The organism is Variovorax sp. V35 (genome assembly GCF_041154465.1).
GTDB classification, from domain to species: domain Bacteria; phylum Pseudomonadota; class Gammaproteobacteria; order Burkholderiales; family Burkholderiaceae_C; genus Variovorax; species Variovorax boronicumulans.
Map to the genome: position 1 here is coordinate 925,527 of NZ_AP028666.1, position 449,662 is coordinate 1,375,188.

At 67.2% G+C, this 449,662-nt stretch carries 405 protein-coding genes, 1 tRNA gene, 1 other RNA gene and 3 pseudogenes (2 of these 410 only partly in view); 271 read left to right on the forward strand and 139 right to left on the reverse strand.

The features are described from left to right. The 3 genes from ACAM42_RS04210 to htpX all read left to right on the forward strand — a co-directional run. Positions 1-307, forward strand: partial view of a DUF3025 domain-containing protein gene (locus ACAM42_RS04210; RefSeq protein ID WP_369631209.1) — the 3' portion only. 479 nt of this gene lie to the left of the window's left edge; only the last 307 of its 786 coding nucleotides appear in the window; its start codon lies beyond the left edge, outside the window; the stop codon is at positions 305-307. Between the two features lie 107 nt (positions 308-414). Further along, on the forward strand, positions 415-2,670 hold the full coding sequence (locus ACAM42_RS04215) for an IgaA/UmoB family intracellular growth attenuator (RefSeq protein ID WP_369631210.1): 2,256 nt from the start codon (positions 415-417) through the stop codon (positions 2,668-2,670). 159 nt (positions 2,671-2,829) lie between these two features. Beyond that, complete coding sequence (gene htpX / locus ACAM42_RS04220; protein WP_056575841.1) at positions 2,830-3,702, forward strand: protease HtpX; 873 nt, start codon at positions 2,830-2,832, stop codon at positions 3,700-3,702. 91 nt (positions 3,703-3,793) lie between these two features. On the opposite strand, the gene ACAM42_RS04225 is transcribed toward htpX, so the two are convergent. From ACAM42_RS04225 to hmpA, 7 genes are all read right to left on the reverse strand, one after another. After that, on the reverse strand, positions 3,794-4,339 hold the full coding sequence (locus ACAM42_RS04225; protein WP_070060168.1) for a hypothetical protein: 546 nt from the start codon (positions 4,337-4,339) through the stop codon (positions 3,794-3,796). Further along, positions 4,336-4,779: a hypothetical protein gene (locus ACAM42_RS04230; RefSeq protein WP_070060167.1), complete on the reverse strand. Its 444-nt coding sequence runs from the start codon at positions 4,777-4,779 to the stop codon at positions 4,336-4,338. The genes ACAM42_RS04225 and ACAM42_RS04230 overlap by 4 nt, the downstream gene beginning before the upstream one ends. A 145-nt stretch (positions 4,780-4,924) precedes the next feature. Further along, the gene (locus ACAM42_RS04235; RefSeq protein WP_369631211.1) at positions 4,925-5,935 is read right to left on the reverse strand and encodes a ProQ/FinO family protein; all 1,011 of its coding nucleotides are present in this window, start codon (positions 5,933-5,935) and stop codon (positions 4,925-4,927) included. Positions 5,936-6,045: 110 nt separating this feature from the next. After that, positions 6,046-6,603, reverse strand: a complete 558-nt coding sequence (locus ACAM42_RS04240) for a VUT family protein (protein ID WP_369631212.1) — start codon at positions 6,601-6,603, stop codon at positions 6,046-6,048. 2 nt (positions 6,604-6,605) lie between these two features. Then, a complete protein-coding gene (locus ACAM42_RS04245; RefSeq protein ID WP_369631213.1) occupies positions 6,606-8,231 on the reverse strand; it encodes an NAD(P)/FAD-dependent oxidoreductase in 1,626 nt (541 codons plus the stop codon). A 73-nt stretch (positions 8,232-8,304) separates the two neighbouring features. Then, positions 8,305-9,225 carry a cysteine synthase A gene (gene cysK / locus ACAM42_RS04250; RefSeq protein WP_062478599.1) on the reverse strand — a complete coding sequence of 307 codons (921 nt, stop codon included), beginning with the start codon at positions 9,223-9,225 and terminating at the stop codon, positions 8,305-8,307. Positions 9,226-9,340: 115 nt separating this feature from the next. Beyond that, the gene (gene hmpA / locus ACAM42_RS04255; RefSeq protein WP_369631214.1) at positions 9,341-10,525 is read right to left on the reverse strand and encodes an NO-inducible flavohemoprotein; all 1,185 of its coding nucleotides are present in this window, start codon (positions 10,523-10,525) and stop codon (positions 9,341-9,343) included. A gap of 135 nt (positions 10,526-10,660) precedes the next feature. Here hmpA and norR point away from each other — a divergent pair, with 135 nt between their 5' ends. The 7 genes from norR (at position 10,661) to ACAM42_RS04290 (ending at position 18,043) form a co-directional block, all read left to right on the forward strand. After that, positions 10,661-12,247, forward strand: coding sequence for a nitric oxide reductase transcriptional regulator NorR (gene norR / locus ACAM42_RS04260; protein WP_369631215.1), 1,587 nt, complete (start codon positions 10,661-10,663; stop codon positions 12,245-12,247). Positions 12,248-12,306: 59 nt separating this feature from the next. After that, positions 12,307-12,675, forward strand: an RNA gene (gene rnpB / locus ACAM42_RS04265) — RNase P RNA component class A. A 158-nt stretch (positions 12,676-12,833) separates the two neighbouring features. Continuing rightward, positions 12,834-13,292: a MarR family winged helix-turn-helix transcriptional regulator gene (locus tag ACAM42_RS04270; RefSeq protein WP_095948323.1), complete on the forward strand. Its 459-nt coding sequence runs from the start codon at positions 12,834-12,836 to the stop codon at positions 13,290-13,292. Next, entirely contained in the window at positions 13,293-15,404 is a 2,112-nt protein-coding gene (locus ACAM42_RS04275; RefSeq protein WP_369631216.1) for an FUSC family protein, read from the forward strand. Further along, a complete protein-coding gene (locus ACAM42_RS04280; protein WP_062483051.1) occupies positions 15,401-15,607 on the forward strand; it encodes a DUF1656 domain-containing protein in 207 nt (68 codons plus the stop codon). The genes ACAM42_RS04275 and ACAM42_RS04280 overlap by 4 nt, the downstream gene beginning before the upstream one ends. A gap of 25 nt (positions 15,608-15,632) precedes the next feature. Continuing rightward, entirely contained in the window at positions 15,633-16,565 is a 933-nt protein-coding gene (locus ACAM42_RS04285) for an efflux RND transporter periplasmic adaptor subunit (protein ID WP_369631217.1), read from the forward strand. Then, positions 16,562-18,043 (forward strand): efflux transporter outer membrane subunit, encoded by a 1,482-nt coding sequence (locus tag ACAM42_RS04290; protein WP_369631218.1) that lies wholly within the window; start codon positions 16,562-16,564, stop codon positions 18,041-18,043. Before ACAM42_RS04285 ends, ACAM42_RS04290 begins: the two co-directional genes overlap by 4 nt. 30 nt (positions 18,044-18,073) lie before the next feature. Here ACAM42_RS04290 and ACAM42_RS04295 read toward each other — a convergent pair whose 3' ends face one another. From ACAM42_RS04295 to ACAM42_RS04305, 3 genes are all read right to left on the reverse strand, one after another. After that, entirely contained in the window at positions 18,074-18,643 is a 570-nt protein-coding gene (locus tag ACAM42_RS04295) for a hypothetical protein (RefSeq protein ID WP_369631219.1), read from the reverse strand. A gap of 85 nt (positions 18,644-18,728) precedes the next feature. After that, a complete protein-coding gene (locus ACAM42_RS04300; RefSeq protein ID WP_369631220.1) occupies positions 18,729-19,457 on the reverse strand; it encodes an RNA pseudouridine synthase in 729 nt (242 codons plus the stop codon). Beyond that, the gene (locus ACAM42_RS04305; protein WP_369631221.1) at positions 19,454-21,136 is read right to left on the reverse strand and encodes an MBL fold metallo-hydrolase; all 1,683 of its coding nucleotides are present in this window, start codon (positions 21,134-21,136) and stop codon (positions 19,454-19,456) included. Before ACAM42_RS04305 ends, ACAM42_RS04300 begins: the two co-directional genes overlap by 4 nt. 110 nt (positions 21,137-21,246) lie before the next feature. Here ACAM42_RS04305 and ACAM42_RS04310 point away from each other — a divergent pair, with 110 nt between their 5' ends. After that, a complete protein-coding gene (locus ACAM42_RS04310) occupies positions 21,247-22,251 on the forward strand; it encodes a Bug family tripartite tricarboxylate transporter substrate binding protein (protein WP_369631222.1) in 1,005 nt (334 codons plus the stop codon). Here ACAM42_RS04310 and ACAM42_RS04315 read toward each other — a convergent pair whose 3' ends face one another. The 3 genes from ACAM42_RS04315 to ACAM42_RS04325 form a co-directional block, all read right to left on the reverse strand. Next, positions 22,252-23,082 carry a TorF family putative porin gene (locus ACAM42_RS04315; protein ID WP_369631223.1) on the reverse strand — a complete coding sequence of 277 codons (831 nt, stop codon included), beginning with the start codon at positions 23,080-23,082 and terminating at the stop codon, positions 22,252-22,254. It abuts the gene before it with no gap. A 50-nt stretch (positions 23,083-23,132) separates the two neighbouring features. Further along, entirely contained in the window at positions 23,133-24,080 is a 948-nt protein-coding gene (locus tag ACAM42_RS04320) for a DMT family transporter (protein WP_369631224.1), read from the reverse strand. Between the two features lie 69 nt (positions 24,081-24,149). Next, complete coding sequence (locus tag ACAM42_RS04325) at positions 24,150-24,917, reverse strand: GntR family transcriptional regulator (protein ID WP_369631225.1); 768 nt, start codon at positions 24,915-24,917, stop codon at positions 24,150-24,152. Positions 24,918-25,084: 167 nt separating this feature from the next. Here ACAM42_RS04325 and ACAM42_RS04330 point away from each other — a divergent pair, with 167 nt between their 5' ends. The 5 genes from ACAM42_RS04330 (at position 25,085) to ACAM42_RS04350 (ending at position 30,014) form a co-directional block, all read left to right on the forward strand. Further along, entirely contained in the window at positions 25,085-25,312 is a 228-nt protein-coding gene (locus tag ACAM42_RS04330; protein WP_369631226.1) for a DUF3311 domain-containing protein, read from the forward strand. Further along, positions 25,309-26,784: a sodium:solute symporter gene (locus ACAM42_RS04335; RefSeq protein WP_139701409.1), complete on the forward strand. Its 1,476-nt coding sequence runs from the start codon at positions 25,309-25,311 to the stop codon at positions 26,782-26,784. Before ACAM42_RS04330 ends, ACAM42_RS04335 begins: the two co-directional genes overlap by 4 nt. Before the next feature lie 38 nt (positions 26,785-26,822). Then, positions 26,823-28,025, forward strand: coding sequence for an amidohydrolase family protein (locus ACAM42_RS04340; protein ID WP_369631227.1), 1,203 nt, complete (start codon positions 26,823-26,825; stop codon positions 28,023-28,025). After that, positions 28,022-29,347, forward strand: coding sequence for a cyanate transporter (locus ACAM42_RS04345; protein WP_369631228.1), 1,326 nt, complete (start codon positions 28,022-28,024; stop codon positions 29,345-29,347). Before ACAM42_RS04340 ends, ACAM42_RS04345 begins: the two co-directional genes overlap by 4 nt. Before the next feature lie 172 nt (positions 29,348-29,519). Further along, positions 29,520-30,014 (forward strand): nucleoside deaminase, encoded by a 495-nt coding sequence (locus tag ACAM42_RS04350; protein ID WP_369631229.1) that lies wholly within the window; start codon positions 29,520-29,522, stop codon positions 30,012-30,014. 4 nt (positions 30,015-30,018) lie between these two features. Here the strand turns inward: ACAM42_RS04350 and ACAM42_RS04355 are convergent, their stop codons facing one another. Continuing rightward, positions 30,019-30,879 carry a hypothetical protein gene (locus ACAM42_RS04355; RefSeq protein ID WP_369631230.1) on the reverse strand — a complete coding sequence of 287 codons (861 nt, stop codon included), beginning with the start codon at positions 30,877-30,879 and terminating at the stop codon, positions 30,019-30,021. A gap of 141 nt (positions 30,880-31,020) precedes the next feature. On the opposite strand from ACAM42_RS04355, the gene ACAM42_RS04360 reads away from it, so the two are divergent. Then, positions 31,021-31,404 carry a hypothetical protein gene (locus ACAM42_RS04360; protein ID WP_369631231.1) on the forward strand — a complete coding sequence of 128 codons (384 nt, stop codon included), beginning with the start codon at positions 31,021-31,023 and terminating at the stop codon, positions 31,402-31,404. A 25-nt stretch (positions 31,405-31,429) separates the two neighbouring features. Here the strand turns inward: ACAM42_RS04360 and ACAM42_RS04365 are convergent, their stop codons facing one another. The 3 genes from ACAM42_RS04365 to ACAM42_RS04375 form a co-directional block, all read right to left on the reverse strand. Further along, entirely contained in the window at positions 31,430-31,855 is a 426-nt protein-coding gene (locus ACAM42_RS04365; RefSeq protein ID WP_070060148.1) for a PaaI family thioesterase, read from the reverse strand. Between the two features lie 101 nt (positions 31,856-31,956). After that, positions 31,957-32,778, reverse strand: coding sequence for a 2,5-didehydrogluconate reductase DkgB (gene dkgB / locus ACAM42_RS04370; RefSeq protein WP_369631232.1), 822 nt, complete (start codon positions 32,776-32,778; stop codon positions 31,957-31,959). Between the two features lie 52 nt (positions 32,779-32,830). After that, a complete protein-coding gene (locus tag ACAM42_RS04375) occupies positions 32,831-34,033 on the reverse strand; it encodes an MFS transporter (RefSeq protein ID WP_070060146.1) in 1,203 nt (400 codons plus the stop codon). A 258-nt stretch (positions 34,034-34,291) separates the two neighbouring features. On the opposite strand from ACAM42_RS04375, the gene ACAM42_RS04380 reads away from it, so the two are divergent. From ACAM42_RS04380 to ACAM42_RS04395, 4 genes are all read left to right on the forward strand, one after another. After that, positions 34,292-35,860 (forward strand): DGQHR domain-containing protein, encoded by a 1,569-nt coding sequence (locus ACAM42_RS04380; protein WP_369631233.1) that lies wholly within the window; start codon positions 34,292-34,294, stop codon positions 35,858-35,860. A gap of 2 nt (positions 35,861-35,862) precedes the next feature. Beyond that, a complete protein-coding gene (locus tag ACAM42_RS04385; RefSeq protein WP_369631234.1) occupies positions 35,863-37,200 on the forward strand; it encodes a hypothetical protein in 1,338 nt (445 codons plus the stop codon). A 5-nt stretch (positions 37,201-37,205) separates the two neighbouring features. Further along, positions 37,206-38,336 (forward strand): DNA adenine methylase, encoded by a 1,131-nt coding sequence (locus ACAM42_RS04390; RefSeq protein ID WP_369632717.1) that lies wholly within the window; start codon positions 37,206-37,208, stop codon positions 38,334-38,336. 450 nt (positions 38,337-38,786) lie between these two features. Beyond that, entirely contained in the window at positions 38,787-39,107 is a 321-nt protein-coding gene (locus tag ACAM42_RS04395; protein ID WP_369631235.1) for a hypothetical protein, read from the forward strand. A gap of 49 nt (positions 39,108-39,156) precedes the next feature. Here ACAM42_RS04395 and ACAM42_RS04400 read toward each other — a convergent pair whose 3' ends face one another. Beyond that, positions 39,157-40,002 (reverse strand): alpha/beta hydrolase, encoded by an 846-nt coding sequence (locus ACAM42_RS04400; protein WP_369631236.1) that lies wholly within the window; start codon positions 40,000-40,002, stop codon positions 39,157-39,159. Between the two features lie 175 nt (positions 40,003-40,177). Here ACAM42_RS04400 and ACAM42_RS04405 point away from each other — a divergent pair, with 175 nt between their 5' ends. Next, the gene (locus ACAM42_RS04405) at positions 40,178-40,807 is read left to right on the forward strand and encodes a 2-hydroxychromene-2-carboxylate isomerase (protein WP_070060143.1); all 630 of its coding nucleotides are present in this window, start codon (positions 40,178-40,180) and stop codon (positions 40,805-40,807) included. Between the two features lie 21 nt (positions 40,808-40,828). Here the strand turns inward: ACAM42_RS04405 and ACAM42_RS04410 are convergent, their stop codons facing one another. Beyond that, entirely contained in the window at positions 40,829-41,740 is a 912-nt protein-coding gene (locus ACAM42_RS04410) for a LysR family transcriptional regulator (protein ID WP_056575757.1), read from the reverse strand. 180 nt (positions 41,741-41,920) lie between these two features. On the opposite strand from ACAM42_RS04410, the gene ACAM42_RS04415 reads away from it, so the two are divergent. From ACAM42_RS04415 to ACAM42_RS04470, 12 genes are all read left to right on the forward strand, one after another. Further along, the gene (locus tag ACAM42_RS04415; protein WP_062474264.1) at positions 41,921-42,574 is read left to right on the forward strand and encodes a hydrolase; all 654 of its coding nucleotides are present in this window, start codon (positions 41,921-41,923) and stop codon (positions 42,572-42,574) included. A gap of 29 nt (positions 42,575-42,603) precedes the next feature. Then, positions 42,604-42,900, forward strand: coding sequence for a DUF1427 family protein (locus tag ACAM42_RS04420; RefSeq protein WP_159273859.1), 297 nt, complete (start codon positions 42,604-42,606; stop codon positions 42,898-42,900). A gap of 80 nt (positions 42,901-42,980) precedes the next feature. Continuing rightward, positions 42,981-44,873 (forward strand): amidohydrolase, encoded by a 1,893-nt coding sequence (locus ACAM42_RS04425; protein WP_369632718.1) that lies wholly within the window; start codon positions 42,981-42,983, stop codon positions 44,871-44,873. Between the two features lie 8 nt (positions 44,874-44,881). Beyond that, positions 44,882-45,280: a DoxX family protein gene (locus ACAM42_RS04430; RefSeq protein ID WP_369631237.1), complete on the forward strand. Its 399-nt coding sequence runs from the start codon at positions 44,882-44,884 to the stop codon at positions 45,278-45,280. Further along, entirely contained in the window at positions 45,273-46,856 is a 1,584-nt protein-coding gene (locus ACAM42_RS04435) for an MFS transporter (RefSeq protein WP_369631238.1), read from the forward strand. Before ACAM42_RS04430 ends, ACAM42_RS04435 begins: the two co-directional genes overlap by 8 nt. Before the next feature lie 57 nt (positions 46,857-46,913). Beyond that, entirely contained in the window at positions 46,914-47,735 is an 822-nt protein-coding gene (locus tag ACAM42_RS04440) for an alpha/beta fold hydrolase (protein ID WP_369631239.1), read from the forward strand. Positions 47,736-47,811: 76 nt separating this feature from the next. Next, positions 47,812-48,696: a diaminopimelate epimerase gene (dapF, locus tag ACAM42_RS04445; protein ID WP_369631240.1), complete on the forward strand. Its 885-nt coding sequence runs from the start codon at positions 47,812-47,814 to the stop codon at positions 48,694-48,696. Continuing rightward, on the forward strand, positions 48,693-49,388 hold the full coding sequence (locus ACAM42_RS04450; RefSeq protein WP_095948166.1) for a DUF484 family protein: 696 nt from the start codon (positions 48,693-48,695) through the stop codon (positions 49,386-49,388). The genes dapF and ACAM42_RS04450 overlap by 4 nt, the downstream gene beginning before the upstream one ends. Beyond that, positions 49,385-50,029 carry a YdcF family protein gene (locus ACAM42_RS04455; protein WP_369631241.1) on the forward strand — a complete coding sequence of 215 codons (645 nt, stop codon included), beginning with the start codon at positions 49,385-49,387 and terminating at the stop codon, positions 50,027-50,029. The genes ACAM42_RS04450 and ACAM42_RS04455 overlap by 4 nt, the downstream gene beginning before the upstream one ends. 40 nt (positions 50,030-50,069) lie before the next feature. Continuing rightward, entirely contained in the window at positions 50,070-50,990 is a 921-nt protein-coding gene (locus ACAM42_RS04460; protein ID WP_369631242.1) for a tyrosine recombinase XerC, read from the forward strand. 61 nt (positions 50,991-51,051) lie between these two features. Beyond that, complete coding sequence (locus tag ACAM42_RS04465; RefSeq protein WP_139702994.1) at positions 51,052-52,266, forward strand: class I SAM-dependent rRNA methyltransferase; 1,215 nt, start codon at positions 51,052-51,054, stop codon at positions 52,264-52,266. Between the two features lie 101 nt (positions 52,267-52,367). Continuing rightward, positions 52,368-53,420 carry a GTP-binding protein gene (locus ACAM42_RS04470; protein ID WP_062474247.1) on the forward strand — a complete coding sequence of 351 codons (1,053 nt, stop codon included), beginning with the start codon at positions 52,368-52,370 and terminating at the stop codon, positions 53,418-53,420. A gap of 82 nt (positions 53,421-53,502) precedes the next feature. On the opposite strand, the gene ACAM42_RS04475 is transcribed toward ACAM42_RS04470, so the two are convergent. After that, on the reverse strand, positions 53,503-55,041 hold the full coding sequence (locus ACAM42_RS04475; RefSeq protein ID WP_369631243.1) for a YdgA family protein: 1,539 nt from the start codon (positions 55,039-55,041) through the stop codon (positions 53,503-53,505). A 379-nt stretch (positions 55,042-55,420) separates the two neighbouring features. On the opposite strand from ACAM42_RS04475, the gene dksA reads away from it, so the two are divergent. The 21 genes from dksA (at position 55,421) to ACAM42_RS04580 (ending at position 79,837) form a co-directional block, all read left to right on the forward strand. Then, on the forward strand, positions 55,421-56,374 hold the full coding sequence (gene dksA / locus ACAM42_RS04480) for an RNA polymerase-binding protein DksA (protein ID WP_369632719.1): 954 nt from the start codon (positions 55,421-55,423) through the stop codon (positions 56,372-56,374). Positions 56,375-56,422: 48 nt separating this feature from the next. After that, complete coding sequence (locus ACAM42_RS04485) at positions 56,423-58,072, forward strand: STAS domain-containing protein (RefSeq protein ID WP_369631244.1); 1,650 nt, start codon at positions 56,423-56,425, stop codon at positions 58,070-58,072. 104 nt (positions 58,073-58,176) lie between these two features. Then, positions 58,177-58,722, forward strand: a complete 546-nt coding sequence (hslV, locus tag ACAM42_RS04490) for an ATP-dependent protease subunit HslV (RefSeq protein ID WP_042578379.1) — start codon at positions 58,177-58,179, stop codon at positions 58,720-58,722. Positions 58,723-58,724: 2 nt separating this feature from the next. After that, positions 58,725-60,053 (forward strand): ATP-dependent protease ATPase subunit HslU, encoded by a 1,329-nt coding sequence (gene hslU, locus ACAM42_RS04495; protein ID WP_139702997.1) that lies wholly within the window; start codon positions 58,725-58,727, stop codon positions 60,051-60,053. 273 nt (positions 60,054-60,326) lie between these two features. Beyond that, a complete protein-coding gene (mraZ, locus tag ACAM42_RS04500) occupies positions 60,327-60,755 on the forward strand; it encodes a division/cell wall cluster transcriptional repressor MraZ (protein ID WP_056576192.1) in 429 nt (142 codons plus the stop codon). A gap of 8 nt (positions 60,756-60,763) precedes the next feature. After that, positions 60,764-61,687 carry a 16S rRNA (cytosine(1402)-N(4))-methyltransferase RsmH gene (gene rsmH / locus ACAM42_RS04505; RefSeq protein ID WP_062474238.1) on the forward strand — a complete coding sequence of 308 codons (924 nt, stop codon included), beginning with the start codon at positions 60,764-60,766 and terminating at the stop codon, positions 61,685-61,687. Between the two features lie 2 nt (positions 61,688-61,689). Then, positions 61,690-62,031 (forward strand): cell division protein FtsL, encoded by a 342-nt coding sequence (gene ftsL, locus ACAM42_RS04510; protein WP_062474236.1) that lies wholly within the window; start codon positions 61,690-61,692, stop codon positions 62,029-62,031. Continuing rightward, a complete protein-coding gene (locus ACAM42_RS04515) occupies positions 62,028-63,782 on the forward strand; it encodes a penicillin-binding protein 2 (RefSeq protein ID WP_095743607.1) in 1,755 nt (584 codons plus the stop codon). The genes ftsL and ACAM42_RS04515 overlap by 4 nt, the downstream gene beginning before the upstream one ends. 1 nt (position 63,783) lies before the next feature. Then, a complete protein-coding gene (locus tag ACAM42_RS04520) occupies positions 63,784-65,340 on the forward strand; it encodes a UDP-N-acetylmuramoyl-L-alanyl-D-glutamate--2,6-diaminopimelate ligase (protein WP_369631245.1) in 1,557 nt (518 codons plus the stop codon). A 5-nt stretch (positions 65,341-65,345) separates the two neighbouring features. Then, positions 65,346-66,785 (forward strand): UDP-N-acetylmuramoyl-tripeptide--D-alanyl-D-alanine ligase, encoded by a 1,440-nt coding sequence (gene murF / locus ACAM42_RS04525; RefSeq protein ID WP_369632720.1) that lies wholly within the window; start codon positions 65,346-65,348, stop codon positions 66,783-66,785. Between the two features lie 15 nt (positions 66,786-66,800). Then, on the forward strand, positions 66,801-67,979 hold the full coding sequence (gene mraY, locus ACAM42_RS04530; protein ID WP_070060130.1) for a phospho-N-acetylmuramoyl-pentapeptide-transferase: 1,179 nt from the start codon (positions 66,801-66,803) through the stop codon (positions 67,977-67,979). A 10-nt stretch (positions 67,980-67,989) separates the two neighbouring features. Then, entirely contained in the window at positions 67,990-70,272 is a 2,283-nt protein-coding gene (gene murD / locus ACAM42_RS04535) for a UDP-N-acetylmuramoyl-L-alanine--D-glutamate ligase (protein WP_369631246.1), read from the forward strand. Then, on the forward strand, positions 70,269-71,570 hold the full coding sequence (gene ftsW, locus ACAM42_RS04540; RefSeq protein ID WP_369631247.1) for a putative lipid II flippase FtsW: 1,302 nt from the start codon (positions 70,269-70,271) through the stop codon (positions 71,568-71,570). The genes murD and ftsW overlap by 4 nt, the downstream gene beginning before the upstream one ends. Then, positions 71,567-72,631, forward strand: a complete 1,065-nt coding sequence (gene murG / locus ACAM42_RS04545) for an undecaprenyldiphospho-muramoylpentapeptide beta-N-acetylglucosaminyltransferase (protein WP_369631248.1) — start codon at positions 71,567-71,569, stop codon at positions 72,629-72,631. Before ftsW ends, murG begins: the two co-directional genes overlap by 4 nt. Further along, on the forward strand, positions 72,628-74,091 hold the full coding sequence (murC, locus tag ACAM42_RS04550) for a UDP-N-acetylmuramate--L-alanine ligase (RefSeq protein ID WP_369631249.1): 1,464 nt from the start codon (positions 72,628-72,630) through the stop codon (positions 74,089-74,091). Before murG ends, murC begins: the two co-directional genes overlap by 4 nt. Next, positions 74,088-75,059, forward strand: a complete 972-nt coding sequence (locus ACAM42_RS04555) for a D-alanine--D-alanine ligase (protein ID WP_062474222.1) — start codon at positions 74,088-74,090, stop codon at positions 75,057-75,059. Before murC ends, ACAM42_RS04555 begins: the two co-directional genes overlap by 4 nt. Before the next feature lie 3 nt (positions 75,060-75,062). Next, complete coding sequence (locus ACAM42_RS04560) at positions 75,063-75,851, forward strand: cell division protein FtsQ/DivIB (RefSeq protein ID WP_062474220.1); 789 nt, start codon at positions 75,063-75,065, stop codon at positions 75,849-75,851. A gap of 20 nt (positions 75,852-75,871) precedes the next feature. Continuing rightward, a complete protein-coding gene (gene ftsA, locus ACAM42_RS04565; RefSeq protein WP_056575685.1) occupies positions 75,872-77,101 on the forward strand; it encodes a cell division protein FtsA in 1,230 nt (409 codons plus the stop codon). Between the two features lie 170 nt (positions 77,102-77,271). After that, entirely contained in the window at positions 77,272-78,486 is a 1,215-nt protein-coding gene (gene ftsZ, locus ACAM42_RS04570) for a cell division protein FtsZ (RefSeq protein WP_062474218.1), read from the forward strand. Positions 78,487-78,711: 225 nt separating this feature from the next. Beyond that, positions 78,712-79,635, forward strand: a complete 924-nt coding sequence (lpxC, locus tag ACAM42_RS04575) for a UDP-3-O-acyl-N-acetylglucosamine deacetylase (RefSeq protein WP_369631250.1) — start codon at positions 78,712-78,714, stop codon at positions 79,633-79,635. A gap of 25 nt (positions 79,636-79,660) precedes the next feature. Further along, a complete protein-coding gene (locus tag ACAM42_RS04580) occupies positions 79,661-79,837 on the forward strand; it encodes a hypothetical protein (RefSeq protein WP_167394968.1) in 177 nt (58 codons plus the stop codon). A 10-nt stretch (positions 79,838-79,847) separates the two neighbouring features. On the opposite strand, the gene ACAM42_RS04585 is transcribed toward ACAM42_RS04580, so the two are convergent. After that, positions 79,848-80,795: a LysR family transcriptional regulator gene (locus ACAM42_RS04585; RefSeq protein ID WP_307635884.1), complete on the reverse strand. Its 948-nt coding sequence runs from the start codon at positions 80,793-80,795 to the stop codon at positions 79,848-79,850. A gap of 114 nt (positions 80,796-80,909) precedes the next feature. Here ACAM42_RS04585 and glyA point away from each other — a divergent pair, with 114 nt between their 5' ends. Beyond that, the gene (glyA, locus tag ACAM42_RS04590; protein WP_369631251.1) at positions 80,910-82,232 is read left to right on the forward strand and encodes a serine hydroxymethyltransferase; all 1,323 of its coding nucleotides are present in this window, start codon (positions 80,910-80,912) and stop codon (positions 82,230-82,232) included. Positions 82,233-82,236: 4 nt separating this feature from the next. Here the strand turns inward: glyA and ruvC are convergent, their stop codons facing one another. Then, positions 82,237-82,785: a crossover junction endodeoxyribonuclease RuvC gene (ruvC, locus tag ACAM42_RS04595; protein WP_369631252.1), complete on the reverse strand. Its 549-nt coding sequence runs from the start codon at positions 82,783-82,785 to the stop codon at positions 82,237-82,239. A gap of 208 nt (positions 82,786-82,993) precedes the next feature. Between ruvC and ACAM42_RS04600 the strand changes: the two genes are divergently transcribed. After that, positions 82,994-85,018: a hypothetical protein gene (locus ACAM42_RS04600; RefSeq protein ID WP_369631253.1), complete on the forward strand. Its 2,025-nt coding sequence runs from the start codon at positions 82,994-82,996 to the stop codon at positions 85,016-85,018. A 16-nt stretch (positions 85,019-85,034) separates the two neighbouring features. Here the strand turns inward: ACAM42_RS04600 and ACAM42_RS04605 are convergent, their stop codons facing one another. Continuing rightward, the gene (locus tag ACAM42_RS04605) at positions 85,035-86,024 is read right to left on the reverse strand and encodes a phosphatidate cytidylyltransferase (protein WP_369631254.1); all 990 of its coding nucleotides are present in this window, start codon (positions 86,022-86,024) and stop codon (positions 85,035-85,037) included. A gap of 4 nt (positions 86,025-86,028) precedes the next feature. Then, on the reverse strand, positions 86,029-86,898 hold the full coding sequence (locus ACAM42_RS04610; protein ID WP_369631255.1) for a lysophospholipid acyltransferase family protein: 870 nt from the start codon (positions 86,896-86,898) through the stop codon (positions 86,029-86,031). A 9-nt stretch (positions 86,899-86,907) separates the two neighbouring features. On the opposite strand from ACAM42_RS04610, the gene ACAM42_RS04615 reads away from it, so the two are divergent. Beyond that, positions 86,908-87,345, forward strand: coding sequence for a DUF2809 domain-containing protein (locus ACAM42_RS04615; protein WP_062474284.1), 438 nt, complete (start codon positions 86,908-86,910; stop codon positions 87,343-87,345). On the opposite strand, the gene mtgA is transcribed toward ACAM42_RS04615, so the two are convergent. Genes mtgA through ACAM42_RS04640 form a run of 5 tightly spaced genes read right to left on the reverse strand, consistent with a single transcriptional unit; the run spans position 87,290 to position 92,539 of the window. Further along, complete coding sequence (gene mtgA / locus ACAM42_RS04620) at positions 87,290-88,033, reverse strand: monofunctional biosynthetic peptidoglycan transglycosylase (protein ID WP_307583033.1); 744 nt, start codon at positions 88,031-88,033, stop codon at positions 87,290-87,292. The two genes, ACAM42_RS04615 and mtgA, sit on opposite strands and share 56 nt — an antisense overlap. Continuing rightward, positions 88,030-88,887 (reverse strand): shikimate dehydrogenase, encoded by an 858-nt coding sequence (aroE, locus tag ACAM42_RS04625; protein ID WP_369631256.1) that lies wholly within the window; start codon positions 88,885-88,887, stop codon positions 88,030-88,032. The genes mtgA and aroE overlap by 4 nt, the downstream gene beginning before the upstream one ends. A 35-nt stretch (positions 88,888-88,922) precedes the next feature. Then, complete coding sequence (locus ACAM42_RS04630; RefSeq protein WP_095948186.1) at positions 88,923-89,774, reverse strand: energy transducer TonB; 852 nt, start codon at positions 89,772-89,774, stop codon at positions 88,923-88,925. Positions 89,775-89,823: 49 nt separating this feature from the next. Further along, positions 89,824-91,893: a ribonuclease catalytic domain-containing protein gene (locus ACAM42_RS04635; RefSeq protein ID WP_369631257.1), complete on the reverse strand. Its 2,070-nt coding sequence runs from the start codon at positions 91,891-91,893 to the stop codon at positions 89,824-89,826. 52 nt (positions 91,894-91,945) lie between these two features. After that, positions 91,946-92,539: a YqiA/YcfP family alpha/beta fold hydrolase gene (locus ACAM42_RS04640; RefSeq protein ID WP_159273879.1), complete on the reverse strand. Its 594-nt coding sequence runs from the start codon at positions 92,537-92,539 to the stop codon at positions 91,946-91,948. 291 nt (positions 92,540-92,830) lie between these two features. Here ACAM42_RS04640 and ACAM42_RS04645 point away from each other — a divergent pair, with 291 nt between their 5' ends. The 6 genes from ACAM42_RS04645 (at position 92,831) to ACAM42_RS04670 (ending at position 100,090) form a co-directional block, all read left to right on the forward strand. Further along, complete coding sequence (locus ACAM42_RS04645) at positions 92,831-93,574, forward strand: response regulator transcription factor (protein WP_307635879.1); 744 nt, start codon at positions 92,831-92,833, stop codon at positions 93,572-93,574. 6 nt (positions 93,575-93,580) lie between these two features. Beyond that, entirely contained in the window at positions 93,581-95,416 is a 1,836-nt protein-coding gene (locus ACAM42_RS04650) for a sensor histidine kinase (RefSeq protein ID WP_369631258.1), read from the forward strand. A gap of 35 nt (positions 95,417-95,451) precedes the next feature. Next, positions 95,452-96,606 carry a rod shape-determining protein RodA gene (gene rodA, locus ACAM42_RS04655; RefSeq protein ID WP_062481224.1) on the forward strand — a complete coding sequence of 385 codons (1,155 nt, stop codon included), beginning with the start codon at positions 95,452-95,454 and terminating at the stop codon, positions 96,604-96,606. A 48-nt stretch (positions 96,607-96,654) separates the two neighbouring features. Continuing rightward, the gene (gene tldD / locus ACAM42_RS04660) at positions 96,655-98,115 is read left to right on the forward strand and encodes a metalloprotease TldD (protein WP_369631259.1); all 1,461 of its coding nucleotides are present in this window, start codon (positions 96,655-96,657) and stop codon (positions 98,113-98,115) included. 81 nt (positions 98,116-98,196) lie between these two features. Continuing rightward, positions 98,197-98,736: a hypothetical protein gene (locus ACAM42_RS04665; protein WP_062481228.1), complete on the forward strand. Its 540-nt coding sequence runs from the start codon at positions 98,197-98,199 to the stop codon at positions 98,734-98,736. A gap of 235 nt (positions 98,737-98,971) precedes the next feature. Continuing rightward, positions 98,972-100,090: a 3-deoxy-7-phosphoheptulonate synthase gene (locus tag ACAM42_RS04670; RefSeq protein ID WP_307635877.1), complete on the forward strand. Its 1,119-nt coding sequence runs from the start codon at positions 98,972-98,974 to the stop codon at positions 100,088-100,090. An 11-nt stretch (positions 100,091-100,101) separates the two neighbouring features. Here the strand turns inward: ACAM42_RS04670 and ACAM42_RS04675 are convergent, their stop codons facing one another. Next, a complete protein-coding gene (locus tag ACAM42_RS04675) occupies positions 100,102-100,611 on the reverse strand; it encodes a cupin domain-containing protein (protein WP_369631260.1) in 510 nt (169 codons plus the stop codon). Then, entirely contained in the window at positions 100,608-102,020 is a 1,413-nt protein-coding gene (gene mpl, locus ACAM42_RS04680) for a UDP-N-acetylmuramate:L-alanyl-gamma-D-glutamyl-meso-diaminopimelate ligase (RefSeq protein WP_369631261.1), read from the reverse strand. Before mpl ends, ACAM42_RS04675 begins: the two co-directional genes overlap by 4 nt. A gap of 101 nt (positions 102,021-102,121) precedes the next feature. Between mpl and ACAM42_RS04685 the strand changes: the two genes are divergently transcribed. The 7 genes from ACAM42_RS04685 (at position 102,122) to ACAM42_RS04715 (ending at position 108,521) form a co-directional block, all read left to right on the forward strand. After that, positions 102,122-102,718: a hypothetical protein gene (locus ACAM42_RS04685; RefSeq protein WP_062481235.1), complete on the forward strand. Its 597-nt coding sequence runs from the start codon at positions 102,122-102,124 to the stop codon at positions 102,716-102,718. Continuing rightward, positions 102,718-103,278 (forward strand): TlpA disulfide reductase family protein, encoded by a 561-nt coding sequence (locus ACAM42_RS04690; protein ID WP_062481237.1) that lies wholly within the window; start codon positions 102,718-102,720, stop codon positions 103,276-103,278. Before ACAM42_RS04685 ends, ACAM42_RS04690 begins: the two co-directional genes overlap by 1 nt. 101 nt (positions 103,279-103,379) lie before the next feature. Next, on the forward strand, positions 103,380-103,841 hold the full coding sequence (gene accB / locus ACAM42_RS04695; protein WP_070060113.1) for an acetyl-CoA carboxylase biotin carboxyl carrier protein: 462 nt from the start codon (positions 103,380-103,382) through the stop codon (positions 103,839-103,841). Positions 103,842-103,843: 2 nt separating this feature from the next. After that, the gene (gene accC, locus ACAM42_RS04700) at positions 103,844-105,193 is read left to right on the forward strand and encodes an acetyl-CoA carboxylase biotin carboxylase subunit (protein WP_062480332.1); all 1,350 of its coding nucleotides are present in this window, start codon (positions 103,844-103,846) and stop codon (positions 105,191-105,193) included. A 20-nt stretch (positions 105,194-105,213) separates the two neighbouring features. Further along, positions 105,214-106,104, forward strand: a complete 891-nt coding sequence (gene prmA / locus ACAM42_RS04705; RefSeq protein WP_070060112.1) for a 50S ribosomal protein L11 methyltransferase — start codon at positions 105,214-105,216, stop codon at positions 106,102-106,104. Between the two features lie 82 nt (positions 106,105-106,186). Continuing rightward, positions 106,187-107,560, forward strand: a complete 1,374-nt coding sequence (locus ACAM42_RS04710; protein WP_369631262.1) for a DUF3426 domain-containing protein — start codon at positions 106,187-106,189, stop codon at positions 107,558-107,560. Between the two features lie 58 nt (positions 107,561-107,618). Then, positions 107,619-108,521: a carbohydrate kinase family protein gene (locus tag ACAM42_RS04715; protein WP_070060110.1), complete on the forward strand. Its 903-nt coding sequence runs from the start codon at positions 107,619-107,621 to the stop codon at positions 108,519-108,521. Between the two features lie 106 nt (positions 108,522-108,627). Here the strand turns inward: ACAM42_RS04715 and ACAM42_RS04720 are convergent, their stop codons facing one another. From ACAM42_RS04720 to ACAM42_RS04755, 8 genes are all read right to left on the reverse strand, one after another. Further along, on the reverse strand, positions 108,628-109,173 hold the full coding sequence (locus ACAM42_RS04720; protein WP_369631263.1) for a histone H1-like DNA-binding protein: 546 nt from the start codon (positions 109,171-109,173) through the stop codon (positions 108,628-108,630). Between the two features lie 199 nt (positions 109,174-109,372). Further along, positions 109,373-110,563, reverse strand: a complete 1,191-nt coding sequence (locus ACAM42_RS04725) for a ribonucleotide-diphosphate reductase subunit beta (protein ID WP_062480340.1) — start codon at positions 110,561-110,563, stop codon at positions 109,373-109,375. A gap of 212 nt (positions 110,564-110,775) precedes the next feature. Beyond that, a complete protein-coding gene (locus ACAM42_RS04730) occupies positions 110,776-113,688 on the reverse strand; it encodes a ribonucleoside-diphosphate reductase subunit alpha (RefSeq protein WP_062480342.1) in 2,913 nt (970 codons plus the stop codon). 349 nt (positions 113,689-114,037) lie between these two features. Next, entirely contained in the window at positions 114,038-114,655 is a 618-nt protein-coding gene (gene ampD / locus ACAM42_RS04735) for a 1,6-anhydro-N-acetylmuramyl-L-alanine amidase AmpD (protein ID WP_139703024.1), read from the reverse strand. Further along, the gene (locus tag ACAM42_RS04740) at positions 114,642-116,192 is read right to left on the reverse strand and encodes a sigma-54-dependent transcriptional regulator (protein ID WP_369631264.1); all 1,551 of its coding nucleotides are present in this window, start codon (positions 116,190-116,192) and stop codon (positions 114,642-114,644) included. The genes ampD and ACAM42_RS04740 overlap by 14 nt, the downstream gene beginning before the upstream one ends. Before the next feature lie 5 nt (positions 116,193-116,197). Then, a complete protein-coding gene (locus tag ACAM42_RS04745; RefSeq protein ID WP_369631265.1) occupies positions 116,198-117,895 on the reverse strand; it encodes a nitrogen regulation protein NR(II) in 1,698 nt (565 codons plus the stop codon). Next, positions 117,892-118,149 carry a PP0621 family protein gene (locus tag ACAM42_RS04750; protein ID WP_062480350.1) on the reverse strand — a complete coding sequence of 86 codons (258 nt, stop codon included), beginning with the start codon at positions 118,147-118,149 and terminating at the stop codon, positions 117,892-117,894. Before ACAM42_RS04750 ends, ACAM42_RS04745 begins: the two co-directional genes overlap by 4 nt. Then, on the reverse strand, positions 118,146-118,958 hold the full coding sequence (locus ACAM42_RS04755) for an inner membrane protein YpjD (RefSeq protein ID WP_056575582.1): 813 nt from the start codon (positions 118,956-118,958) through the stop codon (positions 118,146-118,148). Before ACAM42_RS04755 ends, ACAM42_RS04750 begins: the two co-directional genes overlap by 4 nt. Before the next feature lie 161 nt (positions 118,959-119,119). On the opposite strand from ACAM42_RS04755, the gene ffh reads away from it, so the two are divergent. Further along, entirely contained in the window at positions 119,120-120,514 is a 1,395-nt protein-coding gene (ffh, locus tag ACAM42_RS04760) for a signal recognition particle protein (RefSeq protein WP_369631266.1), read from the forward strand. 53 nt (positions 120,515-120,567) lie between these two features. Further along, entirely contained in the window at positions 120,568-120,903 is a 336-nt protein-coding gene (locus tag ACAM42_RS04765; protein WP_369631267.1) for an ankyrin repeat domain-containing protein, read from the forward strand. A gap of 90 nt (positions 120,904-120,993) precedes the next feature. On the opposite strand, the gene mdoH is transcribed toward ACAM42_RS04765, so the two are convergent. The 7 genes from mdoH to ACAM42_RS04800 all read right to left on the reverse strand — a co-directional run bounded on the left by mdoH (position 120,994) and on the right by ACAM42_RS04800 (position 128,826). Then, a complete protein-coding gene (gene mdoH / locus ACAM42_RS04770; RefSeq protein WP_369631268.1) occupies positions 120,994-123,012 on the reverse strand; it encodes a glucans biosynthesis glucosyltransferase MdoH in 2,019 nt (672 codons plus the stop codon). An 8-nt stretch (positions 123,013-123,020) separates the two neighbouring features. Then, positions 123,021-123,221 carry a hypothetical protein gene (locus ACAM42_RS04775; RefSeq protein WP_082818265.1) on the reverse strand — a complete coding sequence of 67 codons (201 nt, stop codon included), beginning with the start codon at positions 123,219-123,221 and terminating at the stop codon, positions 123,021-123,023. Positions 123,222-123,414: 193 nt separating this feature from the next. Further along, complete coding sequence (locus tag ACAM42_RS04780) at positions 123,415-124,803, reverse strand: sigma 54-interacting transcriptional regulator (protein ID WP_070060101.1); 1,389 nt, start codon at positions 124,801-124,803, stop codon at positions 123,415-123,417. Beyond that, positions 124,800-125,408, reverse strand: a complete 609-nt coding sequence (locus ACAM42_RS04785) for a hypothetical protein (protein ID WP_240531305.1) — start codon at positions 125,406-125,408, stop codon at positions 124,800-124,802. Before ACAM42_RS04785 ends, ACAM42_RS04780 begins: the two co-directional genes overlap by 4 nt. Positions 125,409-125,492: 84 nt before the next feature. After that, complete coding sequence (locus ACAM42_RS04790) at positions 125,493-126,920, reverse strand: sensor histidine kinase KdpD (protein ID WP_062477875.1); 1,428 nt, start codon at positions 126,918-126,920, stop codon at positions 125,493-125,495. After that, complete coding sequence (miaB, locus tag ACAM42_RS04795; protein WP_369631269.1) at positions 126,920-128,278, reverse strand: tRNA (N6-isopentenyl adenosine(37)-C2)-methylthiotransferase MiaB; 1,359 nt, start codon at positions 128,276-128,278, stop codon at positions 126,920-126,922. Before miaB ends, ACAM42_RS04790 begins: the two co-directional genes overlap by 1 nt. A gap of 89 nt (positions 128,279-128,367) precedes the next feature. Continuing rightward, positions 128,368-128,826 (reverse strand): hypothetical protein, encoded by a 459-nt coding sequence (locus tag ACAM42_RS04800; protein ID WP_369631270.1) that lies wholly within the window; start codon positions 128,824-128,826, stop codon positions 128,368-128,370. A 253-nt stretch (positions 128,827-129,079) separates the two neighbouring features. Here ACAM42_RS04800 and ACAM42_RS04805 point away from each other — a divergent pair, with 253 nt between their 5' ends. Both ACAM42_RS04805 and ACAM42_RS04810 read left to right on the forward strand, forming a co-directional pair. After that, entirely contained in the window at positions 129,080-130,225 is a 1,146-nt protein-coding gene (locus tag ACAM42_RS04805; protein ID WP_369632721.1) for an efflux RND transporter periplasmic adaptor subunit, read from the forward strand. Next, positions 130,222-133,383, forward strand: a complete 3,162-nt coding sequence (locus tag ACAM42_RS04810) for an efflux RND transporter permease subunit (RefSeq protein WP_369631271.1) — start codon at positions 130,222-130,224, stop codon at positions 133,381-133,383. The genes ACAM42_RS04805 and ACAM42_RS04810 overlap by 4 nt, the downstream gene beginning before the upstream one ends. Before the next feature lie 264 nt (positions 133,384-133,647). On the opposite strand, the gene ACAM42_RS04815 is transcribed toward ACAM42_RS04810, so the two are convergent. From ACAM42_RS04815 to ACAM42_RS04840, 6 genes are all read right to left on the reverse strand, one after another. Beyond that, positions 133,648-134,340 (reverse strand): Crp/Fnr family transcriptional regulator, encoded by a 693-nt coding sequence (locus ACAM42_RS04815; RefSeq protein ID WP_159273897.1) that lies wholly within the window; start codon positions 134,338-134,340, stop codon positions 133,648-133,650. 45 nt (positions 134,341-134,385) lie between these two features. After that, entirely contained in the window at positions 134,386-135,036 is a 651-nt protein-coding gene (locus ACAM42_RS04820; protein ID WP_369631272.1) for a histidine phosphatase family protein, read from the reverse strand. Between the two features lie 22 nt (positions 135,037-135,058). Then, positions 135,059-135,655, reverse strand: coding sequence for a DUF4136 domain-containing protein (locus ACAM42_RS04825; RefSeq protein WP_369631273.1), 597 nt, complete (start codon positions 135,653-135,655; stop codon positions 135,059-135,061). Positions 135,656-135,728: 73 nt separating this feature from the next. Continuing rightward, positions 135,729-136,658, reverse strand: coding sequence for a tRNA 2-thiocytidine(32) synthetase TtcA (gene ttcA, locus ACAM42_RS04830; protein WP_062477895.1), 930 nt, complete (start codon positions 136,656-136,658; stop codon positions 135,729-135,731). 52 nt (positions 136,659-136,710) lie between these two features. Then, positions 136,711-137,088, reverse strand: a complete 378-nt coding sequence (locus tag ACAM42_RS04835) for a dihydroneopterin aldolase (protein ID WP_056576172.1) — start codon at positions 137,086-137,088, stop codon at positions 136,711-136,713. A gap of 14 nt (positions 137,089-137,102) precedes the next feature. Then, positions 137,103-137,888 carry an SDR family oxidoreductase gene (locus ACAM42_RS04840; protein ID WP_369631274.1) on the reverse strand — a complete coding sequence of 262 codons (786 nt, stop codon included), beginning with the start codon at positions 137,886-137,888 and terminating at the stop codon, positions 137,103-137,105. A 42-nt stretch (positions 137,889-137,930) separates the two neighbouring features. Between ACAM42_RS04840 and ACAM42_RS04845 the strand changes: the two genes are divergently transcribed. From ACAM42_RS04845 to ACAM42_RS04880, 8 genes are all read left to right on the forward strand, one after another. Next, on the forward strand, positions 137,931-139,043 hold the full coding sequence (locus tag ACAM42_RS04845; RefSeq protein ID WP_369631275.1) for a class I SAM-dependent methyltransferase: 1,113 nt from the start codon (positions 137,931-137,933) through the stop codon (positions 139,041-139,043). 411 nt (positions 139,044-139,454) lie between these two features. Next, a complete protein-coding gene (locus ACAM42_RS04850) occupies positions 139,455-140,354 on the forward strand; it encodes a TauD/TfdA dioxygenase family protein (RefSeq protein ID WP_369631276.1) in 900 nt (299 codons plus the stop codon). 30 nt (positions 140,355-140,384) lie between these two features. Then, entirely contained in the window at positions 140,385-141,395 is a 1,011-nt protein-coding gene (locus tag ACAM42_RS04855; protein ID WP_369631277.1) for an ABC transporter substrate-binding protein, read from the forward strand. A gap of 4 nt (positions 141,396-141,399) precedes the next feature. Next, positions 141,400-142,299, forward strand: coding sequence for an ABC transporter ATP-binding protein (locus ACAM42_RS04860; RefSeq protein ID WP_369631278.1), 900 nt, complete (start codon positions 141,400-141,402; stop codon positions 142,297-142,299). Beyond that, complete coding sequence (locus ACAM42_RS04865; protein WP_369631279.1) at positions 142,296-143,165, forward strand: ABC transporter permease; 870 nt, start codon at positions 142,296-142,298, stop codon at positions 143,163-143,165. The genes ACAM42_RS04860 and ACAM42_RS04865 overlap by 4 nt, the downstream gene beginning before the upstream one ends. A 99-nt stretch (positions 143,166-143,264) precedes the next feature. Continuing rightward, positions 143,265-144,041 (forward strand): histidinol-phosphatase, encoded by a 777-nt coding sequence (gene hisN / locus ACAM42_RS04870; protein WP_139705293.1) that lies wholly within the window; start codon positions 143,265-143,267, stop codon positions 144,039-144,041. 9 nt (positions 144,042-144,050) lie between these two features. Next, positions 144,051-144,245: a DUF2905 domain-containing protein gene (locus ACAM42_RS04875; RefSeq protein WP_056575522.1), complete on the forward strand. Its 195-nt coding sequence runs from the start codon at positions 144,051-144,053 to the stop codon at positions 144,243-144,245. Between the two features lie 40 nt (positions 144,246-144,285). After that, positions 144,286-145,212 carry an ROK family protein gene (locus ACAM42_RS04880; protein ID WP_307583105.1) on the forward strand — a complete coding sequence of 309 codons (927 nt, stop codon included), beginning with the start codon at positions 144,286-144,288 and terminating at the stop codon, positions 145,210-145,212. On the opposite strand, the gene ACAM42_RS04885 is transcribed toward ACAM42_RS04880, so the two are convergent. Continuing rightward, on the reverse strand, positions 145,185-146,699 hold the full coding sequence (locus tag ACAM42_RS04885; RefSeq protein ID WP_369631280.1) for a PLP-dependent aminotransferase family protein: 1,515 nt from the start codon (positions 146,697-146,699) through the stop codon (positions 145,185-145,187). The two genes, ACAM42_RS04880 and ACAM42_RS04885, sit on opposite strands and share 28 nt — an antisense overlap. Before the next feature lie 173 nt (positions 146,700-146,872). Here ACAM42_RS04885 and ACAM42_RS04890 point away from each other — a divergent pair, with 173 nt between their 5' ends. Next, positions 146,873-147,208 carry a hypothetical protein gene (locus tag ACAM42_RS04890; RefSeq protein ID WP_307695563.1) on the forward strand — a complete coding sequence of 112 codons (336 nt, stop codon included), beginning with the start codon at positions 146,873-146,875 and terminating at the stop codon, positions 147,206-147,208. Positions 147,209-147,254: 46 nt separating this feature from the next. Here ACAM42_RS04890 and glmU read toward each other — a convergent pair whose 3' ends face one another. Next, the gene (gene glmU, locus ACAM42_RS04895; RefSeq protein WP_369631281.1) at positions 147,255-148,685 is read right to left on the reverse strand and encodes a bifunctional UDP-N-acetylglucosamine diphosphorylase/glucosamine-1-phosphate N-acetyltransferase GlmU; all 1,431 of its coding nucleotides are present in this window, start codon (positions 148,683-148,685) and stop codon (positions 147,255-147,257) included. Here glmU and ACAM42_RS04900 point away from each other — a divergent pair. After that, on the forward strand, positions 148,684-149,583 hold the full coding sequence (locus ACAM42_RS04900; RefSeq protein WP_369631282.1) for a DUF6279 family lipoprotein: 900 nt from the start codon (positions 148,684-148,686) through the stop codon (positions 149,581-149,583). The two genes, glmU and ACAM42_RS04900, sit on opposite strands and share 2 nt — an antisense overlap. Before the next feature lie 14 nt (positions 149,584-149,597). Here ACAM42_RS04900 and ACAM42_RS04905 read toward each other — a convergent pair whose 3' ends face one another. Beyond that, a complete protein-coding gene (locus ACAM42_RS04905; RefSeq protein WP_369631283.1) occupies positions 149,598-150,368 on the reverse strand; it encodes a Crp/Fnr family transcriptional regulator in 771 nt (256 codons plus the stop codon). 93 nt (positions 150,369-150,461) lie between these two features. Here ACAM42_RS04905 and ACAM42_RS04910 point away from each other — a divergent pair, with 93 nt between their 5' ends. Further along, complete coding sequence (locus ACAM42_RS04910; RefSeq protein WP_369631284.1) at positions 150,462-150,878, forward strand: BLUF domain-containing protein; 417 nt, start codon at positions 150,462-150,464, stop codon at positions 150,876-150,878. Positions 150,879-150,976: 98 nt separating this feature from the next. Here the strand turns inward: ACAM42_RS04910 and ACAM42_RS04915 are convergent, their stop codons facing one another. Further along, positions 150,977-151,294, reverse strand: a complete 318-nt coding sequence (locus ACAM42_RS04915; RefSeq protein WP_062477930.1) for a DUF2917 domain-containing protein — start codon at positions 151,292-151,294, stop codon at positions 150,977-150,979. 175 nt (positions 151,295-151,469) lie between these two features. Between ACAM42_RS04915 and ACAM42_RS04920 the strand changes: the two genes are divergently transcribed. Beyond that, positions 151,470-152,453 (forward strand): LysR substrate-binding domain-containing protein, encoded by a 984-nt coding sequence (locus tag ACAM42_RS04920; RefSeq protein WP_062477933.1) that lies wholly within the window; start codon positions 151,470-151,472, stop codon positions 152,451-152,453. 6 nt (positions 152,454-152,459) lie between these two features. Here the strand turns inward: ACAM42_RS04920 and ACAM42_RS04925 are convergent, their stop codons facing one another. Further along, a complete protein-coding gene (locus ACAM42_RS04925) occupies positions 152,460-153,077 on the reverse strand; it encodes a 5-formyltetrahydrofolate cyclo-ligase (protein ID WP_095743648.1) in 618 nt (205 codons plus the stop codon). 9 nt (positions 153,078-153,086) lie between these two features. On the opposite strand from ACAM42_RS04925, the gene ACAM42_RS04930 reads away from it, so the two are divergent. From ACAM42_RS04930 to ACAM42_RS04940, 3 genes are all read left to right on the forward strand, one after another. After that, positions 153,087-155,117: a transglycosylase SLT domain-containing protein gene (locus tag ACAM42_RS04930; protein ID WP_354345635.1), complete on the forward strand. Its 2,031-nt coding sequence runs from the start codon at positions 153,087-153,089 to the stop codon at positions 155,115-155,117. A gap of 1 nt (position 155,118) precedes the next feature. Next, entirely contained in the window at positions 155,119-155,682 is a 564-nt protein-coding gene (locus ACAM42_RS04935) for an MgtC/SapB family protein (RefSeq protein ID WP_369631285.1), read from the forward strand. Positions 155,683-155,791: 109 nt separating this feature from the next. Beyond that, complete coding sequence (locus tag ACAM42_RS04940) at positions 155,792-156,478, forward strand: glutathione S-transferase family protein (RefSeq protein WP_369631286.1); 687 nt, start codon at positions 155,792-155,794, stop codon at positions 156,476-156,478. Between the two features lie 16 nt (positions 156,479-156,494). Here ACAM42_RS04940 and ACAM42_RS04945 read toward each other — a convergent pair whose 3' ends face one another. After that, a complete protein-coding gene (locus ACAM42_RS04945; protein ID WP_062477953.1) occupies positions 156,495-157,232 on the reverse strand; it encodes an OmpW family protein in 738 nt (245 codons plus the stop codon). 165 nt (positions 157,233-157,397) lie between these two features. On the opposite strand from ACAM42_RS04945, the gene ACAM42_RS04950 reads away from it, so the two are divergent. The 4 genes from ACAM42_RS04950 (at position 157,398) to otsA (ending at position 162,835) form a co-directional block, all read left to right on the forward strand. Next, a complete protein-coding gene (locus tag ACAM42_RS04950; protein WP_369631287.1) occupies positions 157,398-158,669 on the forward strand; it encodes a multifunctional CCA addition/repair protein in 1,272 nt (423 codons plus the stop codon). A gap of 73 nt (positions 158,670-158,742) precedes the next feature. Further along, the gene (gene otsB, locus ACAM42_RS04955; protein ID WP_139705317.1) at positions 158,743-159,534 is read left to right on the forward strand and encodes a trehalose-phosphatase; all 792 of its coding nucleotides are present in this window, start codon (positions 158,743-158,745) and stop codon (positions 159,532-159,534) included. Further along, positions 159,531-161,453 carry a glycoside hydrolase family 15 protein gene (locus tag ACAM42_RS04960; RefSeq protein WP_354345624.1) on the forward strand — a complete coding sequence of 641 codons (1,923 nt, stop codon included), beginning with the start codon at positions 159,531-159,533 and terminating at the stop codon, positions 161,451-161,453. The genes otsB and ACAM42_RS04960 overlap by 4 nt, the downstream gene beginning before the upstream one ends. Then, a complete protein-coding gene (gene otsA / locus ACAM42_RS04965) occupies positions 161,450-162,835 on the forward strand; it encodes an alpha,alpha-trehalose-phosphate synthase (UDP-forming) (protein WP_369631288.1) in 1,386 nt (461 codons plus the stop codon). Before ACAM42_RS04960 ends, otsA begins: the two co-directional genes overlap by 4 nt. An 18-nt stretch (positions 162,836-162,853) precedes the next feature. Here the strand turns inward: otsA and ACAM42_RS04970 are convergent, their stop codons facing one another. Continuing rightward, positions 162,854-163,336, reverse strand: coding sequence for an Lrp/AsnC family transcriptional regulator (locus ACAM42_RS04970; protein WP_139705322.1), 483 nt, complete (start codon positions 163,334-163,336; stop codon positions 162,854-162,856). A gap of 141 nt (positions 163,337-163,477) precedes the next feature. Here ACAM42_RS04970 and glmS point away from each other — a divergent pair, with 141 nt between their 5' ends. The 6 genes from glmS to ACAM42_RS05000 all read left to right on the forward strand — a co-directional run bounded on the left by glmS (position 163,478) and on the right by ACAM42_RS05000 (position 170,967). Next, on the forward strand, positions 163,478-165,358 hold the full coding sequence (glmS, locus tag ACAM42_RS04975; protein ID WP_062481190.1) for a glutamine--fructose-6-phosphate transaminase (isomerizing): 1,881 nt from the start codon (positions 163,478-163,480) through the stop codon (positions 165,356-165,358). 310 nt (positions 165,359-165,668) lie between these two features. Beyond that, entirely contained in the window at positions 165,669-166,505 is an 837-nt protein-coding gene (locus ACAM42_RS04980; RefSeq protein ID WP_070060064.1) for an alpha/beta fold hydrolase, read from the forward strand. Between the two features lie 230 nt (positions 166,506-166,735). Next, entirely contained in the window at positions 166,736-167,419 is a 684-nt protein-coding gene (locus tag ACAM42_RS04985; RefSeq protein ID WP_099797390.1) for a response regulator transcription factor, read from the forward strand. Next, the gene (locus ACAM42_RS04990; protein ID WP_369631289.1) at positions 167,416-168,795 is read left to right on the forward strand and encodes an ATP-binding protein; all 1,380 of its coding nucleotides are present in this window, start codon (positions 167,416-167,418) and stop codon (positions 168,793-168,795) included. Before ACAM42_RS04985 ends, ACAM42_RS04990 begins: the two co-directional genes overlap by 4 nt. Before the next feature lie 138 nt (positions 168,796-168,933). Continuing rightward, entirely contained in the window at positions 168,934-169,422 is a 489-nt protein-coding gene (locus ACAM42_RS04995) for a tripartite tricarboxylate transporter TctB family protein (RefSeq protein ID WP_139705330.1), read from the forward strand. A 33-nt stretch (positions 169,423-169,455) separates the two neighbouring features. Continuing rightward, entirely contained in the window at positions 169,456-170,967 is a 1,512-nt protein-coding gene (locus ACAM42_RS05000; protein WP_369631290.1) for a tripartite tricarboxylate transporter permease, read from the forward strand. 9 nt (positions 170,968-170,976) lie between these two features. Here ACAM42_RS05000 and ACAM42_RS05005 read toward each other — a convergent pair whose 3' ends face one another. After that, a complete protein-coding gene (locus ACAM42_RS05005) occupies positions 170,977-171,489 on the reverse strand; it encodes a bacteriohemerythrin (RefSeq protein ID WP_070060061.1) in 513 nt (170 codons plus the stop codon). Between the two features lie 199 nt (positions 171,490-171,688). On the opposite strand from ACAM42_RS05005, the gene ACAM42_RS05010 reads away from it, so the two are divergent. After that, a complete protein-coding gene (locus ACAM42_RS05010) occupies positions 171,689-172,039 on the forward strand; it encodes a YbaN family protein (protein WP_082818310.1) in 351 nt (116 codons plus the stop codon). Here ACAM42_RS05010 and ACAM42_RS05015 read toward each other — a convergent pair whose 3' ends face one another. Both ACAM42_RS05015 and ACAM42_RS05020 read right to left on the reverse strand, forming a co-directional pair. Beyond that, positions 172,040-172,447, reverse strand: coding sequence for an outer membrane protein assembly factor BamE (locus tag ACAM42_RS05015; protein ID WP_369631291.1), 408 nt, complete (start codon positions 172,445-172,447; stop codon positions 172,040-172,042). 53 nt (positions 172,448-172,500) lie between these two features. Beyond that, complete coding sequence (locus tag ACAM42_RS05020) at positions 172,501-173,970, reverse strand: YadA family autotransporter adhesin (RefSeq protein WP_369631292.1); 1,470 nt, start codon at positions 173,968-173,970, stop codon at positions 172,501-172,503. A gap of 166 nt (positions 173,971-174,136) precedes the next feature. Between ACAM42_RS05020 and ACAM42_RS05025 the strand changes: the two genes are divergently transcribed. Continuing rightward, complete coding sequence (locus tag ACAM42_RS05025; protein ID WP_062481171.1) at positions 174,137-174,529, forward strand: carboxymuconolactone decarboxylase family protein; 393 nt, start codon at positions 174,137-174,139, stop codon at positions 174,527-174,529. Positions 174,530-174,535: 6 nt separating this feature from the next. On the opposite strand, the gene putA is transcribed toward ACAM42_RS05025, so the two are convergent. Then, positions 174,536-178,276: a trifunctional transcriptional regulator/proline dehydrogenase/L-glutamate gamma-semialdehyde dehydrogenase gene (putA, locus tag ACAM42_RS05030; RefSeq protein WP_369631293.1), complete on the reverse strand. Its 3,741-nt coding sequence runs from the start codon at positions 178,274-178,276 to the stop codon at positions 174,536-174,538. Positions 178,277-178,435: 159 nt separating this feature from the next. Here putA and ACAM42_RS05035 point away from each other — a divergent pair, with 159 nt between their 5' ends. The 3 genes from ACAM42_RS05035 to ACAM42_RS05045 are packed head-to-tail and all read left to right on the forward strand — an operon-like array spanning position 178,436 to position 180,001. Beyond that, a complete protein-coding gene (locus ACAM42_RS05035; protein ID WP_369631294.1) occupies positions 178,436-179,038 on the forward strand; it encodes a helix-turn-helix domain-containing protein in 603 nt (200 codons plus the stop codon). Next, positions 179,035-179,571, forward strand: a complete 537-nt coding sequence (locus ACAM42_RS05040) for an N-acetyltransferase family protein (RefSeq protein ID WP_369631295.1) — start codon at positions 179,035-179,037, stop codon at positions 179,569-179,571. Before ACAM42_RS05035 ends, ACAM42_RS05040 begins: the two co-directional genes overlap by 4 nt. A gap of 46 nt (positions 179,572-179,617) precedes the next feature. Then, entirely contained in the window at positions 179,618-180,001 is a 384-nt protein-coding gene (locus tag ACAM42_RS05045; RefSeq protein WP_095743667.1) for a PaaI family thioesterase, read from the forward strand. A 7-nt stretch (positions 180,002-180,008) separates the two neighbouring features. On the opposite strand, the gene ACAM42_RS05050 is transcribed toward ACAM42_RS05045, so the two are convergent. Next, a complete protein-coding gene (locus ACAM42_RS05050) occupies positions 180,009-180,983 on the reverse strand; it encodes a DMT family transporter (protein WP_369631296.1) in 975 nt (324 codons plus the stop codon). A 142-nt stretch (positions 180,984-181,125) separates the two neighbouring features. Here ACAM42_RS05050 and ACAM42_RS05055 point away from each other — a divergent pair, with 142 nt between their 5' ends. The 4 genes from ACAM42_RS05055 (at position 181,126) to ACAM42_RS05070 (ending at position 188,871) form a co-directional block, all read left to right on the forward strand. After that, a complete protein-coding gene (locus tag ACAM42_RS05055; protein WP_369631297.1) occupies positions 181,126-182,004 on the forward strand; it encodes a LysR family transcriptional regulator in 879 nt (292 codons plus the stop codon). 116 nt (positions 182,005-182,120) lie between these two features. Further along, a complete protein-coding gene (locus ACAM42_RS05060; RefSeq protein ID WP_369631298.1) occupies positions 182,121-186,875 on the forward strand; it encodes a CapA family protein in 4,755 nt (1,584 codons plus the stop codon). After that, positions 186,872-187,822, forward strand: a complete 951-nt coding sequence (locus tag ACAM42_RS05065; RefSeq protein ID WP_369631299.1) for an alpha/beta hydrolase family protein — start codon at positions 186,872-186,874, stop codon at positions 187,820-187,822. The genes ACAM42_RS05060 and ACAM42_RS05065 overlap by 4 nt, the downstream gene beginning before the upstream one ends. Then, the gene (locus tag ACAM42_RS05070) at positions 187,819-188,871 is read left to right on the forward strand and encodes an aldose epimerase family protein (RefSeq protein WP_369631300.1); all 1,053 of its coding nucleotides are present in this window, start codon (positions 187,819-187,821) and stop codon (positions 188,869-188,871) included. The genes ACAM42_RS05065 and ACAM42_RS05070 overlap by 4 nt, the downstream gene beginning before the upstream one ends. A gap of 7 nt (positions 188,872-188,878) precedes the next feature. On the opposite strand, the gene ACAM42_RS05075 is transcribed toward ACAM42_RS05070, so the two are convergent. Further along, a complete protein-coding gene (locus tag ACAM42_RS05075) occupies positions 188,879-189,124 on the reverse strand; it encodes a DUF2798 domain-containing protein (RefSeq protein ID WP_070060049.1) in 246 nt (81 codons plus the stop codon). A 238-nt stretch (positions 189,125-189,362) separates the two neighbouring features. Between ACAM42_RS05075 and ACAM42_RS05080 the strand changes: the two genes are divergently transcribed. Continuing rightward, the gene (locus ACAM42_RS05080; protein ID WP_369631301.1) at positions 189,363-190,277 is read left to right on the forward strand and encodes a LysR family transcriptional regulator; all 915 of its coding nucleotides are present in this window, start codon (positions 189,363-189,365) and stop codon (positions 190,275-190,277) included. On the opposite strand, the gene ACAM42_RS05085 is transcribed toward ACAM42_RS05080, so the two are convergent. Beyond that, the gene (locus ACAM42_RS05085; RefSeq protein WP_369631302.1) at positions 190,274-191,218 is read right to left on the reverse strand and encodes an SMP-30/gluconolactonase/LRE family protein; all 945 of its coding nucleotides are present in this window, start codon (positions 191,216-191,218) and stop codon (positions 190,274-190,276) included. The two genes, ACAM42_RS05080 and ACAM42_RS05085, sit on opposite strands and share 4 nt — an antisense overlap. Positions 191,219-191,332: 114 nt before the next feature. Between ACAM42_RS05085 and ACAM42_RS05090 the strand changes: the two genes are divergently transcribed. Next, positions 191,333-192,127, forward strand: coding sequence for an SDR family NAD(P)-dependent oxidoreductase (locus ACAM42_RS05090; RefSeq protein WP_369631303.1), 795 nt, complete (start codon positions 191,333-191,335; stop codon positions 192,125-192,127). On the opposite strand, the gene ACAM42_RS05095 is transcribed toward ACAM42_RS05090, so the two are convergent. Next, entirely contained in the window at positions 192,128-193,087 is a 960-nt protein-coding gene (locus ACAM42_RS05095; protein WP_062480583.1) for a LysR family transcriptional regulator, read from the reverse strand. It lies immediately after the preceding gene. A 147-nt stretch (positions 193,088-193,234) separates the two neighbouring features. Here ACAM42_RS05095 and ACAM42_RS05100 point away from each other — a divergent pair, with 147 nt between their 5' ends. From ACAM42_RS05100 to ACAM42_RS05145, 10 genes are read left to right on the forward strand one after another with little or no spacing between them, the layout of a single operon-like run. Further along, positions 193,235-194,689 carry an aldehyde dehydrogenase family protein gene (locus ACAM42_RS05100; RefSeq protein WP_369631304.1) on the forward strand — a complete coding sequence of 485 codons (1,455 nt, stop codon included), beginning with the start codon at positions 193,235-193,237 and terminating at the stop codon, positions 194,687-194,689. Positions 194,690-194,726: 37 nt separating this feature from the next. Further along, on the forward strand, positions 194,727-195,692 hold the full coding sequence (locus tag ACAM42_RS05105; RefSeq protein ID WP_062480580.1) for an ABC transporter substrate-binding protein: 966 nt from the start codon (positions 194,727-194,729) through the stop codon (positions 195,690-195,692). A gap of 12 nt (positions 195,693-195,704) precedes the next feature. Beyond that, positions 195,705-196,775 carry a multiple monosaccharide ABC transporter substrate-binding protein gene (gene chvE / locus ACAM42_RS05110; protein WP_062480578.1) on the forward strand — a complete coding sequence of 357 codons (1,071 nt, stop codon included), beginning with the start codon at positions 195,705-195,707 and terminating at the stop codon, positions 196,773-196,775. A 32-nt stretch (positions 196,776-196,807) separates the two neighbouring features. Next, positions 196,808-198,334 (forward strand): multiple monosaccharide ABC transporter ATP-binding protein, encoded by a 1,527-nt coding sequence (mmsA, locus tag ACAM42_RS05115; protein WP_369632722.1) that lies wholly within the window; start codon positions 196,808-196,810, stop codon positions 198,332-198,334. Continuing rightward, complete coding sequence (gene mmsB, locus ACAM42_RS05120) at positions 198,321-199,529, forward strand: multiple monosaccharide ABC transporter permease (protein ID WP_307638418.1); 1,209 nt, start codon at positions 198,321-198,323, stop codon at positions 199,527-199,529. The genes mmsA and mmsB overlap by 14 nt, the downstream gene beginning before the upstream one ends. Before the next feature lie 4 nt (positions 199,530-199,533). Next, positions 199,534-201,054 (forward strand): sugar ABC transporter ATP-binding protein, encoded by a 1,521-nt coding sequence (locus ACAM42_RS05125; protein WP_369631305.1) that lies wholly within the window; start codon positions 199,534-199,536, stop codon positions 201,052-201,054. Next, on the forward strand, positions 201,051-202,085 hold the full coding sequence (locus ACAM42_RS05130) for an ABC transporter permease (protein ID WP_369631306.1): 1,035 nt from the start codon (positions 201,051-201,053) through the stop codon (positions 202,083-202,085). Before ACAM42_RS05125 ends, ACAM42_RS05130 begins: the two co-directional genes overlap by 4 nt. After that, positions 202,082-203,104, forward strand: coding sequence for a galactofuranose ABC transporter, permease protein YjfF (gene yjfF / locus ACAM42_RS05135; protein ID WP_369631307.1), 1,023 nt, complete (start codon positions 202,082-202,084; stop codon positions 203,102-203,104). Before ACAM42_RS05130 ends, yjfF begins: the two co-directional genes overlap by 4 nt. A 10-nt stretch (positions 203,105-203,114) precedes the next feature. Then, entirely contained in the window at positions 203,115-204,851 is a 1,737-nt protein-coding gene (locus tag ACAM42_RS05140) for an IlvD/Edd family dehydratase (protein WP_139700879.1), read from the forward strand. 9 nt (positions 204,852-204,860) lie between these two features. Next, the gene (locus tag ACAM42_RS05145) at positions 204,861-205,778 is read left to right on the forward strand and encodes a dihydrodipicolinate synthase family protein (RefSeq protein WP_369631308.1); all 918 of its coding nucleotides are present in this window, start codon (positions 204,861-204,863) and stop codon (positions 205,776-205,778) included. 48 nt (positions 205,779-205,826) lie between these two features. Here ACAM42_RS05145 and ACAM42_RS05150 read toward each other — a convergent pair whose 3' ends face one another. From ACAM42_RS05150 to cphA (ACAM42_RS05170), 5 genes are all read right to left on the reverse strand, one after another. Continuing rightward, complete coding sequence (locus tag ACAM42_RS05150) at positions 205,827-206,096, reverse strand: hypothetical protein (RefSeq protein ID WP_062480564.1); 270 nt, start codon at positions 206,094-206,096, stop codon at positions 205,827-205,829. 148 nt (positions 206,097-206,244) lie between these two features. Beyond that, positions 206,245-206,736 carry a hypothetical protein gene (locus ACAM42_RS05155; RefSeq protein ID WP_070060037.1) on the reverse strand — a complete coding sequence of 164 codons (492 nt, stop codon included), beginning with the start codon at positions 206,734-206,736 and terminating at the stop codon, positions 206,245-206,247. A gap of 48 nt (positions 206,737-206,784) precedes the next feature. Continuing rightward, positions 206,785-207,201, reverse strand: a complete 417-nt coding sequence (locus ACAM42_RS05160) for a hypothetical protein (RefSeq protein WP_095743684.1) — start codon at positions 207,199-207,201, stop codon at positions 206,785-206,787. Positions 207,202-207,408: 207 nt separating this feature from the next. Further along, positions 207,409-209,976, reverse strand: a complete 2,568-nt coding sequence (cphA, locus tag ACAM42_RS05165) for a cyanophycin synthetase (protein WP_369631309.1) — start codon at positions 209,974-209,976, stop codon at positions 207,409-207,411. Positions 209,977-210,095: 119 nt separating this feature from the next. After that, a complete protein-coding gene (gene cphA / locus ACAM42_RS05170; RefSeq protein WP_369631310.1) occupies positions 210,096-212,339 on the reverse strand; it encodes a cyanophycin synthetase in 2,244 nt (747 codons plus the stop codon). A 139-nt stretch (positions 212,340-212,478) separates the two neighbouring features. Here cphA (ACAM42_RS05170) and ACAM42_RS05175 point away from each other — a divergent pair, with 139 nt between their 5' ends. The 3 genes from ACAM42_RS05175 (at position 212,479) to queC (ending at position 216,040) form a co-directional block, all read left to right on the forward strand. Next, positions 212,479-214,767, forward strand: coding sequence for an ABC transporter ATP-binding protein (locus ACAM42_RS05175; protein WP_369631311.1), 2,289 nt, complete (start codon positions 212,479-212,481; stop codon positions 214,765-214,767). Next, complete coding sequence (locus ACAM42_RS05180) at positions 214,767-215,249, forward strand: DUF1854 domain-containing protein (protein ID WP_095743688.1); 483 nt, start codon at positions 214,767-214,769, stop codon at positions 215,247-215,249. Before ACAM42_RS05175 ends, ACAM42_RS05180 begins: the two co-directional genes overlap by 1 nt. 86 nt (positions 215,250-215,335) lie before the next feature. Then, complete coding sequence (gene queC, locus ACAM42_RS05185) at positions 215,336-216,040, forward strand: 7-cyano-7-deazaguanine synthase QueC (RefSeq protein ID WP_095743689.1); 705 nt, start codon at positions 215,336-215,338, stop codon at positions 216,038-216,040. Here queC and ACAM42_RS05190 read toward each other — a convergent pair. Further along, positions 216,022-217,833 carry an ABC transporter ATP-binding protein/permease gene (locus tag ACAM42_RS05190; protein ID WP_369631312.1) on the reverse strand — a complete coding sequence of 604 codons (1,812 nt, stop codon included), beginning with the start codon at positions 217,831-217,833 and terminating at the stop codon, positions 216,022-216,024. The two genes, queC and ACAM42_RS05190, sit on opposite strands and share 19 nt — an antisense overlap. Positions 217,834-217,938: 105 nt before the next feature. Further along, complete coding sequence (locus tag ACAM42_RS05195; RefSeq protein ID WP_369631313.1) at positions 217,939-218,499, reverse strand: phosphonate degradation HD-domain oxygenase; 561 nt, start codon at positions 218,497-218,499, stop codon at positions 217,939-217,941. A 225-nt stretch (positions 218,500-218,724) separates the two neighbouring features. Here ACAM42_RS05195 and ACAM42_RS05200 point away from each other — a divergent pair, with 225 nt between their 5' ends. The 6 genes from ACAM42_RS05200 (at position 218,725) to ACAM42_RS05225 (ending at position 225,106) form a co-directional block, all read left to right on the forward strand. After that, positions 218,725-219,741, forward strand: a complete 1,017-nt coding sequence (locus ACAM42_RS05200; RefSeq protein ID WP_369632723.1) for a putative 2-aminoethylphosphonate ABC transporter substrate-binding protein — start codon at positions 218,725-218,727, stop codon at positions 219,739-219,741. A 22-nt stretch (positions 219,742-219,763) separates the two neighbouring features. After that, positions 219,764-220,837 carry an ABC transporter ATP-binding protein gene (locus ACAM42_RS05205; RefSeq protein ID WP_070060031.1) on the forward strand — a complete coding sequence of 358 codons (1,074 nt, stop codon included), beginning with the start codon at positions 219,764-219,766 and terminating at the stop codon, positions 220,835-220,837. 327 nt (positions 220,838-221,164) lie between these two features. Beyond that, positions 221,165-222,874: a putative 2-aminoethylphosphonate ABC transporter permease subunit gene (locus ACAM42_RS05210; protein WP_369631314.1), complete on the forward strand. Its 1,710-nt coding sequence runs from the start codon at positions 221,165-221,167 to the stop codon at positions 222,872-222,874. Next, positions 222,874-224,007: a TIGR03364 family FAD-dependent oxidoreductase gene (locus tag ACAM42_RS05215; protein ID WP_369631315.1), complete on the forward strand. Its 1,134-nt coding sequence runs from the start codon at positions 222,874-222,876 to the stop codon at positions 224,005-224,007. The genes ACAM42_RS05210 and ACAM42_RS05215 overlap by 1 nt, the downstream gene beginning before the upstream one ends. Before the next feature lie 34 nt (positions 224,008-224,041). Next, positions 224,042-224,875, forward strand: a complete 834-nt coding sequence (gene phnX, locus ACAM42_RS05220; RefSeq protein WP_369631316.1) for a phosphonoacetaldehyde hydrolase — start codon at positions 224,042-224,044, stop codon at positions 224,873-224,875. A gap of 81 nt (positions 224,876-224,956) precedes the next feature. After that, positions 224,957-225,106 (forward strand): hypothetical protein, encoded by a 150-nt coding sequence (locus ACAM42_RS05225; protein ID WP_167394971.1) that lies wholly within the window; start codon positions 224,957-224,959, stop codon positions 225,104-225,106. A gap of 40 nt (positions 225,107-225,146) precedes the next feature. Here the strand turns inward: ACAM42_RS05225 and ACAM42_RS05230 are convergent, their stop codons facing one another. Continuing rightward, positions 225,147-225,599 (reverse strand): N-acetyltransferase family protein, encoded by a 453-nt coding sequence (locus ACAM42_RS05230; protein ID WP_369631317.1) that lies wholly within the window; start codon positions 225,597-225,599, stop codon positions 225,147-225,149. 98 nt (positions 225,600-225,697) lie between these two features. On the opposite strand from ACAM42_RS05230, the gene ACAM42_RS05235 reads away from it, so the two are divergent. Then, a complete protein-coding gene (locus ACAM42_RS05235) occupies positions 225,698-226,966 on the forward strand; it encodes an MFS transporter (protein ID WP_369631318.1) in 1,269 nt (422 codons plus the stop codon). Positions 226,967-226,987: 21 nt separating this feature from the next. On the opposite strand, the gene ACAM42_RS05240 is transcribed toward ACAM42_RS05235, so the two are convergent. Then, on the reverse strand, positions 226,988-227,371 hold the full coding sequence (locus tag ACAM42_RS05240; protein ID WP_369631319.1) for an Imm1 family immunity protein: 384 nt from the start codon (positions 227,369-227,371) through the stop codon (positions 226,988-226,990). A 28-nt stretch (positions 227,372-227,399) separates the two neighbouring features. Continuing rightward, positions 227,400-227,789 carry an energy transducer TonB gene (locus ACAM42_RS05245; RefSeq protein WP_062472587.1) on the reverse strand — a complete coding sequence of 130 codons (390 nt, stop codon included), beginning with the start codon at positions 227,787-227,789 and terminating at the stop codon, positions 227,400-227,402. A gap of 224 nt (positions 227,790-228,013) precedes the next feature. On the opposite strand from ACAM42_RS05245, the gene ACAM42_RS05250 reads away from it, so the two are divergent. Together ACAM42_RS05250 and ACAM42_RS05255 are read left to right on the forward strand one after the other, a co-directional pair. Continuing rightward, entirely contained in the window at positions 228,014-228,436 is a 423-nt protein-coding gene (locus ACAM42_RS05250; protein WP_369631320.1) for a tripartite tricarboxylate transporter TctB family protein, read from the forward strand. Between the two features lie 10 nt (positions 228,437-228,446). Beyond that, positions 228,447-229,970 carry a tripartite tricarboxylate transporter permease gene (locus ACAM42_RS05255; protein ID WP_369631321.1) on the forward strand — a complete coding sequence of 508 codons (1,524 nt, stop codon included), beginning with the start codon at positions 228,447-228,449 and terminating at the stop codon, positions 229,968-229,970. 47 nt (positions 229,971-230,017) lie between these two features. On the opposite strand, the gene ACAM42_RS05260 is transcribed toward ACAM42_RS05255, so the two are convergent. Next, positions 230,018-231,439: a PLP-dependent aminotransferase family protein gene (locus tag ACAM42_RS05260; protein WP_354345536.1), complete on the reverse strand. Its 1,422-nt coding sequence runs from the start codon at positions 231,437-231,439 to the stop codon at positions 230,018-230,020. Between the two features lie 99 nt (positions 231,440-231,538). Between ACAM42_RS05260 and ACAM42_RS05265 the strand changes: the two genes are divergently transcribed. The 3 genes from ACAM42_RS05265 to ACAM42_RS05275 are packed head-to-tail and all read left to right on the forward strand — an operon-like array spanning position 231,539 to position 233,758. Further along, a complete protein-coding gene (locus tag ACAM42_RS05265; RefSeq protein WP_056573062.1) occupies positions 231,539-231,727 on the forward strand; it encodes a DUF2970 domain-containing protein in 189 nt (62 codons plus the stop codon). After that, the gene (locus ACAM42_RS05270; protein WP_369631322.1) at positions 231,727-232,452 is read left to right on the forward strand and encodes a cytochrome c; all 726 of its coding nucleotides are present in this window, start codon (positions 231,727-231,729) and stop codon (positions 232,450-232,452) included. The genes ACAM42_RS05265 and ACAM42_RS05270 overlap by 1 nt, the downstream gene beginning before the upstream one ends. A gap of 7 nt (positions 232,453-232,459) precedes the next feature. Beyond that, positions 232,460-233,758, forward strand: coding sequence for a cytochrome c (locus ACAM42_RS05275; protein WP_369631323.1), 1,299 nt, complete (start codon positions 232,460-232,462; stop codon positions 233,756-233,758). A 21-nt stretch (positions 233,759-233,779) separates the two neighbouring features. On the opposite strand, the gene ACAM42_RS05280 is transcribed toward ACAM42_RS05275, so the two are convergent. The 17 genes from ACAM42_RS05280 to gspG form a co-directional block, all read right to left on the reverse strand. Beyond that, positions 233,780-235,216, reverse strand: a complete 1,437-nt coding sequence (locus ACAM42_RS05280; RefSeq protein ID WP_369631324.1) for an 8-oxoguanine deaminase — start codon at positions 235,214-235,216, stop codon at positions 233,780-233,782. Next, positions 235,213-236,628, reverse strand: coding sequence for a nucleobase:cation symporter-2 family protein (locus ACAM42_RS05285; RefSeq protein WP_369631325.1), 1,416 nt, complete (start codon positions 236,626-236,628; stop codon positions 235,213-235,215). The genes ACAM42_RS05280 and ACAM42_RS05285 overlap by 4 nt, the downstream gene beginning before the upstream one ends. A gap of 119 nt (positions 236,629-236,747) precedes the next feature. After that, positions 236,748-237,650, reverse strand: coding sequence for a LysR substrate-binding domain-containing protein (locus ACAM42_RS05290; RefSeq protein WP_095948271.1), 903 nt, complete (start codon positions 237,648-237,650; stop codon positions 236,748-236,750). A gap of 48 nt (positions 237,651-237,698) precedes the next feature. Beyond that, positions 237,699-239,930, reverse strand: a complete 2,232-nt coding sequence (locus tag ACAM42_RS05295; RefSeq protein WP_369631326.1) for a phosphocholine-specific phospholipase C — start codon at positions 239,928-239,930, stop codon at positions 237,699-237,701. Positions 239,931-239,962: 32 nt separating this feature from the next. Beyond that, positions 239,963-240,145: a hypothetical protein gene (locus ACAM42_RS05300; protein WP_070060018.1), complete on the reverse strand. Its 183-nt coding sequence runs from the start codon at positions 240,143-240,145 to the stop codon at positions 239,963-239,965. A gap of 457 nt (positions 240,146-240,602) precedes the next feature. Then, positions 240,603-241,502 carry a 5'-nucleotidase gene (locus ACAM42_RS05305; RefSeq protein ID WP_070060017.1) on the reverse strand — a complete coding sequence of 300 codons (900 nt, stop codon included), beginning with the start codon at positions 241,500-241,502 and terminating at the stop codon, positions 240,603-240,605. 22 nt (positions 241,503-241,524) lie between these two features. Continuing rightward, entirely contained in the window at positions 241,525-242,769 is a 1,245-nt protein-coding gene (gene gspF, locus ACAM42_RS05310; protein ID WP_369631327.1) for a type II secretion system inner membrane protein GspF, read from the reverse strand. Between the two features lie 9 nt (positions 242,770-242,778). Continuing rightward, positions 242,779-244,170 (reverse strand): GspE/PulE family protein, encoded by a 1,392-nt coding sequence (locus ACAM42_RS05315; protein WP_062472610.1) that lies wholly within the window; start codon positions 244,168-244,170, stop codon positions 242,779-242,781. A gap of 27 nt (positions 244,171-244,197) precedes the next feature. Then, positions 244,198-246,531, reverse strand: a complete 2,334-nt coding sequence (gene gspD, locus ACAM42_RS05320) for a type II secretion system secretin GspD (protein ID WP_369631328.1) — start codon at positions 246,529-246,531, stop codon at positions 244,198-244,200. A gap of 7 nt (positions 246,532-246,538) precedes the next feature. Continuing rightward, positions 246,539-247,342, reverse strand: coding sequence for a type II secretion system protein N (gene gspN / locus ACAM42_RS05325; RefSeq protein ID WP_369631329.1), 804 nt, complete (start codon positions 247,340-247,342; stop codon positions 246,539-246,541). A gap of 23 nt (positions 247,343-247,365) precedes the next feature. Beyond that, the gene (gene gspM / locus ACAM42_RS05330; protein WP_369631330.1) at positions 247,366-247,917 is read right to left on the reverse strand and encodes a type II secretion system protein GspM; all 552 of its coding nucleotides are present in this window, start codon (positions 247,915-247,917) and stop codon (positions 247,366-247,368) included. Next, complete coding sequence (gspL, locus tag ACAM42_RS05335; RefSeq protein WP_159278469.1) at positions 247,914-249,125, reverse strand: type II secretion system protein GspL; 1,212 nt, start codon at positions 249,123-249,125, stop codon at positions 247,914-247,916. The genes gspM and gspL overlap by 4 nt, the downstream gene beginning before the upstream one ends. Positions 249,126-249,256: 131 nt before the next feature. Continuing rightward, the gene (gene gspK, locus ACAM42_RS05340; protein ID WP_369631331.1) at positions 249,257-250,294 is read right to left on the reverse strand and encodes a type II secretion system minor pseudopilin GspK; all 1,038 of its coding nucleotides are present in this window, start codon (positions 250,292-250,294) and stop codon (positions 249,257-249,259) included. Further along, on the reverse strand, positions 250,291-250,971 hold the full coding sequence (locus ACAM42_RS05345) for a type II secretion system protein J (RefSeq protein WP_062472621.1): 681 nt from the start codon (positions 250,969-250,971) through the stop codon (positions 250,291-250,293). The genes gspK and ACAM42_RS05345 overlap by 4 nt, the downstream gene beginning before the upstream one ends. Beyond that, positions 250,971-251,351: a type II secretion system minor pseudopilin GspI gene (gspI, locus tag ACAM42_RS05350; protein ID WP_307638382.1), complete on the reverse strand. Its 381-nt coding sequence runs from the start codon at positions 251,349-251,351 to the stop codon at positions 250,971-250,973. Before gspI ends, ACAM42_RS05345 begins: the two co-directional genes overlap by 1 nt. Then, positions 251,348-251,854 (reverse strand): prepilin-type N-terminal cleavage/methylation domain-containing protein, encoded by a 507-nt coding sequence (locus tag ACAM42_RS05355; protein ID WP_070060010.1) that lies wholly within the window; start codon positions 251,852-251,854, stop codon positions 251,348-251,350. Before ACAM42_RS05355 ends, gspI begins: the two co-directional genes overlap by 4 nt. Beyond that, complete coding sequence (gene gspG / locus ACAM42_RS05360) at positions 251,829-252,269, reverse strand: type II secretion system major pseudopilin GspG (protein ID WP_369631332.1); 441 nt, start codon at positions 252,267-252,269, stop codon at positions 251,829-251,831. Before gspG ends, ACAM42_RS05355 begins: the two co-directional genes overlap by 26 nt. Before the next feature lie 50 nt (positions 252,270-252,319). Between gspG and ACAM42_RS05365 the strand changes: the two genes are divergently transcribed. Continuing rightward, positions 252,320-252,952, forward strand: coding sequence for a type II secretion system protein N (locus tag ACAM42_RS05365; RefSeq protein ID WP_159278465.1), 633 nt, complete (start codon positions 252,320-252,322; stop codon positions 252,950-252,952). 37 nt (positions 252,953-252,989) lie between these two features. Here the strand turns inward: ACAM42_RS05365 and ilvA are convergent, their stop codons facing one another. Further along, positions 252,990-254,567, reverse strand: a complete 1,578-nt coding sequence (gene ilvA, locus ACAM42_RS05370; RefSeq protein WP_095743712.1) for a threonine ammonia-lyase, biosynthetic — start codon at positions 254,565-254,567, stop codon at positions 252,990-252,992. A 61-nt stretch (positions 254,568-254,628) separates the two neighbouring features. On the opposite strand from ilvA, the gene ACAM42_RS05375 reads away from it, so the two are divergent. Next, positions 254,629-255,759 carry a hypothetical protein gene (locus tag ACAM42_RS05375; protein WP_369631333.1) on the forward strand — a complete coding sequence of 377 codons (1,131 nt, stop codon included), beginning with the start codon at positions 254,629-254,631 and terminating at the stop codon, positions 255,757-255,759. Positions 255,760-255,853: 94 nt separating this feature from the next. Here ACAM42_RS05375 and ACAM42_RS05380 read toward each other — a convergent pair whose 3' ends face one another. Next, entirely contained in the window at positions 255,854-257,134 is a 1,281-nt protein-coding gene (locus ACAM42_RS05380) for a porin (RefSeq protein ID WP_369632724.1), read from the reverse strand. 271 nt (positions 257,135-257,405) lie between these two features. Here ACAM42_RS05380 and ACAM42_RS05385 point away from each other — a divergent pair, with 271 nt between their 5' ends. After that, positions 257,406-257,855, forward strand: a complete 450-nt coding sequence (locus tag ACAM42_RS05385; RefSeq protein WP_369632725.1) for an OsmC family protein — start codon at positions 257,406-257,408, stop codon at positions 257,853-257,855. 28 nt (positions 257,856-257,883) lie between these two features. On the opposite strand, the gene coq7 is transcribed toward ACAM42_RS05385, so the two are convergent. Beyond that, on the reverse strand, positions 257,884-258,513 hold the full coding sequence (gene coq7 / locus ACAM42_RS05390) for a 2-polyprenyl-3-methyl-6-methoxy-1,4-benzoquinone monooxygenase (protein ID WP_369631334.1): 630 nt from the start codon (positions 258,511-258,513) through the stop codon (positions 257,884-257,886). 282 nt (positions 258,514-258,795) lie between these two features. Between coq7 and ACAM42_RS05395 the strand changes: the two genes are divergently transcribed. From ACAM42_RS05395 to ygiD, 9 genes are all read left to right on the forward strand, one after another. Next, a complete protein-coding gene (locus ACAM42_RS05395; RefSeq protein ID WP_070094987.1) occupies positions 258,796-260,019 on the forward strand; it encodes a porin in 1,224 nt (407 codons plus the stop codon). A 184-nt stretch (positions 260,020-260,203) separates the two neighbouring features. Next, positions 260,204-261,184, forward strand: a complete 981-nt coding sequence (locus ACAM42_RS05400; RefSeq protein ID WP_056573001.1) for an ABC transporter permease — start codon at positions 260,204-260,206, stop codon at positions 261,182-261,184. Position 261,185: 1 nt separating this feature from the next. Beyond that, on the forward strand, positions 261,186-262,460 hold the full coding sequence (locus tag ACAM42_RS05405) for a M20 aminoacylase family protein (protein WP_369631335.1): 1,275 nt from the start codon (positions 261,186-261,188) through the stop codon (positions 262,458-262,460). 31 nt (positions 262,461-262,491) lie between these two features. After that, entirely contained in the window at positions 262,492-264,072 is a 1,581-nt protein-coding gene (locus ACAM42_RS05410; protein WP_062472636.1) for an ABC transporter substrate-binding protein, read from the forward strand. Between the two features lie 104 nt (positions 264,073-264,176). Continuing rightward, a complete protein-coding gene (locus ACAM42_RS05415; protein ID WP_095948286.1) occupies positions 264,177-265,088 on the forward strand; it encodes an ABC transporter permease in 912 nt (303 codons plus the stop codon). 20 nt (positions 265,089-265,108) lie between these two features. Continuing rightward, entirely contained in the window at positions 265,109-266,179 is a 1,071-nt protein-coding gene (locus ACAM42_RS05420; RefSeq protein WP_062472640.1) for an ABC transporter ATP-binding protein, read from the forward strand. Beyond that, positions 266,176-267,216 carry an ABC transporter ATP-binding protein gene (locus tag ACAM42_RS05425; RefSeq protein WP_369631336.1) on the forward strand — a complete coding sequence of 347 codons (1,041 nt, stop codon included), beginning with the start codon at positions 266,176-266,178 and terminating at the stop codon, positions 267,214-267,216. Before ACAM42_RS05420 ends, ACAM42_RS05425 begins: the two co-directional genes overlap by 4 nt. Beyond that, a complete protein-coding gene (locus ACAM42_RS05430; RefSeq protein ID WP_369631337.1) occupies positions 267,213-269,177 on the forward strand; it encodes a glycosyltransferase family 2 protein in 1,965 nt (654 codons plus the stop codon). Before ACAM42_RS05425 ends, ACAM42_RS05430 begins: the two co-directional genes overlap by 4 nt. A 101-nt stretch (positions 269,178-269,278) precedes the next feature. Then, positions 269,279-270,184 (forward strand): 4,5-DOPA dioxygenase extradiol, encoded by a 906-nt coding sequence (gene ygiD, locus ACAM42_RS05435; protein ID WP_369631338.1) that lies wholly within the window; start codon positions 269,279-269,281, stop codon positions 270,182-270,184. Between the two features lie 22 nt (positions 270,185-270,206). On the opposite strand, the gene zwf is transcribed toward ygiD, so the two are convergent. After that, positions 270,207-271,679, reverse strand: a complete 1,473-nt coding sequence (zwf, locus tag ACAM42_RS05440) for a glucose-6-phosphate dehydrogenase (protein WP_062472648.1) — start codon at positions 271,677-271,679, stop codon at positions 270,207-270,209. 143 nt (positions 271,680-271,822) lie between these two features. Between zwf and ACAM42_RS05445 the strand changes: the two genes are divergently transcribed. The 4 genes from ACAM42_RS05445 to ACAM42_RS05460 are packed head-to-tail and all read left to right on the forward strand — an operon-like array spanning position 271,823 to position 276,819. Next, entirely contained in the window at positions 271,823-272,833 is a 1,011-nt protein-coding gene (locus ACAM42_RS05445; protein ID WP_062472650.1) for an ABC transporter substrate-binding protein, read from the forward strand. Continuing rightward, positions 272,834-275,107 (forward strand): ABC transporter permease, encoded by a 2,274-nt coding sequence (locus ACAM42_RS05450; protein WP_369631339.1) that lies wholly within the window; start codon positions 272,834-272,836, stop codon positions 275,105-275,107. After that, the gene (locus tag ACAM42_RS05455) at positions 275,104-276,144 is read left to right on the forward strand and encodes an ABC transporter ATP-binding protein (protein ID WP_369631340.1); all 1,041 of its coding nucleotides are present in this window, start codon (positions 275,104-275,106) and stop codon (positions 276,142-276,144) included. The genes ACAM42_RS05450 and ACAM42_RS05455 overlap by 4 nt, the downstream gene beginning before the upstream one ends. A gap of 12 nt (positions 276,145-276,156) precedes the next feature. Continuing rightward, positions 276,157-276,819, forward strand: coding sequence for an HAD family phosphatase (locus ACAM42_RS05460; protein WP_070059991.1), 663 nt, complete (start codon positions 276,157-276,159; stop codon positions 276,817-276,819). Here the strand turns inward: ACAM42_RS05460 and ACAM42_RS05465 are convergent. Beyond that, entirely contained in the window at positions 276,765-277,436 is a 672-nt protein-coding gene (locus tag ACAM42_RS05465) for a lipocalin family protein (RefSeq protein ID WP_354345490.1), read from the reverse strand. The two genes, ACAM42_RS05460 and ACAM42_RS05465, sit on opposite strands and share 55 nt — an antisense overlap. 242 nt (positions 277,437-277,678) lie before the next feature. Between ACAM42_RS05465 and tal the strand changes: the two genes are divergently transcribed. The 3 genes from tal (at position 277,679) to ACAM42_RS05480 (ending at position 280,697) form a co-directional block, all read left to right on the forward strand. Continuing rightward, positions 277,679-278,635 (forward strand): transaldolase, encoded by a 957-nt coding sequence (tal, locus tag ACAM42_RS05470; RefSeq protein WP_159273980.1) that lies wholly within the window; start codon positions 277,679-277,681, stop codon positions 278,633-278,635. Between the two features lie 2 nt (positions 278,636-278,637). Continuing rightward, a complete protein-coding gene (gene pgi, locus ACAM42_RS05475) occupies positions 278,638-280,191 on the forward strand; it encodes a glucose-6-phosphate isomerase (RefSeq protein ID WP_369631341.1) in 1,554 nt (517 codons plus the stop codon). Between the two features lie 173 nt (positions 280,192-280,364). Beyond that, positions 280,365-280,697, forward strand: coding sequence for a DUF805 domain-containing protein (locus ACAM42_RS05480; protein WP_369631342.1), 333 nt, complete (start codon positions 280,365-280,367; stop codon positions 280,695-280,697). A gap of 56 nt (positions 280,698-280,753) precedes the next feature. Here ACAM42_RS05480 and ACAM42_RS05485 read toward each other — a convergent pair whose 3' ends face one another. Together ACAM42_RS05485 and ACAM42_RS05490 are read right to left on the reverse strand one after the other, a co-directional pair. After that, complete coding sequence (locus ACAM42_RS05485) at positions 280,754-281,815, reverse strand: 4-hydroxythreonine-4-phosphate dehydrogenase PdxA (RefSeq protein WP_369631343.1); 1,062 nt, start codon at positions 281,813-281,815, stop codon at positions 280,754-280,756. Positions 281,816-281,855: 40 nt separating this feature from the next. Next, positions 281,856-282,836: a Bug family tripartite tricarboxylate transporter substrate binding protein gene (locus tag ACAM42_RS05490; protein WP_369631344.1), complete on the reverse strand. Its 981-nt coding sequence runs from the start codon at positions 282,834-282,836 to the stop codon at positions 281,856-281,858. 93 nt (positions 282,837-282,929) lie between these two features. Here ACAM42_RS05490 and ACAM42_RS05495 point away from each other — a divergent pair, with 93 nt between their 5' ends. The 11 genes from ACAM42_RS05495 (at position 282,930) to xylB (ending at position 294,589) form a co-directional block, all read left to right on the forward strand. After that, positions 282,930-283,865, forward strand: a complete 936-nt coding sequence (locus ACAM42_RS05495; protein ID WP_369631345.1) for a LysR family transcriptional regulator — start codon at positions 282,930-282,932, stop codon at positions 283,863-283,865. A 183-nt stretch (positions 283,866-284,048) separates the two neighbouring features. Beyond that, positions 284,049-285,359, forward strand: coding sequence for a sugar ABC transporter substrate-binding protein (locus ACAM42_RS05500; RefSeq protein WP_062472668.1), 1,311 nt, complete (start codon positions 284,049-284,051; stop codon positions 285,357-285,359). A 58-nt stretch (positions 285,360-285,417) separates the two neighbouring features. After that, positions 285,418-286,275 (forward strand): carbohydrate ABC transporter permease, encoded by an 858-nt coding sequence (locus ACAM42_RS05505; protein WP_070059984.1) that lies wholly within the window; start codon positions 285,418-285,420, stop codon positions 286,273-286,275. A gap of 13 nt (positions 286,276-286,288) precedes the next feature. Next, a complete protein-coding gene (locus ACAM42_RS05510) occupies positions 286,289-287,113 on the forward strand; it encodes a carbohydrate ABC transporter permease (protein WP_013539656.1) in 825 nt (274 codons plus the stop codon). A 17-nt stretch (positions 287,114-287,130) separates the two neighbouring features. After that, positions 287,131-288,168, forward strand: coding sequence for an ABC transporter ATP-binding protein (locus ACAM42_RS05515; RefSeq protein WP_070059983.1), 1,038 nt, complete (start codon positions 287,131-287,133; stop codon positions 288,166-288,168). A 90-nt stretch (positions 288,169-288,258) separates the two neighbouring features. Then, positions 288,259-289,638 (forward strand): D-arabinitol 4-dehydrogenase, encoded by a 1,380-nt coding sequence (gene dalD, locus ACAM42_RS05520; RefSeq protein ID WP_369632726.1) that lies wholly within the window; start codon positions 288,259-288,261, stop codon positions 289,636-289,638. Then, complete coding sequence (locus ACAM42_RS05525; RefSeq protein ID WP_095948299.1) at positions 289,635-290,423, forward strand: L-iditol 2-dehydrogenase; 789 nt, start codon at positions 289,635-289,637, stop codon at positions 290,421-290,423. The genes dalD and ACAM42_RS05525 overlap by 4 nt, the downstream gene beginning before the upstream one ends. 26 nt (positions 290,424-290,449) lie before the next feature. Then, positions 290,450-291,121 carry a transaldolase family protein gene (locus tag ACAM42_RS05530; RefSeq protein ID WP_369631346.1) on the forward strand — a complete coding sequence of 224 codons (672 nt, stop codon included), beginning with the start codon at positions 290,450-290,452 and terminating at the stop codon, positions 291,119-291,121. A 23-nt stretch (positions 291,122-291,144) separates the two neighbouring features. Further along, entirely contained in the window at positions 291,145-292,113 is a 969-nt protein-coding gene (locus ACAM42_RS05535; RefSeq protein ID WP_369631347.1) for a carbohydrate kinase, read from the forward strand. Between the two features lie 15 nt (positions 292,114-292,128). Next, positions 292,129-293,070 (forward strand): helix-turn-helix domain-containing protein, encoded by a 942-nt coding sequence (locus tag ACAM42_RS05540; protein WP_369631348.1) that lies wholly within the window; start codon positions 292,129-292,131, stop codon positions 293,068-293,070. Positions 293,071-293,122: 52 nt separating this feature from the next. After that, a complete protein-coding gene (gene xylB, locus ACAM42_RS05545) occupies positions 293,123-294,589 on the forward strand; it encodes a xylulokinase (protein ID WP_369631349.1) in 1,467 nt (488 codons plus the stop codon). 164 nt (positions 294,590-294,753) lie between these two features. On the opposite strand, the gene groL is transcribed toward xylB, so the two are convergent. Further along, on the reverse strand, positions 294,754-296,409 hold the full coding sequence (groL, locus tag ACAM42_RS05550) for a chaperonin GroEL (protein ID WP_042579049.1): 1,656 nt from the start codon (positions 296,407-296,409) through the stop codon (positions 294,754-294,756). Between the two features lie 55 nt (positions 296,410-296,464). Beyond that, positions 296,465-296,755: a co-chaperone GroES gene (locus ACAM42_RS05555; RefSeq protein ID WP_056572926.1), complete on the reverse strand. Its 291-nt coding sequence runs from the start codon at positions 296,753-296,755 to the stop codon at positions 296,465-296,467. A gap of 377 nt (positions 296,756-297,132) precedes the next feature. Between ACAM42_RS05555 and ACAM42_RS05560 the strand changes: the two genes are divergently transcribed. Both ACAM42_RS05560 and ACAM42_RS05565 read left to right on the forward strand, forming a co-directional pair. Next, on the forward strand, positions 297,133-297,624 hold the full coding sequence (locus ACAM42_RS05560) for a plastocyanin/azurin family copper-binding protein (RefSeq protein WP_095743735.1): 492 nt from the start codon (positions 297,133-297,135) through the stop codon (positions 297,622-297,624). A gap of 155 nt (positions 297,625-297,779) precedes the next feature. Further along, the gene (locus ACAM42_RS05565; protein ID WP_369631350.1) at positions 297,780-300,002 is read left to right on the forward strand and encodes a copper-translocating P-type ATPase; all 2,223 of its coding nucleotides are present in this window, start codon (positions 297,780-297,782) and stop codon (positions 300,000-300,002) included. On the opposite strand, the gene ACAM42_RS05570 is transcribed toward ACAM42_RS05565, so the two are convergent. Further along, the gene (locus ACAM42_RS05570) at positions 299,983-300,918 is read right to left on the reverse strand and encodes a LysR substrate-binding domain-containing protein (protein WP_369631351.1); all 936 of its coding nucleotides are present in this window, start codon (positions 300,916-300,918) and stop codon (positions 299,983-299,985) included. The genes ACAM42_RS05565 and ACAM42_RS05570 overlap by 20 nt on opposite strands. A gap of 97 nt (positions 300,919-301,015) precedes the next feature. On the opposite strand from ACAM42_RS05570, the gene ACAM42_RS05575 reads away from it, so the two are divergent. The 5 genes from ACAM42_RS05575 to ACAM42_RS05595 are packed head-to-tail and all read left to right on the forward strand — an operon-like array spanning position 301,016 to position 305,080. Continuing rightward, the gene (locus tag ACAM42_RS05575) at positions 301,016-301,468 is read left to right on the forward strand and encodes a hypothetical protein (RefSeq protein ID WP_369631352.1); all 453 of its coding nucleotides are present in this window, start codon (positions 301,016-301,018) and stop codon (positions 301,466-301,468) included. A gap of 8 nt (positions 301,469-301,476) precedes the next feature. Further along, positions 301,477-302,649, forward strand: coding sequence for a PLP-dependent aspartate aminotransferase family protein (locus tag ACAM42_RS05580; protein ID WP_369631353.1), 1,173 nt, complete (start codon positions 301,477-301,479; stop codon positions 302,647-302,649). 22 nt (positions 302,650-302,671) lie between these two features. Continuing rightward, positions 302,672-303,598: a transporter substrate-binding domain-containing protein gene (locus ACAM42_RS05585; RefSeq protein ID WP_369631354.1), complete on the forward strand. Its 927-nt coding sequence runs from the start codon at positions 302,672-302,674 to the stop codon at positions 303,596-303,598. Between the two features lie 55 nt (positions 303,599-303,653). Next, positions 303,654-304,391 carry an amino acid ABC transporter permease gene (locus tag ACAM42_RS05590; RefSeq protein ID WP_062471835.1) on the forward strand — a complete coding sequence of 246 codons (738 nt, stop codon included), beginning with the start codon at positions 303,654-303,656 and terminating at the stop codon, positions 304,389-304,391. Then, complete coding sequence (locus tag ACAM42_RS05595) at positions 304,391-305,080, forward strand: amino acid ABC transporter permease (RefSeq protein WP_159278447.1); 690 nt, start codon at positions 304,391-304,393, stop codon at positions 305,078-305,080. Before ACAM42_RS05590 ends, ACAM42_RS05595 begins: the two co-directional genes overlap by 1 nt. Positions 305,081-305,087: 7 nt before the next feature. Here ACAM42_RS05595 and ACAM42_RS05600 read toward each other — a convergent pair whose 3' ends face one another. Both ACAM42_RS05600 and ACAM42_RS05605 read right to left on the reverse strand, forming a co-directional pair. Next, positions 305,088-307,166 (reverse strand): TonB-dependent receptor, encoded by a 2,079-nt coding sequence (locus ACAM42_RS05600; protein WP_369632727.1) that lies wholly within the window; start codon positions 307,164-307,166, stop codon positions 305,088-305,090. Positions 307,167-307,539: 373 nt separating this feature from the next. Further along, complete coding sequence (locus ACAM42_RS05605) at positions 307,540-309,132, reverse strand: phospholipase D family protein (protein ID WP_369631355.1); 1,593 nt, start codon at positions 309,130-309,132, stop codon at positions 307,540-307,542. A gap of 174 nt (positions 309,133-309,306) precedes the next feature. On the opposite strand from ACAM42_RS05605, the gene ACAM42_RS05610 reads away from it, so the two are divergent. The 4 genes and pseudogenes from ACAM42_RS05610 to ACAM42_RS05625 all read left to right on the forward strand — a co-directional run. Further along, positions 309,307-311,403, forward strand: a complete 2,097-nt coding sequence (locus tag ACAM42_RS05610) for a TonB-dependent siderophore receptor (RefSeq protein ID WP_369631356.1) — start codon at positions 309,307-309,309, stop codon at positions 311,401-311,403. A 30-nt stretch (positions 311,404-311,433) separates the two neighbouring features. Further along, on the forward strand, positions 311,434-312,636 hold the full coding sequence (locus tag ACAM42_RS05615) for a PepSY-associated TM helix domain-containing protein (RefSeq protein ID WP_369631357.1): 1,203 nt from the start codon (positions 311,434-311,436) through the stop codon (positions 312,634-312,636). Continuing rightward, positions 312,633-312,845, forward strand: coding sequence for a hypothetical protein (locus ACAM42_RS05620; RefSeq protein WP_070059960.1), 213 nt, complete (start codon positions 312,633-312,635; stop codon positions 312,843-312,845). The genes ACAM42_RS05615 and ACAM42_RS05620 overlap by 4 nt, the downstream gene beginning before the upstream one ends. Before the next feature lie 130 nt (positions 312,846-312,975). Beyond that, positions 312,976-315,009, forward strand: a pseudogene (locus ACAM42_RS05625) (TonB-dependent receptor); the annotation flags it as partial. A 74-nt stretch (positions 315,010-315,083) separates the two neighbouring features. Here ACAM42_RS05625 and metK read toward each other — a convergent pair. Beyond that, positions 315,084-316,268: a methionine adenosyltransferase gene (metK, locus tag ACAM42_RS05630; protein WP_062471813.1), complete on the reverse strand. Its 1,185-nt coding sequence runs from the start codon at positions 316,266-316,268 to the stop codon at positions 315,084-315,086. Positions 316,269-316,500: 232 nt separating this feature from the next. Here metK and ACAM42_RS05635 point away from each other — a divergent pair, with 232 nt between their 5' ends. Then, the gene (locus ACAM42_RS05635) at positions 316,501-317,400 is read left to right on the forward strand and encodes a lysophospholipid acyltransferase family protein (protein WP_369631358.1); all 900 of its coding nucleotides are present in this window, start codon (positions 316,501-316,503) and stop codon (positions 317,398-317,400) included. Beyond that, entirely contained in the window at positions 317,397-318,281 is an 885-nt protein-coding gene (locus ACAM42_RS05640; RefSeq protein WP_369631359.1) for a lipid A biosynthesis acyltransferase, read from the forward strand. Before ACAM42_RS05635 ends, ACAM42_RS05640 begins: the two co-directional genes overlap by 4 nt. Here the strand turns inward: ACAM42_RS05640 and ACAM42_RS05645 are convergent. Together ACAM42_RS05645 and yihA are read right to left on the reverse strand one after the other, a co-directional pair. Then, positions 318,275-319,189 carry an alpha/beta fold hydrolase gene (locus tag ACAM42_RS05645; RefSeq protein ID WP_369631360.1) on the reverse strand — a complete coding sequence of 305 codons (915 nt, stop codon included), beginning with the start codon at positions 319,187-319,189 and terminating at the stop codon, positions 318,275-318,277. The two genes, ACAM42_RS05640 and ACAM42_RS05645, sit on opposite strands and share 7 nt — an antisense overlap. A 90-nt stretch (positions 319,190-319,279) precedes the next feature. Then, the gene (gene yihA / locus ACAM42_RS05650) at positions 319,280-320,017 is read right to left on the reverse strand and encodes a ribosome biogenesis GTP-binding protein YihA/YsxC (RefSeq protein ID WP_062471802.1); all 738 of its coding nucleotides are present in this window, start codon (positions 320,015-320,017) and stop codon (positions 319,280-319,282) included. Between the two features lie 71 nt (positions 320,018-320,088). On the opposite strand from yihA, the gene ACAM42_RS05655 reads away from it, so the two are divergent. From ACAM42_RS05655 to ACAM42_RS05675, 5 genes are all read left to right on the forward strand, one after another. Next, entirely contained in the window at positions 320,089-320,760 is a 672-nt protein-coding gene (locus ACAM42_RS05655; RefSeq protein ID WP_095743749.1) for a cytochrome c, read from the forward strand. Between the two features lie 121 nt (positions 320,761-320,881). Continuing rightward, positions 320,882-323,062, forward strand: a complete 2,181-nt coding sequence (locus ACAM42_RS05660; RefSeq protein WP_354347922.1) for a cytochrome c biogenesis protein ResB — start codon at positions 320,882-320,884, stop codon at positions 323,060-323,062. Beyond that, positions 323,059-324,378 carry a c-type cytochrome biogenesis protein CcsB gene (gene ccsB / locus ACAM42_RS05665; RefSeq protein WP_095743751.1) on the forward strand — a complete coding sequence of 440 codons (1,320 nt, stop codon included), beginning with the start codon at positions 323,059-323,061 and terminating at the stop codon, positions 324,376-324,378. Before ACAM42_RS05660 ends, ccsB begins: the two co-directional genes overlap by 4 nt. Before the next feature lie 116 nt (positions 324,379-324,494). Continuing rightward, positions 324,495-325,508, forward strand: a complete 1,014-nt coding sequence (gene msrP / locus ACAM42_RS05670; RefSeq protein WP_159274009.1) for a protein-methionine-sulfoxide reductase catalytic subunit MsrP — start codon at positions 324,495-324,497, stop codon at positions 325,506-325,508. Between the two features lie 31 nt (positions 325,509-325,539). Then, positions 325,540-326,193 (forward strand): protein-methionine-sulfoxide reductase heme-binding subunit MsrQ, encoded by a 654-nt coding sequence (locus tag ACAM42_RS05675; RefSeq protein ID WP_354347938.1) that lies wholly within the window; start codon positions 325,540-325,542, stop codon positions 326,191-326,193. Between the two features lie 7 nt (positions 326,194-326,200). Here the strand turns inward: ACAM42_RS05675 and lysA are convergent, their stop codons facing one another. Both lysA and ACAM42_RS05685 read right to left on the reverse strand, forming a co-directional pair. Next, on the reverse strand, positions 326,201-327,478 hold the full coding sequence (lysA, locus tag ACAM42_RS05680; RefSeq protein WP_369631361.1) for a diaminopimelate decarboxylase: 1,278 nt from the start codon (positions 327,476-327,478) through the stop codon (positions 326,201-326,203). Next, positions 327,475-327,726 (reverse strand): lipoprotein, encoded by a 252-nt coding sequence (locus ACAM42_RS05685; protein WP_062471782.1) that lies wholly within the window; start codon positions 327,724-327,726, stop codon positions 327,475-327,477. The genes lysA and ACAM42_RS05685 overlap by 4 nt, the downstream gene beginning before the upstream one ends. A gap of 12 nt (positions 327,727-327,738) precedes the next feature. On the opposite strand from ACAM42_RS05685, the gene cyaY reads away from it, so the two are divergent. Next, on the forward strand, positions 327,739-328,071 hold the full coding sequence (cyaY, locus tag ACAM42_RS05690) for an iron donor protein CyaY (protein WP_062471779.1): 333 nt from the start codon (positions 327,739-327,741) through the stop codon (positions 328,069-328,071). A 24-nt stretch (positions 328,072-328,095) separates the two neighbouring features. Here cyaY and ACAM42_RS05695 read toward each other — a convergent pair whose 3' ends face one another. Continuing rightward, the gene (locus tag ACAM42_RS05695) at positions 328,096-330,507 is read right to left on the reverse strand and encodes a penicillin-binding protein 1A (protein ID WP_354347920.1); all 2,412 of its coding nucleotides are present in this window, start codon (positions 330,505-330,507) and stop codon (positions 328,096-328,098) included. Between the two features lie 251 nt (positions 330,508-330,758). Here ACAM42_RS05695 and ACAM42_RS05700 point away from each other — a divergent pair, with 251 nt between their 5' ends. The 20 genes from ACAM42_RS05700 (at position 330,759) to ACAM42_RS05795 (ending at position 352,735) form a co-directional block, all read left to right on the forward strand. Beyond that, entirely contained in the window at positions 330,759-331,838 is a 1,080-nt protein-coding gene (locus tag ACAM42_RS05700; protein WP_062471776.1) for a pilus assembly protein PilM, read from the forward strand. Next, positions 331,835-332,455 carry a PilN domain-containing protein gene (locus tag ACAM42_RS05705; protein ID WP_070059948.1) on the forward strand — a complete coding sequence of 207 codons (621 nt, stop codon included), beginning with the start codon at positions 331,835-331,837 and terminating at the stop codon, positions 332,453-332,455. Before ACAM42_RS05700 ends, ACAM42_RS05705 begins: the two co-directional genes overlap by 4 nt. Positions 332,456-332,461: 6 nt before the next feature. Continuing rightward, positions 332,462-333,142 (forward strand): type 4a pilus biogenesis protein PilO, encoded by a 681-nt coding sequence (locus tag ACAM42_RS05710; RefSeq protein ID WP_070059947.1) that lies wholly within the window; start codon positions 332,462-332,464, stop codon positions 333,140-333,142. Next, the gene (locus tag ACAM42_RS05715; protein ID WP_070059946.1) at positions 333,139-333,681 is read left to right on the forward strand and encodes a pilus assembly protein PilP; all 543 of its coding nucleotides are present in this window, start codon (positions 333,139-333,141) and stop codon (positions 333,679-333,681) included. Before ACAM42_RS05710 ends, ACAM42_RS05715 begins: the two co-directional genes overlap by 4 nt. After that, positions 333,678-335,828, forward strand: a complete 2,151-nt coding sequence (gene pilQ / locus ACAM42_RS05720; RefSeq protein ID WP_354347919.1) for a type IV pilus secretin PilQ — start codon at positions 333,678-333,680, stop codon at positions 335,826-335,828. Before ACAM42_RS05715 ends, pilQ begins: the two co-directional genes overlap by 4 nt. Positions 335,829-335,851: 23 nt before the next feature. Continuing rightward, a complete protein-coding gene (locus ACAM42_RS05725) occupies positions 335,852-336,400 on the forward strand; it encodes a shikimate kinase (protein ID WP_354347918.1) in 549 nt (182 codons plus the stop codon). 33 nt (positions 336,401-336,433) lie between these two features. Continuing rightward, entirely contained in the window at positions 336,434-337,558 is a 1,125-nt protein-coding gene (gene aroB / locus ACAM42_RS05730; RefSeq protein ID WP_354347917.1) for a 3-dehydroquinate synthase, read from the forward strand. Positions 337,559-337,586: 28 nt separating this feature from the next. After that, on the forward strand, positions 337,587-338,723 hold the full coding sequence (locus ACAM42_RS05735; RefSeq protein WP_354347916.1) for a deoxyguanosinetriphosphate triphosphohydrolase: 1,137 nt from the start codon (positions 337,587-337,589) through the stop codon (positions 338,721-338,723). Continuing rightward, positions 338,720-340,000 (forward strand): CynX/NimT family MFS transporter, encoded by a 1,281-nt coding sequence (locus tag ACAM42_RS05740; protein ID WP_369631362.1) that lies wholly within the window; start codon positions 338,720-338,722, stop codon positions 339,998-340,000. The genes ACAM42_RS05735 and ACAM42_RS05740 overlap by 4 nt, the downstream gene beginning before the upstream one ends. Beyond that, positions 339,997-340,572 carry a DUF1415 domain-containing protein gene (locus ACAM42_RS05745; RefSeq protein WP_354347914.1) on the forward strand — a complete coding sequence of 192 codons (576 nt, stop codon included), beginning with the start codon at positions 339,997-339,999 and terminating at the stop codon, positions 340,570-340,572. The genes ACAM42_RS05740 and ACAM42_RS05745 overlap by 4 nt, the downstream gene beginning before the upstream one ends. Positions 340,573-340,586: 14 nt before the next feature. After that, positions 340,587-341,468, forward strand: coding sequence for an SAM-dependent methyltransferase (locus ACAM42_RS05750; RefSeq protein WP_159278667.1), 882 nt, complete (start codon positions 340,587-340,589; stop codon positions 341,466-341,468). A 29-nt stretch (positions 341,469-341,497) separates the two neighbouring features. Next, positions 341,498-342,199, forward strand: coding sequence for a transposase (locus ACAM42_RS05755; RefSeq protein WP_354347913.1), 702 nt, complete (start codon positions 341,498-341,500; stop codon positions 342,197-342,199). Positions 342,200-342,377: 178 nt separating this feature from the next. Further along, a complete protein-coding gene (locus ACAM42_RS05760; protein WP_307695401.1) occupies positions 342,378-347,123 on the forward strand; it encodes a glutamate synthase-related protein in 4,746 nt (1,581 codons plus the stop codon). Between the two features lie 35 nt (positions 347,124-347,158). After that, complete coding sequence (locus tag ACAM42_RS05765; protein WP_070059939.1) at positions 347,159-348,637, forward strand: glutamate synthase subunit beta; 1,479 nt, start codon at positions 347,159-347,161, stop codon at positions 348,635-348,637. A gap of 66 nt (positions 348,638-348,703) precedes the next feature. Then, a complete protein-coding gene (locus tag ACAM42_RS05770; RefSeq protein ID WP_354347912.1) occupies positions 348,704-349,567 on the forward strand; it encodes an ABC transporter ATP-binding protein in 864 nt (287 codons plus the stop codon). Beyond that, a complete protein-coding gene (mlaE, locus tag ACAM42_RS05775) occupies positions 349,564-350,346 on the forward strand; it encodes a lipid asymmetry maintenance ABC transporter permease subunit MlaE (protein ID WP_062471733.1) in 783 nt (260 codons plus the stop codon). Before ACAM42_RS05770 ends, mlaE begins: the two co-directional genes overlap by 4 nt. A gap of 37 nt (positions 350,347-350,383) precedes the next feature. After that, positions 350,384-350,872 carry an outer membrane lipid asymmetry maintenance protein MlaD gene (gene mlaD, locus ACAM42_RS05780; RefSeq protein ID WP_062471729.1) on the forward strand — a complete coding sequence of 163 codons (489 nt, stop codon included), beginning with the start codon at positions 350,384-350,386 and terminating at the stop codon, positions 350,870-350,872. Continuing rightward, positions 350,869-351,618, forward strand: coding sequence for a VacJ family lipoprotein (locus ACAM42_RS05785; protein ID WP_354347911.1), 750 nt, complete (start codon positions 350,869-350,871; stop codon positions 351,616-351,618). Before mlaD ends, ACAM42_RS05785 begins: the two co-directional genes overlap by 4 nt. A 166-nt stretch (positions 351,619-351,784) precedes the next feature. Then, the gene (locus tag ACAM42_RS05790; RefSeq protein ID WP_369631363.1) at positions 351,785-352,447 is read left to right on the forward strand and encodes a phospholipid-binding protein MlaC; all 663 of its coding nucleotides are present in this window, start codon (positions 351,785-351,787) and stop codon (positions 352,445-352,447) included. 12 nt (positions 352,448-352,459) lie between these two features. Further along, positions 352,460-352,735, forward strand: a complete 276-nt coding sequence (locus tag ACAM42_RS05795) for a lipid asymmetry maintenance protein MlaB (RefSeq protein WP_062471718.1) — start codon at positions 352,460-352,462, stop codon at positions 352,733-352,735. 4 nt (positions 352,736-352,739) lie between these two features. Here ACAM42_RS05795 and ACAM42_RS05800 read toward each other — a convergent pair whose 3' ends face one another. After that, positions 352,740-354,350 (reverse strand): serine hydrolase domain-containing protein, encoded by a 1,611-nt coding sequence (locus tag ACAM42_RS05800; protein WP_369631364.1) that lies wholly within the window; start codon positions 354,348-354,350, stop codon positions 352,740-352,742. 152 nt (positions 354,351-354,502) lie between these two features. Between ACAM42_RS05800 and ACAM42_RS05805 the strand changes: the two genes are divergently transcribed. The 13 genes from ACAM42_RS05805 to ACAM42_RS05865 all read left to right on the forward strand — a co-directional run bounded on the left by ACAM42_RS05805 (position 354,503) and on the right by ACAM42_RS05865 (position 365,428). Next, on the forward strand, positions 354,503-355,450 hold the full coding sequence (locus ACAM42_RS05805; protein ID WP_070059934.1) for an ABC transporter ATP-binding protein: 948 nt from the start codon (positions 354,503-354,505) through the stop codon (positions 355,448-355,450). A 5-nt stretch (positions 355,451-355,455) separates the two neighbouring features. Continuing rightward, positions 355,456-356,211: an ABC transporter permease gene (locus ACAM42_RS05810; RefSeq protein ID WP_354347937.1), complete on the forward strand. Its 756-nt coding sequence runs from the start codon at positions 355,456-355,458 to the stop codon at positions 356,209-356,211. 19 nt (positions 356,212-356,230) lie between these two features. Continuing rightward, positions 356,231-356,473, forward strand: a complete 243-nt coding sequence (locus ACAM42_RS05815; RefSeq protein ID WP_062471708.1) for a BolA family protein — start codon at positions 356,231-356,233, stop codon at positions 356,471-356,473. A 42-nt stretch (positions 356,474-356,515) separates the two neighbouring features. After that, entirely contained in the window at positions 356,516-357,805 is a 1,290-nt protein-coding gene (murA, locus tag ACAM42_RS05820) for a UDP-N-acetylglucosamine 1-carboxyvinyltransferase (RefSeq protein ID WP_369631365.1), read from the forward strand. Then, positions 357,802-358,443 (forward strand): ATP phosphoribosyltransferase, encoded by a 642-nt coding sequence (hisG, locus tag ACAM42_RS05825; protein ID WP_354347907.1) that lies wholly within the window; start codon positions 357,802-357,804, stop codon positions 358,441-358,443. Before murA ends, hisG begins: the two co-directional genes overlap by 4 nt. Before the next feature lie 11 nt (positions 358,444-358,454). Then, a complete protein-coding gene (hisD, locus tag ACAM42_RS05830; RefSeq protein WP_354347906.1) occupies positions 358,455-359,777 on the forward strand; it encodes a histidinol dehydrogenase in 1,323 nt (440 codons plus the stop codon). Between the two features lie 37 nt (positions 359,778-359,814). Next, complete coding sequence (locus tag ACAM42_RS05835; RefSeq protein ID WP_095949881.1) at positions 359,815-360,642, forward strand: hypothetical protein; 828 nt, start codon at positions 359,815-359,817, stop codon at positions 360,640-360,642. Positions 360,643-360,654: 12 nt separating this feature from the next. Further along, the gene (locus ACAM42_RS05840) at positions 360,655-361,035 is read left to right on the forward strand and encodes a hypothetical protein (protein ID WP_070059929.1); all 381 of its coding nucleotides are present in this window, start codon (positions 360,655-360,657) and stop codon (positions 361,033-361,035) included. After that, complete coding sequence (gene hisC, locus ACAM42_RS05845) at positions 361,032-362,135, forward strand: histidinol-phosphate transaminase (RefSeq protein WP_095743767.1); 1,104 nt, start codon at positions 361,032-361,034, stop codon at positions 362,133-362,135. Before ACAM42_RS05840 ends, hisC begins: the two co-directional genes overlap by 4 nt. Next, on the forward strand, positions 362,132-362,749 hold the full coding sequence (gene hisB, locus ACAM42_RS05850) for an imidazoleglycerol-phosphate dehydratase HisB (protein WP_354347905.1): 618 nt from the start codon (positions 362,132-362,134) through the stop codon (positions 362,747-362,749). The genes hisC and hisB overlap by 4 nt, the downstream gene beginning before the upstream one ends. A 19-nt stretch (positions 362,750-362,768) precedes the next feature. Next, the gene (gene hisH, locus ACAM42_RS05855; RefSeq protein ID WP_062471685.1) at positions 362,769-363,428 is read left to right on the forward strand and encodes an imidazole glycerol phosphate synthase subunit HisH; all 660 of its coding nucleotides are present in this window, start codon (positions 362,769-362,771) and stop codon (positions 363,426-363,428) included. A 63-nt stretch (positions 363,429-363,491) separates the two neighbouring features. Further along, the gene (gene hisA / locus ACAM42_RS05860; protein ID WP_062471681.1) at positions 363,492-364,235 is read left to right on the forward strand and encodes a 1-(5-phosphoribosyl)-5-[(5-phosphoribosylamino)methylideneamino]imidazole-4-carboxamide isomerase; all 744 of its coding nucleotides are present in this window, start codon (positions 363,492-363,494) and stop codon (positions 364,233-364,235) included. Positions 364,236-364,255: 20 nt separating this feature from the next. Next, positions 364,256-365,428: an AAA family ATPase gene (locus ACAM42_RS05865; RefSeq protein WP_354347904.1), complete on the forward strand. Its 1,173-nt coding sequence runs from the start codon at positions 364,256-364,258 to the stop codon at positions 365,426-365,428. A gap of 16 nt (positions 365,429-365,444) precedes the next feature. On the opposite strand, the gene ACAM42_RS05870 is transcribed toward ACAM42_RS05865, so the two are convergent. Together ACAM42_RS05870 and ACAM42_RS05875 are read right to left on the reverse strand one after the other, a co-directional pair. Then, on the reverse strand, positions 365,445-366,359 hold the full coding sequence (locus tag ACAM42_RS05870) for an amino acid ABC transporter substrate-binding protein (RefSeq protein WP_369631366.1): 915 nt from the start codon (positions 366,357-366,359) through the stop codon (positions 365,445-365,447). Positions 366,360-366,370: 11 nt separating this feature from the next. Beyond that, positions 366,371-367,678: a dicarboxylate/amino acid:cation symporter gene (locus ACAM42_RS05875; RefSeq protein ID WP_062471672.1), complete on the reverse strand. Its 1,308-nt coding sequence runs from the start codon at positions 367,676-367,678 to the stop codon at positions 366,371-366,373. Between the two features lie 132 nt (positions 367,679-367,810). On the opposite strand from ACAM42_RS05875, the gene ACAM42_RS05880 reads away from it, so the two are divergent. The 9 genes from ACAM42_RS05880 (at position 367,811) to tatC (ending at position 372,727) form a co-directional block, all read left to right on the forward strand. Then, a complete protein-coding gene (locus tag ACAM42_RS05880; RefSeq protein ID WP_369631367.1) occupies positions 367,811-368,653 on the forward strand; it encodes a D-hexose-6-phosphate mutarotase in 843 nt (280 codons plus the stop codon). Positions 368,654-368,675: 22 nt separating this feature from the next. Continuing rightward, entirely contained in the window at positions 368,676-369,461 is a 786-nt protein-coding gene (gene hisF / locus ACAM42_RS05885) for an imidazole glycerol phosphate synthase subunit HisF (RefSeq protein WP_095743770.1), read from the forward strand. A 42-nt stretch (positions 369,462-369,503) separates the two neighbouring features. Beyond that, on the forward strand, positions 369,504-369,893 hold the full coding sequence (hisI, locus tag ACAM42_RS05890; protein WP_095743771.1) for a phosphoribosyl-AMP cyclohydrolase: 390 nt from the start codon (positions 369,504-369,506) through the stop codon (positions 369,891-369,893). Further along, positions 369,890-370,279 carry a phosphoribosyl-ATP diphosphatase gene (locus tag ACAM42_RS05895; RefSeq protein WP_369631368.1) on the forward strand — a complete coding sequence of 130 codons (390 nt, stop codon included), beginning with the start codon at positions 369,890-369,892 and terminating at the stop codon, positions 370,277-370,279. Before hisI ends, ACAM42_RS05895 begins: the two co-directional genes overlap by 4 nt. A 25-nt stretch (positions 370,280-370,304) precedes the next feature. Continuing rightward, positions 370,305-370,694: a hypothetical protein gene (locus tag ACAM42_RS05900; protein ID WP_056572726.1), complete on the forward strand. Its 390-nt coding sequence runs from the start codon at positions 370,305-370,307 to the stop codon at positions 370,692-370,694. Next, positions 370,684-371,043, forward strand: coding sequence for a histidine triad nucleotide-binding protein (locus ACAM42_RS05905; RefSeq protein ID WP_062471658.1), 360 nt, complete (start codon positions 370,684-370,686; stop codon positions 371,041-371,043). Before ACAM42_RS05900 ends, ACAM42_RS05905 begins: the two co-directional genes overlap by 11 nt. Before the next feature lie 65 nt (positions 371,044-371,108). After that, on the forward strand, positions 371,109-371,357 hold the full coding sequence (gene tatA, locus ACAM42_RS05910; RefSeq protein ID WP_070059921.1) for a Sec-independent protein translocase subunit TatA: 249 nt from the start codon (positions 371,109-371,111) through the stop codon (positions 371,355-371,357). Between the two features lie 19 nt (positions 371,358-371,376). Further along, positions 371,377-371,838, forward strand: coding sequence for a Sec-independent protein translocase protein TatB (tatB, locus tag ACAM42_RS05915; RefSeq protein WP_062471652.1), 462 nt, complete (start codon positions 371,377-371,379; stop codon positions 371,836-371,838). A 73-nt stretch (positions 371,839-371,911) separates the two neighbouring features. Continuing rightward, a complete protein-coding gene (gene tatC / locus ACAM42_RS05920) occupies positions 371,912-372,727 on the forward strand; it encodes a twin-arginine translocase subunit TatC (protein ID WP_369631369.1) in 816 nt (271 codons plus the stop codon). Between the two features lie 102 nt (positions 372,728-372,829). On the opposite strand, the gene ACAM42_RS05925 is transcribed toward tatC, so the two are convergent. Next, positions 372,830-373,990, reverse strand: a complete 1,161-nt coding sequence (locus ACAM42_RS05925) for a S1C family serine protease (RefSeq protein ID WP_307584233.1) — start codon at positions 373,988-373,990, stop codon at positions 372,830-372,832. Positions 373,991-374,281: 291 nt separating this feature from the next. Between ACAM42_RS05925 and ACAM42_RS05930 the strand changes: the two genes are divergently transcribed. The 3 genes from ACAM42_RS05930 to pdxA are packed head-to-tail and all read left to right on the forward strand — an operon-like array spanning position 374,282 to position 377,441. Continuing rightward, the gene (locus tag ACAM42_RS05930; protein ID WP_062473643.1) at positions 374,282-375,634 is read left to right on the forward strand and encodes an MFS transporter; all 1,353 of its coding nucleotides are present in this window, start codon (positions 374,282-374,284) and stop codon (positions 375,632-375,634) included. Further along, complete coding sequence (locus ACAM42_RS05935; protein WP_070059915.1) at positions 375,631-376,404, forward strand: Nif3-like dinuclear metal center hexameric protein; 774 nt, start codon at positions 375,631-375,633, stop codon at positions 376,402-376,404. The genes ACAM42_RS05930 and ACAM42_RS05935 overlap by 4 nt, the downstream gene beginning before the upstream one ends. Next, positions 376,401-377,441, forward strand: a complete 1,041-nt coding sequence (gene pdxA / locus ACAM42_RS05940; RefSeq protein WP_369631370.1) for a 4-hydroxythreonine-4-phosphate dehydrogenase PdxA — start codon at positions 376,401-376,403, stop codon at positions 377,439-377,441. The genes ACAM42_RS05935 and pdxA overlap by 4 nt, the downstream gene beginning before the upstream one ends. Before the next feature lie 22 nt (positions 377,442-377,463). Here the strand turns inward: pdxA and mscL are convergent, their stop codons facing one another. Next, positions 377,464-377,895, reverse strand: a complete 432-nt coding sequence (mscL, locus tag ACAM42_RS05945; RefSeq protein WP_369631371.1) for a large conductance mechanosensitive channel protein MscL — start codon at positions 377,893-377,895, stop codon at positions 377,464-377,466. A 755-nt stretch (positions 377,896-378,650) separates the two neighbouring features. On the opposite strand from mscL, the gene ACAM42_RS05950 reads away from it, so the two are divergent. The 18 genes from ACAM42_RS05950 (at position 378,651) to ACAM42_RS06035 (ending at position 397,157) form a co-directional block, all read left to right on the forward strand. Continuing rightward, positions 378,651-379,724, forward strand: a complete 1,074-nt coding sequence (locus ACAM42_RS05950) for a polysaccharide biosynthesis/export family protein (RefSeq protein ID WP_082818073.1) — start codon at positions 378,651-378,653, stop codon at positions 379,722-379,724. Positions 379,725-379,864: 140 nt separating this feature from the next. Beyond that, positions 379,865-381,166 (forward strand): nucleotide sugar dehydrogenase, encoded by a 1,302-nt coding sequence (locus tag ACAM42_RS05955; protein ID WP_369631372.1) that lies wholly within the window; start codon positions 379,865-379,867, stop codon positions 381,164-381,166. A gap of 24 nt (positions 381,167-381,190) precedes the next feature. After that, positions 381,191-382,138, forward strand: coding sequence for a Gfo/Idh/MocA family protein (locus tag ACAM42_RS05960; protein ID WP_369631373.1), 948 nt, complete (start codon positions 381,191-381,193; stop codon positions 382,136-382,138). Between the two features lie 17 nt (positions 382,139-382,155). Beyond that, complete coding sequence (locus ACAM42_RS05965) at positions 382,156-382,746, forward strand: acyltransferase (protein WP_369631374.1); 591 nt, start codon at positions 382,156-382,158, stop codon at positions 382,744-382,746. Beyond that, on the forward strand, positions 382,743-383,837 hold the full coding sequence (locus ACAM42_RS05970) for a DegT/DnrJ/EryC1/StrS family aminotransferase (RefSeq protein ID WP_369631375.1): 1,095 nt from the start codon (positions 382,743-382,745) through the stop codon (positions 383,835-383,837). Before ACAM42_RS05965 ends, ACAM42_RS05970 begins: the two co-directional genes overlap by 4 nt. A gap of 15 nt (positions 383,838-383,852) precedes the next feature. Next, the gene (locus tag ACAM42_RS05975; protein ID WP_369631376.1) at positions 383,853-385,022 is read left to right on the forward strand and encodes a glycosyltransferase; all 1,170 of its coding nucleotides are present in this window, start codon (positions 383,853-383,855) and stop codon (positions 385,020-385,022) included. Between the two features lie 30 nt (positions 385,023-385,052). Then, complete coding sequence (locus tag ACAM42_RS05980; RefSeq protein WP_369631377.1) at positions 385,053-386,465, forward strand: lipopolysaccharide biosynthesis protein; 1,413 nt, start codon at positions 385,053-385,055, stop codon at positions 386,463-386,465. Between the two features lie 42 nt (positions 386,466-386,507). Next, positions 386,508-387,791 (forward strand): O-antigen ligase family protein, encoded by a 1,284-nt coding sequence (locus ACAM42_RS05985; protein ID WP_369631378.1) that lies wholly within the window; start codon positions 386,508-386,510, stop codon positions 387,789-387,791. Beyond that, complete coding sequence (locus ACAM42_RS05990; RefSeq protein WP_369631379.1) at positions 387,788-388,984, forward strand: glycosyltransferase family 4 protein; 1,197 nt, start codon at positions 387,788-387,790, stop codon at positions 388,982-388,984. Before ACAM42_RS05985 ends, ACAM42_RS05990 begins: the two co-directional genes overlap by 4 nt. After that, complete coding sequence (locus tag ACAM42_RS05995; protein ID WP_369631380.1) at positions 388,981-390,018, forward strand: polysaccharide biosynthesis protein; 1,038 nt, start codon at positions 388,981-388,983, stop codon at positions 390,016-390,018. The genes ACAM42_RS05990 and ACAM42_RS05995 overlap by 4 nt, the downstream gene beginning before the upstream one ends. Positions 390,019-390,022: 4 nt before the next feature. Beyond that, the gene (locus ACAM42_RS06000; RefSeq protein WP_369631381.1) at positions 390,023-391,150 is read left to right on the forward strand and encodes a capsular polysaccharide biosynthesis protein CapF; all 1,128 of its coding nucleotides are present in this window, start codon (positions 390,023-390,025) and stop codon (positions 391,148-391,150) included. A gap of 25 nt (positions 391,151-391,175) precedes the next feature. Next, positions 391,176-392,312, forward strand: coding sequence for a non-hydrolyzing UDP-N-acetylglucosamine 2-epimerase (wecB, locus tag ACAM42_RS06005; RefSeq protein WP_369631382.1), 1,137 nt, complete (start codon positions 391,176-391,178; stop codon positions 392,310-392,312). Between the two features lie 7 nt (positions 392,313-392,319). Continuing rightward, on the forward strand, positions 392,320-393,573 hold the full coding sequence (locus tag ACAM42_RS06010; RefSeq protein WP_369631383.1) for a glycosyltransferase family 4 protein: 1,254 nt from the start codon (positions 392,320-392,322) through the stop codon (positions 393,571-393,573). Next, positions 393,570-394,529 carry a UDP-glucose 4-epimerase family protein gene (locus ACAM42_RS06015; RefSeq protein WP_369631384.1) on the forward strand — a complete coding sequence of 320 codons (960 nt, stop codon included), beginning with the start codon at positions 393,570-393,572 and terminating at the stop codon, positions 394,527-394,529. Before ACAM42_RS06010 ends, ACAM42_RS06015 begins: the two co-directional genes overlap by 4 nt. Further along, on the forward strand, positions 394,513-395,073 hold the full coding sequence (locus ACAM42_RS06020; protein WP_369631385.1) for a sugar transferase: 561 nt from the start codon (positions 394,513-394,515) through the stop codon (positions 395,071-395,073). Before ACAM42_RS06015 ends, ACAM42_RS06020 begins: the two co-directional genes overlap by 17 nt. Next, positions 395,073-395,651: an acetyltransferase gene (locus ACAM42_RS06025; RefSeq protein ID WP_369631386.1), complete on the forward strand. Its 579-nt coding sequence runs from the start codon at positions 395,073-395,075 to the stop codon at positions 395,649-395,651. The genes ACAM42_RS06020 and ACAM42_RS06025 overlap by 1 nt, the downstream gene beginning before the upstream one ends. A 132-nt stretch (positions 395,652-395,783) precedes the next feature. After that, the gene (locus tag ACAM42_RS06030) at positions 395,784-396,056 is read left to right on the forward strand and encodes a VanZ family protein (RefSeq protein ID WP_369631387.1); all 273 of its coding nucleotides are present in this window, start codon (positions 395,784-395,786) and stop codon (positions 396,054-396,056) included. A 72-nt stretch (positions 396,057-396,128) separates the two neighbouring features. Next, complete coding sequence (locus tag ACAM42_RS06035) at positions 396,129-397,157, forward strand: acyltransferase family protein (RefSeq protein WP_369631388.1); 1,029 nt, start codon at positions 396,129-396,131, stop codon at positions 397,155-397,157. Here the strand turns inward: ACAM42_RS06035 and ACAM42_RS06040 are convergent. The 4 genes and pseudogenes from ACAM42_RS06040 to ACAM42_RS06055 form a co-directional block, all read right to left on the reverse strand. Beyond that, positions 397,154-398,004, reverse strand: a pseudogene (locus tag ACAM42_RS06040) (integrase core domain-containing protein). The gene ACAM42_RS06035 and the pseudogene ACAM42_RS06040 sit on opposite strands and share 4 nt — an antisense overlap. Before the next feature lie 125 nt (positions 398,005-398,129). Next, positions 398,130-399,980 carry a hypothetical protein gene (locus ACAM42_RS06045; protein ID WP_369631389.1) on the reverse strand — a complete coding sequence of 617 codons (1,851 nt, stop codon included), beginning with the start codon at positions 399,978-399,980 and terminating at the stop codon, positions 398,130-398,132. Between the two features lie 147 nt (positions 399,981-400,127). Continuing rightward, positions 400,128-402,389: a polysaccharide biosynthesis tyrosine autokinase gene (locus ACAM42_RS06050; protein ID WP_369631390.1), complete on the reverse strand. Its 2,262-nt coding sequence runs from the start codon at positions 402,387-402,389 to the stop codon at positions 400,128-400,130. Then, on the reverse strand, positions 402,386-402,820 hold the full coding sequence (locus ACAM42_RS06055) for a low molecular weight protein-tyrosine-phosphatase (protein ID WP_369631391.1): 435 nt from the start codon (positions 402,818-402,820) through the stop codon (positions 402,386-402,388). Before ACAM42_RS06055 ends, ACAM42_RS06050 begins: the two co-directional genes overlap by 4 nt. Positions 402,821-403,326: 506 nt before the next feature. Here ACAM42_RS06055 and ACAM42_RS06060 point away from each other — a divergent pair. Beyond that, a complete protein-coding gene (locus ACAM42_RS06060) occupies positions 403,327-405,285 on the forward strand; it encodes a polysaccharide biosynthesis protein (protein WP_369631392.1) in 1,959 nt (652 codons plus the stop codon). 98 nt (positions 405,286-405,383) lie between these two features. Here the strand turns inward: ACAM42_RS06060 and ACAM42_RS06065 are convergent, their stop codons facing one another. Both ACAM42_RS06065 and ACAM42_RS06070 read right to left on the reverse strand, forming a co-directional pair. After that, the gene (locus ACAM42_RS06065) at positions 405,384-408,434 is read right to left on the reverse strand and encodes a YjbH domain-containing protein (RefSeq protein ID WP_369631393.1); all 3,051 of its coding nucleotides are present in this window, start codon (positions 408,432-408,434) and stop codon (positions 405,384-405,386) included. Beyond that, positions 408,431-409,048: a YjbF family lipoprotein gene (locus ACAM42_RS06070; protein ID WP_369631394.1), complete on the reverse strand. Its 618-nt coding sequence runs from the start codon at positions 409,046-409,048 to the stop codon at positions 408,431-408,433. Before ACAM42_RS06070 ends, ACAM42_RS06065 begins: the two co-directional genes overlap by 4 nt. Before the next feature lie 924 nt (positions 409,049-409,972). Here ACAM42_RS06070 and ACAM42_RS06075 point away from each other — a divergent pair. The 9 genes from ACAM42_RS06075 (at position 409,973) to ACAM42_RS06115 (ending at position 418,827) form a co-directional block, all read left to right on the forward strand. Further along, complete coding sequence (locus ACAM42_RS06075; protein ID WP_369631395.1) at positions 409,973-410,734, forward strand: LuxR C-terminal-related transcriptional regulator; 762 nt, start codon at positions 409,973-409,975, stop codon at positions 410,732-410,734. 160 nt (positions 410,735-410,894) lie between these two features. Continuing rightward, positions 410,895-411,512 (forward strand): ubiquinol-cytochrome c reductase iron-sulfur subunit, encoded by a 618-nt coding sequence (gene petA / locus ACAM42_RS06080; RefSeq protein ID WP_139701087.1) that lies wholly within the window; start codon positions 410,895-410,897, stop codon positions 411,510-411,512. 14 nt (positions 411,513-411,526) lie between these two features. Further along, on the forward strand, positions 411,527-412,963 hold the full coding sequence (locus tag ACAM42_RS06085; RefSeq protein WP_369631396.1) for a cytochrome bc complex cytochrome b subunit: 1,437 nt from the start codon (positions 411,527-411,529) through the stop codon (positions 412,961-412,963). 37 nt (positions 412,964-413,000) lie between these two features. Further along, positions 413,001-413,777, forward strand: a complete 777-nt coding sequence (locus ACAM42_RS06090; RefSeq protein ID WP_369631397.1) for a cytochrome c1 — start codon at positions 413,001-413,003, stop codon at positions 413,775-413,777. A gap of 95 nt (positions 413,778-413,872) precedes the next feature. Beyond that, positions 413,873-414,484: a glutathione S-transferase N-terminal domain-containing protein gene (locus ACAM42_RS06095; protein ID WP_139701088.1), complete on the forward strand. Its 612-nt coding sequence runs from the start codon at positions 413,873-413,875 to the stop codon at positions 414,482-414,484. Between the two features lie 41 nt (positions 414,485-414,525). Then, entirely contained in the window at positions 414,526-415,104 is a 579-nt protein-coding gene (locus ACAM42_RS06100) for a ClpXP protease specificity-enhancing factor (protein WP_369631398.1), read from the forward strand. 59 nt (positions 415,105-415,163) lie between these two features. Continuing rightward, positions 415,164-415,239 (forward strand) — tRNA-Thr (locus tag ACAM42_RS06105). 174 nt (positions 415,240-415,413) lie between these two features. Next, on the forward strand, positions 415,414-416,682 hold the full coding sequence (locus ACAM42_RS06110; RefSeq protein WP_369631399.1) for a tyrosine-type recombinase/integrase: 1,269 nt from the start codon (positions 415,414-415,416) through the stop codon (positions 416,680-416,682). 414 nt (positions 416,683-417,096) lie between these two features. Beyond that, positions 417,097-418,827, forward strand: a complete 1,731-nt coding sequence (locus tag ACAM42_RS06115; RefSeq protein WP_369631400.1) for a peptidoglycan D,D-transpeptidase FtsI family protein — start codon at positions 417,097-417,099, stop codon at positions 418,825-418,827. Positions 418,828-418,833: 6 nt separating this feature from the next. Here ACAM42_RS06115 and ACAM42_RS06120 read toward each other — a convergent pair whose 3' ends face one another. The 5 genes from ACAM42_RS06120 to ACAM42_RS06140 form a co-directional block, all read right to left on the reverse strand. Next, a complete protein-coding gene (locus ACAM42_RS06120) occupies positions 418,834-419,985 on the reverse strand; it encodes an IS5 family transposase (RefSeq protein WP_369631401.1) in 1,152 nt (383 codons plus the stop codon). 98 nt (positions 419,986-420,083) lie between these two features. Beyond that, positions 420,084-420,845, reverse strand: a complete 762-nt coding sequence (locus tag ACAM42_RS06125; RefSeq protein ID WP_369631402.1) for an SGNH/GDSL hydrolase family protein — start codon at positions 420,843-420,845, stop codon at positions 420,084-420,086. Then, the gene (locus tag ACAM42_RS06130) at positions 420,842-422,515 is read right to left on the reverse strand and encodes an AMP-binding protein (protein ID WP_369631403.1); all 1,674 of its coding nucleotides are present in this window, start codon (positions 422,513-422,515) and stop codon (positions 420,842-420,844) included. The genes ACAM42_RS06125 and ACAM42_RS06130 overlap by 4 nt, the downstream gene beginning before the upstream one ends. Positions 422,516-422,551: 36 nt before the next feature. Then, positions 422,552-422,992 carry a nuclear transport factor 2 family protein gene (locus tag ACAM42_RS06135; RefSeq protein ID WP_369631404.1) on the reverse strand — a complete coding sequence of 147 codons (441 nt, stop codon included), beginning with the start codon at positions 422,990-422,992 and terminating at the stop codon, positions 422,552-422,554. 53 nt (positions 422,993-423,045) lie between these two features. Beyond that, on the reverse strand, positions 423,046-425,067 hold the full coding sequence (locus ACAM42_RS06140; RefSeq protein WP_369631405.1) for an FAD-dependent oxidoreductase: 2,022 nt from the start codon (positions 425,065-425,067) through the stop codon (positions 423,046-423,048). A 167-nt stretch (positions 425,068-425,234) separates the two neighbouring features. On the opposite strand from ACAM42_RS06140, the gene ACAM42_RS06145 reads away from it, so the two are divergent. After that, complete coding sequence (locus ACAM42_RS06145) at positions 425,235-425,777, forward strand: PadR family transcriptional regulator (RefSeq protein WP_369631406.1); 543 nt, start codon at positions 425,235-425,237, stop codon at positions 425,775-425,777. Between the two features lie 56 nt (positions 425,778-425,833). Here ACAM42_RS06145 and ACAM42_RS06150 read toward each other — a convergent pair whose 3' ends face one another. From ACAM42_RS06150 to ACAM42_RS06170, 5 genes are all read right to left on the reverse strand, one after another. Further along, entirely contained in the window at positions 425,834-426,298 is a 465-nt protein-coding gene (locus ACAM42_RS06150; RefSeq protein WP_369631407.1) for an ABC transporter substrate-binding protein, read from the reverse strand. Positions 426,299-426,348: 50 nt separating this feature from the next. Then, complete coding sequence (locus ACAM42_RS06155) at positions 426,349-427,500, reverse strand: IS5 family transposase (protein WP_369631401.1); 1,152 nt, start codon at positions 427,498-427,500, stop codon at positions 426,349-426,351. Between the two features lie 594 nt (positions 427,501-428,094). Continuing rightward, positions 428,095-428,595 (reverse strand): hypothetical protein, encoded by a 501-nt coding sequence (locus ACAM42_RS06160; protein WP_369631408.1) that lies wholly within the window; start codon positions 428,593-428,595, stop codon positions 428,095-428,097. Between the two features lie 315 nt (positions 428,596-428,910). After that, positions 428,911-430,053: a sigma-54 interaction domain-containing protein gene (locus ACAM42_RS06165; protein ID WP_369631409.1), complete on the reverse strand. Its 1,143-nt coding sequence runs from the start codon at positions 430,051-430,053 to the stop codon at positions 428,911-428,913. Then, the gene (locus ACAM42_RS06170) at positions 430,050-431,177 is read right to left on the reverse strand and encodes an acyl-CoA dehydrogenase family protein (RefSeq protein ID WP_369632728.1); all 1,128 of its coding nucleotides are present in this window, start codon (positions 431,175-431,177) and stop codon (positions 430,050-430,052) included. The genes ACAM42_RS06165 and ACAM42_RS06170 overlap by 4 nt, the downstream gene beginning before the upstream one ends. A gap of 308 nt (positions 431,178-431,485) precedes the next feature. On the opposite strand from ACAM42_RS06170, the gene ssuD reads away from it, so the two are divergent. From ssuD to ACAM42_RS06225, 11 genes are all read left to right on the forward strand, one after another. Then, positions 431,486-432,649: an FMNH2-dependent alkanesulfonate monooxygenase gene (ssuD, locus tag ACAM42_RS06175; protein WP_369631410.1), complete on the forward strand. Its 1,164-nt coding sequence runs from the start codon at positions 431,486-431,488 to the stop codon at positions 432,647-432,649. After that, positions 432,646-433,836 carry an acyl-CoA dehydrogenase family protein gene (locus tag ACAM42_RS06180; protein ID WP_369631411.1) on the forward strand — a complete coding sequence of 397 codons (1,191 nt, stop codon included), beginning with the start codon at positions 432,646-432,648 and terminating at the stop codon, positions 433,834-433,836. The genes ssuD and ACAM42_RS06180 overlap by 4 nt, the downstream gene beginning before the upstream one ends. A 339-nt stretch (positions 433,837-434,175) precedes the next feature. Further along, positions 434,176-434,769: an FMN reductase gene (gene msuE, locus ACAM42_RS06185; RefSeq protein WP_369631412.1), complete on the forward strand. Its 594-nt coding sequence runs from the start codon at positions 434,176-434,178 to the stop codon at positions 434,767-434,769. Positions 434,770-434,804: 35 nt separating this feature from the next. After that, positions 434,805-435,941, forward strand: a complete 1,137-nt coding sequence (gene sfnG / locus ACAM42_RS06190) for a dimethylsulfone monooxygenase SfnG (RefSeq protein ID WP_369631413.1) — start codon at positions 434,805-434,807, stop codon at positions 435,939-435,941. A gap of 8 nt (positions 435,942-435,949) precedes the next feature. Then, entirely contained in the window at positions 435,950-436,843 is an 894-nt protein-coding gene (locus tag ACAM42_RS06195; protein WP_369631414.1) for an ABC transporter ATP-binding protein, read from the forward strand. Continuing rightward, entirely contained in the window at positions 436,843-437,739 is an 897-nt protein-coding gene (locus ACAM42_RS06200) for a branched-chain amino acid ABC transporter permease (protein WP_369631415.1), read from the forward strand. The genes ACAM42_RS06195 and ACAM42_RS06200 overlap by 1 nt, the downstream gene beginning before the upstream one ends. A gap of 3 nt (positions 437,740-437,742) precedes the next feature. Then, the gene (locus ACAM42_RS06205; protein WP_369631416.1) at positions 437,743-438,747 is read left to right on the forward strand and encodes a branched-chain amino acid ABC transporter permease; all 1,005 of its coding nucleotides are present in this window, start codon (positions 437,743-437,745) and stop codon (positions 438,745-438,747) included. A gap of 60 nt (positions 438,748-438,807) precedes the next feature. Continuing rightward, the gene (locus ACAM42_RS06210) at positions 438,808-440,130 is read left to right on the forward strand and encodes an ABC transporter substrate-binding protein (RefSeq protein ID WP_369631417.1); all 1,323 of its coding nucleotides are present in this window, start codon (positions 438,808-438,810) and stop codon (positions 440,128-440,130) included. A 51-nt stretch (positions 440,131-440,181) separates the two neighbouring features. Beyond that, positions 440,182-441,441, forward strand: a complete 1,260-nt coding sequence (locus tag ACAM42_RS06215) for an SfnB family sulfur acquisition oxidoreductase (RefSeq protein WP_369631418.1) — start codon at positions 440,182-440,184, stop codon at positions 441,439-441,441. A 1-nt stretch (position 441,442) separates the two neighbouring features. Next, positions 441,443-442,219 (forward strand): ABC transporter ATP-binding protein, encoded by a 777-nt coding sequence (locus ACAM42_RS06220; RefSeq protein ID WP_369631419.1) that lies wholly within the window; start codon positions 441,443-441,445, stop codon positions 442,217-442,219. A 44-nt stretch (positions 442,220-442,263) separates the two neighbouring features. Then, the gene (locus ACAM42_RS06225; RefSeq protein WP_369631420.1) at positions 442,264-443,505 is read left to right on the forward strand and encodes an acyl-CoA dehydrogenase family protein; all 1,242 of its coding nucleotides are present in this window, start codon (positions 442,264-442,266) and stop codon (positions 443,503-443,505) included. A gap of 590 nt (positions 443,506-444,095) precedes the next feature. Here the strand turns inward: ACAM42_RS06225 and ACAM42_RS06230 are convergent. The 5 genes from ACAM42_RS06230 to ACAM42_RS06250 are packed head-to-tail and all read right to left on the reverse strand — an operon-like array spanning position 444,096 to position 449,337. After that, positions 444,096-445,163, reverse strand: coding sequence for an ABC transporter ATP-binding protein (locus ACAM42_RS06230; protein ID WP_369631421.1), 1,068 nt, complete (start codon positions 445,161-445,163; stop codon positions 444,096-444,098). A gap of 38 nt (positions 445,164-445,201) precedes the next feature. Beyond that, positions 445,202-446,101, reverse strand: coding sequence for a carbohydrate ABC transporter permease (locus ACAM42_RS06235; protein WP_369631422.1), 900 nt, complete (start codon positions 446,099-446,101; stop codon positions 445,202-445,204). Further along, entirely contained in the window at positions 446,088-446,996 is a 909-nt protein-coding gene (locus ACAM42_RS06240; RefSeq protein WP_369631423.1) for a carbohydrate ABC transporter permease, read from the reverse strand. Before ACAM42_RS06240 ends, ACAM42_RS06235 begins: the two co-directional genes overlap by 14 nt. An 11-nt stretch (positions 446,997-447,007) precedes the next feature. Then, positions 447,008-448,363 (reverse strand): ABC transporter substrate-binding protein, encoded by a 1,356-nt coding sequence (locus ACAM42_RS06245; RefSeq protein WP_369631424.1) that lies wholly within the window; start codon positions 448,361-448,363, stop codon positions 447,008-447,010. 14 nt (positions 448,364-448,377) lie between these two features. Beyond that, on the reverse strand, positions 448,378-449,337 hold the full coding sequence (locus ACAM42_RS06250; RefSeq protein ID WP_369631425.1) for a TauD/TfdA dioxygenase family protein: 960 nt from the start codon (positions 449,335-449,337) through the stop codon (positions 448,378-448,380). A gap of 193 nt (positions 449,338-449,530) precedes the next feature. Between ACAM42_RS06250 and ACAM42_RS06255 the strand changes: the two are divergent. Further along, positions 449,531-449,662 (forward strand): annotated as a pseudogene (locus tag ACAM42_RS06255) (IS5/IS1182 family transposase) (its annotated part continues 66 nt past the right edge of the window); the annotation flags it as partial.

Consider the following 449,662-nt stretch of genomic DNA (forward strand, 5'->3'; position numbering starts at 1 on the left):
CGTCACGCGGCGCAGCCTGTGGCATGAGGCGCGCCTGCTGCTCTTCGGTCATGCGCTGCTCGAAAAACTGGTGACGCCGCGCAAGCCGATCACCGCGCATGTGCTGCTGACGCACCGTGCGACCGGCCCTGCTGCCCTCGACGATGCGGCAATCGCCCGAAGCATCGGTGCGAAAAGGCTCGAAGCCAAGCCTTTCGTTCCCCTGCCGGTGCTCGGCGTGCCCGGTTGGTGCATCGAGAATGACGCGGCTTCGTTCTACGCCGACCCGCAGGTCTTTCGACCGTTGCCGGGCTCGTCGGCAGGCTGAAGCCACGCCAGCACGCACGGGTTCGGGAGGGCCCTCGGCTGGCGGTCGCATCGCGCGCAAGTGCGCGCGACGTACGTCAAGAAAAAATCAGGGAGGTTCAAAAAAAGATGGACACCGTCCTCATCGTTCTCAAGCTCGGGCTGGTTCTCTACGGGATCTACAGCTTCATCACCTACATGTCGCGGCGCTCCGAGAACCGGAATGCCTTGAAAGACTTTCGCAGCAGCTCGCCGGCGCTGCGCAGCATCACCGACGAAGAAAAATCGGCGCTGCAACCCTTTCTCATGGGGCAGGGCCTCGTGATCGGCGACAACGTGCACGAGCTCGACGGCGCGTTCGTGCGCCACGGCCTCCAAACGCAAGGCGCGACCACGCTGCACGACACCCTCGGCGACGTCGACGTGCTGCTGCCCTACGACGCCATCCATTACGTCGAGGCGTACAACGAGGCGCAGGTGGTGTTGTCCGGCAAGTGCGCGGTAGTGATCCGCCTGAACGCCTTCGACCTGCTCGAAGGCCGGCAGCGCGCGCAGCGCCAGCAGGTGCAGGACCGGCAATGGCAGCGCGGCGAACTCGGTGCGTTGCCGTCGCTCGATGAGACCGCGGCGGCCGAAGTGGCGGCTGGCGCGGTGGTGCCGGAAGCCGCGGTGGCATCGATCGCGACCGACCCGAACGCGCGCTACCAGCGCGGCGAGGTCGACATCCTGAGCCAGCGCACCGAAACGCCCGAGGAGGTCGAGAGCCGCATCGGGCGCGGCGGCTGGGCCTCGGCCTTCGCGTGGCTTCTGGCGTTCGTGCTGTTGTGGGTCGCCACCTGGGACGCCACGCGCGTGGCGCGCATCTACCTGCTGGGCGCAGGCCTGCTCGCGGGTTTGTGGGCCGTGTGGCTGTTCGTGCGCAAGCCGCCCGCCACGGCGCCGGAGCGGGAGCCGCAGCCGGTGAACCGCGTGCGCGGCATGCTCAACCAGATTTCGGTGACCAACGCCGGCAACACATCGGTCCAGAGCGTGGGCCTGTTCATCGGCGACAAGTTGAGCCTCGTGTTGCCCTCGCACTGGCGTAACGCGGCAGCGGTGGCGCACGGCGAGGTGATCGAAGCCGAGCTGCGCACCAGCGACTACAGCGCAGTGGGCTTCGGCCCCAAGTGGTCGGTGAGCGACGAGTGGCGGCGTTTCCAGCCCGTGTACTGGGGACGGCACCTGCTGCATCTGATCATCGGCCTGCTCGCCGCAGGTGCGGTCGCGCTGTCGGTGCCGAACCTGCGCAGCGAGGCCGCGTTGGCCGCGCAGTGGGTCATGAATGGCAACGACACCGCCGCTTATGCCGACGTCGGGCAGCTGGCCGACAATCCGCCGCCCTGGGGCAGCCGCGTGCGCATGGCAGGCGAAGGCCGGTGCGAGATCGACCTGAGCGGCCGTGCCGGCGTGCCCGCCATTGATTGCGCCCTGGTGCGCTGGGACGGCACCGCACCCGTCGTTCCCGCGTTGGACATTCCGCAGGCCGTGCTGGCGCTCGCCAGCCCCGACTTCATTCGTGTGTCCGAGGACTACACGATGTCCAGCCTGATCGAGGTGCAGCGGCTTCTGCAGGGCGGACGGGTGGACGACAGGCTCGCGGCCTACAGCGCGCGCGAGCGCACGCTGTGGATCGCGCGGGGTTTCGACCAGTCGGTGGCGGCAATCGAGGCCGCCTGCAAGGACGCCGATGGCCTGTCGCCCTCCGCCTGCGAGAGCTTGCAGCGCGACCTCGTGCGCACCATCGACGCCACCGTCAACAAGGGCGGCGTCGACATGCCCGTGATCACCTGGCAGGCGTTGGCCGCGAGCGTGGCGACGGGCCAGGAGAACGCATCCCTGAGGCTGTCGCAGCAACAGCTGGCGTCTGTCCGGCGTGCGTTGCAACAAGCCGTCGACAGTACGGTGGCTGCGAAGATCGAGACGGCGCGCACCGCCATCGTGCCCGCCAAGGGCGGCGTGCTGCTGGCGTCTGCCACGCGCATCGTGGACATGCCGGCGCAGCCCGGCAAGGTCGAAGATGGCGAGAGCACCCCGCTCGCCCGCTGGACCCGCCTGCAGCTCAACGCCACACCAGACAGCCTGAAACCCTTCACCCTCGAAGGCCTCGTGACCGCCAGCGGCAAGGACACCACCGGCACGCCGTGGGTGCGCGTCGACCCGAGCCTCGATGGCTCGCGCATGACCGCAGCGGGCGCGCACGCGCTGTGGTGGCTGTTCGCCGCGGGGCTGGTGCTGGTCAACGGCGTGCTGTTCGTGCTGCGCTGGACGCAGGACAGCCGCCGCCGCGACCGCCTCGAGGCCGACATCGCCACCCGCCCCGCGCCGGGCACCGGAGGCCTTTTCTGACAGGCCTTGACTCCTGCGGGGAATATCGGGGCGCCAGAACTTTTGCTCCTATCATGGCTCCACCGGAAGCAACACCGAGGGCCTCCCCGTCGCGCGCGGCTTGAAGAGGGCCCCGGGGCCCTTATCTAAGGGGGCAGATTTCCCCACGGAGAATTCAACTTGAAACGTATCCTTCTGTTTGTCCTGACCAACGTGATGGTCGTTGCGGTGCTCGGCGTGGTCGCCAGCCTGCTCGGCGTCAACCGCTTTCTCACGGCCAACGGGCTCAACCTGACGGCGCTGCTCGGCTTCGCGCTGGTGATGGGCTTCGGCGGCGCGATCATCTCGCTGCTCATCAGCAAGCCCATGGCCAAGTGGACGGCCGGCCTGCGCATGATCGACAACCCCCAGTCGCCCGACGAGGCCTGGATCGTCGGCACGGTGCGCAAGTTCGCCGACAAGGCCGGCATCGGCATGCCCGAGGTCGGCATCTTCGAAGGCGAGCCCAATGCCTTCGCCACCGGCGCGTTCAAGAACTCGTCGCTCGTGGCGGTGTCCACCGGCCTGCTGCAGGGCATGACGCGTGAAGAGGTCGAGGCCGTCATCGGCCACGAAGTCGCGCACATCGCCAACGGCGACATGGTCACGATGACGCTGATCCAGGGCGTGATGAACACCTTCGTCGTGTTCCTCTCGCGTGTGATCGGCTATGCGGTCGACAGCTTCCTGCGCCGCGGCGACGACCGCTCGTCGGGCCCCGGCATCGGCTACTACGTGAGCACCATCGTGCTGGACATCGTGCTCGGCTTCGCCGCCGCGATCGTGGTGGCCTGGTTCTCGCGCCAGCGCGAGTTCCGCGCCGACGCCGGCGCCGCCGCACTCATGGGCAACCGCCAGCCGATGATGAACGCACTCGCCCGCCTGGGCGGCCTGCCGGCCGGCGAACTGCCCAAGGCCGTGGAAGCCATGGGCATCACGGGCGCAATGGGCAAGCTGTTTGCCACGCACCCGCCGATCGAAGAGCGCATCGCGGCGCTGCAGAACGCGCGCTGAGCACAGACAGGCCGCGCAGCGGCACAAAGAAAAAGGGGCTGGTGATTCACCAGCCCCTTTTTCATTCACCGAAGAACGGTGTGTCGTTCGCTCAGAGGTTGAGCGCCGAGACGGCTTCCAGGCCCTGCTTGATGTTGTTGCGCGCGGCACCTTCCACCGACATGCGCAGGCGGGTCGTGCCGACGAGCGAGTCGAACGCGCCGCCCGTGTAGGTCGACTTGATGACCTGGCGCATCGCCACCGACTTGTCGGAGGTCTTGATGAGCGACCAGCCCGCTTCCATGTCGACCGTGAACGCGGCGCCGAACGTGGGCTTGGTCAGCTTGACGATCGAGACCGACAACTCGTAGTCGCCGCTCTTGCCTTTGACGACTTCCTTGAACAGGGCCGATTGCGTGACCGACTTCTCGATGGCGGCACCCAGGTCTTCGTTGGTGATGTCCGAGCTCCACAGCGGGTTCGTTTCATTGCCGCCGCCGGTCTTCACCGACACCGAGTAGGGCAGCTTCTTGCTCGAAGCGATGCTGGTGGGCGTCATGGCCTCGCGGTTGGCCGACGAGGCGCAGCCCGCGAGCACGACGACGACGGAGAGAACGGCCAGGGCGCCTGCGCGGCGAAGGGTGGTGGTGTTGATCATTTGGTTTTGTCCGATTCTTTGAAGATGTTGCCGACCACTTCGTCGACCATTTCGGGCGGCGAGAGGCGTGTGAGGGAGGTGTGGAGCGAATTGCCGGTGGCCAACGGGTAGTCGGACTTCGGTTCGCGGATCGTGACGGTGAGCTCGACGAGGTACATGGTGATGTCCCACATCCACTTGTCCACGTAGGTGACGACAGCGTCGACTGGCTCGGGGGGCTTGGCTTCTTCCGTGACCTCGAAACCGCGTTTGCGCAGATTGCCGGCAATCAGCTTCTGGAGCGTGCCATCTTCACCCTCGAGCTTCCTGACCTGCACCACGCGCAGCTTGTCGAGATTTGCCGAGGGATCGACGGTCGCTGTTGCGCGGTTGACCGCGCAGCCGCTCGCGAACACGGAAACAGCCACGGCCGCGAGAAGCAGCCTGATGACTCTTTTCAAATGAACTTCTCCTCCGCCCGGAATGGGCCGAAGGAATGTAGCTGGAAATGTGTAAAAACGTTTCCTGAGCGCCGATCCCTGGCGAAAAATTCGCCGCGCCGCAGTCAGACTGCACAGTTGCAGCCTTCTGGGCGCTTCAGGCCGTTCAATTGCCGGTGGCGGCAGGCTCGTCGGACGCGGGCGTGTCCGGTGCGGATTCGGCGGCTTGCGGCGCAGCTTCTGGTACTGTTTCCGGTGCCGCTGCGGTCGCAGCGGCGGCGGCCTCTGCCGCAGCCTCGGCCCGCTTCTTGTCGTCCCGCACGCGCTGCAGCGTGCGCGTCACGTCGCCGGGCTTCATGCCGTACATGTCGGCGAATTCCTGTTCGCTGCGACCGCTGGCTTCGAAGGCGCGCAGCAGGGCTTCGCGCTTGGCGGCCTGCTGGGCGAGTTCGGCCAGGGCTTCGTCGACGACGGCGTTGTTGTTGGCGTCGCGCGAGCGCACCAGCACGGCATACGCCTCGTGGTCGAGGCCCGAGGCTTCGATGGCCTTGGCGATGCGCGTCACCAGCTGCGGACGCAGGTCTTCGCCGGGGTTGCGGTGCGAGCGGCGGCGGTGCAGCTCGAGGATGGCGTGGTGCACGTGCTCGGGCGCGACCGGGTCGAGCGCGTTGCCGTCGAGGTCGTGGCGCGCATGGCCGGCGGCCACGCTCTCGAGGTAGCGCGTGGAGCGCGCATGCTGGCCCATCGCGATCTTCAGGTCTTCGGCCTTGAAGTCTTCGGGATGACGCGCGATCAGCTCTTCGTACACGCCGAGCTTCAGCGGCACGAAGCGCGCGCCGAAGAGCTGCGGGTACAGCTCGAACAGGCGCTCGAGCACGGGGTTGACCTTGCGCGGTGCGCGTTGGGCTTCGGGCTGTTGTTGCTGTTGCGGCTGCTGTCCGCGCGGCTTGCGCCCTTGCTGCGGCTGCTGCTGCCCGTGCGGGCGCTGCTGCTTCGCCCGCGGCGGGCGTTGTTGCTGCTGCTGTTGCGCGGGGGCGGGCTGCGCCGCCGACGCGTCAGCGCCTGCGTCGGTGCCCGCGCCGGCCTTCAGCTGCTGCAGCTGCTCGGCCATGTCCGGGCGCTGGCGCCGTGCGTTGCGCGAGTTCGTGTTCGGGGCGGCGGTGGATGCGTCGGTCATACGGAAGGCTCGGCGATGGGCGCGAGGGATGGAAAGAGAAGAAAAAGAACAACCGGTCCCGCGCGGTCAGCGCGGCCGGAACATCCTGCGGGTATTGTCAGGGCGGATGGTCATGCGCGTGCAGTGCCTCGGTCACCTCGGTCAGGGACCTGCCGCCCGATCAGCAGCCGGAACGGCAGCAGCATCAGCACGCCGACACCGAGCTTCACGCCCAGGTCGCCGAGCGCCCAGGTGAGCCAGGGGCCGTCGGTGCCCGCGAAGGCGATGCCCCAGAAGACGATGCTGTCGAGCACGGCCGCGATCACCGTGGCCACCAGCGGCGCGCGCCACCACAGGCCCCGGCGCAGGCGGTCGAACACGCGGATGTCCAGCAGCTGCGAGGCGATGAAGGCCAGGCCCGAAGCGGCGGCAATGCGCGCCGGCGCGAGCCGCAGCGACACCGCCACGGCCACCGCGAAGCCGACCCACGCCACGCGCCGCGCCATGCCGGGGCCGAAGCGCCGGTTGACGAGGTCGCTCACGAGGTAGGCCACCGGGTAGGTGAAGGCGCCCCAGGTGAGCCAGTCGTTGATGGCGAACTGCACCAGGAGGTTGGACGCGAGCACCACGGCGGCCATCGCCAGCGTGGCGACGGCCAGCTGGCCGGTGGTGGGACGGTGAAAGTGCATCGTCAAACGGCGCTGCCGAGCACGCTGCGCGCCACGGCCTCGGCCACCTTGATGCCGTCCACGCCGGCCGACAGGATGCCGCCCGCGTAGCTCGCGCCTTCGCCGGCCGGGTAGAGGCCGCGCACGTTGAGGCTCTGGAAGTCGTCGCCGCGCGTGATGCGGATGGGGGACGAGGTGCGCGTTTCCACGCCGGTGAGCACGGCGTCGTGCGTGTCGAAGCCCTTGATCTTGCGACCGAAGGCCGGGAAGGCCTCGCGCATCGCCTCGATGGCGTAGGCGGGCAGGGCCTGGTGCAGGTCGGTCGGCGTCACGCCGGGCTTGTACGACGGGATGATGCTGCCGAGCGCGGTCGAGGGCTTGCCGGCGATGAAGTCGCCCACCAGCTGGCCGGGCGCGTGGTAGTTGCTGCCGCCGAGCACGTAGGCGTTGCTTTCGAGCTGGCGCTGCAGCGCGATGCCTGCCAGCGCATCGCCGGGGAAGTCCTTCGGGTCGATGCCCACCACGATGCCCGCGTTGGCGTTGCGTTCGTTGCGCGAGTACTGGCTCATGCCGTTCGTGACCACGCGGCCCGGCTCGCTGGTGGCCGCGACCACGGTGCCGCCGGGGCACATGCAGAAGCTGTAGACCGAGCGGCCGTTGCTGGCGTGATGCACCAGCTTGTAGTCGGCCGCGCCCAGCAGCGGGTGGCCCGCGTGGCGGCCCCAGCGGGCGCGGTCGATCAGGCCCTGCGGGTGCTCGACACGGAAGCCGATGGAGAAGGGCTTGGCCTCGATGTGCACGCCGCGGGCGTGCAGCATCTCGAAGGTGTCGCGCGAGCTGTGGCCCAGCGCCATCACGACGTGGTCGGCGCGCAGCTCGCTGCTGGTGCCGGTGGTCTGGTCCAGCACCGTCAGGCCGCGCAGGTGACCGTCTTCGATGTGCACGTCGGTCACGCGCTGCTCGAAGCGGATCTCGCCGCCGAGCGCGACGATCTGCTCGCGGATGTTCTCCACCACCTTCACCAGCTTGAAGGTGCCGATGTGCGGATGCGCAACGTACAAAATTTCGGGCGGCGCGCCGGCCTTCACGAACTCTTCCATCACCTTGCGGCCGAGGAAGCGCGGGTCCTTGATCTGGCTGTAGAGCTTGCCGTCTGAAAAAGTACCGGCGCCGCCTTCGCCGAACTGCACGTTCGACTCGGGGTTCAGCACGCTCTTGCGCCACAGGCCCCAGGTGTCGCGGGTGCGCTGGCGCACGGTCTTGCCGCGCTCGAGCACGATGGGCCTGAAGCCCATCTTCGCGAGCATCAGCGCCGCGAAGATGCCGCAGGGGCCGAAGCCGATCACCACGGGGCGCGTGGCGTCCGCGGGCGCCTGGCCCGGCGGCGTGTAGCGCATGTCGGGCGCGGGCTGGATGTGCGGGTGGGCGGCGTGCTTGGCCAGCAGCGTGGCTTCGAGCGCGGCGTCGGCCAGCTGCACATCGCAGATGTAGACCGTGAGCAGGTCGACCTTGCGGGCGTCGAAGCTGCGCTTGTAGACGGTGTGGGAGGCGATCGCTTCGGTCGGAACGTCGAGCGTTCGGGCGATCAGGGTGGCCAGCGCCTCTGGGGCGTGGTCGAGCGGGAGTTTGAGTTCGGAGATTCGCAGCATGTCGTGGGGCTTGTGGTTATCAAGCAGACCGACGATTTTAAGCGCCCGAGGCGCTATGAAACTTGTAGCTGGATCAGGCGGGCAGGAAGCCCTCGACCGACAGGTAGCGCTCGCCCGTGTCGTAGTTGAAGCCCAGCACCACCGCATCGGGCGCCAGCGAGGGCAGCTTCTGCGCGATGGCCGCGAGCGTCGCGCCCGACGAGATGCCGACCAGGATGCCTTCCTCGACCGCGCAGCGGCGCGCCATTTCGCGCGCCGGCTCTGCGTCGACCTGCAGCACGCCGTCCAGCAGCGAGGTGTCCAGGTTCTTCGGGATGAAGCCCGCGCCGATGCCCTGGATGGGGTGGGGTGCCGGCGCGCCGCCCGAGATCACGGGCGAGGCCACCGGCTCCACCGCGAACACCTGCAGCTTGGGCCACTTCTTCTTCAGCACCTTCGCCACGCCGGTGATGTGGCCGCCCGTGCCCACGCCGGTGATGAGCACGTCGATGCCCTCGGGAAAGTCGGCCGCGATCTCTTCGGCCGTGGTGCGCACGTGCACGTCGACGTTGGCGGGGTTGTTGAACTGCTGCGGCATCCACGCGCCCGGCGTGCCGGCCACGATTTCCTCGGCGCGGGCGATCGAGCCCTTCATGCCGTTGGCGCGCGGCGTGAGGTCGAAGGTGGCGCCGTAGGCCAGCATGAGGCGGCGGCGCTCCACCGACATGCTGTCGGGCATCACCAGGATCAGCTTGTAGCCCTTGACGGCCGCGACCATCGCCAGGCCGATGCCGGTGTTGCCCGAGGTGGGCTCGACGATGGTGCCGCCGGGTTTCAGCGCGCCGCTCTTCTCGGCGTCTTCCACCATCGACAGCGCGATGCGGTCCTTGATCGAGCCGCCGGGGTTGGCGCGCTCCGACTTGATCCAGACCTGCTGCTTCGCATGGCCGAACAGGCGGTTGATGCGGATGTGCGGCGTGTTGCCGATGGTCTGGAGGATGTTCTGGGCCTTCATGGAATCTCCTTGGGTGCGAGGGTCGGATGGTCAGCGCGCATTGTGGCGCCCCCTGGGCCGGGTTGCACCCGGCCCGCGACCGTTTCCGCACGAGGGGATGGCGGGCCGTTGCGGTTCAGGCCTCCAGGGCTTCGAGCGGCCCGAAGAACTCGTAGCGAAGCTGCTGCTTCGGCACGCCGAGCGCCAGCCCGTTCGCATACACCGCCTGCATGAAGGGCTTCGGTCCGAGAAAGTACAGGTCGACGTCGCGGTCGGCCGGCAACAGCCCGGCCAGCAGCTCGCGGGTGACGAAGCCGGTCGCGTGCGGCGTGTCGCTCTCGCGCGGCGCGTCGTAGACATACAGCGGCTTCACGTTCGCATGCCGCTGCGCGAGTGCGTCGACGCGGGCGCGGAACGCATGCGCGCCGCCGTGCCGCGCCGCATGGACGAAGTGCACCGGCCGGCCCGTGTGCGCCACCGATTCGAGCATGCTCATCGCGGGCGTGATGCCCACGCCGCCCGTCACCAGCACGAGGGGACGCGCCTGCTCGCCCGCGGGCTGCAGCACGAAGTCGCCGCACGGCGCCTGCACCTGCAGCCGCGTGCCGACCGCGGCGGCCGCGTGCAGCCAGTTCGAGGCGCGGCCGCCTTCTTCCTTCTTCACGCTGATGCGGTACCACGGCTTGCCCGGTGCGTCGGACAGCGAGTAGTTGCGTCGCACCGGCTGGCCGTCGATCTCCAGCACCAGCGTGAGGTACTGCCCCGGCGAGAACGCCAGCAGCGCGCCGCCGTCCACGGGCTCCAGGTAGAACGAGGTGATGACCTCGCTTTCGTCTTCGCGCCGGGCCACGCGGAACTCGCGCGTGCCGCGCCATCCGCCGGGCTGCGCCGCGTTGGCGCTGTAGACGGCTTCTTCCGCGGCGATGAGCAGGCCCGCCAGCGATTCGTAGGCCTCGCCCCATGCGGCGATCACCTCGTCGGTCGCGGCATCGCCGAGCACCTCCTTCACGGCCCGCAGCAGGTAGTGGCCGACGATCGGGTAGTGCTCCGGCAGCACGCCCAGAGCCGCGTGCTTCTGGATGATGCGGGGCAGGGCGCCGGCGATTGCTTCGAGCCGGTCGATATGCGCGCCGTACGCGATGACCGCCCCCGCCAGCGCGCGCGCCTGCGTGCCGGCCGCCTGGTGCGCCTCGTTGAAGAAGGCCTTCACCTGCGGATGGCCCTCGAACATGATCTTGTAGAAGTGGCTGGTGATGGCCTCGCCGTGGGCCTGGAGTGCGGGCACGGTGGACTTGACGATGGCGATGGTTTGCGGGTGCATGGTCTGGCGCTTCCTCTGTTGAGATGCCTTTGTCTTTTCACGATCCGTGCCAGCCGGAAGACCTCTGCAAGTGCTTGATCCCATTGGGGATTTGTTGGGCGTGGTCAAATTCACAACAAATTCGAGGTTGTACTTATGACCACATTGCGTGTCGATTCGACCACCGAGGCCTCACCACCCGAGCCCGAAGCCGAGGCCGCCCGCTACCGATCGCTGCTCGCCGCCGCGCGCGGACTGGTCCGCTGCGATGCCGCCGCGCTGCTGCAACTCGACGTCGACGTGCTGAAGCCCGTCGCGGTCGACGGCCTGAGCGATGAAACCCTCGGGCGCCAGTTTCCCGTCGCCGCCCATCCGCGCTTCGCGCGCCTGCTCGACAGCGAACGCGGCCTGCGTTTCGCCCACGACAGCAACCTGCCCGACCCGTACGACGGCCTCGTCGCCGGCCAGCCGGGCATCCTGCCGGTGCACGACTGCATGGGCGCGCCGCTGCGCCTGCGCGGCGCCGTCTGGGGCCTGCTCACGCTGGACGCCCTGGAGCCGCACGCCTTCGATGCCGTGGGCCCGGCGCAGATGGAGGCATTGATCGCCCTCGTCGAAACCGGCATCGAGGCCGCCGACACGATCCGCGAGATGCAGGCGCGCGCGATGCGCGAGCAGGCCGTGGCGCAGGCGCTGCGCGCAGGCCGCGGCGCGCCCCGCGAGCTGCTGGGCAGCAGCCCGGCGATGAAGCAGCTGTGCCACGAGATCGACACCGTCGCCGTGTCCGACCTCACGGTGCTGCTGCTCGGCGAAACCGGCGTGGGCAAGGACCTGGTCGCGCAGCGCCTGCACGCGCGCTCGCGGCGCAGCGAGCAGCCGCTCGTGCAGGTCAACTGCGCGGCGCTGCCCGAGTCGCTGGCCGACAGCGAACTCTTCGGTCACAAGCGCGGCGCGTTCACCGGCGCCGTGCAGGACCGCGACGGCAAGTTCGAGATCGCCGATGGCGGCACGCTCTTTCTCGACGAGGTCGGCGAACTGCCGCTGAGCGTGCAGGCCAAGCTGCTGCGCGTGCTGCAAAGCGGCGAGGTGCAGCGCCCCGGCAGCGACCGCATGCGCAAGGTCGACGTGCGTGTGATCGCGGCCACCAACCGCGACCTGCCCGCGGCGATTGCGCAGGGGCGTTTTCGCGCCGACCTGTACCACCGGCTGTCGGTCTATCCGCTCGTGGTCGCGCCGCTGCGCGAGCGGGGGCGCGACGTGCTCGTGCTCGCCGGCAGCTTCCTCGAGGAGAACCAGCACCGGCTGGGCGCGCGCAACCTGCGGCTCTCGCCGGCGTCGAAGGCCGCCATGCTGGCGCACGGCTGGCCGGGCAATGTGCGCGAGCTCGAGCATGTGATCAGCCGCGCCTCGCTGCGGGCGTTCCGGGAGCAGCCGCGCGGCTCGCGCTGGACGGCCATCGAACCGCATCACCTGGCGCTGGACAGCGCCGCCGTCGTGGGAAGCGCCGTGGCAGTGCCCGTGCAGGCCCCGGCGAACGAACACGCGGGGCCTGCCATCGCGGGCGGCACGCTGCGCGACGCAACCGAGGCCTTCCAGCGGGCCTGGCTCTTGGAACTGCTCGCCCGCCACGGCGGCCGCGTGGCCAGCGCCGCGCGCGAGGCCGGCATCGACCGCAGCAACTTCCATCGGACGCTGCGCAAGCTGGGCCTGGTGCAGGCCGGTGACAGCGAAACGCCCGGCTGACGACCGGCGCGCGATACCGCTTGAAGGGTCATTGATGGGGCGGGCGATAATCGAGCGGTGAAGCACGCCAGACCGCCGCTGGTGCAAGCCCGAAAGGGACGATGCTCTGCCTTCGGGCAACAGCATCGGGTCGAAAGATCGCACTGGAGGAACGTCCGGACTGCACAGGACAGCGCAGGAGTTAACGACTCTCCACCGTGAGGTGAGGATCAGAGCAACAGAGACGAGCCGATTCAGTTCGGGTGAAACGGGCAATCTCTGCGCGCAGCAACACCAAGTAGGCCAGTATTGAGGTGGTTCCGCTGAGCTGGCGGGTAGGTGGCATCGAGCCGTTTGGCGACAAACGGCCCAGAGTAATGGCGGTCACGCCGGGGTCTTCGCAAGAGGGCCCCGGTGCACAGAATCCGGCTTATCGGCGAGCTTCACACTTTTCTTTCTCTCTCCCTTTTCCCTGGGCTGCGCGCTGACGTCGTGCGCGGTCGCGTGCAAGACTCGGTAGAAACCCGTACAATTGTTAGCAAGCTAACTAATTGATAACGCCGTGGCCGATACCGAACCCATCTCCCCGTTGCGCGAACACGCGCTGATGCGGCTCGGCACCTCGCTGTCGGTGCTCCAGCGCGGCTACCGCGCGGCGGCCGACAAGGCGGTGGCGCACGTGGGCCTGTCGCAGACGCTGGCCTGGCCGGTGGTGGTGCTCGGGCGCATGGAAGACGGCGTGCGTCAGGGCACGGTGGCCGAGGCGCTGGGCATCGAGGGGCCGTCGCTGGTGCGCTCGCTCGACCAGCTGGTCGAGGCCGGCTTCGTCGAGCGCCGCGAAGACCCGGCCGACCGCCGCGCCAAGACGCTGCACCTCACGCCCGCCGGCCGCGCCGTCTGCGAGCCCATCGAGGCGGCGCTGCGCCAGATGCGCGCCGCGCTGTTCGACGGCATTCCCGACGAGGACATCGCCGCCACCTTGCGCGTCTTCGGCGCGCTCGAGGCCAAGCTCGGCCGCAGTGCCGCCGGCATGCAGAGCCTGCAGCAGGAAGGGCGCGGCTCGTAAATGGCGATGTCGATGGCGCTGCCGCGCTTCACCCGCGCGGAAGTTCTCTTTTCCGTCAAGAGCTTCGCCGCCGCGATGCTGGCGATGTACCTGGCCAGCCGCGCCGGCCTGCCGCGCCCGTTCTGGGCGCTCATGACCACCTACGTCGTCGCCCACCCGCTGGCCGGCGCCGTGCGCTCCAAGGCGGTGTTCCGCTTCTGCGGCACGCTCATCGGCAGCGTCGCCACCGTGCTCATGGTGCCCGCGCTGTCCAACGCGCCCGAGCTGCTCACGCTGGTGCTCGCGCTGTGGGTGGGGCTGTGCCTGTATGTGTCGCTGCTCGACCGCACGCCGCGCTCGTACGTCTTCATGCTCGCGGGCTACACGGCGGCGCTGATCGGCTTTCCGTCGGTGCAGACGCCGCTCGTGCTGTTCGACACCGCCGTGGCGCGCGTGGAAGAGATCGGCCTGGGCATCTTCTGCGCCACGCTGGTCCACAGCCTCGTGCTGCCCGCGGGGCTCGCGCCCACCGTGCTGGGCCTGCTCGACCGCACGCTGAAAGACGCGCGCCAGTGGATCGGCGACCTGTTCCAGCCCGGCGACCGCAGCACCCCCAAGGACGCCGACCCCAAGCGCCTGGACGACGACCGCCGCCGCCTCGCCGGCGACATCACGCAACTGCGCCTGCTCTCGACCCACGTGCCCTTCGACACCACGCACCTGCGCTGGACCGCCGGCGCGATCCGCGCCATGCAGGACCGCGTGGCGGCGCTCACGCCCGCGCTGTCGGCCGTCGAAGACCGGCTGCAGGCGCTGGCGCAAGCCGAAGGCCGCCTCGCGCCCGACGTCACCGCCGTGCTCGCGCTGGCCGCGCAGTGGCTGCGCGACGAAAGCGACCCGGCCGCCGACGCGTCGGCCCGCCTGCAGGCGCTGCGCCAGGCGATCGGTGCGCTGGGCAGCGCGCAGGAGCCGGGCTTCACGCCCTGGGCCCGCGCCCTGCGCATCGGCCTCGCGGGCCGGCTCGAAGAACTGGTCGACGGCTGGACCGCCTGCGCCCGGCTGCGCCGCGACATCGACGAAGGCCTCAAGGGCGGCGCGCCGCTGCGCCGCACGGCCGCGCTGGGCCAGCGCGCGATGCACCGCGACCACGGCATGGCGCTGCTGTCGGCGCTGGCCGCCGTCATCGCCATCTGCGTGTGCGGCGCGTTCTGGATCCTCACCGGCTGGACCATGGGCTCGGCCGCCACCATGATGGCCGCCGTCTTCTGCTGCTTCTTCGCCACCATGGACGACCCCGTGCCCGCGATGCACGGCTTCCTGAAGTGGACGCTATGGTCCATTCCCATCTCGGCCGTCTACGTGCTCGTGCTCATGCCCACGGTGCAGGACTTCGGCATGCTCGCGCTGGTCTGCGCGCCGCTGTTCCTGGTGCTGGGCCTGTACCTGCCGCGCCCGACCCACTTCATGGCCGCGATGGCGCTGGTCTTCGGCGTGTCGGGCACGCTGGCGATGCACGACACCGCCAGCGCCGACCTCGTGAGCTTCATCAACAGCATGACCGGCCAGATCGTCGGCGTGGTGATGGCCGCGCGCGTCACGCGGCTGGTGCGCTCGGTGGGCGCCGACTGGAGCGCGCGCCGCATCCAGCGCGCCACCTGGCGCGAACTCGGCGACATGGCCGCCTCCACCCAGCCGCAGTACGCGCAGAGCGACGCCTACGCCGTGCGCATGCTCGACCGCATCGGCCTGCTGGCGCCGCGCATCGCGCAGGCCGGCGGCACCGTGGAAGGCCTGGCCGCCAACGACGCGCTGCGCGACCTGCGTATGGGCGCCGACATCGCCGTGCTGCAGCGCGTGCGCGCCCAGCTGCCGATGGCCACCTCGGCCGCGCTGCTCGGCGGCATCGCGCGCTTCTTCCGCCAGCGCGGTGAAGGCCGCATGGCGCCGCGCCCGGCGGCGCTGCTGCCGCAGATCGATGAAGCGCTAGCGTCGGTGCTCGCCGCACGCGACACCTCCACCGCGTCGCGCGCCGCCGTCACCGCGCTGGTCGGCCTGCGCCGCAACCTGTTCCCCGACGCACCGCCTTCGCTCGCGGCTGTGTCTTCCTCTTCACCGCAAGGAACTTCCGCATGATCGGCGAAGCCAGTTTCTACGGGCTCTACGTGCCCTGGCTCATGCTGCTGGCCGGCGCCGCGCTGCTCGCCCTGTGGGGCGTGCGCCGGTTGCTCGCCGCCACCGGGCTGTACCGCTGGGTGTGGCACCCGGCGCTGTTCGACATGGCGCTGTACCTGCTGCTGCTGTACGGCCTGAGCCGCCTCACGGCGCACCTGCAATGACAACGCAAACCACACAGAGATTCCCATGAAAGCCAACCCCTTCGCAGACAACCCCCGGGCCCAGAGCCTGCTGCGCGTTCTCCTCACCGTGGCCGTGGTGGCCGCCGCCGTCTGGGCGGGCTTTCGCCTGTGGGACCACTACGAGCTCGCGCCGTGGACCCGCGACGGCCGCGTGCGCGCCAACGTGGTCCAGATCGCGCCCGACGTCTCGGGCCTCGTCACCGCCGTGCCGATCCGCGACAACCAGCCGGTCGTCGCTGGCACGCTGCTGTTCGAGGTGGACCGCGCGCGCTACGACCTGGCCGTGCGCCAGGCGCAGGCCGCGCTCGCCGCACAGCGCGCCGTGAGCGCCCAGGCCCAGCGCGAGAACGCGCGCAACACGGGGCTCGACGAGCTGGTGTCGAAAGAGTCGCGCGAACAGACCCGCGCCCGCGTCGAGCAGGCCCAGGCCGCCGTCGCGCAGGCCGAGGTGGCGCTCGATTCGGCGCGCCTCAATCTGCAGCGCGCCGAAGTGCGCGCGCCGGCCGACGGCCTCGTCACCAACCTCGACCTGCGCCAGGGCAGCTACGCCGCCGCCGGCCGGCCGGTGCTCGCGCTGGTCGATGCGCAGTCGTTCTACGTCGAGGGCTACTTCGAAGAAACGAAACTGCCGCGCATCCACCTGGGCGACCGCGTGCGCGTGACGCCGATGGGCGGCGGCGCGGTGCTCGAAGGCGCGGTCGACAGCGTGGCCGCCGGCATCGCCGACCGCGACCGCTCCACCAGCGCCAACCTGCTGCCCAGCGTGAACCCGACCTTCAACTGGGTGCGGCTGGCGCAGCGCATCCCGGTGCGCGTGAAGCTCGATCCGCTGCCCGAAGGCGCGCGCCTCGTGGCCGGCCAGACCGTCACGGTGCAGGTCCTCGAACACGACGCGGCCCCCACAGCCCACGCTGCCGCCGAACCGAAGAAGGGATGACCGCCATGACCCGCTTCGCCTTTCGCATGGCTTCGCTCGCGGTCGCGGCCGGGCTCGCGGCCTGCGCGGCGGTCGGCCCCGACTACCGGCAACCGCCCGAGGCGCTGGCCAGCCAGCCCGCTGCCGGCAAGCCGTTCGCCGAAGCACCGGCGAATGCCGCGCCGCTGCCCGCGCACTGGTGGCGCCTGTACCACGACCCGCTGCTCGACCGCCTCGTCACCCAGGCCCTTGCGCACAACACCGACCTGCGCCAAGCCGTCGCCAACCTCGAGCGCGAACGCGCCATCGAAACCGAGGTGGCCGGCGCCAAGTACCCGACCATCGGCGTGAACGGCGGGCCGTCCTTCGGCCACGTCTCGGGCCTGTCGCTGCTGCAAAAGGGCTACGAGCCGCCGAACACCTTCAACTACAGCGCGGGCGCGTCGCTGTCGTACCAGGTCGACCTGTTCGGCCAGATCCGCCGCGCCATCGAGGCCTCGGCCGCCAGCAGCCAGGCTGCCGAAGCCGCGCTCGACCTCGTGCGCGTGAACGTCGCGGCCGGCACCGCGCGCGCCTACGCCGAAGCCTGCTCGACCGGCCTGCGGCTGCAGATCGCGCAGAAGTCGGTCGCGCTGCAACAAGACGCCGTGAACGTCACCGAGCGCCTGCAGCGCGCGGGCCGCGCCGGCGCCATCGACGCCGGGCGCGCGCGCGCCCAGCTCGCGCAGCTCGATGCCGCGCTGCCGCCGCTGAAGGCCCAGCGCCAGGGCGCGCTCTACCGCCTGGCCACGCTCACCGGCGCGCTGCCGCAAGACTTTCCGCGCGAGGTGGCCGACTGCACCACGCCGCCGCGCGTGGCCGGCGCGCTGCCGGTGGGCGACGGCGCCGCGCTGCTGCGCCGCCGGCCCGACATCCGCCAGGCCGAGCGCAGCCTCGCTGCCTCCACCGCGCGCATCGGCGTGGCCACGGCCGACCTTTATCCGAAGGTGACGCTGGGCCTGTCGGGCTCGTCGGCCGGCCATGCCACCGGCTTCGGCCGGCAGGACACGCTGGCCTGGAGCGTGGGCCCGCTGATCTCTTGGACCGTGCCCAACACCGGCGCCGCGCAGGCCCGCATCGCACAGGCCGAGGCCGGCACGCGCGCCGCGCTCGCCAAGTTCGATGGCACCGTGCTCACGGCGCTGCGCGAGACCGAGACCGCGCTCGGCACCTACGCCCGCGAGCTCGACCGCCGCGCCGCCCTGCAGGCCTCGCGCGACGAAAGCGCCAAGGTCGCCGCGCAGGCGCGCCAGCTGTACCGCAACGGCCGCACCGCCTACCTGGACGCGCTCGACGCCGAACGCGCATTGGCCGGCGCCGACGCCGCCTTGGCCGCCAGCGACGCGCAACTGGCCGACGACCAGGTCGTGCTGTTCATGGCGCTCGGCGGCGGCTGGGAGCCGGCCGATGACGCGCTCGCACAAAGCCAACAAGGCAAGCCCGCCACGACCGTCCGCTGAGCGGCACGTGCCGCTCGCCGGCCGCAACGCTCAGCGCGTGAACAGCCAGCCGCCCTTGGGCTGGCGCGTCAGCTCGTGGCGCTTGATGGCGCGCTCCTCGCCGTCGTCGCCCACGTAGACCACGTCGAAGCGCAGCAGCCGGGGCGACACCAGTTTCCAGTTCTGGATGCGCTGCACTGTCACGCAGGCGGTCTTGTCGTGGTACTGCATCTCGGCCATCGGCCCGCCCTGGAAGCCCGTGCCGTCGAACAGCCGGCCGGGCGCCGCGAAGGGGTTGAGCACCGCGCCGTTGCGCGCCGTGATGCAGCCTTCGGTACGCAGGAAGGATTCGATGGTCGGCGACGCGCTCCCCACCACCTTGCCCACCGCGGGGCTCGGTGGCTTGCCGCCGACGGCTTCGCGGATGCGTTCCACCTGCACCGCGGTGATCGGCGCGAGGCCGTCCTTGGAAACCACGGCGGGCGGGGCGGCTGTTGTCGCTTCGGTCGGCGAACCGACCGGCGCGTCCGGGAACAGCAAGGCCGTGAGGTAGCTGCAGCCCGCCAGCAGCGTCAGGGGCAGGGTGCAGGCCAGGGTGCGGATCGGTGTGCCGAACTTCATGGTGCTGGTATCTCCCGTGTGCGGCGCGGGGCCGCTGTCGTCAGGTGGCAGTTTGCGGTGCTGCCTCGTCGTCCTCAAGCCGCTTTCAAAAACGCTCGTGCGGTGCCAGGTAGCGCCACTGGCCCGGCTGCAGCCCGGCCAGCGAGACGCGGCCCACGCGCAGGCGCCGCATGGCGACGATGCGCAGGTTCACGCCGTCGCAGATGTGCGCGATCTGCCCGGGCCGCGCGCCCTTCAGCGCAAAGCGCAGGCCGGTCTGCTCGGGCGACTGCCGGCCGATGCTCACGCGCGCGGGCGAGCGCTCCAGCCGCGCCAGCACTTCGGGGCTCACCGGGCCGGCCACGTCGACCATCACTTCGTGTTCGAGGATGCCCGCGTCTTCCTGCAGTTTGCGCTCGATGCGCCATTCCTGCGTGTAGGCCACGAGGCCGCTGGCGCCGGTTTCGAGCGGCGTCATGCAGCGCTGGCCGCGCGCATGCGCCGGCAGGAAGCGCTGGCCCTCGCGCTCGGGCTCGTGGTGGTTGGCGGCCACCAGCAGCTGGTGGGCGTTGTCGGTCGGCATGCCGGCGGGCTTGTAGAGCACCATCGTCACCGGCACCACGGGCTCGGGCCGCGCACCGGCGGCAATCTCGACCTGCTGGTGCGCCTGCACGCGCGATTGCGGCAGCAGGGCGGGCACGCCGTCCACGCGCACCGCGCCGTTCTCGATGAGCAGCTCGGCCTCGCGGCGCGACACCTGGGCCAGCGCGGCCACGCGCTTGGCCAGGCGCACGCCTTCGTCGTCGGGCGCAGAGGGGCGGTTCGAGCGGTTCATCGCGCGTCGGCCAGTTGCCGGATGCGCGCCACGTGCGCCGCCAGCGAACGCGCTGCCACCGGCCACATGCGCTCGGGCACGTCGTCGTAGGCGAGCGGCAGCCACTGCTCGGGCGTGCCGTCGGGCAGCCGCTGCATCGCGGCGGCGATCTTGGCCTCGCGCTTGAGGCGGTGCGCCTTCAGGTGCGCGATGGCCGTGCGCGCAAAGCCGATCACGTAGCCGTGCGCCGGCAGGATGAAGTCGATGCCGCCGGCCGCGCAGGCCGCGTCGAGCTTGTCGAGCGAATCGAGGTAGGCGGTCATGTCGCCGTCCGGCGGATCGACCACCGTCGTGCTGCCATTGAGGATGTGGTCGCCCGAGAACAGCAGGCCGTCTTCCTCAAGCACCAGGCACAGGTGATTGGCCGCGTGGCCGGGCGTGTGGATGGCGCGCAGCGTGTGCACGAGCGGCGTGCCGTCGGGCGCGGTGCCCGAGAGCACCAGCCGTTCGCCGTCGGCCAGCTCGCGCTCGGCGCTGAAGCGTGCGGTGGAGCGCGCCGTGGGCGCGGACGACAGCCCGAGGATCGGCGGCTTGCGCTCGGCGGCGCACAGCGCCTGCAGCGGCGCAGCGCCCGGCGAGTGGTCGGCGTGCGAGTGCGTGCAGACGATCAGGCGGATGTCGCCTTGCGTGGCCTCCATCAGTCGCGCCAGGTGCGTGGCGTCGTTCGGGCCCGGGTCGATCACGAGGTAGCCGGTGGCCGCGTCGCCCACGAGGTAGGTGTTGGTGCCCGGGCCGGTCATGGCGCTGGGGTTCGGCGCGGTGAGGCGCTGCACGTTCTTCAGCAGCGCCACGGGCTGCGTGCTCTGCCAGTCGAGCGCGTGCGCGATCTGGCCGTCGGGGCACACCAGCGCGAGCTCGCCGAAGGGCGACTCGTGTTCCATGTAGCGCGCGTCCTCGCCCTTGAGCAGGCCGGCGCGCGGGCAGCTGGTCCACAGCGGCTTCTCCTGGCCGTCGGCGCCGGGCGCGCAGGCCGCGAGCACCGCATCGACCGTCGCGTAGGCCGCCATGCGCTGCAGCGTGCGGATGGTCGGGAAGATCATGAAGAAGCTGCCCGCCTCGTGGCGCGCCAGCGCGTCGGCCGGGCGCACCCAGCAGGGCTCGAACTGCTCGCTCTCGTCGGCCGTGGGCGTCTGGCCCTCGGGCATGCGCGCCACCAGGAAGGGCACGTCGAAGCGCTTGGGCAGGTCGCGGTCGGTGATCCAGTGCGCGAAGGTGAAGACCTCGTCGGCCGACAGCACCAGGCCGCGCGCGGCGCACTGGTCGGCGAAGGCCGTGCCGGCGGTGGCGTTGCGGTCCATCGCGGCGACCTCGCCGGCGCTCACCGCGCGACCGTCGGCGTGGCGGGCCAGCAGGATGCCCAGCTCTTCGAAGGCTTCGCGGATCGCGGCGATGGCCTGCGTGTGCTGCGTGTCGCTCTGCGTGGCGCGGCGTGCCGCGATGCGCGCGGCGGCGGCGTCGGCCGCATCGATGTGGCCCCCCGGAAAGACGTAGGCACCGGGTGCGAAGCTCGCGGTGGCCGAGCGGCGGGTCATCAGGACCTCCAGGCCGGCGTCGGTGTCGCGCAGCAGCAGGACGGTGGCGGCGGCGCGCACGGGCACCGGCTCGCGATGGATGTGGAGTTGTTGTGTGGGGCGGACCATGGAGCGATTATGGAGAGGCAAGGGGCGCGGTGCATAAGCACATGTGCAAACAGATATCAGCCGCGCGCCACAATCGGCGCCTGCACCGTCCGCCTCGAAGAAAGACCGACATGGCCCATTCTCCCTTCCCGCGTCGCGCCCTGCTGGCCGCTGGCGCCTTGCTCTGCACCGCTGCCGCATCGACCCTGGCGCTGGCCCAGCCCGACTGGCCGCAACAACCCGTCATACTGATCATGGGCTTCCCGGCCGGCTCGGGTGTCGACGTGGTCGCCCGCGCCATCCAGGAGCCGCTGTCGCGCCAGCTCGGCAAGCCCGTGATCATCGACTACAAGTCGGGCGCCGCCGGCAACATCGCCAGCGAGTACGTCGCCCATGCCAAGCCCGACGGCTACACGCTCTCGTTCGGCACCGCCGCCACGCACGGCAGCAATGCTGCGCTGTACAAGAAGCTGCCCTTCGACGTGGAGGCCGACTTCGTGCCCGTGGCGCCCGTGCTCGACGTGTCGAACGTGCTCACCATCAACCCCGACGTGATCAACGTGCGCACGCTCAAGGAGTTCGTCGAGCTGGTGAAGGCCAACCCCGGCAAGTACAACTACGCCTCCACCGGCAACGGCGCGGGCACGCACATGGCCTTCGCCGAGTTCAACTCGCGCCTGGGCCTGAACATGGTCCACGTGCCCTACAAGGGCGGCCCCGAGGCCATCACCTCGGTGGTGCGCGGCGAGACCTGCTGCATCATGAACCAGGTGCAGACCGTGCTGCCGCACTACAAGGCCGGCAAGGTGCGCCTGCTGGGCGTGACCACCGCCACGGCGGTGCCGGCCGTGAAGGAAGTGCCGACCATCGCCTCCAGCGGCCTGCCGGGCACCAAGGGCTTCGACAGCGCCATCTGGTTCGGCATCTTCGCGCCCAAGGGCACCGACGCGCACATCGTCGACAAGCTCAACGCCGCCGTGAAGACCGTGCTCGAGCAGCCCGAGATCCGCGAGCGCTTCGAGAGCCAGGGCAACACCGTGCGCATCGAGTCGCCCGCCCAGTTCAAGAAGACCGTGCACGCCAACCGCGTGAAGTGGGCCGAGGTCGCCAAGGCGGCGAACATCAGCATCGACTGATCACAGCGTCTTGGTCAGCGTGAGGATGAAGCGGGCCTTGTTCGGCGAGTAGGTCGTCTGGCCGATGGTGCCGAAACCGTAGTCGAAGCCCGGGTTGGCCACGGAAACGTACGAACTCTTCTTGTTCGCGCCCTGCACCGAGCCCGTGAGCGTGAGGCCGCTGCCGAAGTCGTAGGTCGCGCCGACGTTGTAGTCCACGTAGCTCCTATAGCCCAGGCTGCGGATGTCGCTCGACATGTTCGTGTAGCCCACGGCCGCCTTCAGCGTGACCTTGGGCACGATCTCCTTGCTATAGGCCAGGTTCAGGTAGCCGGTGTTGCGGCCCGTGCGGCCCGAGCCGGTCTTGGCGCCGGCGTAACCGAAGTAGTCCTTCGACACCGTGTGCGAGTACTTCAGCGTGAACGAACCGAGCGTGGCGTCGGTGTAGCCCGCGCTGGCGTACAGCTCCGTCGTGTTGCCCGTCGAATTGCCCGGGTACAGGTAGGTGAGGGCACCGACGTCCATGTCGACCGGGCCGGCCTTGAACTTGTAGCCGCCGTACAGGTCGCTCTCGATGCTGTTGCCCTTGAGCCAGTTGACGCTGGAGTTCCAGTTGCCGACGTAGAAGCCGCTGTCGCCGAAGGCGTAGTCGAAGCCGCCCTGAATGGCGGGCTTGAAGCCCTTGGTCTTGGCGTAGTCGTTCTTGCCGATCATGTCCTGGTCCTGGCCGCGGAACTTGTAGTTCGTGGTCAGCGCCACGTTGCCCGTGAGCTGCGCATTGGCGAGCATCGGCAGGGCGAACAGGGTGGGAAGAACGAGCACCGGCAAGGCGGTGCGAAGGAGGTGTTTCATCGAAAGAATTCGCTAACGGATGGAGGAGCCGGCAGCGTAGAAGCGCGGGTCTAAAAGCCGCGTAAAAAACGAAGGCCCCGGCGCAAAAGTTGTGTGTCGGGCACCGTCATCGCGACCACGCCCACCACCACGCAGGCCAGCCCGACCCACGCGGTGGGCGCCAGCGTCTCGCCCAGGCACACCACGCCGATCGTCACGCCGATGGGCACGCGCAGGTAGGCCTGCGCCGAGGTCGACATCGGCCCCAGCGTCTTGATGAGCCGGAAGTAGATCGTGAAGGCCAGCGCCGTGGACAGCACCGCCAGCGCCAGCACGGCGAGCATCGAGGCGGTGGAGGGGGCGAGCGTCCAGGGCCTGTCGATCGCCAGGCTCGCGGGCACGAGCAGGGCGGCGCCGCTCAGCAGCGAGCCGGCCGCGGGCACCATCGGGTCCAGGCCCTTGAACACGCGGCCGAACATCGCGGCGCAGCCGTAGCAGACAGCGGCCACCACCAGCGCCAGCTGTGCCAGCAGCGAATGCCCCAGCCCCTGCAGCGCCTCGAAGCCCACGATCAGGCAGATGCCCGCCAGCCCCGCTCCCACGCCGAAGAGGCGCTGCAGCGTGGGCTTGCCCGCGCCGCCCAGGCCCCACCCCAGCAGGAAGATGAAGATCGGCGAGGTCGAGTTGAGGATGGTCGCCAGCCCCGCATCCACGCTGCGTTCGGCCCACGCGATCAGCGTGAACGGTAGCACGCTGTTCAGGCCAGCCTGCAGCGCGAAGCGCCGCCACGTCGCGCCATCTTTGGGCAAGCGCACGCCGCGCACGCGCAGCACCGCGAGCAGCAGCAACCCGGCGATCAGGGTGCGTGCCGCGATCAGCGTGACCGGCGGGATCGTCGCCACGCCGATCTTGATGAAGGTGTACGAGGCGCCCCAGCAGGTCGCGAGCACCGCGAGCAGCGCCCATTCAAGGGCAGGGGTGTGGGGTTGGACTGAAGCGGCGAGCGGGGTCGTTGGCATGGTGCGCCGATCTTCGCGAGACCGGCCCCTCGACACTTCGCTCATGGGCGAAATGTGGGCGCGAAAGCCTCAGTGACCGTGCCCGTGGCTTCGCGCCGGCGCAGCGCCGTTCAGCAGCGCCGCCAGGTCCACTTCCTGCTCCGCCGCCGCGCCCGCGATCACGCGCTGCTCCAGCTCGTCCAGGTGCTCCAGCGCCACGGCCAGCGCGGCGTCGAGCGAGTCGCCCATGAGTGCTTCGATGATCTGTTCGTGCTCGCGCGGCGCGCAGCTCGCGGCTTCGGCCGAGTCGTACAGCGCCTTGTACAGCTCGGTGTTCGCGATCAGCCGCCGGATGTACGACAGCAGCTCGTCGCTGCCCGCCATTTGCGCGAGCAGCAGGTGGAAGTCGCCGGCCAGGCGGATCGCGTCCTCGCGCCGGCCTTCCTTGAACGCCTTCTGCTCCGCCTGCACGTGCTTGCGCAGCGCGGCCACCTGGTCGCGCGCCAGCCGGCCGAACAGCGTGGCGACCAGCCCGGCCTCCACGATGCGGCGCGCGCGGTAGATGCCGCGCATGTCGTCGATCGACGGGTTGGGCACGAAGGCGCCGCGGTTGTGCTCCAGCACCAGCCGCTTCTCGGAGCCCAGCCGCGCCAGCACCTTGCGCACCGCGCCGCGCGTGCAGCCCAGCGCCTCGGCCAGCGCGCGCTCGCGCAGCGGCGTGCCGGGGCGCAGCTTGCCGCTGAGCAGCGCCTTGGACACGGCGGCGTAGACGCGCTCGTCCACGTTCGCGTCGTCGGCGGACTCGATGGGTTCGGTCGAAGGGGCGGGCGCGGCGGATCGGCGGGTGGCGGCAGGCATGGGCCTGCGGATTATTGCCTGCACCCCGCCACCTCCGGGAAAGCCCCCGGATTGACGCGGCCCGCCTGGCTCCGTACCATTCGCGCCGTTTGGTTAACCAAAAAATATAAAATGGTTAACCAAAAGAAGATCGAATCTCCAACCACCCGAACACACAGAGACATCCCATGAAACTCGCCAAATGGCTGGCCCTGCTGCCGGTCGCCGCCTTCTTCAGCGGGGGATGGCTGTCGTCCGTCGCGCCCACCTTCGTGCTCGGCATGCCCTTCCTGATGGTCTGGAACGTGAGCTGGCTGGTGCTGACCTCGCTCATCATGGTGGTGATCGACCGCGCCGAAGGCGACCTCGACGCGCAGGATGCGCAGGCCGCCAAGGTCGCAGGAGACGCGCGATGAACGCCGCACTCGGCGTGATCGCGCTCTTCGTGGCCGGCGCCCTGGGCCTGGCCGTGCTCGCGCGGCGCGGGCGCACCATGAGCCTGGAGCAATGGGCACTGGGCGGGCGCGGGCTGGGCACGATCATGGTGTTCCTGCTCATGGCGGGCGAGTCGTTCTCGACCTTCACCTTCCTGGGCGCCAGTGGCTGGTCGTACAGCAAGGGCTCGCCGGCCTTCTACATCCTGGCCTACGGCGGCCTGGCCTACCTCATGGCCTTCTGGATGCTGCCGGCCATCTGGCGCTACGCCACCGCGCACAAGCTGGTGTCGTTCTCCGACTTCTTCGCCCACAAGTACGACAGCCGCCCGCTCGGCGTGCTGGTGTCGGTGGTCGCGCTCATGGGCATGGTGGCGCTGCTCACCATCCAGCTGCGCGGGCTGGGCATCATCGTGTCGGAGGCCTCGTACGGCTCCATCGCGCCGCAGGTGGCGATCTGGATCGGCACGCTCGTGATGGTCAGCTACATCCTGTTCTCGGGCATCCACGGCTCGGCCAGCATCGCCATCGTGAAGGACATCCTGATCCTCGTGCTCGCCGTGTTCCTGGGCGTGTACCTGCCCTGGCACTACTACGGCGGCGTCACGCCGATGTTCAGCGCCATCCACGCGGCCAACCCCAGCTTCTTCGAGTTTCCGAAAGAGGGCCTGAACCTCACCTGGTACAACTCGACCATCCTGCTCACGGCGCTGGGCTACTACCTGTACCCGTTCAACCTGACCTCGGTGTACGCCGCCCGCAGCGCGAGCGCGGTGCGCCGCAACACCATCCTGATGCCGCTGTACCAGGTGGTCATCGCCTTCCTGTTCCTGGTGGGCTTCGCGGCCATCCTGCAGGTGCCGGGGCTCAAGGGCTCCGAGGTCGACCTGGCCCTGTTCGGCCTCGTGAAGCACACCTTCGACCCGTGGTTCGTGGGCGTGATCGGCGGCACGGGCGTGCTCACCGCGCTGGTGCCGGGCTCGATGATCCTGCTCACCGCTTCCACGGTGATCGGCAAGAACGTCTACAAGGAAGGCTTCGCGCCCCACGCCACCGACAAGCAGGTCTCGCGCGTGGCGCGTGGCGTGCTGCCCGTGTTCGCGCTGGTGGCCGTGTACTTCGTGCTGCGCGGCGGCACCACCATCGTGGCCGTGGCCATCTTCGCGTCGAGCCTGCTCACGCAGCTGCTGCCCTCGCTGCTGTTCAGCCTGCTGAAGAAACCCTTCGGCAGCAAGCACGCCGCCTTTGCGGGCATCCTCGCGGGCGGTGCGGTGCTGGCCTTCACGATGACCACCGGCGCGAACCTGGGCACGCTGTTCCCGGCGGCGCCCGTGGTCTTCAAGTCGCTCAACACCGGGCTGGTGGCGCTGGCGGTCAACGCGCTGGTCTTCGTGGCGGTGGCGCTCGTCACGCCGCGCGTGCTGCCGCGCACCGTGGCGGCGCAACCCGCCTGACCGGTCTTCTCTTGCCCCTGACCCACGAACGAAACCGAATGACCCAGCTCCTGATCCGCAACGTGCGCCCCCTGGGTGCGTCTCCTGTCGACGTGCACGTGCACGACGGCCGCATTGCCGAGATCGGCGCGGCGCTGGCCGCACCGGCCGGCGCCACCGTCGAAGACGGCGAGGGCGCCTTGCTGCTGCCCGGCCTCGTCGAAGGCCACACCCACCTCGACAAGACCATGTGGGGCATGGACTGGTACCGCAACGAGGTCGGCACGAACCTCATCGACAAGATCGAGAACGAGCGCGCCTTCCGCCACGCCAGCGGGCACGACGCCGCCGCGCAGTCGCTGGTGCTGGCCAAGGCCTTTCTCGCGCTCGGCACCACGCGCCTGCGCACGCACGTCGACGTCGACACCCAGGCCGGCCTGCGCCACCTCGAAGGCACGCTGCGCACGCGCGAGACGCTGCGCGAGGTGCAGCAGATCCAGGTCGTCGCGTTTCCGCAGTCGGGCCTGCTCGGGCGCCCCGGCACGGCCGAGCTGCTCGACCAGTCGCTGGCGATGGGCGCCGACGTGCTCGGCGGCCTCGACCCCTGCGCCATCGACGGCGACCCCGTGAAGTCGCTCGACGTGCTCTTCGGCATTGCCCACAAGCACCAGCGCCCCGTCGACATCCACCTGCACGAGCCCGGCGCCATGGGCGCCTTCTCGCTCGAGCTGATCCTGCAGCGCACCGAGGCGCTCGGCATGCAGGGCCAGGTGGCGATCAGCCACGGCTTCTGCCTGGGCGACGTGAGCGAACGCGAGCGCGACGCGCTGCTCGCGCGCATGGCCAAGCTGGGCGTGGTGCTCATCACCAGCGCGCCGGCCTCGCGCAACGTGCCGCCGCTCATGGCGTGCCGCGCCGCCGGCGTCACCGTGCTGGGCGGCAACGACGGCATCCGCGACACCTGGTCGCCTTACGGCAACCCCGACATGCTCGAGCGCGCCATGCTCATCGGCCTGCGCTACAACCTGCGCCGCGACGACGAGCTCGAAGTGGCGCTCGACACCGTCACCCATTCCGGCGCGCGCGGCTGCGGCTTCGCGGCCTACGGACTCGACGTGGGCTGCCGCGCCGACCTCGTGCTGGTCGACGCGCAAACGCCCGCGCAGGCCGTGGTGAGCCGCCCCGTGCGCAAGCTCGTGGTGTCGGGCGGCCGCGTGGTCGCGCGCCACGGCACGCTCGTGCCCGGCGCCGTGCCCGCGTGAGCCGCGCCGCACGCCCTGCAGCCGACAACCCGCGCACCGGCGCGGGCCCGGTCTTCTTCGCCTGCGTGGTCGTGCTGGTGGCGCTCAACCTGCGCGCCTTTCTCACGTCGAGCAGCCCCTTGCTCGAACCGATCCGCGCCGCCACCGGCATCGGCTTTCACGCCGTCGCGTTGCTCACCGTGCTGCCGATGTTCGCGATGGGCGCGGTGTCGCTGTCGGGCGCGGCCGTGGGCCAGCGCCTGGGCGCGCGCGGCGGCATCGCGCTCGGGCTCGGTGCCATCGCGCTGGCCTGCGCCGGCCGCTACGTGGCGGGCGGCGCCGCGGCGCTGCTGTGGAGCGCCGCGCTCGCGGGCGCGGGCGTGGGGCTGGTGCAGGCGCTCATGCCCGGCGTGGTCAAGCAGGCCTACCCCGCGCGGCTGGGCCTCATGACCGGGCTCTACTCGGCCGCCATCATGGGCGGCGGCGGGCTCGGCGCCATGGCCAGCCCGTGGCTCGCGCGCGCCATGGGCGGCGATGCCCAACTCGACTGGCACGCCGGCCTCGCCATGTGGGCGGTGCTCGCGGTGGTGGCGCTGGCGGCCTGGCTGCGCAGTGCGCGGCGGCTGCCGTCCGCGTCGTCAACTGTGCGAGGCGCCGCCGACCCCTCGCTCGACCGTGCCTGGCTGCGCTGCTTCGGCCACCGCCGCGCGTGGTTGCTGGCCCTGTGCTTCGGCCTCATCAACGGCGGCTACACCAGCCTCGTCGCGTGGCTGCCGCATTACTTCCATGCCGAGCGCGGCTGGACGGCGCAGCAGGGCGGCGCCGTGCTCGCGCTCATGACGCTGGCGCAGGTCGTCGGCGCGCTCACGCTGCCGGCGCTCGCGCGGCGCGGCGGCCAGCGCGACCTGCGGCGCTGGCTGGTCGGTGCGCTGCTGGCGCAACTGGCGGGCTTTGCGGCGCTCGGGCTTGCGCTGCCCGTGCCGGCGGCCGTCATCGCCGTCGTGCTCGGTGCCGGTCTGGGCGGTGCGTTCTCGCTGTGCATGGTGCTCGCGCTCGACCACCGGTCCGACCCCGCGCAGGCCGGTGCACTTGCCGGCTTCATGCAGGGCGTGGGCTTCATGATCGCGGCGCTCGCGCCCTTCGTCACCGGCTGGGTGCGCGAGCAGACCGGCGGCTTCACCATGGCCTGGGCCTACCTGGCCGCCGTCACCGTGCTGCTGCTGCCCGCCGTGCTGCGCTTCGACCCGCGCCGCTACGCGAGTGCCACCGCCGGCCTCTTCGGTGCGCAGGCTGCGCCCGCGCCGTCCCCCATCGACCAGGCCCGCAAGGCTGAGAAGGTGTGAACGAACCCGCCATGTCCGCTCATCCCGCCCAGACGCGCCCCCTCGGCGTTGCAAATGCTCGCCATAGCCCGAGCTATGGCTGCGCTTTGCGCCTTGAGGGGACGCGCCTGGGCGGGCTGCTCGGCCACGCCGGATTCATTCACACCTTCTGAGCACCCAGGAGATCCGACCCATGTACAACGAACACTTCATGCAGCGCGCCCTGGCCCTTTCGGCCCGGGCGCTCCAGGAGCCCGGCACCGAGCCCTTCGGCGCGGTCGTCGTCAAGAACGGCGCGGTGGTGGGCGAGGGCTTCAATCACTCCGTCGCGCACCACGACCCCACCTCGCACGGCGAGGTCGAAGCCATTCGCGATGCCTGCCGCCGGCTGGGCACCGTCGACCTGTCGGGCTGCGAGCTCTACACCTCGTGCGAGCCCTGCGCCATGTGCGTGGCGGCCATGCACATCGCGGGCATCGGCCAGCTGTACTACGCGGCCACGCTCGCGCAGTCGGGTGAAGCCTTCCAAGGCGTGACCGTGGAAGCGCGCCATCCCATCGACGTCGACGTGCTGCGCACCGAAGCCGGTGCACCGCTGGCCGCGCGTGCGCAGCCGGCCGAACAGAAGATGGACGCCGAAGCCGTGCGCATCCTCTCGGCGTGGGCCGAGCCGCGACGCGGCAACTGACACGCTACGCGGCCGCAGCATCGCCGCGCGTTGCGGCTTCGAACTCGGCGCGGTTGAGCAGGCCGAAGTACAGCACGTCGTACCACTGCAGCCCCAGCGGATATTCCGTGGCGCGGCTGCGCGTGCTGTCGCAGTCGTCGTCGAAGCGCAGCCCGAAGAACGCATCGAGCGGGGCCGCCTGTTTTTTCGCACCGGCTTCGCGCAGCAACTGCGCCGCCGCCGCGATGTCTTGGGGCAGCGCATCGAGCGCGGCGCCGGCCTGCTGGCAGCGCGCGAGCTCCTTCTCGACGCAGGCCCGCAGCGGAGCCTCTTCCGATTCGGTCATGGTGTCGAGCTCGACCGTCTCCAGCAGCAGGTGCTCGTTGCGGTGGGCTTCGAGAAAAGCCAGGGTCTCGTCCAGCCAACCCGGCAGCTGCGTCGAGCCCGTCGCGGGTGTGGCCGCTGCGCGCGCGGCAGTCGCAGGCGGTGCCTTCGGTGTGGCGGACGGCGAGAACCAGCCCTTGAGCCGGTCGACGAACGACGTGGCCTTCGGCGCGGCCACGACGGGCGCTGCTACGGGCGCGGGCGCAGGCACCGGCGCCTGCGCCGCCAGGTACCGCATGATGTCGATGAGCCGCTTCACCCGCGCAAAGCCCGGCTCGAAGCGGCCACTGATCGCGTACAGCCGGACCTTCTCATCCCCTTCGTCGCTGTCGAGGCCGTCGGAGATCAGCGACGCGCACAACTGCGGATCGCCCGACATCAGCAGCCGGTACATGAACGGAATGTCGTAGTTCCATTCGGAGATGCCCGAGATGGTTTCGGGCCGGTCCGTGTACGCCGTGGGCCGGTTGGTGAGGCTGTAGAGGTAGGAGCGATTGGCCATTGGATTGATGAAGTGTGAACGGCGGCTGCACTCTGAACGCGCCGCGGTGAACCAACAAAAAATGAAGAAGAGCCACCCCTCGCGAAGCGGCCTTCGGCCTGGTCGGCAGATTCTGCCTTCGCCAGATTTACACTCCGCCCCATGCAAGGAAAGCAAGGCAACGGCGACGTTCAGCGCGGTCTGCAGCCCGTGGTGGAGCTGCGGTCTGAAGGCGCGTCGTACCTGTATTCCGTGCGCGCGCCGCGCTCCAAGGGCGTGATCCCGCCCAGCTCGTACAGCCACACCGGCTTTGCCAGCGTCGCCGATTGCCTGCGCGACATTGCGCGCGCGCTCGGCGGCAACTTCAGTCGCATCTACGTGCGCCTCGAAGGCCACTGCGTCGGCGAGCGCGACATTGCCGAGCTGCGCAAGGCGCCCGACATCGTCGCGGCCGAACTGCAGGCCCTGTGCCGCGCGGTGATCGCCGAGCAGCAGAAGCAGCAGCAACAACAAGAACAGAGCGAAGCCACCACGCCGCGCTGCTAGCCGCGCGAGGCGGGGTGCCGTTCGCTCACTGCGGCACGTTCACGATGGTCGCCTGCATCATCGCCACCACCTTGTAATCGGTGTCGCCCGCCTTCGCGAAGGCACGCACTTCGCCCGTGCACACCGCGAGCAGCTTGCCCGAACTCTGCACGCGGCCCACCGCCAGGAAGCGCTCGCCCAGCGCGGGCCGCATGAAGTTGATCTTGAACTCCGCCGTCACCACGTCGCAGCCCTGCGGCGCCTTCGTGAGCCCCGCGTAGCCGCAGGCGCTGTCGACGATGCTCGTCACCGCGCCCGCATGCACATAGCCGCGCTGCTGCGACAGCGCTTTTGAAAACGGCATCTCGATGTGCACCTCGCCATCGCCCACATGCACCAGCCGCGCGCCGAGCGTGGCCATCAGGCCCTGTGCGTTGAAGCTGTCGGAGATGCGGGTGTGGAGGTCGGTCATGGCTGGCAAGCGAAAAGAAGCAGAAGAAAAAGGGCGCCCATGAGGGCGCCCCGAGGGGTCACTGCATTCTGCCGCGCGGCGCTACGCCCCGCGCCAGCGCCTCAGTCCCACGCCGGCGACAGCCCTTGCGGATCGGTCAGCCGCTCGCCCCGCTCGAGCGCGGCGATCTGCGCCATCTCGGCCTCGGTCAGCGTCAGTTGCTGCGCCTTCAGGTTGCTTTCGAGGTTCGCGCGCTTCGTCGACGACGGAATCACCGCATAGCCCAGCTGCATCGCCCAGGCCAGCACCACCTGCGCGGGCGTGGCGCCGTGCGCCGTGGCAATGGCGCCGATCACCGGGTCGTTCAGCACCTTGCCGTAGGCCAGCGTCATGTACGAGGTGATGCGGATGCCCTGGCTCTGCGCGAAGGCCGCCACCTTGCGGTTCTGCAGGTAGGGGTGCAGCTCGATCTGGTTCGTGGCAATGGCCGACGCGCCCACGGCGGCAATGGCCTCCTGCATCAGCGCGATGTTGAAGTTCGACACGCCGATCTGCTTCGTGAGCCCCAGCGCCTTGGCCTCGGCCAGCGCGCCCATGAACTCCGCCACTGGCACCGCGTTGCCGGGCGAGGGCCAGTGGATCAGCGTCAGGTCCACATGGTCTGTGCGCAGCTTGGCCAGGCTGTCTTTCAGGCTGGGCACCAGCTTGCTCTTCGCGTAGTGGTCGGTCCAGATCTTGGTGGTGATGAACAGGTCGCTGCGGGCCACGCCGCTTTCGGCAATGGCCTGGCCCACTTCGGCTTCGTTGCCGTAGATCTGTGCCGTGTCGATCGTGCGGTAGCCCAGGTCGAGGCCGTTCTTCACCGAGTCGATCACCACCTGGCCCTGCAGGCGGAAGGTGCCGAGGCCGAAGGCGGGAATGGGGGTGTTGTTGTTCGTGGTCATGGCGTGTGTGTTCCTTGTGTTCAAAGAAAGAAAAAGAAGAGAAGAGAAAAGCTCAGTGCCCGACCGGCACCGGCCCCGAGGCGCGCACCGGAATGCCGGCGCGGCGGTCGAGCGAGCCGCTCCATTGCGTGAGGGCCAGAGAGACCAGCACGACGAGTGCGCCGATCCAGGGCGTGTGCATCAGCCCGAGGTGCGTCACGATCAGGCCGCCGGCCCAGGCCGCGCCCGCAATGCCCAGGTTGAAGGCCGCGATGTTCAGGCCCGAGGCCACGTCCACCGCCTGCGGCGTGAAGCGTTCGGCCTGCTTCACCACGTACACCTGCAGCCCCGGCACGTTGCCGAACGCCACCGCGCCCCACATCAGCACCGCCACCAGCGCCAGCCACTTGTGCGGCGCCGCGAAGTTGAAGACCAGCAGCACCGCCGCCAGCAGCGCAAAGATGATCTTCAGCGCCGGAATCGGGCCCATGCGGTCGGCCAGCTTGCCGCCCCAGATGTTGCCCACCGCCACCGAGATGCCGTACACCAGCATCACCCAGCCCACCGCGCCGGCGCTGAAGCCCGACACGTCGGTGAGGATCGGCGCCAGGAACGTGAACGGAATGAACGAGCCGCCGTAGCCGATGGCCGTCTTGGCATACACCAGCAGCAGGCGCGGCTCGGCCAGCACCTTGGCTTGTTGCGCCAGCGAGGCCGGCGGCGTGTGGCGGATGTTGCCCGGCACGAAGATCCAGCTGCCGATGAAGGCGACAACGCCCAGCGCCGACACCGCCAGGAAAGTCTCGCGCCAGCCGAAGTGCTGCCCGATGAACGTGCCCAGCGGCACGCCCGTGACCAGCGCCACCGTGAGGCCCGTGAACATGATCGCGATGGCGCTCGCCGCCTTTTCCTTCGGCACCAGGCCGGTGGCAATCGTCGAGCCGATCGAGAAGAACACCCCGTGCGCCAGCCCCGTGAGCACGCGGGCGGCAATCAGCGATTCATAGCTGGGCGCCTGCCACGCCAGCAGGTTGCCGACCGTGAACAGCGCCATCAGCCCGAGCAACAGCGCCTTGCGCGGCAGCTTGCCCGTGAGGGCCGTGAGCACCGGCGCGCCAATGGCAACGCCCAGCGCATAGAGGCTGACCAGCAGGCCCGCCGAGGGAAGGCCGATGCCGAGGTCGGCCGCGACGGTGGGAATGAGGCCAACGATGACGAACTCGGTCGTTCCGATGGCGAAGGCGCTGAGGGTCAGCGCGAGTAAGGCGATTGGCATGAGAGCACTCCTTGGGGATGGGAGGAGTGTCTTGCGGTTTTTCTTGCAGAAAAACAGGGTTTCGTGAAGAAAACTTTTGACTTGAAGTCAAGAGTTATTGCGAAAAAACACCCGATTGCGCCAGTGGATTCGTGGAAGGGTGTCGCTTGTCGCCGCCACTTCGTTCACTTACCTATGGCTTGATGGGAGGCGGAGGCCAATGCATTTGGGTGGCCTTATTATTCGGCCACAGAAAAATCGATCTGCGCGCTCCTCGGAATGGCTGCCGCTTTTTTCGGCCAGATGCCGACTCTTACAGAAATGAGGGATCCTTTGACCAAGAACCAGCAACGCATCGCCGCTATCCAGTGCAAGCAGTGGCTTGCTGAGTGGGATGCATACCCGTTCCCCGAGGAAAACGAGCGCAAGAGGCCGCCAGAGCAACTACTGGTCTTCTCGATGTCTGCCAAGCAACTGCGCAAGCTATCTGGTGTGTATGTTCGGAGGCGCGAAGGTTCTGATGCAACAGGCATACAGCGATTGCACGAAAAAGATCGATCGCAAAAAATTGGGGAATATGTCCGTGCTGGATATCCCTTTGGTGACCTATCTGGCAAGCAAAAAGCTGATGAGGCAAATGACTCTTTGAAGAAGCCAGGTTGGCTTCCAACGGCAATTGTTGTCAATTTTCTCAAGCCGGGAGATCAGCGTCGAGGCAAGACAGTAGATGCGGCAGATGCGCTCGAAGTGGAGGCTGCGAATGGTGCGGTACAGATCGTTCTGCCGAGTGGGGTGACCGAGAGCGCTTGGGAGCCAAAGGGCTTAGCTCCGATTGAGGTTATCGATGGGCAACACCGTCTTTTTGCGTTTGATGAGGCGTCGGGGCTACCGGATGACTTTGAGCTTCCGGTGGTGGCTTTTCACGGTTTGGATATGGGATGGCAGGCCTACCTTTTTTGGTCCATCAATGTCTCGCCAAAGAAGATAAATCCAAGTCACGCTTATGACCTCTTCCCATTGCTTCGAACACAGGATTGGTTGGAAAGCGTCTCGGCCGTGCACGTATACCGTGAAGCGCGAGCGCAAGAACTTACGGATCTGCTTTTTCGTCACAGTGAAAGTCCCTGGAAGGGACGGATCAACATGCTGGGTGAGCGAAAGTCCGGTTGGGTTTCCCAGGCCGGATGGGTGCAGGCAATCTACAACTCATTTCTAAGCCCTGGACTGGTGGGAAGAAGTCGAAAGGGGCTCTTCGCGGCGAATTTGTCATCGACAACGGGACCGCTTGACTGGAGCCGTCCACAACAGGCCGCATTTCTCATCTTTCTTTGGCAAAAATTGCGAGACGCCGTTGCTAGCAAAGTAGAAGGGTGGCCAGCTTCGTTGCGTGAGCAAACAACACCACAGATTGATTTACAGGATGGGTTTGATCTCGCGTTTCTTGGGCCAAAAACTCTCCTCAATCAAGAGCAAGGGGTTCGAGGATTCTGCATCGCGCTCAATGACGTCTTGTATCGATCTGCGAGTAGGCTACAGCTAGATCAGTGGCGCATGGATGACATTGATGCAGGTGAAACTCGAAGCGAGGATATCGACCGAAGCCTGAAAGAGATGGAGGGACAACCATTTCGCGACGAAATCACTCAGGCCATTGCGACGTTGGCGGAGTTTGATTGGCGTTCAAGCGATGCTCCAGATCTGACGCCTGAAGAGGAGTTGACCAAAGTGGGGTTTCGAGGGACGGGCGGATATGGTCGGGTACGCCAAGAGCTTCTCGGATTACTCGCTAAAGAGAGCACAGAGCTAGGCAAGATAGCGGCACAGATTCTGGCCAGTGAGAAAAGCTAAGGATGGCTGCCTCACCCTTTAACCAAGCCGACGAGACAGCGCTCCTGCTTGCAGACCGCTCATCGATCGTCCAAGCGATGACCACCTTTGCGTTCCCTGCAACAGGAGCTTGGTTGCCCGGTGTGCATGTAGCTATAGCGGGCATCGAAAAAGACCATCGTCCCGGTGGCGCACTGGCGATTCCGGGGGGCTCTTTGTCCGAGTATTTGGCCGCTGCAGCGCCAACGCATTGCGCTGATGGCTGGAGCTATCTTTCAAGGGCGTTGCATTCGTATCTCATGGGTGATGCGCATTCATCGTGGCATTTTTCGTACTACGCTGAGCTGCGTGCTGCTCAATCGATTCTTTCGGGGTTGGGCTGCGGAGCCTTCAATACTTGGAACTGCGTGCTTGATGCTCACGGTGCGATTCATTCACTAGCAAAGCGTCCGACGCACGAGATGGTGTGGCTCGCTCTTGGGTTCTTGATCAAGAGTTCTACCGCAGCAAGTTCAGAAATTGCCGCTGCAACGAAAATTTTTGGCGAATCTGTTCCAGATATTGTTCAGTACGCATATCCAGGTGTAAATGCCGCGACAACGTCTTCTAGCTGGATCTCGGATTGGTTGTATGACTTGGAAGTTGGTGCGGAGGACAAGGGATTCAGAAATCGATGCAGCTACAACCCGCATATCCTCACCCCGCATCGAGCGAACGTTCAAGAGAGCATGGAGTTGGTGACATCGCTATGGAAAGTTCTCGAGCCTTCGCCAGGGGCCGCGTTTCTGCAGCTAGACAAACACATAGTGCGATCGGCTCTGCGAAAGGCAGCCAGTGACTCGTTGCGGCTGCGCGGCACACCAGATCCCATCGCCGCCGCTGCCTTGGAGGCTGAACTACGTGCGGCCTATGAGAGGCTTGTTGGCGCTGCACCCGTGCTTCAGTCGATACCCCTAGATTTTTTGGCGAATCCTCTGGAGCAGGATCACCCGTTGCTTCAGCATGCTCAGGACTACTCTGCATCTCCCGCAACGCCGAGGCCAGTACTTGCACGAGCGAGTTTGCTTCTAAGGGTAGCAACGGGAATGACGCAAAACTTGCTCCGCGATGCAGGTCAAGAGTCTCAACTGGGATTTTGGTTGGATGACCTTGCAGAGCTACAAGGCTTGGTCTCGCAACGCTCTGAGATGCCGAGTAGTCGAATGGATCTCTATCTTGATTGCGTTGATGCATCTGAGCAGTTCGAGAGTGAGTATGCAAAAGGCAAAACCTCGTTGGCCGCTTTGATGGGTAGTCCAAAAGTAAGAACTCATCTGCTATCGCAAGCCGAACGCGTCGTGCAGTGGAGTTTTGCGTCGTGAAGTACATGGGTTCCAAGCGGTCCATGCTTCTTAACGGCCTCGGGGAGTTGCTTACGGATCTGGTTCCGAAGAGGAGGGGGTTCTTCGATCTTTTCTGCGGGACTGGCTCGGTTGCCGGATACGTGGCTCAGCGCTTTCATACCTCGGTCTGTGCTGGGGATCTTCAAAAATACGCTGTCGCCCTTGCCGCATGTCAAATCGAACAAACAGCCGTTTTTTCGGCAACTGAAATTGGACAAGATTGGATTCAGGCAGCGAAATTTTGGTTGGATGAGCGTCGCAACCTGATTGACCCTGCACTCTTGTTAAGACCTGCCAGTGAGGGTCTCGAGGATTGGCGATTTGCCGTCCTAGAGGCACGTCGACTGTGTGTCGAACTGCCAGCCGAGTTCTCCTTGGCTAGAGCCTATGGCGGGCACTACTACAGTCCGCACCAAGCTATTTCGCTCGATGCCCTTCGTGCGACTCTTCCTGCGCAGCAGCGAGGTGCCGCACTTGCTGCATTGATCGATGCCGCAAGTACGTGCGCTGCAGCGCCAGGGCACACTGCACAGCCTTTTGGAATCAGTGATTCTGCATTGCCTCATTTGGCAAATGCGTGGTCCAGAGATGTTTCCTCATCTGCGCTGTCGGCGCTTTCTAAAATTGCTCGTCTCCAAGCAAATGTGCCGGGTCGCGCGGTAAAGTCTGATGCGCTAGAGCTGACCAATGAGCTTGATGAGGGCGATCTTGCTTTCATCGATCCACCATACTCAGAGGTTCAATACAGCCGCTTCTATCACGTGCTGGAAGCTGTGGCCGAGGGGTTTGCCCCGGAGGTTTCGGGTGTCGGCAGATATCCGGAAATTGGATTGCGCCCCCAGTCGAAATTCTCTCTACTCACTCAATCAGCACAAGCTTTTGATGACCTGATGCTTGGGGTTGCTGCGTCTGGGGCAGATGCAATCGTCACTTTCCCTTCGAACGAGGCTTCGAACGGTTTGTCTGGCGATTTGGTAGAAGCGATTTCTGCACAGTACTTTCACGTCAAAACCAAGAAAATTGCGTCTCTATTTAGCACAATGGGAGGCAACGCAATTAGTCGGCATGCGCGGCAGGCTACAACTGAGCTTGTTCTGCACCTTGCTCCTAGGTAGTGATTCGCAGGCTCCTCGACGTTGGCAACGAAACTGCATAGGTTCATGCGCGCGATGTGAAGAAAATGATCTAGAGCAACCGATCGCCGAGTATTCAATGGTGAATGCTGCACGGCTTCCATAGCGCTTACGAAGCGCGCCTCTGAAGACCGAGTTCTGCATATTTGTGCGTTGCCAATACGCGCTCATAGATATACTGTCGCCGCTGCGAAAAAGAAGCGCAGCCGGGTTTGGAAGCCCGTTCGAAACTCTGCGACGAAAGCCGCAGTCACCGCACAGGGTCTGCGGCTTTTTCGTTCGCGCGCCAGTTTTTGGCGGCTCGGACGGGAGGGCGCGAGCCCTGCCGGTTTCTTGCAAGAGTTTCCCGGTCTTCCAACCCGTTCGAGCTGCCGCCCCCGTTTGGAAGCGGGTGCGGCGGTTGTAGCAAACCGAAATTCTTGGAGGCCTCTCATGGCTGAAGCTGCATCCGCGCCCGGGCAATCGCCCACTCGGCACGACCCCGCATTCCCCTCTCTCGACGACCTCGCCCTGCAAGCCTGCGACGACGCCGACAACCTCAACGCTGTAATGCGCGCCTACACCGCGCTAGAAAAGCTCGTAGACACCAGCGCCCTGAACGACAGCGAAGAACTCGCCCCCACCCGCACCGAACTGAGCGCCTTGCTGCGCCTGCTCAACGAAGCGTTGATGACGCGCATCGCCACCGTCAACGCAACAGCCGGTGCCGTACGCGATGCGCTGCAAGCGCAACCCTCGCTCAAGCCGGCTTAGCCCCCGGCGGCCGGCGTGAAGCCTTTGCCTCACGACCGGCCCGCAACCCTCAAGCCACCTTCGGCTCCGGCAACACCGCCGTCAACGCAAAGTCCACCAGCATCAGCCAGGTCTCTTCGAGCCCGGTGATGTTGTGGTGGTCCGAGTTCGACACGGTCTGCACGCTCACGGGCGTGGGCCAGGCGGCGATGAGTTTTTCGGAGCGTTCGTGCGGCACCACGTCGTCCTTCGCGGCGAGCAGCACCTGGGTCTTGGCGGCGACTTCCTTGCTGTGCTCGATGGAGTTGAAGCGGTGCCGCAGCAACAGCGACAGCGGCACGAGCGGAAAGCGCTTCTTGGCGACTTCGAGCAGCGAGTCGTAGGGGGTGATGAGCTGCAGGCTCGCAAATTCCTGCCGCGCCACGAGCTGGATGGCCACGCCGGTGCCCAGGCTGCGGCCCACCACGTGCAGGCGCGCCTGCGGAAAGGCGCGGCGCAGGTGGCTGGCGAACTGGGCGGCGTCGGCCACGGAGGCAATTTCAGAAGGCGCGCCCTGCGAGTCGGCCACGCCCCGGTAGTTGAGTGCCGCAAAGCCGAAGCCCTCGGGCAGCCAGTGCAGCATCTGCGCGGTGGCGCGCACGTCTTCACCGCGGCCGGCGAAGTAGATGAACAGGTCTTGCAGCGCGTCTTCGCCCTGCGGGTGGTACACGTAGCCGCGCACCATGCCGCCGGGCACGGGGTGCGAGTAGGTCGAGAAGTCGTCCGACAGATGCACCACGGGCAGCTTGCGGGCGTTGAACAGGATGTGGCCCTGGCGCGTGGCGAGCAGGGTCCAGTAGGCGGCCAGGCTGCCGATGGCGGCGGCCGAGGCCGACAGGGCAATGCGGGCAATCTTGGCTTGGGTCTTCGGCTGCAAATCAGGGCTCCCGGAAAAGTGGCGGCGGTGCGTCGCAAGGGCAGGGCCCGGCCGATGCACAACCACGCAGCAACGCGCAAGGGGCGTAGTTTCACCGCGTTCGCGAGGCGGTGCGTTGCGAGGTGTATGGCCGTGGCGCGCGGCGCGCCGGCCGGGGGCTGAAGATAATCCCCGCATGATCGCCATCGACTGCTACTACAGCCTTTCCTCGCCCTGGGCCTACCTCGGCGGCCCGCAACTGCAAGACATCGTGCGCCGCCACCATGTGCAGCTCACGCTCAAGCCCTACGACTTCCAGGCGGTGGTGCCGCAGACCGGCGGCATTCCGCTGAAGACGCGCCCCGAGCCGCGCCGCACGTACCACGCGCTGGAGCTGTCGCGCTGGCGCGATTACCTCGGCATGCCGATGAACCTGGAGCCCGCGCACTACCCGAAGGGCGCACCGACCGACCCGAACTGGAACAAGTACCCGGGCTGGATGGTGATCGCCGCCCAGCTGCAGGGCCTGGACGCGCAGCCGCTGTCGCACGCGCTGCTGCGCGCGCTGTGGGCCGAGGAGCGCGACACGGCGCAGGCCGCGGTGCGCATCGCGATCGCCGATGAAAACGGCTACGACGGCGCGGCGCTGCAGGCGCTGGAGCAGTCGGCCGAGGTGCTGGCCGTGTACCGCGCCAACAGCGCCGACGCGGTGGAAGCGGGCGTGTTCGGCGCGCCCACGTTCATCCTGAACGGCGAGCGCTTCTGGGGACAAGACCGGCTGGCGTTTCTCGACCGGGCGCTCGACAAGCTGCGCGCCGGCGGCTGAGCGACAACCTCTCTTTTTTCTTCAGAGGAACGAGCGCGGCAGCAGCGCGGGCACGAGCGTGCGGTGCAGCCGCTCGCGCCACCAGCGCAGCGCCTGGCCCTGCGCGCCGGTCTTCCACGCGAGCCAGAAGGCTTCCGGCGCGCGCGGTTCCTCGGTCGGCAGTTCGACCAGCGTGCCGCGCGCCAGCTCGTCGGTGATGCAGGCGCGCGGCAGGAAGCCGTGGCCCAGCCCGGCGACCTGGCAGGCGACCTTGGCGGCCATCGACGGCACGGTGATGCGCGGCTGGCCGGCCATGAGGCCGACGGTGCGGTCCGACAGGGTGCGCGCGGTGTCGCCGACCACGATGGCGTTGCAGTCGATGAGGTCGCCGCGCTGAACGGGGCGCTTCAGCCGCGTGAGCGGGTGGGTGGGCGCGACGCAGAAGGCGAACGCCAGGCTGCCCACGGCCACGGCCTGGTGGCCGCCGCCGGCCGGGCCTTCGCCCGCGGCCACCACGATGTCGGCGCGGCCCTCGCGCAGCGCCTCCCAGCTGCCGGTGAGTGCCTCGCAGCCGATGCGCAGCCGCGTGCCGCAGCGCAGGTCTTCGAAGGCGCGGATGTCGTCCATGAAGGCCTGCGTGGGAATGAGCGAGTCGTGCACCAGCCGCAGCTCTGATTCATAGCCGGTGGCAATCTGCCGCATGCGCGATTCGAGGTCGCTCGCGGCGCCGAGCAGCCATCGGCCTTCCTTGAGCATTTCTTCGCCGGCGGCGGTGAGGGTCACGCGCGGGCCGTTGCGCTCGAACAGCAGCATGCCCAGCTGCTCTTCGAGCTTGCCCACGGCGTAGGAGATGGTGGAGGGCACCTTGTTCAGCCGCGCGGCGGCGGCGGCAAAGGAGCCGTGGCGCGCGATGGCGTCGACGACCTCGATGGCTTCCAGGGTGAGCTTGAGCACGGGGCGTTCCTCGCAGCAAAAAGGAATGATCGAAAACTTCGATCATTGATGGTGAAAAGTTTCGTCGATGGGGCCCTGCGTGCACCGGATGATTCAGCCCACGCCAAGGAGATTCCCTCCGAAAGCGATTGTGAACTGAATCGAACATCCACGCACCCAACTTTGCCGAAGGAGCCTTTCATGACCGTCCAAGCCACCCCCACCGCCGGCGCCAAGCTGCTCACCCCCACCGACCACACGCTGGTGATGATCGACTTCCAGTCGCAGATGGCCTTTGCCACGCACTCGATCGACGCCGTCAACCTGCGCAACAACGCCGCGCTGGTGGCGCAGGCGGCGGCCGGCTTCAAGGTGTCGACCATCCTCACGACCGTGGCCGAGAAGAGCTTTTCGGGCCCGATGTTCAGCGAGATCACCGACGCCTTCCCGGGCCAGAAGATGCTCGACCGCACCTCGATGAACACCTGGGAAGACGCCGCCGTGATCGAGCGCGTGAACGCCATCGGCAAGCCGCGCATCGTGCTGGCCGGCCTGTGGACCAGCGTGTGCATCGTGGGCCCGGCGCTGTCGGCGCTGGACCAGGGCTTCGAGGTGTACGTGATTGCCGACGCCTGCGGCGACGTGTCCACCGAGGCGCACAACCGCGCGATGGAGCGCATGGTGCAGGCCGGCGCGCAGCCGATGACCTCGCTGCAGTACCTGCTCGAGCTGCAGCGCGACTGGGCGCGTGGCGACACCTACGAGTTGACGACCGGTATTGCGAAGAAGGTGGGCGGCGCCTACGGTCTGGGCGTGACGTACGCCAAGACGATGTTCGGCGCCCACGAGGGTTGAACGCAGAGCACCCGGAAGGCCGACCGACCATGAAGACCTATGTCGTTTCCCTCGCGCTCGGCCTGCTGGTCGGCGTGATCTACGCGCTCTTCCAGGTGCGCTCGCCGGCGCCGCCGGTGATCGCCCTGGTGGGCCTGCTGGGCATCTTGCTCGGCGAGCAGATCCCGCCGCTGGTGCGGCAGGTGTTCGACCGGCCGGCCGCCACCTCGTGGCTGCATGACCAGGTCAAGCCGCACGTGTTCGGCGAGCTGCCGACCTGCGCGCAGCCCGGGGCGGTGAAGTCCGCCGCCGCCGGCAGCCGCCCGTCCGAGCGGAGCGACGCATGAACGCCCCCGACCCGCAACGCCGCCACTTCCTGGGCGCCCTCGGCGCCTTCGCAGCCACCTCCCTCGCACCCGCATCCACCATGGCCACCACCCAGACCCCCGACCTCATCCTGCGCAACGGCCGCTTCACCACGCTGGACCGTGCCAACCCCACGGCCGACGCGGTGGCCATCAAGGACGGCCGCTTCATCCGCGTGGGCCGCGCCGAAGACGTGCTGCCGCTGGCCGGCAGCCAGACCCGCGTGATCGACCTGCAAGGCCAGCGCGTGCTGCCGGGCCTGATCGACAACCACCTGCACATCATTCGCGGCGGCCTGAACTACAACACGGAGCTGCGCTGGGACGGCGTGAAGAGCCTGGCCGATGCGATGGGCATGCTCAAGCGCCAGGTGGCGATCACGCCCGCGCCGCAGTGGGTGCGCGTGGTGGGCGGCTTCACCGAGCACCAGTTCGTCGAGAAGCGCCTGCCGACCCTGGCCGAGCTGAACGCGGTGGCGCCCGACACGCCGGTGTTCATCCTGCACCTGTACGACCGCGCGCTGCTCAACGGCGCCGCGCTGCGCGCCGTGGGCTACACCAAGGACACGCCCGCGCCGCCCGGCGGCGAGATCGTGCGCGACAGCGCCGGCAACCCCACGGGCCTGCTGCTGGCCAAGCCGAACGCGGCCATCCTGTACGCCACGCTGGCCAAGGGGCCGAAGCTGCCGTTCGAGTACCAGCTCAATTCCACGCGCCACTTCATGCGCGAGCTCAACCGCCTGGGTGTGACCGGCGCCATCGACGCGGGCGGCGGCAACCAGAACTACCCCGACGACTATGCAGTGATCCAGAAGCTGCACGACGACGGGCAGCTCACGATCCGCCTGGCCTACAACCTCTTCACGCAGAAGCCCAAGGCCGAGAAGGACGACTTCCTGAACTGGACCGCCAACTCCAGATACAAGCAGGGCGACGACTACTTCCGCCACAACGGCGCGGGCGAGATGCTGGTGTTCTCGGCGGCCGACTTCGAAGACTTCCGCCAGCCGCGCCCCGACATGGCGCCCGAGATGGAAGGCGACCTCGAAGGCGTGGTGCGCATCCTGGCGCAGAACCGCTGGCCCTGGCGCATGCACGCGACCTACGACGAAACCATCAGCCGCTCGCTCGACGTGTTCGAGAAGGTCAACAAGGACACGCCGCTGGCCGGCCTGAACTGGTTCTTCGACCATGCCGAGACGATTTCCGAGAAGTCGATGGACCGCATCGCCGCGCTCGGCGGCGGCGTGGCGGTGCAGCACCGCATGGCCTACCAGGGCGAGTACTTCGTCGAGCGCTACGGCCCCGGCGCGGCCGAGGCCACGCCGCCGGTCAAGAAGATGCTCGAGCGCGGCCTGAAGGTGTCGGCCGGCACCGACGCGACGCGCGTGGCCTCGTACAACCCGTGGGTGTCGCTGTCGTGGCTGGTCACGGGCAAGACGGTGGGCGGCATGCAGCTGTACCCGCAGCGCAACTGCCTGGGCCGCGAGGCCGCGCTGCGCATGTGGACCGAGAACGTCACCTGGTTCTCGAACGAGGAGGGCAAGAAGGGCCGCATCCAGGAAGGCCAGCTGGCCGACCTGGTGGTGCCCGACCGCGACTTCTTCGCCTGCGCCGAATCGGAGATTGCCGACACCACGGCGCTGCTCACGATGGTGGGCGGGAAGGTGGTCTACGGCGCCGGCCCGTTCGCCGCGCACGACGAAGGCGGCCTGCCGCCCGCCATGCCCGACTGGTCGCCCGCGCGCACCTTCGGCGGCTATGCCGGCTGGGCCGACACCGCCGAGGGCGCGCCGCTGCAGAAGGTGATGCGCAACGCCGCCATGTCGTGCGCCTGCGCCAACGACTGCAACGTGCACGGCCACAGCCACGCGACGGCCTGGAGCAGCAAGCTGCCCATTGCCGACCTGAAGAGCTTCTGGGGCGCGCTGGGTTGCGCCTGCTGGGCGGTGTGATGAAGGCCATGCACTGGACCCTTTCGCCCGCCGTGCGCTGGATCGCCTTGCTGCTGCTGTGCGCGGCCTACCTGCAGGGCGGCCTGAACAAGGCGCTGGACTTCAACGCCGCCATCGCCGAGATGAACCACTTCGGCCTGGCGCCGGCCGGCCCGCTGGCCGTGGCGGTGATCGTGCTGGAGCTGGGCGCCGCGGCGCTCATCCTCATCGGCTTCTGGCGCTGGCTCGGCGCGCTCGCGCTGGGCGGCTTCACGCTCATGGCCACCTTCGTCGCGCTGCGTTTCTGGGAGATGCCGCTGGGGCAGGAACGCTTCATGGCGGCCAACGCCTTCTTCGAACACCTGGGCCTGGTCGGCGGCTTCGTGCTCGTCGCCTGGCTCGACCTCAAGGAGCGCCACGATGACTGAGCCCCAAGCCAAAGCCGCCGGCGCCTTCGCGCCGCTGCGCCAGCCGGTCTTTGCCGTGCTGTGGGCCGCCACGGTGCTGGGCAACATCGGCAGCTTCATGCGCGACGTGGCCAGCTCGTGGCTGGTGACCGACCTGTCGGCCAGCCCGACGGCGGTGGCGCTGATCCAGACGGCGGCGACGCTGCCGATCTTTCTGCTGGCGATTCCGGCCGGCGTGCTGTCGGACATCCTCGACCGCCGGCGCTTCCTGATCTTCGTGCAGGTGCTGCTGGCCGCGGTGAGCGGCACGCTGCTGCTGCTCTCGCACACGGGCACGCTCACGGTCGAGTACCTGATTGCGCTGACCTTCGTGGGCGGCATCGGTGCGGCGCTCATGGGGCCGACCTGGCAGTCGATCGTGCCGGAGCTGGTGCCGCGCAGCGAGCTCAAGGGCGCGGTGGCGCTGAACTCGCTGGGCATCAACATCGCGCGCTCCATCGGGCCGGCGGCGGGCGGGCTGATCCTGGCGAGCTTCGGCGCGGCCGCCACCTACGGGCTGGACGTGCTGAGCTACGTGTTCGTGATCGCGGCGCTCTTGTGGTGGAAGCGCCCGGCGGCGGTGGACAGCGGGCTGTCCGAGAACTTCTTCGGCGCCTTCCGCGCCGGCCTGCGCTACACGCGGGCCAGCAAGGAGCTGCATGTGGTGCTGCTGCGCGCGGCGGTGTTCTTCCTGTTCGCCAGCTCGGTGTGGGCGCTGCTGCCGCTGGTGGCGCGCCAGATGCTCGGCGGCACGGCGAGCTTCTACGGCATCCTGCTCGGCGCCGTGGGCGCGGGCGCCATCGGCGGCGCGCTGGTGATGCCGCGGCTGCGTGCGCGGCTCGATGCCGACGGCATGCTGCTGCTGGCCTCGCTGCTCACCGCCGCGGTGATGGGCGCCCTGGTGTTCGCGCCGCCGCAGTGGCTGGCGGTGCCGATGCTGGGCGTGCTCGGGCTGGGCTGGATCATTGCGCTGACCACGCTCAACGGCGTGGCGCAGTCGATCCTGCCGAACTGGGTGCGCGGGCGCGGGCTGGCCGTGTACCTCACGGTGTTCAACGGCGCCATGGCCGCCGGCAGCCTGGGCTGGGGCCTGGTGGCGCAGCAGATCGGCGTGCCGGCCACGCTGGTGGCGGGCGCCGTGGGGCTGGTGGTGATGGGGCTGGTGTTCCACCGCGTGCGGCTGCCCGCGGGCGAGGCCGACCTGCAGGCCTCGAACCACTGGCCCGAGCCGCTCTTGGCCGAGCCGGTGGCGCACGACCGCGGGCCCGTGATGATCCAGGTCGAGTACCGCATCCGCAAGGAAGACCGGCCGGCGTTCCTCGATGCGATGAAGCGCCTGTCGCTCGAGCGCCGCCGCGATGGCGCCTACGCCTGGGGCGTGCACGAGCACACGGCCGATGCCGAGCGCGTGATGGAGTGGTTCCTCGTGGAGTCGTGGGCCGAGCACCTGCGCCAGCACCACCGCGTGTCGCACGCCGACGCCGACCTGCAGGCCGAGGCGCTGCGCTTTCACATCGGCCCGGGCAAGCCCGAGGTGCATCACTTCCTGGCGCTCTGAGCGGCGCGGATTCTTTCTCTTTCCCTTTCACCCTTTCGTCCATCTCAAGGAAAAACCATGACCACACTGACCCTTCGCGACGGCACCGAGCTCTATTACAAGGACTGGGGCAGCGGCCAGCCCATCGTCTTCAGCCACGGCTGGCCGCTGAGCGCCGACATGTGGGACGCCCAGATGCTGTTCTTCGCCGAGCGCGGCTACCGCGTCATCGCGTTCGACCGCCGCGGTTTCGGCCGCTCCAGCCAGCCCTGGACCGGCTATGACTACGACACCTTCGCCGACGACATCGCCGAGCTGATCGAAAAGCTCGACCTGAAAAACGTGATCCTGGCGGGCTTCTCGATGGGCGGCGGCGACGTCACGCGCTACATCGCGCGCAAGGGCAGCGCCCGCGTGGCCAAGCTGGCACTCATCAGCGCGGTGACGCCGCTGTTCATGAAGACCGCCGACCATCCCGTGGGCCCCGAGGCGTCGCTCTTCGCGGGCATCCGCGCCGGGCTGGCCGCCGACCGGGCGCAGTTCATCGACGACTTCAGCACGCTGTTCTACGGCACCAACCGCCCGGGCGCGAAGGTGTCGCAGGGCGTGTTCAAGCAGACGCTGCAGATCGCGCTGCAGGCCTCGATCAAGGCCACCATCGACTGCGTGACGGCGTTCTCCGAGACCGACTTCCGCCCCGACATGGCGAAGATCGACGTGCCCACGCTGGTGATCCACGGCGGCGACGACCAGGTCGTGCCCTTCGAGGCCACGGGCAAGCTGGCGGCCGAAATGATCCAGGGCAGCCAGCTCAAGCTGTACGCCGGCGCGCCGCACGCCACCTGCACCACGCACGCGGCGCAGGTGAACGCCGACCTGCTGGCGTTCATCCAGGGCTGAGGCCGGGTGTGTCGAAAGGGCCGCGCCCGGCGGCCCTTCCGGCGCGAAGGGCGGCGCCGGTGGCGATAATCCGGCGATGCGAATCCGCTTTACCAAGATGCAGGGAGCCGGCAACGATTTCGTCGTGCTGGACGAAACGCGCGGCACGCTGGGCCTCAGCGCCGCGCAGTACCGCTTCCTGGCCGACCGCCATTTCGGCGTCGGCGCCGACCAGATCCTCACGGTGCGCCCGTCGCCCGCTGCAGGCATCGACTTCCAGTACGTGATTCACAACGCCGACGGCGGCGAGGTGGAGCAGTGCGGCAACGGGGCGCGCTGTTTCATGCGCTTCGTGAGCGAGCACGGCCTGACCGAGAAGAAAGACGTGCGCGTGCAGACGCTGGCCGGCGTGATCGAACCCCGCATGGGCGACGACGGCCGCGTGACGGTCGACATGGGCGCCCCGGTCTTCGAACCGGCGCGCGTGCCCTTCGACACGGCCGGGCTCGACCCGCAGCACGAAGGCGCGTGGCAGAAATGGCACCTGGCCTTGGGCACCCGGGCCGGCAGCGCTATCGTTTCGGTAGCGGTGCTGTCCATGGGCAACCCGCACGCGGTGCAGGTGGTCGACAACGTCGACACCGCGCCGGTGGCCGAGCAGGGCCCGCAGATCGAGCACCATCCGCGCTTTCCGCAGCGCGTGAACGCGGGCTTCATGCAGGTGGTCGACCGCACCCACATCAAGCTGCGGGTGTTCGAGCGCGGCGCCGGCGAAACGCTGGCCTGCGGCACGGGCGCCTGCGCGGCGGTGGTGGCGGGCATTCGCCTGGGGCTGCTGGATTCCCGCGTCGACGTGCAGACGCACGGCGGCATTCTCACGATCGAGTGGCAGGGCGACGGCCGGCCGGTGCTCATGACAGGACCGGCCACGACGGTGTTCGAGGGCGAGATCGACGTGCCCGACATTTCGGAACAGCCATGACCCCATTCACCCACGACAACAACGCCATGAACCCGATCACCGAAGACGACATCGCGAACTACCTGTCGAACACGCCCGACTTCTTCGAGCGCCACGCCCAGCTGCTGGCGCAGGTGCAGCTCACCAGCCCGCACGGCAACCGCGCCGTGAGCCTGCAGGAGCGCCAGGCCGAAATGCTGCGCGAGAAGATCAAGGCGCTGGAGCACCGCCTGATGGACATGGTGCGCCACGGCACCGAAAACGTCGTCATCGCCGACCGCCTGCAGCGCTGGACCAAGGGCCTGCTGACCACGCGCGACCCGCGCAGCCTGCCGTACCGCATCGCGGTCGACCTGCAGTCGCTGTTCCTGGTGCCGCAAACGGCCATCAAGGTGTGGGACTGCGGCACCGAGTACCTGAACGAAGCCTATGCCCAGTGGGTGAGCGACGACGTGAAGGCGCTGGCCACCTCGCTCACTTCGCCGTACTGCGGGCTCAACGCGGGCTTCGAGGCGGCCAACTGGCTGCCCGAGCCGCAGGGCGCCGCGTCGATCGCGCTGATTCCGCTGCGCCCCGACGCCGAGTCGCCGGCCTTCGGCCTGCTGGTGCTGGCCTCGCCGGACGCGCAGCGCTTCAACGCCGAGATGGGCACGGACTTTCTCGAGCGCATCGCCGAGCTGTCGTCGGGCGCGCTGTCGCGGCTGCGCCCTTGAGCCGTTCCGCGCGAAGCGGATGGCGCCGCCGGCCTTGGCTGACCGGCCTGTGCGTGGTCCTGCTGGCCGGCGTGCTCACCTACGCCGCCATCGCAGGTGTGATCTGGCAGCGCGCCGAGGCCGCCCTGGCCGGTCCGCTGCCGCGCGCTGCCGACGTGGCGCTGGTGCTGGGCAACCGCGCCTACCTCGACGGCAAGCCCAACCCCTGCCTCACGGGCCGGGTCGACCAGGGCATCGTGCTGGCGCGCGCCGGGCGCGCGCAGACGCTGGTGTTCTCGGGCGGCGTCGACGTGGAAGACGGCCGCATCGAAGCCGAGGTGATGCGCGACCACGCCACGGGCGAGGGCTACACGGGGCCGATGGTGCTGGAGTCGGTGTCGTCGTCCACGCGCGCCAACCTGTCGCTGTCGCGCACGGTGCTGGAAGCCAAGGGCGTGCGCAGCGTGATCATCGTGTCGGAGCCCTATCACCTGTGGCGCATCGAACGCCTGGTGCGTGCCAGCGGCTTCGACCAGGCCTTCGACGTGCAGTACGCCGCCGCGCCCACCTCGTGCTGGCGCCGCTGGGGCATGCTGTTCAAGGGCGCATTGCGTGAGCCCGCCGCCATCGTGAACAATGCATCGCTCGGTTATCTGTTCTAGCTAGCGCGGCCCCGCGCGGCGCACGGAGCACGACGACACCATGGAATGGATCGACAAATACCTCGAACACGTGCGCGTGGAGCGCCGGCTTGCGCCGCGCACGGTCGAGCTGTATGCGTTCCACCTGCGCGCGCTGACCGACCACGCCGCCGAGGCCAACCTGCCGCTGGACCGCGTGCAGACGGCCCACATCCGCCGCTGGATGGCGCAGCTGCACAGCGCCGGGCGCGAGCCGCGCGGCATTGCGCTGGTGCTGTCGTGCTGGCGCAGCTTCTACCGCTGGCTCGGCCATGAAGGGCTGATCGGCTTCAACCCGGTGCAGGACGTGCACGCGCCCAAGGCGGGCCGGCCGCTGCCGAAGGCGCTGGGCGTGGACGACGCGGTGCGCCTGGCCGAGCTGTACGACCCCGAGGCCGACCCCTGGACCGAAGCGCGCGACGGCGCCATCGTCGAAATGCTTTACGGCTGCGGCCTGCGCGTGAGCGAGCTCACGGGGCTCGACGCCCAGGCCAGCGCCACGGCGCTCGGCTGGGTCGATCTCGATGCGATGGAAGCCCACGTGCTCGGCAAAGGCAGCAAGCGGCGCAGCGTGCCCGTGGGCAGCAAGGCGGCCGAGGCGCTGCGCGACTGGCTCGCGGTGCGCGGCGAGCGCCAGGAGCCGGCGCTGTTCGTCAGCGCGCGCGGCGCGCGCATGTCGTCGCAGGCGGTGTGGAAGCTGCTGCGCGAGCGCAGCCTGAAGGCCGGCCTGGCCGCGCCGGTGCATCCGCACATGCTGCGCCACTCGTTCGCGAGCCACGTGCTGCAGTCGAGCAGCGACCTGCGCGCGGTGCAGGAGCTGCTGGGCCATGCCAACATCGCGACCACGCAGGTCTACACGCGGCTGGACTTCCAGCACCTGGCCAAGGTCTACGACGCGGCGCATCCGCGCGCCAAGGCCCGGTCGGACAAGGACGGCAAGTAGCCACGGCCCGTCGCCTGCATCGTTTTCTTTCGTCTTTCATTTCTTCTTTCATTCATCTCCCATGAAAACCCTCCGCCTCAAGCCGGGCAAGGAGCGCTCGCTCCAACGCCGCCATCCCTGGGTCTTCGAATCCGCCATTGCGCGCGGCGGCGCGGACTCGGGGGAAACGGTGCGCGTGGAGTCGCACGACGGCCACTTCCTCGCGTGGGCGGCCTTCGGCCCCACCTCCAAGATCCGGGCGCGGGCCTGGAGCTTTGACGAGAAGCAGCGCATCGACGCTGCTTTTTTTTCCACGGTCTGCGCGCGCGCGGTGCATGCGCGCGGCCTGTTCGACCTGCAGAGCGACGGCGTGCGGCTGGTGCACGGCGAGGCCGATGGCCTGCCGGGGCTGATCGTCGACCGCTACGGCGACACGCTGGTGGCGCAGTTCTTGTCGGCCGGCGTGGAGCGCTGGAAAGACGTGCTGGCCGATGCGCTGCTCAAGGCCACGGGGCTCACCAAGCTGTATGAGCGCTCCGACGCCAGCGGCCGCGAGCGCGAGGGCCTGAAGCCGGTCACGGGCTGGCTGCGCGGCGAAGGCCCCACCCAGATCACGATCCGCGAGCACGGCTGGCAGCTGTCGCTGGACATCGCCACCGGCCACAAGACCGGCTTCTACCTAGACCAGCGCGACAGCCGCCAGCGCTTTGCCGAGCTGGCGCAGCACCGGCGCTTTCGGCGCGTGCTCAACTGCTTCTGCTACACGGGCGGCTTCACCGTGGCGGCGCTCGCGGGCCTGAAGGCGGCCGGGGCGCTCGAGGGCGCCTCGCTGGTGTCGGTCGATTCGTCGCAACCCGCGCTCGAGCGGGCGCGCGCGCACCTGGCGCTCAACGGCTTCGAAGGGCAGGGCATTGCCACGGAGTTTCTCGACGCCAACGTGAACACGGTGCTGCGCGAGTTCATCGACCAGGGCCGCACCTTCGATGCCATCGTGCTCGACCCGCCGAAGTTCGCGCCCACGGTGGCGCACGCCGAGCGCGCCGCGCGTGCCTACAAGGACATCAACCGCCTGGCGCTCAAGCTGCTGGAGCCGGGCGGCGTGCTGCTGACCTTTTCCTGCTCGGGCGGCATCAGCGCCGACCTGTTCCACAAGATCGTGGCTTCGGCGGGGCTGGACGCCGGTGTGGACGGCTACATCGCCGAACGCCTGGGCGCCGCGCCCGACCACCCGATGACCATCGAGTTCCCGGAAGGGGAGTACCTGAAGGGGCTGGTGGTGGTGAGAAAGCCCCTGTGAACGAGGGCTTGACCCCGTCGGCAACGCAACTCAGTGGCATTGGCTAAACTGCCCGCCAATCCCCCGCCTTTTTCTGTTTTCCGTTTCCGGAGCACTTTTCCATGGCCCTCATTCCCGCGACCATCCTGACCGGCTTTCTCGGCTCGGGCAAAACCACGCTGCTCAAGCGCATCCTGACCGAGGCCCATGGCCAGAAGATCGCGGTCATCGAGAACGAGTTCGGCGAAGAGAACATCGACAGCGACATCCTCGTGACCGAGTCGAAGGAGCAGATCGTGCAGATGAGCAACGGCTGCGTCTGCTGCACCATCCGCGAAGACCTGCGCGAAGCGCTGCAGCTGCTGGCGGCCAAAAAGCGCCAGGGCCTGCTCGACTTCGACCGCGTGGTGATCGAGACCACCGGCCTGGCCGACCCCGGCCCGGTGGCGCAGACCTTCTTCATGGACGACGAGATCGCCGAGAGCTACCTGCTCGACTCGATCCTCACGCTGGTCGATGCCAAGCACGCGCCCCAGCAGCTCAACGACCGCCAGGAAGCGCGCCGCCAGGTGGGCTTTGCCGACCAGATCTTCATCAGCAAGAGCGAGCTGGTGTCGGCCGAAGAGACCGATGCGCTCATTCATCGCCTGAAGCACATGAACCCGCGCGCGCCGCAGCAGAAGGCGCACTTCGGCGACGTGCCGCTGAAGGACATCTTCGACCTGCGCGGCTTCAACCTGAACGCCAAGCTGGACATCGACCCCGACTTCCTGAAGGAAGACGACCACGACCATCACGACCATGACCACGCGCATGGCGAGGCGTGCGACCACCCCTCGCACAAGCACGAGGGCCACGGTCACCATCACCATACGGACGACGACGTGAAGAGCTTCGTCTACAAGGCCGACCGCGCCTTCGACCCGGCCAAGCTGGAAGACTTCCTGGGCGCCATCGTGAACATCTACGGCCCGCGCATGCTGCGCTACAAGGGCGTGCTGAACATGAAGGGCACCGAGCGCAAGGTGATCTTCCAGGGCGTGCACCAGCTGATGGGCAGCGACCTGGGCCCGGAGTGGGGCAAGGACGAGGCGCGCCAGAGCCGCATGGTGTTCATCGGCATCGAGCTGCCGCGCGAGATCCTGGAGCAGGGTCTGGAGCAGTGCCTGGTCTGAACACGTTCGCTTGAGTCGGACAAACAAATAAAAACGGCGCTGGCCTTGCGGTCAGCGCCGTTTTTCATGGGGCGGGCCGTGCCTACTTGCCGAAATTCCCCATCGGCTTGCCCAGGAGCTTGAGCTGGCCTTCGCTGAACTCGACCTGGCTGACCAGGTCGTCGCCCGTGCGCTTCACGTAGCCGTTGGCTTCGCCCTGTTCGATCAGGCCCGCGAGCATTTCAGGCGGCGGCGTGCGGCCGCTCTCGGCGCCGGTTTCGGCCAGCTTCTCGATCCACTTCACGGGCACGCGCGCGGTGGCCTTGAGCACGCCGCGCTTGAGCACCAGCGCGTTGCCGGGCAGCTGCAGGTCTTCGTCGGTCACGCCGGCGAGGGCCACCGAGTAGCTGAGCTCGGCGCTGTGGCCGCCGATCTCGACGAGCATGCGGTCCAGGCCGGCTTCGGGGCTGTGCTTGGCCATGGCCTTGAGGTCGGGCGCGAGCTGCTCGATGAGCGCCTGCATCGCGTCCTTCTGGGCCTTGCTGCGCTGGCCGCAGCCGGCACCGGCGGTCGACTGCAGCCAGGCGTCGGCCAGCTTCTTGTAGCCGGCCGCCTGGATGCGGCGTGCGCTGCTGGCGATCTCGAACTTGTCGATGGCGGTCTCGTTGACCTTGCCCTTGCCCTTGAAGGCGCCTTCGGAGGCGTACAGGCCGTCCTTGATGGTGGCTTCGCCGGTCAGGTCGATGCTTTGCAGCAGCACCTTGATCGCCTTGGCGGGGGCGGCCTCGGTGCCCGCGCCCAGGCCCAGTCCCTTGGGCGCGTTCAGCTCGAAGCTGTCGAGGCGGCCTTCGGACTTGCCGGTGGCCAGCATCCAGCCGGCGCTGCCGTCCATGTCGGCCTTGGCGGTGAACTTGCCCATCTTCAGCTGCACGCCCTTGGAGGCGGTGCTGACGTCCAGGCCGGGCATCGTCATGTCATAGCGCACGTGGGTGCGGGCCGCGTTCATGTCCAGGCGTGCCTGCGCGCCTTGCCAGGCGAACTCGCCCTTGCCTTCTTCGGCCAGCTTGGCGGGCGCGACGGTGAAGTCGCTGGTGAAGCCGCCGCCGAAGCCGACCTGGGTGCGCGCGGTCAGTGGCTTGGCCTTGCCGAACAGCTTCTCGGCCTCGGCCTGCGCCTTGGCGTCGAGCACCAGCTCGCTGTCGATGACGGCCGCGGCCAGCGTCGCGCCGGCGATCGGGCCGTGGCGGATGGTGTCGCGGATGGTGATGCGCACCGGCTTGGGCGGGGTGGCCGCGGCGTCGCTGTCGTCTTCGGCGGGTTCTTCTTCGTCGCCTTCGGTCGCGGCCTCGGCGACGTCGGTCGTGGCGGCAGCCGGTGCGGCGGCGGGTGCCGACGCGGCAGGGGCGGTGGCGGCTTCGGCCTCGGCCGGGCAGCCCAGTTCGAGCGTCACGGTGCTCACGGCGCCGAAGAAGTTGCGTTCGTAGCTGCGCTCGATCACGCGCACCAGCGCGGTCTGCTTGGGCAGTTCGCCCAGGGCGACGTCGTAGCTCGATTTGATTTGCGTGCCGGCCCACCAGGTGCTGCCGCCGTAGGCGACGGCGATGGCCGCGGCCAGGACTCCCAATACTGCTTTTTTGCTCAAGATTATTTTCCGATCGGTTGTTTGAAGGGCCGCCGCGGTGTCTCCCCGACCCGCGGCGTGCCTGCGCCACCCCCTGTGGTGGCGCCGGGCGATGCTAACGGAGCAGGGCAGTGCGTCACCCGATGGCCTTGCGTTTCGAGTTCTCTATACAATCGCGCGCCTGTTCCGGGAGCCATGCTTCGTCCACAGGGGCGAGATATGACTTACGGCACGGGGCGCCAAGGGTTTTTGGCGGGCTTTCGGGGGTATAACCCCGGGGTTCACCACTTGAGGACGCCCCCGACAACGTGAGCCGACGCGGCCTGACACCCGCAACGGTTCCCTTGGGAGGAGACACCCAGTGAAAGCGCGTTCCAGTTCGTACAAGGAGCCAGTCACCGTGAAGAAACCCGCCGCCAAGGTCACGCCAGCCACCAAGCCCGCCGCAAAGAAGGCGACGGCTGTGAAGGCTGTACCCGCGACGAAGAAGGTTTCTGCCACCGCTGCTGCTGCCTCTGCCGCGAAAGAGAAAAGCGCTGCCAAGAAGCCTGCGGCAACCCCGGCCAAGACCGGGACCGCGGCTGCCAAGAAGTCCGCCAAGCCCGCAACCAAGTCCGCGGGCGCGGCGCCTACGTCATCCCAACCGGTCGGCCGTCCTGCGGCCGCCCTTTCTGCTCCCCCGACCCCCATGAAAAAAACGGCTGCCGCCTCTTCTTCCGCCCCGGCGACACCCTCGATCCCCGCTACGCCCGCTCCCGCTGCGCGTGGTGGCCGCGTGTCCCGGCTGTCGCAACTGACCGTGCCTTCGATGCCGCAATCCGTGGCCTCGACCGCCGCCAAATCCAGCTTCTCGCAGGCGCCTTCCACCGCGCTGGTGCCGCCGCCGCCCCTGGCCGTCAAGAAAGACCCGAAGCTGGCCAACAACTGGAAGACCAAGACGCCCGCCGAGCTGAGCGACGCCGAGGTCATCGCGATGCCCGACGACGAGTACATGAACGACAAGCAGATGGCGTTCTTCCGCCTGAAGCTCGAAGAACTCAAGCGCGGCATCCTCGAGAACGCCGGTGAGACCACCGAGCACCTGCGCGAAGACACCGTGGTCGTGCCCGACCCGGCCGACCGCGCCACCATCGAGGAAGAGCACGCGCTCGAACTGCGCACGCGCGACCGCGAACGCAAGCTGCTCAAGAAGATCGAGCAGTCGATCCAGCGCATCGACGCCGGCGACTACGGCTACTGCGACGAGACCGGCGAGCCCATCGGCGTCGGCCGCCTGCTGGCCCGCCCGACCGCCACGCTTTCGCTCGAAGCGCAGCAGCGCCGCGAGCTGAAGCAGAAAATGTTCGGGGATTGAACGGCTGCACGGTAGAACGGAACCCGCGCTTTCGATAACCTTCTCTGAATGCCAAAGGAAGAGTCAGGCCGCCTTTTCTCGAAGGTGGCCAAGTTCGTTCGAAATCCCCTGAAAGACTGGTCGGAGCTGGACACGCCGTCCTCCGACTCGTCGCTGCCCGAGCAGACCTACAGCCGCGAGATGCTGAAGGAAATGATCGAGCGGCGCCAGCGCAACGACTTCGTGCGCCGCCGCGAGTTCGACATGCTGCGCAAGCTGCGCCAGCGCGAGGCGGCGGCCCATGCCTTCGAGGCAACGGTCACGCCGTCGTCGTTCAATCTCAACAGCACCTCCGAAAAATCCGAAGGCCGCGCACTCACGCTCAAGAAGATCGACGAGATCGAAGAGCAGATGTCGCAGCAGTGGTGGAAGGGCCGCGGGCCGAACGGCGAGACGCTGGTCAATCCGCCGCCCGACGCGGGCGCTGAAACGCTGCCGCCGGTCGACAGCGGCGGCGATCAGTTGCCGGCTGAGCCGGCTGCTTCTGCGTCCGTGGCCGCAGCGCCAGAGGTTGCTGCCACCGCAGCTGTCCCCGCGCCTCAGCCGTCCCGGCTCGCGCATGACGGCGCGCTCGAAGAAGCGGTGATCCGCTTCGCGCACGGCGACGACACCGGCGCCGAAGCCATCCTGCTGCAGGCGCTGGCCGCCGAAAGTGCGTTCTCCGCTGATGACGCGACCGCAGCCGTCACGCTGGAGCGCGACGACGCCCGCTGGCGCGCACTGTTCGACCTGTACCGCGCCACCGGCGACGCCGCCAAGTTCGCGGCCGCCCGCATGCGCTATGCGCAGCGCATGAAGCGCATGGGTCCTGACTGGGTTTCGCTCGACGAACTCGCGCGCAGCGTGAAGGCCGTCACCGCCAGCGAGGACGCCGAAGCGGCCTCCGACACCACCGGCGCCGCCGACTGGGCCAGCCCCGCACACCTGACGCGCGAAGGGCTCATGGCGCTCACGCGCGCGCTCTCGCAGGCCGGCATGGTCTGGACGCTCGACTGGCGCGCGCTCACCGAGATCGACGCGCCGGCCGCCGCGCCGCTGCGCATCCTGTTCGCGCACTGGTCCGATTCGCCGGTGCAGCTGCGCTTCTTCGGCGCCTCGCAGCTCATGGCCGTGCTGGCCGCGGCCACGCCCAACAACGAGCGCCATCCCGACGACGCCTGGTGGCAGCTGCGCCTCGCAGCGCTGCGCATGATGCACCTGCCCGACGATTTCGAGCTGGTGGCGCTCAACTACTGCATCACCTACGAGGTGTCGCCGCCGTCCTGGCAGGACCCGAAGGGCGAGTGCACCTCGCTGGCCGCGCCGCCGGCGAGCCGGCCGAGCTCGGTGTGGTCGCTGCTGTCGGTCGGGGGTGATTCCGAGAGCTTCCCGTCCACCGACAGCGGCTTTGCCGCGCTGGCGGGCGACCTGCGCGGCGACTCGCTGTCGTGCTGGCAGCGCCTGGACCACGACCTGCGCCACACGACGGCGCCGGTCATCTCGTGCGCGGCCCTGCTGCGCATGGACCTGACGGCGGCCGGCACGCTGCTGAGCTGGGTCCGCGAGCGCGATGCGAACGGCGAGCGGGTGCAGTTCGTCGATGCGCACCGGCTGATTGCCGCGCTGTTCGGGCTGATCGGCATCACCGACCACGCCACGGTCGCCGTCCGCAAGAACTGACCCCGCCACAGGGGTTCCGCGGCCCCTGCGCGGCCGTGTTTTCCGCCAGCAGTTTGTCCGACCGCAAGGGTTGCATTGGCGGGGCCCATCCCCAGATGGCTGCGATGGAACAGTTTCACGGCACCACCATCGTGAGCGTGCGCCGCAAGACCCCGCAAGGCGATCAGGTCGCCATCGGCGGGGACGGGCAGGTCACTCTCGGCAACATCGTCATCAAGGGCACGGCGCGCAAGGTGCGGCGGCTCTATCACGGCAAGGTCCTGGCGGGTTTCGCCGGTGCCACGGCCGATGCCTTCACGCTCTTCGAGCGCTTCGAGGCCAAGCTCGAGAAGCACCAGGGCCACCTGACCCGCGCGGCGGTCGAGCTCACCAAGGACTGGCGCACCGACCGCGTGCTGCGCAAGCTCGAGGCCATGCTGGCCGTGGCCGACGCCACGACTTCGCTCATCATCACCGGCAATGGCGACGTGTTGGAGCCTGAAGACGGCGTGATCGCCATCGGTTCGGGCGGTGCCTACGCCCAGTCGGCGGCCAAGGCGCTGATCGACAACACCGACCTTTCGGCCGAGCAGATCGTGCGCAAATCGCTGGCGATCGCCGGAGAAATCTGCATTTACACGAACATGAACCACACGGTGGAAGCGCTCTGACCATGTCCATGACCCCCCAGGAAATCGTCTCCGAGCTCGACAACCACATCGTCGGCCAGCCCGCCGCCAAGCGCGCCGTGGCCATTGCGCTGCGCAACCGCTGGCGCCGCCAGAAGGTCGACGAGAAGCTGCGCCACGAGATCACGCCCAAGAACATCCTCATGATCGGCCCGACGGGCGTAGGCAAGACCGAAATCGCCCGCCGCCTGGCCCGCCTGGCCGATGCGCCGTTCATCAAGGTCGAGGCCACCAAGTTCACCGAGGTGGGCTACGTGGGCAAGGACGTCGACTCCATCATTCGCGACCTCGCCGAGATCGCCGTCAAGCAGACGCGCGAATCCGAAAGCGTGAAGGTGCGCGCGCGCGCCGAAGACGCGGCCGAGGAGCGCATCCTCGACGCGCTGCTGCCTCCGGCGCGCGGCGCCGATGGCGCTGCGCCCGCACTCGACAGCCCCAACCCGACGCGCCAGGCCTTCCGCAAGAAGCTGCGCGAGCACCAGCTCGACGACAAGGAAATCGAGCTCGACCTCGCCGAGACCCGCGCGCCGCTCGAGATCATGGGCCCGGCCGGCATGGAGGAAATGACCGAGCAACTGCGCGGCATGTTCGGCCAGCTCGGCGGCGGCAAGCGCAAGACGCGCAAGCTCAAGATCGCCGAGGCGATGCGCCTCTTGATCGACGAGGAGGCCGCCAAGCTGGTCAACGAGGACGAGATCCGCACGCAGGCCATCGCCAACGCCGAGCAGAACGGCATCGTGTTCATCGACGAGATCGACAAGGTCGCCACACGCAGCGAAGCGCAGGGCTCCGACGTCTCGCGCCAGGGCGTGCAGCGCGACCTGCTGCCACTCGTGGAGGGCACGGCCGTGTCGACCAAGTACGGCGTGGTGCGCACCGACCACATGCTGTTCATCGCGAGCGGCGCGTTCCACCTGAGCAAGCCGAGCGACCTGATTCCCGAGCTGCAGGGGCGCTTTCCGATCCGCGTCGAGCTGCAATCGCTCTCGGTGTCGGACTTCGAGAGCATCCTCACGCAGACCCGCGCCTCGCTCGTGAAGCAGTACCAGGCGCTGCTGGCCACCGAAGGCGTGACGCTCGACTTCGCGCCTGATGGCATCACGCGGCTGGCGGCCATCGCCTTCGAGGTGAACGAGCGCACCGAGAACATCGGCGCGCGCCGTTTGTCGACCGTGATGGAGCGCCTGCTCGATGAGGTAAGCTTCGATGCCACCCGCATCGAGGGCCAGACGGTCCGCATCGATGCCGCTTATGTCGACGAGCGCCTCGCGGCACTAAGTCACGACGAAGACCTTTCGCGCTTCATCCTCTGAAGCCGCCTCCCTCGGCCCCTGTAACGGGGTCGTCCTTCACGCATCACTTTCACTGCGTGAGCTAAGTACTTCATTTTCAACACAATTCGCCGATTTCCAGGTTTGGAAATCGGCGCTAAGTCGTTGATTCCATTACAAAAAATACCCCCGAGCCCCAGTTGCGTCGCAAGTGTTTCCTGCTACAGTGGAAAAAAGTGCAGTTAAGTGGGAAAAAGTGCGGGCAACGCCCCTTCCGGGTGTCGCGGCACCTCCCACCACAGGGGTTTCGTGGTCGTGTTTCAAGGCGCTTCATCGCTCAGTCTGGATGCCAAGGGGCGGCTCTCCGTGCCGACCCGGCATCGCGACGTCCTGAGCGCCACGGCAGGCGGCCAGCTCACGATCACCAAGCATCCGCATGGATGCCTGATGGTGTTCCCCCGTCCCGAATGGGAAAAATTCCGCGAACGCATTGCTGCGCTGCCGATGTCGGCGCAGTGGTGGAAGCGCGTCTTCCTCGGTAACGCGATGGACGTCGAGATGGACGGCACCGGCCGCGTGCTGGTGTCGCCCGAGCTGCGCGCCGCCACCGGCATCAACCGCGAGACGCTGTTGCTGGGCATGGGCAACCACTTCGAACTCTGGGACAAGGCGACGTACGAGGCCAAGGAGGCCGAGGCCACCCAGGGCGAGATGCCGGATGTGTTTCAGGACTTCGCGTTCTGAGGAGCCCCGTGAACACCCCCCTGACCCACACGACCGTCTTGTTGAACGAGGCGGTGGAAGCCCTTCTTTCCGGCAGCGCGGCAGCCACGGGCACGTACGTGGACGCCACCTTCGGCCGCGGAGGACATGCGCGCGCCATCCTCGCGCGGCTGGCGCCGGAAGGCAGGCTCATCGCATTCGACAAGGATGCAGAAGCGGTGGCCGAAGCAGCGCGCATCTCGGATGCGCGTTTTTCTATCCGCCACCAGGGATTCCGCTCGCTGGGCGAATTGCCCGACGCCAGCGTCAACGGCTTGCTGATGGATCTGGGCGTGAGTTCGCCGCAGATCGACAACCCGGTGCGCGGTTTCAGTTTTCGTTTCGACGGTCCGCTCGACATGCGCATGGACACCACGCGCGGCGAGAGCGTGGCCGAGTGGCTGGCAACGGCCGAACTTCAACAAATTGCAGAGGTGATCCGTGACTATGGCGAAGAACGGTTTGCTGTTCAGATTGCAAAGGCGATTGTTGCTCGCAGACAAGAACGGGGCGCAATTTCAACCACCACCGAACTGGCCGAGCTCGTGGCTGGCACGGTCAAAACCCGCGAGCAGGGCCAGAACCCTGCAACGCGCACATTTCAGGCTTTTCGGATTTTCATCAACGCCGAGCTTGAGGAGCTGCAACAAGCGCTAGAGGCCAGCCTGTCGGTGCTCGCGCCCGGCGGCCGGCTCGCGGTGATCAGCTTCCATTCGCTCGAAGACCGCATCGTCAAGCAGTTCATCGCCAAGCACTCGAAGGAGGTCTACGACCGCCGCGCGCCCTTCGCTGCGCCCAAGGTGATGAAGCTGCACGCGCTGGAGCGCATCAAGCCGTCCGAAGAAGAGGTGCGCGGCAACCCGCGCTCGCGCAGCGCCATCCTCCGGGTGGCCGAACGCACGGAGGCCGGGTAGCCATGGCGCGCATCAACCTGCTTCTTCTGCTGGCCGTCATTGCGACGGCTTTGTACCTTGTGCACACCCAGTACCAGTCGCGCCAGCTCTACACGGAGTTCGACCGCGCCCTGCAGGAGACGCGCAAGCTCGAAACCGAGCATGACCGCCTGCAGGTCGAAAAGCGCGCCCAGGCCACGCCGCTGCGCGTGGAGAAGCTGGCCAAGGAACAGCTGCAGATGCGCACGGCTTCGCCGGCCATCACGCAGTACGTGCGCCCCGACGGCTCGGTGATCCCGGCCGTCGCGCCGCTGCCGCCGACCACGCCGCCCAAGCCCGGCACCACCGCGAGGCCCGCCCGATGAGCCGCGGCAACCGCAGCGTGCGCTACACCACCAGCCCCTTGCTCGCGAGCAAGACGCCGGTGTGGCGCAGCAAGTTCATCGTCGCCGGCATCGCCTTCGGCTTCGTCATGCTGGCGGGGCGGGCTGCGTACGTGCAGGTCTTCAACAACAGCTTCTTCCAGCGCCAGGGCGAGGTGCGCTTCGCCCGCACGCTGGAGCTGCCGGCCAACCGCGGGCGCATCCTCGACCGCAACGGGCTCATCCTGGCGTCGAGCGTGGTGGCGCCCAGCATCTGGGCCATTCCCGAAGACGTGGAGCGCGACGACCCCGAGGTGCGCGCCAAGCTCAAGCAGGTGGCCAAGCTGCTCGGCATGCCGCAGAAGGACTTCGACAAGAAGCTCGAAGACGAAGACAAGACCTTCGTCTGGATCAAGCGCCAGGTCGACGAGCCCATCGCCAAGCAGATCGCGGCGCTCAACCTCAAGGGCATCTACCAGCGTAAGGAATACAAGCGCCAGTACCCCGAGGGCGAGGCGGCGGCGCACGTGGTGGGCTTCACCAACGTGGAAGACAACGGCCAGGAAGGCATCGAGCTGGCGTTCAACAAGGAGCTGGCCGGCAAGGCCGGCTCGCGCCGCGTCATCAAGGACCGGCTGGGCCGCGTGGTCGAGGGCGTGGGCGAGCAGGTGCCGCCGGTCGAGGGCCGCGACATCCAGCTCAGCGTCGACAGCAAGGTGCAGTTCTTCGCCTACCAGAAGCTGCGCGACGCCGTCACCGCGCGCCGTGCCAAGGCCGGCAGCGTGGTGGTGCTCGACAGCACCACCGGCGAGGTGCTGGCGCTGGCCAACTACCCGAGCTACGTGCCCGACAAGCGCCAGAACCTCACCGGCGAGCAGCTGCGCAACCGCGCGCTCACCGACACCTTCGAGCCAGGCTCGACCATGAAGCCCATCACCGTGGCGATGGCGCTGGAGGCCGGCCGCGTGAAGCCCTCGACCATCATCGACACCGCGCCCGGGCGCTACCAGCTGGGCGGCTTCACCATCAGCGACACCCACAACTACGGCTCGCTGACCGTGGAGGGCGTGATCCAGAAGTCGAGCAACGTGGGCGCGCTCAAGATCGCCCAGAAGATGACGCCCCACGAGATGTGGGACACCTACACCGCGCTGGGCTACGGCCAGAAGCCGCAGATCCAGTTCCCCGGCGCCGTGACGGGCCGGCTGCGTCCGTGGAAGACCTGGAAGCCGGTCGAGCAGGCCACCATGGCCTACGGCTACGGCCTGTCGGCCTCGCTGTTCCAGATGGCGCATTCGTACACCTCGTTCGCGCACGACGGCTCCATCATTCCGGTCACCATCCTGAAGAACACCGAGCCGCCGGTCGGCGTGCGGGTGTTCTCGCCGTCCAACGCGCTCGCCGTGCGCAAGATGCTGCAGATGGCCGCCGGCCCGGGCGGCACCGGCACGCGCGCGCAGACGGTGGGCTACTCGGTCGGCGGCAAGTCGGGCACGGCCCACAAGCAGGTCGGCAAGGGCTACGCCAGCAACAAGTACCGTGCCTGGTTCACCGGCATGGCGCCCATCGAGAAGCCGCGCATCATCGTCGCGGTGATGATCGACGAGCCGACCGACGGCCAGTATTTCGGCGGCCTCGCCGCGGCGCCGGTGTTCAGCGAAGTCGTGCAGCAGACCCTGCGCATGATGAACGTCCCGCCCGATCTGGCGGTCAAACCCCTCGTGCAGACGCAAGACGTCCCCGAGAGCTTCTGACATGCTGACACTCACTTCCCCCACCACCGCCGCGTTCTGGCTCAAGGAGCGCGTGCAGGGCGCGCTGCAGGCCGACAGCCGCGCGGTCGGCCCGGGCGATGCCTTCATCGCCTGGCCCGGCGCCGCCACCGACGGCCGTCAGCACGTGGCGGCCGCGCTGGCGCAGGGCGCCGTGGCCTGCCTGGTCGAGCACGAGGGCGTGGACGCCTTCGGCTTCGACGGCGACGAGCGCATCGTGAGCTACCCCGGCCTGAAGGCCGCCACCGGCCCGATCGCCGCCGCCTTCTACGACAACCCCTCGGCGCAGCTCGACCTGCTGGCCGTGACCGGCACCAACGGCAAGACCTCCACCGCGTGGTGGCTGGCCGAGTCGCTGTCCACGCTGCGCGCGGCCGGCGGCGTGCGCGCGATGCGCCCCGACGGCACCACCGAGCGCGGCGCGCCGTCGCCCTGCGCCGTGGTCGGCACTCTGGGCATCGGCGTGCCGCCCGCGCTCACCTACACCGGCCTGACCACGCCCGACCCCGTGATGCTGCAGCGCGCGCTGCGCGACTTCGTCACCGAGGGCTTCGGCGCCTGCGCGATCGAGGCCTCGTCGATCGGCATCGCCGAGCGCCGGCTCGACGGCTGCCGCATCGCGGTCGCCGTGTTCACCAATTTCACGCAGGACCACCTCGACTACCACGGCAGCATGGACGCCTACTGGCAGGCCAAGGCCGAGCTGTTCCGCTGGCCCGGCCTGCGCGCCGCGGTGATCAACATCGACGACATGCACGGCGCCAGCCTGTGCGCCAACCTGCTGGACGCCGGCATCGGCGCGCTCGACGTCTGGACCGTCTCGGCCGCCGGCAAGCCCGCGCGGCTCATGGCGCGCGACATCGGCTACGACGCGCAGGGCCTGCAGTTCACCGTGGCCGAGCACGGCAGCACGGCGCCGGCCGAACGGCTCGCCACCGGGCTGATCGGCCAGTACAACGTGGCCAACCTGCTCGGCGTGCTCGGCACCCTGCGCGCGCTGGGCCTCACGCTCGCCCAGGCCGTGGCCGCCTGCGCCCATCTCAGCAGCGTGCCGGGCCGCATGGACCGCGTGCAGCCGACCGACGGTGCACCGCTGGCCGTGGTCGACTACGCCCACACGCCCGACGCCCTCGACAAGGCCCTCGCCGGCCTGCGCCCGCTGGCCAAGCAACGCGGCGGCGCGCTGTGGTGCGTGTTCGGCTGCGGCGGCAACCGCGACCCGATCAAGCGCCCGTTGATGGCGGCTGTCGCCGAACGGCAGGCCGACCACGTCGTGCTCACCAGCGACAACCCGCGCAACGAGAACCCCGACGCCATCATCAGCCAGGCGCTGCGCGGCTTCACGCGCGTCGAGGCGGCCCGCGTGCAGGTCGACCGCGCGCGCGCCATCGCCGAAACCATCGCCCAGGCGGCGCCACAAGATGTGGTGCTGATCGCCGGCAAGGGCCACGAAGAGTGGCAGGAGATCGCGGGCCAGCGCCTGCCGTTCTCCGACAAGACCCACGCGCTCGACGCGCTCGCAAAGCGGGGTGCCGCATGACCGCCATGGCCACGCCCGTCTCTACACCGCTTAACCTCACGCTGGCACAGGCGCAGCAGTGGGTGCCGGGGTCGCGCCTCGTGGGCGACCCGGCCACCGTGATCGCGCGCGTCCACACCGACACCCGCACCCTGGCTGCCGGCGACCTGTTCGTTGCGCTCAAGGGTGAGCGTTTCGACGCCAACGACTTCCTGGCCGACGCGAAGAAGCAGGGCGCCGTGGCCGCCATTGCGCACGGCGGCCTTGAAGCCGCGGGGCTTGCCGGCCTCGAGGTGCCCGACTCGCTCCTCGCGCTCGGTGCGCTGGGCGCCGGCTGGCGCGCGCAGTTCAGCCTGCCGCTGATTGCCGTCACCGGCAGCAACGGCAAGACCACGGTCACGCAGATGATCGCGGCCGTGCTCGCCGCCTTCCGCGCCGACCGCGCGCTGGCCACGGCCGGCAACTTCAACAACGAGATCGGCGTGCCGCTCACGCTGCTGCGCCTGCGCGCGCAGCACCAGCTGGCGGTGCTCGAGCTGGGCATGAACCATCCGGGCGAGATCGCGCGGCTGGCCGCCATGTCGCGCCCGACCATCGCGCTGGTCAACAACGCGCAGCGCGAGCACCAGGAGTTCATGGCCAGCGTCGAGGCGGTCGCCATCGAGAACGCCGCCGTGTTCGCCGAACTGCCCGACGACGGCACGGCCGTGTTCCCCTACGGCGACACCTTCACCTCGCTGTGGACCGACCTGGCACGCCAGAGCGGCTCGCGCCGCTGCCTGACCTTCGGCGAGCACGCCGACGCCGACATCTCGCTCGACAGCGCCGAATGGCAGCAGGGCGCCTGGCGCGTGCGCGTGCGCACGCCGCTGGGCGCTTTCGATGCGCGCCTGCACATCGCGGGCCGCCACAACGTGGGCAACGCGCTCGCCGCCACCGCCTGCGCGCTGGCCGCCGGCGTGTCGCTCGACACCATCGCCGCGGGCCTGTCGGCCTTCGAACCGGTCAAGGGCCGTTCGCGCGCCAGTGAGGTCGTGCTGCCCGGCGGGCACGCGCTCACGCTGGTCGACGACAGCTACAACGCCAACCCCGATTCCGTGATTGCCGCCATCGACGTGCTCACCGGCCTGCCCGCGCCGCGCCTGCTGGTGCTCGGCGAAATGGGCGAGGTCGGCGACCGCTCGCCGGAATTCCACGCCGAGGTCGGCGCCTGGGCGCGCCAGCGCGGGCTCGACGCCGTCTACACGCTGGGCGGCGAGACCGTGCATGCGGCGACGGCTTTCAACAACAACGATGGTGTCGATGGACGCCATTTCGACGATTTCGACACGCTCCGCGCGGCCGTGCTCGCCCGCCTGCCGCAGCTGGGCAGCGTGCTGGTCAAGGGGTCGCGCTTCATGAAGATGGAGCGCGTGGTGCAGGCGATCGAAGCACAACAACAAAAGGAGGCCGGTCATGACGCATGAGCCGCGCAACACACCATGCTGATGTCCCTGGCCCAATGGCTGCAGACGCTGTCGCCCGAGTTCGGGTTCTTGCGCGTTTTCAACTACCTCACGTTCCGCGCCCTGATGGCCGCGCTGACCGCGCTCGTGGTCGGCCTGGTGGCCGGCCCGTACGTCATTCGCCGCCTTGCCGCGCTCAAGATCGGCCAGCCGATCCGCGGCTACGGCATGGAAACGCACCTGACCAAGAGCGGCACGCCCACCATGGGCGGCGTGCTGGTGCTGTTCGCCATCGCCTTCGCCACCTTGCTGTGGTTCGACCTCTCGAACCGCTTCGTGTGGATCGTGCTGTGGGTCACGATGGGCTTCGGCGCCATCGGCTGGGTGGACGACTGGCGCAAGGTGGTGCGCAAGGACCCCGAAGGCATGCGCTCGCGCGAAAAGTACTTCTGGCAATCGCTGGTCGGCCTGCTCGCCGGCTTCTACCTGCTGTTCAGCATTTCCGAGAGCTCCAACTGGCGCGTGCTCGAGCTGTTCTACGCCTGGGTGCGCTCGGGCTTCGACCTCGACTTTCCGCCCAAGATCAACCTGCTGGTGCCGTTCTTCAAGGAAGTCAGCTACCCGCTGGGCGGCATCGGCTTCGTGATCCTCACGTACCTCGTGATCGTGGGCGCGAGCAACGCCGTGAACCTCACGGACGGCCTCGATGGCCTGGCGATCATGCCGGTGGTGATGGTGGGCTCGGCGCTGGGCGTGTTCGCCTACGTCACGGGCAGCGCGGTGTACTCCAAGTACCTGCTGTTCCCCAACATCCCGGGTTCGGGCGAGCTGCTGGTGTTCTGTTCGGCCATGGCCGGCGCGGGGCTCGCGTTCCTCTGGTTCAACACCCATCCGGCGCAGGTCTTCATGGGCGACGTGGGCGCGCTGGCGCTCGGCGGCGCGCTGGGCACCATCGCGGTCATCGTGCGCCAGGAGATCGTGTTCTTCATCATGGGCGGCATCTTCGTGGTCGAGGCGATCTCGGTGATGGCGCAGGTCATGTATTTCAAGTACACGAAGAAGCGTTATGGCGAAGGCCGGCGCGTGCTCAAGATGGCGCCGCTGCACCACCACTTCGAGAAGAGCGGCTGGCGCGAGACGCAGGTGGTCGTGCGCTTCTGGATCATCACGATGCTGCTGTGCCTCATCGGCCTGTCGACGCTGAAGCTGCGGTAACAACACAACCATGCGGCACCTGAAAGACCTCCCCGTTCTCATCCTCGGCCTCGGCGCGTCCGGGCTGGCGATGGCGCGCTGGTGCGCGCGCCACGGCGCGGTCGTGACCGTGGCCGACACGCGCGAGGCACCGGTCTCGCTCGCGACGCTGCAGGCCGAACTGCCCGATGCCACCTTCATCGGCGGACCGTTCACGGCCGCGCTGGTCGAAGGCACGCCGATCCGTGCCGTGTACCGCTCGCCGGGCCTGTCGCCCGCGACGCTGGCGCCGGTCGTCGACGCTGCCAAGGCCGTGGGCCTCGTGGTCGGCGGCGAGCTGGACCTGTTCGCGCGCGCGCTGCTCGACCTGCAGACGGTCGAGGTGCCAGTGGTGGAAGCCGAGGCGGAAGTGCCGGTCGAAACCGCCGTGGTCGAGCCTGTCGTTGAAACGCCGGCCCAGGCCGAGCTGGCCCTGAGCGAAGAAGTCCCTGCGGCGGATGCTGCGGTGGTCGAGACGCCGGAAGTGCCTGCGCCGGAGGCTGCTGCGGTTGTCGAAGGCGAGCCCGAAGCGGCCGCGCCCGTTGAAGCTGTTGAGGCGACCGAGGCGGTTGCACCTACGGAGGCCGTGGCCGCTGAGTCGACCGAAGCCGCACTGCCAGTCGATGCGACTGCCGCAGAAGCCGAACCCGCCGCCCCCGTCGAACAGACCGAAGCCGCCGAACCCACACCGCCCGCCATGGCCGAAGCCATGCCGCGCGATGCATCGCTGAGCGTGCCGGTGACGCCGCCCACCGAAGACGTCGTCGCCGAAGGCGCCACGACGGAAGACGCCGCCACGGAAGACGGCGCAGTACCAGCCGCCACCGACACGCCCGCCGTGTCGCCCGCACCCGCCGCCACCGTCTCCCGGCTGCCCACCCCCGGCAAGCCCTACGTGCCCACCGCGGCGCGCGAGGCCGCCGAGTTCGTCGCCAAGATCGCCGAGCTGTCCGCCACCAACCCGGCGTCGGCCGCGGTCGAGGAAGAGGCCACGCCGCAACTCGAACTCGTGCCCGAACCCGAGCCCGAAGCGCCCAAGGGCTACACGCCCGCCGTGCTCGCCATCACCGGCACCAACGGCAAGACCACCGTCACCTCGCTCACCGGCCAGCTGGTCGAACGCGCGGGCAAGACCGTGGCCGTGGCCGGCAACATCGGCCCCACGCTGCTCGACACGCTGGCCGGGCACCTCGACGCCGGCACGCTGCCCGACGTGTGGGTGCTCGAACTCTCGAGCTTCCAGCTCGACGGCGTGCAGGGCTTCGAGCCCACGGCCGCGACCGTGCTCAACCTCACGCAGGACCACCTCGACTGGCATGGCGACATGCCGGCCTACGCGGCCGCGAAGGCGCGCATCTTCGGCGCCAAGGGCCTGATGATCCTGAACCGCGACGACGCCGGCGTGATGGCCATGCTGCCGCCGCCGGTCAAGGTGCGGCTGCAGCGTCCGCAGATCCGCACGCATGTCACCTTCGGCGGCGCGATGCCGCTGCGCCCCGGCGACTACGGCATCGAGCGCATCAACGGCGTGGCCTGGCTGGTGCGCGCGCTGGAAGCCGACGAAACGCAGAAGCGCAAGCGCGGCGCGGTGGTGGAAGAAGAGCTCTTCTTCCAGCGCCTGATGCCCGCCGACGCGCTGCGCATCCGCGGCCGCCACAACGCCATGAACGCCCTGGCCGCGCTCGCGCTCGCCAGTGCCGCCGACTGCCCGCTGGGCCCGATGCTCTACGGCCTGCGCGAGTACCGCGGCGAGCCGCACCGCGTCGAGCCGATCGCCATCGTGGACGAGGTCGAGTTCTTCGACGACAGCAAGGGCACCAACGTCGGCGCCACCGTGGCTGCATTGAGCGGCCTCGGCGAGGAGCGCCGCGTGGTCGTGATCCTCGGCGGCGAAGGCAAGGGCCAGGACTTCGAGCCGCTGGCCGACCCCGTGCGCCAGTACGCGCGCGCCGTCGTGCTCATCGGCCGCGACGCCCCGCTGATCGAGGCCGCGCTGGCTTCCACCGGCGTCTCGCTCAAGCACGCGGGCTCGATGGAAGAGGCCGTGAAGCTCGCCGCCGCGCGCGCCCACCCCGGCGATGCCGTGCTGCTGTCACCGGCCTGTGCGAGCTTCGACATGTTCAAGGATTACGCGCACCGTGCCGAGGTGTTCTGCGAGGCCGTCGAGGCCTATGCCGACAGCCCGCGCGAGGCCGTGGGTGGCGACGACGCGGTGGTGTCGTACGCCCCGCAAGCTTCGCTGTCCACCGCCGGATCGATGGAGGACCCGATTTGAACTCCGCAGCCTCGGGCGCCACGCAGGAAACCCGCACCGGCAGCCGTTTCGGCGGCTGGTTCCGGCGCGCCCGCAGCGGCATGGATTCGCTGCCCGTGCACCTGCCTGTGCGGCTGGGCGGCGCCGGCGTCGCGCAGACCAAGGCCACGCCGATGCGTGTGCTGGGCTTCGACCAGGCGCTGGTCTGGGTCACGGTCGCGCTGATGACCTGGGGCCTGATCATGGTGTATTCGGCCTCCATCGCGCTGCCCGACAACCCGCGCTTCGCACGCGCCGGCTACAGCGCCTCGTACTTCCTCACGCGGCATGCAGCCTCGCTGGTCATCGCCTTCATCGCCGCGCTGCTGACCTTCCAGGTCCCCATGAAGACCTGGGAGCGCGCCGCGCCCTGGCTCTTCGTGGCTTCGCTGCTGCTGCTGGTGGCGGTGCTCATTCCGCACATCGGCATCAACGTGAACGGCGCGCGCCGCTGGCTGCCGATGGGCTTCATGCGCTTCCAGCCGTCGGAGCTGGCCAAGTTCGCGATGGTGCTCTATGCCGCCAGCTACATGGTGCGCAAGATGGAGATCAAGGAGCGGTTCTTCCGCGCCGTGCTGCCGATGGGCATCGCGGTGGTGGTGGTCGGCATGCTGGTGATGGCCGAGCCCGACATGGGCGCCTTCATGGTGATCGCCGTGATCGCCATGGGCATCCTGTTTTTGGGCGGCGTGAACGCGCGCATGTTCTTCGTGATCGCGACGCTGGTGGTGGTGGCCTTCGGCTCCATCGTGGCGAGCAGCCCGTGGCGCCGCGAGCGCATCTTTGCGTACCTCGATCCGTGGAGCGAAGAGCACGCGCTGGGCAAGGGCTACCAGCTGTCGCACTCGTTGATCGCCATCGGGCGCGGCGAGGTCTTCGGCGTGGGCCTGGGCGGCAGCGTCGAGAAGCTGCACTGGCTGCCCGAGGCGCACACCGACTTCCTGCTGGCCGTGATCGGCGAAGAGTTCGGCCTCATCGGCGTGCTGCTGATCATCGGCCTGTTCCTGTGGCTCACGCGCCGCATCATGCACATCGGCCGCCAGGCGATCGCGCTGGACCGCGTGTTCTCGGGCCTCGTGGCCCAGGGCGTGGGCGTGTGGATCGGCTTCCAGGCCTTCATCAACATGGGCGTGAACCTGGGTGCACTGCCGACCAAGGGCCTGACCTTGCCGCTGATGAGCTTCGGCGGCTCGGCGATTTTGATGAACCTCGTGGCGCTCGCTGTCGTGCTGCGCATCGACTACGAGAACCGCGTGCTGATGCGGGGAGGTCGCGTATGACCGGCCGTACCGCACTCGTCATGGCAGGCGGCACGGGCGGCCACATCTTCCCGGGCTTGGCCGTGGCCGAGGCCTTGCGCGAGCGCGGCTGGCGCGTGCACTGGCTGGGCGCGCCCGGCAGCATGGAAGAAAAGCTCGTGCCCCCGCGCGGCTTCGCCTTCGAGCCCGTGCAGTTCGGCGGGGTGCGCGGCAAGGGTCCGCTCACGCTGTTCCTGTTGCCGCTGAAGCTGCTGCGCGCCTTCTGGCAGAGCCTGGCCGTGGTGCGCCGCGTGAAGCCCGACGTGCTGGTGGGCCTGGGCGGCTACATCACCTTCCCGGGCGGGATGATGGGCGTGCTGATGGGCAAGCCGCTGGTGCTGCACGAACAGAACTCGGTCGCCGGCCTCGCCAACAAGGTGCTGGCGGGCGTGGCCGACCGCGTGTTCACGGCCTTCCCGAACGTGCTGAAGAAGGCGCAGTGGGTGGGCAATCCGCTGCGCGCGGCGTTCACGTCGCAGCCCGATCCGGCCACGCGCTTCGCGGGCCGCACGGGGCCGCTCAAATTGCTGGTGGTCGGCGGCAGCCTGGGCGCGCGTGCGCTCAACGCCGTCGTGCCGCAGGCGCTGGCGCGCATCGCGCCCGCCGAACGCCCGCAGGTGCTGCACCAGAGCGGCGCCAAGCAGATCGACGAGCTGCGCGCCAACTATGCGGCGGCCGGCGTCAAGGGCGAACTCACGCCCTTCATCGACGACACCGCGCAGGCGTACGCCGAGGCCGACCTCATCGTCGCGCGCGCCGGCGCCAGCACCGTCACCGAAATCGCGGCCGTCGGCGCAGCAGCGCTGTTCGTGCCTTTCCCCTCGGCGGTCGACGACCACCAGACCACCAACGCGCGCTTCCTCGTGGACGCGGGCGGCGGCTGGCTGGTGCAACAGACCGACCTCACCCCTGAATTGCTGGCTGATTTGCTACAGAAAACCGAACGCGCGACCTTGATCGACCGGGCCACCAAGGCCAAGACCCTGCAGAAGACCGAAGCAGTGGACGCGGTTGTCCGCGCCTGCGAGGAGCTTGCGAAATGAAGCACGCGATCCGTCACATCCACTTCGTCGGCGTCGGCGGCTCCGGCATGAGCGGCATCGCCGAGGTGCTGCTGAACCTGGGCTACCGGATCACCGGCTCCGACCTGTCCGACAGCGCCACGCTGCGCCGTCTCGCGGGCCTGGGCATCGGCACCTTCGTGGGCCATGCCGCCGCGCACATCGACGGCGCGGACGCGGTCGTCACCTCCACCGCCGTGCAGTCGGACAACCCCGAGGTGCTGGCCGCGCGCGAAAAGCGCATTCCGGTCGTGCCGCGCGCGCTGATGCTCGCCGAGCTGATGCGCCTGAAGCAGGGCATCGCCATTGCCGGCACGCACGGCAAGACCACCACCACCAGCCTGGCCGCCAGCGTGCTCGAGGCCGCCGGGCTCGACCCGACCTTCGTGATCGGCGGGCGCCTGAACAGCGCCGGCGCCAACGCGCAGCTGGGCAGCGGCGACTACATCGTGGTCGAGGCCGACGAGTCGGACGCCTCGTTCCTGAACCTGCTGCCCGTGATGGCGGTGGTCACGAACATCGACGCCGACCACATGGAGACCTACGGGCACGACTTCGCGAAGCTGAAGAAGGCCTTTGTCGATTTCCTGCACCGCATGCCGTTCTACGGCGTGGCCATTCTGTGCACCGACGATCCGGCGGTGCGCGAGATCGTGGCCGACGTGACCTGCCCGGTCACCAGCTACGGCTTCGGCGAGGACGCCCAGGTGCGCGCCATCGACGTGCGCGCCGTCGGCGGCCAGATGCATTTCACCGCGCAGCGCCGCAACGGCGTGACGCTGCCCGACCTGCCCATCGTGCTGAACCTGCCGGGCGAGCACAACGTGCGCAACGCGCTGTCGGTGATCGCCATGGCGGTCGAGCTCGGCATTGCCGACGAAGCGGTGCAGCGCGGCCTCGCCGGCTTCAAGGGCGTGGGCCGCCGCTTCCAGAGCTATGGCGACGTGGCCGTGCCGAGCGACACGGCCGGCGGGCGCTTCACCGTCATCGACGACTACGGCCACCACCCGGTCGAGATGGCGGCCACCATCGCGGCCGCGCGCGGCGCCTTCCCGGGGCGCCGGCTGGTGCTGGCCTTCCAGCCGCACCGCTACACCCGCACGCGCGACTGCTTCGAGGACTTCGTGAAGGTCATCGGCACGGCCGACTCGGTGCTGCTGGGCGAGGTCTATGCCGCGGGCGAAGCGCCCATCGTGGCCGCCGACGGCCGCACGCTGGCGCGCGCGCTGCGCGTGGCCGGCAAGGTCGAGCCGGTGTTCGTGGACGACATCGTCGCCATGCCGCAGGCGATCCTGGACAACGCCCGCGCGGGCGACGTGGTGCTGTGCATGGGCGCGGGCTCCATCGGCGCGGTGCCGGGCAAGGTGGTCGAACTCGGCACGCCGCCCGCACCCTCATCAACAACTTCAGAGCGCACTGCGCGCAAGGGGAGGGCCTCGTGAGCCTTCAGGATCCACAACTTTTCGGCAAGGTCGCCGTGCTGTTCGGCGGCAGTTCCGCCGAACGCGAGGTGTCTCTGATGTCCGGCGCCGGCGTGCTGCAGGCCCTGCGTTCGCGCGGCGTCGACGCGCATGCCTTCGACCCGTCGGAGCGTGAGCTGACCGACCTGAAGCGCGAAGGCTTCGCGCGCTGCTTCGTCGCGCTGCATGGCCGCCATGGCGAAGACGGCACCGTGCAGGGCGCGCTCGAGCTGCTCGGCATTCCCTACACCGGCTCGGGCGTGATGGCCTCGAGCGTGGCCATGGACAAGGTCATGACCAAGCGCATCTGGCAGGCCGACGGCCTGCCCACGCCCAAGTACGTGCGCCTGGCCTTCGACCAGCAAAGCCGCGAGCAGATCATGGTGGTGCCCGACGTGCTCGGCCTGCCGCTGATCGTGAAGCCGCCGCGCGAGGGCTCGTCCATCGGCGTGACCAAGGTCGAGGGCTACTCGCAGATGCAGGACGCCGTCGCGCTGTCGGCGAAGTTCGACGCCGACGTGCTGTGCGAAGAGTTCATCGACGGCGAGGAAGTCACCTGCGCCGTGCTCGGCCAGGGCCTGGATGCGCGCGCGCTGCCGGTGGTGCGCATCGCCGCGCCCGAAGGCGCCTACGACTACCAGAACAAGTACTTCACCGACGACGTGAAGTACCAGTGCCCGAGCGGCCTGCCCGAAGCCGAGGAACGCGAGATCCAGCGCATCACGCTGGCCGCGTACCACACGCTCGGCTGCCGCGGCTGGGGCCGCGCCGACGTGATGATCCGCGCCAGCGACCGCAAGCCCTTCCTGCTCGAGATGAACACCTCGCCCGGCATGACCAGCCATTCGCTGGTGCCGATGTCGGCGCGCGCGGCGGGCATTCCCTACGAAGAGCTGTGCGTGCGCGTGCTCGCGTCCGCATCGCTGGATGCCAAGGGAGGCGCGAACTAAGCCATGGCCGACAGCATCCCCGCTCCCTTCGACGTCAAGCTGATGAACATCGTCGCGAACGTTGCGTTCGTGCTGGTGGCGCTCATGCTGCTGGCGGCGAGCGCGTGGTGGGTGCTGCGCCAGCCTTTCTTCCCGATCTCGGGCATCAAGGTGGACGGCGAGGTCACGCACAACAACGCGGTCACGCTGCGCGCCAACGTGGCGCCGCAGCTCAAGGGCAACTTCTTCACCATCGACCTGGCGCGTGCGCGCACCGCCTTCGAGACGGTGCCGTGGGTGCGCAGCGCGGTGGTGCGGCGCGAGTTTCCGAACAAGCTGCGCGTGACGCTGACCGAGCAGGTGCCGGTGGCGGTGTGGGGCGACGAGGCCGGCTCCAAGCTGATCAACGGCTTTGGCGACGTGTTCGAGGCCAACGTGGCCGAGGTCGACGCCGACCTGCCGCGCCTGGACGGCCCGATCGAGCAGGCCGGGCAGGTGCTGGGCATGTACCGCGTGCTCGCGCCGATGTTCGAGCCCTACGACTTCGACATCGCCGAGCTGCGGCTGTCCAGCCGCGGCAGCTGGAAGGTGCTGCTGGACAGCGGGGCCGAGATCGAGCTCGGCCGCGGCCAGAGCGACGAGGTGTCGGCGCGCCTGCAGCGGTTCCTGAAGACCGTGACGCAGGTCGCGGGCCAGTACCGCCGCACGGTGGCCGACGTCGAACGCGCCGATCTGCGCCACAACGACGCGTATGCCCTGCGGCTGCGCGGCGTCACCACGGTCTCGCCCGAGGCCCCAAGAAAAATCAAGTAGCGAATACCGAGGACATCTACATGCCCAAAGAATACAAAGACCTGGTCGTAGGCCTGGACATCGGAACCGCCAAGGTGATGGTGGTCGTGGCCGAGGTGCTGCAAGGCGGCGAGCTCAAGCTGGCCGGCCTGGGCATCGCGCCCAGCAACGGCCTCAAGCGCGGCGTCGTGGTGAACATCGACGCCACTGTGCAGAGCATCCAGCAGGCGCTGAAAGAAGCCGAGCTGATGGCCGACTGCAAGATCAGCCGCGTCTACACCGGCATCACCGGCAGCCACATCCGCGGCATCAATTCGAGCGGCATGGTGGCGGTGAAGGACAAGGAAGTCACGCCCGCCGACGTGGCCCGCGTGGTCGAGACGGCGCGCGCCATCAACATCTCGAGCGACCAGCGCCTGTTGCTGGTGGAGCCGCAGGAGTTCGTGATCGACGGCCAGGACGTGAAGGAGCCGATCGGCATGAGCGGCATGCGCCTGGAGGCCAAGGTGCACATCGTGACCGGCGCGCAGAGCGCGGCCGAGAACATCATCAAGTGCGTGCGCCGCTGCGGCCTGGAGGTCGACCAGCTGATGCTGAACCCGCTGGCCTCGAGCCAGGCGGTGCTGACCGAAGACGAGCGCGAACTGGGCGTGGTGCTGGTCGACATCGGCGCGGGCACCACCGACGTGGCGATCTTCACCAACGGCGCGATCCGCCACACGGCCGTGATCCCGATCGCGGGCGACCTCATCACGAGCGACATCGCGATGGCCCTGCGCACGCCCACCAAGGACGCGGAGGACATCAAGGTCGAGCACGGCTATGCCAAGCAACTGCTGGCCGACCCTGAATCGCAGGTCGAAGTCCCCGGCCTTGGCGATCGCGGCCCGCGCATGTTGAGCAAGCAGGCGCTTGCCGGCGTGATCGAGCCGCGCATCGAAGAAATCTTCTCGCTGGTGCAGCAGGTGGTGCGCGAGTCGGGCTACGAGGAAGTGCTGTCGTCGGGCGTGGTGCTCACGGGCGGCAGCGCCGTCATGCCCGGCATGGTCGAGCTGGGCGAAGACATCTTCCTCAAGCCTGTGCGCCGCGGCATTCCGAAGTACTCGAGCGCGCTCTCGGACATGGTGGCGCAGCCGCGCGCGGCCACCGTGATGGGCCTGCTCGAGGAAGCACGTTTTGCACGCATGCGTGGCTTCAAGGTCGCACAGAAGAACGGGTCCGTAAAGACTGCGTTCGGACGTTTCAAGGACTTCATCGTGGGGAACTTCTGACCATGAACCACTCCCCACTCTGGCTCGCACGCGCGGGCCCTCCGCTGCATTTCAACGAGCGATGGCGACGCACCGGTCCACCATCGCGACGGCGATCCCGTTGATCACGTCACGGCAAAAGAAATATTCATAGACACATAACGGCAACTGCAATATTCAAGGAGTTAGAAATGACCATCGAAATGATCGAAGTCGAAGAATTCAACCAGGGCACGCAGATCAAGGTGATCGGTGTCGGCGGCGGCGGTGGCAATGCGGTCGCCCACATGATGGAGCGTGGTGTGCAAGGCGTGCAGTTCGTTTGCGCCAACACCGATGCGCAAGCCCTGCAACGCAGCAACGCGCACAAGAACATCCAGCTGGGCATCAGCGGCCTGGGCGCCGGCAGCAAGCCCGAGAAGGGCCGTGACGCGGCCGAAGCCGCGGTGGACGACATCCGCGCCGCCATCGACGGCGCGCACATGCTGTTCATCACGGCCGGCATGGGCGGCGGCACCGGCACCGGCGCGGCACCCGTGATCGCGCGCGTGGCCAAGGAAATGGGCATCCTGACGGTGGGCGTGGTGACCAAGCCCTTCGACTGGGAAGGCGGCCGTCGCATGACCAACGCCGACGCCGGCCTGGCCGAACTCGAAGCCAACGTCGACTCGCTGATCGTGGTGCTCAACGAGAAGCTGCTGGACGTGCTCGGTGAAGACATCACCCAGGACGAAGCCTTCGCGCACGCCAACGACGTGCTGAAGAACGCCGTGGGCGGCATCTCGGAAATCATCAACGAGTACGGCGGCGTGAACGTCGACTTCGAAGACGTGCGCACCGTGATGGGCGAGCCCGGCAAGGCCATGATGGGCACCGCTGCTGCAGCAGGTCCGGACCGCGCGCGCATCGCCGCCGAACAGGCCGTGGCCTGCCCGCTGCTCGAAGGCATCGACCTCTCGGGCGCGAAGGGTGTGCTGGTGCTGGTGACGGCATCGAAGGGTTCGCTGAAGCTGAACGAGTCGAAGCTCGCGATGAACACCATCCGCGCCTACGCCTCGCCGGACGCGCACGTGATCTACGGCGCCGCCTACGACGAAAGCCTGGGCGACCAGATGCGCGTCACGGTGGTGGCCACGGGTCTGTCGCGCGCCGACGCACGCCGCCAGGCCCCGACGCTCGAAGTGATCCGCACCGGCACCGACAACATCCCGTTCACCGTGCCGACGCTCGGCGGCGTGGGCCACGCGGGTGGTGGTTCGGGCAGCCAGCCCAACTACGACGGCATGGCCGTGCCCAGCGTGTGGCGCACCAACCGCACGATGGCCGCCGCCAAGGTCGACGCGCTGTCGTCGGGTGGCATGGACGACTTTGAGATCCCGGCTTTCCTGCGCCGTCAGGCAGACTGACCGCAGGCCACCGAACGCAGAGGGCACGAGGGTTCGCAAGGGGACGGGGAAGACCTGAAAGGGACTGCCCCCCGGCTCTAGGCGCTGCGTCCACCTCGTGCCCCTTGCGTCCATCGCCGGGGGCCCCCGGCTTTTTGTTTTTTCTTATCTGACCGGTCCATGTCTATCGCGGCCATAGCGAAGGGAATAGGGCGTCACGGTCGCCGCCCGCCTAAAATCTCGGGCGTGCTGCAACAACGAACCCTCAAGTCGATCAGCCGCGCCGTGGGCGTGGGGCTTCACAGCGGCCAACGCGTGGAGCTGACCCTGCGACCGGCCCCCGCCGACACGGGCATCGTGTTCCGTCGCGTCGACCTGCCCGAGCCGGTCGAGATCCGCATGACCGCCGAAGCGGTCACCGACACGCGCCTGGCGTCTACCGTCTCCACGGGCGGCGCCAAGGTGCAGACCGTCGAACACATCATGTCCGCCTGCGCGGGCCTGGGCATCGACAACCTCTACATCGACATCACGGCCGACGAAGTGCCGATCCTCGACGGGTCGGCCTCGTCCTTCGTGTTCCTGCTGCAAAGCGCGGGCATCGAGCTGCAGAAGGCGCCGCGCCGCTTCATCCGCGTGCTGCGCAAGGTCGAGGTGCGCGAAGGCGAGGGCGCCAACGAGAAGTGGGCAAGCCTGGAGCCGTACCACGGCTTCAAGCTGAGCTTCGAGATCGACTTCGACCACCGCGTCGTCAACTCCACCGGCCAGCGCGTGGAGTTCGACCTGGGCACCGACTCGTACAGCCGCGACATCGCACGCGCACGCACCTTCGGCTTCACGAAGGACGTCGAATACATGCGCACCAGGGGCCTCGCGCTCGGCGGTGGCCTCGATAACGCCGTGGTCATGGACGACACCAAGGTGCTCAATGCCGGCGGCCTGCGCTACGACGACGAGTTCGTGAAGCACAAGATCCTCGACGCCATGGGCGACCTGTACATCATCGGCAAGCCGCTGCTGGCCGCGTACACCGCGTTCCGCTCGGGCCATGCGCTCAACAACAAGCTGCTGCGCGAGCTGCTCTCGCACAGCGACGCCTACGAGGTCGTGACCTTCGAGGACGAGAAGCGCGCACCGCGCGGCTTCGGCGAAGTGGCGCGGGCCTGGTAAGCCCGGCGCACGCCTTTTCTTTCCGATGCTTCTCTTTCGCTGGGCCATCCTGCTGCTTCTGCTGGTGGCGGGCGTGTCCTTCGCGTTCTATGCGGGCACGGGGCAGGTCAAGTACCGCCGCTTCGGCTGGATCGTGTTCAAGTGGACGGTGCTGGCGGCGCTGGGCTTCTTCGCCGTGCTCATCGCTGAACGCGTCGCGTAGCGCGAGCCGTTCAATCGACCAGGGCCTGCAGCGCCTGCACCTGCTGCGCAAGCAGCGGCCCCTTGCGGTGCGCGGGCACCAGCAGCATCAACGTGTCTCCCAGCGCCTTCGGCCGCCCCCAGGGCGCGTGCAGCCGGCCTTTCTCGAGCAGCGGCGCCACCAGCCGCTCGCGACCCATCAGCACCCCTTCGCCATCGAGCGCGGCCTGCAGCGCGAGGCTGTAGAGTGAGAAATCGGGGCCCGCGGCCAGCGCATCGGCCTCGGCTGGCGTGGTGCCGGGGCGCACGGCTTGCAGCCAGCGCGACCAGTCGTCGCGCCACACCGTGTCGTGCAGGCCGCCGCAGCGCGCGAGCACATCGAGGAGGTCGTCGAGCGGGCGCGGGCGTGCGCTCTCCAGCGACGCGCGCACGCGCGGGCTGCACACGGGCACGAGGCGGTCGCGCGCGAGCGGGATGCCCGTCGCGCCGACGGCGGCTTCGGCGCCGCGCGCATAGAACAGCCCGAGATCGAAAGGCTCGCGCCGGAAGTTCGGCGGCTGCTCCAGCGCCGTCACCGACACCTGCACGCCGGGCAGCGCGGCCTTCAGCCGCGAGAGCCGCGGCGACAGCCACAGCTGCGCCATCGCCGGCAGGGCCGCCACCTGCAGCGTGCTGCGGCGCGCGGCGGTCTGCGTTTCCTGGCGCAGCGCCTGCACCGCGAGGCCGAGCTGGTCGACCGCCGCACTGAGCGCAGGCAGCGCGCGCCGGCCGTGCGCGCTGAGCCGGATGCCCTGGCTGTGCCGCTCGAACAGCGCACCGCCGGCCCAGGTCTCGAGCGCCTTGATCTGCTGCGCGACGGCGGCGGGCGTCACGAACAGTTCCTCGGCCGCCCGCGCGAAGCTGCCGTGGCGCGCCGCGGCCTCGAAGGCGCGCACGGCCGTGTGCGGCGGCAGGCGAGGGCGGGGTGGAGCAAGGGACATGGTGGGGAGGCCAAGTTTTTCTAGGGCTCGGGCCCAGTTTATCCGTGTTGCCCGTTGGGATACGGGGCGCGACCATGCGGTCATTCCCTTCCACCACTCCCAGCGAGACACCGCATGCCCGCAGCCCTTCACCGCCGTTCCTGGGTTCCCGCCGCCAGCGAGGACCACGTGCTCGCCATTGCCGCCGACGCCGCCGCGCGCGACGCGGCGGGCGTGGCCGCCGAGATCGAGCGCCTCGTGGCCGACAGCCACCGCATCCACGACATCGACGGGCTGAACCTCAACCCCGCCACCAACGTGATGAACCCCGCCGCCGAGGCGCTGCTGTCACGTGGGCTGGGTTCGCGCCCGTCGCTGGGCTACCCGGGCGACAAGTACGAGATGGGGCTGGAAGCCATCGAGCGCATCGAGGTCGTCGCTGCCGAGCTGGCGGCCGAGGTGTTCGGTGCGCGCTTCGCCGAGGTGCGCGTGAGCTCGGGCGCGCTGTCGAACCTGTACGTGTTCATGGCGACCTGCCAGCCCGGCGACACGATCATCGCGCCGCCGCCCGCCATCGGCGGCCACGTGACGCACCATGCGGCGGGCGCGGCCGGGCTCTACGGCCTGAAGACCGTGCCGGCGCCGGTCGATGCCGACGGCTACTCGGTCGACGTGGTGGCGCTGGCCAAGCTCGCGCGCGAGGTGAAGCCCAAGCTCATCACCATCGGCGGCAGCCTGAACCTGTTCCCGCACCCGGTGCCTGCGATCCGCGAGGTGGCCGACAGCGTGGGCGCCAAGGTGCTGTTCGATGCCGCGCACCTCTCGGGCATGGTGGCCGGCAAGGCCTGGCCGCAGCCGCTCGAAGACGGCGCGCACGTGATCACCATGAGCACCTACAAGAGCCTGGGCGGCCCGGCCGGCGGTCTGATCGTGTCGAACGACGCGGCGCTGATGGAGCGCATCGATGCCATCGCCTACCCCGGCCTCACGGCCAACTCGGACGCGGGCCGCACCGCGGCGCTGGCGCGCGGCCTGCTCGACTGGAAGGTGCACGGCACGGCCTATGCGGCGGCGATGCGCGACACCGCGCAGGCGCTGGCGCGTGCGCTCGATGCGCAAGGCCTGCCGGTGTTCGCCAAGGCACGCGGCTTCACGCAGTCGCACCAGTTCGCGCTCGAGGCCGCGCGCTGGGGCGGCGGGCAGCGTGCGGCGAAGCAGCTGGCTCAGGGCGGGCTGCTGGCCTGCGGCATCGGCCTGCCGATCGCGCCGGTCGACGGCGACATCAACGGCCTGCGCCTGGGCGTGCCCGAGATCGTGCGGTTGGGCTTCACGCCCGAGGACATGCCGCAGCTGGCCGGCTGGATCGCGCGGGCGCTGGCTGGCGACGCGGTGTCGGTGGCCGCCGAGGTGCGCGAGCGCCGCCGGCGCCTGGGCGACCTGCGCTACATCGTGCGCTGAAGCCTCAGCGCGAACGCCCTTGCCGGTAGGTGCCGGCGTGGGTCTTCGACAGCTCGGCCGCCTCCGCGAGCCGCGCCATCGAACGGCCGACCTGCGCGTGCGTGATCGCGATGCCCAGCGCGTCCGCCGCGTCGGCGCCCGGCAGGCCGGGCAGGTCGAGCAGGCGCTTGACCATCTCCTGCACCTGCGCCTTGGCGGCCTGGCCGTGGCCGGCCACGGCCTTCTTCATCTGCAGCGCCGTGTACTCGGCCACCGACAGGTTGTGGCTCACCAGCGCCGTCACGCAGGCGCCGCGCGCCTGGCCCAGCAGCAGCGTCGACTGCGGGTTGACGTTGACGAAGATGATTTCGACCGCCGACGCCTCGGGCTGGTAGCGCGCCGTGATCTCGCCGATGCCGTCGAACAGCACCTTCAGGCGCGCCGGCAGGTTTCCGCTGCCCAGGTGCCGGGTGCTGATGGTGCCGCTGGCCACGTAGCGCAGCGCATGGCCGTCCGCATCGATCACGCCGAAGCCGGTGGTCTGCAAACCGGGGTCGATGCCGAGGATCCGCATGAAAAGGAAGCGTAAAGGCCTAAGCCTGGGTGAGGAAGGTTGAAGAAGGTGCGAATTCGCGCGCGATGCGTGGGGGATCGCGGGCAGAATCCGCCGTTCTTGCATTCCGCCCCGCTCCGCGCGGGGCGCGCCACACAAGGAAGCGAAGGTGAATGTAGTCGAGTCCTCCGCGCAGCAGCAACCGAAGCCATTGAACGACGCCCCGGTCTTGCCCGCGCACTTGCAGCAACTTCCCGCCGAACGTGCCGCCGCGAGCTTTCGCCAGGCGGAGCTGCTGAGCGACCTCGGCCGCCGCCGCGAGGCGATCGCCGCCTGCAGCCGGCTGATCGCCGAATTCGGTGCGCTGCCCGACGCCGGCGTGGTCGTGCCCTGTTGCCAGGCGCTGCGGCTGCTCGCGCACGTGCTGCGCCAGCTGCACCGCCCGGCCGACGCGCTGGCCACGCTCGACCGCCTGGTGGCCGCGCACGGCGGGCGCAGCGAGCCCGAGATCCGCGCGCACATCGCCCACGCGCTGTACCAGCGCACCTGGCTCATCGACGATGCGGCGGTGCGCTGTGAGGCCTGTGACTTCATGAGCGAGCAGCTCGATGCGCAGGCCGACGCCGCGCTCGATGCGTGGCGGCTCGACGCGCGCCTGCTGAAGGCCGAGATCGAACACCACCGCGGCCTGCCGCAGGACGCATTGGCCACGCTCGAAGCGGCCATCGAACGATTCGAGGGCGCCGCCGATGCCGGCGTGGTCCTGCGCGTGGCGCGGGCCCGGCTGGCCGCGGTGCTCAACCTGCGCGAACTGGCGCAGCACACGCAGGCGCAGGTGCTGTGCCTGCAGGTGGCCGACCAGATCGAGACCGGCCTGGCCGAGGCCGCGCCCGAGTTGCGGCTGGAGGGCGTGCGCGCGCTGGCCCTGTTCTTCGACGGCCTCGGGCTCGACGAGGTCGCGCGCCGCGCCGAGCTGGTCGGCTGGCTGCTCGACCGCTACGGCCACGACGCCTCCGCGCAGGTGCGCCGCCTCGCGGCCGTGCGCGCCCACGAGTGGGCCGTGGGGCTGCGGGACCAGGGCGACGGCGAGGCCGCGCTGGCTGCCTGCGAGCGCCTGCTCGGCACCTTCGCGCGTGACAGCGACGCCGTGGTGCAGCGCACCGTGGCCACCACCTTGCTGCACAAGGGCTTCGTGCTGCTCGACCTGCTGGGCCGGCCCGAGGCGGCGCTTGCGGTGTACGAGCCGCTCGTCGCGGCCTCGCGCGACGGCACCACGCCTGAACTGCGCGAGCTGCGCGTGAAGGCGACGGCTGGGCGCGAGGCCTGCCTGAAGCGCCTTCGCAAGACCGGTGGTCTCGACGCCGGCGAGCTGCCGGCCGAGCTCTTCGATGCGGCGTGCGACACCGTCCGCGAAGGCCGCAAGCTCGGCGACGCGGGCGCATCGCGCGAGGCCATCGCGCTGTTCGACGAGGTGCTCGCGGCGCATGCCGCCTCGCCGCACCCGCTGATGCGCCGTCAGTGCGCGCGCGCCTTGTCGCACAAGACCTTCTGCCTGCTGGCGCTGGAGCACTTCGCCGAGGTCGTCGAGGCGGCCGACGCGATGGACGCGCGCTACGGCGCCGATGCCTCCACCGAGATGCAGTCGCAGGTGGCGCTGTGCCTGCAATACAAGAGCACCGCGCTCGACCGCCTCGCGCGGCCCGCGGACGAGATGCGCGTGCACGACGAGATCGTTGCGCGCTGGGGCAACTCCGAGCTGCCCGACCTGCGCGCGCGCGTGGCCGGCGCCCTGTTCCGCAAGGGCGCCGTGCTGCGTCGCGCGGGCCGCTTCGCCGAGGCCGTGGCCAGCTACGACGAGGTGATTGCGCGCACGGCGATGGCGCGGGACAGCGCGCTGCAGCTGTGGGCCGCCAAGTCGATGATCAACAAGGCCAAGGCCTTCGACAAGATGGACGACCTGCCGGGCCAGGCCAAGGCCTACCGCGTGCTCATCGCGCGCTTCGGCGAGTCGGGCGACGCGGCCTTGCGCGAGCGTGTGGCCAATGCCTGCGAATGGCTGGCCGAGGCCGAAGGGCGACAGGGGCGGGTGGCGGCGCAGCGCGAGGCGCTGGAGCTGGCGCTCGGACGTTTCGGCACCGCGCTGTCGGCCGAGCAGCGCACGCGGCTCAAGCGCGAGCTGCAGGCACTGAAGACGAAGGCCCTGGGGCGGCGCGCGAAGCAGGCCTTCGACCGGGTGGTGCTGCGCAAGGCCTGATCGCCCGCCGCGTGCTTCAGGCGTTGAAGTACCAGCGGATCGAATGGAAGAAGATCGGCGCCGCGAAGCACAGCGCGTCGACGCGGTCGAGCAGGCCGTTGGCGCCGGTCACGCCCACGCCTTTCTGGCCCCAGTTCGGAATGCCGCGGTCGCGCTTGAGCGCCTTCATCACGAGGTGGCCCATCGAGCCCGCGACGCAGGCAATGATCGACACCGCGAGCGCCTGCCCGAACTTGAACGGCGTGATGAACGAGAACAGCGCGCCCACCAGGCTGGCCACGACGATGCCGACGCCCCAGCTGGTCCAGTTGAAGCTGCGGCTCACGTTCGGCGCAAAGGGCGTGCGCTGCATGCGCCGCGAGATCAGGTGCTGCACCAGCACCGAGGTCTGCACCACGAACACCAGGAAGAACACGAGGAACGCGCTCTTGCCTTCGTAGCCGGGGAAGGTCAGCAGCAGCAGCGCGGGCACGTGGCTCATGCCGTAGACGCAGACCATGATGCCCCACTGCAGCTTGGCGTTGCGCTCGAGGAAATGGCTCGGGTCGTTCGCCAGCGCGCTCGCCACCGGAATGGCGAGGAACACGTAGACCGGGATGAACACCGTGAACAGGTCGAAGCGCGCGGTGGCCACCAGCCAGAACTGGATCGGCAGCACCACGAAGAACGCGAGGATCAGGCTGCGGTGGTCGCCGCGCCGCGTCGGCGAGAGCGTGATGAACTCGCGCAGCGCAAAGAACGCGATCAGCGCGAACAGCACGGTGGCCACCGTTTCGCCCAGCGCCCAGCCGATCCAGAACACGATCACCATGAACCAGGTGGTGCCCAGCAGCGCGCGGAAATGCGCCAGCTCGGCCTGCCACGACTCGTCGTGCACCGGGTTGCGCCGCTCCTTGAAGCTCAGGAAGAAGACGGCGGTGCTCACGATGAAGAGCAGGCCGAAGACGATCAGGAAAAGGGCCGCGACCTGCTGGGTCGGGCTGAGGCTGCGCAGGAACTGGTTCATACCTTCAGACGTCGCGCAAGGCGATCACCGCGGCGCGGGCACGGTCGAGGAAAGGGCGGCGCTCCTCGCCGTCCTCGACGCGGATCGGCGCGCCGAAGGTGACGGAGCACAGGATGGGCACGGGCACGATCTCGCCCTTGGGCATCACGCGCTGCACGTTGTCGATCCAGGCCGGCACGAGCACCACGTCGGGGAACATCGTCGCCAGGGCGTACAGGCCTGACTTGAATTTCTGCGGCTCGCCGGTGTGGCCCCGCGTGCCTTCGGGAAAGATGATGATCGAGTCGCCGCTGCGCAGGGCGTCGATGAGCGGGGCGAGCGGATCGGCGGCGGGAGGCTCGGGTGCGGCGGCGGGCGCTTCGGGCTCGATGACGGGCGGCGGTGCGACCGGTGGTGGAGGCGGCGGGGGCGCGGGAAGGTCGAGCTGTCCCTGAATCTCCTGCGGGCCTTCGGCAACTGGTGCGTGAGACACAGTTTCGATCGGCAGCAGCGGCTCCATCGACGGCTCGATGCGCTCGGCCGGGGCGATGGGCGCCGCGGGTGGCGGTGCCTGAGGCGGTGCTTCCGGCGGCGGGGCAACCGGTGCAGCCCCCGTGGCCGCCCGCTCCACATACACCGCGTTGAACACCTCGGTCGTGATCCAGCGCTTGACCGGCGTGTTGGCCCAGTAGTCGCGCGCCGCGATCGGCCGCGTGATGCTGCGCAGCTCCTCGGGCAGCGCGGCCCAGATCATCACGAGGTCCGCGTGGCTCTGGTGATTCGCGAAGTAGATGCGCTGCTCGGCCTTCGGTGGACAGCCGTACCAGCGCGCCTGCGCGCCGGTGAGCAATCGGACGATTCCCAGCAGCAACCAACCTGTGAGCTTTGCCAGCATATGGAGGCGATGATACGGGCCATGCGATGGCGATTCGATCTTCTTTCCCTGGCGTGGGCGGTGGCCCTCTTTGTGTTGCTCGTGCTGCTGGCCACCGTCGGCGCGCGCTGGGGCTGGGTGCGAAGCTTCTTCGGTGACGTGCTGGCCGTGGCGTGGGTGTACGTGGTGTTCAAGACCTTCGTCGCCGCGCGCGTGCTGCCGCTCGCGCTGGCGGCCTTCGGCGTGGGGCTGCTGGTGGAACTGGGGCAGTTCCTTGCGTCGACGTGGCACCTGCACATTCCGAACCGCGCGCTGCGCATCGTGCTCGGCGCCACCGCCGACTGGTGGGACGTGCTGGCCTACGCGATCGGCTTCGTCGCCGTGCTGGCGGTGGAAGGCGCGGTGCGCAAGTTCAGGGCAGGTCGACCGCCGGCATCCGCGCCACGATCGTCGATGCCCGTCCGTTGATGTACGAGGAGTTGGGCCGCCGCTCGAAGAACTTCGGGCTCGGCAGCATCACGGCCAGGCGCGCGGCCTCGTATGAAGTCAAGCGTGCGGCCGGCTTCCTGAAGTAGTACTGCGCGGCGGCCTCGGCGCCGAACACGCCTTCGCCCCATTCGACGTTGTTCAGGTAGATCTCGAGGATGCGCCGCTTGTCGAGCAGCACCTCGAGCAGCGTGGCGAGCACCAGCTCCTGCCCCTTGCGCAGCATGGTTCGCTCGCCCGACAGCAGCAGGTTCTTCGCGAGTTGCTGCGTGATGGTGGAGCCGCCGCGCAGCGGGGCCGGCTGCACCGGCTTGCCGCGCGCCGCCGCGCGCGCCATGCGCTTGGCGGCCAGCTGTTCGGCGCGGGCGTTGCGCTGGCGCGCACGCTCGATGGCTTCCCACTCGACGCCGTTGTGGTCGACGAAGCCGGCGTCTTCACTCGCGATCACGGCGCGCTTGAGGGTGTCGTTGATCTGCGTGTAGGGCACCCAGTCCTGGCGCCATCCGCCGTCGCGGCCCTGCGAGAGGGCAACGCGCCAGGCCTCGGAGCGCTGGAAGGCCGTGCTCTGCGGATCGATCACCGCCATGGCCGCGATGCGCACCACGAAGAACAGTTCGAGCGCCAGGCCCGCCACCACGAGGCAGGCGATCAGGCGCAGCAGGCCCTTCATGCGCCGGCGGCGAGCGAGGCGCGCAGCTCGGCCAGCACCTGGGCCGACGGCGGGCGCACGCCGCGCCAGAATTCGAAGGCTTCGGCGGCCTGTTCCACCAGCATGCCGAGGCCGTCGCGTGCGACCGCGCCGTGCGCTTCGGCCCAGGCCATGAAGCCTGCGGCGGCGGGGCCGTACATCATGTCGACGGCCAGCGCGCCGGGACGCAGCACTTGCGCGCGCACGGGCACCGCGTCGCCCGCGAGGCTGGAGGCGGTGGCGTTGACCACCACGTCGAAGTCGCCCGGCACGTCGTCGAGCGCCCAGGCCTCGAGCGTCGCGCCGTGGCGCAGCGCGAGCGCCGCGTGGCGCTGCACCAGCGCGATGGCCTTGTCGAGCGTGCGGTTGGCCACCACGACGTGCGCGGCGCCCGCGTCGAGCAGCGGCCCGAGCACGCCCGCCGCCGCGCCGCCGGCGCCGATCAGCAGCAGCGACCGGCCCGCCAGCGGCACGCCGGCGTTGCGCACGATGTCGTTGACCAGGCCGATGCCGTCGGTGTTGTCGGCGTGGATGCTGCCGTCGGCTTCGAAGCGCAGCGTGTTCACCGCCTGCGCCAGCGTGGCGCGCTCGCTGGTGTGCTGCGCGAGCGCGGCGGCGTCGAACTTGAAGGGCACGGTGACGTTGCAGCCGCGTGCGGTGTCGCCCTGCGCGGCCGCTTCACTGCGGAAGGCGGCGAGGCCTTCGGCAAACGCGCCGATCGGCACCAGGCGCCGGCCGTAGGCCATGGGCTGGCCGCAGAGTTCGGCAAAGCGCGCGTGGATGCGGGGCGAGCGGCTGTGCTCGACGGGGTTGCCCATGACGCAGTACTGATCCATGGCCGATGCTCCGTGTTCTGCTGGGGGTGCTGTTGCTATTGGGACGACAGCTCGATGGTCTCGTCGCGCGTGAACTTGAAGCGCGACTGCAGCACGATCTGGTCGGTCTGCTTGCGCATCGCGTCGGTGAAGTTGCCGAAGTTGCCGACGCTGCGCACGATGGCCTGGGCACGGCGGTCGAGCGTGGTGTTGCCCGAGCTTTCGTCGACCACGGTGTCGAGCACGCGCCCGTCGTGGTTGATGGTGACGGTCATCTTGAGTTCGCCGTAGAGCTTCTTGCCGGCCGCGGTCGGGAAGTTCTCGGTACCCTTGACCTCGATACGGCGGCGCAGCGTGTCGACGTACAGCGCGTAGGCGGCCTCGCGCGTGGCGGGGCTCAGGTAGCGCTTCTTGGGGCGCGCGTTTTCCTCGTTCACGCGGCGCTCGATCTCGGCGAGCAGCGCGACCATCTGGCGGCGTTTTTCCTCGCGCGCGGCGGCCTCGGTCGGGTCGCCGGCCTGGCGCGGATCGGGCACGGGCATGGCGGCCAGTTCGCGCTTGAGCTGCGCCAGCATCTGCATCTGCTGGGCCTGCATGGCCTCGACCTGGCGGCGCGATTCCTCGAACGAGTCGCCCATGGTGGTGAAGCTCGACGGTGGCAGCGGGCTGGTGGCGCGACCCTTGTCGAGGTCGCCGCCGCCCGCGAGCGTGGTCTGCGCCATCACGCGGGCCGCGGGGTCGGGCTTGTCGTTGGTCTTGCTGTTGACCAGGATCACCTCGAGCGGGGTTTCGCTGAAGACCCGGTTGAACGATTCGGGATCGACGAAGCGCACCGCGAGCAACGCGGCATGCGCGATGACCGACACGCCCAGAGCGATCTGCAGCGTGCTGAGGTCCTTGAGATTCATTCTCGAAACTCCTCCAGGGGTCGCGTGTCTCCGGTCGTTCGACCGGGGGTCATGCAGGCGTGGTCGTCGCCGGGTCGGGTGCGGCCTCGGTGTCGCTCAGGTCGACCGCGATGGCGATCGGGCCGGCGACTTCTTCTTCGTCGTCCTCGCCGCCGTCAGCGGTTGCGGCATCGGCCTGCGGCACGTCGAAGCGTTCGAGCACGGTGCCGCTCACGTCGAGCGCGATCTCGTCGATCTCGCCGAGCTTCACGCGCACGCGCGCGCCGCGCTCCTGCTGGCCGGCCACCGGGAACACCAGCGGCAGCGTGTCGGCACGCACCAGCGCGCCGTTGGGAATGTCCTTGATGACTGTGGCCTCGAGCTCGGTGATGCCCTGCTGCTGCAGGTACTTCAGCGTCCAGAAGCGCTCCATGCCGCCCTGGTAGGCGTTGTACGTGGCGTAGGCCGCGTCGAAGCCCGAGAGGATGGAGAACAGGTCGGCGTCCTTCGGCTTGAAGGGCGCGGCCAGCGCGGCGGTCTTGCCGTGGCGCGCGGCCGCGATGATCTGCCACTGGTTCACGAGGTCGGTGTAGCGGCGCAGCGGCGAGGTGCTCCAGGCGTAGCTCTTCACGCCCAGGCCCGCGTGCGGCAGCGCGCGCGTGCCCATACGCACCTTGATGCCGGGCGCCAGGCTGGCCTGGCTGCGGTACAGGCCCGGCACGCCGAGCTCGCCGAGCCAGCCGCCCCAGCTGCTGTTGGCCAGGATCATGGCCTCGGACACGATCAGGTCGAGCGGCGCGCCGCGCTGGCGCGTGCTGATCTGCACCTGCTCGTTGCCGGTGGGCTCCGCGCCGTCGTTGCCGACGAGGCGGAAGTTGTAGTCGGGCCGGCTGAAGTTCTCGGGCTTGCCGCGCACCACTTCGCGCTGCGCCTTCAGGTGCTTGGCCAGGCGGAACAGGAAGGAGAGCGGCGCGCGCAGCTTCGCGGCGGCGTCGGGGGTGTTGTCGGAGTTGAAGGTGGCGTCTTCGAGCCAGGGCTGCGTGACGACGGCGTCGAGCTGGTCGTGGCGCAGGTTGGCGACGATCGGCACGCGCTCGAGCTTGGTCTCGGTGCCCTGCAGCTCGAGCGTGGCTTCGTCGAAGCGCGCATAGAGCGACACGGCCGGGCGGTCGCCGCCTTCGAGCAGCGTGTAGGTGTCGACCACCTCGTCGGGCAGCATGGTGATTTTGTAGCCCGGCATGTACACGGTGGACATGCGCGCACGCGCCACGGCGTCGATGGCGCTGCCCGGCGTGAGCGCCAGGCCCGGCGCGGCGATGTGGATGCCGACCGTGATGGTGCCGCTGTCCATGCCCTGCACGGACAGCGCGTCGTCGATTTCGGTGGTCTGCGAGTCGTCGATCGAGAAGGCCCGCACGCCCTCGGCCAGCGGCAGGTCGTCGGCGACGGCCGGCGCCGCGAGCGCGGGAAAGCCCGTGCCCTTGGGGAAGTTCTCGAACAGGAAGCGCCGCCAGTGGAACTGGTAGGGCGAATCGATGGCGCCGGCACGCTCCAGCAGGTCGAGCGGCGGGCGCTGCGTGGCGCGCGCGGCGTCGACCACGGCCTTGTACTCGGGCGCGTTCTTGTCGGGCTTGAACAGGATCTTGTAGAGCTGCTCGCGGATTGGCGGCGGGCAAACGCCCTCGGCCAGCTGGCCCGCCCATTCGACGATCTGCGCCTGAATGGCCTTCTTCTTCTCGATGGCGGCCAGCGCCTGCTGCACGATCTCGGCCGGCGCCTTCTTGAAGCGCCCCTTGCCCGCGCGGCGGAAGTAGTGCGGCGCCTCGAACAGCGCGAACAGCGCGGCGGCCTGCTGCGCCAGCGAGGGCTTGTCGCTGAAATAGTCGGCCGCCAGGTCGGCAAAGCCGAACTCGCCTTCGGCTGCGAATTCCCAGGCGAGGTCGAGGTCCATGGCGGCGGCGAGCGTGCGCGCCTCGGCCATCAGCTCGGCCGGGGATGGTTTCTCGAAACGCAGAACGATGTTGGCGCCCTTGACCTTGACGCGCTTGCCGGTCTCGAGCTCGACCTGTGCCGAGGCTTCGGCTTCCGACAGGATGCGGCCGCCGAGGTATTTGCCGGCTTCTTCAAACAATACAAACATCCGGCGATTCTCCCACGCGGGATCGGGCGCGCTTCCGGGCCCGGGGCGGACGCTAGACAGGGTTGATGAAGGCCATCACGTCGTCGAGGTGCGCTTTTTCGAAATCGGACAGCGCATGGTCGCCGCCCTCGAGCAGCTTGATGCGGCTGTCGGGGTAGCGCGCCGACATCTCGTGCCAGTCGAGCGCCTCGTCGCCCTTGGCGATGATCGCGAACAGGCGCTCGGGCCGCGTGAGCGCACCGATTTCCATCGCGCGCAGCTCCTGGATGAATTCGGGCTGGAAGTAGAAGTGCTCGGACGGGTCGTGCCAGGCGGTCTGGCTGCCGATGTAGCGCGTGAGGTCGCGCGCCGGGTGCACCGCGGGGTTGAGCAGCACGGCGCGGCAGCGGGTCATGCCGGCGACGTAGGTGGCGTAGAAACCGCCCAGCGACGAACCGATCACCGCCATCGATTTGCGCGGCCAGTGCGCGATGCCCTTCATCACCATGTCGATCGCATCGTGCGGCGACGGCGGCAGCTGCGGGCACCACCACTCCAGGTTCGGGTGCTCGCGCGCCACGTGCTTCGCCACCAGCCGCGCCTTGGTCGAGCGGGGCGACGAACGGAAGCCGTGCAGATACAACAGATGGGTGGTTTGCGGTTCCATGGGAGGAGGTGACTGGGGGTGCGCTGGTCGCGCCCCGTGGCCGGATTCAGACAATTTTGCATGAGGTCCGCGCCGCCCACGGCGCGGTGACCCCACAAATCCCTGCGAATCGGCCCATGAGAAGGCCGCGAGGGCGTGGCTGGAATTCGAAAGTATTCACGGTGCGGCCGCGCAGGGGGCGGCGGTGCGGCGCAAGGGCAGAAAGAAGAGACAAGTTTCGTGACGCATCTGGCAGGGGGCATCCCATGAACGAGGGAGGCAGGCCCCGCGTGGCGGTGGGTGCCCAGGCTTATGCTCCATCCCATGAATACCGAGGTACAGGATGACGGGATGCCACGCCGCTGGGGCGTGCTCGTGGTCGAGGACGACAGCCGCGCACGCGCCTTCTTCGAGGCCAGCGTGCAGCGCAGCCCGCGCCTGTTCTGGCTGGGCAGCGCCGGCACGGTGCAGGAAGCGCGTAGCTGGCTGGCCGCGACCGCGACCATTCCCGACGTGCTGCTGGTCGACCTCGGCATGCCCGACGGCACCGGCCTGGACGTGATCCGTGACGCCGTCGCGCGCTTTCCCGGCTGCGAGCCGCTGGTGGTGTCGGTCTTCGGCGACGAGGAGAACGTGCTGGCCAGCATCGAGGCCGGCGCCGTCGGCTACATCCACAAGGACGCCGCACCGGAAGACATCGCACAGACCATCGTTGAGATGAAGGCCGGCGCCTCGCCGATCTCGCCCATGATCGCGCGCCGCGTGCTCGCCAAGTACCGCAGCCTGCAGGCGGCCGTGCCGGGCACAGCCGGCGCGGCGCCGGCAGAGACGGCGCTCGACGAGGCCGACCGCGGCCTGCTCTCGGCACGCGAGCACGAGGTGCTGACGCTGATCGCGCGCGGCTTCTCGTACGCCGAGATCGCGCGCCTCAAGGGCCTGAGCGTGCACACGGTGCAGACCCACATCAAGAACCTCTACGGCAAGCTCGCGGTGCATTCCAAGAGCGAAGCGGTGTTCGAGGCCACGCGCCTCGGCCTGCTGTCCCACCCGGGCTGAGGGCGGATGCTGCGGCGGCTGGCGTTCCTGTGCCTGCTCGGGCTGGCGGCGCTGCTTGCCGCGGGGGGCGCCGCCGCAGGGGAGACGCAGGGGCCGATCGAACTGCGCCACGCCAGGGTGACCACCACCATCGACGGTGTCGTGCAGACCGAAGCGGTCGACCTGTCCTACCACTGGGACCGCCGGCACCGCGGCCGCACTGGCTTCGCGAGCTTCGAGCTGCCGTTCCGGGTCGAGACCCTGCCCGAGGTGCCCTGGGGCGTCTTCATTCCCCGCGCCGGCAGCGTCTTCGAGGTGCAGCTCAACGGCGCGCTGCTGCAGTCCTACGGCGACCTCGGCCAGGGCAACCGCGCCGACTACGCCAAGGCCCCCGTCTACGTGCCGGTGCCCGGGCGGTTGCTGAAAGAGGGCGAGAACCTGCTGCAGATCCGCATCCGCGCCGACAGCGAACGGCGCGCCGGCCTGTCGCGCGTCACCATCGGGCCGGCGACGCCGGTGCGCACCGCGCTGTTCGAAGGCGCCTACGCCTGGCGCTTCACGGGATCGGTGCTGCTGACCGCGTTCAGCCTGATCGTCGGCAGCATCGCGCTGGCGCTGTGGTTCACCCAGGTCGACACCGGCGCGACCGGCCGCCGCCAGCGCGACGCCCTCTACTTCTGGGCCGCGGTCGCCGAGTTCTGCTGGGCGCTGCGGGTGGCCGACGCCATGATTCCCGAGCCGCCGCTGCCCTGGCAGCTGTGGGGCGTGCTGATGGCCGGCTGCTACGCGGGCTGGGCCGCGTCCGCCATGATGTTCTGCTATCACCTCGCCGACTGGGCGCAGAGCCCGCGCACGCGCTGGGTGCGCTGGCCGACGGCGGCCGTGGTGGTCGGCACCGTGGTGTTCACCTGGCTGGCGCTGAACCGCGAGGAGCCGCGCTGGCTCACGGCCTGGCTGGCGGTCGAGATCACGATCGTCGTCGGCTTCGTGATCGCCTTTGCCGTTGCCACGGTGCGTCGGCCCAGCGTCGAGCGGCTGCTGGTGGCCGGCGCCGCGCTGGTCACGGTGGCCTTCGGCACGCGCGATTGGCTGGTGATCCGCCTGAGCGACGCCTACGGCGAAACCACCTGGGTGCGCTATTCCTCGGTGATGTTCGGGGTGGCGCTGCTGCTGATCGTGCTGCGGCGCTTCCACTTTGCGAGCGTGCAGGCGCGCGGCTGGGTCAAGACGCTGGCCGACCGGGTGGCGCAGCGCGAGCGCGAACTCGCTTCCACCTACGCCGAACTGGAGGAGGTGGCGCGCGACCAGGCGCGCACCCACGAGCGCGAGCGCATCCTGCGCGACATGCACGACGGCGTGGGCTCGCACATCAGCTCGGCGATCCGCCAGTTGCAGTCGGGCCAGACCAGCCCCGAGGAACTGCTGCGCACCCTGCGCGACTCGCTCGATCAGCTCAAGCTGTCGATCGACTCCATCCACCTGCCGCCCGGCGACATCGGCGCGCTGCTGGCGGCGCTGCGCTACCGGCTGGAACCCCGGCTGGCCGCTGCGGACATCGCCTTCGAGTGGGGCGTGGACGAACTGCCCCCTGTGACGCAGCTCGACGCCCATGCCACGCGGCAGCTGCAATTCCTGCTGTTCGAGGCCATCTCGAACGTGCTGCAGCACGCCCATGCGAGCGCGCTGCGCATCGAGGCTGACGCGCGCGACGGCGCCGTGCGCCTGCGGGTGATCGACAACGGCGTGGGCTTCGACGCCACCGAGGTGCCGGAGGCGCTGTCGAAGCGCGCCGCGGCCATCGGGGCCCGGCTGGCGATCGAAAGCCGACCGGGGCGCACGGTCGTTCAGCTCGTTTTCGACTGAAGGGGCGGGCGGGGCGGGGATAATCCGCCCCCATCATGTCTGCCGTGTTCAACCAGCCCTCCCTGGCGCGTCGCATTGCGCCCATCTTCCAGGGCTTCGACGGCTTCCTGGCCTTTGCCGTGATGCTGCTCGCCTTTGCCGGGCTGCTCACCATGTATTCCTCCGGCTACGACCATGGCACGCGCTTTCTCGACCATGGCCGCAACATGCTGCTGGCCGGCGGCATCATGTTCGTGGTGGCGCAGGTGCCGCCGCAGCGGCTCATGGCGTTCGCCGTGCCGCTGTATGCGGCCGGGGTGGCGCTGCTGATCGCGGTGGCGCTGTTCGGCATCACCAAGAAGGGCGCTCAGCGCTGGATCAACGTGGGGGTGGTGATCCAGCCCAGCGAAATCCTCAAGATCGCGATGCCGCTCATGCTGGCCTGGTGGTTCCAGCGCCGCGAAGGCCAGCTGCGTCCGCTCGACTTCGTGGTGGCGACGCTGCTGCTGGCGGTGCCCGTCGGGCTCATCATGAAACAGCCCGACCTGGGCACCTCGCTGCTGGTGCTGGCGGCCGGGCTGGCGGTGATCTTCTTTGCCGGGCTGCCGTGGAAGCTGATCGTGCCGCCGGTGGTGCTCGGCGCGGTGGCCATCACGCTGATCGTGGGTTTCGAGTCGCAGCTGTGCGTCGACGGCGTCGACTGGCGCGTGCTGCACGACTACCAGAAGCAGCGCGTGTGCACGCTGCTCGACCCGAGCAAGGACCCGCTGGGCAAGGGCTTCCACATCATCCAGGGGATGATCGCCATCGGCTCGGGCGGCGTGGGCGGCAAGGGCTTCATGCAGGGCACGCAGACGCACCTCGAATTCATTCCCGAGCGCACCACCGACTTCATCTTCGCGGCGTACTCCGAGGAATTCGGCCTGATCGGCAACCTGGCGCTGATCGCGGCCTTCATCCTGCTGATCTTCCGCGGGCTGACCATCGCGCTGAACGCGCCCACGCTGTTCTCGCGCCTGCTGGCCGGGGCGGTGACGATGATCTTCTTCACCTACGCCTTCGTGAACATGGGCATGGTCAGCGGCATCCTGCCCGTGGTGGGCGTGCCGCTGCCGTTCATCAGCTACGGCGGCACCGCCATGGTCACGCTGGGGCTGGGGCTGGGCATCCTGATGTCGATCGCGCGGGCCCGCAAACTCGCCCAGAACTAGAGTCCCCCGGGGCGGCACGGACGGGGGCGGCTGCCTAGAATGGCAGCCATGATCTCCCGCGAACCCACCATCGAGCGCCTCGTCACGGCGCAACAGCTCCTGCTCACGCCGTTCGGCCTGGACGAATCGCACCTGAGCAAGGCCCTGGCCGAGATCACCGCGCACCGCGTGGACGATGCCGACCTGTACTTCCAGTACACCCGCAGCGAAGGCTGGAGCCTCGAGGAAGGCATCGTCAAGACGGGCAGCTTCAGCATCGACCAGGGGGTCGGCGTGCGCGCCGTGAGCGGCGAGAAAACCGCCTTTGCCTACTCGGACGACATCTCCGAGGCCTCGCTGCTCGACGCGGCGCGCACGGTGCGTTCCATTTCCTCCGCCGGGCGCACCGCGCGTGTGAAGACGGTGCCGCGCAAGATCGCCTCCAGCCGCTCGCTCTACGGCGGCATCGACCCCATTGCCACGCTCGACAGCACGGCCAAGGTGAAGCTGCTCGAGAAGGTCGAGCAGCTCGCCCGCTCGCGCGACCCGCGCGTGGCGCAGGTCATGGCCGGCCTGGCCAGCGAGTACGACGTGGTGATGGTGGCGCGCGCCGACGGCACGCTGGCGGCCGACGTGCGGCCGCTGGTGCGGCTGTCGGTCACCGTGATCGCCGAGCAGAACGGGCGCCGCGAGGTCGGCTCTGGCGGCGGCGGCGGGCGTTTCGGCCTGGCCTACTTCACCGACGCGCAGATCGCCGAGTACGTCGACCACGCCGTGAAGGCCGCGCTGACCAACCTCGACGCCCGTCCGGCCCCGGCCGGCGAGATGACCGTGGTGCTCGGCTCGGGCTGGCCCGGCATCCTGCTGCACGAAGCCATCGGCCACGGCCTGGAGGGCGACTTCAACCGCAAGGGCTCGAGCGCGTTCTCGGGCCGCATCGGCCAGCGCGTGGCGGCCAAGGGCGTCACGGTGCTCGACGACGGCACCATCGCCGACCGCCGCGGCTCGCTCAACGTGGACGACGAAGGCCACGCCAGCCAGCGCAACGTGCTGATCGAGGACGGCATCCTCAAGGGCTACATCCAGGACTCGATGAACGCCCGCCTCATGAAGGTCAAGCCCACCGGCAACGGCCGCCGCGAGAGCTACGCCCACGTGCCGATGCCGCGCATGACCAACACCTACATGCTCGGCGGCGACAAGGACCCGCAGGAAATCGTCGCCAGCATCAAGAAGGGCCTGTACGCCACCAACTTCGGCGGCGGACAGGTCGACATCACGAGCGGCAAGTTCGTGTTCTCGGCCAGCGAGGCCTTCTGGGTCGAGAACGGCAAGATCCAGTACCCGGTGAAGGGCGCGACCATCGTGGGCAACGGCCCCGACGCGCTCACCCGCGTGACCATGATCGGCAACGACATGGCGCTCGATTCGGGCGTCGGCACCTGCGGCAAGGAAGGCCAGAGCGTGCCCGTGGGCGTCGGCCAGCCGACCCTTCGCATCGACGGCCTGACGGTAGGTGGAACGGCTTAGGACTTTCGGCACTTGCCGGCTGTTTCATTCGGTTGCTAAGCTGCGCTCCTTTTTGCGAACGACGAATCAAGGAGCATTTCAATGGGGAACAGGATCAATTCGCCCGCCGTGCTGTGGGCCGCGACCGCCGTGGTCGCGCTGGCCACAGCCGGTTGCGCATCGCGCGGCGGTTCGGGCAGCCAGCCCGCCGCCGCACCGGCACCCGCCCCGGCCGCCGCCGCGCCTGCGGCGCCCAGCGGTTCGAAGGCCGGCATGGACGCACGCGGCAACGTGGTCGATTCTTCCAAGGTCGAGGCCGGTAGCGGCCGCACCGTCAAGGGCCTGAACGGTTTCGAAGGCGAGATCACCGGCAATCCGGCGCGCAACAGCAAGTTCACGCGCCTGCAGATCGGCATGAGCACCAAGCAGGTCACCGACCTCGCCGGCCAGCCCACCGACCAGGGAGCCTACATCACCGGCAAGGCCTGGATTCCCTTCTACTTCGGCAGCGACCGCCATCGCTTCGAGATGACCTACAAGGGCCAGGGCCGCCTGATCTTCGCGGGCGGCGGCATGGGCGATTTCAGCAGCGGCAACCTGATCTGGATCATTCACAACGCCAACGAATCCGGCTACAGGTAAAAACAACACCGACCCGGCCGCCTGGCCGGGTTTTTGTTTTCCGTGCTACATTCCGCCCACATGTCCGCCCTCCGCGCTTACTTTTTTGCCTACTTTTGGTTCCCGGTTTCCGGCGGACGAGAGGCGAGCGCGTAAAGCAAACGAACACCCTCCCAGAACCGCCGGTGGCTTCCAGCCCCCGGCGGTTTTTTTATGCCCTGACGATTTTTCATTCACACCAACAAGGAAGAGAACCATGAGCACGAACACCCCTCCCACCGGCGACAGCTGGTATGCGAGCGTCGAAAAAACCAGCAAGACCGACGACGAACGCATCAAGGACATCAACGTGCTCCCCCCTCCCGAACATCTGATCCGCTTCTTCCCGATCCGCGGCACGCCGATCGAAACGCTGATCACCGGCACCCGCCGCGGCATCCACAACATCATGGCCGGCAAGGACGACCGGCTGCTGGTGATCATGGGCCCGTGTTCGATCCACGACCCGGCCGCGGCCCTCGAATACGCCCGCCGCCTCAAGGCCGAGCGCGACAAGTACGCCGGCACGCTGGAGATCGTGATGCGCGTGTACTTCGAGAAGCCGCGCACCACGGTCGGCTGGAAGGGGCTCATCAACGACCCGTACCTGGACGAGAGCTACCGCATCGACGAAGGCCTGCGCATCGCGCGCCAGCTGCTCATCGACATCAACCGCCTGGGCCTGCCGGCGGGCAGCGAGTTCCTCGACGTGATCTCGCCGCAGTACATCGGCGACCTGATCGCCTGGGGCGCCATCGGTGCGCGCACCACCGAAAGCCAGGTGCACCGCGAACTGGCCTCGGGGCTGTCGGCACCCATCGGCTTCAAGAACGGCACCGACGGCAACATCCGCATCGCCACCGACGCCATCCAGGCCGCGGCGCGCGGCCACCACTTCCTGTCGGTGCACAAGAACGGCCAGGTCGCGATCGTGCAGACCAACGGCAACCGCGACTGCCACGTGATCCTGCGCGGCGGCAAGACGCCGAACTACGACGCCGCCAGCGTCGAAGCGGCCTGCAAGGACCTCGAAGCCGCCAAGCTGCCGCCCACGCTCATGGTCGACTGCAGCCACGCCAACAGCTCCAAGCAGCACCAGAAGCAGATCGACGTGGCCAAGGACATCGCTGGCCAGATCGCCGGCGGTTCGAAGCGCGTGTTCGGCGTGATGATCGAAAGCCACCTGCAGGCGGGCGCCCAGAAGTTCACGCCGGGCAAGGACCAGCTGTCGGGCCTGGAGTACGGCAAGAGCATCACCGATGCGTGCATCGGCTGGGACGATTCGGTGCAGGTGCTCGAGACCTTGTCTCAAGCCGTCAAGCAGCGCCGGGGCTGAAGCGCTATTAGTTAGAGCATGCTGGCCAGGTCGGGCCAGTGGTGCCGCATCGACGCCGCCTCGTCGCTGCCCTGCGGCACCAGCGAGAAGTCCGCGAAGTCGAAGCCCGGCCCGACCATGCAGGCGACCAGCGTGTAGTCGCCGCTCGCGTGGCCCTGGATCGGGCGCGCGGCCTGCCACTGGCCGGCGGGCACCACGTGCTGCGGCCGGGTGCCGTGCACATCGACCGGGCCCAGCTTCACGTGGGCCGGCGCGGTTCGCATCGCAGCGTCGCAGGTCCACAGCGCCAGCGGCACGCCTTCCAGGTGCACCCAGACTTCGTCGGACAGCACCCGGTGCCAGCGCGAATGCTGGTGGACTTCGAGCAGGAAATAGATGCTGGTCAGCGCGCTGCGCGGCGCGCGGCCGTCAGCAGGCGTCACGCTCGCGGCCGACCGGAACACCTCGGCATACCAGCCGCCCTCGGGGTGGGGCTGGAGCTTCAGGGTGTCGATCAGCTCGCGCGCGCGCATGCCGTTCATGATCCGTGGGCGGCGCGCAGGGCGTCCAGCAGTTTCTCGTGCACGCCGCCGAAGCCGCCGTTGCTCATGCAGACGATGTGATCGCCGGGCCGCGCCGCGGCCACGACCTGTTGCACCAGCGGCTCGATGGCGCCGGCGACCTGGGCGCGTGCGCCCATCGGTGCCAGCGCGGCGGCCGCGTCCCAGTCGAGGCCGGCCGTGTGGCAGAACGACAGGTCGGCCGATTCCAGGCTCCACGGCAGCTGCGCGGCCATCACGCCCAGCTTCATCGTGTTGCTGCGCGGTTCGAAGGCCGCGAGGATGCGCTCACTTTGCTTGCCGGCGTCGTCGAGCTTCTTGCGCAGCCCGTCGAGCGTGGTGCGGATCGCGGTGGGGTGGTGGGCGAAGTCGTCGTAGACGGTGATCGCGCCGCCTTGGCCCTCGACCGTGCCGCGCAACTCCATGCGGCGGCGCACGTTGCGAAAGCGCCCGAGCGCGCGGGCTGCGTCGGCCGGCGGCACGCCCACATGGTCGGCTGCCGCGATGGCGGCCAGCGCGTTCATCTGGTTGTGCAGGCCCGAGAGTTCCCACTCGACCCGGCCGACCACCTCGCCGCGGTGCAGCACGTCGAAGGCGTCGTGCGTGCCGCGCGCCTGCCATTCCGTGGCCGGACCGCCGTCGCCGAAGCGGGCGAGTTCGCTCCAGCAGCCCTGGGCCAGCACGCGCTGCAGGCTCTCTTCGGTGGCGTTCACCACCAGGCGCCCGGTGCCGGGCACGGTGCGTACGAGATGATGGAACTGGCGCTCGATGGCGGCCAGATCGTCGAAGATGTCGGCGTGATCGAACTCCAGGTTGTTCAGCACCGCGGTGCGCGGCCGGTAGTGGACGAACTTGCTGCGCTTGTCGAAGAAGGCGGTGTCGTACTCGTCGGCCTCGATCGCGAAGGCCGGGCCGTTGCCCAAGCGGGCCGACACGCCGAAGTCCAGCGGCACGCCGCCGACCAGGAAGCCGGGCGCCTTGCCGCCCTGTTCGAGCACCCAGGCCAGCATCGACGTGGTGGTCGTCTTGCCGTGCGTGCCGGCCACGGCCAGCACGTGGCGGCCCTGCAGCACGTGCTCGGCCAGCCACTGCGGGCCGCTGGTGTAGGGCTTGCCGGCGTCCAGGATGGCTTCCATCAGCGGGAACTTGGGGCTGCCGTCGGGCAGGCGGGCGCGCGAGACCACGTTGCCGACCACGAACATGTCGGGGGCGAGGGCCAGCTGGTCGGCGCCGAAGCCTTCGATGAGATCGATGCCGAGCGCGCGCAGCTGGTCGCTCATCGGGGGGTACACGCCGGCGTCGCAGCCCGTGACCCGGTGGCCTGCTTCGCGTGCGAGGGCGGCCACACCGCCCATGAACGTGCCGCAGATACCCAGAATATGAATGTGCATCGGCCAATTCTAGGGAGGCGCTGCGGGTGCCCCGGCGGCTTCGCCCCGGGCGCCGTACTGATGTTCATGTGAGGGACGTCCGCAGCGGGCAAAATGCCCCGATGGACACGTCCAAGCGTGAAATCGCCGCCGTTGCCGCCCGACTCGTCGTCGAGGAGGGGCTCGAGTACGGCCCGGCCAAGCGCAGGGCGCTGCGCGAACTCGGCCTCCCGACGCGCACCGCGCTGCCCAACAACGACGAGGTCGAGGCCGAGGTGCGCGACTACATCGCGGTCTTCTGCGCCGACACCCAGCCCCAGGAACTGCACGCGCTGCGCCTGCTCGCGCTCGAGTGGATGGAGCGCATGGCCGTGTTCCGGCCGCATGTGGGCGGCGCCGTCTGGCACGGCACGGCCACGCGTTTGTCAGACATTTATATTCAATTGTTCTGCGATGATTCCAAGTCGGCCGAAATCGCCCTGATCGATCACCACGTGGACTACGAGCCGCGCATGGTGACCGGCTTCCATGGCGAGCAGGTCGAAGCCCTCAGCGTCCACGCGCCGAGCCGGGCGCTGGGCGAGGAAATCGGGGTCCACCTGCTGGTGTACGACCTCGACGACCTGCGCGGCGCTCTCAAGCCCGACGCCCAGGGGCGCGCGCCGCGCGGCGACCTGAACGCGCTGCGCCGACGCATTGAACAAGAAAAGGACCAGTAATGACTTCAACGCCCACACGACGCGGCATGCTGTATGCCGGCGTGGCGGCAGTCGCTGCCGCGGCCGGCATTGCCGGCGCCTGGTGGCGGGAGCGCAATGACAGCGGCGTCGCGGCCACCGGCGGCGAAAAGCTCGATGCCGCCATGTTCTGGGACCAGCGCTTCGAGCGCCCCGAGGGCGGCGAGCTGGCCCTGTCGAGCCTGCGCGGCAAGCCCGTGCTGCTCAACTTCTGGGCCACGTGGTGCCCGCCCTGTGTCGAAGAAATGCCGATGATCGACGCCTTTTTCCGCGAACACGGCGCCAACGGCTGGCAAGTGGTGGGATTGGCCATCGACCAGCCCAGTGCGGTGCGCAAGTTCCTGCAGCGCACGCCGGTCACCTACCCGACCGCATTGGCCGGTTTGCAAGGCATGGAACTGGTGAAGAATCTGGGCAACACCGGGGGTGGCCTGCCGTTCACCTTGGTGCTCCATGCCGACGGTTCGGTGCTGGCTCGTAAAATGGGCAAGCTTGAAACGACCGACCTGGACGCTTGGCGACGCCAACTTGTTCACGGTTAGAATTTAAATACACAAGCTGGCGTTAGACGCCAAACGCCGAAAATCGACGGTTTTCGGTCAAGTTCTTTCCTAAAGACCGGCAAAGCTGGCACTGGAGTCCCATGGATCTGCGCAAACTCAAGACACTGATCGATCTGGTGTCCGAATCGAATATTTCCGAACTGGAAATCACCGAGACCGAAGGCAAGGTCCGCATCGTCAAGGGTGGCGGTGCCGCCCCCGTGCAGTACGTGCAGACCCTGGCCGCCGCGCCCGCTGTTGCGGCGCCCGCCGTGGCCGGTGCTGCCGCTCCGGCCGCCGCGGCCCCCGCCGTCGAAGCCGCACCGAGCGGCCATGCCGTGAAGTCGCCGATGGTCGGCACCTTCTACCGTTCGTCCAGCCCGGGCGCCGCGGCCTTCGTCGAAGTCGGCAGCAAGGTGAACGAGGGCGACACGCTCTGCATCATCGAGGCGATGAAGATCCTCAACGAAATCGAGGCCGACAAGGCCGGCACGGTCACGCAGATCCTCGGCGAAAACGGCCAGGCGGTCGAATACGGCCAGCCGCTGTTCATCATCGAGTAAGCATGTTCAAGAAGATTCTGGTTGCAAACCGGGGGGAGATCGCCCTTCGGATCCAGCGCGCTTGCAGCGAAATGGGCATCAAGGCCGTGATGGTCTATTCCGAAGCCGATCGCGAAGCCAAGTACGTCAAGCTGGCGCAGGAAGCCGTGTGCATCGGCCCGGCGCCTTCGGGCCTGAGCTACCTCAACATGCCGGCCATCATCTCGGCCGCCGAGGTGACCGACGCCGAAGCCATCCACCCCGGCTATGGTTTCCTGAGCGAGAACGCCAATTTCGCCGAACGCGTGGAGCAAAGCGGCTTCCAGTTCATCGGCCCGACGCCCGACAACATCCGCACGATGGGTGACAAGGTCTCGGCCAAGCAGGCCATGATCAAGGCCGGCGTGCCCTGCGTGCCCGGCTCGGAAGGCGAACTGTCCGACGACGCCGCCACCAACAAGCGCATCGCCCGTGCGATCGGCTACCCGGTCATCATCAAGGCGGCAGGCGGCGGCGGTGGCCGCGGCATGCGCGTGGTGCACACCGAGGCGGCGCTGGTCAACGCGATCCAGATGACCAAGGCGGAAGCCGCCGCGGCCTTCAACAATCCGGCCGTGTACATGGAGAAGTTTCTCCAGAACCCGCGCCACATCGAAATCCAGATCCTCGCGGACAAGCACAAGAACGCCGTCTACCTGGGCGAGCGCGACTGCTCCATGCAGCGCCGCCACCAGAAGGTGATCGAGGAATCGCCGGCCCCCGGCATTCCGCGCAAGCTGATCGAGAAGATCGGCGAGCGCTGCGCCACCGCCTGCAAGAAGATCGGCTACCGCGGCGCCGGCACCTTCGAGTTCCTGTACGAGAACGGCGAGTTCTACTTCATCGAGATGAACACGCGCGTGCAGGTGGAGCATCCGGTCACGGAGTTCACCACCGGCATCGACATCGTGAAGACGCAGATCATGGTCGCCGCCGGCGAGAAGCTGCCGTTCACGCAGCGCCAGATCGAGATGCGCGGCCACGCCATCGAGGTGCGCATCAACGCCGAAGACCCGTGGAAGTTCACGCCGTCGCCGGGCCGCATCACCATGTGGCACCCGCCGGGCGGCCCGGGCGTGCGCGTCGACTCGCACGTGTACACCAACTACTTCGTGCCCCCGAACTACGACTCGATGATCGGCAAGATCATCGTGTACGGCGACACCCGCGAACAGGCCATGGCGCGCATGCGCACGGCCCTGAACGAGACGGTGATCGAAGGCATCCAGACCAACATGCCGCTGCACCGCGAGCTGATGGTCGACGCCAAGTTCATGAGCGGCGGCACGAACATTCATTACCTCGAAGAGTGGCTCGCAGCGCACAAGCGCTGAGTCCACGCGCAACGCCCTGTATGTTTGAACTCCGTCTGATGGCGCCGGAAGACCGGGTCGAAATGCTCGGCGATGCGCTCGACGCACTCGATGCGCTGAGCGTGTCGGTCGAAGACGCCGACGCGCAGACCGATGCCGAGCAGGCCCTGTTCGGCGAGCCCGGCATGCCGCCGCCCAAGGAGGGCTGGCAGCGTTCGCGCGTGATCGCGCTGTTCCCCGATGAAGATGCCGCCAACGAGGCCGCCTCGGTGCTCGCGCTGCAGGACTTCTTCGAAGGCTGCGCGGTGCTCGGCGTGGCGCCGGTGCCTGACCAGGACTGGGTGCGGCTCACGCAATCGCAGTTCGCGCCGGTCGAGATCACGCCCGAATTCTGGATCGTGCCCACCTGGCACGAGCCGCCCGCGCAGGCCAAGCAGGTGATCCGGCTCGATCCGGGCCTGGCCTTTGGCACCGGCACGCACCCGACCACGCGCATGTGCCTGCGCTGGATCGCGACGCAAGGCGAGGGCGCCTTTGCCGACCAGCGCGTGCTCGACTACGGCTGCGGCTCCGGCATCCTGGCCATCGGCGCGGCCAAGTTCGGTGCGCGCAACATCGACGCCGTCGACATCGACGAAGCCGCGGTCTCCTCGACCCGGCTCAACGCCGAGGCCAACGGCGTGCAGCTGAACGCGGGTCTGCCCGAAGCAGCCAAGGGCGAGTACCAGACGGTGCTCGCCAACATCCTCGCGACACCGCTCAAGGTGCTGGCGCCGCTGCTGCGCAGCCATGTGGCCGCCGGCGGTTCGCTGGTGCTGGCCGGCATCCTCGAGCGCCAGGCCGACGAGCTCAAGGCGGCCTATGCGCCGTACGCCGCGCTCGAGGTCAGCGACACCGAGGACGGCTGGATCCTCATGACCGCGCGCTGCTGAAGCGCGCGGCCGGGCGCTCGCACCGCGGGCGCCCCGGGCGCCTGCCTGCACGGCGGGGGCCCAACCCTACAATCGCCCGGTCATGAGCCTCGTCACGCGTTGCCCCGCCTGCACCACCACCTTCAAGGTGGTGCGCGACCAGCTTCGCATCTCGGACGGCTGGGTGCGCTGCGGCCGCTGCAGCCATGTGTTCGATGCCACGCTCGACCTGCAGGAGGCGCCCGACGGTGTGGTGTCCGCGCCTGCCGCGCCGGCCCCTTCGCCGATGGCTTCGATGGCCGCACTGGTGGCGTCTTTCGACGATGCACGCATCGACCTGACGGCAGTACAGCCGGCGGTCGAGGAGGCGGACTTTCTCGACGATGAACCCGAGTCCCAGGCGCCATCACCCGCCCCTCAAGAAGAGGCCGGACTGTCGACCGCCGCCACCAACGTCGCGCCGGCTGCGTCCCCGCTGCCTTTCGAACTGACGCTGCCCGCACACGGACTCGCCGCGGACGAGCCTTGGTCCGACCTCGATGCCGCCGAACCCGCATGGCGTCCGCCCGCGAGTTCGCTGCCGCCGTTTCCGAACATCGATCTGAACCTCGGCGCACCGCCGCCCGCATCGCCGCCGCCTGCGCCGCCCTTGCCCGACCTGCCGCGCAGCTCAGCGCTGCGCGGGCTGGTTGCAGCGACCGGTGAGAACGACGACGACGGCGCGGCCGCGGAGCGCGAGCAGGAAGAGAAGGACCACGACCAGCTCCTGATCCAGAAGGCGCTGCGCCGTGCGCGCGCCAAGTCGGCCAAGATCGCGAACGCCAAGGCGCGCGACGCGCAGCACGAAGAGGTGTCCGCGCCGCTGCCGGGCCCCGGCATCCGTGCCGAAGGCGAGCCGGATTTCTCGCTCTCCGCGACCTTCGAGGCGCCTGAAGACCATCCCTTCGCCGAAGAAGACGAGCCGGCCGAAAAAGCCACCGGCTTCTGGCAGCGCAAGGGCGTGCGCCGCCTGCTGGTGGTGCTGGCCGTGCTCGCAGCGTTGGTTCTCATCGTGCAGATCGTTCGCCACGAGCGCGACGGCATCGTGGCGCGCCAGCCGAACCTGCGGCCCGCCCTGTCGGCGCTGTGTCAGTACACCGGCTGCGAGCTCGCGGCGCTGCGCCAGATCGGCGACATCGTGATCGAAGGCGCGGCCTTCGCGCGCGAGAAGAGCGGCGGCAACGACTACCGTCTGAGCTTCACCTTGCGCAATGCGGCGACCGTGCCGCTCGCCATGCCGGCCATCGAACTGTCGCTGCTCGACACGCAGGAGCAGGCCGTCGTGCGGCGCGTGCTGACGCCCAACGACTACGGCGCGCCGGGCGTGCTGGCGGCGCGTGCCGACCGCGCGGCCTCGCTGCCGCTGACCCTGTCGGCCAGCGAGGCGGCGGCACTGCCGCCGATCGCGGGCTACCGCGTCGAAGCTTTCTATCCCTGAGCGGAGCGCCGACACGCGCGCCGCTCGTTCCCTTTCTCATCCAACCTACGGTCCACCCATGGCAGCAGTGATTTGCGGTTCCCTCGCGTTCGACACCATCATGACTTTCGAAGGCCGGTTCGCCGACCAGATCCTGCCGGACCAGCTGCACATCCTGAATGTGTCGTTCCTGGTGCCGGGCCTGCGTCGTGACTTCGGCGGCTGCGCCGGCAACATCGCCTACAGCCTCAACGCCCTGGGCGGCACGGCGCTGCCGATGGCCACGCTGGGCAGCGACGGCGCCGACTACGCCGAGCGCATGCGCACGCTGGGCATCAGCACGGAGTTCGTGCGTCAGCTCGACGACACCTTCACCGCGCAGGCGATGATCATGAACGACACGGACAACAACCAGATCACGGCGTTCCATCCCGGTGCGATGCAGCAGGCCCACATCACGAAGGTGGTGGCGCGCGAGGACATCAAGCTCGGCATCATCGCGCCCGACGGCCGCGAGGCGATGCTGCAGCACGCCGAGCAGTTCGCTGCCGCCGGCATTCCCTTCGTGTTCGATCCGGGCCAGGGCCTGCCGATGTTCGACGGCGATGCGCTGCGCCACTTCATCGAGCTCGCGAGCTGGGTCGTGGTCAACGACTACGAAGGCAAGATGCTGTCGCAGCGCACCGGCTGGAGCCTGGCCGAGATCTCGCAACGCGTGCGCGGCCTCGTGGTCACGCTGGCTGCCGAGGGCTGCGAGGTGTGGACCGGCGGCGAGCGCGAGCACGTGCCCGGCGTGACACCCACCGCCGTGGTCGAGCCCACGGGTTGCGGCGACGCATGGCGCGGTGGCCTGCTGTACGGCCTGGAAAAGGAATGGCCGCTGGCGCGCTGCGCAGCCCTCGGCAACCGCATCGGCGCGCTCAAGATCGCGCAACGCGGACCGCAGAACTACCAGATCGACCGCGCGACGCTCGACCTGTAAGCCGCCCCTGTGCCCGCATCGCTTCGGCGATGGCGGGCGCCCATGAAAAAAGCCCGGCACCTTGCGGTGCCGGGCTCCGTGCCTTTCAAGGCCGCTGAGAATTCACTCAGGGCTTGCTGGCCGTCGGAAACGGCCAGGCTGCCTGGGGATTCAGCGTCGTTTGCGCCGCAGGGGCAGGCGCTACGGCAGCCTTCGCAGGCGCGGCGGCCTTCTTGGCAGCAGCGGCAGGCTTGGCAGCGGGCTTTTTCGCGGCTTTCTTGGCCGCGGCCTTCTTGGCAGGGGCCTTCTTGGCGGCAGCCTTCTTCGCAGGGGCCTTCTTGGCAGCAGCCTTCTTGGCAGGCGCCTTCTTCGCTACGGCCTTCTTGGCAGGCGCCTTCTTGGCGGCGGCCTTCTTTGCCGGAGCCTTCTTGGCGGCGGCCTTCTTCGCCGGTGCAGCCTTCTTCGCTACGACCTTCTTGGCTGCAACCTTCTTGGCCGCGACCTTCTTTGCCGGAGCCTTCTTCGCTACGACCTTCTTGGCGACAGCCTTCTTAGCCGGAGCCTTCTTGGCAGCGACCTTCTTTGCCGGAGCCTTCTTCGCGGCGACAGCCTTCTTAGCCGGAGCCTTCTTTGCAGCGGCCTTCTTGGCCGGCGCTTTCTTTGCAGTTGCCATTTCTATTTCTCCTTGATCAAGTTGAAAAAATCAACCTATTGAAGCACTCCACGCGCGTTGGGAGCGTGAAGCGATTCATGGCGTTGGAATCTGAGCCCCAGCACCATGAACACCTGAGCCCTCGTCCATGCCGCGCTCTTTGGCGCAGTCGGTGGCAAGGGCAATTCTTGAATTCATGAATTGTTGTGTATCGAAAAATTCAATCCCAGGAGAGCGCACCACCCGACTGGTACTCGATCACGCGGGTTTCGAAAAAGTTGCGCTCTTTCTTCAGGTCAATCATTTCGCTCATCCAGGGGAACGGGTTTTCCTCGTTCGGGAAGAGCGTTTCGAGGCCGATCTGCTGCGCGCGCCGGTTGGCGATGTAGCGCAGGTAGCCCTTGAACATGGAGGCGTTCATGCCGAGCACGCCACGCGGCATGGTGTCTTCGGCGTATTTGTATTCGAGCTCGACGGCCTTCATGAAGAGGTCCTTGATCTCGGCCTTGAACTCTGCGGTCCACAGGCCAGGATTCTCGAGCTTGAGCTGGTTGATCAGGTCGATGCCGAAATTGCAGTGCATCGACTCGTCGCGCAGGATGTACTGGTACTGCTCGGCGGCGCCGGTCATCTTGTTCTGGCGGCCCAGCGCGAGGATCTGCGTGAAGCCGACGTAGAAGAAGAGACCTTCCATCAGGCAGGCGAACACGATGAGCGACTTGAGCAGCGTCTGGTCGGTCTCGTGCGTGCCGGTCTTGAAGTTCGGATCGCTGATGGCGTCGATGAACGGGATCAGGAACTGGTCCTTCTCGCGGATCGACGGCACTTCGTTGTAGGCGTTGAAGATCTCGCTCTCGTCCAGGCCGAGCGACTCGACGATGTACTGGTACGCGTGCGTGTGGATCGCTTCTTCGAAGGCCTGGCGCAGCAGGAACTGGCGGCACTCGGGGGCCGTGATGTGGCGGTAGGTGCCCAGCACGATGTTGTTGGCGGCCAGCGAGTCGGCGGTCACGAAGAAGCCGAGGTTGCGCTTGACGATGCGGCGCTCGTCTTCGGTCAGGCCGTTCGGGTCTTTCCACAACGCGATGTCGCGCGTCATGTTCACCTCTTGCGGCATCCAGTGGTTGGCGCAGGTGGCGAGGTACTTTTCCCAAGCCCACTTGTACTTGAACGGCACCAGCTGGTTGACGTCGGTCTGGCCGTTGATGATCCGCTTGTCGGAAGCCTTGACGCGCTGGCCTGCAGCGGCGGCCACCGGGGCGGTGGCAGTGGCGGGTTGTGCAAGCGACGAAGTCGGAGCGGCGACCGCGCGGCCAGCGGAAAGACCGCCGGTCGATGCGTGGTGCTGCTGCAATCCTTGTTGCATATCCTTTGGTAAGGAGGGCTTGACTTCTTCGTCCCAGGTCAACATAGAAAAATCCAATGCGCAATTATCGGAGCAACGATGTGAGTTGCAAAGTGCTCGTTCACATCGTGCGCCATTTATGGGGTTGTTATGTTGCTCGCATGCATCGCGCGACGTCAGTCAATGCCTTGATTGATTGAACGTCGCGCGCTTTTCACTTGTGCGAGCACCTCGCTGATCGATCGAAGCGTCTGGTGTGTTGACGCTTCACTTGCACATCACTGGCAGGCTTCGCAGGTCGGATCGTCGACACCGCAGAACGCGATGTCGGTGGCGGGCATCGCGCTCATCTGTGCCTTCGCTGCAGCAGCGGCGGCTTCGAGTGCGCTCATGCCCGAGGGTGCGTCGTTGCCCGACGACACCGCGTTGAGACGGCCCGATTGCACCGTCGACTTTTCAGCGTGCGTGGCGCTCTGCGTGCGCAGGTAGTAGGTGGTCTTCAGGCCGCGCAGCCAGGCGAGCTTGTAGGTGTCGTCGAGCTTCTTGCCCGAGGCGCCGGCCATGTAGATGTTCAGCGACTGCGCCTGGTCGATCCACTTCTGGCGACGCGCGGCGGCTTCCACCAGCCACGTCGTCTCGACTTCGAACGCGGTGGCGTACAGCGCCTTCACGTCCTGCGGCACGCGGTCGATAGGACGCAGCGAGCCGTCGAAGTGCTTCAGGTCCATGACCATCACGTCGTCCCACAGGCCCAGGCGCTTCAGGTCGCGCACCAGGTAGTGGTTGATCACGGTGAACTCGCCCGACAGGTTCGACTTGACCGACAGGTTGCCGAAGCAGGGTTCGATCGAGGCGTCCACGCCGATGATGTTCGAGATGGTCGCCGTGGGGGCGATGGCCACGCAGTTCGAATTGCGCATGCCGTCGGCCTTGATCTTGGCGCGCAGCGAATCCCAGTCGAGGGTGGCCGAGCGGTCCACTTCGACGTAGCCGCCGCGGGCCTTCTCGAGCAGGTCGAGCGAGTCGATCGGCAGGATGCCCTTGTCCCACAGCGAGCCCTTGTAGCTGGAGTACTTGCCGCGTTCCTTGGCCAGCTCGGTCGAGGCCCAGTAGGCGTGGTAGCAGATGGCTTCCATCGACTCGTCGGCGAACTGCACGGCTTCCTGCGAGGCGTAGGGAATGCGCAGTTCGTACAGCGCGTCCTGGAAGCCCATCAGGCCCAGGCCGACCGGACGGTGACGCAGGTTCGAGTCGCGCGCCTTCTTCACGGCGTAGTAGTTGATGTCGATCACGTTGTCGAGCATGCGCATCGCGGTCGAGATGGTGCGCTTGAGCTTTTCCTGGTCGACCTTGCCGTCCTTCAGGTGCTGCAGCAGGTTCACGGAACCCAGGTTGCACACGGCGGTTTCGGTGTCGCTGGTGTTCAGCGTGATCTCGGTGCACAGGTTCGACGAGTGCACCACGCCGGCGTGCTGCTGCGGCGAGCGCACGTTGCAGGCGTCCTTGAACGTGATCCAGGGGTGGCCGGTCTCGAACAGCATCGTGAGCATCTTGCGCCACAGGTCCGAGGCCTGGAGGGTGCGCGCAGGCTTGATCTCGCCGCGGGCGGCCTTTTCTTCGTAGGCGACGTAGGCCTTCTCGAAGTCGGCGCCGAACAGGTCGTGCAGGTCAGGCACGTTGGAGGGCGAGAACAGCGTCCAGGTGCCCTTTTCCATCACGCGGCGCATGAACAGGTCGGGGATCCAGTTGGCGGTGTTCATGTCGTGCGTGCGGCGACGGTCGTCGCCGGTGTTCTTGCGCAGCTCCAGGAACTCCTCGATGTCGAGGTGCCAGGTTTCCAGGTACGTGCAGACGGCGCCCTTGCGCTTGCCGCCCTGGTTCACGGCCACGGCCGTGTCGTTCACCACCTTCAGGAACGGCACCACGCCCTGCGATTCGCCATTGGTGCCCTTGATGTGGCTGCCCAGTGCGCGCACGCGGGTCCAGTCGTTGCCCAGGCCGCCGGCGAACTTCGACAGCAGCGCGTTTTCCTTGATCGACTCGTAGATGCCGTCCAGGTCGTCGGGCACGGTGGTCAGGTAGCAGCTCGAGAGCTGCGAGCGCAGCGTGCCGGCGTTGAACAGGGTGGGCGTGCTCGACATGAAGTCGAACGACGACAGCACTTCGTAGAACTCGATGGCGCGGGCTTCGCGGTCGATTTCGTTCAGCGACAGGCCCATGGCCACGCGCATGAAGAACGCCTGCGGCAGCTCGATGCGGGTCTTGCGCACGTGCAGGAAGTAGCGGTCGTACAGGGTCTGCAGGCCCAGGTAGTCGAACTGGTTGTCGCGCTCGGCCTTCAGGGCGGCGCCCAGGCGGGGCAGGTCGTACTGCAGCAGCTTCTCGTCGAGCAGCTCGTTCTCGACGCCCTTCTTGATGAACTGCGGGAAGTAGTCGGCGTAGGCGGTGGCGCGCTCGACAGGCATCACTTCGCGGCCGATGATTTCCTTGAAGATCGTGTGCAGCAGCAGGCGCGCGGTGGCGAAGGTGTAGTCGGGGTCCTTCTCGATCAGCGTGCGGGCGGCCAGGATGGAGGCCTTGTAGACCTCGTCCAGCGGCACGCCGTCGTACAGGTTGCGCATCGTCTCGGCGACGATGGGGGCGGCGGTGATGCTGTCGCCCAGGCCCTGGCAGGCCGATTCGATCAGGCCCTTGAGCTCGTTCAGGTCCAGCGCCACGCGCTCGCCGTTGTCGAGCACGTGCAGTGCCGGTGCGGCGGGCACGTCCTGCTCGCCTTGCTTCGAACGCTCCTGCGTGCGGCGTTCGCGGTACAGCACGTAGGCGCGCGCGATTTCATGGTGGCCGCCGCGCATCAGGCCGAGCTCGACCTGGTCCTGCACGTCTTCGATGTGGAAGGTGCCGCCGCCCGGACGCGAGCGGACCATGGCGCGGATCACGCCTTGCGTCAGCGTGTCGACGGTCTCGCGCACGCTGGCGGAAGCCGCGCCCTGGGTGCCGTGCACCGCCAGGAAGGCCTTCATCATGGCGATGGCGATCTTGTTCGGCTCGAAGGGAACGACGGCGCCGTTGCGGCGGATGATCTGGTAGTGCGCGAGGTTCTGACCGGTGGGCGAGCCCGCAGTGTCTTGTTGCTGCTGCGGCGTCGCGGGGACGGCGCGGGGGGTCGACGGGGTGTTCAGTGCAGTTTGCATTCGCTTCCTCTCGGTTGTGCAATTCTTGTTGGTTGGCAAGGCCTCGCAGGCCTTGCGTCGGCGTTGTTGCCGAACGGGAAGACACTATATCTAGGGTGTCTGTGCCCTACAAGCCACTACAGGTAGTGTTTTCCTATGGATGCAACCCTGACAGGAATTGCGCCGCACTCAGCGCATCGCCAGCGATGCCGCGTGAATACTGGCCCATGGTGGCGCAACCCGCATGGGGCGCGGCTTGCAAGGCGATTTGGGCCTGCAGGCCGCATGGTTGCTACGTCGCGTGCCTGCGCTTGCGAGATTGCTGCGCTGCGAGAGCGGCGCATCGCGGGCCACGGAGCGATTGAAAAAATTAGCGCGCGACCACCTGCTCGGGAAACATCTGTGGATTCCAGCCGAGCTGTTCGCGCAGCAGACGCCAGTCGAAACCGGCGCCGGGGTCCTGCTTGCGGCCGGGCGCGATGTGCTCGTGGCCGGCGATGTGGGCGATGGCGTAGTGCTGCGCGAGCGCGGCGCAGAGGCTGGCCAGCGTCTCGTACTGCGCCTCCTCGAAGCGTTCGCCCTCGAGGCCTTCGAGTTCGATGCCGACGGAGTCGTCGTTGCAGTTGGTGCGTCCGCGCCACGACGACACGCCGGCATGCCAGGCGCGGTCCTCGCAGCTCACGAACTGCCAGAGCTCGCCGTTGCGGCGCACATAGAAGTGCGAGGACACCTCGAGCCCGCGGATCGACTGGAAGTACGGGTGCGCGTCCCAGTCGAGCCGGTTGGTGAAGAGCTGCTGCACCGCGTCGCTGCCGTACTCGCCCGGCGGCAGGCTGATCGAGTGCAGCACGATCAGGTCGGTCTGCGCGCCGACGGGGCGCGGGCCGAAGTTGGGCGAGGGCAGGGCCTTGGCGAAGCGGTACCAGCCGGCGCGCCAGAGTCCGTCGTCACCGGCCGGTGGGGTGGTGAGGTCGTCAGTCGTCGGCATGCGCGGTGGCGCCGTCGTCGCCGTTGGGCGTGGAGATGCCCAGGCGCGCGATGCGGTAGCGGATCTGGCGCAGGCTCATGCCCAGCCGCGCGGCGGCGGCCGTGCGGTTGAAGCCGCTTTCGTGCAGCGCGCGCACGAGGATCTCGCGCTCCTGCTGGTCGAGCCAGGCTTGCAGGTCGGAGGGCAGCGGCGGCGGCGCGGGCTTGGGCTCGACCACCGGCGCGGCGGGCGCAGCCACCGCGACGGCGGTTGGCGCTTCGGCGGATTCGCCGCGCGGCGCGGCCGGCATCGGCGTCATCGCGCCCATCAGGTCGATGTGCAGCTCGTCGCCGTCGTTCAGCGCCACGGCGCGGTGCAGCAGGTTCTCGAGCTCGCGCACGTTGCCGTCGAGCGGGTGCTGGGCCAGGCGCTGCAGCAGCGCGTCGGACAGGCGCGGCACGGGCAGGCCGCCGTCCTGCGCGATGCGCGCGAGCAGCGCGGTGCACAGCGCAGGCAGGTCTTCACGGCGCTCGCGCAGCGCGGGCACGGCGATCTCGATCACGTTGAGCCGGTAGAACAGGTCCTGCCGGAAGCGGCCGGCCAGCACCTCGGCGTGCAGGTCTTTATGGGTGGCGCTCACGATGCGCACGTCGACCGCGTCTTCCTGCGTCGAGCCGATGGCGCGCACGCTGCGTTCCTGGATGGCGCGCAGCAGCTTCGACTGCATGGCCAGCGGCAGGTCGCCGATTTCGTCGAGGAACAGCGTGCCGTCGCGCGCCGCCTGGAAGTAGCCATCGCGGTCCTGCGAGGAGCCGGTGTACGAGCCCTTCTTGGCGCCGAAGAACTCGGCCTCGAGCAGGTTCTCGGGAATCGCGCCGCAGTTCACCGCGACGAAGGGACCTTCGCTGCGCTGGCTGCAGCCGTGCACGGCGCGTGCGACCAGCTCCTTGCCGGTGCCCGACTCGCCGCGCACCAGCACCGGCGCCATGCCGCGCGCCACCTTGGCGATGCGCGACTTCACGAGGCGCATCGGGTCGGAGTCGCCGACCAGCCGGTCGAGCGCGGTGGCGCCGCTGCGCGTCACGGCCAGCGCGTCGGGGCGTTCGCCGCCCTGGCCGGCGGCCTGCGGCGGCGCCTTCTGCGGCACGACCACCGCGGCGCGGTTGGCCTGCACGGCCGACGCCACCACGGCGCGGAACTGCTTCAGGTCGACCGGCTTCGTGAGGTAGTCGAAGGCGCCGGCCTTCAGCGCCTCGACCGCGTTCTCGGCGGAGCCGTAGGCCGTCATGACCACGCAGCGTTCGCTGCGCTGGTCTTTCTGGATGCGGTGGATGATCTCCATGCCTTCGCCGTCGGGCAGCCGCATGTCGGTGATCACGGCGTCGAAGCGGCCGGCTTCCAGGTGCTGCCAGGCTTCGGACACGCTGCCCGCGGCTTCCACCCGGTAGCCTTCGCGCAGCAGCGTGAGTTCGTAGAGCGTGCGCAGGTCGGGTTCGTCGTCGATGACGAGGATCTGCGCGGGGCGCGGGGCGGCGGCGGAAGGCGGGAGGGAGCTCACGGCCGCTATTGTGTCAGCCGGTTTTCGCTCGGTGCGAAGCTGACGAAGAATTCATTGCCCTCGGGCCCGCCCGGCACCAGCGCGCGCCGTTCATAGCCGATGGTGGCGCCGTGGCGCCGGCACAGTTCGCGGCACAGGAACAGGCCCAGGCCGCTGGAGCGGCTCTCGGACGAGAAGAAGGGTTCGAACAGGTGGCGCTGCACCGCCGGCTCCAGCGGCGCGCCGTCGCTCCACACCAGCAGCGCGGGGCGCTGCACGCCGGCACGCTGCAAGGTGGTGATGACCTGGATCGCGCCCTCGCGCTGGCTGGCGTAGCGCGCCGCGTTGTCCAGCAGGTTCACCAGCAGGCGGCGCAGGTGCTCGGCCTCGAAGCGCACCTCGCTGCCCGGCGCCTCGAGCGCCACGCGCACGCCCTTGCGCTGGGTCTGGCGTATCCATTCCTCGGCCAGGATCTGCGCCGCCGGGTCGAGCACCAGCTGTTCGCCCAGCGACAGCACGCGCTGCTGGCGCGCGCGCGAGACATCGAGCACGTCGTCCACGATGCGCGCCAGGCGCTGCGCGTTGTGCTGCACCATGTCGGTCAGCTTGCGGTGCGCGGGGTCGGTCAGGTCTTCGCTGAGCAGCGCGCTGGCCTGTGCGATGGCGGCCAACGGGTTGCGGATTTCATGCGCCACCGCGGCCGACATGCGGCCCATCGCGGCGAGCTTTTCGGTGCGGATGCGGGCTTCGAGCTCGCGCAGGTCCTGCAGGAACATCACGCACAGGCTGTCGGCACGGCGGTCGTCGGTGGGCGTGAGCCGGGTGCGCACGCGCACCTCGCGCGCCGCGCCGCGTGCCTGCGCCACCGGGATCTCTTCGGTCTGCGGCGCGCGCCGCGCGAAGGTCTGGCGCGCCAGCGCGGCCAGCGCATGCCAGGCCGGCTGGGTGTGCAGCGGGAACGGCAGTGGCAGCTGCGCCAGGCCCTGGCCGAGGATCGCGTCGGCCGCCGGGTTGGCTGCGTGCACCAGGCCGTCGGTGTCGATCACCAGCACGCCTTCGCTGAGGGTTTCGATCACCAGGTCGTTGACCTGCGCCTGCATCTGCGCATGGCTGCGGCTGCGCTGCGCCACCGCTTCTTCGCGCGCCAGCCGGCGCGCGAGTTCGTGCGCGAGCAGCGCCACCACGAACAGGCCGGTGCCGGTGAGGGCGGCCTGCACGAAGCGCGCCGAGGCGTCGCCGGGTTGCTGCAGCCAGTGCCAGCCGGCGTCGGCCAGCAGCAGCAGCGTCACGGTGGCCGTGGTGCCCAGGCCCACGAGCAGCGTGCCGAGCACCGCGCTCATCAGCACGGGCAGCGCGAACAGCGGCGTGTAGTTGACGCTGCCGCCCTGCAGCACCTGCAAGGCGCTGAAGATGCCCAGGTCGACCCCGATGGTCAGCAGCCAGAGCGTGGAGAAGCCGCGGATCGGCGGCTCGAAGTGCGCGTAGCGCATCTCCAGCCAGGCCAGCACGAGGTAGCCGCCCGACAGCACGATCGGCAGCGGCTGCACCGCCTGTCCGATGGCGAAGGCCACGCCCTGCAGCAGCACCAGCACCAGCGCCACGAAGCAGCGCGCCGCCATGAAGCCGCGCCACAGCCGCAGCAGCGCCGTGCTGTCGCCGGCGCCCAGGTCGAGCACGTCCCAGTCGGTGGCCGGCTCGCCGCGCGACCGGCGCAATGAACTCATGCGGAGGTGCCGGCCTGGCGGTGCGCGGCGCTGCAGAACACCGCGCCGTCCGGCCCGGGGAGTGCGTCGGCCGCGGGCAGGTGCAGCCCACAGTGGGCACAGCGCACCATCGCCTGCGGCGGGCCGACGGCCGGCGTGCGTTGCTGTGCCTTCTTGGCGCGTTCCTGTTGCGCGTCGCGCATCTCTTCGCGCCGGTTCTTGCGCCAGAGCCAGATCGCGACCCACACCACCGCGAGGACGAGCAGGTACTTCATGCCGGCAGGCGCGTCAGCACGACTTCGAGCACGAAGCGCGAACCCACGTAGGCCAGCAGCAGCAGCGCCGCGCCCGCGTAGAGCACGCGCCGCGCCGTGCGCCCGCGCCAGCCGAAGCGCGCGCGCCCGGTCAGCAGGACCGCGAAGCTGAGCCAGGCGAGCACCGAGAAGATGGTCTTGTGGTCCCACTTCCAGGCGCGGCCGGCGGCGCCGTAGAGCTGTTCGCTGAACAGCAGGCCGGCCAGCAGCGTGGCCGACAGCAGCACGAAGCCCGCCGTGACGAAGCGGAAGGTGAGCCGTTCCAGCGTGAGCAGCGGCACGCCGGCCTGCGCATCGGCGCTGGCGAGGCGGATCTGCTTTTCGGCCCGCGTGATCAGCCAGGCGTGCACCACGGCGGCGCCGAACAGGCCATACGAGGCGATGCCCAGTGCGAGGTGCAGCGGCAGCCAGGGCGAGGCGCTGACATGCAGCGGCGTGCCCGGGAACAGCAGCGCCAGCAGCACCGCCGCCGCGCCCAGCCAGGCCAGCGCGCGGCGTGCCTTCAGTTGCGGATACAGGCGGCTTTCGACCGCGTAGACCGTGAGCACCAGCCACGCCGTGACCGACAGCGCCGGCGCAAAACCGAAGCGAGGGTCGCCGCCGATCAGCCCGTGGCCGAGCACCGCAGCGTGCAGCAGCCATGCGATGCCGAGCGCCCATTGGGTGGTCTGGCGGCTGAGCCGCGCACCGGCGGCAGCGGCAAAACCGTAGGCTGCCGCGGTGGCGATGCCCAGCGCCACGCCGAGTGGGGAGGGGATCGCTAAAATCATCGGTGGAGTGTATAGGCTCGCCCCCCGGCTTCGCGCACGTCGCGTCGCTTCGCCCACCCCCGCCGGGGGCACCCCCCGCGAGAGAGCGGGCCCACATACCGCTTCCAGGTTTTCACGACTTTCCATCGGTCCGCTGCCGCGGACAACAAGGTATTTCCTTCATGGCCACCGCCCTCACCGAAAAGTTCTCCCGCCTCGTCAAGACGATGAGCGGCCAGGCGCGCATCACCGAAAGCAACGTGCAGGACATGCTGCGCGAGGTGCGCATGGCGCTGCTGGAGGCCGACGTGGCGCTGCCCGTGGTGCGTGACTTCGTCGCCCGCGTGAAGGAGAAGGCGCTGGGCCAGGAAGTGCTGGGCTCGCTCAAGCCGGGCCAGGCGCTGGTCGGCATCGTCAACCGCGAGCTCGCCGCCACCATGGGCGAGGGCGTCTCCGACATCAACCTCGCGGCCCAGCCGCCGGCGGTGATCCTCATGGCCGGCCTGCAGGGCGCCGGCAAGACCACCACCACCGCCAAGCTGGCCAAGCACCTGATCGAGAAGCGCAAGAAGAAGGTGCTCACCGTGTCGGGCGACGTGTACCGCCCGGCCGCCATCGAGCAGCTCAAGACCGTGACCAGGCAGGCCGGCGCCGAGTGGTTCCCGAGCACGCCCGACCAGAAGCCGCTGGACATCGCGCGCGCCGCGCTCGACCACGCCAGGCGCCACTACTTCGACGTGCTGCTGGTCGACACGGCCGGCCGCCTGGCGATCGACGAAGTGCTGATGACCGAAATCAAGCAGCTGCACGCCGAGCTCGATCCGGTCGAAACCCTGTTCGTGGTCGATGCCATGCAGGGCCAGGACGCGATCAACACCGCCAAGGCCTTCAAGGAAGCGCTGCCCCTCACCGGCATCATCCTGACCAAGACCGACGGTGATTCGCGCGGCGGTGCGGCGCTGTCGGTGCGCCAGGTCACGGGCGTGCCGATCAAGTTCGCCGGTGTGAGCGAGAAGATCGACGGCCTCGAGGTGTTCGACGCCGAGCGTCATGCGGGCCGCATCCTGGGCATGGGCGACATCGTCGCGCTGGTCGAGCAGGTCACGGCCGGCGTCGACGTGGCGGCGGCGCAGAAGCTGGCCGCCAAGGTCAAGAGCGGCGCGGGCTTCGACCTGAACGACTTCCTCGGCCAGCTGCAGCAGATGAAGCAGATGGGCGGCCTTTCCAGCCTGATGGACAAGCTGCCGCAGCAGATGGCTGCCAAGGCCACCGAGGCCGACATGACGCGCGCCGAGCGCGACATCCGCCGCAAGGAAGGCATCATCCAGAGCATGACGCCGCTGGAACGCCGCAAGCCCGAGCTGCTCAAGGCCACGCGCAAGCGCCGCATCGCGGCCGGCGCCGGCGTGCAGGTTCAGGAAGTGAACCGCCTGCTCAACGAGTTCGAGCAGATGCAGGGCATGATGAAGAAGATGAAGGGCGGCGGCCTCATGAAGATGATGAAGAAGATGGGCGGCATGAAGGGCATGGGCGGGATGCCCGGCATGGGCGGAGGCGGCGGCAAGCTGCCGTTCTGAGCCCGGCCGCTCGCACATACATATATATAGGCATATAGGCGCGCAGCCCCGCGATGTCCGCAGGCGACTGGAAAGAGCTCTACCAGGGCGCGCTGACCGGCGACCTCGACTTGGTGCGCTATCACATCGGTGCGGGCGTGAATCCGAACTACCAGCACCCCGAGATCCTGTGCACGCCGCTGGTGGCCAGCCTGGTCCAGGGGCATGGCGAGATCGCCAGCTACCTGCTGGACCACGGCGCCGATCCGAACCTGCTGTCTGAATTCGACGGGCTCACGCCGCTGCAGGCCGCCCGCAAGCACGGCCGCGAGGCGCTCGTCACGGCGCTGGTGGCGCGCGGCGCGCACGCACCCCGTCCGCCGTTCTGGCGCCGCTGGCTGCCCTTCTGACGCATCGATGCGCATGGCGCACCGCCCAGCAAAAAGCCCGCCGAAGCGGGCTTTTTCTTTGGAGCGATCAGTCGCAGGGCGGCGATCGCATCAGGCCGTGGCCAGCGCCGCCGGGCGCGCCAGGCGCAGCGCATGCATCCAGGCGCGGCGCAGCACGGCGGGCGAGCGCGATTCCTCGGGAATCAGCAGGAAGCCGCGGTCGCGCAGCGTGGTGCCCAGCGCGATCTGGCTGGTCAGCACGGTCAGCGGGATCGCCAGCAGCAGCGGCAGGCCGACGGGCATGAGCCAGATCAGCGCGCTCGGGTCGATCATCGCGACGCCGACGGCCAGCATGGCGATCACCAGCGTCATGGGGGCCAGCTGCGAGGCAGCGACCTTCCACGGCACGGCGGCGGCTTCACGCGGGGGCGACTTCCAGTCGAGCTTGATGCCGGTGAGGGCGACCAGCACGAACAGCGAGTGGGCCAGCATGCGCACCGGGGCCTGCACGATGGCCAGGCCGGCTTCGAGCACCGAGCTCTTCACCAGGCCCCACACGCCGCCGTACTGGCGTTGCTCGCCGCGCATCAGCACGGCGGCGATGCCCAGCACGCGCGGCAGGAACAGCAGGCACAGGGTCCAGACCCACAGGCCGGCCAGTTCGGCGGGCAGCACGTTCCAGCTCGACACCAGGCTCGAGCCGCTCAGCCACAGGGCGGTGCCCAGCGTCAGGAAGGCCAGCCACAGCGGGGCCGAGACATACGCCATGGTGCCGGTCACGAACATCGCGCGGTGCACCGGGTGGATGCCGGGCTCGGCCATCAGGCGAGCGTTCTGCAGGTTGCCCTGGCACCAGCGGCGGTCGCGTTGCAGCTCGGCCAGCAGGTCCGGCGGTTGCTGTTCGTAGCTGCCGACCAGGTCGGACACCAGCCACACGTGGTAGCCGGCGCGGCGCATCAGCGCGGCTTCGACGAAGTCGTGCGACATGATGCCGCCCGACATGCCGCCGGTGCCCTTGATCGGGGCCAGCGCGCAATGCTTCATGAAGGCTTCGACGCGGATGATCGCGTTGTGGCCCCAGTAGTGCGACTCGCCGAGCTGCCAGAACTGCATGCCCAGCGTGAACAGGCGACCCGTCACGCGCGAAGCGAACTGCTGGGCGCGGGCGTGCAGCGTGACGTGGCCGATGGCCTGCGTCGCGGTCTGGATGATGCCGGCGGTGGGGTTGGCTTCCATCAGCTTGACCATCGAGGCCAGGCAGTCGCCGCTCATCACGGAGTCGGCGTCGAGCACGACCATGTAGCGGTAGTCCTTGCCCCAGCGGCGGCAGAAGTCGGCCACGTTGCCGGCCTTGCGGTGCGTGCGGCGGGTGCGTAGGCGGTAGTACACCTCGACCTGCGGCTGGTTGGGGCTTTCGGCCAGCGCGGCGCGCAGGTCTTCCCAGGCGGCGCGCTCGGCGGCGGCGGTCTCGGGGTTGTAGCTGTCGGACAGCACGAACACGTCGAACTGCTTGGCGTGGCCCGTGGAGGCGACCGATTCGCAGGTGGCGCGCAGGCCGGCGAACACGGTGGCCACGTCCTCGTTGCAGATCGGCATGATGATCGCGGTGCGTGCCTCGGGGTTCATCGGGTGGTTGGCGACCTGCTTGGCCGACAGCGCGTGCTTGTCACCGCGCACCGAGACGTAGAAGCCCATGAGGGCGGTCACGAAACCGGTCACGACCCAGCCCGAGAGCAGGCCGTACAGGCCGATCTGGCCGTATTCGAGCCAGACGTTGTCGTAGTCGGGTTGCACGCTGGCGAACAGCGACGACGCGATCACGGTGCTCAGCAGCGTGAGCAGCATGAAGGCGAGGCGGCGCTGGCCGGCGGCGCGTTCCCAGGCCTGCGGGGCCGGGGTGGCTTGCTTGGCGGCGGGGGCGCTGTCGGCATTGCGGCCGGCGCCCAGGCGCACGAGCAGCGCGGTGCCGAGGCTGTTCCAGAAACCACGCCAGGGGCGCGGTGCCATGGAACCGCGGTTCAGCGGCGGTGCGGTGACGGCGTTGGGGTGGCGTTCCTCGCGCAGCGCGCTGCGGCGTGCGAAATCGGATTCGGCGAGGACGTTGAGGTGGGAGAAGTCGTTCGGCTTCATCGGTTCATTCACCAACGTTGCTTGTCGAGGGGGGTGTCGCCAATGGCCGGAAGGCGCTTGAAGACGCAGTCCGTGGCGGCGCCGCCGACGCCGGAGAGCGCGGTCAGCGAATGGCCCGCGGCACGGGGCCGCGAGGAGGAAAACTGCTTTTGACGCAGGCCGTCGCGCTGCGGACGCAGTGCGAAAGATGGGCTGGTAAGTGCTGTCATGCCAGTACAGGGGCAAACCCTGTGCCAGCCTGGAAAAACGCTTTCAAATCAACGACTTGGCGCGATTCGAAACCGTTTTCCGTGGGGGAGGGGCCTGTCGGGCCCCCGAAACCCCCATTTTTGTCGCCGAATCCCGACAAGCCGGGGAGGCCCTCGGGAAACAGCCTTTCAAATCAACGACTTAGGCCTGTCGCTACTCGGCGACAGGGTCGCCACCGGGAGCGACAACGTCGGCCTTGAAGTTGCCCGGCGTGAGCTCGTGCTTCTGCAGCAGGCGGTAGAACTCGGTGCGGTTGCGGTCGGCCAGGCGGGCGGCGTCGGCCACGTTGCCGTCGGTCAGCTTGAGCAGGCCGACGAGGTAGTCGCGCTCGAAACGCTGCTTGGCCTCGGCATAGGTGAGCACCTCCACGCTCGGCACGCGCAGCGCGCGCTGCACCAGCGCCAGCGGGATCAGCGGCGAGCCCGACAGCGCGCAGACCTGCTCCACCACGTTGTAGAGCTGGCGCACGTTGCCCGGCCACGCGGCGGTGGTGAGCGCCTTCAGCGCCTCGGGCGCGAAGCCCGACAGCCGCTTGCCGTACTTGGTCGACAGCTTCTGCAGGAAGTGGTTGGCCAGCAGCGGAATGTCTTCGCGCCGCGCCGACAGCGGCGGCAGCGTGAGCGTCACCACGTTCAGGCGGTAATAGAGGTCTTCGCGGAACTGGCCGGCTTCCATCGCGGCGTCCAGGTCGCGGTGGGTGGCCGAGACGATGCGCACGTCGACCTCGATCGACTGGCTCGCGCCCAGCGGGCGCACCGCGCGCTCCTGCAGCACGCGCAGCAGCTTGACCTGCAGCGCGGGTGGCATGTCCCCGATTTCGTCGAGCAGCAGCGTGCCGCCGTCGGCCTGCTGGAACAGGCCCTTGTGGTTCGCGTGGGCGTCGGTGAAGGCGCCCTTCATGTGGCCGAACAGTTCCGACTCGAGCAGCGCCTCGGGAATGGCGCCGCAGTTGACCGCCACGAAGGGCTTGTCGGCGCGCGCGCTGGCCTTGTGGATGGCGCGCGCCAGCAGCTCCTTGCCGGCGCCGGAGTCGCCGCGCAGCAGCACGGAGGCGTCCGACTTGGCGACCATGCGCGCCTCGGCCAGCAGCTCGGCCATGCGGTTGCTGCGGCTCACGATTTCCGAACGCCAGCTGTCGTCGCCGGTCTTGCTCGGCGTGGTGGTCGGCGCGCCGAGCGCCAATGCCTGCGCGATCTTCTCGAGCAGCTCGCGCGCGTCGTAGGGCTTGGTGAGGTAGGTGAACACGCCCCGCGCCGTGGCTTCGACCGCGTCGGGAATGGTGCCGTGCGCGGTCAGCAGGATCACCGGCAGCGTCGGGTGGCGCTTGCGGATCTCGTCGAACAGCTGCAGGCCGTCGCGCCCGGGCAGGCGCACGTCGCTGAGCACCAGCTGCGGGTGCTCGATCTCGAGCTGCGTGAGCGCGGTCTCGGCCGAGGTGACGGCCGTGACCTGGTAGCCCGCCGACACCAGCCGCATCGAGAGCAGCCGCAGCATGTCCGGGTCGTCGTCGACCACGAGGAGGCGGGCACCAGCTGTACTCATGGGTTGGATCTGCTTCCGTTGGAGGGCGTGGGGGCCGGCGTGTTCGGCCGGGCGAAGCTGCGCTCGATGGCGCGCAGCGCCTCGATGCGCTCGTTGAGCTGGTCGATGCGGCGCTGGCTGTCGCGCAGCTGCTGCACCTGCTTGTCGCGGTCGTCCTCGACGCGGCGCTGCTCGACATAGCGTGCGGCCAGCGCCCGTGCGAGCGGATGCAGCGGCTGCGCCTCGGGCGCGGGGTTGGCGATCACACGCTGCAGCAGGCCCAGCGCGCGCGCCAGGTCGGCCGGCACGCGGGTCTGTGCGAGCAGGATCGCCAGCTGCATCTGCGCCGCGGGCGTTTCGCCCTGTTCGCCGACGCGCGCAATTTCCGCGCTCAGGTCGGCGCCGCCCAGCGGGCGCACCTTGTCGGCATAGGCCAGCATGGTCGCGACGGGGCCCTGCGTGAGCTGCGTGAAGAGCGAGGCCGGCTGCGTGGCCGGCGCGCGGGGCTCAGCCTCGACCGGCACGACGCGCGGCGCGGCCACGGGCGGCGGCAGCGCGTCGGCTTCGGCCGGCGGCTTGGGCTGGGAGGCGCAGGCTGCCAGCAGCAGGGCGCATGGCACGGCCATGGCCCCGGCGAAGGTGGATCTGCGGACGAACGAAAGGAACATGGGTCGAAAAAGCGCGGGGCGGTGTGGGTGGGGTGTCCGGGGTCAGGTCGTGCGCGGCAGTTCGATGCGAAAGCGTGCACCGGGGCCGTCCGGCAGCAGGGCGATGCGGCCCCCATGGGCTGCAATGTACTCCTGCACGATGGAAAGTCCGATGCCGGTGCCTTTCACCGTGTGCTCGGGCTGGCGCTCGCCGCGGAAGAAGGGTTCGAAGATGCGGTCGCGGTCGCCCACGGCGATGCCGGGGCCGGCGTCGCACACGTCGATGTGCACCGCCTCGGGCGTGCCCGACACGGCCAGCGTGATGACGCCGCCGGCGGCCGAGAAGCGGATTGCGTTCGACAGCAGGTTGGCGATGGCGGTGCCGAGCTTGGTGCGGTCGACCGTGAGGGCGATCGGCTCGCCCTCGGCGCGCACGCGCAGGCCGTGTGCCTGCCACTGCAGGCGCTGGGCCTCGATCTGCTCCTCGATCAGCGGCAGCAGCTCGGTGCGTTCGCGGCGCAGCTCGCGCGCCTCGAAGGCGGCGGCGTTGAAGCGCAGCAGCGCCTCGATCTGGTTCTGCAGCGACACGGTGTTCTGCTGCAGAATCTGCGCCACCTCGAGCTGCGCCGGGTTCAGCGGGCCGGTCACGCCGTCCTCGAGCAGCGACACGCCTTCGCGCAGCGCCGCCAGCGGCGTCTTCAGTTCGTGCGACACGTGGCGCAGGAAGCGCGCCTTGTCGGCGTCGAGTTCGGTCAGGCGCAGGCGCAGCCATTCGAGCTGCTGCGACACGCGCCGCACGTCGGCCGGGCCGCGGATGTCGATCGGTTCGTCGAGCCGGTTCTGGCCCAGGCCGACGATGGCGTTCTCGAGCCGCTTGAAGGGGCGCGCCAGCCAGATGCCGAAGGCCAGCGCCAGCGACACGGCCAGCACGCTGGCGGCCACCACCTCGCGCATCAGCCGGCGGCGCGCGTTCTCGATGCGCTTGGCCAGCGCGTCGTTCTGCGTTTCGATCAGGAACTGCGCCTGCTGGGCGATGTTGGTGTTCAGCGCGTCGAGTTCGCGGAACTGCATCGCCATCGTGCTTTCGCGCGCCAGGGCGCTGTCGGGGCTGCCGCCGAGCAGCCCTTCGATCACGCCGAGCTGGCTGCGCCACATGTCGATGCCGGCGGCGGGCAGGCCGTTGCGCTCCAGGCGCTCCAGCACCTGGTGGGCCTCGCGCGCTGCCTCGTCGAAGCGGCGGCGCAGCACGGCGTCGTTGAGCACCAGCGACTGGCGTCCCGCGCGCTCCATGGCCGCGCTGCGCTCGGCCAGCGACTGCGAGGCGCCCGACAGGCGCAGCGCGCGCGCGGCGGCGTCGCGGCTTTGCGTGACGAGCGCGTCGTACTGCAGCACCGAGCGCAGCGCCACGCCCACCAGCAGCGCGGTGATCAGCAGGAAGGCAAACAGCAGGAGCTGCTGGAACGAGCCCCGGACGGACGGTCGCTTCGCCATCAGTGGGCGAGCGCCGTGGCGGCAGCCAGGGCCGATTCGCGCGTGACCACTTCGCCGCGCAGCGTGTAGGCCAGCGAGCGGGTGATGCGCAGGTCGGCCATCTGGCCCACGAGGCGGGCGTCGCCTTCGAAATTGACGACGCGGTTGCAGGCGGTGCGGCCCATGAGTTCGTTGGCGTCCTTGCGCGAGGCGCCCTCGACCAGCACGCGCTGCGTGCTGCCCACCAGCGCATCGCCGAAGCGGCGCACGTTGCCGTCGATCACGCGCTGCAGCGTCTGCAGGCGCGCCAGCTTCACCTCGTGCGGCGTGTCGTCCTGCAGCGCGGCGGCCGGCGTGCCAGGGCGCGGGCTGAAGATGAAGCTGAAGCTGTTGTCGAACTGGCAGTCGTCGATGAGCTTCATCATCTTGTCGAAGTCGGCGTCGGTCTCGCCGGGGAAGCCGACGATGAAGTCGCTGGACAGGGCCAGGTCGGGGCGGATGGCGCGCAGCTTGCGCACCGTGCTCTTGTATTCCATGGCCGTGTAGCCGCGCTTCATGGCCATGAGGATGCGGTCGCTGCCGTGCTGCACCGGCAGGTGCAAATGCGAGACGAGCTGCGGCACCTTGGCGTAGGCCTCGATGAGCCGGGGCGTGAACTCGTTCGGGTGGCTGGTGGTGTAGCGGATGCGCTCGATGCCGGGGATCTCGGCCACGTACTCGATGAGCAGCGCGAAGTCGGCGATTTCGGCCGTGTCGCCCATCTTGCCGCGGTAGGCGTTCACGTTCTGGCCCAGCAGCGTGATCTCGCGCACGCCCTGGTCGGCCAGGCCGGCGATCTCGACCAGCACGTCGTCCAGGGGGCGGTTCACTTCCTCGCCGCGGGTGTAGGGCACCACGCAGTAGCTGCAGTATTTGGAGCAGCCTTCCATGATCGACACGAAGGCGGTCGCGCCTTCCACGCGCGCGGGCGGCAGGTGGTCGAACTTCTCGATCTCGGGGAAGCTGATGTCCACCTGCGGGCGGTCCAGCCGCTCGCGGTCGTTCAGCATCTCGGGCAGTCGGTGCAGCGTCTGCGGGCCGAACACGATGTCGACGTAGGGCGCGCGCGCGATGATGGCTTGGCCTTCCTGGCTCGCCACGCAACCGCCCACGCCGATCTTCACGCCCTTGGCCTTCAGGTGCTTCACGCGGCCGAGGTCGGAGAACACCTTCTCTTGCGCCTTCTCGCGCACCGAGCAGGTGTTGAACAGGATGAGGTCGGCCTCGTCCACGTTCTGCGTGGGCTCGTAGCCCTGCGCGGCGTGGAGCACGTCGGCCATCTTGTCCGAGTCGTACTCGTTCATCTGGCAGCCGAAGGTCTTGATGAATACTTTTTTCATGGGGAGCTCTCTGTGCCCTTCGCAAAGAGGAAGGGCTGCGAGGCGCGCGTGGCGCCCGCGGATTTTTGCTTGCTTGCGGCCCAGCCGCGTTACTGCGTGTTCAGCGTGTCGTTCGAGGTGAACGGCCAGATGTTCAGGAACGGCTTGTTCAGCGATTCGCGGCTGGCCATGGCCTCGTCGGGCGTCAGGATCCAGACCTCGCGCAGCAGCCCGGCGGCGTCGCGCGTGTAGTTCACGAGGTACTTCTGGCCGATGATCGCGCCGGGCATCACCAGCATGTTCTGCGGGCTGCGGATGCGCGCGCCGGCGCCCAGGCGGTCGGCCCGGCCGTCGAGCTCGACGTCGGGGGCGCTGGTCACCATGAACTTGCCGCGCAGCGTGCCGATGGGGAAGTTGCGCCCGCCATTGAGCGACTCGTTCTGGGTCTGCGGACGGGGCACCTCGTCCTGGGCGCTGGCGTGGAGGGAGAAAAGACCTGCGGCGCCGGCAAGGGCTGCGCAAAGGGCGAGGGAGGTGAGTGTTTTCGTGGGTGTCTTGCAGCGGTTCATGGGGTATATCCAGAGGCTGTGGACCGGCGATTTTAGCGAGGGGGTGTTTTCCCTCATACCGGGTGCAGCGGGTGGTGCGGGGGCTTTGCGTCGGCCTGCTTTACATTTCTTTACGGCGCCCGTGAACACCGTGCGTCGGCCACTGCTCCAATAGCTGCTGTCAGCCCAAAGTGCACAAGAACCCATGAAGAAATCTGCCGCCTTCGCCCTCGCGGGCGTGTTGATCGTAGCCGTCGCAGGCGGCTGGTGGCGCATGTCGGGCGATCGGCCGGCCGCAAAAGATGCCAAGTCCGCGAACGCCGGGCCTCCCGCCGCGCTGGTCACGCTGGCCACGGCCGAGAAGCAGGACGTGCCGGTCACGGTGCAGGTCAACGGCAGCGTGGTGTCACTCAACAGCGTCGACCTGCGTCCGCAGGTCACCAACACCGTGAGCGCGGTGCACGTCAAGGAAGGCCAGTTCGTGAAAGCAGGGCAGCTGCTCTTCACGCTGGACGACCGCAACGACCAGGCCAACCTGGCCCGCGCCCGGGCCCAGCAGCAGAAGGACGAGGCCACCATGGCCGACCTGGAGCGCCAGTACAAGCGCAGCCAGGACCTGGTGGCGCAGAACTTCATCGCCAAGAGCGCGGCCGACGCCACGCTGTCGCAGCTCCAGGCGCAGCGCGCCGCCGTGGCGGCCGACCGCGCGGCCGTGCAGTCGGCGCAGGTGGCGCTGGGCTACGCCACGTTGCGCGCGCCCATCGCGGGGCGCATCGGCGCCGTCAACATCTACCCGGGCACGCTGGTGCAACCCACGCTGTCGCTGGTCACCATCACCCAGCTCGACCCCATCGCCGTGAGCTTCCCCGTGCCCGAAGGCAACCTGCAGGACCTGCTGGCCGCGGCGCGCACGCGCGCCAAGGTCGAGGCGCTGGTCGCGGGCCGGCGCGAGCCGCTGTTCGGCACGCTCGACTTCGTCGACAACACGGTCGATCCGCAGATCGGCACCGTGCGCGCCAAGGCTGTGTTCGCCAACGCCGACCAGAGCCTGTGGCCCGGCCAGTTCGTCAACACGCGCATCACGGTGCGCATGCTCGACGGCGTCACCGTGGTGCCGGCCGCGGCGCTCATGATGCTGTCCGACGGCGCTACGCTGTACGTGGTCGATGCCGAGCGCAACGCGGCGCGCCGCCAGGTCAAGGTGCTCCACACCTTCGGCACCAAGGTGGCCGTGAGCGGCGTGACGCCCGGCGAGCAGGTCGTGATCGAAGGCAGCCAGAACGTGCGCCCGGGTGGCAAGGTGCGCATCGACGTGAAGGCGCCGGCCGGACCGGGCGGGGCGCCTGCCAACGGCACCACGGGCGTCACGCCCGGCAGCGCGGCTTCGTCGGACATCCAGCCTGCGCGAGAACGGGCATGAACATCTCCGAGCTCTGCATCCGCCGTCCGGCGATGACGGTGCTGCTGTCGGCGGCCGTCGTGGTCATCGGCATCTTTGCGTACTTCAGCATCCCGGTGGCGGCGCTGCCCAGCTACAACACGCCGGTCATCAACGTCAACGCGCAGCTGCCGGGCGCCAGCCCCGACACCATGGCGAGTTCGGTCGCGCTGCCGCTCGAAAAGCAGTTCTCGACCATCCCCGGCCTGCAGACCATCAGCTCGGTGAACACCCAGGGCGTGACCTCGCTCACGCTCGAATTCGTCAGCAGCCGCGACATCGACGCCGCTGCCGTCGACGTGCAGGCCGCGCTGCTGCGCGCCCAGCGCCAGCTGCCGCAAGAACTGACGCAGCTGCCTTCGTACCGCAAGGTGAACCCGGCCGACGCGCCGGTGCTGTTCATCGCGTTGATCTCGCCGTCGATGAACCCGTCGGAGCTCAACGACTACGCCGAGAACCTGATTTCGCCCACGCTCTCGACCATCGACGGCGTGGCGCAGGTGGGTGTGTACGGGCGCAAGGCCTTCGCGGTGCGCATCAAGGCCAACGCCGACCTGCTCAACGCGCGCAACATCACGCTCGACGAGCTGGCCAAGGCCGTGAACTCGGCCAACGCCAACACCCCGGTCGGCACGCTCGACGGCCCGCGCCAGACGCTCACCATCCAGGCCAACCGCCAGCTCATGAAGGCGGCCGACTTCGCCAAGCTGATCATCGCGCAGCGCAACGGCGCGCCGGTGCGGCTGGACGAAGTGGCCACGCTCGAGGACAGCTTCGAGTCGGTCAAGACCGCCAGCAGCTTCAACGGGCAAGACTCCATCTCGCTGGCCGTGCAGCGCCAGCCCAACGCCAACACCGTGCAGGTGGTGGACGCAGTGCGTGCGCTCATCCCGCGCTTCAAGGCCGAGCTGCCGCAGTCGGTCGAGATCCACATGGTCAACGACCGCTCGATCTCCATCCGCGAGGCGGTGCACGACGTGCAGCTCACGCTGCTGGGCACCATCGCGCTGGTGGTGCTGGTGATCTTCCTGTTCCTGCACCGGCTGGTGGCCACGCTGATTCCGGCGGCCACCATCCCGATCTCGCTGATCGGCGCGGTGGCGCTGCTGTATGCCTTCGGCTACAGCCTGGACAACGTCTCGCTGCTGGGCATCACGCTGGCCGTGGGCCTGGTGGTGGACGACGCCATCGTGGTGCTCGAGAACATCATGCGCTACGTCGAGAAGGGCATGGAGCCGATGGCCGCCGCGCTGCGCGGCGCGCGCGAGGTGGGCTTCACCATCGTGTCGATCTCGATCTCGCTGGTGGCCGTGTTCATCCCGATCTTCTTCATGCCCGGCGTGATCGGCCTGCTGTTCCACGAGTTCGCCGTGGTGGTGGCGCTGGCGGTGCTGGTGTCGGCCGTGGTGTCGCTCACGCTGGTGCCCATGCTCGCGAGCCGGCTGCTCAAGCATGTGCCGCGCAAGGCCGGCGCGCTCGACCACGAAGAAGAGCACCCCGAGCCCGGCACGGCGATCGGCCGTGCCTTCGAACGCGGCTACCGCGCGGTGCACGGCGGCTACATGCGCACGCTCGACTGGACGCTCGGGCACCGCGCGCTGATGCTGGTCATGGCGGGGCTGACCTTCGTGGTCACGGCCTGGCTCTTCATCAGCATTCCCAAGGGCTTCTTCCCCGAGGAAGACATCGGCCAGATCCAGATCACCACCGAGGCGGCCGAAGACATTTCGTTCACCGCCATGAAGGCGCTGCAGGACCGCGTGGCCGCCGCGCTCAAGGCCGACCCGAGCGTGGACTACGTGAGCTCCTTCGTCGGCGTGGGCGGCCCGACCGCCACGCAGAACTCGGGCCGGCTGTTCGCGGTGCTCAAGCCGCGCAGCGAGCGCCCCAAGATGGCCAAGGTGCTCGAGTCGCTGCGCCAGCGCTTCCGCGAGATCCCGGGCATTGCCGTGTACATGCAGCCGGTGCAGAACCTGCGCCTGGGCGGGCGCCAGAGCAAGGCGCGCTTCCAGTACACGCTGCAGAGCGTCAATGCCGGCGAGATGGTGCCGTGGTCGACCAGGCTCATGGAGCGCATGCGCGCCGACCCCGACTTCCGCGACGTGACCAGCGACTCGCAGAACCGTGGCCTGCAGGCCACGCTGGAGATCGACCGCGACAAGGCCGGCGTGCTCGGCGTGGCCGTGGGCGACTTGCGCACCGCGCTGTACAACGCCTACGGCGACCGCCAGATCGGCAGCATCTACGGCGCCAGCAACACCTACCAGGTGATCCTGTCGGCGGCCGACAGCGACCGCCAGTTCGAGGAAGACGTGGCGCGCCTGTCGGTGCGCAGCACCACCGGCAAGCTGGTGCCGCTGTCGGCCTTCTCGACCGTCAAGCGCACTGTGGGCCCGACCTCGGTCAACCACCAGGGCCAGCTGCAGGCGGTGACGGTGTCGTTCAACCTCGGCCCCGACGTGCCGCTGGGCAACGCGACCGCGAAGATCGACCGCTTCAAGGACGAGCTGAAGATGCCGCAGTCGATCATCACGACCTACGGCGGCGACGCGGCGGTGTTCCAGAGCTCGCAGTCGAGCCAGGCCGTGCTGCTGGTGCTCGCGGTGCTGGTCATCTATGTGCTGCTGGGCGTGCTGTACGAGAGCTACATCCACCCCCTCACCATCCTGGCGGGCCTGCCCTCGGCGGCGGTGGGGGCGCTCATCTCGCTGAAGCTCTTCGGCTTCGACCTCACGCTGATCGCGACCATCGGCATCCTGCTGCTGATCGGCATCGTGAAGAAGAACGCGATCATGATGATCGACTTCGCCCTCGACGCGCAGCGCACCGAAGGCATGAAGCCGGTCGATGCGATCCGCGAGGCCTGCCGGCTGCGCTTCCGCCCGATCCTGATGACCACGCTGGCCGCGCTGATGGGTGCGCTGCCGCTCGCGCTGGGCCTGGGCGCCGGCGCCGAGCTGCGCCAGCCGCTGGGCGTGGCGGTGGTGGGCGGGCTGATCTTCTCGCAGGTGATCACGCTGTACATCACGCCCGCGATCTACCTGGCGCTCGACCGCTACAGCGGCAGCGGGCCGATGGTGGAGCTGCCGGGCGAGGCGAAGGCCGAGGCTGCGGCGGGGCACGCGGCCTCGCACGCCTGAGGGCGATTCAAATCACGCGCCTGACGGCGATTCAAAAGATGCCGGATGGCGATGAGCGTGAGCCACCCGGCCAGGAAGGACTTGTGCAGTCCCGCGTTGCGCCACACCCGGACCATCGCCCATTGAAGGCGCTCCGGCCTCTCTCCTCAACGGCTCTCTCCATTCCCTCCGCCGCTGCTCTTCCCATGTGTGTGACGGGATGAATGATCGCGAGGGGGTGAGGGTGTCGACGGTATCCAGCGATACAGGACGTGGGCTTTTTCCTTACGGTGTCGCGTCGCGGAAACGATGCAGGGCCGGCGCATTCGGAATGCTGACCTGCCGGGCCCGCGTTTCAATGAGCCCTTCTCTCGCCAGCGCATTCAACGTGCGCGTGACCGTGACGCGGCTCAAGGCCGTCATGGCGCCGATCTGCTCGTGCGTCAGATCCACGGTGAGTTGTTTCGGTGCCTGCGCCGATGGCGGGCGTGCCACCCGCAGAAGCAAGTCGATGACCCGCTCCTTCGGCGCCGCCGAGGCCACCCCGGCCAGCTTGGCGACGATCATGTGGTTCTTGAAGCCGAGCAGCTGGATCAACGAGGTCGCGAGTTCGGGCAGCGCCGAAAACTGCTGCGCGACATCCGCCGGGCGATAGCGGCTGAGGAGGGCCGGCGCGACCGCCCGGGTCGTCGTCGGCCGGGGGCTGTCGGCAAACGCCGGGCCTTCGCCGAAGATCGCACCCGGCCCGAAGATCTCGAGCAGGAACTCCGAGCCGTTGCTTCGGTGGATCGTGGAATGCACGAAGCCCGATCGCAAGAGATAGAAGTAGTCGTGCCGTTCGCCTTCGCGCGCAATGGTGTCGCCGGCCTCCAGGGTGACGAAACTTCCCAGGTGCGTGGCGTCGATCCACGGCGCGGACAGCGACTGGGAGGCATCCCAGCTGGCGTAGGCCGAGGGCGTGGGGTTCGTTCTTTTCATGGGAGCGTCTTGCCCGGGGCGAAGAGAGGCAAGCGGCCCATCGTGCTAGGTCGTGGTCTCGTCCAGCGGCGAGTCCGTCGCCAGGTGGGCGATGTCGCTCCAGCCGACGAGGCTGAAGCCCTCGGGCGTCCACAGCATGCGGTTGATGGCCGCGTTGCCGAGCTGCCAGGTGCGCGGCGCCTGCAGCTCCTGGCGCGTGGCGGCGCGGTAGAGCACGTCCATCACGCCGCCGTGGGCCACCAGCACCACCAGCTGGCCCGGGTGGCGCGCGGCGATGGCCGAGGCGGTGCCGGTCACGCGGTCGCGAAAGGTCAGCAGGCTCTCGCCGCCGCCTTCGGGCTCGAACTCGGGGTCGCGCTCGCGCCAGCGGCGGGCGTCCTCGGGCAGCGTGGCCTCGATCTCGGCGAAGCTCATGCCCTCGAAGCGGCCGAAGGCGCGCTCGCGCAGGCCCAGGTCGGGCTGCACGGCGAGGCCGTGGGGCTCGGCGATGGCCTGGGCGGTCTGCCAGGCGCGCGAGAGGTCGCTGGCGTAGACCGCCGCGATCGGCTCGTCGGCCAGCGCCTGCCCGGCGCGCTGCGCCTGCCAGAGGCCGGTGGCATTGAGGCCGATGTCGAGGTGGCCCTGGATGCGGGTGTCGACGTTCCAGGCGGTCTCGCCGTGGCGCACGGCGATCAGGCGGGTGAGATTGGCTTCCATCCGTCCGAATTCTAGAAGTGCGTCATTTTTTGGCGGCCGGCGCGAGCTCGATGTTCACGCGGCGCTCGCCGGGCGGCGGGTTCGGAAAGCCCTGCAGCGCGGCCTCGAACATCACCGGCAGGATCGCCGCGCTCGAGCTGTAGGGACCGTCGTTGCGCGCGCGGGTCTCGTACACCACGCGGTGGCTGCCGCCCGCCTCGCGCAGCACGAGGCTCACCTCGCGCTGGTACCAGGGGTTGGCCGGCGGCGTGAACATCGGGCCGCCGTACCAGCCGCTGCCATACCAGCGGTGGCCGTAGTAGCCGCCGTAGCCGTAGCCCCATGGGCCGGGCCCGTACAGCCACGGATCGGCCCAGGGCGACAGCGCCGCCGTGACGCGCGCGCCGATCTGCGCCGTGTACTGCGGCCTTGTGTCGTCGCGGCGCAGGCCGACCTTGTCGAGCGCGGCCGCGGCCATGGCCTCCAGGCCTTCCTGGCGCGCCGTGTCGGCCTGCTGCGAAGGCAGGCGCTCGAAGCGGTAGGTGGCACCGGGCGGCACGGTCGTGCCCGGCGTGGCAAAGCTCTTGACGTTGCTGTCGACCACCCAGGAGGTGGCGCAGCCGCTCAGGGTTGCTACCAAAAATAGAGCTGAAAACGCACGATACATAAGGGTCTCCGGGCCAAATGCCCTAAATTCCCCTGGGTTGCCCGAGTCAGCCCTGGACGATGCGCAAGGCGGAGGGTGCCTGGGAGAGCAGGTCGAAAGCGGGCGTGTCGAAGGCCTTGTCGCCGTTCTCGTCGGCCACGCCCGTCGCCTTCAGACCCTGGAAGTCGTGCAGCGTTCCGTCCAGCAGGTGCGAAGGCACGACGTTTTGCAGTGCGGTGAACATGTTCTCGACGCGGCCGGGGTACTTCTTGTCCCACTCGCGCAGCATCTCGCCGACCTGCTTGCGCTGAAGGTTCTCCTGGCTGCCGCACAGCGTGCAGGGAATGATCGGGAACTCGCGGTGCTGCGCCCAGCGCACCGTGTCCTTTTCGGCCACGTAGGCCAGGGGGCGGATCACGATGTGCTTGCCGTCGTCGCTCACCAGCTTGGGCGGCATGCTCTTGAGCTTGCCGCCGAAGAACATGTTGAGGAAGAAGGTCTGCAGCATGTCGTCGCGGTGGTGGCCCAGCGCGACCTTGGTGGCGCCCAGCTCGTCGGCCACGCGGTACAGGATGCCGCGGCGCAGCCGGCTGCACAGGCCGCAGGTGGTCTTGCCCTCGGGGATGACGCGCTTGACGATGCTGTAGGTGTCCTGGTTCTCGATGTGGAAGGCCACGCCGAGCTCGCTCAGGTACTTGGGCAGCACCTCTTCGGGGAAGCCGGGCTGTTTCTGGTCGAGGTTGACCGCGACGATGTCGAAGTGGATGGGCGCGCGCGCCTTCATCTTGAGCAGGATGTCGAGCAGCGCGTAGCTGTCCTTGCCGCCCGAGACGCACACCATGACCTTGTCGCCCTCTTCGATCATGTTGTAGTCGACGATGGCCTGGCCGACCTGGCGGCACAGGCGCTTCTCGAGCTTGTGCGTCTCGCGTTCGATCTTCAGCGAGTTGGAGGGCGCACCGGCTTCGGGCGTATCGTCGATCCAGACGGCGTTCATTGGGGGGCTACTTCGGGCAAATCAGGGGAAAGACCCCCGATTTTGCCTTGGATCACCATTCCCCGGCTTCGATGCGGATGGCGACTTCGCAGTCGTCGAAGATTTCGAGCTTGGCGATCTTCACGCGCACGCCCCGCACGCCGGGCAGTTGCAGCAGGCGCTGCGCGAGCTTGCCGATCAGGCTTTCGAGCAGGTTGACGTGCTCGGCGGTGCACTCGTCGATGATGATGCGGCGCACCTTGCGGTAGTCGAGCACGTGGAAGATGTCGTCGTCCTGCGGCAGCAGCGGCTGCGGGCCGAGGTTGAGCTCGGCGTCCACCAGGATCGGCTGCGGCGCGGTCTTTTCCTGCTCGAGGATGCCCAGGTTGGCGTCGAAGCGCAGGCCCTGGAGGGTGAGTGTCTGGTGGCCGTGCGGTGTGTTCGTGGACATGGTGGTGGTGCTCGTCACATGAGCGAGAAGTCGCGCTCGAATTTCATGAGGTGCTGGCCGCCGTCGACGAGCAGCGTGGTGCCGGTGATCGAGCTGTTTTCCAGCGCGAACTTCACGGTGGCGGTCACGTCGTCCGGCGTGGACGAGCGGCCCAGCGGCGACAGCTTGTGCAGCTGCGCGAACCTGTCATCGTCGAGCATGTGGCTCGCCAGCGTGAGGCCGGGGGCCACGCCCACCACGCGCACGCGCGGCGCGAGTGCCAGCGCCAGCATGGGGGTGGCGGCTTCGAGCGCGGCCTTGGAGAGCGTGTAGCTCAGGAAGTCGGGGTTCGGGTTCCACAGCTTCTGGTCGAGCAGGTGCACCACGGCGCCGCCGTGCGCGTCGCGCCGGGCCAGGTGGTCGTGCAGCGCCTGCGCCAGCAGGATGGCCGCGCCGGTGTTGCTGCGCGCGTGGCGCTCCATGAGCGCGTAGCTGAAGCTGGCGGCGTCGTCGTGTTCGAAGAGGGCGGCGCTGTGCACCACGGCATCGACGGCGCGAAAGCGCGCTGCCACGCGCGGCAGCAGGGCGCGCGTGGCCTGTTCGTCGGCCAGGTCGGCCTCGAACAGCGCCGAGTCGCCCGAGCGCGCGGCGCAGTCGGCCACGGTCTGCTCGGCTTCGGCGCGCGAGCTGCGGTAGTGCACCGCCACCTGCCAGCCGCCCGCCGCGAGCGCCAGCGCGATCTCGCGGCCCAGCCGGCGGCCCGCGCCCGTGACGAGGACGGTGCGGCGGCGATCGGGGGAGGAGGGTGGGATGGCGCTCATTCGGAGGAAGAAGACAGAAGACAGGAAGAGGACAATGGCGCCGTGACGACGCCAACGACAAACAGTTTACCCATCGCCCTCGACCATCTGATTGCCCGCTCCGTCGAACGTGCGGGCGGATGGATCGGCTTCGACCGCTTCATGGCCCTGGCCCTGTATGCGCCGGGGCTGGGCTACTACGCCAACACCTCGGCCAAGTTCGGCCACATGCCCTCGTCCGGCAGCGACTTCGTGACCGCGCCCGAGCTGACGCCGATGTTCGGCCACACGCTCGCGGTGCAGGTGCTCGAGGCGCTGGAGAAGACCGGTACCGACACGGTGTGGGAGTTCGGCGCGGGCTCGGGGGCGCTGGCGGTGCAGCTGCTGCATGCGCTGGGCGAGATGGGGCGCGGCGATGTGCGCTATCGCATCGTCGACCTGTCGGGCACCTTGCGTGAGCGGCAGCAGCAGGCGCTGGCGGGGTATGCGGGGCGGGTCGAATGGCTCGGCGAGCTGCCTGAGTCCATGCAGGGCGTGGTGGTCGGCAATGAAGTGCTCGATGCGATGCCGGTGCAGTTGCTGGCGCGGGTGAAGGGGGCTTGGTTCGAGCGGGGGGTGGTGAGGAATCCGGCGGGGGATGGGTGGACGTGGGCGGACCGGGCTACCGAGTTGAGGCCGCCGGTCGAGGTGCCTGGGGTGCACGACTACCTCACGGAGGTGCATCCGCAGGCGCAGGCTTTTATTGCGACGCTGGCGGACCGACTTGAGAAGGGGGCGGCTTTTCTCATCGACTACGGGTTTCCCGAGGGCGAGTACTACCACCCGCAACGGCACATGGGGACGGTGATGTGCCATCGGGGGCATCAGGCGGATGGCGATCCTCTGTCGGAGGTGGGGTACAAGGACATCACGGCGCATGTGGACTTCACGGGGATTGCTGTGGCGGGGCAGGAGGCGGGGCTTTCTGTTCTTGGCTACACGAGCCAGGCGCGGTTTCTTTTGAACTGCGGGATGTTGGGGTTGATGGAGCAAGGGACCGTGGCGCAGCGGGGGATGGCGGCTCGGTTGATTCATGAGCATGAGATGGGGGAGTTGTTCAAGGTGGTGGGGTTTGCTGTGGGCGAACCTTGGGACGCCGTCGGGTTCTCTGAAGGGGATCGGAGTCATACGCTCTGACTGTTTGGGTTTTGGCTGGGTGTTTGCTTCCCGAGGCCGGGACTCGCCCCGGCGGGCGACTTACTTTCTTTTGCTTCGCCAAAAGAAAGTAAGCAAAGAAAAGGCGACCCCACTGTCTGCGTCCCTCCGCTTCGCTGCGGGCAACCTGCGGTGCTCGCGTTTCGCGGGGTCTCGCCCAAACTCGCTTCGCTCAAACAAGGGCGAGCCCTGATCCGCGAAACGCTGCGCTCCTCGGCGCAGCCAGAGGGGCTTGGATACCGGGCGGGCCATCGCTGCGCTCGGCCACCATGGCGCCAAAGGCGCTGCGCGCTTTGGGCGACTGGGGCTTGTGCTTTCAACGGGGAAACTTGGTCATAAGCAAGCAACAAAGACTTCGTTGGGGAATGGGGGGCGCGCTTCTACATTCGCGGCATGACTGCCGTTCTTTCCCGCGCTACCTCCACCACAGAGGCTCCCGCGCAGCCCTTCGAGGTGCGGCCTTTCGATGCGCCTGTCGGTGCGGAGATCGTCGGGCTCGACATCGCTGAGCCGATCAACGCCGCCGACTTCCAACGCATTCACCGCGCGCACCTGGACCACCACGTGCTGGTCTTTCGCGACCAGCGCATCACGCCCGCGCAACACATCGACTTCAGCCGCCGCTTCGGGCCGCTCGAGATCCACGTGCTGCACCAGTTCCAGCTGAAGAACCACCCCGAGATCCTGATCGTCTCGAACATCAAGGAGAACGGCGAGCCGATCGGTCTCGGCGACGCGGGCGTGTACTGGCACTCCGACATTTCGTACAAGCCCAACCCCAGTCTGGGCTCGCTGCTGCACGCGCAAGAGCTGCCGAGTGAAGGCGGCGACACGCTGTTTGCCGACCAGCACCTGGCATGGGAGGCGCTGCCTGTCGAGCTGCAGCAGCGCATCCTGCCGCTGAAGGCGGAGCACAGCTACCTCGCGAAGTACGAGGAGCTGCGTGCGAAGAATCCGTGGCGGCCGAAGCTTTCACAAGCGCAGATCGATCAGGTCGCACCCGCCGTGCAGCCCGTGGTGCGCACGCACCCGGAGACGGGGCGCAAGGCGCTGTTCGTCAGCGAGCACTTCACGACACGCATCGTCGGCCTGCCGCAGGGCGAGAGCGACGCGCTGCTGGCCGAGCTGTTCGCGCACAGCGTGAAGCCCGAGTTCGTGTACCGCCACGCGTGGGCGCCGCACGACCTGGTGTTCTGGGACAACCGCTCGCTGATGCACCTCGCGGCAGGCACACCCGACCACCTGCGCCGCCGGCTCAACCGCACCACCATCGTGGGCGACACGCCTTTCTGATTTCCTCCTTTCTTTTTTCCGGACTTTCCAATGAACCGCTTCACCCGCCGCGCCGCCGCGCTCGTCACCGGCCTCGGCCTTCTCGCCGGCAGCCTGGCCGCGCAGGCCGAAGGGCAGATTCGCATCGCCGAGCAGTTCGGCATCGTCTACCTGTTGCTCAACGTGGCGCAGGAGCAGAAGCTGATCGAGAAGCACGCGAAGGCCGCAGGGGTCGATGCGAAGGTGGAGTGGGTCAAGCTCTCGGGCGGCTCGGCGGTGAACGACGCGCTGCTGTCGGGCAACATCGAGATTGCAGGCGCCGGCGTGGGGCCGCTGCTCACGCTGTGGGACCGCACCAAGGGCAAGCAGAACGTGAAGGGCGTGGCCTCGCTGGGCAACTTCCCGTACTACCTGGTGAGCAACAACCCGAACGTGAAGTCGATCGCCGACTTCACGGACAAGGACCGCATCGCGCTGCCCGCCGTGGGCGTGTCGGTGCAGTCGCGGGTGCTGCAGATCGCGTCGGCCAAGCTGTGGGGCGACAAGGAGTTCAATCGGCTCGACAAGATCAGCGTGGCGCTGCCGCACCCCGATGCGGCGGCGGCGATCATCAAGGGCGGCACGGAGATCACGGGGCACTTCGGCAACCCGCCGTTCCAGGAGCAGGAACTGGCGGGCAATCCGAACGCGCGCATCGTGCTGAACTCGTACCAGGTGCTGGGCGGGCCGTCGTCGGCCACGGTGCTGTACGCGACCGAGAAGTTCCGCAACGAGAACCCCAAGACCTACAAGGCGTTCGTCGATGCGCTCGACGAGGCGGCGAAGTTCGTCACGGCCAATCCCGAGAAGGCGGCCGACATCTACCTGAAGGTGAGCAACGCCAAGCTCGACCGCGAGCTGCTGCTGAAGATCATCAAGAACCCCGAGGTGCAGTTCAAGACCGCGCCGCAGAACACCTACGTGTTCGCGGAGTTCATGCACCGCGTGGGCGCGATCAAGAACAAGCCGGCGTCGGTGAAGGACTATTTCTTCGACGACGCGCACACGGCTTCGGGGAACTGACGCGATGCTGTCCCGGCTCGAGCGCCTGGCGGGGCCGCCCGCCGCGGCCTTCCTCGGCGGCGCGGTGGCGCCGCAGCGGCCGGCCCGGCGGCGCGGCGTGGTGGCCACGGGCGACGCGGCACCGCCGTACGTGCACGAGGCGCTGCTGCAGGTCGACAACGTCAGCCTCGAGTACCGCACGCCCGAGCGCGTGGTGCGCGCCACGCACCGCGTGAGCTTCGACGTGCATGCCGCCGACCGCTTCGTGCTGCTCGGGCCCTCGGGCTGCGGCAAGTCCACGCTGCTCAAGGCCGTGGCCGGGTTCATCCCGCCGGTCGAGGGCGAGATCCGGCTCGACGGCCGGCGTGTGTCGCAGCCGGGCCCCGACCGCATCGTCGTGTTCCAGGAGTTCGACCAGCTGCCGCCGTGGAAGACGGTGAAGCAGAACGTGATGTTCCCGCTGCTCGCCTCGCGCACGCTGGGGCGCAAGGAAGCGGCCGAGCGCGCGCTGCACTACCTGGACAAGGTGGGCCTCTCGAAGTTCGCCGATGTGCACCCGCACCAGCTCTCGGGCGGCATGAAGCAGCGCGTGGCGATCGCGCGGGCGCTGGCGATGCAGCCGCGCGTGTTGCTGATGGACGAGCCCTTTGCCGCGCTCGACGCGCTCACGCGCCGCCGCATGCAGCAGGAGCTGCTCGAACTGTGGGACGAGGTGCGCTTCACGCTGCTGTTCGTCACGCACTCGATCGAGGAGGCGCTGGTGGTGGGCAACCGCGTGGCGTTGCTGTCGCCGCACCCGGGACGCATGCGCGCTGAACTCAACAGCCACGGTTACTCGCTGGACAGCCTGGGCGGTGCGGATTTCCAGGCGACGGCGCGGCGCATCCACGACATGCTCTTCGAGGAAGAACAGGGCACCCCATGAGCACCCTGACGCCACCCATCCGCCCCGAGTACGAACGCACGCTCGAACCCTTCACCGAACTGCCGGTGGAGCGCGCGCTGCCGCTGGCCACGCGCATCGCCTCGCACACCTGGCTGCGCAAGGGCCTGATCCTCGCGGTCATCGCCGTGCTGTGGGAGCTGGCGGCGCGCTGGCAGGACAACGACCTGCTGCTGCCCACCTTCACCGCCACCGCCCGCGCGCTGGCCGAGGGGCTGGCCAGCGGCGAGTTGGTCGAGAAGGTGCGCATCTCGCTGGCCGTGCTGCTGCAGGGCTACCTCGCGGGCGTACTGCTGGCCTTCGGGCTCACGACGCTGGCCGTGTCCACGCGCATCGGGCGCGACCTGCTGGACACGCTGACCTCGATGTTCAACCCGCTGCCTGCGATCGCGCTGCTGCCGCTGGCGCTGCTGTGGTTCGGGCTGGGCCGCGGCAGCCTGGTGTTCGTGCTGATCCATTCGGTGCTGTGGCCGCTGGCACTCAACACCTATGCGGGCTTCCAGGGCGTGCCCGAGACGCTGCGCATGGCAGGGCGCAACTACGGGCTGAAGGGGCTGCGCTACGTGCTGCAGATCCTGGTGCCGGCCGCGCTGCCGTCGATTTTGTCGGGGCTGAAGATCGGCTGGGCCTTTGCGTGGCGCACGCTGATCGCGGCCGAGCTGGTGTTCGGTGCCTCGTCGGGCAAGGGCGGGCTGGGCTGGTACATCTTCCAGAACCGCAACGAGCTGTACACCGACCGCGTGTTCGCGGGCCTCGCGCTGGTGGTGCTGATCGGCCTGCTGGTGGAAAGCCTGGGCTTTCGCACGCTGGAGCGGCTCACGGTGCGGCGCTGGGGCCAGCAGCGCTAGCCCGCGGGTGAAGGGGCGGGGCGGACGAATGCCCCGGCGATGGCGCAAGGGCCGTGGGCTCGGGTCTAATCGCAGCTTTTGGCACGCGTTCTCCTTCCCATGAGCTCTTCCGCCCCCGACCTTTCCGCGATCGCCGGTGCGCTGGCCGATGCCGCCGCCGCCCAGTCGATGCGCTACTTCCGCACGCCGCTGGACATCATCACCAAGGCCGACGAAAGCCCGGTCACGCTGGCCGACCGCGCCGCCGAGACGGCGATGCGCGAGATCCTCGGCGCGCGGGTGCCCACCGACGGCATCTTCGGCGAGGAGCACGGCCCCGAGCGGCTCGACGCCGACCGCATCTGGGTGCTCGACCCGATCGACGGCACGCGCAGCTTCATCACCGGCTCGCCGCTGTGGGGCACGCTCATCGGCGTGCTGCAGGGCGGGCGCGTGGTGTTCGGCATGGTCGACATGCCGGTGCTGAAAGAGCGCTGGGTGGGCGAGGCCGGCAAGGGCGCCACGCGCGACGGCCAGCCCGTGCGCGTGAGCGGCTGCACCGAGATCGCCAAGGCCCGCATCGTGACCACCTCGCCCGACATCTTCTCGCCGGCCGACTGGAGCGCCTTCGACCGCCTGAGCCGCCAGTGCGCGATGCGCCGTTTCGGCGGCGACTGCTACGGCTACGCCCAACTCGCGGGCGGCACCATCGACCTCGTGGTCGAGACCGGCCTGCAGCCCTACGACTTCCTGGGCCCGGCGGGCCTGATCGAGGCCGCGGGCGGCGTCGTCACCGACTGGGAGGGCCGGCCGCTGGGGCTGAATCCCGACCAGCGCGTGATCGCTGCAGCCACACCCGAACTTCACCGACAAGCCCTGGCGGTACTGGCCGCCTAGACTGTCTGCATGTTCCGCTGGCTGATCGTCGTCGTCCTGGCGCTGGTGCTCATGAGCGGCCTGACCGCCTGGCTGCGCCGCTTCGGCTTCGGACGGCTGCCCGGCGATTTCGAGTTTCGCGCCTTCGGCCGCGACTGGCAGCTGCCGATCGCGAGCACGGTGGTGCTCAGCATGATCGCGGCGCTGGTGGCGCGGCTGCTCTGAGCTCGGCGCAGCGAAGACTGAGAAAGAAGAGAACCCCGCAATGAGAGCCTGCGTAGACATCGGTGGCACCAAGGTCGCCGTGAGCCTTTCCGCTTCGAGCGACGCGCCGCTGATCGGCCGCCGCAGCGAGCCCACCGCCAAGACCGGCAACAACGACGCCGTGGCGGTACAGATCCTGCGGCTCATCGACGAGGTGTGCGCGGAGCAGGGCATCGATCCGGCGAGCATCGACCGCGTGGGCGTGTCGTCGACCGGGCCTTTCGAGCTGCACGACGGCATGGTCGAGCTGGCCACGCCCAACATCTGCGGCGGCATCGCCGGCCCCTCGCGCGGGCTGCCCAACAACTGGATGACGGCCATCGTCGAGGCGCCGCTGGCGCGCCGCTTCGCCCGCGTGCGCGTCGAGAACGACGCCGTGGCCGCGCTCGAGGCCGAGCGCCACTGGGGCGCGCTCAAGGGGCTCGACAACTGCGCCTACGCCACCTGGAGCACCGGCGTGGGCGTGGGCCTGTGCGTCGACGGCAAGGCGCTGCGTGGCAAGAACGGCAACGCCGGCCACGCGGGCCACAGCTTCGTGGTCGACGACGACAGCGGCGCGCTGTGCGGCTGCGGCAACCTGGGCGACGTGGAAGCGCTGGCGGGCGGCAACTCGATCGCGCACCGCTTCGGCCAGCCCGCGGCCGATCTGTTCACGGCCGCCGCGGCCGGTGACGCCGCCGCGCTCGAAAAGGCCGACGCGCTGTGCCGCGTGATCGGTCGGATGCTCTACAACCTGGTCATCACGCTCGACCTGCAGCGCATCAGCCTGGGCGGCAGCGTGTTCTGGCACCACCGCGACTTCGTGCTGCCGCGGCTGCAGGCGCAGGTCGACGGCAAGCTGCCGCCGCTCACGCGCGGCGTGTTGCTGGTGCCCGCCGGACTCGGCGACAAGGTGGGCGACTACGCGGCCCTGGCGCTGCTCGACTGAGTTGCAGCGCGCGGCGACCGGACCAGCGTGGCTGGCTGGTTCTTCTGCGCCGCGCAGCCTTCCTCGACGATCCGTCCGAGCCGCCGCAGCCCCGCATCGACCGCTTCGCTGAAGGGCCAGCCGCAGTTGATGCGCAGGTAGTGGTCGAAGCGCGAGGCGTTCGAGAACTGCGCGCCCGGCGCCACCAGCATGTGCTCGCGCAGGGCCGCCTCGAACACCGCCACCGACGACAGCCGCTCGGGCAGCTCCACCCACAGCTGGAAGCCGCCGCGCGGCAGATTGAGCCGGGTGCCGGCCGGAAAGTAGCGGGCGATGGCGTCGGCCGTCTGGTCGCGCTGCGTGTGCAGGCGTTCGCGCAGCCGGCGCAGGTGGCGGTCGTAGCCGCCGCTGGCAATGATCTCGCCCGCGGCGATCTGCGCCAGCGCCTCGTTGTTGCGCGTCTGCGCGTACTTGAGCATCTCGACCTGCGCGTGCCAGCGCCCGGCCGTGATCCAGCCCAGCCGCAGGCCCGGCGCCAGCACCTTGTGCAGCGAGGCGCAATACACCACGTTGCCCGTGCGGTCCCAGGACTTGATGGCGCGCAGCGGCACCTCGGTCTCCACCAGGTCGCTGTAGGTGTCGTCCTCGACCAGCGCGATGCCGTGGCTTTCGCACAGCTGCACCAGCCGGTGCTTGTGGGCGTCGGGCATCACGCTGCCGATGGGGTTCTGCAGGTGCGGCACCACCACCACGGCCTTGATGTCGTCGTAGGTGTGGATGGCCAGGTCGAGCGCCTCCAGCGAGATGCCAGTCTGCGGGCTGGTGGGAATCTCCAGCCCGCGCAGGCCCAGGCTCTCGAGCACCTGCAGCAGGCCGTAGAAGGTGGGCGACTCGACGGCCACGGTGTCGCCGGGCTTGGCGATGGCGCGCAGCGCGAGGTTCAGCGCCTCGATGCAGCCGTTGGTCACCAGCACGTCGTCGGGCGCCACGGTCATGCCCACGCGCAGGTTGCGCTGGGCCACGACCTGGCGGAACTGTTCGTGGCCTTTTTGCGAAGAGGCCGTGGTCAGCAGCTCGGGGCGCTGGCGCAGCGCGCGCGTCATCGCGTTGCGCAGCGCCTCGGCCGGGTAGAGCTCGGGCGCGGCGCGCGAGATCGCGAAGTTGAGCTTCACGTCGTTGAGGCGCCCGCGCGCCATGAAGTTGGCCATGCGCGTGCGCATGTTGACGAACTGCGCCGGGTCGGGCGGCAGGCCGGACACGGGCTCTTCCATCGCCGCGATGGCCAGGCGCTGCGGTCGGCGCACGAAGTAGCCCGAGCGGTCGCGCGCCTCGACCCAGCCTTCGCTTTCCATGGCGCGGCACACCTGCAGCGCGGTCGAGAGGCTGATGTCGTGGAGCCGCATCAGGCTGCGCAGCGAGGGGAGCTTGTCGCCGGCCTTGAGCGAACCGGCGTGGATCGCGTCCACGTAGTGCGCCGCGAGCTGGCGGTAGAGCGGTAGCGAGTCCATGGGTCGATGTTCCCCGCATCGGGCATCCGAAAACAGATGCAGTTGACTGGGAAAAAGACCATAACAGATGGCGTGGCGGCCCGGCTGTTCCGGTCGCAATAGCCATCGGGTGTGCCTGTTTTTCGGGCGGCGGAATTCCTACGATGAAGCCCACATCCACCCCGAGGTCCGCCATGATCACCACCCTGTCCGAAGCCCCCGATTCCATCGTCCTCGAACCCGGCCAGTCGCTGCGCACCGCCGTCGATGCGGGCGCCTGGCTTCAGCTGGCCGAGGGCCGCGCCCGCGTGGTGTCGCCGCCGGGCTGGCTGGGCGAGACGGTGTTCATGACCGAGACGCTGCTCGGCGAGGGCGACGTGCACTGCGTGCCGCAGGGCGGGTGGATCGAGGTGTCGGCGGTGACGGCGGTGCACCTGCGGGTGCATGCGCCCCAGCGCGTGGCCCGGGCCACGGCGCCGGTGGCGGCGCGGCCGGTGATGCGCTTCGTGCGCCTGCTGACGGGCTGGTGAGGTCCGGGGCAGGGCGCCTGTCCCGAACCAGAGCCCGAAGCCGCCGTCAGTTCTTCGGCAACTTCTGCGGCCGCTTCCAGTTCGCGAAGCTGACCTGCTTGCCGCGCGCCACGGTCAGCGCGCCGGGCTCGGTCGACTTGTTCACCGTCGAGCCGCCGCCGATGGTGCCGCCCGCGCCGATGGTCACGGGCGCCACGAGCACGCAGTTGCTGCCCACGTGCACGTCGGCCTCGATCACGGTGCGGTGCTTGTTGGCGCCGTCGTAGTTGGCCGTGATGCTGCCCGCGCCGTAGTTCACGCGCTCGCCCACCGTGGCGTCGCCCAGGTAGGCCAGGTGGTTGGCCTTGGCGCCGGCCGCCAGCGTGGAGTTCTTGACCTCGACGAAGTTGCCGATGTGCACCTCGGCGCCCAGCTGGGCACCGGGCCGCAGCCGCGCAAACGGCCCGACCAGCGCGCCCGCGCCCACCGTCACGCCGGCCTTCTCGCCGTCGATGTGGGTGAAGGGGTGGATCACCGCGCCGGCCTCGATGCGCACGTTGGCAATGACGCAGTTCGCGCCGATGCGCACGCCTTCGCCCAGCGACACCGTGCCTTCGAACACGCAGTTGACGTCGATGTCGACGTCGGCGCCGCAGCTCAGCGTGCCGCGCAGGTCGAAACGCGCCGGGTCGGCCAGGCGCACGCCCTGTTCCATCAGCGCATTCGCCTGGCGCAGCTGCCAGGCGCGCTCCAGCGCCGCGAGCTGGGCCGGGCTGTTGATGCCGGCCACCTGCAGCGCGTCGGTCGTGACATGCGCCACCACCGGCACGCGGTCGTCGGCCGCGAACTTCACGATGTCGGTCAGGTAGTACTCGCCCTGGGTGTTCTTGTTGTCCAGCCGCGCCAGCCAGCCCTTGAGCAGCCGCGCGGGCGCGGCCATCACGCCGCTGTTGATCTCGCGCACGGCGCGCTGCGCCTCGGTGGCGTCCTTGTGCTCGACGATGGCCGTCACCTCGCCACCGGCGCGGGTGCGGATGATGCGGCCGTAGCCCGTCGGGTCGTCGAGTTCGATGGTCAGCAGCGCGAGCCGCTCGCCGCCGCTGGCGGCGATGAGGGTGCGCAGCGTGTCCTCGGCGATCAGGGGCACGTCGCCCGACAGGATCACCACGGTGCCGTCGTCCGGCAGCTGCGGCGTGGCCTGCTGCACGGCGTGGCCGGTGCCCAGCTGGGGCTCCTGGCGCGCGAAACCGAGGGCGGCGGCGTTCACGGCCGTGGCCTTGATCGCGGTCTCGACCTGCTCGGCGCCGTGGCCCGTCACGACCACGACATGGCGCGCGCCGATGCGCGCGGCGGTGTCGGTCACATGGGCCAGCAAGGCGCGGCCGGCCAAACGATGCAACACTTTGGGCAGCTTGCTCTTCATGCGCGTGCCCTTGCCGGCCGCCATGATGACGACGTCGACCGGTCCCTGGTTGCTCTGCTGCGGAGTCTGATTCATGCGCTTTTCTTCCCGGATTCGTTGTGCTGGACTGGCCCGAATTATCGGTGTGCTGCTGCTGGCCGCTGCCCTGGGGGCTTGCAGCGCGGTCAAGCTCGCCTACAACAACCTGCCCGAGCTGAGCTACTGGTGGCTCGACGGCTACTTCGACTTCGACGGGGCCCAGACCCCCAAGGTGCGCGACGAGCTCGCCCAGCTGCTGGCCTGGCACCGCCAGAACGAGCTGCCGCGCATCATCGGCCTGCTGCAGGAGGTCCAGGGCCTGGCGAGCGCCGAGGTGACGCCGGCCCAGGCCTGCCAGCTGGCCGACCGCGTCCGCGAGCGCCTGCTCGCCGTCACCGAGCGCGCCGAGGCCGCCAGCGCCGAACTCGCACTGAGCCTGAGCGACGCGCAGCTGCAGCAGCTCGAACGCAAGTACGCGAAGAACAACACCGACTACCGCAAGGACTGGCTCGACCGCAGCCCCGCGCAGGTACAGGAAAAACGCTACGACCAGTTCCTCGAGCGCCAGGAAGACTTCTACGGCCGCCTGACGACCGAGCAGCGCGCGCTGCTGCGCCAGCAGGTGGCGCAGTCGGTGTTCAGCCCGAAGCTGGCGTACGAGGAGCGGCGCCAGCGCCAGCAGGAGGCGCTGGTGCTGCTGCGCGGCTTCCAGGGCAGCAACGGCGGCCCGCGGGCTTCGCCGGCCGAGGCCCGCGCCGCGCTGCATGCCTACATCCAGCGCATCGCCGATCCGCCGCCCGGCCCCTGGCGCGAGCAGCAGCAGGCGCTGCTGCAGGAAGGCTGCCGCAACCTGGCGGCGCTGCACAACACCACCAGCGCCACGCAGCGCGAGCAGGCGGTGCGGCGGTTGCAGGCCTACCAGGGCGACCTGCGGCAGCTGGTGGCCGCGCGCTGAGGCAGGCGGCGCCTTCAGATCATCGGCACCGGCCGCATGGGGCGCTCGAAGTAGTCGCCCAGCGTTTCGAGCGCGTGCGGCTCCAGGATGCGCAGCCAGCCGCTGTCGAGCTTGTACAGGCCCAGGCGCTGCAGCCGCCGCATCGTCTTGTTGGTGTGCACCAGCGACAGCCCCAGCGCGTCGGCGATGTGCTGCTGGTTGAACGGAAACTCCACCCAGCCGTCGCGCACCATGCCCACGCGCTGGGCGCGGCGGTACAGGTGCATGAGCAGCATGGCCACGCGCTCGCCGGCGTTGCGGCGCCCGGCGGTGACGAGGTGGTCGTCCACCAGCTTTTCCTCGCGCGCGGCCAGCCAGGTGATGTCGTAGCCGAGCCGGGGCTGGGTCTGGAACAGCGCCCACAGCCGCTCGCGGGCGAAGGCGCACAGCGTGGCGTCGGTCACGGCCTCGACGCCGTGGGTCTGGCCGTCGGCAAACTCGTCCTGCAGGCCGATGAAGTCGCCGGGCAGCAGAAAACCCAGGATCTGCCGCCGGCCGTCGCTCAGGGTCTTGTAGCGGAAGGCCCAGCCCGCGTAGAGCGTGAACAGCTGCGGGCTGGCGCGGTGCTCGTCGACGATGGTGCCGCCCGCCTCGACGCGCCGGGTGCCGGTGCGAAAGGACTGGATCGCCTCCAGCTGCTGCGCCGTCACCGGCAGGAAGGCCTCCAGGCGCCGCAGCGCGCAGTGTTCGCAGGGGTTCGCACCCTGCGGCGGGGAGGCGGCAACGGGGTAGTCCTCGAGCTTCACGCCGCACTATAGGCTGGCGGGGCTATGTCTTTTGACATTTCGGGGCGCAGGATGGCCCCCTAGACTCGAAACGATGTCCCCTTCTTGCACCGCATGACACCAGAACAAGCCTCTGCAGAACTCCTGCACGAATTCCTCTATTGCAGCCTGCTCGCCCCCGACCTGCCGCCCGCCACCGTGGGCGCGATCGTCACCCAGGCCCGCGCGCGCAATGCCGAGGACGGCATCTCCGGCCTGCTGGTGTTCGACGGCCAGTGCTTCTGCCAGCATTTCGAGGGGCCGCGCGAGGCGGTGCAGGGGTTGATGGCGCGGCTGCAACGCGACCCCCGGCACGTGGCGCTCGTGGTGGTCCACGAAGGCCCGCTGGCCGCGCGGCGCTACACCGGTTTTGCCATGGGCCTGGCCGAATGCGAGGGGCCTGACCCGATCTCGGCCCTGCAGGCCCTGCGCGGGGAGGCCGCGCTGGCGCACTTCCTGGCGCTGCGCGCCAGCTTCGACATCAGCGGCTGAACCCCGGGGCCCCGGCGGCGGGGCACGAAAACGACGGGCAAAGAAAAAGGCGGCCGAAGCCGCCTTTTTTCAGAAGAGCCGGGAGTGCAGGCGGTCGGTCAGACCGGGTCCCACACGTAGGTGGCACCGTAGCCATCCCAGGCTTCCATGACGATGCGCTGGCCGGCGGCCACGGTGAGCGACTCGCCCGGGGCCAGCACGATGTCTTCGCTGGGGCCGTGGGCGGTGGCGTCGGGCGTGACCCACACGCGGCCCTGCTTGACGCGCAGCACGCTCGCCGACCGCGCCTTCAGGCTCATCGCCTCGCCGGGCGCAATCTGCCAGGCGCCACGGCGCACGGCCGGCGGAATGGCCGCGGTGCGGGTGGAACGGGACAGGGAAGCGAGCGATTCGTTGGTGCAGACGGCGGTGGACATGATGAGGACTCCTTGGCTGATCCGAAGCGCCTTTGACAGACAGAGAGGTTGGCGCAGTTCGGGAATGAATGATCGTTTTTGCGGCCTTGGAGGTCCAATGAAAACGAGGTAGCCTACTGATGCGATTCCCGCATCAATCAACTGGCCGTCGGGAACGCACACCAAAGTCATACCCATGCAACATTCGCAAACCCACCTGCGCTCCCGGCCCATCTCCGCGGGGCACCTGCGGGCCTTCGAGGCGGTCGCGCGGCACCTCAATTTCCGCGCCGCGGCCGAGGAAATGGCGCTCACCCAGTCGGCCGTGAGCCGGCAGATCCAGTCGCTCGAGGAAGAGGTGGGCGTGTCGCTGTTCCTGCGCCACACGCGGGCCGTGGAGCTGACCAGCGCCGGGGCGCAGCTGCTGCTGTCGGTGCAGCAGGCGCTGCCGCGCATCGACATGGCCGTGCGGCAGATCCGCCAGAGCGCGGGGCGCAAGAGCGTGGCGCTCACCACGTTTGCCTCGTTCGCCTCGATGTGGCTGATTCCGCGGCTGGAAGCCTTCCAGCGCGACAACCCCGAGATCGACATCCGCATCGACGCCAGCGACATCGCGGTCGACCTCGACGTGGCCGACGTGGACATCGCGCTGCGCTACGGCCCACCCGAAGGCATGCCGCCCGGCGCCGTGCGGCTGTTCGGCGAAACGCTGACGCCGGTGGCGAGCCCGTGGCTCATCAAGAGCAACCCGCCGATCAAGACGCCGGCCGACATCGCCCGCTTCACGCTCATCGAGGCGGGCGACGCGCACCGCACGCACCTGGAATGGCTCACGTGGCGGCGCTGGTTCGAGGTCAATGGGCTGGAGCGCGCGCAGCCCAAGCGCTGGCTCTATTTCAACTATGCGTACCAGATGGTGCAGGCCGCGCTCACGGGCCAGGGCCTGGTGCTGGCGCGCAGCTCGCTCATTGCCGAAAGCCTGGCCAACGGCGACCTGATCGAGGTGCTGCCGCAGCACCGGCTGGATTCACCGATGGCCTACTGGCTCATCTCGGGGCCGCGCAACGCGCTGCGTCCGGAGATCAAGGCCTTTTCCGACTGGCTGGAGGCGCAGGCCGTGACCACGCGCCAGACCATCGGCGAGGTGCCCGACCCCGACACCGTCGACAACCTCGACTGAGCCGGCTCAGGAGGTCGGCCAGACGACGCCGTTGTCGTTCAGTATGGCGTCCAGGGGCAGGTCGTGCGCCTCGGGCTCGAAGTCTTCGAGAAAGCCGTTCGTGAAGCCCAGCCCCACCGTGAACGGCCGGGGCTCCAGCGCCGCCAGCGTGCGGTCGTAGAAGCCGCCGCCGTAGCCCAGCCGGTAGCCGCCCGCGCTGTAGCCCACGCAGGGCACGAACAGCAGGGTCGGCACGATCAGCTCGGTGTCCTTGGGCTTGGGAATGCCGTAGGCGTCTTCTTCCATCTGGCAGCCCGGGTACCAGGCATGGAAGGTGAGCGTCTTGTGAACTTTGTCGATCACCGGCAGTCCGATGCGGCGGCGCTGCGTTTCTTCCATGAGTTCGCCGTCTTCCTTCCAGCGATGCAGTGCGGGCAGCGGGTCGAACTCGCCCTTGATCGGCCAGTAGGCGCCGATCACGGTGTCGGGCCGGCCGACCAGCCAGATCCGCATCACCCGCTGCAGCAGGTCGGCCCGCGCGAGGCGGTCGGGCAGCGCCAGGCGTTGCTCGATGAGTGCCTTTCGCAGTTGACCCTTCAGAAAACTCGCCGTGGCCGAGGTGTCGGCATCCTTTGACTTGTCCATAATCCCCCGATGCAGTTCCCAAGCATTTTGGCATCCGCGCGCGCTCGTCAGCGCCGCGGCGCGCCCGCCCTGGTTTTTTCCGCCGTTCTCGCACTCGCCGCGCTGCTGTCGCAACAGCCCGCCGCCGCGCAGAACAACACCAACGACGACGTGCTGGTCCAGATGAAGCAGGCCTTCCAGCGCGGCGACAAGGCCCGCCTCACGGCCTTGCTGCCGCAGGCCCGCGGCCATGCACTCGAACCCTGGGCCGCCTACTGGGAGCTCAAGGCCCGCCTGCAGGAAGCCGCGCCCAACGAGGTGCAGGACTTCTACGCGCGCTACCCCAACACCTACCAGGAAGACCGCCTGCGCAACGACTGGCTGCTGCTGCTCGGCCAGCGCCGCGACTGGGACGGATTCGCCGCCAACATCGCCGGCTTCCGCATGGGCGACGATGCCCAGGTGCGCTGCTATGCGGTGCTGGTCGACACACTGCGCACCGGCACGGCCACGCAGGCGCAGGCCGACGAGGTGCGCCGCAACTGGTTCGCCCAGAAGGACAGCGACGACGGGTGCCTCACCGCCGCCGATCGCATGGTCGCGGCCCGCTTGATGACGACCAACGACGCCTGGAAGAAGGCGCGCCTGGCCATCGAGGCCAACCGGCCCGCGGCCGCGCGCGGCGCGGTCACCATCGCCGCGCCCGACGCGCTGCCGCTGTTCGAGGAGGTCAACGCCAGCGCCGCCAAGTTCCTCACGGGCCGCGCCTTCGTCGCCGCCAAGTCGCGCAAGGAACTGGTGGTGCTCGCGCTCATCAAGATCGCGGTCGCCGACCCCGACCAGGGCGCCGCACAGCTCGACAGCAAGTGGGGCCCGATGCTCTCCGCCGAGGAGCGCAACTGGGTCTGGGGCACCATCGGCCGCGCGGCCGCGAACAAGCTCTCGCCGATGGCCGTGAGCTACTTCGGCAACGTCACGAAGAACAGCGACCTGTCCGACGACATGCTCGGCTGGCGCGTGCGCGCCGCCCTGCGCGCCAGCCAGTGGAAGGACGTCGCGCCCGCCATCAACGCCATGAGCGACGCCGCCCAGCAGGACCCGACCTGGGTCTACTGGAAGGCCCGCGCACTGAGCAGCGCCGGCGGCGACGAGCGCCGCGCCCAGGCCCGCGAGCTGTACACCAGCATCGCCGGCACGCGCGGCTTCTATGAAATGCTGGCGCTCGAAGAGCTGGGCCAGCGCGTCGTGGCCGCCACGCGGCCCGCGCCGCTCACGCCCGAGGAAAAGAACGCCGCGCGCACCAACCCGGGCTTGCAGCGCGGCCTGCAGGCCATCGGCATGGGCCTGCGCTCCGAAGGCACGCGCGAGTGGAACTACGCCACCAACCTGCACGACAAGGGCGGCATGGACGACCGCGCCCTGCTGGCCGCCGCCGACCTGGCCTGCCAGCGCGAGGTGTGGGACCGCTGCATCAACACCAGCGAGCGCACCAAGGGCGTGATCGACGTCGAGCAGCGCTTTCCCATGCCCTTCCACGACACGGTGCTGCGCAAGAGCCAGGACATCGGCTTGGACCCGGCCTACGTCTACGGCCTGATCCGCCAGGAAAGCCGCTTCATCATGGACGCGCGCTCGGGCGTCGGCGCCTCGGGCCTGATGCAGGTCATGCCTGCCACGGCGCGCTGGACCGCCCGCAAGATCGGCCTGACCGACTTCACGCCCGGCCAGATCAACGACCGCGAGACCAACATCACCATCGGCACCAACTACCTGAAGCTCGCGCTCGACGACTTCGACGGTTCGATGGCGCTGGCCGCCGCGGCCTACAACGCCGGCCCGGGCCGCCCGCGCAACTGGCGCAACGGCCCGGTGATCGACGCGGCCATCTGGGCCGAGAACGTGCCCTTCAACGAGACGCGCGACTACGTGAAGAAGGTGCTGGCCAACACCACCAACTACGCCGCCATCATCAGCGGCAAGCCGCAGTCGCTGAAGGAGCGCCTGGGTCGCGTGGGCCCGCGCAACGCCAACGAGCCCGAGCCCAACAAGGACCTGCCCTGACATGACCTGGCGCGACGAGGTGCTCGACACCGTCGCGTCCGAATTCTCGGACGTGGGGGATGTCGCGCAGCTCACGCGCATCTCGGTGCGGCTGCTGCTGGCAGCCGTGCTGGGTTTCCTGCTCGGCTTCGAGCGCGAGCAGCAGGGCAAGGCGGCCGGCGTGCGCACGCACATGCTGGTGGCCATCGGCTCGGCGCTCTTCGTGCTGATCCCGCAGCAGACCGGCATCGTGCCGGCCGACATGAGCCGCGTGATCCAGGGGCTGGTGGCCGGCGTGGGCTTCCTGTGCGCCGGCACCATCCTCAAGCAGGGCAAGGACGAATCCCACGTGCAGGGCCTTACCACCGCCGCCGGGCTGTGGATGACGGCTGCCATCGGCATGGCCTGCGGGCTCGGCCGCGAGGTCACGGCCGTGTTCAGCGCGCTGCTGGCGCTCGCGGTGCTGTCGCTGGTGCCGCGCCTCGTGAGCCTGATCGAGCGCGTCGTGAAGCCCTCGCCGGACACGAACGCCTCCGGCCCGCGCGTGATCGTCCCGCCCGAATCCCGCCAGGACGGCGACCGCTGAAGCGGCCCGCATCAATTCGCGCCGCCTTCGTCATCAATCGCAGCGCGCCGCCCGGCTAGCATCGACGGCTTTGCCCCGCATTCCCGCACTGACCCGGAGACCCTGACAGATGTCCAAGCTCTACATCGGCAACAAGAATTACTCGTCGTGGTCCATGCGCCCCTGGGTGCTCATGACCCAGGCCGGCATTCCCTTCGAGGAGGTGATGGTGCGCTTCGACTCGTTCGATGCCACCTCGCAGTTCAAGCACGTGATCGGCGCCATCAACCCCGTGGCCAAGGTGCCGGTGCTGGTCGACGGCGACCTGGCCGTGTGGGACACGCTGGCCATCGCCGAGTACCTGGCCGAGCGCTTCCCCGAGAAGCAGCTGTGGCCCCAGGGCGTGGCCGAGCGGGCCCGTGCGCGCAGCATCTGCGCCGAAATGCACTCGGGCTTCACCAATCTGCGCGGCAACTGCCCGATGAACATCGAGGCCTCGCTGCCCGAGGTGGGCGCGCGGCTCCTGGCCGAGCAGCCCGGCGTGCAGGAAGACCTCGACCGCATCGTGCAGATGTGGACCGAGCTGCTCGACACGCATGGCGGCCCGATGCTGTTCGGCGCCTTCACCATCGCCGACGCCTTCTTCGCGCCGGTGGGCATGCGCATCCGCGGTTATGGCCTGCCGGTGCCGCCGGCCATCGACGCGTACATCGCGCGCGTGGCGGCCCTGCCGGGCGTCGCCGCGTGGATCGACGGCGCCCTGGCCGAGAAGACCTTCGTGGCTTTCGACGAGCCTTACCGCACCTCGCGCGACTGAGGCCCGCCGGACCTCATCAGAACCGGTACGTCGCCGCCAGGTAGGTGACGATCGGGTTCAGCTTCAGGCTCGCCTCGCTGCGCGCCACCGGCAGGCCGGTGATGCTGGTCGTGGTGAGCTTGGCCTTGGTCTTCAGCGGGATGTAGGACACCGAGAACGACACGCCCCAGTGCTTGTCGAACTGGTAGGCCACGCCGGCGTTGAGCACGGGCGCGAACGAGCTGTCGAGCTTGGCGGTGGTGTTCACAGAAGACGGACGCACGTGGAACTGGCTGGCCAGCGCGCCCTGCAGGTTCGACGTGAGCTTCACGTCGCTGTACCAGACGTAGGTGGCGCCCAGGCCCACGAACGGACGGAAGGCGTCGTTGCCTTCGTTGAAGTAGTACTTGGCCAGTACGGTCGGGCTCCACTGGCGGGCCTGGCCGAGTTCGCCCACGCGCGCCAGCGTGCCGCTGCCGTTGAGTTTGAACTTGGGCGGCACGCCGAGCACGCCCTCGACGGCCCAGTGGGGGTCGATGAAGTACGCGACGTTCAGGCCCAGCGTGTCCGAGTTGGTGACGCTCGCGCCCGAGCCGGCCAGCACGCTGTGCACGGGCGAGGTCACGGTCAGCGGCTTGCTCGAATCCTGCGGCGACAGGTGGAACCAGCCGGTGCCGACGACCCAGTCGCCCGCGTTCTGCGCCAGGGCGCTGCCTGATGCCAGGACCCCGAGTGCCGCCAATGCCAACGATGCTGTTGTTGTGAGTTTCTTCATAGCTGTGAATGCTCCTTGGGTGTTGAAAACAGCCCCGCGCACGGGGGCACCGGCCAGCGACCGGTGCTTCGCGCGACACGAATTTGCGAACGGTCGTTCGCATCGCTCGGCGATTATCGAACGACCGTTCTTTTTGTGCAGGGAGAGTATCCCTACACTGCACTCATGAACATTTTTCTCGTCGGCGGTGCACTGCGCGACCGGCTGCTGGGCCGCCCCGTTTCCGACCATGACTGGCTGGTGGTGGGCGCCACGCCCGAGGCCATGGTGGCGCGCGGCTACCTGCCCGTGGGGCGCGACTTCCCCGTGTTTTTGCATCCGCGCACGCGCGAGGAGTACGCGCTGGCCCGCACCGAGCGCAAGAGCGCGCCGGGCTACCGAGGCTTCGTCGTGCATGCGGCGCCCGACGTCACGCTGGAGCAGGACCTCGCCCGGCGCGACCTGACCGTCAATGCCATCGCGCTGCCCGCCGAGCACGTGGCCGCCGACGGCAGCTTCGACCCTCGCCCCGAAACCCTGGCCGACCCCTTCCACGGCCAGCGCGACCTGCGCGACAAGGTGCTGCGCCACGTGACCGACGCCTTCCGCGAAGACCCGGTGCGCATCCTGCGCGTGGCGCGCTTTGCCGCGCGCTTCGACGACTTCACCGTCGCGCCCGAAACCATGGCGCTCATGCGCGAGATGGTCGCGGCCGGCGAGGTCGATGCGCTGGTGCCCGAGCGCGTGTGGCAGGAGCTCGCGCGCGGCCTGATGGAAACGCGCCCCTCGCGCATGTTCGAGGTGCTGCGCGACTGCGGCGCGCTCGCCGTGCTGCTGCCCGAGGTCGACCGGCTCTGGGGCGTGCCGCAGCCGGCGCAGCACCATCCCGAGATCGACACCGGTGTGCACCTGATGATGGTGCTCGACACCAGCGCGCGGCTGGGCGCCACGCTGCCCGTGCGCTTCGCCTGCCTCATGCACGACCTCGGCAAGGGCACCACGCCCGCCGACATGCTGCCGCGCCACATCAACCACGAGCTGCGCAGCGTCGACCTGCTGCAGGCCGTGTGCGAACGCTGGCGCGTGCCGGTGGAGCTGCGCGAGCTGGCCGAGGTGGTGGCGCGCGAGCACGGCAACATCCACCGAAGCGGCGCGCTCGACGCGACGCCGCTGGTGCGCCTGCTGGAGCGCTGCGACGCCTTCCGCAAGCCGGCGCGCTTCGCCGAGGCGCTGCTGGCCTGCGAATGCGACGCGCGCGGCCGGCTTGGCTTCGAGGACACCGCCTACCCGCAGCGCCCACGCCTGCTCGCGGTGCTCGCGGCCGCCCAGGCCGTGGCCACCGACGTGGTGGCGCGCGAGGCGCAGCAGGCCGGCGCCACCGGGCCGCGCATCGGCGAGGCGATCCACCGGGCGCGCATCGCGGCGGTGAAGGCCTCGCTGCCGGCCACGGCCGACTGAATCCCCGCCATCGGCGCACGCCGGGACTTTGGCCGACACGCGCCGCGTGCGAGCCGTGCTATGGTTTTTCCCAATGCCAAAGTCCTCCAGCAGCAACGCCCAGTTGCCACCTCCGCCGGGCCGGGACGCCGCCCTTTTTCTCGACTTCGACGGCACGCTGGTCGGCCTCGCCGCCACGCCTGAAGCCATCGAGGTGCCGCCCGCCCTCGTGCCCCTGCTGAGCGACCTGCGCGACCTGCTCGGTGGCGCGCTCGCCGTGGTGTCGGGGCGCCAGATCGATGCCATCGACCGCTTTCTCGCGCCGCTGCGGCTGCCCGCGGCCGGCGAGCACGGCGTGCAGCGGCGCGATGCCAAAGGCGGCATGCAGGAGCAGCGCCCGCCCGACCTCGTCCCGATCCTGGACGTGGCCAACGAGCTCGCGCGCATCCACGAAGGCCTGCTGGTGGAGCGCAAGCACGGCGCCATCGCGCTGCACTACCGGCTCGCGCCGCAGCTGGAGGCCGTGTGCCGCGACGCGATGGCACGCGCCATCGAAGGCCGTCCGCAGCTCGAGCTCATGCACGGCAAGTTCGTGTTCGAAGTGAAGCCTTCGGGCGTCAACAAGGGCCTCGCCATCGAAGCCTTCATGACCGAAGCGCCGTTCGCGGGCCGCACGCCGGTCTTCGCGGGCGACGACACCACCGACGAGAGCGGCTTTGCCGTCGTGCAGCCGCGCGGCGGCGTCGCGATCAAGGTCGGCGCCGGGCCGAGCCTGGCGCTGCACCGGCTCGAATCGCCACGCGCGGTGTACGAATGGCTGGTGCAGGCACGCGACCTGCTGGCCGCACCCGCTCCCCAGACACCATCACCGAGGAAGCCCGCATGAGCGAACACCAACTGCCGAAGGCTCCGGAGGACCGCGCGGGCAACGCCCTGGCCGGTGCGGCGGGCCCCGACGACCAGGCGCCCGTCGACGCCGCGAAGGTGGCTGCGGCCCCGCCGCGCGGCTTCGCGCCGCCGGCCGAGCCCTCGCTCAATGTCGGCGTGATCGGCAACTGCGCCTACAGCGCGCTCATCGACGCGCGCGCCCGCGCCGTCTGGTGCTGCCTGCCGCGCTTCGACGGCGACCCGGTGTTCAACGCCCTGCTGCACCCCGGCGAGGAGGCCGGCGCCTGGGCCATCGAGATCGAGGACTTCGCCTCCAGCAAGCAGTGGTACGAGCCCAACACCGCCGTGCTGCGCACGCAGCTGTTCGACAGCGCGGGGCAGGGCATCGAGATCACCGACTTCGCGCCGCGCTTTCACAGCCGCTCGCGCTACTTCCGTCCGCTCATGATGGTGCGCCGCGTGCGCCCCATTGCCGGCGCGCCGCGCATCCGCGTGGCGCTCGACCCGCGCTTCCAGTGGGGCGCCTCGGCGCCGACCGAGGTCACGCGCGGCAGCAACCACATCCGCTATGTCGGGCCCGATGTGACCTTGCGGCTGAACACCGACGCGTCGATCTCGCACATCCTGTCGCGCCAGCCTTTCGTGATCTCGCGCGAGTACAACTTCATGTTCGGCGTGGACGAGACGCTGCTCGAAGGCATCGCCGACACCGCGCGCAAGTTCGAGCAGGAAACCATCGCCTACTGGCGCACCTGGAGCAAGCGCCTGGCCATTCCCTTCGAGTACCAGGACGCGGTGATCCGCGCGGCCATCACGCTCAAGCTCTCGCTGTACGAGGACACCGGCGCCATCGTTGCCGCCATGACCACCAGCATCCCCGAGGCGCCGGGCAGCCAGCGCAACTGGGACTACCGCTACTGCTGGCTGCGCGACGCCTTCTTCGTGGTGCGCGCGCTCAACTCGCTGAGCGAAGTGGGCACGATGGAAGACTACCTGCGCTGGCTCGGCAACGTGGTGATCGGCTCGCACGGCGAGCACATCCAGCCGCTCTACGGCATCGGGCTGGAGCGCGAGCTGCCCGAGTCTTTTGTCGAGGGCCTGCCAGGCTACCGCGGCATGGGGCCGGTGCGTGTGGGCAACCAGGCGCAGGAGCACTTCCAGCACGACGTGTACGGCAACATCGTGCTCGGCGCGGCGCAGGCCTTTCACGACCACCGGCTGCTGAGCCGCGCAGGCGTGGCGGAGTTTCCGCACCTGGAGGCGGTGGGCGAGCAGGCGGTGCGCGTGTACGGCACGCCCGACGCCGGCATGTGGGAGCTGCGCACGCGCGCCCGCGTGCACACCAGTTCGGCGCTGATGAGCTGGGCCGCTTGCGACCGGCTCGCCAAGATCGCGCGCACGCTGGAGCTGCCCGAACGCGCCGCCTACTGGCACGGCCATGCGGCACGCATGAAGGAAGAAATCCTGGCCAAGTCGTGGTGCGAAGAGCGCCAGGCCTTTGCCGAGAGCTTCGGCGGGCACGAGCTCGACGCGAGCATCCTGCTGATGGTCGAGGTGGGCCTGATCGATGCGCGCGACCCGCGCTTCATCTCCACCGTCGACGCCATGGAAAAGTCGCTGTGCGACGGCCCCTACATGCGCCGCTACGAAGCCGCCGACGACTTCGGCAAGCCCGAGACCGCCTTCAACATCTGCACCTTCTGGCGCATCGACGCGCTCGCCAAGATCGGCCGCAAGGCCGAGGCGCGCCAGATCTTCGAGACCATGCTCGCCGCACGCAACCCGCTGGGCCTGCTGTCGGAAGACACGCACCCGGTCACGGGCGAGATGTGGGGCAACTTTCCGCAGACCTATTCGATGGTCGGCATCATCAATGCGGCCGTGCGCCTGTCCGCCCCCTGGGATTCGTGCATATGAGTCGACTTGTCGTTGTTTCCAATCGAGTGGCCGACCCACGCAAGCCGGCAGCCGGCGGCCTCGCCGTGGCGCTCGGGGAAAGCCTGCAGCAAAGCGGCGGCCTGTGGTTCGGCTGGAGCGGGCAGATCGTCGAGGGCGGGCCCACGGGCGAAGGCGAGCTGCACAGGCAGCAGGCCGGCAAGGTGACGCTCGCCACGCTCGACCTGAGCCGCGACGACCACGACAGCTACTACCTGGGCTACAGCAACGACGTGCTGTGGCCGGTGTTCCACAACCGCCTGGACCTGGCGCATTTCGATGCCGGCTTCATCGGCGGCTACCGCCGCGTGAACCAGCTGTTCGCGCGCAAGCTGATGCCGCTGCTGAAGGACGACGACATCATCTGGATCCACGACTACCACCTGATGCCGCTGGCGGCCGAGCTGCGCGCCATGGGCTGCAAGCAGCGCATCGGCTTCTTCCTGCACATTCCGCTGCCGCCGCAGATCATCATCGCGGCCATTCCGCAGCATGAATGGTTGATGCGTTCGCTGTTCTCGTACGACCTGATCGGCTTCCAGGCGCAGCAGGACGTGCAGCACTTCGAGCACTACGTGCGCAACGAGGCCCACGGCGAGTACCTGGGCAACGACATGTACCGCGCCTACGGGCAGACGGTGCGCTGCAACGCCTTCCCCATCGGCATCGACGTGGACGAGTTCGCGGCGCTCACGCACGCCAAGGAATCGCGCGACATGTACGAGACCATGAAGCGCGAGTACTCGAGCCGCCGGCTGCTGCTGGGCATCGACCGGCTCGACTATTCGAAGGGCATCCCCCAACGCGTGCGCTCGTTCCGCGAGCTGTTGGCCAACTACCCCGAGAACCGCCGCAGCGCCACGCTGATCCAGATCGCCTCGCCCACGCGCGAGACGGTCGATGCCTACGCCGACATCCGCAAGGAACTCGAATCGCTGTGCGGCGCCATCAACGGCGACTACGGCGAACTCGACTGGATGCCGGTGCGCTACATCCACCGCATGGTCGCGCGCCGCCGCGTGCCCGGCCTGTGCCGCGCGGCGGCCGTGGGGCTGGTGACGCCGCTGCGCGACGGCATGAACCTCGTGGCCAAGGAATACATCGCGGCGCAGGACCCGGCCGACCCCGGCGTGCTGGTGCTGTCGCGCTTCGCGGGCGCGGCCGAGCAGCTGAAGGAAGCGCTGCTGGTGAATCCGTACGACACGCACGGCACGGCCGAGACGGTGCAGCAGGCGCTGCAGATGCCGCTGGAAGAGCGGCGCGAGCGGCACCAGAAGCTGCTGTCGCGCATCCGGGCGCAGGACATCCACTGGTGGCGGCGCACCTTCCTCGAAGCGTTGCGCGAGGCGGCGAGCGAGCGCTGATCGCGCACAGAACCGGCGTCAGCCCAGCGGCACGCGGGCCCCGAACTTCGCGCGCTTGAGGCTGAAGAACGCCTTCACGTTGCGCACGTTGGCGTCGGCCGTGAACAGCCGCTGCGTCAGCGCGCCGTAGCCGGGCATGTCGCGCGCCACCACGACCAGCACGAAATCGGGCCCCGGCGACACGCGCCAGCACTGTTGCACGGCGTCGTCCGCGATCACGCGGGCCTCGAAGGCGTCGAGCGCGGCGGCGTCCTGCCGGTCGAGCGAAATCTCCACCACCGCCTGCAGGCCGTGACCCAGCACCGTGGCGAGGCGGTCGGGCGAGAGCAGGGCGACCTGGCGCTCGATGAGCCCTTCCTGGCGCAGCCGCTGCACGCGGCGCAGGCAGGTCGGCGGCGAGATGCCCACCTCGGCGGCCAGGCGCTGGTTGGTCTGCGAGGCGTCGTTCTGGAGCGCGTCGAGCAGCTTGAGGTCGATGGCGTCGAGAGAGATTGATTCCATATGGATTGAAATTATGGAATAAAACTCCATCTGCAGGTTTGAGTGAAATAAAAATCCAAAACTGTGGAAATTTAGACGCCATATTTCTCGAAGGGCTCCCTACCATCGAGCCCTTCTGTTCTTCAAGACAAGGTACACCCCATGTGCGGCATCGTCGGCGCAGCCTCCCATCGCGACATCGTTCCGGTCCTGGTCCAGGGCCTTCAGCGGCTCGAATACCGCGGCTATGACTCCTGCGGCGTCGCGGTGCATGCCGGCGGCCTGAGCCGCGCACGCACCACCTCGCGCGTGGCCGACCTGCTGACGCAGGTGCGCGACGACAAGGTCGAAGGCCTCACCGGCATCGCCCACACGCGCTGGGCCACCCACGGCGCACCGGCCGTGCACAACGCCCACCCCCACTTCAGCCACGGCGTCGGCGCCGACGCGCCCGCCGCGCGCCCGGGCCGCATCGCGCTCGTGCACAACGGCATCATCGAGAACCACGAACCGCTGCGCGCCGCGCTCGAGGCCAAGGGCTACGTGTTCGAGAGCCAGACCGACACCGAGGTCATCGCCCACCTCGTCGACAGCCTCTACAACGGCGACCTGTTCGAGGCCGTCAAGGCCGCCGTGCTGCAGCTGCACGGCGCCTACGCCATCGCCGTCATCTGCCGCGACGAACCGCAGCGCGTGATCGGCGCGCGCGCCGGCTCGCCGCTGATCCTGGGCGCCGGCAAGGACGGCACCGAGAACTTCCTGGCCAGCGACGCGATGGCGCTGGCCGGCGTGACCGACCAGATCGTGTACCTCGAAGAAGGCGACGTGGTCGACCTGCAGCCCGGCAAGTACTGGATCGTCGACAAGAACCACAAGCCCGTCACCCGCACCGTGCGCACCGTGCACGCCCACAGCGGCGCGGCCGAGCTGGGCCCGTACCGCCACTACATGCAAAAGGAAATCTTCGAGCAGCCGCGCGCCATCGGCGACACGCTCGAAGGCGTGGAAGGCATCGTGCCCGAGCTGTTCGACGGCATCGGCCAGGACGGCGCCACGGGCGCGAGCGCGCACCGCGTGTTCCAGGACATCGACAAGATCCTCATCCTGGCCTGCGGCACCAGCTACTACAGCGGCTGCACCGCCAAGTACTGGCTCGAGAGCATCGCGAAGATCTCCACCCAGGTCGAGATCGCCAGCGAGTACCGCTACCGCGACTCCGTGCCCGACCCCAAGACGCTGGTCGTCACCATCAGCCAGTCGGGCGAAACCGCCGACACGCTGGCCGCGCTCAAGCACGCGCGCTCGCTGGGCATGGAGCAGACGCTGACCATCTGCAACGTCGCCACCAGCGCCATGGTGCGCGAGTGCAAGCTGGCCTACATCACGCGCGCCGGCGTCGAAATCGGCGTGGCTTCGACCAAGGCCTTCACCACCCAGCTCGCGGGCCTGTTCCTGCTCACGCTGGCCATCGCGCAGTCCAAGAACCGCCTGAGCGCGCTCGACGAGGCGCGCTACCTGAAGGAAATGCGCCACCTGCCCGTCGCGCTGCAGTCGGTGCTGGCGCTCGAGCCGCAGATCATCGGCTGGGCCGAAGACTTCGCGCGCAAGGACAACGCCCTGTTCCTGGGCCGCGGCCTGCACTACCCGATCGCGCTCGAAGGCGCGCTCAAGCTCAAGGAAGTGACCTACATCCACGCCGAGGCCTACGCCGCCGGCGAACTCAAGCACGGCCCGCTCGCGCTCGTCACGAGCGAGATGCCCGTGGTCGCCGTGGCGCCGAACGACGCCCTGCTCGAAAAGCTCAAGAGCAACCTGCAGGAAGTGCGCGCCCGCGGCGGCGTGCTCTACGTGCTGGCCGACGGCGACACGCAGATCGCCAGCGGCGAAGGCCTGCACGTGATCCGCATGCCCGAGCACTACGGCGCGCTGTCGCCGCTGCTGCATGTGGTGCCGCTGCAGCTGCTGGCGTATCACACGGCGTGTGCGCGCGGGACGGACGTCGACAAGCCGCGGAACCTCGCTAAAAGCGTGACGGTGGAGTGAGGGGGCGAGGGCTGCTCTTCGCCATCGGCTTCGCGCGCAGAGCACGCACCATGGTTGCTGACGACCGTGCCCGCGCGAAAACGGAGTGCCTTCTGTCTGCGCCCGGTCGCTGCCCCTGACGGCGCAAGGCGTATTGACACTGAAGCCCGGTTCAATCTTAAAGTCTGCTCCGAGCCGAGGGGCGTTCCCGCGAGGGGGTGCTCGGCCTCTCTCGCCGTCGGTGCCGCTGCCCCGTGCATCGCGGCCGACTTCACAGGGGGCGCGGCTCAAGCCCGTTCAACCTGCCATTGCACAGCAAGGAGTCAAGACCATGGCCTATGTGACGACCGAGGATGGGGTTCAGATCTTCTACAAGGATTGGGGGCCCCAGAGTGCGCAGCCTCTTGTCTTCCATCACGGCTGGCCCCTGAGCGCAGACGATTGGGACGCACAGCTGCTGTTTTTCCTGGCCCAGGGCTACCGCGTCGTCGCTCACGACCGCCGCGGGCATGGACGCTCGTCGCAGGTCAGCGATGGACACGACATGGACCACTACGCGGCGGATGCCTCCGCGGTGGTCGAGCATCTGGATCTGAAGAACGCCGTCCATATCGGTCATTCGACCGGCGGTGGCCAGGTGGCGCGCTACGTCGCCAGGCATGGCCAGCCGCAGGGCCGCGTCGCCAAGGCCGTCCTGATCAGTGCGGTCCCGCCGCTCATGGTGAAGACGGAGAGCAATCCGGGCGGCACCCCGGTCGAGGTGTTCGATGGCTTTCGCAAGGCGCTGGCCGACAACCGGGCGCAGTTCTTCCTCGACGTGCCTTCGGGACCGTTCTATGGCTACAACCGGCCCGGAGCGAGTGTTTCCCAGGGCGTCATCCAGAACTGGTGGCGCCAGGGAATGATGGGCAGCGCCAAGGCCCATTACGAAGGCATCAAGGCGTTCTCGCAGACCGACCAGACGGAAGACCTGAAAGCCATCAAGGTGCCGACGCTCATCATGGCGGGAGACGACGACCAGATCGTTCCCTACAAGGCGGGCGCGCTGCGTCAGGCCGAGCTGATCGAGAACAGCGAGCTCAAGGTCTATCCCGGCTTCTCGCACGGCATGTGCACCGTGAATGCGGAAGTCATCAACGCCGACTTGCTCGCGTTCATTCGCGCGTGATCTGAGCCGTTGGGTTGAGGAGGGGCCGCAGCGCCCTTCGCCCACGCGCGCCCACGCGCCTTACATGGACAAACGGTAATGAAGCGCGGGCTTTTCCCGCTTCCACCTGGGCTAGCATTTGCATTGCAGGCCCCCGCATCCCAGGGGGCGCAACGTGAGCACAACCGCACCGCCATCCATGGGTATTTCTTGCCGTGGCCGCACCGACTGACGTGCTCGGCCCCACCGTCATCTGGCACTGCCTCATCGTCGAGGACGATGCCGACAACGCGCGCTACATCGCCGAAGGCTTCCGCTCGCTCGGCCATGTGGCGGTGATCAGCCGCGACGGCGCGGATGCGTTCGCGCGCGCCACGGGCGAGACGTGGGACCTCGTCATCCTCGACCGCATGCTGCCCAACGACGTGGACGGCCTGTCGATCCTCACCACGATGCGCGCCCTCGGCAAGAAGACGCCGGTGCTGGTGCTCAGCGCCTTGAGCGCGCTCGACGAGCGCGTGCGCGGGCTCAAGGCCGGCGGCGACGATTACCTGGCCAAGCCCTTTGCCTTCTCCGAACTCGCGGCGCGCGCCGAGGCGCTGGTGCGCCGCTCGCGCAGCGGGCCCGAGATCCGCACGCTGCAGCTGGCCGACCTCACGCTCGACCTGGCGCGCCGCCACGTGGAGCGCGGCGGCCGGCCCATCGCGCTGCAGCCGCGCGAGTTCAGGCTGCTGGCCTACCTCATGATGCATCCGGGCCAGGTGGTCACGCGCACCATGCTGCTCGAGGCCGTGTGGGACTACCAGTTCGACCCGCAGACCAACGTGATCGACGTGCAGGTGAGCCGCCTGCGCGGCAAGCTCGATGCGGGCGGCGCGCCGACGCTGATCCACACCGTGCGCGGCGTGGGCTACACGCTGGCCGCGCCGCAATGACCCGGGCCCTGCGCCAGCTGTGGCGCTCGGTCGGCTTTCGGCTCGCCTTCTACTACGGGCTGCTCGTCGCGATCACCATGCTGGCCGCGCTGGCCATCGTCTACATGCAGACCGTCGGCGTGCTGCAGCAGCGCATGGTGCGACAGGTGGCCGCCAGCGTGCAGCAGCTGGTGGTGCGCTACGAAGCGCGCGGCGCCGAAGGCGTGGCGGGCGAGATCGTCCATGCGCTTTCCGACGGCCGCAACTCCGACAACGAGATCTACCTGCTCACCGACCGCGAGGGCCGCAAGCGCGCGGGCAACCTCGACCAGATGCCCTCGCTGGCGCCCGATGCGGGCGACGGCGTGCACCGCCGCGTGGTGCGCGCGGGCCAGACCGCCATCGCCTACCTCGTGATGCGCCCGCTGCCCGACGGCGGCATGCTCGTGGTGGGGCACGACCTGCGCGACCAGGAGTCGATCGAATCATTGGTGGCCAGCGCCAGCGCGGCGGCGGGCATCGTGGCGGTGCTGCTGCTCATCGGTGGCACCTTCGTCTTTCGCCAGGAGCTGGAGCGCAGCGTGGGCGCGGTGCGGCGCACGGCCGCGCGCATCGCGGCGGGCGAGCTGCAGGAGCGCGTGGCGCCTTCGGGGCAGGAGGACGAGTTCGCGCTGCTGGAGGGCGACATCAACGCGATGCTCGATCGCATCCAGTCGCTGATGGACGGCGTGCGCCATGTGTCCAACACCATCGCGCACGACCTGCGCACACCGCTCACGCGCGTGCTGGTGCGCCTGCGTGCGGTGGAGGCGGAGCTCGAGTTCGGCGACGCCGACCATCCGCAGCGCGAGCCTGTGGCCACCGCCATCCGCGAGCTCGAGGAGCTGGCGGTGATGTTCGAGAAGCTGCTGCAGATCGCCGAGGTCGAGGCCGGTGCGCGGCGCCAGCAGTTCGCGCCGGTGGCGCTGCACGTCATCGCCGATGACGTGGCGGAGCTGTACGAGGCGGTGGCCGAGGTGCGGGGCATCGCGCTGCTGCGCGAGCCTGCCGACCGCGCCATCGCGCTGGGCGATCGCGACCTGCTCGCGGGTGCCGCGGCCAACCTGCTCGACAACGCGCTGAAGTACGGAGGGGCCGGCGCCACCGTGCGCATCGGCACGCACACGGTCGACGGGCGTGCGCAGCTGTTCGTGCAGGACGACGGCCCCGGCATTCCGAGCGCCGAGTACGAGCGCCTGGGCGTGCGCTTCCATCGGCTGGACCACAGCACGCCGGGCCACGGCCTGGGGCTCGCGAGCGTGCAGGCGGTGGTGGCGCTGCATGGCGGGCGCCTGCAGTTCGACGATGCCCGACCGGGCCTGCGCGCCTGCATCGACCTGCCGGCGGCGGACGGCTGAGCGGCACCTTCTTCGTCTCCTCGCGCCTCGAACATTGCCGAATGGCAATGCTTTGTTCATACACACCGCCGCACTGAATTCCTAGGATCGCTGACGCACATCCTGTGCCGATCAACGCAGTTCCAGGAGACATCAACGGTGAGAATCAAGAGTCAGAGAGACTTCTGCTCGGGCGTGCTTTTCAGCGCCTTCGGCGTGGCCTTCGCATGGGGCGCCACGACCTACAACGTGGGCACCGGCGCCCGCATGGGCCCCGGCTACTTTCCGCTCATCGTGGGCATCCTCATCGCCTTCATGGGCGTGCTGATCACGTTCAAGGCCCTCACGGTCGAGACCGACGACGGCGAGCCCGTGGGCCGCATCGCATGGAAGCCGCTGCTGTTCATCATCGGCGCCAACCTGATCTTCGGCGTGCTGCTCGGCGGGTTGCCGAGCATCGGCTTGCCGTCGATGGGGCTCATCGTCGCGATCTATGCGCTGACCTTCATCGCGAGCCTGGCGGGCGACAGCTTCGGCTGGAAGGGCGTGACCCTGCTGGCGACCGTGCTCGCGCTCGGCAGCTACCTGGCCTTCGTGGTGGCGCTGAAGCTGCAGTTCCAGGTGTGGCCCACCTTCATCGCCGGCTGACCCGCGCAGAACAACAAGAAATCCAAGAGAACAATGGACCTGATTACCAACCTCTCGATCGGCTTCGGCGTGGCCTTCACCGCGCAGAACCTTGTCTATGCCTTCGTCGGCTGCCTGCTGGGTACGCTGATCGGCGTGCTCCCGGGCATCGGCCCCGTCGCCACCATCGCGATGCTGCTGCCCGCCACCTACGCGCTGCCGCCCGTGTCAGCGCTGATCATGCTGGCCGGCATCTATTACGGCGCGCAGTACGGCGGTTCGACCACCGCCATTCTGGTCAACCTGCCGGGTGAATCGTCGTCGGTGGTGACCGTGATCGACGGCTACCAGATGGCGCGCAAGGGGAGGGCCGGGCCGGCGCTCGCTGCGGCGGGCCTGGGCTCGTTCTTTGCAGGCTGCGTCGGCACCTTGATCCTTGCGGCCTTCGCACCGCCGCTGACCGAGCTGGCTTTCAAGTTCGGCCCGGCCGAATACTTCTCGCTGATGATCCTGGGCCTGATCGGCGCCGTGGTGCTGGCCTCGGGCTCGTTGCTCAAGGCGATCACGATGATCCTGCTCGGGCTGGCGCTGGGGCTCGTGGGCACCGACGTCAACTCGGGCGTGGCGCGCTACAACTTCGACATTCCCGAGCTGACCGACGGCATCGGCTTCATCGCGATCGCGATGGGCGTGTTCGGCTACGGCGAGATCATTGCCAACCTGGCCGTGCCCGAGCATGAGCGCGAGGTGTTCACCGCCAAGGTCAAGGGCCTGTGGCCCACCAAGGAAGACTTCCGGCGCATGACGCCCGCCGTGCTGCGCGGCACGGCGCTGGGCTCGGCGCTGGGCATCCTGCCGGGCGGCGGCGCGCTGCTGTCGGCCTTCGCGGCCTACACGATCGAGAAGCGCATCAAGCTCAAGCAGGGCGAGGTGCCCTTCGGCAAGGGCAACATCCGCGGCGTGGCGGGACCGGAGTCGGCCAACAACGCCGGCGCGCAGACCTCGTTCATTCCGCTGCTGACGCTGGGCATCCCGCCCAACGCGGTGATGGCGCTGATGGTGGGTGCCATGACCATCCACAACATCCAGCCGGGCCCGCAGGTGATGACCAGCAACCCGGAACTCTTCTGGGGCCTCATCGCCTCGATGTGGATCGGCAACCTGATGCTCATCGTGCTGAACCTGCCGATGATCGGCATCTGGATCAAGCTGCTGACCATTCCCTACAAGTGGCTCTTTCCATCGATCGTGCTGTTCTGCGCGGTGGGCGTGTACTCGGAGAACAACAACACCTTCGACGTGTGGATGGTCGCCATCTTCGGCATCGTGGGCTACCTGTTCCTCAAGCTCAAGTGCGAGCCCGCGCCGCTGCTGCTGGGCTTCATCCTCGGGCCGATGATGGAAGAGAACCTGCGCCGCGCGCTGCTGCTGTCGCGCGGCGACTGGAGCGTGTTCGTCATGCGCCCGCTGTCGGCGGGGCTGCTGGCCGCCGCGGCGCTGCTGCTCATCGTGGTGCTGCTGCCTTCGGTGAAGGCCAAGCGCGAAGAGGCTTTCGTCGAGGAGTGATGCGGCGCGTCACCCGCCGAACAAGCGCCGCATCCAGCCCATCTTGACCTGCCCCGCGGCGCCGCCTTGCTGCACCGCCTTGCGCACCTGCGCATGCACGAGGACTTCGGCCGATGAATCGGTGGTGTGCAGGTGCGCCTTCACGGTCGGCACATACGCACCGTCTTCATGGCGGATGTGGTTGAACAGCCAGCGCGAGAGCATGTCGTGCAGTTCGGCCAGCACCTCTTCGCCGTGCTCGAAGCGCGCGCGGAATTCGGTGACGCGGCGCACGAAGATCTCGTGCACCTTCCGGTGCGGGCCGGTGAAGGGGTAGCCCGCGTCCTCGATCATGGCCTCCTCGAACGCGAAGTGCGAGGCGGTGTAGTCGATGGTCTCTTCGATGATCCGGCCCACGACCTGGCGGTCGTTCGTGCGGCGGGCATCGTCCAGCGCATTGATGTACTGCACGATGCGCTGGTGCTGCGTGTCGATCTCATGGATCCCCGTATTGAGCTCGGTCTTCCATACAAGGTGGGCCATGGTCTTCAGAACTTTGCAGGTGGATGTAAAAGTCCAGTATCGGCAGCCGAAAGCGGCGCGCGGTTGATCTGAATCAAGCGCGTCGGTGCGGTGAAAGAGAAAGAAAGACAATCGGCCCGTGACCCCCGCCGAAGACCCCCAGAACCCGCCCGCTGTCGTGGAGCCCCGGCCGTTGCCGCTGGTCGTGCGCTGGCTGCTGATGGTCTTTGCCGCGCTGTGCCTGGTGCTGGCCGCCATCGGCGTGGTCGCGCCGGGCATGCCGACCACGGTCTTCGTGCTGATGGCCGCGTGGGCCGCGGCGCGCAGTTCGCCGCGGCTGCACCGGTGGTTGCTGAACCACCGGCTCTTCGGGCCGCTGCTGCGCAACTGGGAGAACGGCCGCACCGTGAGCCGGCGCGCCAAGTGGAGCGCCACTGCGGCGATGGCGTTCTGCGCGGTCGTCATCGTGTTGACCGCGCACAAGCCGTGGCTCGCAGGCGTCGCCATCGGCTCGATGGCGGTCGTGCTGGCGTGGCTGTGGCGACGGCCGGAGCCGCCGCAGGGCGGCTGATCAGCCCTTGGCCAGCTCGGCGCAGATCGCCGGGTTCCAGTGGAAGCTGCGCGCCTTGTAGGCCGTGTCGAAGATCACCTTGTAGCGGCAGCTCGTCGCACCGCCGCCCGAGCGGAAGTGAAAGACGTAGTCCCACTCGCGCACGGCGGCCATGCCTTCGTCGAAGTGCGGGCGACCGATGAGCGCGTACAGCTGGTCCTTGGTGGCGCCGGGGCCGATGGCGCGCAGGTTCTCGCGGTTCGGAAAGCTGCCTTCGGTCTGCCAGGTCTGCTGCTGGTCGGCGCCGGGCCAGACGAGTTCGGTGGCCTTGCCGTCGTTGTCGAGGCCGCGGCTCACGTACGAGGTGCAGCCGGCGAGGGTGAGCAAGGCCAGCAGCGCGGCGGTGGGCAGAAAAAAGGTGCGTGTCATGAAGGAGGAATGCGTGGGGCCTGGAGCGATGGCGGTTCTGGGGTTCATGCGGCTCACCACTGGTAGCCCGCGCCGGCCGAGACGCCGACCTTGCCGCGCGAGTTGGCCGAGCCGGTGAACTTCATCACCCACTTGCCGTTGTCCGAGATGCTCGAGAAGCCGACCGCGAGAGCGCTCTGCCCCTCGTAGCCGGCGATGCCGGCCGCGATCATGTTCTTGCCCGGCATGTAGGCCTGCGGCATGCCGGCCATGGCCATCGCACCGGCGGTGCCGGCGTTGGCATCGCGCTGGTTCACGCGGATGGCGTCGCGCCACTGCGCGCCCTGGGCGTTCAGCTGGTTGACGTTCACGGCGTCGGTGCCGGCCACGCCGGGCGCCACGTTGGACACGGTGGTGCCGTTGGGTGCCTGTCCGTTGCCCAGCACGATCTGGTTGTGGTTCACGCTGCCGTCCACGTTGGTCACGTAGTTGACCGCGCCGGCCTGCACGGCCTGCAGCTGGCGCACGTTGACCGCGTCGGTCGCCTGCGTGCCGCCCGCCACGTTGGTGATCTGCCGTTCGCCGCCCGCGCTGCCGACCGAAACCGCGCCTTGCGTGGAGCCCACGGCGACGTTCGAGAAGCGCTCTTGCTGGCCGTTCATGCCCGCACGATCGGCGGTAGCGCCGGCGCCCAGCGCCACGCCGTTGATGGCGCTCGCTGTCGCGCCCGTGCCGATGGCGACGGCCGAGGCGGCCGATGCGGTGCTCTGGCGGCCCATGGCCACGGCCGACTCGGCGCCCGCGGTGGCGCGGTCGCCCACGGCCACGGCGCTGTCGGCCAGCGCCTGCGTGTTCGCGCCGAGCGCGGCGGCGTTGATGCCGTCGGCGATCGCCTTGTCGCCGGCTGCGAGGCTGCTCTTCTTGCGCGCCTGCGTGTTGGCGCCGAGCGCGGTCGAATTGATGTCGCTCGCGGTGGCGCGGTCGCCCACTGCGACGCTGCTGGTGGCCACGGCCGTGCTGTTGGCGCCGATGGCGGTGGCGTTGGTGCCGAAGGCCTGGGCCACGTTGCCCACGGCCGTGCTGCTGACGCCCGCGGCCACGGTGGTGGAGCCGATGGCGGTGGCGTAGGTTTCGGTGGCGCGTGCGTCGGAGCCCGCCGCCACGCTGCCGAAGCCGGTGGCCTTGGCGGCCGTGCCGCCGAGCAGCAGCGCGTCGCCGCCAAGGTTGCCGCTCACCATGCCTTGCAAGGCCGCGGCATCGGGGCCGCCGTTCACGGGGTCGGTCGGCACGCCGGTGATGAGCGCGAAGCCGCCGCTGCCGTTGGGCACCTGGCAGGCCCACGTGGGACCGGCGCCGCCCGAACTGCACACTGCGCCCGATCCTGTGGTGTAGCTGGTGCCGCCCAGGCTCACATCGGCCCAGGCCGACGGGCCCGCGAGGCCGGCGGCCAGTGCGAGCACGGCGCCCGCGATGCCTCGGGTTTTCTTCTTGCAGACGAATGCGGCGCGCGCACCGCCCCCCACGTGCTGTGTGACGTGTTCCATGGTTCTCTCTTCTCCCTGAGATGGCGCCTGATGGCGCGCTTGATGTGTGACGCTTCGACTGTATGAACCGCAGGCCGCGTGAACCTAGGACCTAATTCACAATAAATGTGAAGGTACCGAAAGCAAATGTTGCTTTCCATCGCGCATTCACACTTCAGGAGATCGCATGAAACCCCAGCCCATCGAGCACGCCGCCGCTTCCGACGAGGTCCGCGCGGTGTTCGACGACATCAAGGCGTCGCGCAACGTGCCCGACGTCAACAACTTCTGGAAGTACCTGGCCAACGACCCGGCCACGCTCAAGCGCACCTGGGCCAGCCTCAAGGAGGTGATGGCGCCGGGCGCGCTCGACCCGGTGGTGAAGGAAATGATCTATCTGGCGGTGAGCGTCACCAACAACTGCGGCTATTGCATCGCGAGCCACCACGCGGGCGCGGAAAAGGCCGGCATGACGCCGGCCATGTTCGCCGAACTGATGGCCGTGGTCGGCATGGCGAACGAGACGAACCGGCTGGTCAACGGCTACCGCGTGCCGATCGACCCGGCGTTCGACAAATAAGCCCTTTCAACCAATCGTCATCAGGCTCGCATTGCCACCCGCCGCGGCCGTGTTGACGCTCAGCGCGCGCTCCAGCACCAGGCTTTCGAGCGGGATGCCGGTGTCGCCCGGCGCGAAGCCGCGCACGCCGACGAGGGGGCCGGGCCGCGCCGCCACCTGCTGCAGCACGCTGGCAAGGTGGCCGGCGTCGCCGTGGTGCAGCACGGCATCGAAGACCACGGTGGGCGCGCGCCAGTCGTTGGCGAGCACGACCGCGTGGCGCGCCTCGTCGGGCAGCGCGGCCAGCAGCGCGTGCGCGCCGGGCGCATCGGCGGGCCAGATGGCGGTGCTGCCGACCGAGAGCACGGCCGCCAGTTGCACGAGCCGGTCGGCTTCCGCATCCGCGAGGCACAGCACGGCCTCGCGCGGCTGCAGCGTGTAGACGTTGCGCTCGCCGGTCGGGCCGGCCAGCGTGCGTGCGCGGCCGACGTGGGCCAGGCCCGCGAAGCGGCGGCACTGCGCGGCCAGCGCGTCGCGGCCCGTGTCGCGCGCCCAGCCTTCGAGCGCCGCGAGGCCGGCCGATGGTGAGACGGGTGCGTCGCCCGCCACGGCGCGCGCCAGCACATCGTCGGGCCGCGCCGACAGCAGGCGCGCCATGTACAGCGGCCCGCCGGCCTTCGGCCCGGTGCCCGACAGCCCTTCGCCGCCGAAGGGCTGCACGCCCACCACGGCGCCGACCATGTTGCGGTTCACGTAGACGTTGCCCGCCTGCGCCTGCGCCACCACCTGCGCAATGGTCTCGTCGATGCGCGTGTGCACGCCCAGCGTGAGGCCGTAGCCGCTGCCGTTGATCTGGCCGATGAGCGCGCCCAGGTCGCGGCGGCGGTAGCGCAGCAGGTGCAGCACGGGGCCGAACACCTCGCGCTGCAGCTCGCCCAGGTGTTCCAGCTCGACCAGCGTGGGCAGCACGAAGGTGCCGTGGCGCGTGTCGTGGCCGAACTCGCGGCCCTGGCGGAACACGCGCCGGCCGCGCCCGCGCATGCCGGCGATGTGGCGCTCGATGCCGTCGCGCGCCTCGTCGTCGATGACCGGGCCCACGTCCACCGCGAGCCGCGCGGGGTTGCCGATGCAGCTCTCGGCCATCGCGCCCTGCAGCATCGCCACGAGGCGGTCGGCCGCTTCTTCCTGCACGCACAGCACGCGCAGCGCCGAGCAGCGCTGGCCGGCGCTGTCGAAGGCCGAGGCCATCACGTCGGCCACCACCTGCTCCACGAGCGCGGAGGAGTCGACGATCATCGCGTTCTGCCCGCCGGTCTCGGCGATCAGCGGCACCGGCGCGCCGTGCGCACCGAGGCGCGTCGACAGCGTCTTCTGCAGCAGGCGCGCGACCTCGGTCGAGCCCGTGAACATCACGCCCTGCACGCGCGCGTCGCCGACCAGCGCGGCGCCGACGGTCTCGCCGCGCCCCGGCAGCAGCTGCACCGCCGCGCGCGGCACGCCGGCTTCCCACAGCACGCGCACCGCTTCGGCCGCGACCAGCGGCGTCTGCTCGGCCGGCTTGGCCAGCACGGGGTTGCCGGCCGCGAGCGCCGCGGCCACCTGGCCGGTGAAGATCGCGAGCGGAAAGTTCCACGGGCTGATGCACACCACCGGCCCGAGCGGGCGGTGCGTGGCGTTGGCGAAGTCGGTGCGCGCCTGCGCCGCGTAGTAGCGCAGGAAGTCGACCGCCTCGCGCACCTCGGCGATGGCGTTGGCGCCGCTCTTGCCGGCCTCGCGCATCAGGAGGCCCAGCAGGCGCGGCTGCTGCGCTTCGAGCGATGCGGCGGCGCGCTCGAGCGCGGCGGCGCGTTCGGCGGGCGGCGTGGCGGCCCACGCCGCGGCGACGGCTTCGGCCTGCGCAATGGCCGAGGCCACGTCGCCCGGCGCCGCGTCCTGCACCTGGCCGACGAGGTCCCGGCGGTCGGCGGGGTTGCGCACCTCGGCCCAGGTGCGACTGGCTTCGTCTTCGGCGCGTGGCGCGGCGAGCATCGGCGTCGCGCGCCACGGCTCGGCCGCGCTGGCCCGCAGCGTGGCGGCGAGCGCATGCAGCGTGGCTTCGCTCGCGAGGTCCAGGCCCTGCGAGTTCGCGCGCTGCGCGCCGTAGAGTGCGGCCGGCAATGGAATGGCCGTGTGCGGCAGGCCCATCGCGCCTTCCTGCGCAGCCATGCGCTCGACGGTCGCGACCGGGTCTTCCACCAGCGTGTCGAGCGGAATCGACGCATCGGCGATGCGGTTCACGAACGAGGTGTTGGCGCCGTTCTCCAGCAGCCGCCGCACCAGGTAGGCCAGCAGCGTCTCGTGCGTGCCCACCGGCGCGTAGATGCGGCAGGGCCGCCCGAGCGGGCCCACCACCTGCTCGTACAGCGGCTCGCCCATGCCGTGCAGGCACTGGAACTCGTACTGGCCCGGCGTGTAGCGCGACGGGTCGGCCATCGTGTAGATCGCGGCCAGCGTGTGGGCGTTGTGCGTGGCGAACTGCGGGTACACCGCGTCGGGCGCATCGAGCAGGCGGCGCGCGCACGCGAGGTACGACACGTCGGTGTAGGCCTTGCGCGTGTAGACCGGGTAGCCCGCGAGCCCGTCGAGCTGCGCGCGCTTGATCTCGCTGTCCCAGTAGGCGCCCTTCACGAGGCGCACCATGAGCCGGTGGCCGCTGCGGCGCGCGAGGTCGATCACCCAGTCGATCACGAAGGGGCAGCGCTTCTGGTAACCCTGCACCACGAAGCCGATGCCCTGCCAACCCGCCAGCGCGGGCTCGAAGCACAGGCGCTCCAGCAGGTCGAGCGAGAGCTCGAGCCGGTCGGCTTCTTCGGCGTCGATGTTCAGGCCGATGTCGTAATGCAGCGCCAGCAGCGCCAGGTCGCGCAGCACCGGGTACAGCTCGGCCATCACGCGCGTGTACTGCGCGCGGCTGTAGCGCGGGTGCAGCGCCGACAGCTTGATCGAGATGCCCGGCCCGCCGTACACGCCGCGCCCGTTCGAGGCGCGGCCGATGGCGTGGATGGCGTCTTCGTACGCGGCGCGGTAGCGGCGCGCATCGTCGGCCGTGAGCGCGGCCTCGCCGAGCATGTCGTACGAATAGCGAAAGCCCTGCGCCTCGAGCGTGCGCGCATGCGCCAGCGCCTGGGCGATGGTTTCGCCGGTGACGAACTGCTCGCCCATCATGCGCATCGCCATGTCCACGCCCTTGCGGATCAGCGGCTCGCCGCCCTTGCCGATCAGCCGCGTGAGCGTGGCCGACAGGCCCGTCTCGCTGTGCGTGGCCACCAGCCTGCCGGTGAGCAGCAAGCCCCAGGTGGCGGCGTTGACGAACACCGACGGGCTGTGCCCCGCGTGCGCCTGCCACTGGCCCTGGGCGATCTTGTCGCGGATGAGCGCGTCGCGCGTGTCGGCATCGGGAATGCGCAGCAGCGCCTCGGCCAGGCACATCAGCGCCACGCCTTCCTGCGACGACAGCGCGTATTCCTGCAGCAGGCCCTGCACGAGGCCCGAGCGGCCGCCGCCGTGCTTGCGCTGGCGCAGCTGGTGGGCGATGCGATGGGCCAGGGCGTGGGCTTCGGCGGCCTGCTCAGCCGGCAGCCGGGCTTGCGCGAGCAGCGGTGCCAGCGCCTCCGATTCGGGTGGCCGGCAGGCGGCCGTGATGCGGGCGCGCAGCGCGGACGGCGCGGCGGGGCCGTCCGCGAAGGTGGCGAAGGCCGAGGGCAGGGGGGCGGGATCGTTGGCGCTCATGGTGCGTCGGTGGTGGTGATGTGTTGGATGATTTCAGCGATTGGCATGAATATTTCTCCAAAGAACAGTCACTTTGACGAGCAAGTCTCTGCGGCCGAGACGGCCAGCTTTCAGCCTGGGGTTGACTGAATTTCTATTTCATTGGATATTTCATCCAATATGAAAGAAGAATCAGCTTCGACCCCTAGCCTCAACGACCGCATCGCCCAGCGCGTGCGCGCCCTGCGCGCCGCGCGCGATCTCTCGCTCGACGCCCTGGCCACGCACTGCGGCGTCAGCCGCTCCATGATCTCTCTGATCGAGCGCGGAGAGAGCAGTCCGACGGCCGTGCTGCTCGAAAAACTCGCGACCGGCCTGGGCGTGCCGCTGGCCTCGCTGTTCGAGTCCGACGCGCCGGCCGCCAGCCCGGTGTCGCGCCGCGCCGACCAGCTCGAATGGCGCGATCCGCATTCGGGCTACCTGCGCCGCAACGTCTCGGCCGGCGGCGACGCCTCGCCGATCCAGATCGTCGAGGTGCTGTTTCCGCCCGGCGCGCGCGTGGCCTACGAAACCGGCGCGCGCGAGCCGCGCATCCACCAGCAGGTGTGGGTGCTCGAAGGCTGCATCGAACTCGCGGTCGGCGACCAGCAACACCGGCTCGAAGCGGGCGACTGCCTCGCGCTCGTGCTCGACCAGCCGACGAGCTACTTCAACCCCACCCGCGAGACGGCGCGCTACGCGGTCGTCATCACCAGCGCGCCTTCTCACGCCAACCGGAAATGACCATGACTGCTGCCACCACCCCGCGCCTGCGCGCCCTTTCTTCCGTCAGCGAGGCCGAGCTGAACGCGCTGGCCGACGTGCTCATCGATTGCGTCGAGGGCGGCGCCTCGGTGAGCTTCATGCAGCCGCTCACGCCCGAACGCGCACGGGCCTTCTGGCGCCACGTGGCCGACGGCGTGGCGCGCGGCGAGCGCGAGTTGCTCGTGGCCGAGGACGACGCAGGCATCGTCGGCACCGTGCAGCTGGTGCTGGCGCAGCCCGAGAACCAGCCGCACCGCGGCGAGGTCGCGAAGATGCTGGTGCACCGCCGCGCACGCCGCCACGGCCTCGGCGCGCTGCTGATGAAGGGCGCCGAACAGCGCGCGCGCGACCACGGCAAGACCCTGCTGGTGCTCGACACCTCCAGCCCCGAGGCCGAGCGGCTGTACACCCGCTGCGGCTGGCTGCGCGTGGGCACCATCCCCGGCTACGCGCTGCTGCCCGACGGCACGCCGTGCGGCACCACCTACTTCTATCGCGCGCTCGGCGACTGACGGCCGTGCGGTCTACAGTCGGCCGGTCCGTTCATTTCCCGTCGCCATGAAACACCCCTTCGCCGAACTGATCGACCTGCACTGCGAGCAAGCCACCGCCGGCGCCAGCACCATGACGCTGGTCGTCGCGCCGCAGCACCTGAACCCGCACGAGGTCGTGCACGGCGCCGTGCTCTATGCGCTGGCCGACACGGGTATGGGCACGGCGCTGTACCCCACGCTCGAGGCGGGCGAGATCTGCGCCACCATCGAGATCAAGATGAACTACTTCAAGCCCGTGTTCGAAGGCCAGGTCGTCTGCAGGACCACGCTGCTCAACCGCGGGCGCACCGTCGCCAACCTGGAATCGCGGCTGTACGTGGGCGAGGTGCTCGTGGGGATGGCGAACGGCAACTACGCGATCTTCCGGCGCAGCCGCGCCGAGGGCTGAGCGATGCTCATGGCGTGACGCCGCAGGTGCGCTGACCCGGCGCCGGCACGCGAACCGGGGCCACCGGCGTCGCCGCGCGCTTCGCTGCCGCCACGTGCAGCAGCAGCGCCACCACCACCATCGCCACGCCGACGATCTCGTGGGTCGCGGGCGGCTTGCCCAGCGCCACGCCCATCAGCAGCGCCGACACCGGCACGAAGTTCAGGAAGGCTGTGCCCGTGACCGCGCCGAGCGCGCGCACGCCGTGGTTGAAGGCCAGCACCGCGAGCGCCGACGGCACCAGCCCCACGTACAGCAGCACCTGCCACGACAGGCGCAGCCCCTGCGCGTCGGGCGCGGGCGAGGCGCCCAGCGCGGTCATGCCCACCGCCACGGCCAGCAGCAGCGGCCATGAGGCCAGCACCGTGAGCGCGGTGTAGTCCACCGTGTCCAGCGTCGGAAAGCGCGTCGCGCCGCGCGTGTAGACGACCCAGCCCAGCGTGCCGACGAAGGCGATGGCGTCGCCCAGCAGCGTGTCGTGCGACAGGCCTGCGCCACCGGGCGACAGCAGCCCGGCCACCGTCGCCACGCCGGCCAGCGCCAGCGCGGCGGTCAGCAGCGTCGTGCGCGTCGGGCGCACGCCGTCGAGCCACCAGCGCAGCAGCTGCGTGGTGATCGGCGTGGTGGCGATCAGCACCGCGCCGTGCGAGGGCACCGAGTGCGAGAGCCCGACGAACAGCAGGATGCTGAACACGCCGAAGCCCGCAAAGCCGTGCAGCGCCAGCGGCACCGCATGCTGCCGCAGCTTGTGCCAGCCGCCGCTGCCGCGCAGGCCGAGCAGCGCGGCGAACACCAGCGCCGACAGGGTGTAGCGGATGAGCGTGAGCCACACCGGCGCCACGTGCTGCAGCACGCCCTTGCCGACGAGGAACAGGCTGCCCCAGCTGGCGGTGGCGAAGAGCAGGGCCGCGATGCCCGGCAGGCGTGAGGGAGGGGAGGACACGGGAAAACCTTTCAAGGAAACAGGGGAGTGCGTGGCCTGAAGGATGGGGACGGGCCGCCGCGAAGGCCATTCGTTTCTTTGGACAGGGGCTTCCGAAAAAGCGAACGGACGACTGCGTCGCACGCGCTCACAATCCGCGGTCATGGAGCTGTACCAACTGAAGACCTTCGTCGCCATCGCGAAGGAGGGCAACCTGACCCGCGCCGCCGAACGCGTGTTCACCAGCGCCCCGGCCGCCAGCGCGCAGCTCAAGGCGCTCGAAGACGAACTCGGCGTGCGCCTGTTCGAGCGCACGCCGCGCGGCATGTCGCCCACCGCGGCCGGCCAGCGCCTGCTCGAAGAGGCCGAGCGCACGCTGGCCTCGGCGATGCGCATGCAGTCGGCCGCCGACCAGCTGCGCGGCGCGGCGCAGGGCGTGGTGCGCTTCGGCACGGTGGTCGATCCGGTGGCGCTGCGCCTGGGCAGCGTGCTGGTCACGCTGGCGCAGCAGCATCCGCAGGTCACGCTGCAGCTCAAGCAGGGGCTGTCGTACGAAACCCTGGCGGCCGTGCAGCGCGGCGAACTCGACTGCGCCTATGTGCTCAGCGATGCCGAGCGGCTCGAAGGCTTCGAGCTGCGGCGCCTGGGCGTGGTCGACCTGGCCGTGGGCCTGCCGCTGGCGGTGGCGCAGGCGCACCCCGAGCTCACGCTCGAGCAGCTCACCGACCTGACCTGGGTCGGCACGCCGCCCTCGTGCATCCTGCGCGCGCACCTCGAAAAGCTGTTCGCCTCGGCCGGGCGCGACTACCGCCAGGGCGTCACCGCCGACGGCGAGAGCGCCATCCGCAGCATGGTCGCCAGCGGCATGGGCGCGGGCCTGATGCGGCTGGACCAGGCCGAGCAGGGCGAGCGCCAGGGCGAACTGAAGATCTGGAACGGTTGGCGCTCACACACCTGGCTGTGCTGGATCGCGCCGGCCGGCGGCCAGCGATCGGCGGCGGTCGAGGCCGTGCGCGGCGCGGTGTTCGACGCCTGGGCCTGACCCGGGTCTGACCCGGACCTGGTGCGCCCCGGATTTCCGCAGTGGCAGGCCGCGCCGTGGCCTGTCATCATTCGCGGCGCATGACTCACCAAGCTCCCGTCCCCCTCGCCGATCTGTTGAACCGCGCCAGACAGGCCCTGGCCACCCCGGACGGGGCGCTGCCCCCGGCCCCGCCCGCCACCGACGAGGCCGGCTGTGTGGTGTTCCTCGCGATGGGCGAGGGCGAAAGCCGCGCCCGCGTCGTCATGGGCCGCGGCCCCGACACCGAGGCTGCGTGGCAGGCCGCCGCCGAGGCGCTGGCGGTGAAGGCGAAGCGCGCCGAACGGCCTGCGCAACGGCTGCGCGCGGAGATCGTCGAGCACGCCACGCCCATGACCTGGGGCGAACTGAAGGCGCGGCTGGCGCAGACCAAGCGCAACTACTTCAACGAAGGCATCGCGCTCGACGCGTGCTTCGAGACCGCGCTGCTCGCGCAGGAGATGCACGGCAGTGCCGTGCTCTACAACGGCACGGTCGACCACGCGGAGCCCAACAACGGCAACCTGCGCACGCACACCAAGCGCCGCTTCGGCGACGAGCGCGACTTTCCCACCGACGACGCCGCGCCCGTGTGGTGCTTCACCACGCGCGCCGTGTACGTCGATGCCGAGGGCGCCTGGCCGCTCACGGCCGAAGGGCAGGCCGCGGGCTTTCGCACGCTCACCGACTGGAACGCCGCGCAGGTGCGCACGCTGGTCGATTCGGCGAGCGACTACCTGGCCGAGCAGGTCAAGCCCACGGGCGAGTTCCACTACGGCTGGTTCCCCTGCTTCGATCGCGCGATTCCCACCTACAACACGCTGCGCCACGCCAGCTCCACCTACGCCATGCTCGAAGGCTGGGAGCTCACGCGCAGCGACGACGTGCAGAAGGCCGCCATCGACCGCGCGCTGGCCTTCCTGAGCCAGCGGCTGATCCGCCGCGCCACGCTGGCCGACGGCACGCAGGCCGCGTTCCTGGTCGACATCGGCAACGAGATCAAGCTCGGCGGCAACGCCGTGTGCCTGCTGGCGCTGGTGAAGTACACCGAGCTCACCGGCGATGCGCAGTACCAGCCGCTGATGGAGCAGCTCGCGCTGGGCATCCGCTCGATGCAGGACCCCGAGACCGGGCGCTTCGTGCACGTGCTCAACCACCCGGGGCTCGACGTAAAGGAGCCCTACCGCATCATCTATTACGACGGCGAAGCGGCCTTCGGGCTGATGCGGCTGTACGGCCTCACGCGCGACGCGCGCTGGCTCGCGGTGGTCGAGAAGGCCTTCGAGCATTTCATCGCCGCGGGCCATTGGCGCGCGCACGACCACTGGCTGAGCTACTGCGTCAACGAACTCACGCGCTTCAAGCCCGAGACGCGCTACTACCAGTTCGGCCTGCAGAACATGGCGGGCCACCTGGACTTCGTGCTCGAGCGCATCACCACCTTCCCCACGCTGCTCGAGCTGATGATGGCCGCGCGCGAGATGGTGCTGCGGCTCGAAGCCGACCCTGCCCTGCGCCCGCTGCTCGCGGGGCTTGATCGCCACAAGTTCGACCGTGCGCTGGAGCACCGCGCGCGCTACCTCGCCAACGGCCACTTCTGGCCCGAGCTGGCGATGTTCTTCCGCCATCCCGACCGCATCGCGGGCTCGTTCTTCATCAAGCACCACAGCTTCCGCGTGCGCATCGACGACGTGGAGCACTACCTGTCGGGCTATGTGGCCTACCACCGCCTGCTCGAAGCGCGCGAGGCGCAGCAGCAAAGCGCGCAGCTCACGCAGGCCACGGCCGAGCCCGCCGCACCGCGCGGCGCCGAGGGCATCGTGCTGTGGGGCGGCGACGTCAACCTGGGCCGGCGTCAGCACTACCGCATGCACGACCTCGGCGGCCCCGCCCGCATGCTGGGCGACATCGCCGCGCTGCGCGAGGCCGACCTGCGCATCGTGAACCTCGAGTGCGTGGTCGCCACCACGGGCGAGCAGGGCGTCGAGAAGGACGAGGGCGGCCCTTATTACTACCGTGCGCGCCCCGAGATGCTCGCGGTGCTGACCGAGGCCGGCATCGACATGGTCGCCACGGCCAACAACCACAGCGGCGACTACGGCCCCGAGGCGCTGCTGGAGCAGCACGGGCTGCTCAACGCCGCCGCCATCGCGTTCGCCGGTACGGGGCCTGATCTCGACTCGGCGCTGCGCCCCGCCTTCCGGCAAGCCGGTGGGCTGCGCGTCGCGCTGTTCTCGCTCGACGCCACGCAGCCGCGCTTCGCCGCCACCGCGCAGCGCCCCGGCGCGGCCTGGCTGTCGCTCGACGACCCGGCGGCTTGGCGCGCCACGCTCGCGCCGCGCATCGCCGCCGCACGCCAGGAGGCCGACGTGGTGCTGGTGGCGGTGCACTGGGGCGAGAACCTGGAAACCGCGCCCTCGCGCGCCGAGATCGCCGTCGGCCATGCCATCGTCGAAGCCGGCGCCGACGCGGTGCTCGGCACCTCGGCCCACGTGCTGCAGGGCATCGAGGTGCACCAGGGCCGGCCGATCCTGCACGATGCGGGCGACCTGCTGTTCGACGCCATCCGCAACGACCTCGCGGACTCCGGCGTGTTCTCGCTGCGCCTGGGACCGCATGGCGTGGAAGAGGTGGTGTTCACGCCGGTGGGCGTGGGCTTCGGTTTCTCGCAGCAGCTCGCGGGTGAGGCGGCCGAAGCCGCCAGCGCGCGCTTCGCTGAACTGTGCCGCGCGCTCGGCACCGAGATGACGGCGCGGCCTGATGGCCGCTGCGCGCTGCAGCTGTCGCCGCCCGAACGCACCGCGCCGGCCGGGCGCCCGCCGCTGGCGCCGCTGTCGGCCTTGCGCCCGCCCGCGCTGGTCGGCCCCGTGCTCGCGCCCCGGCCCGAGTGGTCGGTCGATGCCGTGCCCGAGGACGCCAGGATTCGCCCGCTGCAGTTCGGCCCGCTGCGCCTCGTGGGCATCCGCCTCGCGCCGACGCAGATCATCGGGCGGCGCCTGCTGTGGGTCGAGTCGTTCTGGACTGCCGATGCGCCCGTGAGCGCCGACCTGCGCGTGCAGTTCCGCGCGCTGCCGATGCGCAGCACCACCATGCCGGCCTGGGGCGAGGCCATGGACCACGACCCCTGCGACTGGATGTGGCCCACCAGCCGCTGGACGCCGGGGCGCATCTACCGCGACCGCTACGGCCTGCGCGCGCCGCGCCTGGGCCTGCTCGAGAACGACGCGCTGCAGATCGAGGTGCGCGTGCGCGGCAGCATGCCGGACCTGCCGGGCGCGCGCCGGCTGCCCGTGTGGTGCGGCCTGCGCGTGCCGAAGTTTCCGACGCCGCTGCCCGAGCGCCCCGCGCCCGTGCTCGCGGCGCTGCGCCCTGGGGCAACGCCGCAGGCGTCGCCCGTGTGGACCGCCGACGACCTGCAGCGCGTCACCGGCGGGCAGTGGCTGGTGCCGCCGCCGCCGGGTTGGTTCGTCAACGCGGTGGTGCGCGGGCCGACGCACATGGCGCGGCTGCCGAAGCCGGCGCTGTTCATCGCGTCCGACTACCGCACGCTCGCCAAACACGAGAACTACAGCAAGCCGCGCGCCGACAACCCCGACCGCCACGAAGACGTGCCCGTGCTGCAGAACGCGCTCGCGGGCGCCGTGGTCGCGCACCCGGTGGACGGTCTCGACCCGTCGTTCCCGCTGCTGCAGGTGGAGGACCCGATCCGCGCCATGATCGACCTCGGCGTGGCCGCGCGTGCGCGCTTCAAGGGGCGCGTGGTGGGCGTGACCGGCACCGTCGGCAAGTCGTCCACCATCGCCATGCTGCGCGACCTGCTGCCCGAGGCGGCGCGCGTGCACACCACCATCGACAACTACAACTCGCGCGTCGGCGTGCCGGCGATGCTGGCCAACCTCGCGGCCGACGCCGACGTGTGCGTGCTCGAGATGGCGCAGAGCGCGCTGTGGATGGACCGCGGCCCGATCTCGCTCGTGGCGCGCCCGCACGTGGCCATCCTCACCGAGATCGGCCTGTCGCAGACCCGCCAGACCGCCACGCTCGAACAGACGGCCGAGTTCAAGTCGCGCATCTTCCTCGGGCTGGAGCCCGGCGGCGTGGCCATCGTGCCCGACCACATCCCCTGCCTGATGGAGGTGGTGCGGGCGGCCGCGCGCACGGCGGGCGCCATCTGGGTGGTGGGCAGCAGCCCCGACGCCAACATCCGCATCGTCGACACGCGGCCCGAGCCCGACGGCGGCTGCCGTGTGCGCATCGCGCTGCCGGGGCGCACGGTCGAGTACCTGTTCCCGATCGCGAGCGCCGGGCTGGTGCGCAATTCGGCGCTGGCCTTCGCGGCGCTGCTGGCGCTGGGCTTCGATGCCGAGGCCGCGTGCGCGCGCATGCCTTTCGTGCGCCTGCCGGCCTCGGTGATGCAGCTGCGCCCGCTGCGCACGCAGGGCGGCGTGCAGGCCACGCTGATCGACGACAGCTGGAACGCCGAGGTCATGTCGATGCGCAACGCGATGGAGTTCGTGCGCACCTGCCAGCATGCGGCGCACGGGCCGGTGACGCGCAAGATCGGCGTGCTCGGGCGCATCATCAACCTCGACAAGGAAGCCGAAGCGATGCACCGAAGCCTGGCCGCGCCGCTGCTGGCCTCGGGCATCCAGCACCTCGTGACGCACGGCGCCGAGATGCGCTGGCTGCGCGAGGAGGTGCCGGCCGAGCTGCTCGGCCCGCACTTCGAAGACGCCGCGCAGCTCACCGGCTACCTCGGCGAATTCCTGCGCGACGGCGACCTGGTGCTGGTGAAGGGCGACCGCCAGCAGTCGGACTTCGGCCTCATCTCCGAACTGCTGCAGAAGCTATGAGCCCCCGCGTGCGCCTGGCCTGTGTGCTCCTTGCCCTCGTGCAGACGGCCTGCGCGCAGCGTGCCGATGCGCCGAAGGCCGCAGCGCCGCGCGAGCCGGCGGCCTCCGCGTCGGCCGAGGGCGCGCTGCTGCACTGGAACCAGCCCGCCGTGCGTGCCAACTGCCCCGACCGCCCGGGCTTTCTCTGGGTGCAGGCGGTCGAGGGGCCGTCGTGCATCCGCTACTTCGCGAGCCGCGACATCGACGACGCGCGCATCGCCATCGTGCAGTTCTCGGGCGACCGCGACAGCGTGATGAACCTGTCGCCCACGCGCATTCCCGGCAACACCGAACCGCTGCGCACGCTCGACGCGCAGGCCGCGAGCGACCGCGCGGGCATGCCGTGGATCTTCATGGCGCGCCCCGGCACCTACGGCTCGTCGGGCGACCACCGCCAGCGGCGCGAGGCGGTGGAGTTCCATGCGCTCGATGCGGCGCTCGAAGCGCTGATGCAGCGCCACCGGCTGCAGCGCGTGGTGCTCTTCGGCCACAGCGGCGGCGCCACGGCCGGCGCCGCGCTGCTCACGCTCGGGCGCACGCGCGTGGCCTGCGCGGTGCTCACCTCGGGCGCCTTCGACCTGCTGGAGCGCGCGCGGCTGCTCGGCCGCTCGAAGAACGGGCGCACCGACACCACGGGCAGCGCGCAGGTCTACGACCCGCTGGACCATGTGGCCGGCATCCCGCGCGACCCGCAGCGGCGCATCGTGCTCATCGGCAATCCCGGCGACCGCAACACGCCGTTCGCGCTGCAGCAGCGCTTTGCCGACGCGGTGGGCAAGGCGGGCCACCGCGTCGAGGTGATGACGCACGACGCCGAGCCACCGACCTTCCACGACCTGAAAGACCGCATCGGCCTGCGCACCGCATCGCAGTGCGCGCGCGAGGCGCTGCAGTCGCAAGCCCGATGATCGAACCCCTCACTTCGCGCCCCTTCGGCGCCATGCCCGACGGCAGCCCCGTCACCGAATACACGCTCGACAACGGCCACGGCCTGCGGCTGAGCGCCATCAACCTCGGCGGCATCGTCACCGCGCTGCATGTGCCCGACCGGCAGGGGCGCAGCGCCAACGTGGTGCTTGGCCTGCCCTCGCTCGATGACTACCTGAAGCCGCACCCGCACTTCGGCACTATCGTCGGCCGCTACGCGAACCGCATCGCGGCGGGCCGCTTCACGCTCGATGGCACCGCTCACCAGCTGGGCCTGAACGACGGCGTGAACACGCTGCACGGCGGCGCCACGGGCTTCGGCAAGCGCTACTGGGAGATCGTGCCGGTGCCGCATGAACTCGCTCTCGAACTGCGCTACACCAGCGCCGACGGCGAAGAGGGCTACCCCGGCGAGGTGCAGCTGACGGTGCGCTACACCTTGAGTGCCACGGCCAACACCTGGCGCATCGACTACCGCGCCACCACCGACCGGCCCACGGTGCTGAACCTGAGCCACCACGACTACTTCAACCTCGCCGGCAGCGGCTCGGTGATGGACCATGTGCTGACGCTGCCCGCGAGCCGCTACTGCCCGGTGGATGCCACGCTCATTCCGCTCGGGCTGGGCGAGGTGGCCGGCACGCCTTTCGATTTCCGCACGCCGACGCGCATCGGCGCGCGCATCCGCGAAGGGCACGAGCAGCTGCTGCGCGCGCATGGCTACGACCACAACTGGGTGCTCGATCGCAGCGGCACGGGCCTGGCGTTTGCGGCGCGCCTCGCCCACGAGGCCTCGGGCCGCGTGATGGACGTGCACACGACCGAGCCCGGCGTGCAGTTCTATTCGGGCAACTTCCTCGACGGCAGCCTGCTCGGCAGCGCGGGCGCGAGCCTGCGCCAGGGCGACGGCCTGTGCCTGGAGACGCAGCACTTTCCCGACGCGCCGAACAGGCAGGCGTTTGCGTCGACCGTGCTGCGCCCCGGCGAGGTGTTCGCCAGCGCGACCGAGCACCGCTTCGGCATCGGCTGACCACGGATCAGCGCTGCGGGCTCTGCACCGTCGCCGCCACGATCCGGCGCACGACCGGCAGCACCACGAGCAGCGACGGAAACGCGGCCAGCCACGACACGCCCCATGCGGCCATCCACATCTGGAACAGGCCCGAGGCCAGCCCCACGCTCTTGAGCGTGGAGATGCCCGCCACGATGCACGACATGAAGATCGACAGCAGGAAGGGCATGGCGATGCCCGCATAGCGGGCCGGCAGTTTTCGGGTGGTCATGACTGGGCAAGCTCCTGGATGTAGGGGGTCAAGGTGCGCGGACGAGGTTGCAGCCCCTCTGCGCCGTCGGTGCCGACCACCCGCACGGTGGGTCTGTGTCGTTGTTTCATGGAATGATTCCTTCGCTTCGTTTGTGGCAATGCGGCCTGCGACCGCGAGGCCTCGAAGATACGAACGGCAGGCGCCATCGGGAATCCACGCGCGCCGCCATAGACCTTCATCCAGACCGAGAGAATCCATGGACCAGATTCAGGACATCCGGGCCTTCGTGGCCATCGTCGACCACGGCAGCCAGAGCGCGGCGGCCCGGCAACTGGGGCGCTCGGTGCAGTCCATCAGCCGCTCGCTGAGCGTGCTCGAGCGCAGTCTGGGCGTGCAGCTCCTTCGCCGCACGACGCGGCAGTCGTCGGTCACCGAAGTGGGGTTGGCCTACCACCGCCGCGTGCGGGCCGCGCTGGCGGAGTTCGATGCGGCGGCCGTCGAGGCCAGCAGCCAGCTCGCCTCGCCGCGGGGCCTGCTGCGCGTGGCCGCGCCGGTGCAGTTCGCGCCGGCCTTCGTGGTGCCGCTGATCGGCGCGTTCATGCAGCGCTACCCGGACATGGAGGTCGAGCTCACGGCCTCCGACCGTTTCGTGGACCTGATCGAAGGCGAGCTGGACCTGGCCATCCGCATCGGCGAACTGCCCGATTCCGAACTGGCGGCCAAGCCGCTCGGCGAGCTGCGGCTGGTGGTGTTCGGCTCGCCGGCGTACTTCGCGCGGCACGGACGGCCGCAGCGGCCCGAAGACCTCGCCGACCACCAGTGCGTGGTGCGCACCACGCACGGCAGCGACGCGCACTGGCCCTTCACGGTCGACGGCACGCTGCAGCGCGTCAAGGTGACGGGGCGCTTCCGGGCCGACAACACGGCCGCGATCTATGCGGCCGTGCTGAGCGGGCTGGGCCTGTTCTTCACGCCGCTGTGGCAGATCCGCGACCTGCTCGACAGCGGGCAGGCCGAACTGGTGCTGACCGAGTTCGAGTCGCCGAGGATTCCGGTCCACGCGGTGTGGCCCTCGTCCCGTGGCAGCTTCGCGCGTGCCCGGCTGTTCGCCGATTTCGCGGCGGCGCACCTGCCGTCGCTGCAGCCGCGCGAGGGGCCCGGGGCGGCCTAGCCCGCGAACAACGCCGCCGGCACGCCCGGGCTGTCGATGCGCACCGAGAAGAGCCCACCGGCCAGCGGCTCGCTCTTCAGTTGATCTTCGGTGCGGCCGTTGCGCGCCGTCGTGATGTAGAGCGTCTGCATGTCTGCACCACCGAAGGCGCAGTCGGTCACGTTGCTCGCGGGCAGCGCGATGCGGCACAGCTCGGCGGCGCTCACCGGGTCGTGGCAGGTGACGCAGGCGCCGTCCCAGTGCGCGATCCACAGGCGGCCGGCCGCGTCGGTGGTCATGCCGTCGGGCAGGCCGTCGCCCTTCGGGAAGCGGTGCCACACGCGCTTGTTCGACACCGCGCCGGCTTCCATGTCGAAGTCGTAGGCGTACATCGTGTTGATCGCCGTGTTGTTGAAGTACATGGTGCGGCCGTCGCCCGACCACGTCGGCCCGTTGGTCACCTCGAAGCCGTCGTCGTGCCGGGTGCATCGGCCCTCGGCGTCGAAGCGGTAGAGCGCGCCGGTGGGCGCCTTGCAGTCGAAGTCCATGCTGCCGGCCCAGAAGCGGCCGCGGCTGTCGCACTTGCCGTCGTTGAAGCGGTTGCCGGTGCGCTCGGGTTCGGGCTGGTGCAGGTAGCGCGGCTTCGTGGTGTCGCCGGGCGCGGTGGTGTCGAACAGCGCGAAGCCGCGGCGCAGCGTGAGGAACAGGCCCGGCGCCGACGCGCGCTCGGAAATCGCGGTGATCTCTTCGTCGAAGTGCCAGGTGCGCTGCGCGCCCGTGGCCGGGTCGTAGCGGAACAGGCGCGGCTGCAGGATGTCGATCCAGTACAGCGCCTGCTCGCGCACCGACCACAGCGTGCCTTCGCCGAGGTCGGCGGCGGCCGGCCAGAGGCATTCGGGGGTGCCGAGCACGCGGGGCGCTGCGAGCGGCGAAGAAGGGGCGCTTGTCTCTTGCATGGTCATTTGTTCTTTCTTGAATGTCATGTCGCCTTGACGCGGCGGATCGTATCAAGGCATATTGATAATAGAAATTGAAAATAACTGCATCGATTGATATGTGTTTTGCAATGTCACGAGATGCCCCTGGAGACCTTGTCCTTGAATTCCCCTCAGCTTTCCATCCATCCCAGCCTGAAGGGCCGCACCGTGTTCGTCACCGGTGGCGGCAGCGGCATCGGCGCGGCCATCGTCGCTGCTTTTGCGGCGCAGGGCGCGTGCGTGGCCTTTGTCGATATTGCAGAAGCTGCCAGCGCGGCGCTGGCCGCGCAGATCGCCGGAGCCGGCCACGCCGCGCCGTGGTGGCGCGCCTGCGACGTGCGCGACATCGGCGCGCTGCAGCAGGCCATGGCCGACGCGGCCGCCGAGCTCGGCGACTTCGCGGTGCTGGTCAACAACGTGGCCAGCGACGACCGCCACACGCTCGCATCGGTCACGCCCGACTACTACGACAACCGCATGGCCATCAACGAACGGCCCGCGCTGTTCGCGATCCAGTCGGTGGTGCCGGGCATGAAGCGCCTGGGCTTCGGCTCGGTGATCAACCTCGGCTCCACGGGCTGGCAGACCAAGGGCTCGGGCTATCCCTGCTACGCGATCGCCAAGTCGTCGGTGAACGGCCTCACGCGCGGGCTCGCGGTGGAGCTGGGCCGCGACCGCATCCGCATCAACACCGTGTCGCCCGGCTGGGTGATGACCGAGCGGCAGGTGGCGCTGTGGCTCGACGAGGAGGGCGAGAAGGCGCTGCACCGCAATCAGTGCCTGCCCGACAAGTTGATGCCGGAAGACATCGCGCGCATGGTGCTGTTCCTCGCGTCGGACGACGCGAAGATGTGCACCGCGCAAGAGTTCACGGTGGACGCCGGCTGGACCTGATCAGTCCATCTCGAGCTTGCGGCCGTAGACGCTCATGCTGGCCGTCTTCAGCGCCTTCATCATCACCTTCGCGGCCGGCGACAGCAGCCGGTCGGTGCGCGTGATGATGCCGAAGGCGTCCATGTGGCAGGGCATGTCCAGCGGCAGCAGCGACACGATGCCGTGCGCCGCGTAGTAGCGCGCCACGTCGGTCGCCAGCACCGCGACCATGTCGCTTTGCTGCAGCATGCGCGTGATGAACAGCAGCGCCGGGCTCTCGATGATGTTGCCCGGCGGCGCCAGGCCTTCCTCCTGGAACATCAGCTCGAAGCGGTGGCGCAGCACGCTGCCCGCGGGCGGCACGATCCAGCCGGCGCCCACCACGTCGCGCAGCGTGAGGCCGCTCACGCCCAGCAGCGGATGGCCGGGGCGCACCAGCGCACACACGGGTTCCTCGGTGAGCGCCTCGTAGCGCAGCTGCGACTTGTCGTGCTCGGCGAACAGCCGCGCCACGAGGATGTCGAGCTTGCCCTGCTCGAGCCGCTCGAGCAGCACCGGGCTGGTCTCGATCTCCAGTGACACGCGCAGGTCGGGCTGCTCGCGCTTGACCATCGCCACGGCCGGCGGCATCAGCGTGAGGCCCGGCGCGGTGATGGCGCCCACGTTCACCTGGCCGAGGCGCCCGGCCTTCAGGGCGGTGAGCTCGTCGTGCGCCTGGTTCAGGCTGGCCAGCGCCACGCGGGCGTGGCGAATCATGGTCTCGCCGTACCAGGTGGGGCGCATGCCGCGCGGCAGCCGCTCGAACAGCGGCACCTCGAGCACGTCTTCCAGGTCCTTCAGCAATTTCGACGCGGCGGGCTGCGTCATGTTGAGCACCTGCGCCGCGCGGTGGATGTTGCCTTCCTCGGCCAGCGCCACCAGCAACAGCAGTTGCCGGGTCTTGAGGCGGGCGCGGATGAACCAGTGGTTGTAGGTGTTCATGAAGAGGCTGCGAACGAAGGTCTGACGGGGTTTTCCAGAATCCACCGATTGATATGCATTTTGTCTAAAAAACGATTGGATCGATATCGAAATCATTCCTAGACTTCCGCCCCAGTCCCATAACAACAGAGACAAGGCAGCGCCACGGTGATCCACGGCGAGCTTCGGCAGAGCGTGCGCCAGTACATCAACGGCCGCTGGGAAACCAGCGCGACCACCGGTGTCAGCGTCAATCCATCGGACACCAGCGAAGTGGTGGCCGAGTACGCACGTGCCGACCGGCGCCAGGTCGAGCTGGCGATTCGCGCGGCCAGCGAAGCCTTCGTGCACTGGAGCCACAGCACGCCGCAGCGGCGCGCCGACGTGCTCGACCGCATCGGCGCCGAGCTGCTGGCCCGCAAGGACGAGCTGGGCCTGCTGCTGGCGCGCGAGGTCGGCAAGACGCTGCCCGAGGCCGTGGCCGAGGTGGCGCGCGCCGGCCAGATCTTCAAGTTCTTCGCGGGCGAAGCCCTGCGCGGCGGCGGTGGCGAGAACGTGGCCTCGGTGCGCGCCGGCGTGCAGGTCGACGTGACGCGCGAACCGGTCGGCGTGGTGGGCCTCATCACGCCGTGGAACACGCCCTTCGCGGTGCCGGCCTCCAAGATTGCCGCGGCGCTGGCGCACGGCAACAGCGTGGTCTTCAAGCCGGCCGAGCTGGTGCCGGCCTGCGGCTGGGCGCTCACCGACATCATCGGCCGCGCCACGCTGCCGGCCGGCGTGTTCAACCTCGTGATGGGCAGCGGCCGCGAAGCGGGCCAGGCGCTGGTCGACAGCCCGCTGGTCGATGCGCTGAGCTTCACCGGCTCGGCCGCCAACGGCGAACGCGTGCTGCAGGCAGCGGCTGCACGGCGCGCCAAGGTGCAGCTGGAGATGGGCGGCAAGAACGCGCTGGTCGTGCTGGCCGATGCCGACCTGGACCGCGCCGTCGACTGCGCGGTGCAGGGCGCCTACTTTTCCAACGGCCAGCGCTGCACGGCATCGAGCCGCCTCATCGTCGAAGCCGCCGTGCACGACGCCTTCGTGGCGCAGCTGCGCCAGCGCCTGAAGACGCTGAAGATCGGCCACGCGCTGGAGCGCGGCATCGACATCGGCCCCGTGGCCGACGAAGAGCGGCTGGCGCAGAACCTCGCGTGGATCGACATCGCGCGCGAAGAGGGCGCGGAACACGTGTGGGGCGGCGAGGCGCTGCAGCGCGCCACCGCCGGCCACTACATGACCCCCGCGCTCTTCCTGGCCCAACCCGAACACCGCATCGCGCGCGAAGAAATCTTCGGGCCGTTGGCCTGCGTGCTGCGCGCCGCCGATTACGACGAAGCGCTCGCGCTGTGCAACGACACGCCCTTCGGCCTGTGCGCGGGCCTCTGCACCAACTCGCTGAAGCACGCGATGCATTTCAGGCGCCATGCCGTGGTCGGCATGACGATGGTCAATCTGCCGACCGCGGGGGTGGACTTTCATGTGCCCTTCGGCGGCCGCAAGGGGTCGGGCTACGGGCCGCGCGAACAAGGGCGCCACGCCGCGGAGTTCTACACGACGGTGAAGACCGGCTACATGCTGGCCTGACCGAACACATCACAGACTCATCAAGAAGGAGACAACCATGACCATGAATCGCCGCACCCTCAACACCGCGCTCGCCGCCGCAGCCCTGGGCAGCATGCTGCCCGTGTCCGCCCTCGCGCAGAAGAAACTCGTGCTCGGCTTCGCGCAGGTGGGCGCCGAGAGCGAATGGCGCACCGCCAACACCGAGTCGATCAAGTCCTCGGCCAAGGAGGCGGGCATCGAACTGAAGTTCTCCGATGCGCAGCAGAAGCAGGAAAACCAGATCAAGGCCATCCGCTCGTACATCGCGCAGAAGGTCGACGTGATCGCGTTCTCGCCCGTGGTCGAGTCGGGCTGGGAAACCGTGCTGCGCGAAGCCAAGGCCGCCAAGATCCCGGTGGTGCTGACCGACCGCTCCGTGAACACCAAGGACGACTCGCTCTACGTGACCTTCATGGGCTCCGACTTCACCGAGGAAGGCCGCAAGGCCGGCCGCTGGCTGGTCGAGAAGATGAAGGACCAGAAGGGCGAGGTGAACATCGTCGAGCTGCAGGGCACCGTGGGCTCGGCCCCCGCCATCGACCGCAAGAAGGGCTTCGAGGAAATCATCAAGGCCGACCCGAAGTTCAAGATCACCCGCTCGCAGACCGGCGACTTCACGCGCGCCAAGGGCAAGGAGGTGATGGAAGCCTTCCTCAAGGCCGAGGGCAAGAAGATCAACGTGCTCTACGCGCACAACGACGACATGGCCATCGGCGCCATCCAGGCGATCGAAGAGGCCGGCATGAAGCCCGCGAAGGACATCACCATCATCTCCATCGACGGGGTGAAGGGCGCCTTCGAAGCCATGATCGCCGGCAAGCTCAACGTGTCGGTCGAATGCAGCCCGCTGCTCGGGCCGCAGCTCATGAGCGCGGTGAAGGACATCAAGGCCGGCAAGACGCTGCCCAAGCGCATCGTCACGGAAGAAGGCATCTTCCCGATGGAAGTCGCGGCCAAAGAATTTCCCAATCGCAAGTACTGAGGACCGACCGACATGAAACGCAACTTCCTCAAGGCCTCGCTCGCGGGCCTGGCCTTCGCCGTCGTCGGCTTCACGCCGCTGGCCCACGCGCAGGACAAGGGCCTCATCGCCATCTCGATGCCCACCAAGTCGTCGGCGCGCTGGATCGCCGACGGCGCCAACATGGTCAAGTACTTCAAGGACAAGGGCTACAAGACCGACCTGCAGTACGCGGACGACGACATTCCGAACCAGCTCGCGCAGATCGAGAACATGGTGACCAAGGGCTCGAAGGTCTTGGTCATTGCCGCCATCGACGGCACCACGCTGTCCGACGTGCTGCAGAAGGCGGCTGACAAGGGCGTGAAGGTCATCGCCTACGACCGGCTCATCAAGGGCTCGAAGAACGTCGACTACTACGCCACCTTCGACAACTTCCAGGTCGGCGTGCTGCAGGCGCAGTCCATCGAGGCGGCGCTGGGCCTCAAGAGCGGCAAGGGGCCGTTCAACATCGAGCTGTTCGGCGGCTCGCCCGACGACAACAACGCCTTCTTCTTCTACAACGGCGCCATGTCGGTGCTCGACCCGTACATCAAGAGCGGCAAGCTCGTGGTGCGCAGCAAGCAGATGGGCATGGACAAGGTCGGCACGCTGCGCTGGGACGGTGCGGTGGCGCAGGCGCGCATGGACAACCTGCTGTCGGCCTACTACACGAAGGACCGCGTGGATGCGGTGCTGTCGCCGTACGACGGCCTGTCGATCGGCATCCTGTCGTCGCTCAAGGGCGTGGGCTACGGCTCGGGTTCGCAACCGATGCCGGTGGTGTCGGGGCAGGACGCGGAGATTCCCTCGGTCAAGTCGATCCTGCGCAAGGAGCAAAGCTCCACCGTGTTCAAGGACACGCGCGAGCTGGCCAAGGTGACGGTGGCGATGGTCGACGCCATGCTCTCGGGCAAGGCGCCCGAGGTGAACGACACCAAGACCTACAACAACGGCATCAAGGTCGTGCCCTCGTACCTGCTCAAGCCGGTGAGCGTGGATGGCTCCAACTGGAAGCAGGTGCTGGTGGACAGCGGCTACTACAAGGAAAGCCAGGTCAAGTGAGCCAGGCCGGCGAAGCGCGCACGATCCTCGAGATGCGCGGGATCACCAAGACGTTCCCGGGCGTGAAGGCCCTGAGCAACGTCAACCTCGCCGTGCGCGCGGGGGAGATCCACGCGGTGGTCGGCGAGAACGGCGCGGGCAAGTCGACGCTCATGAAGGTCTTGAGCGGCGTCTACCCGTGCGACTCCTATACCGGCGAGATCCATTTCGAAGGTGAGCTTCGCCGCTTCAAGGGCATCGCCGACAGCGAGAAGCTCGGCATCATCATCATCCACCAGGAGCTCGCGCTGGTGCCGCTGCTCTCGATTGCCGAGAACATCTTCCTCGGCAACGAGATCGCGAGCGGCGGCGTGATCGACTGGTTTGCCGCCTATGCGAAGACGCGCGAGTTGCTCGCCAAGGTGGGCCTGAAGGAGCCGCCCACCACGCTCGTGACCGACCTGGGCGTGGGCAAGCAGCAGCTGGTGGAAATCGCCAAGGCGCTGGCGAAGGAAGTGAAGCTGCTGATCCTCGACGAGCCCACCGCGAGCCTGAACGAGAACGACAGCGACGCGCTGCTCGCGCTGCTGCTCGAACTGAAGCGCCAGGGCATCGCGTCGATCCTCATCTCGCACAAGCTCAACGAGATCGCCAAGGTGGCCGATTCGATCACCGTGCTGCGCGATGGCGCGACGGTGGAGACGATGGACTGCCGCAGCGCGCCGATCAGCGAAGACCGCATCATCCGCGGCATGGTGGGCCGCGACATGGAACACCGCTACCCGCAGCGCTCGCCGAAGATCGGCGAGACCGTGCTGGAGGTGCGCGACTGGCGCGTGCACCACGCGCTGCATGCCGACCGCGAACAGATCAAGGGCGTGAACCTGCAGGTGCGCCAGGGCGAGATCGTCGGCATCGCGGGCCTCATGGGCGCGGGTCGCACCGAGCTCGCGATGAGCGTGTTCGGCAAGTCGTACGGCCAGCGCATCAGCGGCTCGGTGCTGATGCACGGCCAGCCGGTGGACGTGAGCACCGTGCGCAAGGCCATCGACCACGGCATCGCCTACGTCACCGAAGACCGCAAGGGCCTCGGGCTGGTGCTGGAGGAAGGCATCCGCAAGAACATCAGCCTCGCGAACCTCGATGCGATTGCCGAGCGCGCGGTGATCGACGATGGCCGCGAGTTCAAGGTGGCCAACGATTTCAAGAAGGCGCTGAACATCCGCTGTTCGGGCGTCGAGCAGCTGGTGGTCAATCTGTCGGGCGGCAACCAGCAGAAGGTGGTGCTGAGCAAGTGGCTCTTCACGAAGCCCGAACTGCTGATATTGGACGAACCCACGCGCGGTATCGACGTGGGCGCCAAGTACGAGATCTACACCATCATCGACCAGCTCGCGAGCGAGGGCAAAGGCATTCTCATGATTTCTTCCGAACTGCCCGAGCTGCTCGGCATGTGCGACCGCATCTACGTGATGAACGAGGGCCGCTTCGTGGCCGAGTTCACGGCGGCCGAGGCGTCGCAGGAGCGCATCATGCATGCGATCGTAAGCGCAGGGAGTTCCGTTCATGTCCCTGCCTGAAGCCAACGCGGTGCAGGGCGCCGCACCTGCCGTCACCCCGAAGCTCCATGTAGGCTTCCTGAAGAACAACCTGCGCGAATACGGCATGCTGATCTCGCTGGTCGCGATCATGGTGCTGTTCCAGGTGCTGACCGACGGCACGCTCTTGCGCCCGCTGAACCTCACCAACCTGCTGCTGCAGAACAGCTACGTGGTCATCATGGCGCTGGGCATGCTGCTGGTGATCGTGGCGGGGCACATCGACCTGTCGGTGGGCTCGGTCTGCGGCTTCATCGGCGCGCTCGCGGCGGTGCTGATGGTGGAGTACGAATGGCACTTCGTGCCGACGGCCCTCATCAGTATCGCGGCCGGCGCGGTGATCGGCGCCGCGCAGGGCTGGTTCGTGGCGTTCCGCAAGATCCCTTCGTTCATCGTCACGCTCGCGGGCATGCTGGTGTTCAAGGGGCTCACGCTGGCGCTCCTGGCGGGGCAGTCGGTGGGGCCGTTCCCGGTCGAGTTCCAGCGGCTCAGCTCGGGCTTCATTCCCGATCCGCTGGGCGGTGACACGCTGCGCACCACCTCGCTGATCGTGGGTGCACTGGCCGCTGCGGCGCTGGTGTTCTTCAAGCTGCGTGGGCGCGCCAAGCTCAAGGCGCACGGCATGGAGCAGGAGCCGTATGCCTTCTTCCTCGTGAAGAACCTGTTCTTCGCGGCGATCATTCTTTTCTTCAGCTACCTGCTCTCGACCTACAAGGGCCTGCCCAACGTGCTGGTGGTGATGGCGGTGCTGATCGTGGTGTACGACTTCGTCACCAACCGCACGACCATCGGCCGGCGCATCTATGCGTTGGGCGGCAACGAGAAGGCGGCGCGGCTGTCGGGCGTGAAGACGCAGCGGCTGGCGTTCCTCACCTTCGTGAACATGGGTGCGCTGGCGGCGCTCGCGGGCCTCGTGTTCGCGGCGCGCCTGAACACCGCCACGCCCAAGGCGGGCCTCGGCTTCGAGCTCGACGTGATCGCTGCCTGTTTCATCGGCGGCGCCTCGGCCTCGGGTGGCGTGGGCCGCGTGATGGGCGCGGTGATCGGTGCCTTCATCATGGGCGTGATGAACAACGGCATGTCGATCCTGGGCATCGGCATCGACTACCAGCAGGTCATCAAGGGGCTGGTGCTGCTGGCGGCGGTGTTCATCGACGTCTACAACAAGAACAAGTGAACGCATGACCGACAGCGGCGTCACCCCCGTGCTGGAGTTGCGGGGCATCCACAAGCAGTTCGCCGGCATCCCGGTGCTCAACGGCGTGCAGCTGAAGCTCTACCCGGGCGAGATCCACGCGCTGATGGGACAGAACGGCGCGGGCAAGTCCACGCTCATCAAGGTGCTCACGGGCGTGCTGCCTTCGAGCGGCGGCGAGATGTTCCTGGGTGGCGAGGCCATCCGTCCCGCCTCGCCGCTGGAAGCGCAGAAGCTGGGCATCAGCACGGTCTACCAGGAGGTGAACCTGTGCCCGAACCTCTCGGTGGCGGAGAACGTGTTCGCAGGGCGCTATCCGCGCTGCGGCGCGCTGCAGGGCTTTCGCATCGACTGGGCGGCGGTGAACCGCAGGGCTTCGGAGCTGTTGGCGCGCATCGGGCTCGACATCGACGTGACGCGCTTGCTGTCGAGCTACTCGGTCGCGGTGCAGCAGATGGTGGCGATCGCACGGGCGCTCGGCGTGTCGTCGAAGGTGTTGATCCTCGACGAGCCGACCTCGAGCCTCGATGACGACGAAGTGGAAAAGCTGTTCGAGGTGCTTCGGCGTTTGCGCGGCGAGGGCCTCGCCATCGTCTTCGTGACGCACTTCCTCAACCAGATGTACGCGGTGTCCGACCGCATCACCGTGCTGCGAAATGGCAACTGGGTGGGCGAGTGGAAGGCTGCAGAGCTTGGCCCGCAGGCGTTGATCGCGGCGATGCTGGGTCGCGAGTTGGCGGCGCAGTCGGCACGACCTGCCGCGCTGCCCGCGTTCGATGAAGCGGCGCCCGCGCTGCTGCAATCCGAAGGACTGGGGCAGGCCGGGCAGTTGCAGGCCACCGATCTGCGCGTGCGCGCCGGCGAGGTCGTCGGCATCGCCGGCCTGCTCGGCGCGGGTCGCACCGAACTGGCACGCCTGCTGTTCGGCCTCGAATCGCCCGACCGTGGCGTGTTGAAGATCGACGGCCGCTCCGTCAGCTTCTCGAACCCGGCGGATGCGATCCGCGAAGGCCTTGCGCTGTGCCCCGAAGAGCGCAAGACCGACGGCATCGTGGCCGAGTTGTCGGTGCGCGAGAACATCGCGCTCGCGCTGCAGGCCCGCCTGGGCACGCGGAAATTTCTTTCGCACGCCGAGCAGACTGCGATGGCCGAGCGCTTTGTCGCCTCGCTGGGCATCAAGACCGCCAGTGTCGAAACGCCCATCGGCCTGCTTTCGGGCGGCAACCAGCAGAAAGCCATGATCGCGCGCTGGCTCGCGACCGAGCCGCGCTTGCTGATCCTGGACGAGCCCACGCGCGGCATCGACGTGGCTGCCAAGCAGGAGATCATGGAAGAGATCCTGCGGCTCGCGCGCGCGGGCATGGCGGTGATCTTCATCTCGTCGGAGATGAGCGAGGTGGTGCGTGTGGCGCATCGCATCGTGGTGCTGCGCGACCGGCAGAAGGTGGGCGAGCTGCCGGGCGGGTCGACCGAGGATGAGGTCTACGAAATGATCGCTGCCGCATGAACCGCCTTTCGTCCCTCATGAGCCACCGGCTCGCCTGGCCGGTCATCACGCTGCTGTTGCTGCTCGCGACCAACACCGCGTTCAACGCGAGCTTCCTGCACCTCGAATGGCGCGATGGCCATCTCTACGGCAGCCTGATCGACATCGTGAACCGCGCGGCGCCGCTGGTGCTGGTCTCGCTCGGCATGACGCTCGTGATCGCCACGCGCGGCATCGACATCTCGGTGGGCGCGGTGGTGGCCATCGCGGCGGCGGTCGCGGCCTGGATGATCGGCGGCTCGGTGTCCAGCGACGTGAGCCGCTTCCCGATGCCGCTCGCGATCCTCGCGGCGTTGGCCGTCGCGCTGCTGTGCGGCTTGTGGAACGGCTTGCTGGTCGCCAAGGTCGGCATGCAGCCGATCATCGCGACGCTGATCCTCATGGTGGCGGGGCGCGGCATCGCGCAACTGGTCGCGGACGGGCAGATCATCACGATCTACTACAAGCCCTTCTTCTTCCTCGGCAGCGGCTACCTGCTGGGGCTGCCGTTCTCGCTGTTCATCGTGGCGGCGGTGTTCGCGCTGCTGTACCTGGCGATCACGCGCACGGCGCTCGGCCTGTTCATCCAGGCGGTGGGCATCAACCCGACGGCGGCGCGCGTGGCGGGCATCCAGGCGCGGCGGCTGGTCGTCGGCGCGTATGCGTTCTGCGGCGTGTGCGCGGGCGTGGCGGGCCTGTTGATCAGCTCGAACGTGAAGAGCGCCGACGGCAACAACGCCGGCCAGCTGCTGGAGTTGGACGCGATCCTCGCGGTCACGCTCGGCGGCACGGCGCTCACGGGCGGCCGCTTCAGCCTCGTGGGCAGCGTGATCGGCGCGCTCATCATCCAGACGCTCACCTACGCGATCTATTCGCTGGGCGTGCCGCCGGAGATCAACCTCGTGGTGAAGGCGGTGGTGGTGTTCGTGGTGATGCTGATGCAGTCGCCGGAGTTCCGGGCGGAGGTTCGCACGCTGGTGCAGCGGCCGGTGCACGACGGGAGCAGGGCATGAGCGCAGTGATCGAGGCCGCACCCTCGGCCCCACCCGCTCCCGCGCGTGGGAGCAAGGCAAGACTCAATCCGAAGTACCTGCCGCTCACCGCGACCATCTCGCTATTCGTGCTGATGGCCACGCTGGGCTCGGTGTTCTACGACGGCTTCTTCTCGGCGCAGGTGTTCCTCAACCTGCTGATCGACAACGCCTTCCTGATCGTCGTCGCGGTCGGCATGACCTTCGTGATCCTCTCGGGCGGCATCGACCTCTCGGTGGGCTCGGTGATCGCGCTCACGACGATGGTGTCGGCCTCGCTGGTCGAGAAGCACGGCTGGAGCCCGGCGGTCGTGATTCCGCTGGTGCTGGCGATGGGCACGGCCTTCGGTGCGTTCATGGGGCTTCTCATCGAGCGCTTCCGGCTGCAGCCCTTCATCGTCACGCTCGCGGGCATGTTTCTCGCGCGGGGGCTGTGCTACCTCATCAGCATCGACTCGATCAGCATCACCAACGATTTCTACTCCGAGGTCTCGCAGATCCGCATTCCCATCTGGGGCGAGGCCTCGGTGTCGGTCAGCGCGGTGATCGCCATCGCCGTGCTGCTGGCCGCGGTGTTCATCGCGCACTGCACGCCGTTCGGGCGCGCGGTGTACGCCATCGGCGGCAGCGAGCATTCGGCGATGCTCATGGGCCTGCCGGTGCGCCGCACGCTCGTGGGCGTGTACACGCTCTCGGGTTTCTGCTCGGCGCTGGCGGGGGTGATCTTCACCTTCTACATGCTCTCAGGCTACGGCCTGCATGCGCTCGGGCTGGAGCTCGACGCCATCGCGGCGGTGGTGATCGGCGGCACGCTGCTCACGGGCGGCGTGGGCTACGTGGCGGGCACGCTCTTCGGCGTGCTGATGCTCGGGATCATCCAGACGCTGATTTCCTTCGACGGCACGCTGAGCTCGTGGTGGACGCGCATCGTGGTCGGCGCGCTGCTCTTCGTGTTCTGCCTGCTCCAACGCTTCTTCACCTCGCGCGCCCCGCGCCGCTGACCACTTCCCCATGACAAAGAAACTGCGCTCGACCGAATGGTTCGGCTCCGCCGACAAGAACGGCTTCATGTACCGCAGCTGGATGAAGAACCAGGGCATCCCCGACCACGAGTTCGATGGCCGCCCCATCGTCGGCATCTGCAACACTTGGTCGGAACTCACGCCGTGCAACGCGCACTTCCGCAAGATCGCCGAGCACGTCAAGCGCGGCATCTCGGAGGCGGGCGGCTTCCCGGTCGAGTTCCCGGTGTTCTCGAACGGCGAATCGAACCTGCGGCCCACCGCGATGCTCACGCGCAACCTCGCGAGCATGGACGTCGAAGAAGCGATTCGCGGCAACCCGGTCGATGCGGTGGTGCTGCTCACGGGCTGCGACAAGACCACGCCCGCGCTGCTGATGGGCGCGGCCAGCTGCGACATTCCGGCCATCGTGGTCACGGGCGGGCCGATGCTCAACGGCAAGCTCGACGGCAAGGACATCGGCTCGGGCACAGCCGTGTGGCAGCTGCACGAATCGCTGAAGGCGGGCGAGATCAACCTGCACCAGTTCCTCTCGGCCGAGGGCGGCATGTCGCGCTCGGCGGGCACCTGCAACACGATGGGCACGGCCTCCACCATGGCCTGCATGGCCGAGGCGCTGGGCACCTCGCTGCCGCACAACGCGGCGATTCCGGCGGTCGATGCGCGGCGCTACGTGCTGGCGCAGATGTCGGGCGCGCGCGCGGTGCAGATGGCCAAGGACGGGCTCACGCTGTCGAAGATCCTCACGCGCGAGGCCTTCGAGAACGCGATCCGCGTGAACGCGGCCATCGGCGGATCGACCAACGCGGTGATCCACCTGAAGGCGATCGCGGGGCGCATCGGCGTCGAGCTCGAGCTGGAAGACTGGACGCGCATCGGCAGCCACACGCCGACCATCGTCGACCTCATGCCTTCGGGGCGCTTCCTGATGGAAGAGTTCTATTACGCGGGCGGCCTGCCCGCCGTGCTGCGCCGCCTCGGCGAGAACGGGCTGCTGCCGCATCCCGGCGCGCTCACCGTCAATGGCCAGTCGCTCTGGGACAACGTGCGCGAGGCGCCGAGCCTGAACGACGAGGTGATCCGCCCGCTCGACAACCCGCTGATCGCTGACGGCGGCATCCGCATCCTGCGCGGCAACCTGTCGCCGCGCGGCGCGGTGCTCAAGCCCTCGGCCGCCACGCCCGAGCTGCTGAAGCACCGAGGCCGCGCCGTCGTGTTCGAGAACCTGGAGCACTACAAGGCGCGCATCGTCGATGAAGACCTGGACATCGACGCGAGCTGCGTGATGGTGCTGAAGAACTGCGGCCCCAAGGGCTACCCCGGCATGGCCGAGGTGGGCAACATGGGCCTGCCGCCGAAGCTGCTGCGCCAGGGCGTGAAGGACATGGTGCGCATCTCCGACGCGCGCATGAGCGGCACGGCGTACGGCACGGTGGTGCTGCATGTCGCGCCCGAAGCGGCCGACGGCGGGCCGCTCGCGGCGGTGCGCGATGGCGACTGGATCGAGCTCGATTGCGATGCGGGGCGGCTGCACCTGGACATCAGCGACGAGGAACTCGCGTCGCGCCTGGCGTCGCTGTCCGCCTCCGATGCGCAGCCGATGAGCACGCGCGGCGGCGGCTACCAGAAGCTCTACGTCAACCACGTGCTGCAGGCCGACGAAGGCTGCGACTTCGATTTCCTGGTCGGCTGCAGAGGCTCGGCCGTTCCCCGCCACTCCCACTGATCACACGTCATGACCCCCCGATACCGCGGCATCTTCCCGGTGGTGCCCACCACCTTCACCGAACAGGGCGCGCTCGACCTGGAGAGCCAGAAGCGCTGCGTCGATTTCATGATCGACGCGGGCTCCGACGGCCTGTGCATCCTGGCGAATTTCTCCGAGCAGTTCGTGCTGTCCGACGAGGAGCGCGAGGTGCTCACGCGCACGATCCTCGAGCACGTGAAGGGCCGCGTGCCGGTGATCGTGACCACCACGCACTACAGCACCCAGGTCTGCGCCGAGCGCAGCCGTCGCGCGCAAGACATGGGCGCGGCGATGCTGATGGTGATGCCGCCGTACCACGGCGCGACCTTCCGCGTGCCGGAGCCGCAAATTTACGAGTTCTACGCGCGGCTCTCGGATGCGGTGACGATTCCGATCATGATCCAGGACGCACCCGCGAGCGGCACGGTGCTGTCGGCGCCGTTCCTCGCGCGCATGGCGAAAGAGATCGAGCAGGTCGCGTACTTCAAGATCGAGACGGCCGGCGCCGCGTCGAAGCTGCGCGAGCTGATCCGCCTGGGCGGCGATGCCATCGAAGGCCCGTGGGACGGCGAAGAAGCGATCACGCTGATGTCCGACCTCGACGCCGGCGCGACCGGTGCGATGACCGGCGGCGGTTATCCGGACGGCATCCGCCCGATCATCGAGGCGCACCGTTCAGGCGACCGCGACCAGGCCTTCGCGCTGTACCAGCGGTGGCTGCCGCTCATCAACTGCGAGAACCGCCAGGCGGGCCTGCTGGCCTGCAAGGCGCTGATGAAGGAAGGCGGCGTGATCGCCTGCGAAGCGCCGCGGCATCCGCTGCCCGCGCTGCATCCCGAGACGCGCGCCGGCCTCATCGAGACCGCGCGGCGGCTCGATCCCTTGGTGTTGCGCTGGGGGAAATGAAACAGGCGGGCCCGGGTACGCCAGGTACCGAGCCGCCATGGGACGGGCTCAGGAAGCGGCGCTGTTGCCCGCTTCGAGCTCGGTGACTTGCAGCGAGAGATCGAACAGCTTGGACTTGCTGGCGTAGTAGCGGTCCAGGCGCCACTCCTTCAGGATGTCCATCGCAAGCTGGAAGCTCTTGTAGTCGAGGCTGTAGAGCGTGATCAACTCGAAGCTGCGTTCGGCTTCGAGCGCCAGCACGAGTTGGGCAAGGATCTTGGCCGATTCGTTGGCCGGGTCCGTTTCAATGAATCGGCGAGCGACCTTGATGGCATTCATGGGAAAGTGTTCCTCGGTTGGCAGGGACCGGGAACTATAGCTAGCACATGCCTGTATTTTGTGACGATTTGATGACAAACGAGGGCATCGCCCGCGAACGTGTCGTCGGTGTTATCACCGAGGCGCATTCCGGGCGATGCGCACCGGGTCACTGCACCGGCACGGGGCGCGGCATGGGCATCGGCATCGGTTCCGCAGGCATCGGTGCCGGCATCGGGGCGGCCATCGGCGGCGGCAATGTTGCGGCCGGTATGTTCACCACGCGGGTCGAAACCGATTCGCGGATCACGCCGCCACCCATCACGCTGCCATCGACATTGCTGCGGATGTTGCCTGCGCTGCCCAGCACGCGGGCTTCGCAGTCGGCACGCTCGGCCGGCGGTTGCAGGCCGCAGCGGGCCACGGCGTTGGCGCGGTAGTCGGGCGCGGAGGTGAGGCCGCCGCGCGCCGCGGCCTGGCGCGCGGCGCCGGCTTCGCGGATGCAGGCGGCACGGTCCTGCTGGTTGTGGCCGCAGACCGCAACCTCCTGCTGGTAGGTGCTGCCGCCGCCGTCGCCTCGGGCGGCCGTGGCGATGGTGGTGGTGGCCAGCCCGCTGAGTGCGAGCAGGGCAAAGATCATCGAACGCGCATTGTTTGGCATGGTGTGCTCCTTGTCTGGCGTATCGGGGTGAAGGCCGGCCTCGCGCGATCAGCGCGCCGGCTGCACGGGCTGCGGCGGCAGCGGGGTGACGGTTTCGCGGATCACGCCGCCGCCCATCACGCTGCCTTCGGTGGAGGTGCGCGCACCGCCGCGGATGCGCGCTTCGCAATCGGCGCGGTCGGCCACGGGTTGTTCGCGGCAGCGTGCGAGCGCGTTGGCGTCTTCGCGTTCCGCACCGGGAGTGGTCAGGCCGTGGCGACCGGCTTCCTGGCGCGCGGCGCCGGCTTCGCGCAGGCAGGCCGCGCGGTCCTGTTGCACGCCGTCACAGGTGGCGCGTTCCTTTTGCATCCGCGCGTCGCTGCCGGGCGCCTGGGCCGAGGCCAGCGGCGCACAGGCCATGAAGAAGCCGCCGAACGCCACGAGGGCGGCGGTCGACACGGTGGAACGGAGGGAATGGGTCGTCATCGGGGCTCCTGGAAAGGCGCGCCGTGCGAGCGGACATGAGGAAGACAAAAGCACGCAGGGCGCGACCGGTCCCCAGTGTGGGCCGGGCGCCCGGGCCGGGCTGTGGGACAAGCCGCACGCCGTGGAGCGGGCCGGACGCGCCCCTGCGTGTGGGACACGTCCGTCAGCGCAAGGAGGGCAGGCCTCCTGCGCTGCGGGGCGGGTGGATCAGCCCTGCGCGATGCGCTGCGCGAGATGGGCCAGCGCCTCTTCGACCTGGTCGACCAGGATGAGCGACAGGTCGCCCGGCTGCAGCCGCGCCAGCGCGGCGTCGATGGCGACGAACTCGCCGCGGATCTCGTCGATCTGGCGCGTGCGCGAGGCGCCCTGCAGGCCCTGGCGCAGCAGCGCCATGACTTCGCCGTCGGCCCGGCCGCGCTGCGCCGCGTCCTGGTACAGGATCACGTCGTCGAAGGCCTGGCCGAGGATCGCGGTCTGGTCGCGGATGTCGGAGTCGCGCCGGTCGCCCGCGCCGCTGATGACCACCGAGCGCTTGTTGGCGGGCATGGTGTCCACGGCCGACACCAGCGCCTTCATGGCGTCGGTGTTGTGGCCGTAGTCGGCGATCACGGTGGCGCCGCGGTAGTCCATGACGTTGAAGCGCCCGGGCACGCCGGCCGCGTCGTTCATGAAGCTCGACAGGCCGCTGCGGATGGTGTCCCAATCGAGGCCCACGGCCCACGCGGCGGCCACCGAGGCCATCACGTTGTCGACCTGGAAGCCGATGGTGCCGCCGCGCGTGATGGGCACGTCGCGCAGCGCGATGCGTTCGCGCCACGAGCCTTCGGCGGCCACCAGCGTGTCCTGGTCGACGTACACGGTGCGCTTGCCCTGCGCGCGGTGCGTGGCCATCACCGGGTGCATGCGGTCGGCGGTGAAGAAGATCACGTTGCCGGGGCAGCCGGCCGCCATGGCGGCGACGTTCACGTCGGCCGCGTTGAGCACCGCGTAGCCGTCGGGCGCCACGTTGCGCACGATCACGCGCTTGAGCACCGCCAGGTCTTCGACCGTGGTGATGTAGTTCAGGCCCAGGTGGTCGCCGCTCCCGATGTTGGTGACCACGGCCACTTCGCAGCGGTCGAAGCCCAGGCCCTCGCGCAGCACGCCGCCGCGGGCCACTTCGAACACGGCCGCGTCGACGTCGGGGTGCATCAGCACGTTGCGCGCGCTCTTGGGGCCGCTGCAGTCGCCGCTGTCGGTCTGGCGGCCGTTGACGTACACGCCGTCGGTGTTCGTCATACCGGTGCGCAGGCCGCTGGAGGCAATGATGTGGTTGATCAGGCGCGCGGTGGTGGTCTTGCCGTTGGTGCCGGTGACGGCCACCACGGGAATGCGGCCGTCGTCGCCGGGGGCGAACAGCGTGTCCATCACCGCTTCGCCGACCGCGCGGCCGCGGCCGAACGAGGGCGAGATGTGCATGCGCAGGCCGGGCGCGGCGTTCACTTCGACCACGCCGCCGTGTTGTTCTTCGAGCGGGCGCAGCACGTTCTCGCAGACCATGTCGACGCCGCAGATGTGCAGGCCGACCATCTGCGCCGCATCGACGGCGCGCGCGGCCACTTCGGGGTGCACGGTGTCGGTGACGTCGGTGGCGGTGCCGCCGGTCGAGAGGTTGGCGTTGTTGCGCAGCACGACGCGCTGGCCCAGCTCGGGCACGCTCTCGGGCGTGAGGCCCTGCGACTCGAGCCGGCCGATGGCGATGTCGTCCAGGCGGATCTTGGTGAGCGAGGTGGCGTGGCCCTCGCCGCGGCGCGGGTCGAGGTTCACGGTGTCGACCAGCTGGCGCACGGTGGAACTGCCGTCGCCGATCACCTGCGGCGGGTCGCGGCGCGCGGCGGCCACGAGGCGGTCGCCCACCACAAGCAGGCGGAAGTCGAAGCCGGGCAAGAATTTCTCGACCATCACCTCGCCGTACACGGCGGCCGAGTCGTAGGCCGAAGTGAGTTGCTCGCGCGTGGTGATGTTCACCGTCACGCCCTTGCCCTGGTTGCCGTCCTGCGGCTTGACCACGACCGGCAGGCCGATTTCTTCGGCGGCAGCCCAGCCGTCGTCGGCGCTGGTCACGGGGCGGCCCAGCGGCACCGGCACGCCGGCGGCGTTGAGCAGCTGCTTGGTGAGTTCCTTGTCCTGCGCGATCGATTCGGCCACGCCGCTGGTGCTGTCGATCTCGGCGGCCTGGATGCGGCGCTGCTTGGAGCCCCAGCCGAACTGCACCAGGCTGCCGCTGGTGAGGCGGCGGTACGGAATGCCGCGCGCCACGGCGGCGTCGACGATGGAGCCGGTGCTCGGGCCCAGGCGCTCCGACTCGTCGAGGTCGCGCAGCTCGGTGATGGCGGCGTCGGCGTCGAAGGCGGTGTCGGCCAGCGCGGCCTGGATCAGTGTCTCGGCCAGGGCGAGGGCGCGGCGGCCCACGTCTTCCTCGGTGTACTGCACGGTGACCTGGTAGACGCCTTCTTCGGTCGTGGGCGCGGTGTTGCCGAAGTTGACGGCGCAGCCGGCCTGGGCCTGCAGCGCCACGGCGGCGTTCTCGAGCACGTGGGCCAGCGCCAGGGGCTGGCCGAGCACCATCGGGTGCAGCTCGCCGATGGTCGGGAAGCGGGCGCGCAGGCGGGCTTCGAACCCGTCGAGCTTGCCGACGGCGTTCTCGTCGCCTTCGCAGGCCACGACGGCCTCGATGGTGGTGTGGCGGCTCCAGAGATTGGGGCCGCGCAGGGCGCGGATGCGGGTGACTTTCATGGCACGAAGTTCTTATTCAAGGAACACCGTGGAACCGGCTTTGCCGGGCCACTGGTGTTGCCCCCGGGAGGGGGTTGGCGAAGCGACACGAAGTGCGCGGAGCCTGGGGGCGGGCATTGTTAGGCCAGTTGTAGTTGGGGCGAAAGGGGCGAGGCCTGCGACAGCTGCAGCGAGGCCAGGGCCGCCTGCAGGTCGGCTTCGAAGGCCTCGACGCCAGCGCCGATCAGGTTGAGCGGAATGCCCATGGCCCAGGCGGCGGCCACGGCGGCCAGCAGGCTTTCGAGGCTCACGCCGACGTGGGTCGCGCGCCAGATGGTCAGTCGGCCCAGGCCGGGCAGGAACGATTCGCTCGTGCCGTTGGCCAGCACCACGCGGTCCTGGCGCACCAGCACGGCCTTGCCGCCGGCGGCCTGGTGCGCGGAGAGCGCGGCGGCCTGCGGGTCGGCGGCATAGAGGATGACCGAGCCGTCGCACAGCGGCGCCAGCGCGGCGATGCGCGGCTCGTCGGCGTTCAGCACGGCCGTGCCTTCGCCCAGCACCACGTCGACCTGGGTGCGCAGCACCTTGACCATCTGGTCGCTCTCGGTGATGTCGTAGTCGGCCAGGGCTTCGCAGCCTTCGAGGTCGGTCACGATGCCGACTTCGCAGCGGTCGTAGGCCAGGCCGTCGCGCAGGATGGTCTCGGCGCCGTTCTCGATCACCACGGCCTCGACGGCGCGGTTCACGAGCAGGCGGTGGCCGGCATCCCAGTTGGCGCTGTCGCGTGCGTCGACGCGGCGGCGTTCCAGGAACAGGCCGTCGCGGCAGGCCAGGCCGGTGTGGCGCCCGCCGAGGTTGATGAGCCAGGCCACCAGCCGTGCGAGCACGGCGGTGTCGCGCGAACCGGCCACGCCCACCACGGGGATGCGGCCGGGCGCGTCGTTCGGGAACAGGTGGTCGCAGATGGCGCGGCCCACGGGGCGCGGCGAGCCGATGGCCGGCTTCAGGTGCATCAGCAGGCCGGGGCCGGCGTTCACTTCGACGATCGCGCCGCCCTGCGGGCCCAGCGGCTTGGAAATATCTTGCGCGACCATGTCGATGCCCGCGATGTCCAGGCCGACCACGCGGGCGGCGAGCACGGCGGCGTGCGCCACCTCGGGGTGCACGAGGTCGGTGCAGTCGTAGGCCATGTTGCCGTTGCGCTGGATCGTCACCACGCGCCCGGCGGCGGGCACCGAGTTGCCGTCCAGTTCCTGGCGCTTGAGCTCCAGTTGCAGCTTGGCGTCGGTGGCCAGCACGATCACGTCGAGCGGAAATTCTTCTTCGGCGCCGCGGCGCGGGTCGCTGTTGAGCTGCTTGTCGATCAGCCCGGCCACGGTGCTGGTGCCGTCGCCGGTCACGGTGATGATCTCGCCGCGCGCGGCCGCCACCACCTCGCCGCCCACCACCAGCAGGCGGTGTTCGTGGCCGCGGATGAAGCGCTCGACCATCACGTCGCTGCCTTCGGGCTCGGCGACTGCGAAGGCGGCCATGACTTCCTCGCGCGTGGTCAGTTCGAGCGACACGCCGCGGCCGTGGTTGGCGTCCGACGGCTTCACGACCACCGGCAGGCCGATGTCCTCGGCGGCTTCCCAGGCTTCCTCGGGCGACTCCACCACCTGGCCGTGCGGCACGGGCACGCCGCAGCTGGCGAGCAGCGACTTGGTCAGCTCCTTGTCGCTGGCGATCGATTCGCCGATGGCGCTGGTGTAGTCGGTTTCCGCGGTCCAGATGCGCTGCTGGTTGGCGCCGTAGCCCAGCTGCACCAGGTTGCCGCTGTTCAGGCGCATGTGCGGAATGCCGCGGTCGGTGGCGGCGGACACGATGGCCGCGGTGCTCGGGCCGAGGTAGCAGTCTTCGACCTTGGCCTTGACGGCTTCGACGGCGGTCTGCACGTCGGCCGCGGTGAACGGGTCGTTGTTGATGGCTGCCATCAGCAGGCGATGGCCTTCGGTGAGCGCAACGCGGGCGACCTGCTCGTCACGCGCGCGGAACACCATGCGGTACACGCCGTGCTCCGAGGTGCTGCGGGTTTGCCCGAAGCCGGTCGGCATGCCGGCCAGGTTCAGCAGTTCGATCACGACGTGCTCCAGCACGTGGCCCGACCAGGTGCCTTCGGTCAGGCGCTGGATGAAGCCGCCGCGCTCGCCCACGCCGCAGTGGTGCTCGATGAGCGCCGGCAGCAGGGTGGTCAGCCGGTCGGTGAAACCGTCGATCTTGTTGGAGGGGAAGTCTTCCAGTTGGCCCAGGTCGAGCCAGACTTCGAGCACCGGACGGTAGGTCCAGAGGTTGGGACCGCGCAAATAGTTGATGCGCAGCAATTGGATGTCGTCGAAACGGGTCATGCAAACGTTCGATGTGCTTTGGCCGAGCACCACGGCGCCTTCAAGCGCACCCATGGCGATCGGTCAGAATCGGCGCCCGACCAAGGACGCCATGACGCGGTCCCAGCGGCCCGCGACGGGCAAGAGTCAAATAAACACAATGCAACATCACGATCCAGTCGGCGCCCAGGCGGGCGAAACGGAGGCGGTCTCAGGCGTGCTGAAAAGCCGACTCGCAGGCGCTGAAAACGTTTCGGTAACACTTGCGGTTGACCTCGACGACCAACTTCGCTTCGCCACGGGCCTCGTCGCCCTGACCGACCAGCGGCTCATCGCCCTGGAACCCGGCGGCGAGTGGCGTGAGTGGCCACTCACCGATCAAGCCTTGGAAATGCGTCTTTCCGACCATGCCGGCGTCGGAACCCTCGACCTCATCGGCCCCGCCGGACAGCTCGCCCGCTGGCGCTACACCCTGGCTGGCCAGCCGGCGGCGCTGAAGCTGCTCAAGCTGTTCGGCCAGCGCGCCGCGCCCGCTGTCGCGAAGGCGACAGAAGAGGTGCCCGAACTTCTCGACGCCGACGGCACCGACACCGAGCTGCAGACCCCGCCCTCGACCTGGGTGCTGCTGCGCCTGGGCCGCTTTGCCGGGCCGTACCGCAAGCAGCTGATCCTCGGGTTTGTCCTGACCCTGATCTCCACCGCCGCCACGCTGGTGCCGCCGTACCTGACCATCCCGCTGATGGACGACATCCTGATCCCGTTCCAGAACGGGCAGAAGATCGACTCCGCCCGGGTCGGCCTCTACCTGGGCGGCCTGCTGATCGCGGCGCTGGTCGGCTGGGGGCTGGGCTGGGCGCGCACCTACCTGCTGGCGCTGGTCTCGGAACGCATCGGCGCCGACCTGCGCACCACCACCTACGAGCATCTGCTGACCCTGCCGCTGGACTACTTCGGCGGCAAGCGCACCGGCGACCTCATGGCGCGCATCGGCTCGGAAACCGACCGCATCAACGTCTTTCTGTCGCTGCACGCGCTCGATTTCGCCAACGACGTGCTGATGATCGTCATGACGGCGGCCATCCTGATCTCGATCAACCCGCTGCTGGCCGTGGTCACGCTGGTGCCGCTGCCCTTCATCGCCTGGATGATCCACGTCGTGCGCGACCGCCTGCGCACCGGCTTCGAGAAGATCGACCGCGTCTGGTCCGAAGTGACCAACGTGCTGGCCGACACCATTCCCGGCATCCGCGTGGTCAAGGCCTTTGCGCAGGAGCGCCGCGAGGCCGAGCGCTTCCGCGTGGCCAACGCCTACAACCTGCAGGTCAACGACAAGCTCAACCGCACCTGGTCGCTGTTCACGCCGACCGTGTCGCTGCTCACCGAAATCGGCTTGCTCGTGGTCTGGGCCTTCGGCATCTGGCAGGTGGCGCGCGGCAGCATCACGGTGGGTGTGCTCACCGCCTTCATCGCCTACATCGGCCGCTTCTACACGCGGCTCGATTCGATGAGCCGCATCGTCTCGGTCACGCAGAAGGCCGCGGCCGGCGCCAAGCGCATCTTCGACATCCTGGACCACGTGAGCAACGTGCCCGAGCCCGCCAACCCCGTGAAGGTGGAGCGCGTGCAGGGCCGCATCGAGATGAGCGGCCTCGGTTTTCGCTACGGCTCGCGCGCCGTGATCCACGACCTCGACCTGACCATCGAGCCCGGCGAGATGATCGGCCTCGTGGGCCACAGCGGCTCGGGCAAGAGCACGCTGGTCAACCTGATCTGCCGCTTCTACGACGTGACCGACGGCGCCATCAAGGTCGACGGCACCGACATCCGCCGCTTCGCCGTGGCCGACTACCGCCGCCACGTCGGGCTGGTGCTTCAGGAGCCCTTCCTGTTCTTCGGCACCATCGCGCAGAACATCGCCTACGGCAAGCCCGACGCCACGCGCGAAGAGGTGGTGGCCGCGGCCCGCGCGGCCCACGCGCACGACTTCATCCTGCGCCTGCCGCACGGCTACGACTCGCTGGTGGGCGAGCGCGGCCAGGGGCTGTCGGGCGGCGAGCGCCAGCGCATCAGCATCGCGCGCGCGCTGCTCATCGACCCGCGCATCCTGATCCTCGACGAGGCCACCTCGGCCGTCGACACAGAGACCGAGAAGGAAATCCAGAAGGCGCTCGACAACCTCGTGCAGGGCCGCACCACCATCGCCATCGCCCACCGTTTGTCCACGCTGCGCAAGGCCGACCGCCTCGTGGTCATGGACCGCGGCGAGGTGGTCGAGGTCGGGCCGCACGACGCGCTCATGGCCAAACAGGGCGCCTACTGGCGCCTCTACCAGGCGCAGCTGCGCCAGGGCGACGAAGACGATGTGAGCGAAGGTGCCGCCGACGAGCGCGCCAACGCCCAGGCGCCGCTGGCCGTGAGCCACGCCGCCCATCCGGCAGGGGACGTGTGATGAGCAGCACCAATACCAACATCAGCTTCGAACTCGCACGCGACACCTTCGGGCGCCTCGTGCTGACCGACGCGCAGGGCGAGCACCACGTGGGCGTGACACCCGTGCGCGCCTTTCCGCTCAGCGCGCCCAACGAGGGCGTGTCGCTGGTCGGCAGCGAAGGCCGCGAACTCGTGTGGGTCGACCGCGTCGACCAGCTGCCCGCGCCCACCCAGGCGCTGCTGACCGAAGAACTCGCCGTGCGCGACTTCGCGCCCACCTTGCTGAAGCTGCACGGCGTGTCCAGCTTCGGCGTGCCCAGCACCTGGACCGTGAGCACCGACCGCGGCGACACCAGCTTCGTGCTCAAGGCCGAGGAAGACATCCGCCGGCTCGAAGGCGGCGCGCTGCTGATCGCGAGCGCGCATGGCGTGCAGTTCCGCATCCCCGACGCGAAGGCGCTGGACCGCGCGTCGCGCAAGCTGCTGGAGCGTTTTCTCTAGAAGCGCCGCAGAACAGGGCGGCCCGCAGCATCGATCGGCTGCGAAAATCGTGCATTTGCACTACAACGGCCCCGCCGTTGACGGACATGCCCCTGCACACCACCGCCCTCGTTCTCTTCTCCGGCGGCCAGGACTCGGCCACCTGCCTGGCCGAGGCCCTGTCCAAGTACCAGCGTGTCGAAACCCTGGGCTTCGACTACGGCCAGCGCCACCGCGTCGAGCTCGACGTGCGCGGCACCGTGCTCGCGAAGATGCGCGAGCGCTTTCCCGAATGGGCGCCGCGCCTGGGCGAAGACCACGTGCTCACGCTGGCCGCGCTGGCGCAGCTCGGCGGCTCCTCGCTTACCGAAGAAGTCGCCTTCGCCATGCAGGCCGACGGCCTGCCCAACACCTTCGTGCCGGGGCGCAACCTGCTGTTCCTCACGCTCGCGGGCGCGCTGGCCTACCGGCGCGGGCTGCAGGTGATCGTCACCGGCGTGTGCGAAACCGACTTCTCGGGCTATCCCGACTGCCGCGACGACACCATGAAGGCGATGCAGCTGGCGCTGTCGCTCGGCCTGGAGCGCCGCCTCGTGATCGAGACGCCGCTCATGTGGATCGACAAGGCCGAGACCTGGGCGCTGGCCCACCGCCTGGGCGGCCAGCCGCTGGTCGACTTGATCGTGGAAGAAACCCACACCTGCTACCTCGGCGACCGCGAACACCGCCAGGCCTGGGGCTACGGCTGCGGCGAGTGCCCGGCCTGCGATCTGCGCAAGAAGGGCTGGGAGCGTTACGTCGCTGCGGCCTGAGTCGCTGTAGAGGTATCGAGCCGGTAGCGCGCGCCGCCGGCTGCGCTTTCGTCCTGCGGCACCAGCGTCCACCGCTGGCCATGGAAGTCGCCCACCGCCGGACGGTGCGCGATCGACACCATCGCACCGCCGCCCGCGCGCACCGTGTCGGCCAGCCGCTGGTAGAGCACGGCTTCGGCCGGTGCATCGAGCGCGCTGGTCACTTCGTCGGCGAAGAGCCAGGCCGGTTTCTTCAGCAGCACCCGCGCGATGGCCAGCCGCTGCTGCTCGCCGCCCGAGAGCTTCTGGCTCCAGGCGTCGCTGTCGTCGAGCCGGTCCACCAGGTCGGGCAGCAGCGCATCGGCCAGGGCCTGGCGCAGCTGGTCGTCGCTGAAGCCGGCGGCCGGGTGCGGGTAGGTCAGTGCCTCGCGCAACTTGCCGTCGGGCAGGTAGGGGCGCTGCGGCATGAAGACCGCGTCGGCCGGGGCCTGCACCTTGCCGCGCGCAAACGGCCAGATGCCCGCGAAAGCGCGGAACAGCGTCGACTTGCCGCTGCCCGAGGGGCCTTGCAGCAGCACGCTGTCGCCGGGGCGCACTGCCAGCGCTGCGCCGGCCAGCAGTTGCGTGCCGTTGGGCAGCGCGAGCGTGAGGTCGCTGGTGCCCAGCGCGGCGGCGCTTTCTTCGCGCTGCAGGGCGTCCTCGCGCGCGGCATGGGCGCGCATCGCGTCGTCGAAGCTGATCAGGCGGTCGGTGGTGGCGCGCCAGACGGCCACGCGGTCGTAGTTGGTCACGAACCAGCTCAGCGAATCCTGCACCTTTTCAAAAGCGGTTGAGATCTGGATCAGCGCGCCCAGCTGGATGGCGCCGCTGAAGAAACGCGGTGCCGACACGATGAACGGAAAGATCACCGACGCCTGCCCGAACATCGCGGTGAAGGTGACCAGGTTCTTCTGCTTCTTGATCAGTTGCAGGTAATTGCGCAGCACCGCGCCGAAGCGCGTGTCGAGCTGGCCGCGCTCCACCGTCTCGCCGCGGTCGAGCGCGATGGCTTCGCTGTACTCGCGCACGCGCACCAGGTGGTGGCGGAAGTCGGCCTCGAAGCGCTGCTGGCGGAAGTTCAGGCCGATCAGCGGCCGGCCGATGAAATGCGTGATGACCGTGCCGACCACGCAGTAGACCAGCGCCAGCCACACCATCGAGCCGGCGATCTGGTAGGTGCTGCCGCCCAGCGACAGGTCGAAGGTGCCCGACAGGCCCCACAGGATGCCGATGAAGCTCAGCAGCGTGACCACCGCGTTCAGGATCTCCATCGACAGCGTCATGGTCGCGTTGGTGAACATCTGCATGTCCTCCTGGATGCGCTGGTCGGGGTTGTCGGGCGTGGCGCCGTCGGCGTGCGCGTAGCGCGCCAGTTCCAGGTGATAGAAGGCGCGGTCGGCCATCCAGCGGCCGAGGTAGTGGCGGGTCATCCACGAGCGCCAGCGCAGCTGCAGCAGCTGCGTCAGGTAGAACTTCGCCACCTGGATCGCGATGTTGAAGAAGGCCAGCACGGCGAACACGCGGATCTCGCGCCAGAAGACCACCGCGTCCTTGTTCTGCAGCCCGTCATAGAAGCGGCCGTACCACTGGTTGAAGAGCACCAGCGCATACACATACGCCAGGTTCAGCGCGACGATGCCCGTGAACATGAGGCGCGCCCGCCATTTTTCTTCGTCCGAACTGAAGTAGGGCGCCGCGAGCCGCAGCACGCGGCGCAGGACCTGGACGAACGCGCCGGCACGCGCCGCGATGGTGGGAGATGGAGCAGATGACATGCGGATTTCCTCGCAGGCGCAGGGGCGCCGGACCTCGTGAGGAAACCATCGTAGACAAATGTTTCTTAAACGGGGCTGAAAGTCGGCCCGCCGTCCCGTCGGCCTTCAGCGCAGCATCACGCGCGCCGCCGTCGCCAGGAAATGCGCCAGCGGCGGCGTTCGCAGCCCCTCGGCCTTGGCCGCTTCGTCCCACAGCCGCAGCCACACCGCGTCGCCCGACCACGGCAGGCCCGCAAAGCGCTGCGCCGCCTCGTCGTCCATCACGCCGCCTTGCAGCGCCAGGCTGCGCACCGAATCGGGCGAGAGCTTCGACACGTAGCCCGGGCGCGTCGCGCACAGGTAGCGCTTGGCGTCCACGTGCAGGCGGATCGGCTCGCGCACCGCCACGTCGAAGGCGCCGCGCAGCAGCGGCAGCGCGATGTACTGGTGGCGGTCGTCAATGCCCAGTTCGGTGGGCGAGAGCGACAGCGTCTGGTGCTCGGCGATCAGCAGGTGCCCCAGGTCGTGCAGCAATGCGGCCGTCACGAGCGTGTCGCCGGCGCCGGCCTGTTCGGCCAGCCAGGCGCATTGCAACGCGTGTTCGAGCTGCGACACCGGCTCGCCCGCGTACGCCAGGCCGCCGCGTTCGGCGAACAGGCGAGCGATCTCGGCGAGGTCGAGTGTCATGGGATTGCAAAAGAACGGTGTGCGACAGCCTGTACAGGCTCGCGTCGCTCGATGACAGCCGTGTGACGAAAGTGCAAACGCCGCAGCGCGGGTACGGCCGTGTGACAAACCTTTGTCACATAGCGCTGCGAGCATCGCTGCGTTCACGGCCCCGGCCGTGTTTTCTTTTTGCGTACACCGCCTGTTCTTACCTCGAGGGAATCTCCCATGCTGCATCGTCGTCTGATGTGGGCCGCCGTGCCCGCCGCCTTGTTCTCGCTGGCTTTCGCCGCATCGGCCCAGGGCCGCACCGAGCTGCTGGTCTACACCGCGCTCGAAGCCGACCAGGTGCAGGCCTACAAGGCCGCTTTCGAAAAGGAGAACCCCAACATCGAACTGAAGTTCGTGCGCGACTCCACCGGCATCGTCACCGCCAAGCTGCTGGCCGAAAAGGCCAACCCGCAGGCCGACGTGGTGTGGGGCCTGGCCGCCACCTCGCTGATGCTGCTGGACAAGGAAGGCATGCTCCAGCCCTACGCCCCCAAGGGCCTGGACGCCATCAAGCCCACCATGCGCGACACGGCCAACCCGCCCAAGTGGGTCGGCATGGACGTGTGGTCGTCGGCCATCTGCTTCAACACCGCCGAAGCCACGAAGAAGAACCTGCCCAAGCCCACCAGCTGGGCCGACCTGACCAACCCGGTCTACAAGGGCCAGATCACCATGCCCAACCCGGCCGCCTCGGGCACTGGCTACCTCATGGTGTCGGGCTGGATCCAGATGATGGGCGAGGACAAGGCCTGGAAGTACATGGACGCGCTGCACCAGAACATCGGCGTGTACAGCCTGTCGGGCAGCAAGCCCTGCCGCCAGGCCGGCGCCGGCGAGTTCGCACTGGGCATGTCCTTCGAATACCGCGCCAACAAGACCAAGCGCGACGGCGCGCCCATCGACATCGTGCTGCCCAAGGAAGGCCTGGGCTGGGACATGGAAGCCACCGGCATCATGAAGACCAGCAAGAAGCAGGACGCCGCCAAGGCGCTGGCCGACTGGGCCGTGACGAAGCAGGCCAACGAGCTGTACGCGAAGAACTTCGCCGTGCTCGCGCTGCCGGGCATCCAGGAAAAGCTGGAGTTCGTGCCGGGCGACGTCGAGAAGCTGCTGGCCAAGAACGACTTCAACTGGGCTGCCGCGAACCGCGACCGCATCCTGACGGAATGGTCGAAGCGCTACGACGCCAAGGCTGAAAAGAAGCCGATGTGATCGGGGTTCCGGGCAGCCGCACATGACCAGCTTTCTTTCCCTTCGCGGCATCGGCAAGTCCTTTGGCGCCACGCGCGTGCTCGACGGCATCGACCTGGACATCGAGCCCGGCGAGTTCGTCTGCCTGCTCGGTCCTTCGGGCTGCGGCAAGACCACGCTGCTGCGCATCGTGTGCGGCATCGAGCGCGCCGACAGCGGGCAGATCCTGCTCGGCGGCCAGGACATCGCGGGCCTGCCGCCCGCGGCGCGCGGCTTCGGCGTGGTGTTCCAGTCGTATGCGCTGTTCCCCAACCTGACGGCCGCGCAGAACATCGCCTACGGCCTGCACCCCACGGGCGCGCTGGCACGCGAGATGGCCAAGCGCTCGCGCGAAATGCTCGACCTCGTCGGGCTCACCGCGCATGCCGACAAGTACCCCGTGCAGCTTTCGGGCGGCCAGCAGCAGCGCATCGCGCTGGCGCGCGCCCTGGCGCCCAACCCGCGCCTGTTGCTGCTCGACGAGCCGCTCTCCGCGCTCGACGCGCAGGTGCGCGCCACGCTGCGCAGCGAAATCCGCGCGCTGCAAAAGCGCCTGGGCATCGTCACCATCATGGTCACGCACGACCAGGAAGAAGCCCTCTCGATGGCCGACCGCGTGGTACTGATGCACAACGGCCGCATCGAGCAGGCCGGCACGCCCGACGAGCTGTACCGCAAGCCGCGCACCCGCTTCGTGGCGGGCTTCGTGGGCCGCATGAACATGCTGCCCGCCACCGTGCTGGCCGACGGCAAGGTGCGCGTGCGCGACAGCGAACTGTTCTGCGCGCCGGGCAGCTTGAGCGTCGGTTCGCAGGCCACCGTGGGCATCCGGCCCGAGCATGTGGTGGTGAAGCGCTTCGGTTCCGAACTCGGCACCAACAGCTTCGCGGCACGCCTGCTCGACACCGAGTTCTTCGGCAACCGCACCTCGGCCCGCCTGGCCTGCGAGCCGCTGGGCATCGAGATCGAGGCCGAACTGCCCGCCGATGCGCGCAGCGGCGGCGAAGAGCCGCTGGTGCCCAGCAGCATGGTGCACATCCAGCTTCCCTTGAACGCGCTGTCGGTTTTGGCGCAATGAAATGACATCGCGCGTGCGAGGTCCTTGTCGCGCGGGGCGCAGTCCTTCGGGGCGCGCTCCCGCCGACGGGGTGCCTTGCTCCGCGAATGTCCCCCGCCCTTCGGGCTCCCCCTTGATTTCGCTGCGCAAGGCACCCCATCGGCGTGAGCGTTGGGCAGTGCGGCTGTTGATCGAACAGCACAACGACCGCGCCCATCGTGCGCAGGACACCGGGTGCTTCCCGCAGCGAAATCAAGGAGGAGGGCGAAGCCCGGGGGACATTCGCGGAGGGAAGTACCCGGTGGCCTGTGCACACGCCCTGAACAACGACACCAAAAGAACAACAACATGAGCACCCCTTCCGAAGCCCTCGCCCCGATCGCCATCCCACGTTCGAATCACTTCGACCGCGAACGCTGGCTCACCGGCGCCGCCGTGCTGCTCGTCGTGCTGCTGCTCGTCGTGATCGTCGCGCTCCCCGTAGGCGCGCTCGTCGGCCAGAGCTTCTACGACCGCGCAGGCAACTTCGTCGGCCTGACCAACTTCGCGCGCTACCTCGAGAGCCCCGCGCTCGTGCAGTCGGCCTTCAACAGCGTGCTGCTCGCCGTGATCAGCGCCGTGCTGTGCACCGCCATCGCCTACGTGTACGCCTACGGCCTCACGCTCTCGTGCATGCCCGCCAAGGGCCTGCTGCGCGCCGTGGCGCTCATGCCGCTGCTGGCGCCTTCGCTGCTGCCGGCCATCAGCCTGATCTACCTGTTCGGCAACCAGGGCCTGTTCAAGGGGCTGCTGGGCGACCTGTCGATCTACGGCCCGCTGGGCATCGTGCTCGGCTCGGTGTTCTGGACGCTGCCGCATGCGCTGCTGATCCTCACCACCGCCATGGCCACCTCCGACGGGCGCCTGTACGAAGCCGCCCAGACCCTGGGCGCCTCGCGCTGGCGCATCTTCCGCACCGTCACGCTGCCCTCGTCGCGCTACGGCCTCATCGTGGCCGCGATGGTCGTGTTCGTGCTGGTCATCACCGACTTCGGCGTGCCCAAGGTCGTGGGCGGCCAGACAGGCGTGCTCGCGACCGACATCTACAAGCAGGTGGTCGGCCAGCAGAACTTCCAGATGGGCGCGGTGGTCGGCCTGGTGCTGCTGATTCCGGCCGTGCTGTCGTTCCTCGTCGAGCGACGCGTGCGCCGCAAGCAGGCCGCCGCGCTGTCGGCGCGCGCCACGCCCTACCAGCCCGAGCCGGTGAAATCGCGCGACCGCGCACTGCTCGTGTTCTGCACGCTCACCGCCATCGCCATCGTCGTGATGATCGGCATGGCCGTGTTCGCCTCGCTCGCCAGCTACTGGCCCTACAAGCTCACGCCCTCGCTGAAGAACTACGACTTCAGCAACATGGACGGCGGCGGCTGGGGCAGCTACGGCAACTCGCTGCGCCTGGCGCTGTGCGCGGCCGTGGCGGGCGCGCTCGCCACCTTCGTGTCGGCCTACTTCGTGGAGAAGCCGCGCCACTTCGGCCTGCTGCGCGAGCTGCTGAACCTGTTGGCCAACTTGCCGCTCGCGGTGCCGGGGCTGGTGCTCGGCGTGGGCTACATCTTCTTCTTCAACTCGGCCTCGAACCCGCTGCACGGGCTGTACGGCGGCATGGCGATCCTCGTGATCTGCACCGTGGCGCACTTCTTCTCGGTGGCGCACCTCACCTCGCTCACCGCGCTGCGCCAGCTCGACCGCGAGTACGAGCTGGTGTCCGAATCGATGGGCGTGCCGTTCTGGCGCACGCTGTGGCGCGTGCACCTGCCGGTGGCGCTGCCCACGGTGCTCAACGTGGCCGGCTACTTCTTCGTCAACGCGATGACCACCGTGTCGGCCGTCGTGTTCCTCTATTCGCCGCAGACCACGCTGGCCGCCATCGCCGTGCTCAACATGGACGATGCCGGCGACGTGGCACCCGCCGCCGCCATGGCCTCGCTCATCATGCTCACGGCCGCCGTCGGCCGCGGCCTGTTCGCGCTGGCCGGGCACTGGGCGCTGAAGCGCACGCAAGCCTGGAGACAACGTTGATGAACCCCAGCATGTCCGTCGAGAGTTTCGATGTGATCGTGGTCGGCGCCGGCATCGTCGGCCTGGCCCATGCCTACACCGCCGCGCAGCGCGGCCTGCGCGTGTGCGTGGTCGAACGCGATGCGGCGTGCCTGGGCGCATCGATCCGCAACTTCGGCTTCATCACCGTCACCGGCCAGGCGCCGGGCGACATGTGGCGCCGCGCCATGCATTCGCGCGACGTGTGGCAGGCCATTGCGCCGCAGGCCGGCATCGACATCGTGCACCGCCACCTCTGGCTCGCGGCGTACCGGCCCGAAGCGCATGCGGTGCTCGAAGCCTTCTTGCGCACGCCGATGGCCGAGGCCTGCGCACTCATCGACGCCGCCGACGCGCAGGAGCGCGCGCCCGGTCTCAACCTCGCGCAGGCGCGCTCGGTGCTGTTCAGCCCGCACGAGCTGCGCGTCGAATCGCGCACCGCCGTTGGCCTGTTCGCGCGCTGGCTGGCCGAGGTGCACGGCGTCGTGTTCCGCTTCGGCGAGACCGTGCACGAGGTCGAAACCCCGCGCGTGCGCACCTCGCGCGGCACTCTGCGCGGCGAGCGCGTGGTGGTCTGTACCAACACCGAGCTGCATGGCCTGTTCGCCGGCCGCATCGCCGCGCACGACCTCACGCTGTGTCGCCTGCAGATGCTGCGCGTGCAGCCCGAGGCGGGTTTCCGCCTGCCGGGTGCCGTGATGACCGACCTGAGCCTGGTCCGCTACGAGGGCTACAGCAGCTTGCCCGAAGCGGCGGCGCTGCGCGAGCGGCTGATGCAGGAAGAGCGCGCTTCGCTCGACCACGGCATCCACCTCATCGTGGTGCAGAGCGCCGACGGCTCGCTGGTGGTCGGCGACTCGCACCACTACGGCGACGCACCCGAACCCTTCGCCATCGAGGCGGTCGACCAGCTCATCCTGCGCCACCTGCGCAGCACGCTCGACCTCGAGACCGCGCAGGTCACCGAGCGCTGGACCGGCGTGTACCCGTCGTCGAAGACCACGCCTTGCGTGATCGACGCGCCCGACGACGCCACGCGCGTGGTGCTGGTCACCAGCGGCAGCGGCGCGAGCACGGGCTTCGGCATTGCCGTCGACGTGTTCGACGCGTGGTGAGTGCCGCTCCTTTCTTCATCCTTCTTCCCTCGCCATGAACGCCCACCCCCATGCCAGGCTGCAGGCCGTCGTCTTCGACTGGGCCGGCACCATCCTCGACTTCGGTTCCTGCGCGCCCATGGGCGCCTTCGTGAAGCTGTTCGCACAGTCCGGCATCGACATCACCATCGACGAGGCCCGCGCCCCGATGGGCATGGCCAAGTGGGACCACATCAAGGCCCTGGGCACGCAGCCGCGCATCGCCGCGCGGTGGGAAGCGAAGCACGGCCATGCCTTCAGCGACGCCGACGTCGATCGCCTGTACGAGGTGTTCACGCCCATGAACGCGGCCAGCGTGCGCGACCACACCGACTTCATTCCGGGCGCGATCGAGGCCGTCAACGCGGCGCGCGAACGCGGCCTGAAGATCGGCTCCACCACCGGCTACAACCGCCCGATCATGGACGTCGTCACGCCCATCGCCGCGGCCGGCGGCTATGCGCCCGACAACCTCGTGTGCGCGGGCGACCTCGCGGCGGGGCGCCCGTCGCCGCTCATGATGTACCGCTGCTTCGCTGACCTCGGCGTGTGGCCGCCGCACGCCGTCGTCAAGGTCGACGACACCGGCGTGGGCCTGCAGGAAGGCCTCAACGCCGGCACCTGGGCCGTCGGCGTGTCGGTCAGCGGCAACGTCAACGGCCTGACGCTGGCCGAGTGGCAGGCGCTCGACGCCGACAGCCAGCAGGCCCGCCGCGCCCGCGCCATCGCCGAGCTGGAAGCCGCCGGCGCGCACTACGTGATCGACAGCGTGGCCGACCTGCCGAACGTGCTGGAAGACATCGAGCGCCGCCTGCAGGCCGGCGAGCGGCCGGAAGTCCTTTTGCGCTGAAGCAGAAAGCTCGCTTTACCGACGGTGGCTGGCGCTGCCGTCCGACTTGACGCGTCACTTCGCGGGCTTAGCATGCGCCGCATGCGAAGCACAGCCTTTGTTCTTCTGCTCTGTCTCGGCCTGCTGACCGCGGCCTGCGACGGCAAGCGCAAGCCCGGCATTCCGATGCCGAAGGCCTTCTTGTCGTCGAGCGTCGTGGTGGTGATGGCACCTGCGCCGTTCGTGGGCTGAGGCTGCCGGCGCGTTCAGCGCACCGGCCGCGGCGAACGTCTCAGGACGGGACGTACGCCAGCACTTCATCGCCCGCTGCATCGAATTCGCCCGTGGGCTTCCAGCCCAGGTGCCGGTAGAACCCGTGCGAGCGCACCTGCGGGTCGGGCGAACAGCCCAGGAAGAGCCGCTGGAAGCCCAACCCCTTGAACTCTTCGACCATCCGCGCGAGCAGCGCCTTGCCGATACCTTGGCCTTCATAGGCTGGCAGCAGCGCCAGCACGGCGATCTCGCCGGTGTCGCGCTCGCCGAAGCAATAGCCCGCCAGATCGTCGTCGACGAGCGCGACGTAGCCGGGCAGGGATCCGTCGGCGATGCCGGCCTGCCAGCTCTCCAGGGTGATGCCGAGCGCCTCGAGCTCGTCGACCGAGAAGGCGTTCTCTCGCGTGCGGCCTCGCAGGTCGAGGCACGCGGGCGTGTCTTCGGGAATGGCTTGTCTGTAGGTGATGGACATGCGTCGGGTGCTCGAGGGCGCGCGCAGCAGGCGGCGCGGCCTTCCGCGAGAATGCCACACGACGTGCGCCACCCGATGCACGCGTGGAGACAAGAAGAATGAAGACGACCCCAGAGACAACCATCGTCCATCAGCCCGACTCGCGCTACGCCATGGTGCGCCTGGCGCTCACGCTGCTGGTCATGACGGTCGGCAGCAGCGGCATGTACGTGGTGTCGGTCATGCTGCCCGCCGTGCAGGCCGAGTTCGGCGTGGCGCGCGCCGATGCCTCCATGCCCTACACGCTGCTGATGCTGGGCTTCGGTTTCGGCGGCGTGCTCATGGGCAAGCTGGCCGACCGCATCGGCGTGATGAAGCCGCTGCTGATGGGCTCGGTCTTCCTGGCTGCCGGCTACATCGCCACGGGCCTGTCGCAAGGCATCGTGTCCTTCACCATCGCGCAGGCGTTGCTCGTCGGCCTGCTCGGCAGCTCGGTGGCCTTTGCGCCGCTGGTGGCCGACACCTCGCTGTGGTTCGTCAAGCGGCGCGGCATCGCGGTGGCGGTGTGCGCCAGCGGCAACTACCTCGCGGGCGCGGTGTGGCCGCCCATTGCGCAGCACTTCGTCGAGCAGGTGGGCTGGCGCCAGACCTACATCGGCATGGGCATCTTCTGCGGCGTGACGATGGCGCTGCTCGCACTGTTCTTCCGCGCACGGCCGCCGGTATTGGTCGAGGTGGCACCGATGTCGCAGACCCCGGGCAGCACCCTGGTGCGCGACATGACGCGCCCCTTCGGCCTGAGCATGGGCACGGCGCAGGGCCTGCTGTGCGTCGCGGGCGTGGCCTGCTGCGTGGCGATGGCGATGCCGCAGGTGCACATCGTGGCCTACTGCGGCGACCTGGGCTACGGCCCGGCGCAGGGCGCGATGATGCTGTCGCTGATGCTGGGCTTCGGCATCGTGAGCCGGCTGGTGTCGGGCGCCATCTGCGACCGCATCGGCGGGCTGCGCACGCTGATGCTGGGCGGCGTGCTGCAGTGCGTGGCGCTGCTGCTGTTCCTGCCCTTCGACGGGCTGGTGCCGCTGTACGTGATCTCGGCGCTGTTTGGCCTGTTCCAGGGCGGCATCGTGCCCTCGTACGCGATCATCGTGCGCGAGCACTTTCCGCCCAAGGAAGCCGGCGCGCGCGTGGGCACGGTGCTGATGTTCACGCTGTTCGGCATGGCGCTGGGCGGCTGGATGTCGGGCAAGGTGTTCGACCTGACGGGCAGCTACCACGCGGCCTTCCTGAACGGCATCGGATGGAACCTGGTGAACGTGAGCATCGCGGCGTTCCTGCTGTTCAGGGTGCGCCGGATGCGGCGGGGTGGGGTGGCGGTGGCGGCCTGAGGCCGCGAAAGATCGCGCCGCCTAGCTTTCGCACCACGTGACCCCTTCGGGCCGCGCGCCGTCGCGGTCGCGGAAATCGACGAGGGCCTGAAGGCACTGTGCGAGCTCGATGCTCCACGCGAGCGGGTACTCGTCGACCTGTCCGTTGCTCAACGTGAAGACTCCCATGCCGGGCCGGTGTGCGTCGCCCGACGACCTGAAGCCGCTGTCACCCGGCTCTCGGAGGTACATCAGCCAGGCGTTCTCGCCGTTTCGCAGCATGCACAGCGACGGGCCGTCGGGCACGGAGACCCACAACTCGAACCGGGAGGTCGACTGCATCAGCTCGAGCGCACGGGCCCATGGGCCCGGCGCCGAAATGTCCAGCGAGCGATCGTCGAGCGTCATCTGAATCACGTGCGGCATCTCGTGTCTTGCGTCCGGACGGGCGTTCCTAATTCATCGTCGGCTGCTGCGGCGGCGACGTGATGAAGAACCGGATCGGCACCTCGCGCCACACCACCGTGCCATCGTCCGGCGTCGGCTTGAAGCGCCATTTGCGGACGGTCTCGACGGCCGAGCGGTCCAGCCGTGCGTGGCCGCTCGATTCCTTCACCTCCACGCTCGCCGGCAGGCCGTCCGGCGTGGTGCGCACGCGCAGCAGCACCATGCCTTGCTCCCCGTTCATCCGCGATTCGGCCGGATAGGGCGCGTTCGGGTTGGGGGGCTGGGGCGACCATTCGCCGGGCGCCGGCGGCGGTGGTGCCGCGCAGGCGGCGAGCAGCGCGGCGGTGGCAGCGCCCGCCAGGAGCGCGTGTCGGGGAGCGTGGCGTGGTGTCTTCATCGGTGTTCCGCAATCCTTCGAAAGGAGGCCCCGCGCATTGTGACCCGGACGCGTTCACCGCCTTCGCGCCCGGTACGTAGTTCCCCTCGCGGCTGCGTCAGATTCCGATCAGCTTGCAAAAAGAGCATCGATCCGTCCGGAACTTCCCTCCGGACGGAGACACGTCCGCACCGGTTTTTCCGGTCGCGGGCGCATTCGAATCACAACACTCCGTGAGCGTATGAATGAAAAATAGAAACCTTGTCAGAGGTCTGTTCCTCATGGCGATCGCGCTGGGCTTCGGCCTGACCGCGCTGCGCTATCCCATCGGCGACTTCAGCCGGGCGGGGCCGGGCCTGTTCCCCGTGATGGTGAGCAGCCTGCTGCTGCTGATCGGCGTGGCCACCGTGGTCCGGTCGTTCGTGGTGGCGCCGGTGACGCTGGACCTGAACTTCAAGAACATCGGGCTCATCCTGTCGAGCCTGTGCGGGTTCGCGCTGATCTCGATGTACGTGAACATGATCGCGGGCATCGTCTTCATGGTGTTCTGTTCGGCCTTCGCGGGCAGCTCCAACTCGTGGGTGCGCAACGTGAAGATCTCGGCGGGCCTGATCGCCATGGCGCTGGCGCTGCAGAAGCTGCTCGGCCTGAACCTGCCGCTTTTCTGAGGTCACGACCATGACGGAAGTCCTGAACAACCTGGCGTTCGGTTTCTCGCACGCCCTGACACTCCACAACCTGATGTACTGCGCCATCGGCTGCACGGTGGGCACGCTGGTCGGCCTGCTGCCGGGCCTGGGCCCGCTGGCCACCATCAGCCTGCTGCTGCCGCTGACGTACTCGATTCCCACCACCGGCGCGCTGATCATGCTGGCCGGCATCTACTACGGTGCGCAGTACGGCGACAGCGTGAGCGCGATCACGATGAAGATCCCGCATGCCAGCAGCATCGTGGCCTGCATCGACGGCTACGCGATGACGCTCAAGGGCCAGACGGGCCTGGCGCTGTTCACGGCCGGCTTCTCCAGCTTCATCGGCGGCACGGTCGCGATCCTGGTGCTGTCGTTCCTGGCGCCGACGCTGGGCGAGGTGGCCTTCCTGTTCGGCCCGGCGGATTACGTCGCGATGATGCTGGTGGGCTTCGTGTGCGTGAGCTTCGTGACCACGGGCAGCCTGCTGAACGGGCTGGCGATGTGCATGATCGGCGTGCTGCTGGGCACCATCGGCACCGACGTGAACAGCGGCATGGCGCGCTTCACGATGGACATGCCGTTCCTGACCGACGGCGTGGGCATCGTGAGCATTGCGCTGGGCTGCTTCGGCATCGCCGAGATCACGAAGAACCTCGACTCGCGCGAGGAGCGCTCGCCCTTCAACGGCAAGATCAACCTCATTCCGACCTGGGCGGAGTTCAAGCGGATCATTCCGAGCGCCTTGCGCGGCAGCGTGGTCGGCTCCATCCTGGGCATCCTGCCCGGCGGCGGCCCGACCATTGCGCAGTTCGCGGCGTACGCGCTGGACAAGAAGGTCAGCAAGTACAAGCACGAGATCGGCACCGGCTGCATCGAGGGCGTGGCCGGCCAGGCGGCGGCCGACGAGGCGGCGGCGCGCACGAGCTTCATTCCGCTCATGAGCATCGGCATTCCCGAGAACGCGGTGATGGCGCTGATGCTGGCGGCCTTCATCATCAAGGGCATCCAGCCGGGCCCGAACATGATCGCCAGCCACCCCGAGCTGTTCTGGGGCCTGGTGGCCAGCATGTGGATCGGCAACGTGTTCCTTCTGGTGCTGAACGTGCCGCTGGTGCGCTACTGGCTCTCGGTGTTCAAGATCCCGTACAGCGTGCTGTTCCCGTCGATCTTGTTCTTCTGCTGCATCGGCACCTACAGCGTGAACAACAACCTGCAGGACGTGTTCATCACCGCCGCGTTCGGCTTCATGGGCTACATGTTCATGCGGCTGGAGCTCGACGCCGCGCCGCTCATGCTGGGCTTCATCCTCGGGCCGATGCTCGAGGAGAACTTCCGCCGCGCGATGCTGCTCAGTCGCGGCAGCTTCGGCACCTTCGTCTCGCGGCCCATCAGCGGCACGCTGCTGGGGCTGATCGCGATCTTCGTGGTGTGGCAGCTGGTGGCGTTCGTGCTGCAGGCGCGCAAGAAGAGCGGGGCGCCGGCGACGGTGGCGCTGGAACCGCAGGAGTAGGTCGACAGGCCCGAACAACGCCCGCCCCTTCGGCGGGCGTTGTCGTTTCAGCTTGCTTCTTCTGCCACCAACCGCCCGAGCGTCTGCAGGGCCTGCTCGCTGTGCGCGTCCCACGCGTGGCCGTAGTTCAGCCGCAGGCAGTTGGCGAACGCGCGCGTGGCCGAGAAGATCGGCCCGGGCGCCACGCTGATGCCGCGCTCCAGCGCCAGGCGATGGATCTCCAGCGCATCCACCTGCGCCGGCAGCTCGACCCAGAGGAAGTACCCGCCCAGCGGCCGCGTGGCGCGCGTGCCCGCCGGGAAGTAGTGCCCCACGGCCTGCGTGAAGCTGGCCTGCTGCATCGCCAGCGTCTGGCGCAGCTTGCGCAGGTGCTTGTCGAAGCCGCCCTTCTCGAGGTAGTCGGCCAGCGCCAGCTGCGCGGGCACCGAGGTGCTGAGCGTGGTCGTGAGCTTCTGGCGTGCCACCTTGCGCGCGAAGCGCCCGGCCGAAGCCCAGCCGATGCGGTAGCCGGGCGCGAGGCTCTTGGAGAACGACGAGCAGTGCAGCACCAGCCCCTGCGTGTCGAAGGCCTTGGCCGGCGGCGGGCGGCGCTCGCCGAAGTACAGCTCGGCGTACACGTCGTCCTCGATCAGCGGCAGTTCGTGGCGCGCGAGCAGTTCGACCAGCGCCTTCTTCTTCGCGTCGGGCATGAGGCTGCCCAGCGGGTTCTGGAAGGTGGTCATGAGCCAGCAGGCGGTGGGCTTGTGCGCGGCGATGGCCTGCGCCAGCGCGTCGAGGTCGATGCCTTCGCCCGGGTGCGTCGGCACCTCGATGGCGCGCAGGCCCATGCGCTCGAGCGCCTGCAGCGCGGCATAGAAGGTGGGCGACTCGACGATCACCGCGTCGCCCGGCCGCGTCACGGCCGAGAGGCACAGGTTGAGCGCCTCGAGCGCGCCGTTGGTGACCACGATCTCCTCGGCGGGCACGGGCAGGCCGTCGGCCAGGTAGCGCAGCGCGATCTGGCGGCGCAGGGCCGCGCTGCCGGGCGTGAGGTCGTCCACGGTGCGCCACGGGTCGAGCGCCTTGGCGCTGGCCGCCATGAACTGGCCCAGCCGCGCCAGCGGAAACAGCAGCGGGCTCGGAAAGGCCGAGCCGAAGGGCACGACCTGGCGCGACATGCTGGCTTCGAGGATGTCGAACACCTGGTCGCTCACTTCGAGCGCGCGCGGGCCTTCGGCGGGGCGCGAGGTGAGGGTGGTCTCGGGCGGCGCGTCGCGCAGGCCGCCGCCGGCCACGTAGTAGCCCGAGCGGTCGCGCGCGCGCACCAGCCCGCGCGCCTCCAGCAGGTAGTAGGCTTGGAACACGGTGGAGGCGCTCACGCCGCGGCTGCTGCCCGTGTGGCGCACGGAGGGCAGGCGGTCGCCGGTCTTGAGGGTGCCGTTGCGGATCGAGGCTTCGATGTCCGAGGCCAGGGCTTCATAACGTTTCATCGGTGGGCCGTTGTCATTCGCGGGGACTCTAATCTGATATGGTGAATCGAGCTGGATCTGCATCTGTTTTTTTTGACCCGTTTGCGCGACAGTGGACCCATGTTCAATCTGATGCGCGCGGTGCGCGCCGTACTCTGGAGCTTCATCGGGCTGGGCGGCCGCCGGGCCGACGCCGACAAGCGGACCGCCCAGCTGGGCATCCTGCCGCTGATCGGCGTGGGGCTGTGCATGGCCTTGCTGCTGATCGCGGGCCTGCTGGCCCTGGCGCATTTCGCGGCAGGCACGTGATGAAGGCCGTGCTCCACCGGGCAGCGCTGGCCCTGGCGCTGCTGTTGCCGTTCGCGCCTGCGATGACGCGCGCAGCCACTACCACCGTGCCCGACACCATCGAGCAGCGCGTGGCCGCCTGCATCGCCTGCCACGGGCGCGAGGGCGCCACCACCAACGCCGGTTTCTTCCCGCGCCTGGCCGGCAAGCCGGCGGGCTACCTGTTCAACCAGCTCGTGAGTTTTCGCGACGGGCGCCGCTTCAACAGCGACATGACCTACATGGTCCAGCACCTGTCGGACGACTACCTGCGCGAGATGGCCGAGTACTTCGCCAACCTGTCGCTGCCGTACGCGGCGATCTCGCCGCAGAGCGACGCTTCGCCCGAGCAGTTGCGCCGTGGCCGCCAGCTGGCGCTCGAAGGCGATGCCGCGCGCCAGATCCCGGCCTGCGTGCAGTGCCATGGCGCGGCGCTCACGGGCGTGCAGCCGGCCATTCCGGGCCTGCTGGGCCTGCCGCGGCTGTATGTGTCGTCGCAGCTGGGCGCCTGGCTCACCAAGGAGCGCCATGCGCCCGCGCCCGACTGCATGGCGCAGATCGGCCAGCGCATGACCACCGCCGACATCAACGCCGTGGCCAGCTGGCTGGCCGTGCAGCCGATGCCGGCCGACACCCGCCCGGCGGCCTCGCTGCCCGCGCCGCTGCCCGTCACCTGCGGCGGCATGCCCACCGCGGCGAAACCCTGAGAACCCGATGACCGCGCGACTAAGACATTTCGGCTGGGCCCTGCTGGGCCTGGTCACCCTGGCGGCCGTGTTGGCCGGCGTCGTGCTGGCGCTGAACCTGCGCGGCGAAGACCCGCTGCCCGAACGCGCCGAAGCCTTCGAAGCCACGCCGCAGCTCGTCGAGCGCGGGCGCTACCTCGCGCTGGCGGGCAACTGCGCCGGCTGCCACACCACGCGCGGCGGCCAGCCCTATGCGGGCGGCGTGCCGCTCGAAACGCCGTTCGGCACCATCTACGCGACCAACCTCACACCCGATGCGACGCACGGCATCGGCGGCTGGAGCAGCGCGCATTTCTGGCGCGCCATGCACAACGGCCGCAGCAAGGACGGGCGCCTGCTGTACCCGGCCTTCCCGTACCCGAACTTCACGCAGGTCACGCGCGAAGACTCCGACGCCCTCTACGCCTACCTGCGCAGCGTGGCGCCCGCCACCACGGAAAACAAGGCGCACCGCCTGCGCTTCCCGTACGACACGCAGGCCGCGCTCGCGGTGTGGCGCGCGCTCTCGTTCAAGCCGCAGCCCTTCGTGGCGAACGCGAACAAGCCGGCCGAATGGAACCGCGGCGCCTACCTCGTGGGCGGGCTGGGCCATTGCATCGCCTGCCACGGCAGCCGCAACTCGCTGGGCGCGACCGAAACCAAGCTGGGGCTCTCGGGCGGCCTGATCGCGGTGGAGAACTGGTACGCACCCTCGCTGGCCGATCCGCACGAAGCGGGCGTGGCCGACTGGCCCGCGGCCGATGTCGTGGCGCTGCTCAAGTCGGGCACCTCCCCGCGCGGCTCGGTGATGGGCCCGATGGCCGACGTCGTGTTCCGCAGCACGCAGTACCTGAGCGACGCCGACCTGGGCGCGATGGCGATCTACCTGAAGGACCTGCCCGAGGCCGTGAAGCAAGACGCGCCCGAAGCAACGAAGGCACCTGTCGCCCCGCTGCGGCGCGACGCCGGCGCGATGGTGCGCGGCGCGAAGATCTACGACCAGCGCTGCGCCTACTGCCACGGCGACCAGGGCCAGGGCGCGGCCGGCGCCTACCCGCCGCTCGCGGGCAACCGCGCGGTGACGATGGCGCGGCCCACCAACCTGATCCAGGTGGTTGCGCACGGCGGCTTCCTGCCCGCGACGGCCGGCAACCCGCGCCCCTACGGCATGCCGCCGTTCGGGCACGCGCTCGACGCCACCGAGGTGGCCGAGGTGCTCACCTACATCCGCGGGTCGTGGGGCAACAACGCCGCGCCGGTCACGCAGCTGGACACCATGCGTCGCTGACGCGCACGGCGCACCGCTTTTTCAGGCGGTGTGTGGATGCCGCGCGCTGTCGTACAGCGTGCGCGCCAGGTCGCGGTGCGTGGCCAGCAGCGGCGCCAGCTCGAAGCCCGTGAAGCGCCCGTCGCGGATGCGGACCACGCCGTCGATCACGCTCAGCGCCGCCGCCACCGGTGTGCAGAACACCAGCGCCGCGACCGGGTCGTGCCAGGCGCCCGCGTGGTCCACGCCGCGCATGTCGAAGGCCACGAGGTCGGCCGACATGCCCGGTGCCAGCGCACCGATGTCGTCGCGCCCGAGCACGCGGGCGCCGCCGAGCGTGGCGATCTCCAGCGCCTCGCGCGCGGTCATGGCGGCGGGGCCGTAGCCCACGCGCTGCAGCAGCATGGCCTGGCGCGTTTCGCCCAGCATGTGCGCGCCGTCGTTCGACGCGCTGCCGTCCACGCCCAGGCCCACGGGCACGCCCGCGCGCCGCATGGCCCCGATGGGCGCGATGCCCGAGGCCAGCCGCATGTTCGAGCACGGGCAGTGCGCCACGCCGGTGCCGGTGCGCCCGAAGAGCGCGATGCCGGCGTCGTCGAGCTTCACGCAGTGCGCGTGCCACACGTCGTGGCCGACCCAGCCCAGGTCTTCGGCGTACTCGGCCGGCGTCATGCCGAACTTCTCGCGCGAGTAGGCGACGTCGTTGTCGTTTTCGGCCAGGTGCGTGTGCAGCGACACGCCGCGTGCGCGCGCCAGTTCGGCCGACAGTCGCATCAGGTCGCGCGACACCGAGAACGGCGAGCAGGGCGCCAGCACGATGCGGCGCATCGAATGGCGCGCGGGGTTGTGCCAGCGGTCGATGAGGCGCTCGCTGTCGCGCAGGATCGCGGCCTCGGTCTCCACCACCTCGTCGGGCGGCAGGCCGCCGGCGCTGCGGCCCACGCTCATGCTGCCGCGCGCCGCGTGAAAGCGCATGCCCATGGCGTCGGCCGCCTCGATCGAGTCGTCGAGCCGCGACCCGTTCGGGAACAGGTAGAGGTGGTCGCTGGTGGTGGTGCAGCCCGAGCGCATGAGCTCGGCCATGGCGGTCTGCGTCGACACGCGGATCATCTCGGGCGTGAGCCGCGCCCACAGCAGGTACAGGTTCGTGAGCCAGCCGAAGAGCTCGGCGTCCTGTGCCTCGGGCACGGCACGCGTGAGGCTCTGGTACATGTGGTGGTGCGTGTTCACCAGCCCGGGCATCACGACATGGCCGTGCATGTCGATGGCCTCGGCCTGGCCGCTGCGCAGCGCGTCGAGGTACGCCGCTGGCAGCTCGGCCGTGGCGCCCACCCAGGCGACGGCGGGGCCGTTCATCACCACGGCGCCGTCGGCGATCTCGCGCCGGGCCGCGTCCATGGTGACGAGCACGTCGGCGTGCCGGACGATCAGCAGCGGCGGACGCTGCGGCGAAGAGGACGAGGGGTTCTGGAAGGTCATTCGGTACCGTGCGAAGTGCGCGCCGCCATCGCGAAGGAACGTTCCTTCGACAGCACGCCGTTGTAGAAAAGATTGAGCAGCACCGCGGCCAGCGTGCCCAGCACGATGCCGCTGTGCGTCAGCGGATGGGTCCAGGCGGGGAAGTGCTGGAAGAAATTGGGCGACAGCGTGGGGATCAATCCGAGCCCGATGGAGATCGCGATCACGTACAGCGCGTGGCGGTTGTGCGCATAGTCGATCGCGCCCAGGATGCGCACGCCCGTGGCCGCCACCATGCCGAACATCACGATGCCCGCGCCGCCGAGCACGAACTGCGGCACCGAGGCCACGATGTGCGCGATCTTCGGAAAGAGCGCCAGCGCGATCAGCATCAGGCCACCGCCCGCCGCCACGTAGCGCGAGCGCACGCCCGTCACCGTGACCAGCCCCACGTTCTGCGAGAACGAGGTGTACGGAAAGGTGTTGAACACGCCGCCGATGACCGTGCCCAGCCCGTCGGCGCGCAGCCCGCGCGTGAGCGCGTCGGTCGTCACCTTGCGGCCGGTGATCTCGCCCAGCGCGAGGAACATGCCGGTCGATTCCACCAGCGTGATGAGCATCACGATGCACATCGAGGCGATGGCCGTGAGCTCGAAACGCGGCAGGCCGAAGTGGAAGGGCGTGGTCACGGCCATCCAGCTGGCTTCCTCGAGCCCGTCGAAGTGCATGCGCCCGAGCGCCAGCGACAGGCCCACGCCGAACACGATGCCCAGCAGCACCGCGATGTTGGCGATGAGGCCCTTGCCGAAGCGCGTGATCGCGATGATCACCGCCAGCACGGCTGCTGCAATCGCCAGGTTCACCGGCTCGCCGTAGGCCGGGTTGGCCACCGCGTGCGCCACGCCGTCGACCATGCGGGTCGCGGTGGGCTGGCCGCCGGCGGCCCAGTTGATGGCCACGCCCATGAGCGACACGCCGATCAGCGTGATGACCGTGCCCGTGACGAGCGGCGGAAACACGCCCAGCACGCGCCCCATGAGCGGCGCGACGAGCATGCCGAACACGCCCGCCACGATGGTCGCGCCGTAGATCGCGGGCAGGCCGAGCGAGGGGTCCATGCCGATGGCGATCATCGGCCCGACGGCCGCGAAGGTCACGCCCATCATCACCGGCATGCGAATGCCGAAGCGCCAGAAGCCGATGGCCTGCACCAGCGTGGCGATGCCGGCGGCGAACAGGTCGGCGTTGATGAGGAACGCGATGTCGGCCTTCGAGAGGCCGAGCGCGCCGCCCACGATGAGCGGCACGGCCACCGTGCCGGCGTACATCACGAGCACGTGCTGCAGGCTCAATGCGCCGCAGCGGGCGAGCGGAAGCTTCTGGTCGACCCCTTCGCCGTCTCCTGCGGGGGTCTTTTTATCGTTCGAGAACATGGGAACCTTTCCTGCCGATGAACCGGCGCGGCAGTCTAGGAGCGATGTCTTTGCCCATGCAAAGTCAATAAATGACGCGCCCTGTGCACAAAAAGTGGACGGTCATTCAGGGGCGAATTTCAGGGCGCCAGCAGGTCGTCCAGGCAGGCCACGACATGGTTCGCGAACAGCTCGGCCGCCGCGCTCGGCGCCTGCGCGGCGCGGGTCTCGAGCGTGAGCGTCTGCGCGCGCAGCGTGGTGTCGCGCAGCGGCACGAAGACGAGGCTGCCGTCGTTGCGCTCCTCGTCCACGTCCAGGCGATTGAGCAGCGTGATGCCGCCGCCGTCGCGCACCAGCCGGCGCATCAGCGCCGTGGAGGTGGTCTCGACCACGGGCGACACGCGGATGGCCGAGCGCTCGAAGGCGGCATCGAGGATCGGGCGGATCGACAGCGAAGGCGCGGGCAGGATCAGCGGATAGCCCACGCACTCCGCCAGCAGCGCGGTCGCATGCGCCGTGAGCGGATGGCCCGGCGGCACCACCGCGCCGATCGGCCACTCGCTGCTGAACAGCGTGCGAAAGCCGGCCGTGCCGGGCACGTCGTAGGCCAGTGCCAGGTCGGCGTCGCCTTCGGCCACGCTGCGCAGCACGGCCGCGATGGGCAGGCCCAGCAGCTTGAGCTGGATGCCCGGGTGCGCGGCGCGAAAGCGCTGCACCACGGCCGGCAGGAAGGCGTCGGCCAGGCCGGCCGTGGTGGCCAGCGTGACCTCGCCCTGGCGCAGGCCGCGCACGTCCTCGATGCGCTGGCGCACGAGGTCGAACTCGCGCAGCGTGCCGCGCGCATGCGCCAGCACGATCTCGCCCACGGGCGTGAGCTTGAGCGTGTTGTGGATGCGCTCGAACAGCGGCGCGCCCAGCTCTTCCTCGAGGTTGAGGATCTGGCGGTTGACGGCCGTGGGCACCACGTGCAACTGCTCGGCCGCCTTGCGGATCGAGCCCGCGCGAACCACTTCGACGAAGTACCGGATGACCTTGGCGTGCATGAATTCCCCCGCGCCGCTGGCGGGCGCGGGGGGATCATGCCTACGTCTTCAGAGGTCGGGCAAGCCCATCGCCGGATCGCTGACCGTGTGCTTGCCGGTTTCCACGCGGCCGGCGAAGCGGCGATAGAAGGCCGGGTCGCTGTCGCAGGTGACGGCGAAGTCGTACCACTGGCCGCTGGCGGCCAGCTCCCAGTGCTGCTCGGCCTGGGCCCCGCCGTTCACCGTCGCGTTCCACGGGCCGTCGTCGCGGTAGGCCTTGGCACGCACCGTGAACTTGCACGCGGCCTTGCCGTCGTTGCGCATCTGCAGGTAGACGTTGCCGTTGGCGATGTCGTAGCAGACACGCACCTCGGGCGCGGCCACGCCGCCGGCGCGCAGGCGGTTGAGGTCGCCCTTGAAGTGGCGGTGGTAGCCGTTGGGGCCGAGCACCCAGAGGTCGTATTGGCCGGCGTCGTCAGTGGCCGCCGTCCATGCGTCGTCGAGCTGCTTGCCGGCTTCCACCACGTAGCGGCGCGGCAGGCGGGCATCCAGGTGGAGCTTGTCGTAGACATGGAAGACGGCCGCGGCCTTGCCGGTGTTGGAGAACAGCAGCTGGACCTTGCCGCTGGTGACATCGGCGCGCGCACTCGTGTGCAACTCGTAGGGCAGGGCGCGCGAGGGCCGCGTGCCGGTGGCCTGGCGCGGCATTTGCGGGTCGATCGGCAGCGGGACCGCGCCCAAGGCCTCCTGGGCCAGGCGCAGATTTTTTGTGTCGTCCTTCGTCGTGCGCCCCGCCAGCGTGGGCAGCACTTCCGTGTTGGGCGTCGCGAAGTTGAAGGCGCTCGTGAGGTCGCCGCACACCGCGCGACGGAAGGGCGAGATGTTGGGCTCCTTCACGTCGAAGCATTCCTCGATGAAGCGGATGACCGAGGTGTGGTCGAACACCTGCGAGTTGACCCAGCCACCGCGGCTCCATGGCGAGATCACGTACATCGGCACACGCGGGCCCGGACCATAGACCAGACCGTCCCCGTTCGCGGGGTACATCGCGTTCGAAACCGACTTGTGCGTGAAGTACTCGTAGCCCATGTCTGCATCGGACAGCGTGGTTTTGCCTGCGAGAAGGCTGCTGCCGGGGGTGGCGGGGCTGATCAACGACGGGGCCGAGGGCGAAGGCACGTGGTCGAAGTTGCCGTCGTTCTCATCGAAGTTGACGATGAGCACCGTCTTGCTCCACACCTCGGGAGAGGCGGTGAGTGCATCCAGCACCTCCTGCGTGTACCAGGCACCCTCTGCGGGGCTGGACGGGCCCGGATGCTCTGAATACTGGGCAGGTGCGACGATCCACGACACCTTCGGCAATGTCTTGCTCAGGATGTGCTGCTTGAAGGTCTCCAGAAAGCCGCCGTCGGGCATCGTGTTGGAGATGCCCTTGTAGAGCGGGTTGTAGAACGGGCTCTTTTCATCATCGTAGACGGGCTTGTAAGGGCCTGGCGTCGCCGTGTTCTCGTCGACCATGTTCTTCTCGTTGGCCTTGCGATAGTTCTTGAAGCCGGCGAGCGGGTTGTCCGTGAAGTTGTCGGGCAGGTTCTGGTAGACGAACCAGGAGACTTTTTTCTCCTGCAGGCGCTCGGGGAAGGTCTTCCAATCCAGCGCATCTGCAGAGGAGCCGAGGCCGTCCCAGGTGTTGTCTACGGATGCGACACCGGCGACGCCCGTGGCCGTCTGGCCCGAGGGGCCGTTGGTGCCCGTCCAGTGGAACAACCGGTTTGAGTTGGTGCCTGTGTGCATGCTGCAGTGGTAGCCGTCGCACACAGTGAATGCATTGGCCAACGAGAACTGATACGAGAGCTCGGCATTCGAGAGATAGCCCATCGCCAGCGATGTCTTGAACGTCGGCCACTGGCTCATTCTTCCGTTGTCCCAGGCGGGTTGGGCGTCTTCCCATCGATGCGGCGTCTGGCCTGCACGTTGCGCATTGCCCTTTTTCTGGTCGAGGTGGTAGGGCAGAACAAGCTTGCCCGTCGCGTCCTGCTGCTGCCAGACGTTGCGTCCCTTGGACAGCGGAATCGTGAAGCGATCGCCGAAGCCACGCACGCCCATCAGCGTACCGAAGTAGTGGTCGAACGAGCGGTTCTCCTGCATCAGGATGACGATGTGCTCGACGTCCTTGATGGTGCCGGTCTTGTTGTTCGCAGGAATGGCGAGGGCGCGGCGGATGCTCGGCGGGAAGGCCGAGAGCGCGAGGGCGGCAGCGCCAGTGGTGGCGGTGCCCGTGAGGAATTTGCGGCGTGAATTCATGGTCTTGTCGTGGGATGTCATGTGTTCGCGTGTCACGGTGCGCAGCGCATCTCGGGCTTCACGCCGGTTTCGGGTTGGGGCTGCGGGGGCGGCGTGGTAACGGGCGGAAAGCCGGCGAAGCCGCCGCCGTTGTCGCTGCCGCCGCAGGCTGACAGCGTGCAAGCCAGGATGAAGGCGGCCAGCAGCCGCGTGGGGAGCGAGGCTTGAACAAGCATGGGGTGATCCTCTCTTTGTGATGTCGTGGAGATCGGGGGTGATCAGGGCGCGAGCGCGAAAAGCGGCTGGCCCGATGTGCGCACCGGACAGGCGACAAGACTAGGGAGAACCCGTTACTCGGCAGTGAACGAGCGATGACAGTGGGACGAAACGCGTGTGACAACGCGCTGGTCTTTGAGGTTGCTAGAGAAGGACTGTGGCGTGTGCACAGGACACCGGGTACTCCCCTCCGCGAATGTCCTCCGGCCTGCGGCCTCCCCCTTAATTTCGCTGCGGGGAGTACCCAGTGCCCTGCGCACGAGGGCACGTTGCTGGTGTGCGGCTGGCCAACGACCGCACGGCCCATCGATTACGTCGATGGGGTGCCTTGCGCAGCGAAATAAAGGGGGAGCCCGAAGGGCGGAGGACATTCGCGGAGCAAGGTGCCCCGTCGGCGTGATCGCGCCCTGAACAGCGTCAGGGCTCGTTGCTGATGCCACTCGATACATGCCCCGCAGGCACATGCCGCGAGGCTGCGTCGACGTGACCGGTCTGGTCGTCGAAGAAGAAGTCGGGCTCGAACTCGCGCAGGAACTCGCCCTTGGGCAGGCCGCCGAGGAACATCGCTTCGTCGACGCGGATGTTCCACTTCATGAGCGTGCGGATCGCGCGCTCGTGTGCCGGCGCGCTGCGCGCCGTGACCAGTGCGGTGCGGATGCGCATCTGCGCATTGCCCGCCATCTGCAGGCGGTGCAAGGCCATCAGCAGCGGCTTGAACGGGCCTTCGGGCAGGGGCAGGTCGGCCTTGCTGAGTTCGTGCGCCTGGAAGGCATCGAGGCCCTCGGCCTGGAACACGCGCTCGGCCTCGTCGCTGAAGAGAACGGCGTCGCCGTCGAAGGCGATGCGCACTTCGTTCGGCCACGCGTCGCTGGCTTTCACCGATTCGACCAGCACGCGCGCGGCGGGAAAGCCAGCGGCGAGTGCCTCGCGCACGTCTTGCGCGTTGACCGACAGGAACAGGTGCGCGCGCAGCGGGCGCAAATAGCCGAAGGGCGGGCGGCCCTGGGTGAACACGCCGCGCTGCAGCTTGATGTCGGCCGCTGCGCTCGACTTGAAGATGCGCATGCCCGACACCGGGTCGTTGCGCGAAAGAATGACCACCTCGACGCGCTGCACGCCGTCTTCGTTGAAGCGCAGCAGCTTGCGGATCAGCGACGACGCGATGCCGGGGGCGGCCGGTTCGTCGATGCGGTCGAGCTGCAGCTTCATGTAGCCCTCGTTGTCGCCGGCCTCGAAGATCTTGTTTTCTTCTTCGAGGTTGAAGAGGGCCCGCGAGGAGATCGCGACCACGAGTTTGTCTTCGAGCGTTACGGGCATGTGAGGGGCTCCCCGTCCGTCGTCACTTGACGAACTGATTGAGCTGGATGATAGGCAGCATGACGGCCAGCACGATGAGCATCACCACGCCGCCCATGGCGACGATGAGCAGCGGCTCCAGGATGGTGGCCAGATGCATGGCGCGGCGCTGCACTTCGGCGCCGAGTTGGTTGGCGGCGCGTTGCAGCATCACGGGCAGCGTGCCGGTCTGTTCGCCCAGGCGCGCGAACATCGACACCAGCCCCGGGAAGCGTTTTTTCTGCGCCAGCGCCGAGGCCAGCGGCGCGCCTTCGCGCACCAGCACCAGCGCGTCGAGCGCGTCGGCGCGCATGGCGCGGTTGCCCAGCGTTTCGGAGGCGGCCTGCAGCGCGCGCAGGATCGGCACGCCGGCCGTGGCCAGCATGGCGAGCGTGCTGGCGAAGCGCGCCGCGTTGTAGCCGCGCGCGAGCTTGCCGACCAACGGCAGCTTGAGCCAGGCGGCATCGAACTTGAGGCGGAAGGCCTCCTGCGCCAGCGCGATGCGCGCACCGATGGCCGCGATCACCACGGCGCCCAGCATCCACCAGCCGTAGTTGCGCACGGCCGCGCTCAGCGACAGCATCACGGTCGTGAGGAAGGGCAGCGAGCGCTTGGTGCCCGCGAACACCTGCGCCACCTGCGGCACCACGTAGCTCACGAGGAAGATCACGATGACGATCGCGACCAGCGTGACGATGGCCGGGTACAGCGCCGCGCCGATCAGCTTCTGCTGCAGCACCTGGCGCTCTTCGAGGTCGTCGGCCAGGCGCTCGAGCACGAGCCCGAGGTTGCCGCTTTGCTCGCCGGCGCCGATCACGGCGGTGTAGATGGGCGAGAACTCGCGCGGGTGCGCCGACAGCGCGCGCGCAAAGGGCGAGCCCGCGTTGACCTCGGCGCGCAGCGAGGCGACGAGGTTGCGCTGCGGTTCCGATTCGGCTTCGTCGGTGAGGGCCGTGAGTGCGCGTTCCAGCGGCAGGCCGGCCGAGATGAGGCCGGCGAGCTGGCGCGTCCACACGGCGAGGTTCGTCGAGTTGAAGACCCGCTTGCCACCGCCGAGCCAGCGCGTGAGCGTGCTGCTTGCGCTGCCGCCACCGCCGGCCGCATCGCCGCCGCCGACCGGCTTGACCGACAGCGGAATGAGCGCCTGCGCCCGCAGCAGGCCGCGTGCGGCGCGTGCGGTGTCGGCCTCGAGCACGCCTTCGCGCGACTGGCCGCTGGCATCGATGGCTTCGAAGGAATAGGCGGGCATCGCGGGTCGCTACTCGCGGGTGACGCGCAAGAGTTCGGCGCGCGAGGTGATGCCGGCCTGCACCAGCCGTTCACCGTCTTCGCGCATGGAGCGCAGGCCGCCGCGCGCGCCGGCTTCGAACAGTGCGCTCTCGGCGGCCTTGCCGTGGATGAGTGCCTGCACCTCGTCGTCGGCCACCAGCAGCTCGAAGATGCCGGTGCGGCCCTGGTAGCCGGTCTGGCCGCAGGCCTCGCAGCCCGCGCCGCCGCAGGCGGTGCAGACCTTGCGCACGAGCCGCTGGGCCAGCACGCCGAGCAGCGACGAGCTCAGGAGGAAGGGCTCCACGCCCATGTCGGTCAGGCGCGTGACGGCGCTCACCGAATCGTTGGTGTGCAGCGTGGCCAGCACGAGGTGGCCGGTGAGCGAGGCCTGGATGGCGATCTGCGCGGTTTCGAAGTCGCGGATTTCGCCGATCATGATCACGTCGGGGTCCTGCCGCAGGATGGCGCGCAGGGCCTTGGCGAAGGTGAGTTCGATCTTGGCGTTGATCTGCGTCTGGCCCACGCCCGGCAGCTCGTACTCGATCGGGTCTTCCACCGTCATGATATTGCTGCGGCTCGCATCGAGGCGGGCCAGCGCGGCGTACAGCGTGGTGGTCTTGCCCGAGCCCGTGGGGCCGGTCACGAGGATGATGCCGTGCGGCTGCGCAATGAGCTTTTCGAAGCGCGCCAGCGAGTCGCCCTGCATGCCGACCGATTCGAGCGTGAGCTTCGATTCGCTCTTGTCCAAAAGGCGCAGCACGGCGCGTTCGCCGTGCGCGCTGGGCAGCGTCGACACCCGCACGTCGACCGCGCGCGTGCCGATGCGCAGGCTGATGCGCCCGTCCTGCGGCAGCCGCTTCTCGGAGATGTCGAGGTCGGCCATGATCTTCAGGCGCGAGATCAGCGCGGCGTGCAGCGCGCGGTTGGGCTGCACCACCTCGCGCAGCGTGCCGTCGATGCGAAAGCGCACCGACGACGTGCGCTCGTAGGGCTCGATGTGGATGTCGCTGGCGCCGTCGCGCGCGGCCTGCGTGAGCAGCGCGTTCAGCATGCGGATGATGGGCGCGTCGCCGGCGCTGGCCAGCAGGTCTTCGACGGCCGGCAGCTCCTGCATCATGCGCGAGAGGTCGGCGTCGTTCTGCACTTCGCTGACCACCGCGGCGGCGCTCGATTCGCCCTGGGCGTAGGCGGCGCTGATGCGCTGCGCGAGCGGGCCGTCGTCGAGCACCTCGAAGGCCTGCACGCCGTACTTGCGGGTCACTTCACCGACCGCGCTGCGTGCCGGGTGGGAAGACATCCACAGCGTGTGGCGGCCGTCGTCCGTGGCTTCGAGCAGCAGTTGCTGGCTGCGTGCGAACGCGTAGGGCAGGGGATAGCGCATGGGGGGCTGGCGTGTGCGGGACGGGGCTCAGGGCAGCTCGCGCGAGCTGGTCGGGTCGGCGGTGGGCGGCAGCGCGCCACGCAGCGGGCTGGGCGCGAGCCGGCGGTTGTCGGTGGCGGGGCGCGGCGGCGGGATCAGCTGCGTGCCTTCCATGCGGGTCTCGCTGGTCTTCTTGCCGCTGTCGCTGCTGTTGAGGCGGTTGATGCGCACCAGCGGCGCCTCGGGCAGCACGGGCGCCGAGTCGACACCGCGCAGCATGATGTTGTCGGTGTTGGGCTGCGTGCGCTGCTGCATGCCGCGGATCTCGTCGTAGCGGTCGTAGGCGAAGGCTTCGGTGGAGGCGCCGTCGCGCATCACGGCGGGGCGCAGGAACATCATGAGGTTGCTCTTGTCGCGCGTGCGCACCTCGTTCTTGAACAGGTTGCCGAGCACGGGGATGTCGCCGGCCACGGGCACCTTCTCGACGGTGTTGCCGTAGTTGTCCGACAGCAGGCCGCCGAGCATCACGAGGCCGCCGTCTTCCACCAGCACACTCGACTCGATGGAGCGCTTGTTGGTGGTCGGGCCATTGGGGTCCTTGGCCGTGTTCTGGTCGACCGTGGAGGTCTCCTGGAAGATGGTCATCTTCACGGTGCCGTTCTCGTTGATGGTCGGGCGCACGCGCAGCGTGAGGCCCACGTCCTTGCGCTCCACCGTGGTGAACGGGTTGATGCCGACCGAGCCCGAGGTGCTGGCGTACTGGCCGGTCACGAAGGGCACGTTCTGGCCGATGACGATCTTGGCTTCTTCGTTGTCCAGCGTCAGCAGGTTGGGCGTGGACAGCACGTTGGCGTCGCCGTCGCTGTTGAAGAAGTTGGCAATGGCGCCCAGGATGTACTGGCCGCCGATCTTGCCGGCGATGCCCAGGTTCAGGCCGGTGGACGGGCGGATGCCGGCCACGTCGCGCGTGGCCAGGGCCTGCGTGAGCGCCAGGATGTTGGCGCTGGCCAGGCTGGAGTTGGTGCCGATGACGGCGTTGTTGCCCAGCGCGCTTTGCCACTGCACGCCGAAGTTGGCGGCCTTCTTGGCGCTGACTTCGACGATGAGCGCCTCGATCATCACCTGCGCGCGGCGGCCGTCGAGCTTGTCGATCACGGCGCGCATCTGGCGGTACTGCGGCTCGGGCGCGGTGATGATCAGCGAGTTGGTGCTCGGGTCGGCCTGGATCTGGCCGCCGGTGGACGGCTGGTTGGCGTTGTTCAGCGGCGCGTTGGCGGCGGCCGAACCGCCGCCCTGGGTGTTGTTGCCGCCGAAGCTGGCTTGCGTCATCGGCATGCTGGCCGGCGGCACCGACGAACCGGCGCTGCCCGCGGCGCCGGGCGCGCCCGGCACCTGCGACTGCTGCTGGCTCGCGGCCATCGCGGCGCGCAGCGTGGCCGCCAGGCGCACCGCGTCGGCGTTCTTCAGGTAGACCACGTAGATGTTGCCGGCCGCGCCGTTGCTGCTTTCGGCTGGCGCACGGTCGAGCTTCTCGACCAGCGTGCGCACGAGTTGCGCGCGCGCGGGGTTGGCGGCGCGCAGGATCAGCGAGTTGCTGCGCGGGTCGGCCATCAGCGTGGTGCGGAACGAGGCGTCGGCACCGCCCGGTGCGGCCGCGCCCGGCGCACCCGCACCGCCGCCTTCGACCAGCCGCGTGACCAGCGGCACCATGTCGGTGGCCACCGAATGCTTGAGCTGGATGACTTCGATGTCGGACGCGTTGGGCACGTCGAGCGACGCGATGATGCGCGCCAGCCGGCGCATGTTGTCGGCGTAGTCGGTGATCACGAGCGAGTTGTTGCCCGGGTTCACGTTGATGGTGTTGTTCGGCGGAATCAGCGGGCGCAGCACCGGCAGCAGGCTGTTGGCCGACTCGTAGTTCAGGCGAAAGATCTGCGTGACGATCTGGTTGCCCGCGGCCGCGCTGGCGCCGCCGATGGAGGTGTTGACGGTGCTGGTCTGCAGCTTGGCGTCGGCCTCGGGCACCACCTTGTACAGGCCGTCGGCTTCCACCACCGCGAAGCCCTGCAGGCGCAGCGCGGCGGCAAACTGGTTGAAGGCGGCGGCCGGCGCCAGCGGGCGGTCGGTGACTAGGTTCATGGTGCCCTTGACGCGCGGGTCGACCACCACGTCGCGCCCCGTGACCACGGCCATGGTGCGGGCCACGGCTTCGATGTCGGCGGCGGCAAAGTTCAGCGTGATCGGTTCGCCGCGCCGCGGGGCGTCGCCGGTCTGTGCGTAGGCGGCCGGCAAGACCGGCACGAACGACGCCGCGATCAGCAGGCGTACCGCGAGCGCGACGAGGCCGGGGCGGGCGCCGGACGAGGACAGAGGCTTCTTCATGGTCGGATCAACCCAGGGTGATGATCGAGCGCGCACCGTCGCGCCGCCCGATGATGTTCAACAAATTGGAAAGTGCGTCTTCGCGGCCCGGTGCCGCGCTGGCTTCGCCGTTGAAGCGCAACGCGGTGCCGCTCCAGTCGCCGCTGCCGTTCAGTTCGAGGCTGCCTTCGCGCGTGCTCAGCAGCAGCGTGGGGCGCGTGCCGCCTTCGAGCGACAGGCGGTAGCTGCCCATCGGCCGCAAGGTCGACAGGGCGGACGACACATCGGTGGCGTCGAGCGTGGCCTGGCCCTCGATGCGCAAGGCGGGGCCGTCCCACTGCATGGCGAAGGCGCGGGTGTTGAGGTCGAGCGCGCCTTCGAGCTTGAGCGTGTTCCAGGGCGCGCCCAGGCCGGTGAGCAGCGTGGCGGGCCAGCGCGAGCGGGCGTCCTGCCAGACGAGCTGCAGGCCGTTGGCGCGCGGGCTGGCCTGCAGGCCGAGCGGTTGCGCCGCGCAGCAGGAGAGGTCGAGGCGTGCCGAGAGACCGCGCCAGTTCGGCCACATGCGCCAGTTCAACAGGCCCGGCAGCGAGACGGCCTGCGTGCCGCCGGCGCCGCTGGCGAACACGACGGCGGCGGTGCCGTTCCAGACCGTGCCGCGCGGGTTGACCAGCAGCAGGCGGCCTTGCGTCCAGCCCGAGAGCGCCGAGGCCAGCCAGCGCGCTGGCGCGAACAGCACGACCGCCACCAGCATGCCGGTGGCGGCGCCGAGCACGGCCCAGCGCCAGCTGCCGCGGCGCGGCTGGAGGTCGGGGACCGGGGGACGTCTCGCCATGCCGTGCGGTGCGTGGGGCTGCTTCAGCGCGGGGCGGGCAGCGCCATCACGAGCGTGCCGTCCCAGCGGGGTTGCGGAGGTTGGTCGGGCGTGGCGGGCGCGGGCTTGGCGCCTGGCGGCGGCGGTGCGACGGGCGCGCGCGTCAGGTGCACTTCGCGCGGCACGGCGTGGGCATTGCCGCGCGCCTGTGCGAGCCATTGCGCCAGGTTCTGGGCGGGCGCGCCGCGCAGCGTGACGGTGGCGGCGCCGTCGCCACCGGCCGTCATGAGCTGGGCGTTCGTGACGCCCAGGCCGTCGCGCACCGAGCTTTCGAGCGCGCGCAGGGCGTCGTCGCGTGCCAGGCGCGGTTGCGACTGCAGCGCCTTCGCGCGGTTCTGCAAGGTGGCCATCTGCTGGAGCTGGGCGTCGAGCCGTGCGTGTTCGGCCGGGGCCGCGGCCAGCGTGCGCAGCGCGGGGGCGAGCGCGATCCACCAGAGCAAGGCCAGTGCCACCAGCACGACGGCGCCGATGACGAGGCGGCGCTCGCGCATCCCGAGGACGGCCCAGCGGGCCTTGAGTTGTTCGCTGAAGTTCATCGGTTGGCCTCGGCCTGCACCAGCAGCAGGTCGCCTTCGGTGCGCACCTGGTAGCCGCGCGGCGACAGCGCGGCGGTGATCTGCGTGACCTCCTGCGGCTGCAGCCCGAGGCCACGCAGGCGCAACTGGCCGGCGCTGAAGTCGATGGCGCTCGGCGAGCGCCCGGGCGGCAGGGCGGTGGCGATGGCGCCGACCATGGGTTCGAAATCGCTCGGTGCCACGTCGCCCACGGCCTGCTGCAGCGCGGCCACCTCGCGGCCCATCTGCAGCGGCGCGTCGACCACGATCTTCACCGAGGGAAAGGTCTGCGTCAGGATGGCGCGCGTGGCCTGGCGCTTGGACTCGAGCGCGTTGCGCTCCTTCCAGGCCCAGGCGTTCAGGCCGATGAGCTGGGTCAGCAGCAGCACCACGACGCCCCAGCGCGCGGCGCGCCATTCGGGCGCGAAGCGCAGGGTTTGAAGCACCGAGGCGAACTTCTTGCCGGCGCGCGCGCGGCCCGTCACGGCGAGGTCGAACTGCGCGAGCTCCCAGGGCGTGCGCGTGGCGTGCAGCCAGCGCTGCGGCGCCTGCACGATCGGCACGCGGCGCTGCAGCAGGTGCTCGGCGGCTTCGGCCACGGCGGGTTCGGTGGTGATGACGGCGGTGTCCAGCGGCAGGCCGTTCGACAGGGCCAGGCCCGCGCCGGCCAGCGGCAGCGAGACCACGCCGTCGCCGTCGCAGACCGTGAGCTGCGGCGCCTCGGGCTCGCCCGTGACCTGCAGCAGCGGCGGCGCGTCGGCCGGCTGCGGCGTGAATTCGGGAACGATGCGCACGACGCGCCGACCGGCGGCTTCGAGCCCTTGCACGACGCTGCGCAGCCAGATGCGGTTGCAGGCCGCGACCCACACCGGCTCGCCGGCCTTGGCGTCGGGCGCGAGCGCGAAGTGCAGGGCTTCCGGGTCATCGAGCAGGTGTTCTTCGAGCAGGCCGTCGAGCACGGCGCGCAGCTTCGAGGTGCTGCCCATGCTGCCTTTGGGCAGCGTGACGCGGTGCCACGAGAGCGCTGAGGACGGGATGCCGAGCGTGACCTCGGGGCCCGACGGCAGCAGCGTCAGCAGCGCGCGGCCCTGGTCGCGCAGGGCGATGCCGTCCTCACCGGCCTGGGCCCAGTCGTACTCGCCCGCGGCATCGGCCGGAGGGAGGGGGGCAAGGAGCAGCAGCGGGGTCATGTCGGGGGGTGTCGGAAAAGCCGGTGATTGTAGGAGGGTGGCTTACAAGTTGTTGCTATTGTTTGAATAGCATATCTTGCAGAGACTACGTGCGTTTGACGGTGTTTTGATCAGAGAAAAGCAAACCGGCCTCAGGGTTTTGCCGGGGGCAGGGTGGCGCCCGCGCCACGGGTGCGCCAGACGGTGGTCACGGCCAGGCCCTTGCGGAAGAGCAGCGAGTGTTCCTCGACCCAGGTGCGGTCCAGCCGCAGCCGGCCGTACACCTCGAAATACTGGGTGCCCACACCGTGCTGGGCCGCATTGAAGCGCGAGCCGCCGCTGGGCAGGCCGGCATTGGCTTCCTCGATGTTCTTGAAGAAGGAGCGGGTGCGCCGCTCCACCAGCTGGCGCGCGCTGGCGATGCCCAGCGATTCGACGCTCGCGCTGATGGCCTCGGCGCTGGCCGTGTTGAGGTTGAGCGTGGTGCGCTCCGGCAGGATCGTCACGTAGGGTTCGAGCGCGGCGGCGGTGGCGGGCGAGAGGCCGAGCCAGACCAGTTGCGCGACTTCCTGCGGCATCAGCGGGGCGGCGCCGGTGTCGGCGCTGGCATCGCTGCTGCCGCCACCGCCGCTACCGCCTGAGGCGGCGTCGGTGCTGCCGGTGTGCAGCGCGCTCGCGAGCCGCGCGGTCATCTGGGTCAGCTCGCCCGCCGGCAGGCCCAGCAGGTTGAAGAGGCGCGTGAAGGTCGCGACGCTGGCCGGCACCGGCTTGCCGGCGTCCACCAGCGACAGCACGTTGAGCTTGGACTGCGCGTCGACGATGCGGCCCGACAGGAAGGCGTCGGGCAGGCCTTCGAGGTTGTCGCTCGCCACGTTCTTCTCGGCCGACAGGAAGCTGGTGAGGCGAGCCTCTTCGAGCGGCACGGCCCACGGCTCGCCGAGGTGGTCGGGGCCGCCGGCGCGGCCGTCTTCGCCGAGGATCAGGCGCGACCAGTCGAGCGCGCCGATCAGCACCCAGGCTGCCTGCACGCGCGCGCGCTCGGCGCCCTCGACCTCGGCCGAGCGCCATTGCTGCCAGAGCGCGGCGGCGGAAAAGGTGGCGACCAGCATCACGGTCAGCATGGCGGCGAGCAGCGCGGCGCCGCGCTGGCGGCGCGTGCTTGCCACGCGATGGCGTTGCGGCGCGGTCATGAGCGCGGCCCCCCGAGCGTCGGCCGCACCCAGTCGCGGGTGAGCGTGCCCGAGAGCCCGTCGCCGGGCGGCAGGGTCAGCACCAGCCGCACGCCGTCGGGCATGGCGATGAGCGCGCCGGCCGGGTTGGACGGGTTCGCCGCCGCCACGGGCAGCGGTTCCGCCGGCACCCAGGCGTTGTTGCGGAAGTACGCGAGCTGCCAGCTGTTGACCGGCATCAGCGCCACATCGGTGGCGCCGCCGGTGGGCGCGGCGCCATCCTGCGCCCACGCCGCCGCGAGGTTCCAGGCCTGCACCCATTCGCCGCGCGTGGCGAAAGGCGCCGACTGCCAGCGCCGCCAGCGCGTGCCGTCGGCGCCGGGGCGCAGCGTCCAAGCAACGACCTGCACGGTCGGCGTGCTGGTGTCGCTGCCGCGACGCGTCATGCGCAGCACGCGGCCGTCCCAGTCGATCGGGCGGGTCTGCGCGAGCAGGGTGATGGCGTCGAGGTCGGCGCTCCACTGCGCGAGCGTGGCCTGCAGCGTGAGCACCGCGTCGGCGCGCAGCTGGTTCTGCGTGGTGGCGCGCGACATGCTGTCCAGGCCGCGCCAGCTCACGAGCGCGAGCAGCGCCATCACCGCGATGGCGACCAGCAGCTCGATCAACGTGAAGCCGCGTGCGCGCGAAGGCTTCGTCATCAGACGCGCCCCACCACGGTCGACACGCGCAGCAGCGGTGCGCTGCCTTCGTCGCGCACCTGCACGTCGACGCGCCGGAAATTCGGGTTGAGCGTGGGCACCGTCGTGGTCGTCACCAGGAAGGTGAGACCGGCCTGCAGGCAGATGGAGCCCGAGTCGCCGACGGCCGGCATCTGCCGCGACAGGCGCGCCTTGGCGAGTTCGTTTTCGGCGCACAGGCCGGCCAGCACGAGGTCGGACTGGCGCTGCGCATTGCGCGTGAGCGACATCGTGGCCTGCGAGCCGGCCGCCAGCGCGAGCGCGACGATGCCCAGCGCGATCAGCACCTCGACCAGCGTGAAGCCGTGGCTGGAGCCGGCGCGCCGCAGCCGTTGTCTCATGGCACGGCGAACACGGTGAAGGGCCGCAGCCCGTCGGTGGCGACGCGCAGCACGCGCGCGGGCGGGCCGTCGCTGTGCAGCATGACCTGCTGCGCCGGAATGATGGGGTCGGGCCCGAGCTGCAGCGCCGCCACCGGGGTGTCGCCGCCCAGCATGGGCTGGGCCGTGATGCCTGCGTGGGTCCAGCCGGTGGGCAGCGCGTCGGCCGGCAGGCCGTCGAAGACGAAGCCGCCGCCTTCGACAAGGCGCCAGCGCACCATGACGCCGCTGGCGCGCGACTGGGCACGGGCCGATTCGAGCAGGGCGGCGAGGCGGTCGGCCTCGCGGTCGAGCGCGGCGGCGTTGGTGTCGCGCATCGCGAAGCTCACGCTGGCGGTCGCGATGGCGATGATCGCGATCACCACGATCAGCTCCAGCAGCGTGAAGCCACGCGCTGCGCGAGGCGGTGGCAGCACCACGCGGCCGGGGGCGATGCGCTTACTGCCAGCTGCCGATGTCGGCATTCTTGCCCTCGCCGCCGCTCTGTCCGTCGGCGCCGAAGGAGAGCACGTCGATTTCGCCCTTGATGCCGGGGTTCATGTACTGGTACGGATGGCCCCAGGGGTCGTTGGGCAGCTTCTCGACGTAGGGCTTCCAGTTGGGCGCGGCCGGGCCCGCGGTGGGGCGGGTCAGCAGCGACTGCAGGCCCTGCTCGGCGGTCGGGTAGCGCTGGTTGTCGAGGCGGTAGAGCTTGAGCGCCTGCATCAGGTTGTTGATGTCGGTGCGGGCGGCGGTGACGCGGGCGTCGTCGGCGCGCTCGATCACGTTCGGCACGATCAGCGCAGCGAGCACGCCGATGATGACAAGCACCACCATGAGTTCGATCAGCGTGAAGCCGCGTTGTGCGGTGCGGTAGACGGAACGAAGGAGTTTGTTCATAGCTTGCGGGGACATGAGGCGGTAAGCGCGGTGCATGATAATCCGCGGCCATGACAAGTCCTTACTCCGCAGCCCGCTGGCATGCCCCACTTGCAACGACGGGGCTTTGGGCGTTGGCCGCGGGCGCCGCGGTGTTCTGGGCGCTGCGGCTGGCCTCGCCGGCCGACGCCGTGGCTGCGGCGGCCACGATGCCGCGCGCACCGGTCGCGGCCGATGCCGAGGCGGTGGCCCGGTTGCTGGGCGTGGTCACGGTGACGTCGAACGCGCCCGTGGCGCCGGAGGCCGCGAGCCGCTTCGCGCTGTCGGGCGTGGTGGCGGACCCGTCGAACCAGGGCGCGGCGCTGATCTCGATCGACGGCAAGCCGCCGCGGCCGTTCCGCGTCGGCTCGAAGGTCGGCGAGAGCTATGTGCTGCAGTCGGTGGGCGTGCGCGCGGCGACGCTCGGTGCCCAGCGCGACGGGCCCGCGGCGTTCACGCTGCAGCTGCCGGTGCGTGCGCCGCTGAGCATGGGGCTTCCGACGCCGCCTGCTGGTCTGCCGTCGGTGTCGCCGGCTGTGCCTGCCGGCCCGTTGCCGGCCACGATGCCGGCAGTGGTGATGCCGCCGCAGCAGCAGTTGCAACCTGCCGCCACGGCGGGCGCCGCGATGGAGCCACCGCCGCAGGCGCAGACCCCTGCGCAGTAAGCGCAGCGGTCGCTTTCTTTCTCTTTTCTTCTTTTCTTCAGGCCTGAAGGAACAGGCGGTAGGCCGGGTTGGCCGTTTCCTCGACGCAGGGATAGCCCAGCGTTTCGAGGAAGCTGTCGAAGGCCGCCGACTCTTCGGCCGGCACCTGCAGGCCCACGAGGATGCGCCCGTAGTCGGCGCCCTGGTTGCGGTAGTGGAACAGGCTGATGTTCCAGTTCGGCCGCATCAGGCTCAGGAACTTGAGCAGCGCACCGGGACGCTCGGGGAACACGAAACGCAGCAGGCGCTCGTCGTGCGCCAGCCCCGTGCGGCCGCCCACCAGGTGGCGCAAGTGCTCCTTGGCGAGCTCGTCGTGCGTGAGGTCGAGCGCGTCGAAGCCGTGTTCGATGAAGACCTTCGCGATGGTGGCCGACTCGCCGCGCGCCGAGGTCGTGAGGCCGACGAACACGTGGGCCTTGGCGGCATCGCTGATGCGGTAGTTGAACTCGGTCACGTTGCGCGGCGCGCCGCCGGCCGGCAGCTGGCTGATGAGTTCGCAAAAGCGACGGAAGCTGCCGCGCTCTTCGGGGATGGTCACGGCGAACAGCGCCTCGCGTTCCTCGCCGACCTCGGCCCGCTCGGCCACAAAGCGCAGCCGGTCGAAGTTCATGTTGGCGCCGCACAAAATCGCCGCGTAGGTCTCGCCTTGCCGGCCATGCTCGGCCGCATACTGCTTGATCGCCGCCACGGCCAGCGCGCCGGCCGGCTCGACGATGCTGCGCGTGTCGACGAACACGTCCTTGATGGCGGCGCACACGGCGTCGGTGTCGACCGAGATGTAGCCGTCGACCAGGTTCTGCGCGATGCGGAAGGTTTCCTCGCCGACCAGCTTGACGGCCGTGCCGTCGGAGAACAGGCCGACGTCGGGCAGGTTCACGCGCTGGTGTGCGGCGACCGATTGCATCATCGCGTCGGAGTCGTTCATCTGGACGCCGATCACCTTGATCTCGGGCCGCACGGCCTTGATGTAATTGGCCACGCCGGAGATCAAACCACCGCCGCCGATCGCCACGAACACCGCATCGAGCGGGCCCTGGTGCTGGCGCAGGATCTCCATCGCGATGGTGCCCTGGCCCGCGATGACGTCGGGATCGTCGAAGGGATGGACGAAGGTCAGGTTCTGCTGCGTCTGCAATTCGAGCGCATGCAGGTAGGCATCGGAATAGCTGTCGCCATGCAGCACGATCTCGCCGCCGAAACCACGCACTGCATCGATCTTCAATTGCGGCGTGGTCACGGGCATCACGATCACTGCGCGCGTGCCGAGCTTGCGCGCGCCGAGCGCAACGCCTTGCGCGTGATTGCCGGCCGATGCGCAAATCACACCGCTCGCCAATTGCGCTTTGCTCAGGTGCGCCATCTTGTTATAGGCACCGCGCAGTTTGAAACTGAATACGGGTTGCTGGTCCTCGCGCTTGAGCAACACGGTATTGCCAAGTCGCTCGCTGAGCGCGCGCGCTTTCTCCAACGCAGACTCGACGGCCACGTCGTAGACCCGCGCATTGAGGATTTTTCTGAGATAGTCGGCGGGCGTTAACGCCGCAGTAACAGGTGCATTGCGCAAGATCTTTTCCAGGGAGTTTTCATTTGCTAACCATCAATCATAAGAGGCATCGGTATTGCATGCGGGGAATGGCATGGACACAAATGTCATAAACCTATTCCGCAAGGCTCCTGCTGCAAATGATTCCGGTTTTTTTGCGCGCACCTATCCCGCGATTCATACGCCCGCTAATTCACTAACAGTTGGGCAGAATTTGTTATCAGTTTCTGTCAGTGACCTTTCGAAGGGACTGATGCAGGCCGAGGCCGCGCGCGTGCAACGCGGCGAAATCGGACGGCCCACATGGCAGGTCATGGGCAACAGATTGCGTGCGCACATCGTTCCGTTGCTGGGCGATGTGCCGGTGGCTGTGTTCGCGACCGCAGACGTGCAGCGCCTGATCGATCACCTCGGCGAACAAGGCTTCACCAGCACGACGATCGCGCAATACCTCGTGTTGCTGCGCAAGGTGGTCATGCATGGCGTGCACGTCGGTGCGTTGCGCGAGGCCCCCGTGTTCCCGAAGGTCAAGGTGCGCAGCCAGCCGCGCGGCAGCTTCAGCGTGGCGGAGTACCGTGCGCTGATTGCGGCGGCGCGCAGCTTGCGCGGCCATTCGCACCCGGTGCTGGATCGGCTGACGGCCGGCGAACGTTTCTGGATCGCACGCGAATTGCTCGTCATGCCCGACGAGCTGCCGTGGCTGATCCGCTGGATGGTCAACACCTTCGTGCGTCCCAGCGACATCAAGCTCATGAAGCACAAGCACATCGAGGTGGTGCGAGGCAAGCACGTCTACCTGCGGATGAACCTGCCGGAGACCAAGCGGCACAGCCAGCCCATCGTGAGCCTGCGACCTGCCGTTCGTGTCTATGAATGCCTGGTCGCGTACCGCGAGACCCATGGTTTCGGCGGGGCGGAAGACTACATCTTCATGCCGCACCTGAAGAACCGCGAGCACGCGCTGGCGGTTCTCAATTTCTTCTTTCACTGGGTGCTCGAAAAGACCGGTCTCGAGAGAGGGCCGCTGGGTCAGTCGAGGACGCTGTACTGCTTGCGCCATACGGCCATCACGTTGCGGCTCTTGTATGGACAGGGGATCGACATGCTGACGCTGGCGCGCAATGCACGAACGAGTGTCAACATGGTCGAGCGTTTCTACGCATCGGTGCTGAGCGGAGAAATGAATGTGGGGCTGCTGCAGAGCAGGCGTGGCCGGATGAATTGAGGAAGGACAAAAAGCCGCCCGGCTTGAACCGGGCGGCTTGAGCGTTTGCAGATTCAAACTGGCGTGGGCCAGCATGTGAATCAACAGCGAACGATCAGAAGGCGTGACGGATGCCGAAGTCGTAGCCCGTCGAGGTCTTCGGCGTGAAGCCGTTGCCGGTGCCTTGGAAGCTCGGGCCGCCGACGGTCAGCGAAGCACCGTTCTTGTTGCTCACGCGAGCAACGGTGGCGTACAGGGCCGTGCGCTTCGACAGGTTGTGCACGTAGCCGATGGCCAGCTTGTTGGCCTTCTTGTCGGCGGGCAGCACTTCCCACGGGTTGCGGGCAACCAGGTTTTCGTCGTACTTGACGCTCGAGTACGAAGCGCGGATCAGGCCAGCACCGACCGGCACGGTCACGCCCAGCAGGTAGCCGGTCAGGTCGATGTCCGGACGGCCGCCGAGGTACGGTTCGACTTCGTAGTCGATCTTGTTCTTGGCGCGCGACAGTTCACCGAACAGCTTCACGGGGCCGAAGTCGTACGAAGCGCCCAGGTTCAGCGTGTTGACCTTGGTGGTCGTGCCGACGTAGAACTGGTCACCCACGGTGCTGCTGCCATAGGCCAGCGCAACGTCCAGCGGGCCGTTGGCGTAGCCGAAGCGACCGCCGACATAGCGACCGGTGCGCGATACGTTTTCCGCGAGGGGCGTTGCGGTGCCGGGGCTGTACTTGGTCTTCTCGTGGAAGCCGTACATCACCTGGCCGTAGAAGCCGCCCAGGTTCGGCGGCAGGAAGTAGCCGATGCTGTTGCCGGCGCGAACATAGTTGCTGCCACCAGCATCGGGGAGCTGCGGTACGTTCTTGAGGGCGTCGGGGAGCTTCTTGCCGTCGGCATAGCCGGTGAAGCCGCCGAATGCGCCATTGGCTGTGTTGACCAGGTTGGAGCCGACGCCATTGGTGCCGAACGGGTCGAACACGGTGTCGTTCCAGAACGTCGGGGTGTAGTCGCGGCCGAGGCGGACTTCACCGAACCCGCCCGACAGGCTCACGGTCGAGCGGCGCGTGAATGTCGAGACGCCCGTCTGGCCGTCGTCGTTGCTGATCGGGGCCTCGAGCCAGAAGCTGGCGGCCAGGCCACCACCGAGGTCTTCCGTGCCACGGAAGCCCAGGCGGCTGGAGTTGTAGCCCGAGTGAGCCAGTTCGCGGCGGCTTGCCTTGATGCTGCCGCGGTTCAGGTAGAACGGGTTGTAGATGGGGAAGCCCAGCCTGTCGTACGTGACGCCATTGCCCAGGTCCCGCGAGGTGGACGAGTAGCCGCTGATCGACGCGTCGACCACACCAAACAGCGTGACGGACGACTGAGCCGAGGCAACACCGGCAACAGCCAGGGCAGCCAGAGCAGCTGCCCTTTCGCAGTGGACGGCTAGAGTGGCGCGGCCATCGGGGGCACAAAGAAAAAAGCCCCGAGTCTTGCGACTCGGGGCTAAATCCACCAATTGGAAGGGTGGAGGAGACAACTGGGTGCGCACCATGAAGTGCGCAGCAATGAAATAGAGTATACCCACCCTTTGTTGCGATGCAACAAGCAGGCGATGCTTTTCCCACACACAAGTTGATGTTTGGTGCGCATTTTTCCGCACGAATTCATCCCAATTGGAGCTGAACACCATGGAATGCACAGTAAGTTGGACCGGTGACGCAGGCACCCGATCGGCCATGGGCTTCGTGGCCGAGACCGGCAGCGGCCATGTCCTGATGATGGATGGCGCTCCGGACGCGGCCAAGTCCGAGAACGGCGGCCAGAACCTGGCGGCACGCCCGATGGAAACCGTGCTCGCGGGCACGGGCGGTTGCACCGCCTACGACGTGGTGCTCATATTGAAGAGGGGGCGCCATCGCGTCGAGCGCTGCAGCGTCAAGCTGACCAGCGAGCGCGCCGAGAAGGACCCCAAGGTCTTCACGAAGATCCACATGCACTTCACCGTGGCGGGCAAGGGCATTCCGGCCATCGCCGTGGAGCGGGCGATCGCTCTCAGCCACGAAACCTATTGCTCCGCCAGCATCATGTTGGCGAAGACGGCGGAAATCACGACCAGCTTCGATCTGATCGAGACCTGAAAACCCCGTTGGATGGCGACCGAAGGCCCTAGATTCGGTGGGCGACGGTCGTCATGACCCGCGATGCCAGGCGCATCAGGGCCTTGGCCGGGGCCGGCAGTTCCGTTGCGCCCGCGTCGACGGCCTGCGTGGCATGGCGGGCTTCGTCAACCTTCATCTGCTCGACCACGGCGCGGGACGCGTGATCGGTCGGCGGCAGCCGGTCCAGGTGGCTTTCAAGGTGCGCTTCCACCTGCCGTTCGGTTTCGGCGACAAAGCCGAGGCTCAGGGGATCGCCCAGGCGTCCGGCAATCAGGCCAAGACCGAAGGCGCCTGCATACCAGAGTGGATTCAGGAGGGACGGGCGGGCGCCCAGGTCGTCCAGCCGCTGCCGGGTCCAGGCCAGGTGATCGGTTTCTTCATGCGCGGCTTCCAGGAAGTGCGCGCGCAACGCCGGGTCCCGCGCCACGGCGGCCTGGGCGGTGTACAGCGCCTGTGCACAGACTTCGCCGACATGATTCACGCGCATCAGCGCACCGGCCTCGCGGCGCTCCGATTCGCTCAATTCACCTTGCGGCTGGATCGCGGACGGAAGCGCCCGGGTGGCGTGAGATCGGGCAAAAAGCGTGCGCAAAGCCGCATCGGCGGCTGTCAGGGCGGGGTCGAGCAGAGCGGTCATGGGTCTATTTGAACGCACCTGTCCGGCGATGCAAGGACAGCAGATTTCGTTTCATATCGTGGCAAAACCACCCGTCTAAGTCCTTTGTTGCACGACTGCAACGAAACACACGGGGCTTCCAAGATTTAGGGCGATTTGTTTTGCCCTGCCGCAGCGGCTCTGGTGCAATAGCATCAACTTCCCAAAAGGAGGTTGGCCCGGGGTCCGGTGGGAGCACAAAAGTGCCAGTCACGGTGAGCCCTTCGCACCGGAGCCCTATGTTTAACCTTGGAGAAACTTGCAATGAAAAAATCTCTAGTTGCTCTGGCTGCCCTGGCTGTTGCCGGTGTTGCCTCGGCTCAGTCGTCCGTCACGCTGTTTGGTGTGGTCGACGCGTCGATCAGCGGCTACTCGTCCACCTCGCGTGACCTGAACGGCGCCACCTTCCTGAACCCGTTCTACCTGAACCGTGGCAGCGTCAAGGTCAGCCGCACGGCTCTGGCTAACTCGGGTTACAACTCCAGCCGTCTGGGCTTCCGTGGTACGGAAGACCTGGGTGGTGGCCTGGCAGCCAGCTTCTGGCTCGAAGCCCCGATCACCAACGACGACGGCGCAACTGGCGTTTCGACGTTCGCTCGTCGCTCGACCGTGAGCCTGTCGGGTGGTTTCGGTGAAGTCCGCCTCGGCCGTGACTACACCCCGACGTTCTGGAACGACACCGTGTTCGATCCGTTCGGCACCAACGGCGTTGGCACCAACCTGATCTCGACGGCCAGCGGTTTCAACACCACCGGCGGTTCGGGTGGCTTTGGTGGCAACCCGAACTACGTTCGCGCCAGCAACACCATCGGCTACTTCCTGCCCCCGAACCTTGGCGGCTTCTACGGCCAAGTGCAGTACGGCTTCCACGAGAAGGACAAGTTCAGCCCTGGTACCGCTACGCCTAACGTCGCGAACAACTCGCGCACCGGTCGTTACGTCGGTGGCCGCTTCGGCTACGCCAACGGTCCTCTGGACGTTGCGCTGGCCTATGGCAGCAGCACCTCGGGTGACCAGTTCTACGCTGGCGTGACCAACAAGGTCAACACGCTGAACCTGGGCGCTTCGTACGACTTCGGTCCCGTGAAGCTGTTCGGTGAAGTGTCGCGCGTCAAGAACAAGGTCGACTACGAAGTCACCCCCTTCGTCGGCGCTACGCCTGACACCGACCTGACCGGCTACCTGCTCGGCGTGACCGTGCCCGTCGGTGCTGGCCTGATCCGCGCTTCGTACTCGAGCGTCAAGTACGACCTGAACCAGCCGCAAGTGCTGTTCCAGCCGCGTATCGCTGACCCGAAGGCTAACAAGCTGGCTATCGGCTACGTGCACAACCTGTCGAAGCGCACGGCTCTGTACGCTACCGTTGCTCGCGTGAGCAACAAGAACGGTGCAGCCCTGACCGTTGGCGGCCCGGCCTTCATCAACAGCGGTGTCTTCACCCCGAAGAACTCGACCGGCTACGACTTCGGCATCCGTCACGCTTTCTAATTTGATGCTGGCGCAAGCCAGCTTCGAATCGAAAGACTGAAAGCCACCCGGCGCAAGCCGGGTGGCTTTTTCTTTTGGCGCGCGCCTGTTCTCACTCGTAAAAATTGCGCCTCCACCCCCGGGGAACCCCCGTGCGGGCACGCTGCTTGCACTGCTAGCATGCCGCGATCACTCTTGTTGCTGAATGACTGCCTTTGTACTGCGCCGCCTGATCCAGGCCGTGATCGTGATGATCGCGGTTGCGTTCATTGCCTTCCTCCTCTTTCAATATGTCGGCGACCCGGTCGTGTTCCTGCTGGGGCAGGATGCCAAGCCCGACCAGATCCGTGAAATGCGCGCCGCATTGGGGCTCGACCGACCCTTCTTCGTGCAGTTCTGGCACTTCCTCGTCAACGCCGCGCAAGGCGAATTCGGACTGAGCCTGCGCCAGGGCGCCAAGGTGTCGCGCCTGATCGGCGAGCGCTTCCCGGCCACGCTCGAACTCGCGCTCGTGGCCGCGGCCCTGGCGCTGTTCGTCGGCATTCCGATGGGCGTGTACACCGCCCTGCGCCGTGGCACCTTCATGAGCCAGGTGTTCATGACGGTCTCGCTGCTCGGCGTGTCGCTGCCCACCTTCCTCATCGGCATCCTGCTGATCCTCGTCTTCGCCGTGACGCTGGGCTGGTTCCCGAGCTTCGGGCGCGGCGACACGGTGCAGTTCGGCTGGTGGACCAGCGGCCTGTTCAAGGCCGACGGCTGGCACCACATCATCCTGCCGGCGGTGACGCTGGCGATCTTCCAGCTCACGCTGATCATGCGGCTGGTGCGCGCCGAGATGCTCGAGGTGCTGCGCACCGACTACATCAAGTTCGCGCGCGCACGGGGCCTGTCGAACCGCGCGATCCATTTCGGCCACGCGCTCAAGAACACGCTGGTGCCGGTCATGACCATCACCGGCCTGCAGCTCGGTGGCCTGATCGCCTTTGCCATCATCACGGAGTCGGTGTTCCAGTGGCCCGGCATGGGGCTGCTCTTCATCCAGGCCGTGACCTTCGCGGACATTCCGGTGATGGCCGCCTACCTGTGCCTGATCGCGCTGATCTTCGTGGTGATCAACCTCGTGGTCGACCTGCTGTACTTCGTGGTCGATCCCCGGCTGCGCGTGGGCAAGGCGGGAGGCCATTGAGGTGAGTGTCGCAACCGCTGCCGCAACGCCGCGCCTGCAGGCCTCCGGCCGGGCCTTCGCGCACATCGCCAGCTTCTACCCCGAGATCACGGCCTTTCGCCGCGACCTGCACGCCCATCCCGAGCTCGGCTTCGAAGAGGTCTACACGGCGGGCCGCGTGCGCGAAGCGCTGCGTGCTTGCGGCGTGGACGAGATCCACGAGGGCATCGGCAAGACCGGTGTCGTCGGCGTCATCCGCGGCAAGTCGACGGCCAGCGGCCGCATGATCGGCCTGCGCGCCGACATGGACGCGCTGCCCATGCGCGAGGACAACGACTTCGGCTGGCGCTCCGCCAACGACGGCCTGATGCACGGCTGCGGCCACGACGGCCACACCGCCATGCTCGTCGGCGCCGCGCGCTACCTGGCCGAGACACGCGACTTCGACGGCACCGCCGTGCTGATCTTCCAGCCCGGCGAAGAAGGCCTTGCCGGTGCGCGCGTGATGATCGAAGACGGCCTGTTCGACCGCTTCCCGGTGAACGCCGTCTACGCCATGCACAACTGGCCCGCGATGCCGGCCGGCACCGTCGGCATCAACCGCGGCGCGATGATGGCCGCGGCCGATCGCGTGACGATCGAGATCAAGGGCAAGGGCGGCCATGGCGCGCATGCCTACCAGACCATCGATCCCGTCGTGGTGGCCGCGCACATCATCACCGCGGCGCAGACCATCGTGTCGCGCAGCGTGCGTCCCATCGACGCGGCCGTCGTCAGCATCTGCGCCGTGCAGGCCGGCGACCTCGGCGCCATGAGCGTGATCCCGGGCGAGGCCACGCTGGTCGGCACCGTGCGCACCTTCAGCGCGCGCGTGCAGGCGCAGGTCGAGCAGCGCCTGGGCGAGCTGTGCACGGCCATTGCCACCGGCTTTGGCGCGACCGCGACGATCAAGTACGAACGCATCTACCCGGCCACGATCAACACCGCGCCCGAAGCGATGTTCGCGGCCGACGTGGCGCAGGCGCTGGTCGGCGCGAAGAACGTCGACCGCAATCTGGAACCCAGCATGGGCGCCGAAGATTTCTCTTTCATGCTGCAGAAGAAGGCCGGTGCCTATCTGCGCATCGGCCAGGACGCCCGCAGCGGCGCCTTCCTGCACAACAGCCGCTACGACTTCAACGACGAGATCCTGCCGCTGGGCGCCGCACTGCATGCGGGCCTGATCGAGCAGGGCATGCCGCTGGCTGCTACCCGCAGCCTGCAGCCAGGGAAAGCCGCCGCCACCGCGGCGCCGTGATGTGTTCGATTTCAACCCGAGGAGTGTTCCCATGAGTTTCAAGAAGCAAGCGGCTGCGGTCGCTGTCCTGTGCGCTCTGAGCGCCGTCAGCATGGTCGCCAGCGCGCAGACCATCCGCATCGCGAACCAGGGCGACGCCCTGTCGCTCGACCCGCACTCGCTCAACGAGTCGCTGCAACTGAGCGTCACCGCCAACGTCTATGAAACTCTCGTGGGCCGCAACAAGGACCTGAGCCTGGCGCCGCTGCTGGCCACGAGCTGGAAGCAGACCTCGCCGAACGTGTGGCGCTTCGAACTGCGCAAGGGCGTGGTGTTCCATGACGGCACGCCGTTCAGCGCCGACGACGTGGTGTTCAGCTTCGCGCGTGCGCAGGGCGACGGCTCCGACATGAAGGCCACGCTCAGCGAGATCAAGGCCGTGCGCAAGGTCGGCGACCTCGCCGTCGAAATCGAAACCAACGGCCCCTTCCCGATCCTGCCCGACGTGATCTCGCTCACCATGATCATGAGCAAGAAGTGGTGCGAGGAAAACCAGGCCACCAAGCCCGTCGACCGCCGCAAGGGCATCGAGAACACCGCCTCGTTCAAGGCCAACGGCACCGGCCCGTTCCGCGTGCGCGAGCGCCAGCCCAACGTGCGCACCGTGTTCACGCGCAACGGCACCTACTGGGGCAAGATCGACGGCAACGCGCAGGAGATCGTGTTCACGCCCATCGCCAACCCCGCCACGCGCGTGGCCGCGCTGGTCTCCGGCGAAGTCGATGTGATGGAGCCCGTGCCCGTGCAGGACATCGCGCGCATCAACGCCGCGCCCAACGCCCGCGTCATCACCGGCCCCGAGATGCGCACCATCTTCCTGGGCATGGACCAGAAGCGCGACGAGCTGCAGTACTCGAACGTGAAGGGCAAGAACCCGTTCAAGGACAAGCGCGTGCGCCAGGCCTTCTACCAGGCCATCGACATCGCCGGCATCCAGCGCACCGTGATGCGCGGCGCCTCCAAGCCCACCGCGCTGCTCGTCGGCCCGGGCATCAATGGCTGGACCGCCGACCAGGACAAGCGCTTGCCCTTCGACGTCGATGCCGCCAAGAAGCTGCTGACCGAAGCCGGCTACCCCAACGGCTTCGAAGTCTCGATGAACTGCCCGAACGACCGCTACGTTAACGACGGCCAGATTTGCCAGAGCGTGGCCGCCAACCTGGCCAAGATCGGCGTCAAGATCAACCTCGTGGCCGAGACCAAGGGCACCTACTTCCCGAAGATCCTGCGCCGCGACACCAGCTTCTACATGCTGGGCTGGACCCCGACCACCTACGACTCGCACAACGCGCTGAGCTCGCTCACCTCGTGCCCCGACGACAAGGGCACGGGCCAGTTCAACCTGGGCGCCTACTGCAATCCGAAGCTGGATGAGCTGACCAAGAAGATCCAGTCCGAGTCGGACAAGGCCAAGCGCAACGAGATGATCAAGGAAGCCTTCAAGGTCCACACCGACGACATCGGCCACCTGCCGCTGCATCAGCAGTCGCTGGCCTGGGGCGTGAGCAAGAAGGTCGAGCTGGTGCAACTGGCCGACAACTTCATGTACTTCAAGTGGATGAGCATCAAGTAAGTCGACCGTGGGCCGCTGCCTGAGCGGCCCGACCATGGGCCCGCTTCTTGCGGGCCCATTCTTTTTTGCCTCACGATGAAAAATAACCCCCACGCGGCCCGGCGATGAAAAAAACCCTTGCTCGCTGGCTCGACAGCGATGTCGGCTACAGCTTCCGCACCTCGCCGGTGGCGATCGCCGCCGCCGTCATTGCGCTGGTGTGCGTCTTCTGTTCGGTGTTCGCCGGATGGGTGTCGCCGCACAACCCCTTCGACCTCGCCACCCTCGAACTCGGCGACGCCCGCCTGCCGCCGGCGTGGAGCGCCGAAGGCTCCACCAAATACATCCTCGGCACCGACGACCAGGGCCGCGACATTCTTTCGGCCGTGATCTACGGCGCCCGCATCTCGCTGATCGTCGGCGTGGTGTCGGTGGTGCTGTCGGTCGTCGTCGGCGTGGTGCTCGGCCTGCTGGCCGGCTTCTTCGGCGGCTGGCTCGACTCCTTCCTCATGCGCGTGTGCGACGTGATGCTGTCGTTCCCGCCCATCCTCGTCGCGCTGCTCATCGCCGGCGTCGGCCGCGCGCTCTTTCCGGGCGCGCACGAATCGCTGGCCTTCGGCGTGCTGATCATCTCGATCTCGCTCACGGGCTGGGTGCAGTACGCGCGCACCGTGCGCGGCTCCACGCTGGTGGAGCGCAACAAGGAGTACGTGCAGGCCGCGCGCGTCACCGGCGTGGCGCCGCTGCGCATCATGCTGCGCCACGTGCTGCCCAACGTGATGGGGCCGGTGATGGTGCTGGCCACCATCCAGGTCGCGACCGCGATCATCACCGAGGCCACGCTCTCGTTCCTGGGCGTCGGCGTGCCGCCGACCTCGCCTTCGCTGGGCACGCTCATCAGCATCGGCAACCAGTACCTGTTCTCGGGTGAATGGTGGATCACGGTGTTCCCGGGGCTGATGCTGGTGCTCATCGCACTCAGCGTGAACCTGCTCGGCGACTGGCTGCGCGACGCGCTCAATCCGCGCTTGCGCTGAACAGAAAAGGACAACGCCCCATGACGCTGCTCCAGGTCAAAGACCTCGTCGTCGAATTTCCGAACCGCCGCGGCACGCTGCGCGCGCTCGACCGCATTTCCTTCGACATCGCGCCCGGTGAAATCCTCGGCGTGGTGGGCGAATCGGGCGCGGGCAAGTCGCTCACCGGCGCGGCCATCATCGGCCTGCTCGAACCGCCGGGCCGCGTGGCCGGCGGCGAGATCCTGCTCGAGGGCCAACGCATCGACAACCTCGGTTTCGATGCGATGCGCCCCATCCGCGGCCGCAAGATCGGCGCGATCTTCCAGGATCCGCTGACCTCGCTGAACCCGCTGTACACCGTGGGTCGCCAGCTCATCGAGACCATCCGCACCCACCTGCCCGTGACTGAGTCGGAAGCGCGCAAGCGCGCCATCGGCCTGCTGCAGGACACCGGCATTCCCGCCGCCGAGCAGCGCATCGACCACTTCCCGCACCAGTTCTCGGGCGGCATGCGCCAGCGCGTGGTGATTGCGCTGGCGCTCGCGGCCGAGCCCAAGCTCATCGTGGCCGACGAGCCGACCACCGCGCTCGACGTGTCGATCCAGGCGCAGATCATTCAGCTGCTCAAGCAGGTCTGCAAGGAGCGTGGCGCGGCGGTGATGCTCATCACGCACGACATGGGCGTGATCGCCGAAACCTGCGACCGCGTGGCCGTGATGTATGCGGGCCGCATCGCCGAGATCGGCCCGGTGCACGAGGTGATCCACCAGCCCGCGCACCCCTACACCTCGGGCCTGATGGCGTCGATCCCCGACATGACCAGCGACCGCGAACGGCTCAACCAGATCGACGGTGCCATGCCGCGGCTCAATGCCATCCCCACCGGCTGCGCCTACAACCCGCGCTGCCCGCGCACCTTCGCGCGCTGCCTGACCGAGCGGCCCGAGCTGATGCATGCGGGCGCCACGCGCGCCTCCTGCTGGCTGCACGACGCCGCCGACCCGCATGCGGGGCAGGCCGAGATCGCCGCGCAGCACCACGACGCCCTGGCGGCCGGCGAGCGCGCCACGCCCGAGGCGGCCGAACCCCTCGCAGAGGTGACCCGATGAGCGCCGTGATCGAACCCCGCAAGGACGCTGCGGCGACAAAGACCGGCGAGCCGCTTGTGGTCGCGCACGACCTCGCGCGCACCTTCGACGTCTCGCCGCCCTGGCTCAACCGCGTGCTCGAACGCAAGCCGCGCGTGCTGCTGCATGCGGTCGACGGCGTGAGCTTTTCCATCGAGCGTGGCAAGACGCTCGCGCTGGTCGGCGAATCGGGCTGCGGCAAAAGCACCGTGGCGCGCCTGCTGGTGGGCCTGTATGCGCCCACGCGCGGCGGCCTGCAGTTCGACGGGCAGGACGCGCACGCCGCGTTCAAGACGCCCGAAGGCCGGCAGCTGCGCCGCCGCATCCAGATGATCTTCCAGGACCCCTACGCGAGCCTCAACCCGCGCTGGATCGTCGAGGACATCATCGGCGAGCCGCTGCGCGAGCACGGCATCCTGAGCGACAAGGACGCGCTGCGCCAGCGCGTGGGCGAACTGCTGCAGTCGGTCGGCCTTTCGCCGCTGGACATGAGCAAGTACCCGCACCAGTTCTCGGGCGGCCAGCGCCAGCGCATCTCCATCGCGCGCGCGCTCGCCACGCAGCCTGAGTTCCTCGTGTGCGACGAGCCCACCTCGGCGCTCGACGTGAGCGTGCAGGCGCAGGTGCTCAACATCATGAAGGACCTGCAGCGCGAGCAGGGCCTGACGTACCTGTTCATCTCGCACAACCTCGCCGTGGTGCGCCACGTGGCGGACCAGGTCGGCGTGATGTACCTGGGCCGGCTGGTCGAGGTGGCGGACAAGCAGAAGCTGTTCGAGACGCCGCAGCATCCGTACACCCGCATGCTGCTCGACGCGATCCCGCAGATGAAGCACACCGGCCGTGCGCGCACGCCGGTGCAGGGCGAAGTGCCGAACCCGCTGAACCCGCCGACCGGTTGCGCCTTTCATCCGCGCTGCCCGCATGCGAATGCGCGCTGCTCGACCGAGCGGCCGTCGCTGTTGAGTCTCAAGGGCGTGCAGGTGGCTTGCCATGCCGTGGAGGAAGGCCGTTTGTGAGTGAAGGCGGCAGTCCGCAGGGCTGGCCGGCGGACAACTTTCCGTACCGGCCGCACCTGCGCTTCTGCTCGCTGGGCAACGAGAACGTGCGGGAGGTGATGGAGGGCTTTCGCCTCGCCTGCGAACGCCTCGGCTACACCACAAGCATCGCGCCGGGGCCGGGTGTCGACAACGACGACATCAATCTCTTCTTCTTCGCGATGGGCCTGAGCCTGCCCTCGGACGACGAGCTGCCGCCGAACGCGATCGTCGTCAACTTCGAGCCGGCCCTGCCCGCATTGCTCGCGCAGATGCCCGGCTACCAACGGCTGCTGCAGCGCGCCCATGTGTGGGAGTACAGCCTCGAGAACATGGTGCACCACCCGACGCTGGGCATCCATCGGTCGGATTACGTGGGCCCGGGCTTCGAGCCGCTGGCCACGCCGTTGCTGCCGGCGTCCGAAGTGCTGGACGATGCGCAGCAGGACATCGACGTCATCTTCTTCGGCGAGACGACGCCCCGGCGGCTGCAGGTGCTGGAGGCGTTGACGGCTGCGGGGCTGCGGGTGGCCTATCCCTTCGGCACCGCCTGGACGCCGGCGCAGCGCGACGCCTTGCTGCTGCGCGCCAAGGTCGGGCTGAACATGCGCAAGGCCGATCACTCCAGCACCGTGGAGTTGCCGCGCCTGTCGATCCTGCTGCGGCATCGCAAGGCCGTGGTGTCGGAGCTGTATCCGCATTCCGAGATTCCGCCCGTGCTGCGCGACGCGGTCGAAGGGTGCACGAAGGACGAGCTGGTCGACCGCGTGCGCGCGCTGGTGGCCGATGCGCCGCGGCGGCGTGCGCTGGAAATCGCCGGGCCGCGGGCGCTGCAGTCCTTGCCGCCGCAGCATGAGGTGCTGGCGGGGGCGATGCAGCGTTATCTTTCGGCGGCCCGGCAGCGATGGGTGGGACAGCAGGCACGGAATACGGCTGAGCCTGCCTCGCAGGTGTCCGTCCTGATGGTGACGCGAGACGACGAAGCGAACGTCGCGGAGGCTCTCGCATCGATCGCCGAACAAGGCCTCGCATCGCACCAGATCATCGTGGTGGACGACGGCTCCACCGACGCCACCGTCGACGTGATTCGCGCGCGCATGGCCGCCGAACCTCGGCTGGCCGAACTGCTGCTGTTGCAGGCGCCCGTCCCGATGGGCTGGGCGGCGGCCGCGCAATGGGGGTTGATGCAGGCGCGCGGCGACGCGCTGGCGCTGTGGGCACCGACCGTGCGCTGTGCGCCCGAGCGCCTGCAGGTGCAGTCCGCGTTCCTGCGGGCGTCGCCGGAGATCGGCGCGGTCGGTGCCTGGTACACCCGCGACGGCGACGCGGAACCGTCGATGCAGCGCCTGCCGGAGATGCACGACCAGATCCTGGCCGCGTTGCTGGCGCATCTGCCACACGAACAGCCGCTGCTGGTGGGCGGCCTGATGCTGTCGCTGCCGCGCATCCAGCAACGCGGGCTCGGCTTCGACGCCACGCTCGGCCGGTTCGCATGGCTCGGCCTGCTGTTGGAACTGGTGCGCGGCGGCGCGCGGCTCGCCAACCTCGGCATCAGTCTCAGCCAACTGACGACCCGCCACGTTGCGGGACTCGCGGAAACCGATGTGACGGCGCTGACCCATGTGCGCGAACGCCTGCTGCCGCTGGTCTTTCCCGACGTGCCGTCCGCCGAGGCGCAGCGGCTGGCCCGGCTCTACGGCCAGCAATGGGCGCCCGATGCCGACGATGCCACGGCGCTGCTGCGCGACATGGCGAGCGCCTGCGCGCGGCAGGGCGACGTCCACGCGAGCACCGTGCTGCGCGGGGAGAGCCTGCGCGTGCTGGCGGTGTATGTGGAGAACGGGCGACTGGCGCCGGGCTACCTCGACACGCTGATGCGCGAGCCCTTGCTGCGCGATTTCCTGGCGCCGCTGGGCGAGCGCCTGCGTGCATTCGTGCCGTGAACCATGGTGCTTGCGACGGGCGGTGTGCGTAAACGCACTTTCCAAGCCCTCACTCTGTTGCACAGTCTTGGGTTGGCCCCGAATCCACACCCCTTGACACGATGACCTCCACCCCGATGACCCGCCTGCTCGGCCGCCGCGGCTTTCTCATGGGCTCGGCGCTGGGCGCGACCGCCGCGCTCGCGTCGATGACCGAGATCGCACACGCGGCCGGCGCAGCACCGGCGCGCCGCATGCCCGTCATCTTCATTGGCCACGGATCGCCGATGAACGCGCTGGCGGACAACGCCTTCACGCGCCGCCTCGCCGCCTGGGGCCGCGAGCTGCCGCGACCCACGGCGATCCTCAGCGTGTCGGCGCACTGGCTCAGCCAGGGCGCGACCGGGGTCACGGTGCAGACGCGGCCCAAGACGATCCACGACTTCGGCGGCTTTCCGCAGGCGCTGTTCGACATCGAATACCCTGCGGCGGGTCATCCCGCACTCGCGCGCGAAACGATCGGCGCCGTCAAGCAGGCGCCGGTGATCGCCACCGAGCAGTGGGGGCTGGACCACGGGACCTGGACCGTGCTGAAGCACCTGTACCCGAAGGCCGACGTGCCGGTCTTCCAGCTCAGCATCGACTACGACAAGCCGGCCGCGTTCCACCATGCGGTGGGGCGCGACCTGGCGGCCTTGCGCGACCAGGGCGTGCTCGTGATGGGCAGCGGCAACGTGGTGCACAACCTGCGCGCCACCGACCGCGGCACGCCCGATGGGCTCAAGGCGAGCCGCCCGTGGGCGCAGTCGTTCGACGAGGCGGTGAAGGCCGCGCTGGCCGGCCGGGACGACCGCGCGCTGATCGGCTACGAGAAGCTCGAAGGGGCGTCGACCGCCGTGGCCACGCCGGACCACTACTTTCCCTTCCTGTATGCCCTGGGCGCTGCGGCGCCGGGCGAGCGTGCGAAGACGGTCTACGAAGGCTTCCAGTCGGGCACGCTCAGCATGCGCTGCCTCCAGTTCGGCTGAAGGTGCGGCGCATTCGGCGGCTTTACTGCTCCTCGCCCCAGGCGAAGCCGTCGCGGGCGATCATGGCGCTCGACGCGCTGGGGCCCCAGGTGCCGGCCGCATAAGGGCGCGGGCCGCCGTCGGACTCCCAGGAGTCGATGAGCGGCTCGACCCAGCGCCAGGCTTCTTCCTGCTCGTCGCTGCGCACGAACAGGTTGAGGCGCCCGTCGATCACGTCCAGCAGCAGGCGCTCGTAGGCACCCACGCGTTCGGCACCGAAGCGCTTGTCGAAATCGAGGTCGAGCTGCACCGGCGCCAGTTGGGCGGCGCTGGCGTGGCCGTTGCCGCCGCGCTGGCGGTTGTCCTGCGCCTGCGCGAGCATGTGCAGCTCCAGGCCGTCCTTGGGCTGCAGGTTGATCACCAGCTTGTTCACGTTGCCTGCGGGTGCACGGTAGATGGCGTGCGGCGTCGGGCGGAAGTTGACCTCGATGCGCGCGTCGCGCGAGGCCAGCCGCTTGCCGGTGCGGATGTAGAAGGGCACGCCGGCCCAGCGCCAGTTGGCGATTTCGGTGCGCAGCGCCACGAAGGTTTCGGTGCGGCTGTCGGGGTTCACGCCCGGCTCGTCGCGGTAGCCCTGCACCCGCTCGCCGTAGGCCGTGCCGGCCGTGTACTGGCCGCGCACCGCGTGCAGGCCCAGGCTCTCGGGCGTCCAGGGCTTGAGGGCGCGCAGCACCTTGAGCTTCTCGTCGCGGATGGCGTCGGCGTGCGCGTTGATGGGCGGCTCCATGGCCACGGCGCACAACAGCTGCAGCGCGTGGTTCTGCACCATGTCGCGCAGCGCGCCGGTCTGGTCGTAGAAGGCGCCGCGCTTTTCCACGCCCAGGTCCTCGGCCATGGTGATCTGGATGTTGGCGATGTGCTCGCGGCGCCAGATGGGTTCGAAGAGGGCATTGCCGAAGCGCATCGCGAACAGGTTTTGCACCGAGGGCTTGCCCAGGTAGTGGTCGATGCGAAAGACCTGCTTCTCTTCGAGCACCTTGCCCACCGCGGCGTTGATGGCGCGGTTGGAGGCCAGATCGTGGCCCAGCGGCTTCTCGAGCACGACGCGGGTGCGCGGGCCGTTGAGCCCGGCGGCGGCGATCTGCTCGACCACCTGCGTGAAGAGCGCGGGCGCCGTGGCCACGTACATCACGACCGTCTTGGCGTCGCGCTGCTTGAGCAGGTCGGCCAGGCTGGCGTAGTCGGCAGGCTTGGACAGGTCCATGCGCAGGTAGTGCAGCATGGACGCGAACTTCTTGAACTCCTCGGGGGAGGGGCGCTTGGCGCCTTCGACGGCGCTGAAGCGCGACTGGATCAGCTCGCGGTACTGGTCGTCCGACAGGTCGTCGCGTGCCACGCCGACGATGCGCCCGTCCTGCGGCAGGCTGCCGTGCCTGAAGGCCTGGAACAGCGCGGGCATCAGCTTGCGCCACGCAAGGTCGCCAGTACCGCCGAACAGAACGAGATCGAAGCTCATGAGAAAACTTTCCTTTGTCTGAATGCCGAGCAGGCAACGTGCCAGTCGCGATGGTACTTGTACCGATTCGGCACACCTGTACTAAAGCTACGCTGTCCCATGGCCGCGAGGCCTTTTTTTATTGCCGAGGCAGGGGAATACCAATGAAGAAGCTTTTCACGGCAGCCGCGCTGCTGGGTCTGTCGGCCGCCGCGTCGGCGCAGACCGTCAACGTCATCTGCTCGGTGCAGGCCGAGTGGTGCAACGTGATCTCCACCGTCTACGCCCGCACCACGGGCGTGCGCATCAACATGGCGCTCAAGGGCTCGGGCGAGGCGCTGGCCCAGCTCATCGCCGAGAAGGACAACCCCAAGACCGACGTCTGGTTCGGCGGCACGGGTGACCCGCACCTGCAGGCGGCCGAGCAGGGGCTCACGCTCGAGTACAAGTCGCCCACGCTCACGCAGCTGCATCCCTGGGCCCAGCAGCAGGCCAAGCAGTCGGGCTACAAGACCGTGGGCATCTACTCGGGCCCGCTGGGCTTCGGCTACAACCCCGAGCTGCTGGCCAAGAAGAAGCTGCCCGTGCCCAAGACCTGGGCCGACCTGCTCAAGCCCGAGTACAAGGGCGACATCCAGGTGGCCAACCCCGCGTCGAGCGGCACGGCCTACACCATGATCGCCACGCTGGTGCAGCTCATGGGCGAGGACAAGGCCTTCGACTACCTCAAGGCGCTGCACAAGAACGTGGGCCAGTACACCCGCTCGGGCACCGGCCCGATCAAGGCGGTGGCGCGCGGCGAAACCGCGATCTCCATCAGCTTTGTGCACGACGGCCCGGGCGAGAAGATGCAGGGCTTCCCCGTCGAAACCATCACGCCCAGCGACGGCACCGGCGCCGAGATCGGCTCCATGAGCGTCATCAAGGGCGCGCGCAACCTCGATGCGGCCAAGAAGTTCTACGAATGGGCGCTCACGCCCGCCGCGCAGGAATTGGGCGCCGCCAACAAGCAGTTCCAGCTGCCCAGCAACGCGAGCGCCAAGCTCGACCCGCGCATTCCTGACTTCAAGAAGATCAAGTTCATCAACTACGACTACGCCAAGTACGGCGCCAGCGCCGAGCGCCGCCGCCTGATCGCGCGCTGGGAAAAAGACGTCAACTCGCTGCCGCGCTAAGTGCAGGCGCGTTCCAACGAAGGTGCGCCGGTCAACCCGGCGTCCCTGGCCGCCGCCCGGCGCGCACGGCGCTGGATCTGGGCCTGGGTCGCGCTGGGCCTGGCGGCCTATCTCGTGCTGCCCTGGTATGCGATCCAGGACGCGACCTGGTACGAAGCCGTTCCGCAGGTTTTCGGCAGTGCAGAGGGCGCCAATGGCCTGATGCAGGCGGCCACGCAGGGTCGCAGCTGGCTCTTCATCGGGCTGGCCGGGCTGCTGCTGTGCGCTGTCGGCGCGGCCTTGCCGGCCGGCAAGGCGCAGGGGCGCTGGCTGCTGGCGGGTGGCGCGATCGGCGCCATCGGCCTGGCCGTGGCGGGCTTCACCATCGGGGCGCGCGGCTGGAGCGTCGCGGCGCTCAACACCCAGTTCGGCGAGCTGGCCGTCAACCAGTTCGGCATCGGCGCGGGCGGCTTCGTGGCGCTCACGGCGCTGGTGCTGCTGGCGGCCTTCGGCATGGCGCGGCTCGGCCTGTTCAAGGGCGACCTGTTCGTGTCTGCCTCGGTGGTCGGCTGCGGCGTGCTGATGGCGCTGTTCATCGCCTACCCGGTGAGCCGGGCGCTGTCGGGCGCCTTCTTCAACGAAGACGGGCAGTGGTCGATCACGGCCTTCGCGGCGCGCGTGTTCACCGAGCGCATCTGGGGCCTGGGTTGCCTGGCGGGCGGCGTGCGCTGCGGCGTGGCGTGGAACACGCTGGTGCTGGCGCTGCTCACCGCGGCCGGGACCACCTTCCTGGGCACGCTGATGGCGCTGATGGCCGAGCGCGGCAACCGGCGCGGGCAGGGCGCATTGCGCGTGCTGGCGCTGCTGCCGATCATCACGCCGCCGTTCGTCGTCGGCCTGGGCCTCATCTTGCTGTTCGGCCGTGCCGGCATCGTCAACCAGGTGCTCGAAAACGTGTTCGGCATCGAGCCCACGCGCTGGTTCTACGGCATGCCGGGCGTGCTGGTGGCGCAGCTCTTCGCTTTCACGCCCATCGCCTTCATGATCATGCGCGGCGTGGTGCAGGGCATCGCGCCCAGCCTGGAAGAAGCTGCGCAGATGCTGCGCGCCGACCGGCGCCGCGCCTTCTTCACCGTGACGCTGCCGCTGCTCAAGCCCGGGCTGGCCAACGCCTTCCTGGTCGGCTTCATCGAGAGCATTGCCGACTTCGGCAACCCGGTGGTGGTGGGCGGGCAGTTCTCGGTGCTGTCGACCGACATCTTCTTTGCCATCGTCGGCGCGCAGTACGACCAGGGCCGCGCCGCGTCGCTGGCCTGGGTGCTGACGCTGTTCGCGCTCGGCGTGTTCGCGCTGCAGCGCGGCCTGCTCGGCAAGCAGAACTACACGACGGTGAGCGGCAAGGGCGACGCCGGCATCGCGATGGCGCTGCCCGACGGCGTGCGCCGCACCATCCAGTGCATCGCGCTGCCGTGGATCGCCTTCACCGCCGTGGTCTACCTGTTCGCCTTCGCGGGCGGCTTCGTGCAGACCTGGGGCCGCGACTACAGCTTCACGCTCAACCACTTCAAGAGCGCCTTCGCGCTGGAGTGGGGCCAGTTCGGGCTGGTGTGGGCCGGCACCGCGTGGAACTCGCTGATCACCACCCTGAAGCTGGCCGGCATCTCGGCGCCGATCACTGCGGCGCTGGGCCTGCTCATTGCCTGGCTGCTGGCGCGCAACGAGTTCAAGGGGCAGGGCGCCTTCGAGTTCGGCGCGCTGCTGGCCTTTGCGATCCCGGGCACGGTGCTGGGCGTGAGCTACATCCTGGCCTTCAACGTGCCGCCGTTCGAGCTCACGGGCACCGGGCTCATCATCGTGCTGTGCTTCATGTTCCGCAATCTGCCGGTGGGCGTGCGCGCCGGCACGGCGGCCTTCAAGCAGCTCGATCGTTCGCTCGACGAGGCCTCGTTGATGCTGCGCGCGTCCACGTCGCAGACGCTGTTCAAGGTGGTGCTGCCGCTGCTCAAGCCGGCGCTGGTGGCCGCGCTGGTCTACAGCTTCGTGCGCGCCATGACGACGGTGAGCGCCGTGATCTTCCTGGTCACGGCCGAGAACGAGCTCGCCACCACCTACATCATCGGCCGCGTCGGCAATGGCGACTACGGCATCGCGCTCGCCTACTGCACGGTGCTCATGGTGCTGATGTCGCTGGCCATTGCGCTGGTGCAGTTCGTGGTGGGGGAGCGCAAGCTGGGGCGGCGCGGGGCTGTACCCCCGCATGAGGGACATCACAAAATGGAAAGCCTGGCAGCATGAACGGTATCGAATTCCGCAACGTCACCAAGCGCTACGGCAGCGACAAGAACGGGCCGATGGCCGTCAAGGGCATCAGCTTCGAGGTGCCCGTGGGCACGCTCACCACCATCCTCGGCCCCTCGGGCTGCGGCAAGACGACCACGCTGCGCATGATCGCGGGGCTCGAATCGCCGACCTCGGGCTCGATCTTCATGGGCGGGCGCGACGTCACCACGCTCGGGCCGGGCGAGCGCAACGTGAGCATGATGTTCCAGAGCTACGCGCTGTTCCCGCACATGAACGTGATCGAGAACGTGGGCTACGGCCTGCGCATGAGCGGCGTGAAGAAGGACGAGGCCACGGCGCGGGCGCGCGAGGCGCTCAGGGGCGTGGGCCTGGTCGGTTTCGACGAGCGCCTGCCCAGCGAACTGTCGGGCGGCCAGCAGCAGCGCGTGGCCCTGGCGCGCGCGCTGGTGCTCGAGCCGGCGGTGCTGCTGTTCGACGAGCCGCTGTCCAACCTCGACGCACGCCTGCGGCGCGAGATGCGCGAGGAAATCCGCTCGCTGCAGCAGCGCCTGAAGCTCACCGTGGCCTACGTGACGCACGACCAGAGCGAGGCCCTGGCCGTGAGCGACCAGATCATCGTGATGGACCACGGCGTGATCGCCCAGCGCGGCACGCCCGAGCAGTTGTACGGCCGGCCCGAGAGCGAATTCGTCGCCGGCTTCATGGGCGAGGCGATGGTGTTCCCGGCCGTGGCGCAGGCCGACGGCAGCGTCACGCTCGGCCCGCTGCGCCTGCAGCCGCGCTACGCGGTGGCGCCCGGCACCGTGAAGGTGGCGGTGCGGCCCGAGGCCTGGGACATCGGCGCGCTCGACGGCCTGCCCGCCACGCTGCGCAAGTCGGCGTACCTGGGCAGCTTCTACGAATACGGCTTCGACACCCCGCTGGGGCCGGTCTTCGTGGTCTCGACCGACCTGTCGCGCCCGCTGGCGGCCGGCACGCAGACCACCCTGTCGCTCGGAACCCATGGCGTGAGCGTGGTGCCCGGCGCATGAAACAATGGCGCCATGAACGTGGTTTTCGATCTTGGCGCCGTGCTGTTCGCCTGGGAGCCGGCACGGCTGGTCCAGGCCCATCTCCCCTCTCACGCCCCCACTGACGCCGCCGCCGCGGCCCTGGGTCGGGCCCTTTTCCATCACGACGACTGGACCGGCTTCGACTGCGGCACCCGCACGCTGGACGATGCCATCGCCCGCATGTCGGCGCGGCTGGCGCTGCCGGCCGAGTCGCTGCACGCCATGCTCGACGGCCTGGGGGAGCGACTGGCGCCGATCGACGTCACGGTCGCGATGCTCGAAGAGCTGCTCGTGCAGCGCGACGCCGGCGAGCCGCTGCGGCTGTACTACCTGTCGAACATGCCCGTGCCGTTCGCCCGCGCCCTCGAGCGCCGGCACGCCTTCATGCGGCGCTTTGACGGCGGCGTGTTCTCGGGCGACGTGAAGTTCCTCAAGCCCGAGCGCGAGATCTACGAGCTGCTGGCCATGCGCCACGGCCTCGACCCCGAGCAGACGGTGTTCATCGACGATTCGGCCGCCAACGTCGAGATGGCCCGCGCCTTCGGCTGGCACGCCATCCACTGCACCGCGCCCGACAAGCTGCCGGCGCAACTGCAGCGCTACCTGCCGGTGAGCACCACCTTGTCGGTGTCGAACCCCAGGCTGCGGGCGTAGTCCAGCTCGGCCTGCAGCGCGTCGTCCTCCAGGCGCGGCGCGCGCGACAGCACCCAAAGGTACTCACGGTCGGGCGTGCCGACCAGCGCCACCTGGTAGTCGCGGTCGAGCTTCAAGATCCAGTAGTCGCCCCACACCAGCGGCAGCCAGCCCATCCAGGCAGGGGCGAAGCGCACCTGCAGCCGTCCCGCGCCGGGCTGGCCGGCCACGGGCACCACGCGCGCGCTGCCGATGGCCTCGTCGAAGTTGCCGTCGTCGCGCACGCAGCGGTTGCGCACCTGCACGGTGCCGTCGGGCTGCGGCGTGTACTCGGCGCTCACCGGGCCGGCACACTGTTTCTGGAACCGGTTGGGCAGCCGCGCCTGTTCGTGCCAGACGCCGGCGTAGCGGTGCAGGTCGACCGGCGCCACCACCTGCAGCGGCGCGCGCATCAGCGGGGCACCGTCGGCCGGGCCGGCGGGCCGGGCACGGGCCGTGCGTGCGGCGCCCAGTGCGTACCAGGTGGCCACGCCGCCCACGACGAAGGCGGTGGCCATGGTGCCGATCGCGTGGCTGGTGCGGCGGTCGTCGAAGGCGCGACCGGCGGCGGTGGCGGGGCGTGGGGGGCGAGGGGTCATGAGGGCTCCTGGGGAAAGTCGTTCTCGGCGTGGATGTCGCGTCCCGTTCAGGGTGCCCCGGGCTGCGGCCGGCTGCCGTCAGCCGGGGACCACAGCCCCTGTAGGGCAGGGCGGCCGACAACCCTTCGCGCTGCAGGCCGATGGAGCTTCGCGAAAACCCGTGCTACGGTTCGCATGAAAACATCGACCGCCGCGCAACTGCGTGCAGGACTTGTCACACCCCTCCCCGGATAATTGATTTCATGAACCAACTCGATGCACTCCGCCAGTGGACCACCGTGGTTGCCGACACCGGCGACTTCAAGCAGCTCAGCATTTCCAAGCCGCAGGACGCGACCACCAACCCGTCGCTGATCCTCAAGGCCGTGCAGAAGGCCGAGTACCGGCCGCTGCTCGATGAAACCGTGAAGGCCCACGCCGGCAAGCCGCTCGACGAGGTCATCGACCGCCTGCTGGTGCGCTTCGGCACCGAAATCCTCTCCATCATCCCGGGCCGCGTGTCCACCGAAGTCGACGCCCGCTTGTCGTTCGACACCGCCGCCACCGTGGCCCGCGGCGAGCGCATCGTGGCGCTGTACAAGGCCGAGGGCATCGACACCGAGAAGCGCCTGCTGATCAAGGTCGCTTCCACCTGGGAAGGCATCGAGGCCGCGCGCCTGCTCGAGCAGAAGGGCATCCGCACCAACCTCACGCTGCTGTTCTCGTTCGCACAGGCCGTGGCCTGCGGCGCGGCCGGCGTGCAGCTCATCTCGCCCTTCGTGGGCCGCATCTACGACTGGTACAAGAAGTCGGCCGGTGCGAAGTGGGACGAGGCCGCCAGCGCGGGCGCCAACGACCCGGGCGTGAAGTCGGTGCGCGAAATCTTCAACTACTACAAGCAGCAGGGCATCAAGACCGAGGTCATGGGCGCGAGCTTCCGCAACGTGGGGCAGATCCAGGCGCTCGCCGGTTGCGACCTGCTGACCATCAGCCCCGAGCTGCTGGCCGAGCTGGCCGCGAGCAACGAGCCGCTCACGCACGCGCTCGACGCCAAGGCTGCCGCGAGCGGCAACGCAGAGAAGGTGAGCTACGACGAAGCCGGCTTCCGCTTCGCGCTCAACGAAGACGCCATGGCCACCGAGAAGCTCGCCGAAGGCATCCGCGCCTTCGCGGCCGACGCCGTGAAGCTCGAAAAGCTCATGCAGGAAAGCGGCAAGTAAACATGACCATGACCCTGCGCTGTGACCGCGCGCCGGCCTGGGCGCAACTGCAGTCCAGCTTCGACACGGCCGGTCGCCAGTTCGATCTTCGCCATGCCTTCGTGGAGGACGCCGGGCGCTTCGCGCGCTTCAGCCAGGAGGCGCCGCACGTCTTCGCCGACCTGTCGAAGAACCTCATCGACGCGCGCACCGAGGCGCTGCTATTCACGCTGGCGCGCGAATGCGGCCTCGAGGCCCACCGCGACGCCATGTTCGCGGGTGCGCACATCAACAACACCGAAGACCGCGCCGTGCTGCACACGCTGCTGCGCGCGCCGGCCGACGCGGCCACCGGCCGCCAGACGGCCCACGAGCTGCGCGAGGTGCATGCCACGCTCGACGCCATGCTGTCCTACGCCGAGAAGGTGCGCAGCGACCACACGATCACCGACGTGGTCAACATCGGCATCGGCGGCTCCGACCTCGGCCCGCAGATGGCCGTGCTGGCCCTCGCGGAGTTCGTGGCGCCGGGCAAGCGCTTTCACTTCGTCTCGAACGTCGACGGCCACGAGCTGGCGGGCGTGCTCAAGGGCCTGGCGCCCGAGCACACGCTGTTCCTGGTCGCTTCCAAGACCTTCACCACGGCCGAGACGATGAGCAACGCGCTCTCGGCCAAGCGCTGGTACGAACAGTCGGGCGGCACCGACATCGCCGGCCATTTCGCCGCGCTCACCACCAACGTCGAGGCCGCGAAGCAGTTCGGCATCGACACCACCTTCGGCTTCTGGGACTGGGTGGGCGGGCGCTATTCGCTGTGGTCGGCCATCGGCCTGCCGATCGCGCTGGCCATCGGCGCCGACGGCTTTCGCCGGCTGCTGGCGGGTGCGCACGCGATGGACGAGCACTTCCGCACCGCGCCGCTCGAGCAGAACCTGCCCGTGCGGCTGGGCCTGCTCGATGTCTGGTACCGCAACTTCCACCGCTTCACGAGCCGCAGCATCGCGCCGTACCACAGCGCCTTGAAGCGCGTGCCGGCCTACCTGCAGCAGCTCGAGATGGAGAGCAACGGCAAGCAGGTCGACGCGAGCGGCGCGCCGCTGGCCTTCGGCACCTCGCCCGTGCTCTGGGGCGAGCCCGGCACCAACGGCCAGCACGCCTACTTCCAGATGCTGCACCAGGGCACCGACGTGATCCCGCTCGAGTTCATGGCGGTGCGCGATGCCTCGCACGACCTCGACGGCCACCACCCCAAGCTGCTGGCCAACGCGCTCGCGCAGGCGCAGGCGCTGATGGTCGGCAAGCTCGACGAAGGCGGCCACAAAAACTTCCCGGGCAATCGGCCGAGCACCTTCTTCGTGTTCGAGAAGCTCACGCCCGAAGCACTGGGCGCCTTCCTCGCGATGTACGAGCACCGCGTGTTCACCAGCGGCGCGCTGTGGGGCATCAACAGCTTCGACCAGTGGGGCGTGGAGCTCGGCAAGGTGCTGGCGCGCGACATCGAGCCGCGCCTGGCCTCGGGCGATGTCTCGGGGCTCGATGCCTCCACGGCCGGCCTGCTGCAGCGGCTGAGCACCTGACGGCACACGTCACCGCAAGGCTTACGAGCCTTGGCCAAAGGCGCTATCCACTAGGCCTTTAGGCCATTGGTTTGCAGGGTGGTGGCCGGTTTGGCCGAGTTTGTCGTTGCACAGTGCGCCGATATGATGGCCCCGGGGAAATTTCCCTGGGATTCATCAAGAGGAGCGAGTCAATGGACTTTCAAACAGCGGTCAAGACGTGCATCGCCAAGTACACCGATTTCACGGGTCGTGCGTCGCGTTCCGAGTTCTGGTGGTTTTTTCTGGCCCAGTTCGGCGTGCTCGTCGTGACGGGCCTGATCCATGAGTACGTGTACTTCATTGCAGCGCTGGCCCTGCTTCTGCCCGCCCTCGCGGTGGGCGTGCGCCGCCTGCACGACATCGGCAAGAGCGGCTGGTTCTTGCTGCTGTCGATCGTCCCGCTGATCAATCTGGTGCTGATCTACTTCTTCGTTCAGCCGTCGCAGCCGGAGAGCAATGCTTACGGCGAACCGCCGAGCGCCTGATCTTTCTGCCAAGGGCCGCACACGCGGCCCTTTTCTTTTGGGCGTTAGCAAGCGGCTTAGGCCACCGCCGCCTCCACGGATGCAGGCGCTGGCGCACCGCTTGCCATCCGCACGCACAGGTCGAAGGCCTGCTGCAGCCCTTCGATCTGCGCCATGCCCTGGCCGGCGATGTCGAAGGCGCTGCCGCTGGCCGAGGTGGCCACGGGCACGGGCAGGCCGCCGTGCAGGGTCACGCCCTGCTCGAAGCCCATGAGCTTCATCGCGATCTGGCCCTGGTCGTGGTACATCGACACCACCGCGTCCACGTCGCCGCGCCGCGCGCCGATGAACACGGTGTCGGGCGAGAACGGGCCGCGCGCGTCGTGGCCTTCGGCGCGCAACTGTTCGATGGCGGGCGCGATGATCTCGATCTCTTCCATGCCGATCGAACCGCCGTCGCCCGCGTGCGGATTGAGCCCGGTCACGGCGATGCGCGGGTGTGCCACGCCGGCGCGGCGCAGCGCCGACGCGATGATCTTCACGGCGTCGCGCACGCCCTCCACCGTGATGTGCCGCGCCACGTCCTTCAGCGGAATGTGCGAGGTCACGCGCGAGGTCCACAGCGACCCGGTGAGGTTGAACTCGCAGACGAAGCCCGTGACGGCAAAGCGCTCCTGCATGTAGCGCAGCTCGTCCTCGTGCACGAGGCCGCCCAGGCGCAGCGAATGCTTGTTGAGCGGCGCGAAGAGGATCGCGTCGGCCTGGCCGTTGCGCACGGCCTGCGTGGCCAGCTCCAGTGCTTCGAACGAGGCGCGGCCCGAGCGCTCGTTGGACTCGCCGAGCACTGGCTCCTCGCCCGCCATCCAGTCGCGCACGAGGAGGCTCGGGCGGCCGTCCTCGAAGCGCAGGCTGTCGAGGGTGTTCACCTGCAGCGGGGCCAGCTTCGCGCCCGCCACGCGCTCGCCCGCGGCCAGTACGACGGGGTCGGCGATCAGCAGCACGCGCGCGGCGTCGAGGTTGCGCTGGCGCGCGAGCAGCTTCACGGCCATCTCGGGGCCGACGCCGCTGGGGTCGCCCAGCAGCACGGCGATGCGGGGTTTGGCGGAGGTCACGCGCGGGGTGGAGGAGGGGGTGGGCATGGTCGGATGTCTGAGGAAAGAAGAAGGGGGAAGGGCGGCCTCACTCGGCCTTGATGCGCGCGTCGCGCACGAGCCGGCCGTAGTGGTCGAACTCCTGCCGATTCATCGCCGCGAAGGGTTCGCCGGTCAGCGTGCCGGGCTCGCCGCCCAGGGCCTTGATGCGCGACTGCACGTCCGCCAGGCCCATCGTGCGCGTGAGTTCGGCGCTCAGCCGCTCGACCGCCGGGCGCGGCGTGCCGGCCGTCACGTACAGGCCGTACCAGGTCGACACGTCGGCGCCCTTGACGCCTTGCTCGGCGAGCGTCGGCACATCGGGCAGCTCGGGCGAGCGCTGCGGCGCGCTCACGGCCAGCGCGCGGAACTTGCCGGCGCGGATCTGGCCCATGGCCGACGAGGTGCTGTCGAACATCATCTCGACTTCGCCCGAGATGATGTCGATGTGCGCCTGCGAGCTGCCCTTGTAGGGCACGTGGATCGAGGTCATGCCCGTGGCCAGGTTGAAGGCTTCGCCGCCCACGTGCTGCGTGCTGCCGATGCCCGACGACGCGTACTTGAAGCCGCCGGGCTTCGCGGCCATCGCGGCCAGAAGGTCCTTCACCGACTTGTAGGGCGAGCTGGCCGACACCACCAGCACGTTGGGCATCACGGCCACGAGGCCGATGGGTTGCAGGTCTTTCAGCGGGTCGTACTTGAGCTTGAGGATGTGCGGCGCCACGGCCTGCGCCGTGTTGGTGGCCAGCAGCAGCGTGGCGCCGTCGGCCGGCGCGCGGGCCGTGAGTTCGCCGGCGATGGTGTTCGATGCACCGGGGCGGTTCTCCACCGTCACGGGTTGCTTGAGCACGGGCGCGAACTTGTCGGCCAGCACGCGCGCAAGGATGTCGGTGCCGCCGCCCGGCGAGGCGCCGACCAGGATGCGCAGCGGCTTGTCGGGGTAGGCCGGCTGCGCGCCCGCGTTCAGGCAGGCGGCCAACGCCAGGAGCGCCGCCAGGCCGGCACCGCGGGCCAGGGGAAAGAGGGTCATCGCGTCGTCTCCTGCTTGTTGTGGGCCCGAGCCTACGGAGCTTCTGGCGCGCGATCCAATCGAAAAAGGCCGAAGCTCCATATACTTTTGTGCATGAAATCCGGCCTCACCGACGCTTCGCTGATGCTGCATGTGAGGCCGCGCCAGCTGCTCCTGCTGGCCCGGCTCGATGCGCACCGCCACCTCGGCCGCGCGGCCGAGGCCATGAACATCAGCCAGCCCGCGGCCACCAAGCTGCTGCAGCAGCTGGAGGAGTCGCTGGGCGAACAGCTCTTCGAGCGCCTGGCGCGCGGCATGGCGCCCACGCCCTACGGCGAGATCCTGATCCGCTACGCCCACCGCGTGCTCAGTGACTTCGGCACCGCGCGCGAGGAAATGCTCGCGCTGCGTTCCGGCCTGAGCGGTGCGCTGCGCGTGGGCAGCGTGCCGGGCGCGGTGCCCGAGCTGCTGGCGCCGGCGCTGGTCGAATACCACCTGCGCCATCCGCAGGTGGCCGTGTCGGTGGTGGTCGAGACCAGCGACCTGATGCAGGCGCAGCTGGAGCAGGGCGACGTCGACCTCGTGCTGGGCCGCCTCACCGACGGCCACGACGAGGCGAAGTACGCGAGCGTGCCGCTGCTGGGCGAGTCGCAGGTGGTCGTGGTGCGCGCGGCGCACCCGGTGTTCGAGCGCGCGGCCACGGTCACGCTGGCCGAGATGGCGACCTGGTCGTGGGTGCTGCAGCCGCCGGGCTCGCCGCAGCGCGGGCGCTTCGAGGCGGCGATGCGCGAGGCGGGCATCCAGGCGCGGCTGGACATCATCGAAACGGCATCGCCCATCGCGATCACGGCGCTGCTGGAGAACTCCGACATGGCCGCCGTCATGCCGGCCTCGCAGGCCAACCATTACGGCCGGCTGGGCGTGCTGCGCACCGTGCCGGTCGAGCTGCCGGTGCGCGTGCCGCCGATCTGCCTCATCACCCGCGAAGACCGCCCGCTGTCGCCGGCGGCGGCGCAGTTCCGGCGCCAGCTGCTGGGTGGGCACGCGTGACGGGCGAGAACTTCAGCCGGACAGTTTTCCATCCTGAATTGCGTTAACTAGGGATTTCACTAGCCAACTGGTGCAAGAGAGTACTGGTTGGGCCGCTCGAAATACCAAAATCGCAAGCGCGTTTCTCCAGAATCCGGGCACGGCGACCACGATACCGAGGCGTCGCTCACCCAAGGAGACACCATGAAGCGCTTTCTGAAAGCGGGCCTCGCCCTCGCACTCATCGGCACGGGCCTTGTGTCCCACGCCGCCACCGAACTCGTGATCGCGACCGTCAACAACGGCCACATGATCGAGATGCAGAAGCTCACGCCCTTCTTCGAAAAGGCGAACCCCGACATCAAGCTCAAGTGGGTCACGCTCGAGGAAGGCACGCTGCGCCAGCGCGTGACCACCGACATCGCCACCAAGGGCGGCCAGTTCGACGTGATGACCATCGGCCTGTACGAGGCGCCGATCTGGTCGAAGAAGGGCTGGCTGCAGCCCATCGCCACCGATGCCGCCTACGACGCCGACGACCTGCTGCCCGCCATCCGCGCCGGCCTGTCGCACGAAGGCAAGCTGTACGCCGCGCCCTTCTACGGCGAGAGCTCGATGCTCATGTACCGCAAGGACCTGGCCGACAAGGTCGGCTTCAAGATGCCCGAGCAGCCCACCTGGGCGCAGGTGAAGGAACTGGCCGGCAAGATCCATGACCCCAAGGGCGGCCTGTACGGCATGTGCCTGCGCGGCAAGCCGGGCTGGGGCGACAACATGGCCTTCCTGACCACGCTGGTCAACACGAACGGCGGCCAGTGGTTCGACATGCAGTGGAAGCCGCAGATCGACACCAAGCCCTGGAAGGACGCGATCGGCTTCTACGTCGACCTCATGAAGGCCTACGGCCCGCCGGGCGCCTCGGCCAACAGCTTCAACGAGAACCTGGCGCTGTTCAACGAAGGCAAGTGCGGCATGTGGGTCGACGCGACCATCGCGGCCTCGTTCATCAGCGACCCCAAGCAGTCGAAGGTGGCCGACAAGGTGGCCTTCGCGCAAGCACCCGTCGCTGTCACGCCGAAGGGCGCGAACTGGCTGTGGACCTGGAACCTGGCCATTCCCGCCAGCTCGACCAAGGGCGCCGCCGCGCAGACCTTCGTGAAGTGGGCGACCTCCAAGGAGTACGTCAACCTCGTGGCCAAGGAGCACGGCTGGGGCACGGTGCCCACCGGCACGCGCAAGTCGACCTACGCGAACCCCGAGTTCCAGAAGGTCGCCAAGTTCGCCGCCGCCGAGAAGAAGGCCATCGACAGCGCCAACCTCAGCGACAGCACCTTGCCCAAGTCGCCGTACGTCGGCGTGCAGTACGCGGCCATTCCCGAGTTCCAGGCCATCGGCGTGGCGGTGGGCCAGCAGATGAGCGCGGCGCTGTCGGGCAAGGTCACGGTCGATCAGGCGCTGAAGACCTCGCAGCTCGCAGCCGAGCGCGAGATGAAGAAAGCGGGCTACTACAAGTAAGCCGCGCTTCTTCCCCTCTCCCCGCGGGGAGAGGGCCGCAGCCTGAGAGGAACAGACCATGAAAAGACTCCTGCCCCGCGCCCTCATGGCGCCCGCCGTGCTCACGCTCTTCCTGTGGATGATCGTGCCGCTGCTGATGACGTTGTACTTCTCGTTCGTGAACTACAACCTCATGCAGCCCGGCGAACGCACGTTCGCGGGCATCGAGAACTTTCACTACTTCGTCACCGACCCCGACTTCTGGCCGGCCACGTGGAACACGCTGCTGCTCATCGGCAGCGTCATCGTCATCACGGTGGTGTTCGGCGTGCTGCTTGCGCTCCTGGTGAACGAACCCTTCCCGGGCCGCGGCATCGTGCGCGTGCTGCTGATCTCGCCCTTCTTCGTCATGCCTGCAGTGAATGCGCTGCTGTGGAAGCACATGATGATGAACCCCATCTACGGCATCCTGGCCGATGTGTGGCGCTTCTTCGGCGCGCAGCCGGTCGACTGGCTCACCGACGTGCCGCTGTTCTCCGTGATCATCATGGTGGCGTGGCAGTGGCTGCCTTTCGCCTGCCTGATCTTCATCACCTCGCTGCAGTCGCTCGACCGCGAACAGATGGAAGCGGCGCGCATGGACGGCGCCAGTTCATTTCAGCGCTTCTTCTATCTCACCATTCCGCACCTGGGCCGCCCGATGGCCGTGGTGATCATGATCGAGATGATCTTCCTGCTCAGCGTGTTCGCCGAGATCGCCATCACCACCAATGGCGGCCCGGGCAACGAGAGCACGAACATGACCTACATGATCTTCAAGCAGTCGCTCATGAACTTCGACGTGGGCGTGGCCTCCGCGGGTGCGCTGTTCGCGGTGGTGCTGGCGAACATCGTCGCGGTGTTCCTGATCCGCATCATCGGCAAGAACCTCGACTGAAGAAGGAACGACCATGCAACCCAGCAACTTCCTTCCCCAGCTGCTGCGCACCGTCGGTGCGTGGGCCGTGGCGCTGCTTCTCTTCTTCCCGCTCGGCTGGCTGTTCCTCACGGCCTTCAAGACGGAGCTGCAGGCCATTCACGTGCCGCCGCTGTTCATCTTCGAGCCCACGCTCGACAACTTCGGCGAGGTGCAGCGCCGCAGCGACTACCTGCTGTACGCGCGCAACTCGCTCATCACCAGCCTGGGCTCGACCATCCTGGGCCTGCTGATCGCCGCACCCGCCGCGTACTCGATGGCGTTCTTTCGCACGAAGAAGACGCGCGACATCCTCATGTGGATGCTCTCCACCAAGATGATGCCGGCCGTCGGTGCGCTGGTGCCCATCTACGTGCTCGCGCAGACCGCGGGCATGCTGGACTCGCTCACCGCGCTCACCATCGTGTTCACGCTGTCGAACCTGCCGATCATGGTGTGGATGCTCTACAGCGCCTACAAGGACATTCCGAACGAGATCCTGGAGGCCGCGCGCATGGACGGCGCGAGCCTGTGGACCGAGTTCCGCCATGTCGTGATGCCGCTGTCGGTCGGCGGACTCGCATCGACCGGCCTCCTGTGCCTGGTGCTGAGCTGGAACGAGGCCTTCTGGGCATTGAACCTCACCTCCGCCAAGGCCGGCACGCTGGCCACGCTCATCGCCTCGTACTCCAGCCCCGAAGGCCTGTTCTGGGCCAAGTTGTCGGCCGCGTCGCTGATGGCCATCGCGCCCATCGTCGTGTTCGGCTGGTTCAGCCAGAAGCAGCTCGTGCAGGGCCTGACCTTCGGCGCCGTCAAGTAAAGAAAGGGAGACATCTCATGGCCTACCTCGAACTCAAGAACATCAAGAAGAGCTTTGGCGACGTCCACATCATCAAGGGCGTCGACCTGCAGATCCAGAAGGGCGAGTTCATCGTCTTCGTCGGGCCTTCGGGCTGCGGCAAGTCGACGCTGCTGCGGCTGATCGCGGGGCTCGAGCCGATCACCAGCGGCAACCTGCTGCTCGACAGCAAGGACATCACCTGGACGCCGTCGGGCAAGCGCGACCTGGCGATGGTGTTCCAGAGCTACGCGCTGTACCCGCACATGAGCGTGTACGACAACATGTCCTTCGCGCTGAAGCTCGCGGGCGTGGCCAAGGACGAGATCAAGACGAAGGTCGAGTACGCGGCCAAGACGCTGAACCTCACGCAGTACCTGGACCGCACGCCGAAGGACCTGTCGGGCGGCCAGCGCCAGCGCGTGGCCATCGGGCGCGCGATCGTGCGCGCGCCCAAGGTGTTCCTTTTCGACGAGCCGCTGTCGAACCTCGATGCGGCGCTGCGCGGCAACACGCGCGTCGAGATCCACAAGCTGCACCGCGCACTGGGCGCGACCACCATCTACGTCACGCACGACCAGGTCGAGGCCATGACGCTGGCCGACCGCGTGGTGGTGCTGAAGGACGGGCTCATCGAACAGGTCGGCACGCCGCTCGAACTCTATGACCGCCCCGCCAACCAGTTCGTCGCACAGTTCATCGGCATGCCGTCGATGAACATGGTGGCGGCGAGCGCCATCCCGAGCTTTTCCGCCGCGACCGGCGGGCGCCTGCCGAGCGACGGCTTCCTGGGCGTGCGCCCCGAAGGCCTGCGCGTGCATCCGAAGCAGGGCGCGGCCGCCGGCGTGCCGGGCCGCGTCGAGCTCATCGAGGCGCTGGGCGCCGACACGCTGATCCACGTGGACGTGGGCGGCGTGCCGCTCATCGCGCGCCAGAACGAACGCACGCCGCTGCAGGCTGGCGACGACGTGGCGGTCGAGCTCGACCCGTCCGTGCTGCACCTGTTCAGCCGCGAAGGCCGCGCCGTCGCCGCCTGATCCGACGACCCTCACTTTCAACGGACCTTCCCCGTGACCCTCGCAGCAGCGGGCCTCGTGCCCACCCCACCGGCGCCTTCGGAATTCACGGTGCTTCACCTCGGCCTCGGCTCGTTCCATCGCGCCCACCAGGCCGTCTACCTGCAGCGGCTGATCGATGCGGGCGACACCCGCTGGTCGCTGTCGGGCGCCAACATCCGGCCCGACATGGCCGAGGTCGTCGCGGCGTTGCAGGCCCAGGGCGGGCGCTACACGCTCGAGACGGTGTCGCCTGCGGGCGAGTACCGCTACGAGCAGATCGAAGCCATCCGCGAAGTGCTGCCGTACGAGCCCTCGCTGGCCCCGGTGATCGCGCGCGGCGCCGCGCCGTCCACGCGCATCGTCTCCTTCACGGTGACCGAGGCGGGCTACTACCTCGACACCAAGGGCAAGCTCGACCTGTCGTTCACCGACCTCGCGGCCGACATCGAACGCGCGCGGCGAGGCGAGGCCGGCGAGACGATCTACGGCGCGGTCTGCGCGATCCTGCGGGCGCGGCGCGCCGCGCAGGCGGGCCCCGTGACGCTGCTGAACTGCGACAACCTGCGCCACAACGGCGACCGCTTTCGCGCGGGCCTGCTCGAGTTCATCGCGCTCGTCGGCGACGCGCCGCTGCAGGCCTGGGTCGATGCCAACACCCGCTGCCCGAACGCGATGGTCGACCGCATCACGCCGCGCCCGCCGCCCGAGCTGCGCGCGCGCGTGCTGGCCGCCACGGGCCGCGACGCCGGCGCGGCGGTCACGGGCGAGAGCTTCATCCAGTGGGTGATCGAAGACGACTTCATCGCCGGGCGGCCCGACTGGGGGCGCGTGGGCGTCGAACTCGTCGAATCGGTGCAACCGTATGAAGAGGCCAAGATCCGCATCCTCAACGCCACGCACAGCTGCATCGCCTGGGCCGGCACGCTGGCGGGGCTGGGCTTCATCCACGAAGGCACGCACGACGCGGCCATCCGCCGCATGGCCTTCGACTACGTGACCGACGACGTCATCCCGTGCCTGAGCCCCAGCCCCATCGACCTCGCGGCCTACCGCGACGTGGTGCTCGACCGCTTCGGCAACCCCGCGATCCGCGACACCAACCAGCGCGTGGCGGCCGACGGCTTCTCGAAGATCCCGGGCTTCATCGCGCCGACCGTGCGCGAGCGGCTCGCGGCCGGGCAGGGCATCGACAGCGTGGCGATGCTGCCCGCGCTGTTCCTCGCGTTCCTGCAGCGCTGGCACCGGGGCACGCTGCCCTATGCCTACCAGGACCAGAGCATGGACGACGCCGCCGCGCACGCCATCTGCGACGCGGCCGATCCGGTGGCGGCGCTGTGCGCCGATGCCGGGCTCTGGGGCAGCCTCGCAGGGGATGCGCGGCTGGTCGATGCGGTGCGCCGTGCCGGCGAGCGCGTGGCCCGCTTCATCGAAGAGAAGGCCGCGCCATGAGCGGCCGCCTGCAGGACCGCCATGTGCTGCTGACCGGTGCCGGCGGCGGCATCGGCCTGGCCGTGGCCGAGGCCTGCATCGCCGAGGGCGCACGCTGCAGCGTGATCGACCGCGCGACCGCCGCACCCGAGGCCGTGCGCGTGCTGCAGCAAGCCCATCCCGACGCGCTCGCCTACATCGCGGCCGACGTGACCGACACGCGGGCCATCGCGCACATGCTGGCCGAGGCACAGGTCGCCTTCGGCCCCATCCACACGCTGTTCAACAACGCCGCCGTGTTCGACCTCGCGCCGCTGCTCGACAGCGACGAGGCCTCGTTCGACAAGCTCTTCGCGGTCAACGTGAAGGGCATGTTCTTCGTCATGCAGGCCGTGCTGCGCCACATGGTCGAGGCCGGCACGCCGGGCGCGTCGGTCATCAACATGGCCTCGCAGGCCGGACGCCGCGGCGAGGCGCTGGTGTCGCACTACTGCGCGACCAAGGCGGCCGTCATCAGCTACACGCAGAGCGCCGCGCTGGCCATGGCGCCGCACGGCATCCGCGTCAACGGCATCGCCCCCGGTGTGGTCGACACACCGATGTGGGACCATGTCGACAGCCTGTTCGCCAAGGCCGAAGGGCTGGCGCCGGGCGAGAAGAAGCGGCGTGTCGGGCTCGCCGTGCCGCTCGGGCGCATGGGCGTGCCGGGCGACATTGCCGGAGCGGCGGTGTTTCTGGCCAGCGACGAGGCGCGCTACATCACGGCGCAGACCCTCAATGTCGACGGCGGCAATGTCATGAGCTGAACCCCACCTTCCTTCCGCATTTCCGCATGAACGACGACTTCCACCTGTACCTCGACAGCGCCGACCTGGCCGAGCTGCAAGCCTGCCTGCCGCACCCGGTGGTGCACGGCGTGACGACCAACCCGACGCTGCTGCAGCGTGCGGGCGTGGGGCGCGCCGATGTCCCCGGTCTGCTGAAACGTTGCATCGACCTGGGGGCGCGCCAGGTGCTGGCCCAGGTCTATTCGAGCGAGGTCGACGGCATGCTCGAAGACGCACAGGCGCTGCTGCCGCAGTTCGACCCCGGCCAGCTCGTCATCAAGATTCCCGCCACGCGCCAGGGCCTGGACGCCGGCGCGCGGCTCATCGCCCAGGGCGTGCCTGTGACGTGGACCGCCGTGTACGCGCCGGAGCAGGCGCACTTCGCCGCGCAGTTGGGCGCGGCCTATGCGGCGCCGTACCTCGGCCGGCTCGAAGACGCCGGCATCGACGGGCTGGCGCTCATCGCGCAGATGCAGTCGCTGATGGCGCAACGGCTTTCGCCCCGCACGCGGCTGCTGGTGGCGAGCATCCGTTCGCGCGCGGCGTACCTGGCGCTGCTCGGACTGGGCGTGGGCGCCATCACCATTCCGCCGCGCCTCTTTGCCGAGCTGCTCGACCATCCCGCCACCCTGGCTGCCGAAGCGGGTTTCCTGGCCGACGCCCGCGCCTTGCCCTGACAGAAGAAGAAAATCCAAGCACCATGCGCATTGCACTCACGGGCGAGGCCCTGATCGATTTCACCGCCGGCGAAGGCGGCACCCTGGCGTTCCTCGGCCATGAAGGCGGCTCGCCGCTGAACACGGCCGTGGCCTGCGCGCGGCTGGGGCAGCCGACCGGCTTTCTCACGCAGCTGTCCACCGACCTGTTCGGCGAGCGGCTGATGGCTTTTCTGGAACGCAACGGCGTCGACACCCGGCTCATCCTGCGCAGCGACGCGCCGTCGACGCTGGCCTTTGTCGAGCGCACGCCGCAGACCAACCGCTACGCCTTCTACACACGCGGCAGCGCCGACGCGACCTGGGCGCCCGAGCCGCTGCCCCAATTGCCGGCGGAATGCCGCTTCCTGCACTTCGGCTCGATCTCGCTGCTGCAGGAGCCGGCGTCGTCGCGCATCGCCGACCTCGTGGCCGCCCACACGGGGCGCTGCGTGATCGTGTTCGATCCCAACGTGCGGCCCAGCCTGATCCCGGACATGGCCGCCTACCGCGCCCGCGTCAGCGAGTGGTTCGCCATGGCCGACCTGGTCAAGCTCAGCGACGAAGACGCCGCGCTGCTCGCCCCCGGGCGGCCCGTGGATGTGCTCGCGGCCGAATGCCTCACGGCCGGCGCGCGCGCCGTGGTCGTCACGCGCGGCGGTGCCGGTGCCACGCTGTGGCGCACCGGCAGCGCGCCGCTCACCGTGGCCGCGCCGCGCGTCGAGGTGGTCGACACCATCGGCGCGGGCGACACCTTCACCGCCGGGCTGTCCGTGGCGCTGCTGGCGCACGGCGTCGAGCACCCCGCGCAACTGGCCGAGCTTGGCGACGACGCCTGGCGCGCCGTGATGCGCTTTGCCGCCACCGCCGCGGCCCTGAACTGCACCCGCGAGGGCGCCGATCCACCGACGCTGGAAGCCGTTCGCACGGCGCTTTCGCAGGAAGACAACGAGGCCGTCGCTTCCCGGCCCTGATCGATCCGTGCCGCCATGACCACGACCACCCGCAAACGCGCGATCCCTCGTCAACGCCAACCCGAGCTGGAGCGCGACTTCGCGCGCTCCCCGTCGCTGGGCTACGAGGCCCCGGAAGAAACCGGCCTGGTGCGCTGCCTCGCGCACGGCTTTCCGAGCCCGCTGGTGCGGTGGCACTTCCATGAAGACTACGAGCTGCACCTGATCACCGAGACCTCGGGCAAGGCCTTCATCGGCGACTGGATCGGGCCGTTCCAGCCCGGCCACCTCGTGCTGTGCGGGCCGCGCCTGCCGCACAACTGGATCTCGCTCGATGTGCCCGAAGAAGGCGCCGCCGGGCGCGACCGCGTGATCCAGTTCCGCCACGAGCCCATCGAGCGCGCGGCCGCCGAGATTCCCGAGCTGCGCGACGTGATGCCGCTGCTCGACCGCGCGCGCCACGGCATCGAGTTCTTCGGCATGTCGGCGCAGGCGCTGGCGCACTGGGACGCCATCAAGGCCGCGCGCGGCGTGCGCCGCCTGGGCCTGTTCTTCGAGTTCATGGCCGACCTGGCGCAGTGCACCGACTACCGGCTGCTGTCGAGCGTGCAGATGCAGGGCGTGCAGGGCAGCGACGGCGATGCGCAGGTCGACCAGATCAACGACATCGTGAACCGCATCACCAACAACATGACCGACTCGATCTCGATGTCGGACGTGGCCGCCGAGCTGGGCATGAGCGAGAGCCGCTTCAGCCGCTTCTTCCGCCGCTCGACGGGCAACAGCTTCACCGACTTCGTGAACCGCGTGCGCATCAACAGCGCCTGCCACCTGCTGATGCAGACCGATCACTACGTGACCGACATCTGCTACCAGGTGGGCTTCAACAACGTGGCGAACTTCAACCGGCGCTTTCTCGAAATCAAGGGCATGACGCCGAGCGAGTTCAGACGCCAGGCCGACACGCGCTTCGGCTGACTTCTTTCAAGGCGAACGCGCCCGCTCCGAAGGCGCCATCAGGGAGACCATCTTGTATCTGGGACTCGACCTCGGCACGTCCGAGCTCAAGGCATTGCTGCTCGCGGACGATCACCGCATCGTCGGCGTGGCACGCGCGCCGCTCACGGTCGACCGGCCGCAACCGCTGTGGTCGGAACAGGCGCCTGCCCAATGGTGGCAGGCGCTTGAGGCCGTCATGGCCGCGCTGCGCACCACGCACGCCGAGGCACTGGCGCAGGTACGCGCCATCGGCCTGTCGGGCCAGATGCACGGCGCCACGCTGCTCGACGCGGAAGGCGAGGTGCTGCGCCCGGCCATCCTCTGGAACGACGGCCGCAGCGGTGCGCAGTGCGAGGCGCTCACGCGCGCCGTGCCGCGCCTGGGCGAGATCGCCGGCAACCTCGCGATGCCCGGCTTCACCGCGCCCAAGCTGCTGTGGGTGCGCGAGCACGAACCCGAGGTCTTCGCCCGCGTGGCGCGCGTGCTGCTGCCCAAGGACTGGCTGCGCTTCATGCTCAGCGGCGAGGCGGTCAGCGAGATGTCCGACGCGGCCGGCACGCTGTGGCTCGACGTGGGCGCGCGCGACTGGTCCGACGAACTGCTCGCCGCCACGGGGCTCACGCGCGCTCACATGCCGCGGCTGGTGGAAGGCAGTGAAGTCTCCGCGCTGCTCAAGCCGGAACTGGCGGCGCGCTGGGGGCTGCGCGAGGGCGTGAAGATCGCCGGCGGCGCGGGCGACAACGCCGCCAGCGCGGTCGGCATGGGGCTCGTCGAGCCGGGGCAGGGCTTTGTCTCGCTCGGCACTTCCGGCGTGGTGTTCGTCTCGACCGACCGCTTCCTGCCGAACCCGGCGCAGGCGATGCACGCCTTCTGCCACGCGCTGCCGAAGCGTTGGCACCAGATGTCGGTGATGCTCTCGGCCGCGAGCGCGGTGAGCTGGGCAGCGAAGACCTTCAAGTTCGCGGACGAGGCGGCGTTGCTCGAAGCGGCTGCGTCGGTTGCGTTGGCGGACCGGGCGCGCTGCCCGCTGTTCCTGCCGTACCTGTCGGGCGAGCGCTCGCCGCACAACAACCCGAATGCGCAAGGGGTGCTCTTCGGTCTCACGCATGCGCATGGCCCGGCGGAGATCGCCTATGCCGTGGTCGAGGGCGTGAGCTTCGGGCTGCGCGATGGCTTCGACACGCTGCGCTTGCCGGCCGACATGCCGCTGCGCGAAGTCGCGCTCGTGGGGGGCGGTGCGCGCAGTGTGTGGTGGGGGCAGTTGCTGGCCGACATCTTCCAGGTGCCGCTGACGCTGTATGCGGGCAGCGAGACGGGCGGGGCGCTCGGCGCGGCGCGCCTGGCGTGGCTGGCCGATGGAGGTGCTGTGGCCGAGGTGTGCACGCTGCCGCCGGTGAAGCAGACGCTGGAGCCTTCATCCGAAGGAGCCGATGGACACAAGACGCGGCATGCGCGGTTCCAGGTGCTCTACATGGCGCTGCGCGACCAGTTCCGATAGGCCCGATCTAATACCGAGCGCCCATAGAAAAAGCCCCGCCGAAGCGGGGCTTTTTCATTTCGCGAAACACCGCGGAACCGGCTTTGCCGGGCCGCAGGTGTTGCCCCCGGTAGGGGGTTGGCGTAGCGGACACGAAGTGCCGCGCAGCCTGGGGGCGAGCGAAATTACATGCCCATGCCGCCCATGCCGCCCATGCCACCCATGTCGGGCATGCCACCGCCGCCGGCGCCGGACTCGTCCTTGGGTGCGTCAGCAACCATGGCTTCGGTCGTCAGCAGCAGCGAGGACACCGAAGCGGCGTTCTGCAGTGCGGTGCGGGTGACCTTCGTCGGGTCCAGGATGCCCAGCTCGAGCATGTCGCCGTACGTGTCGTTCGCAGCGTTGAAGCCGTAGTTGCCCTTGCCGGCCAGCACAGCGTTCACCACCACCGAGGCTTCGCCGCCGGCGTTGTTCACGATTTCGCGCAGGGGCGCTTCGATGGCCTTCAGCACCAGCTTGATGCCGGCTTCTTGATCAGCGTTGTCGCCCTTGACCGACTCGCCCACGGCTTGCTTGGCACGCAGCAGTGCCACGCCGCCGCCAGCCACAACGCCTTCTTCCACTGCAGCGCGGGTGGCGTGCAGGGCGTCTTCGACGCGAGCCTTCTTTTCCTTCATTTCGACTTCGGTGGCAGCGCCAACCTTGATCACTGCCACGCCGCCGGCCAGCTTGGCCACGCGCTCTTGCAGCTTTTCACGGTCGTAGTCGCTGGTCGCTTCTTCGATCTGAACGCGAACTTGCTTCACGCGGGCTTCGATGTCACCGGCAGCGCCAGCGCCGTCGATGATGATCGTGTTTTCCTTGCCCACTTCGATGCGCTTGGCTTGGCCCAGGTCGGCCAGCGTCACCTTTTCGAGCGTCAGGCCCACTTCTTCAGCGATGACCTTGCCGCCCGTCAGGATGGCGATGTCTTCCAGCATGGCCTTGCGGCGGTCGCCGAAGCCAGGAGCCTTCACAGCCACAACCTTCAGGATGCCGCGGATCGTGTTCACGACCAGCGTCGCCAGGGCTTCGCCTTCGACTTCTTCGGCAATGATCAGCAGCGGACGGCCCGCCTTGGCGACTTGCTCCAGCACCGGCAGCAGGTCACGGATGTTGCTGATCTTCTTGTCGAACAGCAGCACGAAGGGGTTGTCGAGCAGCGCCGATTGCTTCTCGGGGTTGTTGATGAAGTAGGGCGACAGGTAGCCGCGGTCGAACTGCATGCCTTCGACGACGTCGAGTTCGCTGTCCAGCGACTTGCCGTCTTCCACGGTGATCACGCCTTCCTTGCCGACCTTGTCCATCGCGTCAGCGATGAGCTTGCCGATGGTTTCGTCGCTGTTGGCCGAGATGGAGCCGACTTGCGCGATTTCCTTGGAGGTGGTGGTGGGCTTGGAAGCCTTCTTCAGCTCGGCGACCAGGGCCGTGACAGCCTTGTCGATGCCGCGCTTCAGGTCCATCGGGTTCATGCCGGCAGCCACCAGCTTGAAACCTTCGCGAACGATGGCTTGTGCCAGGACCGTGGCGGTCGTGGTGCCGTCACCAGCGTTGTCGCTGGTCTTGGAGGCCACTTCCTTCACGAGCTGGGCGCCCATGTTCTGCAGCTTGTCCTTGAGTTCGATTTCCTTGGCCACGGACACACCGTCCTTGGTCACGGTGGGGGCGCCGAACGAACGCTCGAGCACCACGTTGCGGCCCTTGGGGCCCAGGGTCACTTTGACTGCGTTGGCCAGGATGTTGACACCCTCGACCATGCGTGCGCGGGCTTCGCCGCCGAAGACTACGTCTTTTGCTGCCATGATGAATTAACTCCGAATGGATTGGATTGGATGGGATCGAAAGGGAGGAGAAGAATTACTTCTCGACGACTGCGAACAGGTCGTCTTCCTTCATCACGAGCAGTTCGTCGCCATCGACCTTGACGGTCTGGCCGCTGTACTTGCCGAACAGGACGCGGTCGCCGACCTTGACGGTCAGTGCGGCCAGTTCGCCCTTGTCGTTGCGCTTGCCCGGGCCCACGGCCAGGACTTCGCCCTGATCGGGCTTTTCGGCGGCTGCGTCGGGGATGACGATGCCGGAGGCGGTCTTGGTTTCGCTGTCAACACGCTTGACGATCACGCGATCGGCCAAAGGACGAAGTTTCATTGCATCTCCTGGAAGGGTAAGAAACGGGTTTGTTTGTGGTCGGGCGCCGGAGAAACCGGCGACCTGTCGACTGGATGGGAGGGCTGTTAGCACTCGTCAGCAGCGAGTGCTAATCATAAGGGCATTCGATGACCTTTCAAGGGCGGCGCCCTTGCCGCCGTTTGGCACCGCCGTGCTTTTCCGGGGAAACACCGGGTGGCCGGGTGCCTTCGGTCGGGAAGCTTTGAGGTATTTTGCCCGGGCAAAATAAGGCCGTGCCCATGTCGCCGATGCACGGAGGTCGCGCGCGCAGATTGCTTTTTTGTAATCCGGGTGATCGGTGGTGGACGGGCTTGGCTTCCTAGAGTCGCGGCATCCCGGCAACCTCCAAGGACACCATGACACACACCTTCCGCAACACCGTTTTCGCCGCAGGAGCCGCACTGGCCGCTGCCGGCGCCTTTGCCTCGGGCACCCATGCCGGTGGCCACGGCCACGATGCCGAGGCCGCCGTCGGCAAGCCTGGCGTGGCCGCCAAGGTGACGCGCACGGTCCAGGTCGACATGACGGACTCGATGCGCTTCACGCCGGCGGACATCAAGGTCAAGCAGGGGGAGACGGTGCGCTTCGTCGTCAAGAACTCCGGCGTCCTGAAGCACGAGCTCGTGCTCGGGACCGAGAAGGCGCTGCTGGCGCACTACGAGGCCATGAAGAAGAATCCCGAGATGGAGCACGCCGATCCGAACATGGTCACGCTGGCCGCGGGCAAGACCGGCGAGATCGTCTGGCAGTTCACCCAGGCCGGCAAGGTCGACTTCGGCTGCCTGCAGCCGGGCCACTACGACGCCGGAATGAAGGGCGCGGTGCTGGTGGGCAAGGCCGGCAAGTGAGCGTAATGCGCACGCGTCTTTCACGCGCCGGCCGCCATGCCGGCGCTTTTTCTTCCAGGGTATCGCGCGACAGGGCTTGACCTTCACATCGTGTCAACCTGGACACTGATCGCTTCCCCCTCAAGGGCTTCCCCCTTTCCTGTCGGAGAACGCGAATGAACGACACGTCCACCAGGCACGCAGGACACCCCCACGGTCATCACGGCCACCACGATCACCACGCATCGCACGGGCATGCGCCCGCGGACCCTGCGCAGCCCGCTGCGGAGGGCACGGTCTACACCTGCCCCATGCACCCGGAGATCCGGCAGGACCACCCGGGCAACTGCCCCAAGTGCGGCATGACGCTGGAGCCCGAGATGCCGACCCTCGACGAGGGCGAAGACCCCGAGCTGAAAGACTTCAAGCGGCGCTTCTTCTGGACGCTGCCGCTCAGCGTTGTCGTCACCGTGCTCGCCATGGCCGGCCACCGCCTGCAGTGGTTCGCGATGGGCACGCAAAGCTGGATCGAGCTCGTGCTCACTGTTCCCATCGTGCTGTGGGCCGGATGGCCGTTCTTTGTGCGCGCGGTGCAGTCGGTGGCGAACCGCAGCCCGAACATGTGGACCCTGATCGGCCTGGGCACGGCCGCCGCCTTTGTCTACAGCGTCGTGGCCACGGTGGCGCCGGGCGTGTTCCCCGCGTCGTTCGTGTCGATGGGGCGCGTGTCGGTCTACTTCGAGGCGGCCGCGGTGATCATCTCGCTCACCTTGCTGGGCCAGATCCTCGAGCTCAAGGCGCGCTCGCAGACCTCCGCGGCCATCAAGTCGCTGCTGGGGCTCGCGCCCAAGACGGCACGCCGGATCGGCGCCGACGGCACCGAGGAAGACGTGCCCATCGGCCACGTGCATGTCGGCGACAAGCTGCGCGTGCGCCCCGGAGAGAAGGTGCCGGTGGACGGCGTGGTGATCGAAGGCGGCAGCGCGGTCGACGAGTCGATGCTCACTGGCGAGCCGCTGCCCGTGACCAAGCGCGTGGGCGACAAGCTCATCGGCGCGACGCTCAACACCAACGGCGCCCTCGTCATGCAATCGGAAAAGGTCGGCTCGCAGACCGTGCTCGCAAGCATCGTGCAGATGGTCGCGCAAGCCCAGCGCTCGCGCGCGCCGATGCAGCGGATGGCCGACCAGGTCGCCGGCTACTTCGTGATGACGGTGATCGCCATCGCGGTGCTGACCTTCTTCGCTTGGGGATTCTTCGGGCCACAGCCCAGCTGGGTCTACGGCCTCATCAATGCCGTGGCGGTGCTCATCATTGCCTGCCCCTGTGCGCTGGGTCTCGCGACGCCGATGTCGATCATGGTGGCCACGGGCAAGGCGGCCACGCAGGGCGTGCTGTTCCGCGATGCCGCCGCGATCGAGAACTTCCGCAAGGTCGATGCGCTCATCGTCGACAAGACCGGCACCCTGACGGAAGGCCGGCCGCAGTTCGAGCGCGCGGTGCCAGCGCCGGGCTTCAACGCCGACGAGGTGCTGCGCCTGGCGGCCAGCCTGGACCAGGGCAGCGAGCACCCGCTGGCCGACGCCATCGTGCGGGCGGCGCGCGAGCGCCAGCTGGCGCTGGACACGCCCGAGGGTTTCGAATCCAGCAGCGGCATCGGCGTGAGCGGCGCCGTGGCCGGCCGGAAGCTGGCGCTGGGCAACACGGCGCTCATGGAACAGCTGCGCGTGCGGGTCGACGACCTCAAGCCGCAGGCCGAGGCCCTGCGGGCCGAGGGCGCGAGCGTCATGTTCCTGGCGGTGGACGGCCAGGCGGCCGGGCTGCTCGCGGTGTCGGACCCGATCAAGCCGACCACGCTGGAGGCGCTGGCCGCGCTCAAGGCTTCGGGCCTGCGCGTCATCATGGCCACGGGCGACGGGCTGACCACCGCCCGGGCCGTCGCCGCGAAGCTGGGCATCGACGAGGTGCACGGCGAAGTGAAGCCCGCCGACAAGCTCGCGCTGGTCGACAAACTGCAGCGCGAAGGCCGCATCGTCGCGATGGCCGGCGACGGCATCAACGACGCGCCCGCGCTCGCCAAGGCCGACGTCGGCGTGGCGATGGGCACCGGCACCGATGTCGCGATGAACAGCGCCCAGGTGACGCTGGTCAAGGGCGACCTGCGCGGCATTGCGCAGGCGCGCGTGATCTCCGAGCAGACCATCGCCAACATGAAGCAGAACCTGGGCTTCGCCTTCCTCTACAACGCGCTGGGCGTGCCGCTGGCCGCGGGCGTGCTGTTCCCGTTCACGGGCTGGCTGCTGTCGCCGATGATCGCCGCGCTGGCGATGAGCCTGAGCTCGGCGTCGGTGATCACCAATGCCTTGCGCCTGCGTGGCGCTACCTGGCGCGAGGCTTGAGAAGGCCCGCCAGGGCCTTCTGGTCTTCGGCCAGCTGGATGCGCATGAGCTGGAGCACGCGCACCGCCAGGCCGGACAGCGGCTGTCCCGGCGGCAGCACCAGCATGCCAGCGAAGGACACCTCCAGCGACAGCGGGCGCACGGCCAGGCCGCGTTGCGCGTACTCCAGCGCGGTGACCGGATTGACGACGCCGATGCCCATGCCGCTCAGGGCCATCTCGCACACGCTGGCCGCGTAAGGGGTCTCGACCAGCACGCTCAACGCGACGTTGCGGTCCGCCAGCGCCCGCTCCAGGCGGCGCCGGGACGCGTCTTCCGGGTTGAGCGCAAGGAAGGGCTCTTCGGCGAGTTGATGCGGCTGGATGGTCCTGGCGCGGGCCAGCCGGTGCTTGGCATGCATCACCACCACGCCCGGAAAGCGCGCGAATTCGGAGTGCTCCAGGCCGGTCGTCGGCATCTCGTCGGCCATCAGCCCGAAGTCGACCTGGCGCCCCAGCACGGCCTCGTGCACCTCTCGCGAACTGAGCACCTGCAGCGAAATCTGCGGGCGGGCGTCGGCGTCGCCGCGCTCGGCCACCAGCCGCGACAGCACCCGTGGCACGAAGCTCAGGCCGAAGGCCGGATACACCGCCATGCGCAGCGTGTTGACGCCGAAGCGCTTGAGGCTGCGCATGCGGTGCTCGATGCTGCTCAAGCCCACGAAGACGCGCTCGACCTCGGCCAGCAGCGCCTGCGCTTCGGGCGTGGGGTGCAGGCGGCCGCGCAGCCGGCGAAACAGGGGAAAGCCCGCGGCTTCCTCCAGCCTGCGCAGCGACTGGCTGATGGCCGGCTGTGTCACGCCCAGGAGTGCGGCCGCCTTGCTCGCGGAGCCCACGGACATCACGGAACGGAACACCTCGATCTCTCGGAGCAACATATAACAACCGCTTATGGAGAAAGAACTTCGGGCGCGATCCGGATTATCTCCAGCGTCCTAGAGTTGGTGTCTTCAGCCACTTCCCGAAAGACGCGAGATGAACCTTCGAACAGCGCTTGCAGTGACGGTCCTGGCGTGTGCGATGCCCGCATGGGCGCACGACTTTTCCAGCGACGTCGCCAGGTTCCAGACCCTCGCGGCCACCCGCAAGCCCGACAGCCCGCAGGCGGTGGCCGCCAAGCTGGCGCTGGAGCGGGCGCAGGGCGAGATGGAGCAGTCGGACGTGAAGATGCTGCTGCGCATCCGTTCGATGACCAACGCCGGCCTGCGTGCCCTCGGCGAGCAGCCGGCCCTGCTCACCAGCGAGTACAAGCGCCTGGAGGCGGCACTGGCCAACCCCAAGACCCAGGACCCGGCCCGGATCGCCACCGCCCGCGAAACCTTCACCCGCCTGGGCGTGGAGATGAAGGTCTACACCGATCTCGAAACCATGGCCGTCGAGCAGATGAAGCATGCGCTGCAGCTCATCGAATCGGCCCCCGCGAACTGACTTCCATCGTGAACCCATCCATTTCCCATCCCGGCACGTCCTCTGCAGACGCCGCCTTCGCCAGCCTGGCGCCGCCGGTGTGGCGCGCCTCCACGGTCGTCTTCGACTCGCTCGACGATTTCGTGCATCGCCGCACCCGCCTGCCGGACGGCTTCAGCTACGGCACGACGGGCACGCCGACGCAGCGCGCCCTCGAGGCACGCATCGCCGAGCTGGACGGCGCCGCCCACGGCATCGTCTTTCCTTCCGGACAGGCGGCCATCTGCGGCGTGCTGCTCGCACTGCTCCAGAAGGGCGACCACCTCTTGATGACCGATGCCGCCTATGGCCTGGCCAAGTCCTTCGCCGTCGAACGGCTGCAGGCGCTGGGCATCGAGGTCGAGTTCTATGCGCCGCGCATCGGCGCGGGCATCGAGCGCCTCGTGCGTCCGAACACGCGGCTCATCTGGCTGGAGTCGCCCGGCACGGTGACGATGGAAGTCGAGGACGTGCCGGCGATCACCGCCGTGGCGCGTGCCCGTGGCGTGCTGACCGCCATCGACAACACCTGGGCCAGTCCGCTGGGCTTTGCCGCGCTGGCGCACGGCGTCGACCTGTGCGTTCACGCATGCACCAAGTACATGGGCGGGCATTCGGACGTGCTGATGGGCAGCGTCACCACCCAGGACGAAAGCCTGTACCGCTCCTTGCGCGGCCTGCAGTCGCTGATGGGGCTGGCCGTGAGCCCGGAGGACTGCTTCCTGGTGGCCCGCGGCCTGGACACGATGCAGGTGCGCATGGAGCGCCAGGCCGCCAGCGCGCGCCTGATCGCCGGGCAACTCGACGCGCACCGCCTCGTGCGCCGCATGCTCTTTCCGGCGCTGCCCGGCGCGCCGGATCATGCGCTGTGGGCGCGCGATTTCGCGCAGCCCGGCTGCGTGATGTCGCTGCAGCTCGTGGACTGCCCCTACGACGCCTACCGGGCGCTGTTCGCCGGCCTGAAGCGCTTTGCCATCGGCGCCAGCTGGGGCGGCGTGCGCAGCATCGCGGCCTTCTACCCGGCGGAAGAACTCGCCAGGCGCAATTTCTGCGACGTCGAAGGGCCGGTCATCCGCCTGTCGATCGGCCTGGACGACCCCCAGGCCCTGCGCGACGAGCTGCTGGGCGCGCTGGACGCCTGCGCCACGCGTTTCGACCTCTGACCCCCGACACCTGGAGCCCGCGATGACTTTCAAGCCGACCCTTCACGCCGCGTTGACCCGTTCCTTCCTCGCCATGGCCGGCCTCGCGCTGTGCGCCGGCGTCGCCGCGCAGACCGCGCCGCCGCTGGACGGCACGCTCAAGAAGATCAAGGACACCGGGGCGATCACCGTGGCCACGCGCGGTGCCTCGATCCCGTTCAACTACCTGGACGACCACAACAAGCAGGCCGGCTTCGCCTGGGAAATTTCGCAGCGCGTGGTCGCCCAGGTGAAGAAGGACCTGCAGCTCACCCGGCTGGAGGTCAAGACCCTGGAAGTCACGCCGCAGACGCGCATTCCGCTGGTGGCCAACCAGACGGTCGACCTGGAGTGCAGCTCGACCACCAACAACGCCGAGCGGCAGAACCAGGTGTCGTTCTCGACGACCTTCTTCGTTGTGGGCGCCCGCCTGCTGGTGCGCAAGAACTCCGGCATCAAGCACTGGGCCGACCTCGTGGGCAAGAACGTCGTGGTCAGCGCGGGCACCACGGCGGAGCGCATGCTGCGGCAGCTCAACGAAAAGAACAAGTGGGGCATCCAGATCATCCTGGCCAAGGACATCAACGAGAACTTCCTGACCGTGGAGACGGGGCGCGCGGTGGCCGCGACGCAGGACGACATCATTCTCTTCAGCAACATCGCCCGCGCCAGGAACCCGGCGGACTGGGAGGTGGTCGGCGTGCCGCAGCAGAAGGAGGCCTATGGCTGCATGCTGCGCAAGGGCGACGCGGCGTTCAAGAAGCTTGTCGACGGCGTGATCACCGGGATGATGCGATCGGGCGAGTTCACCGCGTTGTACGAGAAGTACTTCCTCAAGCCCATCGCGGTGAAGGGCAGCGTGACGGTCAACTTCCCGATGTCGCCCGACATGCAGGAGCTCGTGCGCCATCCGAGCGACCAGCCGCTGTAAGGCGCGGACGCGGCCACCCCTTCACGAACCGAACCGCCTGCCGGCACCTTTCGCGATGCACTACACCTGGGATTGGTTGATCTTCTTCAAACCCTCGGTCACGGGGGAGGGCCTGTACGGCCTGATGCTGGTGCGCGGGTTGCTGTGGACGGTCGCGCTGTCGCTGCTGGCCTGGACGCTGGCATTGGGCCTGGGCCTGATCGCCGGCGTGGCCCGCACGCTGCCCCACCGGACGGCGCGCACGCTGTCGGCGGTGTACATCCACTGCTTTCGCAACACGCCGCTGCTGGTGCAGCTGTTTCTCTGGTACTTCGTGGTGCCCGAGCTGTTGCCGACCGCCTGGGGCCATGCGATCAAGCAGATGAACCCGACCGCGAACCAGTTCCTCACCGTGCTGGTGGGCCTCACGCTCTACACGGCGGCGAAGGCGGCCGAGCAGGTGCGCGCGGGCATCGAGTCGGTGCCGCGCAGCCAGAAGCAGGCGGCCATGGCGATGGGCCTGGGAACCGTGGCGGCCTACCGCTACGTGATCCTGCCGCAGGCCCTGCGCATCGTCATCCCGCCGCTGACGTCCGACTTCCTGAACGTGTTCAAGAACTCGGCCGTCGCGCTGACGATCGGGCTCATGGAGCTCACCGGGCAGACGCGCCAGCTCAGCGAGTTCAGCGCCCATCCCTTCGAGGCCTTCATCGTGGCGACGCTCATCTACATGGCGATCACCTACGGCGTGATCGTGCTGATGCGCCGCATCGAACATCGGGTGCGCGTGCCCGGGCTGCTGGGCGCCGCGTGATGGGCTACGACTTCGATTGGGTCGCCCTGCAGCGCGCCTGGCCCTACCTGCTGCAGGGCCTGCAGATGACCGCGCTGCTGGTGGCGGCCTCCATGGCCGCCGGCATCGGCCTGGGGACCTTGCTGGCGATCACGCGGATCTTCGCGCCGCGGCCGGTGGCGGCGCTCGTGGCGGGGTACGTGAACCTGTTCCGCTCGATCCCGCTGATCCTCACGATCCTGTGGATCTACTTCCTGATGCCGGTGGTGCTGCGCGCCGTGACCGGCGACCCGAACCTCGGCGTCGGGCCGATCTACGCCGCGCTCGTGGCCTTCGTGCTCGCGGAGTCCGCCTACTACTGCGAGATCATCCGCGCCGGCATCGGCAGCGTGCGCGCCGGCCAGATGCAGGCGGCGCAGTCGCTGGGGATGTCGCCGGGGCAGGCGATGCGGCACGTGATCCTGCCGCAGGCCTTTCGCAACATGACGCCCTCGCTCATCAACCAGACCATCGCGCTGCTCAAGGACACCTCGCTGGTCTACGTGATCAGCCTGAACGACTTTCTCGGCGCCGCCAGCAAGGTGGGACAACGCGACGGGCGCGTGGTCGAGGTCTACATCCTGGTCGCCGTCGTCTACCTGGTGCTGTGCACGGCGGGCGCCTGGTGGGTCACGTGGCTGCAACGGCGCAAGGTGGCGGCGGCGACCTGAGGTCTTCTCAGAACTTCGCGCGCAGCGTCAGCTGCACTTCGCGCCCCGGTCCCGGCAGGATCAGGTTGTCCACGCTGCCGTGGGCCGAGACGTAGTACTTGCGGTTCGCGATGTTCTTCAGGTTCAGCGCGATCTCGTAGCGCTCGGTCTTGTAATTGGCCGCGAGGTCGGCGGTCAGGTACGAGGGCAGCGTGACGAGGTTGCTCAGCGAGGCATAGCGCGCGCTGACGTAGTTCAGGCCGCCGCCGGCGCTGAAGCCGTGGCCGAGATCCTTCATGGCCCACACGAAGGCCGAGTGACGCGGCGTGAGCGCGGCGGTCTTGCCCTGCACCGGGATCGCGGCGCCCACGGGCAGCTGCAGCGAGCTCACGGTGGCGAGCGACTTGGTCATCTTTGCGTCGAGGTAGGCATAGCCCGCGCTCACGTCCCAGCGGCCCGGCAGGCGGCCGTTGAGCGCGAGCTCCAGGCCGTTGGTGCGCTGCGTGCCGACGTTGATCTGGCGGCGCGGGTTGTTCGGGTCGGTGTTCTTGATGCCCGAGCGTTCCAGGTTGAACAGCGCGGTCGTGAGGTTCAGGCCACCGTCGAGCAGATCGAACTTGGCGCCGATTTCCTTGTTGACGGTGATCTCGGGCGCGTTGTCGATGTTGCCGGTGGACAGCGCGAAGTTCTCACCCGAGGGCTGGAACGAGCGGCTGTACGACACGTAGTACGACTGCACCGTGTCGGGCTGCCACACCACGCCGGCGCGTGGGCTGAACTTGCGGTCGGTGCGCTCCAGCGGCGCGAGCTTGCGCTCGAAACTGGTGTCCTGCTTGAACACGTCGTAGCGCCCGCCGATCAGCGCCTTCCAGTGCGGTGCCAGCGTGATCTGGTCCTGGACATACACGGCCGCGGTCTTGAACTCGCTGTTGCTCGGGATCGCGCCGTCGGCGAGGTAGGTGGCCAGCGGGATCGGCAGCGGGTCCGCCACCGGGCTGAACAGGTTCACGCGCTGCGCTCCTGTGGCGGAAGACACGCTGAACAGCCGCTTGCGCTGCACGCCGAACTCGGCACCGACCAGCCACTCCTGCTTGAAGCCGCCCAGGTCGTTGCGCCAGGTCAGGTCGGTCTGGTTGAACCAGCCGCTCTCGTCGCGGTCGACGATGCCGCGCGTGCGGCCCACCGTCAGGCGCACCGGGTCGGTGGTGCCGCTGGGCAGCGTGTTGTTGCGGTCCAGGTGGTAGCTGGAATAGCGCGTGGTGTTGCGCAGGCTCAGCGCGTCGCTGAAGCGGTGGTTCAGCGTGGCGGTGAAGGTCTGCACCTTGCTGGTCACGGTGTCGTCGCGCTTGCCGTGCGCGGAGCCGTAGTAGGCGCCGATGGGCACGTCGACCGGGCGGCCGTTGAGCGCCGGGATGCCGAAGTCGGTGAGGCGCTGGTCGCGCAGGTTGGTGTACTGCAGCAGCAGGTCGGTCTGCGGGCTGAACTTGATCGCCAGCGAGGGCGCGATGTTGTGGCGGTCGGTGAACTGCTGGTCGCGGTAGCTGTCCGACTGCTCGCCCGCCACGTTCAGGCGGAAGGCCATGTTCTCGCCGATGGGTGTGTTCAGGTCGATCGTGCTGCGCGTGTAGTGGTGGCTGCCCAGGCCCAGCGAGACCTCTCCGAAGCGGCGCTCGAACACGGGCTTCTTGGTCACGCGGTTGATCAGGCCGCCCGAGGAGCCGCGGCCGTAGAGCACGGCGGCCGGGCCCTTGAGCACCTCGATGCGCTCGGTGTCCGAGAGGTCGCGAAAGTACAGCGCGTCGTCGCGCACGCCGTCCACGAACCAGTCGGAGATGCCGCTGAAGCCGCGGATCACGACCTGGTCGCGCTGGCCGTCGCCGTGGTTGAAGCTCACGCCCGGCACGTTGCGCAGGGCGTCCTGCATCGACACGGCGCCCTGGTCGCGCAGCAGCTGCTCGGGCAGCACGTTCACGGCCTGCGGCACGTCGCGCAGCGGCGCGCTGCCCTTGGTGGCGGTGCTGGCGGCGGCGGGGGCGTAGCCCTTGTCGTCCTCGGCGCTGACGGTGACTTCCTTCAGGGTCGAGGCGGCGGTCTGTGCCAGCGCCATGCCCGACAGCGACGCGAGGGCGGCGCCGGCCAGCAGCGAAAGGGGCCACAGCGGGCGCGAGGGGGTGGCGGTGCGGGTGGCTGTGCGGGAGGAGGGCTTCATGTTGTCCGGTTGTGCTTGTTCTTGGAGGGCGGCGCCGCGCAGGCGCGGCCGTACGCGACAACGCCCTTCGTCGCGAGAGACGAAGGGCGTTGTCGTGCCCTGCCTTGAACTGGAAATGTCTGGGTGAGGCAATGGCGCAGCGCGGACGGAAGAATCTCCGTGGCGGGACGCCATGACGGCCGCTGGACGCGGCGGGCTGAATTCTAAAGAGCTAAATGCGAGGCGTTTGCATTTGTGGCAAGGATGCGACGCGGGGCCGCCCGCCCGCCGCTCACAGCTGGTCGGTCGGCACGAACCACGAGAACAGCAGCAGCTGCAGGCGCGTGAGCATGCTGGAGTCGGGCTCGCTGTCGAGCACTTCGTTGTGCACGTCGCCGGTGCCGATCCATTGCACGTTCTGGCCGTCGGGCTTGAGCACGACGCGGTACACGCCTTCCATGTCGTCCAGCTGGTAGGCGAAGAGCAGCGCCTGCGTGAGCTCGAAGCTGCGCACGCGCACGCCGAACTCGGTGTTCAGCAGGGCCGAGCGCGGGTCGAGGTTCATCGAGCCCAGCAGCACCCACTGGCGGTCGACCAGCGCCAGCTTGGCGTGCAGGCGCCCGCGCGCCTTCTTGAGCAGGCTGCGGAACTGGCCGCTGCGCTTGAGCTGCTGCGTGCTCACCTCGTACAGGTTCACGCCGAGCTTGAGCATGTCGACGCGGTAGCGGTTGTAGTTGATGTTCACCAGCGGCTCGTCGCTGTCGGCCAGCGAGTTGGTGACCACGGTGATGCTCAGTCCGTGGTCGCGGCCCATGCGGATGCGCTCCATGCCCTCGTCGCCGGGAATGAAGTAGGGCGAGATCACCACCACGTTCGACTTCGCCGCGCCCAGCATCTCGTGGAAGCGCTGCGCCAGCGACTCCTGCGGGCGCGCCATCGTGCCCAGGGCCTTGTTCGGGCTGTCGGCGGTGGCGGCGGCCTCGGCGCGGATCCAGCGCGTCTCGCCGATGTTGTCCAGCTGCGCGCCCAGTGGCAGGTCGCCCAGCAGGTCGGTGGCGGCCAGCGGATCGGGCAGCGGCGCAAAGGCGGGCGAGGTCGCGGCCTCGAAGGCGGCCTTGAGCTCGTCGGGCGTGAGCGTCGTGCCGGCCATGCGCTGCAGCGGGTAGACCACGTCGCTGTTCCAGTAGGTGTCGAAGATCCCGGCCGACTGCGGCACCACCGGGCCGGCCAGCAGCAGCTCGAAGTCGATGAAGTTGGCGCTCTCGCTGCGCAGGAAGTACTCGTCCGCGAGGTTGCGTCCGCCGGCGATGGCCATGGCGCCATCGGCGATGAACAGCTTGTTGTGCATGCGGTGGTTGAGCCGCCGGAAATCGCCGAAGAACTCCAGCCAGCGCAGCGACGAGTGATCGCGCGCGTTCACGAAAGGGTTGAACAGCCGCACCTGGGCATTGGGCTCGGCGGCCAGCCCGAGCAGCAGGCGGTCCATGCCGGCGGTGTAGAAGTCGTCGAGCAGCAGGCGCACGCGCACGCCGCGCCGGGCGGCGTCGCGCAGTTCGCGCAGCAGGAGGCGGCCGGTCTTGTCGTTGCCGAGCTGGTAGGTCTGCACGTCGAGCGAGGCCCGGGCGCGGCGGATGAGCTCCAGCCGCGCATCGAGCGCGAACGAGGCCTCGATCAGCGGCCGCATGCTCGACAGCCCGTCGGGCGGTGAGTCGAGGCTGGCGGCGGCATGGCCGAGCGGGGTGGCGGACGAAGCGGGAATGGCGATCGAGGGCGGCCCATCGGGCAGGCGCGGCGGCAGGCCGGCGCAGCCGGTGAGCACCAGCACGACCAGCACCAGCGCCGGGCCGCGCAGCGCAGGAAACAACGAGGCGAGGAGCTTGAGCATGGGGCCTGTCAGCGCACGCAAGGGCGTGCGGGCGGCATCGTAGCCCGGCTCGCGACGGCGACCGCGGCGGTTTTGCAACGCTTCGCCCCCGTGTGCTGGAAAACCCGTGGACCGCGACTTTCTTGACAATAGAATGCGAATTGTTATCAATAGTGTTCAATGGGCAATAAAAACATGGCAAGAATGAGGGCGCGGCGCAGGGCCGCTTCGGTGCTGGTGGGCTGTCTGGCGATCTACGCGCAGCAGCACGTTCTGGCGCAAACGGGCGGCACGGGGTCGCTGCCTGAAGTGCGCGTCGATGCGAACGCCGAAGCCGAGACCGCCACCTCGCCCGTGATCGGCTACCGCGCCAAGAACGCCGTCACCGCCACCAAGACCGACACGCCGCTGTCGGAAACGCCGCAGTCCGTCACCGTGATCACGCGCGACCAGATGGTCGACCAGGGCGCCAACAACCTGCAGGACGCCCTCAACTACGCGGCGGGCGTGCGCTCCGACGCCTACGGTGTCGACTCGCGCACCGACTCGATCCGCGTGCGCGGCGCCTACCCCGACATCTACCTCGATGGCCTGCGCCAGGCCTACGGCTACTACACCAGCACGACGCGCACCGAGCCCTACACGCTGGAGCGCCTCGAAGTGCTGCGCGGCCCCTCGGGCATGCTGTTCGGCGCGGGCACCGCGGCGGGCGTGGTCAACATGGTCAGCAAGCGGCCGCTGCAGGAGGCCCAGCGCGAGGTGGGCGTGCAGTTCGGCAGCTTCGGCCGCAAGCAGGTGCAGGCCGACCTGACTGGTCCGCTGAATGCCGATGGCTCGCTGTCGTACCGGTTGATCGCGCTGCAGCGCAAGTCCGATTCGCAAGTGGACAACGTGCCCGACGACCGCAGCGTGATCGCGCCCTCGCTCACCTGGCGGCCCAACGCGGCGACCTCGCTGACGCTGCAGGGCCTGTGGCAAAAAGACAAGAGCGGCAGCAGCTCGCAATTCCTGCCGTGGGAAGGCACCTTGCTGCCGAACCCGAACGGCCGCGTGCCCGCCAGCCGCTTCATCGGCGAGGCCGGCGACTACTACAACAGCGAGCGCCAGACCTTCGGCTGGCAGTTCGAGCACAAGTTCAACGACAGCTGGACCGTGCGCCAGAACTTCCGCTACGCGAAGAACGAAAACGACAACCGCTACCACTACGGTGGCGCGTTCAGCGGCTTCGACAGCTGGTCGACCGACCCGATCTTCAAGCGCGTGTTCCCCCGCTACTTCGACAGCCAGCTGACCCGCAACCGCACGCAGACGCTGGACAACCACGTCGAGGGCCACTTCCAGACCGGTGCGCTCAAGCACACGCTGCTCGTGGGCGCGGACTTCGCACGCCAGCGCGAGAACGTCTGGGGCGGCACCACGGTCGACACCATCGACCTCTATGCGCCGGTGTACGGCCACGTGGACGAACCCGAGCGCGTGGCGCGTCCGCGCACCCGCCAGCGCCAGACCGGCCTGTACCTGCAGGACCAGATCAAGCTCGACAACTGGATCTTCGTGGCCGGCCTGCGCCATGACCGGGCCGTGTCCAGCGCCGCCGGCAGCGACGAGCAAAAGAGCAGCGCCACCACCAAGCGCCTGGGCGTGATGTACGCCCATCCTTCGGGCTGGTCGCCGTACCTGAGCTACAGCGAGTCGTTCACGCCGCAGTCGCCGCGCGAAGGCCGCATCTTCTCGCCGCTGCGCGGCGAGCAGTGGGAAGTGGGCCTGAAGTACGAGCCGAAGAACCGCGCCATGGCCTTCAGCGCCGCGGTGTACGACCTGCGCGAGAAGAACCAGATCGTCGAAGAGCAGCCGAAGGTGTTCTCGCAGCGCGGCCTCACCAAGACGAAGGGCGTGGAGCTGGAAGCCAAGGGCTCGGTGGGCACCAACCTCGACCTGATCGCCCACTACAACTACACCGACGCCGACGCGCAGATCGAAGGCCTGCCCAAGCACCAGGCCAGCTTCTGGGCCAAGTACAGGTTCTCGGTGGCCGGCATGAGCGGCTTCTCGGCCGGCGCCGGCGTGCGCGTGATGAGTTCGTTCCGCGACACCCAGTTCGGCACTGGCCCGCGCATCCCCGGTGTGGCGCTGGCCGACTTGGTGTTTGCTTACGATACGGCCCAGTGGCGCTATGCGCTCAACATCAACAACGTGACGGACAAGGTGTACTTCAGCACCTGCCTGTCGCGCGGCGACTGCTGGTACGGTGCGCGCCGCAACATCGTGGCGAGCGCCACCTACCGCTTCTAGCCTTTTCCCCACCCAACGACGCACGACGACATGGACAGCCGAAAGATCAAGACCTGGGCCTGGGTGCACAAGTGGAGCAGCCTCGTGTGCACGGTGTTCATGCTGCTGCTGTGCATCACCGGCCTGCCGCTGATCTTCCACCACGAGATCGGCCACCTGCTGGGCACCGAGGTCGAGGCGCCGAAGATGCCGGCGAACACGCCGCGCATCAGCCTGGACAAGGTGGTCGAGATCGGCCGCGCCAAGCACCCCGATCGCGTGGTGCAGTTCGTCTCGCAGCCCGAGGACGACGACGGCCTGTGGTTCGTCACGCTCACGCCCACGCCCGAACCCACCGAAGACTTCAAGTCGGTGGCGGTCGATGCGCGCACCGGTGTCGTGCTGGCGCAGCCCGAGTTCAGCCAGGGCTTCATGTACATCATGTTCAAGCTGCACGTCGACCTGTTCGCCGGGCTGCCGGGCAAGCTGTTCCTGGGCTTCATGGGCTTGCTGCTGCTGGTGGCCATCGTCTCGGGCGTGGTGCTGTACTCGCCGTTCATGCGCAAGCTCGACTTCGGCACCGTGCGGCGCGAGAAGCGCCCGCGCCTGAAGTGGCTCGACCTGCACAACCTGCTGGGTATCGTCACGCTGGTGTGGCTGTTCGTGGTGGGCTCCACCGGCATGATCAACACCTGGGCCGACCTGATCATCAAGTACTGGCAGTACGACCAGCTGAGCACGCTGCTCGCGCCCTACAAGAACGAGCCGGTGGTGCCGGTGGCCGAGCGCGGCTCGCTGCAGCGCTCGATGGAAGGTGCGATGCAGAAGGCGCCCGGCATGAAGCTGTCGTTCATCGCCTTCCCGGGCACCTCGTTCTCGAGCCCGCACCACACGACTTTCTTCCTGCGCGGCAACGAGCCCTTCACCTCGAAGCTGCTGCAGCCGGTGCTGGTCGATGCCAAGACCGCAGAGGTGACGGCAGCGCCGAAGATGCCGTGGTACCTCACGGGCCTGCTGGTGTCGCAGCCGCTGCACTTCGGCGACTACGGCGGCATGCCGATGCAGATCCTGTGGGCGCTGCTCGACATCGCGACCATCATCGTGCTGGGCAGCGGGCTGTACCTGTGGCTCAAGCGCGGCAACACCGTGCCGGCCCGGGCGACCCCGACCGCGGCGCCCGCCACGGAGCGCGCGCCGCCCTCGGCCTCGGGCCCGCAGCCCGAGCCGGCACCGGCCATGAAGGTACAGGCATGACGACGCACCACAAGGCACCGCACCAGTCCTTCTGGCGCATGTGGGGCTGGCCGATCGCGCTGGGCGTGATGACCACGGTCGGCCTCATCACCGCGCTGTTCAGCGATGGCGGCCTCGGCGACATGGTGGCCTGGGTGGGCCTGGGCATTCCGGTGCTCGTGTGCGCCTGGTACGGCTGGCGCCGGTCGCCGCGCACGGGTTCGCGCTAGGCGAAAGGGGCAGGGCACCGACGCAGAATCGGTGCCGATGAATGCCGCACTCTCCTACCCGCTTCGCCTCCTGATCCTGGGCGCTCCGCTGGCCGTGCACGGCCAGCAACCCGCCACGTCGCCGGCTGGCACGCTGCGCGATGTCACCGTTTCCACGCCGCGCGGCACGCTGTCTCCGTTTCTCGTGCCCGGCTCGGTCGACCGCGTCGACGGCGACGAGATGCGCGACAGCCGGATGCAGGTCAACCTGTCCGAGAGCCTGGGCGCCGTGCCCGGCCTGCAGGTGCAGAACCGCATGAACTACGCGCAGGACCTGCAGCTGTCGGTGCGCGGTTTCGGCGCGCGCTCGACCTTCGGCGTGCGCGGCGTGCGCCTGTACGTGGACGGCATTCCGGCCACCTTGCCCGACGGCCAGGGACAGACCTCGAACATCGACATCGGCTCGGTCGACCGCGTCGAAGTGCTGCGCGGGCCGTTCTCGGCGCTGTACGGCAACTCGTCGGGCGGCGTGGTGCAGGCGTTCACGGCCTCGGGGGAGGGCGCGCCTCGCCTGTCGTATGCGCTGGCGGGCGGCAGCTTCGGCAGCTGGCGCCAGTCGCTGCAGCTGAGCGGCTCGCAGGGCGCGGTCGACTACCTGCTCGGCGCGAGCCACTTTCGCACCGACGGCTGGCGCGAGCAGAGTGCCGCGCGGCGCAACATCGCGAACGGCAAGCTGGGCGTCGCGCTGGACAACGGCGACAAGCTCACGCTCGTGTTCAACAGCGTGCGCATCGAGGCGCAGGACCCGCTGGGCCTGACGGCCGAACAGGTCGCGCAGGCACCGCGCAAGGCACCGCTGGCGCTGCAGTACGACACGCGCAAGACGGTCGAGCAGACGCAGGTCGGCCTGCGCTACGAGCGGCGCCTGAATGCCGAGCAGGCGCTGCAGTTCATGGTCTACGGCGGCGAGCGCAAGACCGTGCAGTTCCAGTCGATCCCGCCGTCGGCGCAGCAGAGTCCGCTGCATGCGGGCGGCGTGATCGACCTCACGCGCCAGTACGGCGGCGTCGACCTGCGCTGGACCGCCGCGCTGCAGCTGGCCGACCGGCCTTTCGACCTCGTGGCGGGCCTGGGTTACGACAGCCTGCGCGAGCGCCGCCGCGGCTACGAGAACTACCAGGGCCCGGTGGCCGCGCCCCTGCTGGGCGTGCAGGGGCGGCTGCGCCGCAACGAGCGCAACGAGGTCTGGAATCTCGATCCGTATGCGCAGGCGGCCTGGCGCTTCGCGGAGCGCTGGACGCTCGAGGCCGGCGTGCGCCGCAGCCGCGTGCACTTCGATTCGCACGACCTGTACATAGCCGGTGCCAACCGCAACGACAGCGGCAGCGCGAGCTACAGCAAGACCTTGCCCGTGGCCTCGCTGCGCTACCAGGCCACGCCCGATCTCGCCGTGTACGGCTCGGTCGGTCGGGGCTTCGAGACGCCGACGCTCAACGAGCTGTCGTACCGCCCGGGCGGCGCCAGCGGGCTCAACTTCGGGCTGCGGCCGTCGGTGAACGACAGCCTCGAGGTGGGCGCGAAGGCGCGGCTGGCCGGCGGGCTGCTGACGGCTGCACTGTTTCATACGCGCACGCGCGACGAGATCGTCACCGCCACCAACAGCGGCGGCCGCGCCACCTTCCAGAACGCGGGGCGCACGCGGCGCAACGGCTTCGAGCTGGGCTGGCAGCACGAAACGGCCGACCACTGGCGCACGCAGGTCGCCTACACGTGGCTGGACGCGACCTACCGCGATGCGTTCTGCTCGCCGTCGCCCTGTGCGGGCGGCAATGCCGTGAACGCGGGCAACCGCATCCCGGGCATCGCGCGCCAGTCGCTGTTCGCCTCGCTCGGCTGGGTGCCGCCCGAGGGCTGGCGCGCCGGTGTCGAGATGCGCGCGCTGAGCCGCATCCAGGCCAACGACCTGAACACCGCGAGCGCGCACGGCTACGCTGTGGCGGCGCTGTACGCCGGCTACCTGAAGAAGTGGGAGCGCTGGGACTTCAACGCCTTCGCGCGCGTCGACAACCTGTTCGACCGCCGCTACATGGGCTCGGTCATCGTCAACGAAGGCAATGCGCGCTTCTACGAGCCCGCGCCGGGGCGCAACTGGACGGTGGGCCTGAGCGGCGCGTACCGCTTCTGAAGAACGCGCCATGAAATGAAAAGGCCCGCCGCCCCGAGGGGACGGCGGGCCTTGAGACCCGGTAGTCGCAGTGCTTACTTGAGGCCGGCTGCAGCGCGCAGTGCGGCCGCTTGCGTCGTGGCTTCCCAGGTGAACTCGGGCTCTTCGCGGCCGAAGTGGCCGTAGGCGGCGGTCTTCTGGTAGATCGGGCGCAGCAGGTCGAGCATCTGGATGATGCCCTTCGGGCGCAGGTCGAAGTGCTCGCGCACGAGCTCGGCGATCTTCTCATCGGGGATCACGCCGGTGCCTTCGGTGTAGACCGTGATGTTCATCGGCTGGGCCACGCCGATGGCGTACGCCACCTGGATCTGGCACTGGCGCGCCAAGCCGGCGGCCACGATGTTCTTGGCCACATAGCGCGCGGCGTAGGCGGCCGAGCGGTCGACCTTCGACGGGTCCTTGCCCGAGAACGCGCCGCCGCCGTGCGGGCAGGCGCCGCCGTAGGTGTCGACGATGATCTTGCGGCCGGTGAGGCCGCAGTCGCCCTGCGGGCCGCCGATGACGAAGCGGCCGGTCGGGTTGATCAGGTAGCGCGTGTTCTGCAGCCATTCCTTGGGCAGCACGGGCTTGATGATCTCTTCGATGATGGCTTCGTTGAACGAGGCCTTCATCTTGGTCGGCGTTTCGCTCTGGTCGGGGCTGTGCTGCGTCGAGAGCACCACGGTGTCGATGCTGTGCGGCTTGCCGTCCACGTAGCGCATCGTGACCTGGCTCTTGGCGTCAGGGCGCAGGAAGGGCAGGCGGCCGTCCTTGCGCAGCTGGGCCTGGCGCTCCACGAGGCGGTGCGCGTAATAGATCGGCGCGGGCATCAGCTCGGGCGTCTCGTCGCAGGCGTAGCCGAACATCAGGCCCTGGTCGCCGGCGCCGGTGTTCAGGTGGTCGTCGGAGGCGTGGTCCACGCCCTGGGCGATGTCGTTGGACTGCTTGTCGTAGCAGACCATCACCGCGCAACCCTTGTAGTCGATGCCGTACTCGGTGTTGTCGTAGCCGATGCGCTTGATGGTGTCGCGCGCGACCTGGATGTAGTCGACGTGCGCGTTGGTCGTGATCTCGCCGGCAAGCACGACGAGGCCGGTGTTGGTCAGCGTTTCGGCGGCGACGCGGCTGCGGGGGTCTTGTTCGAAGATCGCGTCGAGGATCGCGTCCGAGATCTGGTCCGCGACCTTGTCGGGATGGCCTTCGGAAACCGATTCGGAAGTAAAGAGAAAGTCGTTCGCCACTGTGGTCACTCCTTGAAGTTCAATTGGCGCGTTGCCAACTCTGCGGAGCCCTGGCGAACGCTTTAGCAGATGTCGACGTATCGACGGGACACAATCGCATTCGCGCTTGTGGGTGTCGCCCTGCAAGTTGTTCCGTAACTCGGCGACAATTTGCATTCTATTCGAGCCGCGCAATACCATGCGCGCGCGTCCGCCTTTTGACCCTCCCTGACTCTCTCCCCCTCCCCGTTCAATGATCACCCTGTTCCGCCTGCTTGCCCGCGTGCCGATGCCGTTGATGCATCGGCTCGGCGCCTTGCTGGGATGGCTGGTCTGGTGGTGCGCGCCGGATTACCGCCGCCGCTTCAAGGCCAACGCCGAGAGCGCCGGCTTCTCGCCCGCGCAGTACCGTCCCGCCATCGCCGCCGCCGGCCACATGGCGTCCGAGCTGCCCTGGCTGTGGCTGCGCCCGCAGGGCGAGAGCGTGCTGACGCGCGTGGTGCGCTGGGAAGGCGTCGAGGCCTTCGAGGCCGCGATGCGCGCGAAAAAGGGCGTGATCCTCGTGGCGCCGCACCTGGGCAGCTGGGAGATGTGCGGCCAGGCCATCGGCGAGCGCTTTCTCGCGGACTTCGGGCCGATCACCGCGCTGTTCCGTCCGGCGCGTAAAAAGTGGATGGCCGACCTGATCGCCGCGGGATCGCGCGACCGGCCCGGCCTGCAGACCCTGCCGACCAACAACACCGGCGTGCGCGGCCTGATCCGCACGCTGCGCGGCGGCGGCTACACCGGCATCCTGCCCGACCAGGTGCCGCCACTGGGGCAGGGCGTGTGGGCGCCTTTCCTCGGCCGCCCCGCCTACACCATGACCCTGCTTCCCCGTTTGGCCCAACAGACCGGTGCCGCCTGCTTTCTCAGCGTGTGCGAGCGTCTGCCGCGCGGCGCGGGCTACGTGATCCGCTTCGAGCCGATCGTCGGCACCGCGCTCACCGACCCCAATGCCTCCATCGAGGACGCCGCCGCCGCCATGAACGACGGCATCGGTCGCCTGATCCACAGCCTGCCCGGCCAGTACGTGTGGGATTACGCGCGCTACAAGGAGCCGCGCGGCGAACCCGCCGTGGTGGCCAATGCCGCAGGAGGGGCTGCGCCATGAGCCTCAGCTCCCGACTCGGTATCGGCTTCATGCGGGTGCTGGCCCCGCTGCCCCTGCCGCTCGTGCGCGGCTTCAGCAAGGTGCTCGGCCGTGTGCTGCACACCATCGCCGTGCCGCGGCGGCGCGTGGTCGACCGGAACCTGGCCCTGTGCTTCCCCGAAAAATCGGAGGCCGAGCGCCGCGCCATCGCGCGCGAGACCTTCGTCTTCGTCGCGCAGTCCTGGCTGGACCGCAGCTGGCTCTGGCATGCGCCCGAACAGGTGGTGAAGAGCCGGCTCAAGATCGTCGGTTCTGCCTCTGAAATCCGCGAGATCGCCGAAGGCGACGCGCCGATGATCCTGTTCGCGCCGCACTTCTACGGCCTCGACGCCGCGGCCACCGCGCTCACCATGCACACGGCGCGCCCCTCGGCCACGATCTACACGACCCAGCGCGACCCGATGGTCGACGCCTGGATCCGCGAAGGCCGCACGCGCTTCGGCGACGTGGCGGCGCTCAACCGGGTGGACGGCATCAAGCCCATCCTCGCGGGGCTGCGCAAGGGCGGTTTGCTGTACCTGCTGCCCGACATGGACTTCGGGCGCGACCAGACCATCTTCGTGCCCTTCTACGGCGTGCAGGCGGCCACCGTGCCGTCGCTCTCGCGCTTCGCGCGGCTGGGCAAGGCCAAGGTGGTGCCGGTGGTGGCGAAGCTCACGCCCGGTGGTTACGAGATCCAGGTGCTGTCGGCGTGGCAGAACTTCCCGACCGACGACGTCGAGGCCGACACGGCGCTCATGAACGAGCGCCTGCAGGGCTACATCGACACGATGCCGTCCCAGTACTACTGGGTGCATCGGCGCTTCAAGACCCGCCCCGAAGGCGAGCCGCCGATCTACTGATTGCGGGCCAGGAAGCCCTCGATCTCGCGCGCGACCAGCTGCGGCTGCTCGTGCACGATCCAGTGGGTGGCGTTCGGCACCTTCTTGACCTCGAGCTGGGGCACGTAGTCTTCCAGCCCTTCGAGCAGGCCCGGCAGCAGCGCCGCGTCGTCGAGCGCCCAGAACACGAAGGTCGGCATGGTCACCGTGAGGCGTTCGCGCGGCAGCACCGGAATGCTGTCGACGGTCTGGCCCGGCAGCGGCGGCTTCATCGGCGTCACGCGGTACAGGTTGCAGGCGCCCGTGAGGCCCGCGCTCCAGACCTCGCGGTACTGTTGCTTCACCTCTTCGGTGAGCCAGCCGAAGCCGTCCGGGCCGGCCTTCATCAGCAGGAAGAAGGGCCACATGCGCTTGAAGTCGTCGGCCGCGAGCAGGGCTTCGGCGTCGGGGCGCGCCAGGAAGTGCATGTAGGCGCTGGCCTGCTGCTGCGCCGGGTTGTTGCGCAGCTCGCGCGTGAAGGTGCCCGGGTGCGGCGAATTGATGATGACCAGCTTGCCGACCTGCTGCGGGAAGGCGTTGGCGTAGCCCCAGGCGAAGGCGCCGCCCCAGTCGTGGGCGACCAGCGCGGCCATGGTGCCGTCGGCGCTCTCGGTGGCCACGAGCTGCTGGATGTCCTGGATCAGCAGGTGGGCCTTGTAGTCGGCCACTTCCGTGGGCGCGCTGGACTTCTCGAAGCCACGCAGGTTGGGCGCCACGCAGCGGTAGCCGCCGTGGGCCGGGTCCGAGAAGTAGGCGAGCAGTTCGTCCCAGATGAACGCGGCTTCGGGGAAGCCGTGCAGGAACACCATCAGCGGCTGGCCCGGCTTGCCGGCGGCGCGGCAACTCAGGGTGGTGCCGTTGGGCAGGCTGCGTTGGAAGGTCTCGATCATGCTTCGTGTCTCCTTGGGTTGACTTTCGCTATTGTTTTGATAGTGAACTTCGCAGGCGAGGCGCTCGATGCAGCCGGTTCCTCTAGCGCATCAGGCGTCGTCGGCCGGTGGCGGCGCGGGCGTTGGCGCGGCGTCGTCGGGATGCACCCAGCGCCACAGCAGCTCGGCCGCTTCGCCGACCCCTTGCTTCTTCAGGGCCGAGAACAGTTTGACCTCGCCGCCGCCGGCGTTCAGTCGCGTAATCGACAGCACCTTGGCGGCTTCGGTGCGGGTGAGCTTGTCGGACTTGGTCAGCAGCACGAGGAATTTGAGGCCTTGCTCGACGCGCGGGCGGATCACGTCGAGCAGGATCTCGTCGAGCTCGGTCATGCCGTGGCGCGGATCGCACATCAGGACAACCCCGCGCAGACTTTCGCGCGTCATGAGGTAGTTGCCCATCACGCGCTGCCAGCGCAGCTTGGCTTCCTTCGGCACGGCGGCGTAGCCGTAGCCGGGCAGGTCGGCCAGCACGGCGTCGTCGACCTTCTGCTTGCCGATGCCGAACAGGTTGATGTGCTGCGTGCGGCCCGGCGTCTTCGAGGCGAAGGCCAGCCGTGTCTGCTGCGTCAGGGTGTTGATGGCGGTCGATTTGCCGGCGTTCGATCGGCCGACGAAGGCGATCTCGGGCAGGTCGACCGGGGGCAGGTGTTCCAGCTGCGGAGCGCTGGTCAGGAAGTGGGCGGTGTGCAGCCAACCGAGGGCCACGCGCTCGCGTTCAGCGACCTGCGGGTCCACGGCAGGGGCCGCGCGGGGAGGATAAGCGGCGGACTTGGCGCGCGGGGAGGTCATCAATGGGCTTTCGGAACGGGGCGCCATTGTAGAATCGCGGGGTTTTGCGCCATAAATTCGAAGCCCCCGATATGAAGTTGTTTGCCAATATTCTGCTTGCAGCCCTCATGGGCGTCGCAGCCAGCGCGAGTTTTGCAGCCGATGAGCATGCAGCTGCCCCCGCAGCGGCAGCCGCCAAGCCGGCCAAGCCCGATCCCGCCAAGGGCGACACGCTGTTCAACGCGACGCCGGCCAACAGCCAAAGCTGTGCTTCGTGCCACAACGCGGACGGCAACTCGGCCATCGCAGCCAACCCCAAGCTGGCGCAACAACACCCCGAATACATCCTCAAGCAGCTGCAGGACTTCAAGTCCGGCAAGCGCAAGAGCGCCATCATGAAGCCGCTGGCCTCGGCGCTGTCCGAAGAAGACATGCGCAACATCGCCTGGTTCGTCGGCTCCAAGAAGATCAAGCCGGGCTTCTCGAAGGAGAAGGACACGGTCGCCCTCGGCGAAAAGATCTACCGCGGCGGCATCGGCGATCGCCAGATCCCGGCCTGCGCCGGCTGCCACAGCCCGAACGGTGCCGGCCTCCCGGCCCAGTACCCGCGCCTGGGCGGCCAGCACGCCGACTACACCGTGGCCCAGCTCGTGGCCTTCCGCGACAACGTCCGCCTGAACAGCTCGCCCATGAACGGCGTGGCCGCCAAGCTCAACGACCGCGAAATCAAGGCCGTGGCCGACTACATCGCCGGCCTGCGCTGATTTCCGCCGTCGCGCTGTCCAGCGTGAACTAACCGCCGATAAAAATCCCAAACAAAGGGCGGGCCGATCCAGGAGGATGGCCCGCCCTTTTGTTTTTTTCTCCTTTCCTGGTTCCCTTCCGATGACCGTTTCCACCCATGGCCTTCGCGTGCATCGCGGCCCGCAGCTGCTTCGCGCTGCGGTGGAACTGCTGTCGTCGATGCGCTTCGCGATCGCGCTGCTGACGGTCATCTGCATCGCCTCGATCATCGGCACCGTGCTCAAGCAGCATGAGCCGATCAACAACTACATCAACCAGTTCGGGCCTTTCTGGGCCGAGCTGTTCCGCACGGCGCGGCTCGACTCGGTCTACAGCGCCTGGTGGTTTCTGCTGATCCTGCTGTTCCTGGTGATCAGCACGTCGCTGTGCGTCGCGCGCAACACGCCGCGCATCCTGATCGACCTGCGCACCTTCAAGGAAGACATCCGCGCGCAGAGCCTCAAGGCCTTCGGCCAGCGCGCCGAGAACCGCCTGGCGGAAACGCCCGACATGGCGGCCAACCGCATCGGCCAGCTGCTGGTGAGCGGCGGCTGGAAGGTCAAGCTGCAGCAGCGCAGCGCCAGCGCCGACGGCAAGGCCGCGGCGGGCTGGATGGTGGCTGCGCGCGCCGGCGGCGCGCACAAGCTGGGCTACATCGCGGCGCACAGCGCCATCGTGCTGGTGTGCATCGGCGGCCTGCTCGACGGCGACCTGGTGGTGCGCGCCCAGACCTGGTTCAACGGCAAGAGCGTGTTCACGGGCGGCGGCATGATCGCCGACGTGGCGCCCGAACACCGACTGTCGACCGCCAACCCGACCTTCCGCGGCAACATCCTCGTGCCCGAGGGCGGGCGGGGCAACGTGGCCATCCTGAACCAGGCCGACGGCGTGCTGCTGCAGGAGCTGCCGTTCACCATCGAACTGAAGAAGTTCATCGTCGACTACTACTCGACCGGCATGCCCAAGCTGTTCGCCAGCGAGGTGGTGCTGCACGACCGCGAGAGCGGCGAGCAGGTGCCCGCCCGCATCGAGGTGAACCACCCGGCCAGCTACAAGGGCGTGGAGATCTACCAGTCGAGCTTCGACGACGGCGGCTCCACGGTGAAGCTCAAGGCGGTGCCGATGGCGGCCGCGGCCAAGCCCTTCGAGGTCGAGGGCATCATCGGCGGCCCGAGCACCGAGATCACCAACGGCAAGGACAAGCTCACGCTCGAGTACGCCGCGCTGCGCGTGATCAACGTGGAGAACTTCGCCGACGGCGGTGCGATGGGCAGCGGCGCCGACGTGCGCAAGGTCGACCTGCGCCACGGCATCGAGTCGCGCCTGGGCGCAGCCAACAAGACGAACAAGCCCAAGGTGCTGCGCAACATCGGCCCGAGCATCGGCTACAAGCTGCGCGACGCGGCCGGCCAGGCACGCGAGTACCAGAACTACATGGTGCCGGTCGACGCCGGCGACGGCCAGCCGGTGTTCCTGCTCGGCATGCGCGAGAAGCCCGAGGAGCCGTTCCGCTACCTGCGCGTGCCGGCCGACGAACAGGGCTCGATGGACGGCTTCGTGCGCATGCGCACCGCGCTGGGCGACCCCGCCACGCGCGAGCGCGCCATCCAGCGCTACATCGCCAAGGCGACCGACCCCAAGCGCCCCGAAATGGCCGAGCAGTTGCGCGTGTCGGCCGCCCGTGCGCTGGCGCTGTTCTCGGGCGCCGAGCGCGCCAAGGCCGACGCCGCGTCGCAGGGCGGCTGGCAGGCGATTGCCGAATTCATGGAGGCCAACGTGCCCGAGGCCGAGCGCGAACGCGCCGGCACGGTGCTGGTGCGCATCCTCAACGACGTGCTGTTCGAGGTGCTCAACCTGAGCCGCGAAGGCGCCGGCCTGACCGCGCTGCCGAACGACGAGAAATCGCAGGGCTACCTCACGCAGGCCGTGCTGGCCCTGAGCGACGCGCACTTCTACCCGGCGCCCGTCGCGATGATGATGACCGACTTCACCCAGGTGCAGGCCAGCGTGTTCCAGGTGGCGCGCGCCCCTGGCAAGAACATCGTCTATCTGGGGTGTCTGTTGCTGATCGTCGGTATTTTTGCCATGCTGTACGTGCGCGAGCGCCGCCTGTGGATGTGGCTGACACCCGGCGGCGGCGCCTCTGGAGACAACGACGGCCGCGAAACGGTCGCCACGATGGCGTTCTCGGTCAACCGCAAGACCCTGGACAGCGATCGCGAATTCGAGCACCTGAAGCACAGGTTGCTCGCCCTGAAGAAAGAAGAACCGGCGTCACCATGAACACCACGACCCTCACGCTCCACGAAAGCTGGCTCTCCCGCCGCAACCTGTTCGACTGGGTGTTCGCGGCGCTGGTGCTGGCCGGCGGCGCGTTCGCCTTCATGCGCCACGCCGGCTCGATGGACAGCTACGAAAAGCCGATCCTGGTGGCCGCGCTGATTTCGGTCATCGGCATCTGCTGGTTCTGGCGCCCGCTGCGGGTGCTGACGCTGGTGGTGGCCGCGGCCTCGCTGCTGGCCATCAGCTCCTACCAGGGCGACCTGGCGCGCGCCGATTCGGTGTTCTGGCTCAAGTATTTCCTGTCGAGCCAGTCGGCCATCCTCTGGATGAGCGTGCTGTTCTTCATGAGCACGCTGTTCTACTGGATCGGCTTCGCCGCCGGCAAGCAGCAGGCCGACACCTTCGACCTGATCGGCTCCCGGCTGGCCTGGGCGGCCGTGACCATGGCGCTGATCGGCACCATGGTGCGCTGGTACGAAAGCCACCAGCTCGGCCCGGACATCGGCCACATCCCGGTGAGCAACCTGTACGAAGTGTTCGTGCTGTTCTGCTGGCTGACGGCCGCGTTCTACCTGTACTTCGAAGAGCGCTACAACACGCGCGCACTGGGCGCCTTCGTGATGCTGGTGGTCAGCGCGGCGGTCGGCTTCCTGCTCTGGTACACGATCGTGCGCGAAGCGCATGAAATCCAGCCGCTGGTGCCTGCGCTGCAGAGCTGGTGGATGAAGCTGCACGTGCCCGCCAACTTCATCGGCTACGGCACCTTCGCGCTCGCGGCCATGGTGGCCTTCGCCTACCTCATCAAGGAGCAGGCGAGCGAGACCCGCTGGTACAAGCTCACGCCGATCTGGCTCCTGGGCGTGGCGCTGTGCTTCGTGCCCGTGGCCTTCCGCCAGCGCGTGCAGGAAGCCGGCGGCAGCTACTGGGTGATCTACGCGGGCATCTCGGCGCTGATCGCGGCGGGCATCCTGCTGGGGCGCAAGCGCATCGCGGCGCGCCTGCCGGCCAACGAGGTGCTCGACGACGTCATGTACAAGTCGATCACCGTCGGCTTCGCCTTCTTCACCATCGCGACCGTGCTCGGCGCCCTGTGGGCGGCCGACGCCTGGGGCGGTTACTGGAGCTGGGACCCGAAGGAAACCTGGGCGCTGATCGTCTGGCTCAACTACGCGGCCTGGCTGCACATGCGCCTCGTGAAGGGTCTGCGCGGCACCGTGGCGGCCTGGTGGGCGCTGGCCGGCCTGGCCGTGACCACCTTCGCCTTCCTGGGCGTGAACATGTTCCTGAGCGGGCTGCACAGCTACGGCACGCTGTAAGCGCAGGCCTGGCGCCTTTTGCGAAGAATTGAAACCACGCGCCGCCATGGCGCGTAACCAAACCGGGGCATGTCACGAACTACCCTGAGCACAACGATTCACGCGAAAGGCCTGCCATGTCGTTCCCTTCCCGTTCGCACCGTCGCGACACCCACGGTTTCAACCATCCGCTGTCGAGCGAGATCACGCCGCGCGCCGCCTACGAAGGCCGGCGCGACCTGCTCAAGCTGATGGCCGGCGGTGCCGCGGGTGCGGCGCTCGCCACCTTCGCCGGGCGCGAGGCCTTCGCCCAGGCGACCGGCCCGCACAAGCTGGCCCTGCTGCCGGGCGCCAAGTCGGCCGTGCCGGGCGCGCAGACCATGGAAAAGCTCACCGACTACAAGGACGCGAGCAGCTACAACAATTACTACGAGTTCGGCGTCGACAAGGGCGATCCGGTGAAGAACGCCGGCACCCTCAAGACGCGGCCGTGGACTGTGGAGGTTGAGGGGCTGGTCAAGAAGCCGGGCAAGTACGGCATCGAAGACCTGCTCAAGCTCAGTGCGCAGGAAGAGCGCATCTACCGCCTGCGCTGCGTCGAGGGCTGGTCGATGGTGATCCCGTGGGTCGGCTACTCGCTCGCCGAGCTCATCAAGAAGGTCGAGCCGCAGGGCAACGCCAAGTTCGTCGAGTTCGTGACGCTGGCCGATCCGAAGACCATGCCCTTCGTCGGCTCGCGCGTGCTCGACTGGCCCTACACCGAAGGCCTGCGCATGGACGAGGCGATGCATCCGCTCACGCTGCTGGCCTTCGGCATGTACGGCGAGGTGCTGCCCAACCAGAACGGCGCGCCGGTGCGGCTCGTGGTGCCATGGAAGTACGGCTTTAAGTCGGCCAAGTCGATCGTCAAGATCCGCTTCGTCGAGAAGGAGCCGAGCACGGCCTGGAACAAGGCGGCGGCGCAGGAGTACGGCTTCTATTCGAACGTGAACCCGACCGTCGACCACCCGCGCTGGAGCCAGGCGACCGAGCGCCGCATCGGCGACGGCGGCGGCCTGTTCGCGAAGCGGCGCAAGACCGAGATGTTCAACGGCTACGAGGCGCAGGTCGGCCAGCTCTACGCCGGCATGGACCTGAAGAAGAACTACTGAGCGGGCGCGCCCGCCCGGTCGTTGCGCCATGCTGAACAAGCTGCTCATGCACCCGGCAACCAAGCCGGTCGTCTTCCTGCTGGGCCTGCTGCCGTTCGCGCGGCTGGCTTTCGGCGCCTTCACCGATGGGCTGGGCGCGAACCCGGCCGAGTTCCTGATCCGCGCGACGGGCGACTGGACCTTGCGCTTCATCTGCATCGTGCTGGCGGTGACGCCGCTGCGCGTGATCACCGGGCTCAACGCGCTGGCGCGGCTGCGCCGCATGCTGGGCCTGTTCGCGTACTTCTACGTGGTGCTGCACCTGCTGTGCTACAGCTGGTTCGACATGGGCTTCGAGTGGGGTGAGATCGCCAAGGACATCGCCAAGCGGCCGTTCATCCTGGTGGGCTTCTCGGCCTTCGTGCTGCTGACGCCGCTGGCGGCCACGTCATTCAACCGCGCGATCAAGGCGATGGGCGCCAAGCGCTGGCAGCTGCTGCACAAGCTGGTCTATGTGATCGCGGGGCTCGGGCTGCTGCACTTCTTCTGGATGCGGGCGGGCAAGAACAACTTCGCCGAGGTGTTCGTCTATGCCGCGATCATCGGCGTGCTGCTGGCGTGGCGCGTCTGGAATTTCGCGCGCAAGCGCCAGGCCAGGCCCGCAGTGGCCGTGCGCGGCAGCGAAAAGCCGCTGCGCACCGGCTGAGACCGGATCAGCCGTCGATCTCGGCGCGCAGCTGGTCTTCCATCGTCTCGCGGCGGCGGATCAGCTTGGCGCTGGCGCCGCTCACCAGCACCTCGGCGGCACGGCCTCGCGTGTTGTAGTTGCTGGCCATGCTCATGCAGTACGCACCGGCCGACAGCACGGCCAGCAGGTCGCCGGCCACCACGTTGAGTGCGCGATCGCGGCCGATCCAGTCGCCGCTTTCGCAGACCGGGCCCACCACGTCGTAGGTCGGGGCGTCGCCGGCGCGCTCGCGCAGCGGCACGATCTTCTGGAAGGCCTGGTACATCGCGGGGCGTGGCAGGTCGTTCATGGCCGCGTCGACGATGCAGAAGTTCTTGTCCTCGCCGGGCTTCGTGTAGAGCACCTCGGTCACGCAGACGCCGGCATTGCCGACCAGCGAGCGGCCGGGTTCGATCACCAGCTTGCGCTGGCCGAAGCCGCGCGCGTCGAGCTTGGCGAGCAGCTGCTGCCACAGCGCATCGGCCTTGGGCGGCACTTCGCCGTTGTAGTCGATGCCCAGGCCGCCGCCGAAGTCCAGGTGATGGATCGGTACGCCGGCCGCCTCGATGGCTTCCACCAGGTCGAGCACGCGGTCGCAGGCGTCCAGGTAGGGCGAGGCTTCGGTGATCTGCGAGCCGATGTGGCAGTCGATGCCGACCACCTCGAGGCCCGGCAGTCGGGCGGCGTGCTGGTAGGCCTGAACCGCACGGTCGTGCGCGATGCCGAACTTGTTGCCCTTGAGGCCCGTGGAAATGTACGGGTGCGTCTTCGGGTCGACGTTCGGATTGATGCGGATGCTGATCGGTGCGCGCACCTTCTCGGCCAGCGCCACCTCGTTGAGCACGTCGAGCTCGGCCTCGCTCTCGACGTTGAAGCAGGCGATGCCGGCCGCCAGGGCCTGGCGCATCTCGGCGCGCGTCTTGCCGACGCCCGAGAAGATGATCTTCTTCGGATCGGCGCCCACGGCCAGCACGCGCGACAGCTCGCCGCCCGAGACGATGTCGAAGCCGCAGCCGGCTTCGGCGAACACGCGCAGCACGCCGAGCGAGGAGTTGGCCTTCATCGCGTAGCAGATGAGCGCCTCGCGGCCCTCGAAGCCGCGCTGGTAGGCGGCCAGGGCGTCGAGCATCCATTGCTTCGAATAGACGAACAGCGGCGTGCCGTGCGTGCGCGCCAGCGCGTCGAGCGCGACGCCCTCGACGTGCAGGGCGCCGTCGTGGTGGGCGATGTGGGGGTGGCCGGGCAGGGGGGTGTTCGTCGTCATTTCTGGGGGGAGGCGGGGGCGCTGCTGGCTGCGGCGGGCTTGGGGGCCGCTTCGTTGTCGGAGGCTTTGGAGCCGCCGGGGGTGAGCAATTGGGGCAAGGTGGCGCGCTGGGCGGCCGCCGGATCGGTCGGCAGATAGAGCGCGCCGCGCTGTCCGCACGCCGCAAGGCCGGCCGCGCTGGCGGCAAGGCAGACCATGAGCGCGGTGCGGGCGCGAGCGCTCACTAGAATTTGGCGAACATTCAACATGCTGAAATTGTAATGACCGACACCGAGTACATGGACCGCGCCGAGGCGGCGCTTGCTGCCATCGAGCAGGGCTGCGACCGCATCAACGACGCGACCGACGCCGACATCGACAACCAGCGGGTCGGCGGGATGATCACGATGTCGTTTCGCAACGGCAGCCAGCTGATCGTGAACCTGCAGAAGCCGCTGCAGGAAATCTGGCTGGCGGCACGCTCCGGCGGCTACCACTACCGGCACGACGGCCGGGTGTGGGTGGACACCAAGACCGGGGAAGAATTCTTCGGCAACCTGTCGCGCGAGGCGACCCTGCAGGCGGGGCAGCCGCTGGTGTTCGCGGCGGCCTGAGCCGCCGCTTTCCCGCTTTCTTGATCAGTTCCTGAACAGGTCGAGGATGCGGTTGCGCTCCTCGGGCGGCGCAGGCGCGCTGATCGCCGGGCCGCTCAGGGCTTCGGCCGGTGCCACCGGCGCGGAAGATTCCACGCCCAGGCTCGACACGCCGCGGCCCGGCGCGTAGTCGTCGTAGTACCACTCGCCGCCGACGCTCACGATGCCCGAAGGCGGCGTGGTCGACAGGTCGGTCACGGGCACGCCCTTGAGGGCGGTTTCCATGTAGTTGATCCAGATCGGCAGGCTCAGGCCGCCGCCTGTTTCGCGGTCGCCCAGGTTGCGCGGCGTGTCGTAGCCGATCCACGAGATCGCCGTCATGGTGGGCTGGAAGCCCGCGAACCAGGCGTCGAGCGAGTCGTTGGTGGTGCCGGTCTTGCCGTAGAGGTCGGGGCGCTTGAGCATCGCCTGCGCCTTCGCGGCCGTGCCGGCGCGCGTGATGGACTGCAGCAGCGTGTCCATGATGAAGGCGTTGCGCTGCGGGATGGCGCGCGAGGCTTCATTCAGCAGCGGCGGCTGGACGTCGACCAGCACGCGGTCCTTGTGGTCGGTGACGCGTGTCACGAGGTACGGGTTCACGCGGTAGCCGCCGTTGGCGAACACCGAGTAGCCCACCGCCATTTGCATCGGCGTGACGGCACCGGCACCGAGCGCCATCGGCAGGTAGGCGGGGTGCTTGTCCTTGTCGAAGCCGAAGTTGGTGATCCAGTCTTGCGCATAGCGCGTGCCGATGGACTGCAGGATGCGGATCGACACGAGGTTGCGCGACTTCATCAGCGCGGTGCGCATCGACATCGGGCCGTCGAAGCCGCCGCCGTAGTTCTTGGGCTCCCAGGGCTGGCCGCCGGTGGTGCCGGCATCGAAGAACAGCGGGCCGTCGTTGATGACCGTGGCGGGAGTGAAGCCCTTTTCGAGCGCCGCCGAGTAGATGAAGGGCTTGAAGCTCGAGCCCGGCTGGCGCCACGCCTGCGTGACGTGGTTGAACTTGTTCTTGCCGAAGTCGAAACCGCCGACCAGCGCCTTGATGGCGCCGTCGCGCGGGTCCATGGCCACGAACGCGCCTTCCACCTCGGGCAGCTGGGTGATTTCCCAGGTGTTCTTGGGCGTCTTGGCGACGCGGATCACGGCGCCGCGGCGGATCTTGATGTTGGGCGGTGCCTTGTCCGACAGGCCGGACTGCGCGGGCTTGAGGCCCTCGCCTGTGATCTGCACGGCGTCGCCATTGGCGCGGATGGCCTGGATTTCCTTGGGCGTGGCCTTGAGCACCACGGCCGCCATCACATCGCCGTTGTCGGGGTGGTCGTTCAGCACGTCGTCCACCGCCTCGTCGAGCTCCTTGGGGTCGTTCGGCAGGTCGATGAACTTCTCAGGGCCGCGATACACCTGACGGCGCTCGTAATCCATGATGCCCTTGCGCAGCGCCTTGTAGGCCGCAGCCTGGTCGGCGGCGACCAGCGAGGTGTAGACCTTGAGGCCGCGCGTGTAGGTGCTGTCGCCGTACTGGGCGTACATCAGCTGGCGCACGGTTTCGGCCACGTACTCGGCGTGCAGGCGGTTCGGGTCGGCGGCGTCGCGCAGATGCAGCTCTTCCTTCTTGGCCTCGGCCGCCTGCTCGGCAGTGATGAAGCCGGCCTCCTGCATGCGGTCGATCACGTAGAACTGGCGTCCACGCGCGCGCTGCGGGTTGTTGACCGGGTTGTTGGCGCCGGGCGCCTTCGGCAGGCCGGCCAGCATGGCGGCCTGGGCGATCGTCATCTCGGACAGCGGCTTGCCGAAATAGGCTTCGGAAGCAGCGGCGAAGCCGTAGGCGCGGTTGCCCAGGTAGATCTGGTTCAGGTAGATCTCGAAGATCTGGTCCTTCGTGAGCAGGTGCTCCAGCTTGAAGGTCAGCAGCACTTCGTAGATCTTGCGGGTCAGCGTCTTCTCGGAGCTCAGGTAGACGTTGCGGGCCACCTGCATCGTGATGGTGGAGGCGCCCTGGCTCTTCACGCGGTTCAGGTTGGCGAGGCCGGCGCGGACTAGCCCCTTGTAGTCGACGCCGCCGTGGTCATAGAAGCGGGCGTCTTCGGCGGCCAGGACGGCGTCCTTCACGACCTTGGGGATCGCGGCGATGGGGGTGAGGTTGCGTCGCTCCTCCCCGAACTCGCCGATCTGCGTGCCTTCGGCGGAGAACACGCGCAGCGGCAGCTTGGGTCGGTAGTCGGAGAGTTCCGAGATGTCCGGCAGGTTGGGATAGGCCACTGCCAGGGCCACGGCCACCACGCACAGGATGGAAAGCAGGCCCGCCGCAGCGATGCCCGCCCCCCAGAACACGAAACGCAACAGCCATTTCAGCCAGAAGGGGCGTTCGGGTGGAGGAGTCTTGGCGCGCCCTTTCGGGCTGGAAGTTTCTTGCATGGGGGCCCGGAGAGTCACCGGACATTATAAAAAGCCGCCCCCTCGGCGCCTCCGGATCTTTGTTACCTCGCGCATTCCCTCTCCAGGGGCTAAGCAGAAAGTTACAGAATGCGGCTTTGACGTCACGTTTTGACAACGGTTGTCGGTTCCGGGCTTTCTGCACGCTTGGTGGGCGCTGTGCCTGCTGCTAGCATGCAACCGAACGCATATTTTTCCATTGGTTACAAATAACAGGGGGAGAGGGACCTAACTTGGCTGCTCTTGGATCATTGTTTCGTCGTCAGAACGCCCCCCTGCTGGGACTGGACGTCAGTTCGTCCAGCGTGAAGCTGGTGGAGCTCGGCCGTGAGGCCAGCGGCAAGCTGGTTCTGGAGCGCTGCGCCATCGAACCGCTCGAACGCGGCTGGATCACCGACGGCAACGTCGAGAAATTCGACGAAGTCGCCGAAGCCGTGCGCCGCGTCGTGCGCAAGAGCGGCACCAAGACCCGCAACGTGGCACTGGCGCTGCCGCCCTCGGCGGTCATCACCAAGAAGATCATTCTCCCGGGCGGCATGAGCGAGCAGGAGCTCGAGATCCAGGTCGAATCCGAAGCCAACCAGTACATCCCGTTCTCGCTCGATGAAGTGAGCCTCGACTTCTGCGTGACAGGACCGAGCACGACCTCCGTCGGCGACGTGGAAGTGCTGATCGCCGCCTCCCGCAAGGAGAAGGTGCAGGACCGCGAAGGCCTGGCGGAAGCCGCGGGCCTGAAGGCCATGATTCTCGACGTCGAGTCGTATGCCTCGCGCCTCGCAACCGCACGCCTGATCGAGCAACTGCCGGGCAAGGGCGTGGACGCCATCGTGGCGCTGTTCGAAGTCGGTGCCTTCACGACCAGCATGCAGGTGCTGCGCAACCAGGAAGTGCTGTACGACCGCGACCAGGCCTTCGGCGGCGCTCAATTGAGCCAGCTGATCGTGCGCCAGTACGGTTTTTCCGCTGAGGAAGCCGAAGCCAAGAAGCGCAGCGGCGACTTGCCCGACGACTACGGTTCGGGCGTGCTCAAGCCCTTCGTCGAAAGCATCGCGCAGGAAATCGCGCGGGCGCTGCAGTTCTTCTTCACCAGCACGCCGCACAACCGCGTCGATTACGTGCTGCTGGCCGGCGGCTCGTCGTCGCTGCCGGGGCTGACTAATGCCGTGACCCGCCAGACCTCTTTTGCCTGCTCGCTCGTGAATCCGTTCGACGGCATGGACTTCGGCCCCAGCATTCGCGAGAAGAAGGTCCGCCGTGAAGCGCCTTCCTATCTGACCTCCTGCGGCCTGGCCATGCGGAGGTTCCTGCAGTGATCCTGATCAATCTGCTTCCGCACCGCGAAGCCGCGCGCAAGCGCCGCCGCGAGGCTTTCTACGGCACCCTGGGTGGTGCCGCGCTGCTGGGCGCCCTGATCGCCGGCCTCGGTTACCTGTGGTTCGAGGCCCAGATTTCGGCTCAGCAATCGAAGAACGGTTTCCTTCAGGCCGAGATCAAGAAGCTCGAAGTCGAGATCAAGGAAATCTCGACACTGCAGGAGGAAATCGCAGCCTTGCGCGCGCGCCAGCTGGCCGTGGAAGACCTGCAAGGCGACCGCAATCTGCCCGTGCACCTGCTCAACGAACTCGTCCGGCAACTGCCCGACGGCGTCTACCTCACCAGCATGAAGCAGGAGAACCAGACCGTGACCCTGCAAGGCATGGCGCAGTCGAACGAGCGCGTGTCGGAACTGCTGCGCAACCTCGGCAACAACAGCCCCTGGCTGGTGAAGCCCGAGCTGGTCGAAATCACCTCGGCCAACGTGAACCTGAGCCAGCGCGACCAGCGCCGCGTGGCGAACTTCACGATGCGCATCGGCCTCAAGCGGCCCACCGACGCCCAGAAGGCGGAGGCCGAGAAGGCCCTGGCCGCCAAGGCGCAGGCGAAGGGGTAATCGATCATGGCCATCAGCAACCGATCCCTCCCCAAAGTCGACGTCGCCACCGCATTGCGCAACTTCGGCGACCAGTTCCGCGGACTGAATCCGAACGATCCTTCCATGTGGCCGGCGGTGCCGCGCTACGCGCTGTGCCTGGCCGTGTCCGCGCTGGTGTTGGCGGGCCTGTGGTTTGTCTGGCTCACGAACTCCAACGACGAGCTCGAAGCCGAGCGCGCCAAGGAAGTCACGCTCCGGACCGACTACCAGAAGAAAGTGGCGCAAGCCGCCAACCTCGACCTGCTGAAGAAGCAGCGTGAGCAGGTCCAGCAGTACGTGATCCTTCTCGAGAAGCAACTGCCCAGCAAGGCGGAAATGGACGCGCTTCTCTCGGACATCAACCAGGCCGGCCTCGGCCGCAGCCTGCAGTTCGAACTGTTCCGTCCGGGCCAGGTGTCGGTCAAGGATTACTACGCAGAGCTGCCGATCGCCGTGCGCGTCACGGGCCGCTACCACGACATGGGCGCCTTCGCGGCCGACGTGGCCAGCCTGTCACGCATCGTGACGCTCAACAACGTGACCGTCACACCGCAGAAGGACAAGGACGTGCTGACGATGGACGCCACCGCGCGCACCTACCGCTACCTCGACGAAGACGAGCGGGCCGCACAGAAACGCGCCACGGCGCCGAAGGCGAAGAAATGAAGCCGGTCGCCAAAGTCCTGTGGCTGGCACTGGCCACGTTGGGCCTGAGCGCCTGCGGCGATTCCGACCAGGAAGACCTGCAGCGCTGGATGGTCGAGCAGCGCGCCCAGATCAAGCCCTCGGTGCCGCCGATCTCCGAACCCAAGAAGTTCACGCCGCAGGCCTACACCGAAGCGTCGTCGTTCGAGCCCTTCAACATGCTGAAGCTGACCCAGGCGCTGCGCCGGGAGTCGAACCAGCCGAGCACCTCCGAGCTGATCGCACCGGAGCTGGCGCGCCGCAAGGAAGCCCTCGAGGCGTTCCCGCTCGACACGATGGCGATGGTCGGCAGCATGAACCGCAACGGCCAACCGGTGGCGCTCGTGCGTGTGGACAAGCTGCTCTACAAGGTGCGCGTCGGCGAATACCTGGGGCTCAACTACGGGCGCATCACCCGTATCAACGAAACCGAAGTCGCCCTGCGCGAGATCGTGCAGGACGCCGCGGGCGAATGGATCGAACGCGTAGCCACGCTGCAGTTGCAAGAGAGTGCGAAATGAACCATAAAAAATCAACGATGGCACAGTGGCTGCGCGCCGCCGGGCTGGGTCTGCTGGCTTTCGGTGCCCTGGCCGTCGCCCATGCGCAAAACGCGATCGAGTCGGTGACGAGCTCGACCCAGTCGGGCGCGGAAGTGATCCGCATCGACCTGGCGCAGCCGCTCACCGCCGTGCCCGCCGGGTTCTCGGTGCAGACGCCGGCGCGCATCGCGCTGGACTTCCCGGGTGTGACGAACGCCATCGGGCGTTCGGCCATCGAGGTGAACCAGGGCAACCTGCGCTCGGTCAACGTGGTGCAGGCCGGTGACCGCAGCCGCGTCGTGCTGAACCTGAAGCAGGCCACGGCGTACAAGGCCGAGATCCAGGGCAAGTCGCTGCTGGTGGTGCTCGAGCCGGTGGCTGGCACGGCGCTCGCCGCTTCCGCGGCGACCACTTTCGCCGAGAACCGCAATCGCGACACGCTGCCGCTGCGCGATGTCGATTTCCGCCTGGGCGCTGATAACACCGGTCGCGTGCTGGTCGACCTGCCGAACAACCAGGTCGGCGTCGACGTGAAGCAGCAAGGCAAGAGCTTGGTGGTGGAGTTCACCAAGTCGACGCTGCCCGAAGGCCTGCGCCGCCGCCTCGACGTGGCCGACTTCGGCACGCCGGTGCAGCTGATCACTTCGCAGCAGTCGGGCGACCGCGTGCGCATGACGATCGATGCCAAGGGCGACTGGGAGCACAGCGCCTACCAGAGCGAAAACCAGTTCGTGGTGGAAGTCCGTGCGCGCAAGGTCGATCCGAGCAAGCTCACGCAGGGTGTCGGTTACAACGGCGAGAAGCTGTCGCTCAACTTCCAGAACATCGAGATCCGCTCGCTGCTGCAGGTGATCGCCGACTTCACGAATTTCAACATCGTGACCTCCGATTCGGTCAGCGGCGCACTGACGTTGCGGCTGAAGGACGTGCCCTGGGACCAGGCGCTCGACATCATCATGCAGGCGAAGAACCTGGGCATGCGCAAGAACGGCAGCGTGCTGTGGATCGCGCCCAAGGACGAGATCAACGCCAAGGAAAAGCTCGAATTCGAAGCCAAGGCGGCGATCGAGAACCTGGAGCCGCTGCGTACGCAGTCGTTCCAGCTGAACTACACGAAGGCCATTGCCATTGCGCAGGGCCTGACGGGAACGGGCGCCTCTGCTGGTGGCGGCGGCGGTGGTGGCAGCGGTACTGCCACGCGTATCCTGAGCCCCCGCGGCAGCGTGATCGCCGAATCGCGGACGAATCAGCTGTTCGTTTCCGACATTCCTTCGCGCCTGGCGCAGGTCACCGACCTGATCCAGAAGCTGGACATTCCCGTCCGCCAGGTGCTGATCGAAGCGCGCATCGTGGAAGCCTCGGACACCTTCGGCAAGTCGCTCGGCGTGCGGATGGGTGGCGGTATCTCCCGCGAACGCGTCGCGTCGGCCAATGGCAATCCGGCCTACGGCACCTTTGGCGTCATGCCTGCCACCACCAACGCCGGCGGCGTCGGCGGCGCAGCAGCCACCTGGACCAACTCCAACTTCATCAACCTGCCCGCCGGCGACGCTGGCGGCACCGGCAACGCCGCAGGCACCTTCGCGATCTCGCTGTTCAACTCGAGCTTGTCGCGCATGCTGAACCTCGAAATCTCGGCCCTCGAAGCCGATGGCAAGGGCAAGCTGGTCTCCAGCCCCCGCGTCATCACGGCCGACCAGACCAAGGCGCTGATCGAGCAGGGCGAGGAAATTCCCTACCAGCAGGCCACTTCCAGCGGCGCGACCTCGATCTCGTTTCGCAAGGCGGTGCTCAAGCTCGAAGTCACGCCGCAGATCACGCCCGAGGGCAACATCATCCTCACGCTCGACGTCAGCAAGGACGCCCGCGGCGTCAACACCTCGGCGGGCCCGGCCATCAACACCAAGCACGTGCAGACCGAGGTGCTGGTCGAGAACGGCGGCACGGTCGTCATCGGTGGTATCTTCGAGCTCACCGAAACCAATGACGAATCGCGCGTGCCGGTGCTGGGTGAAATCCCCTACATGGGGGCATTGTTCCGCAAGCGCGAACGCGTTGCCAACAAGACCGAAATGCTCGTCTTTATCACCCCGAAGATGATTACCGACCGCAACGCCGCGCGCTGACGCGCGGGCGTAGCAGCCACCGCGTGGCGGTCGCACTTGTCGGGTTGCCCGGCGCCGGAAAGTCCGCAGTGGGCCGGCGCCTGGGTGCTCGGCTGAACACTCCCTTCATCGACACCGATCACGTGATCGAGCAGCGCATCGGCTGCACGATCCGTGACTTCTTCGACCGCGAGGGCGAAGCCGCCTTTCGCGACATCGAGCAGGCGGTCATCGCCGACCTGGCCGCCCACCCCCACGGCGTGCTGGCGACCGGCGGCGGCGCCGTGCTGCGCGAGGCCAACCGCCAGGAGCTGCGCGACCATTTCCACGTCATCTACCTGCGTTCCTCGCCCGAAGACCTGTTCCGGCGCCTGCGCCACGACGTCAAGCGCCCGCTCCTGCAGGTGGCCGACCCGCTCGGCAGGCTGCGCGAGTTGCACGATGCACGCGACCCGTTCTACCGGGAAACGGCCCATGACGTGGTCGACACCGGCCGGCCGTCGATCGCGGTGCTGGTCAACCTCATCGTGATGCAGCTCGAGCTGGCCGGGGTGGTCGAACCCGGCGCCCATCCGGAAGAGCCCTCGGACTGACCCCGGCAGGCCCGAGCGCCTAAACTCGCGGCCATGTCCCTGTCTGTTTCGCCCGCACTTTCCGCCCCGCCAAAGCCCGAACGCGTCGAGATCCAGCTCGGCGAGCGCAGCTACCCGATCCTGATCGGCGGCGGCCTGCTGGAAGACCCCGCTAGCTTCGGCGTCGTTCCCGCTGCCGCCAGCGCGCTGATCGTCAGCAACACCACCGTGGCGCCGCTCTACGCTCGGGCCCTGCAAACCGTGCTGGCCGGCCGCTTCCGCACGGTCCATCTACTTGAACTGCCCGACGGCGAGGCGTACAAGAACCTCGAAACCCTCAACCTCATCTTCGACGCCCTGCTGGGCCACGGCAGCGACCGCAAGACGGTGCTGTTCGCGCTCGGCGGCGGGGTGGTGGGCGACATGACCGGCTTCGCGGCCGCCAGCTACATGCGCGGCGTGCCTTTCGTGCAGGTACCGACCACGCTGCTGGCGCAGGTCGATTCCTCGGTGGGGGGCAAGACGGCCATCAACCACCCGCTGGGCAAGAACATGATCGGCGCCTTCTACCAGCCGCAGCTCGTGCTGTGCGACCTGGACACGCTGCAGACGCTGCCCCCGCGCGAGCTCAGCGCCGGCCTGGCCGAAGTCATCAAGTACGGCCCGATCTACGACATGGCCTTCTTTGACTGGATCGAAGCGAACATCGAAGCGCTGGTGGCGCGCGACCCGGCCGCGCTGGCCCATGCCGTGAAGCGCAGCTGCGAGATCAAGGCGCTGGTGGTCGGTCAGGACGAGCGCGAGACCGGCCTGCGCGCCATCCTCAACTTCGGCCACACCTTCGGCCATGCCATCGAGTCGGGGCTGGGCTACGGCGAGTGGCTGCACGGCGAGGCCGTCGGCTGCGGCATGGTCATGGCGGCGCAGCTGTCGCAGCGCCTCGGTGGCGTCGACGCGGCCTTCGTCGCGCGGCTGACCCGCCTGATCGAGCGCGCCGGCCTGCCCACCGTGGGACCGGCGCTGGGTGCCGAGCGCTACCTGGAGCTGATGCGCGTCGACAAGAAATCGGAAGCCGGTGAAATCCGCTTCGTGGTGATTGACCGGCCCGGCTCCGCCGTCGTGCGCAGCGCGCCCGACGCGATGGTGCGCGACGTGCTCGCGCAGTGCTGCGTGGCATGAGCGCAGCGGGACACGCGGAGATCCGGCCGTGAGCCTTGCGGCGTACGCCTGCCACCCCGCGCGTTCGCGCGGACGGCGCCACGCGGAGCCGCCCGCGCCCACGCGCGACGCCTTCCAGCGCGACCGCGACCGCATCGTGCATTCCACCGCCTTCCGCCGGCTGGTCTACAAGACCCAGGTGTTCCTGAACCACGAGGGCGACCTGTTCCGCACGCGGCTCACGCATTCGCTCGAAGTCGCGCAGCTGGGTCGTTCCATTGCGCGCGCGCTGCGGCTCAACGAAGACCTGGTCGAGGCGATCGCGCTGGCCCACGACCTGGGCCACACGCCCTTCGGCCACGCCGGCCAGGACGCGCTCAATGCCTGCATGGCCGAACACGGCGGCTTCGAGCACAACCTGCAGAGCCTGCGCGTGGTCGATGCGCTGGAGCACCGCTACCCGCAGTACGACGGCCTGAACCTCAGCTTCGAGACCCGCGAAGGCATCCTCAAGCATTGCTCGCGCGCTAACGCCGAACGCATTGAAGCCGCCGAGCCGCAGGGCGTGGCGCGCCGCTTTCTCGACCGCACGCAGCCGGGGCTGGAGGCGCAGTTGTGCAACCTGGCCGACGCCATCGCCTACAACGCGCACGACATCGACGACGGCGTGCGCTCGGGCCTGATCAGCGTCGAGCAGCTGGCCGATGTGGAGCTGTTCGAACGCTACCGCCGCGAAGCGCTGGTCGAGCATCCGCACCTGCAGGGCCAGGGCCGGCGCGTGCTCTATGAAACCATCCGCCGCATGCTCAGCGCGCAGGTCTACGACGTGATCGACACGACGCGCGCGGCCATCGAGGCGCTGGCGCCCGCCGATGCCGACGCCGTGCGCCAGGCGCCACCGCTGGTGGCCTTCAGCGGCGTCATGCAGGCGCAGTCGGAGGCGCTCAAGCAGTTCCTGTTCCGCAACCTCTACCGCCACCCGCAGGTCACGCAGACCACCGACCAGGCGAGCGAGGTCGTGCGCGGGCTGTTCGACGCCTACCTGGCGCGCGGCACCGAGATGCCCGCCTCGTACGCCGAGCGCCGCGACCGGCACCGCGCTGTGGCCGACTACATCGCCGGCATGACCGACCGCTTCGCCATGCGCGAGCACGAGCGGCTGACCGGCCGCCGGGGCATCGCATGACGGCGGCCGTGCGCTCGAGCAGTGCGTCGACCCGCGTGCCGGCCGCGGCTTTCGCCGTCGTGCTGGGCGGCGTCAGCGCCGCGCTGCACCTGGGCAAGCTGCCGCCCGCCGTGCCGGCGCTGCAGGCGTCGCTGGGCATCGACCTGGTCGAAGCGGGCTTCCTGCTCTCGCTGGTCCAGGTCGCGAGCATGACGCTCGGCTTGCTGGCCGGGCTCGCCGCAGACTCCATCGGGCTGCGTCGCAGCATGCTGGTCGGGCTGGCGGTGCTGACAGCGGCCAGCCTGCTCGGAGGCGCCGTCGGTGCCGGCCTGCTGGGCGGGTCGCATGCGGTGCTGTGGCTGTTCGTGCTGCGCGCGGCCGAAGGCATCGGCTTCCTGATGGCGGTGATGCCCGGCCCGGGTCTCATCCGCGCACTCACACCGGCGGGCGCCGACAAGGCTGCGCTGGGCCTGTGGGGCGCCTACATGCCGCTCGGCGTGGCGCTGGCGCTGCTCATCGGTCCGGCCCTGATCGGTTGGGGCGGATGGGCCGACTGGTGGTGGACGCTGTCGCTGGTGTCGGCGGGGGCGGCACTCTGGGTGTGGCTGGCGGTGCCGCGCGACCGGCCCCGCACGGCCGGCGCGAGCCTGCAGCCCGCGTCGTCCGGTTGGGCGTCGCGGCTGCGCGAGACGGTCGGCGCGCGTGCGCCGTGGCTGGTCGCGCTGACATTCGCCGTGTACTCGTCGCAGTGGATGGCTGTGATCGGTTTTCTTCCTGCCATCTACGCCGACGCGAAGGTGCCGGCCGCCTGGAGCGCGGTGCTGACTGCGCTGGCCGCGGCGATGAACATCGTCGGCAACCTCATGGGTGGCCGCTGGCTGCAGCGCGGCGTGGCGCCCGAGCGGCTGTTGCAATGGGGTTTCCTGACCATGGCGCTGGGCGGTGTCGCCGCCTTCGCGCAGGTGGGGCAGGGCGCCGACGCGCTGGGCCTGTCGCCCGCGCTGCGCTATGCCGCGATCTGTGCCTTTTCGCTCGGCGGCGGCATGGTGCCAGCCACGCTGTTCCTGTTGGGCGTGCGGCTGGCGCCGGGGCCGAGCACCGTCTCGACCACCGTCGGCCTGATGCAGCAGGCGTCGTCGCTCGGCCAGTTCCTGGCGCCGCCGGCGGTGGCCTGGCTGGCGCACCGCGTCGGTGGCTGGCACTGGACCTGGACGGCGACGCTGGCCTGCTCGCTCGCCGGCATGGCGGTCGCTGCGCGCCTCGGGCGCATCCGCCGACTGACGGAGGCCACGGCATGAGCGACCCGACGGTCATCGACGCCGCGCAAGCCGAAGCCGACACCCGGCGCTGGCTCGAACGCGCCGTGATCGGCCTCAACCTGTGCCCCTTCGCCAAGGCGGTGCATGTGAAGGGCCAGATCCACTACCTCACCTACCTCGACACCCACGAAGGCCGTCTCATCGACGCGCTGCTGGCCGAAGCCCGCGCGCTCGTGGCGCTCGATGCCGAGGTGCGCGACACCACCTTGCTGATCGTCCCCCACGCGCTGGCGGACTTTCTCGACTTCAACGATTTCACCGAGCGCGCCGAGCGCAAGCTCGCCCGCGCGGGCTTCGACGGCGTGCTTCAGCTCGCCAGCTTCCATCCGCATTTCCAGTTCGCCGGCACCGAGGCCGACGACATCACCAACGCCACCAACCGCGCGCCGTACCCCACGCTGCACCTGCTGCGCGAAGACAGCGTGGACCGCGCGGTCGAGGCTTTTCCCGAGGCCGAGGCGATCTTCGAGCGCAACATCGAGACGCTCGAAGCCTTGGGCCCCGACGGCTGGACCGCGCTCGATGTCGGCCCGGGAAGCGCCACGCCATGAACAACAAGAACACCATGCCCCGTCCCGCGAAAGCCCACCCCACCAACAAGGCTGCGAAGGCCGAGGCCGAGCTGGCCGAAGTCCTGCGGCCGGGCCAGTCCGTTGAGCTGCTCAAGGAGCTGCACATCCTCACGCGCGAAGGCCGGCTCAACCAGGACTCGCGGCGCAAGCTCAAGCAGGTCTACCACCTGTTCCAGTTCATCGAGCAGTTGTTGCGCGAGCTGCCGGGCGAGGGCGCCGAGGCCACGCTGGCCGACCACGGGGCGGGCAAGTCGTACCTCGGCTTCATCATCTACGACCTGTTCTTCCGCGCGCGGCAGGGCGGACATGTCTACGGCATCGAGACGCGCAGCGAGTTGGTCGAGCGCTCTCGTGCGCTGGCGCAGCAGCTGGGCTTCGGGCGCATGTCCTTCCTGAACCTCACCGTGGCCGAGTCGGCGCAGGCGAGCGAACTGCCGGCGCAGATCGACGTGGTCACCGCGCTGCACGCCTGCGACACCGCCACCGACGACGCCATCGCCTTCGGCCTGGCCAAGAAGGCGCGCTGCATGGTGCTTGTGCCCTGCTGTCAGGCCGAAGTGGCGGCCTGCCTGCGCGAGACGAAGGCGCTGGCCCTGTCGCGCACGCCGCTGGCCGAGCTGTGGCGCCATCCGCTGCACACGCGCGAGATCGGCAGCCAGCTCACGAACGTGCTGCGCTGCCTGTACCTGGAAGCCAACGGCTACAGCGTGACGGTCACCGAGCTGGTCGGCTGGGAGCACAGCATGAAGAACGAGCTGATCCTGGCGCGCTACACCGGCCAGCGCAAGGCGAGTGCGGCGACGCGGCTGCGCGAGCTGCTGGCGCAGTTCGGGCTCGACACGCTGGGCGACACGCGCTTCCGCCTCGCCGACTGAGTGCCCGGACGGCGTCGTCCATCGTCCCCATGGCCCGTCTTCCCCGTCTCACGCTGGCCGGCATGCCGCACCACGTGATCCAGCGCGGCAACAACCGCCAGCCGATCTTCGTCGACCGTGCCGACCACGAGAAGCTGCTCGGCCTGCTGGCCGAGAACGCCGTGCGCTTCGGCATCGCGCTGCATGCCTACGTGCTGATGGACAACCATTTCCACCTGCTGGCCACGCCCGACAGTGCCACGGGCCTGCCGCAGTTCATGCAGTCGGTCGGGCGCAGCTACGTGCGCTACTTCAACGACCGCCATGGCCGTAGCGGCACCTTGTGGGAAGGGCGCTACAGATCGACCCTGATCCAGACCGAGCGCTACCTGCTGACCTGCATGGCCTACATCGACCTGAACCCGGTGCGCGCCGGCATGGTCGCCGAGGCGCGCGACTTCCCGTGGTCCAGCCACGGCCACTACGCCGGCCTGCGGCAAGACCGCCTGCTGACGCCGCATCCGCTGTACTGGGAGCTCGGCAACACGCCCTTCGCGCGGGAGGCGGCGTATGCCGAACTGGTGCGTGGCGGGGTTCGCGCGGCCGATCAGCAGGCCCTGACCGAGGCCACCCTGCGCGGCTGGGCGGCCGGCGACGACGGTTTTCTGGACGCGTTGCAGAAGTCCACCGAGCGCCGCGTGATCAAGGCCAAGGCCGGCCGACCGCCTGCGCCGGCCAAAGATCCGGACTGAAAGCGGCCGAAAGCCGCACCCTTGTTGGGCGTCGTGCTGCTGTTTTTAATATGTCCCCAATTTAATTCTGACAAGAAAACTCAAGATTTAATAGGAATCTGACCCCCATTAAAGTGTTTGGCATTCTTTGTGCATCGCAATATGCTCCCTTTCCCTGCGAAAACTGAAGGAGCGCGCCATGACGACGGCTGCCGAGATTCAACACCTCCAAGAACACGGTCTGTATTCCGGTGCCGATGAGCACGACGCCTGCGGCGTCGGCTTCGTCGCCCACATCAAGGGCGAGAAGAGCCACGCCATCGTGCTGCAGGGCCTGAAGATCCTCGAGAACCTCGACCACCGCGGCGCCGTCGGCGCCGACAAGCTGATGGGCGACGGCGCGGGCATCCTGATCCAGCTGCCCGACCTGCTGTACCGCGAAGAAATGGCCAAGCAGGGCGTCACGCTGCCCCCGCCTGGCGAATACGGCGTCGGCATGATCTTCCTGCCCAAGGAACACGCCTCGCGCGAAGCCTGCGAACAAGAGATGGAACGCGCCATCAAGGCCGAAGGTCAGGTGCTGCTGGGTTGGCGCGACGTGCCGGTCAACCGCGACATGCCCATGTCGCCCACCGTGCGCGAAAAAGAACCGCTGCTGCGTCAGATCTTCATCGGCCGCGGCAACGACGTGATCGTGCAGGACGCGCTGGAGCGCAAGCTGTACGTGATCCGCAAGACTGCCAGCGCCAACATCCAGCGCCTGAAGCTCAAGCACAGCAAGGAATACTACGTTCCGAGCATGTCCAGCCGCACCGTGGTCTACAAGGGCCTGCTGCTGGCCGACCAGGTCGGTACCTACTACCTCGACCTGCAGGACAAGCGTTGCGTCTCGGCCCTCGGCCTCGTGCACCAGCGCTTCTCGACCAACACCTTCCCCGAGTGGCCGCTGGCCCACCCGTACCGCTACGTCGCGCACAACGGCGAAATCAACACGGTCAAGGGCAACTACAACTGGATGAAGGCGCGCGAAGGCGTCATGTCGTCGCCCGTGCTCGGCGCCGACCTGCAGAAGCTCTACCCGATCAGCTTCGCCGGCCAGTCCGACACCGCCACCTTCGACAACTGCCTCGAGCTCTTGACGATGGCCGGCTACCCCATCAGCCAGGCCGTGATGATGATGATTCCCGAGCCCTGGGAACAGCACGCCACCATGGACACGCGCCGTCGCGCGTTCTATGAGTACCACGCCGCCATGCTCGAGCCGTGGGACGGCCCGGCCTCCATCGTGTTCACCGACGGTCGCCAGATCGGCGCCACACTCGACCGCAACGGCCTGCGCCCCTCGCGCTACTGCGTGACCGACGACGACCTGGTCATCATGGCCTCCGAGTCGGGCGTGCTGCCCGTGCCCGAGCAGAAGATCGTGCGCAAGTGGCGCCTGCAGCCCGGCAAGATGTTCCTCATCGACCTGGAGCAGGGCCGCATGATCGACGACGAGGAGGTCAAGGCCACCCTCGCCAACAGCAAGCCCTACAAGCAGTGGATCGAGAATCTGCGCATCAAGCTCGACAGCGTCAAGGCCGAGCCGGCCGCGATTCCCGTGAGCCAGGTCGCGCTGCTCGACCGCCAGCAGGCCTTCGGCTACACCCAGGAAGACATCAAGTTCCTGATGAGCCCGATGGCGCAGGCCGGCGAAGAAGGCATCGGCTCCATGGGCAACGACAGCCCGCTGGCCGTGCTCTCCAGCAAGAACAAGCCGCTGTACAACTACTTCAAGCAGCTGTTCGCGCAGGTGACCAACCCGCCGATCGACCCGATCCGCGAAGCGATCGTGATGTCGCTCGTGTCCTTCATCGGCCCCAAGCCGAACCTGCTGGACATCAACCAGGTCAACCCGCCAATGCGGCTCGAAGTGAGCCAGCCCATTCTCGACTTCGCCGACATGGCGAAGCTGCGCGACATCGGCCGCTACACGCAAGGCAAGTTCAAGAGCTACGTGCTGGACATCACTTACCCACTGGGCTGGGGTGATGAAGGCGTCGAAGCCAAGCTGGCCTCGCTGTGCGCCGAAGCGGTCGATGCCATCAAGGGCGGCCACAACATCCTGATCGTGAGTGACCGCGGCGTGGGCCCGACGCAAGTCGCGATCCCCGCGGTGCTGGCCCTCTCGGCCGTGCACCAGTACCTCGTGCGCGAAGGTTTGCGCACCACCGCCGGCCTCGTGGTCGAGACCGGTTCGGCGCGCGAAGTGCATCACTTCGGCGTGCTCGCCGGCTACGGTGCCGAAGCCGTGCACCCGTACCTCGCGATGGAAACGCTGGCGGCCATGCACGCCGACCTGCCGGGCGACCTGAGCGCCGACAAGGCGGTCTACAACTACGTCAAGGCCATCGGCAAGGGCCTGTCGAAGATCATGTCGAAGATGGGTGTCAGCACCTACATGAGCTACTGCGGCGCCCAGCTGTTCGAAGCCATCGGCCTGAACACCGAGACGGTGAACAAGTACTTCACCGGCACCGCCAGCCGCGTGGAAGGCATCGGCGTCTTCGAGATCGCCGAAGAAGCCATCCGCATGCACAAGGCCGCCTTCGGCGACGACCCCGTGCTCGCCCACATGCTGGACGCCGGCGGCGAATACGCCTGGCGCACCCGCGGCGAAGAGCACATGTGGACGCCCGACGCCATCGCCAAGCTGCAGCACAGCACGCGCTCCAACAACTGGAACACGTACAAGGAATACGCGCAGCTCATCAACGACCAGAACCGCCGCCATCTCACGCTGCGCGGCCTGTTCGAGTTCAAGATCGATCCGGCCAAGGCCATTCCGGTGGACGAGGTCGAAGCGGCTGCCGAAATCGTCAAGCGCTTCGCCACCGGCGCGATGTCGCTGGGCTCGATCAGCACCGAGGCGCACGCCACGCTCGCCATTGCCATGAACCGCATCGGCGGCAAGAGCAACACGGGCGAAGGCGGTGAAGACCCGGCGCGCTACCGCAACGAACTGAAGGGCATCCCGATCAAGCAGGGCGACACGCTCAAGAGCGTGATCGGCGCGGCCAACGTCGAGGTCGACCTGCCGCTGAACGACGGCGACTCGCTGCGTTCGCGCATCAAGCAGGTGGCTTCGGGCCGCTTCGGCGTCACCGCCGAGTACCTGCACTCGGCCGACCAGATCCAGATCAAGATGGCGCAAGGTGCCAAGCCGGGCGAGGGCGGTCAGCTGCCCGGCGGCAAGGTCACCGAGTACATCGGCAAGCAGCGCTATGCCGTGCCGGGCGTGGGCCTCATCTCGCCGCCGCCGCACCACGACATCTACTCGATCGAAGACCTGGCCCAGCTCATTCACGACCTGAAGAACACCGCGCCGCACGCCAGCATCAGCGTGAAGCTGGTGAGCGAAATCGGCGTCGGCACCATCGCTGCAGGCGTGGCCAAGTGCAAGAGCGACCACGTCGTGATCGCCGGCCATGACGGCGGCACGGGCGCTTCGCCTTGGTCGTCGATCAAGCATGCGGGCAGTCCGTGGGAAATCGGCCTGGCCGAAACGCAGCAGACGCTGGTGCTCAACCGCCTGCGCAGCCGCATCCGCGTGCAGGCCGACGGCCAGATGAAGACCGGCCGCGACGTCGCCATCGGCGCGTTGCTGGGCGCCGACGAATTCGGCTTCGCCACCGCGCCGCTGGTGGTCGAGGGCTGCATCATGATGCGCAAGTGCCACCTGAACACCTGCCCGGTGGGCGTGGCCACGCAAGACCCGGTGCTGCGCAAGAAGTTCTCGGGCAAGCCTGAGCACGTCGTCAACTACTTCTTCTTCGTTGCAGAAGAAGTGCGCCAGATCATGGCCCAGTTGGGCATCCGCAAGTTCGACGACCTGATCGGCCGCGCCGACCTGCTCGACATGCGCAAGGGCATCGAGCACTGGAAGGCCTCGGGCCTCGATTTCAGCCGCCTGTTCGCGCTGCCGATCGTGCCGGCCGACGTGCCGCGTTTCCATGTCGAGAACCAGGACCACGGCCTCGAGCGCGCGCTGGACGTGAAGCTCATCGAGAAGTCGCGTCCCGCCATCGACAAGGGCGAGAAGGTGCAGTTCATCGAGGTGGCGCGCAACGTCAACCGCTCGGTGGGCGCCATGCTTTCGGGCGCGCTGACCAAGGTGCACCCGCAAGGCCTGCCCGACGACTCGATCCGCATCCAGCTCGAAGGCACGGGCGGCCAGTCGTTCGGCGCCTTCCTGGCACGCGGCATCACGCTGTACCTGATCGGCGACGCCAACGACTACACCGGCAAGGGCCTCTCGGGCGGTCGCGTGGTGGTGCGCCCCAGCCTAGACTTTCGCGGTGAAGCCGCGCGCAACACCATCGTCGGCAACACCGCGCTGTACGGCGCGACCACCGGCGAGGCCTACCTGTGCGGCGTGGCTGGCGAGCGCTTCGCGGTGCGCCTGTCGGGCGCCACGGCGGTCATCGAAGGCACGGGCGACCACGGTTGCGAGTACATGACCGGCGGCACGGTGGCCGTGCTCGGGAAGACGGGTCGCAACTTCGCGGCCGGCATGAGCGGCGGCGTCGCCTTCGTCTACGACGAAGATGGCCAGTTCGCCTCGCGCTGCAACCTCTCGATGGTGTCGCTCGACAAGGTGCTCACCTCGGCCGAGCAGACCGCCAGCGTGCATCGCAAGATCTGGCACGGCGGCGAGACCGACGAAGCGCAGCTCAAGAAGCTGCTCGAAGAGCATCACCGCTGGACCGGCAGCAAGCGCGCGCGCGAGCTGCTCGACAACTGGGCCGAGTCGCGCACCAAGTTCGTCAAGGTGTTCCCGAACGAGTACAAGCGCGCCCTGGCCGAGCTGCACGACCGCCAGGTCGAGCTGGCCAGCAGCGGCAACAACGCCCACGTGGGCCTCGAGCCGCACGCACTGGCCGCGCCCGCCACGGCCGCCGTCTGAGCGCGCCATAGATACGAAGAACAGAGGAAAGCACGATGGGAAAAATCACCGGCTTCATGGAGCATGAGCGCATCGAAGAGGGCTACAAGCCTGTCGAAGAGCGCGTCAAGCACTACAAGGAATTCGTCGTCGGCCTGAACACCGACCAGGCCAAGGTGCAGGGCGCACGTTGCATGGACTGCGGCACGCCGTTCTGCAACAGCGGCTGCCCGGTCAACAACATCATTCCGGACTTCAACGACCTCGTGTACCGCGACGACTGGCAGAACGCCTTCGCGGTGCTCGACTCGACCAACAACTTCCCCGAGTTCACCGGCCGCATCTGCCCCGCGCCCTGCGAGGCTGCCTGCGTGCTCAACGTGAACGACGACGCGGTCGGCATCAAGTCGCTGGAACACGCGATCATCGACCGCGCCTGGGACGAAGGCTGGGTGGCGCCGCGCGTCGCCAAGCACAAGACCGGCAAGAAGGTCGCCGTGGTGGGCTCCGGCCCGGCCGGCATGGCCGCCGCGCAGCAACTGGCGCGCGCCGGCCACGACGTCACGCTGTTCGAGAAGAACGACCGTGTCGGCGGCCTGCTGCGCTACGGCATTCCCGACTTCAAGATGGAGAAGTCGCACATCGACCGCCGCGTCGAGCAGATGAAGGCCGAAGGCGTGACCTTCCGCACCGGCGTGATGGTCGGTGCTGCGAAAGACCCGCTGGGCAAGGGCTCCAAGGTGACCAATCTGGCCAAGGAAACCGTCACGCCCGAGCAGCTGCAGAAAGACTTCGACGCCGTGGTGCTCACCGGCGGCGCCGAGCAATCGCGTGACCTGCCGGTGCCCGGCCGCGATCTCGACGGCATCCACTTCGCGATGGAGTTCCTGCCGCAGCAGAACCGCGTCAACGCAGGCGACAAGGTCAAGGGCCAGCTGCGCGCCGAAGGCAAGCACGTCATCGTCATCGGCGGCGGCGACACCGGCTCCGACTGCGTGGGCACCAGCAACCGCCACGGCGCCGTGAGCGTCACGCAGTTCGAACTGATGCCGCAACCGCCGGAAGAAGAGAACCGCCCGCTGACCTGGCCCTACTGGCCGATCAAGCTGCGCACCAGCTCCAGCCACGAAGAAGGCTGCGAGCGCGAGTTCGCCATCTCGACCAAGGAATTCATCGGCGAGAAGGGCAAGGTCACCGGCCTGAAGACCGTGCGCGTCGAATGGAAGGACGGCAAGATGCAGGAAGTGCCCGGCAGCGAGCAGATCCTCAAGGCCGACCTGGTGCTGCTGGCGATGGGCTTCATCAGCCCCGTGGCCACCGTTCTCGACGCCTTCGGTGTCGAGAAGGACGCCCGCGGCAACGCGCGTGCCACGGTCGACTTCATCGGCGGCTATGCCACCAATGTGCCCAAGGTGTTCGCCGCAGGTGACATTCGCCGCGGCCAATCGCTGGTGGTGTGGGCAATTCGCGAGGGCCGTCAAGCGGCGCGTTCGGTCGACGAATTTTTGATGGGATTCAGCGACTTACCGCGCTGATTTTTGTTTCATTTGAAGCGGCGCCGTTCGCGGCCCCGTTATCATCCGCGGAAACCGCATGCCGGGATGCCTGAGAAGGCGCCCGGCTTTTTTATTGAGATGGACCCAGCCACACCCACGTCTTCCTCCTTCGTCGAATTCCGCGATGTCACGTTCGGCTACGGCGCGCGCGCGATCCTCGACGGCGTGTCGTTTTCCGTGCCGCGAGGCAAGGTGACGGCGTTGATGGGGGCATCGGGGGGCGGCAAGACCACCGTGCTGCGCCTCATCGGCGGCCAGCAGCGCGCCCAACGCGGCGAGGTGCTGTTCGACGGGAAGGATGTCGGCCACTTCGATGTCGCGACGCTGTATGCGGCGCGGCGCCGCATGGGCATGCTGTTCCAGTTCGGTGCGCTGTTCACCGACATCAGCGTGTTCGACAACGTGGCCTTTCCGTTGCGCGAGCACACGCAGCTGTCGGAAGCGCTGGTGCGCGACATCGTGCTCATGAAGCTCGACGCCGTCGGCCTGCGCGGCGCGCGCGACCTGATGCCCAGCGAGGTGTCGGGCGGCATGGCGCGGCGCGTGGCGCTGGCCCGTGCGATCGCGCTCGACCCCGACCTCGTGATGTACGACGAACCCTTCGCGGGGCTCGATCCGATCTCGCTGGGCACGGCCGCGCGGCTGATCCGCCAGCTCAACGATGCGCTCGGCCTCACCAGCATCATCGTGTCGCACGACCTCGAGGAAACCTTCCGCATCGCCGATCACGTGATCATCCTGGCCAACGGCGGCATCGCCGCGCAGGGACGGCCCGATGAGGTGCGCGAGAGCGCCGATCCGCTGGTGCACCAGTTCGTCAATGCACTGCCTGACGGGCCGGTGCGCTTCCATTACCCCGGTGTCAGCATCGAAGACGACTTCGGCAACGGCGAAGGAGGGCGTTCATGACCTGGTGGAAGCCCGCCGACGTCGGCTTTGCCGTGCGCAGCCAACTGGCCGACATGGGCCATGCGGCCAAGCTGTTCCTGCGCCTGCTCGGCCCGGGCGCGCAGATCATGCGCCGCTTCGGGCTGGTGCGCGACCAGATCCATTTCCTGGGCAACTACTCGCTCGCCATCATCGGCGTGTCGGGCCTGTTCGTGGGCTTCGTGCTCGGACTGCAGATGTACTACGCGCTGCAGCGCTACGGCTCGTCCGAAGCGCTCGGCCTACTGGTGGCGCTGAGCCTCGTGCGCGAACTCGGTCCCGTGGTGGCGGCCCTGCTGTTCACCGGCCGGGCCGGCACCTCGCTGACGGCCGAGATCGGCCTCATGAAAGCCAACGAGCAGTTGAGCGCCATGGAAATGATGGCGGTCGACCCGGTGCAGCGCATCCTCGCGCCGCGCTTCTGGGCTGGCGTCATCACCATGCCGCTGCTGGCGGCCGTGTTCAGCGCGGTTGGCATCATGGGCGGCTATGTCGTGGGCGTGCTGATGCTGGGCGTCGACCCGGGCGCGTTCTGGGGCCAGATGCAGGGCGGCGTCGATGTCTGGCGCGACGTCGGCAACGGCGTCATCAAGAGCATCGTGTTCGGTTTCACCGTGACCTTCGTCGCGTTGCTGCAGGGCTTCGAGGCCCAGCCGACGCCCGAGGGCGTGTCGCGCGCGACCACGCGGACCGTGGTGATGGCGTCGCTGGCGGTCTTGGGGCTCGATTTCTTGCTCACCGCCATGATGTTCAGTATCTAAAGGGCCCCTGGCTCCATCGTTCTAGAGAGTGCAAACCATGCAACGTTCCACCAACGACATCTGGGTCGGCCTGTTCGTGCTGATCGGCGGCGCCGCATTGCTGTTCCTGGCGCTGCAGTCAGCCAACCTGCTGAGCCTGAACTTCCAGAAGACCTACACGGTCACCGCGCGTTTCGACAACATCGGCGGGCTCAAGCCCCAGACCGCGGTCAAGAGCGCTGGTGTGGTGGTCGGTCGTGTGGAATCCATCGCGTTCAACGACAAGGCCTTTCAGGCCGATGTGACGCTGGCGCTGCAAAACCGTTACAGTTTTCCCAAGGACAGCTCGCTCAAGATCCTGACCAGTGGCCTGCTCGGCGAGCAGTACATCGGCATCGAGGCGGGCGCCGAGGAAAAGAACCTGCAAGCCGGCGACACCATCACCGCGACCCAATCGGCCGTGGTGCTGGAGAACCTGATCAGCCAGTTCCTGTACAGCAAGGCAGCCGAGGGGAATACGGCGCCGGGAACAGCCAACAAGAAATGACCACACGACTTTTTTCGTCGACTGCTATTAAAAGTGTAGCTGGCTCCGCCCGTTGGGCCACCGCCACCGTCGGTTTCGCCCTCGTGGCCGGATGTGCCACCGGATCCGGCGCAAGCCCGACCGACCCCTTCGAGCCGTACAACCGCGGCATGACGCGCTTCAACGACACCGTCGACGAAGCCGTGCTGGAGCCCGTGGCCACTGCCTACCAGAACGTGGTGCCCTCGCTGGTGCGCCAGGGCGTGACCAACTTCTTCAGCAACCTCGGTGACATCTGGAGCCTGGCCAACAACGTGGCCCAGCTCAAGCTGCAGAACAGCGCCGAGACCTTCATGCGGCTGAACGTCAACACCTTCTTCGGCCTGGGCGGCCTGCTCGACGTCGCCTCCGAGGCGCGCCTGCCGCGCCACGAGGAAGACTTCGGCCAGACGCTGGGCTACTGGGGCGTGGGCGCCGGTCCGTACGTCGTGCTGCCGTTACTCGGCCCCTCGACGCTGCGCGACACGATCGCCCGGCCGCTCGACATGTACGGCGACGCGCAGGGCCATATCCACGACATCGCCTGGCGCAATTCGCTGGCGGGCCTGCGTGTCGTGGACACCCGCTCGCGCTACCTGGGTGCCACTCGCCTGCTCGACGAAGCCGCGCTCGACAAATATTCGTTCACGCGCGATGCGTTCCTGCAGCGCCGCCGCAACCAGGTCTACGACGGCAACCCGCCGGACGACGACAACGCCGGCAAGTGACGGCAAAAGGGGGCGGACGGGGTGGTCCTGCTTGCATCCGGTTGCAAGGCTTCACCTCCGCTTCAGGAACCCGGTCGGCCTGGCGCCTGTCGAAACCGTTCCTGTCTCAGCACGGGGCCATTGGCTGCACCGTGCAGGGAAGACAATTCAACCTGAGGGACTCACCATGAACAACAAGATCTTGCTGCAACGACGCGACCTGGGCCGCCTGGCATTGACCGGCGCGCTGCTGTTCGGCGCCGCCACCGCCTTCGTGCACCAGCCCGCGTACGCGGCCGACGAGGCCCCCGACGCGCTCGTCAAGCGCCTGTCGACCGACGTGCTCGAGACCATCAAGGCTGATTCGTCGATCAAGGCCGGTGACATCAACAAGATCATGCTGCTGGTCGACAGCAAGATCATGCCCAACGTCAACTTCCAGCGCATGACCGCCTCGGCCGTCGGCCCGGCCTGGCGCCAGGCCACGCCCGAGCAGCAAAAGCGCCTGCAGGACGAGTTCAAGACCCTGCTCGTGCGCACCTATGCCGGCGCGCTCGACCAGGTGAGCGACCAGACCGTCACCATCCGCCCGTTCCGCGGCGCGCCCACCGACACCGACGTGCTCGTGCGCACCGAGGTCAAGGGCCGCGGCGATCCGGTGCAGTTGGACTACCGCCTCGAAAAGACCCCGGGGCAGGGCGCCGGCTGGAAGGTCTACAACCTGAATGTACTGGGCGTGTGGCTGGTCGACACCTACCGCACCCAGTTCGCGCAGGAGATCAACAAGAGCGGCATCGATGGCCTGATTGCCGCGCTGGCCGCGCGCAACAAGGGCAACGGCAAGGGCTGACGGGCGCACGCCATGCTGGTCCTTCCCTCCCGACTCACCCACGACGAGGCTCCTGCCTGCATGCGCATGCTGCAGCAGGGGCTCAAGGGCCAGACCGATTCGTCGTCCACCGTGGTCGACGCCACGGCGCTGGCCCAGTTCGACTCCTCCGCGCTGGCGGTGCTGCTCGAGTGCCGGCGCGAATCGAGCGCGCTGGGCCGGGGGTTCTCGGTCAAGGGCCTGTCGCCGCGCCTGCGCGAGCTGGCCGCGCTGTACGGCATCGCGGGCCTTCTGCCCGCTGCGCCCTGACGCCCTAGCGCGTGCGTGGCACCGCTGCGGTCAGCAGCGCGAGTGCCTTGTTCAGGGTCGAGGTCGCGAATCGCTCCCCCTTGGAGTGGCCGATGCGCACGACCACAAGATCGTGCGACGGAATCACGAGCACGAACTGGCCCCCTGCGCCGAGCATGTAGTAGGCCGTCGTCGGTGCCGCCAGCGCCCCCGTTCCATTGATCCAGAAGAATCCCCCGTAGATGGGGCGCTGGTCTGCGGCCCAGGCCGGTGCGGCCGTGCTCACGAAATTGACGAACCCCTCGGGAAGAATGCGCTCGCCGTTCCACACGCCGTCCTGCAGGTAGAGATTGGCCAGCCGGGCCCAATCGCGGGCCGACATGAAGTCGTAGCCTTGCGTGAGGAAGTTGCCGTAGGGATCGGTCTCGATCACCATGGAGCGGATGCCGATCTTGTCGAAGATGGCGCGCTGCGGGAACGAGAGGTACTCCTCGCCGCGCTTCTCGACTCCAAGGCGGACCAGGTAGTTGGCAAGCACCGGATCGGTGTTGCGGTAGCGGCCCACCGTGTTGGGCGGCCATTGCTGCGGTCGGGTCGCGGCGTAGTTGAAGGCGTTGATCCGGCCCGTGTAGTAGTAGATGTGATCGGGGTAGGTGCCGTTGGGATCGAAGTCCGGATCGTCCGGGGCCTTGATGCGCAGCCCACTGGACATGCGCAGGATGTCGGCAATGCGGATCTGCTGGCGGCCGTCGCCGGCACCTTGCCATTCGGGAATCGGCGCGGGCTGGTCGAGCTTGTACACGCCCTGCTTGATCAGAACGCCCATCATCGTGGCCACGACGCTCTTGCCCATCGACCATGATTCGAGCGGCGTGGTCGCGCTGATGCCGCTCATGTAGCGCTCGCCGATGAGCCGCCCCTTGTGCGTGACCACGAAGGCCGCGGTGTAGGCCTCCGTGGTTTCGAAGGCGGCGCCGATGGCCTGGTTCACCTTGGCCATGTCGACGTCGGCGGGCGGCGGGTCGTTCGGCAGCACATCGCCCATGGGCCAGGGCACGGTCGTGGGGGCGGCCAGCGCGCTCTTGACATTGACGGGTGTGAAGAAAACGTCGTCCTTGCCGGGCGGCAGCGTGATGCAACCCTGCGAGCCGAAGTGGCGGGCCACCAGCGTCGGACCGCCGTTGGGCATCGTGATTCGGACCTCCTTCTTGGTGCGGTCGACCACCGGCGCACCCACCTTCTTGCGCTGTTCGTACGGCCCCGTGAAGTACCCGATGGTTTCGGCGGCGACTGCAGGATCGAGTCCGGTGATGAAGACCGCCGAGCACATGGCCTTGGCATAGCCAGACGTGTTGTGCTCCAGCACATCGCCGGGTGGCGGCACGTAGGGCGTGTCCAGCTCCAGGCACTTGGCGCGCGCAATGAGTGCATCGCGGGCTGGCAGCTGGGCCGAACCGGCAGATGAAGTGCAAGGTTGGGCGGTGCCACCCCCTGCGCCAGCGCCTGCGCCGCCGCCGACAAGGGCGATGCCGCCACCTCCGCCGCCACCACCACCTCCGCCCCCGCAAGCAGTCAGCACCATCGCCAGGAGCAGGGCGGCAACGGTTGGGAGGGGGCTGCGGGTCAAACACTTCATTGGCGTTCCTCGCGATGGGCGGTTGCGGTGCGCAGAATCGGCACCGGCGGGATTGTGGGTGAACTCCGGGCCGATGCCTAGCGCGGCCGGCTCCCCGCGTTCACCCCTGAGCAGCGCCGAAAAACCCATCGCCCGTAAAATCGCGGGCTCCCATGCCCGCGATCTCATTCCAGTCGGTCTCCAAGACCTACCCTCCCTCCCGTCAGCAACGCGCCCAAGGCAAGCAGGGGCTGCGTGCGGTCGACGAGGTTTCCTTCCAGATCGAGCCGGGCGAGTTCTTCGGCCTGCTCGGCCCCAACGGCGCGGGCAAGACCACCCTCATCAGCATGCTGGCGGGCCTGTCGCGGCCCACGGCGGGGGCGATCAGCGTGCACGGCTTCGACGTGCAGCGCGACTACGCCGAGGCCCGGCGCCAGCTCGGCATCGTGCCGCAGGAGCTGGTGTTCGACCCCTTCTTCAACGTGCGCGAGTCGCTGCGCATCCAGTCGGGCTACTTCGGCATCAAGAACAACGAAGCCTGGATCGACGAGCTGTTGCAGAGCCTGGGCCTGGCCGACAAGGCCACCGCCAACATGCGCCAGCTCTCGGGCGGCATGAAGCGCCGGGTGCTGGTGGCGCAGGCGCTGGTGCACAAGCCACCGGTCATCGTGCTCGACGAGCCCACGGCCGGCGTCGACGTCGAGCTGCGCCAGACGCTCTGGCAGTTCGTCGCCAAGCTCAACAAGCAGGGCAGCACCGTGCTGCTCACCACCCATTACCTCGAAGAGGCCGAGGCGCTGTGCAGTCGCATCGCGATGCTCAAGCTCGGCAAGGTGATCGCCCTGGACCGCACCAGCGAGCTGCTGAAGTCGGCCGCAAGCAACGTGCTGCGCTTCAAGACCGACGCCATGCTGCCCTGGGCCATCGCCCAGCACGCGCGCATCACCGGGCGCATCGTGCAGCTGCCGGCGCAGAACGCGCATGAAGTCGAACAACTGCTGGCCGCGATCCGCGAAGCCGGCGTCGCGGTGGAAGACGTGGAAATGCGCAAGGCCGACCTGGAAGACGTGTTCATCGACCTGATGGCGGGCGAGCAGACGCCGCTGGAGGTGTCGCGATGATGGCCGTGACTGGGTGGCGCGCGCTTCTGTACAAGGAAACGCTGCGCTTCTGGAAGGTCGGCTTCCAGACCGTCGGCGCGCCGGTGCTCACCGCGCTGCTGTACCTCATGGTGTTCGGCCATGTGCTCGAAGGCCGCGTGACGGTCTACGGCACCGTGGGCTACACCGCTTTCCTGATTCCCGGCCTCGTGATGATGAGCGTGCTGCAGAACGCGTTCGCGAACAGCTCGTCCTCGATCATCCAGAGCAAGATCATGGGCAACCTCGTGTTCGTGCTGCTCACGCCGCTGTCGCACTGGGGCTGGTTCTTCGCCTACGTGGGCTCCTCGGTGATCCGCGGGCTGGCGGTGGGCGTGGGCGTGTTCGCCGTGACCGTCTTCTTCGCCGTGCCGAGCTTCGTGGCGCCGGTGTGGATCCTGGTGTTCGCGCTGCTGGGCTCGGCCATGCTGGGCACGCTCGGGCTGATCGCCGGGCTCTGGGCCGAGAAGTTCGACCAGATGGCCGTGTTCCAGAACTTCCTGATCATGCCCATGACCTTCCTGTCGGGCGTGTTCTATTCGATCGGCTCGCTGCCGCCGTTCTGGCAGAGCGTGAGCCACCTGAACCCCTTCTTCTACATGATCGACGGCTTCCGCTACGGCTTCTTCGGGGTGAGCGACGCTTCGCCCTGGCTGAGCTTCGGCATCGTCGGTTCCGCCTGGCTGGTGGTGAGCGCCATCGCTGTTCACCTCCTGCGCATCGGCTACAAAATCCGCGGCTGACCGCGACTTCCAAGACCCCATGACCGCTGACGAACTCCAAGCCATCATCGCTGCCCATCTGCCGTGCGAGCACATCACGCTCGAGGGCGACGGCCGACATTGGTACGCGACCATCGTCTCGGCCGAATTCGAGGGCAAGCGCGCCATCCAGCGCCACCAGCGGGTCTATGCCACCCTCGGTGCGAAAATGCACACCGACGAGGTGCATGCGCTCTCGATGAAGACCTACACGCCGGCCGAATGGGCGGCAGTGGACAAATGACTTTCCGGCCCCTGCGGGCCTCCTGATTTCGCTGGATCCTTCATGGACAAACTTCTGATTCGCGGCGGGCGTGAGCTTCGCGGCGAAGTGCTCATTTCCGGCGCCAAGAACGCCGCGCTGCCCGAGCTGTGCGCGGCGCTGCTGACCGACCAGCCCGTGGTGCTGCACAACGTGCCGCGCCTGCAGGACGTGTCGACCATGCTCAAGCTGGTGCGCAACATGGGCGTGACGGCCGAGGCCGACGACAACGGCACCGTGCGCCTGAACGCCGGCGAGCTCGGCAATCCCGAGGCCCCCTACGAACTGGTGAAGACCATGCGCGCCTCGGTGCTGGCGCTGGGCCCGCTGCTGGCGCGCTTCGGCCACGCCAAGGTGTCGCTGCCCGGCGGCTGCGCCATCGGCTCGCGGCCGGTCGACCAGCACATCAAGGGCCTGCAGGCGATGGGCGCCGAAATCGTGGTCGAGCACGGCTACATGGTCGCGCGCCTGCCTGAGGGCCGCACGCGGCTGAAGGGCGCGCGCATCCTGACCGACATGGTCACCGTCACCGGCACCGAGAACTTCCTCATGGCCGCCGCGCTGGCCGAGGGCGAGACGCTGCTCGAGAACGCCGCGCAGGAGCCCGAGATCATCGACCTGGCCGAGATGCTGATCCGCATGGGCGCCAAGATCGAAGGCCACGGCACCAGCCACATCCGCATCCAGGGCGTCGAGAAGCTGCACGGCTGCGAGCACGCCGTGGTGGCCGACCGCATCGAGGCCGGCACCTTCCTGTGCGCCGTGGCGGCCACGGGCGGCGAGGCCTTCCTGCGCCACGCGCGCGGCGACCACCTCGACGCCGTGATCGACAAGCTGCGCGACGCTGGCTGCACCGTCGTGACCGAACCCGACGGCATTCGCATCGGCTCGCAGGGCCCGGCCTACGACCACCTGAAGGCGCAGAGCTTCAGCACCACCGAATACCCGGGCTTCCCGACCGACATGCAGGCCCAGTTCATGGCCCTGAACGTGATCGCGCGCGGCGCCTCGATGGTCACCGAGACCATCTTCGAGAACCGCTTCATGCACGTGAACGAGATGGTGCGCCTGGGCGCACGCATCCACGTCGAGGGCAAGGTCGCGATGGTCGAGGGCGTGCAACAGCTCTCGGGCGCCACCGTGATGGCCACCGACCTGCGCGCCTCCGCCAGCCTCGTCATCGCCGGCCTCGTGGCCGAGGGCGAGACGCTGGTCGACCGCATCTACCACCTGGACCGGGGCTACGACCGCATGGAATCGAAACTGCGCGGCCTCGGTGCCGACATTGAACGCGTGACGGGAGCCGCCGCATGATCACTCTGGCTCTTTCCAAAGGCCGCATCTTCGAAGAGACGATGCCCCTGCTGGCCGCCGCCGGCATCGAGGTCACCGAAGACCCGGAGAAATCGCGCAAGCTGATTCTCGAGACCACCCGTCCCGACGTGCGCGTGGTGCTGGTGCGCGCCTCCGACGTGCCCACCTACGTGCAGTACGGCGGCGCCGACCTCGGCGTGACCGGCCTGGACGTGCTGCTCGAGCACGGCAACCAGGGCCTGTACCAGCCGCTGGACCTGCGCATCGCGGCCTGCCGCCTCAGCGTGGCCGTGCGCGCCGACTACGACTACGCCTCGGCCGTGAAGCAGGGCTCGCGCCTGCGCGTGGCCACCAAGTACGTGGGCCTGTCGCGCGACTTCTTCGCCAGCAAGGGCGTGCACGTCGACCTGATCAAGCTCTACGGCAGCATGGAACTGGCGCCGCTCACGGGCCTGGCCGACGCCATCGTCGACCTGGTCTCGACCGGCAACACGCTCAAGGCCAACCACCTCGTCGAGGTGGAACGCATCATGGACATCAGCGCCCGGCTGGTCGTCAACCAGGCCGCGCTCAAGCTCAAGCGCGAACCCATCCGCCGCATCATCGACGCCTTCGCGTCCGCCATTCCCTCCGCCTGAACCTCAAGCCCATGACTCTGCAAGCAGCCCCCGCCCGACTGTCCACGAACTCAGCCAGCTTCGACGCTGAATTCAAGGCGCGGCTGCATTGGTCCGCGGACGACGACGCGGCCATCGAGAAGGTGGTGGCCGACATCCTCGCCGACGTGCAAAAGCGCGGCGACGAGGCGGTGCTGGAGTACACCAACCGCTTCGACAAGCTCGACGCGAAGACGTTGCCCGAGCTCGAACTCACGCAGGCCGAACTGAAGGCCGCCTTCGAGGCGCTCCCCGCTGTGCAGCGCGACGCGCTCGAAGCCGCCGCGCGCCGCGTGCGCAGCTACCACGAGGCGCAGAAGAAGGCCTCCGGCGAAAGCTGGAGCTACCGCGACGCCGACGGCACGCTGCTCGGCCAGAAGGTCACGCCGCTGGACCGCGTCGGCATCTACGTGCCGGGCGGCAAGGCCGCGTACCCGTCGAGCGTGCTGATGAACGCCATTCCCGCGCACGTCGCCGGTGTGGGCGAGATCATCATGGTCGTGCCCACGCCGAAGGGCGAGAAGAACCAGCTCGTGCTCGCCGCTGCCTACGTGGCGGGCGTGACGCGCGGCTTCACCGTCGGCGGTGCGCAGGCCGTGGCCGCGCTGGCTTACGGCACGGCCACCATCCCGGCCTGCGACAAGATCACCGGCCCCGGCAACGCCTACGTGGCCGCCGCCAAGCGCCGCGTGTTCGGCACCGTGGGCATCGACATGATCGCGGGCCCGAGCGAAATCCTGGTGCTGGCCGACGGCTCCACGCCGCCCGACTGGGTGGCCATGGACCTGTTCAGCCAGGCCGAGCACGACGAACTGGCGCAAAGCATCCTGCTGTGCCCCGACGCCGCCTACATCGATCGCGTGCAGGCCGAGATCGACCGCCTGCTGCCGACCATGCCGCGCGCCGAGATCATCGCCGCCTCGCTCAACGGCCGCGGCGCGCTGATCCACACGAAGAGCATGGAAGAGGCCTGCGAGATCAGCAACCGCATCGCCCCCGAACACTTGGAAGTCAGCAGCAGCGAACCGCACCGCTGGGAGCCGCTGCTGCGCCACGCCGGCGCGATCTTCCTGGGCAACTTCACCAGCGAGAGCCTGGGCGATTACTGCGCCGGCCCGAACCACGTGCTGCCAACCAGCGGCACGGCGCGCTTCTCGAGCCCGCTGGGTGTGTACGACTTCCAGAAGCGCTCCAGCCTCATCGAGGTGAGCGAGGCCGGCGCGCAGGTGCTGGGCCCGATCGCCGTCACGCTGGCCGAAGGCGAGGGCCTGCAGGCGCACGCCGAAGCCGCGCGCATGCGCCTGCGTAAGATCTGAGGCTCCAACAACCCCGCTTCAGGGAGGAGCACGCCAGATGATTCAACGCCTCTATCGCTCGCGATTTTTCCGTTTCGCCACCGGCCTCGTTGCCGGTGCCGCCTTGCTGGCCGCCTGCACCCAGATGCCGCAGAACCGCGCCGAGACGACCGCGATGGCGGCCACGTCCAGTGCTGCAAAGCCTGCACCCGCACCGGCGCAGCTCGGCACGCAATGGGGCGAGGGCATCGAGTCGAAGACCCGCACGGTGGCTGCCAAGCGCCTGTCCGACCAGCCCGACGACGTGGCCTCGATCGGCTACAACGACGCCGCCAGCGTGCGCCGTGATGCGGGCAGCAACCCCGAGCGCCGGCTGAACCTGCAACTGGCCCAGGGCGACATCGAATGGTCGGTGCTCGACGAGAACGACCGCCCGTTGCCGTTGCAGCGCGCACGTCGAAGCGGCAATGACATGTTCCGCCTCGCCGGCGTCGAAGGTGCGCGCTACACGCTGCGCTTTCGCAACCTCAGCGACCGCAGCTACGAGGTGATCGCCACCGTCGACGGCCTGGACGTGCTCAACGGCAAGCCCGGCAGCCTGCGCAATGGCGGCTACGTGCTGCGCCCGCAGCAGACCCTGAACATCGAAGGCTTCCGCAAGAGCCAGAGCGAAGTGGCCGCCTTCCGTTTCGCCACGCCGGGCCGCGCCTACGCCGCGAACACCGAGGCCGGCGACGTGCGCAACATCGGCGTGATCGGCGCCGCGCTGTTCGAGCTCGAAGAGCCGAACGCCCCGCGCCGCACCCGCCGCGACGCCTCGCCGTCGCAGCCCAGCGCCTTCCCGGCCGACGGCGCGTACGCGCCGCCGCCGCGCTACCGCAAGTAAGCCGGCGAGGCCATGCAACGCGCCGCCGTCCTGCTGTTGCCGCGCCTGCCGGCGCTGCTGCTCGCCCTGGCGGCCGGTGCGATCGGCGCCGGCGCGCAGGCCATGAGCATCCGCGAGCTGCGCACGCTCGAAGCCAACGAGAAGGACGGCAAGGCCTACGCCAGCTACTACCTCGTCGGCGTGCTCGAAGGCCTGCGCGAGGGCGTCGAGTCGTCGCAGCGCAACGGCCAGGTGCCGCCGTTCTGCATCGAGGGCCGCCGCCTCGAGCCCTCGATGGCCCGCTCGCTCTACCAGACCGAGCTGAGCCGCAACGCCGACAGCTACGAAGCCGACATGCCCGTGCAACTGGTCATGGCCGGCGCCCTCCGCAACAGCTACCGCTGCACCCGATGACCGTTTCCGATTCTTCCGCCTCCGACAACCGCCTGCCGCTCGACCGCATCCGCGCCGACGTGCGCGCCATGCACGCCTACGCGGTGCAGGACGCGCGCGGCTTCCTCAAGCTCGACGCGATGGAGAACCCCTACGGCCTGCCGCCCGCGCTGCAGGCCGAACTGGGCGCGCGCCTGGGTGCGCTGGCGCTCAACCGCTACCCCGGCGACCGCGGCGCCGACCTGCAGCGCGCGCTGGCCGCCCATGCGGGCCTGCCCGAAGGCTTCGGGCTGATGCTGGGCAACGGCTCGGACGAACTCATCTCGCTGCTGGGCATCGCCTGCGACCAGCCCGGCGCCGCCGTGCTGGCGCCCGTGCCCGGCTTCGTCATGTACGCGATGAGCGCCCAGCTGCAGGGCCTGCGCTTCGTTGGCGTGCCGCTGACGGCCGATTTCGAGCTCGACGAGGCCGCCATGCTGGCCGCCATCGCGCGCGAGAAGCCCGCCATCGTCTACCTCGCCTACCCGAACAACCCGACCGCCAACCTCTGGGACGACGCCGTCATCGAGAAGATCGTGCAGGCCCAGGGCGCGCAGGGCGGCCTGGTGGTGATCGACGAGGCCTATCAGCCCTTTGCCGCCCGCAGCTACATCGACCGGCTCGCGAACCACCGCCACGTGCTGCTGATGCGCACCCTGAGCAAGTTCGGCCTGGCCGGCATCCGCCTGGGCTACCTCATGGGCCCCGCCGCGCTGGTCGCCGAGATCGACAAGGTGCGCCCGCCCTACAACATCAGCGTGCTCAACTGCGAGGCCGCGCTGTTCGCGCTGGAGCACGCGGCCGTGTTCGAAGCCCAGGCGCGCCAGATCCGCGAAGGGCGCGACCAGCTCATGGCCGCGCTGGCCCGGCTGCCGGGCGTGAAGACCTGGCCCAGCGACGCCAACATGATCCTGCTGCGCGTGCCCGATGCCACCCGTACCTTCGAGGGCATGAAGGCCCGCGGGGTGCTGGTGAAGAACGTTTCTAAAATGCATGAACTGCTCGCCAACTGCCTGCGCCTCACCGTCGGAACGGCCGACGAGAACACGCAGATGCTGGCGGCGCTCGAAGCCTCACTATGACCACCCCCACGACCCCGGGCAGCACCGATCGCATCGCGACGGTCACCCGCAACACCGCCGAGACGAAGATCACGGTCAGCGTCAACCTCGACGGCACCGGCAAGGCCAAGCTCTCCACGGGCATCGGCTTTTTCGATCACATGCTCGACCAGATCGCCCGCCACGGGCTGATCGACCTGGACATCGACTGCGAGGGCGACCTGCACATCGACGGCCACCACACCGTGGAAGACGTGGGCATCACGCTCGGCCAGGCCGTGGCCAAGGCCATCGGCGACAAGAAGGGCATCCGCCGCTACGGCCATGCCTATGTGCCGCTGGACGAGGCGCTGAGCCGAGTCGTCATCGACTTCTCGGGCCGTCCGGGCCTCGTGATGCACGTGCCCTTCACCAGCGGCATGATCGGCACCTTCGACAGCCAGCTCACCTACGAGTTCTTCCAGGGCTTCGTGAACCACGCCTTCGTCACGCTGCACATCGACAACCTGAAGGGCGTGAACGCGCACCACCAGTGCGAGACCGTGTTCAAGGCCTTCGCGCGCGCCATGCGCGGCGCGCTGGAGCTCGATCCGCGCTCCGTCGGCGTCATTCCCTCGACCAAAGGTTCGCTCTGAAACTCCCCGGCGAACAGCTATGAAATCTGTAGCAAAGAATTCCGTCGCGGTCGTCGACTACGGCATGGGCAACCTGCACTCCGTGTCGCAGGCCGTGCGCCATGCGGCCGACCAGGTGGGCGTGGAGGTGTTCGTCACCTCCGACCCGGACGTGGTGCGCCAGGCCACCCGCGTGGTGCTGCCGGGGCAGGGCGCCATGCCCGACTGCATGCGCGAGCTGCGCGACTCGGGCCTGCTCGAATCGGTGCTCGAAGCCGCGGCCAGCAAGCCGCTCTTCGGTGTGTGCGTGGGCATGCAGATGCTGCTGTCGCGCAGCGACGAAGGCCCGACCGACGGCCTGGGGCTCATTCCCGGCGAGGTCGTCAAGTTCGACCTGGCCGGTCGCCTGCAGCCCGACGGCAGCCGTTTCAAGGTGCCGCAGATGGGCTGGAACCAGGTGCGCCAGGCCCAGCCGCACGCGGTGTGGGCAGGCATTCCCGACCAGAGCTACTTCTATTTCGTGCACAGCTTCTACGCGTGTCCGGCGGATGCCCGGCACAGCGTGGGCGAGGCCGATTACGGGGCATGCTTTACCGCGGCCATCGCACGCGATAACATTTTTGCAACCCAGTTCCACCCGGAGAAGAGTGCGGACCATGGGCTGCAGCTGTATCGCAACTTCCTCCACTGGAATCCCTGACCTTATATTCCCGCCCGGGCCGCACCGTCCGCAGCCCGGCTTTCGCACACTCGCGTCACTTCCATGCTCCTCATTCCCGCCATTGATCTCAAAGACGGCCACTGCGTTCGCCTCAAGCAGGGCGACATGGACCAGTCCACCATCTTCAGCGAAGACCCCGCCGCCATGGCCCGCAAATGGGTCGAGGCCGGCGCCCGTCGGCTGCACCTGGTCGATCTGAATGGCGCCTTCGCCGGCAAGCCGCAGAACCACGCGGCGATCAAGGCGATCCTGAAGGAAGTCGGCGACGACATCCCGGTGCAGCTGGGCGGCGGCATCCGCGACCTGGACACCATCGAGCGCTACATCGACGACGGCCTGCGCTACGTGATCATCGGCACCGCCGCGGTCAAGAACCCCGGCTTCCTGAAGGACGCCTGCAGCGCCTTCGGCGGCCACATCATCGTGGGCCTCGATGCCAAGGACGGCAAGGTCGCCACCGACGGCTGGAGCAAGCTCACGGGCCACGAGGTGGCCGACCTGGGCAAGAAGTTCGAGGACTACGGCGTCGAATCGATCATCTACACCGACATCGGCCGCGACGGCATGCTCTCGGGCATCAACATCGACGCCACCGTCAAGCTCGCGCAGGCGCTGACCATTCCCGTGATCGCCTCGGGGGGCCTCTCGAACATGGCCGACATCGACCAGCTCTGCGCGGTCGAGTCCGAAGGCGTCGAGGGAGTGATCTGCGGCCGCGCCATCTACTCGGGCGACCTCGACTTCGCCGCCGCCCAGGCGCGCGCGGACGAGCTGGCCGGCGCCTGACGCCTTTGCCGTAGCGGCGCGTGCTCTCCGCGCTCGCCATCGCCAATTACCGCTCGCTGCGCCAGCTGACGGTGCCGCTGGGCCGCCTCACGGTGGTCACCGGCGCCAACGGCAGCGGCAAGTCGAGCGTGTACCGCGCGATGCGGCTGCTGGCCGACATCGCCAACGGCGGCGTGATCCGCTCGCTGGTGCGCGAGGGCGGGTTGTCTTCCACGCTGTGGGCCGGGCCCGAGCGCTTTTCGGCGGCCATGCTGCGTGGCGAACAGCCGGTGCAGGGCACCACGCGCAGCGAGCCGGTGGCGCTGAAGCTGGGCTTCGCCGGCGCCGAGGCCGACGATTTCGGCTACGCCATCGACATCGGCCTGCCGCCGCCGATCCCGTCCTCGGCTTTCTCGCACGACCCGCAGATCAAGCACGAGGCGATCTGGAGCGGCCCGCTGCTGCGCCCTTCCACGCACCTGGTCGACCGCAAGGGCGCCGCGCTGCGCCTGCGCGACGGCAAGGGCTGGCAGGCCGTCGGCCGGCCGATCCCGGCCTTCGCCAGCATGATGACCGAGCACGCCGACCCGCGCGACGCGCCCGAGATGCTCACGCTGCGCGAGCAGATGCGCTCCTGGCGCTTCTACGACCACTTCCGCTCGGACGCCGACGCCCCTGCGCGCCAGCCGCAGCTGGGCACCTACACGCCCGTGCTCGCCAACGACGGTGCCGACCTGGCCGCCGCCCTGCAGACCGTCCGCGAGATCGGCGACGGCGAGGCGCTCGACAGCGCCGTGGACGACGCCTTCCCGGGCGCCCGCATCGAGGTGCAGGCGAACGGCGACCGCTTCGAGACGCTGATGCACCAGCACGGCCTGCTGCGGCCCCTGACGGCCGCCGAGTTGTCGGACGGCACCCTACGCTACCTGCTGTGGATCGCGGCGCTGCTGACGCCCCGTCCGCCCGCGCTGCTGGTGCTCAACGAGCCCGAGACCAGCCTGCACCCCGACCTGCTGCCGGCGCTGGGCCGCCTCATCGCGCAGGCCGCGCGGGCGTCGCAGGTGATCGTGGTGTCGCATGCGGCGCGCCTGATCGCCGCCCTGGACGACAGCGACGGCCTGCAGCCGGTGGTGCTCGAAAAGCGCTTCGGCGAGACCCGCATCGCGAATCTGGACATGAGCGAGATTCCGCGCTGGGAGTGGCCTGCGCGGTAGAGAAGGGCAGGCGGGCCTACTCGGCCTTCACCGCCATCGTCTGGATGATTGTTTCCAGCTGCGCGCTCATCGGCAGGTTGAGGCTCTCCCCCGAAGGCAGCTTGCGCATGAACCAGCGCTTGTACTGGCGGTGGATCTCGCCGTCTTCCGCCAGCACCTGGAAGGTGTCGACCACCACCTTGTTGAGCTGCGGGTCGCCCTTGCGGTACATGACCGCGTACGGGTCGTAGGAGAGAAAGTCGCCCACCACCTCGTACTGCGCCTTGGCGGCGTCGCGGGCGATCAGGCCGTAGAGCAGCACGTCGTCGGTGGCGAAGGCGTCGGCCTGGCCTTCCTTCAGGAGCGCGAACGACTCGGCATGGTCGCGCGCCACCTTCAGCTCGATGTTGAGCTTGAACTTCTGCGACAGGTCGCGCAGCGTCTTCTCGTTGGTGGTGCCGGCCGTCACCGCCACCTTCTTGCCGGCCAGGTCGCGGAACGACTGGATCGGCGCGCCCTTCTTCACCAGCACCTTGGTGCCCGAGACGAACATCGTCGGCGAGAAGGCCACGCGCTTCTGGCGCTCCAGGTTGCTGGTGGTGGAGCCGCACTCGAGGTCGACCTGGCCGCTGACGACCGCGTCGATGCGCGAGTCGGAGGTGACGGGCACCCACTTGATCGTGAGGCTCTTGTTGACCGTGTCCTCGATGGCCGTGACGAGCGCGCGGCACAGCTCGATGGAATAGCCGATCGGCTCCTTGCGCGCATTGAGGTACGAAAAGGGCACCGAGGCCTCGCGGTGGCCGATGGCGATGGTGCCGCTCTCGCGCACCTTGGCCAGCGTGCCGGTGAGGAGCTCCTGTGCCTGCGCGGGGCCGCCCGGCAAGGCCAGGGCCACGGCCGCCAGCAGCCATGCGGCGACGGCGGAGGGCAGCGTGGCGATGCGCGTCATGGCGTGGCGCCTCACGCGTGCGCCGGGTGGGCGAGGGTGGCGGCGGCTTCCTCGTCGAGCACCTTGGCGTTGGCCTCGGCATCGCTCTCGGACAGCAGCTCGCCCTCCCACTTGGCGACCACGGCCGTGGCGATGGAGTTGCCCACCGCGTTGGTGGCCGAGCGGCCCATGTCCAGGAAGGTGTCCACGCCCAGGATCAGCAGCAGGCCGGCCTCGGGAATGTCGAAGTGGTTCAGCGTGGCGGCGATCACCACCAGCGAGGCGCGCGGCACGCCGGCCATGCCCTTGGAGGTGAGCATCAGGATCAGCAGCATCGTGATCTGCGTGCTGATCGGCATGTGGATGTCGTAGGCCTGCGCGATGAACAGCACGGCAAAGGTGCAGTACATCATCGAGCCGTCGAGGTTGAACGAGTAGCCCATCGGCATCACGAAGCTGGAGATCTTGCGCTTCACGCCGAAACGGTCGAGCGCCTGCAGGATCTTCGGATACGCGGCTTCGGAGCTTGCGGTGGCGAACGACAGCAGGAACGCCTCCTTGATGAGCACCAGCAGCTTGAACACGCGCGGCCCCAGGAACAGCAGGCCGGCCATGATCAGCACGCCCCACAGCACGAACAGGCCCAGGTAGAAGTCGCGCATGAACACGGCGAACTTGATGAGAATGCCCAGCCCGTTCACGGCGACGGTGGCGGCCATGGCGGCCAGCACCGCCAGCGGCGCGAGCTTCATGACGTAGCCCGTGATCTTGAGCATGGCGTGCGACAGCTCCTCGATGGCGGCTACCAGCGTCTTGGCCTTGTCGCCGAGCGAGGCCAGGGCCACGCCGAAGAACATCGAGAACACCACGATCTGCAGGATCTCGTTGTTGGCCATCGCCTCCACGAACGACTTGGGCACCGTGTGGCTCACGAAGTCCTTGAAGGTGAACTTGTTGGTCGCCAGGTTGGCCGAGGCGCCGATGTCGGGCAGCGGCAGGCCCAGGTTCTCGCCGGGCTTGAGCAGGTTGGCCATGACCAGGCCGATCACCAGCGAGATCAGCGAGGCCGTGAGGAACCAGCCGATGGCCTTGCCGAACACGCGGCCCACCGACTTGGCGTCGCCCATGTGCGCGATGCCCACCACCAGCGTGGAGAACACCAGCGGGCCGATCAGCATCTTGATCAGGCGCAGGAAGACGTCGGAGACGATGGAGACGTAGTCCGCGATCTCCTTGGCGGCCTTCTTGTCGGGAAAGCTGGTGAAGATCATGTAACCGACGATGATGCCGAGCACCATGGCGATCAGGATCCAGGCGGCCATGGGCAGCTTTTTCTTCATGCGTATCCCCTTTGTCGTGTGAGAGTGGTTCTTTTCGAGTGCACGGGACCGACCCGGCACAGGGTATCCAAGAAAGGCGGATGCACGCAATGGCCCGCTGTCAGGATGCGGCGGCTGCCTACAATTCCTCACATGGATATCCGCTCGATCGAGTTTCGAGGCCAGCCGGCGTTGCACGCCGTGGCGGCCGATGGCAGCACGCTGACGGTGGCGCTGCATGGCGCCCAGGTGCTTTCCTGGGCCCCGGCCCGCGGTGGGGAGCGACTGTATCTGAGTCCGAAGGCCGTTTTTGACGGCCAAACTGCCATCCGCGGCGGCATTCCCCTGTGCTGCCCCCAGTTCAACCAGCGCGGCATGCTCCCCAAGCATGGCTTCATGCGCAATCTGCCTTGGATTCGGGAGGAATCGGGCGCGCCCGACACGCTGCGGCTGGTGCTGCGCGACAACGACGCCACCCGCCGGCTCTGGCCGCATGCGTTCGAGGCGCGGATGGACGCCACGCTCAGCGCCGGCCGGCTGCGCACCGCGCTCACCCTGACCAACACCGGCGACACCGGCGACGCGCCCTGGCCGTTTTCGGCCGCGCTGCACACCTACCTGCGCGTGGACGACATCGCCGCGGTGCGCCTCGAAGGCCTGCAGGGCGCCGCCCGCTGGGACGCGGTGCGCGACGTGCGCCAGACCGAAACCGCTGCCGCGCTGCAGTTCGACGCCGAGTTCGACAGCGTCTACACCGCCCCGGCGCAGCCGCTGCGGCTGGTGCAGCCCGACGGCACCCTCGAAATCACCCAGAGCGAAACCTGCACCGAAACCGTGGTCTGGAACCCCGGCGCCGCGCTCGGTGCGACACTCGCGGACATGCCCGCAGAGGGCTTCCGCCACATGCTCTGCGTCGAGGCGGCCCGCATCGACGAACCCGTCGTGCTGGCGCCCGGCGCCCAATGGCAGGGCTGGCAACAGCTTTGCGTTCTCTGATTTCTCCCTGGTTCACCACCCCATGCTTGCCAAACGCATCATTCCCTGCCTCGACGTCACCGGCGGCCGCGTCGTCAAGGGCGTCAACTTCCTCGAGCTGCGCGATGCCGGCGACCCGGTCGAGATCGCCGCGCGCTACAACGCGCAGGGCGCTGACGAGCTGACCTTTTTGGACATCACGGCCACCAGCGACGGCCGCGACCTGATCCTGCCGATCATCGAGGCGGTGGCCTCGCAGGTCTTCATTCCGCTGACCGTGGGCGGCGGCGTGCGCACCGTGGCCGACGTGCGCCGGCTGCTCAACGCGGGTGCCGACAAGACCAGCTTCAACTCGGCCGCCATCGCCGATCCGCAGGTGATCAGCGACGCGGCCCAGAAGTACGGCTCGCAGTGCATCGTGGTCGCCATCGACGCCAAGCGCCGCAGCCCCGAAGACGCCGCCACGCGCGGCGCGGGCTGGGACGTCTACAGCCACGGCGGGCGCAAGAACACCGGCCTGGACGTGGTGCAGTGGGCGACCGAGATGGCGCGCCGCGGCGCGGGCGAGATCCTGCTCACCAGCATGGACCGCGACGGCACCAAGAGCGGCTTCGACCTGGCCCTGACGCGCGCCGTGAGCGACGCGGTCAACGTGCCCGTGATCGCCTCGGGCGGCGTCGGCAGCCTCGACGACCTGGCCGACGGCATCCAGAAGGGCGGCGCCGACGCGGTGCTGGCCGCGAGCATCTTCCACTACGGCGAGCACACCGTGGGCGAGGCCAAGGCGCGCATGGCCGAGCGCGGGATTCCCGTGCGCATCGACGCCTGAGCGGGACCGGAAGGGTCTTTTCCTATCCTCGACAATATCCCCATGAATTGGCTCGATGAAGTGAAGTGGGACGCCAACGGCCTCGTGCCGGTGATCGCCCAGGAACAAGGCACGAACGACGTGCTCATGTTCGCGTGGATGAACCGCGAGGCGCTCGAAAAGACCGCCGAGCTGGGCCGCGCGGTGTATTTCAGCCGCTCGCGCAGCAAGCTGTGGTTCAAGGGCGAGGAGTCGGGCCACGTGCAGACCGTGCACGAGATCCGCCTCGACTGCGACAACGACGTGGTGCTGCTCAAGGTGACCCAGCTCGGCCACGAGCCCGGCATCGCCTGCCACACCGGCCGCCACAGCTGCTTCTTCAGCAAGTACGAAAAGGGCCAGTGGACCGTGGTCGAACCGGTCTTGAAAGACCCGGAGTCGATCTACAAATGACCGCCACAGTGAACGATTCGAACACCTCCGACGCGCTCGCCCGCCTGGCTGCGGTGCTCGAGAGCCGCCTGCCCGGGAACGGCGGCGACCCCGAGAAGAGCTACGTCGCCCGGCTGCTGCACAAGGGCCCCGACGCCTTCCTCAAGAAGATCGGCGAGGAAGCCACCGAGGTCGTGATGGCCGCGAAAGACGCCGACCACGGCGGCGACCGCTCGAAAATAGTGAACGAAGTGGCCGACCTGTGGTTCCACACCATGGTGGCGCTGGCCCACTACGGTTTCTCGCCGGCCGACGTGGTCGCGGAGCTCGAGCGCCGCGAAGGCACCAGCGGCATCGAGGAAAAAGCCCTGCGCAAGGTGCAGGCCCGCGAAGCTTCCAACGACTGACTGATCGATTGAAAGGGCATCGACCATGGCCAATGACATCGTGAACGTGGAACCCGACGACTCCCTCAAGACCTGGGGCTGGGTCAGCTACGTGCTGCACCTGATCGTGGCCATCGGCGCGGTCGTGCCGGGCGCGCAGGCCTCCGTGCTGCTGCTGCTCATCGCCTTGCTGATCGATTTCGTGAAGCGCGACGACGCGGCCGGCACCTGGCAGGCCTCGCACTTCAGCTGGCGCATCCGCTCGGTGCTGTGGGCCGGCCTGCTGTACATCGTCACCTCGTGGCTCTGGCTGCTGCTGTTCGTGCCGGGCTGGATCGCCTGGAGCCTGATTTCGCTGTGGTTCCTCTACCGGATCGTGAAGGGCATGATCCGGATGAACGACGGCCGTCCCATGGAACCCAAAGATGTCATCTGATCCGAACTGCGTCTTTTGCAAAATCATCGAAGGCAAGATCCCGTCGCGCAAGGTCTACGAAGACGACGACCTGTTCGGTTTCCACGACATCGCCCCCTGGGCGCCCGTGCATTTCATGCTGGTGCCCAAGAAGCACATCGCCTCGATGGCCCAGCTCACGCCCGAAGATTCCGCGCTCATGGGCAAGATCATGACCCTGGCCCCCCAGCTGGCGCTGGAGCAGGGCTGCAGGCCCTATCCGGACGGCGGCTACCGGGTCGTCGTGAACACCGGCGCCGAAGGCGGGCAGGAGGTTCACCATCTCCATGTGCACGTCATGGGCGGCCCTCGCCCCTGGCTTCGCGGCTGAGCAGGGTTAAGCCAAACTGTCACATTCCCCCCGACTAAAATCGGACACATTCTTAGGAGTTCTCCATGGGTTCTTTTTCCATCTGGCACTGGCTGATCGTGCTGCTCGTCGTGGTCATGATCTTCGGCACCAAGAAGCTGCGGAACATGGGTTCGGATCTCGGTGGCGCCGTCAAGGGTTTCAAGGACGGCATGAAGGACGGCTCGGCCTCCCCCGACGCCTCCGCTGCACCGGCCCCCACGCAGCAAGTGACCGGCCAGCCGGCCAACAGCGACAAGTCGACGATCGACGTCGAAGCGCGCCAGAAGTCCTGAGCACCGCAGGCACACATCCGTGATCGACCTCGGCATTGAGAAGCTGGCGCTCATCGGCGTCGTGGCGCTGATCGTGATCGGGCCGGAGAAGCTGCCGCGCGTTGCACGCACGGTGGGCGCCCTGCTCGGCAAGGCACAGCGCTACGTGAACGACGTCAAGGCCGAAGTCAACCGTTCGATGGAGCTCGACGAGCTCCGCAAGATGAAGACCACGGTCGAGGACGCGGCGCGCGACGTGGAGCACAGCATCCACACCGGCGCCAGCGAGTTCGAGAAGCAGTTTTCCGGCGCGTCCGGCGACACCCTGTCGGCACTGGCCGAGCCCGAGCAGGCGGTGCCCGAATACAGGCACCCCCGCAAGAACTGGCGCCTGAAGCAGGGCGCCACGCCGAACTGGTACAAGGCGCGTAACGGCGTGCGTACCAAGGCGCTGTCGGGCGCGGCGCGGGTCGCCCGCTTCCGCCCCCACAAGATCAACTGACGCACGCGCACGCCCCGCGGCGTTCCCGGGCGCCCCGTGCGCCTGTGTCTTCTCCCACGCTTTCTCCTCTCCCATGGCCGATTCCGACAACAAGAACAAAGAAGACGAGCTGGCGGGCACCGAGCAGCCGTTCGTGCAGCACCTGGTCGAGCTTCGGGACCGGCTGCTGTACTGCGTCTATGGCCTCGTGGTCGCGGGCATCCTGCTGGCGATCTGGCCCGGTCCGAGCGGGCTCATGGACATCATCGCCATGCCGATCCGCGCGCACATGCCGCCGGACGCCAAGCTGATCGCCATCGGCGTGTTCTCGCCGTTCTTCGTGCCGCTCAAGGTGCTGATGATGGCGGCCGTGCTGCTGGCGCTGCCCTGGCTCATGTACCAGGCCTGGATGTTCGTCGCGCCGGGCTTGTACAGCCACGAGAAGCGCTTCGCCTTGCCGCTGATCTTCTTCGGCAGCGTGCTGGCCTACGGCGGCATCGCCTTCGTGCAGCTGTTCGTGCTGGACAAGATGTTCGGCTTCATCCAGAAGTTCACGCCTGCGGCGGTGGCGGCCACGCCCGACATCTCGTCGTACGTGGAGGCCATCCTGTCGCTGTACATCGCCTTCGGCGTGGCCTTCCAGGTGCCGATCGTGGTGATGCTGCTGGTGCGCTTCGAGATGGTCACCATCGAGAAGCTGCGCTCGTTCCGCGGCTACTTCATCGTGATCGCCTTCGTGGTGGCCGCGGTGCTCACGCCGCCCGACGTGGTCTCGCAGCTCGCGCTGGCGGTGCCGATGTGCCTGCTGTACGAGGTGGGCATCATCGGGGCGCGTTATTTCGCAGGTGCTGGCAAGGCGCCCGAGGGCGAGGAAGAGAGCGCAGGGTCGGGGTCTTCCGGCAGTTCCTGATCCCCGGATCGATCGGCTCCTGCCCCCCCAAAACAAAAGCGGCCCGAGGGCCGCTTTTTTGTTGCTGTCCGATCTGCGGCCGGAGCCGCTGTCGTTTCCCGCCTATTCGTTGTTGGGCAACTGCTGCCGGATCGGGCTCTTCGGCCGCAGCCCCGGCGTCACGTCCAGTTCCATCTTGTCGGTGCCGCGCTGCAGCGCGAAGCGCGCCGTGTCGCCCGGCTTGAGGCCGGCCACGGCGGTCAGCAGGGCCTGCACGCTGTCGGTCTTCTTCTCGCCCACCGAGGTGATCACGTCGCCCGGGCGGATGCCGGCCTTGGCGGCGGGGCCGTTCTGCAGCACGCCGGTGATGATCACGCCGGCGTCGGCCTTCACGCCGAAGGTCTCGGCCAGTTCGGGCGACAGGTCGCTCGGCTCGACGCCGATCCAGCCGCGGCGCACCTGGCCTTCCTTCACGATGCCCTCGAGCACGATCTTGGCCATCGACACCGGAATGGCGAAGCCGATGCCCATGCTCCCACCCGAGCGCGAGTAGATGGCGGTGTTGATGCCCTGCAGGTTGCCGTTGACGTCGATCAGCGCGCCGCCCGAGTTGCCGGGGTTGATGGCTGCATCGGTCTGGATGAAGTTCTCGAACTGGTTGATGCCCAGCTGGTTGCGGCCCAGCGCCGAGACGATGCCGCTGGTCACGGTCTGGCCCACGCCGAAGGGGTTGCCGATGGCCAGCACCTGGTCGCCCACCAGCAGCTCGTCGGAGTTGCCCAGCACGATCACCGGCAGCTTGTCGAGCTCGATCTTGAGCACGGCCAGGTCGGTGTCGGGGTCGGTGCCGATCACCTTGCCGCGCGCGTGGCGGCTGTCGTTCAGGGTGACCTCGATTTCGTCGGCGCCCTCGACCACGTGGTTGTTGGTGAGGATGTAGCCGTCGGTGCTCACGATGACGCCGCTGCCCAGGCCCACCTGCGGCTGGTCGGCCTGGTCGCCGAAGAAGAAGCGGAACCACGGGTCGTTGCTGCGCGGGTGGCGCTGCGCGGCCTTGCTGGTGTTGATGCTCACGACTGCCGGCGAGGCCTTCTTGGCCGCCGCGCTCAGGCTGCCCGCGGCGGGCACGGCCGGCGCGCCGCTGGGCGCTTCGACGATCGACACCACGCCGCCCAGCGAGGTCGAGCGCTTATTGATCCACTCGGGCTTGAGCGTCGCGACGACGAAATAGGCCGCCAGCAGGACGGTCACGGCTTGGGCAAAGAGCAGCCAGGTGCGTTTCATGAAAGCTTGAAGAAAGAGCGTTGGAAAAGCGCTGAAAGACGGCGCCGGTTGCAATTGTCCCTCAACCGGCCTGGCGCCATAGACCGCGCGGCAGGGTCGAGATTGCGCGGCCTGCGGGGCGTGAATACGGGCTAACCCTTAGTATCGGCAAGCGATCCGACCCGGATCGCCCCCTCAGGCCTTCCGCGCCGCCCACCCGGCGGACGCGGCCAGGCGATCCCTTCGTCGGCGTGCCACGCTCTGCCCCTATCCGGTTCAAGGCAGGCGAGCGGCCACGATACCCCTGCTGCCATGACCTCAGAAGCTACCTACACGGACGGCGCCACGCCCGCTCCGGCGCGCACGCTCGATGCGCGCGACTACAAGACCCTGGCCCTGTCCGCCCTCGGCGGCACGCTCGAGTTCTACGACTTCGTCATCTACGTCTTCTTCGCGACCGTGCTGGGCGCGCTGTTCTTCCCCGCCGACATGCCCGACTGGCTGCGCCAGCTGCAGACCTTCGGCATCTTCGCGGCGGGCTACCTCGCGCGGCCCGTGGGCGGCATCGTCATCGCGCACTTCGGCGACCTGCTGGGGCGCAAGCGCATGTTCACGCTGTCGATCTTCCTGATGGCGGCGCCCACGCTGGTGATCGGCCTCTTGCCCACCTACGCGAGCATCGGCGTCGCGGCGCCCCTGCTGCTGCTGGCGATGCGCGTGCTGCAGGGCGCGGCCATCGGCGGCGAAATGCCCGGCGCCTGGGTGTTCGTCGGCGAGCACGTGCCGGCCAAGCGCTACGGTTTCGGCATCGGCACGCTGACCTCGGGCATCACCGGCGGCATCCTGCTGGGCTCGCTGGTGGCCGTGGCCATCAACCGCCACTACTCGCCGGAGCAGGTGAATGACTTCGCCTGGCGCATTCCCTTCATCCTGGGCGGCGTGTTCGGGCTGTTCTCGGTCTACCTGCGCCGCTTCCTGCACGAGACGCCGGTCTTCAAGGAGCTGGCCGGCCGCAAGACGGTCGCTCGCGAGCTGCCGCTGCGCACCGTGCTGCGCGAGCACCGCCTGGCGAGCGTGTACGTGGGGCTGCAGACCTGGGTGCTGTCGGCCGCCATTGTCGTGGTGGTGCTGTACACGCCCACCTACCTGCAGAAGGTGCACCACATCCCAGCGGCGCTGGCGCTCGAGGCCAACGCGCTCGCCACGCTGACCCTGACCATCGGCTGCGTGATCGTTGGCTGGGCCAGCGACCGCATCGGCACGCGCGCCGTGATGCTCATCGGCTGGGGCGGCCTCTTTGCCACCGCCTACCTGTTCTACACCGGGCTGCCCGGCACGCCGGCCACGCTGTTCTGGCACTACGGGCTGGTGGGTCTGTTCGTGGGCACCATCGCCACGGTGCCGATCGCGGGCGTGCGGGCGTTTCCGGCGCCGGTGCGCTTCACGGGGCTTTCTTTCGCCTACAACATGTCTTATGCCGTCTTCGGCGGCCTGACGCCGGTGATCCTCACGCTCTGGCTGCAGCACGACCCCATGGCGCCGGCGCACTATGTCGCCGCGCTGGCGGCGCTGGGCTTCCTGCTGGCCCTGTGGCCCCTGGCCGCACGCGGCCACCCGATGCGCGATGGCGCGCCGGCCGCAGGGAGCGCGACAATGTCGCGATGAGCACCACACGCCACGAACTGCTTCACGCATTCGACCTGCTGCTGGCCCCCGGGCGCTTCAAGGATTACGGACCCAACGGCCTGCAGGTCGAAGGGCGCACCGTGGTCCGCAAGATCGTCTCGGGCGTGACCGCCAGCCGCGCGCTGATCGAGGCCGCGATCCACGCCGAGGCCGATGCCATCTTCGTCCACCACGGCCTGTTCTGGCGCGGCCAAGACGGCTGCGTCACCGGCTGGATGAAGCAGCGCCTGGGCCTGCTGCTGGGCGACGACGTCAACCTCTTCGCCTACCACCTGCCGCTCGACGCGCACCCCGAACTGGGCAACAACGCGCAGCTCGGTCTGCAGCTGGGGCTCGTGGCGCACCCGGGGTCGGCCGGGCGCTTCGGCGAACAGGAGCTGGGCTTCCTGGGCGCGCGCGAGAACGGCGAGAACTTTGCCAGCGCCAAGGCCCTGGCGACCCATGTCGAGAAGGTGCTGAAACGGCCCGTCACGCTGGTCGACACGGCCCACCGCCCGATCAAGAACGTCGCGTGGTGCACGGGCGGCGCCCAGGGCTACTTCGAGGCCGCCATTGCGGCCGGCGCCGACGCCTTCATCACCGGCGAGATTTCCGAGCCGCAGGCGCACTACGCCCGCGAGCTGGGCGTGGCCTTCCTGGCCTGCGGCCACCACGCCACCGAGCGCTACGGCGCGCAGGCCGTGGCCGCCCATGTGGCGGCCCAGCTCGGGCTGAAGCACGAATTCATCGACATCGACAACCCCGCATGAAGGCGCCGATCGCGATCACGCTCGGCGACCCGGCCGGCATCGGCCCCGAGATCATTGTTAAGGCCTTCCGCGACGCGCCTGACGCCGTGCGCGGTGCGTTCGTGGCCGGCGACGTCGGCACGCTGCGCGGTGCCTCGCAGGCGCTCGCGGCGCCGGGGCGGCTGGGGTGGCCTGTCGTGGAGATCGCCAGCGTCGCTGAAACGGCCACCGTGCCGCCGGGGTGCATCCCGGTGCTGCAGGTGATCGCGCCGCCGGAAGGCATCGTGCAGGGGCGTATCAGCGCCGAAGCCGGTCGAGCCGCCGGCGACTGCGTGGTGTGGGCCGCGCGCGCCGCGTTGCGCGGCGAGATCTCGGCCCTCGTCACCGCGCCGCTGCACAAGGAAGCGCTGGCCGCGGCCGGCTTTCCATACCCCGGCCATACCGAGCTACTGCAAGCCGAGGCCGCCGCCCATCTGGGCCGCACCGTGGCTGACGTGCCCGTGCGCATGATGCTGGCCAACGACGAACTGCGCACTGTGCTCGTGAGCATCCACATGTCGCTGCGCGACGCCATCGAGGCCGTGCGCTTCGACGGCGTGCTGGACACGCTGCGCATCACCCATCGCGCCTTGACCCACGCCCTCGGGCGGCCGCCGCGCATCGGCGTGGCCGGGCTCAACCCGCACGCGGGCGAGGGCGGCCTGTTCGGTTCGGAAGAGCGCACCGTCATCGCGCCGGCCATCGAAGCCGCACGCGCCGAGGGCATCGATGCCCAGGGGCCTCATGCACCCGACACCGTCTTCATGCGCGCGCGCGCCAAGGCCGGCGTGCCGTCCAGCGGCGAGTTCGACGTGGTGATCGCGATGTACCACGACCAGGGCCTGATCCCGGTCAAGTACCTCGGGGTGGAGAAGGGCGTGAACGTGACGCTCGGGCTGCCGCTGGTGCGCACCAGCCCGGATCACGGCACCGCGTTCGACATCGCGGGCCAGGGCGTGGCCGATGCGTCGAGCCTCGTCGAGGCGCTGCGCATGGCGCGAACGCTGGCCGGCGCCTGAGCGCGCGGCCGGAAAGAAAAGCTCAGGGGCGCTTCAGGCTGTCGCGGATCTCGCGCAGCAGCGTGATGTCTTCCGGCGTGTCGGCCGGCGCTGCCGGGGCGGCCTCTTCGGTCTTGCGCAGCTTGTTGATCTGCTTGACCATGATGAAGATGATGAAGGCGAGGATCACGAAATTGACAGCAATCGTGATGAAGTTGCCATACGCCAGCACCGGCACGCCGGCCTTCTTCAGCTCCGCCAGCGTGTTCGTCACGCCCGGCGGCACCGTGCCCAGGATCACGTAGAGGTTCGAGAAGTCGAGCTTCCCGAACACCATGCCCACGAGCGGCATGATGATGTCGGCCACGAGCGAGTCGACGATCTTGCCGAACGCTGCCCCGATGATCACGCCGACGGCGAGGTCGATGACGTTGCCCTTGACGGCAAACTCCTTGAATTCGCTGAGGATGCTCATGATTCAGAAAGGGTGCTGAAGACCTGCTGTTGAAAGGGGTGCCAGTATGCCTCCGGAAGCGGGAGGGCAAGACGGCGGCGCGGCGGGTGATGCTGGACTGCAACTGAGGCATGACCGCTGGCGGCTCTTACCTGGAACGGACGGAGGGTACCCAGTCTCCGTAGCCAAACCTTGCCGACTACGCTTTGGAACGTCTTGTTTCCAATTTCGCGGGATGGGTAGAACCAGTCGGATACGCCGTGTTTTGCTCTCGAAAAGAAGGCAAAACGGCGCCGTACGAGCATTCCGGAAGCATCCTGGAACGCAGGCAAAGCCCCATTGACAGTGCACTGCACTGGTACGATGAGAGGGGAGCAGTGGGGAGCGGCCGCGCGAAATCGACCTTCAAGACTTCTGTCTGTCGGAGCGCATTCGCCCTGGGTGCACCAGATTCTTGCGTGACCCCGCGATGAATTCTGCACCTTTGTTGCCTGAATTTGCCAGTTTCAGCGCGACTTTAGCTGTTCAAATTTTTACATAAATGGTGCCGCGTAGTGGCGGCGATCACAAGTGTTTGAAAAAGAAGCGCGATACAAGAGAGCGGATGTGCGAGCCTCGCATGCCTTCGGGAATTGCCGTTCTTTCGCCGCTTCGTTGTTGATACGACTGACTGACTGACTTTCAAGGGACCTGAATTGAGAAGAGATGCGAAAGCCCTCGCGTGGGTAGCGCTTGCCGGCGCGGTATTGCTCCAGGGCTGTGCCGTGGTGCCCGGCATGGGTTCGGTGGAGCCTTACGAAGCAGGCGGCGAGTTGCCGTCGCAGTTCCGCTACCTTCCCGATGAGGCGCCTGAAGGCGAAATCACCCCGATCTCGCTGGCGTTGGTGCGTACGCTGGCGGAGGTGTCGCCCAAGGGGGTGCCGCCTGAGGTGCAGGCGTTGTTTGGCAAAGGGGCGCGCTACACCATCGGGTCGGGCGACGTTGTGGGCGTGATCGTTTACGACCATCCAGAGCTGCTGCCCAATGCGGGTGCTGTGATTTCACAGTCGGCCGACCCGACTGGTGTGCAGGTGGCGCCAGGCTTCATCGTCGATGCGGATGGTGAGATTGCCTTTCCCTACATCGGTCGCGTGCGCGTGGCAGGCTTGAGCGAAGGCGACGCTTCCGACCTGATCGGCAAGCTGTTGCGGCCGCATGTTCGCGACCCGCAGGTGACGGTGCGTATCCAGTCCTTCAGAAGCCGCCGCGCTTATGTGGAAGGCGAAGTGCGCGTTCCGGGGTCTCAGATCTTCACTGATGTGCCCATGACGCTGAACGAGGCAATCAACCGTGCCGGTGGCATGACGGCCAATGCCAATCGCGCTGCCGTCACGCTCATTCGCGATGGCCGCTCAGTCCCGATCGACATGACCCGGCTGCGTGAGGCGGGCTACGACGGGAACAACATCCCCCTGAAGAACGGCGATACCGTTCGTGTGGCGCACCGGGAAGACTCCAAGGTCTTCGTGATGGGCGAAATCATGGCGCCTGTTGCCTTGTCCATGCGCAGCAATGGCCGTTTGAGCTTGAGCGAGGCCCTGGGCGAGGCGGGTGGTCCGATGACGACCACCTCCAATGCCGGTCAGATCTACGTGATTCGCCAAGGCGCGACCGGCGCGCCGGCCATCTTCCACCTGAACGCCAAGAACCCAGCGACGATGGCACTGGCAAGTCAGTTTCGGCTGCAGTCGCAGGACGTTGTGTATGTCGACCCCGTGCCGCTGGTCAAGTGGAACCGCGTGGTTAGCTTGATCCTGCCGTCTGCGCAAGTGGTCAACAACGCCAGCGAGGTTTACGTCAGGCATCGCTAGCCAAGCCTGGCCCCAGACCAAGTTCTCGAGGTTCGCGTCACGGGCCTCCTTACTTTTGAAGTCAGCGGCCGTGAATGCGGTGTGGCGGCATGGCTCTTGACTGAGTCTGTCGCCAATTTTTCGTCTCCAGTGCTTTCAATATGCAAGTCATTCAATCAACTCAACCTATCGCGATCATCGGCCTCGGCTACGTGGGCCTTCCCCTCGCTGTGGAATTTGGCAAGAAGCGCCGGGTGGTCGGCTTCGACATCAATGCAAAACGCATCGCAGAGCTGCAGGGTGGACACGATCACACGCTCGAAACCACCAGCGAAGAGTTGAAGGCGGCAACGCAGCTGGCATTCACCTCGCATGCCGATGACTTGCGTGACTGCGCTGTCTTTATCGTGACTGTGCCCACGCCTATCGACGATGCGAACCGTCCCGATCTGACGCCGCTGGTCAAGGCCAGCGAAACCGTCGGCAAGGTCATGCCGCAAGGGGCGATCGTTATTTTCGAGTCCACGGTCTATCCCGGCGCGACAGAAGAAGTGTGCGTTCCCGTGCTCGAGAAATTCAGCGGCAAGAAATTCAATGTCGATTTCTCCTGTGGCTACAGCCCAGAGCGCATCAACCCCGGCGACAAGGTCAACACGCTCACCAAGATCAAGAAGATCACCAGTGGCAGCACGCCCGAGGTGGCCGATGTGGTGGATGCGCTCTACAACGAGATCATCACCGCCGGCACGCACAAGGCTGCCAGCATCAAGGTGGCCGAGGCAGCCAAGGTGATCGAGAACACACAGCGCGACCTGAACATCGCGCTGGTCAATGAACTCTCCGTGATCTTCGAGCGTCTGGGCATCGATACGCTCGACGTGCTCGAGGCCGCAGGCAGCAAATGGAATTTCCTGCCCTTCCGTCCGGGCCTTGTGGGGGGGCACTGCATTGGTGTGGACCCGTACTACCTCACGCACAAGGCGGAGCAGGTTGGCTATCACCCTCAGGTGATATTGGCCGGGCGCCGCATCAACGACAACATGGCGCGCTACGTAGCGCGCAACACCATCAAGCTGATGCTGAAGAACGGCATGGACGTGCCGCGTTGCCGCATCGGCGTGCTGGGCATCACCTTCAAGGAAAACTGCCCGGACATCCGCAACAGCAAGATCGTCGACATGGTTCGCGAGTTCGAGGCATGGGGTGCTTCCGTGGAAGTCGTAGACCCATGGGCTGACGCTGAAGAAGTGACAAGCGAATACGGCCTTCAACTCGGCCAGGTCGATGCAGACCACCTGGTCGATGCGCTCGTCGTTGCCGTGGGCCATAACGAGTACCGCGGCGCGACGATGACCGAACTGCGTGCCCTGTGCCGAGGCGAGCAGCCCGTGCTGGTCGACGTCAAGAGCCTGTTCAACGCACAGGAAGCTCGCGACAGCGGCTTCTCCGTGTTCCGCCTGTAAGCCATTTTCCGTTTCTTCCTCGACATGAAAAACTTTGCTCTCATCGGCGCCGCCGGCTACATCGCTCCGCGCCACATGCGTGCCATCAAGGACACGGGCAACCACCTCGCGGTGGCCTACGACATCAACGATTCGGTCGGCATCATCGACAGCATCTCGCCGCAGAGCGAGTTCTTCACCGAGTTCGAACGCTTCTACGAGCATGCGCAGCAGCTCAAGCGCAACCCCGCGACCGCGTTGGACTACGTAGCAATCTGCAGCCCCAACTACCTGCACCATCCGCACATTGCCGCGGGTCTCCGCCTGGGTTGCGACGTGATCTGCGAGAAGCCCCTGGTGCCCACGCCGGATCTCATCGACGAACTGCAACGCGTTGAAAAGGAAACCGGCAAGCGTGTCTTCAACATCCTGCAGCTGCGCCATCACGAAGCCATCCTGAAGCTGCGCGACAAGGTGGCAGCGGCGCCCGCGGATACCAAGTTCGACGTCGAGCTGACCTACATCACCTCGCGCGGCAAGTGGTACATGGAAAGCTGGAAGGGCGACAACCGCAAATCGTTCGGCGTGGCGACCAACATCGGCGTGCACTTCTACGACATGCTGCACTTCATCTTCGGCAAGCTGCAGCGCAACGTGGTGCACTACAGCGGCACGGCCAAGGCGGCGGGCTACCTCGAATACGAACGTGCGCGCGTGCGCTGGTTCCTGTCCATCGACGCCAACGATCTGCCGGCCGATGTGAAAGGCAAGAAGACCACCTTCCGCAACATCGACGTCAGCGGCGAGAAGCTCGAGTTCTCCGAAGGCTTCACCGACCTGCACACAGTGAGCTACAAGGAAATCCTGGCCGGTCGCGGCTACGGCCTCGAAGATGCGCGCCACTGCATCGAGACCGTCAACGTGATCCGCGGCGCTACGCCCGTTCAGGGTGAGCAGGGCGAAGTGCATCCGTTCGTGCGGCAGCTTGCCTGACGCACCGCGAGTTCGGCATGGCATACAAAGCCCACCCCACCGCAATCGTCGACGAGGGCGCCCGCATCGGCGACGGCACCCGCATCTGGCACTGGGTGCACGTCAGCGCACAGGCGTCGATCGGCGAAGACTGCTCGCTGGGCCAGAACGTCTACGTCGGCAACGACGTGACCATCGGCCACAACGTGAAGATTCAGAACAACGTCAGCGTCTATGACGCGGTCACCCTGGAAGACGATGTGTTCTGCGGGCCGAGCATGGTCTTCACCAATGTCTACAACCCGCGGTCGGCTGTCACACGCAAGGACGAATATCGCCGCACCCTCGTGAAGCGCGGCGCGACGCTGGGCGCCAATTGCACGATCGTCTGTGGCAACACCGTGGGCGAATACGCCTTCGTCGGCGCCGGTGCCGTGATCAACAAGAACGTGCCGGCCTACGCGCTCATGGTCGGCGTGCCTGCCAGGCAGATCGGCTGGATGAGCGAATTCGGCGAGCAACTCGCGTTACCGCTGCAGGGCGCAGCCGAAGCCATTTGCGCGCGCACCGGCGCGCGCTACGTACTCGACGGCAATGCCGTGACCAAGTTGGATGCCAAGACGCCATGATCGAATTCATCGACCTCAAGACCCAGCAAGCCCGCATCAAGGACCAGATCGACGCGGCGATTCAGCGCGTGCTGGCGCATGGGCAATACATCCTCGGGCCTGAAGTGGCCGAGTTGGAAGAAAAGCTTACGGCCTACACAGGTGCGAAGCATTGCATCACTGTGGCGAACGGTACCGATGCTTTGCAGATCGCTCAGATGGCGCTTCGCATCGGACCGGGTGATGAAGTCATTACGCCGGGCTTTACGTACATCGCCACCGCCGAGACGGTGGCGATGCTGGGCGCCAAGCCGGTGTACGTGGACATCGATGCGCGCACCTACAACCTGGACCCGGCGTTGCTGGAAGCTGCGATCACGCCGCGGACCAAGGCCATTGTTCCGGTGAGCCTGTATGGCCAATGTGCAGATTTCGACGCCATCAACGCGATTGCCGCGAAACACGGAATTCCGGTGATTGAAGATGCGGCGCAGAGTTTTGGCGCTACTTACAAGGGGCGTAAAAGCTGCAATCTCAGCACGATTGCGTGTGCGAGTTTTTTTCCTAGCAAACCCCTCGGATGCTATGGCGATGGCGGGGCAATATTCACCAACGATGACGAGTTGGCGAAAACCATGCGACAGATCGCTCGACATGGCCAAGATCGACGGTATCACCACATTCGGGTGGGGGTGAACAGCCGGCTTGACACCTTGCAAGCTGCGGTGCTATTGGAAAAGTTAAAAATATTCGATGACGAAATTGTGAGTCGCCAGCAGGTGGCGGCTGAATATGGGCGCTTGCTGCCTGATGCTGGCGTTGCCGCGGTTCCATACATTGAAGCTCATAACCAAAGTGTGTGGGCTCAATATACCGTGCGCGTGAGCAATCGGGAGGTGTTGCAGGAACGATTGAAGCGAGCAGGTGTGCCAACCGTTGTGCATTATCCCATTCCTTTAAATAAACAGCCTGCGGTAGCGAATGAACAAGTTAATTTATCCGTAGGTGATGAAGTCGCAAGCGAAGTACTTAGCTTACCAATGCACGCTAATCTTTCATTAGATCAGCAACGGCTCGTTGCAAGTGCAATTTATGCGTCTACTTCTATATAAGCCTTCCGGCTCGCCATGCATATCCTAATAATTCCGTCGTGGTACCCAAAAAACAAAGCTGACATTAACGGAAGCTTTTTTCGAGAGCAATCCATTGCGTTAGAAAGAGGCGGTAACAAAGTCGGTGTCATTTATCCAGATCTTCGTTCCCTTAGAGACTGGCGATCCGTTTGGTCAGGGCGTTATGACATTTCCAGAGAAGACGATGAGGGGGTTGTCACGTATCGTGCCCATGGGATGAATTGGTTTCCTAGGAATGCTGGACTCGCAGAAAAATTGTATCAATGGCATGGTGGACGACTGTACAAAAAATATGTAGATGAAAATGGGGTGCCTGACGTCATGCATGCCCATTCACTTCTGTACGCTGGATCAATAGCTGCTTTGCATCGTGAAAAATTCGGGGTCAAGTTTGTTGTTACTGAGCATAGTAGCGCGTTTGCCAGGAAATTAATCTCAAAAAAAGGGGTGGAGATTGCGAAAAAAAGTGCTCTTGCAGCATCTCGGAGGTTTGCCGTTTCCCAATCATTGGCGTCTGCTCTTGATGATTTAATAGGAAATAAGGCCGGGGAGTGGGAGGAGTTCCCCAACATAGTTCAGAAGAAATTCTTAAATTACGAATTCGTTGAGAAGATAAAACGGCCGCGGATCAGATTTTTGAATGTTGCGCATCTAAATAAAAACAAGGGTCACATTAACTTGCTTGAAGCCTTTTCGCTCGCGATGAAGAGCGCCTCAAATATTATCCTTACAATTGGTGGGGATGGCCCAGAGCGAAAAAACCTGGAAAATCTTGCTCGCGACCTGGGGATTGCCCAGAGCGTAAAATTTACAGGCCTCCTGTCGCGAGACGAAGTGCTGCTAGAAATGGTTAAAGCAGACGCACTGGTTTTGGCTAGTAAATATGAGACGTTTGGGGTTGTTGCGATTGAAGCGCTAGCGTTAGGAAAGCCAGTTATCTCCACCCGCTGCGGAGGGCCCGAATCAATCATCAGGCCAGAAGATGGAGTGCTCGTCCCAGTGGATGATCCTAGTGCCTTGGCAGCAGCAATTTTACGCATGAGTGAATCCGGAGAGCTCTATGACGAGGTCGAAATTCGAAGCTCTTGTGCGATCCGTTTTGGTGAAAAATCGATCGTAAATCGCCTCGCTGAGGCGTATGCCGGATTAATTAATCAAAAATAAACCCATGAGTTGGTGCTTTTTTTTTAACTCATGAATCGAAGAAAAATATTCGGATTCATGCTAGGGCCTGTGCTGGGGGGCGTTCTCAGTCTGCTATCAATACCTTTACTTGCATGGCACTTCCACCCAGAAGAAATCGGGAGAAATGGAGTCTTCCAGATTTTTCTGTCGTTTTCCCTGATGATCTTTAGCTTAGGGTTGGATCAAGCATATGTGCGTGAGTATCATGAAGCAGAGGACCGTCAGGGGCTTTTCAAAAAATGTTTCTCCGTTGGTTTCGTGCTTCTCGTTATTGTGGTATTTGCGACCATCCCGTTTTTTGAGAAAATCTCAAAATTCCTCTATGGGGAAGCCAATCTTGCGTGGCATCTTCTTACCTGTGGTTGCCTTTTATTAAGTTTTGCATCCCGATTTTTTTCCCTGGTAGTGCGCATGCAAGAGCGCGGTTTGGCCTATTCAATGAGTCAAATTTTACCCAAGCTCGCATTATTGGGATTGGTCTTGATTTACGTCGCAGCTGGCGCTGGCAAGAACTACGAAAATCTGCTCTATGCAAATTTTTTCGCACTTCTCGTAACCACGGTAATTTTTGGCATAAATAGCAGAGCAGATTGGATGCCTAAGGCTGAAGGAGGTTGGGATAAAAAAGAGATAAAAAGACTTCTCAGTTTCGGCCTCCCATTAGTTGGCTCTGGACTAATTTACTGGGCCCTAAGCGCAACAAGTGTGCTGGCATTGAGGACGTTTTCCGGGTTCAAAGAAGTCGCTATTTATTCTATGGCAATGAATTTTGCCGGAATTGGAGTTCTGCTCCAATCAATATTCTCCACCATATGGATGCCGACTGTTTATAAATGGGTCGCAACTAAGCAGGATTTGGCGAAGATTGAAATAGTTACGAATCATGTCCTGTTGCTAATTTGTCTTTTATTTTCTCTTGTCGGGCTGTTTGCTTGGACCATCGACTATGTGGTCCCTGTTGCCTACTTGGAGGTTAAATTCATTGTGGTGTGCTGCATGGCACAGCCACTTTTGTATACCTTGTCTGAAGCGACTGTTGTTGGTTTAAATATTCAGAAAAAGACTTCGTACTCTTTGATTGCTTCGGCGGCGGCGTTTGTTACGAATGTAGTCCTCTGCCTACTTCTCGTTCCTCGGCATGGAGCTGCAGGAGCTGCGGTGGCCAATGCATTTTCCTATTTTGTCTTTCTTATAGCGAGAACAGAGCTGTCATGCCTTGTCTGGCAGAAGATTCGACGGCGTCATATCTATACGACCATATTGATTTTCTTGATCATTGGTTCGTGTATGGCTTTTGGGGAGGTGGGCGAAAAATTGTACGCTGCTCGCGTGCTTTGGCTAATAGCCTTTCCGGTTGCTTTCATAAGGGTTGTCGGAATTTTTTATAAATATGCTTCAAATCGAAGCATTGAGTACCCATAAAGTGTCCTTGTTTTTTTGGACTTCTGGAGAGGACAAGGTTATATGGTAGGCCTTACTGAGTTCAGAGCGAAGCAATCGTCCTTCCCTGAATGGATATTGTATTTTGTGATTGGCTGTATTGTTCTAAATACAGTTCATTTTATCCCTCCGGATTATAAAATTGGCTGGAAACTGATTGCCTACTCAGCACTTATGGCTTTGTTGTTCTTTCGGGCTAATGGATTTTTTAGCTTGAAAAAAGACAATCGTTATGGGTGGTTTTTGATCTATGGCGCGTTTTATTGGATTTCTTTGGTCGCTAGTGTAGATTCTTCGCAGGGGCTGAGTTCTGTTGTGAATGAGACTATAGTGGCCTTTGCTTTAATGCATTTGATTGTATTGCACATCGATAAAAAAGGGGTGGATGGAATCATTTTTTCATGCTTCGTTTATTGCTCCATCCTGGTGCTGGCATCGGTCCTAATTTCGATTGGTTTGATTAATGTTAATTATTATGATTACGGGTCAAACGAGCTTGGAGTCGATAGTGTAGAGCTTGGTGCATTGAGGTTTAGTGGGGTCTACAGTAATCCCAATGGATTGGGAATTCTTTTTTCTGTATATGCGGCACTTCTCTGTCATTATTATAAGAGGGCAAGAAGTCTTCGAGCCAAAAGCATTTATATCTCGTTGTTAATTTTTTCTGGCATTGGTGTTGCTGCAACGCTGTCACGCGCAGCAATTGTTGCTTTCTCAGTGGTGATTTTTATTTATTTCTTCTTATTCCAATCTTGGCGAGGAAAAGTCTATTTTGTAGGTTTTGCACTTCTTCCATTGGCACTATTTTTTCTTTTTTTGAGTAGTGACTATTTGAGCGCCGGATTGGCTCGGGAGGAAGTATTCAATAACCGAGATGTTATTTGGAGGGACGCGCTGGGGGTTTTTGAGGATAATTTTTTTCTTGGACTTGGGCCTGGCATGTATTCGTATGACGATGGCCACGCATCCTTTAGCGCACATAATTACTACATTAACTCCCTCGCCAACACAGGCATACTGGTGACAGCCGCCTTTTTGTTTTTCTTGATTTCGGTTTGGCGCAAATCCTATTCTTTGCTCAAGAGTGAGAAAAAGGAAGCGGATTATTCTTTCTTGTTCTCGTTTGCGTTCATCTCCTCGTTAATGATTCATCAGTTCGCTGAATCGGGAGGGTTTGCTGTTTTTGGGCTTCAAGGGGTGATATTTTTCATCTGCTGCGGAAACGTTATTGCAGCCTCTATGCGAGCGCGTATCCGAAGACGAAAAGAGAGGCCCACTTCCATTTCAATAAATGGTTATTCGAGATGAGAGTTTTATATATTCATTGTGCGGGCCCTTTTGGCGGCTCTTCCCGAAGTCTGTACGAAATGCTTTGTGGTGCCCAGTTGGATGGCTTCGAGTTGGCATTTCTTACGCAACGGGGCACGGTAGTGCCTTATTTCGAAAAGTTTGGAGAGGTCATCGCCGTAAGGGGATTAAGCCAGTTTGATCATGGGAAATACAGCTTTTACAGGGGGCTTCGCTGGTTGATTTTATTGCGAGAGATTTTTTACCTTCCTTATTCATTGATTGGGGTGCTGCGTGCCAAAATCAGGTTGAAGAGGGTTGATGTAATTCATTTGAACGACTTTGTTGGATTGATTCCTTTGTTTTTTGCATCTATTTTATTTGATGCCAAAGTTGTTATCCATGTGAGATCTCTTGTTAATCACGATGCTAGTTTATATAGAACTAGGTTTATAAATAAGGTCTTGGGAAAAAAAGCGGTATCCGTTATATGTATCGATGAGACCGTTCGTCGTACCATTGATAAAAATATCAATGCAAAAATCATTCATAATGGGTTGAATTTTTCGGCAAAACCTGTGACGACCGGGGCTTCAAGTAGTACGGCGCTAAAGGTTGGTTTTGTGGGGAATCTTCTTCGACAAAAGGGAATTCTTGATTTGGCAGAAGCCGCTGCTCATTTGAAGGCAATGGGCAAGCCGTGTGAGTTTTTTATTTATGGTGATGCGATAAAGAAAAGCTCTGGCTTGGTGTCGGTTCTGCTTCAAGCTGCAGGCCTGCGCCAGGATGTAAAGCAAGAATTGATTGCCCTGATAAAAAAATCCTCTTTAGAGTCGAATTTCCATTTCATGGGGTTCTCCAATGATTTGAGAAAAGTCTATGAATCAATAGATGTAGTCTGCTTTCCCTCGCATTTGGATGCGCCGGGTCGACCTGTGCTCGAGGCTGCATGTTTTTCTAAGCCTGCCATTGTTGCTGTTACAAACCCAACCCCTGATACGCTGATTCACGGTGTCACCGGCTTGGCATTTGAATCGAGATCAGTCAATGGTTTGGTAGATGCTATATTGACTTTGCATCAAGATAGGGGCTTGTTGGAGAGAATGGGGAGCGCAGCAAAATCCCTTGCAAATGAAAAATATGACCAGAGGGTTAATTCAATGAGAGTTTTGGCATTGTATGAGTCTCTAATATTAAAAGAGGATTTGAAATGAGAGGTTGTCTTTTAATAACGGGCGGAACGGGTTCTTTTGGTAACGCTGTGCTCAGGCGGTTTCTTAATTCTGATTTATCGGAAATTAGAATTTTTAGCCGAGATGAGAAAAAGCAGGATGACATGCGCAAGCGCTACAAACATCCGAAAATCAAGTTCTATATCGGCGACGTACGAGATGCGAGAAGCGTAAGCGCCGCTATTCGAAGTGTCGATTACGTATTTCATGCAGCGGCGTTGAAGCAAGTGCCGTCTTGTGAGTTCCACCCCATGCAAGCTGTACGGACCAATGTGCTTGGCACGGAAAATGTCTTGGAAGCTGCGATTGCCGCAGGAGTGCAGCGCGTCGTATGCCTTAGCACCGACAAGGCGGTGTATCCCATCAACGCCATGGGCATCAGCAAGGCCATGATGGAAAAGGTGATGGTCGCCGCCAGCCGGAACCTGGAGAGCACTAACACCGTCATTTGCGGCACCCGCTACGGCAACGTCATGGCCTCCCGCGGTTCGGTGATCCCGTTGTTCGTGGAGCAGGTGCTGGCGGGCAAGCCCATCACTGTCACCGACCCGTCCATGACCCGCTTCATGATGACGCTGGAAGACGCCGTCGAACTTGTGCTGCATGCCTTCGAGCACGGCAACAACGGCGATATCTTTGTGCAGAAGGCGCCCGCCGCCACGGTGCAGGTTCTCACGCAAGCCATCCTGGAAGTGATGGGCAAGCCGGACCATGAAGTGCGCGAAATCGGCACTCGCCATGGCGAGAAGCTCTATGAAGCGCTGCTGAGCCGGGAAGAAATGGCCTGCGCCGAAGACCAGGGCGATTACTACCGCGTGCCTCCCGATGGCCGCGACCTGAACTACGCGAAGTACGTGGAGCAGGGCGAGAAGCGCATCACTCAAAGCTCGCACGGTGAAGACTACAACTCGCACAACACCACCCGCCTCGATGTCGAAGGCATGAAGAAGCTGCTGCTCAAGCTTGACTTCATGCAGCGCATCGCGCGGGGTGAGTCGGCTGTGGCAGAGGGATAAAACGATGAAGGTGTTGATTACCGGCACTGGTGGCTTCTTGGGCAAGAACCTGCAATTGCACCTGGCCGAGCGCAAGGACGTGCAGATAGTTCGCTTCACCCGCGACCACAGCGTGGAGCAATTGCCAGCGCTGCTGGAAGGCGTGGACTTCGTGTTCCACCTCGCTGGCGTCAATCGCCCACAAGACCCGCAGGAATTCGCCATCGGCAACGCGGAGCTCACGCGGAACCTCTGCTGCGCCGTCGGTGACGTGGCGAAGGCGACCGGCAAGAAGGTGCCGATCGTCTACACGTCGTCCACGCAGGCGGGGCGCGACAACCCGTACGGCAACAGCAAGCGCGGCGCAGAAGAAGCGCTGCTGGCCGCAGCCACTAGCCACGGCATTCCGATGCATGTCTTCCGTTTGCCCAATGTGTTCGGCAAGTGGTGCCGGCCCAACTACAACTCTGCCGTCGCCACCTTTTGCCACAACATCGCGCGCGACCTGCCGATCCAGGTCAATGATCCGGCCGCGCCGGTCACGCTGGTGTATGTGGACGATGTCATCGAGCGTTTCGTCCAGCTCATGGACGGCGCCGATGCCACCGTGGATGCCGGCGGTTTCGCGACGGTCACGCCGCAATACACCACCACGGTGGGCGAACTGGCCCGGCAAATCCAGTCGTTCAAGGATAGCCGCAACACCCTCATGATCGACCGCGTGGGGGCGGGCCTGGTGCGTGCGCTTTATTCGACCTATGTGAGCTACCTGCCGCCCGAGCTGTTTGCCTATACCGTGCCGCAACACGGAGACGCGCGCGGTGTGTTTGTCGAGATGCTCAAGACGCCGGACGCCGGCCAGTTCTCGTTTTTCACAGCGCACCCGGGCATCACGCGCGGCGGCCACTACCACCACAGCAAGACCGAGAAGTTTCTTGTCATTAAGGGGCAGGCGCGCTTCAAGTTCCGACACATGAACACCGGCGAAACCCACGAGCTAGTGACCGCGGGCGACAAGTCTGAAATCGTCGAGACGGTGCCGGGCTGGACGCACGACATCACCAACATCGGCACCGAAGAAATGGTCGTGATGCTCTGGGCCAACGAGGTGTTCGATCGCGCGCGGCCTGACACCTTCGCTTGCCCGCTGTAGTCCCTCGGCTTTGGATCCATCTCCCATGAAAAAACTCAAAGTCATGACCGTGGTCGGCACTCGGCCCGAAATCATCCGCCTGTCGCGTGTGCTGGCCCGGCTCGACGAGCACTGCGACCACGTGCTGGTGCATACCGGCCAGAACTACGATTACGAACTCAATCAGGTCTTCTTCGACGACCTGGGCGTGCGCAAGCCCGACCACTTTTTGAACAGCGCGGCCAACGCCACCAGCGCGGCGCACACCATCGGCAACCTCATCATCGCGGTGGACCAGGTCCTGGGCGAGGTTCAGCCCGAGGCTATGCTGGTGTTGGGCGACACCAACAGCTGCCTCTCGGTAATTCCGGCCAAGCGCCGCAAGATTCCGATCTTTCACATGGAAGCGGGCAACCGTTGCTTCGACCAGCGCGTGCCCGAAGAAACTAACCGCCGCATCGTGGACCACACGGCGGATGTCAACCTGACCTATAGCACCATCGCGCGCGACTACCTGTTGCGTGAAGGGTTGCCGCCTGATCTGGTCATCAAGACCGGCAGCCCGATGTTCGAAGTGTTGACACACTATCGCCCGCGCATCGAGGCGTCCGACGTACTGGAGCGCCTGGGCTTGCAGGCCGCGCAGTACTTCGTGGTTAGCGCGCATCGCGAGGAGAACATTGAGTCGCCGCAGTCCTTTGGCAAGCTCGTGTCGGTGCTGAATGCCGTGGCCGAAGATCATGGTCTGCCGGTCATTGTTTCGACGCACCCACGCACGCAGAAACGCATCGACGCGACCGGCGCACGCTTTCATCCGCAGGTGCGCCTGTTGAAGCCGCTGGGCTTTCACGACTACGTGAAGCTGCAGCTCTCGGCACGCGCCACGTTGTCCGATAGCGGCACAATCAACGAAGAGTCGTCGATCCTGAATTTCCCGGCGCTCAACCTGCGCGAGGCTCACGAGCGGCCCGAAGGCATGGAAGAAGCGGCCGTGATGATGGTGGGCCTCGAAGTGGACCGTGTGCGCCAGGGCCTGGCCATTCTGGAGAGCCAGCCGAGAAGCGAGGCGCGCGGCATGCGCCAGGTGGCTGACTACAGCATGCCCAACGTGTCAGACAAGGTGCTGCGCATCGTTCACAGCTACACAGACTATGTGAACCGCGTGGTCTGGAAGAAGTACTGAAGTCACTATGCGGTTGCTCGTCGTCTCCCAGTACTTCTGGCCGGAAAACTTCAGGATCAATGATCTTGTCGCCGAATTCGTGCGGCGTGGCCACCAAGTCACGGTGCTGACTGGTGTGCCCAACTACCCCGACGGCAAAGTGTTCCCCTCGTACCGCAATGCCCCCGAGATGTTCGCACGCTATGAAGGAGCGGAGGTCGTCCGGGTGCCCATGTCTGCGCGTGGAAAGGGAGGCATCCGCTTGATGCTGAACTTTGCGACCTTCGCGATCAGTGCATCCGTGCTTGGGCTGTGGAAGCTGCGAGGGCGCGACTTTGACGCGGTTCTCGCCTATGAGCCATCGCCCATCACGGTCGGCGTGCCTGCAGTTGCATTGCGAGCGGTAAAGCGGGCACCACTGGCTTTCTGGGTTCTTGACCTTTGGCCCGAGACGTTGGCAGCCATTGGCGTGGTTCGCTCGCCTTTCATCCTGCGTTCAGTGGGGCGGCTTGTGTCGTTTATCTACAAGCGCTGTGACCTGATCCTGGCGCAGTCGAAAAGCTTTGTGCCTCAAATCAAGAAGTACTCGGGCGATAGCGCCCGAATCGAATACTTCCCCAGTTGGGCCGAGATGCTGTTCGATGTAGAGCAAGCGGTTGCTGCGCCTGAGGTACAGGTCCAACCGGAGTGCTTCACCGTAATGTTCGCTGGAAACATCGGCGATGCTCAAGATTTCCCGGCAATCCTCGCCGCAGCGGAAACGCTCAAGGAACACCGGAGCATTCGTTGGTTGATCGTCGGTGACGGCCGAATGGCGCAATGGGTGGTCGATGAAATCCAGCGTCGCGGATTGCAAGAGTGCGTCCATATGCTCGGACGGCATCCAGTCGAGCGAATGTCCTCTTTCTTCAAGCATGCCGACGCATTGCTGGTCAGCTTGAAGAACGAGCCGATCTTCTCGATGACCATACCTGGCAAGCTGCAATCGTACCTAGCCGCGGGCGTTCCCGTACTCGCCATGCTGAACGGCGAAGGTGCCGATGTGGTGAAAAATGCCGTGGCCGGCTTGACTTGTAACGCGGGGGATCACAAGGAGCTTGCCAAGGCAGTTCTGAATCTCTCGAAAAAATCAAGCGAGGAACGCAAGGTAATGGGCGCGAATGGCCTTGCGTTGAGTGCCAGCGAATTTGGGCGTGGCTCGCTGATTAATCGACTGGAAGGTTGGCTTCAGTCGCTGTCCTTCCCCGCCTCGGCCACAAAAAAACGAAGTGAGGCAAGATGATCCTAGTAACAGGAGCGACGGGCTTCGTAGGCACTGCGCTGGTTGCGCGGCTGCTTGCTGATGGCCAGCCTGTGCGCGCGGCGATTCGTCGTGAATCAGCGCTCGAGAAGTTCAAGGTCGAAACCACAATGGTTGACGACCTCAGCACGGAAACCGACTGGCAGAAAGCCGTCGCCAATATTGACACAGTGATCCACACTGCTGCCCGCGTCCATGTGATGTCGGATGGTGCGAGCGATCCACTGATGGAATATCGGCGCACAAATCTTCACGGAACGTTGCGACTAGCGCGGCAAGCCGCGGAGGCGGGGGTGCGACGCTTTGTCTTCGTCAGCTCCATCAAAGCCAATGGAGAGGCAACGCGGATTGGCAACGCTTTTTCAGCGGATGGGCCTACAGCCCCAGTGGATCCGTACGGCATTTCCAAACTGGAAGCAGAGCAGGCCTTGCGGGAGTTGGCAACACGAACCGGAATGGAAGTTGTGATAGTGCGCCCGCCTCTCGTGTACGGCCCCGGCGTCAAAGCGAACTTCCGCACAATGATGAGCCTAGTCGCGCGTCGAATTCCGTTGCCGCTTGGAGGCGTCACCGGTAATCGCAGAAGCATGGTGTCTCTCGACAACTTGGTAGATCTGTTGACTGCTTGCTTGCATCATCCTGCAGCGGGAAATCAGACTTTTTTAGTTTCCGACGGTGAGGATCTTTCTACCGCACAACTACTGAAACGTCTGGGGCAAGCCATGGGAAAGCCTGCGAGACTGCTTCCTGTTCCGGCGAGTTGGCTGGAGCGAGGTGCTTCGATGCTGGGGCGAGCCCATGTCGCGCAACGACTCTGTGGTTCGTTGCAAGTCGACATTTTTAAGACGCGCAATTTGCTGGGATGGACGCCTCCCATTACCGTTGACGAGGGCTTGAAAAGGACTGCAGAAGGATATTTGCGTGAAGCGTCTGTTTGATTTTTTTTTGGCACTGTGCGCTGGGGCGGTGCTGTTGCTGCCCGTTGTGATCGTGGCGGTAGCAGTACGCTTTACCTCCCGCGGGCCTGCTCTTTACTGGTCTGAGCGGATCGGCCGCGATAACCGCATTTTTAAGATGCCTAAGTTCCGTAGCATGCGTGTCGGCACGCCCGCAGTAGCTACACATTTGTTGTCCGACCCCAGTATGTATCTCACACCTATTGGGTCTTTTCTGCGCAAAAGCAGCCTCGATGAACTGCCGCAACTTTGGAGCATCTTGGTCGGAGATATGAGTTTTGTGGGGCCCCGACCAGCGCTCTTCAATCAACAGGATCTAATCGATCTGCGTACTCGGAATGGTGTCCATGCGTTGGTGCCGGGCCTGACTGGCTGGGCGCAAATAAACGGACGCGATGAGTTGCCTATCCCCGCCAAGGTCCAGCTCGATGTCGAATATCTTCGTCGTCGCTCGTTGTGGTTTGATATCCACATCTTGTGGCTTACCTTCGTAAAGGTGCTGAGGCGCGAAGGGGTGACGCACTGATGAAAAAGCGTTTGCTGATCATTGGTGCAGGTGGTCATGGTCGCTCTGTCGCTGAGGCCGTATTGCTGGGGCGGGACTATGCATTGACGGCGTTCCTGGACGACGCGGCCAAGCCGCTGCAGCATCATTTGTGGGGCTGCCCGGTCTGGGGTACGACAGCGATGCTGGCCGACAGTTGCGACCGAGTAGATGCGGTCATCGTGGCGATCGGCAATAACACATTGCGTGAGGCCTTACAGCAGAAGGTGAAGGCGCATGGAGTGACGCTGGCGACGGTGCTTCATCCTGCAGCCATGGTGTCGCCCTCAGCTACCGTAGGGGAGGGCAGTGCCGTAATGGCCGGGGCTATCGTGGGAACTGAGGCTCAGCTTGGAGAGGGTGTGATCGTCAATTGTGGCGCGGTGGTCGACCATGACTGCGTGGTGGAATCATTTGGTCATCTTGGTGTCAATGCGGGCATGGCCGGAGGCAGTGTGCTCGGGCGTTCTTCGTGGATGCCTGTGGGTTCGATGCTCGCTCACGGAGTCAAAATTCCTGCTCGGCGTGTGCTGCGAGCGGGCGAAGTGGTCGATGCCTGAGTGATGCCCGCGCTCCCCAAGCCAAGGCCGCGTAAGCAGGTGAAATCGAAGATCAGTCTGTTATCGACTTGGACTTTCTGGGCCTGTATTTGTGCGATCCTTGGGCTGTCACTCGCGCCTCCCTCGACGCCCATGCCCACGACCGGATGGGACAAGAGTAATCACGTGCTAGCCTTTGTTGTTTTAACCTTTTTGGCACGTAAGGTTTGGGCCGAGCAGTTTTGGCTGGTGCTGTTAAGTCTATTGGCCTATGGGGCGCTCATAGAGTTGCTGCAGTCTCTCATGCCCTATCGGCATGCTGAATGGAGCGATCTCTGGGCGGATGGTCTCGGCCTGCTTGTCGGGACGATATTCACTCGACGTAATAGTCCGCTCAATACCGTCGTTGACGATCTACGGGTTTAGGGTGTGACTTCGACGATGTGTGTTAGCGCTAGTGGAATCTTGATCAGCGGTGCCAATCGAAAAATAATCCGAATGTCTACCGAAAAAAACAGGCCACCATTCTTCACACGCCTCGAGCTAAGAGGGCGCGAGCGACGCGCAGAGATTGATGTGGCAAAGGGCATCGGAATCTTGTCCGTCGTTATTGGGCATATCTTCACCGGGGCGATTGTTCCTGTGATATTTTTATGGCACATGCCGTTTTTTTTCTTTATTAGCGGGCGCCTGTTCAGTCCACGTCAAGATGCAATTGGATACGCGGCATCAAAGGTGAAAAGCCTGTTGGTTCCATATGTTTCTTTCCTTTTGCTATTTTCACTTCCATTTTTTTTAAAAACCGCTAAGGCGCACCCTTCAGAGTTGGGAGGGCTGGTGTCGAATATGCTTTATGGTGGCGCTAGACTCACCAGTTGGTTTGGTGTTTTTTGGTTTTTGACATGCCTTTTCTTTACGCAGCAACTGGCGAATTTTATTGTCATATATGCGCGGCGAATCACGGTGATGCTCTGCTCAATTTCAGCGCTCGTTGCACTTTTAATGGCTTCGTGGGTTCCTGAAATTGAGACCCCATGGGGCCTGCATGTCGTGCTCATGGCGCTTCCAATTTTTATATTGGGGTATCTAACTCGAACCGGTTTTATGTGTGCCTATGCGCGGTGGATCGCGATTTTTGGGCCTATCGCACTGATTGCTGTGTGGGCGGGTGTCTTGGGGGCATTCGACATGAAGCATGGTCGGTACGGAACACCTGTTATTTCTTTGGTGGCAGCAATATCGGTGATATTTTTTGTACTGGAAGCCGCGAAGCTCGTCGCCCGCTACGAGAGATCTTCCAAGGTCTTGGTATTTTTTGGGCGGGCGTCAATGACAATCATGTTCACGCATCAAGCAGTACAGCTATCACTGTTAGCTGTCGGAGTCGGCTCGCCCTTTCTGCGGGTAGTTATCGCGCTAGCAGTGGGGTTGATTACTCATGTGCTGTTAACCAAAACAAAATTCACTCGGAGATTTTTTTTGGGACGCTTCGAAGGTAAGCTTCCACCCCGATTGGCGGGTGCCTAGCTGTGAAGCGTCAAGAGGTTGTTTCTTGACGAGTTGTGTCTGGACATGGGCGCGATGCCGGTGTGCGGGCGATGCCAGTTGTAGTGGTGTTGCCAGCTTGCCAGGGCATCGGTTCGATGGGCTGAGTTCTGGTATGTCCAGCCGTAGGCCCGCTCTCGCAACGCGGACTGGATCAACCTCTCTGCCTTGCCGTTGGTCTGCGGTCGGTAGGGCCGCGCGAAGCTGTGCTTGATGCCCAGACGGGCGTAATAGGCCACTGCATTGCGCAGGAACAGGATCGCCTGCGATTGCGTCTCGTCTGGGTGCATGGCGGTAAACGCCAGCCTTGCGTGGTCGTCGATGGCCACGAAGAGAGTCTCCTAACCTGCACCTTCCACGGAGTTTTTGCGATTGCCGGTGACGCGGTGACTGGGCCGCACGATGCGCCCGAGCTTCTTGGTGTCGATGTGCAGCAGATCGTCGGGAGCTTCGTGCTCGTAGCGAACAACCGCTTCGACCGGCTCCAGGTCGCTCAACTTGGACATGCCCGCTCGCGCCAGGACGCGGCTGACCGTGGGCTCCGAAACCCCCACGCTGCGTGCGATGCGAGCCTGCAGCATTCGCAGCTCGACGATGAGCAACGCCTTGCCTGCATCGATGGTCCTGGGAGAGCGCATGGGCCTGGAAGACGCTTCGGCCAGGCAGCCTCACCGCCCACAAGGTAGCGACCGAGCCATTTCCTGGTTGTGGGGGCGCTCACGCCGTGCGCGGCCGCCGCTCGCACGGCATCCAAGCCTTCACAAGTCATCTGTTTGACCATCTCAAGTCGGCGGGCAAAGGTAAGTCGGGCATGCTTATGGGTGTTCATCCGGTTGGGCGTCCTGAGTGGATTGGGTGTTTGGCGACTCCCAGTCTCTCAAGCCCAATCCGAACACCGGATACAACTTATTGGAGCTTCACACCTAGCCTTCTCGCCGCTCTCAATTTTTTTGCCTATTTCTTATTGGGTTTTTGCTGTTCCCTATGAATGGAATTCGCTACGGATTCCGATGGGTCAGTCAACCACCTTACCGAAGCAACTCCCGTAGTGGGCGGTGTTCCTGAAATGATCACGGTATTATTTTTTGACGCTGCCCAGATGGAGCGAGTCATAGAAGGGCCGGAGCGCGTTTCAGCGTATGCGCCGGCATGTTCGATGGCCACCTTATTTCCGACCGACTTTCCAAAAAGAATGAAGTCGTCCTTTCGCGAGCAGAGCGTCTTGATTGTGATTTGAGATTTGGCACACGTGACGACAGAGGCGATCGCGGCAGGACGCGCTGATCCGGCATCAGGTGCGATGACAAACACGTTCGCAGATAGACCTGTGCCACCGGCCCAGAACCCAGTTCGATTGATTGAACTTACCGGGAGATAGACGGTGCAGCTCTCGATTACACCGTCCCGTACCGTGGCTTCTAGATTGGTTTGAATGTCTACGAGAACAGTGTTGACGCCAGCCGGATCGTCAAAACCTTCGGACTTTGACATGATACTGCCGACGCGCCAATTCTTCGCTTGCCCTTTCAGGCTGAAGGCCGACGTGGCTTCCATCGTCGTGATGATCTCGCCAATAGACGCGTTATTGAACGCAGTGATCTGCACGCTGGCATCGAATCCAATTTTCCCCGAGGGGCCTTGGATGATCGATCCGTATTCTTTGACCCGATCAATCCGAGCATCGATTAGATTGATGTACGCAAAATGCCCCTGTCCGTAGTGCTGCATCGAATGGTTGTGGCGCTTTGTACCTTCAAGTGAGCCGAAACGCATACCAACTGTATTGTTGGCTATTGCTCTTGCGTAGTGGCTCGCGAACATGCTTCCGACGTTCGAGCCGTGGAACGAGCCTGTATCGCCTCGCAGAACGAAGTCGTATAAGTTCGCGTCGGACTCACCGACTGCCTCGATCCGCTCGATATTGATGATCGAGGCGCCGCCATAGCGGATAAAACCGCAGAACTGTGCGTCGCTGGGTTGCTTCTCACCATATTTTTTCACGACGCCGGCATTTTTCGGGTAGCTTCCGGCGAAAATCAAACGCGCGGCCCCCCGGAAGGTGAGCCGCTTGCTCGCACAATTGATGAGTAGGAATGCTGAGGCGCAGTGGCGGATCGCCGGGCCGTTGAACTGAATTTCGATATCCCCTGTTAGGGTGTCCGCTTCCGACGCGATGAAGACGTTGTAGAAACTGCCTCCATTGAGTTGGATGATCCCTGACGAGGCTAGCGCAGCCTTGAATGCGGGGATGTTGTTAAATTTTGTGTCGTCAGGCTTGGCGCCATAGCGACGGATATCGGCCACCCCATCGAAGCGCCAGCGCCCCGCACCAGAAACACGCGCGGGCTTGATCACGCTACCGCCGTTGTCGGCTAGAGTCGACGCAGGATCCCACACAAACGCGCCTCCGCCGCCATCGTTCGCCGTGTAATAGCCGTCTATCGTTGCATGCGTGGCGTGAGCGGGGGGCGAAAGATGCCGTAAGTCATCGAGCGTTCTGATACGCATCACTGCGTCGCGGGCGTGTGCCGTTCCAGCATCTTCGGCGGGAGCCGTGACCAGTTGTTTGGAGTCATCGCCTACCCAAGCGGAGAGCCCGCGTAGGACTTCTTTCAATTCTCCGTTTTGCGTATCCTCGCTTGACGCCCATGCGGTCAGCGGCAGGCCGAGCATCGTTGCCAGTAGGCGTCGCCGTGACTCATTGCTGCGAACCGAACGACCCACAGGCTTCAGGAACCACTTGAACACACTGCGCTCCGGTTGCATAAGGGCGACCATTCTGAACGACACCACACGGTTGCGCACGTTGTGGCTATCGCGTGACGCTTAAAGCTCCCAACTGAGTCGAAGTGAAGCCGTCCCCCAATTGAAGAACCTAACGCGGTGGCCGAGCTTGGTATGCTGTCCGGAACTCTCGCATCTCATGTCCGTTCGATACCTATTGTGAACTAACTATTCAGCGGCTACGCCAGCTTCTTTGTACTTGTACTCGGTGTACCTATAGCCACCGTATTTGTAACCATAGCTACCATAGTGCCTGCGGGAAAGGTCCATGCCATTGAAGACCACGCCGTTGACTCGCTGGTCGGCGTGCGCGAGACGCTTCACGCTCTCATTTAATTCACCCAACTGGGTCAGGTTGTCGCGGGCGACTAACAGAACAACACCTGCATGCGCAGCGACCGCGGCAGCATCAGCGGCCACGAGCACCGGAGGGCTGTCGATCACCACCAGATCGTAGTGTTCCGAGAGGTCGTTAAGCAGTTCACCTAGCTTGGACGACAGCATCATATTCGCGGGATTGAACGGGTAGGCGCCAGTCGTCAAGACATCCAAGTTGGGGACCACTTGAGTATGAATTGCCTGCTCAGGTGTCAACTCACCCGACAGTACATCCGCTAAGCCCCCTTTGCGCGGCAAACCGAAGGCTTTTTGAAGATGACCCTTGCGTAGATCGGCGTCGATCAATAGAACGCGCTTGCCAGCTTGTGCCATGATGACAGCGAAATTGCCAGAGACGAAGCTCTTTCCCACCCCAGGCGTAGCGCCAGTGATGAGTACACGGTTGTTCCCGGTTTCCATCAAAGTCAGTTGCAGGGAAACACGCAGATTGCGCAAGCTCTCGATGGCAAGGCTTTCGGGGGACGTGACAGCTAGCAGTTGCACACCCTTTGCGCCGCCGGCAATGTGCTCCAAAATCGTCTCCTGCTCTAGTGCGAGTGGAACGACGGAATAGACATTGAGACCAAGGCGGTCCTCGATTTCTTGCGGGTTCTGAATGCCACCCGAAAGCTTGCTTCGGAGGATCGCAAAGGCTACGCCCGCCAATAATCCAATTACTAGAGAAAGCGCCACGATCAGCGGCTTCTGCGGTTTGACCGCCTTTCGGGGCTCAATAGCCGTATCCAGTAGTCGCACGTTACCAATCTTCCCCTCTTTAACAAGGCGAAGTTGCAGCGAGCTATTGAGGAGCGACTTGTAGAGCTCGCCGTTCACTCGCACGTCGCGTTCGAGTCTGAGGGCGTCCCGCTGAACTGCAGGCATAGCACTCACGCGGGTCTCAAGATTTTCGATCTCATGGCGAACGGCCGCGATCTGGCCGTCGATCATCCGCACCTTGGGATTGGTCTCGGTGAAACGTGAGAGCAATTCGCGCCGCAGTTGTTGGGACTCCAGGAGTTTGGTCTGCAACTGCACAGACATGGACAGCGCAGCTTTTGCCTCTTCGTCGAAAGCAACAGTGCCGTTTTTATTTCGAAAACGTGCGTACGCATCTTCTGAATCTTCGAGCTGCTGCTTGAATTCTGGGAGCTGCCGGTCGAGAAATTCGATGGTCTTCTCCGCCTCGGCTGCCTTGCGTTCTACATTTTGGCGTACATATTGAGCGCCAACCTCGTTAAGTGTGCGGCGCAGACGATCCCGATCACTGTCCTCTAAAGTAACGCTGATTACATTCGATTGCTTCCCCTGCTCGCCAAGCTGAAGGCGCTTTTGCAGATTTTCCGTAGTAGCGAGCACCGATGCACGAGAGACTAGGAATTCGGCGCCAGGCTTGCCGTCGAGTCGAGAAACTATCAATGTAAGAGTCCCATCCGGCAACTGCTGACTAAGGACTTTGCCAACCGTTCCGTTCAAAGGGTTAGCAAGTTCAGGATGGCTCAACGTAAACTGGCTTCCACCGATTGCGGTGATTGTGAAAGGCGATTGATCTTCCAACGCGGGAGGGACGTCGAACTTGGCAATATCTATGGCTTCGGTACCTGAAACGTAGCCACTCGCGCCAAGGAAGCCAGGGCTTGATAGCTCTTTGGCGCGCCTCGAAAGCCACTCTCCGATAAACGGCAAATAGCGTGGCTGTGCGTCAATGTAGAGTTGCTTTTCCTCGACGGCTCCGCCGATGACCATCCGCGAGCGGATGATTTGGATTTCGCCCGTGGCAGGCGTCTTCACATCGAATAAGTTTGCGGTGTCGCCAAGAAAGTTCTTGGCGTCGGGGGCGGAGTCTTCAACTTGAATCAGAAGATTGGATTGATAAATCGGCGTGGCCAGCAGCGCATAGGCCGTACCGATGACGAGCGCGACGGCGGTAATGCTAGCCACCAGCCACTTTCGGTCGAGCAAAATATCGAAGTACTCGGACAAGTGAATTGCGTCGTCGTCATGGACGGGCGCGAGTGCTGCGGAAGGGGCCGAAGTGGAAGCAGAAAGAGTCATGAGAGTTTGCGAATGCGTTCAGCCCAAGCTTGGGCGCCGTCGTCGATAAGTTGCAGGGCGTGCTCAAAGGCCGGGCGGCCCATGCGGTAAGGGTCCGGGATGTCCCTGCGTGCGACTTCGCCAAGTCGAAACAGCTTGCCTCGAGTAAGTGGATAGCGTTGGCCAATATGCAGCCGCTGAGCTTCGTCCATCGCAAGGATGAGATCGACCTGCTGGCACATGAGCGCCGTGAGCTGTCGTGCCCGATGAGTTTCGATGTCGATGCCGCGTTCGGCCATCAGCTTGCGCGCAATCGGATCTGCTTGGTGCCCCACCAAGGCTCCAGTTCCCGCTGACGCGACTTGAACCTGCGGCAACGCCGCAGCAATCAGTGCTTCCCCCATCGGGCTACGGCAGATGTTGCCAATGCATACCACCAGAACAGATTTCATGAGACTTGGCTCCCTGCGAAGGCTTGTGCCTTTGTTGTCAGACTCAACGTATTGCGTGCCGTGTGCTTCATATCCAGCATGAATCACATGAATCACATGCCATGCCGAAATGTCCTCACCATTTGTTCTTCGTTGGCAATTGGATCGCGCCATCTAACCAAGAGAGCCGAAGAATGGCCCAGGCACGCCCCTGGCATTGTAGTCAGGGCGTTGGCGCCCACTGCCTCGCGCATGTGGTCAAGCGGTAGGCGCTCTGGGCTCGAATCGGTCATTGCTGCCAAGGGGGCAACTGATCGAGTGGGCTGATCAGCCGCCCTATGACCAAAGTCATACCGATGCAAAAGATACAAAAAATGACATTGTGAGTGTCGCGAATCCCCTGAATTGGGGGGGGGTGGTGGGTACCCTTCACAGACAATTATTGCAGCGCGGCGCACTCCAACGCCGCAGGAGTTTTCAGTGTGATCAATCGTCTGGCTGCGCCCTTGCTCGCTTTGCCGCGCCCTATGAAGCGCATGCTGGCTCTAGGGGTGGATGCAATGCTCTGCGTCCTGTGTGTCTGGCTGGCATTCAGCTTTCGTTTCGAGCAGTGGGTGACGCCGCGCGGCGTTCAATGGTCGGCTGTCGCGGTCGCTGTCGCCCTTGCGCTTCCCCTCTTTGTGGTGTTCGGGCTCTACCGAGCCATCTTTCGCTATGCAGGCACGGCTGCGGTCATGGCCATCGTGCGCGCGTGCGTGTTGTTTGGCCTCGGGTATGCATTGATCTTCGCGGTGGTCGGTGTGCGAGGAGTGCCGCGCACGGTCGGATTGCTGGTGCCGTTGCTCTTGTTCTTGGCTATCGCTGGCTCGCGCATGTTCGCGCGCTATTGGCTGGGCGGCCTCTACATGAGCGCGTTGCAGCGCAAGCAACTGCCTCAGGTGGTGATCTACGGTGCAGGTAGCGCGGGTTTGCAACTGGCTGCGGCGTTGGCGCAAAGTCGCGACATGGTCGTCCGCGCTTTCGTTGACGATGACTCGCATCTCCAAGGCAACACGATCAACGGTCTGCGCATTCAGTCCTCGGATTGGCTTAGCAACAACGCCGCCAGTTGGGGCATCACGGACGTGCTCTTGGCGATGCCTTCGGCCAGTCGCGGGCGCCGCGTCGAGATACTGAACCAATTGTTGCCATTGCATCTGCATGTACGCATGCTCCCGGGGTTGCTCGATCTGGCCAATGGCAAGGTGCAGGTCAATGACCTGGTTGAAGTCGACATCGAGGACTTGCTGGGACGGGATCCAGTCGAGCCGGTGGCGGACCTGCTGCACAAGCACATCCGGAGCCAAGTGGTGCTGGTGACTGGGGCCGGCGGCTCCATCGGCAGCGAGTTATGCCGGCAGATTGTTCAGCTTGCGCCTTCCACGCTGCTGCTCGTAGAGCTGAGTGAGTACGCGCTCTACGCCATCCATCAGGAACTGGAGCAACTGGCGCCGAACGTGCGTGTCGTGCCGCTGCTTGCGTCGGTATGCGATGCAGCGCGGCTGCGCGAAGTGATGCGCGCCTGGCGTCCTGACACGGTTTACCACGCGGCTGCGTACAAGCATGTGCCGCTCGTCGAGCACAATCCGGCAGAGGGTGTGCGAAACAACGCGATTGGCACGCTCACGACGGCGCGGATTGCCGTGGAGTGCAAGGTTCCCAACTTTGTCCTGATCAGCACCGACAAAGCTGTCCGGCCGACGAACATCATGGGGGCCAGCAAGCGCGTCGCCGAAATGGCGCTGCAGGGACTGGCGCAGCAGAGTTCAGATACTTGTTTCTCGATGGTCCGCTTTGGGAACGTGCTGGGCTCAAGCGGTTCTGTGGTGCCGTTGTTTCGCAAGCAAATCGAGGCAGGTGGCCCGATCACGCTGACACATGCGGACATCACGCGCTATTTCATGACCATTCCCGAAGCCGCCCAGTTGGTGATTCAGGCGGGCGCGATGGCGCAAGGCGGTGACGTCTTCGTGCTCGACATGGGGGAGCCGGTGAGGATCATTGACCTCGCTCGTCGGCTGGTGGAGCTTTCGGGGCGTACGGTTCGTGACGAGCATTCGCCGGATGGCGATATCGAACTCCAGGTGACCGGATTGCGGCCCGGCGAGAAGCTCTACGAAGAGCTTCTGATTGGTGACAGCGCGATGCCTACGACACATCCTCGTGTGATGAAGGCGCACGATCCCTGCCTGCCTTGGAACGAACTCTGGCGCCAGTTCGAGACGCTGAATGCGGCACTCGAAAGCAGCGATGTGCCGATGCTGAAGCGGGCGCTGACGCAGATGCTGCCCGGCTACCGGCCTCATGCGGAGGTGGTGGATTGGGTGCATATGGAGCGTCACCGTGTGCGTGACCATGCCCTGCCGCTCTCAGCGGCGGCTGGCGCTGCGGCGGTGGGCGAAGCTAGCCAGCCATCCGCACCGAATCAAATTGCCGTGGCAATCTGATTCGATAGAACTGCTTCATTTTTCCCCGTCTCGACTCACCAGGGGTGCTGAGACCAAGAGCCCCAAATCGGGGCTCTTTTGTTTCCAGCCGGTGGCGCTTATTTCGCCCGCTTGAAGTCGAGGATGTTGTCCCCCGCCTTCGGAGCCTTGTCGTCGGGCGGTGAGAGGCTGAAAGCCTTCGGATCCCGTATCGACGTCATTTCGAACAGAGGGTTGATCCGCCCCAGCTTGGCGCCGCCGTCCCGTACCAGCGGAGCCCATGCAAAGTTCGCGGTGAACTTGCTCGAGCGCGGCAGCAACGCGTCGAAGGGGATGGAAACGTAGATGCCCTTGTCGAAGCTGCCTTCGCCGAACTGGGCAGCGGACACGTTGGTCTTGGTGGCCCAGGCGCCGATCGTCACGCCGTTGTCGAAGCGGCGGCTGATGTCGAGGGTGACGCCACGATCGCCCGCCAAGTACTGGCCCGCGCTGATTCTGGCCTGCACCCCGTTCCAACCGGTGTCCCAATAGAGCGTGGCGTGGCCGGTGTTGACCTTGTAGTCGCGCAGGCCGAAGTCCTGCGCGAAGTCGCGTTGGCGCACGTGGTTAACGTCGATGCCGAAGGCGAACCTGCTGCGCCACGGGCGGTAGAGCCACTCGGCGCCCACGCCGGCGAACATTGACTCGAGAGCGCCGCCGTAGACGCTGTAGTACTGGTCTTCGTTCAGCCGGCCCACGTGGGTCAGCTGAAACACTGGCATCGTCAACCGCTTGGTCGTCGCGTACTCGCGTTGGTAGGTTCGCACGCGGGGAAGATTGCTGGGCGCCGTGTAGGTGAACTTGTCGAAGTTGTCGATCAGGCGCCAATTCAACGCGGCGTTGACCCAGGTGCTCGGTGTGAAACGGTATTCCGCAGTGGCCGAAACGCCGAGTTGGTAGAGCAGGAAGGCATCGGGGCCGCCGAGAATCTGCGAGAAGCTGGGGGTCAGGCCGAACGTGAGTTTTTCCGTGCGCCGTTCCCATGGCCCCATGGCCGGCGTCTCGCCAGCCGATGCGGTGGCGGTTGTATCGGTGGGTGCACGCTGCGGCGATGTCGGCACGTAGAGTCCGTCTTCGGTCCGACCGCGCGGCGGGGCGTAATCGCGCTGGTCCGTGGCGCGCAGTTCTGCGGGCGTCTGTGCTTGGTAATGCGCCGTCACCCACTCGCTGCGATCGACGACCTGCGTATGCAGCGCCAGTCCGCGCTCGTTGTAATGAAGGATGAAGTGCTTGATCGACGCCGGTGCATCGCGATGCATGACGGCAACGACCTGCTGCACGCGGGCCTCGCGGTACACCGTGTGGCTTTCGGTGATCCAGACGTGCGCGCTGTCGCCTTGCGGCGCAATGCGCTGCACGGTCCATTCGGTGCGGGCCTGGATCTCCGCAGCGGTGGCGGCCCAGCCGGGGGGATTGGCCGGCGCCTCCGGCGTGAAGCGGGGCGGCGGCGGATCTGCGGGCTTGCTGGCCCGCATGCTCGCCATGTTGGTGGACAGGGTCAGGCCCACCATTACTTTGTTGCCGCGCTCCAGGCCCGCGGTGAAGGCCACGCCGGGTGAGTAGCGATATTCCAGGCCGATGTTGAAAGGCGAGCGCTGAACCTGGTTGTTCTGCTGAGGCTCGTTCTTGTAGTTGTTGCCTTCGTACTCGAGCTTGACGGTCAGGGGATCCCAGGGGGTGCGCCATTCGACGCCGCCGAACAAGGAGGCTGGACCTCGGAAGAAAGCCTTGAAGTTCGCCTCGCCGCCCGTTGCGGAGCTCACCGTACGCGTTCTGAAGCGATTGCTCAGGGCCAGCAAGGGGTTGCGGATGTTTCCGCTGTTGCCTAGGTATCCCCAGCCGATGCCGAGGCTGAAGTCGAGATCGCCGTAGCGCTTGTTGGCGACCAGGTATTCGGCCGAAAAGAGGCCGGTACCGCCAAGGTCGCGAAAGCCCAGTGCAACCTGCGGCACATACGCAGACTCGCGCAGTAGCCGCAGCTTCACGTCGATGCTCTTGTCCTTGTTGCTCTGGCCAGTGGTGCTGGCGGCGTACGCGCGGTTGCTGATGGAGGTGTAGCGAAAGCCGGCCTCCATCCAATCCAGCGGCTGGAACATCACGTTCAGTCGCGTATAGGGCGACACGTGGCTGATCGACGTGCGGAAGTCACCGGCCTCGCCCATGCGTGCCGTTGGCGTCTGGAGCAGGCCGGTTTCGCCCCAGTCGTTGCTGCTTGTGCGAGGTGCTTTGTATTGCGGGGCCGATGCGTCGGGGCGCACGGAGATGACGCTTTCCGGCGGCACTGATGGCGGGATGGATGCATTGATCACCGCGGCCGGCTTGGCCACTGCAAGCGCGGCAGTGGTGGTGCCCAGCGCCGCTGCCTGAGGCGAAGGGCCCTGGGTCGCCAGGAACTTGATGATGCCTTCCGATGCGTCGACCAGTTCGGTCATGCCGCGCGGCGCTGCCCAGATCCATGCGCCGGGCGCCGGCTCATCGGAGGGGTGGCCATTCCAGGGGGCGATGCCCACGCGCGATGTCCGGCCGTCGGGCTGTGCAACCCATGCCCAGTCGTGGGTGCTGTCGGGTGCGCAGGCGATGACGTAGTCCCAGGCGGTCCGGCCGGCTTCGTGCGCCACGTGGCACAGCTCGCCATTGGGGCGGACAACCGCGATGGTTTTCAATTGCGGGGAGGGCGCAACGAGCTGCTGGCCGGCCGACAGCACAGGGTCTTGATCCGGGTGTGCCTGCAGCCAGCGGGGGTCCACGATGCCAAGCGCCACGCGGCCGGTGACCGGCAGGTTCTGCAGCCACGTGATGAGCTTCAGTCGATCGAGTTGCTCGGAGCGCGGTGCGCGCCTGCTGGCCGCCTCAAGGCGCACGAGCAGGGTGTTCTTCAGGAACTGCTGGGCCAGTCGCTCCTGCGGCACGCGCCATGCCAACCCAGGCGCAGCCGTGCCCTCGGGTTGGCGCAGCAGCCAGGTGCTCAGTCGTTCGCCGGGTCGCACTTCGGCATCGCTTGCAGGTTCAACTGTCGCCGCGTTCTGCGACGGCTCCGCCGCGGCGCCAAGGCTTGCCATCAACGCGCAGGCAAGGGCCGTTCGACGGGGCCAATGCGGGGGGCTGATGGCGCGCAGGAAGAGGGGGCTCATGTACCAGCGCGCGCCGCGGTGCCGGCTGCTGGTGCGGGGGGTGTCCACTGTTCGAAGCTCATGCAGAGGTCGCGGGAAATGCATTGCTCCGAATACACGACCTGAGGGGCGCCAGAAGCAAATGAAACGCCGAAGCGGGCGGGAGGAACAGAGGCTGTCGCAGGGCGGGACACGCTGCGTTCTTCATACCAGCGCAAGGCGCTTGCGGGCACGCCGGCGAGAGCGCTGTCGGTGGGCGGCGCGATCGATGTGCGCGCGATGTCGTCGCGAATGCCGAAGCGATAGCCCGGCATCAGGTCGCGTTCGCGCGCGTAGGTCTGCGTGGTGTTGGCAGTGTGGGCTTGCCAGGCGGGTGGGTTGGCGAGCCGAACGTCGCGCCAGTCGATGGACAGCCCGGTCGTGCCGACCAGTTGACCATTCAGAAGTCGGACGACTTCGCCCGTGCCGCTGTACCAAACCTCAACCGGCCCTTCGGCGCGCTGATCGATGTAGCCGAGCACCATGTACAGGACGCGCCCATCGACGGTGGCCCGCAGGTACCGATAGCTGGGATTGAAATTGGGCTGAGTTGCTGCAGACTCGCCGCGATAGAGCAGTCGAGCTGAATCCAGCATGGCCGAAGTTCCGGAGGAGCAACCGCCAATGCCCAAGAAAAACGTTGCCCAAAGGCAACGTTCTAAGAGTCGCGTGGCGGAAGCAACGCGCGGACTTTTCAGCGAATGCCCTCCTTTCAGGAGGGCAACCAGCATTAACGCGTGCCGGTGGTGCCCGTGCCGGTGGTGCCCGTGCCAGGGACGAAGAAGCCGCCGCCGCCGTTGCCGTTGTTGCTGCTGCCGAGGGCCAGCATCAGAGCGCCGGTGCCTCCAACAGCGCCCCATTGAGCGGGGGTCAGGCCGCCAAGGCCACCAGCGGTTGCGGCCGGAGCGCCAGCAGGGCCCGGTGCAAATGCGCGATTGTTGTTGCTTGCAGGCGCAGGGGTAACCTGCGTTTGGGCAAAAGCCGACGAGATTGCCAGGGTGGCAAGGGCGACGGTAGCAACCAGTTTGTTCGTCTTCACAGTGATCCTCTCAAAGGGTTTTTATGCTCTTGACTTGAGGTTAGCAGCATCAGAAGTGTGCCGCAACTAATTTGGCCTGGAGGATGGGGCGTTTGCCACGGCCTCCTTGTAACCGTGTATTGCCTCGATTTTTGTGGAGGAGTGTGAGGGGTGCATGTGTATCTCAATGCTACGTAACGTTCCGCCTGCGACGACCGTAACGGCGACGACTGGTGCGTACCTCTATCCGCGGGGCAGCCGGTGTTGCCTCCGCATTTCTTCAATGAAATCAACGCACTCACCGAGCCATTGTTGCGATGGGCCGCATGGCCGACTCACAGGCATCGTTCCTGCAGTACCCCCGAAACGAAAGTTGACATTCAAGGTAGGCCGCGGGGCACAACAAGGGGATATGCGTGGTTCGATTGTCTGAAGGTGGGGTAGCGAAGGGTGTGCGAGTGCGCGGGCCCGTGGTCGGCGGCGTGATCGGAGGCGTCTGCTCATGATGAATCAGCTGTCTGCCAGCAGCGCACACTCGGCGCCGGCACTCACCGGCCGGTACGCCGCCTTGGGCTGTGCCTTCTTCGGTGCCCTGATCGTCGAGGGCGACCTGGCCCTGGCCGACCGCATGCGACGCCTTCTCTGCGATCTGGCTCCGGGTCGCCGCGTCGTGATCGCCTCCACGCACACGGAAGCGATCCGTCTGCTGGCCGCGTTGCCCTACGACTTGGTGCTGGTCGACATGCACCTAACTGATAACGGCGGCGTCGTGCTCCTGTCGCACCTGCGGCGTACCTACCCGCAGATCGACGCCATCGCCATGTCGAAGGGCGACGACCGCCTGCTGGTCGAAGCCGCGATCTCGTCAGGAGCCTCCGGCTATTTGCTGACGAGCGCCGACGATGCTGAGCTTTCTTTTTTGCTGCGCTCGATCGAGCGCGGCGGTTCGCCGATGGACGCGCGCGTCGCGCGCCGCGTCCTCGGCCTGATTGCGGCGTCCGCGAAACCGGAGGGTGTCGAGTCCGCGCTGCGCGACGGCGACACGGTCTCGCCCACGATGCCTGCTCCCGGGCTGCTGTCACCTCGGGAGCTCAATGTGCTGCGCCTGATCGCGCAAGGCTGGAGCAATCGGCAGATTGCCGAAGCGATCTGTCTCTCGATCAACACGGTCGAGTTCCACGCCAAGCGGATCTACCGCAAGCTGGCCGTCAAGTCGCGAACCCAGGCCGTCCGGCAGGCGACCCAGTACGGGCTGCTGAGCTGAGCGCCGAGGGCCGTCGCGTGCTGTCGCGCACGTGCTGCGGCAGCGTGCGCACGCGCGGCAATCATTGAAAAACCCTTTTGCGCCCCGCTACAATCTCGGGTTGACCTTGCTGTGGCAAAGGTCAGCCCCTGCTCCAGCGAAGAAGACTTAGAGGATCCCCATGAGTGACATGACCTCCGGCTCGCCCCGGATCGACACAAGCAAGCGGACGTGGTTGATCGCATCCAGCTGTGCCGGCGTAGCGGGCGGCGTGGCCACCGCAATCCCTTTTGTGAGCACATTCCAGCCGTCCGAAAAGGCCAAGGCCGCGGGCGCCGCGGTCGAAGTGGACATCTCGACCCTCAAGGTCGGCGAAAAGATCACCGTCGAATGGCGCGGCAAGCCGGTCTGGATCCTCAAGCGCAGCCCTGACCAGGTCGCCGAACTCGCCAAGCTCGATGGCCAGCTCGCCGATCCGCTCTCCAAGCGTCACCCCGACGAATTCACGCCCAAGTACGCACAGAACGGCCATCGTTCGATCAAGCCCGACGTGCTGGTCGTGGTCGGCATCTGCACCCACCTCGGCTGCTCGCCGGTCGATCGCCTGCAGGCCGGCCCGCAACCCTCGCTGCCGAACGACTGGGAAGGCGGCTTCCTCTGCCCTTGCCACGGTTCCACGTTCGACCTCGCCGGTCGCGTCTTCAAGAACAAGCCCGCTCCTGACAACCTCCCTGTGCCTCCGCACATGTACCTGTCCGACACGCGCCTGCTCATCGGCGACGACAGCAAGAAGGCCTGAGGGAGACCACGAACATGGCTGAATTTCACGAAGTTTCCCCCAACGCTCCCGCAGGCGAGAAGCTGCTCAACTGGGTCGACAACCGCTTCCCGCTGACCAAGCTCTGGAACGACCAGTGGGGCAAGTACTACGCGCCGAAGAATTTCAACTTCTGGTACATCTTTGGCTCGCTCGCGATGCTGGTCCTCGTGATCCAGATCGTGACCGGCATCTTCCTCGTCATGCACTACAAGCCCGACGCGAACCAGGCGTTCGCATCGGTCGAGTACATCATGCGCGACGTGCCCTGGGGCTGGCTCATCCGCTACATCCACTCGACGGGCGCCTCGGCGTTCTTCATCGTGGTGTACCTGCACATGTTCCGCGGCCTCATGTACGGCAGCTACCGCAAGCCGCGCGAGCTGATCTGGGTGTTCGGCTGCGCGATCTTCCTGTGCCTGATGGCCGAAGCCTTCATGGGCTACCTGCTGCCCTGGGGCCAGATGTCCTACTGGGGCGCTCAGGTGATCGTGAACCTGTTCGCCGCCATCCCGTTCATCGGTCCTGACCTGGCCCTGCTGATCCGCGGCGATTACGTCGTGAGCGACGCCACGCTGAACCGCTTCTTCAGCTTCCACGTCATCGCCGTGCCGCTGGTGCTGCTCGGCCTCGTGGTGGCCCACCTGATCGCGCTGCACGAAGTGGGTTCGAACAACCCCGACGGCATTGAGATCAAGGCCAAGCGCGGTCCCGACGGCCATCCGCTCGACGGCATCCCGTCGCACCCGTACTACACGGTGCACGACATCTTCGGCGTGGTGGTGTTCCTCACGATCTTCTCGGCAGTGATCTTCTTTGCGCCTGAAGCCGGTGGGTACTTCCTCGAGTACAACAACTTCATCCCGGCCGATTCGCTGAAGACGCCGAACCACATCGCCCCGGTCTGGTACTTCACGCCGTTCTATTCGATGCTGCGCGCCACCACCGACGACATGGTCAACGTGTTCGCGCTGATCATCGCGGCCGCCGCCGTCTGGAACTTCATCAAGGGCAAGTCGGGCATGGGCCTCAAGATCGCCGCCGTGGTCGTGGCTGCCGTCATGATCTTCCTGCTCAAGACCTTCGACGCCAAGTTCTGGGGCGTGGTCATCATGGGCGGCTCGGTCATCATCCTGTTCTTCCTGCCGTGGCTCGACCACAGCGAAGTCAAGTCGATTCGCTACCGTCCGAGCTGGCACAAGTATGTCTACGGCGTGTTCGTGTTCTTCTTCCTGATCCTGGGTTACCTGGGCATCCAGGCGCCCGGCGTCTGGGGCAACCTGGTCATCGGCTCGTTCGCCCTGGACATCGCCCAGACCATCTCGCAGATCGGCACGCTCTTCTACTTCGGCTTCTTCCTGCTGATGCCGTGGTGGAGCCGCAAGGGCGAATTCAAGACCGTGCCCGAGCGCGTGGTCTTCGCCGCCCATTGATGCGCGCACAAGTGCAAGAGAGCTTGAGAGAAACACGATGAAGAAAAGAATTTTCGGCTGGCTCGCTGTCATGGGTCTGGCACTGGGCCTGACCTTCTCCGCGGCCGCATCCGCCGAATCGGGCGGTCTGGCGTGGGACAAGTCGCCCAACAAGACCACCGACGTGGCGGCCCTGCAGAACGGCGCCAAGCTGTTCGTCAACTACTGCCTGAACTGCCACTCGGCCGCCTTCATGCGCTACAACCGCCTGCAGGACATCGGCATCAGCGAGCAGCAGATCAAGGACAACCTTCTGTTCACGACCGACAAGGTCGGCGAGACCATGAAGGCCAACATCGACGCGCGCCAGGCCAAGGAATGGTTCGGCACCACGCCGCCCGACCTGACGCTGGTCGCACGTTCGCGCGCCGGCCACGGCGGCACGGGCCCCGACTACCTGTACACCTTCCTGCGCAGCTTCTACCGCGACGACACCAAGGCCACCGGCTGGAACAACCTGCTGTTCCCGAGCGTCGCCATGCCGAACCCGCTGTGGGAGCTGCAGGGCGAGCGCCTGCCGGTGCACGCCAAGGTCGAGCAGCACGGTCATGCCACCGACGTGTTCACGGGCAAGTGGGAGCAAGTGACCCCCGGCACGCTGACCCCGGTGCAGTTCGACAGCGCAGTGGGCGACCTCGTCGGCTACCTGCAGTGGATGGCCGAGCCGGCACAGAACACCCGCGTGCGCATCGGCGTCTGGGTGCTGCTGTTCCTGGCCATGTCGGTGGTTTTCGTATGGCGACTGAACGCCTCGTACTGGAAAGACGTCAAGTAATTCCGTTCACGCCGACCGGGCGCCTCGTGCGTCCGGTCCCACAGAGTGGGTTGCCCAGGCGACCCACTCTTTTTGATTTTTAGGAGTCTCTCGCCATGATGGTCTTGTATTCAGGAACGACCTGCCCCTTCTCCCACCGCTGCCGCTTCGTGTTGTTCGAAAAGGGCATGGACTTCGAGATCCGCGACGTCGATCTCTACAACAAGCCCGAAGACATCAGCGTGATGAACCCGTACGGCCAGGTGCCGATCCTGGTCGAGCGCGACCTGATCCTGTACGAGTCGAACATCATCAATGAGTACATCGACGAGCGCTTTCCGCATCCGCAACTGATGCCCGGCGACCCGGTCGACCGCGCCCGCGTGCGCCTGTTCCTGCTCAACTTCGAGAAGGAACTGTTCGTGCACGTCGCCACGCTTGAAAATCGGAACACCAAAGGCAACGATAAGGCGCTCGAAAAGGCCCGTTCGCACATCCGTGACCGCCTCACGCAGCTCGCCCCCGTGTTCCTCAAGAACAAGTACATGCTGGGCGACAACTTCTCGATGCTCGACGTGGCCATCGCACCGCTGCTGTGGCGTCTCGACTACTACGGCATCGACCTGAGCAAGAATGCGGCGCCGCTGCTGAAGTACGCCGAACGCATCTTCTCGCGTCCGGCCTACATCGAAGCACTGACGCCTTCCGAAAAGGTCATGCGAAAGTAAGTAAGCTGCGTGCTTGCTTCCTTCGTTTTTCGCCGCCTTTCATGATCAACGCGCTCGAGTCCTCTTCCACCCGCCCGTACCTCATCCGGGCGCTGTACGAGTGGTGCACCGACAACGGGTTCACGCCCTATGTAGCGGTGCTGGTCGACGACACCGTCCAGGTGCCGCGCGAATACGTGAAGAACGGCGAGATCGTGCTGAACATCAGCTTCGACGCGACCAGCTCGCTGAAGCTGGGCAACGACTTCATCGAGTTCAAGGCCCGCTTCGCAGGCACGGCGCGCGAGATCAGCGTGCCGGTCGGCCGCGTGATCGCGATCTACGCCCGTGAGAACGGCCAGGGCATGGCGTTCCCGGCACCGGTGCCGGCGGCCACCACGTCCGACGATGGCGATGACGTCACCACGGCCGCTTCTTTGCCGAACAGCGTGCCGCGCATGCCGCTGCGCGATGCCTCGCGCGGCACCGAAGGCGACGCCAGCAAGGTGTTCCACCTGGTGACGGGCGAAGAGGGCGACGAGACGGTCGATGCCGGTTCGGCGCCTTCCGACCCGACCGACGAGCCACCGCGCCCGCCGGCCGGTGGCGGCACCCGGCCGTCGCTCAAGCGCATCAAGTGACGACGCTGTCGGCCCCAAAGCCGGCCGCTTAGAATCGTCGCCAGCACTGCTTTCTTTCAGCCGCTTTAGCTCAATTGGTAGAGCACCCGCCTTGTAAGCGGAAGGTCGTCAGTTCGATTCCGACAAGCGGCACCATCACTCTGTCCGGGGAGATCCAAGGACAGCCAAAACCCCTAGGTTTATCAAAGACTTAGGGGTTTTTTCTTGGCTCAGCTGTCCCGGCTTGTCCTTTGTGTTCCGTTGACTGCCGGTATTTTTGGCGGTACTTTTGACGGTATCTGTCATTGATCAACAACGAGATACCGTCAAATGCCTCTCACTGATGTCGAATGCCGCAACGTCAAAGCCGCGGAAAAACCTTTAAAGCTCGCCGATGGGAAAGGGCTCTACCTTTTGGTCAAGCAGGCGGGAAAGTACTGGCGCTGGGACTACCGGTATGCAGGCAAGCGACAGACTGCCGCACTGGGCGTTTATCCAGAAACAGATCTAAAGACTGCAAGGAAGAAACGTGATGACGGGCGCGCGTTGCTCGACACAGGCGCGAATCCGATGCAGGTCAAGGCGGAGCGGAAACTGGCCGCTAAGCAAAGTGCAGCGACCAGCTTCAAGGCAGTAGCACTGGAGTGGCATGCCGGCAAAGCCGAGCCGAAGCCGGGTCTGAAGGGAAAGCCAGACCGCCCTGCGAGTTGGGCGAAGGTGACCGCCGACAAGATCATGACGCATCTCGAGGCAGATGTGTTTCCGGTGATTGGTGCTAGGCCAGTGGCTGAAGTGTCTGCACGTGAAATGACGGCGATGTTGGAAAAGATCCAAGCGCGTGGAGCGACATACACGGCTAGTCGTCTGCGTGAAATTTGCTCGCAAGTGTTTCGTTTCGCGATCGCGACAGAACGAGCGTCGAACAACCCAGCTCATGCATTGGTGCGGACAATCGATGTTCCTGCCGTACGTCACCGACCGGCCATTACCGACCGTCGCGAGTTTGGCGTATTCCTGCGGGCCCTTGCGGGCTATGAAGACGCCGATGAACTGACGTTGCTCGCAATGCGGCTCGCGCTGCTGACCTTCTTGCGCTCTTCGGAGCTTCGCGGTGGCATGTGGTCGGAGGTTGACACTGACGCACGCGAGTGGCGCATCCCGCCGAGTCGGATGAAGATGGGCAAGGGGAGTCATCAGGCGCACGTCGTGCCTTTGTCCTCCGAGGCGCTTGCCGTCATCGAAGACCTGCGGGGGCTCACCGGCGGCGGCGCAGCCATGTTCCCGAGCGCTTACGGGGGCGAGGGGGGCATCATGTCCGAGAACACAATCGGGCGCACTTTGATCCGGATGGGGTATCAAGGTCGCCAAAGCCTGCATGGCTTTCGCGCGTCAGGACGTAGCCTCTTGTCAGAGCGGGGTTGGAGTGTGGCGGCACTTGAGCGCCAACTTGACCACGCCGAGCGCAACGCCGTTGTGGCGGCCTACGCTCGGAGTGAGCATCTTGAGGAGCGTCGCAAGATCATGGATGATTGGGGAGCGCTTGTAACGGCGCTCGAAGGAGGCAGTATTGTGATTCCATTTGCTCAGAAGGCGGGCTGACTGGCGTTGTTGCACAACTCTGATTGAGGCCGAGACGCCTCTCATGTTCTTCCGCTACTCCCGATTTCGCCGGGGTGCGCTTGACGGGCTGGCCGCGCGTTTGTCTTGCGTCTACTGCCAGAATTCTCCACTGAAAGGCAGAATGCGGCTCGCGGTTTGCTGACGTTCAAGCTGTCAGATGGTTTCAAGCGAAGGTTTCTCGCGTATCGATGGGTATTGCATCTCGAAGGTGCAGCTCGAAGGAGTTTGTACTCGCTCTCGATCAAGGTCCGTCTTCCGAAAGTGCGAGTGGAGCTGGCCGAGCCTGCTGAGTCGCACGACCTCACTGCCATCGGAAAAATGCCTCCGCGACTCCTGGTGATCAAGAGCGCTGTTTCCTAGTCTTGGCACTTGTTTGTTGCATAGGCATAAGTGATGGTCGACCCTAACTATCGAAAAAGTGTTCAGTTCGCCACAAGTCCTCTGCTGGCAAGCAGGACGCCAGTCTGGCGGAGCAAGTTCATCGTCGCTAGCATCGCCTTCGGCTTCGTCATGCTGGCGGGGCGGGCCGCGTACGTGCAGGTCTTCAACAACAGCTTCTTCCAGCGCCAGGGCGAAGTGCGCTTTGCGCGCACGCTGGAGCTGCCGGCCAACCGCGGTCGCATCCTCGATCGCAACGGGCTCATCCTCGCCTCCAGCGTGGTGGCGCCCAGCATCTGGGCCATTCCCGAAGACGTGGAGCGCGACGACCCCGAGGTGCGCGCCAAGCTCAAGCAGGTGGCCAAGCTGCTCGGCATGCCGCAGAAGGACTTCGACAAGAAGCTCGAAGACGAAGACAAGACCTTCGTCTGGATCAAGCGCCAGGTCGACGAGCCCATCGCCAAGCAGATCGCCGCGCTCAACCTCAAGGGCATCTACCAGCGCAAGGAATACAAGCGCCAGTACCCCGAGGGCGAGGCCGCGGCGCACGTGGTGGGCTTCACCAACGTGGAAGACAACGGCCAGGAAGGCATCGAGCTGGGGTTCAACAAGGAGCTGGCCGGCAAGGCCGGCTCGCGCCGCGTCATCAAGGACCGGCTGGGCCGTGTGGTCGAGGGCGTGGGCGAGCAGGTGCCGCCGGTCGAAGGCCGCGACATCCAGCTGAGCATCGACAGCAAGGTGCAGTTCTTCGCCTACCAGAAGCTGCGCGACGCCGTCACCGCGCGCCGTGCCAAGGCCGGCAGCGTGGTGGTGCTCGACAGCACCACCGGCGAAGTGCTGGCGCTGGCCAACTACCCGAGCTACGAGCCCGACAAGCGCCAGAACCTCACCGGCGAGCAGCTGCGCAACCGAGCAATCACCGACACCTTCGAGCCTGGTTCGACCATGAAGCCGATCACCGTCGCCATGGCATTGGAGGCCGGCCGGATCACGCCGAAAACCATCATCGATACGACCCCTGGCCGCTACCAGTTGGGTGGCTTCACGATCACCGACACCCATAACAATGGGGCCTTGACGGTAGAGGGCGTGATCCAGAAGTCGAGCAACGTGGGCGCTCTCAAGATCGCCCAGAAGATGACGCCCCACGAGATGTGGGACACCTACACCGCGCTGGGCTACGGCCAGAAGCCGCAGATCCAGTTCCCCGGCGCCGTGACGGGCCGGCTGCGTCCGTGGAAGACCTGGAAGCCGGTCGAGCAGGCCACCATGGCCTACGGCTACGGCCTGTCGGCCTCGCTGTTCCAGATGGCGCATTCGTACACCTCGTTCGCGCACGACGGCTCCATCATTCCGGTCACGATCCTGAAGAACACCGAGCCGCCGGTCGGCGTGCGGGTGTTCTCGCCGTCCAACGCGCTCGCCGTGCGCAAGATGCTGCAGATGGCCGCCGGCCCGGGCGGCACCGGCACGCGCGCGCAAACGGTGGGCTACTCGGTCGGCGGCAAGTCGGGCACGGCCCACAAGCAGGTCGGCAAGGGCTACGCCAGCAACAAGTACCGTGCCTGGTTCACCGGCATGGCGCCCATCGAGAAGCCGCGCATCATCGTCGCGGTGATGATCGACGAGCCGACCGACGGCCAGTATTTCGGCGGCCTCGCCGCGGCGCCGGTGTTCAGCGAAGTCGTGCAGCAGACGCTGCGCATGATGAACGTCCCACCTGATATGGCGGTTAAGAGGGTGTAGACGAAATCAACTGAAGTTGGCGAGTCTGCTGAGAAGGATACGCGCCTCGGCAAGCCAGACCCATGCGGTGGAGATAGAGGTATTGCGGTCGTGGTGCATGACCATGCGGCGCCAGCGTTCGTTCCAGGCGTGAGTGCGTTCAACCACCCATCGCTTGGGCAATACGACGAAGCCAGCCACCGGCTGCGGCCAGAGGGACTGTTGCGGATCGTGCAGCCTCCCGGTCGAGCGATTGCCTGGCCTGCGCACGACTTCGACACGGATGCCGTGGACGTGCTCGATGGCCTGCGCACATTTGCCACCGTAAGCACCGTCCGTGTAGAGCCGCTCGATGGTAGACGCCTTCGCGCAGGCCTGCCCTACCATCTGTGCGGCACCATCGCGGTCTTGCACGTTGGCCGCAGTCACCGTGACGGCCAACAACAATCCGAGTGTGTCCACCACCAAGTGGCGCTTGCGGCCCTTGACCTTCTTGCCCGCATCGAAGCCACTGTCACCGCCCTGCGGCGAGGAGCGTGTTGACTGGGCATCGATGATTGCCGCGGTCGGCTCCGCATTGCGCCCCATGCGCACACGCCACTGCTGGCGCAGCCGGTCTTGCATCCGCTCGAAGGCATCGGCCTGGACCCAACGCACGAAGGCCTTGTAAACCGCCTGCCATGGTGCAAAGCTCACGGGCAGCAGGCGCCAGGCGCAGCCTGTGCGCAGGACATAACAACAGGCATCCACAAGGTGCCGGCGCTCGTAGCGCGGCGGCGCGCCTCGCTCCCCCTGCGGGCGTTCGAAGAGATCGGCGATCAGTGCCCATTCAGCATCGGTCAGGTCGGTGCTGTAGTGCGGACCTGCTTCACGTCGATGGGCTCCGGTGTAGCCGTAGCGTTTCAGTGCCGACGCTTTAGGCGGCGGCCCTTCGAGGGCTTTGCGCTTTGGCATCAAGCGCACGATGCCTTGAGCGCGCAAGGCCCTGCGGATCGTTGCCGCGCACACGCGCACGGCACCTCGATGCTCAAGCTCCGACGCCAATTCGTCCAACGTCGCATGCGGCATCTGCGAGACGATGGTCAGTAGCAAAGCGACCTGCTCGGGAAGCAGTGCTGGTGGCCTCCCTCCACGGTCCACTGCCTTCGATTCATCGCCCAATTGCCTTTGCCTTGCCATCGCAAACTCCTGTTGGATGGCAACATGGCATGCAAGCTTCAGGCCAGTTGATTTCGTCTACACCCTCTAAATGGAAGAAGAATATTCAGATAGGCCAATCAAGCGATATGACAACCATCCGGGAGTGATCTAGATCGCAACGCGTTGGTCTCCAACCCCTGCTGAATTTCGCTTACAAGCACCCGAGCCCAATCCGCATAGGTCCGCGCGCTCGGATGGAACCCATCCATAGCGAGAGAGTCCATGCGCTCCTTCTGGTCCAGATGAAGCACGGTGCATTCAGGAATCGATCGCGCAAGATCCCTCAACGCGTAGTTGAAACGCATGGACCGTTTTCCCAGACACCATCGCAGAGGCTGGGGCAATGCTCTGATCCGATGCATTGAGGGCACAGGCGTCACGAGGACACGGCACGCCCCAAAGCGCCAAACGAGCATCTCAAGCAATTCGCGCTGCCGTTCGATCCATTGCTTCAGCCTCAAGCCCCGCGTGATGTCATTCACCCCGAGCGAAAGAATCACGACATCGAACGGCTTGGCCGGCTCATTCCTCAGCCGTTCGAGCAGGTCACTGGTGGTGAATCCGGACTGGGCGACAAGCGACCATGTCACGTGAAATTCAGCGGCCAACTCTCGCACCAGGCAGCCAGAAAGTGCACTTGCCTGGCTTGCAACTCCAACACCCGCAGCAGCCGAATCGCCTGCGATCAACAGCCTCAACCCGCGGCCCCGGCCGGAGACCCCCTGCCTCGGCCCTACCGGCTCGAGCAGGAGCGGAGTCACTTGCCGTACATAGCGCCCCTGAAATATCAGCAGTGGAGCCAGGGCCAAGAGGACCAGTCGCTGCCCCCAAGCGCTCATGCGTCCGCGCGCAATTGGACCCGCAGAATCTTGCCAACCGGTGACTTCGGTAGCTGAGCGCAAAACACAATCTGCTTGGGCACCTTGTAGGCGGTCAACTGGGTGCGACAGTAGCGCTCAATCTCATCGGCACTGAGCTCTATATCGCGCAGGACCACAAAGGCGCGCACGGCCTCGCCCGTGGCAGCGTCTGGCACCCCAATCACCGCAGCCTCGACGATGTCTGGATGGGCTGCCAGAACATCTTCCACTTCGTTGGGATAGACATTGAACCCCGAGACCAGAATCATGTCCTTCTTGCGATCCACGATACGGACGTATCCGTCCGGCTCAAACTGGGCGATGTCACCCGTATGGAGCCAGCCATCAACGATCGCGCTTGTACTTTCTTGCTCTGCATGCAGGTAGCCAGAAATGACCTGCGGTCCTTTCACCAGCAGTTCGCCGCGCTGGCCCGGCCCAAGATTGTTTCCTCCCGCATCGACGATGCGTACTTCGCAGCCAGGCATAGGCAAGCCCACGGTCCCCAGATGCGGCTCCTGGGTCGGTGGATTGCACGACACGATGCAGGTAGTCTCCGTCATGCCGTACCCCTCCAGAATGGGGCACACCGCAGCCTGCCAGGCGCGAGCAGTCGAAGGACGCAGCGCGGTCCCCCCAGAGAACGCGAATCTCAGCTTCGGAGGATGCTCCTTGAACCAAGGCTCATTGAGCAGCCCCGCATAGAGCGTGTCGACGCCAGACATCCAATCGATCTGGAATTCTTCGAAGGCGCTGCGAAGATTCGAGATCGGACGGGGATTGGGCACCAACAGGTTCCTTGCCCCAACGGAGAAGAACACCAGGAAGTTCACCATGAAGGCGAAGATGTGGTACAGCGGGAGCACCGTCAGAATAGTCTCGGCGCAGCGTGGCCCCTCGTAGGCATTGAGATAGTCCCGCGTCAACTGAACCGTCGCCAGGATGTTCTGGTGGGTGATGACCGCACCCTTGCTGCGGCCCGTGGTTCCGCCCGTGTACTGGTAGAGCGCAACGGGGTGATCGCGGCGAGTGAGCTTCTCCAGCACTGCGCCTTTCTGCAAGGCATCCACCATCCGGGTGGACGGTGTGACAGACGTCGGACTGCCCGCCGCCGTGAGCTTTTCGCGTATCGCTGCAGCGATGGGCTCGTCGAAAAAATCCCACAAGCTAGCAGTCATGAGCTGAATGCGGAGCGCCAGCGCGACCGGTTGCGCTACCTGCAAGAACATGTCGGATGCAAGCAGCACTTGCGCCCCAGAGTCTTCCATTTGCAGGCGCAGTTCGCGTTCCGTGTACATCGGATTGACGTTCGTCACAATCAATCCGGCCTTCCACGCACCGAAAACGGCGATGGGGTAGTGCAAGCAGGTCGGTAGCTGCACGGCAATAACTTGCCCCGGCTTCAGGCCCAGTTCGTGCACCAGATACGCGGCAAAGGCGTCAGACAGCGCGTCGATTTCCTTGAAGCTGCGCGCCGTGTTGGCGCCAGTTGGAAGCACGAAGCCGAACGCGGCACGCGTGTGATGTTGGTCTGCAGCAGCTGACGCCAGCGCGGCGGCATTGGCGGGCAAAGCCGCAAGGTCGACCCGGTAGTCACGCAGACTGGGGGGAAAGGAATCTTTCCAGAGATTCTGTAGCGGGGCAGTCATTTCTTGTCTCCACTTGATTGTTTGTGCTGCAGCTTCTCAGGCCTTGACCTTGAACGCCGGCAGTTTGTCGGCCAGGCGTTTGGCCATCTCCACTCCCAATGCTTGCAGGCCGCTCATCGGGCGCACCATCACCTCGAACTCCACGATCTGCCCCGATTCGTTGAAGCGGATGAAGTCAATTCCCTTGAGCTTCTTGTCGCCGATGTCCGCGCTGAACTCGAGCACAACGCTCTGGCCGTCATCGGTAGCGAGTTGTCGGTGATAGGTGAAGTTCTCGAACACCTGGATCACGGTGGACAGCGCCAGCGCGAGCGCCGGGGCCGGGGTGTAGGCGGTGTGCGCCATGGGCGAACGAAACACCGCGTCCGGGTGAACGATGGTGTGAAGTTCACCAAGATCATTCTTGGCGATCATCTCGTGCCAGAAATTGAGCGACTTGGCGACAGCAGGAAGTGTGTTTTCCGGGGGCTTTGACATGGGGCATCTCCTTAGTGGTAGTAGTAGAAAAATTGCGGTGGCGACCCCGCGCGTTAGAGTCGCGCCGCGAGGCTGGTACCTTGCAAGATGGCTCGCTTTGCATCGAGCTCGGCGGCCACGTCCGCGCCACCGATGAGATGTACAGAACAGCCTGCCGAAGACAGGCCGTCATACAACTCGCGAAGTGGCTCTTGGCCAGCGCAGAGCACGACGTTGTCCACGTCAAGCACTTGAGCTTCGCCGTCCACAGTCAGGTGCAACCCCGCATCGTCGATCCGGTCGTAGGAGGCCCCCGAACTCATCGCGACGCGGCGAGCCTTCAATGACGTACGATGAATCCAGCCAGTGGTCTTACCCAACTGGTCACCCACCTTGGTGGACTTGCGCTGTAGCAGATGTACTCGGCGCGCCGGCGCTTCGACCTGCGCGCGGCCCAGGCCACCGGCCAGTGCATAGGCCGTGTCGACGCCCCACTCCTCGTAGAACTTCGCAGGGGCAACGGCACCGCTTTCACCAACGTGCGTCAGGTACTCGCTCACGTCAAAGCCGATACCGCCGGCGCCGATCACCGCCACGCGCTCGCCCACGGGCTTGTCGTCGCGCAGCACGTCCAGATAGTTCAAGACCTTGGGGTGCTCCACACCGTCGATTGCGGGAATGCGCGGCTGGATGCCCGTGGCGAGGATCACCTCATCAAAGCCAGCGCCGGCGAGCTCATCGGCACTGACGCGCGTATTGAGCTTCACGGTCACGTTCTGCAGTTCGAGCTGGCGCTGGAAGTACCGCAGCGTTTCGTAGAACTCTTCTTTGCCAGGCACCTTCTTGGCAATGTTGAGCTGGCCGCCGATCTCGATGCCCGCGTCAAATAGGGTCACGTCATGGCCACGCTGAGCCGCCGTGATCGAAAAGGCGAGGCCGGCGGGGCCGGCACCGACCACGGCAATACGCTTGCGCGCCTGCGTGGGCTCGATGACAAGTTCGGTTTCGTGGCAGGCGCGTGGATTGACCAGGCAGCTCGTAATCTTGCCGCCGAAGGTGTGATCCAGGCAGGCTTGGTTGCAACCGATGCAGGTGTTGATCTCATCAGCGCGGCCCTGGCGAGCCTTGCGCACGAAATCCGCGTCGGCCAACAGCGGGCGGGCCATGGACACCATATCCGCGTAGCCCTCAGCCAGCAGCCGCTCGGCCACCTCGGGTGTATTGATGCGATTGGAGGTGACGAGCGGAATGCCCACCTTTCCCATGACCCGTTTCGTGACCCAGGCGTAGGCTGCGCGCGGCACCTTGGTCGCAATGGTCGGAATACGTGCCTCGTGCCAGCCGATACCGGTATTGAGGATCGTCGCTCCCGCAGCCTCAATCGCCTGCGCGAGCTCGATCACCTCTTCCAGGGTGGAGCCGCCCTCGACCAGATCGAGCATGGACAGGCGGTAGACAATGATGAAGTTCCGGCCCACTCGCTCGCGCGTGCGTCGCACGATCTCGACCGGGAATCGCATGCGGTTGGCGTAGCTCCCCCCCCAATCGTCGTCACGACGGTTCGTACGAGCCGCAATGAACTCGTTGATCAGGTAGCCCTCGGAACCCATGATCTCCACGCCGTCGTATCCGGCGTATTGAGCCAGCGCGGCACAGCGCACGAAGTCGTCGATGGTCTGTTCGACCTCATCGGCCGTCAGAGCGTGCGGCACGAAGGGATTGATAGGAGCCTGCAGGGGGCTAGGCGCAACCAGCTCGGGTTGGTAGGCATATCGCCCGAAATGCAGGATCTGCATCGCGATCTTGCCGCCCTCGGCATGTACCGCCTTCGTGACGATGCGGTGATGCTCCGCCTCATCCTCATTCGTCAGCATGGCACCGCCTTTCATGGGGCGAGCACGCTCGTTGGGAGCGATACCACCAGTGACGATCAAGCCGACCTCACCTCGAGCCCGCTCCGCATAGAAAGCGGCCATGCGCTCAAAGCCGTTTGGGACCTCCTCCAGCCCGACGTGCATGGACCCCATGAGAACTCGGTTACGCAGCGTGGTAAAGCCTAGATCAAGGGGCTTATTCAGGTGAGGGAAGTGAGTCATGAACGTCTCTTTTCATCGTATTTGTGCAACTGGTTGCATAAATATAGATCATCCAACCAGTTTGTGCAACTGGTTGCATAAACAGCATGCGCGCTGTGTGGATAGCTGGCGAAAAGACGATTAAGGCAAGATGCAGCCTTTTTCCAGCTGCTGCGGCCCACTGCGCGATGTCGTTACCCCATGCTCTTTTGACCGCCTTGATCGAACACCCGTGCTCGGGCTCAGAACTCGCGGAACGGTTCGATCGCTCCATCGGCTATTTCTGGCACGCCACACACCAACAGATCTACCGGGAACTCGCCCGCCTAGAGGAGGCAGGCTGGGTCGAAGCTCTTGCAGCCGAATCTGGTCGCGGGCGCAAACGTCAGTACCAAATCCTTCCGGCGGGCCGAAAGGAACTCAAACGCTGGGTCGTTGAGCAAGAGGAACCGAAACCCCTGCGCGACGAACTGATGGTTCGCCTGCGTGCCGAAGCAGCAATCGGCCCCTGCGGGCTAGAGAGCGAAATCGCAAGGCGATTGGCCCTACACCGCGACAAGCTTGATCTGTACAAGCGGATTGAGCAGCAGGACTTCCTTGATAGGAGTCTCAGTCGCGAGCGACACCTGCAGCACCTCGTCCTGAAGGCAGGCATCATGCAAGAGGAACTTTGGCTGCAGATCTCTCAGGAAGCCCTGGAGATCCTAGGCAAGCCTGTCAAGTCGACATAGTTCCTGCAGCCCACATTTCCACGTAGCCGCGACTGAGATCGTTTTGACCAACGCGCTCAGGAAGGCCTTTTCATCTTACAGATAGTCGGCGTGCTAGCCTGATAAGCCTCGATCCGCTTGACCGGTGCGAACGTGTAGCCGGTGTTCTCGACGCTATACGCGTTCTTCTTGTCGGCCTTCTGCCATCGCGTAATGAAAATTGCCTGTTGCAACTGGTGGTCTGACTTTCGCATCGTGATCTCGCCCGAGTAACTCTTGATGCTTAGCCCCTCGAGTGCGGCGGCCACAGCTACGGGGTTGGTCGACTGCGCGTTCGCCATAGCCTGGCCGAGCAACTTCAATCCGTCGTAGGTTGTGAAGTAGTAATAGTCGTCATTGAACTTCTTCTTGAAGCCGTTCACCGTATCGCCGATGTCTCCGGTCATGTTCGGATGCCCAGTGGTAACAGCAAAGACATCGCTGTTGTCACTGCTGGCCAATGCCGTGGGCGTCCCACTCACCATCGCATCATTGGTGTACATGGCAGTTTTGGCACCCGCTTCGCTTAGCGCCTTAGAGGGTGTAGACGAAATCAACTGAAGTTGGCGAGTCTGCTGAGAAGGATACGCGCCTCGGCAAGCCAGACCCATGCGGTGGAGATAGAGGTATTGCGGTCGTGGTGCATGACCATGCGGCGCCAGCGTTCGTTCCAGGCGTGAGTGCGTTCAACCACCCATCGCTTGGGCAATACGACGAAGCCAGCCACCGGCTGCGGCCAGAGGGACTGTTGCGGATCGTGCAGCCTCCCGGTCGAGCGATTGCCTGGCCTGCGCACGACTTCGACACGGATGCCGTGGACGTGCTCGATGGCCTGCGCACATTTGCCACCGTAAGCACCGTCCGTGTAGAGCCGCTCGATGGTAGACGCCTTCGCGCAGGCCTGCCCTACCATCTGTGCGGCACCATCGCGGTCTTGCACGTTGGCCGCAGTCACCGTGACGGCCAACAACAATCCGAGTGTGTCCACCACCAAGTGGCGCTTGCGGCCCTTGACCTTCTTGCCCGCATCGAAGCCACTGTCACCGCCCTGCGGCGAGGAGCGTGTTGACTGGGCATCGATGATTGCCGCGGTCGGCTCCGCATTGCGCCCCATGCGCACACGCCACTGCTGGCGCAGCCGGTCTTGCATCCGCTCGAAGGCATCGGCCTGGACCCAACGCACGAAGGCCTTGTAAACCGCCTGCCATGGTGCAAAGCTCACGGGCAGCAGGCGCCAGGCGCAGCCTGTGCGCAGGACATAACAACAGGCATCCACAAGGTGCCGGCGCTCGTAGCGCGGCGGCGCGCCTCGCTCCCCCTGCGGGCGTTCGAAGAGATCGGCGATCAGTGCCCATTCAGCATCGGTCAGGTCGGTGCTGTAGTGCGGACCTGCTTCACGTCGATGGGCTCCGGTGTAGCCGTAGCGTTTCAGTGCCGACGCTTTAGGCGGCGGCCCTTCGAGGGCTTTGCGCTTTGGCATCAAGCGCACGATGCCTTGAGCGCGCAAGGCCCTGCGGATCGTTGCCGCGCACACGCGCACGGCACCTCGATGCTCAAGCTCCGACGCCAATTCGTCCAACGTCGCATGCGGCATCTGCGAGACGATGGTCAGTAGCAAAGCGACCTGCTCGGGAAGCAGTGCTGGTGGCCTCCCTCCACGGTCCACTGCCTTCGATTCATCGCCCAATTGCCTTTGCCTTGCCATCGCAAACTCCTGTTGGATGGCAACATGGCATGCAAGCTTCAGGCCAGTTGATTTCGTCTACACCCTCTAAGCCGCTTGTGATGACACAGGGCGCACCCGAGAGCCTTTGATTGCTGCTCTTTGGGATGGCGGCGAAGAATTCGTTCCTTCTGGTCGAGCTCTCGCCACCAAGGCAGAGCGCGCTAGCGTGAGTCGGCAGGAGGCGCTGGTGATGGCGTGTAGCCGAACAGCGCGCCCCATCGGCACGATCATTTTCGCCCGAGCGGCGAATATGTCGCCCACAGCGCTGAGCATTGGCAAGAGCTCGGAGTACCGTATATCGATGACATTGGCTGTCAATGTCGGCCTGATCAGCGCCACGCGGTTGTCCTTAGTGTTGGGGCCGACTGTCTACGAATTCGTGAAGGACGCAAAGCTGTGCTTCACCGCCCATCGTCATAGCGGTGCGCCGGTAGGCGCACGGTGGTTTCCTCGCTGAGCATTACGGTAGACGGCATCCACGTATCAGGATGAAAGTTCAACATCTCGTCGATTCACTCGAGAGCCCGAGCGGGGCGCGATGCCCAAAGGCCATGTCTCTGTGCATTCATGCGATCAATCTATGCGAGATCGCGTCAAGACCACATGAAAACCCGGTCCGACGTCAGCATTCATCTGGAGGATAGGTTTAGGGCTGGACGGAACTGTAAATCGTGTTACCGCTGTTCGCTGCGCCGATGGAGAAATTGCAGAGCACTTTTCCAAGTGGCCGTTTTCCGGAAGATGTTGCTCATCAAAGTCCAGTATCTGTACGTCGACCTGGATTGCGCCGTTGTTCCGGGCCGCATTCAGGCGAACGCCCAGTTCGCGATCAACCACCTTCATGCTTCGGGGCTGGTCTGCATTGCAGGCTACTTCAACCTGACCGACTGTGAGGATTCTTGCCGAGGCTGCGCTCGAATTTTCGAGCGCAAGTAGGACTGGTCCTGAAAGGATTTTTCCGCCTTTGTGAACAGTGACTTCAATCAAGTCAATTGAGGTGGGTTGGGCTAGAGATGCCAGGCTAACGAGACTGAATGTCAAGAAGGAGGCTGCTTTGAAGGTGAGTGTTTTCATTGCTCAAGTTGTTGGTGAGGTGACATCGAGATCATGCCGAGTTTGCACTTCTTTGGCCGCGTCCCATTCCGTGGTGTAGGTCCACAGCCCGGAGAAGGCTGAGGGACGCGGCAATCAGCGAGCCACAGCGGGCAGGCGAGTGGGTGGGCATCACTGAGGTTCTGCAGACCCTCAAGCTACATGTGGCGAAGGTTGTGCGAGCATTCGTCGTTCTGGTTGAGCATCATGGCGTCGATCAGGCGCGTGATCGAGGCGCTATTGGGCCCATCTCCAGCAGCGGCTCGCTGGCGAGCTCTGCAACATCAGTCGGTGCGCCTACTTTAGTGCCGAAATCTCCCGGCTCTTGATGAGGCGCGAGCGCAGCACGTTGCGGCTGATGCCCAGCAGCTTGGCCGCCTGCACCTGGTTGCGGTGGCAGAACTCGAAGGCGGTGCGCATCACGGCCTCCTCGATTTGCTCGAACAACTGTTCATTCGGCTCGTTGAAGAGGTCGCGCAGCACGGTTTCTAGCGCCTGTTGCGGCGTGGCGCTGCCTCGGGGCTCGGGGTCCGGCGAACGGCGCTGGATGTTCAGCGACGACAGGTGCAGGTGCTCGGCGCTCATCACGCTGTGCTGGCAGATCAGCAACGCGTGGTGGATGACGTTCTCCAATTCTCGGATGTTGCCGGGCCAGGCATGCTCGGAGAGCTTGTGTTCGGCGCTCGCATCGAGGCGCACGGCGCCATAGCCCAGCCGCTGGCGGTACTCCTCAATGAAATGCCGCGCCAGCGGAAGAATGTCGCCGGGCCGCTCGCGCAGCGTGGGCAGCGCCAGGTGCACCACGTGCAGCCGGTAGAACAGGTCTTCGCGGAAGTGGCCGGCGGCCACTGCGTCCTGCAGTCGCACGTTGGTCGCGGCCACCACACGCACGTCGATCGGCACGCTCTTGCGCGAGCCCAGGCGCACCACCTCGCGCTCCTGCAGCACGCGCAGCAGCTTCACCTGGATCGACAGCGGAAGGTCGCCGATCTCGTCGAGGAACAGCGTGCCGCCGTTGGCCGCCTCGAACCAGCCTGTCTTGGCCGAGAACGCGCCGGTGAAGGCGCCTTTCTCGTGGCCGAAGAGCTCGCTCTCGACCAGGCTCTCGGAGAAGGCACCGCAGTTCACGGCCACGAAAGGCTTGCCGCTGCGGCGGCTCAGGTCGTGCACATGCCGCGCGATCAGCTCCTTGCCGGTGCCGGTCTCTCCGATGATGAGCACGTTGGCGTCGCTGGGCGCCACCATGCGGATGCGCTCGAGCAGCGCGGCCGAGCGTGGGTCCTGGAACACTTGGGCGGTGGCGCGGATTGAGGTGGTGAGCTTGCGCGGGTTGGGCAGCGTGAGGAGCGTGGGCGGGGGGGGCGCATCCCAGTCTTCGTCCGATCCGGGGGCAGCATTGGCCGGCGGCAGCACAGCGAGAGGGCGGGTGTAGGCGGTCATGAGTAGAAGGTCGGTACGGGGTAGTTCTGCTTGAGGGCCCATTCGCCGAGCTCGCGCAGCTTGTAGGCCACCGGGTCGTGCAAGGTCTGGGTGCGCAGGTTGCGCCAGTGGCGGTCCAGCCGCAGGCCGCCGTGCGTCGCGCGCGCGCCGGCCACATCGAACATGCGCGTACAGATGTCCAGACCCGTGTTCGTGGCCGCGACCTTGGCGGTGGCCACGGCCACGGCGACGTCGCCGCGCTCGCGCTCGGTGAGCGCCGGGCCGCGCCGCCATGCCGCGTCGAGCCGGTCGGCCGCGCGGTCGGCCAGCACCCGCACGCTCTCCAGGCCGACCCAGAAGTCGCCGTAGTGGCCCAACACGTAGGGGTCGTCGTGCATCTGCGCCACTTGGGCCGCATGCCAGGGGCGCGACTCGTGCAGCGTGTAGTACCGCGCGTCGTCGAAGGCCGCCTCTGCAATGCCCAGGTAGATGTTGGCCAGCACGAGCTGCGATACCAGGGGGCGCAAGCACGCGAACGGGGTCGAGAGCGGCCCCGGGTCGGCCAGCACCTCGTGCTGCTCCACGCGCACCTTCTCGAAGGTCACGCTGCCGCTGTCGGTCTGGCGCTGGCCGATGTTGTTCCAGTCGGGCGCCACGAAGATCCCCGAGCGGGCCGTGGGCACCGCCGCGACGATGAAGGCGCCGCTGCCCGCTTCGCGCGCCGAGGCGATGAGCATCTCGGAGTCGAGCGCGCCCGAGCAGAAGCTCTTCTGCCCGGTGAACTCGCGCCAGCCTTCGTGCGCGCTGGCCACCGTGCGGTCGTCCAGCGGGTTCAGAGCATTGCCCCAGAACCAGCGGCGGCGCGCGGTCTGCTCGAACCACGGCTGCCATTGCGCGGGCCGCGCGAACAGCCGCACGGTGGCCAGCATCAAGTGATGGAAGCCGAACACGTGGGCGATCGAGCTGTCGGCCTGCGCGAGCAGGCGCACGACGTCGAGTGTCTCGCGCCAGTCGGCGCCGCCGCCGCCGAACTCGTGCGGAATGCTCAGGGCCAGCAGGCCGCTGTCGCGCAGCGCGTCGCGCTCGGTCTTCGGCGTGCCGCCGCGCTCGTCGCGTTCGACCGCGGTCGCGGCGAAGCCTTTCATGAGTTCGCGTGCGATGTCGCGGTGCGATTCGGAAACCGGAATGGAAAGAACGGAACTCACGCAGCCCTCGGTGGTGTGCAGGCAGCACAGTTGCTGCGTCAGCAGCATGTTCGTGGCGAAGGCGTGCCCGACCAACGATGCGATCCGTCTATCGATCCTCGTTTTGCTTCCATGGCAGCAATGCGCTGAGGCCGATGTGTCGCGCGCAGCAGATGTGGTGCTTGGCTGCTGCTGGAGCAGCAGAAATCGCGCGTTTCGGTATGTTCCCGCAGGCAGGGCGACTGGCACGCTAACTGCTGAACTGATGCATGCAACTTTTCTGGTTCCTCCCCACGCACGGCGACAGCCGCTACCTCGGCACCTCGCGCGGCGCGCGCACCGTGAGCCATCGCTACCTGCGACAAGTGGCGCAGGCCGCCGACGAGCTGGGCTACGAAGGCGTGCTGATTCCCACGGGACGTTCCTGCGAAGACTCGTGGGTGGTCGCCTCGTCGCTCGCGGCGCAGACCGAGCGCCTCAAGTTCCTGGTGGCGATCCGTCCCGGCATCATTTCACCGACGGTCTCGGCGCGGCAGGCCGCGACGCTCGATCGTTTTTCCGATGGCCGGCTGCTCATCAACGTGGTGACTGGCGGCGACCCAGACGAGCAGCACGGCGATGGCAGCTTCCTCACGCATGCCGAGCGCTACGAAGTCACCGACGAGTTCCTGCGCATCTGGCGCGGCGTGGCGGCGGGCGAAACGGTCAACTTCTCGGGCAAGCACCTGCGCGTGGAAAACGCGAAGACGCTCTATCCACCGGTGCAGAAGCCGTATCCGCCGCTGTGGTTCGGCGGCTCGTCGGATGCCGCCATTGCGCTCGCGGGCGAGCAGGTCGACGTGTACCTCACCTGGGGCGAGCCGCCGGCGGACGTGGCCGACAAGATCGCGAAGGCCCGCGCTGCGGCAGCGAAGCATGGCCGCACGCTGCGCTTCGGCATCCGGCTGCATGTGATCGTGCGCGAGACCAGCGAAGCCGCATGGCGCGCCGCCGACGAGCTCATCTCCTATGTGACCGACGACACCATCGCGGCCGCGCAGAAGGCCTTCTCGCGCTTCGACTCGGTGGGCCAGCAGCGCATGGCGGCGTTGCACGGCGGGCGGCGCGACAAGCTGGAGGTGTCGCCCAACCTGTGGGCCGGCGTGGGGCTGGTGCGCGGCGGTGCGGGCACGGCGCTCGTGGGCAGCCCCGAAGAGGTGGCGGCGCGCATCCAGGAGTACGCCGCGCTCGGCGTGGAGACCTTCATCTTCTCGGGCTACCCGCACCTCGAAGAAGCGTACCGCGTGGCCGAGCTGCTGTTCCCGCTGCTGCCGCTCGACCATGTGCGCCCGGCGGGGCAGGCCAACATCACGGGCCCCTTCGGCGAAGTGATCGCCAACGACATCGTGCCGTCGTCGTCGAATGAAGCCGTGCGCGAGAAGGCCGCCGCATGAAGCACTTCTCTGCAGAGGCTGGCGACGAAGTCGTGCCGTGGCACGCGACCGCGGAGCGCATCACGCAGACATTGGCACAGACCGCCGTCGAGCGTGACCAGCGCGGCGGCACGCCCAAGGCCGAGCGCGACCTGCTGCGGGCCAGCGGCCTGCTCATGCTCAGCGTTCCGACCGAACTCGGCGGTCTCGGCGCAAGCTGGCAGCAGACGCTCGACGTGGTGCGCGGCTTTGCGCGCGTCGACAGTTCGGTGGCGCACCTGTTCGCCTTTCATCACCTGCTGCTCGCGACCACGCAGCTCTTCGCGCAACGCGCGCAGTGGCAGCCGTGGATCGAGCAGACCCGCGCGCACCGATGGTTCTGGGGCAATGCGCTGAACCCGCTCGAAAAGTCCACGCGCGCGCAGGCGGTCGATGGCGGCTATGTGTTCTCGGGCCGCAAGAGCTTCTGCTCCGGCGCGAGCGACTCCGACATGCTGCTCGCCTCGGCGTTCGATGCAAACGACCGCCTGCTGATCGGCGTCGTGCCCACACAGCGCGCAGGCATTGCGGTGCAGGGCGACTGGGACAATATGGGCCAGCGCCAGACCGATAGCGGCAGCGTGTTGTTCGACAACGTTCGCGTCGACGCGAACGAACTGCTGCTCGACCCCGGCCCGCTCTCGACGCCGTTCGCCTGCCTGCGCCCGCTGCTGGCGCAGCTGATCCTGGCGAACATCTACCTCGGGCTGGGCGAAGGCGCGCTCGAAGAGGCGAAGTCTTTCACGCTGCAGCAAGGCCGTCCCTGGCTGTTCTCGACAGCCTCGTCCGCGAACGAAGATCCCTACGTGCTCACGCACTACGGCGACTTCTGGCTCGCGCTGCAGGGCGCTCGCCTGCTGCTCGACCAGGCGGCTGCGGCCTTCGACCAGGCCTGGCTGCGTGGCACTTCGCTCGACGAGCGCGAGCGCGGCCAGGTGGCTGTGGCGGTCGGTGCTGCCAAGGTCGCGAGCACACGCGCGAGCCTAGAGGTGGCGCACCGCATGTTCGAAGTGACGGGCGCGCGCGCCACTACCGCGGCGCTGCGCCTCGACCGCTACTGGCGCAACCTGCGCGTTCACACGTTGCACGATCCGGTGGATTACAAGCTGCGCGAGCTCGGCGACTGGGCGCTCAATGCCCGCGTGCCGCAACCCAGTTTCTATTCCTGAACTTTGGCGTCCGATGCAACGGGCCTGCGACCTCGCGTCGCAGGCCCGTTGTGCTTTCAGGCGCCCGCGGCGGCTGCTGCGTGAGAAGCAGGTTTCCCCTCGGGTTGCTGTCCGGCGTTCATTTGGTGTGCGCATACCTATACGCGCCAAACAACTATGGACTGCGCGCTGCTGCCCCGTCAGCAACCCACCCGCAGCCTGCTGCCGATTCAGCATGAGTGCAAGCCACCATTTTTTTCTAACTTGTTGATTCATAAGGGAAAAGAAGGTGGCATGCCATTCGCTTATATCCAGTGCGCTGTGAATTGATCGCAGCTTCCAAACAGAGGTCATATCACCATGAGTCGAAAACTGAAAGTCGTTGCCGTCTCCGGCAGCCTGCAACGTCCCTCGCGCACGCTGGTGCTGGTCGATGAGCTGCTGGCTGCGCTCGGCGATGAAGTCGCCATCGATGCGCGCGTGATCTCGCTCGGCGAGATCGGCCCGCAGTTCGCCGGTGTGCTCTATCGCAACCAGTTGCCCGCTGTGGTCGAAGAAAGCATTGCGGCCATTGAATCGGCTGACCTGTTGCTGGTAGCGAGCCCGGTGTACCGCGGCTCGTACACGGGGCTGTTCAAGCACCTGTTCGATTTCGTTCACCACGAAGCGCTGACCGACAAGCCCGTGCTGCTTGCGGCCACCGGCGGCAGCGACCGGCATGCGCTGGTCATCGACCACCAGCTGCGCCCGCTCTTCAGCTTCTTCCAGGCGCGCACGCTGCCCATCGGCGTCTACGCGGTCGAGAAGGATTTCGAGGGCTACGAGATCGCCAACCCGGCGCTGTGCGAGCGCATCGCGCTGGCCGTCGCGCGTGCCGTGCCGCAACTGCGTGACGCCTCCCCGGCCTCCACGCCTGCACCCGCCCGTCGCAGGGCCGTGGCGCTGCCCGCCTGAAGCCCCTTCGACCTTTACAGAGAAAGAGCCTTGCCATGAGCCAAACGCCTTCCACCCCCGCCCCCGTCAAGTTCGCCTATTGGGTGCCCAACGTCAGCGGCGGCCTCGTGGTCAGCACCATCGAGCAGCGCACCGACTGGAGCCTTGAATACAACCAGCGCCTGGCGCTCGCGGCCGAGACGGCCGGCTTCGAATATGCGCTGAGCCAGATCCGCTTCACCGCGGGCTACGGCGCGGAGTACCAGCACGAGTCGGTGTCGTTCAGCCAGGCGCTGCTGCATGCGACCACCAAGCTCAAGGTGCTGGCCGCGATCCTGCCCGGCCCGTGGAGCCCGGCCGTGGTGGCCAAGCAGATCGCCACCATCGACCACATCTCTAACGGCCGTATCGCCATCAACGTGGTGAGCGGCTGGTTCAAGGGCGAATTCCAGGCCATCGGCGAGCCATGGCTGGAGCACGACGAGCGCTACCGCCGTTCCAACGAATTCATCCGCGCGCTCAAGGGTATCTGGACGCAGGACAACTTCACCTTCAAGGGCGACTTCTATCGCTTCAGCGAATACACGCTGAGCCCGAAGCCGGTGCAAAAGCCGCACCCCGAAATCTTCCAGGGCGGCAGCTCGCGTGCCGCGCGCGACAACGCGGCCAGCGTGTCGGACTGGTACTTCACCAATGGCAACACGCCCGAAGGCCTGAAGGAGCAGATCGACGACATCCAGGCCAAGGCCGCACAGAACGGCCACACGGTGCGCATCGGCGTGAACGCCTTCGTCATCGCCCGCGACACCGAGGAAGAAGCCAAGGCCGTGCTGGCCGATATCATCAAGCACGCCCACGTCGAGGCGGTGCATGCCTTCGGCGACGCGGTCAAGCAGGCAGGCAAGGCCTCGCCCGAGGGCGAGGGCAACTGGGCCAAGTCCACCTTCGAAGACCTCGTGCAATACAACGACGGCTTTCGCACCAACCTAATCGGAACGCCGCAGCAGATTGCCGAGCGCATCGTGGCGCTCAAGGCCATCGGGGTCGACCTGATCCTGACCGGCTTCCTGCACTTCATCGAAGAGGTGGAGTATTTCGGCGAGAAGGTGTTGCCGCTGGTGCGTAAGCTCGAAGCGGAGCTGGCCGCTCGCGGAGAAAAGCCGAGCAAGGCAGCGCTGGAAGCCGTGGCGTGAACCTGGTGATGCCTGATCTTTTCTTCGAGGCGGGGCCGGTCTCGCTCGGTGTCGATCCGGTGGCTTTCGTGCCGGCGGGCCGCACGGCGCCGGCTGGGGAAGATACCGCGACCTCGGCCGTGCTGCGGCTGGAGGGCATCGACCTGTCCTTCGGCGGCGTCACCGCGCTGTCGGGCGTGGACCTCGCGATCGCCAAGGGAGAGATCCGCGCCGTCATCGGGCCCAATGGTGCCGGCAAGAGCTCGCTGGTCAATGTCATCAGCGGGCTGTACCGGCCCGACCGCGGGCGCGTGTGGATCGGTGGGCGCAGCTTCGGCCATATGCCGACGGCGCGGCTGGCCCGGCTGGGCATCGCGCGCACCTTCCAGAACCTTGCGCTCTTCAAGGGCTTGAGCGTGCGCGACAACATCGTGCTCGGCCGCGTCGATGCGGCGCGCTCCACCTTCATCGAACAGCTTATCGGCCTCGGCCGCGCGCGCCGCGAACGCGAAGATGCACGCGCGCGGGCCGACGCGATCGTCGGCTTCCTCGGACTGGGCGCCGTGGGCGAGCGGCTGGCCGGCACGCTGGCCTATGGACTGCAAAAGCGCGTCGAGCTGGCGCGTGCACTGGTCGCTGCGCCGCAACTGCTGCTGCTGGACGAGCCGATGGCCGGCATGACCGTCACTGAGAAAAGCGAGATGGCGCATTTCGTGCGCGGCGCGCGCGACGAGTTCGGCACCACCATCCTCCTGATCGAGCACGACATCGGCGTGGTGCTGGGCCTGTCGGACCGCGTGGCCGTGCTCGACTACGGCCGCAAGATCGCCGACGGCACCCCGGCCGAAGTGCGCAGCGATCCGGCGGTGATCGACGCCTACCTGGGCGTGGCCCACGACGACGACCAAGCGGAGCAGGGCTGATGGATGCCTCCGATCTCAGCTTCTTCGCCGAGGTGCTCATCGGCGGCCTGCTCTCGGGTGTGATGTATTCGCTCGTGGCCATCGGCTTCGTGTTGATCTACAAGACCTCGGGCGTACTCAATTTCGCGCAGGGTGCGCAGCTGCTGTTCGCCGCGCTCACCTTCGTGAGCCTGGTGGAGCGCAACGTGCCTTTTGCGCTCGCCTTGCTGCTGACCTTCGCGCTCATGGTGCTGCTGGGCCTGGTCATTGAGCGCACCGTGTTGCGGCCGCTGGTGAACCAGCCGCCGATCACGCTGTTCATGGCGACGCTGGGCCTCTCATACGTGATCGAGGGCGTGGCGCAGCTGGTGTGGGGCACGCAGGTGCACGCGCTGGAACTGGGTATTGCGGACGAGCCGCTGCAGTTCCTCGGCATCATGGTCTCGACCTTCGACCTGTTCGCAGCCGCAACGGCCGGCGTGATGGTCGCGTTGCTCTCAGCTTTCTTCCGCTACACCCGCGTGGGCCTGGCGTTTCGCGCGGTGGCGGACGACACCTATGCGGCCATTGCAGTGGGCCTGCGCCTGCCGCGCATCTGGGCCACGGTGTGGGCCGCGGCCGGTGTCATCGCGCTGGTGGCCGGCCTGCTCTGGGGCGCGCGGCTGGGCGTGCAGTTCTCGCTGTCGCTGGTGGTGCTGAAGGCGCTACCGGTGCTGGTGCTCGGCGGCTTCGATTCGATCCTGGGCGCGATCGTCGGCGGACTGGTGATCGGCGCGCTCGAGAAGCTGGCCGAGGTGTACATCGGGCCTTTCGTGGGCGGTGGCATCGAGAGCTGGTTCGCGTACGTGGCCGCGCTGGCCTTCCTGCTGAGCCGTCCGAGCGGGTTGTTCGGGCAGAAGCTGGTCGAGCGTGCCTGAGCCATGCGTACCGTTTCCGTGCCTCCATGGACCTTGCCGCTGGTCGTTCTGGTCATCGCTTTCGGCGTCTTGCCGTTCGTCGCGTCCGGCTATGTGTTCGACGCGTTGCTGATTCCGTTCCTCGCGCTGTCGCTCGCGGCGGTGGGGCTCAACCTGCTGACCGGCTACGCGGGCCAGCTGTCGCTGGGTACCGCGGCCTTCATGGCGGTCGGCGCCTTTGCGGCCTACAACTTCAACCTGCGCGTGGAAGGGCTTCCGCTGTTCGTGAGCATCGGCCTCGCGGGGCTGGCCGCCACGGCCGTCGGTCTGGTGTTCGGCCTTCCGAGCCTGCGGCTGCGCGGCTTCTACCTCGCGGTGTCGACACTGGCCGCGCAGTTCTTCGTGCAATGGGCGCTGACCAAGTTCAGCTGGTTCAGCAACGACAACGCCTCTGGCGTGATCGATGCGCCCGCGCTCGAAGTGGCCGGCATCGTGTTCGACACGCCGGTGGGGCGCTACATTTTCGCGCTGGTCGTGGTGACGGTGCTTACCTTGCTGGCATGGCGCCTGGTGCGAACGCAGACGGGCCACCACTTCATTGCCGTGCGCGACAACGAGCTGGCGGCGCGCGTCATCGGCGTGCCGGTGCTGCGCACCAAGCTGCTGGCGTTTGCGGTGTCGTCGTTCATCGTCGGCGTGGCGGGCGTGCTGTGGGGCTTCGTGTACCTGCGCACCGTGGAGCCGGCGGGCTTCAACCTCGACCGCTCGTTCCAGATTCTCTTCATCGTGATCATCGGCGGGCTGGCGACGATCCGCGGGGCCTTCTTCGGCGCGGCGCTGATCGTGGTGTTTCCACTGCTGCTCTCGCGCGTGGGCAGCTTCCTGTTCGGCGGCTGGTTCGATTCGGGCGTGCTCGACATGAGCCAGCGCATCGTGCTGGGCGCGCTGATCATTTTCTTTCTCGCCGCGGAGCCGCAGGGGCTGGTCGCCCTGTGGGACCGCGCACGCAAGCGGCTCGCGCCTGCCTGAGCGCACACCACTTCTGATTCCATTTCCTTCTTCCTTCGCATCCTAAGAGCCTTCATCACCATGTCCTTCCTCAAGCACCTGAAAACCGCGGCCCTGGCCGCCACCCTGTCTGTGGTCGGCCTGCAGTTCGCGCATGCCGACGGTAACGAGCAGTTCTTCCCGCTGCAGAGCTATCGCGTCGGCCCCTACGCGGCCGGCGGCACGGGCTTCTTTGGCGGCTTCATCGACTACCTGAACCTGGTCAACACGCGCGACGGCGGCGTGGGTGGCGTCAAGCTGACCTGGGAAGAGGGCGAGACGCAATATGAAGTGGAGCGCGGCGTGGAGGTGTACGAGCGCCTGAAGCAACGCCCCGGCATCGCGACCTGGAACCCGCTGTCGGTCGGCATCGCCTATGCGCTCATCGACCGCGTGACGGCCGACAAGGTGCCGCTGCTCACCATCAACCACGGCCGCACCGACACCACCGACGGGCGCGTGTTCAAGTACATCTTTCCGCTGCTGCTCAACCCGTACAGCGAAACCTCGGGCATCGTGAACTACATCGCGGGCAAGGAGGGCGGCGCCGACAAGCTCAAGGGCAAGAAGATCGTGGTGCTGTACCACGGCTCGCCCTACGGCAAGGAGACCATCCCGATCTATGAGTTGCTGGCCAAGAAGTACGGCTTCACGCTGCAGCAGATCGAGGTGCCGCACCCGGGCAACGAACAGCAGTCGCAGTGGCTCACCATCCGCCGCGTGAAGCCCGACTACGTGGTGCTGCGCGGTTGGGGCGTGATGAACCCGGTGGCGCTCAAGACGGCGCAGAAGACGGGCTTTCCGGTCGACCACATCGTGGGCAACGTCTGGTCCAACTCCGAGGAAGACGTGATCCCCGCGGGTGATGCGGCCAAGGGCTACGTGGCCATCACCACGGTGGCGGCCGGCGCGCAGTATCCGGTGCTGCAGGACATCACCAAGGTCGTCTACGGTGCGGGCAAGGGCAACCTGCAGGACACCAAGCGCATCGGCAGCGTCTATCACAACCTCGGCGTGCTCAACGGCATCCTGAACGTGGAGGCCATCCGCATCGCGCAGGCGAAGTTCGGCAAGCGCACGCTCACCGGCGACGAAATCCGCTGGGGCCTGGAAAACCTGAAGATCGACGAGGCACGCGCCGCAGCGCTCGGTGCCAAGGGCCTGTTCCATTCGATCAACGTGACCTGGGACAACCACGAAGGCGATGGCCGCGTGGCCTTCCAGCAATGGGACGGCAGCAAGTGGAACGTGGTGTCCGACTGGATCGCGCCCGACTGGAAGCTGCTGCGGCCGATCATCGAGAAGTCTTCGCTGGCCTATGCCAAGGAAAAGAACGTCAAGGTGCGCAAGAGCATCGACGACTGAACCCAACGCACGTCCTCATTCGAAATCACTCGCCATTCCAAAGGCCATCCGATGTCCGCTGTTCTCCAATCCTCCGCATCCGCACCGGCCGCAGCCAACGACGCAGTGCCCGGCCTGCCACTGTCCGACACGCCGGCGCATGTGATCCGCGACGACGCCGAAGCCATCGCCGTGGCGCATGCCCTGGCGGCGAGGCTTATCGTCGGCGCCTCCGAGCGCGACCGCCTGCGTCGCTGGCCCGTCGAGGAGATCGACGCCTATTCACAGAGCGGCCTCTGGGCCATCAACGTGCCCAAGGCCTTCGGCGGTGCGGACGTGTCGTACGCCACGCTGGCCGAGGTGATCGCGATCATCTCGGCGGCCGACCCTTCGCTCGGGCAGATCACGCAGAACCACCTGGGCTTCGTCGCCGCGGTGCGCACGGTGTCCGACGCGGCGCAGCAGACGTTGTTCTTCGCCGACTTCCTGCGCGGCGTACGCTGGGGCAATGCGTTCTCGGAGTCCGGCTCCAAGCGCGCGGCCGATTTCGAGACGCGCTTCACCGACGCGGGCGACCACGTGGTGGTGACCGGCAAGAAGTTCTATTCGACCGGCGCGCTGCTCGCGCACTACGTGCCCATCGTGGCCAACGACGAAGCAGGCAACACCTGGTACGTGGTGGCCGATCGCAATGCACCGGGCCTCACGGTGATCGACGACTGGTCGGCCTTCGGCCAGCGCACCACGCTCAGCGGCACGGTGGTCATCGACCATGTGAAGGTGCCCAAGTCGCACTTGATCCCGGCGTTCAAGGGCTACGACACGCCTTCGGCTGATGGCGCGATCTTCCAGATCATCCAGGCGGCGGTCGATGTGGGCATTGCGCGCGGCACTATTGCCGAGACGGTCGATTTCATCCGCACCAAGACGCGTCCGTGGATCGACAGCCAGCGTGAGCATGCATGGGAAGACCCGTATTCGATCCAGGCCGTGGGCGACCTGCAGATCCGCCTGCATGCGAGCGAAGCGCTGCTGGAGCGCGCGGGCCGCGCCATCGACCGCGCGGTGGCCGCACCCGGTGCCGACAGCGTGGCCGCAGCGCAGATCGCGACGGCCGAGGCCAAGGTGCTCTCCACCGAAATCGCGATCCTGGCGACCAACAAGCTCTTCGAACTGGCTGGCACGCGCTCGACGTTGGGCCAGTACAACCTGGACCGCCACTGGCGCAATGCGCGCACGCACACGCTGCACGACCCGGTGCGCTGGAAGTACGCCATCGTGGGCAACTACTTCCTCAATGGCGTGAAGCCACCGTTCCACGCGTGGAGCTGAGGTGACGGCCCCCTTGTTGCGCATCGAGGCGGTAGCGGCTGCGTACCAGCGCTCGATCGTCGCGCTGCACGGCGTGAGCCTGGAGGTGCGCGTCGGTGAGATCCACGCGCTGCTCGGCGCCAACGGGGCGGGCAAGTCGACGACGCTCAAGGCGGTGTCGAACCTGCTGCCGGCCGAGCGCGGTGAGGTCACGGCGGGGCGCATCGTCTTCGACGGACGCGACACCGGTCGCACGAGCCCGGCCGACCTCGTGCGGTTGGGCCTGGTGCAGGTGCTGGAGGGCCGCCACTGCTTTCGCACGCTGACAGTGGAGGAGAACCTGCTGACCGGCGCGCTCGGGCGCAGCGCGCGACGCGCGGAAGCCGCCGAAGACCTTGCGCGGGTCTACGCGATCTTTCCGAAGCTCAAGGACCGGCGAAAGACCCTGGCGGGCCTAAGCTCCGGCGGCGAGCAGCAGATGACGGCCATCGGTCGCGCGCTGATGTCGCGGCCCCGGCTACTGGTGCTCGACGAGCCGTCGATGGGCCTCGCGCCGCTCGTGGTGCGCGACATCTTCGAGCAGCTGCGGCGACTCAACCGCGAGGAGGGCCTGTCGATCCTCGTGGCCGAGCAGAACTCCACCGTGGCGCTGCAGTACGCGGACCGCGCGACCGTGCTCGATGCCGGCGTGGCGGTCTTGAGCGGTGACGCGCAGGCGTTGCGCCAGCGCGCCGACATCCAGTCTTTCTATTTCGGCGAAGGCGATGTAGCCGGCGCTGTTTCCCACGCCGCGGTCTGAAGGCCCGGCACCTTGTCCCATCCGTTTCATCAGGAGCTCGCACCATGAGCCTCACGCTCGAGCAAGCGCTCAAGACCTCGCCCTGGCAAGGCAAGCCGCGTCCGGCCGACGCACCCCAGTGGCTGGCCCGCGCCGCCGAGGTGGCCGCCATCCTCGCGGTCGACCAGGTCGCGCGCGACCGCCAGCAGGCGGTGCCCACGGCCGAAGTGCAGCTGCTCAAGGACGCGGGCCTTACCACGCTGCTCGGCCCGGTACAGCATGGCGGGGCGGGGCAGTCCTGGGACACGGCCTATAAGGTGATCCGCATCGTGGCCTCGGGCGACGGCTCTATCGGCCAGCTGCTGGGCTACCACTACCTCTGGGCCTGGGCGGTGCACCTGGTGGGTACGTCGGAACAGATCGACGCGGTGGAGGCGCTCTACACGGCCAACGACCTGTTCTTCGGCGGCGCGGTGAATCCGCGCGACGGTGATCTGGTGATCACCGAGGTCGACGGACAGCTGGCCTACAACGGCCGCAAGTCGTTCTCGACCGGCTCGAAGGTCTCGGACCTCACCGTGCTCGAAGGCGTGCTGCAAGGCACCGACAAACACATCTTCGCGATCGTGCCGTCGAAGCAGGACGGCATCCGTTACCTCGACGATTGGGACCACCTGGGCCAGCGCCTGTCCGAATCGGGCGGCGTGATCATCGAGGACGTGCGCATCGACTGGGCGAGCGCCGCGGGCTATGTCGACAAGGTCTACCAGAGCCGCACCTACGAGACGCTGAACCTGCCTGCGATCCAGCTCGTGTTCGCGAACTTCTACCTGGGCATTGCCGAGGGCGCGCTGAAGACGGCCGCGGGCTACACGCGCGAGAAGACGCGCGCCTGGCCCTACGGCGGGGACAACAAGGAGGCTGCGAGCGATGAGTGGTACATCCTGGAGGCCTACGGCACGCTGCAATCGCGCCTGTGGGCGGCGGAAGAACTCGCCAACTCAGCCGGCGCGGAAATCTCCGCGCTGCTGCACGCCGAGCGCGATGCCCTGACACCCGAGGCCCGCGGGCGCGTGGCGGTGCGCATTGCGGCGGCCAAGCAGGCGGCGGTCGACATCGGGCTGGAGATCGGCACCAAGGTGTTCGAGGTCACTGGCGCGCGTGCCACCTCGAACGCGGTGGGCCTGGACATCTTCTGGCGCAACATCCGCACGCATTCGCTGCATGACCCCATCGCCTACAAGCGGCGCGAGGTGGGAGCCTATGCGCTGAGAGGGCAGATCCCGGAGCCAAGTTGGTACACCTGAGAAGTAGTCATCGCCAAGGAGAAGGATGTAAGCGCGTTGTGGGCATGCGGGAATTGCGCCAGCTCAACCGGCGATGGCCCGGGATTTCGATTACTGGTGGGCCGACCGACAAACGGCAAGGGGGTATTTTCGTGACTTTGGTTATCGTCGATTGGCCCGCGAAGTCCGGCATTGGCATCGCCCAGAGCTGGTTTCTTGAGGCGTTCGCAATTTGATGCCGTGGTTCCTCGCCGCTCAAACTGTGAGAGAAAACGGGTTGTAGAGCGGCGGGCGAGATATGTCGCGCAAGCAAGCGCGCGGGGGCGTGGCCGAAAAATGACAGATGGCGCATTCATGCTCTCAAACAGGTCATGTCCTTGTTCCGCCTTCGCACGATCCCACCGATAGTGATATGAAACCACGTGCTTTTGGCTTCGGGAACGATTCGCCAGCGTGGTCAGATCCAGTGCTGGTCCGTTCGTGTGGGCCATCGATCCGCTGCTGCCAGCCATTGTGAATTCGTGGGCGCGACTGCGGCCGTCGAGGCGGAGTCTCAACGATGCAGCGGCGGCCGTAGACGCCGATGAGCAGGCGAGGCCCTGGCCAGCGCGTTAGTTGAGCCGCTGCCCGCCTGCTGCGTCGAAAAGATGCGCCTTCGCTGCCACAGGCCACAGCGGCAGCCGCTCGCCGGGGCGGGCGTCGATGCGGTCGCGGAAGGCGGCCATCACCGGATGGCCGCCCAGGCGCAGCGCCACCTGCGTTTCCGAACCGGTCGGCTCGACCACCACCACGTCGGCGGGCAGGCCCTGCCCGGCGTTGAGGGTGAAGTTCTCCGGGCGCGTGCCGTAGAGCACGCGGTCGCCGTGTGTGCCGCTCGATGCGTTGGCCAGCGGCAGCCGCAGGCCGTCGTCCGTCAACACATGCGGTGCGCCGTCGAGCTGCAACCGGCCGGGAATGAAATTCATCGCGGGCGAACCGATGAAGCCGGCCACGAAGGCGTTGCGCGGGCGGTCGTACAGGGCGAGCGGCTCACCGATCTGTTCGACTTTTCCTTCCTTCAGCACCACGATGCGGTCGGCCATGGTCATCGCTTCGACCTGGTCATGGGTGACGTACACCGTGGTCGTGCCCAGCCGCTGGTGCAGCGCCTTGATCTCGGTGCGCATCTGCACGCGCAGCTTGGCGTCGAGGTTCGACAGCGGCTCGTCGAACAGGAAAGCCTGCGGCTGGCGCACGATGGCCCGGCCCATGGCCACGCGCTGGCGCTGGCCGCCCGAGAGCTGGCGCGGGTGCCGATGCAGGAGCTCGCCCAGGCCCAGTGTGTCGGCCGCCTGCTGCACGCGGCGGGCGATCTGGTCTTTCGCGATGCCCTGGATCTTCAGGCCGAAGCCCAGGTTCTGCGCCACGGTCATGTGCGGGTAGAGCGCGTAGTTCTGGAACACCATCGCCACGTCGCGGTCGCACGGCGCGGTGTCGTTGAGGCGGCGGTCGCCCAGCAGGACGTCGCCACCCTCGGCGGTTTCCAGCCCGGCAATCACGCGCAGCAGCGTCGACTTGCCGCAGCCGCTCGGACCGACGAGCGCCACGAACTCGCCGTCGCGAATGTCGATGTCGATGCCGCGGATCACCGGCGTGCTGCCGAACTGCTTGAAGAGCTTGCGGATGATGATGGAGGCCATGAGTTTCTTATGTGGGTTGCTGTTTTCGAAGGCCTGCATCAGTCCTTGACGCCGCCGGCCGTCAGCCCGCGCACGAGGTACTTGCGCACCAGCACCGTGAAGACGATCACCGGCAGCATCACCAGCGTGCCGCTTGCGGCGATCTTGGTCCATTCCCAGCCTTCGTACTGCAGGAAGTTGACGATGGCCACGGGCGCGGTGATGGCGTTGGTGCGCGTGAGGATCAGCGCGTAGAAGAAATCGTTCCACGAGAAGATGAAGCACATCACCGCAGTGGCGGCGAGGCCCGGCGCGGTGAGCGGCAAGGCCACGCGCCAGAACGCCTGCCAGACGCCGCAGCCGTCGATCCATGCGGCCTCTTCGAGCGATGCGGGCACCGCCTCGAAGAAGGTCTGCATGAGCCAGATGACGATCGCGAGGTTGAACGTGAGGTACACGATGGCTAGCCCGATCACCGTGTCCTGCAGCCCGAGGTACTGGTAGGCGAGGAAGAACGGAATGGTGAAGGCGATGGGCGGCGCCATGCGCGTCACCAGAATCCACAGCGCGATGCGGTCGCGACCCTTGAATTTCCAGCGCGTGAGCGCATAGGCCGCGGGCACGCCGATCACCAGCGAGAAACCGGTCGACAGCGTGCTCACCAGCAGGCTGTTGCCGAACGACTTGAGGAAGTTGCCCTGCAAGAGGCTCGCGAAGCCGTCCAGCGTGGGCACGAAGAGCAGGGCGTCGTCGAAGATGTCGGCCACAGGCTTGAAGGCGAGCTGCACCAGCCACAGGAACGGCGACAGCACGAGCAGCACCAGCACGGCGACCGTGAGCGAGCGGCTGTGGGTGTGCCACCACGGCGCGCGGCGACGGCCTGTAGTGCCGATGCCGGCGCCTTCTTCGTGCGTGCCGGCCAGGTCGGCGGCGTCGAGCATACGGCTAATGCTGTTCATGGTCGCTCCATCCGAGTTTGCCGACCAGCCAGCTCAGCACGAACACGCCCACCAGCATCACCGTGGCGATGGCGCTCGCGTAGCCCCAGTACGAGAAGTTGAAGGCCTGGATGAAGCCGTAGTAGTTGGTGACCTCGCTCACGTTGCCCGGCCCGCCGTTGGTCAGCACGTAGATGAGCGGAAAGGCCTTGAAGCTGTCGATGAGCCGGAAGAGGCCGCACACCACCAGCACCGGCCGGATGTAGGGGAACACGATGTAGCGAAACAGTTGCCAGCGGTTGGCGCCTTCGAGCCGTGCGGCCTCCAGCGGATCGTCCGGAATCATCTGCAGCGAGGCCAGCACCATCAGCATGGTGAACGGAAACCATTGCCAGGTGTCGGCCAACGAAATGGCCCAGAGCGCCGTGTCGGGGTTGGCGATGAGCGAGCGCACCGGCAGGCCCAGGTGCTCGAGCACGCGGTGCATGGGGCTCACATCGGGCGTGTACATGATCTTCCAGATCAGCGCGACGACGATCGGCGGCAGCACCATCGGAATGAGGAACAGCGTGCGCGCGCCGTCGAGCACGCGCGACTTCCCGTTGAGCAACAGCGCGAGCCCGAGGCCCACCAGCAACTGCAGTACCACGCTCGATGCCGACAGCTTGAACTGCACCGCGATGGAACCGAGGAAGCGGTTGTCGTGCAGCAGCTGCCGGTAGTTGACCAGCGGATCGTCGAAGCGGAAGGTGGCCGCCGGGTCGGTGAGGCTGAGCGGCGTGAAGCTCGCCACCAGCAGCGCCACGGCCGGCACCAGCGTGATGACGAGCAACACCGTCAGCGACGGCGACAGGCCCAGCAGGAAGGCCCGGCGCCGCTCGGCCTGCCAGCCCGGCGCGGAAAGAGCGAAGGCCATGGCTCAGGGCTTCACAGCTTGATGCCGGCGCGCTTGAGTTCGGCAATCGAGTTCGCTTGCGCCTGCTGAAACGCCTGCTTGGCCGACAGCTGGTTGCTCGCGATCAGTTCGATGGCCTTGTTCAGTTGCTGGTCGATCTGCGGATAGACCGACACCGTGCGGTACTTCATGTGGCCCGTCTTCGAAGCCAATTCGATGGCGTCGAGCGAGAGCTTGGCCAGGTCGCTGCCGTTGATGACCTGCTTCTGGCGGAACTCGGCCGAGTCGATGTCCGAGCGGCGCGCCGGCGAGCCGTAGCCCGCGGCCACCGCCTTGCGCGTGGTCTGCTTGCTCAGCGCCCACTGGATGAAGGCCCACGCCGCTTCCTTGTTCTTCGAGCCGGCCGGAATGCCGAGCCCATGCACGGCGGTGCCCGGAAAGCGACCCGCCGGGCCTTTCGGAACCTGGCCGAACCTGACGGTCTTCAATGTCTTGCTGGTTGCCGCATCGCCCAGTTGGGCCAGGTGCAGTTGTCCGGCGTCGGTGAAGTTGACGCGGCCGAGCTTCAGGGCCTGTGTGACCTGGTCGGGCTGGTAGGTAATGGCACCGTCGGGGCCAAACTCGCGCAGCAGGTTTGCGTAGTACTCGCCGGCGGCAATGGCCTCGGGCGTGTCCAGCGTCGGAAACAGGTCGTCCGGTGCCTTGCGGAACACGTCGCCGCCAAACGCGTGCAAATAAGGCACGAAGGTCCAGCCGTAGTGGTTGTCGGCCACGAAGCCGGCCACCCGGTCTTTCTTGTGGACTGCTCGCAGCACTTTCACAAGATCGTCGGTGGTGTCGGGGAACGCGAAGCCCGCCTTCTCCAGCAGGTCGAAGCGCGACGAGGCCGTGAGCAGCGCTTCGGCGGTCCAGGGAATGCCGTAGAGCTTGCCGTCCTTGCCGGTCTCGGGCGCGCGGGCGCCGGGCAGGAAGTCGTTCAGGTCCCAGTCGGCGCTCGTGAGGTTTGGGTTCCGGATGTAGTCGTCGAGCGGCGTGAGCCAGCCCGAGTTGATCCAGCGGCTCGAGTAGATGAAGGTAACGTTGACCACGTCGTACGCCGAACCCCGTGTCGAAAGCTCCAGGTCGACACGCTGGTTGTAGACCGGAAAGGAGGGCGCGTCGAAGTTCACCTTGGCGCCCGTGAGCGCCTCGAACTCCGGCAGCCACTGCTGCAGCAGCTTGGGATAAGTGGCGCTGAAGGTCGACACGTTCAGTGTGACGCCCGCGAACTTCTTCGCACCACCTTGTGCCGCAGTGAGCCCGGGAAGAAGAAGCGATGCGGCGCCAAGCGCGGCCGATGTCTTGAGCAGGCTACGCCGATGCAGCCCGAAGGGGGAGGGGGATGTCATGGAATGCGGGGGCTTCAGGCAGAGGCGGAAATGACTTCGTCGATGCGCGCGTCGTTCGTGGCCTCGGGCCGGCTGCGCGTTCTGCTGCGCCGGCCGTCGATGGCCACGGCGGCTTCGCCATGCACCGTCACGCGTCGCACCAGGCGCGGCTGGTTGCCGTAGTCGTTGATCGCGAAGTGCTGCGTGGCGCGGTTGTCCCAGATCGCCACGTCGTCCTGTTGCCAGCTCCAGCGCACGGTGTTTTCGAGGCGTGTCACGCGGTTCTGCAGCAGCTCGAAGAGGCGCGCCGACTCGGCACTCGACAGCCCCTCCAGCTTCTTCACGAAATGCCCGAGCAGCAGCGCACGCTCGCCCGACACCGGATGCACATGCACCACCGGATGCTCGGCCTCGTACACGGCCGAGACGAACACGTTGCGGTGGTGGCGCAGGCGATCTTCTTCCACCAGCACGCGGTCGGCGCCGTAGTCGTAGTCGTTGCTGTGCACGGCCCAGAGCTGGTCGGCCAGCTGCTTGAGCTGCGTGGGCAAGCGCTCGTAGGCGACGGCTGTGTTGGCCCACACGGTGTCGCCGCCGTAGGCCGGAATCTTCACGCCGCGCAGGATCGAGATCTTCGGAAACGCATCGACGAAGGTCACGTCGGTGTGCCACGAATCGGCGCGCCCACCGCCCTTGGAGGCGTCGAGCTCGAAGAGCTTCGTGCCCGTGGGCGAGGGCACCGTGGGGTGCGCCACCGTGCGGCCGAAGCGCGCGCCGAAGGCCTGGTGCGCGGCGTCGTCCAGATGGCCCTGGCCGCGGAAGAACAGCACCTTGTGCTTCACGAGGGCGGCCTCGACGTGCGCGATCTCTCCCGCAGAAAGATCGGCGGAGAGCTTCAGGTTCTGCACCTCGCCGCCGATGTGGCCCGCCACGCGCCGAATGCGCAGATCGCCGAAGCTCGTGTCGATGGATGAAGGGGGTGCGCTGTCGCTCATCGGGGACTCCTCTGTTCGTTCATGACGTGGGCAGGCAATGCCGGAAGCCGCAGATTCTGTGGTCGCGCGCCGCAGGAGTGAACAACGGAATCGTTGTTTCGACATGCGTGAATCTTCTTAACAGGCGGCAGAAATACCTGACCATGAAGATTGCCTGCGCGTTGTTCTTGTAGCCCAACAACAGCCCAACCCGATGCGCGGCCCAGACTCATTCACCATGCGACGGCCGGACCATTGCGTTCCCGCCGATCACCCGCTGCGCCGCATCCAGGTGATGGTCAATGAGGCGCCGGCCGAGACGGACGCGTTGTTCTCTCGGATGTAC

Bases quoted from the DNA above. Each gene is read 5' to 3' on its own strand.
- ACAM42_RS04215 (WP_369631210.1), top strand. From the start codon at position 415: ATGGACACCGTCCTCATCGTTCTCAAGCTCGGGCTGGTTCTCTACGGG.
- ACAM42_RS04225 (WP_070060168.1), bottom strand. From the start codon at position 4,339: ATGATCAACACCACCACCCTTCGCCGCGCAGGCGCCCTGGCCGTTCTC.
- ACAM42_RS04235 (WP_369631211.1), bottom strand. From the start codon at position 5,935: ATGACCGACGCATCCACCGCCGCCCCGAACACGAACTCGCGCAACGCA.
- ACAM42_RS04240 (WP_369631212.1), bottom strand. From the start codon at position 6,603: ATGCACTTTCACCGTCCCACCACCGGCCAGCTGGCCGTCGCCACGCTG.
- ACAM42_RS04245 (WP_369631213.1), bottom strand. From the start codon at position 8,231: ATGCTGCGAATCTCCGAACTCAAACTCCCGCTCGACCACGCCCCAGAG.
- cysK (WP_062478599.1), bottom strand. From the start codon at position 9,225: ATGAAGGCCCAGAACATCCTCCAGACCATCGGCAACACGCCGCACATC.
- hmpA (WP_369631214.1), bottom strand. From the start codon at position 10,525: ATGCACCCGCAAACCATCGCCATCGTCAAGTCCACCGTGCCCGCACTC.
- norR (WP_369631215.1), top strand. From the start codon at position 10,661: ATGACCACATTGCGTGTCGATTCGACCACCGAGGCCTCACCACCCGAG.
- ACAM42_RS04270 (WP_095948323.1), top strand. From the start codon at position 12,834: ATGCGGCTCGGCACCTCGCTGTCGGTGCTCCAGCGCGGCTACCGCGCG.
- ACAM42_RS04275 (WP_369631216.1), top strand. From the start codon at position 13,293: ATGGCGATGTCGATGGCGCTGCCGCGCTTCACCCGCGCGGAAGTTCTC.
- ACAM42_RS04280 (WP_062483051.1), top strand. From the start codon at position 15,401: ATGATCGGCGAAGCCAGTTTCTACGGGCTCTACGTGCCCTGGCTCATG.
- ACAM42_RS04285 (WP_369631217.1), top strand. From the start codon at position 15,633: ATGAAAGCCAACCCCTTCGCAGACAACCCCCGGGCCCAGAGCCTGCTG.
- ACAM42_RS04290 (WP_369631218.1), top strand. From the start codon at position 16,562: ATGACCGCCATGACCCGCTTCGCCTTTCGCATGGCTTCGCTCGCGGTC.
- ACAM42_RS04295 (WP_369631219.1), bottom strand. From the start codon at position 18,643: ATGAAGTTCGGCACACCGATCCGCACCCTGGCCTGCACCCTGCCCCTG.
- ACAM42_RS04300 (WP_369631220.1), bottom strand. From the start codon at position 19,457: ATGAACCGCTCGAACCGCCCCTCTGCGCCCGACGACGAAGGCGTGCGC.
- ACAM42_RS04305 (WP_369631221.1), bottom strand. From the start codon at position 21,136: ATGGTCCGCCCCACACAACAACTCCACATCCATCGCGAGCCGGTGCCC.
- ACAM42_RS04310 (WP_369631222.1), top strand. From the start codon at position 21,247: ATGGCCCATTCTCCCTTCCCGCGTCGCGCCCTGCTGGCCGCTGGCGCC.
- ACAM42_RS04315 (WP_369631223.1), bottom strand. From the start codon at position 23,082: ATGAAACACCTCCTTCGCACCGCCTTGCCGGTGCTCGTTCTTCCCACC.
- ACAM42_RS04320 (WP_369631224.1), bottom strand. From the start codon at position 24,080: ATGCCAACGACCCCGCTCGCCGCTTCAGTCCAACCCCACACCCCTGCC.
- ACAM42_RS04325 (WP_369631225.1), bottom strand. From the start codon at position 24,917: ATGCCTGCCGCCACCCGCCGATCCGCCGCGCCCGCCCCTTCGACCGAA.
- ACAM42_RS04330 (WP_369631226.1), top strand. From the start codon at position 25,085: ATGAAACTCGCCAAATGGCTGGCCCTGCTGCCGGTCGCCGCCTTCTTC.
- ACAM42_RS04335 (WP_139701409.1), top strand. From the start codon at position 25,309: ATGAACGCCGCACTCGGCGTGATCGCGCTCTTCGTGGCCGGCGCCCTG.
- ACAM42_RS04340 (WP_369631227.1), top strand. From the start codon at position 26,823: ATGACCCAGCTCCTGATCCGCAACGTGCGCCCCCTGGGTGCGTCTCCT.
- ACAM42_RS04350 (WP_369631229.1), top strand. From the start codon at position 29,520: ATGTACAACGAACACTTCATGCAGCGCGCCCTGGCCCTTTCGGCCCGG.
- ACAM42_RS04355 (WP_369631230.1), bottom strand. From the start codon at position 30,879: ATGGCCAATCGCTCCTACCTCTACAGCCTCACCAACCGGCCCACGGCG.
- ACAM42_RS04360 (WP_369631231.1), top strand. From the start codon at position 31,021: ATGCAAGGAAAGCAAGGCAACGGCGACGTTCAGCGCGGTCTGCAGCCC.
- ACAM42_RS04365 (WP_070060148.1), bottom strand. From the start codon at position 31,855: ATGACCGACCTCCACACCCGCATCTCCGACAGCTTCAACGCACAGGGC.
- dkgB (WP_369631232.1), bottom strand. From the start codon at position 32,778: ATGACCACGAACAACAACACCCCCATTCCCGCCTTCGGCCTCGGCACC.
- ACAM42_RS04375 (WP_070060146.1), bottom strand. From the start codon at position 34,033: ATGCCAATCGCCTTACTCGCGCTGACCCTCAGCGCCTTCGCCATCGGA.
- ACAM42_RS04380 (WP_369631233.1), top strand. From the start codon at position 34,292: ATGGCTGCCGCTTTTTTCGGCCAGATGCCGACTCTTACAGAAATGAGG.
- ACAM42_RS04385 (WP_369631234.1), top strand. From the start codon at position 35,863: ATGGCTGCCTCACCCTTTAACCAAGCCGACGAGACAGCGCTCCTGCTT.
- ACAM42_RS04390 (WP_369632717.1), top strand. From the start codon at position 37,206: ATGGGTTCCAAGCGGTCCATGCTTCTTAACGGCCTCGGGGAGTTGCTT.
- ACAM42_RS04395 (WP_369631235.1), top strand. From the start codon at position 38,787: ATGGCTGAAGCTGCATCCGCGCCCGGGCAATCGCCCACTCGGCACGAC.
- ACAM42_RS04405 (WP_070060143.1), top strand. From the start codon at position 40,178: ATGATCGCCATCGACTGCTACTACAGCCTTTCCTCGCCCTGGGCCTAC.
- ACAM42_RS04415 (WP_062474264.1), top strand. From the start codon at position 41,921: ATGACCGTCCAAGCCACCCCCACCGCCGGCGCCAAGCTGCTCACCCCC.
- ACAM42_RS04420 (WP_159273859.1), top strand. From the start codon at position 42,604: ATGAAGACCTATGTCGTTTCCCTCGCGCTCGGCCTGCTGGTCGGCGTG.
- ACAM42_RS04425 (WP_369632718.1), top strand. From the start codon at position 42,981: ATGGCCACCACCCAGACCCCCGACCTCATCCTGCGCAACGGCCGCTTC.
- ACAM42_RS04430 (WP_369631237.1), top strand. From the start codon at position 44,882: ATGCACTGGACCCTTTCGCCCGCCGTGCGCTGGATCGCCTTGCTGCTG.
- ACAM42_RS04435 (WP_369631238.1), top strand. From the start codon at position 45,273: ATGACTGAGCCCCAAGCCAAAGCCGCCGGCGCCTTCGCGCCGCTGCGC.
- ACAM42_RS04440 (WP_369631239.1), top strand. From the start codon at position 46,914: ATGACCACACTGACCCTTCGCGACGGCACCGAGCTCTATTACAAGGAC.
- dapF (WP_369631240.1), top strand. From the start codon at position 47,812: ATGCGAATCCGCTTTACCAAGATGCAGGGAGCCGGCAACGATTTCGTC.
- ACAM42_RS04450 (WP_095948166.1), top strand. From the start codon at position 48,693: ATGACCCCATTCACCCACGACAACAACGCCATGAACCCGATCACCGAA.
- ACAM42_RS04460 (WP_369631242.1), top strand. From the start codon at position 50,070: ATGGAATGGATCGACAAATACCTCGAACACGTGCGCGTGGAGCGCCGG.
- ACAM42_RS04465 (WP_139702994.1), top strand. From the start codon at position 51,052: ATGAAAACCCTCCGCCTCAAGCCGGGCAAGGAGCGCTCGCTCCAACGC.
- ACAM42_RS04470 (WP_062474247.1), top strand. From the start codon at position 52,368: ATGGCCCTCATTCCCGCGACCATCCTGACCGGCTTTCTCGGCTCGGGC.
- ACAM42_RS04485 (WP_369631244.1), top strand. From the start codon at position 56,423: ATGCCAAAGGAAGAGTCAGGCCGCCTTTTCTCGAAGGTGGCCAAGTTC.
- hslV (WP_042578379.1), top strand. From the start codon at position 58,177: ATGGAACAGTTTCACGGCACCACCATCGTGAGCGTGCGCCGCAAGACC.
- hslU (WP_139702997.1), top strand. From the start codon at position 58,725: ATGTCCATGACCCCCCAGGAAATCGTCTCCGAGCTCGACAACCACATC.
- ftsL (WP_062474236.1), top strand. From the start codon at position 61,690: ATGGCGCGCATCAACCTGCTTCTTCTGCTGGCCGTCATTGCGACGGCT.
- ACAM42_RS04515 (WP_095743607.1), top strand. From the start codon at position 62,028: ATGAGCCGCGGCAACCGCAGCGTGCGCTACACCACCAGCCCCTTGCTC.
- ACAM42_RS04520 (WP_369631245.1), top strand. From the start codon at position 63,784: ATGCTGACACTCACTTCCCCCACCACCGCCGCGTTCTGGCTCAAGGAG.
- murF (WP_369632720.1), top strand. From the start codon at position 65,346: ATGGCCACGCCCGTCTCTACACCGCTTAACCTCACGCTGGCACAGGCG.
- mraY (WP_070060130.1), top strand. From the start codon at position 66,801: ATGCTGATGTCCCTGGCCCAATGGCTGCAGACGCTGTCGCCCGAGTTC.
- murD (WP_369631246.1), top strand. From the start codon at position 67,990: ATGCGGCACCTGAAAGACCTCCCCGTTCTCATCCTCGGCCTCGGCGCG.
- murG (WP_369631248.1), top strand. From the start codon at position 71,567: ATGACCGGCCGTACCGCACTCGTCATGGCAGGCGGCACGGGCGGCCAC.
- murC (WP_369631249.1), top strand. From the start codon at position 72,628: ATGAAGCACGCGATCCGTCACATCCACTTCGTCGGCGTCGGCGGCTCC.
- ACAM42_RS04560 (WP_062474220.1), top strand. From the start codon at position 75,063: ATGGCCGACAGCATCCCCGCTCCCTTCGACGTCAAGCTGATGAACATC.
- ftsA (WP_056575685.1), top strand. From the start codon at position 75,872: ATGCCCAAAGAATACAAAGACCTGGTCGTAGGCCTGGACATCGGAACC.
- ftsZ (WP_062474218.1), top strand. From the start codon at position 77,272: ATGACCATCGAAATGATCGAAGTCGAAGAATTCAACCAGGGCACGCAG.
- ACAM42_RS04580 (WP_167394968.1), top strand. From the start codon at position 79,661: ATGCTTCTCTTTCGCTGGGCCATCCTGCTGCTTCTGCTGGTGGCGGGC.
- ACAM42_RS04585 (WP_307635884.1), bottom strand. From the start codon at position 80,795: ATGTCCCTTGCTCCACCCCGCCCTCGCCTGCCGCCGCACACGGCCGTG.
- glyA (WP_369631251.1), top strand. From the start codon at position 80,910: ATGCCCGCAGCCCTTCACCGCCGTTCCTGGGTTCCCGCCGCCAGCGAG.
- ruvC (WP_369631252.1), bottom strand. From the start codon at position 82,785: ATGCGGATCCTCGGCATCGACCCCGGTTTGCAGACCACCGGCTTCGGC.
- ACAM42_RS04605 (WP_369631254.1), bottom strand. From the start codon at position 86,024: ATGAACCAGTTCCTGCGCAGCCTCAGCCCGACCCAGCAGGTCGCGGCC.
- ACAM42_RS04610 (WP_369631255.1), bottom strand. From the start codon at position 86,898: ATGCTGGCAAAGCTCACAGGTTGGTTGCTGCTGGGAATCGTCCGATTG.
- ACAM42_RS04615 (WP_062474284.1), top strand. From the start codon at position 86,908: ATGATACGGGCCATGCGATGGCGATTCGATCTTCTTTCCCTGGCGTGG.
- mtgA (WP_307583033.1), bottom strand. From the start codon at position 88,033: ATGAAGGGCCTGCTGCGCCTGATCGCCTGCCTCGTGGTGGCGGGCCTG.
- aroE (WP_369631256.1), bottom strand. From the start codon at position 88,887: ATGGATCAGTACTGCGTCATGGGCAACCCCGTCGAGCACAGCCGCTCG.
- ACAM42_RS04630 (WP_095948186.1), bottom strand. From the start codon at position 89,774: ATGAATCTCAAGGACCTCAGCACGCTGCAGATCGCTCTGGGCGTGTCG.
- ACAM42_RS04635 (WP_369631257.1), bottom strand. From the start codon at position 91,893: ATGTTTGTATTGTTTGAAGAAGCCGGCAAATACCTCGGCGGCCGCATC.
- ACAM42_RS04640 (WP_159273879.1), bottom strand. From the start codon at position 92,539: ATGGAACCGCAAACCACCCATCTGTTGTATCTGCACGGCTTCCGTTCG.
- ACAM42_RS04645 (WP_307635879.1), top strand. From the start codon at position 92,831: ATGCTCCATCCCATGAATACCGAGGTACAGGATGACGGGATGCCACGC.
- ACAM42_RS04650 (WP_369631258.1), top strand. From the start codon at position 93,581: ATGCTGCGGCGGCTGGCGTTCCTGTGCCTGCTCGGGCTGGCGGCGCTG.
- rodA (WP_062481224.1), top strand. From the start codon at position 95,452: ATGTCTGCCGTGTTCAACCAGCCCTCCCTGGCGCGTCGCATTGCGCCC.
- tldD (WP_369631259.1), top strand. From the start codon at position 96,655: ATGATCTCCCGCGAACCCACCATCGAGCGCCTCGTCACGGCGCAACAG.
- ACAM42_RS04665 (WP_062481228.1), top strand. From the start codon at position 98,197: ATGGGGAACAGGATCAATTCGCCCGCCGTGCTGTGGGCCGCGACCGCC.
- ACAM42_RS04670 (WP_307635877.1), top strand. From the start codon at position 98,972: ATGAGCACGAACACCCCTCCCACCGGCGACAGCTGGTATGCGAGCGTC.
- ACAM42_RS04675 (WP_369631260.1), bottom strand. From the start codon at position 100,611: ATGAACGGCATGCGCGCGCGCGAGCTGATCGACACCCTGAAGCTCCAG.
- mpl (WP_369631261.1), bottom strand. From the start codon at position 102,020: ATGCACATTCATATTCTGGGTATCTGCGGCACGTTCATGGGCGGTGTG.
- ACAM42_RS04685 (WP_062481235.1), top strand. From the start codon at position 102,122: ATGGACACGTCCAAGCGTGAAATCGCCGCCGTTGCCGCCCGACTCGTC.
- ACAM42_RS04690 (WP_062481237.1), top strand. From the start codon at position 102,718: ATGACTTCAACGCCCACACGACGCGGCATGCTGTATGCCGGCGTGGCG.
- accB (WP_070060113.1), top strand. From the start codon at position 103,380: ATGGATCTGCGCAAACTCAAGACACTGATCGATCTGGTGTCCGAATCG.
- accC (WP_062480332.1), top strand. From the start codon at position 103,844: ATGTTCAAGAAGATTCTGGTTGCAAACCGGGGGGAGATCGCCCTTCGG.
- prmA (WP_070060112.1), top strand. From the start codon at position 105,214: ATGTTTGAACTCCGTCTGATGGCGCCGGAAGACCGGGTCGAAATGCTC.
- ACAM42_RS04710 (WP_369631262.1), top strand. From the start codon at position 106,187: ATGAGCCTCGTCACGCGTTGCCCCGCCTGCACCACCACCTTCAAGGTG.
- ACAM42_RS04715 (WP_070060110.1), top strand. From the start codon at position 107,619: ATGGCAGCAGTGATTTGCGGTTCCCTCGCGTTCGACACCATCATGACT.
- ACAM42_RS04720 (WP_369631263.1), bottom strand. From the start codon at position 109,173: ATGGCAACTGCAAAGAAAGCGCCGGCCAAGAAGGCCGCTGCAAAGAAG.
- ACAM42_RS04725 (WP_062480340.1), bottom strand. From the start codon at position 110,563: ATGTTGACCTGGGACGAAGAAGTCAAGCCCTCCTTACCAAAGGATATG.
- ACAM42_RS04730 (WP_062480342.1), bottom strand. From the start codon at position 113,688: ATGCAAACTGCACTGAACACCCCGTCGACCCCCCGCGCCGTCCCCGCG.
- ampD (WP_139703024.1), bottom strand. From the start codon at position 114,655: ATGCCGACGACTGACGACCTCACCACCCCACCGGCCGGTGACGACGGA.
- ACAM42_RS04745 (WP_369631265.1), bottom strand. From the start codon at position 117,895: ATGAGTTCATTGCGCCGGTCGCGCGGCGAGCCGGCCACCGACTGGGAC.
- ACAM42_RS04750 (WP_062480350.1), bottom strand. From the start codon at position 118,149: ATGAAGTACCTGCTCGTCCTCGCGGTGGTGTGGGTCGCGATCTGGCTC.
- ACAM42_RS04755 (WP_056575582.1), bottom strand. From the start codon at position 118,958: ATGATTTTAGCGATCCCCTCCCCACTCGGCGTGGCGCTGGGCATCGCC.
- ffh (WP_369631266.1), top strand. From the start codon at position 119,120: ATGGCCACCGCCCTCACCGAAAAGTTCTCCCGCCTCGTCAAGACGATG.
- ACAM42_RS04765 (WP_369631267.1), top strand. From the start codon at position 120,568: ATGTCCGCAGGCGACTGGAAAGAGCTCTACCAGGGCGCGCTGACCGGC.
- mdoH (WP_369631268.1), bottom strand. From the start codon at position 123,012: ATGAAGCCGAACGACTTCTCCCACCTCAACGTCCTCGCCGAATCCGAT.
- ACAM42_RS04775 (WP_082818265.1), bottom strand. From the start codon at position 123,221: ATGACAGCACTTACCAGCCCATCTTTCGCACTGCGTCCGCAGCGCGAC.
- ACAM42_RS04780 (WP_070060101.1), bottom strand. From the start codon at position 124,803: ATGAGTACAGCTGGTGCCCGCCTCCTCGTGGTCGACGACGACCCGGAC.
- ACAM42_RS04785 (WP_240531305.1), bottom strand. From the start codon at position 125,408: ATGGCCGTGCCATGCGCCCTGCTGCTGGCAGCCTGCGCCTCCCAGCCC.
- ACAM42_RS04790 (WP_062477875.1), bottom strand. From the start codon at position 126,920: ATGGCGAAGCGACCGTCCGTCCGGGGCTCGTTCCAGCAGCTCCTGCTG.
- miaB (WP_369631269.1), bottom strand. From the start codon at position 128,278: ATGAAAAAAGTATTCATCAAGACCTTCGGCTGCCAGATGAACGAGTAC.
- ACAM42_RS04800 (WP_369631270.1), bottom strand. From the start codon at position 128,826: ATGAACCGCTGCAAGACACCCACGAAAACACTCACCTCCCTCGCCCTT.
- ACAM42_RS04805 (WP_369632721.1), top strand. From the start codon at position 129,080: ATGTCGGGCGATCGGCCGGCCGCAAAAGATGCCAAGTCCGCGAACGCC.
- ACAM42_RS04810 (WP_369631271.1), top strand. From the start codon at position 130,222: ATGAACATCTCCGAGCTCTGCATCCGCCGTCCGGCGATGACGGTGCTG.
- ACAM42_RS04815 (WP_159273897.1), bottom strand. From the start codon at position 134,340: ATGAAAAGAACGAACCCCACGCCCTCGGCCTACGCCAGCTGGGATGCC.
- ACAM42_RS04820 (WP_369631272.1), bottom strand. From the start codon at position 135,036: ATGGAAGCCAATCTCACCCGCCTGATCGCCGTGCGCCACGGCGAGACC.
- ttcA (WP_062477895.1), bottom strand. From the start codon at position 136,658: ATGAACGCCGTCTGGATCGACGATACGCCCGAAGCCGGTGCGCCCTCC.
- ACAM42_RS04835 (WP_056576172.1), bottom strand. From the start codon at position 137,088: ATGTCCACGAACACACCGCACGGCCACCAGACACTCACCCTCCAGGGC.
- ACAM42_RS04840 (WP_369631274.1), bottom strand. From the start codon at position 137,888: ATGAGCGCCATCCCACCCTCCTCCCCCGATCGCCGCCGCACCGTCCTC.
- ACAM42_RS04850 (WP_369631276.1), top strand. From the start codon at position 139,455: ATGACTGCCGTTCTTTCCCGCGCTACCTCCACCACAGAGGCTCCCGCG.
- ACAM42_RS04855 (WP_369631277.1), top strand. From the start codon at position 140,385: ATGAACCGCTTCACCCGCCGCGCCGCCGCGCTCGTCACCGGCCTCGGC.
- ACAM42_RS04860 (WP_369631278.1), top strand. From the start codon at position 141,400: ATGCTGTCCCGGCTCGAGCGCCTGGCGGGGCCGCCCGCCGCGGCCTTC.
- ACAM42_RS04865 (WP_369631279.1), top strand. From the start codon at position 142,296: ATGAGCACCCTGACGCCACCCATCCGCCCCGAGTACGAACGCACGCTC.
- hisN (WP_139705293.1), top strand. From the start codon at position 143,265: ATGAGCTCTTCCGCCCCCGACCTTTCCGCGATCGCCGGTGCGCTGGCC.
- ACAM42_RS04875 (WP_056575522.1), top strand. From the start codon at position 144,051: ATGTTCCGCTGGCTGATCGTCGTCGTCCTGGCGCTGGTGCTCATGAGC.
- ACAM42_RS04880 (WP_307583105.1), top strand. From the start codon at position 144,286: ATGAGAGCCTGCGTAGACATCGGTGGCACCAAGGTCGCCGTGAGCCTT.
- ACAM42_RS04885 (WP_369631280.1), bottom strand. From the start codon at position 146,699: ATGGACTCGCTACCGCTCTACCGCCAGCTCGCGGCGCACTACGTGGAC.
- ACAM42_RS04890 (WP_307695563.1), top strand. From the start codon at position 146,873: ATGATCACCACCCTGTCCGAAGCCCCCGATTCCATCGTCCTCGAACCC.
- ACAM42_RS04900 (WP_369631282.1), top strand. From the start codon at position 148,684: ATGCGCTTTTCTTCCCGGATTCGTTGTGCTGGACTGGCCCGAATTATC.
- glmU (WP_369631281.1), bottom strand. From the start codon at position 148,685: ATGAATCAGACTCCGCAGCAGAGCAACCAGGGACCGGTCGACGTCGTC.
- ACAM42_RS04910 (WP_369631284.1), top strand. From the start codon at position 150,462: ATGACACCAGAACAAGCCTCTGCAGAACTCCTGCACGAATTCCTCTAT.
- ACAM42_RS04915 (WP_062477930.1), bottom strand. From the start codon at position 151,294: ATGTCCACCGCCGTCTGCACCAACGAATCGCTCGCTTCCCTGTCCCGT.
- ACAM42_RS04920 (WP_062477933.1), top strand. From the start codon at position 151,470: ATGCAACATTCGCAAACCCACCTGCGCTCCCGGCCCATCTCCGCGGGG.
- ACAM42_RS04925 (WP_095743648.1), bottom strand. From the start codon at position 153,077: ATGGACAAGTCAAAGGATGCCGACACCTCGGCCACGGCGAGTTTTCTG.
- ACAM42_RS04930 (WP_354345635.1), top strand. From the start codon at position 153,087: ATGCAGTTCCCAAGCATTTTGGCATCCGCGCGCGCTCGTCAGCGCCGC.
- ACAM42_RS04935 (WP_369631285.1), top strand. From the start codon at position 155,119: ATGACCTGGCGCGACGAGGTGCTCGACACCGTCGCGTCCGAATTCTCG.
- ACAM42_RS04940 (WP_369631286.1), top strand. From the start codon at position 155,792: ATGTCCAAGCTCTACATCGGCAACAAGAATTACTCGTCGTGGTCCATG.
- ACAM42_RS04945 (WP_062477953.1), bottom strand. From the start codon at position 157,232: ATGAAGAAACTCACAACAACAGCATCGTTGGCATTGGCGGCACTCGGG.
- ACAM42_RS04950 (WP_369631287.1), top strand. From the start codon at position 157,398: ATGAACATTTTTCTCGTCGGCGGTGCACTGCGCGACCGGCTGCTGGGC.
- otsB (WP_139705317.1), top strand. From the start codon at position 158,743: ATGCCAAAGTCCTCCAGCAGCAACGCCCAGTTGCCACCTCCGCCGGGC.
- ACAM42_RS04960 (WP_354345624.1), top strand. From the start codon at position 159,531: ATGAGCGAACACCAACTGCCGAAGGCTCCGGAGGACCGCGCGGGCAAC.
- otsA (WP_369631288.1), top strand. From the start codon at position 161,450: ATGAGTCGACTTGTCGTTGTTTCCAATCGAGTGGCCGACCCACGCAAG.
- ACAM42_RS04970 (WP_139705322.1), bottom strand. From the start codon at position 163,336: ATGGAATCAATCTCTCTCGACGCCATCGACCTCAAGCTGCTCGACGCG.
- glmS (WP_062481190.1), top strand. From the start codon at position 163,478: ATGTGCGGCATCGTCGGCGCAGCCTCCCATCGCGACATCGTTCCGGTC.
- ACAM42_RS04980 (WP_070060064.1), top strand. From the start codon at position 165,669: ATGGCCTATGTGACGACCGAGGATGGGGTTCAGATCTTCTACAAGGAT.
- ACAM42_RS04990 (WP_369631289.1), top strand. From the start codon at position 167,416: ATGACCCGGGCCCTGCGCCAGCTGTGGCGCTCGGTCGGCTTTCGGCTC.
- ACAM42_RS05000 (WP_369631290.1), top strand. From the start codon at position 169,456: ATGGACCTGATTACCAACCTCTCGATCGGCTTCGGCGTGGCCTTCACC.
- ACAM42_RS05005 (WP_070060061.1), bottom strand. From the start codon at position 171,489: ATGGCCCACCTTGTATGGAAGACCGAGCTCAATACGGGGATCCATGAG.
- ACAM42_RS05010 (WP_082818310.1), top strand. From the start codon at position 171,689: ATGGTCTTTGCCGCGCTGTGCCTGGTGCTGGCCGCCATCGGCGTGGTC.
- ACAM42_RS05015 (WP_369631291.1), bottom strand. From the start codon at position 172,447: ATGACACGCACCTTTTTTCTGCCCACCGCCGCGCTGCTGGCCTTGCTC.
- ACAM42_RS05020 (WP_369631292.1), bottom strand. From the start codon at position 173,970: ATGGAACACGTCACACAGCACGTGGGGGGCGGTGCGCGCGCCGCATTC.
- ACAM42_RS05025 (WP_062481171.1), top strand. From the start codon at position 174,137: ATGAAACCCCAGCCCATCGAGCACGCCGCCGCTTCCGACGAGGTCCGC.
- putA (WP_369631293.1), bottom strand. From the start codon at position 178,276: ATGAGCGCCAACGATCCCGCCCCCCTGCCCTCGGCCTTCGCCACCTTC.
- ACAM42_RS05035 (WP_369631294.1), top strand. From the start codon at position 178,436: ATGAAAGAAGAATCAGCTTCGACCCCTAGCCTCAACGACCGCATCGCC.
- ACAM42_RS05040 (WP_369631295.1), top strand. From the start codon at position 179,035: ATGACCATGACTGCTGCCACCACCCCGCGCCTGCGCGCCCTTTCTTCC.
- ACAM42_RS05045 (WP_095743667.1), top strand. From the start codon at position 179,618: ATGAAACACCCCTTCGCCGAACTGATCGACCTGCACTGCGAGCAAGCC.
- ACAM42_RS05055 (WP_369631297.1), top strand. From the start codon at position 181,126: ATGGAGCTGTACCAACTGAAGACCTTCGTCGCCATCGCGAAGGAGGGC.
- ACAM42_RS05065 (WP_369631299.1), top strand. From the start codon at position 186,872: ATGAGCCCCCGCGTGCGCCTGGCCTGTGTGCTCCTTGCCCTCGTGCAG.
- ACAM42_RS05070 (WP_369631300.1), top strand. From the start codon at position 187,819: ATGATCGAACCCCTCACTTCGCGCCCCTTCGGCGCCATGCCCGACGGC.
- ACAM42_RS05075 (WP_070060049.1), bottom strand. From the start codon at position 189,124: ATGACCACCCGAAAACTGCCGGCCCGCTATGCGGGCATCGCCATGCCC.
- ACAM42_RS05080 (WP_369631301.1), top strand. From the start codon at position 189,363: ATGGACCAGATTCAGGACATCCGGGCCTTCGTGGCCATCGTCGACCAC.
- ACAM42_RS05085 (WP_369631302.1), bottom strand. From the start codon at position 191,218: ATGACCATGCAAGAGACAAGCGCCCCTTCTTCGCCGCTCGCAGCGCCC.
- ACAM42_RS05090 (WP_369631303.1), top strand. From the start codon at position 191,333: ATGCCCCTGGAGACCTTGTCCTTGAATTCCCCTCAGCTTTCCATCCAT.
- ACAM42_RS05095 (WP_062480583.1), bottom strand. From the start codon at position 193,087: ATGAACACCTACAACCACTGGTTCATCCGCGCCCGCCTCAAGACCCGG.
- ACAM42_RS05105 (WP_062480580.1), top strand. From the start codon at position 194,727: ATGACCATGAATCGCCGCACCCTCAACACCGCGCTCGCCGCCGCAGCC.
- chvE (WP_062480578.1), top strand. From the start codon at position 195,705: ATGAAACGCAACTTCCTCAAGGCCTCGCTCGCGGGCCTGGCCTTCGCC.
- mmsA (WP_369632722.1), top strand. From the start codon at position 196,808: ATGCGCGGGATCACCAAGACGTTCCCGGGCGTGAAGGCCCTGAGCAAC.
- mmsB (WP_307638418.1), top strand. From the start codon at position 198,321: ATGTCCCTGCCTGAAGCCAACGCGGTGCAGGGCGCCGCACCTGCCGTC.
- ACAM42_RS05125 (WP_369631305.1), top strand. From the start codon at position 199,534: ATGACCGACAGCGGCGTCACCCCCGTGCTGGAGTTGCGGGGCATCCAC.
- ACAM42_RS05130 (WP_369631306.1), top strand. From the start codon at position 201,051: ATGAACCGCCTTTCGTCCCTCATGAGCCACCGGCTCGCCTGGCCGGTC.
- yjfF (WP_369631307.1), top strand. From the start codon at position 202,082: ATGAGCGCAGTGATCGAGGCCGCACCCTCGGCCCCACCCGCTCCCGCG.
- ACAM42_RS05140 (WP_139700879.1), top strand. From the start codon at position 203,115: ATGACAAAGAAACTGCGCTCGACCGAATGGTTCGGCTCCGCCGACAAG.
- ACAM42_RS05145 (WP_369631308.1), top strand. From the start codon at position 204,861: ATGACCCCCCGATACCGCGGCATCTTCCCGGTGGTGCCCACCACCTTC.
- ACAM42_RS05150 (WP_062480564.1), bottom strand. From the start codon at position 206,096: ATGAATGCCATCAAGGTCGCTCGCCGATTCATTGAAACGGACCCGGCC.
- ACAM42_RS05155 (WP_070060037.1), bottom strand. From the start codon at position 206,736: ATGCCAAACAATGCGCGTTCGATGATCTTTGCCCTGCTCGCACTCAGC.
- ACAM42_RS05160 (WP_095743684.1), bottom strand. From the start codon at position 207,201: ATGACGACCCATTCCCTCCGTTCCACCGTGTCGACCGCCGCCCTCGTG.
- cphA (WP_369631309.1), bottom strand. From the start codon at position 209,976: ATGAAAGTCACCCGCATCCGCGCCCTGCGCGGCCCCAATCTCTGGAGC.
- cphA (WP_369631310.1), bottom strand. From the start codon at position 212,339: ATGACCCGTTTCGACGACATCCAATTGCTGCGCATCAACTATTTGCGC.
- ACAM42_RS05175 (WP_369631311.1), top strand. From the start codon at position 212,479: ATGCAACATCACGATCCAGTCGGCGCCCAGGCGGGCGAAACGGAGGCG.
- ACAM42_RS05180 (WP_095743688.1), top strand. From the start codon at position 214,767: ATGAGCAGCACCAATACCAACATCAGCTTCGAACTCGCACGCGACACC.
- queC (WP_095743689.1), top strand. From the start codon at position 215,336: ATGCCCCTGCACACCACCGCCCTCGTTCTCTTCTCCGGCGGCCAGGAC.
- ACAM42_RS05190 (WP_369631312.1), bottom strand. From the start codon at position 217,833: ATGTCATCTGCTCCATCTCCCACCATCGCGGCGCGTGCCGGCGCGTTC.
- ACAM42_RS05195 (WP_369631313.1), bottom strand. From the start codon at position 218,499: ATGACACTCGACCTCGCCGAGATCGCTCGCCTGTTCGCCGAACGCGGC.
- ACAM42_RS05200 (WP_369632723.1), top strand. From the start codon at position 218,725: ATGTGGGCCGCCGTGCCCGCCGCCTTGTTCTCGCTGGCTTTCGCCGCA.
- ACAM42_RS05205 (WP_070060031.1), top strand. From the start codon at position 219,764: ATGACCAGCTTTCTTTCCCTTCGCGGCATCGGCAAGTCCTTTGGCGCC.
- ACAM42_RS05210 (WP_369631314.1), top strand. From the start codon at position 221,165: ATGAGCACCCCTTCCGAAGCCCTCGCCCCGATCGCCATCCCACGTTCG.
- ACAM42_RS05215 (WP_369631315.1), top strand. From the start codon at position 222,874: ATGAACCCCAGCATGTCCGTCGAGAGTTTCGATGTGATCGTGGTCGGC.
- phnX (WP_369631316.1), top strand. From the start codon at position 224,042: ATGAACGCCCACCCCCATGCCAGGCTGCAGGCCGTCGTCTTCGACTGG.
- ACAM42_RS05225 (WP_167394971.1), top strand. From the start codon at position 224,957: ATGCGAAGCACAGCCTTTGTTCTTCTGCTCTGTCTCGGCCTGCTGACC.
- ACAM42_RS05230 (WP_369631317.1), bottom strand. From the start codon at position 225,599: ATGTCCATCACCTACAGACAAGCCATTCCCGAAGACACGCCCGCGTGC.
- ACAM42_RS05235 (WP_369631318.1), top strand. From the start codon at position 225,698: ATGAAGACGACCCCAGAGACAACCATCGTCCATCAGCCCGACTCGCGC.
- ACAM42_RS05240 (WP_369631319.1), bottom strand. From the start codon at position 227,371: ATGCCGCACGTGATTCAGATGACGCTCGACGATCGCTCGCTGGACATT.
- ACAM42_RS05245 (WP_062472587.1), bottom strand. From the start codon at position 227,789: ATGAAGACACCACGCCACGCTCCCCGACACGCGCTCCTGGCGGGCGCT.
- ACAM42_RS05250 (WP_369631320.1), top strand. From the start codon at position 228,014: ATGAAAAATAGAAACCTTGTCAGAGGTCTGTTCCTCATGGCGATCGCG.
- ACAM42_RS05255 (WP_369631321.1), top strand. From the start codon at position 228,447: ATGACGGAAGTCCTGAACAACCTGGCGTTCGGTTTCTCGCACGCCCTG.
- ACAM42_RS05260 (WP_354345536.1), bottom strand. From the start codon at position 231,439: ATGAAACGTTATGAAGCCCTGGCCTCGGACATCGAAGCCTCGATCCGC.
- ACAM42_RS05265 (WP_056573062.1), top strand. From the start codon at position 231,539: ATGTTCAATCTGATGCGCGCGGTGCGCGCCGTACTCTGGAGCTTCATC.
- ACAM42_RS05270 (WP_369631322.1), top strand. From the start codon at position 231,727: ATGAAGGCCGTGCTCCACCGGGCAGCGCTGGCCCTGGCGCTGCTGTTG.
- ACAM42_RS05275 (WP_369631323.1), top strand. From the start codon at position 232,460: ATGACCGCGCGACTAAGACATTTCGGCTGGGCCCTGCTGGGCCTGGTC.
- ACAM42_RS05280 (WP_369631324.1), bottom strand. From the start codon at position 235,216: ATGACCTTCCAGAACCCCTCGTCCTCTTCGCCGCAGCGTCCGCCGCTG.
- ACAM42_RS05285 (WP_369631325.1), bottom strand. From the start codon at position 236,628: ATGTTCTCGAACGATAAAAAGACCCCCGCAGGAGACGGCGAAGGGGTC.
- ACAM42_RS05290 (WP_095948271.1), bottom strand. From the start codon at position 237,650: ATGCACGCCAAGGTCATCCGGTACTTCGTCGAAGTGGTTCGCGCGGGC.
- ACAM42_RS05295 (WP_369631326.1), bottom strand. From the start codon at position 239,930: ATGAATTCACGCCGCAAATTCCTCACGGGCACCGCCACCACTGGCGCT.
- ACAM42_RS05300 (WP_070060018.1), bottom strand. From the start codon at position 240,145: ATGCTTGTTCAAGCCTCGCTCCCCACGCGGCTGCTGGCCGCCTTCATC.
- ACAM42_RS05305 (WP_070060017.1), bottom strand. From the start codon at position 241,502: ATGCCCGTAACGCTCGAAGACAAACTCGTGGTCGCGATCTCCTCGCGG.
- gspF (WP_369631327.1), bottom strand. From the start codon at position 242,769: ATGCCCGCCTATTCCTTCGAAGCCATCGATGCCAGCGGCCAGTCGCGC.
- ACAM42_RS05315 (WP_062472610.1), bottom strand. From the start codon at position 244,170: ATGCGCTATCCCCTGCCCTACGCGTTCGCACGCAGCCAGCAACTGCTG.
- gspD (WP_369631328.1), bottom strand. From the start codon at position 246,531: ATGAAGAAGCCTCTGTCCTCGTCCGGCGCCCGCCCCGGCCTCGTCGCG.
- gspN (WP_369631329.1), bottom strand. From the start codon at position 247,342: ATGGCGAGACGTCCCCCGGTCCCCGACCTCCAGCCGCGCCGCGGCAGC.
- gspM (WP_369631330.1), bottom strand. From the start codon at position 247,917: ATGAACTTCAGCGAACAACTCAAGGCCCGCTGGGCCGTCCTCGGGATG.
- gspL (WP_159278469.1), bottom strand. From the start codon at position 249,125: ATGACCCCGCTGCTGCTCCTTGCCCCCCTCCCTCCGGCCGATGCCGCG.
- gspK (WP_369631331.1), bottom strand. From the start codon at position 250,294: ATGACCGCGCCGCAACGCCATCGCGTGGCAAGCACGCGCCGCCAGCGC.
- ACAM42_RS05345 (WP_062472621.1), bottom strand. From the start codon at position 250,971: ATGACGAAGCCTTCGCGCGCACGCGGCTTCACGTTGATCGAGCTGCTG.
- gspI (WP_307638382.1), bottom strand. From the start codon at position 251,351: ATGAGACAACGGCTGCGGCGCGCCGGCTCCAGCCACGGCTTCACGCTG.
- ACAM42_RS05355 (WP_070060010.1), bottom strand. From the start codon at position 251,854: ATGCCGACATCGGCAGCTGGCAGTAAGCGCATCGCCCCCGGCCGCGTG.
- gspG (WP_369631332.1), bottom strand. From the start codon at position 252,269: ATGAACAAACTCCTTCGTTCCGTCTACCGCACCGCACAACGCGGCTTC.
- ACAM42_RS05365 (WP_159278465.1), top strand. From the start codon at position 252,320: ATGACAAGTCCTTACTCCGCAGCCCGCTGGCATGCCCCACTTGCAACG.
- ACAM42_RS05375 (WP_369631333.1), top strand. From the start codon at position 254,629: ATGGACACAAATGTCATAAACCTATTCCGCAAGGCTCCTGCTGCAAAT.
- ACAM42_RS05385 (WP_369632725.1), top strand. From the start codon at position 257,406: ATGGAATGCACAGTAAGTTGGACCGGTGACGCAGGCACCCGATCGGCC.
- coq7 (WP_369631334.1), bottom strand. From the start codon at position 258,513: ATGACCGCTCTGCTCGACCCCGCCCTGACAGCCGCCGATGCGGCTTTG.
- ACAM42_RS05395 (WP_070094987.1), top strand. From the start codon at position 258,796: ATGAAAAAATCTCTAGTTGCTCTGGCTGCCCTGGCTGTTGCCGGTGTT.
- ACAM42_RS05400 (WP_056573001.1), top strand. From the start codon at position 260,204: ATGACTGCCTTTGTACTGCGCCGCCTGATCCAGGCCGTGATCGTGATG.
- ACAM42_RS05410 (WP_062472636.1), top strand. From the start codon at position 262,492: ATGAGTTTCAAGAAGCAAGCGGCTGCGGTCGCTGTCCTGTGCGCTCTG.
- ACAM42_RS05415 (WP_095948286.1), top strand. From the start codon at position 264,177: ATGAAAAAAACCCTTGCTCGCTGGCTCGACAGCGATGTCGGCTACAGC.
- ACAM42_RS05420 (WP_062472640.1), top strand. From the start codon at position 265,109: ATGACGCTGCTCCAGGTCAAAGACCTCGTCGTCGAATTTCCGAACCGC.
- ACAM42_RS05425 (WP_369631336.1), top strand. From the start codon at position 266,176: ATGAGCGCCGTGATCGAACCCCGCAAGGACGCTGCGGCGACAAAGACC.
- ygiD (WP_369631338.1), top strand. From the start codon at position 269,279: ATGACCTCCACCCCGATGACCCGCCTGCTCGGCCGCCGCGGCTTTCTC.
- zwf (WP_062472648.1), bottom strand. From the start codon at position 271,679: ATGAGCTTCGATCTCGTTCTGTTCGGCGGTACTGGCGACCTTGCGTGG.
- ACAM42_RS05445 (WP_062472650.1), top strand. From the start codon at position 271,823: ATGAAGAAGCTTTTCACGGCAGCCGCGCTGCTGGGTCTGTCGGCCGCC.
- ACAM42_RS05455 (WP_369631340.1), top strand. From the start codon at position 275,104: ATGAACGGTATCGAATTCCGCAACGTCACCAAGCGCTACGGCAGCGAC.
- ACAM42_RS05460 (WP_070059991.1), top strand. From the start codon at position 276,157: ATGAACGTGGTTTTCGATCTTGGCGCCGTGCTGTTCGCCTGGGAGCCG.
- ACAM42_RS05465 (WP_354345490.1), bottom strand. From the start codon at position 277,436: ATGACCCCTCGCCCCCCACGCCCCGCCACCGCCGCCGGTCGCGCCTTC.
- tal (WP_159273980.1), top strand. From the start codon at position 277,679: ATGAACCAACTCGATGCACTCCGCCAGTGGACCACCGTGGTTGCCGAC.
- pgi (WP_369631341.1), top strand. From the start codon at position 278,638: ATGACCATGACCCTGCGCTGTGACCGCGCGCCGGCCTGGGCGCAACTG.
- ACAM42_RS05480 (WP_369631342.1), top strand. From the start codon at position 280,365: ATGGACTTTCAAACAGCGGTCAAGACGTGCATCGCCAAGTACACCGAT.
- ACAM42_RS05485 (WP_369631343.1), bottom strand. From the start codon at position 281,815: ATGCCCACCCCCTCCTCCACCCCGCGCGTGACCTCCGCCAAACCCCGC.
- ACAM42_RS05490 (WP_369631344.1), bottom strand. From the start codon at position 282,836: ATGACCCTCTTTCCCCTGGCCCGCGGTGCCGGCCTGGCGGCGCTCCTG.
- ACAM42_RS05495 (WP_369631345.1), top strand. From the start codon at position 282,930: ATGAAATCCGGCCTCACCGACGCTTCGCTGATGCTGCATGTGAGGCCG.
- ACAM42_RS05500 (WP_062472668.1), top strand. From the start codon at position 284,049: ATGAAGCGCTTTCTGAAAGCGGGCCTCGCCCTCGCACTCATCGGCACG.
- ACAM42_RS05505 (WP_070059984.1), top strand. From the start codon at position 285,418: ATGAAAAGACTCCTGCCCCGCGCCCTCATGGCGCCCGCCGTGCTCACG.
- ACAM42_RS05510 (WP_013539656.1), top strand. From the start codon at position 286,289: ATGCAACCCAGCAACTTCCTTCCCCAGCTGCTGCGCACCGTCGGTGCG.
- ACAM42_RS05515 (WP_070059983.1), top strand. From the start codon at position 287,131: ATGGCCTACCTCGAACTCAAGAACATCAAGAAGAGCTTTGGCGACGTC.
- ACAM42_RS05525 (WP_095948299.1), top strand. From the start codon at position 289,635: ATGAGCGGCCGCCTGCAGGACCGCCATGTGCTGCTGACCGGTGCCGGC.
- ACAM42_RS05530 (WP_369631346.1), top strand. From the start codon at position 290,450: ATGAACGACGACTTCCACCTGTACCTCGACAGCGCCGACCTGGCCGAG.
- ACAM42_RS05535 (WP_369631347.1), top strand. From the start codon at position 291,145: ATGCGCATTGCACTCACGGGCGAGGCCCTGATCGATTTCACCGCCGGC.
- ACAM42_RS05540 (WP_369631348.1), top strand. From the start codon at position 292,129: ATGACCACGACCACCCGCAAACGCGCGATCCCTCGTCAACGCCAACCC.
- groL (WP_042579049.1), bottom strand. From the start codon at position 296,409: ATGGCAGCAAAAGACGTAGTCTTCGGCGGCGAAGCCCGCGCACGCATG.
- ACAM42_RS05555 (WP_056572926.1), bottom strand. From the start codon at position 296,755: ATGAAACTTCGTCCTTTGGCCGATCGCGTGATCGTCAAGCGTGTTGAC.
- ACAM42_RS05560 (WP_095743735.1), top strand. From the start codon at position 297,133: ATGACACACACCTTCCGCAACACCGTTTTCGCCGCAGGAGCCGCACTG.
- ACAM42_RS05565 (WP_369631350.1), top strand. From the start codon at position 297,780: ATGAACGACACGTCCACCAGGCACGCAGGACACCCCCACGGTCATCAC.
- ACAM42_RS05570 (WP_369631351.1), bottom strand. From the start codon at position 300,918: ATGTTGCTCCGAGAGATCGAGGTGTTCCGTTCCGTGATGTCCGTGGGC.
- ACAM42_RS05575 (WP_369631352.1), top strand. From the start codon at position 301,016: ATGAACCTTCGAACAGCGCTTGCAGTGACGGTCCTGGCGTGTGCGATG.
- ACAM42_RS05585 (WP_369631354.1), top strand. From the start codon at position 302,672: ATGACTTTCAAGCCGACCCTTCACGCCGCGTTGACCCGTTCCTTCCTC.
- ACAM42_RS05590 (WP_062471835.1), top strand. From the start codon at position 303,654: ATGCACTACACCTGGGATTGGTTGATCTTCTTCAAACCCTCGGTCACG.
- ACAM42_RS05595 (WP_159278447.1), top strand. From the start codon at position 304,391: ATGGGCTACGACTTCGATTGGGTCGCCCTGCAGCGCGCCTGGCCCTAC.
- ACAM42_RS05600 (WP_369632727.1), bottom strand. From the start codon at position 307,166: ATGGCGCTGGCACAGACCGCCGCCTCGACCCTGAAGGAAGTCACCGTC.
- ACAM42_RS05605 (WP_369631355.1), bottom strand. From the start codon at position 309,132: ATGCTCAAGCTCCTCGCCTCGTTGTTTCCTGCGCTGCGCGGCCCGGCG.
- ACAM42_RS05610 (WP_369631356.1), top strand. From the start codon at position 309,307: ATGGCAAGAATGAGGGCGCGGCGCAGGGCCGCTTCGGTGCTGGTGGGC.
- ACAM42_RS05615 (WP_369631357.1), top strand. From the start codon at position 311,434: ATGGACAGCCGAAAGATCAAGACCTGGGCCTGGGTGCACAAGTGGAGC.
- ACAM42_RS05620 (WP_070059960.1), top strand. From the start codon at position 312,633: ATGACGACGCACCACAAGGCACCGCACCAGTCCTTCTGGCGCATGTGG.
- ACAM42_RS05635 (WP_369631358.1), top strand. From the start codon at position 316,501: ATGATCACCCTGTTCCGCCTGCTTGCCCGCGTGCCGATGCCGTTGATG.
- ACAM42_RS05640 (WP_369631359.1), top strand. From the start codon at position 317,397: ATGAGCCTCAGCTCCCGACTCGGTATCGGCTTCATGCGGGTGCTGGCC.
- ACAM42_RS05645 (WP_369631360.1), bottom strand. From the start codon at position 319,189: ATGATCGAGACCTTCCAACGCAGCCTGCCCAACGGCACCACCCTGAGT.
- yihA (WP_062471802.1), bottom strand. From the start codon at position 320,017: ATGACCTCCCCGCGCGCCAAGTCCGCCGCTTATCCTCCCCGCGCGGCC.
- ACAM42_RS05655 (WP_095743749.1), top strand. From the start codon at position 320,089: ATGAAGTTGTTTGCCAATATTCTGCTTGCAGCCCTCATGGGCGTCGCA.
- ACAM42_RS05660 (WP_354347922.1), top strand. From the start codon at position 320,882: ATGACCGTTTCCACCCATGGCCTTCGCGTGCATCGCGGCCCGCAGCTG.
- ccsB (WP_095743751.1), top strand. From the start codon at position 323,059: ATGAACACCACGACCCTCACGCTCCACGAAAGCTGGCTCTCCCGCCGC.
- msrP (WP_159274009.1), top strand. From the start codon at position 324,495: ATGTCGTTCCCTTCCCGTTCGCACCGTCGCGACACCCACGGTTTCAAC.
- lysA (WP_369631361.1), bottom strand. From the start codon at position 327,478: ATGACGACGAACACCCCCCTGCCCGGCCACCCCCACATCGCCCACCAC.
- ACAM42_RS05685 (WP_062471782.1), bottom strand. From the start codon at position 327,726: ATGTTGAATGTTCGCCAAATTCTAGTGAGCGCTCGCGCCCGCACCGCG.
- cyaY (WP_062471779.1), top strand. From the start codon at position 327,739: ATGACCGACACCGAGTACATGGACCGCGCCGAGGCGGCGCTTGCTGCC.
- ACAM42_RS05695 (WP_354347920.1), bottom strand. From the start codon at position 330,507: ATGCAAGAAACTTCCAGCCCGAAAGGGCGCGCCAAGACTCCTCCACCC.
- ACAM42_RS05710 (WP_070059947.1), top strand. From the start codon at position 332,462: ATGGCCATCAGCAACCGATCCCTCCCCAAAGTCGACGTCGCCACCGCA.
- ACAM42_RS05715 (WP_070059946.1), top strand. From the start codon at position 333,139: ATGAAGCCGGTCGCCAAAGTCCTGTGGCTGGCACTGGCCACGTTGGGC.
- pilQ (WP_354347919.1), top strand. From the start codon at position 333,678: ATGAACCATAAAAAATCAACGATGGCACAGTGGCTGCGCGCCGCCGGG.
- aroB (WP_354347917.1), top strand. From the start codon at position 336,434: ATGTCCCTGTCTGTTTCGCCCGCACTTTCCGCCCCGCCAAAGCCCGAA.
- ACAM42_RS05740 (WP_369631362.1), top strand. From the start codon at position 338,720: ATGACGGCGGCCGTGCGCTCGAGCAGTGCGTCGACCCGCGTGCCGGCC.
- ACAM42_RS05745 (WP_354347914.1), top strand. From the start codon at position 339,997: ATGAGCGACCCGACGGTCATCGACGCCGCGCAAGCCGAAGCCGACACC.
- ACAM42_RS05750 (WP_159278667.1), top strand. From the start codon at position 340,587: ATGCCCCGTCCCGCGAAAGCCCACCCCACCAACAAGGCTGCGAAGGCC.
- ACAM42_RS05755 (WP_354347913.1), top strand. From the start codon at position 341,498: ATGGCCCGTCTTCCCCGTCTCACGCTGGCCGGCATGCCGCACCACGTG.
- ACAM42_RS05760 (WP_307695401.1), top strand. From the start codon at position 342,378: ATGACGACGGCTGCCGAGATTCAACACCTCCAAGAACACGGTCTGTAT.
- ACAM42_RS05765 (WP_070059939.1), top strand. From the start codon at position 347,159: ATGGGAAAAATCACCGGCTTCATGGAGCATGAGCGCATCGAAGAGGGC.
- ACAM42_RS05770 (WP_354347912.1), top strand. From the start codon at position 348,704: ATGCCTGAGAAGGCGCCCGGCTTTTTTATTGAGATGGACCCAGCCACA.
- mlaE (WP_062471733.1), top strand. From the start codon at position 349,564: ATGACCTGGTGGAAGCCCGCCGACGTCGGCTTTGCCGTGCGCAGCCAA.
- mlaD (WP_062471729.1), top strand. From the start codon at position 350,384: ATGCAACGTTCCACCAACGACATCTGGGTCGGCCTGTTCGTGCTGATC.
- ACAM42_RS05785 (WP_354347911.1), top strand. From the start codon at position 350,869: ATGACCACACGACTTTTTTCGTCGACTGCTATTAAAAGTGTAGCTGGC.
- ACAM42_RS05790 (WP_369631363.1), top strand. From the start codon at position 351,785: ATGAACAACAAGATCTTGCTGCAACGACGCGACCTGGGCCGCCTGGCA.
- ACAM42_RS05795 (WP_062471718.1), top strand. From the start codon at position 352,460: ATGCTGGTCCTTCCCTCCCGACTCACCCACGACGAGGCTCCTGCCTGC.
- ACAM42_RS05800 (WP_369631364.1), bottom strand. From the start codon at position 354,350: ATGAAGTGTTTGACCCGCAGCCCCCTCCCAACCGTTGCCGCCCTGCTC.
- ACAM42_RS05805 (WP_070059934.1), top strand. From the start codon at position 354,503: ATGCCCGCGATCTCATTCCAGTCGGTCTCCAAGACCTACCCTCCCTCC.
- ACAM42_RS05815 (WP_062471708.1), top strand. From the start codon at position 356,231: ATGACCGCTGACGAACTCCAAGCCATCATCGCTGCCCATCTGCCGTGC.
- murA (WP_369631365.1), top strand. From the start codon at position 356,516: ATGGACAAACTTCTGATTCGCGGCGGGCGTGAGCTTCGCGGCGAAGTG.
- hisG (WP_354347907.1), top strand. From the start codon at position 357,802: ATGATCACTCTGGCTCTTTCCAAAGGCCGCATCTTCGAAGAGACGATG.
- hisD (WP_354347906.1), top strand. From the start codon at position 358,455: ATGACTCTGCAAGCAGCCCCCGCCCGACTGTCCACGAACTCAGCCAGC.
- ACAM42_RS05835 (WP_095949881.1), top strand. From the start codon at position 359,815: ATGATTCAACGCCTCTATCGCTCGCGATTTTTCCGTTTCGCCACCGGC.
- ACAM42_RS05840 (WP_070059929.1), top strand. From the start codon at position 360,655: ATGCAACGCGCCGCCGTCCTGCTGTTGCCGCGCCTGCCGGCGCTGCTG.
- hisC (WP_095743767.1), top strand. From the start codon at position 361,032: ATGACCGTTTCCGATTCTTCCGCCTCCGACAACCGCCTGCCGCTCGAC.
- hisB (WP_354347905.1), top strand. From the start codon at position 362,132: ATGACCACCCCCACGACCCCGGGCAGCACCGATCGCATCGCGACGGTC.
- hisH (WP_062471685.1), top strand. From the start codon at position 362,769: ATGAAATCTGTAGCAAAGAATTCCGTCGCGGTCGTCGACTACGGCATG.
- hisA (WP_062471681.1), top strand. From the start codon at position 363,492: ATGCTCCTCATTCCCGCCATTGATCTCAAAGACGGCCACTGCGTTCGC.
- ACAM42_RS05870 (WP_369631366.1), bottom strand. From the start codon at position 366,359: ATGACGCGCATCGCCACGCTGCCCTCCGCCGTCGCCGCATGGCTGCTG.
- ACAM42_RS05875 (WP_062471672.1), bottom strand. From the start codon at position 367,678: ATGAAGAAAAAGCTGCCCATGGCCGCCTGGATCCTGATCGCCATGGTG.
- ACAM42_RS05880 (WP_369631367.1), top strand. From the start codon at position 367,811: ATGGATATCCGCTCGATCGAGTTTCGAGGCCAGCCGGCGTTGCACGCC.
- hisF (WP_095743770.1), top strand. From the start codon at position 368,676: ATGCTTGCCAAACGCATCATTCCCTGCCTCGACGTCACCGGCGGCCGC.
- hisI (WP_095743771.1), top strand. From the start codon at position 369,504: ATGAATTGGCTCGATGAAGTGAAGTGGGACGCCAACGGCCTCGTGCCG.
- ACAM42_RS05895 (WP_369631368.1), top strand. From the start codon at position 369,890: ATGACCGCCACAGTGAACGATTCGAACACCTCCGACGCGCTCGCCCGC.
- ACAM42_RS05900 (WP_056572726.1), top strand. From the start codon at position 370,305: ATGGCCAATGACATCGTGAACGTGGAACCCGACGACTCCCTCAAGACC.
- ACAM42_RS05905 (WP_062471658.1), top strand. From the start codon at position 370,684: ATGTCATCTGATCCGAACTGCGTCTTTTGCAAAATCATCGAAGGCAAG.
- tatA (WP_070059921.1), top strand. From the start codon at position 371,109: ATGGGTTCTTTTTCCATCTGGCACTGGCTGATCGTGCTGCTCGTCGTG.
- tatC (WP_369631369.1), top strand. From the start codon at position 371,912: ATGGCCGATTCCGACAACAAGAACAAAGAAGACGAGCTGGCGGGCACC.
- ACAM42_RS05925 (WP_307584233.1), bottom strand. From the start codon at position 373,990: ATGAAACGCACCTGGCTGCTCTTTGCCCAAGCCGTGACCGTCCTGCTG.
- ACAM42_RS05930 (WP_062473643.1), top strand. From the start codon at position 374,282: ATGACCTCAGAAGCTACCTACACGGACGGCGCCACGCCCGCTCCGGCG.
- ACAM42_RS05935 (WP_070059915.1), top strand. From the start codon at position 375,631: ATGAGCACCACACGCCACGAACTGCTTCACGCATTCGACCTGCTGCTG.
- pdxA (WP_369631370.1), top strand. From the start codon at position 376,401: ATGAAGGCGCCGATCGCGATCACGCTCGGCGACCCGGCCGGCATCGGC.
- mscL (WP_369631371.1), bottom strand. From the start codon at position 377,895: ATGAGCATCCTCAGCGAATTCAAGGAGTTTGCCGTCAAGGGCAACGTC.
- ACAM42_RS05950 (WP_082818073.1), top strand. From the start codon at position 378,651: ATGGGTTCGGTGGAGCCTTACGAAGCAGGCGGCGAGTTGCCGTCGCAG.
- ACAM42_RS05955 (WP_369631372.1), top strand. From the start codon at position 379,865: ATGCAAGTCATTCAATCAACTCAACCTATCGCGATCATCGGCCTCGGC.
- ACAM42_RS05960 (WP_369631373.1), top strand. From the start codon at position 381,191: ATGAAAAACTTTGCTCTCATCGGCGCCGCCGGCTACATCGCTCCGCGC.
- ACAM42_RS05965 (WP_369631374.1), top strand. From the start codon at position 382,156: ATGGCATACAAAGCCCACCCCACCGCAATCGTCGACGAGGGCGCCCGC.
- ACAM42_RS05970 (WP_369631375.1), top strand. From the start codon at position 382,743: ATGATCGAATTCATCGACCTCAAGACCCAGCAAGCCCGCATCAAGGAC.
- ACAM42_RS05975 (WP_369631376.1), top strand. From the start codon at position 383,853: ATGCATATCCTAATAATTCCGTCGTGGTACCCAAAAAACAAAGCTGAC.
- ACAM42_RS05980 (WP_369631377.1), top strand. From the start codon at position 385,053: ATGAATCGAAGAAAAATATTCGGATTCATGCTAGGGCCTGTGCTGGGG.
- ACAM42_RS05985 (WP_369631378.1), top strand. From the start codon at position 386,508: ATGGTAGGCCTTACTGAGTTCAGAGCGAAGCAATCGTCCTTCCCTGAA.
- ACAM42_RS05990 (WP_369631379.1), top strand. From the start codon at position 387,788: ATGAGAGTTTTATATATTCATTGTGCGGGCCCTTTTGGCGGCTCTTCC.
- ACAM42_RS05995 (WP_369631380.1), top strand. From the start codon at position 388,981: ATGAGAGGTTGTCTTTTAATAACGGGCGGAACGGGTTCTTTTGGTAAC.
- ACAM42_RS06000 (WP_369631381.1), top strand. From the start codon at position 390,023: ATGAAGGTGTTGATTACCGGCACTGGTGGCTTCTTGGGCAAGAACCTG.
- wecB (WP_369631382.1), top strand. From the start codon at position 391,176: ATGAAAAAACTCAAAGTCATGACCGTGGTCGGCACTCGGCCCGAAATC.
- ACAM42_RS06010 (WP_369631383.1), top strand. From the start codon at position 392,320: ATGCGGTTGCTCGTCGTCTCCCAGTACTTCTGGCCGGAAAACTTCAGG.
- ACAM42_RS06015 (WP_369631384.1), top strand. From the start codon at position 393,570: ATGATCCTAGTAACAGGAGCGACGGGCTTCGTAGGCACTGCGCTGGTT.
- ACAM42_RS06025 (WP_369631386.1), top strand. From the start codon at position 395,073: ATGAAAAAGCGTTTGCTGATCATTGGTGCAGGTGGTCATGGTCGCTCT.
- ACAM42_RS06030 (WP_369631387.1), top strand. From the start codon at position 395,784: ATGCCCACGACCGGATGGGACAAGAGTAATCACGTGCTAGCCTTTGTT.
- ACAM42_RS06035 (WP_369631388.1), top strand. From the start codon at position 396,129: ATGTCTACCGAAAAAAACAGGCCACCATTCTTCACACGCCTCGAGCTA.
- ACAM42_RS06050 (WP_369631390.1), bottom strand. From the start codon at position 402,389: ATGACTCTTTCTGCTTCCACTTCGGCCCCTTCCGCAGCACTCGCGCCC.
- ACAM42_RS06055 (WP_369631391.1), bottom strand. From the start codon at position 402,820: ATGAAATCTGTTCTGGTGGTATGCATTGGCAACATCTGCCGTAGCCCG.
- ACAM42_RS06060 (WP_369631392.1), top strand. From the start codon at position 403,327: ATGAAGCGCATGCTGGCTCTAGGGGTGGATGCAATGCTCTGCGTCCTG.
- ACAM42_RS06065 (WP_369631393.1), bottom strand. From the start codon at position 408,434: ATGAGCCCCCTCTTCCTGCGCGCCATCAGCCCCCCGCATTGGCCCCGT.
- ACAM42_RS06070 (WP_369631394.1), bottom strand. From the start codon at position 409,048: ATGCTGGATTCAGCTCGACTGCTCTATCGCGGCGAGTCTGCAGCAACT.
- ACAM42_RS06075 (WP_369631395.1), top strand. From the start codon at position 409,973: ATGATGAATCAGCTGTCTGCCAGCAGCGCACACTCGGCGCCGGCACTC.
- petA (WP_139701087.1), top strand. From the start codon at position 410,895: ATGAGTGACATGACCTCCGGCTCGCCCCGGATCGACACAAGCAAGCGG.
- ACAM42_RS06085 (WP_369631396.1), top strand. From the start codon at position 411,527: ATGGCTGAATTTCACGAAGTTTCCCCCAACGCTCCCGCAGGCGAGAAG.
- ACAM42_RS06090 (WP_369631397.1), top strand. From the start codon at position 413,001: ATGAAGAAAAGAATTTTCGGCTGGCTCGCTGTCATGGGTCTGGCACTG.
- ACAM42_RS06095 (WP_139701088.1), top strand. From the start codon at position 413,873: ATGATGGTCTTGTATTCAGGAACGACCTGCCCCTTCTCCCACCGCTGC.
- ACAM42_RS06100 (WP_369631398.1), top strand. From the start codon at position 414,526: ATGATCAACGCGCTCGAGTCCTCTTCCACCCGCCCGTACCTCATCCGG.
- ACAM42_RS06110 (WP_369631399.1), top strand. From the start codon at position 415,414: ATGCCTCTCACTGATGTCGAATGCCGCAACGTCAAAGCCGCGGAAAAA.
- ACAM42_RS06115 (WP_369631400.1), top strand. From the start codon at position 417,097: ATGGTCGACCCTAACTATCGAAAAAGTGTTCAGTTCGCCACAAGTCCT.
- ACAM42_RS06120 (WP_369631401.1), bottom strand. From the start codon at position 419,985: ATGGCAAGGCAAAGGCAATTGGGCGATGAATCGAAGGCAGTGGACCGT.
- ACAM42_RS06125 (WP_369631402.1), bottom strand. From the start codon at position 420,845: ATGAGCGCTTGGGGGCAGCGACTGGTCCTCTTGGCCCTGGCTCCACTG.
- ACAM42_RS06130 (WP_369631403.1), bottom strand. From the start codon at position 422,515: ATGACTGCCCCGCTACAGAATCTCTGGAAAGATTCCTTTCCCCCCAGT.
- ACAM42_RS06135 (WP_369631404.1), bottom strand. From the start codon at position 422,992: ATGTCAAAGCCCCCGGAAAACACACTTCCTGCTGTCGCCAAGTCGCTC.
- ACAM42_RS06140 (WP_369631405.1), bottom strand. From the start codon at position 425,067: ATGACTCACTTCCCTCACCTGAATAAGCCCCTTGATCTAGGCTTTACC.
- ACAM42_RS06145 (WP_369631406.1), top strand. From the start codon at position 425,235: ATGTCGTTACCCCATGCTCTTTTGACCGCCTTGATCGAACACCCGTGC.
- ACAM42_RS06150 (WP_369631407.1), bottom strand. From the start codon at position 426,298: ATGTACACCAATGATGCGATGGTGAGTGGGACGCCCACGGCATTGGCC.
- ACAM42_RS06155 (WP_369631401.1), bottom strand. From the start codon at position 427,500: ATGGCAAGGCAAAGGCAATTGGGCGATGAATCGAAGGCAGTGGACCGT.
- ACAM42_RS06160 (WP_369631408.1), bottom strand. From the start codon at position 428,595: ATGAAAACACTCACCTTCAAAGCAGCCTCCTTCTTGACATTCAGTCTC.
- ACAM42_RS06165 (WP_369631409.1), bottom strand. From the start codon at position 430,053: ATGACCGCCTACACCCGCCCTCTCGCTGTGCTGCCGCCGGCCAATGCT.
- ACAM42_RS06170 (WP_369632728.1), bottom strand. From the start codon at position 431,177: ATGAAAGGCTTCGCCGCGACCGCGGTCGAACGCGACGAGCGCGGCGGC.
- ssuD (WP_369631410.1), top strand. From the start codon at position 431,486: ATGCAACTTTTCTGGTTCCTCCCCACGCACGGCGACAGCCGCTACCTC.
- ACAM42_RS06180 (WP_369631411.1), top strand. From the start codon at position 432,646: ATGAAGCACTTCTCTGCAGAGGCTGGCGACGAAGTCGTGCCGTGGCAC.
- msuE (WP_369631412.1), top strand. From the start codon at position 434,176: ATGAGTCGAAAACTGAAAGTCGTTGCCGTCTCCGGCAGCCTGCAACGT.
- sfnG (WP_369631413.1), top strand. From the start codon at position 434,805: ATGAGCCAAACGCCTTCCACCCCCGCCCCCGTCAAGTTCGCCTATTGG.
- ACAM42_RS06195 (WP_369631414.1), top strand. From the start codon at position 435,950: ATGCCTGATCTTTTCTTCGAGGCGGGGCCGGTCTCGCTCGGTGTCGAT.
- ACAM42_RS06200 (WP_369631415.1), top strand. From the start codon at position 436,843: ATGGATGCCTCCGATCTCAGCTTCTTCGCCGAGGTGCTCATCGGCGGC.
- ACAM42_RS06205 (WP_369631416.1), top strand. From the start codon at position 437,743: ATGCGTACCGTTTCCGTGCCTCCATGGACCTTGCCGCTGGTCGTTCTG.
- ACAM42_RS06210 (WP_369631417.1), top strand. From the start codon at position 438,808: ATGTCCTTCCTCAAGCACCTGAAAACCGCGGCCCTGGCCGCCACCCTG.
- ACAM42_RS06215 (WP_369631418.1), top strand. From the start codon at position 440,182: ATGTCCGCTGTTCTCCAATCCTCCGCATCCGCACCGGCCGCAGCCAAC.
- ACAM42_RS06225 (WP_369631420.1), top strand. From the start codon at position 442,264: ATGAGCCTCACGCTCGAGCAAGCGCTCAAGACCTCGCCCTGGCAAGGC.
- ACAM42_RS06230 (WP_369631421.1), bottom strand. From the start codon at position 445,163: ATGGCCTCCATCATCATCCGCAAGCTCTTCAAGCAGTTCGGCAGCACG.
- ACAM42_RS06235 (WP_369631422.1), bottom strand. From the start codon at position 446,101: ATGAACAGCATTAGCCGTATGCTCGACGCCGCCGACCTGGCCGGCACG.
- ACAM42_RS06240 (WP_369631423.1), bottom strand. From the start codon at position 446,996: ATGGCCTTCGCTCTTTCCGCGCCGGGCTGGCAGGCCGAGCGGCGCCGG.
- ACAM42_RS06245 (WP_369631424.1), bottom strand. From the start codon at position 448,363: ATGACATCCCCCTCCCCCTTCGGGCTGCATCGGCGTAGCCTGCTCAAG.
- ACAM42_RS06250 (WP_369631425.1), bottom strand. From the start codon at position 449,337: ATGAGCGACAGCGCACCCCCTTCATCCATCGACACGAGCTTCGGCGAT.